Source organism: Sphingopyxis sp. NFH-91, assembly GCF_021401285.1.
Lineage (GTDB): Bacteria > Pseudomonadota > Alphaproteobacteria > Sphingomonadales > Sphingomonadaceae > Sphingopyxis > Sphingopyxis terrae_A.
In genome coordinates this window covers 279542-733421 of record NZ_JACBGA010000001.1, presented here as the reverse complement: position 1 = coordinate 733421, position 453880 = coordinate 279542, and the positions used below count along the sequence as shown (strand labels likewise).

The following is a 453880-nucleotide window of genomic DNA, read 5'->3' as shown; positions in this document are numbered from 1 at the left end:
CGTGAAGGACTGACCGCGCGTCGGGCGCAGGCGGTTGTCGCGATCGTCATAGGCGATGGTGTATCCTACGAGCGACGTCGTGCGCTTGCCGATCGCGTCGCAAAGATAGCGGCCGGCGACCAGCGGGTCGCAATTGCCCCCGAAATAATAGAGATTCTTGTCGAGCGTCACATCGTCGAGATTGAGGCTGTAGCGGCCGAACACCGACATGAATTCGGTAAGCGGAACACCCATATTGACCTGGAAGCCCGTCGTAATCTGCTGGAAGGTCGTCTGGCGGTTGTTGTTGATGAAGTTGAACGAGTTGAGGTCGCGGCGATAGATGCTGCCGCCAAGCGAGATGTTGCGGTCGAACAAATAAGGCTCGGTGAAACCAAGTTCTACCGACTTCGAATAGCTCGAATAATTGACCGATGCCTGAAGCTGCTGGCCGAGACCGCGGAAGTTGCGCTGGCGGATCGACGCCTGGAGCAGAAAATTCTCGATCGACGAGAAACCAGCGGAAAGCGACAATTCGCCCGTTGGCTTTTCCTCAACATTCGTTTCGAGGATGATGCGATCTGGAGTCGAGCCTTCCTTGCGCTCGATCTCCAGCTTGTCCTGGAAATAGCCAAGGCTGTTCAGGCGGTTCTCGGTGCGCTTGACGCCGAAGCTGTTGAAGGCGTCGCCTTCGTTGAGGCGAAACTCGCGGCGCACCACCTTGTCATGCGTCAGCGTGTTGCCGTTGACGTCGATACGCTCGACATAGGTGCGCGGACTTTCGCCGACGTCGAAAGTGATCGCCATCGTCCGCGTTTCGGGATCGCGGCGGAATTCGGGATTGATGTCGGCGAAGGCATAGCCGAAGAGGCCGGCGGTTTCGCTCAGGCTTTCCACCGTATCTTCCACAAGCTTGGCGTCGTACCAGTCGCCCGTCTTCATCGGCAGCAGGCGCTTCAGCGTCTCCGGCTTGAAGTCGCGCAGCTGGCTCTTCACGTCGATGTCGCCGAATTTGTAGCGCTCGCCTTCTTCCACCACATAGGTGATGATGAAGTCCTGCTTGTTGCTGGTCAGCTCCGCCACCGCCGAAATCACGCGGAAGTCGGCATAGCCGTGCTGGAGATAGAAGAGGCGCAGCTTCTGCTGGTCATAGGCCAGACGATCGGGATCGTAGGTCGTGTTCGACGACAGGAGATTGCCGAGGCTGGCCTGCTTCGTCGCCATTTCGCCGCGCAGTTCGCCGTCGCTGAACTGTTCGTTGCCGATGATGTTGATCTGGCGGACCTTCGACTTCGGCCCTTCGTCGATCTCGAACACCACATCGACGCGGTTCTGGTCGAGCTGGACCATCTTGGGATCGACGGTCGCGGCGAAGCGGCCCTGCCGCTTGTAGAGTTCGATGATGCGCGCGACATCGGCGCGGACCTTCGAGCGGGTGAAAATCTGCCGCGGCGCAAGCTTGATCTCGGGCCGGATCTTGTCTTCCTTCAGCCGCTTGTTGCCTTCGAGGATGACGCGGTTGATGACGGGGTTTTCCGTCACCTGGATCGTCAGCGCGCCATTGTCGTCGCTGATCTGATAATCCTTGAACAATTCGGTCGACGCCAGATCCTTGAGCGCCTGGTCGAGCACCGAACGGTCATAGGGCTGCCCCACGCGCAGGCGCAGATAGGAGAGGATCGTCTGCGCCTCGAGCCGCTGGTTGCCAACGACGGTGATCGTCTTGATCGTCGCCGCGGTCGGCGCCGCCTCGGTCGGCGGAACGGGCAGCGTCGATGTCACGGGCGGCGGGGTGACTTGCGCCAGCGCCGCAACCGGCCACGCCAGCATCGACCCGGTCATAAGCACCGCGGTCAGTCGCGTCCGTGCCGAAAATTTCTGTGAAGCCACACCGTTCATCCCGCAAAAATCCGTATCCCTGCGCCCAGGCCCCGCTCCGGCCCAAGTGCGCGCTCTCCCTGCCTTAGTCTGGCTATCCAATCAAGCGGGCGATCCTGTCCCAAACGCCAATTGAGCCCAAATCGTTGAAAGTCACGACCAGCATCAACGTCACGATCACCGCAAAACCGAATCTGAACGCCCACTCCTGCGCCTGCGGCGGTGCCGGCCGCCGCCGAATTGCTTCATAGCCGTAGAAAAGCAGATGGCCACCATCGAGCATGGGCAATGGCAACAGATTTATGAACCCCAGATTGATGGAAACGAAAGCGACGAAGAAGATCAGGCTGGAAAGCCCCAGCGTCGCCATCTCGCCCGATTGTTTCGCGATCTTGAGCGGGCCGCCCATTTCCTTGACCGACCGCTGCCCGGTGAGGAATTGCCCCAATATATCCCCGGTCAACCGCACGATACCCCAGGTCTGGGACGCGCCAGCCTGAACGGCCGCGAGCGGATTGACAGGTTCCAAGGCAATCTCGCCCGACCGGATGCCGATCACCGCGCGTTCGCCCTTGTTGCCGAAGCGATCGGTTTCGGTGATGACGCGCGGCCGCAGCAGCACATCGATGCGTTCGCCGCCGCGCTGGATCGCAAGCTCGGCGGGTTTGCCAAGGTCGAAGGCCACCGCCATCGGAATGTCGTCGAATTTCTCGATCGCGCCGCCGTTGATCGCCACGATCCGGTCGCCGACCCGCAGATCGGCGGCTTCGGCCGCGCTGCCCGGCTCCACCGCGCCGACGACGGGGGGCGTCGTCGGGACGCCATAGGCCATGTTGAAGGCGGCAAAGATCGCGATGGCGAACAGGAAGTTGGTCACCGGCCCCGCGAGCACGATGAGAGCGCGTTTCCAGACCGGCTGCGCGGGAAAGCTGTGCGAGCGTTCTTCGGCGGGCATGTTTTGCCAGTTGGCGTCGGGCTGGCTCACCGCATCACGGTCGCCCGCGAACTGGACATAGCCGCCGAGCGGCAGCCAGCCGATCTTCCATTCTGTGCCGCGCTTGTCGGTCCAGCCGAGGATCTTGCGCCCGAAACCGATCGAAAAGGTGTCGGCTTTCACGCCGCACCAGCGGCCGACGATGTAATGGCCATATTCGTGCACGAACACGAGCGGGCCGAGCACGACCAGAAACGCAAGAATGGTGAACAGGAAACCGGGCGACTCAAGCATGTTCGAGTTGGTCCACAAAATGCTGCGCGACCGCGCGGGATGTCGCGTCGACGCTGAATATGTCCTGAAGCGCGCCCGGCACGGCGGGCGCATCGGCATCGAGGACGCGCTTTACCGTGTCGATGATTGCCGGAAAGGATATCCGCCCTGCAAGGAAAGCGGCGACCGCCACCTCGTTGGCGGCGTTGAGCTGCGCGGGCCGCGCGCCGCCCTCGGCGATCGCGGCGCGGCAGAGCGCCGTTGCCGGGAAGCGTGCTTCGTCGGGCGCTTCGAAATCGAGCCGCGCGATGGCGGCAAGATCGAGCGGCGCGCACGGCGTCGCCATACGCTGCGGCCAGGCGAGCGCGCTCGCGATCGGAATGCGCATATCGGGCGATCCAAGCTGCGCCAGCGTCGAACAATCGACATATTCGACGAGGCTGTGGATCACCGATTGCGGGTGAACGAGGATTTCGATCCGGTCGAGGCCGACGGGAAAGAGATGATGCGCCTCGATCAGTTCGAGGCCCTTGTTCATCATCGTCGCCGAATCGACGCTGATCTTGGCGCCCATCGACCAATTGGGATGCGCGACCGCCTGCGCCGGGGTGACGCGCGCCATCGCCTCGGCCGACATGGTGCGGAACGGGCCGCCGCTCGCGGTCAGAATGATGCGTCGCACCTGATCAAGGCGCCCGCCCGCCAGGCACTGAAAAATCGCATTATGTTCGGAATCGACCGGCAGGATCGTCGCGCCGGACCGCTGCGCCGCCGCGATCATCAACTCGCCCGCCGACACCAGCGATTCCTTGTTCGCGAGCGCCACGTCGCACCCGGCTTCGATCGCCGCCATCGTAGGCGCGAGCCCGGCGGTACCGACAATCGCGGCGAGTACGAGATCGGCCGGCAACCGCGCAGCGTCGACCAATGCGTCGGCGCCCGCCGCCACGCCGATATGCGTGTCCGCCAGCGCCGTCTTGAGTTCGTCATGACGCGCGGGATCGCCGATCACGGCGACTTCGGGGGTGAACTCGCGCGCCAGACGCGCCAGTTCGGCAACGTCGCTGTTGGCGCTGAGCACGACGATCTGCCACGCGTCGCGGTCGCGGCGTACGAGGTCGAGGGCCGATTGCCCGACCGAACCCGTTGCGCCAAAGACCGAGAGGCGGCGCATGTCAGCCGGCCGCCCGGACCGCGATCTGGCCCGCGACGGCGAGCGCACCGAGAATGAGCGCGACCGGCAGCAGGCCGTCGACGCGGTCGAAAATGCCGCCATGCCCCGGAATCAGCTTGCCCGAATCCTTGACCCCGGCGCGGCGTTTCATCCAGCTTTCGCCAAGGTCGCCGAGCTGCGCGAGGAGGCCCATGAACAGGCCGATCCACAGCGGGACACCGATAATCTGGCCGCGGTCACCGATCGTCGCGCTGGCAATCAGCGCCGCGATCATGCCGCCGACGAGCCCCGACCAGGTTTTCGAAGGGCTGATCGTCGGCGCGAGCCGCGCGCCGCCAAAGGCGCGTCCGGCAAAATAGGCGCCGATGTCGGTCGCCCAGACCATGCCGAACACCCACAGCGCCGCCGTCATTCCCAGATTCTGCCGGATATACCAGAGCCCGCCGATCGCACCGATGACGAGCAGCAATCCGAGCGCCGAGAAGGCCGCCTTGCCGCCGCTGCCGAGCCCCATCGCGCGGACGAGCTGGAACCATTCGACCAGCAGCAGCGCGCCGCCGACGAGCAGCAGCAGGCCGAAGGCGATGCCGCCGAACCACAGCGCGGTGCCGGCGATCGCGAACAGGATGATCGCCGACCCGATGCGCACCCACAGATCCGACTTCGCTGCGCCCGCCATGCCTTATAATCCTCCGAAACGGCGCTCGCGCGCCGCAAAATGATCGAGCGCCGCCTTGAGGTCGGCGGGTTTGAAATCGGGCCATAGCCGATCGGTGAAATAGAGCTCGGCATAAGCCGCCTGCCACAGCAGGAAATTCGACAGCCGCACTTCGCCCGACGTGCGGATCAACAGGTCGAGCGGCGGCATGTCGGCGGTGTCGAGATGCGCCGCGATCGTCTCGGCGCTGATCTCGCCTTCCGCCGCGGCGGCCTTCGCTGCCCGCACCAGTTCGTCCTGCGCGCCATAATTGAGCGCGACCGCCAGCGTGGTGCGCCGGTTATGCGCGGTGCGCGCGATCGCATCCTCGATCAGTGCGACGACATCGGGCGCGAGCGCGCGCCAATCGCCGATGATCTTGAGCCGCACGTCATTGGCGGCAAATTCGTCGATATCGCTGACGATGAAGCGCTTGAGCAGGCCCATCAGATCGCTGACCTCGTCCTCCGGCCGCTTCCAGTTTTCGGACGAAAAGGCGTAGAGGGTCAGCGCTTCGATCCCCAGGTCGCCGGCCGCGCGCACAATCGTACGCACCGCCTCAACCCCCGCGCGATGACCGGCGATGCGCGGCAGGTGGCGCTTCTTGGCCCAGCGGCCGTTGCCATCCATGATGATGGCGACATGGCGGGCATCGTGATGCGTTTCGGACACCGGAAAAGCCTAAGACTCCGTTCGCCCTGAGCTTGTCGACGGGCCGTTCTTTCCTGGGCAAGAAAAGGACGGGGCTTCGACAGGCTCAGCCCAAACGGCCGAGAGGGCAGCGCGGAGGAGCACTAGCCCAGAATTTCCTTTTCCTTCGCCGCCGCCGCCGCATCGATTTCGGCGATCGTCGCGTCGGTCAGCTTCTGCACTTCGGTTTCGGCGCGCTTGCGCTCGTCCTCGCTGATTTCCTTCTTCGCCTCGTCCTGCTTCAGATTGTCCATGCCGTCGCGGCGGACATTGCGGGCGGCGACGCGCGCCTTTTCGGCATATTGCCCGGCAAGCTTCGACAATTCCTTGCGGCGTTCCTGCGTCATTTCGGGGATCGGCAGGCGGAGAAGCTGACCATCGACGATCGGGTTGAGGCCGAGCCCGGCCGAGCGGATCGCCTTGTCCACCGGGCCGACGTTCGACTTGTCCCACACCTGCACCGCCAGCATCCGCGGTTCGGGCGCGCTGACCGAGGCGACCTGGTTGAGCGGCATATGGCTGCCGTAGACCTCGACCGTCACCGGATCGAGCAGCGCCGAATTGGCGCGACCGGTGCGCAGCCCCGCAAGGTCGTGCTTCAGCGATTCGACCGCGCCGTGCATGCGGCGTTCCAGGTCGGCCTTGTCATATTTCGCCATCTGTCTTTCCTCTCTTGATCGTTTCAGGCCGCGCCGCCGACCACGGTGGCGACGCCCTCGCCGGCCAGCACCCGCGCCAGATTTCCGGCTTCGCGAATGTTGAACACGACGATCGGAATATTATTGTCGCGGCACAAGGCCACCGCGCTCGCGTCCATCACCTTCAGATTGTCGGCGAGGACACGGTCATAACTCAGGCTGTCGTAGCGCACCGCGCTCGGATCCTGTTTCGGATCGGCGTTATAGACGCCATCGACGCTGGTGCCTTTCAGCAGCGCATCGCATTTCATTTCCGCCGCGCGCAGCGCCGCGCCGCTGTCGGTCGTGAAATAGGGTGCACCGACGCCCGCGGCAAAGATGACGACGCGGCCCTTTTCGAGGTGGCGTTCGGCGCGGCGGCGGATCACCGGTTCGCACACCTTGTCCATCTCGATCGCCGACTGGACGCGGGTCTGGACGCCGAGCTGCTCGAGCGCATTCTGCATGGCAAGCGCGTTCATCACCGTCGCCAGCATGCCCATATAGTCGGCCTGCGCGCGGTCCATGCCCTTCGCCGCCCCCGCCATGCCGCGAAAGATATTGCCGCCGCCAATGACGAGGCAGATTTCGAGGCCGCGATCCTTCGCTTCCTTGACCTCGGCCGCCATGCTCGCGACCGTTTCGGGATCGATCCCGAAGGGCGTCGGCCCCATCAGCGCCTCGCCCGACAATTTGAGCAGGATGCGTTTCATGCCGGGCAATGCCATGTCGGGGGGAACCTCTTGCAAACTCGTAATATGCGAATGGCGCGCACCCTAGAGAGAGTGCGCGCCATTGCCAAGCGGACTGCGGCGCCCCAGGCGCAGCAATCCGGTTCTGCTTTTAGACGCCCGCGGCGGCGGCAACTTCGGCGGCGAAGTCGCTCTCTTCCTTCTCGATGCCTTCACCGAGCTGGAAGCGGATGAAGCCGGTCAGCGTGATCGTCGCGCCGACGTCCTTGCCCGCAGCGGCGACGACTTCGGCGACCGGCGTCTTGCCGTCCATCACGAAGAGCTGCGACAGCAGCGCATTTTCCTTGCGGAACTTGGCGATCGAACCATCGACCATCTTCGCGACGATCTCGGCCGGTTTGCCCGACTGGGCCGCCTTTTCTTCCGCGATCGCCCGTTCACGCGCGACGAGATCGGCGTCGAGATCGTCGCCGTTCAGCGCCAGCGGGTTGGCGGCGGCGACATGCATCGCAAGCTGCTTGGCCAGCGGTTCGAGAACATCGGCGCCAGCGGTCGATTCGAGCGCGACGAGCACGCCGATCTTGCCCATGCCCGGCGCCGCGGCGTTGTGGACATATCCGGTCACGACGCCCGAGTTCACCGACAGGATCTCGGCGCGGCGCAGCGACTGATTCTCGCCGATCGTGGCGATATTGTTGGTGAGCTGTTCGGCGACCGTGCCGCCCGTCGGGTAGCCGGCAGCGGCGAGCGTTTCGATGTCGGTGATGCCTTCGGCGAGCGCAACCTGCGTCACGTCGCGAACGAACGCCTGGAACTGTTCGTTCTTGGCAACGAAATCGGTTTCGCTGTTGACTTCGACGACGGCGCCCTTGGTGCCGTCCGCGGCAACGCCGACCAGACCTTCGGCAGCGACGCGGCCGGCCTTCTTGGCCGCGGCGGCGAGGCCCTTGGTGCGCAGCCAGTCGATCGACGCTTCGATGTCGCCGTTGTTTTCGGCAAGCGCCTTCTTGCAGTCCATCATGCCTGCGCCGGTGCGGTCGCGCAGTTCCTTGACGAGAGCGGCCGTAATTTCAGCCATCGGATGTTCCTTTCAAAAGGGCGGGCGCAATTGGACCCGCGGGACGCCCGCGCGCATGGCGGGGCGATAAGTCAAAGGGATGACAGGGGCGACCGCCGGTCGGCGCGCCGCCCCGTCATGCCGCACGGGCTCAGGCGTCGGCCTGGCGCTCGGTTTCGGCAGCCGCTTCGGCCGGGACCTGTTCGTCCTCGGTCAGCACGGGCTCGGCAACGGGTTCGACCGCCGCACCCAGATCTTCGCCGCGATCGGCGCGGGCCTGCTGGCCGCCGCGGGTCGCCGCCTGGGCAACCGCTTCGCAGTAAAGACGGATCGCGCGCGCCGCATCGTCGTTCGCCGGAACGGGGAAAGCGATGCCATCGGGCGAGACGTTCGAATCGAGGATCGCGACGACCGGGATGCCAAGGACGTTGGCTTCCTTGATCGCCAGCTCTTCCTTGTTCGCGTCGATCACGAACATCACGTCGGGAATGCCGCCCATGTCGCGGATGCCGCCGAGGCTGAGCTCGAGCTTGTCGCGTTCGCGGGTCTTGTTGAGCACTTCCTTCTTGGTCAGACCCGAGGTGTCGCCCGAAAGCTGTTCTTCGAGCGACTTGAGGCGCTTGATCGAGTTAGAGATCGTCTTCCAGTTGGTGAGCATGCCGCCCAGCCAGCGGTGGTTGACGAAGTGCTGACCCGAAGCGCGGGCCGCATCGGCGATCGGGCCCTGCGCCTGGCGCTTGGTGCCGACGAACAGCACCTTGCCGCCGGCGGCCGAGGTCGACGAGATGAAGTCGAGCGCACGCGCGAAGAGCGGCACGGTCTGCGACAGGTCGAGGATGTGGATGCCGTTGCGCGCGCCGAAGATATACGGCTTCATGCGCGGGTTCCAACGGTGGGTCTGGTGGCCGAAGTGGGCGCCAGCTTCGATAAGATTCTGCATCGTGACGACAGGAGCCGCCATAGTCTTTCTCCTTCCGGTTAGTCCTCTGAAAGGCAAGAACCGAGCGATCCGCTAGGGAATCATCCCGGCACCGGTATGTGCGCCTTCCATGTGGAATGGGCGGGCCGTTAGACGGCTTGCCCTCGAAAAGCAAGGCCCAAGCGTCGATTAGCCCCCCTATTGGCTCGGCGCGCCTTGCACCGCGCCCGACTCAACTCATCGACAAAACATAACGCTTCGCCGCATTAGCATTGAGAACAAATAGAGAACATGGAACGAACAGGTCAGCAAAACCGTAGCTCCGGGCGAAGGTTTCGCACAGGGAAGCCGAAAGGACAAGAAAATGGTTCAGGTCGCCGCCGCTCTTCTCTTCGCAAGTGCCGCCGGACTGGGTGTGCTGGTGATTCTCGCCATGCTGCGCACCAATGGCGATGCGATCTTGTCGGCGCTTGCCGGCGAAGGCGCCTTCCCGCACGGCTCGTCCCCGCAGACCGGCCCGGCCGCGACCGTCGTGCCGCTGCGCCGCCGCGACATGCCGCGCGGCGTTCGCACCCCGGTTCGCGTTCAGCCGCTGATCAGCCGCGCCGCCTGACTTTCGCGTAGCTCGCAAGTCCGAAGGGCAGCAGAGCGACATAGAAGACGCAGATCGCAAGCAAGGTCGGCCACGGCGCGGTGACGAGCGCTGCGCCGAGCAGCCCCACCCCCGCCAGCGCGAACAGCCGCCACGACCGGCGCAGGCGGATCGACGACCAGCTGTATGTCGGGATTGCCGAGATCATCAGCATCGCGACGCCAAGCGCCCACGGCATGACGACATACCATTCGCGGAACAGGTCGTTGCCGGTCGAAAGCCAGAGATAGACGGGAACAAAGGCAAGGCCAGCCCCCGCAGGCGCCGGAATGCCGGTGTTGAAGCCCGCCGACTTGTGCGGCTGGACATCGGCGTCCATCCGCGAATTGAACCGCGCCAGCCGCAGCGCGCAGCCGACCGCGAGCGCCAGCGCCGCAGTCCAGCCGAACTTGGGCGCGTCGTCCAGCGACCACAGAAACAGGATCATCGCCGGCGCGACGCCGAAGGCAATGACATCAGAGAGGGAATCGAGTTCGGCGCCGAATTTGCTCTGCGCGCGCAGCAGGCGCGCGATGCGCCCGTCCATCCCGTCGAGCACCCCGGCGAAGATCACCGCCGCCAGCGCCTTTTCCCATTCCTCGCCGATCGCGAAACGCACGCCCGTCAGGCCGAAGCACAGGGCGAGCGCGGTAATCGCGTTGGGCGCAAAGGCACGCAGCGGGATGCCGCCGATGCGGCGCGGGTCGACACCCGTCCGGGGATCGCGATCGCCCGCCATTATTGCCCGATGCCGTCGATCGTGTCGCCCTTGCCGAGCCGGGCAACAATCGTTTCGCCGGCCAGCGTGCGCTGCCCCAGCAGCACCTGCGGCGCCGTACCCTGCGGCAGATAGACATCGACGCGGCTGCCGAAGCGGATCAGGCCGACGCGTTGGCCTGTCGCAAGCTCGGTTCCCATGCTCACGAAGGGCATGATGCGCCGCGCCACCAGCCCCGCAATCTGGGTGAAGCCGATGCGCACCCCGTCAGCGCGTTCGACGACGAAATGCTGGCGCTCGTTTTCCTCGCTCGCCTTGTCGAGATCGGCGTTCACGAACTTGCCGGGGATATAAACGAGCTTGCGCAGCGTCCCGGCAACCGGGGTACGATTGATATGGACGTCGAACACGCTCATGAAGATCGATACGCGCAGCATCGGCGCATCGCCCAGCCCGTCGGCCCCAGCGATTTCGGGCGGGGGCGGGACTTCGGCAATCTGGGTGACGAGCCCGTCGGCAGGCGCGATGACCAAGTCGGCACTGGTCGGCGTCACGCGCACCGGGTCACGGAAAAAGGCGCCGACCCACGCGGTGATTCCGGCCATCAGCCAGCCGGCGATTTCCCAGCCGAGCAGCCAGAAACAGACGGTGACGATCGCCGCGATCAACAGGAATTTGCGGCCCTCGGGGTGAATCGACGGCCAGCGCCACTTGATGCCGCCGCCGGGGCGGTTGGAAGAGATGGTGGTGGACATGCCGATTGTTCTAGGGCGCGCATCGAGCACTGACAATCGCTTATCCCGCCCCGCCCGCTCGCGGGACGGCACCACGGCGGTTGAACATTGCCCCGGCTTTGCCTAAGGCCCCCTGCAATTCGACTCCCCAAGGAAAAGGCAGCAGCATGGGCAAGATCAAGGTAGTCAACCCGGTCGTCGAACTCGACGGCGACGAAATGACGCGGATCATCTGGCAGTGGATTCGCGAACGGCTGATCCTGCCCTATCTCGACGTCGACCTGCATTATTACGACCTCGGCATCGAGGAGCGCGACCGCACCGACGACAAGATCACCGTCGAAGCCGCCAATGCGATCAAGAAATATGGCGTCGGCGTGAAGTGCGCGACGATCACCCCCGACGAAGCGCGCGTCGAGGAATTCGGCCTCAAGAAGATGTGGAAGTCGCCCAACGGCACGATCCGCAACATCCTGGGTGGCGTCGTGTTCCGCGAACCGATCGTCATCAAGAATGTCCCGCGGCTTGTCCCCGGCTGGACCGACCCGATCGTCGTCGGCCGTCACGCCTTCGGCGACCAGTATCGCGCCACCGATTATCGCGTCCCCGGTCCCGGCAAGCTGCGCCTGGTGTTCGAAGGCGAGGACGGCACGATCATCGACGAGGAAGTGTTCCAGTTCCCCTCGTCGGGCGTCGCAATGGCGATGTACAATCTCGACGATTCGATCCGCGATTTCGCGCGCGCCAGCATGAACTATGGCCTCGCGCGCGGCTGGCCCGTCTATCTGTCGACCAAGAACACGATCCTGAAGGCCTATGACGGCCGCTTCAAGGATCTGTTCGAGGAAGTCTATCAGAACGAATTCAAGGCCAAATTCGAAGCAGCCGGCATCATTTACGAGCATCGCTTGATCGACGACATGGTCGCCTCGGCCCTCAAATGGTCGGGCAAGTTCGTCTGGGCCTGCAAGAATTACGACGGTGACGTCCAGTCGGACACGGTGGCACAGGGCTTCGGCTCGCTGGGCCTGATGACCAGCGTACTGATGACGCCCGACGGCCAGACCGTGGAATCCGAAGCCGCGCACGGCACCGTCACCCGCCACTACCGCATGCACCAGCAGGGCAAGGCGACCTCGACGAACCCGATCGCGTCGATCTTTGCCTGGACCGGCGGGCTCAAGCATCGCGGCAAGCTCGACGGCACGCCCGAGGTTACGAAGTTTGCCGAAGACCTCGAGCGCGTGTGTATCGAAACCGTCGAAAGCGGCAAGATGACCAAGGATCTCGCCCTGCTGATCGGTCCCGATCAGAACTGGCTGACCACCGAGGGCTTCTTCGAAGCGATCGTCGAAAATCTCGAAAAGAAGATGGGCGCCTGAGCCATCGGGCTTAAACAACCGAAAAGGTTGGGATAGGCATCTAGCCAATCGGGGCCGGCCTGCATAAGGTCGGCCCTTATGGTGAGTGAACAGGACACATCGGCTATCGGCAACGCGCTGGTGGTGCTGGGGGCGGCGGGAATCGTCATCCCGGCCTTTGCGCGCTTTCGCATCTCGCCGGTGATCGGGTTCATTCTCGTCGGGCTGCTCGTCGGGCCATCGGGGCTCGGGGCGCTCGCCGCCGATTATCCGTGGCTGCGGCACATCACCATCGCGTCGAGCGAAGACATCGCGCTGTTCGGCGAATTCGGCATCATCCTGCTGCTCTTTTCGATCGGGCTCGAACTGTCGTTCCGACGCCTGTGGCAGCTGCGCAAGCTGGTCTTCGGCATCGGGGCTGCCGAACTGTTGCTGGGCGGCGCGATACTGGGCACGGCGCTGTTCCTGCTGGGCGATCATTCGACCGCCGCGGCCTATGGCCTCGGCATCGCCCTCGCCCTCTCATCGACGGCGCTGGTGCTGCCGATCGCGGGCACCAAATCGGCCGTCGGCCGCGCTTCCTTTGCGATGTTGCTGTTCGAGGATCTGGCGATCGTCCCGATCATCTTCGTTCTCGGCGCGCTGTCCCCCATCGCGGCGAGCGACAATACCGAGCTTATGCTGACGACGCTGTGGCAGGGCGCGCTGGTCGTGGCGATCCTCGCGGTCGCGGGCTGGTACCTGCTGCCGCGCATCTTCGCGCAGGCCGCGCGCGCCAAGGATCCCGAGCTGTTTCTGGCGGCGAGCCTGCTGGTCGTGATCGTCGCGGCGCTGGCGACCGCCGCGGTCGGCCTGTCGCCGATCGTCGGCGCGCTGCTGGCCGGCCTGATGATCGCCGAGACCGAATATCATGGCGAAGTCGAAGCGATTACGGCGCCGTTCAAAGGCCTCGCGCTCGGCGTGTTCCTGATCAGCGTCGGCATGGGGCTCAACCTCAAGACGATCGCGGCGCAATGGCCCGAGCTGATCGCCGCCGTAGTCGGCGTGGTCCTGATCAAATCGATCGTGACCGCGGCGCTGCTGCGCTTTTCGGGCGCCGCGCGGCGCGGCACGGCGGCCGAGGTCGGATTGCTGATGGCCAGCCCGTCGGAAACGACGCTGATCGTCCTTGCAACGGCGCTTCAGGCGCAGCTCATCAGCCGCACCACCGCCGAATTCTGGCAGCTCGTCACCGCAATCGGCCTGACGATCACGCCGCTCCTCGCCCGCGTGGGCCACGATGTCGCGCGCCGGATAGAGATGCGCAGCGGCGACGCGCAGGAAGAAGAAACGCCCGAAGGCCGCACCGTCGTCGTCGGCTTCGGCCGCGTCGGGCGCACCGTTGCCGAATTGCTGCGCGAACATCAGCGACACTATGTCGCGGTCGACGCCGATATCGACACCGTCGCGGCGGCGCGGCGCGACGGCTTTTCGGTCCGCTTCGCCGATGTGGCGCGCCCGGGCAGCCTCGACCGGATGGGGATCGAAAATGCCGACGCGATCGTGCTGACGATGGACGATCCGGTGCAGCAATTGCGCATGACGCGCCAGCTTCGCCAGAAATATCCCGAACTGCCGATCATCAGCCGCGCGCGCGACGCCGATCATGCGGCGGCGCTCTATCGTGCCGGCGCCACCGACGCGGTACCCGAAACGCTCGAAAGCTCGCTGCAACTCGCCGAAGCCGTGCTGGTCGATCTGGGCGTTGCGATGGGCCCCGTCATCGCCTCGATCCACGATGTCCGGGCGCGCATGCGCCACGACATCATGACCAAGGGCGAGCTCGCCGACGAACCGCGCATCCGGAAGCTGCGCCGCCCCGAAGGCAGCGTCTGACTATTTCCCGCCGCCGATGGCTCCGGCGTCGAGCGCCGCCGCCTGCGCCAGCGTCATTCCCTTCGGCAACACCGCCAGCGACCATTTCCGTCCCGGCACCAGATATTGCCGCGCCAGACGCTGAATATCGGCGGCGCTGATATTGGTCACATCGTCCTCGATCGCCATCGCCGCCTTGATATAGCGCGGATCGCGCGTCGCGCCCTCGAGCAGATACATCCAGTAGAGATTGCCGGTCGTCGCGCGCGCGACCTGTTCGCGGATCGGCCCGGCATTGCGCGCGAGTTCGTCCGCGCTGACGGGCCGCGCGACGAGATCGGCGGCAATGTCGTCGGCGATGCTGTAGAGGCGGTTCACATCCTTTGGTGCCAGCAGGCTGCCGACGAGCAGATAGCCGCCGCTCTTTTCGAAACCCGTCGGCCAATGGCTGTCGACAACCGGGCCATAGCTTGCGCCCTGTTCGGCGCGCAGCCGGTCGAACAGGCGGTCGTTGAAGATCGCAGCGAGCACATCCATCGCCCGCGCATCGCGCATATTGTCGATCCCGCCGCTCGTCGGCCAGGCGATCATCGCCGCCGCCTGCCCCTTGTCGCCGGTGTGATAGGCGACGAACGGCTTTGCACTATGCTGCGCGAAGGCAACGCTCTGTCCGCCCGGCGGTGCGAGCGGCTGGCGCAGCGCAAGCGCTCCGAAGCTTTCGGCAAGCAACCGCTTGTAATCGACCGATTCGAGATCGCCGAAAATCTGGACCTCGATCGGGCCGCTTTTCAGGCGCGGTTCCCAGAAAGCGCGAAAGGCGGCGGGAGTCAGCCCTTCGATCGCGGCGCGCGACGGCGGCGCCCAGCGCGTGTCGCCGCCTGCCAACCACCCGCGCAGATTGCGGTCGAGCACCGCGTTGGGCGTCGCGTCATTGAGGTCGAAACCGGTCAGCAGGCCAACGCGCAGCCGCTCGATCGGCGAGGCATCCCAGCGCGGCGCGGCGAGCTTCGTCGCCATGAGGCGCAGCTGATCGCGCAGATCGGCGGGGTTGCTCTCTGAGGTCATTTCAAAGGCGTCGTCGTCGATATCGAAGCCCATCTGGATCTGGCGACCGTTGGTCGCCTGATCGAGCTCATTCTGGCCCCACGGACCGACACCGCTTGCCATCAGCGCATAATCGCCGGTCCAAAGCAGATTGGGCGCGTTCCCCGCGACGCTGCGATTGCCGCTGCCGAAGCGGACGTTGACGCGCACTTTGCCGGGTTCGACCTTGTTGTCGGCAACCAGCGCGGTCACGCCATTGGCGAATTCGAGACGCTGGACACGCAGGCCCGGGAGCGGCGTTTCGGATGCGATCGTGCCGGGCTGCCCCAGCGCGGGAAGCTGGCTGAAATCGACCTTCGCCGCCGCAACCCGATCGTCTCGCGCGGTGACGGGTGCCGCGAGCGCGGCGAGCAACGCCTTGTCGCCGCCTTCGATCGGCGTCGGCGTCGTCAGCACAAGCCGCGTGACGGGCGCCGCGAAAATCGCCCGGCTGACGTCGAGCATGACCTGCGGGGTCGCCGATGCGCGGATCGCGGCAAACATATCGACCTGCCCCTTGGGGCTTGTTACCGTCTCGCCGATATCCACCGCGCGCACCATGTCGTCGGCGAGGCGCGACCCTGGCTCGTTGGGCGCATTTTCCAGTTCCTTGCGCAGAAAGGCCTCGATCTCGTTCGCTTCGCGATCGATATCGGCCTGCGATGGCGGGGTCTGGACGGCGTCGGCGATCACCCCGCGCACGTCGGCAAGCGCGGCCTTCCAGTCGCCGAGCGGCACGATTTCGGCCGAGGTGACATCGGCGCTGCGGCTGACATAATCCTGGCTGACGGTGGCAACCAGATAGCTGCCGCCGCTGCGCGCGCGATTTTCCAATCGGCGATTGACGAGCGCCTGCGCGAGATACTCGAGATAGAGGCGCCGCGTGTTTTCGACGGTGTCGATGCGCTTTTTCCACGGCCGGATCATCGCTAGCGTCAGCGCGAGCGGCTGGTTTGCCTCGACGATTACCTTCGCGACCGGTTGCGACGGATCGGGCTTGCCAAAATCCGGCTGCGCCGGGTTCGGTCCGGACTCCTTCCAGTCGCCGAAATATTTGCCGATCAGCGCGGCGAACTGTGCGGGGTCGCCATCGCCGACCATCACGACGACGGCGCGGTCGGGACGATACCAGCGATCGTGAAACGCCTGAACGCTTTTCGCGCTGGCGGCACCGAGCGCCGCGGTCGTCCCGATCGGCGACCGTTCGCCGAGCAATTGCCCGGCGAACAGATGCCCGCTCGTCGCGTCCGCGATACGCTTTTGCGGCCCGTCCTGTTCGCGCAGTTCGGACAGCACGACGCCGCGCTCGGCCGTCACCGCAGCATCTGTGATCCGCGGTTCGCGCACCATGCCCGAGAGCAACTTCATGCTTTCATCGAGCGTCGTCGGTGTGACGCTGGGCAGATCGAGCTGATAGACGGTCTGCGTCGGCGTCGTTTGCGCATTTGAATCGCTCCCGAAGGTGACACCGAAACGCTGCCAGATGCGCTTCGTCTCTCCGTCGGGAATATGCAACGAGCCGCGAAATGTCAGATGTTCGAGCAGATGCGCAAAGCCGCGTTCGCTGTTCGATTCGAACATCGACCCGACATCCATCCGCACCCGGATCGACACCTGACCCGGTGGCACGCCATTGTTGCGAACCGCGTAGCGCAAGCCATTGGGGAGAACACCGAAGCGCCAGCCGTCGTCGCGCGGAATATCGCTGCCTTCATAAAGCCAGTCGCTTGCTTGCCCCGCGAGCGTCGATGCGGCCGCCTGTGCCGGAGTCGTTTGCGCCGTAGCGAGCGGCGCGATCAGCAGCGCCAGCGCGCTGGCGCAGGCCGGAAGCAGGAAAAGGGAAAGCGATCGACGCGCGGTCGACGGGGGAGAGACGGACATCGCGGCTATTTATCGCTTTCGAACCTTGCTGGCCACTGAACTGTCACAGCTTGTCCTTCGCGAAGGAGGCGCCTAGCCAGAACCGATGCAACGCCCACCGCACGCCCCGGTTGCCGCCATCGTTCAAATGACCAGCGGAATTGATCCCGACGCCAATCTGCGGGTGATCGATCGCGCGCTGGCCGCGGCGGCCGCCGAAGGCGCCGCGATGGCCTTTTTCCCGGAGATGTCGCTGCTGCTCGACCGCGACCGGCAAAGATCGGCTACGCATATGCAGCTCGAGGCCGACAGCCCGTGGCCCGCGGCGCTCGCGGACATGGCGCGGCGCCACCATATCTGGCTCCACAGCGGATCGATGCCCCTGCTCGCCGACGGCAGCGAGCGCCGCGTCAACCGCAGCCATGTAATCGACGACAAGGGCGAGATCCGCGCTCGCTACGACAAGATCCACATGTTCGACGTGACCCTGCCGACGGGCGAGAACTGGACCGAGTCGGCCGCCTATGCGGGCGGTGACGCGATTGTCCTCGTCGATACGCCGCTTGGCCGGCTGGGCCTTTCGATCTGTTATGATCTACGCTTTCCCGAGCTCTATCGCGCCCTTGTGGACGGTGGCGCCGAACTGATCGCGATCCCGGCCGCCTTTACCGTGCCGACCGGCGAAGCGCATTGGCACCCGCTGCTCCGCGCCCGGGCAATCGAAACCGCCTGCCACGTCATTGCGGCGGCGCAAGCGGGAACGCACGCCGACGGGCGCGCGACCTTTGGCCACAGCCTCGCCGTCGATCCCTGGGGGGCGGTGCTGATGGACGTGAGCTTGCAAAAGGATGCCCGCGCCGCGGGCTATGATATCGGCTTCGTGGCAATCGATGCGCAGGCGCGGAAACGGGCTCGCGACGCAATCCCCATCGCCCGATCGCGCTCGGTGCGGAATATAGAGATTTAGGCCGGGGGCTCTAGGCCGGGCGCTGTCACCGCGCAGAAGACAGCCTGCAGAATCACAAAGGGCTCCGAGCAAAGCCCGGAGCCCTTTGGTATCGGTTTGACCCGGAGCCTGTTACGGGCTGGTCGGGCTGTCTTCGTTGTTATCCGAAGCGATGATGATACCGCCGATGATAGCCGCGAGAGCGACAACAGCGATGATCCAGCCGGTGCCTTCCAGCTTGCTTTCACCGTTGAGTTCCGAATTGGCGCGAGCCGAGTCGAACGACTGAGCCGAAGCGGCGATCGGCGCCGCAAGCATCGAGGTCGCCGCGAGGGAGATCGCAGCCTTCTTAAGCAGGTTCATCTTATTCTCCGTCCACTGGATATATCGTCTCGATCCACACCGCGAAATGGCTTCCCCGCCATGGATCTGCCCGATCGGTTTAAGCGTAATTGCCGTCGATTGCAATCACCATTTCCCTATTTCGGCACTAGTTAGGAAATTGCTAAATATTGTAAAAGTTGCGCAGCTGGTCGCGATTCTAACCCCGCCTGACTTGCTCGAACGCTTCGCTCGTCACGGGATAGCCCAGATGACCCGGAATGCACAGATGCGGGGTGCCGTCCCGCTCCTCTATCCACGGCGTTACCAGTTCGACCGGATAATTTTCCGCGTGGCGTGCGAAGCCCGCAAAATCGTCGGCCTGCGCGATTCGTTCGAGGTTGCGGCGCGTGGGAAAGATGACCGACACCTCGCCGCGATCGGCGAGCGTCAGCGTGTCGCGGGCGCTGGACCAGAATATGTGGCTATGCTCGGCCTCCTCGACCGTCAGTTCGTGCCCGTGCGGCGGCGCCGCAACGGCATAGAAGCGTGTGTCGAAGGTTCGCGCTTCCTTGAAATTGGGGCACCAGCGCGCAAAGGGCACCAGCCCGCCGAGCTGGATCGGCGCCCCATGCGCGGCCAATATGTCCGAAAGCAACGTGCCGCCCAGAAGCGCGCGGCGAACATCGGCAAGGTCGGGTTCGGCAAGGTTGGGCAGCCCGACGCCAAGCCCCGTTTCCTCAAGCGTTTCGCGCAACGCAGCGACCCGCGCCGCGCCTTCGGCCGGATCCTCGCCAAAGCCGTAACGCTCGGCGACCAGATGATCGTCGGGATCGACGCGACCGCCGGGAAAGACCACCGCCCCCGCCGCGAACGCCATGTTGCTCGCGCGTTTGACCATCAATATCTCGTCGGGATCGTCGTTGCCGGAGGGCCGCATGATGACGAGCGTGGCGGCCGGGATGGCCCCGTCGGGTAGCTTGGGCGATTGCGGTGGCGCGGGATCGGTCATGAAAATTCGATAACTAGGCTTTGCGCGCTTGTCATCTGCCATTGCCGGCAGCGACGACGGCCCCATTGCCGCGGCATTCAAGAGGGTGCAAGATGCCGCATCTTGGCGCGGCCGGAGGCAAGGCAATGGGATTGGCCGAAATATTGGGGGTCGCGGGCAGCATCAGCCTGTTGTCGGGCTGGCGCCTCTACCTCACGATCCTGGCGACCGGCGTCGCGATGCATTTCGGCTGGCTGCCGCTGCCCGAGCATTTGCAGGCGCTGCAGATATTGGCGAACCCCTGGGTCATGGGCGTCGCCGCAGTCGGTACGCTCGCCGAGTTTCTGGCCGACAAGATCGCGTGGGTCGACAGCATCTGGGACAGCGTCCACAGTATTGTCCGCCCGCTCGGCGGCGCGTTGCTGGCGCTCGCGCTCGTCGACAGCGCCGATCCGGCGTGGCAGGTGATCGCTTTCATCCTCGGCGGCGGTGGCGCGCTCATCAGTCACAGCGCCAAGGCAACGACCCGCGCGGTGGTCAACATCAGCCCCGAACCCTATAGCAATGCCGCGGTATCAACCGGCGAAGACGTCGCGACGACGGGACTTCTCGCGCTGGTAATCGCCTTTCCCGCGGTCGCCATGGTCATTGCCCTATTGCTGCTGATCGCCGCTGTCCTCGTCATCATTGCGCTGCGAAAATTGCTCCGCAGCGTCAGAGGCGGGCTCAAACGCGCGCTCGGCGACCCCGCAGACGCCCCACCGCCCATCGTCTGAGCGTCAGGCGGTGAGCAATTCCTTGAGGGGCGTTTCGCCATCGGCGAGCTGCTCGGGGGTTGCGGTGGTGCCGGCGGTGACGAGCATGCGGCCCTGGACATAGTCTTTGGTGGCATTGACGCAGTCGAGCGCGATGACCTTGCCGGCCTTCAGGTAGACGACCGAGAAGCTGCGGCTGGCGGGATCGCCGCGCAGCACCGCCTGGTCGTGGTCCGTCGAGAGGCCGGCAGTCTGGAGCTTGAGATCATATTGGTTCGACCAGAACCAGGGGATCGCATGATAGGGCGCTTCGGCGCCGCAGATGCCCTTGGCCACGACATTCGCCTGGTCATTGGCATTCTGCACCGATTCGAGGCGGATCACCGCGCCTTCGGCAAAATCGTTCGCATGCGCCGCGCAGTCGCCGATCGCATAGATGTCGGGCAGGCTCGTCCGGCAGAGTGGATCCACCAGCACGCCGTTGCCGCCCTCGGCCCCCGCCGCGAGCAGCGGTTCGACCGCCGGCACGATGCCGATGCCGACGATGACGAGATCGGCGGGGATCACCGCGCCATCCGCCAGCCGCACGCCGGTGACATGCGTGTCGCCCTCGATCGCCGCGACCTGGGCGCCGAGCCGCAGGTCGACGCCATGATCGCGGTGCTCCTTCTCGAAGAAGCGCGACAGATCCTTGCCCGCGACCCGCGCAAGCACGCGGTCCAGGGCCTCCAGCAGCACGACCTTCTTGCCCGCCTTGGTCAGCACCGCCGCCGCCTCCAGCCCGATATAGCCGCCGCCGATCACCACGATCTGCTGCGCGCTTTCCGAAGCCGCCTTCATCGCGTCAGCATCGGCGCGCGTGCGCACCCCCTGCACGCCGGGCAGGTCGCCGCCGGGGATCGGCAGCATCCGCGGATGGCCGCCGGTCGCCCAGACGAGCTTGCCATAGCCGATGGTCTCGCCGCCGTCGGTGGTGACGCGGTGCGCGGCCGGATCGACCGCCACGACGCGCTTGCCGAGCAGCATCGTCACGTCGCGCTCGTCCCAATATTTGGCGGGGCGCAGCTGGATGCGCTCGAACTCTTTCTCGCCTGCGAAATATTCCTTCGACAAGGGCGGCCGCTCATAAGGAAGCTCCGCCTCCTCCCCCACGATCGCTATGCTCCCGGTAAACTTCTGCGTCCGCAGCATGATTGCCGCCTGCGCACCCCCGTGGCCCCCGCCAACTATCAACACGTCGAAGTTCATGGTCCGCCCATCTCCCGGATCGCTGCTTGCGCTGCGCGCCCCGTGACACGCACGGCGAGGCTGCGCAAGCGCGGGCTGCGCCGATCGCCGCATTAACATTTCCCAATCGATGCGATCCTATTAGGGGGGCAGCATGCGTTTGGCGACAATCACCAACTGGGCCTATGCCGCGACGGTCGTGCTGACGATCGCGTCGAGCACGACGATGCTGCTGGCCTCGAACGCGACCGACCGCGAACGGGCGGCGGTCGAGCAGCGATACCGGCTCGATCAGGCGACCGCGACGCTGGAGGAGGATGTTTTCCTGCTCAGCGACCGGGCGCGACAATATGTGAACACCGGCGATCCGACCTATCTGGTCGGCTATCGTTCCGAAGAGGCGGCGCTCAAATCGGTCGAGGAGCGCATTTCGCATATCGGCGATGCCGGGGCATCGACCGGCGAGATCGAAGCGTTGGCCGATGCGGTGCGGCTCGCCGATCTGCTCCATGACGAACAGCGTGCGGCAGTCGCCTCGCACGAGGGCGGCGACGAAGCGAAAGCGCGGCAATTGCTGTTCGGTGCCGAATATGAACGCCAGCTCGACCGCGCCGAACTCGAACTCAAACGCTTCCGCGACCGGCTCGACGCGCGGGTCCAGTCGCAGGTCAATTCCGCGACCGAGGTGGCGCGGCTGTGGAAGGGCATTTCGGAGATCACGCTGGCGCTGACCGCATTACTGGTGCTGTGCGTGCTGTATTTCGTCTTCAAGCAGCGCGTGCTGCACCCGGTCGTCAAGCTGAGCGACGTCGTCAACCGGTTGGCGGCGCAGGACTTCGCCGCCGAGCCTCCCGCCTTCGACCAGGTCGACGAGATCGGTGACATGGCGCAGGCGATCCGCATTTTCCGCGAAAACGGGTTGGAACGGCAAAGACTGGAAAGCGAACGCGACGCCGATCGCGCGATGCGTGACCTGCTGTCGCGGATGACACAGCGGCTGCAGGGCTGCGACACGATGGACGATCTGAAAGACGTCGTGCAACGCTTTGTCCCCGAAATAACGCCGGGGCTTGCCGGGCGCCTTTATCTGCTCGACCGCCAGCGCAACATGGTGGTCGAGGCGTGCGGGTGGCAGAACCCCGGCCATTCGCGCGCAGAATTTTCGGCGCTCGCCTGCTGGGCGCTGCGCCGCGGACTGCCGCACCGGCCCGCGGGCGACAATGTCGATGTGCCGTGCGACCATGTCGACCGCAGCGATGCCGCGGCGCCCATCGACACGCTGTGCCTGCCGCTCACCGCGCAGCGCGAGACGCTGGGCCTCCTTTATTTCGAAGCGCCGGCGGGCAACCCCGGCGCGCTGTCCGGCCCCGAAATCTATCTCGATATGCTGGCGGAGAATATCGGGCTGGCGATCGCCAATCTGCAATTGCGCGAAACGCTGCGCGAAATGGCACTCGCCGACCCGCTGACCGGCCTATCGAACCGCCGCCAGCTCGACCAGCTGCTCGGTATCCAGATCGCGCAAGCCGAACGGCTGGGGCAGGATCTGGGCTGCCTGATGATCGACGTCGATCATTTCAAGCGTTTCAACGACGTCCACGGACACGACGCGGGCGACATGGTGCTGCGCGAAGTCGGCAAGGTGCTGGCGGGCGTGACGCGCGATGCGGGCCTCGCCTTTCGCTATGGCGGCGAGGAGTTCATGCTGCTGCTCCCCGGCCTGTCGGTCGAGGGCGCGACCGAGCGCGCCGAGGAAATCCGTACCCGCGTCGCCGCACTGGCGCTGGGATCGGAGGCTGGGAATATGGGGCCGGTAACGGTGTCGATCGGCGTTGCGATCACCCCGCTGCACTGCCCGCCCGACCGGCTGGTCCGCACCGCCGACTCCGCCCTGCTGCGCGCGAAGGCGATGGGCCGCGACCGGGTCGAGGTGGCGCAACAGCGCGATTCCTTCGCCGCGGTCTGACGGGCCGCGCCGCGAGGGCGCGGCCCGCCAAACCCAGGATCAGGCAATGATGCGCTTCAGCTTTTCGAGCGCCGTGTTGTCATTCTCGTGATAGTCGATGGTGGTGACGAAGTGGCCGTCCTTGTCCATCAGATAGATGGCGGCGGTGTGATCGACCGTATAGTCGCCGCCCTCAATCGGCACCTTGCGGACATAGACGCCATATTCCTTCTGAATTTGGGCAAGCTGGGCATCGGTTCCGGTCGCCCCGATGATCGGCGTCTTGAACAGCGCGACATAGCTGCCGATGTCGGCGGGCCGGTCGTGCTGCGGATCGACCGAGACGAAGACGATGTCGAACTTCATCCCGTCGGGACCGAGTTGTTCGCGAAGCTGCGCCATGCGCGCGAGGCTGGTCGGGCAGACGTCAGGGCAGCGGGTGAAACCGAAGAAGATCGCGAAGGGCCGGCCCTTCAGCGTCCGGTCGGTGAGCGTCGAGCCATCGGCCGCGGTGAGCGTGAAAGGGCCGCCGATCGCGGCGCCGGCGGAGGCGGCCGGCGCGCTCCTGCTGCCGTCTCCGCCACCAACCGCCAATATGACGCCGAAGACTGCGGCGACGGCGACGAGCACCCACAGGATGCGACGAACGACGACCATCGGCGGGGTGCCGCCCTCAATGTCCGCCATGACCGCCCTCCATCGGTGCGGTCGATGCGATCGGTTGCACCTTGAAGCGCACGGCGACCTTCCCCTGCCGCGCGAAGACCAGCGTCGCGGGGATCATGTCGCCCTGCTTGAATGGCTTTTTGAGGCCCATGAACATGATGTGATAGCCGCCGGGCTTGAGTTCGAGCGTGCCACCCGCCGGGATGGCGAGGCCGCCGGTGACCCGGCGCATCCGCATCACCCCGTCCTCGACCTTCATCATGTGGATCTGGACGTCGGCGGCGGCGGGCGAAGTCGCCGAGATGAGCCGGTCTTCGGTCTTGCCCTTGTTCGTTATGGTCAGAAAGCCGCCGCCGGCCTTTTGCCCCGGCGCGGTTTCGCGCGACCAGGGGTGGCCGATGGCGAGCGCGCCGGCGGCGACGCCGTGCGCGAGCAGCGGCGGCGCGGCGACCAGCGCCGTTGCCGCCAACATGATGCGGATTGAAGGTTTCATCGAACAATCTCCTTTTGAAAAAATATTGTCTGCGCGGGATGCGCGGCGGCCCAGTTTTGAGCGGCTGCCGATCCGACCTGCATCAGCAGGCACAGACCGACAGCCGCCCAGCAGCGGCGGCGAAACCGGCGCAGTGCGGCAATGCGGCGAGGCGGAGATGGGGCCATGTCCTTCCTCATGTGGTTGCTTGCCGCGAGCGCACGGGCGAGGATCGGGGCAATCTCGCGCCGCTCGTCGAGGTTCAGGCAATGCCCGACCCCGAAGCGCTGCATTCGGTGGTGGAAGACGAGTCGGCAGTCGGTCGGCCCGCGCCGCTCCAACTCGAAGCGAAGCCAATAGGACGGCAGGTCGACGGCCGCCCTGCTGCGCCCGCGCCAGACGAACCGGCCATCCGACAGTTCGAGCCATTCCTCGGGCGGCGGATTGCGCTGGTGCCATTCGAGCGCCAGCACCAGCGCCGCCATCGTCGACAACGCGAACAGCGGCACGAGCCAGCGCCCCTGCAGCGCGGGCAGGATCGCCATCGCCATGAACAGCAGGATCAGAACGGTAAAGGTCTCGCGCCCGTGCTCCGTCAGGCGCGACCGGTTCTCGCGCATGCGCAGGCGGATGCCATCGGGCGCATCGAATGCGGACGCTTCATCGTCCGCATGCAGCCCCTCGGGACGGCGCATTATTTCGTACATGGACAATCTCCGGCAAGACCGCGCGATCAAGGCGCGCGGCTGTCCGACACAGCGGGTTCAGCGTGTCAGGCGTGCGCCGGAGGGCCGCGCAGGGGCGGGCGGAGACGGGAAAGACGGCGCAGCGGCGGCACCGGAAGCGGCGCGAAACCGAGCGCGAACAGAAACGCGATCGCCGCAAGCAAAAACGCCGGATCGGCGGCGGCGACGGCGCCATGCGCGAGCGCGGTAAAGGCACATTCGCCCTTGCCGCCATGCTTGGCGGGCACATCTTCGCTGCCCTTTTCGAAGGGAATCACGATCTGCTGCGCGAGCGGCTGGCCGCCGGGATCGGAGCAGAGGACGACGTCGATCGTCCGCGATGCATCATGGCCGGGCATATAGCCCGCGGGAACCAGCGCTTTCGAAAACAACGCCAGCGCGGCCAGCCACATGGCCAGCCCGCGATGGCGTGCAATCCAGGCGCGTACCCCCGTCATTCGTCGCCTTTACGCTGGCGCGCGACGCTTGTCACCGGCCGCGCGCGCCGCGGCGGCCGGACAAATTGTCTCAGGCCGATCAGCCGATGGTGCGCGCCAGTTCGCGGTTGAGCCACAGGGCGACGAGCGTGCCGACCGCGCCCGACAACAGATAGCCGCCGGCGGCGATCAGGCCGAAGCTGCTCGACAGCCAGAGTGCGACCATCGGCGCGAAGCCCGCGCCGAACAGCCAGGCAAGGTCGGAGGTGAAGGCCGATCCGGTGTAGCGGTGCCGCGGAAGGAATTCGGACGAGAGCGCGCCCGACGACTGGCCGAACGACAGGCCGAGCAGCGCGAAGCCCAGAATCATGAACACCGCCTCGCCCGCTTCGCCCGCGTCGAGGAGTTGCGGCGCGAAGCCGCTGAACGCGGCGATGGCGGCGGCAGTCGCGCCAAGCACGGTGCGGCGGCCGAAGCTGTCGGCGAGCCGGCCCGACGCGATGATCGCGAGCACGCCGACGAACGCCGCCACCGCTTCGATCATCAGGAAGCGCGCCGGTGTTTCCTCGGTAAACAGGAACACCCACGACAGCGGGAAAACCGTAACCATATGGAAGAGCGCAAAGCTGGCGAGCGGCGCGAAGGCGCCGGTCAGGATGACCTTCCATTCCGACCGCACCGTTTCGGTGAGCGGCGCGGGTTCGAGCGACTTGTCCTCGAACAACGCGGCATATTCGGGCGTGACGACGATGCGCAGCCGGGCGAAGAGCGCGACGACGTTGATCGCGAAGGCGACGAAGAAGGGATAGCGCCAGCCCCAGTCGAGGAAATCCTGCGCGGGCAGCGCCGAGATGAGGAACATGAAGAGCAGGCTGGCGACGATCAGGCCGAGCGGCGCGCCGAGCTGCGGGATCATCGCATACCAGCCGCGCTTGCCCGCCGGCGCATTGATCGCGAGCAGCGAGGCAAGCCCGTCCCACGACCCGCCGAGCGCCACGCCCTGGCCCATGCGGAACAGCGCGAGGAGCAGCGCGGCGCCGATACCGATGGATTCATAGCCGGGCAGGAAGGCGATCGCCGCGGTCGATCCGCCGAGCAGGAACAGCGCGGTCGTCAGCTTTGCGCCGCGGCCATAAGCGCGGTCGATCGCGGTGAAGATCACCGTGCCGAGGGGACGCGCGACGAAGGCGAGCGCGAAGATCGCGAAGGACCAGAGCGTCCCCTGCAGCGGATCGAGCTGCGGAAAGATCAGCTTCGGGAACACCAGCACCGATGCGATCGCATAGACAAAGAAGTCGAAAAATTCCGACGTGCGCCCGATGACCACGCCGATGGCGATCTCTCCCGGCGCGATCGGATGGCCGTCATCGTGAAGCGCGCGGGCGTCCCGTTCGGCCTGGGTGGTGGTGGGCGCGGTATCGGCAGACATGGGTAGGCGGTCCTGCATCGGGCGCCGCCGCCGGCATGCGCGGCGGGCATGCACGGAGGGATGGCGCGAGTCGGGTTATAGGGCGCGGCGCCCCTTCATGAAAATGCCCCTGCGTCATTGATCGCGATCAAGGGATTGGACAAAATGTCCTATGTGCGGTGCAGCAAAGCGGGCCTAGGCGCGCCGCCATGCCAGAAAAGCTCTCCCGTCCGTCCACCCGATTCCGGTTGCTGCCGCTGCTCGCGGCGTTTCCGCTGCTCGCCGGTTGCAACATGGTCGTGCTCGATCCTGCAGGCGACGTCGCGCAGCAGCAGGGCAATCTGATCCTGGTTTCGACCATGCTGATGCTGCTCATCATCGTGCCGGTGATGGCGCTGACGATCTTTTTCGCCTGGCGCTATCGCGCCGCGAACAAGGCCGCGACCTACAAGCCCGACTGGGACCATTCGACGCAGCTTGAGCTGGTGATCTGGGCAGCGCCGCTGCTCATCATCATCTGTCTGGGGGCGGTGACGTGGGTCGCGACCCATTTGCTCGATCCCTATCGCCCGCTGGCGCGCACCGCGCCGGGTCAGCCGGTCGCGGCGGCGACGCAGCCGATCGACGTGCAGGTTGTCGCGCTCGACTGGAAATGGCTGTTCATCTACCCCGAACAGGGCATTGCGACGGTAAACGAGCTGGCGCTGCCCGCGCATCATCCAGTGCGGTTCCGCATTTCGGCATCGTCGGTGATGAACAGCTTTTACATCCCCGCGCTTGCCGGCCAGATTTATGCGATGCCGGGCATGGAGACGAAGCTCCACGGCGTCTTCAACCAGACCGGCGACTTCACGGGCTTTTCGGCCAATTATTCGGGCGCCGGCTTTTCGAACATGCGCTTCGCGGTGAAGAGCCTCGACGATGCTGGTTTCGCCGCCTGGGTCGCCGCCACAAAGGCCGAGGGCAAGACGCTCGACCGCAACGCCTATCTCGCGCTCGAAAAGCCCAGCGAAAGGGCGCCCGTTCAGCGCTTCGCGGCGGTCGAACCGCAGCTTTTCGACGCCGTGGTCAACATGTGCGTCGAACCCGGCAAGATGTGCATGCACGACATGATGTCGATCGACGCCGCGGGAGGTGCCGGCATTGCGGGCATCCACAATGTTCGCAGCCTGGCCTATGACAAGTTCGCCGCGCGCGGCTCCGAGCCTGGATATTGGGGCAAGCGCTATGTCGCCGCGCTGTGCAGTTCGCCGCTGATGGCGAAGGCCGAAGCCGCCGACGCCGCGCCGGCGAGCCAGGCGCCGCTGACCGGCGCCGGCCTGCCCAGCCCCGGCAAGCGCGCCGCACCCGCGCAGACCGCGCTCAACGCCGCCTCGCCCCGCCCGCTTTCCTGATTTTTGTCGCCGAGATCGCCATGACCCCGCACCCCGCCCCCGAAACCGGCCCTTTCCTCGGCCGCCTGTCGCTCGACGCGATTCCGATCCACGAACCGATCCTGATCTTCACCTTTGCCGCGGTGGTGATCGGCGGGATCGCGGTGCTCGGCCTGATCACCAAATATCGCCTCTGGGGCTATTTGTGGAAAGAGTGGTTCACCACCGTCGACCACAAGCGCATCGGGATCATGTACATGATCCTGGGGCTGATCATGTTCCTGCGCGGCTTTGCCGACGCGATCATGATGCGGTTGCAGCAGGCGATGGCGTTCGGCGGGTCCGAAGGCTATCTGAACGCGCACCATTATGACCAGATCTTCACCGCGCACGGGGTGATCATGATCTTCTTCGTGGCGATGCCCTTCATCACCGGCCTGATGAACTATATCGTCCCGCTGCAGATCGGCGCGCGCGACGTCAGCTTTCCCTTCCTCAACAATTTCAGCTTCTGGATGACGACCGCGGGCGCCGTGCTCGTCATGATCTCGCTGTTCGTCGGCGAGTTCGCGCAGACGGGCTGGCTGGCCTATCCGCCGCTGTCGGGCATCGCCTACAGCCCCAATGTCGGGGTCGATTATTATATCTGGGCGCTGCAGATCGCGGGGGTCGGCACGACGTTGTCGGGGATCAACCTGATCGTCACCATTCTGAAGCTGCGCGCGCCCGGCATGGGCCTGATGAAGATGCCGGTCTTCACCTGGACCAGCCTTTGCGCGAACATCCTGATCGTCGCGTCCTTCCCCGTGCTGACCGCGGTGCTCGCGCTGCTGACGCTCGACCGCTATCTCGGCACCAACTTCTTCACCAACGATTTCGGCGGATCGCCGATGATGTATGTGAACCTGATCTGGATCTGGGGGCACCCCGAAGTCTATATCCTGATCCTGCCGCTGTTCGGCGTGTTCAGCGAAGTGACCTCGACCTTTTCGGGCAAGAAGCTCTTCGGCTATACCTCGATGGTCTATGCGACGATCGTCATCACGATCCTGAGCTACCTCGTCTGGCTGCACCATTTCTTCACCATGGGATCGGGCGCGAGCGTCAACAGCTTCTTCGGGATCACGACGATGGTGATCTCCATCCCGACGGGCGCCAAGCTTTTCAACTGGCTGTTCACCATGTACCGCGGCCGCATCCGTTTCGACCTGCCGATGATGTGGACGGTGGCCTTCATGCTGACCTTCGTGGTCGGCGGGATGACCGGCGTGCTGCTCGCGGTGCCGCCCGCCGACTTCGTGCTGCACAACTCGCTGTTCCTGATCGCGCATTTCCATAATGTCATCATTGGCGGCGTCCTGTTCGGCCTGTTCGCAGCGATCAACTATTGGTGGCCCAAGGCCTTCGGCTTCAAGCTTAACGTCTTCTGGGGCAAGATCAGCTTCTGGTGCTGGGTCGTCGGCTTCTGGCTTGCCTTCATGCCGCTCTATATTCTCGGCCTGATGGGCGTGACCCGCCGGATGCGCGTGTTCGACGATCCCAGCCTGCAAATCTGGTTCGTGATCGCCGCCATCGGCGCCGCCGTTATCGCGGTGGGGATCGCCGCCATGCTCGTCCAGTTTGCGGTCAGCATCTGGAAGCGCGACGAGTTGCGTGACGAAAGGGGCGATCCGTGGGGCGGCCGGACGCTCGAATGGGCCACCAGTTCGCCGCCGCCCGACTATAATTTCGCTTTCACGCCGGTGATCCACTCACTCGACGCATGGCACGACATGAAGACGCGCGGTGCCGAGCGACCGGTCGGCGGCTTCCGCGACATCCATATGCCGAGCAACACCGGCGCCGGGATCATCCTCGCGGGGATCAGCCTGGTGATGGGTTTCGCGCTTGTCTGGCATATCTGGTGGCTCGCCGCCTTGGGCTTCGTCGGCCTGGTCGGCGGTGCGATCACCCACACCTTCAACTACAAGCGCGACTTCCATATCTCCGCCGCGACAGTGGCCGAGGTCGAGGATGCGCGCACCCGCCAGCTTGCGGCGGCCGGAGCCTGATCGATGAGCAGCACCACCCTCCCCGCCGCGGGCGAAGCGCCCGCCTTCTACGAACTCGACGAGCACCCCCATCCCGAAGGGCACAGCACGATGCTGGGCTTCTGGATCTATCTGATGAGCGACTGCCTCATCTTCGCGATCCTGTTCGCCTGCTATGCGGTGCTCGGCGGAAATTATGCCGCGGGGCCGGCACCCAAGGATCTGTTCGACCTAAAACTGATCGCGCTCAACACCGCGATGCTGCTCTTTTCGTCGATCACCTATGGTTTCGCCGTGCTCCAGATGCAGCAGGGCAAGGTGAAGGGGACTCAGTTCTGGCTGGCGATCACCGGCCTTTTCGGCCTCGCCTTCCTGAGCATCGAGCTATACGAGTTCCACCATCTGGTCGAACTTGGCGCGACGCCGCAGCGCAGCGCCTTTCTGTCGGCCTTCTTCACGCTGGTCGGGACTCACGGGCTGCACGTGACCTTCGGGATCATCTGGCTGGTGACCCTGATGATCCAGCTCGGCAAGCATGGGCTGATCGCCGCGAACAAGCGTCGCGTCATGTGCCTGTCGATGTTCTGGCACTTCCTCGACGTCGTGTGGATCGGCGTCTTCACGATCGTCTATCTGATGGGAATGCTGCGATGAGCGCGAACCACGACCACCACGCCGCCGACCACGCGCATCACGAGATCGAGATGCCGCACGCGTCGTTGCGCGATTATGCGATCGGTTTCGTCCTGTCGGTGATCCTGACCGCCATCCCCTTCTGGATGGTGATGACGATGCCGCTGTCGGCCGGTGTGACCGCGGCGATCATCATGGGCTTCGCGGTGGTTCAGATCGTCGTCCACATGGTGTATTTCCTGCATATGACGCCGAAGGCGGAGGGCGGCTGGTCGATGACCTCGCTGCTGTTCACGATCATCGTCGTTGTGATCATGCTGGCGGGGTCGCTATGGGTGATGCACCACCTCAACACCAATATGATGCCGATGCCGCACGACATGAGCCAGTTGCCGTGACCCGGCCGCGCCGCGCGGCCTTTGCCGCGGCGGCGCTGGTCGTGGCGGCGCTGTTCGCGGCGCTGGGCGTCTGGCAGCTCGAACGGCGCGAGTGGAAACATGCGCTGGTCGCGGCGGTCGATGTGCGCATCCACGCCGCCCCCGTTCCCGCGCCACCACCGGCCGCATGGCGCAGCATCGACGCGGCGCACGACGCCTATCGCCGCGTCACCGCGACGGGCCGCTTTCGCCACGACCGCGAGACGCTGGTTCAGGCGGTCACCGATCGCGGTGCCGGCTATTGGGTGATGACGCCGCTCGAAACGCCCGGCTTCACACTGCTGGTCAATCGCGGCTTCGTGCCGCGCGAGCGCCGCGATCCGGCAACGCGCGCCGCGGGCAATACCGCCGGACCGACGACGGTAACGGGACTGCTGCGCATGACCGAGCTCGGCGGCGGCTTCCTGCGCGCCAATGATCCCGCCGCGAACCGCTGGTATTCGCGCGACGTCGCCGCGATCGCAGCGGCGCGCGGTCTCGGCCGCACCGCGCCCTATTTCGTCGATGCCGACGCGGCGCCGAACCCCGGCGGCCTGCCCGTCGGCGGGCTGACCGTCGTCAAATTCCCCGACAATCATCTTGTCTATGCGCTGACCTGGTTCGCGCTGATGCTGCTCGCGCTGTTTTTTGCCTGGCGGCTGTGGCGTCCGGGCGCCGATGCGTCCAATATGCCGGACGAATGAGCGAAGCCACGGCCCCTCCCATCGCGCTTCCGACAGCCGACGCCGGCCAGCGGAACATGTCGCTGCTGATCCAGCTGCGCTGGATCGCGGTCGGCGGCCAGCTCGCGACGATCGAGGTCGTCAACGGGCTGATGGGCATCAAGCTGCCGCTTGCGCCGCTGCTCGGCGCGATCATCGTCCTCATCGCGATCAATCTCGCCAGCCTCGCGCGGCTGCGCGGCGGCCATTCGGTCGCCAACCGCGAGCTGACGGCGGTGCTGCTGTTCGACGTCGCGGCGCTGGGGTGGCAGCTTCACCATAGCGGCGGCCTCGCCAACCCCTTCGCCTCGCTCTTTCTGCTTCAGGTGGTGATGGGCGCGATCCTGCTCACGCCGCGCTCGTCCTGGGCGGTGGTGGCGGGCGCGATCGTCGCGATGGTCGCGCTGCGCATCAATCCGACCCCACTCGTCCTGCCGCAGCCCTATGCCGCCGATCCGCTGGCGCTCTATCTCAAGGGCAGCCTCGTCTGCTTCCTGCTGATCGCGGTGCTGCTCGTCGCCTTCGTCACGCGGATGAGCCGCAACCTGCGCGAACGCGATGCGGCGCTGGCCACCGCCAGCCAGCGCGCGGCGGAGGAGGATCATATCGTCCGCATGGGCCTACTCGCCTCGGGCGCCGCGCACGAACTCGGGACGCCGCTGTCGATGCTGTCGGTGCTGATCGGCGACTGGCGCGCGGCACCGCGACTGGCGGACGACAGGGAATTGCAGGAGGATCTGGCCGACATGGACGCGGCGGTCGGCCGCTGCAAATCGATCGTCAGCGGCATCCTGATGTCGGCTGGCGAAGCCCGCGGCATCGCGCCGCAAGTGACGACCGCGCGCCGCTTCGTCACCGACATCGTCGACGACTGGCGGGCCGGGCGCCTGCCGGGCACGCTCGATTTCAGCGACCGGATCGGCCCCGATGTCGAGATCGTGTCGGATACCGCGCTGCGTCAGGTAATCGACAATGTCATCGACAACGCAGCCGAAGTCTCGCCCGACTGGATCGGCCTCACCGCGCTGCGCGACGGCGAGATGCTGGTGATCGAGATTGCCGACCGCGGCCCCGGATTCGATCCGGAAATGCTGGAGACGATCGGCCAGCCCTATCGGTCGACCAAGGGCCGGCCCGGCGGCGGGCTCGGCCTGTTCCTGCTGGTCAATGTCGTGCGCAAGCTGGGCGGGTTGGTGAGCGCCGATAATCGCGACGCGGGGGGAGCGGTGGTCCGGATCACGCTGCCGATCGCAGCGATCGCGCGGAGCGAAGGGAGACGGGGATGACCGAGCGGCGCCTGCTGATCGTCGAAGACGACGAAGCCTTTGCGCGGACGTTGAAGCGATCGTTCGAACGGCGCGACTATGATGTGCGGGTGGCGCATGGGCCCGAGGGGTTGGACGAGCTGCTCGCCGGATTCCATCCCGATTTCGCGGTGGTCGACCTGAAGCTCGGCGCCGCTTCGGGCCTCGGCTGCGTCCAGACGCTGAGCGCCTTTGACCCTGCGATGCGCATCGTCGTGCTGACGGGCTTTGCCAGCATCGCCACCGCGGTCGAAGCGATCAAGCTCGGCGCCTCCTATTATCTCGCCAAGCCGTCGAACACCGACGATATCGAAGCCGCCTTCGGCCGGGCCGAAGGCAATGCCGAAGCGGCGCTCGACGGGCGCCAGTCGTCGATCAAGACCGTCGAATGGGAACATATCCACCAGACGCTGGTCGAAACCGGGTTTAATATTTCCGAAGCCGCCCGCCGGCTCGGCATGCACCGCCGCACGCTGGCGCGAAAGCTGGAAAAGCGGCAGGTTCGCTAAACGCGCGCACCGCCGGTTCGCCGCCGTTTCGAGGCGCCCTACCGGAAAATTTTCGCATTCCTTTGCGGGGTGCGTGTCATCGCGGCGTCTCATCCCTGTAACATAGGGAGATTGGCATGACGCCAGGCGACGAATTCGGAATGATCCGCCAACGGTATCGCGACTGCTTCGCTGTCGAACTGTCCCCCGGCTTTTCCGACTATATTCACCGTCCGGGCACCGGCGGATCGACCGCCGCGCTGGGCTACGCGCGCGCCGCCGATGCGCCGCTGTTTCTGGAAGCCTATCTCGATGCGCCCGTCGAAGACCTGGCGTCGATCGCGCTGGACCGGCCCGTCGCGCGCCGCCAGATCGTCGAGATCGGCAATCTGGCAGCCGTCAATCCGCTGGCGATGATCGCGCTTTGGGGCGCCGCGGCGAACGATCTTGCCGCGCTGGGCGATGTCGCGGTCGCGACGCTGACCGCCCCGCTGCGCGCCATGTTTCGCCGCATCGGCATCCCGGTTGCCGCCATCACCCCAGCACGCGGTGAGCGGCTGGGATCGACGGCATCGGCGTGGGGGCACTATTTCGATCAGGATCCGTGGGTCTGCGCCGGCATCATCGCCGACGGGCAAGCCGCCATCAACAGCTTCCTCGAACGTCGCGCCGGGCGGCAGGCGGCCTGACATGACCATATTCGACATTCTGACCACGCAGGCCGCCACGCGGCCCGACGCCGTCGCCATCGACGCGCTCGACGGTCAGCCGCTGTCCTATGCCGCGCTGCGCGATCGCGTCGCGGCGCGCATCGCCGACCTCGCGCCGCGACTGCAACCGGGCGTCCCGGTCGCGTTGCAGCGGGACCATGGCTGCGAAAGCGCCGAACTGGAACTCGCGCTCCTCGCGGCCGCCATTCCGGTGCTGTCGCTTCCCGGCTTCTTCACCGCCGACCAGTCGCGCCACGCCACCGGCTTGTGCGGGGCCGCACCCGATCCGACGATCCGTTCCGTCGGGTCGGGCAAGCCCCGCCAGTCCGCGCCCGTCCCCCTCCCCGGTGGGACGGCGCGGATCAGCTTCACCTCGGGGTCGACTGGCACGCCCAAGGGCATCTGCCTTTCGGCCGACCATATGCTCACCGTCGCCTGCGCGATCGTCGCCGCGGTCGGGGCCGAGCACGCCGGACGGCACCTCGCGCTGTTGCCGCCGGGCATCCTGCTGGAAACCGTAGCGGGCTTTTTCCCGACGCTGATCGCGGGCGGCACCTATGTCTGTCCGCCGCAGGCAGAGGTCGGGATGGCCGACCCCTTTCGCCCCGATTTCGCCAGGGCGGTCCGCTTGATCGCCGAACAGCGCATCACCTCGCTGATCCTGGTTCCCGAATATCTCGACGGCATCGTTCGCGTCATGGAGGCGGCGGATATCCGCCTGCCGCTGCTGACGCTGGTCGCGGTCGGCGGTGCGCGCACCCCTGTCCCCTTGGTGGAGCGCGCCCGCCGGCTCGGCTTGCCCGTCCGGCAAGGCTATGGCCTGACCGAATGCGCATCGGTCGTGTCTCTGCAGGATCCGGGCGATGACGATCCGACGTCGGTCGGCCGACCGCTTTCCCATATGCAGGCGCGTGTAGCCGACGATGGCGAGATCGTGCTCGAGGGTCCGATCTGCCTCGGCGCGGTCGGCGGCGCTGCGCCGCACGCGCCGCTCCACACCGGCGACATCGGCACGATCGACGCCGCGGGACGGCTGCACATCGACGGGCGGAAATCGAACCTGATCATCACCAGTTTCGGCCGCAATATCTCGCCCGAATGGGTCGAGGCTGCGCTCACCCAGCAACCGGCGATCGCGCAGGCAATGGTGTGGGGCGACGGCCGACCGGCGCCCGAAGCGCTGATCGTGCCGGCCCATGCCGACGCCGATCTGGATGCCGCAGTCGCAGCTGCCAATGCCCTGCTGCCGGCCTATGCCCGAGTCGGTAGCTGGCGCGAAGCCGCACACTTCACACCGATGAACGGGCAGCTCACCGGCAACGGCCGCCTGCGCCGCGCCGCGATTGCCGCCGCCTATCTGGACGGCACGCCCGACTTCTTCACCGAACTCGAGGCGCAAACGGTGCGCGAGCGCCTGCGCTTCCTGACCATTCCGCAATTGCAGGCGGGACTGACCGGCACGATCACGCGCGACGTGTACCTCGCCTATCTGGCGCAGGCCTATCACCATGTCAGCCACACCGTCCCGCTGATGCAGGCGGCGCGCGCGCGGCTCGGCGGACGCCCTGCGATCGTGGCCGCGCTCGACGATTATATCGCCGAGGAAACCGGCCACGAGGAATGGATATTGTCCGACATCGCGGTTGCCGGCGGCGACGCCGCGGCGGTGCGCGCCAGCGCGCCTGCGCCCGCAACGGCCGCAATGGTCGATCACGCCTATCGCCGGATCGCGACGGGCAATGCCATGGCCTTTTTCGGCATGGTCTATGTCCTTGAAAGCGTCAGTGTCGCGCTGGCGACGCGCGGCGCCTCGGCGGTCGCGAAGAATTTGGGTCTGCCGCCGCAGGCCTTCACCTATCTGACCTCGCACGGGGCGCTCGATCAGGATCATATGGCCTTTTTCGCGGAGCTGGTGAACGGGCTCGACGATCCCGCCGATCGCGCGGCGATCCTGGGCATGGCGCGCGAGATGTTCGCGCTGTTCGGCGGGGTTTTCGCGGGCATCGAAATGGAACCGGCGCGTGCGGCGGCTTGACGGGCAGCGTGTCGCCATCACCGGCGCCGCCGGCGGCCTCGGCGCCCCCGTCGCCATTCTGCTTGCGCAGGCTGGCGCCCATACGATTGGGATCGACCGCAGCGAAAGCGCCGCGTGCCACGACAGCATCGTCACCGATCTTTCGGACGACGATGCGCTCGCCGCGCTGGCCGAACGGCTGGCGGGCGACACCCCCGATATATTGGTCAACATCGCCGGGGTCATGCGATTCGGCCTGCACGAAAGCCAGCCCGTCGAGGCGCTGGCGCTGTGTTACCGGATCAATCTGCTCGTTCCCGCGGTGCTCGCCCGGGCGGTCGCGGCGCCCATGCGGCAGCGCGGGAGCGGGCAGATTGTCAATATCGGATCGGTGCTTGGCGCTATCCCCTACCCCTGGTTCGCCGCCTATTCGAGCAGCAAGGCCGGGCTCGCCGCGTTCAGCCAGGGATTGCGGCGCGAATTGGGCGGCAGCGGCGTCAGTGTGACGCACGTCAATCCGCGCGCCGCGCGCACCGCCTTCAACAATGCCGAGGTCAACCGCTTCCTCGAAATTACCGGAATGAAGGCCGATGCCCCCGAATGGGTCGCGCAGCGGATCGTCGCCGCGATCCTTGCCCGGCGCCCCACGCTCAGCATCGGCGCGATGGAGCGCGTCTATGCCGCGCTCAATGCCATTTCGCCGCGGCTGATCGACACCGGCCTCGCGCCGCAGATCCGGCGCGCCCGCGCAGAATTTTCGTGAAGCACGACAAAGGAGTAGCCCGATGAAATTGCAGATGACGCGCGCCGCGGCGGTCGCGGCGATGGTGCTCGCGGCCGTGCCGGCCGTGGTGATGGCCGGCGCCGCCGAAGATGTGAAGTCGATCAACGACGGCTGGGCGCACATCGTATACGAGGTGCACGGATCGAGCACCCAGACCAAGGCACTCGACGCGCTCGCCAAGCAGGCCGCCGTGCTGGTCGCCCGCTATCCCGGCCGCGCCGAACCTTTACTGTGGCAGGGCATCGTCACCAGCGAGCAGGCGAACCGCGCCAACATCTTTCACAAGCTGGGCCTTGCGACGCGCGCGCGCGACATCATCGCCCGCGCCTATGCGCTCGATCCGCATGCCGCCAAGGGCGGCGCGGCGATGAGCCTGGGCGTCCTCTATTACAAGGTGCCGGGATCGCCGATCGGCTTCGGCGACACCGACAAGGCGCGCAAGCTGCTGAAGGAAGCGCTCGCGCAGGATCCGGGCGGGCTCGACGCCAATTATTTCTACGGCGACTTCCTGCTCGATCAGGGCGACAAGGCTGGCGCCCGCTCCTTTCTGCAAAAGGCTTTGCGCGCGCCGCACGATGGCACGCGGCCCGTGTGGGATGCCGGACGCCGCCGCGAGGTGCAGGCGCTGCTCGCCAAGACGCGCTGACATGGCAGCCCGCATGGCCGCCGCCTTCGCGGGACAGCTCGCGCGCCCGCGCGGTATCGCAGGGCGGCTGCTCGGCCGGGCAATGGATATGGCGAACCGCCGGCCGACGCGGCTCGCGATCGGCCTGCTGGCGCCGCGCGCGGGCGAACGCGTCATCGACATCGGGTGCGGGACCGGCGCCGCGCTTGCGGCGGTGCGGCGCCGCGCCGACGTGGACGCTGCGGGGATAGACCCGTCGCCCGTCATGGCCGCGATGGCCGCGACCCGGCTGGGAGAGGGCGCCGATATACGCTGCGCCGAGCTTGCCGCGATGCCCTTTCCGCCGGCCTCGTTCGACGCCGCGCTGCTGCTTAACATGCTTTATTTCTGCGATCCCGACGGCCGCGACCTTGCGCCTCTCCACAGGATATTGCGCCCCGACGGCCGCGCGGTAGCCTATGTCACGCACCGCGACACGATGCGCGACTGGTCTTTCACACGCGTCGGCTTGCACCGGCTTTATGACGAGGCGGCGCTGGAGCGCATCTTCATGGGCGCGGGCTTCGCGCACAATCGCATCACGATCGCGCGCGTCGCAATCACCCCTTCGATTACGGGGTTGCTCGCGCAGGCCGTGCGCTAGGGTCAAAGCCGCTTGCGCGCGGAAGGCAATCTGGGTGAATAGGCGCATGACGCTTATCCATCAGCTCATGCTCGCCACGCTCGTCGTCGGGACGACGGTCATCGTGCACCTTGTGGGGCTGGCGATCCTGCTCGCGGTCCTGCGCCGCTATCGCCGCGCCGAGCGCCGCGTCCTGATCGTTCTGCTGAACGGTGCCGCGATCCTGGTCGCCGCTTTCGGGCTGTTTGCGCTGCATTCGGTCGAGATATGGATATGGGCGGGGGTGTTCCAGTGGCTCGGCGCCTTCACCGATTTCGAGCATGCGCTCTACTTTTCAACCTCGACCTATGTGACGATCGGATATGGCGATATCGTCCTGCCGCCCGGTCTCCGCATCCTGGGCGCGATCGAGGGGGCGAGCGGCATCATCCTGATCGGCTGGTCGACCGCCTTCTTCTTCTCGATCGTCGATCGCATGAAATTGCTCGAACGCCATTTCGACGCCGACCATCCCCGCTGAGCGCTCAGGACGCCGGAAAGGCCGGCGCCTTGCTGACCATCGCGGGCAGCGGACGCCCCATCACCCCGGTGAACCATGCCGCCGCCTCGACGAGGTCCAAGAGCGCGAGACCGGTCGCGATGCCGCTGCGTTCGAGCATATAGACGACATCCTCGGTCGCCACATTGCCCGCCGCGCCCGGCGCGAAGGGGCAGCCGCCGAGCCCGCCGAGCGAGGCATCGACGATCGTCGCCCCTGCGGCGACCGCCGCCCAGACATTGGCAAGCCCCGACCCGCGCGTGTTGTGAAAATGCACGCGCACCGGCAGCGGCCCAACCGCTTCGCGCACGCGCGCGACCGTTTCGGCGACCTGTGCAGGCACCGCGACGCCGATGGTGTCGGCGAGCGCAACCTCGCGCGGCTGCGCATCGGCGACGCGCTTTGCCATGTCGATGACGCGCCCCATCGGAATCTCGCCCGCAAAAGGACAGCCGAAGGCGGTGGCGATGGTGATCTGTGCGCTCCGTCCCGCGGCATGGGCGAGCTCGACTATTTCGATCGCCGCCGCGAGCGATTCGTCGGAGCTTTGCCCCTGGTTGCGGATGCCGAAGGCGTCGCTGGTGACGCAGACCGCGCCCAGCTCGTCGATCCGCCCCGTCGCCAGCGCACGCTCGGCGCCGCGACGGTTCAGCACCAGCCCGATATAGGTAACATCGTCGCGATCGGGCAGCATCGCGACCAGCTGCTCGGCATCGGCCAGCTGCGGAACGCGGCTGGGATTGACGAAGCTCGTCGCCTCGATCCGCCGCGCGCCATAGGCGATGGCGCGGCGGATCAGCTCGGCCTTGTCGGCCGTCGAAACGACGGTCTTTTCATTCTGCAGCCCGTCGCGCGGTCCGACTTCGACCATTTCGATGCGAGTTTTGCTGGCCATTTTAGCGCCTCGGTTCAAATGCTGTTCAAGCGGGGTTGAAAATTACATAGTATTCTAAGTATAAAGAGTCCATGGGCTGCGTTTGACGGGTCGCCGGCTAGGGCGACTTAGAGGATCGGAGCCGCGAAAGGAACGACATGACAGACAGCAACAGCGGCGGGGGAGCGCTGGACGGCCTTCGGGTGGTCGAAATGGGCCAATTGATCGCGGGCCCGTTCTGCGGCCAGCTTCTCGGCGACATGGGCGCCGAAATCGTCAAGCTGGAGCCGCCCGAAACGGGCGACCAGATGCGCCATTGGGGCCAAGGCGACCGGCCAAGCTGGTGGCGCGTCATCGCGCGCAACAAATATTCGGTCGCCGTCGACCTACGCAGTGCGGAAGGCCAGCAGCTCGCCCGCGACCTCATCGCCAAAGCCGACATATTGATCGAGAATTTTCGCCCCGGCACGCTCGAAAAATGGAACCTCGACCCCGCAGAGCTGCGCAATACCAATCCGGGCCTGATCGTCGTGCGCGTATCGGGCTATGGCCAGACCGGCCCCTATTCGGCGCGCGCCGGATTCGGCGGCATCGGCGAAGCGATGGGCGGCTGGCGTGGTATCGTCGGCTATCCCGATCTGCCGCCCGCGCGCATGGGTGTGTCGATCGGCGACACGCTGGCCGCGACCTATGGCTGCCTCGGCGCGCTCGCGGCGCTGCATCACCGCAACAAGACCGGCGAGGGCCAGATCGTCGACTCGGCGCTTTACGAGGCGGTGTTGCAGGTGATGGAATCGACCGTCGCCGATTATTCCGCGAGCGGCACCAAGCGACGGCGCACCGGGTCGACCCTGCCCGGCATCGCGCCGTCGAACGTCTATCCCTGCAAGGACGGCGAATATCTCATCGGCGCCAATCAGGACGCCGTTTTCGCGCGGCTTGCCGCGGCGATGGGCCGTCCCGAACTTGCGAGCGACGAGCGCTATGCGACCCACCGCGCGCGCGGTGCGCGGCAGGAGGAACTCGACGCGCTGATCGGCGAATGGACGCGCACGATGACGATCGCCGAACTGGAGGCGAAGATGATCGAGGCGAGCGTCCCCGCCGGCCGCGTCTATGATGCCGAGGATATGCTCGCCGACCCCCATTTCGCGGCGCGCGAGGCGCTCGTCACCGTTCCCGACGCCGAATTGGGCGAGGTGACTATGCAGGGCGTCTTCCCTAAATTGTCGGACACGCCGGGCAGCGTGCGGCGCCCCGCCCCGCTCACCGTCGGTCAGGACAACGCCGACGTTCTTGAGCGCTGGCTCGGCCGCCCGGCCTAGGGTCGAACGGGCAGCAGAAGAGACGCGCGGGCGCCTTTACGCCCCGAACGCTGGTGGCATGGCCGCGCCGCGATCTTCCTTGCAAATCCCCTTGCCCGTCAAAAAGCGATGCTTACAGTGTCGCGCACGATTATTACCCGAACAATGAGGATCGCCTTGCCATGCCCCGTAGCAAATTTCGCGCGCCACTCGCGCTGGTTGCCCTGTTCATGACGCCCGCGGCGGCGCAGGCGGCCGAAGACGCCGCGGCGGCGGCGCCTGCGCCCGCGCTGACCTATCCGGCCACCGAACGGGGCGACACCGTCGATCCGCAGTTCGGCGTCAATGTCGCCGACCCCTATCGCTGGCTGGAAGACGATGTTCGCGTCAATCCCAAGGTCGCAGCCTGGGTCGCCAACCAGAACAAGGTGACCGACGCCTATCTGGCGACGCTGCCCGGCCGCGATGCGTTCAAGGCGCGGATGACCGAGCTTTACAATTACGAACGCTTCGGCCTGCCGCGCAAGGCGGGGTCGCGCTATTTCTACACGCGAAACGACGGGTTGCAGCCGCAATCGGTGCTGACGGTGCGCGAGGGGCTGACCGGCGAAGGCCGCGTGCTGATCGATCCCAATACATGGGCCAAGGACGGCGCGACCGCGCTCGCCGAATGGACGCCGTCTGAAGACGGCAAATATCTGCTCTATTCCGTGCAGGATGGCGGCACCGACTGGCGTATCGTGCGCGTGATGGACGTCGCGACGGGCAAGGATACCGCCGACGAGATCCGCTGGGTCAAATTCTCGTCGCTCGATTGGGCGAAGGACGGCAGCGGCTTTTACTATTCGCGCTTCCCCGAACCCAAGGAAGGCGAGGCCTTTCAGTCGCTCAACGAAAATCACGCGGTCTATTTCCACAAGCTCGGCACGCCGCAGAGCGCCGACGTGCTGATCCATGCGACGCCCGACCAGCCCGAACTCAATCACGGCGCGCTCGTCACCGATGATGGCCAATATGTCCTCGTCGTTTCGTCCAAAGGGACCGACGAACGCTTCGGCCTGACACTGCATCCGGTGAAGGGCGGCAAGGCGATCACGCTGGTCGACGATTATGCGAACAATTGGGAATATGTGACCAACCAGGGCACGCGCTTCACCTTCCTCACCAACAAGGATGCGCCGCGTCAGCGCCTTGTTTCGCTCGACATTCGCAAGCCCGCGGCGCTCACCCAGATCGTCGGCGAACAGGAGGGGACGCTGGTCGGCGCGTCGCGCGTCGGCGACCGCATCATCCTGTCCTACCTCGGCGATGCCAAGTCGGAGGCCCGGATGGTCGCGCTCGACGGCAAGCCGGTGGCGAACATCAATCTCGGCGAGATCGGCACCGCGAGCGGTTTCGGCGGCAAGCCCGGTGATCCTGAAACCTTCTACGCCTTCTCCAGCTTTGCGCAGCCCACGACCATCTATCGCCTTGATACGGTAAGCGGGAAGAGTGAGATTTTCGAGGCGCCGAAACTGACCTTCGATCCCAAGGATTTCACGGTCGAACAGCGTTTCTACACGTCGAAGGACGGCACCAAGGTGCCGATGTTTCTGGTGATGAAAAAGGGGCTCGACCGGTCGAAGGGATCGCCGACTTTGCTCTATGGCTATGGCGGTTTCAACGTGTCGCTGACCCCCGGCTTTTCGCCCACGCGGCTCGCCTGGGCCGACAAGGGCGGGGTCGTCGCGATCGCGAACCTGCGCGGCGGCGGCGAATATGGCAAGGCGTGGCACGACGCCGGTCGGCTCGCCAACAAGCAGAATGTCTTCGACGATTTCATCGCGGCCGGCGAATATCTGATTGCCGAAGAAATCACCGGCCAGGGCGAACTGGCGATCGAGGGCGGGTCGAACGGCGGCCTGCTGGTCGGCGCCGTCACCAACCAGCGCCCCGACCTGTTCGCGGCCGCGCTGCCCGCTGTGGGCGTGATGGACATGCTGCGCTTCGATCGCTTCACCGCGGGCCGCTACTGGACCGACGATTATGGCTATCCGTCGAAAGAGGCCGATTTCCGCAATCTGCTGAGCTATTCGCCCTATCATAATATCAAGGGCGGCCGCACCTATCCGGCGATCCTGGTGACGACCGCCGACACCGACGATCGCGTCGTACCGGGTCACAGCTTCAAATATACCGCCGAGCTGCAGCACGAGGATATCGGCTCCAAGCCGCACCTGATCCGCATCGAGACGCGCGCCGGCCATGGCTCGGGCAAGCCGACAGACAAGATCATCGCCGAGGCGGCGGACAAATATGCCTTCGCTGCCAAATGGACCGGCCTCGACGTTGAATGATCGCGCGGCGGCGGCGGACGATAGCGTTCGCCGCCGCCCCCCAGCCGAAAGCCATCGCCTTGTCCTACGCCCTCTCCTTCACCGCCACCGATCCTGCCGCGCTGTGGGCGGAGGCGGCCGACGCCGCCGCCGGTCTCGTCGCGGGTGAGCCCGATGCGATCGCCAATATGGCCAATGTCGCGGCGCTGATCTGGCAGGCTGTTCCCGATCTCAATTGGGCGGGCTTCTACCGCTTCGACGGCACCGAACTGGTGCTCGGCCCGTTCCAGGGCAAGGCGGCGTGCATCCGCATCCCGCTCGACAAGGGGGTGTGCGGCGCCGCGGCGCGGCTGCGCAAGACGCAGCGGGTCGAGGATGTCCACGCCTTTCCCGGGCATATCGCCTGCGATGCGGCCAGCCGCAGCGAGCTGGTGGTGCCGATCGTCGCCGAAGGCCGCCTGATCGGCGTGCTCGACCTCGACAGCCCCTCGCCCGCGCGCTTCACGGCCGACGATCAGGCGGGCGCCGAAGCGCTGATCGTCCGCATCGCCGCCGCGCTCGCGGGTTAAAGCTGCGTCAAAATGGGACGCGATCCGCACGGTTAACGGATTCGCGGAAAAGCGCCGATTTTGCTAACAGACTGTTAACCAAGCCATTGCCCCCACGGGCGATTCCGCTGGAACAGGGAGTTTAGCATGCGCACCGTTTTGTTGTTGGGGGCTGCCGCCGCATCGTTGCTGCTGGCCGGCCATGCGACCAGCGCCGAGGTCACCAAGACCCAGACCACCGTCGTCACGACCACCGACGAAGCGGCCCCGCGGCTCGACTATGAGGCGCCTTCCGCGCCCGATGTGCGCGTCTACACCGGCTATCCCGACCGGATGCCGAGCGAAGTCGAATATCGCCACATCGACGGCTACCAGTCCGAAGGCCGCTGGACGGGTACGTGGAACGGCACCTACGAAGATCGCGACGGCCGCCGTTACGAGGGCAGCTATGAAGGCAGCGTCGAGGGGCGCACCGGCGCCGACTATCCGCCGCCGCCCTATTATCAAGGCGGTTTCGATCCGCGCGAGGACATGGAAATGGGCCGTCGTTGCGGCCATGGCGGCGCGGCGACCGGTGCGGTCGTGGGCGGGATCGTCGGCGGTGTCGTCGGCAATCGCGTTGCCGGTCATGGCGACCGTACCGCCGGCACGCTGATCGGCGGCGGCGTCGGGGCGCTCGCCGGCGCAGCGGTCGGCAGCGAGGCGGACAAGAAAAAGTGCGACGAATGGTGGGCGCGGCGCGGCGGTGCCCATGGCGGCTATTATCCCGGCCATCCCGGCTATCCGGGCGGCTATGCCTATAGTTACGGCTACGGTTATGGCTATTACACGCCGGGCGTCGTCGTCACGACGATCATCAACGGCCCGCCGGTCGTCACCGAACGCGTCGTGACCACGACCAAGACCTATTATGAAAATGTGCCGGTGCGGAAACGCTATGTGGCCAAGCGGAAACCGAAACCCAAAGCCAAGCCGCGCTGCGTCTGCTGACGTGCCCTGAACTGGTCTGGTCGCCAGACTTGGCTTAGTGAGGCCCGCCGATCCGTCGAGGAACGGCGGGCCTTTCCTTTCGCCGCCCTTTCGCCACGGTTCAGCGGCGTGAAAGCATGGTGCGCCTAGATCATCGGGCGACGGCGGACGCCCCTGTCCGCGTTCTGGAGTGACTGAAATGCGCAAGATGACCGGCTTCACCGCAGCGGCGGCGGTTCTGGTTACGACGGTCGGGCTCAGCGCGACCCCCGCCGAAGCACGCGGACGCCACGGCGGCTGGCACAATCGCCACGACGACGGGATCGGCGCCGGCGAGATCATCGGCGGTATCCTGATCCTGGGCACGATCGCGGCGGTTGCCAGCGCGGCGAGCAAGCAAAGTCGCGAGACGCGCAACCGCGACTTTCGTTACGCCCCGCCCTATCGCGACGATCGCGCGCAGGACGCCCCCGATTATCAGCGCCGCGACGATCGCGGTCCGGACGGATATGGCACCGGCGACGCCTATCGCGGCGGAGAGATCGAGCAGCGCGCGGCCGATGCCTGCGGCTGGGCGGCCGAGGGCGAAATGGGCGACGATGCCCGCGTCGAAAGCATCACCGACACGCGGCCCGCGAACGGCGGCGACGGCTGGTACGTCACCGGAAACATATCGCGCCCGGGCGGCGAGCTGCACAGTTTCGGGTGCAGCTATCGCGGCGGGCGCGTGGTCGACGTCAGCATCAACTGACCCCATTGCAATTGGATTTTCGGCCCTTCGCCAGCGATGGCGGAGGGCTTTTCTCTGCCCGCCTCCGTCAAGCTGAACCCACGCCGAACCAAGGCTGAACCGCAGATAAGCGCCGGGTTCAGCACCGCGTCACGGCGCCTTCGCTATCAAGGGGCATCGCAGGCCGCACGGGTGCCGCCTGCTGAATAGGAGACCGAACCATGGCGAAGAAGCCCATGAACTGGACCAAGGCCGCAATCGGGGCGGCCACCGCCGGCGCGATGTTGAGCGCCACCCCCGCGCTCGCGCGCGACCGGTACGATCACCGCGACCGCGACGGGATCGGTGCGGGCGAAATCATCGCCGGCGCCGTCGTCCTCGGCGGCCTCGCCGCCATCCTGTCGGCCGATAACGATCGTTACGACCGCTATGACCGCAACGATCGTCGCTATCGCGACCGGTACAATGATCCGCGATACGGCTATGGTTATGATTATGGCCGCTATGGCAACAGTCGCGCAGCGGTCGGCCAGTGCGTCCGTGCCGTCGAGCGCGGCACCAGCCGCTATGGCCGCACCGACGTGACGCAGGTCACGAGCATCGATCGCAAGCGCGACGGCTATCGCGTCAAGGGCCGCGTCGTCGTCAACGAAGGCTGGCGCGGACGCTGGGGCCGCGGCGGTTCCTATGATCGCGGCAAGTTCAGCTGCGACGTGCGGTATGGCCGCGTCGTCGACGTCGATTATTCGGGTCTGCGGTAACGCGGAGCCCCTTCTCCCGGCCCGCCCGCGCCTCGGCGTGCGGCGGGCCGCCTTGCACAAGAGCGTTGCCGGGCGCGGTTAACGCGGCGGTGGGCCGGAGGCGAGCGGCCCGGCCCACGCTCGGCAGGTCGCCAGAATATTCCCGCGTCAATTCAGATGCTTCGTGTCCGAAGCATATCGGTGGCGCCCGCACTCGGTCCGTCGCAAAAGTCGCGAAATCCGAAAAGACGCTATACGAAAATTTACCTTCTTTCGTTATGCGCGGAGATGGGACCACAATAACCGCCTGACGTGGGTGACAGGCGGCAGAAGCTTATTGGGTCGCCCATGCCGAATTTCGAGGCCGATACCGCCTCAACGGCTTCAGCCGAAAAGCGCCAACCGCGCCAGTCGCGACTGGTGAAGGCGTCGCTTGCGTGCGACCGCCTCGGGCGCTTCGATGTGACCCTGCGCAATATTTCCGAAACCGGCGTTGGCGGGCAGTCGCCGCATGTGCTGCAGGTTGGCGAGCGGCTGACCGTCTATCTTCCGGGTCATCAGCCGATGGAGGGCGTGGTCCGCTGGGTCAGCGACAAACGCTTCGGCCTGCAGACCGAACGGACGATCGAGCCGGCACGGCTGCGCGCGGCGCACGCCGATCAGCTCGTCGCCGCCGACAGCAAGGCCGAATTCCAGATCATGGCGCCGACGCAGATGTCGACCTGGCGCCCGGGACTGCGGCAGGTTTCGTCGCTGCCGGGTCATTACGGCAAACCGAAGATCTGACCCGCGCATCGCCGCGCCACAAAGGAAAACCGGCGCAGATCGCTCCGCGCCGGGTCCCCCGTTGATTGATTTTCGTCGGTAAAGCGCGTCAGGCGACCCGGCGCACTTCATTCCCTTCTTCGTCGATATCGCGCAGCACATAGCCGCGACCCCAGACCGTCTCGATATAATTTTCGCCGCCGCACGCGAGCGCGAGCTTCTTGCGCAGCTTGCAGATGAAGACGTCGATAATCTTCAATTCGGGCTCGTCCATGCCGCCATAAAGGTGGTTCAGGAACATTTCCTTGGTCAGCGTCGTGCCTTTGCGGAGCGAAAGCAGCTCCAGCATCTGATATTCCTTGCCGGTCAGATGGACGCGGACGCCATCGACTTCGACCGTCTTGGTGTCGAGATTGACCGCCAGCTTGCCCGTCTTGATGACGCTCTGGCTATGGCCCTTCGAGCGGCGGACGACGGCGTGGATGCGCGCGACCAGCTCGTCGCGATGAAAGGGCTTGGTGACATAATCGTCGGCGCCGAAGCCGAACGAGCGCACCTTGGAATCCATTTCCGAAATGCCCGAAAGGATCAGCACCGGCGTCTGCACCTTTGCGGTACGGAGCTTTTTCAGCACGTCATAGCCGTGCATGTCGGGCAGATTCAGGTCGAGCAGAATGATGTCGTAATCATAGAGTTTGCCAAGGTCCAAGCCTTCCTCACCCAGATCGGTGGTATAGACGTTGAAGCCTTCGGTCGTGAGCATCGTGTCGATCGCCTTCGCGGTCGTCGGCTCGTCCTCGATCAGCAGTACGCGCATTAGGCACCCCTTGACTGTTTCCCACGATGGACCCGCAACCCGTCCGCGGCTCCCTCGCAGTGCCACCAACGCCCCCGTTGCAGGGCTGGCGGAACATTAACCATGAAACTTGTGAAGGGAAAAGGTTAATTTTGATTTAACCCGCAGAAATCCACGAGTCGCGACCCGCGCAGCTGCGTTTCAGCGTATCGGCGAGATAGTCGGACAAGGCCCGTACCCGCGCCGGGCGGAGGCGCGACGGTGGCGACAACAGGTGCAGATAGGCCTGCGGCAGCGACCAGTCGGTCAGGATCGGAACGAGCCTGCCGGCGCGCAGTTCGGCGTCGATGATGAAGTGCGGCAGCACCGCGATGCCGCCCCCCGCGACCAGCATCGGCACGATCACATCGCCATTGTTCGTGAACAGCGGGCCTGCCGGAACGATCGTCGCTTCCTCGCCTTCGCGGTGGAAGCGCAGCGGCCGCGCCTTTTCGCGGTGGCCGTACCCAGCGAGCCGATGCCCCGAGAGTTCGAGCGGGTGGCGCGGCGTGCCGTGGCGCTCGAGATAGGCCGGGCTGGCGATCACCGACGTCGGGATCGGCACGATGGTGCGCGCGAGCAGGCTGCTGTCGTCGAGGCTGGCGACGCGCAGCGCGAGATCGAAACCTTCGGCGATCAGATCGTGGCGCGCATCGCTGAGCGTCAGTTCGATCTCGACCGCCGGATGCTCGGCCATGAAGGCCGCGAGCGGCGCGCCGAGCACCTTGATCCCGAAACTCATCGGCGCCGCGAGTCGGATCGGCCCTGCGAGGTCGAAGCGGTCGCCATGCGCCGCCTCGGTCGCGGCGGTCGCGGCGGCGACCATTGCCCGCGCCTCTTCGAGCAGCCCGGCGCCCGCCGTCGACACGGTCACCGACCGCGAACTGCGATGGAGCAAAGTGATCCCGAGCGATGCTTCGAGCCGGCTGACCGCCTTCGACACGCTGGCCTTCGACAGGCCGAGCGCGCTCGCCGCGGCGGTGAATCCGCCGCTGTCGGCCACCGCCACGAAGCAGGCCCAGCCTTCATAATCGGGAAGCGCCACAACATCCTCCAATTGGAAACGATAGGTTTCGATCTACGCTATTTCAGAAACAAATGCATCGCCTATCTTGGCCTCAACACGCCGCCCCCGATGTCCGGGATGGCGGCCAGAAAGGAGATGCCCGATGATCGACATTCGCAAGTTCGACACGCTGGGCCACGCCAATCACGGCTGGCTCGACGCCCGCCACCATTTTTCCTTCGCCGGCTATCACGATCCCGACCGCATGGGCTGGGGTGCGCTGCGCGTCTGGAACGACGATGCCATCGCGGCGCAGGCCGGCTTCCCGCCGCACCCGCACCGCGATATGGAAATCATCACCTATGTCCGCACCGGTGCGATCAGCCACCGCGACAGCATGGGCAACAGCGGCCGCACCGCGGCCGGCGATGTCCAGGTGATGAGCGCCGGCACCGGGGTGACGCACAGCGAATTCAACCTCGAGGACGAGGAAACCACGCTGTTCCAGATCTGGATCATCCCCGATCGCGATGGCGGCAATCCCGGCTGGGGCCAGCGCGAATTTCCGCAGGCCGACCGTTCGGGACGCTTCGTGACGTTGGCCAGCGGGATCGAGGGTGACGACGACGCGCTGCCGATCCGCGCCGATGCCCGGGTCGCGGCCGCGACCGTGACCGCGGGTAGCCGCGTCGCCTATGATCTGGGCGCTGGCCGCAACGCCTATCTGGTCGCCGCCAAGGGCCGAATCCGCATCAACGGACAGGATGCCGATCCGCGCGACGGCATCGCGATCCGCGATGTCGGAACGATCGAGGTCGAAGCGCTCGACGATGCCGAACTGGTGCTGGTCGACAGCCTCTGATCCCACCCCCTCGGGCCGCCGCCTGCCATCCCCCTCCCTTGCGGCGGCGGCCCACCCCTTCCCCTCCCGACTGAAAGGAAACCGAAGATGGCAAAGATTTTGGTGCTCTATTATTCGAGCTATGGACATATCGAGCAGATGGCCGACGCCGTCGCCGAAGGCGCGCGCGCCGCGGGCGCCGAGGTCGATATTCGCCGCGTCGCCGAAACCGCGCCCGAGGCGGTGGTGAAGGCCGCCGGCTTCAAGACCGACACCGCGCATCCGCTGCTCGGTGATCCCAAGCAGCTTGCCGACTATGACGCGATCGTCGTCGGTTCGCCGACCCGCTTCGGCCGCATGGCCAGCCAGATGGCGAGCTTCTGGGACACCGCCGGCGGCGTCTGGGCGCAGGGTCTGCTTACCGGCAAGGTCGGCGCGGCCTTCACCTCGACCGCGTCGCAGCATGGCGGACAGGAAACCACGCTGTTCAGCATCCTGACCAACCTCCTCCACTTCGGCATGACGATCGTCGGACTGGACTATGGTTATGCCGGGCAGATGGGCGTCGATGAAGTCAAGGGCGGTGCCCCCTATGGTGCGACGACGCTCGCCGATGGCGACGGATCGCGCCAGCCGAGCGAAGCCGATCTCGGCGGTGCCCGCTATCTGGGCGAACGCGTCGCGAAAACCGCGGCGAAGCTCGCGGCCTGACCCCGATGCGCCGTCTGCCGAGCCTCTTCCTCTCCCACGGCTCGCCGATGATGGCGCTCGAGCCCAGCCCGGCGCGGGACTTCCTCGCCGGGCTGGGCGCCCGCTTGCCGCGTCCGCGCGCGATCCTGGTCGTCTCGGCGCATCACGATGCACGGTTCGAGGGCGGCCAGGCGACGGTCACCGCCTCGCCCGCGCCGCCGACGATCCATGATTTCGGCAATTTCCCCCAAGCGCTGTTCGACATGCGCTATCCCGCACCGGGCGATCCGGCGCTTGCGCAGCGGGTCGTGGACCTGCTCGCCGCTCATCGCCTCGCCGTCGCCGCCGATCCCGACCGCGGGCTCGATCATGGGGCCTGGGTGCCCCTGTCGCTGGTCTATCCCAAGGCCGATATTCCGGTGGTCCAGCTTTCGATCGCCTCGCATGCGCCGCCCGAATGGCATTATGCGCTGGGCCGTGCACTCGCGCCGCTTCGCGATGAGGGCGTATTGCTGATCGGTTCGGGCAGCATCACGCACAATCTTCGCGCACTTTTTTCGGCGCGCCTGCCGATCGACGCACCCGCGCCCGCATGGGTCACCGGCTTCACCGACTGGGTGGCCGGACATATGGCGGCGGACGCCGTCGACGAGGTGCTGCACGCTGTAGAACGCGCGCCGCATGGCCGCGACAACCATCCGACGATGGATCATATCCTGCCCTTGTTCGTCGCGATGGGTGCGGGTACGGCAGCGGACGGCCTGCACGCCGCACGGCTCCATGCCAGCACGACCTATGGCCTGCTGGCGATGGACGTTTACGCTTTCGGCGAAGGGGCGGCCCGCCTATAGGCGGGAGATGCTTCTTTCCGACCATATTCTCTTCCTCGATGGCGAGGCGCTTGTCGTCGACAAGCCCGAAGGCCTGCCCGTCGATCCGCCGCGCGACGGCAGCCTCAGCCTCGAAAACCATCTCGACGGCCTGCGCTTTGGCTTCAAGCGCTGGCCGCTCGCCGTTCACCGGCTCGACCGTGACACCTCGGGTTGCCTGCTGCTCGCGCGCAATCCCAAGGCGCACGGCCGTTTCACCCGCGCTTTCGAGGGGCGCGAGGTCGAAAAACAATATCTCGCGATCATCGACGGCGTGCCTGATGGCGATGGCGGCACCATCGACCTGCCCCTCGCGAAGACGTCGACCGCGGAGACCGGCTGGCGCATGGTTGTCGATCCGAATGGCAAGCCATCGGTATCGCACTGGGAAAAGCTTGCCGTCGTCGACGGGCGGGCGCTGCTGCGTTTCCGTCCCGAAACCGGCCGCACCCATCAGCTTCGCGTCCATGCGCTCGAGGGGCTGGGTCTGCCGATCGCCGGCGATCCCGTGTACGGCAACGGCCGCGGCAAGGACCGCACCCTGCTCCACGCCGAGCGGTTGGTGGTAAAACGTGACGTCAAGCCGTCAATAATTGCCGAAGCCCCCTTCCCCGCGCGCTTCGCCGCGCTCGGCTTTTCGCCACCCGAAGGCGCCGCCCCGACCCGTGGCTGACATTCCCGAAGCCGCGATTTCGGAAAAATTCCTAGCCGGCACCGGGCCGGGCGGCCAGAATGTCAACAAGGTCGCGACCGCGTGCCAGCTTCGCGTCGATGTGTTCGCTCTCGGCCTCCCGCCCGACGCCTACCGCCGGCTCAAGACGCTCGCGGGAAGCCGGATGACGGCGGCGGGAGAACTCGTGATTCTCGCGCGCAGCTATCGCACCCAGGAAGCCAACCGCGCCGATGCGCGCGCGCGGCTGAACGAGCTCGTCGATGCGGCGCTGGTTCGGCCTGAAAAGCGGATCAAGACAAAGCCGAGCAAGGCGGCCAGGGCGCGCCGCGTCGACGGCAAAAAGGCGCGCAGCGCGGTCAAATCGATGCGCGGACGCGTGCGATCGACCGACTAGGGCCGGGCGCGCATGCACCTCTATCGCCTCGACGTGACCGCCGAAATCGCCGCGCAGGCGATCGGTGCCGATTCAGGGCGCGATCCCTGGGCCCGCGGCTATGTCACCCCCGGACGCCCGGCGCCGGTGGTCGTCGGCGACGGAAGCGCGCAGAGCCGCCCGTGGCTGCGCCCCAAGCTGTGGGGCGTCCCGCCGCCGCCGCGCGGCGACCAGCCGGTGACGACGGTGCGCAACCTTTCGAGCCCCTTCTGGATCGGCACGCTGCGTCATCCCGAACTGCGCTGCCTGATCCCCGCGACCCGTTTCGCCCTGTGGTCGGGGACGGCCGGCGCGCGGCAACAGCTGTGGGCCGCGCCCGCCGACCAGCCGGTCTTCGCCTTTGCCGGCATCCATCGCCAGGGCGAGGATTGGCCGAGCTTCGCGATCCTGACCGTCGAACCGAACCGCCTGCTTAGCCATCACGGCGCGCAAGCGATGCCGGTCATCCTCCGCCCCGGCGATTATGCGCGCTGGCTGACCGCCGACTGGCGCGACGCGGCCAGCCTCGTCCGTCCCTTTCCGGGGCAGGAGATGACGCTGGCCGAAGACCCCATGGTATAGGCGATTTTCACCAATTCCGTCGACTTTGCGTTCACCAGCGCGGCGCTAAAAATGCGAATCGATAATCCGACCAGTGGGATTGAATACAGTGGCCAACGCCTGCACGACCGACACCGAAGAGCTTTCGCCGCAAGCGCGCCGCGCCGAACGCGCCACCGTCCGCGGGCGCGCGCGCTATCGCGAAGCGGGCTTCAACCCATTCGACGTCGAACTGTTCGACCTGTCGTCGACGGGCTTTCGCATGATCACCTTTTCGCGGCCGCAGATCGGCAAGCAGATATGGGTCAACCTGCCGGGCCTGCAGCCGCTCGAAGCGGTGATCCGGCGCGCCGACGGCAACAGCTTCGGCTGCGAATTCGTCTACCCGCTCCACCCCTCGGTGGCGGCGCACATGCAGTCGAAACTGCGCTAAGCTTCCGGCTTCTCCGACTTTTCCAATATATGCTTCCACTCGTCGGGCGTCACGCGCCCGACCGACAGGCGCGACAGGCGGATAAGGTCCATGTCGGCAAGCTTGGGGTCGGCCTTGATCGCCGCCAGCGTCACCGGATGCGCGAGCGGGCGCACGGGCGCGACGCGCACGATGACCCACGGCGATCCTTCCTCGGCGGTCGGATCGGGCGCGCTTTCCTCGGTAATGCGCATGATCCCCACGCATTCCTTGCCGATATTGCTGTGATAGAACAGCGCCTCGTCGCCGACCTTCATCGCCATCATGTTCAGCTTGGCGCTGTGGTTGCGCACGCCGTCCCACATCCCCGTGCCGTCCTTGACCAGGTCGTCCCAGCCATAGACGTCGGGTTCGGATTTCATCAGCCAATATTGCTTGCCCATGGCGCGGGCCTAGCCCAGCGCGCGCCGACGCGAAAGCATCCTTTTCCTCTTTCGCAACCGCGCCGACCCGCCTAAATCCTGATTCATGTCAAAGACGCGCCCCGGCGGGACCGGCATGGCGCGCCACAGCACCAACAAATGGACACACCCCTTATGACCGCAGCCGTTCCCGTTATTTCCATGTCGCTGCCCGACGATCGCTTCGCCCAGGATTTCGGCGGATCGTTCGAACGCTTCGGGTTCGCGATGATTACCGACCACGGCATCGACCCGGCGCTGATCGACGATGCCTGGGCGAAGGCGAAGGAATTTTTCGCGCTGCCCGAGGCGGTGAAGCGGGCCTATCATATCGCGGGCGGCGGCGGCGCGCGCGGCTACACCCCCTTCGGCACCGAAATCGCGAAGGGTGCGAAGGAAGTCGACCTCAAGGAATTCTGGCACGTGGGCCGCGACCTCCCCGCCGGCCACCCGCTCGCCGCGCAACAGCCGAACAATGTCTGGCCGGCCGAAGTCGCGGGCTTTCGCGAAACCTATGACCGGCTGTTCGCCGAATTCGACCGCATCGGCGGCAAGCTGCTCTCCGGGATCGCGCGCTACCTTGGCCTCGCACCCGATTTCTTCGACGACACGGTGAAGGACGGCAACAGCGTGATGCGCCTGCTGCATTACCCGCCCGTCGAAGGCCCGGCGAAGGGCATCCGCGCCGAGGCGCACGAAGATATCAATACGATTACCCTGCTGCTCGGTGCCGAAGAAGCGGGCCTCGAAATCCTCGACAAGGATGGGAGTTGGCTTCCGGTATCGCCGCCTGCGGGCGCTATGGCGGTCAATGTCGGCGACATGTTGCAACGGCTGACCAACAACCGCCTGCCCTCGACCACGCACCGCGTGCGCAATCCCGACTCCGGCCGCGCCAGCGTTGCGCGCTATTCGATGCCCTTCTTCCTGCACTTCCGTTCGGACTATCCGATCGTGACGCTGGATAATTGCATCGATGCCGAGCATCCGAACCTGTATCCGACGCCGATCACCGCCGACGAATATCTGCAGGAACGGCTCCGCGAAATCGGGCTCAAGAAATAGAACCGGGCCGCGGCCGCCCCGTCGGGCCGGCCGCGCGTCCCGCTATTTTCCGGCCTTGTCGCTGATCGCCCGGATCACCAGCGCCTTGTCGTCGACAAGATAGCGCTTGGCGAGCGCTTCAAGCTCGGCCGGCGTCGCAGCCTCGACTGCCGCGATGCCGTTGCGGCTGCGGTCGAGCCGGTCGGCGCGGCTCGTCGCCTCGGCGACATAGGCCAGCCAATAGGCATTTTCGCGCCGCGCCTTGGTCATCGCCTCGACCAGCGGCTTGCGCGCGCGGTCGAGCGTGTCGGCATCGACGGGTTTGTCGCGCAATTCCTTGGCGATCGCGAAGATCGCGGCGCGCGTCGTCGCCAGATCCTTGTAGTCGACATTGCTTGCGGCGACGAGCCAGCCATAGCCCGGATATTCGTCCGACAGGCTGGCTCCCGCCGACGGGCTGTAGGTTTCGCCCAGCTTTTCGCGCAGTTCGTCGGTGAGCATGAGCTGCATCACGCGCGACAGCAGGTTGAGGCGCATCGCCTCGGTCAGGTCGCTGTCGTCGCGCGCCGGCCAATAGACGCGCAGTTCGGCCTGGTCGGCCGGCCCCTTGTGGATCAGCGTGCGCTCGCTGTGGTCGACCGGATAGTCGCGCTTGCGCGCGTCGCTGTGCGGATCGAACGCCGCGCGGCGTTCGGGCAGAGCGCCGAAGGTTGCCGCGATCGCATCAATCGCCGCCTGTTCGTCGATATCGCCGACGACGCCGATCTCGATCGCGCCATGATCGAAACTGTCGGCGACCGCCGCTTTCAATTTGCTCCAGTCGAGTGCCATCATCGTCGCAAGCGGCGGCGTTTCCTCGCGCGGGTCACCGTTGGCAAGGATGCCGCCGCTGTCGCGCGCCATCACCGCGCCCGGCGTCGCATCGTTGGCGGCATATTGCTGCGGCAGATAGCGACGGATCAGCGCGAGCCCGTCGGCGCGGTAGCCGGGGTGCGTCAGATAAGCCGCCATCAGTTCGGCCTGCGCCGCGAAATCGTCGGGCGAGGTGACCGCTTTGCCCCCAAAGGCATCGGTATCGACGCCGAAGCTGGGGCTGACCGTCTTGCCCGCAAAAATGGTGCGCAGATCGTCGAGGCTATGCGCCTCGAGCCCGCCGAGGCTGATCGATCCCGCAAGCGCGACCTTGGTCGGGTCGTCGCGCGTCGCGAGCAGCGTCCCCCCGTCGACGCGCACCGACAGATAGACCTTGTCCTTCTGGAAATCGGTCTTCTTGATGTTGAGCATCACATTGTTGGCGAAGCGGATGCGCCGGATGCCGAGGTCGTCGATGCGATCATCGCTGACGACCGTGCCGGGCGTGCCGAAATTGTCATAGGCAAAGGCCGCGCTCCGTGCCTGCGCCGGGGGCGTCACCGCGACCGCGCGCGCCGTGTCGAGCGCGGCAAGGATCGCCTTGTCGCCGCCCTCGACGGGCGTCTTGGCAGTGACGCGCGCGAGCGGCGGGCTGAAGCCCTCCATCCGATTGCGGAAGGCCGCACTCACCGCATCGGCCGACAGCTGCGGCGCGACGGCATCGAACAGCGCCTGCGAGGTTTCGGGACGCACGACGACATAATCGCCGTCGGACGCGTCGACCAGCACATCGGCGAGCGCGTCGCTCCGCCGGGTCGTCACGCCGGCGACGGCATTCTTGAGCGCGGTGCGCCGATTGGCGATCTGTTCGTTGACCTCGGCCTGGGTGAAGCCGAACTGGACGGCGCGGCGCAGCTCGCGCTCGATCAGGCCGAGTGCCTCCGTCCACGCCCCTTCCTTGGCGATCGCCCCGACCGTAACCTGATCGAAGACCTTCCACCCGTCGGCTTCACTGAAATAGCCCGCGAGGATCGGAGAATTCTCGTCGAGCGCAATCTTGGCTAGCCGGCGGCTCAGGATCGCTTCGCCGATATCTTCGGCTAGCTTGCGCGCGCGCTTCGCCTTGGTGTCGGCTTGCTGCACCCAGGGTTTGAAGCTGGCGATCGTCACCGAATCCTGGATCGCCGGATCGACGAAAGATTCGGCGGCGGCGGGGCGCTTGAAATCGAGCGTGCCGATGTCGGGATCGGCACCAGCCGGTCCGCGGCCCTGCCAATCGGCGAAGCGCGCCTTGATCTTCGCCTCGACCGCGGCGGGATCGAAATCGCCGACCATCACCAGCGTCGCCCGTTCGGGCCGGTAATAGCGATCGTAAAGGTCGCGCAGGCGCGATGCGGGGGCGGTACGGATCACCTCTTCGGTACCGATCGGCATCCGGTTCGCGACCGTCATCCCCTTCATCTGGAAACCGAGCTGATCGACGATGTTGCGCAGCTGATAGGTATCCCGCGCGCGGCGCTCCGACAGGATGACACCGCGTTCGCGGTCGACCGCGGCGGGGTCGATCGTCAGTTCGCTCGCGGTTTCCCGCATCAGCATCAGCCCGGTGTCGATCAGATCGTCCGACGCGTTGGGCAGATCGAGCTGGTAGACCGTCTGATCGAAGCCGGTCGAGGCGTTGGTATCGGCCCCGAAGGCCAGCCCCTTCCTTTCGAGCAGCTTGATCATCTCACCCTCGGGCACATGGGTCGAGCCGTTGAACGCCATATGCTCGATGAAATGCGCCAGCCCGCGCTGATCCTCGGCTTCGGCAAAGCTGCCGACGTCGAAACGCATGCGCAGGACGACGCTGTCCTTCGGGGTGCTGTTCTTCAACAGCGCATATTTCATCCCGTTGGGAAGAACGCCGAAGACGATATTTGAATCGACGGGCACATCGCTGGCCGCGAAATTCCAGGCCTTGGCCGCGGCGGTCTGCGGATTGACCGGAACGACCTGCGCTGCGGCGGGGGCGGCGGCGGGTTTCGCGAGAACCGGCGATATGCTGACGGCGATAAGGGCAAGGGGCGAGAGCGCGGTCGAGATGCGCCAGAAAATGGTCCGCTTCATGGCGACCGGTCTGACCGCCCCATATGGGGCGGTCAAGCCCGCATCAGCTTGCGATGCCGATGCTTTCGACCGGCGACATGTCGGGTCGACCAGCCGCCTTTGCTGCATAGAGGGCGCGGTCGGCGGTGTCGAAAAGCCGGCGCGCGCTGCCACCGTCGCCGGGCCAGTTGGCGACGCCGACGCTCGCGCCGACGCGCAATGGCTGGCCGCCGATGCGGTAGGGCGCGACGAGCGCGGCGAGCAGATGATCGGCAAGCGCGGTGGCAAGCAGCGGTGAACGGCGCGGCACCAGAATGGCGAATTCGTCACCCCCCTGCCGCGCGACCAGCGCATGATCGCCGCACGCCCGGCGCAGCCGCGCCGCGACTTCGCACAGCAATTGATCGCCGGCGGCATGGCCGTGCCGGTCGTTCACCGGCTTGAAGCCGTCGAGATCGAGCAGCGCGATCGCGAATATCTCGCCATCCGCCGCGCGCGCGATTTCTTCCTCCAGCCTCAGGTCGAACGCACGCCGGTTGGGCAGCCCGGTCAGCGCGTCGCTATGCGCCAGATCGCGCATCTGCCGCTGCAATTCCAGCAGGTCGACAAGCTGGCCATGCTGCTGAAGGATCATGCGCACCAGGAACATCGTCGCGACGACCAGGCTGGTGCCCGCCGCAATCTCGGGCGCGTGGCCGGAGGTCAGCATCAGATAGGCGATCGGCACCATCCCGATGCCCAGATTGAGCAGCGCTGCAAAGCGCGTCGATGACAGGCAATAGGCGGTCGCCAGCGACCCCATCGCCATGATCATCGCATAATAGCTGTGATTTTCGGGCGGCGCGGCGAGCCAGTTGACCACCGTCCAGCTGCTGCACATCGCGCCCATCGTGCCCGACACCCACGCTGCCTCGACGATCACCCGCCGCGCGCGCCGCGGGCTCATGCGCCGGCCACGATAATGCATCTGCGCAGCGAAGCCGAGCAGGCACACCGCCGCCAGAACGACCGGAAAGCCGATCCGGATGATCGGATGGACGCTCGGCATGCCGCCATAGATGGCGGTCGGCGTCGTCGCCGCGAGCATCAGAAAAAGCATCGGGGTCAGCGTCTCGATACGATTGGCGCGCAGAATCGCGACATCGTCCCGGATATCCTCCGGCAATGGCGGAAAAAAGCGCCGCCGCATCCATGCTATAACCCCCGTCATTCCGGCTGGGTATCAAGCGGGAGTAAAGCATGCGTTAAACAAAGGAAGGATTGTTTTTCATCGCCCTAACCGGGCCGCCCCCTCCCTGCGGCATGCCAAAAATTAACCATGTTCTGCGATCCCTCGCGCCGCGTTCATGTCGCAGGAGCTTTCGCATGTCCTTCCCTTCGCCCGATTTCACCGCCCCCAGCCAGATCGACGGCGCAATCCTTCCGCCCGCCGCACCCAGTCTGCCGCAGCAGGACACGCCGGCGGAGCAGGCCGCGCGCGCCGCGCAGCTCGCTGCGACGCGGCAGGTCTATATGTGGACGACCGACGAGCCGTCGCTTCCCGGCGTTCCGCTCGCGACCGATGTGCCCAAACAGGATATGCCGACGATCGCCTGGTTCGCGATCCTGATCGGCGTCGGGCTGGCGATCGTGCGCAATGCACTCGCGGTGAAGCTGGACGGCGTCGACAAGGGCGAACTCGATACGCCGCGCAGCACCTATGAAGCCGCGCTGGCCGAATGCGACGCGATCGAGCTGTCGACCGCGCGCATCGCGGCGGGCCATGCGATGAAGGATGGCACGTCGCTCCTCGGCCATTTCGTCGACGAGGTCGAACATGTCGTGGCCGCGGTCGAGGCCGACACGCAGCTTGCGAAGCTGGAGGCGCATCGCCAGCGGATCGAAGCGCTGATCAAGGTCAGCGCGGCCGAAGTGGCGGGCCTCGGCAGCAGCGCGCCGCGCAGCCTCGACGCTTATCGCGCCCTGTTCCGGACGCTGCCCGTTCCCGGTGTCGCCTATGATTTTCAGGACGATGCCTGTTTCGCGCGGCTGCGCGTTCAGGGACCGAACAATATGCTGATCGCCGCGGCGGGCGACGCGCTCCCGACCAATTTCCCGCTCAGCCCCGCGCGCTATGCCGCGGTGGTCAATGGCGACACGCTGGACGCCGCGCTTGCCGAGCGCCGGCTGTTCCTGCTCGACTATGCCGAACTCGCAGTGCTGACGCCGGGCACCTACGGCAGCCTTGCCAAATATGTCTGGCAGCCGATTGCGCTGTTCGCGGTGCCGCCGGGCGGATCGGCACTCGTTCCGGTCGCGATCCAGTGCGGGCAGGATCCCGCGCTGCATCCGATCTTCACGCCCTCGGCCGCCGCCGATGCGCAATGGGGCTGGGAGATGGCGAAGCTGGTCGTTCAGGTCGCCGACGGCAATTATCACGAACTCTTCACGCATCTGGCGCGCACTCATCTGGTGATCGAGGCTTTCGCGGTCGCCACGCACCGCCATCTGGCCCAGGCGCATCCGCTATGGGCGCTGCTCGTTCCGCATTTCGAAGGGACGCTGTTCATCAACGATCAGGCCGCGACCTCGCTGATCGCCGCGAACGGGCCGATCGACCATATTTTCGCAGGCACCATCGCATCGAGCCAGGCCGCGGCGGCCGACGACCGGCTGGCCTTCGACTTTTACGGCAAGATGCTGCCAGCCGATCTGGCCGCACGCGGCGTCGGGACCGGATCGACGCTCGCCGACTATCCTTATCGCGACGACGCGCTGCTGGTGTGGAATGCGATCCGCGAATGGGCGCGCCAATATGTCTGGCTCTATTATACCGACGATAACGCGGTTGTCGGCGACACCGAACTCGCCGCCTGGGCCGACAGCCTGGCCGGCGAAGCGCGGATCAGCGGCTTCGGCCCGATCGCAACGCGCGACCAGCTTGCCGATGTCTGCACGATGGTGATGTTCACCGCGAGCGCGCAGCATGCCGCGGTGAATTTCCCGCAAAAGGACATCATGGCCTTTGCGCCCGCCGTCACCGGTGCGGCGTGGCAGGCGGCACCCGACCGCGAGCGCGGACAGGACAAGCCGGGCTGGCTCGCGATGATGCCACCGATGGCGCTGGCGCTCGAACAGCTCAACGTGCTCGAACTCCTGGGTTCGGTGCATTACCGCCCGCTCGGCGACTATCGCAGCAACAGCTTCCCCTACCCGCCCTGGTTCCAGGACCCGCGCGTCACCGCGCCCGAGGGGCCGCTCGCGTGGTTCAAGGGGGCGCTGGCCAATGTCGAAACCGCGATCGCCGCGCGGAACGCGCAGCGGCGGCAGCCCTATCCCTATCTGCAACCCAGCCTGATTCCGACGAGCATCAATATCTGAGGCAGCGTCAACGACAAAACTTCGTCATGGCGAGCCCGGCAAGGCCGGGGGCAGCAATGCAGGGCGGTTTACGCGAGCTGTGGATTGCCGCGTCGACTTCGGCTTCTCGCTATGACGCCGCTGTAAACGCTCAGGCGCTTGCGGGATCGGGGCGGCCTTAGCTGCCCTTCTTCTTGCGGTGCGTTTCGAGGTCGAGCACCGCATTGTCGCCGCCTTCGGGCATCAGGCCAAGGCGCCGCGCAACTTCCTGATAGGCTTCGACTTCGCCGCCGAGGTCGCGGCGGAAGCGATCCTTGTCGAGCTTTTCATTGGTGTTCATGTCCCACAGGCGGCAGCCGTCGGGGCTGATTTCGTCGGCCAGGATGATGCGGCTGTAATCGCCGTCGTAGAGCCGTCCGAATTCGAGCTTGAAGTCGACGAGGCGGATGCCGACCGCCGCGAACATGCCGCTCATGAAATCATTGATGCGGATTGCCATGTCCTGAATGTCGTGCAGTTCGTCCTGGCTGCACCAGTTGAAGCAGGCGATATGTTCTTCGGCAACCAGCGGATCGCCAAGCGCATCGTCCTTGTAGCAATATTCGATCAGCGTGCGCGGCAGCGGCGTGCCTTCCTCCAGCCCGAGGCGCTTCGACAGCGTGCCCGCCGCGACATTGCGCACGATCACCTCGATCGGCACGATCTCGACCTGACGGATCAGCTGTTCGCGCATGTTGAGGCGGCGGATGAAGTGCGTCGGCACGCCGATATTGCCGAGCAGCGTGAAGACATGCTCCGAAATCCGGTTGTTGAGCACGCCCTTGCCGTTGATCGTGCCGCGCTTCTGCGCGTTGAACGCGGTCGCATCATCCTTGAAATACTGGATCAGCGTGCCCGGTTCGGGGCCTTCGTAGAGGATCTTCGCTTTGCCTTCGTAGATCTGGCGGCGACGGGCCATGGCGGTCAACTTTCTGTCGGAACCAAATGAATGGCCCCGGCAAAGCGACTCAAATGTGAGCGCGACGCCGGGGCGGTCGGGGCGCCTATAGCGACAAAGCGAGGGCGCGTCATCCCCGGGTTGAAAGCGACCCTTCCTGTCGCGCAGCGATGGGGAGGTGGCAGCGGCGCAGCCGCTGACGGAGGGGCCTTTTTGCAACGCCGCTGCCCCTCCACCATCCTGCGGATGGTCCCCCTCCCCATCGCTGCGCGACAGGGAGGATCTTTCTTTACGTTTACGTAAAGTGCTTGCACTCGACGCCGTCGCTTGCAACGCTGCTCCCAAAGCCAAGGAGAGAGAAGATGAGCTTCGACCAGATTCGCCTCGACCGCCACGAAGGCATCGCACTGCTGACCCTCAATCGCCCCGACCGCATGAACGCCTTCACCGGCGAGATGATGCAGGAAATCATTACCGCGCTCGACGAATGCGATGCCGACGATGGCGTTCGCGCGGTGATCTTCACCGGTCATGGCGAAAAGGCCTATTGCGCGGGCGCCGATCTGGGCGCGGGCGCCGCGACCTTCGATTATGACAAGCGCGCCGACAAGCAGGCGCTGCTGCCCGACGGCACGCCGGCCAGCCCGATCGGCGAAGACGGCACGATCAACTGGTCGCACCCGCTGATCCGCGATGGCGGCGGCCGCGTGTCGATGCGCATCTTCGAGGCGAAAAAGCCCGTCCTCGGCGCCATCAATGGCGCCGCGGTCGGCATCGGCGCGACGATGACGCTGTCGATGGATGCCCGGCTGGCGAGCGACAACGCCCGCTACGGCTTCGTCTTCGCGCGCCGCGGGATCGTCCCCGAAGCGGCATCGAGCTGGTTCCTGCCGCGGCTGGTCGGCATCCAGACCGCGCTCGACTGGTGCTATTCGGGCCGGCTGATCCCCGCCGCCGAAGCGCATGAAAAGGGGCTGGTCCAGTCGGTCCATACGCAAGGCGAGCTGGTCGACGCTGCGATCGCCAAGGCGCGCGAGCTGACCGGCGACAGCGCTCCGGTATCGGTCGCGCTGACGCGGCACATGATGTGGCGGATGCTCGGCGCCCCGCACCCGATGAGCGCCCACCGCTGGGACAGCCGCGTGATCTTCGCCCGCGGACGCAGCCCCGACGCGGCCGAAGGCGTGACCAGCTTCCTCGAAAAGCGCGCGCCCAACTTCACCGCCAGCGTCGCCAACGACTATCCGGCGTTCGGGGAGTTCGAGGACGCTCCGCCCTATAGCTGAGGCGACAGGCAACGTCGGGTCAGGGCCGTCCGGGCTCTGACCCCGGCGTTCCGGCGCTAGCCCCAGCACGCGTACCATCGCCATTTGATGCCGCCGACCGGCTGCAGAATGTCGGTGAGATTCATGCAAATTCTCCCACCGCGGCGCGGGATCGAACTCAGCCGATGGGGGTTGGTATAGCAGCGCGGGCACCGAGGGGGAGCGGTTCATTCTCCTGTCATCCACCCGCCGCATAAATGAGTCTGGCGCGCTTCGTCCGAAGCGCCGGACCAAAGTGGGAGCATGAACATGAGCATTTTCAGCAAGATAAAAGACGCGATCTTCGGAAAGAAGGCCGAAGTCGCTACCCCCGCTCCAGCGACACCGGCAGCCCCCGCCGAGGTACCCGCTGGCCCGGCCGCGGCCGCGGCGCCCACTGCCCCGATCAGCGAAGTCGATGTCGAGGCGATCCTCGCCACCGAAGCCGCCAAAGTGGCACAGCCGCTCAACTGGCGCACTTCGATCGTCGACCTGATGAAGCTGCTCGACATCGATTCGAGCCTCGCCAATCGCAAGGAGCTGGCGCAGGAACTGGGCTATACCGGCGAACTCAACGGCAGCGCCGAAATGAATATCTGGTTGCACAAGGCCGTGATGCGCGAACTTGCGGCGAACGGCGGCAAGGTTCCAGCCGACCTGACCGACTGACAAAGCGCCGATAATTTTCGACCGGGGCCGGGCGCACGGGGTGCGTTTCCGGCCCCTTTCGATTGACCCGGGGCCGCAGCGGCTCCAAATGATTTCTTCAGAAACGAGAATATCCAGGGGAGCCGCCGAATGCCCGAAGCCTTTGCCACGCCCGTCAGCCGCCGTCAGACGATTGCTACCCTAGGCGCCGGGGCCGCGGGGCTGGCCTTGGCTGCTCCGGCCCGCGCCTTCGCGTCCGCGGTCAGCGGCGATGGCGCGGCGGGCGCCGACGCACTGCTGACCTCGATCGCCGACAATCTCCTCGCCCATTCGCCCGAAGGTGCTACCTCGCTCGGCATCGATACCGGCGCGCGCGCCGCGATGCGGGCGCAGCTCGGCGATCGATCGGCGGCGGGGCAGCAGGCTCTGGCGGCGACGCTGAAGGCCGATCTGGCGCGCGTTCGCGCCTTCGACACGGCAGGGCTCGACCATGCGACACGGACCAGCCTTGCGGTCGTCGACAGCGCCTATGACGTCGCGCTCGCCGGCTTCGCGCAGCCCTATGGCGATGTCGCGGTGGGCGGTTGGCGCAACACGCCCTATGTCGTCATCCAGAATGTCGGCGCCTATCTCGACGTGCCGAAATTTCTCGACAGCGACCATCCGGTCAAGACCAGCGCCGACGCCGAGGCCTATCTTGCCCGCCTCGCCGCCTATCCCGCCGCGCTCGACGGCGAAACCGAACGGCTCAAGGCTGCCGCCGCCCAAGGCCTCATCGCCCCGGTCTTCCTGATCGACAAGGCGGTCAAGCAGTTGGAGGCGAGCCTTGCCGACGCCCGCGAAGGCGGCGGGCTGGTCGAGAGCCTCGCGTCCCGGACGCGCGAACAGAATATTGCGGGGAACTGGGGTCCGCGCGCCGAGACGATCACGCGCGAGACGGTGGTACCGGCGCTCGAACGCCAGCTTGCCGAACTCAAGGCGCAGCAGCCAAAGGCGACGATGGACGCGGGCATGTGGGCGCGTCCGCACGGCGACGAATTCTATGCCTGGGCGCTGCGCGCATCGACCACGACGCGGATGACCCCCGATGAGGTTCACAAAATGGGTCTGGAGCAGCTCGAAGAGCTGCACGGGCGGATGGACCCGATCCTTCAGAAGCTCGGTTATACGCAAGGGTCCGTCGGCGACCGGATGAACGCTCTGGCGAAAGACCCGCGCTTCAAATTCCCCGACAATGACCAGGGCCGGGCCGAGATCGTCGCCTATATCCAGAGCTGGCTGAACAAGATTCGCGCCCAGCTGCCGCGCGCCTTCCGCACGATGATGAAGGGCAATGTCGAGGTGAAGCGCCTGCCGCTCGCCGAAGAACCTGGCGCGCCCGCGGCCTATGGCGGTGCCGGATCGATCGACGGATCGATCCCCGGCCGCTTCTGGATCAACCTGCGCACGACCGATCTGCACAGCAAATATTCGCTCCCCGACCTCGCGATGCACGAGGCGATCCCGGGCCATGCCTGGCAGGGCGAATATGCCAACAAGATGCCGCTGATCCGCTCGATGCTCGCCTTCAACGCCTATTCCGAGGGCTGGGCGCTCTATGCCGAGCAGCTTGCCGACGAGCTGGGGCTTTACGACGATTTCGAGGTCGGACGGCTCGGCTATCTTCAGTCGATCGCCTTTCGCGCCTGCCGCCTCGTCGTCGATACGGGGATCCACGCGAAGCGCTGGACGCGCGAGGAGGGCGTGCGCTTCTTCGTCGAACGCAATGGATCGAACCCGCTGGAGGTCGCGAGCGAAGTCGATCGCTATTGCAGCTGGGTCGGGCAGGCCTGCGGCTACAAAGTCGGCCACAGCGAAATCGTCCGCCAGCGCGGCCGCGCACAGACCGCGCTCGGTGCGAAGTATGACCTGCGCGATTTCGACGACACCGTCGTGCTCGGCGGTAATGTGCCGCTCGACGTTCTCGCGAAAAATGTCGACGAATATATCGCGGAAACGAAGGGATAGTGCCCGGAAAAAGGCAAGGCGATCCTTCGCTGACGCTATCGCCGACGGTAGGCGGACCTGACGGGTTCGCCTATTTCTTCCCGAACAGCGAGCCTGCGATGCCGCCCAGGTCGTTGAGCGGGTTGCCGTCGCGATCGCGGTCGAGCGCACCGAGAATGCCGGCGCCGCCGTCCTGCTGGACCATCTGCGCAAAGCGACCGAGCGAGCCTTCTCCGCCAATCTGGCCGATGATCTCCTGCAACTTGTCGAGCGGCAGGCCGGTGGTCGCGGCAGCGCCTTCGGCGGTGTCACCCTGCATCGGGTGATGCTTGGCGAGCGCGGCAATCGCCGTTTCGACATGCTCGGGCGACAGACCGACCTTGGCGGCAAGGTTGGCCACCGTGTCGTTTCCGGAAATCTGTCCGAGAATATTGTCCAAGATGCTCATGGCTGCGCTCCTTCGCTTCGAGTCGGAACCGACGCTATCACGGCGCAGGCAGCGGCGCGAGGTCCGGCGGGACGAACCCGCGCCGCGCCGGCACCGAAAAGAGCAGGTCGCGGCTGTAGAAGCGCAGCGGCCAGTCGCGCGCGCCCATGGGCGATCGCAGCAACACATTGACGCGGCTGGTCAGGCCCGTCTCCGCCGTTTCAGCGAGGAACAGCCGCACCCCCGCGACATAGGCGCGGGTGATGCTGTCGTGATAGCCCTGCGTGTCGTCGTTCACGCCGCCCACGCTTTCGTTGAAGCGGCGGATGATCGGCGCAATTTCGGCATCGACGTCGATGTCGGGGCGCTCGCTCAGCAACCAGAGGCACGCCGCCAGATGCGCCTCGTGCGTCCACGCCTCGCGCGGCAGGGTGCAGGCGAGCAGGCCTGCACCGATCGCGCGAATATCGGCATCGCGCTCGAACAGGCGCGGGGTAAAGTCGGTGGCCATGGGTCCAGTCCTTCCGGGTGAATGAGCACCCGGAAGTTTCCGGGTCAATCAGGCCGCGACGGCGGCCTGCGGTGCGGCGTTACGGACGCCCTCGTCGACATGGTCCGCAAATTGCGCGAAATTGTCGATGAATTGCTGCACCAGCGTTTGCGCCGTGCGGTCATAAGCCGCCTTGTCGGCCCAGGCTTCGCGCGGATCGAGCAGGCCCGAATCGACGCCGGGCACCGCAACCGGAACCATGAAGCCGAAATTCGGATCCTTGCGGAATTCCGCATTGTTCAGGCTGCCGTCGAGCGCCGCGTTGAGCAGTGCGCGGGTCGCCTTGATCGGCATGCGGCTGATCCCGTCCATCGTCGCCATGCCGCCGGTCCAGCCGGTGTTGACGAGCCAGCATTCGACGCCGCCCTTGGCGATGCGCTCCTTGAGGAGATTGCCGTAGACCGACGGATGACGCGGCATGAAGGGCGCGCCGAAGCAGGTCGAGAAGGTCGCCTCGGGCTCGGTCACGCCGATTTCGGTGCCCGCAACGCGCGCGGTATAGCCCGACAGGAAGTGATACATCGCCTGATCGGGGGTAAGCTTCGCGATCGGCGGCAGCACGCCATAGGCATCTGCGGTGAGCATGATGATATTCTTGGGCACCGGGCCCATATTCTTTTCCGACGCATTCGGGATGAAGTCGATCGGATAGGAGCCGCGGCTGTTTTCGGCGAGGCTGTTGTCGTCGAGGTCGAGTTCGCGCGTCGCGGGGTCGATCACCACATTTTCGAGCACCGTGCCGAAACGCTTCGTCGTCGCGTAGATTTCGGGTTCGGCCTCCGCCGACAGGCGGATCATCTTGGCGTAGCAGCCGCCTTCGAAGTTGAAGACCGCGGTGTCCGACCAGCCATGTTCATCGTCGCCGATCAGCGTGCGCGAGGCGTCGGCCGACAGCGTCGTCTTGCCGGTGCCCGACAGGCCGAAGAAAACCGCCGTATCGCCGTCGGCGCCGATGTTCGCCGAGCAATGCATCGGCATCACACCCTGCACCGGGAGGAGATAGTTGAGGATGCCGAACACCGACTTCTTCATCTCGCCGGCATATTGCGTGCCGCCGATCAGGATCAGCTTTTCGGAGAAATTGACCGCGATCACCGTTTCAGTGCGCGAACCATGCTTCGCCGGATCGGCGCGGAAGCTCGGCAGGTCGATGATAGTGTATTCGGTCGCGAAGGACGCCAACTCCTCGGCCGTCGGACGGCAGAGCAGCGTGCGGATAAACTGGCTGTGCCAGGCGAATTCGGTGATGACCTGCACCCCGACGCGATATTCGGGCTGCGAGCCGCCGAACAGCTGCTGGCGATAGACGCGGTCGCGCGACGCGAGATGGGCAAAGAAATCGGCCTTGAGGGCAGCGAAATGATCGGGCGTCATCGGCACATTGGTCTTGCCCCACCAAATGGTGTCTGCCGTTTCGGCGTCCTGGACGATGAACTTGTCCTTGGCGCTGCGCCCGGTGTGCTTGCCGGTTGCGACGACGAGCGGGCCGTCCTTGGCGAGCAGGCCCTCGCCATTGCGTACGGCATCCTCGACGAGCTGCGCGGTGCCCCAGTTTTCGGCCACATTCGCTTTGGTTTCGACGGTGTCGGTGCCGATCACAACCTTGGTCATTTGCTTCGCCTTTCCTCTGCGCCGCGCGCACCTTTGCATAGGTATGCAGGACATGCCATGCGAAAGCGATGGGCCCGCATGAACATGGGGTGCCGACGTCACGCCGATTCCGAAATCCCGGCCGCGTTAGCGATAGCCGAGGCCGAGGTCAAAAGATTAAAAGGTGAATCGTGGGCGGGACGTGCGCAGTTGTCGCTGGCCGGCAGATCGGCTAGTCCGGCGCCGGGTCCGCCCAATGGAAAGAGCATGACGGCAACCATCGCGCTGGTCGACGACGACCGCAACATCCTGCAATCCTTGTCGATCGCGCTTCAGGCCGAAGGCTTCGTCACGCGCGTCTATTCGGACGGCGAAGCCGCGCTGAAGCCGCTCATCGACAATCCGCCCGATCTGGCCGTCTTCGACGTCAAGATGCCGCGCATGGACGGGCTCGAGCTCCTGCGCCGCCTGCGCGAGAAAAGCCAGCTTCCGGTGATCTTCCTGACCAGCAAGGACGACGAGATCGACGAGGCGCTGGGGCTCGCGATGGGTGCCGACGACTATATCTCCAAACCCTTTTCGCAGCGGCTGCTGATCGCCCGCATCCGCGCGATCCTGCGCCGCGTCGACCTCAACCGCAATGCGGCGGCGGCGGACGACGAGCCTGCGGCCGAACCGATCGTGCGGGGCCGGCTCGCGATGGACCCGGCCCGGCACAAGGTGAGCTGGGGCGGCAAGGATGTGACGCTGACCGTCACCGAATTCCTGATTCTGGAGACGCTCGCCAGCCGCCCGGGCATCGTGCGCAGCCGCAACCAGCTTCTCGACGCGGCCTATCAGGATGATGTCTATATCGACGATCGCACCATCGACAGCCACATCAAGCGCCTGCGCCGCAAGTTCCGCGAGGTCGATTCGGACTTCGACGCGATCGAGACGCTCTATGGCGCGGGGTATCGCTTCTCCGATGATGGCTGACGCGTCGATTGCCGAACAGGAAGAAGCGCCGCTCGTCTGGTCGGCGCGCTGGTCGCTCACGACGCGCATCCTGGCCGTCAACATCCTAGCGATCGCGCTGCTGGCGGGCGGATTCTTCTATCTCGATACCTATCGCACCCGTCTCGTCGATACGCGCATTTCCGAAATGCAGGACCAGCTCGGCCTGCTCGACAGCGCGCTCGAGGCGGCGCGCCCCGACCAGCGTGCGCGGCTGATCGGCGAATTTACGCGCACAACCGAATCGCGGCTGCGCTTCTATGCTGCCGATGGCCGCAAGCTGTCCGACAGTTTCGATCATGGGCCGCCGACCTATACGCTGCGCGATCCCGATTTGCAGGCGTGGCAGCGCGATGCGGCGCGCGCGATGGACCGCGGCATCGACTGGATCGTCGGCGCGCCGAGCTACCCCGAATATACCGAACCGGCGCACGACACGCTCGCTGCCTGGCCCGAGGCCGAAGCGACATTGCGCAGCGGCGAAGCGCAGGCGCGATTCCGCTATGCCCCCGAACGCACCCCGCTGCTCAGTGCCACCCGCGTCGTCGATCTGGAGACGCCCGAGGTGATGCTGATGACGCTCAACGCGCGCGACATCACACGCACGGTGCGAGCCGAGCGCTTCCGCCTCGCGATCGTCATCGCGATGGTCGTGATCGCATCGGTCCTACTGTCGCTGTTTCTGGCGCGCACGATCGTCCGCCCGCTGCGCCGGCTGGCACGCGCGGCCGTTCGCGTCCGGCTGGGCCGCGCGCGCGAGGTGGTCGTCCCCCGCCTTCCGAGCCGCCGCGACGAGATCGGCACGCTGGCGCGCGCGCTGAGCGACATGACGCAGGCGCTGCGCGAGCGCATCGACGCGGGGGAACATTTCGCCGCCGATGTGACGCACGAGCTCAAAAATCCCATCGCATCGGTGCGATCAGCGATCGAAGGGCTGGGGCGCGTCACGTCCGACGCGCAGCGCACTCAGTTGCTCGCCATCGCGGACGAGGATGTCCGCCGGCTCGACCGCCTCGTCACCGACATCAGCGACGCAAGCCGGATCGACGCGCAATTGTCGCGCGCGTCTTTTGAACCCGTCGATGTCGGGCTGATGATCGAATCGATGCTCGCCGCGCGCTGCGCCCGCAACAGCCAAAGCGAAGATCGACCTCGCATCGCCTTTGCGCGGCCGCGCAAGGGGACGACTGCGGTGATGGGCGACGGCCATCGGATCGAGCGGGCGATCGACAATGTCATCGACAATGCGATCAGCTTCTCGCCCGCTGGCGGCCTCGTCTGTATCGCCGCCACCCGCCTGGGCGACGAGGTCCATGTGCGGGTCGATGACGACGGGCCGGGGATCGAACCGTCGCAGCGTGAAGCAATTTTCCGCCGTTTCCACAGCGAACGGCCGTCGGGGGAAGCGTTCGGCAAGCATAGCGGGCTGGGCCTCGCCATCGCGCGAACGATCATCGAGGGGCATGGCGGCACCATCTCGGCGCGCGACCGCGACGACGGCCGGCCCGGCGCCAGCCTGCTGATCACCCTGCCCGCGCGCGAAGGCTCCGATCCCACGGGCTGAATTTGCCGCGGGCGCCTATCGCCTTGCAGCCCCGCTTCGTCGCCGGTAAGCCTGCACCCATGTTCCCGAGCAGGACCAGGGCCGAGATCCACAATATCCATGCGAGCTGCGTGGCAGCAGGCAATGGCGGCGTCCTGATTCTCGGCAATTCGGGCCAAGGCAAGTCGGACCTTGCACTCCGCCTGCTCGACCGGGGCGCGCGGCTTGTCGCCGACGACCGCTGCGACATCTGGTACGAGCGCGGACGCCTGTGGTGCCGCCCGCCCGAAAATCTGGCTGGAAAGCTGGAAGTGCGCGGCATCGGCATCATCGAGCGACCGTGGACCGCTCCGGTGCCGCTGGCTCTCGCGGTCCGGCTTACAGACCATTATGATCGCATGCCCGCGGTGAATCAGGTCGAAATGGTCGTCGGCCATCCCCTGCCCGCGCTGCTGCTTTCGGCCTTCGAAGTATCGGCCCCGATCAAGATATTGCTCGCGCTCGAACGACTGGCGCCGGCTGCATGAGCGATCCCGCCGCGCCGCGTCTGCTGCTCGTCACCGGCCTTTCGGGCGCCGGCAAGTCGACCGTGCTCAAGGTGCTGGAAGATCTGGGGTGGGAGGTTGTCGACAATCTGCCGCTCGCGCTGCTCGACGCACTGATCGACGCGCCGGTGCAGCGCAGCGCGGCGAACCGGCCGATCGCGGTGGGCATCGACAGTCGCAGCCGTGGTTTCAAGCCGGCGCTGCTCGTCAAACGCATGAAGGAACTGCGCGAAGCGGGCGGGCGCGACATGCAGACGCTGTTTCTCGATTGCGCAGGCGCCGAACTCGAACGGCGCTTTTCGGAGACGCGCCGCCGCCACCCGATGGCGGAGGACCGCCCCGCCGCGGACGGCATCGCGCGCGAACGCGAGATGATGGAGCCGCTCCGCCGCTGGGCCGAGCATGTCATCGACACGACCAACTATACGAGCAACGATCTGCAGCAGGAGGTGCGCCAGCGCTTCGGCGGCGGCGGCGACGATGCACCGGTGCTCAACATATTGAGCTTCGGCTTCGCGCGCGGGTTGCCGCGCCACGCCGATCTGGTGTTCGACATGCGCTATCTGCGCAATCCGCACTGGGACGCGGCGCTGCGCCCGCACACCGGGCTCGACCCCGACGTCGCCGCCTATATTCGCACCGATCCCGCTTATGAAGCGACGGTGACGCAGATCGAAACCCTGCTCCTCACCCTGCTGCCGCGCTACCGCGCCGAAGGGAAAAGCTATGTCACCATCGCCTTCGGCTGCACCGGCGGACGCCACCGTTCGGTCCATGTCGCCGATCGGGTTGCCCGAACGCTACGCGCCGCGGGCCATGAGCCCACGGTGACCCACCGCAACCTTGACTCGGCCCCGCAAGATGGGCTTGAGGGCAAGCCCCCGCCCGCATCTCCCGCACCCGGCGGACAAACATAAGGGTCTCGCTTTTCATGCCCACCGATAAAGCCCTGCCGCTGCTCGGAATGGTTCTCGTCACGCACGGCCGCCTCGCCGAGGAAATGGTGACGGCGATGGAACATGTGGTGGGACCGCAGCGCGCGGTGGCGACTGTGTGCATCGGCCCCAATGACAATATGGAAGTGCGCCGCGGCGAAATTGCCGAGGCGATCCAGCGCGTCGACGAAGGGCGCGGGGTCGTCATGCTGACCGACCTGTTCGGCGGCACGCCGTCGAACCTTGCCATCAGCCTGCTGGAAAGCGGACGAACCGAAGTCATTGCCGGCGTCAACCTGCCGATGCTCATCCGGCTGGAAAGCGCGCGCAAGACGATGGACCTGCGTGCCGCGGTGATCGCGGCCAAGGAAGCAGGCCAGAAATATATTTCCGTCGCATCGGAAATGTTGGGGGTGGGGCCATGAACCAGATCAGCGAAACCGTAGAAATCACCAACCAGCGCGGCCTGCACGCCCGCGCCAGCGCCAAGTTCGTTACCTTCGTCAGCCGCCTGCCCGAAACCGTGTCGGTCGAGGTCGAAAAGGGCGGGTCGCGCGTTTCGGGATCGTCGATCATGGGATTGATGATGCTGGGCGCGGCGAAGGGCGACAGCATCACCATCCACACCAGCGGCGACGGCGCCGAAGCCGCGATGCTCAAGCTCGTCGGGCTGGTCAAGGACAGCTTCGGCGAGGATTGATCCGATGGCCCCGACCGGCCAGCAAAACGCCCGCCGTTCCCGAATCGAAAGCCTGTCGAACCCGCTCGTAAAGCGGATGCGGCTGTTGCGCGAAAAGCGGCATCGCCGCGCCGAAGGGCTGTTCCTGGCCGAAGGGCTGCGCATCGCGACCGAAGCGCGCGAGGCGGGCATATTGCCGCGCTGGCTGTTTCTGGCCGACGAGGGCGCCGCGCATCCGCTCGCGCGGACGCTGATCGACGCGACGCTGGCGAGCGGCGGAGAGGTGATCGACACGACGCCGGCAATCCTCTCCAAATTGTCGGGCAAGGACAATCCGCAGACGATCGTCGGCATCTATGCCGAGCCGCGGACCGCGCTATCCGACCTCGACCGCGACGCGGCGCCGATCTGGCTGGTTGCCGAACGGCTGCGCGATCCCGGCAATCTGGGCACCATGCTGCGCACCGGCGACGCGGTCGGCGCCGGCGGGTTGATCCTGCTCGGCGAATCGACCGATCCCTATGGTGTCGAAGCCGTGCGCGCGAGCATGGGGGCGATCTTCACCCAGCGGCTGGTGCAGGCCGAATGGGACGAGTTTCTGCCCTGGCTGCGCAGCGGGCGCGGCGAACTGGTCGCAACCTGGCTCGGCGACGACACCAAGGATTATCAGGCGGTGCGTTATGCCGCCCCCACCTTCATCCTGATCGGCAATGAATCGCAGGGCCTGCCGCAAGCCTATGCCGAAGCCGCCGACGTGCGCGTAAAAATGCCGATGATGGGCAAGGCCGACAGCCTGAACGCGGCCGTTGCGGCCGCGGTCATGGCCTATGAAGTGCTGAACCAGCAGCGAAGCTGAACGCCGGCCATGCAACCTGTTCAGCGGCCGGCCATTGGACCCGAGGTAACCGCCGCCGCGAAAGGATTTGTCATGAAGATGCTGCTTGTCCCCGCCCTCGCCGCCGCAGCGACGCTTGTCGGCTGCGCTGCCACCGGCACCGGACCCGCGACGCCCGCTCCGCCGGCCGAGGCCTATATGGCACTAGGGACCGAGCCGGGCTGGACGCTGGAAATCACGCCCGCGCGCCTTGCCTATAATGGCGATTATGGCGCGACGCGCATCGCGGTCGCCAACCCCGGCGCGCGGCCGAGTTTCAACGGCGAGCGCTATGTGACCGGCCGGCTGACCGTCGATGTGACGCACAGCGCGTGCAGCGACGGGATGAGCGACCGCCGGTATCGCGACACGGTGACCGTCACCGCCGACGGCAAGACGGTGAATGGCTGCGGCGGCGCGATCTTGCCGCCCGCCGACCTTACCGGCACCAGCTGGACCTTCGTGTCGATTGGTGGCACGCCGGTCGCCGCCGATCGCCCCACCGAGCTGTTCTTTGAGGGAGGACGGATGAGCGGCAGCGCGGGCTGCAATCGCTTCGGGGGCAGCTATGCCGTCAAGGACGGCATGCTGACCGCAGGACAGCTTGCGGCGACGCTGATGGCCTGCCCCGGCGCCGGCATGGCGCAGGAACGCGCCTTCTTCGACCTGATGAAAACGCCGGTGCGGCTGAGCTTCCCGTCCGACGGCACGATGGTGCTGACCGGCGAAAGCGGCCAGACGGCGGTGCTGAAGCGCGTAATCTGACGCGCCATATCGCTTCCGCCCGCGCGGGGGCGACAGGTCATTCGCTCGCGTCGTTTACCGCAGCCGGTGCCGCCGCAAGCTTCGCCAGCGGCCGCGCCGCCTGTTCGGCAACGGGCAGCACGGGAATTTCCTTGCCGCCCGTCTCGACGTCGAGCGCCTCGAAACGCTTCGCCTGCGTCAGCACCTGGCTTTCGAAGCTGCCCACAAAGGCGTTGTAGGCGCCGGTCGCCTGATCCAGATTCTTGCCGACGCGGGCGATATGCCCGCCCATCGTCGCCATGCGCGCATAAAGCTCCTTGCCGAGCGCGGCGATCTCGCGCGCCTGCCCCGCCAGCTTTTCCTGCCGCCAGACCGCCGCGACGGTGCGCGCAATCGCGATCAGGTTGGTCGGCGTGGCGAGCAGCACCTTGCGGTCGAAGGCATAATCCCAAAGCTCGGCGTCATGATCGAGCGCGGCGGCGAGGAAATGTTCGCCGGGAACGAACATCACCACATAGTCGGGCGTGTCGTCGAACTGGTTCCAATAGGCTTTGGCGCTCAGCGTGTTGACGTGCGCCTTCATCGCCGCGGCATGTGCGGCGAGATGCGCGGTCTTTTCGGCTTCGTCGACCGCGCCGAACGCGTCCTGATAGGCGTTGAGCGACACTTTGGCGTCGATGACCAGGCTTTGCCCGCCCGGCACCTTGACCACGACGTCGGGACGCAGCCGCCCGCCTTCGCCATCGGCGACGCTTACTTCGGTCTGGAAATCGGCATGTTCGGACAGGCCGCAGCTTTCGAGCACATTGCGCAGCTGTTGCTCGCCCCAGCGGCCGCGCGCCTTGGGCGCGTTGCGCAGCGCGTTGACCAGCTTCGCCGCCTCGCTCGACACGCGCTCGGTCCCTTCGCGCATGGCGGCGATCTGGCCGTGCAGCAGCCCGAAGGCGTCGCGACGTTCGGCCTCGACCTTGCCGACCGCCTCTTCATATTTGGCCAGCCGTTCGTGAACCGGCTGGAGCAGCGCCTTCAGATTCTGCCCCGCGCTTTCCTCACTCTGGCGGAACCGCTGATCGGCACGTTCGAGGAAGTTTTTCTGCGCCTCGCCCAGCATCGCCTGTCCGACCTCGCGGAATTGCGCGGTGAGCGCCGCCTGTGCCTCCTTGAGCTGCGCGATCTGCGCGTCGTGGGCCGCGTCGCGCGCCTTTTGTTCGGCGAGCAGCGACGCGAGCTGGATATCGGCGGCCTTGCGTGCCTCCGCTTCGGCGGCGAGATCGGTGACGGCGACCCTGAACCGTTCGGCGAGCCCGTCGCGTTCGGCCTTGAGCCCGCCCGCCTGCCGTCCAGCGAACAGCCAGCCGATCACGGCACCGACGACAAGGGCGGCAACGACGGCTAGGAGCAGGGGCAAGGTCATCTGCGGAACATAGGACGAACGCAGCGCGCTTGGCTAGCCGCTAATTTAGCGACCCGATCTGCCGGAGGCTCCCTCGCCCGGCGCGTCAGCCCTTGTCATAGGCATTGCGGCCGCGCGTCGCGGTCATCCGGTGCGACGAGGCGAGCGCGAGGTCGTGGCTGCGCACCGAGCTGACGAAATGCCAGTCGGCAGTGACACGCTCGGGCGTCAGCGCCACCGTCGCATAGCCGCGATCGCGCGTGTTCGCCCAGCGCAGCTGCGGCGACGTGGCGCGCAGGGCGGCGACCCGTATGTCGTCGGGGATGGCCGGCGTGTAGCTTTCGAACCCCGGCGAGGTAACGCTGTGTCCGCCGACCTCGATCCCCGCCGGTCGGCCGCCATGCGTCAGGTCGAAGGCCCAGGCATTGTGGCTGTCGCCCGACAGGGTGACGAGATTGGCGCCGGCGCGCTGCGCCGCGGCGAGCAGGCGGTCGCGCGCGGCGGGATAGCCGTCCCAACTGTCCATATTGAGCGGCAGCCCGGCCTTGGCGGCGAGCTGACCGATCTCGACCCGGCGCTGCACATAGTCGGGCAGGTTGGCGCCGAACCAGTTTTTCGATTCGGGCGGCGTGAACAGGCTGCCCATGACAATCTGCTGCGCGCAGACCTGCCAACGCGTGCCGGATTTCGCCGATGCCGCGAAGCCGTCGAACAGCCATTTTTCCTGCTCACTGCCCAGCAACTGCCGCGCTGGGTCGCGATAACCGGTTTCGGCAAATTGCTTGAGCGCGGCGGCCGCGTCGCCCTTGTCGGCAAGGATGTCGCCGATCTCGAACTGCTTGTCGCGCGCGGTGATGCGCGTTTCGGGCAGGAAGATCGTCGCCAGATCGCCGACCTGATAGCTGCGCCAGCGCGCGCCGCCGACCGGCATCCATTCGTCATAGGCGCGCATGGCGGCGGCTTCGCGCGCGCTCCAGTCGCCCTCGTCGGGTTGGTGGTTTTCGGCCCCGCCCTTCCAGGTGTCATTGGCAAATTCATGATCGTCCCACTGCGCGACGATCGGGAACAGCTGGTGAAGGCGCTGCAAATCGGCGTCGCTGCGATAGGCGGCATAGCGCAGCCGGTAATCGGCGAGCGCGATCAGCTCGTTCGAAGGCTGGATCAGGCGGCCGGGCACCGCCTCTTTCGCCGACGGATAGGTGCCGACCTTATATTCGTAGAGATAATCGCCGACGTGAACGACCAGATCGATGTCCGAACGGGCGGCCGCATGGCCATAGGCGTTGAACCAGCCGAAGGGCAGATTCGCGCAGGAGAACAGCGCCAGGGTGAAGGCGCCCGCTGCCCCTTCCGGCAAGGTGCGCGTACGCCCCGTCACCGACATCGTGCCGTCGGGCGCGACAAAGCGATAGAAATACCAGCGGCCGGGCTCGAGACCGTCGACGCGCAGCTTGGCGGTGTGATCCGCGTCGCCGGCGGCGGTGACGCTGCCGCCACCGACGATGCGCACGAAGTCGGCCGTGTCCGACACCTCGGCCGTCAGCGCGGTGTCGGCCGCAGCGGCATAGCGCGTCCATAGCAGCACCGACCGCGGACCGGGCTCGCCACTCGCGACCCCGTGGGTGAAGCCCTGTGCCGCCATCGCCTGCGCCGCGCCAGGCAAGGCCATGGCGGCAAGCCCTGCCGTGCCGAGCTTCATCAGCAGGCGGCGATCCATTTCGGCCCAAAGCTGGTGCATCGATTTTCCTCCCGTCTCGCCGGGTCTGTGCCCGGCTTTCATGACAATTATGCGCTCACCCGCTCATACCGAGCGCGAGCAACAGCAGCATGAAAGCGATGACCGCGAACAGGCTGAAGAAAAGCAGCAGGGTCGTCCGTGCAAGCGCACCGACGCGCGACGAGCGATAGGCGCCGCGAAGCTGGCGATACATGTGGAACGGAACATAGAGCATCGCGAAGAAGGTCGCGAGATCGCCCAGCAACGTCAGATTGAGCAGCCGCACCACGACGAAGAGTAGCAGCATGAAGCTGATCGAATAGGTGACGAAGACGAAATGGTCATAGGTGTGGAAACGCCGGCTGAACGGATAGAGCAGCCACATGAAGGGCAGCGACAACGGGATCAGCGCCCAGGCGAATTTATAGGCGTTGGCCTGCAATTTGTAGAGAATCAGCGCCGGGTTCGCGAACGCCTTTTGCAGACCATGGTCGATGAAGGGCACCCCCGTATCGACCTTGTTGCGCGTGACGAAATCGGCGCTGGTCTTCACCTGATCGACGGGGTTGTCGAGAACCGGCGGCCCCGCGGCGCGGTCGGCCGTGCGCTCATCCTTGCTGCGGCTGCGCGAAATGCCTAGATAGTCGGCACTTTTCTGAAGAGTGGCGCGCTCGTCCTGCAATTCCTGGCGCTGCGCCGCGGGGAGATCCTTTTTCGCAAGTTCGGTATCGATACGGTCGACCTCGACCTGCATGCTGTCCTTGATCGCGGCCGATCGCGTCTGTTCGGCCGCGGCCTTGTTCAATTCCTCCCCGACACCGCCGCCCGCGCCGACCATCGCCAGCACCGCATAGGTCAGGAACACCGCAAACAGGAACAGCGCCAGCGGCGAAATGAAGCTCGCCCGCTCGCCGTGAATGTAGCGGCGCGTCAGATCGCCAGGCCGCCATGTCAGGAGCGGCAGCGTGTTCCACAGCTTGCCCTCGAAATGAAAGATGGCGTGAACCAGATCATGTCCGATCGCGCCGAAGCTGCGATGGACATCGGCCTTCTGCCCGCAGCGGTGGCAGTGCGACCCGCGCAACACCGTCCCGCAATTGAGGCAGCGGGCGCCCGCGTGCGCGCTGCCTTCGCCATGCCCCGGCTCGATCGCGCGGCCTGCAAGCCCTGCCGTGATCGCCGCCCCGAATGCTTCGATGTCCCCGCTCATGCGCCCCGACTAGTGGGCCGAATGACCTCGTGCAACGGGGCTTTCGGGAATCACGCCAAAAGTGATATTGGCCCGTCGCATGAACGCTGAAACCTCCACAGCCCTCGGCGCCGCGCTGCACCATAACGACGCGGATACGCTGATCGCCGACATGGGCGCACGCGCACGCTTGGCAGCGAAGGCGCTCGCGGTGGCGACGACAGCCGAAAAGGCCAAGGCGCTGCGCACGGCTGCGGCCGAGCTGCGCGCGCGCGCCGCGACGATCCTGGATGCCAATGCGCGCGATATGGAGGCGGGGCGCGAAGGCGGCCTGTCGTCGGCGATGATCGACCGGCTGCGCCTCGACGAGAATCGGCTCGCCGCGATTGCCGACGCGGTCGAGGGTATTGCCGGCCTGCCCGACCCGGTCGGCGCCGAAATCGACCGGACCGAGCGCCCCAACGGCATGACGCTGGCCCGCGTGCGCGTTCCGCTGGGCGTCGTCGGCATCATCTATGAAAGCCGCCCGAACGTCACCGCCGATGCTGCGGCGCTGGGGCTGATGTCGGGCAATGCGGTAATCCTGCGCGGCGGCAGCGAGGCGGTTCACTCGAACCGAGCGATCCACGCCGCACTCGCCGCGGGTCTCGCCCAGACCGGCCTCCCCACCGATGCCGTGCAACTGGTGCCGACGCAGGACCGCGCCGCGGTGGGAGCGCTGCTCCGCGCGCAGGGCCTGATCGACATCATCATCCCGCGCGGCGGCAAGGGGCTGGTCGCCCGCGTGCAAGACGAGGCGCGCGTACCCGTGCTCGCCCATCTCGACGGGATCAATCATCTCTATATCGACGGCGCCGCCGATCCCGCCAAGGCGGTGGATCTTGCGGTCAACGCCAAGATGCGCCGCACCGGCGTCTGCGGCGCGACCGAAACGATCCTGATCGACCGGGCCTATCCCGCGCCGCTTGCCATCGTCGACGCGCTGATCGCCGCGAGCTGCGAAGTGCGCGGCGATGCCGCCATCGCGGCGCTCAGCTCCCATGTCACGCGCGCGAGCGCGACTGATTGGGACTGCGAATATCTCGACGCGATCGTCTCGATCGCCGCGGTCGACGGGATCGAGGGCGCGCTGTCGCATATCGACGCCCACTCCAGCCACCACACCGACGCGATCGTCACCGAGGATGTCGCGACCGCCGAGCGGTTCCTGTCCGAAGTCGACAGTGCGATCGTCATGCACAACGCCTCGACGCAATTCGCCGACGGCGGCGAGTTCGGCCTTGGCGCCGAGATCGGAATCGCGACGGGACGCCTCCACGCACGCGGCCCCGTCGCACTCGAAGGGCTCACCACCTATAAATGGCTGGTGCGCGGGAGCGGGCAGGTTCGACCCTGACCCGTCCGCTTACCACCGGCCTCCTCGGCGGCAGCTTTAATCCCGCGCATAGCGGGCACCGCGCGATCAGTCTTGACGCGATCGATGCGCTGAGGCTCGACGAGCTGTGGTGGCTCGTTTCGCCCGGCAATCCGCTCAAGGCGCAGGCGGGCATGGCGCCGCTTGCCGCCCGGTTGGCCTCGGCACAGCGCATGGCGCGGCGCTCGCCGATCCGCGCCACCGCGATCGAGGCCGAGCTGGGTACGCGCTATACGGTCGACACGCTGCGCGCGCTCATCCATCGCTATCCGAATCGGCGCTTCATCTGGATCATGGGCGCCGACAATCTGGTTCAATTGCCCCGCTGGCGCGACTGGCGGGAGATTGCGCGATTGATGCCGATTGCGGTTATCGCGCGTCCGGGCTATAATGGCCGCACCCATGCTGCAGAGGCGATGGGTTGGCTGCGGCGCTTTGTCCGGCCCGCGGACCAGAAACGTCTTTGGACAGACTGGAGACCGCCTGCCCTCGTGTTCCTGCGTTTTTCGCCCGATGTGCGATCCGCAACTGCAATACGGCAGGCCAACCCCCGCTGGTTCGAAAGCTATGCAGGCCGCGCGCTGCGCGACCCTGTCACGCATTCGCGGCTGGCCATGGATGAAAGGAATGAAACCGCTTGATAGCCGCCAGTAAGGATGCCGCGCCCGGCGCCGCGTCCGCACCCAAGTCTTCGGACGACAGCGTGGAAAGCCTCCACGCGCTGATCCTTCACCAGCTGGACGAGGATCAGGCCCAGGAAACCATTTCCATCCCGCTTGCCGGCAAGAGCAGCATCGCCGACCATATGGTGATCGCGAGCGGTCGGTCGACGCGCCATGTGTCGGCAATCGCCGACAAGCTGGCGCAGCGGATCAAGCAGGAAACGGGCCGGCCGGTCCGCGTCGAGGGGCTGCCCAATGCTGATTGGGTGCTGATCGACGCCGGCGACGTGATCGTCCACTTGTTCCGTCCGGAAGTTCGCAGCTTCTATAATCTCGAACGCATGTGGTCGTTCGGCGATGCACCGCCGGTTGCCGCGGTAAATTGACGCCTTTGCCTCGCTAACGTAGGCGAGGCGTCATGTTGCTGCACATCATCGCGCGCGGGCGCATCGGGCGCGGGCCCGAGGCCGAACTGGTCGAGCGCTATATGAAGCGCGTGACCTGGGCGCAGAAGATTTCGGAGCTTCCCGACACCGGCGGCCGCGTGCCCGCCGCACCCGTCGGCAGTCGCACCGTGCTGCTCGACGAAGGCGGCGAACAGATGTCGTCGCTCGAATTCGCCAAACTGCTGGAAAAATGGCGCGACGGCGGCGTACGCGAGGCACGATTCTGTCTTGGTGCCGCCGACGGCTTCACCCCCGACGAGCGCGAAGGGGCCGACAAGGTCATCGCCTTCGGCCGCGCGACCTGGCCGCATCTGATGGCGCGCGCGATGCTCGCCGAGCAATTGTGGCGCGCCACCAGCATCGTTGCGGGCCACCCCTATCACCGCGAAGGCCGCCAATGAGGGCCGCCTTGCTTGTCGTCGCCGCCTTTGCGGCGATCGCCGGCGGCGCGCTGGCGTTGGCGCAGAGCGACGTTTTCGATCCCGCCGCGATTGCGGCGCGCGAGCGCCAGCAGCTGCTCACCGCCAAGGCCCAGTCGGCCGCGGCAATGCGGCGCAGCGCCGTGCTTGAAGCGCAGGCAGGTGCCGCGCGCGACGAGGCCGACAGGCTGAAGAAACGCAGCGCCGCCCTCGCCGCGCGGATCCAGTCGGCCGAGGCCGATATCGACGCGGCGGAGGCGCGCGTCGCACTGGTCAGCCGCCGCCTTGCCGATCAACAGACGCGGCTCGCCGAACAACAGCAGCCCCTGCTCGCGCTCACCGCATCGCTCCAGCAATTGAGCCGCCGCCCGCCGGTGAGCGTGCTCGCGCAGCCGGGCTCGCTGCGCGACATGGTCCACGCGCGCGCCGTACTCGACGCGGTGATGCCGGTGATTCAAGAGCGCACCGCGGGAGTCCGGCAGGAACTCGCCCGGCTGCGCACGACGCAGCAGCAGCAGCGCGTCGCGCTGCAGGCGCTTTCGGCAAGCAAGGCACAGCTTGCCGAGCGGCGCGACGCGCTGACGCGGCTCGAGAATGAAGGCCGGCTGCGCTCGCGCGACCTGATGAGCAGCGCGCAGCTCGAGGCCGACCGCGCGCTTGGTCTCGGCGAAAAGGCGCGCGACATCGTCGATCTGATGGACGCGCTGGAGGCCGACGCAGCGGTGCGCGGCGAACTCGCCGATCTGTCCGGGCCGCTTCCGCGCCCCGCCGACCCCGCCAGCGCGGCCCCGCAGGCCGCGCCCGTCGCGCCGGCCGCAAGCCGCGGCGCGGACCTCGGCGCGGGCGCCTATCGCCTGCCGGTCGTCGGACGCATCGTTGCGGGGCTCGGCGAAGTGAATGACAGCGGCGTCCGCTCGCGCGGCATCACCGTCGCGACGCAGCCCGGCGGTCAGGTGGTCGCCCCCGCCGCGGGCCGCGTGAGCTTTGCCGGCGATTATCGCGGCTATGGCAAGATCGTCATCATAGACCATGGCGGCGGCTGGACATCGCTGATCACGGGAATGATCGCGCTGTCGGTTTCGGTCGGCGACACGCTGGACGCCGGGGCGCCGGTGGGCCGCGCGGGGTCGGACGACAGCCGCATCACGGTCGAACTGCGCCGCGCCGGGCGCCCCGTCGATCTGGTCGCGATGCTTGGCTGACGCCGCCGCCGTTAACGCGCCGTTCGGGCGACCTTTGCTAGGGCAATCGCGCGCTTGACGCCGATGCAAAGGCATTGGACGATGGCTTGCCGGGGATTATAGTGCGGCCTGTTCCGCGTGACTGAAAGACATCCATGACCGAATCGACCAAGACTCCCGCCTCCCCGAAGCGCCGCTTCGCCTTCTGGCAGGGGGCTGCCGCGCTCAGCACGCTCGCGCTCGTGCCGCTCGCAACCGGCGCGATGGCGACGGTCGATTCGAAGACCACCGAGGAAATCCAGCGCTTCATGGACGTGTTCCTGGAAGTGAAGGCCAATTATGTCGAACCGGTCAGCGACGACAAGCTGATCGAAGGCGCGATCAACGGCATGCTCGCCAGCCTCGATCCCCATTCGGGCTATCTCGACGCGCGCGACTATTCGACGCTGCGGACGCAGACCGATGGCGAATATGGCGGCCTGGGCCTGTCGGTGACGATGGAGGACGGCGTGGTCAAGGTGATCGCGCCGACCGCCGACACACCGGCCGACCGCGCGGGCATCAAGGCCGGCGACTATATCACCCATATCAACAAGCAGCTCATCTTCGGCATGACGCTCGACGAAGCGGTCGAACAGATGCGGGGCCGCCCCGGCACCGAGGTCGAGATTACGGTCGTGCGCGAGGGCCAGGACAAGCCGATGGAGCTGACCCTGAAGCGCGAGATCATCGACGTGAAGCCAGTGAAGTGGGAGGTCAAGGACGATGTCGGCGTGCTGACCATCGCCAGCTTCTCCGCCGACGCGGGCCGCGACCTGCGCGCCGCGATGGTCGCGGTCGAAAAGTCGCTCGGCCACAAGCCGCGCGGCTGGATCGTCGACCTGCGCTCGAACCCCGGCGGCCTGCTCGATGAGGCAGTGAGCGTCAGCGACGTCTTCCTCGACCGCGGCGAAATCGTCTCGCAGCGCGGGCGCCGCAAGAATGATATCGAACGCTTCTTCGCCGAACCCGGCGACCTTGCGCAAGGCGCGCCGCTGATCGTGCTGATCGACGCCGGATCGGCTTCGGCGTCCGAAATCGTCGCCGGCGCGCTGCAGGACCAGCACCGGGCGCTGATCATGGGCGAACGCAGTTTCGGCAAGGGATCGGTGCAGACCGTGCTGCCGCTGACCGATACCACGGCGCTGCGGCTGACGACCGCGCGCTATTACACCCCGTCGGGTCGCAGCGTGCAGGAAGGCGGGATCGAGCCCGATATCCGCGTGCCGCAGCTGTCCGACCCCGACTATAAGGACCGTCCGCGCTTTCGCGAAAGCGACCTGCGCCGCCATCTGATCAACGAGAAAAAGGTCGACAACAGCCTGCTCGAAAAGGACGAGAAGGACGATCCGCGCTTCACCGCCACCGCCGAGGAGCTGAAGGCCAAGGGCATCGAGGATTATCAGCTCTATTATGCGCTGCAGACGATCGGTCGCATCGGCCCGTCGACTTCGCGTATGGCGCAGGCGACCAAGCCCGTCGCCAAGCCGACGACGCGCAACTAAGAGGGGCTGACCGACGATGCGAACTTCGCGTTACGCCGCGCCGCTTGCCGCGCTTGCCATCCCGCTGGCGCTCTATGGCGGTGCGCTGGTGTCGCAATTCGGCTTCGGACTCCACCCGTGCGAGATGTGCTACTGGCAGCGCTGGCCGCATCAGGCGGCGATCGTGCTGGCGGCGCTGGCACTGCTGCTCTCCCGCAATACGGCGGCGATGCGCGGGCTGACTCTGCTCGCCGCAATCGCCATCTCGATCAGCGGCGTCATCGGCGTCTTTCACGCCGGGGTCGAATATGGCTTCTGGGAAGGGTTGACGACGTGCAGCACCGGCGTCAGCGGACCGGTATCGCTCAGCGACATCATGGCGGCGCCCATCACCCGCTGCGACGTCCCGCAATGGACGCTGCTCGGTGTTTCGCTCGCCGGTTTCAACGCTATCTTCTCGCTCGCCGGCGCGGCGTTCGTCTTGACCTTGCTGCGCCGCCGTCCCACATCGGCGGCACGATGACAGCTGACCGCAAAACGGCCTCGATGATCCGCGTCGATCAGGCGGGCGAATATGGCGCGACGCGCATTTATGCGGGTCAGCTCGCGGTGATGGGCGACCGCCATCCGATGGCGCGCGAGATCGCGCATATGGCCGAACAGGAAGAGCGGCACCGCAAATTTTTCGACGCGATGGTCGCGCGCCGCGGCGTGCGCCCCACCGCGCTTCAGCCGTTCTGGAACGTCGCGGGCTTCGCGCTCGGCGCCGTCACCGCCGCGATGGGGCCGCGCGCCGCCATGGCCTGCACCGCCGCCGTCGAGACCGAGATCGATCGCCACTATCGCGAACAGCTCGATACGCTGGGCGACAGCGACCCCGAACTGAGCGCAGCGGTTGCCGATTTCCGCGCCGAAGAGCTGGAGCATAAGGAAGCGGCGATTGCCGCGGGGGCCGAAAGCGCGCCCGCCTATCCGCTGCTTAGCCTCGCGATCCGCGCGGGCTGCCGCGCAGCCATCGCGCTGTCAAAGCGTATCTGATAGGGTTCCACGGGGAAAGCCTGACCGTTCAGCGCGGATGCAGGCAGCGGGTGGCAAGCCGCCCGAAACGAAAAGGAAATGACGATGACCCGCCTGCCGCTTGCCATGCTGATCCTCGCCGGGGCAGCGATCGCCCAGCCCGCCGCCGCGCAAGATACGGGGCCGGTGGGCCCCGCGAATGAGAAGATCAATCAGGTCATCGTCTATGGCAACGACAAATGCCCCGAGGCGAATGGCGATGAAATTCTGGTCTGCGCCGTGTTGCCCGAAGGCGACCGTTACCGCGTCCCGCAGATTTTCCGTGGCGGCGACCCGCTCGACCCGCGCAACGAAGCCTGGGTGAACCGGGTCGTATCGCTCCAGCGCGTCGGCCGCTTCGGCACCGACAGCTGTTCGCCGGTCGGACTCGGCGGCTTCACGGGCTGCACCCAGCAATTGCTCGCCGGCGCCAAGGCCGAACGGCAGGCCGCCGACAAGACCGACTGGCAGGCGATGATTGCTGACGAGCGCGCCAAGCGCCTCGCCGGGATCGATGCGGCCGCCGACACGGTCGAAGCAGCCGTCGTCGCCGAGGAAAAGGCGCTGGCCGACCGGCAGAAGCAGGCCGAAGAGACCGCGCCCGCAACCGACGCACCGGCAACCGACAATCCCGACGCCGAACCGCTGCCGGTCCCCCCGCCGCGCTGATTTGCGGCACGGCGCGCGGCGCGCGCCCCTCTCTACCGCTATTTTCGACTCGGGCAGAGTTCGGCCTCGCGACCGGGGCTGATGGCGCGCGCCTTCGCGCCCGGTTCCCGGTGAAACAACCGAATCTGCCGCAATATCAGCCGTCGGACCCGATTTTGTTGCGATTCTGCGGTGAATCGAACCCGAAAATTAACGAATCGCTGGCAACCTGTCTTGACTTGGGAATTTTCGGCTGAAAACTTCGCATTTATGGGAATCGCCAGCCGGGGAGGCTGAAAAACAACATGGCATCGACCTTCGAACCGCGCCTTTGGCGCCGCGCTACCGCCAGCGTTCCACCGGCACGCAGTCTAGGTCGTCGCATGACCTGGCACGCCGCCGCCGCGCTGATCGTTTTTGCGGCCCTCCAGGTCTGGCTGGTCATGAGCGCGGTTTCCGCCGGCGCCCCGTCGATGCTGGCGGTCGTGTCGCTGATCGTCGTCCTTGCGCTCGCGCTTCCCGTCGCGCGCTCGACCGAGCGGCGCTGGTATCATCTGAGCCGCCAGGCGCTGGCAAGTTGGGGGCTGCACGCCCGCTTCCGCCGCGATGTGCGCCGCCTGTGGGTTGCCGCGATCACCCTGCCCTTCCTGTGGGTCAGCGGTGCGATGGCGGCCACCGATGCCATCGCCGCCATCGCGCGCTGAAGCGCACGTCATCCGACTTTGATTTTGACGCCCCGCCGCGCGCCGTATAGGGCGCGGCCATGCTGAGTGTTTCCGAAGCCCTCGACCGCGCGCAAATGCTTTGCGCCGCCGCGACCAAGGCGGGCGCCGACGCCGCCGACGCGCTTTACTATTGCAATGCCGCGACCTCGGTCTCGATGCGGCTGGGCGCGCTCGAGGATGTCGAGCGGTCCGAGGGGCAGGATATCAGCCTGCGCATTTTCGTCGGGCAGCGCAGCGCCAGCGTCTCGACCGCCGACATGGATGCCGCCGAACTGGCGAAGCTCGTCGAGCGCTGCGTTGCCATGGCACGCGAGGCGCCCGAAGATCCCTATGCGGGCCTCGCCCCCGCCGACCGCCTGTTCACCGGCCCGGTCCCCGATTTCGATCTCGACGACGGCAGCGAAGCCGATCCCCAGGCGCTGCGCGAGGCCGCGCTGGCGGTCGAGGAGGCTGCGCGCGCCGTCGCCGGCGTCACCAACAGCGAAGGCGGCAGCGCGAGCCACAGCCGCACGCGCTTCGCGCTCGCGACGAGCCATGGCTTCGCCGGCGGCTATGGGTCGAGCGGGCACAGCCTGTCGGCGAGCGTCATCGCCGGCGAAGGCGCGGCGATGCAGCGCGATTATGGCTGGCACAGCGCGCATCATCTGTCCGACCTCGAAAGCGCCGCCGAAATCGGCGCGCGCGCCGGAACCCGCGCCGTCGCGCGGCTGAACCCCGGCAAGGCGCCCGTCGGCAAGGTGCCGGTCGTCCTCGATCCACGCATCGGCAGCAGTATCGTCGGCCATCTGCTCGGCGCGATCGCCGGCCCCGCGATCGCCCGCGGCACCAGCTTCCTGCTCGGCAAGGAAGAGCGGGCGCTGTTCGACAGCGCAATCGTCGTGCGCGACGAACCGCATCGTCCGCGCGGGCTGCGCAGCCGGGCCTTCGACGGAGAGGGCCTGCCGACCGCCGCGCGCGATATCGTCGCCGATGGCCGCATTACGGGGTGGCTGCTCGACACCGCGTCGGCGAAGCAGCTCGGGCTCGAACCGACCGGCCATGCGAGCCGCGGCGGCGGCGCGTCGGGGGTCTCTGCCAGCAATCTGCATCTCGCGGCCGGGTCGATTGCGCCCGACGCGCTGATCGCCGACATCGACCGCGGCGTCTATATCACCGAACTGATCGGCCAAGGCGTCAACCCCGTGACCGGCGATTATAGCCGCGGCGCATCGGGTTTCCTGATCGAGGGCGGGCGGATCGCCGGCCCGATCGCCGAATTCACGATCGCGGGCAATCTGATCGACATGTTCGCCGCGCTGGTCCCCGCCGACGATCTGGTCTTCCGCCACGGCACCAACGTGCCGACGCTGCGCATCGACGGCATGACCGTCGCCAGCAGCTAGGCCGGCCGCCCGATGCCCGCGCGCAACCTGGAAGCCGTGATCGCCGCGACGCGCGAGGTCGGCGACATGGCGATGGCGCGCTGGCGCGGCGAGGGCAAGGCAGTCAATGTCTGGCACAAGTCGGAAAATAATCCGGTCAGCGACGTCGATCTGGCGGTCGATGCCCGGTTGAAGGCGGTTCTCGGCGCGATGGTGCCGGAGGCCGGATGGCTTTCGGAGGAAACCGCGGACAACAGCGACCGGCTGTCGCGCCGTTTCATGTGGTGCGTCGACCCCATCGACGGCACCCGCGACTTCATCCGCGGCCGTCCGGGCTGGGCGGTGTCGGTCGCGCTGGTCGTCGACGGCGCCCCCGAAATCGGCGTGCTCTACGCGCCCGCGCTCGACGAACTGTGGGTCGCCCGCAAGGGTCAGGGTGCGACGCTCAACGGCGAAACGCTGCGCGCCAGCCGCCGGATGATCTTCAACGGATCGCGCGTTCCCGCCGACAGCCTGCCCAAGATCGACCGCGACCTCATCATGGTGACAAAACCCAACAGCATCGCGCTGCGCATGGCGCTGGTCGCCGACGATCGCGCCGATCTGGTCGCGACGCTGCGCTGGGGTTTCGAATGGGACGTCGCCGCCGCGGCGCTGATCGCGACCGAGGCCGGCGCGACCGTCACCGACGCCTTTGGTGAGCCGCTCGTCTTCAACACGCCGCGCGCGCAGGCCTTCGGTGTCATCGCGAGTGCGCCGGGCATTCATGGCGCGGTCGTCAACCGGCTGCACGACCGGGCGGTGGCGCTTACCGCCGATGATTGAGGCGCGCCCCGGCAGGCTGCAAAAGCCGCCGCTTCGCTTGACAATTCGCCCGACTCACCTTAATTGCGCATCCATTCCAACACCCTGACCGGACGGCGAAACGCTCAGCGCGTCTTCGTGGTCCGTTTTTTGCGTTGGAAAACAGACGCTTTGAGATAGGGCTCGTTTGCCAGCGAACCCTGTGGAGCAGGAGAAAGAACAGATGGCACGTATCGCGGGCGTAAACCTGCCCACCAACAAGCGCGTAATCATCGCGCTCACCTACATCCACGGCATCGGCCGCAAGACCGCCGTCGACATCGCCGACAAGCTCGGCATCGACCACACCCGCCGCATCCAGGACCTGTCGGACGCCGAAGTCCTGCAGATCCGCGAAACGATCGACGCCGACCTCACGGTCGAGGGTGATCTTCGCCGCAACACGGCGATGAACATCAAGCGCCTCATGGACCTCGCCTGCTATCGCGGCCTGCGTCATCGCAAGGGCCTTCCGGTCCGCGGCCAGCGCACGCACACCAATGCGCGCACCCGCAAGGGCAAGGCCAAGCCGATCGCCGGTAAGAAGAAGTAAGAGCAGAGATTCGTCCGGGGGACGGATTTCCTTATTTCTCCGCCGGAGGTCGCCATCGCACTGGCACCACCGGTCGTTTTCAGGATTTAGGGTTTAGGAATTCAAAATGGCTCGTGAACCGCAGCGCCTTCGTCGGCGCGAACGCAAGAATATCTCGTCGGGCGTCGCCCACGTCAACGCGACCTTCAACAACACGATGATCACCATCACCGACGCGCAAGGCAATGCGATTGCCTGGTCGAGTGCCGGCATGATGGGCTTCAAGGGCAGCCGCAAGTCGACGCCCTATGCAGCGCAGGTTTGCGCCGAGGACGCCGGCAAGAAGGCCGCCGAACATGGCGTCCGCACGCTGGAAGTCGAAGTGAAAGGCCCCGGCGCCGGTCGTGAATCGGCCCTGCGCGCGTTGCAGGCGGTCGGTTTCCACATCACGTCGATCCGCGACGTGACGCCGATCCCGCACAACGGCGTACGTCCGGCCAAGCGCCGCCGCGTCTGACGTTTCCGGACTGGCGGTCTTCGGGCCGCTCTGCCGTCACCATATCTAACGCAGGACAGGCTCGACCCGCCCCGCCCGTCCCGCCCAAAGCAAAGGGAAGTCCATGACTGTCAATATCCGGAACTGGCAGGAATTGAAGAAGCCCAGCAACCTGGAAATCAAGGCTGGCAGCGACAGCAAGCGCAAGGCCACCTTCGTCGCCGAACCGCTCGAACGCGGCTTTGGCCTGACGCTTGGCAACGCGCTGCGCCGCGTGCTCCTGTCGTCGCTCCAGGGTGCGGCCATCACGTCGATCAAGATCGAGAACGTCCTGCACGAATTCTCGAGCCTGGCCGGCGTGCGCGAGGACGTGACCGACATCGTTCTCAACGTGAAGCAGATCGCGCTCAAGATGGAAGGCGAAGGCCCGAAGCGGCTGCAGCTTTCGGCGACCGGTCCCGCGACCGTCAAGGCCGGCGACATCATGGTGTCGGGTGACATCAAGGTGATGAACCCCGATCACGTGATCTGCCACCTCGACGACGGGGCGACGCTGAACATGGAACTCGTTGCCGACACCGGTAAGGGCTATGTTCCCGCGACGGCCAACCGTCCGGCCGACGCGCCGATCGGCCTGATCCCGGTCGATTCGCTCTACTCGCCGGTGCGTCAGGTCGCCTACAAGGTCGACAATGCCCGCATCGGTCAGGAACTGGACTATGACAAGCTGTCGCTGACCGTCGATACCGACGGCACCGTGACCCCGGAAGATGCCGTCGCCTATGCTGCGCGCATCCTCCAGGACCAGCTTCAGGTCTTCGTCCACTTCGAAGAAGCGATGAACGACAGCGGCCTCATCGGCATGGCGGCTCCGTCGGCTTCGACCGAGGAATCGGACGTCAACCAGCTCAACCGCTTCCTTCTCAAGAAGGTCGACGAGCTCGAACTGTCGGTTCGTTCGGCCAACTGCCTCAAGAACGACAACATCATCTACATCGGCGACCTGGTCCAGAAGACCGAGGCCGAGATGCTCCGCACGCCGAACTTCGGCCGCAAGTCGCTCAACGAGATCAAGGAAGTGCTCTCGTCGATGGGTCTGCGCCTCGGCATGGACATCCCCGGCTGGCCGCCGGAAAACATCGAGGAAATGGCCAAGAAGCTCGAACAGGAGCTACTGGGTTAAGTCCCGAACTGTTCCCCGGCGAAAGCCGGGGCACAGGTGCAACGCTGAATCTGGACCCCGGCCTTCGCCGGGGAACACAAAGGGAAAAGGGCTCCCCCGCAAGCGGGCCTGGCTTGGGGTTCCGTAAAACGGCCCCTCTGACAAACGAAGGAATGGATTATGCGTCATAAATCGGGTGGCCGGAAGCTTCAGCGCACCGGCGCGCATCGCATCGCGATGTTCCGCAACATGTCGGCTTCGCTCATCAAGCATGAGCAGATCACGACGACCGTCGCCAAGGCGAAGGAACTGCGTCCCTATGTCGAAAAGCTGATCACGCTCGCGAAGCGTGGCGGCCTTGCCAATCGCCGTCTGGCGATGAGCCGTCTGATGGACGAAGCGCAGCTTCAGAAGCTGTTCGACGTCCTCGCCGAACGCTACAAGGACCGCAACGGCGGCTACACCCGCATCATCAAGGCCGGCATCCGCGCTTCGGACGCCGCGCCGATCGCGATCATCGAATTCGTCGACCGCGACGTCGATGCCAAGGGCCAGGATTCGGGCCCGGTGCTGACCGACGAGGAACTGGAAGACGCGGCCTGAGCCGAACTTTCCATCGACACAAGGTCAAGGGCGGCGTCCAACCGGACGACCGCCCTTTTTCTTGGCCAGCCGCCGGGGACCAGCGCGCAGCAAGCGATTATCCGATCTTGAGGACGATCTTTCCGACGTGCGCGCCCGCCTGCATCCGCGCGTGCGCAGCGGCGGCATCGGCAAGCGGAAAGGATTGATCCATCGCGGGCTTCCAGGCCCCGCTGGAAAGGCGCGGCCACAACGTCTTGTGAATCTCGTCGGCCAGCGCGGCCTTGAAGTCGGCGCTGCGCGCCCGCAGCGTCGATCCGGTCATCGTCAGGCGGCGGCGCATGAGCTGCGACATGTCGATTTCGGCTTTCGCGCCCCGCTGGAAGGCGATGGTGACGTGCCGCCCGTCGTCGGCCAGACACGCAAGATTGCGCGGCACATAATCGCCGCCGACCATATCCAGCACGACATCGACCCCCGCCCCGCCGGTAAAGCCCTTTACCGCCTCCACATAATCCTCGGCCGAATAATCGATCGCGAGGTCGGCGCCGAGCGCCCGCGCCGCGTCGCATTTGTCGGCGCTGCCGCAGGTGACGATGATGCGGATATCGAATAGCTTGCACAGGCCGATCGCCGTCGTTCCGATACCGCTGGTCCCCCCGTGGACGAGCGCTGTCTCCCCTTCCTTGATCCAGCCGCGCTCGAACAGATTATGCCATACGGTGAACACCGTTTCGGGCAGTGCCGCCGCTTCGGCCATGGTGAATCCTGCGGGAACGGGCAGCACGCTGCCCACGGGCGCGACGCAATATTCGGCATAGCCCCCGCCCCCGACCAGCGCGCACACCGCCTGCCCCAGCATTTCGGGATCGCCGCCCGGTCCGGTCGCGACCACTGTCCCGGCGATTTCGAGGCCGGGAAGGTCCGACGCGCCGGGCGGCGGCGGATAGAAGCCCATGCGCTGGAGCACGTCGGGACGGTTCACCCCCGCCGCGGCGACCCGGATCAGCAACTCGCCCGGCCCCGGCCGCGGCACGGGTCGCTGCTCGGCAACGAGCACTTCGGGGCCGCCGGGTTCGCGGATCGCGACGGCGGTCATGCTCTCGGGCAGGCTGGTCACGCTAAATCCCCCACTTTGTTCGATTTCCCACTCGTCCCGCCTTATTGACAGCCGCGGCGCGGGGGTCAACAGTTCGCGCCCCACAAGGCCGCAATTCGACAGGGAGGATGGCCATGGACGACGACGACCTTCCCCGCCGCCGCGACGATGTGCTGACGGCGCTCGCCAAACAGTCGCTCGACCCCTTGTCGGTCGCCGAACTCGACGATCGGCTTGCGGTGCTGGAAGCCGAGATAGCACGCACAAAGGCGCACAAGGCGGCAGCGGGCAGCTTCAAGGCAAATGCGGAGGCACTGTTCCGCAAGGGATGACGGGGCGGCCGTCGCAGCAGCGCCATGAATCTGCAGGCAAAAGCGGCCGATTTGGCGGGGTCGACTCTTGCCCGCCGCATGAGCTCTGCCTAGCCTGTAGCCGAAATTTTCCCCCGAAATCAGGAACGGAACGAGCCCATGCCCCTTATTGCCGCGCTTTCGATTGCCGCCCTGGCCAGCACGCCGCCACCCCCTCCGCCCATTGTCATTCCGGCTCCTGTCGACAAGTCGCCCCTTCCGCTGCTTGAGTCTGCCGACGGTTGGCCGGCGCTGCTTTCCTGGGATATCGCCGATGCGCGCTGCAGCGACGGCGCCCTCGACACTGCGGGCGTAAAGGCCGTCCTGCGCGCGATGTCGAACCGGCCGATGCGCACCGCCGCCCAGATAATTTATCGTTTCGACATCGACGCCGACGGACGGCCGATTTCGATCGAGAGCGACGGGTCGCCTGGCGCTCTTGGTCAGGATCTACCGGCATCGCTGGCGGCAAGCCGTTTCCCGGTCGGGCAAGCCCGCACCCGATGCACGATACGCTATCGCATCAGCGCGCAGGCGGTCGGCGCCGCTGCACCCCCGGATCTGCTCGCTTATACGATGACGCCGATTTCGGGACCGTTGCCCAAAGAGGGATGGGCGCGCATCCGCGACATCGGCACTTGCGCCGCACCGCCGCGCCCCCGGCCGCTCCTTCGCGCCTTTCCGGACTTTTCGAAAATCCCGGCGACGCGGGGACGAAAAGACTGGTCCTTTGTCCTTTACGACACCGATGCGAAAGGGCGCCCCGTCAACCTGAAGACATTTGCGACGTCGGGCAATCGGGAGCTCGATGCGGCGGCGCGCGACGCCGTGGCACGATCGCGCTTCACCGGAGGCGTTCGCACGCAATGCCTCTACCCTTATCGGTGGGCGCCAGAGACGGTATCACCGCCGCCGATTCCCGATGCCGACGCATTCAGGCCGCAGGGCGCGACCTGCGGCGACGATCGCGCGTGGGACCGCAAGCCGGCCCTGATCTACCCCGCCGCTTATCGCCGGCGCGCAGTCGAAGGCTGGGCGGTGCTGACGTATGACATCGCCCCTTGGGGTGAAATCGGCAATGTCAAGGTTGCCGCGGCGCAGCCTGCTGCCGACTTCGGCACCCAGGCGCAGCGAATGCTCCTGTCCGCGCGGGCCGCGGCTTCGCCGCAAGGATGGACGGGCTGCGTCGAGCGGGTCCGTTTCCAGATGGGGACGGCGCAGGACGACGATGACAAACCCGACTCCGACGACGCGACCTAGCGCAGGCCCTGTGATTGAACGGCGTCGCGCCCGCCAAATCGCAACGCTGCGTTAACCATAAGACAAGCCTGTCATCGTAATTTCACACGAGCTTCCGCTTTTCCCTTGCGGAGAGACGGGAGCATCGCCACGTTGTGTTCCTAGGGGCGGCCTCTCCCCGGCACGTCCCCGCAAGGAGATGAAGACCATGCCGTCCTTTTCGGAGTCCCTCGAAAAGACCCTGCACAACGCGCTGAAGGCCGCGTCGGAGCGCCACCACGAATATGCGACGCTGGAGCATCTGCTCTACGCGCTGATCGACGACGAACATGCTGCCGAAGTGATGCGCGCGTGCGGCGTCGCGCTGGGCGAGTTGCAGTCGGCGGTGGTCCATTATCTCGACACCGAACTCGACAGCCTGAAGGTCGAGGGGCACAGCGACCCCTCCCCAACCAGCGGTTTCCAGCGCGTCGTCCAGCGCGCGATCCTGCACGTCCAGTCGTCGGGCAAGGATGAGGTGACGGGCGCGAATGTCCTCGTCGCGCTGTTTTCGGAGCGCGAGAGCTATGCGGTCTACTTCTTGCAGCAGCAGGATCTGACGCGGCTCGACGCCGTTTCCTACCTCAGCCACGGGGTCGGCAAGGGCGGCAAGCCGTCGCCCACCGCCGAGCCCGAGGAAAAGGAAGAAGCGAAGGACAAGAGCGAAGGCAAGAACAAGAAGGAAACCGCGCTCGACCAGTTCACGGTCAACCTCAACGAAAAGGCGAAGGGCGGCAAGGTCGACCCGCTGATCGGCCGCAGCGCCGAGGTCGACCGCACGATCCAGATCCTTTGCCGCCGCAGCAAGAACAACCCGCTCTATGTGGGCGACCCCGGCGTCGGCAAGACCGCGATCGCCGAGGGCCTCGCGCGCAAGATCATCGAGGGCGACGTGCCCGAGGTGCTGAAGGAAGCGGTGATCTATTCGCTTGATATGGGCGCGCTGCTCGCCGGCACGCGCTATCGCGGCGATTTCGAGGAGCGGCTGAAACAGGTCGTCTCCGAACTCGAAGGCATGCCGCACGCGATCCTGTTCATCGACGAGATCCACACGGTGATCGGCGCCGGCGCGACGAGCGGCGGCGCGATGGATGCGTCGAACCTCCTGAAGCCCGCATTGTCGGGCGGTGTGATCCGCTGCATCGGTTCGACCACCTACAAGGAGTTCCGCAATCATTTCGAGAAGGACCGCGCGCTGCTGCGCCGGTTCCAGAAGATCGACGTGATCGAACCGAGCATCGAGGACACGAAGAAGATCCTCGCCGGCCTGCGCGACGCGTTCGAGAGCCATCATAATGTGAAATACACCGCCGACGCGATCAACGCGGCGGTCGAGCTGTCATCGCGTTACATCAACGACCGCAAGCTGCCCGACAAGGCGATCGACGTGATCGATGAAGTCGGCGCGATGCAGATGCTGGTGCCGCCGTCGAAGCGCCGCAAGACGATCACCGCGAAGGAGATCGAGGCGGTGATCGCGACGATGGCGCGTATCCCGCCGAAATCGGTGTCGAGCGACGACAAGAAGGTTCTCGAAACGCTCGAGACCGACCTCAAGCGCGTCGTCTTCGGTCAGAATACCGCGATCGAGGTGCTGTCGTCGGCGATCAAGCTCAGCCGCGCCGGGCTGCGCGATCCCGAAAAGCCGATCGGCAATTATCTGTTCAGCGGCCCCACCGGCGTCGGCAAGACCGAGGTCGCGAAACAGCTCGCGCATCTGCTCGGCATTCCGCTCCAGCGGTTCGACATGTCCGAATATATGGAACGCCACTCGGTGAGCCGCCTGATCGGCGCGCCGCCGGGCTATGTCGGCTATGACCAGGGCGGCCTGCTGACTGACGCGATCGACCAGAACCCGCACTGCGTGCTGCTGCTCGACGAGATCGAGAAGGCGCATCCCGACCTGTTCAACATCCTGCTCCAGGTGATGGACAATGGCCGGCTGACCGACCACCACGGCAAGACGGTCGACTTCCGCAACGTGATCCTGATCATGACGACCAATGCGGGCGCGAGCGACATGACGCGCGAGTCGATCGGTTTCGGCACCCAGACGCGCGAGGATGCGCAGGAAGAGGCGGTGAAGCGCATGTTCACCCCCGAATTCCGCAACCGCCTCGATGCGATCGTCCCCTTCGGCTATCTGCCGCCGGAAGTCGTGGCGCGCGTTGTCGACAAGTTCATCCTGCAACTCGAACTGCAGCTTGCCGACCGCAACGTCCACATCCAGCTCGACGACAAGGCGCGCGAATGGTTGACCGCCAAGGGCTATGACAAGCTCTATGGCGCACGCCCGATGGGCCGCCTGATCCAGGAAAAGATCAAGCAGCCGCTCGCCGAAGAACTGCTCTTCGGCAAGCTCGTCCACGGCGGCGAGGTCAAGGTGAAGCTGAAAACCGGCGAGGATGCCAAGGTCGGCAATCCGCTGAGCTTCGAAATCACCCCGGCGGCGCCCAAGGCGAGCAAGGGCAAGGGCAAGGCCAAAGCTGAGAAGGCGGCAGAGTAGAAACCGCTTCAACCCCTCCCGCTTGCGGGAGGGGTTTTGTTTGACCCCCTCGCTTTTTGGGGCTGCGGCGCCTATATCACCGGCATGTACAACTACATCTCCGTAACCGCCGACGAAGCGGCCACCCCCGCCCCCGTCCGCGACGGCACGATCAAGCTTCACGACGAATCCGGCTTTGCCGGAATGCGCAAGGCCGGCCGGCTGTCGGCCGAGATTCTCGACGCGCTCGTTCCTTTCATCCAGCCCGGCGTGACCACCGGGGCGATCGACGATCTGGTGCGCGAGATGATGCTTGCGGGCGGCGGCATTCCCGCGACGCTGGGCTATCGCGGCTTCACGCATAGCTGCTGTACCAGCATCAACCATGTCGTGTGCCACGGGATTCCCGACGACAAGCCGCTGCGCGAAGGCGATATCGTCAATGTCGACGTCACCAGCATCATCGACGGCTGGCATGGCGACACCAGCCGCATGTATCTGGTCGGCGAAGTTCCGATCAAGGCGCGGCGGCTGGTGGACGTGACCTATGAATGCCTGATGCTGGGCATCGAACAGGCGAAGCCCGGCAATACGATGGGCGACGTCGCGCACGCGATCCAGAGCCACGCCGAACGCCACCGTTATTCGGTGGTGCGCGATTTTTGCGGTCACGGGCTCGGCCAGATGTTCCACGATGCGCCCGAAGTGGTCCACGCCGGGCGCCCCGGCACCGGCCCCGAGCTGAGGCCCGGCATGTTCTTCACCATCGAACCGATGATAAACACCGGCAAATATGCCGTGAAGATGCTTGCCGACGGCTGGACCGCGGTGACGCGCGACCGGTCGCTTTCGGCGCAGTTCGAACACAGCATCGGCATCACCGAGGACGGCTGCGAAATCTTTACCGCAAGCCCCAAGGGACTCAACACCCCGCCCTGGGCCTGAAACCTGCCAGACTTTAGGTAGAACACCCTAAATTCCCGCTTGCGAATCCGCTTCGCCCGGCGCAGTCTTGACGTGAACGTCAAGCATAGGACGTCGAGGGAGAGCGAATATGGCGAAACGGGTCATGGCGACCGCGCTGCTTTGTGGTGCGGCCTTGGTTCTGGCGGGTTGCAACGCGTCGAAGTCGGGCGGCACGGGCAGGTCGCTCGACGATGCCGAGAGGGCGAGCGAAGCACTGCTCAAGACCGGCGGCAACGGCGACAACTGGGCCGGCATCGGCTATGGCTATGACGAGCAGCGCTTCAGCCCGCTCACCGACATAAACGACAAGAATGTGGGCGAGCTTGGCATTGCCTGGTTCGCCGATCTTGAGGACGCGCGCGGACAGGAAGCCACCCCGGTCGTCGTCGATGGCACCCTTTATGTCAGCCACGCCTGGTCGAAGGTCGACGCGTGGGACGCCGGGACCGGCAAGAAGCTCTGGTCCTTCGATCCCAAGGTGTCGGGCGACCGCGCGGTCAACGCCTGCTGCGACGTCGTCAACCGCGGCGTCGCGGTATGGGGCGACAAGCTCTTCGTCGGCGCACTCGACGGGCGGCTGATCGCGCTCGATCGCAAGACCGGCAAGGAATTGTGGTCGACGCAGACCTTCGATCCCCAAAAGCCCTACACGATCACCGGCGCGCCGCGCGTCGTGAAGGACATGGTGCTCATCGGCAGCGGCGGCGCCGAATTCGGGGTGCGCGGCTATGTCACCGCCTATGATGCCGATACCGGCAAGGAACGCTGGCGCTTCTACACCGCGCCGAACCCCGAAAAGAAGAAGGACGGCGCCGCAAGCGACGACATCTTCGCGTCGAAAGGCAATGCAACCTGGTCAGACCAAGGGGAATGGAAGACGTCGGGCGGCGGCGGCACGGTGTGGGACGCGATCGTCTATGACAAGGATCTCGACCAGATCTATCTCGGCGTCGGCAACGGCAATCCGTGGAACCATGGCACGCGTTCGAACGGCGAAGGCGACAACTGGTTCCTCTCGTCCGTGGTGGCGCTCGATGCGTCGACCGGCAAATATAAATGGCATTATCAGGAAACGCCCGGCGAGAGCTGGGACTATACCGCGACGCAGCCGATCATCCTTGCCGAGCAGGCGGTGAACGGCACGCCGACCAAAGTGCTGTATCATGCACCGAAGAACGGCTTTTTCTTCACGATCGACCGGACCACCGGCAAGCTGATCGACGCCAAGCCTTTCGTCGACGGGATCAACTGGGCGACCGGCTATGACATGGCCACTGGCCGGCCGATCGAAAATCCCGACGCGCGCTTCTACAAGACCGGCAAGTCCTTCATCGCGATCCCGGGCGCGCTTGGCGCGCACAACTGGCATCCGATGAGCTACAACCCTGCTACCGGCCTCGTCTATATTCCGGCGCAGCAGATTCCGCAGGGCTATATCCAGGATATGGATGAGCTGGACCGGCGCAAGGTACTCGGCTTCAACATCGGCGCCTCGCTGACCGCAGCGATGCTCCCCGACGACAAGGCTGCCTTCCGCGCGGCCGTCGCCGCGACCACCGGCCGTCTCGTTGCCTTCGACCCGCGCACCGGCAAGGTCGCCTGGGGCGTCGACTATCCCGCCGCATGGAACGGCGGCACGATGACGACCGCCGGCAATCTGGTTTTCCAGGGAACGAGCACCGGGCGCTTCCGCGCCTATGCCGCCGACACCGGCAAGCAGCTGCTCGACCTCGACATGCAGTCAGGGATCGTCAGCGCGCCATCGACCTTCCGCGTGGGCGGAGTGCAATATGTCGCTTTCCAGACCAGCAAGGGCGGCGCCTTTCCACTTGTCGCCGGGGTCGCGGGCGGAGTGACGCGCAAGGTGCCCAATATTCCGCGCCTCGTGGTGCTCAAGCTCGGCGGTACGGTGCAGCTCCCCGCCCCGCCCGCGACCACGACGCTGGCGTGGAATCCGCCCGCGCAGTTCGGCACGCCGCAGCAGATCGCATCGGGCAAGGCGCATTTCGGGCGCTATTGCCAAGTCTGTCACGGCGACAGCGCGATCGGCAACGGCTTCACCCCCGACCTGCGCGTTTCGGGTGCGCTGACCAGTGCCGATGCATGGAAGGGCGTGATCCTCGACGGCGCGCTGAAGGACCGCGGCATGGTGAGCTTTGCCAAGGTGCTCTCCCCCGCCGATGTCGAGGCGATTCGCGCCTATGTCATCGACCGGTCGAACTGGACCAAGGCGAACCTGCCCGACGCGTCGGCGCCCGTCGGGCGCTGATTGCACAAAATTTAATCACCTAAATCACGCCGCTGCCCAAAGGACGGGCAGCGGCGTAATTTCGTGCCAAATTTCTTACCGAAAGCTTGCGATTCGCCAATTGGCACGGGTCTTGATTGGTGCAAGATGGCCGCACACCGCACCGACTCACGGGGGAAACCGGTTCAGGCGTACCTGACCCGGCTTCGTCCACAGGCAAAGGTGGAAGGCCCAAAGGGGGACATGAAGCGTGAAGAAGATTGAGGCGATCATCAAACCGTTCAAGCTCGACGAGGTGAAGGAGGCGCTGCACGAAGTGGGTGTCAGCGGCATCACCGTCACCGAGGCGAAGGGCTTCGGTCGCCAGAAGGGTCACACCGAACTGTATCGCGGCGCTGAATATGTCGTCGACTTCCTGCCGAAGGTGAAGCTGGAGGTTATCGTCGATGACAATATGGCCGAACGCGTGGTCGAGGCGATTGCCGCGGCGGCGCAGACGGGCCGCATCGGCGACGGCAAGATTTTCGTGATCCCCGTGGAAACCGCGCTGCGCATCCGCACCGGCGAGCGCAATGAGGACGCGCTCTAAGCTTCCATCGCTCCATCCCGTTCAACAGACGCCGGTCCAGCCGGTACTATTCGCAAAAAGGAAGAAGTGACCATGGCCACCAAGCCGAAGGATATCATCGCCCGGATCAAGGATAATGACATCGAGTGGGTCGATCTGCGTTTCACCGATCCCAAGGGCAAATGGCAGCATCTGACCATGTGCGCCGGCGTGATCGACGAAGACGCCCTCGAAGACGGCCTGATGTTCGACGGTTCGTCGATCGAAGGCTGGAAGGCGATCAACGAAAGCGACATGATCCTGAAGCCCGATCTCGAAGCGGTCTATGACGATCCCTTCTCGGCAACCCCGATGCTGGTGATGTTCTGCGACATCGTCGAACCTTCGACCGGCGAAGGCTATGCCCGCGACCCGCGCACCACCGCGAAGCGCGCCGAAGCCTATGTCGCCTCGACCGGCATCGGCGACACCGTCTATGTCGGCCCCGAAGCCGAATTCTTCATGTTCGACGACGTCCGCTTCGAAACCGGCTATAACAAGTCGGGTTTCGAAATCGACGATATCGAACTGCCGACCAACACCGGCCGCGCCTATGAAGGCGGCAACCTTGGACATCGTCCGCGCGCCAAGGGCGGCTATTTCCCTGTCGCGCCGGTCGACAGCGCCGTCGACATCCGCGCCGAAATGGTCTCGACCATGCTCGAAATGGGCCTGCCCTGCGACAAGCATCACCATGAAGTCGCCGCCGCGCAGCACGAGCTGGGCCTGACCTTCGGCACGCTGACGCAGACCGCCGACCGCATGCAGATCTACAAATATGTCGTGCATCAGGTCGCCCATGCCTATGGCAAGACTGCGACCTTCATGCCCAAGCCGATCAAGGACGATAACGGATCGGGCATGCACACCCACATCTCGATCTGGGAAAAGGGCAAGCCGCTCTTTGCGGGCAACGGCTATGCCGGCCTTTCGGACATGTGCCTCTATTTCATCGGCGGCGTCATCAAGCATGCGAAGGCACTCAATGCCTTCACCAACCCGACGACGAACAGCTACAAGCGCCTCGTCCCGGGCTTCGAGGCGCCGGTGCTGCTCGCCTATTCGAGCCGCAACCGTTCGGCTTCGTGCCGCATCCCCTATGGCGCGGGCGCCAAGGCGAAGCGCGTCGAATTCCGTTTCCCCGACGCGATGGCGAACCCCTATCTCTGCTATTCGGCGCTGCTGATGGCGGGGCTCGACGGCATCCAGAACAAGATCCACCCCGGCGACGCGATGGACAAGAATCTCTATGATCTGCCGCCCGAAGAACTCGCCGAAGTCCCGACCGTCTGTGGCAGCCTGCGCGAAGCGCTCGACAGCCTCGCGGCCGATCACGACTTCCTCTTGAAGGGCGACGTCTTCTCGAAGGATCAGATCGAAGCCTATATCGAACTCAAATGGGCCGAAGTTTACAACTTCGAACAGACCCCGAGCCCGGTCGAATTCGACATGTATTACAGCGCCTGATCTGCAGCGATCAGTCACGCTCGAAGGGCGTCCGGCTTGGGGGAGCTCGGACGCCCTTCCCTTATCTGCTACCTGCGCTCAGCGCATCATCAGGCCGCGGCGACCGATCGCCACAAAGGCCCCGACAAGCATCATCGCCGCCAGCGTCGTCACCACGTCGATCGCGGTGAGCGCCGGTCCGAGCCCCAGAAAATCGGCGGCGCCCCAGAGGGTGAGCCCGATCCAGCTCAGGCCGAAGGCCCAATAGCCGCCTTCGATGCCCAATTGGCGGTTAAGCTCGTCATATTGCCACCGCCACGCCCAGCTCGCCGCGACACCGCCCGCAATCACGAGGGCCAGCACCGCCGCGGCCGCCTGCGCCGGAACGGGTCCGGTCGGAAAGGAGGGCGTGCGTGCGAGCGCGAGCGCAAGCAGTGCGGCCCCGATTGCGCCCATGACGATGACCGATCGCCCCATGCCCGCGCGCTCCTCGCGCAGTTCGTCGGCATCGGCGACGTTGAGCAGCCTGGCGCCGGTGCGCGGCACCGCCAGCCCGAAGCCGACAAAGGCCGCCATCAGGAGATAGAGGATGGCGACCCCGGCCAGCGCAACGCGCGATCCGCCCATCGCATCGATGAAATCGGTCCCGGCGACATGCATCAGCCCGGCGACCGTGCCCGCACCGACGATCGCGCCGACCAGCGCCCCGATCCCGCTCTTCTTCCACGCCGCAGCGCTATGTCCGGCCACCATCTTGTCCATCACTCGTCCTCCGGCATCCAATGATCGATAAACAGCTCGCGCACCTCCAGCCCGAACAGCCGGGCCATGCGCAGCGCGAGCGGCAGGCTGGGATCATATTTGTCGGTTTCGACGGCATTGATCGTCTGCCGCGAGACGCCAAGCCGGCGGGCCAGTTCGCCCTGGCTCCACCCCGCCTGCTCGCGGCAATCCCGAACGCGGTTTTGCAATGACCATCCTTTCAGCCTGTCAAACACTCTTTACAGACGCGAAACATATGCTGTCAAACACTCTTTACAGGTCGTGCTCGAGATGGGGATCGGCAAGCGAGCGAATATTGCCGGGCGCGATGGCTTGCGGCGGCGGCCTTCAAGCGGCACAAGGGCGCCGACAAAGGAGATTGTGCAGATGAAATCAGCCCGCTTCGCCGCGTTCGCCGCCCTTGCCGCGCTCGCGCTCGCCCCGGCCGCGCATGCCAAGCTGAGCCCGACCGAAAGCCGGATGGCCGAAACGGTAAAGGCCGAGCAGGAACGGTCGATCGCGCTGCTCGAAAGGCTGGTGAATCAGAACAGTGGTACGTTGAACCTCGCCGGGGTCGAAAAGGTAGCCGAGATGATGCGCTCCGAGCTCGAGCCGCTGGGCTTTACGGTCACCTGGAAACCCACGCCCGAGACGAAGCGCGCCGGCCATCTGATCGCGGTGCACAAGGGGCGTGCCGACGGCAAGAAGATGCTGCTGATCGCGCATCTCGACACGGTGTTCGAACCCGACTCGCCCTTCCAGACCTTCACGCGCAAGGACGGCTGGGGCGAAGGCCCCGGCGCGGGCGACGACAAGGGCGGCATGGTGGTGATCGTCGCGGCGCTGCGCGCGATGAAGGCTGCGGGCACGCTGAAAGACGCCAATATCGAAATCCATATGACCGGCGACGAGGAAGACGCGGGCGATCCGATCGAAAAATCGCGCGCCGACCTGATCACCGCGGGCAAGCGCAGCGACATCGCGCTCGATTTCGAAGGACTTGTCCGCGACAATGGCGCCGATATGGGATCGATCGCCCGCCGCAGTTCGGAAAGCTGGACCGTCACCGCGACGGGCATGAGCGCCCACAGTTCGGGCATCTTCAGCGCCGAGGTCGGCGACGGCGCGATCAACGAGCTGGCACGCATCATCCGCGATTTCCGCACCCAACTGCCCGAACCCAATCTGACCTTCAACGTCGGGCTAATCGCCGGCGGACAGGAAGCGACGCTCGACACCGGCGGTATCCGCGCGACCGCAAACGGCAAGACCAACATCGTCGCCCCGATTGCGGTGGCGCGCGGCGACCTGCGCACCCTGTCGCCCGAACAGTCGGCGCGGGTGAAGGACAAGATGGCGGCGATCGTTGCGCGCCATCTGCCCGGCACCGATGCGAAGCTTGCCTTCGACCCCGGCGCCTATCCGCCGATGGCGCCGACGGCGGGCAACAAGGCGCTGCTCGACCGGCTCAACGGCGTGAACCGCGACATGGGGCTCCCCGAAATGGCCGCGCTCGATCCGCTTAAACGCGGCGCCGGCGACATCAGCTTCGTCGCCGCCGATGTCGATGGCCTTGCCGGGCTCGGCACCTATTCGACCGGCGATCATGCGCCCGGCGAAAGGGTCGAATTGTCCAGCATCGCACGCCAGGCGACGCGCGCTGCGATACTCATGTCACGCATCGCCGCTGAAAAGCGCTGAGCTGGAAGAAATCGCAGCCGACCGCGCTTGATTCGCGCGGCACAGTGATTAGGTAGCAATCCGAGACGGAAGTTTCCGCCGATGGGAGAAAGATGATGAGCGATACCGAAACGCACCTGAAACAGAATTACATCGGCGGCAAATGGGTCGACAGCAAGGGCGGCAAGCTGCACGACGTCATCAACCCGGCGACCGAGGAAGCGGCATCGACCGTCGTGCTCGGCACCGCGGCCGACGTCGACGATGCCGTTGCCGCCGCCAAGGAAGCCTATAAGACCTATTCGCAGACGACGCGGGAGGAGCGCTTGGCGCTGCTCGGCCGTATCGTCGAGGAATATAAGAAGCGCGGCGCCGATCTCGCCAAGTCGATGGCGGCCGAAATGGGCGCACCGGTCAGCTTCGCGGGCACCGCGCAAGTCGGCGCCGGCATCGGCGGCTTCCTCGGCACGATCGAGGCGCTGAAGAATTTCGAGTTCAGCGAACAGCATGGCGCAAACAAGGTCGTCTATGAACCGATCGGCGTCGTCGGGATGATCACCCCCTGGAACTGGCCGCTCAACCAGATTGCGCTCAAGGTCGCGCCCGCGCTCGCCGCCGGCAACACGATGGTGCTGAAGCCGTCGGAAGAATGCCCCGGCAATGCCGTTATTTTCGCCGAAATCCTCGATGCGGCAGGCGTTCCGCCGGGCGTGTTCAACCTGGTTCAGGGTGACGGCCCGACCGTCGGCAATGCGATCAGCGCGCATCCGGGGATCGAAATGGTGAGCTTCACCGGATCGACCCGCGCTGGCATCCTCGTCGCCAAGGCGGCGGCCGACACGGTCAAGCGCGTCCATCAGGAACTGGGCGGCAAGTCGCCGAACATCGTCCTGCCCGACGCCGATCTGGCCCAGGTCCTGCCCCCGACGGTGCAGGGCGTGCTCGTCAACACTGGTCAGAGCTGTATCGCCCCGACGCGTATTCTGGTCCACAAGGACCGCAAGGAAGAGGCCGTCGGCGTCATCAAGGCGATGTTCGACGGAACGCAGGTTGGCGATCCGGCGCAGGAAGGGGGGCATATCGGCCCCGTCGTCAACAAGGCGCAGTTCGAAAAGATCCAGGGCCTGATCCAGTCGGCGATCGACGAGGGCGCAACGCTCGAAACCGGCGGCACCGGCCTGCCCGCGAACGTCAACCGCGGCTATTTCATCAAGCCGACCGTCTTCTCGGGCGTCACGCCCGACATGCGGATCGCCAAGGAAGAAGTGTTCGGCCCCGTTGCGACGATCATGGAATATTCCAGCCTCGACGAAGCGGTCGATATCGCTAACGACACCGAATATGGCTTGTCGGCCGTGGTATCGGGCGATCCGTCCAAGGCCGCCGAGGTGGCACCGAAGCTGCGCGCCGGCATGGTCGCTGTCAACGCCTGGGGCCCCGGACCGGGCGCGCCCTTCGGCGGTTACAAGGCGTCGGGCAATGGCCGCGAAGGCGGTCTGTTCGGCCTCAAGGACTTCATGGAAGTCAAGGCGATCAGCGGCATCCCGGCGTAAGCCGGACGATCCTCCTTGTGGCGACGCCGCGGGGAGGACGACCGCCGGGAAGCGCTCGTCGCTGAACTCCGGCAGCAAAGCCCCTTCCGTTCGCGGGAGGGGTTTTTCTTTGCCCCCCCAACGGCTATGCGCGCGCCATGACTGATCGCTCGCCGCTCGCGCCCGCTGCCTTCCCCGCCCTGCCCGAAATTGCCGGGGTGACGCGCCGTATCGCGCGCGCGCACTACAAAAATTGGGACCGCTGCGACCTCACCTATGTCGAACTGGCGCCGGGTACCGTCGTCGCGGGCGTGACGACGCAGAATGTCTGCTGTTCGACCGAGGTCGAAATGTGCCGCGAGGGCATCGCGCACGGCCGCGCCCGCGCGCTGATCGTCAATGCGGGCAATTCGAACGCCTTCACCGGCTATCGCGGACGCGAGGCGGTCGAGCAGATCGTCGATCAGGTCGCTGCGCATCTGGCGTGCGATCCGAGGGAAGTCTTCGTCTGTTCGACGGGCGTGATCGGCGTGCCGCTGCCCAAGGACAAGGCGCACGCCGGCGTCGCCAAGGTCATCGGCTTCGACACGCCGAGCGCAAGCTGGGAAGAAGCGGCGCAGACGATCACCACCACCGACACCTTCCCGAAGGGCGCGGCGGCAAGCGCGGTCGTCGGCGGCGCCACGGTGCAAGTCGCGGGGATCGTCAAGGGATCGGGGATGATCGCGCCCGACATGGCGACGATGCTCGGCTATCTTTTCACCGATGCCGCGGTGGCGCCCGATCTGTTGCAAGCGATGCTGAGCGACGCGACCGCGGGGAGTTTCAACGCGATCACGGTCGACAGCGACACGTCGACCAGCGACACGGTGCTGTTGTTCGCGACCGGGCGGGCGGGCAATCCGGTGCTGACGACGCGCGACGATCCGGGCGCCGACGCGCTTTATGCGGCAATCCAAAGCGTTGCGCTCGACCTTGCGCAGCTTGTCGTGCGCGACGGCGAAGGTGCGTCGAAATTCATCGAAATTACGGTGACCGGCGCGGTCAGCGATGCCAGCGCCAAGCGCGTCGCGCTGTCGATCGCCAATTCGCCGCTGGTCAAGACCGCGATCGCGGGCGAGGATGCCAATTGGGGCCGCGTCGTGATGGCGGTGGGCAAGGCAGGCGAACCTGCCGACCGCGACCGGCTGGCAATCCGCTTCGGCGACCATTGGGTCGCGAAGGACGGGCTACCCGTCGACGGCTATGACGAGGGCCCCGTTGCGGCGCATCTGAAGGGCCAGGACATTCGCGTCGGCGCCGACCTCGGCCTCGGCGACGGGCGCGCGACCGTTTGGACCTGCGACCTGACCCACGGCTATATCAGCATCAACGCCGACTACCGGAGTTGACCGCGATCTTTTAGATCCGCCCACTGCGCGCAATCAGGTGCGCCGACCACAGGAGGCCGTCATGGTACGGCAAAAAGACTTCGCCGACCTGCCTTGCTTTCGAGACACCTCGAAGCGGCGTAAGGGTTACCCGTCCGAAACGCAGGTCAAGTGTGGTCATCGCTTCGTCCGCGGCGATATCGAACTTATCGAAAAACTCGGCCGAAAAGACCCGTGCCCATGCGGATCAGGCCAGAGGTTTCCGCAATTTCTGCCTCGCTTCGGGCCGGTTTCGATGGCTCCGAACGACACGACTATTGGCGTGACTGACCGATAGAAGGCTCCCCCCGACACCGATTACTCGGCGTCGGGGGGCTAGCTAAAATCAAAGCGCGCCTTCGAGCCAGCCCTTAAGCGCGCTCTTCGGTGCGGCGCCGACCTTGGTGTCGGCGATCTGGCCATTCTTGAACAGGATCATCGTCGGGATGCCGCGCACGCCATATTTGCTCGGCGCGTCGGGATGGTCGTCGATGTTCAGCTTGGCGATCACCACCTTGCCGGCGAGTTCGTTCGAAATTTCTTCGAGCGACGGGCCGATCATCTTGCACGGACCGCACCATTCGGCCCAGAAATCGACGAGCACGGGGGTGTCGCTGTCGAGGACATCGGCCTGAAAGCTGGCGTCGGTGATTGCCTTGGTTGCCATCGTCTGAACTCCTGAAATTCTGAAAAATCGTTGATGCCAAGCTAGGACGTCGGGGCGCCCGGCTCAAGAGGCGGCGGCGGCAAATTCGCCTTGGCGGCAAGCAAGCCGGGCTTGTGCGGTGCCAGCACGGCATCGTCGAGCGCGATGAGGCGCGGCTCCGCCGTATAGAGCAGCGCCGTTTCGACGCGCCGGCCCGGAAAGATGACCGCCAGCGCATCGCGATAGGCCGCCATCTGGCGCAGATAGGCGGGCGCGACATCGGCCGCGCTCCCGGGTATCCGCCGCCCGGTCTTGTAATCGATCACTGTCACCGCGTCGTCTGTCACGCGCAGCCGGTCGACGATCCCCGCCACGACCATGCCGTCGACCACCGCCGAGAGCGGCACTTCGGCCAGACTGTCGGGGCCGAAGAGTGCGGCGTGCGCCGGATCATCGAGGATGGCGAGCACCTCGTCCGCCATCGCCATACGCGCCGCATCGTCGAGCGTCGGTGCCTGCACCGCGAGCCAGCGCAGCGCCGCCGCGCGCCGCCTATCGGTCGCGACCGGCGGCAGGCGTTCGAACAGCGCGTGGAGCAGCAGGCCGCGCGTCACCGCCGCGACGCGCGCCGCCCCCTGCGGCGGCACCGCGACATCGTCTTCGCCCAGCGCCGAGGGCGCGAGCGGACGCGGCGGGCGCGCCTCCTCGGGCGCCGGGGCGTGGGTCCAGGCGGGCAGCGCGAGCGGCGGCGGTGCGGCGCGCACAGCCGCATCCCTGCGCGCCCATTTGCCGTCATTGATGCGGTGGACACGGCGGCGGCCCCACAGCGGCCCCGCATCCTCCCAATCGCAACCAAGCCCCTCCAGCGCCATCGCGGCCGCGCTGTGCCAGCTTGTCTCGGGCACCGACAGGTCGGGCTTTTTGGTAACGCCCGCGACGATCAGCATCTCTTCGGCGCGGGTCATCGCGACGTAGAACAGCCGCCAATGCTCCTGCGCCGCGGCATCGGCCGCGTCCTGATAGGCCTGCGCCAGCGCACCCTGCCGCTCGTCGGCGGGCATCGCGAAGACGGGCAGCTTTTCCCAGGCGGCGACATCGACGGTGAAGGGACGATGACCGATCGCGGCATCGTCGGTCGCATCGGCGAGAATGACGATCGGCGCCTGCAAGCCCTTCGATCCGTGCACCGTCATCACGCGCACGACGTCGCTGCGCGCTTCGGTCTGCCGCTTGATATCGGCGCTGCTGCCCGCGATCCGGGTCAGAAAGCCGAGTAGCGACACGGTTTCGCGCGCCTCGAACGCCAGCGCCTGGCTCAGCAGTTCGTCGATCGGGTCGCGCGCCTCGCGCCCCAGCCGCGCGTACAGCTTGCGCCGTCCGTCGATCGGCCCTGAGAGGATCGTTTCGAGAAAGCGGAAAGGGGTCGTGAAATCGGCCATGCCGAGCAGTGCGCGCAGCGCCGCCATCGTTGCGGGCGGCATAGTCTCCTCATGGGAGCGCAGATGTTCCCAGATGGCGGCGCGGCCGCGCTTTGCCGTACGCGCGTAAAGCTCGTCCTGCGTCCAGCCGAGCAGCGGCGACACGAGCAGCGCGGCGAGGTTGAGATCGTCGAGCGGCTGCACCGCGAAGCGCATAGCGGCGATCAGATCCTGAACCGCTAGCGGCTGGGTCAGCGCGAAGCGGTCGACGCCCGCGACGGGGACGTGCAGCGTCTGAAGCCGCGCGACGATCCGCGCCGCCAGATCGCGGCGCCGGCGTACGAGGATCATGATATCGCCGGGCCCCACGGGGCGGCCATCCTTGCCGTTCGCGATCCAGTCCTGCACCTCGCCCGCGATCGCCTTGGCCAACCGCATCGAGGCAGGATCGGAGGCGGGGGCGCTGCCGTCCCCCTCGTCCCCGCCGTCCTCCGCGGCTGCGGCATCGATCGCCTTGCCGACGGGCAGCGGCGCCCAGAGTTCGACCTGGCCGGCCTGCGCGCTTCGAAACGGACGGTGTGGCGGCTCTTCGCCGTCGAGTCCCATCGCTATCGTCCCGCCGTCGCCGAGCCAGCGGTCGACGACGTCGAGCACCGCGGGCGTCGAGCGATAGTTGGAAACGAGATCGACCTGGCGGAAGGGCTGGCCGCCCATCTCGCCCATCGCGTGGAACATGTCGCGCGCGTTCGCGAACGCCCTGGGGTCGGTGCCCTGAAAGCCGAAGATCGCCTGCTTGCGGTCGCCGACCGTGAACAGCGTCCGCAGCCGGTCGTCCTTCGCGCTGACGCCCGCGAAAAACTCTTCGGCGAGCGACAGGACAATGCCCCACTGGCGCATGTTCGTATCCTGCGCCTCATCGACGAGGATATGGTCGGTGCGCTGATCGAGCTTGAAGCGCACCCATTCGCCGAAGCTGCTGACACGCAGCAGCGTCCCGGCGAGCGTGATGAGATCGTCGAAATCGGCAAGCCCCGCATCGCGCTTGGCGAGCGCATAGGCTTCGGCAAAGCGCGCGCCAAGCTTCCACCCCGCCGCAAGATCGTCGGCGACGCGCATCGCGGTCGCCGTCGCGCGCAGCCGCCCGGCGGCATCGACGATGCGCACCGCGCTATCGGCACAATCGGTCATCCGGCCCTTATCGCCCGCAAAATCGGCGCGCAGCTCGCCCTTGCCGGTCAGGAAACAGCCGAGCAGTTCGTCGAGCATCGCGGCGCGCGCCGAGGCCTCGGCGATGAGCCAGCCGACCATCTTGTCCGAACAAGCCTCGCCGGTCTTGGTACCCCACGCCGCCCCGCTGGTCGCGACCGCCTTGATATCGGCGTCGGAAATCGCCCCGCCTGCAATTTCGGCAGCGAGCCACGCATCGGGATCGCCGCCCGGCAGGTCGAACGCCGCGCGCAGATCCTGCGCCGCGGGCGGCAACGCGGCGCGCGGGCCACCGAAGACCGCGGCGCAGCTCGACAGGAAGGCAAGCGCGGATTCCTGCCCCAGCCGCCGCGACAGCATCGCCGCAACCGCCCGCAGCGCCTCGCGGTCGGGATCATGCTCGAGCAGATCGCCGAGTATCTGCCGCTTCAGCGCCGCTGCTTCATCTTCCTCGATAGCGCGAAAGCCGGGAAGCAGCTTTGCCTCGAGCGGAAAGCTGGCGAGCAGGGTCTGGCAGAAGCTGTGGATCGTCTGGACGCGGATCGCGCCGCCGGGGCTGTCGATCACTGTCGCGAACAGCGACCGCGCGCGCGTCATCAGCCCCGGCCGCTCCCAGTCGAGCCCCAGCGCGTGGAGATCGAGCCGCAGATCGCCGTCGCTCATCCGCACCCAGGTCGCGAGCCGTTCGTGGATGCGGTGCGCCATTTCGGCAGCGCCCGCCTTGGTGAAGGTGATGCACAGGATCGCCTGCGGCGAAACGCCGTCCAGCATCAGCCGCAGCACGCGCGCCGACAGCACCTGCGTCTTGCCGGTCCCCGCCGATGCGCCGAGCCAGACATGGCTTTCGGGATCGGCGGCGGCGCCCTGCCGCGGGTCGAGGATGGCGAGGCCGGCGCTCTTGCTCACAGCCCGTCCTCCCCGCGCCCGAACCATTCGTCGCGGCGCATGAGCTGGTCAAAATCGCCATAGCCGCGGCCCTCGCCGGGCAAGAAGGGCGCGTCGCCGAGCAAATAATCGCGCGCCAGCCGGGTCAGCGTGTCGGCGGCATGGTCGATCGCCGCCTCGGCGGTCTTGAGCGTGCTGCGCGGGCCATAGCTGTTCGAAATCCGCCCCGCACCGTCGGCGCGGCGATCGGGACGCAAGCTCCAATATTCGAGCGCCACGACGGGGGCGGCATCGATACCCTCCATCGCCCCTTCGCGCGCAAGCAGGCCGAGCAGCCCGAGCTGATTGTCGAGCCCGTCGGCGGCGGCCTGCGCGCTCGGCGCGCCGCCCGATTTATAATCGATGATGGCAAGGCCATCGGGGCCGCGGTCGATGCGGTCGGCCTTGCCATGCAGCGTGATGCCGTCGTCGGTCCGTTCGCCCCGCGCCTCGACTGCGACCGGCTTGCGCTCGGCCTCCCAAACCTGCTCCGCAGCCCAGCGCAGCGCGGGTGCGATACGCGGCAGCCAGAAGGCGCGCGCAAGCCCGTCGAGCGCGGGATCGGCGGCGAGCGCGGCCAGTTCTGCCTCGAACGCGTCGCGCGTGGCGCCGCCGCGCACCCAATCCTCGAACAATTTATGCACCCGCGTGCCGCGCCAGCGCGGATCGGGAGCGGCGCTCAATGGATCGAGCGCCGAAAGGCCGAGCATCCGGTCGGCATAAAAGGCAAAGGGATCGCGCGCGAGCTTGTCGACGCCGGTGACGCTGATCCAGCGCGGACGGTCGGCAGCGGGCGGCTGCGGCGCCGGACGACCGGCGGGCTGCGCGCCGCCCGGCGGCAGGTCGATTTCGGCGGCAAGGCGCGTGAGCGGCACCCCGCCCGGTGCGGGTTCGGGAAGCTCGCCCGCAAGCGCCGCGAGCCGTAGCCAGAAGCGCGAGGCGACGGCGGGATCGCCGCCGCTGCGCTGCGCGCGCGTGACGACGATCTTTCCGCCTCCGAGCGCGCCCACGAAATCATGCGCCGCCATCCCCTGCTGCCGTTCGGGCGCGGCAAGACCGAGCAGACGGCGGATACCGGGCGCGAGCCACGGGTCGGGTTGCGTCGCGGCGGGCCAGCGCCCTTCGTCGAGTCCGCCGAGAATCATCAGGTCGGCCCGCTGCAACCGCGCCTCAAGCAAGCCCCAGATGAACAGGCGCGGATGCCCGCCATAGGGCGGACGCACGCTCGCTTGCCCAAGCAATTGCCCGAGCATCGCGGGAAAATCGGCAGGATCGACAAGCGCCGGCCCGGCGCCGCGCGCCAGCGCCCACTGGTCGAACAGTTCGGCGAGCATCCGGCCCGCCGGCCCCGCCCACACCGCGTCGCCTGCCAGCCATTCGGCAGCGCGCTGCAACGCCGCGAGCAGGTCGGCGGGCGGCGCCGGCCCGGCACCAAAGGGCACGAGCGCGGCGGCGAGTTCGGTCGAAACACGCGTCCACCAGGGCGCCATCTGGACCACAATGGCATGACCGCGCGCCTTGGGATCGGCAGCGCGCGCCGCAATGCGCGCGCTCACCCCGTCCCATCCCGGAAGCAGTCCGGGCTCACGCAGCGTCAGGTCGAGCCGCCGCACCTCGTCGAGCCACATGGTGCGCTCCCCTCCCGCACGCACGAGCGGATGGCCGAGCAGCGCCACCAACGCGACCGGATCGAAGGCGGCAGCCAGGTCGGCAAGCAGCAGCAACAGCGCGCCCGGCGCGGTGCGCGACAGCGGTTGGCCGGCGCTGTCATCGACACTGATGCCCCAGCGCGTCAGCGCGGCGGCGACGCGCTCGGCGAGCGCGCGGTCGGGGGTTAGGAGGGCGGCCGTGCGCCCCGGCGTCTCGATCGCCTCGCGCATCAGCAGGGCGATTCCCTGCGCCTCCTGCCCGTCGTCGGCGAAGACGGCGCCCGACAGGCCGGCAACCGCCGCCGACAGATCGCCCGCCGCCTGCCACTGGGTGCTGTAGTCCGCGGGCGCGAAGAGCAGCGACGCGAAGGGCGTCCGCGCTTCGGGGCCATCGTGCGGCGATGCGGCATCCCATGGCTGCACTTCATCACGAGCAACGCCCATGCGATCGAGCAGCAGCTTCAGATGATATTGCGGATGCGTTTCGAGCGGGCGCCGATCGTCATCCGCATCGGGCCGCGTCGGGCCGAGCGCATCCCATTCATCCGCCGCCATCACCTGATCGAGCCCGGGCAGCACGACCATGCCGCGCGTCATATCGGTCACGGTGCGGAGCAACCGCGCGATGGCAGGAGCAGCGGTGGTAACGCCCGCCGCGACGACGAAGCGCGCCGGCGGCGCCGCACGCCATCCCGCGGCAACGCGATCGAGAAGCAAGTTGCGGCGCGCCGCGCGGTCGATCGCGCCGGTCCTGGCAAGCGTGGCCGGCCATTCATCGACCAGCAGCCGCAGTCGCGATAGCGACGCCCGCCAATGGTCGGCAAAGGCGCCGAGATCGAGGTCGACGAGCGCCGAAACCGGCACCTCTTCATAATGAAGCTGGTCGATCACGCGGCCGAGTCCGTCGGCAAGCTGGAACGCCGCTGCGCCGGTGATTGCCGGTTCGCCCGGCGGCGTATGCCGCTCGATGAGTTCGGCGAGCAGCAGGCGCCGGTGCAGCGGATCGATAGCAGGCGGCAGCGGATCGTCGTCGATCGCATCGAGCGACAGCGCGACCGATTCGTCGAGATCGGTATCGCCGATCACCGCCAGCCGCGGCATGAGAAGCCCCTGCCCGCCCGCGCGGACGAACGCCGCCTGCACCGCGCTGCGCGCCCGATTGCTCGGCAGCAGGATCAGGCCGTGCGCCAATCCCAGCGCGCCGTCGTCGAAGCGCGCGATTACCCCGGCGGCGAGCGCGTCGGCGAAGGCCCGATGAATCGGGATGGAATAGAGGGTGGGTTTGGACATCTCCGTCATTGCGAGCGCAGCGAAGCAATCCAAGGCGGCTTACGCAAGCTCTGGATTGCTTCGCGCAGTTCGTCCCGAACGCCTGCAAAGCAGTCGAAGGGCTCGAAATGGCTGCGGAAAGGAATCAAACCTCGCTCAGCGCCGCTTCGGTCGGTGCAATGCTGGCGGGGGTGCCGACGTCGAACCATTGCCCCATGTGCGACAGGCCATAAAGCCGCCCCGCCGCGATCGCGCGGTCCCACAACAGGTTCGTCGAAAAGGGCCCTTCGGGCGCGCCAACGAGCAGGCGCGGCGAAATGAGCTGGATTCCGGTATAGACGAAAGGCGCGACACGGCCGGGCTTGCGCCGCGACAGCTTGCCGCCCGGGTCCATGTGAAAATCGCCCTTGCCACCGTGTCCCGTCGCACTCGCCTGACGGATCACGAGGAGCAGCGCATCCATCCGATCGCCGTCCCAGTGGCGCGCCAGATTACGGATGCTGTCCTGCGGCCCGTCGGTCCAGATATTGTCGCTGTTGACGACCAGGATCGGATCGCCCTTGAGCAGCGGCAGCGCCTTGACCATGCCGCCACCGGTTTCGAGCAGTTCGCCGCGCTCGTCCGAAACCGCCAGGGTAAAGGATCGCTTCTGCTTTGCGAGATGCGCCTCGAGCGCGTCGGCGAGATAATGGACGTTGACGACGACATGGCCGATCCCCGCCGCCTCGATCCGGTCGAGGCTATGGTCGATCAGCGGCTTGCCGGCCACGCGCACCAGCGGCTTGGGCCGCGTCGCGGTGAGCGGGCGCATCCGCTTGCCGATCCCCGCAGCCATCACCATCGCGCTTTCGATCGTCGCGCTCATGCCGTCACTCGCTCCACGCCGCCGCGCGCTTGGCGGCGGGCACATTGTCGTCGAACCATTTTTTGACCGGTGCGAGCACCGGATGCGCAAGGTCGCGTTCGAGCAGACCCCACATGCGCGGCTGGAACTGGCGGTATCCGGGCTTGCCGTCGCGCTTCCACAAGCGCACGAAAACGCCCAGGATGCGCGTGTTGCGCTGCGCCGCGAGCGCCCAATAGGCAGCGCGGAACGCCGTACCCTGTCCCGTCGCAGCGACATAGCGATCGAGCATTGCCGCCTCGACCATCGGGGTCACGTCGCGGCGCGCGTCCTCGAGCACCGAGGCAAGGTCATAGGCGGGATGGCCGACCAGCGCGTCCTGAAAATCGAGCAGGCCGAAATGTTCAATGCCGCTGCGTCCATCGACGAGCATGATATTTTCAGCATGAAAGTCGCGCAGTACGGTGACACGCGGCAAGCCGTCCTGCTCGACGGGCGCCAGCGCCGCCTGCCACGCCGCGCGAAATCCGTCGCGATCGACGGCAAGGTCCAGCGCGGGGCAGTACCAGTCGGTGAACAGCATCACCTCGTCCAGCCATTGTTCGATGCCGTGGACGGGCAGCCCCGGCATCGCGGGGCGCGCGTGCAGATGGACGAGCAGGTCGGTGACCCCGGCGTAGAATTCGGCCTCCGCCGCCGGGCGCGCGTCGAGCGTTTCGCGCAGCCGCACGTCGCCGAAATCCTCGATCAGCAGCAGGCCCCGCGCCAGATCGCGGGCGAGGATCGCGGGCGCGGTCATCCCCTGTTCGCACAGCCATTCGGCGACCGCGATGAAGGGGCGCGGGTCTTCGTGCGGCGGCGGCGCATCCATCAGCACCGCCTGCCGCCCCTCACCGACAACGCGGAAATAGCGGCGGAACGAGGCATCGCCCGCGAGCGGCAGAATGCGGGCATCGCCCCAGCCATGCGCGGCAAGAAAGGCGGGCGCATGGTCGGGCGGAATCATCTGAGCGGCCATCGCGCTTCCCAAGCGGGCGGCACCGCCGCTGTCAAGACGCGCGCATCGCCCCCTCCCGAAATCGTCAGCGCCAGCGCGTCGGGCCATGCCTGGGCGCCCAATCGTTCGGGCCATTCGATCAGCAGCGCGCCGTCGTAGAGATAATCGTCGAGGCCGAGTTCGATCAGTTCATCCTCTCCGTCGATGCGATAGAGATCGACATGCGCGATCGGCAGATCGACTTCGGGCGGGGCGTAGGGCTGGACGATCGCGAAGGTCGGGCTCGGCGCCTCGCCCGCCAGACCGCGCGCTTTGAGCATCGCGCGCGCCAGCGTCGTCTTGCCCGCGCCGAGGTCGCCCGACAACAGCACGACATCGCCGGGCCTCAGCGCGGCGCCGATGGCGGCACCGATGCGATCGGCGTCTTCGAGATCATAGGCGCAGCTGAAGCTCATCCGCGCGGCAGGGTGACGCGGACCAGCGTGCCCTGTCCCTTTTCGCTGAGCACCTCCATCGTGCCGCCGTGCGCGGCAACGAGCTGGCGCGCGAGCGCGAGGCCGATGCCGCCGGTCTGCGTACCCGCCTGCTGCCCCTTCGTCACCGCGGCGACCGCATCGGGCATGCCGGGGCCGTTGTCCGACACGACGATCTCCACTCCGCGCGCGTCGCCGTCGGCGTGGAGCAGCACGCGCCCGCCGCTGCGCTTGGCCGGGGCAGTAAAGCGGATCGCATTGTCGAGCAGCCCGCCCACGACCCGCGACAGGCGCGGCGCATCGCCTTCGATACTGCCAAGATTGTCGGACAGATTGCCGACGAGTTCGATGTTTTCGGTCTCGGCGAACGGAGCCGCGTCGGCGAGCGCCTTGCCGAGCAGCGCGCGGACGTCGACCGGCGCGCGTTCGACCGCCAGCGTCCCCGCCTCGCCCTGCGCGAGGTCGAGCACATTGTCGATCTGGCGGCCGAGCACCGCGACCGAATCCATGATCGCGTCGACATAGGAGCGCGCGGCAGGCGGAAGTTCGCCCGCATAACCCGCCTGCAGCATCTCGCCGAAGCCGCCGATCGAGGTCAGCGGCGTGCGCAGTTCGTAACTCATCCGCGACAGAAAGGCGGTCTTGACCTTGTCCGCCGCTTCGAGCGCCTCGTTGCGTTCGCGCAGCGCGCCCTCCATCTTCCGGCTGGCGGTGATGTCGAGCATGATGAGCAGCGCATTGCCGTCGGGCAGCGGGATCGAGGCGAAATCGAAATGGCGCCCGTCCTTGAACCGGATTTCGCCCGCGCGCTGCGTCCGCTCGAGCGTCGCGGCGCGGATCACTTCCTGGACGATGCTGATCTGGTTGGGCTTGGCGAGCCGGTCGGCGAGGCCGTTCATCAGCACATCGACGCGCGGATGCGCCGCAAGGGTCGATTCATCGACGCCCCACAGGCGGCGGAAGCGCTGGTTCCACAGATGCAGGCGGCCATCGGGAGCGAAGACCGCGATCGCCTCGAACAGATTGTCGAAGGTTGCGGTGCGCACGCGCAGCAACGTGTCGCGCGTCGAGGCCAGTTGCACCTGCTCGGTGCGATCCTCGGCGATCAGCAGCAGGCCGCCGTCGGGGGTCGGCTGGGCGACGACGTGCAGATGGGTGCCGTCGCGCAGGCGCCATTCCTCCTCGCTCGCGTGCGGCAGCGCGAACCAGTCGACATGCGCCTGCCGCCATTCGGGATAGTCGCGCACCTCGGGCGTCCGGCCGCCCTCACGCCATGCATCGAGCAACCGCGCGAGCGCCCGGCCTTCGGACACATCCTCGGCCGTCACGTCGAACAGCCGGCGAAAGGGCTGGTTCGCAAAGACAAGGCCATGATCGGGGCCGAACTGTGCCACCGCCGCCGACAGCCGGTCGAGCAATTCGCGCTGCGTATCGACGAAGCGGCGGTGCGCGCCGCGCTCGCTCTCCAGCTCCTGAATATCGATCGCATAGCCCGCGATGCCGATGACGCGGCCGCCCTCGGGCGCCAGCGGCACGTCGACGACCCGCATGATCCGGCGCTCGCCCTCGATCGTCACCGGGACGGTGCGCATATGCGCCGAGCCCGCGGCACGCGCCGCTTCGGCCGCGTCGGTCGCGCTGACCCCGGCGATCGGCTCGCACAATTCGGTGCCATCCTCGATCACCCGCGCCGCACTTTTCGCCTCGACCGCCCGGACATAGGCGGTGTTGACGAGCGCGAGGCGAAGATCGGGTTCGCGGAACCACATCGGAAACGGCGCCGCCTCGATCAGTCCCGACAGCGCCTCGAACGCCGCCATCGCCTCGTCGCGCTCGATCCGCGCCTTGGCGAGCGATTGCTGGCCGTCGGTCGCATCGCTGAGCCACAGCAGAACGCTGCCCGGTCCGCCGACCGACTGCGGCGCCGCCACGCCCTGACAGACGATCGTACGGTTGCTGCCCTGCGGACGCAGGCTGAGCGTGAAGGGTTTGGCACCGCGCTGGGCGCCGAGGATCGCCTGGCGCAACGCTTCGTGCGCCTGCGCGTCGAGCCCGGCGCCGAGTCCGCGAAGCTCGTCGAAACTGCGCGGTCCGGCATCGAGCCCGAGCCAGCGGCCGAGCCGCTCGCTCGCCTCGATGCGCCAGTCGCCGCGCACCACGACGGGCAGATAGGGCGACGCTTCGAGCAGGCTGGCGAGGCGTTCGGTCTGCCCGGCGACGAACGCCGAGCGCCGCTGCATCGCAACCCCGCGCCCGACCGCCCACAGCCCAGCGACCAGCCAGAGCGCGGCGAACAGGCCGAGCGCGAAGAGCAAGCCCGCGCTCATCGGCACGGGCATCGCGCCGATCGAAGCAAGAGGACGACAGGGACGCCGGATATCATCCGTCTGCCCCTATCGACTGCGCAGCCTCTATTCAATCGTCCGCCGCACAGGCACGGCGGAACAGGACGCCGGAAGGCCTCGTCCGGTCGAATATCCCCCGCACCCCGCGCGGATTGCGCGCCGGTACGCGGTCAGAATTTTGCCGTCGCCGATGCGCGGAAATAGCGTCCTAAAATGCCCGAATAATAGGTGATCGTGCCATTGGCCGCCGGCGCCGGGAACGGCGGTTTTGCGTCGAAGACATTGTCGACGATCAGGCGCAACGAAAACTGCTTCGACACGTCGACGCCGAGCGAGGCGTTGAACAGCCACCACGAGCCGACACCGCTATATTCCAGCGCGTTGGGCGCCGCGTCGGCGTTCCACACACTCTTGCCATAATATTGCGTTTGCCAGAGCAGATTTACCGGGCCGCGATCGACCGTGACATTCGCGGTGAACGAATGTTTGGGATTGCCGATTTCGCCGCGCGCGGTGTCGATATCGCCGGTTCCGACGCGCGTTTCGAGCTTGTCGAGATAGAAGTAATTGAGCGACAGGCCGAGCGCCGTGTCCGCCGCAATCTCGCGCCGATAGGCGATTTCGGCGGTCAGGCCGCGGAAGTCCATCGACGCCGCATTGGCATAGCCGGTGCGCACGAAAGTCACTTGCCCGCCCGGATCGCGGTCGATCTGGCCACAAACCGTCGCCGGATAGGCGACCGCATCATAGCAAGCGTCGAGCGTCTGGCCGGCACCGAGCAATATTATCGCATCGCGCAGCCGGATATCGACCCAGTCGGCGGTGATCGTCAGACCAGGCACGAAGCGCGGGCGGACAATCGCGCCGACGGTCCAGCTGTCGGCGCGCTCGTTCTTGAGTGCGGCATTGCCCGAAACCGAGATCGGCGCCGTGAATCCGACGATGTTCGACGTGAAGGCATCGGGGTTCGCTATCCCCCCGGCAATGCAGTTTGCGCGCCGCTGCGCCGGGTTCGGTCCCGAATTGACGAAGCGGCGATCGCACGGATCATTGGCCGTTGCAAAGGCCAGCGACGTCGGGCTGAAGCTTTCGGTGATCGCGGGCGCGCGCACCGAGCGGGTGAAATTGCCGCGGATTGTCACATCGGCGACCGGCGACAATCGTCCGCCCGCGGTCCACGTCCAGTCGCCCCCCGCTGCCGAATGATCGATATAGCGCGCCGCGCCGTCGAGTTCGAACGCATTGACGAAGCTGTCCATCCCCGGCGTAACGACCGGAATCTTGAGCTCGCCGGAAAATTCATTCGTCGTGAAGCTGCCCCGCACCGGATCGATCGGGATGCTGCGGCCAAACGGCATCCGGAATCCGCCCCCGACATCCTCGCCATAATAATAGGCGCCGGGGTCGAAAGCGGTCTTCTCGTGCCGATGTTCATAGCCGAGCGAGGCGATGACATCGCCGCCGGGCAGCTGGAACAGCGGCCCGTTGACCGACGCGCTCAGCACGAACTGCGAATTGGTCGCGGTCGGATCGGCGATCGTCGTCACATAATCGAGCGCAGCCTGGCTGAAGCGGCCGACACCGAACAGGTCGAGCGGCGCGCAGGTGGCATTTAGCGTCGCGATGTTCGCGTTGCTGTATCCGGGGCGGCAGATGATATTGCCGTTGGCGGCACCGCCGCCGAACACACCCTCATCGACGGCATCGACCGCGTTGAGGAAATTCTGCTGCACCAGCACACGTTCACGCCCACGCGTTTTGGAATGGCCGTAGTTGGCCGAGACATCCCATTTGTAGATCCGGTCGCCGACGCCGAGTTCGCCGTCGAGCCCGGTGACGAAGCGATAGAGTTCGACCGTCGTGTCGGCGCGGCCCGTCGTCAGGTCGGTATTGGCACGGGCCATCAGAAAGCTGTCGGGAGCCGTCGCAAAATCGGGATTGCCGTCGCCGTCGGCATCGATCGGAATCCCGCCGAGCAGACCATAGGCGGCCAGATTGTCACGGATTGTCGCCCGGTCGGCGTCGTTCAGATAGGGATTGTCGAGGCTGAGCACCAGATTGCCGTTCGGCGACGTTCCCGGTCCGGCCAGCGCCGTGTTATACAGCGGCTGGGCCGCGATGTTCGTCCCTTTGCTGTGCGCATACCAGCCCTCGCCGAACCAGCGGACCGTGTCGCTCAGGTCGAAACTGCCGAGCGCGGTTGCGAGATAGCGGTCATTGTTCGTCGAGAGATTGCCATAATCTTTCGTCGCGAAGCCGTTGCCCCCCGAGCTTTCGAACAGGCTGCCCGTGCGCGTCCCGAAGTCGAGCGGGACGAGCCGGCCCGCGTCGTTGAACGTCAGGACATTGCCCGATGCATCGAAAATTCCGCCGAATTCGGGGATGCTGTCGAAGGCAAGCGGTACCCCGCTATTTGTAAAAACGTTGAGCCGCTGATCATAATAGAGCTGTTGCTGAAAGGGTGAGGCCGGATCGGCGGCGGTCGTGAAGAAGGGGCCGGCGGCGCTCGTCAGAAAGCGATCGCCCGTGGCGAGGCCGCGTGCGCGATTCCATTCGCCGCTCAGCGTGATATGGCCCCGCCCGTCAGCAAAATCGGCGCCCCAGATGACGCTGATGCGATAATCCGGCGCGTCGCCGCGCTGCGACACGCCCGCCTGGCCTTTTATTTCAAGCCCGTCGAAATCCCGCTTGAGGATGATGTTGACGGTGCCCGCGATCGCATCGGAGCCATAGATGGGTGCGCCGCCGACCGCGACCGTTTCGATGCGATCGACCAGCGTTTCGGGGATGACGTTAAGGTCAACCTGACTGCCCGGCCCCGCCGGCCCGAATACCGAGGCGGTATTGGACGACACGAAGCGCCGACCGTTCACCAGCGTCAACGTGCGCTGGCTGCCCAGCGAAAAGAAATCGACAAAGGTCTGCCCCGAACCGAACGGCCCCTCCTGCGCACCGACATTGCTGTTGCCGGGAACGCCGAAGGCGGCAATTTCCGACAGCGCCTGCGCGACATTGGTATAGCCGCGGCGGTCGATCTGGTCGGAGGTGGTGACAAGCGTCGGCTGGATCGTGTCCGCATCGGTGCGCGCAATGCGCGACCCGGTGACGATGATCTGTGTACTGCTGTCGGCGTCCGCCGACGCATCCGGCACAACATCCTGCGCCGCAGCCGGCGCGGCGGCCGCCAGAATAGCCAGCGCGGACAGGCCGCCATAAAGCCCTGCTCGCATCGCGCGCACGGTAATCATTCCGGGAACTCCCTCGTTTAAGCGATGCCCCCCGGCTGCACCAAAATCTGAATCGAGCGAGCGTTGCCCCGAACCCCCAAAAGCAAAGGGCCACGCCCCCATCCGGTCTCCGGACGGCAGCGCGACCCTACAGTCTGCTTATGAAAAATTAGTAACGATCAGTAACGATAATGATCGGGCTTGAACGGTCCATCGACCGGCACGCCGATATAATCGGCCTGCTTCTGCGTCAGCGTCGACAGCTTCACCCCCAGCTTTTCGAGGTGCAGCGCTGCGACCTTTTCGTCGAGATGCTTGGGCAGGACATAGACGTCGTTCTTGTAATCGTCGGCCTTGGTAAACAGCTCGATCTGCGCGAGCGTCTGGTTGGTGAAGCTCGACGACATCACGAACGACGGGTGCCCGGTCGCACAGCCGAGGTTCACGAGGCGGCCCTTCGCCAGCACGATGATCTGCTTGCCATCGGGGAATTCGACGAGGTCGGTGCCCGGCTTCACTTCGGTCCACTTGTAATTGGCGAGCCCCGCGATCTGGATTTCGCTGTCGAAGTGGCCGATGTTGCAGACAATCGCCATCGGCTTCATCGCCGCCATATGGTCGGCGGTGATGACGTCGGCGTTGCCGGTCGCGGTGCAGAAGATGTCGGCGCGGGCGACCGCTTCGTCCATCGTGACGACTTCATAGCCTTCCATCGCCGCCTGCAGCGCGCAGATCGGGTCGATTTCGGTAACCAGCACGCGCGCGCCGCCGTTGCGGAGCGAGGCGGCCGAGCCCTTGCCGACGTCGCCAAAGCCCGCAACGCACGCAACCTTGCCGGCCAGCATGACGTCGGTCGCGCGGCGGATTGCATCGACCAGGCTTTCCTTGCAGCCATACAGGTTGTCGAACTTCGACTTGGTGACGCTGTCGTTCACGTTGATCGCCGGGAAGGGCAGCTTGCCTTCCTTGGCCAGCTGGTAAAGGCGGTGGACGCCGGTCGTCGTTTCTTCCGACACGCCCTTGATCGCGCGCACGCTCTTGGTGAGATAGCCCGGCTTGGCGGCAAGGAATTCCTTGAGCGCACGGACGAATTCGACTTCTTCGGCGTTGGTCGGTTCGAACAGCGGCTCGCCCGCTTCGACGCGCGCGCCCCACAGCGCGAACATCGTGGCGTCGCCGCCGTCATCGAGGATCATGTTCGCGGTCTGATCGTCGCCCCAGTCGAAGATCCGACCGACATAATCCCAATATTCAGCAAGGCTTTCGCCCTTCACCGCGAACACCGGCGTGCCGCCGGCAGCAATCGCGGCAGCGGCATGATCCTGGGTCGAAAAGATGTTGCAAGTCGCCCAGCGCACGTCGGCGCCCAGCGCGATCAGCGTTTCGATCAGCACCGCGGTCTGGATCGTCATGTGCAGCGATCCGGTGATGCGCGCGCCCTTCAGCGGCTGCGCCGCGCCATATTCGGCGCGCAGCGCCATCAGGCCGGGCATTTCGGTTTCGGCGATCGCGATTTCCTTGCGTCCGAAGTCGGCGAGGCCGATGTCGGCAATCACATAGTCGGCGGCGCCGTCCTTGGTCTTCGCCGCCGCGATTGCGGCATTGGCGGCGGTAATGGTGGCATTGGCTGCGGTGGTGGCCACGGGGGAGTCTCCATATTGGCGAGTACGGCCGCAGGCGAGCGGCCCCGAATTGTCGAGCAATTATGTTGCGCGCCCTAACCGAAAGCGCGTCGCCATTCAAATATAAACTTTTCTTTATATCTGCAAGGCGCGGGTCGCAGTCGGACGCGGCGCAGGCACGATTCGTCCGCCGCCAATCGCGAGGCAGCGCAAAATAAAATTCGGGCGCGCGCCAATGTTACAACCCGCGGGGCGCAATTGTGACACGGTCTTGCAACAGCCAACTTCCTAAGAAATTTGCCTTATAATGCGCCTTGCGCTCAGCATAATCCGGCCATGTGACACCAATGTTACATAGCCGGCGATTCATTGACTTTCATCCCGACAAACGAGAAAATAGGTCAAAGTTTTCGGGGAGATACCTAGATGAAAAAAATTCTGCTCAGCCTGGCAGCCCTGGCCGTCGCGTCGCCGGCGATGGCTCAGTCGATCATCGTCACGGGCACCGAGGACAGCGCCTCGACGCCGCTGTCGGTTGCCTTTGAAGAATTGCAGGCGGGTGAAAACAAGGCGGCAGTGGCGAAGCTGACCGACGGCCGGGTCGATGCCCGCGATCCGTCGCGGCTGATCAATTTGGGCACCGCCTATGCCCGGCTTGGCCGCACCGCCGACGCCGCGACCGCCTATCGGTCGGCGATCGACAGCCCGATCCGCTACGACCTCGAGCTTGCGAACGGCGATTTCATGGATTCGCGCTGGGCCGCCCGAACCGCGCTCGCGCGGCTTGGCCAAGGGCGCCCGCTCCTCGCCCTGGCGCACTGACGCAGCGGATCGACGGGCGGCGATCCTACGCTTCGCCGCCCTCCACCGTCAGCAGGCGCGCATCGATGCCGGCTTCGGCAAAGGCCGCCTGCCACCGCTGCGCCGGCGGCGTGTCGAACAGCAACGCGTCGCTGCCGGGCGTCAGATGCCAGGCGTGGCGTACCATTTCCTCTTCGAGCTGCCCCGGTGACCATCCGGCATAGCCGAGCGCGACGAGCCATTGCGACGGCCCGCGCCCCTCGCCGATGGCGCGCAATATGTCGTGCGAGCTCGATATCATCCAGCGCCCCGACACCTGCACCGCGCCCTCGCCCGACCAGTCGCGACTGTGGAGCACGAAACCGCGCGACGGTTCGACCGGTCCGCCCAGAAAGACCGGTTGATCGAGCGGAGCGTCGTGCGCGATATCGAGCTGATCGAGCACCGCACCGACGGTCATGCCGTCGATCGGATCGTCGATGCCGATCCCCATCGCACCATCCTCGTCGTGGCTGATCATCGCGATGACGGAGTGATCGAAACGCGGATCGCCGATGCCGGGCAGGGCGAGCAGCAATTGGCCGGTGAACCAGGTCGGCGCCTTTTCCATCGCCCCATCATGGACTGCCGGGCGCGCACGGTCCAGCGTCTTTGCGGCCATATCGACGAACGGCGGGGTCCATTGTGCAATGCGAACGCTGCGCCGCTTGACTCGCGGCGGCGCACACCCAATGTCTCGCCCGCACAAGACCCCCCAACGAAAGGATGCCAGCATGACCATCACTACCGGAGACTCGCTGCCCGACACCAAGCTGGTGAAGGTCACCGAAGGAGGCCCCGAACAGGTTTCGGCCGCCGATTATTTCAAGGGCCGTAAGGTTGCGCTCTTTTCGGTTCCAGGCGCTTTTACGCCGACCTGTTCGGCCAAGCACCTGCCCGGCTTCGTCGAGAAGGCAGCCGAACTCAAGGCCAAGGGCATCGACGAAATCGTTTGCACCGCGGTCAATGACGCCTTCGTCATGGGCGCCTGGGCGAAGAATGCCGGCGCGACCGACAGCGTGACGATGCTTGCCGATGGCAATGGCGATTTCGCCGAAGCGGTGGGGCTGACCATGGATGGCAAGGCGTTCGGCATGGGCAAGCGCGGCCAGCGTTTCTCGATGGTCGTCAACGATGGCGTCGTCGAGCAGCTCAATGTCGAAGCCCCGGGCGAATTCAAGGTGTCGAGCGCCGACCATATGCTCGAACAGCTTTGAGCAGTTTGCGGATTGAAATGAGGGGCGGCGCGGCGCGGCGCCGCCCCCCTTTCCTTTTGTCATATTTTCGTGCAACAGCGTCGCGATGACATCAGAATCATCGAACGAAAATATCGTCGACCCCACCACCCTTGTCGAAGGGGTCATCGCCGAACTTCAGTCGCGTTTCCGAACGTCGGTCGGCAATCTCAAATCCGCCATCGCCGCCTTCGTCCGTGACGGCACCTCGCCGCCCGCCGACGCCGCCGCGACCGGCCTGTTTGACTATCCGGCGCTGCGCCTCGTCACCAATGGCGAGTTTCGCGAAGGCCAGGGCGGCCACAACCTCGCCTTCGGTCATTTCGAGCGGGCGGGCGAGTTCGTCACGACGGTAACGCGCCCCGATCTGTTCGAGGCTTATCTGCGCGAACAGCTGACCCTGCTCGTCCGCCACTATGAGGTGACGCTGGAGGTGACGCGCACCGGGCAGCAGATCCCCTTCCCCTATGTGCTCGATGCCAGCGACGGGTCGGACATGGGCCGCGTCACTCCGCTCGAACTCGCGCGCCATTTTCCCACCACCGAGCTCGCCGATATCGGCGACGAGCTGGCCGACGGCCTGTTCGGCTTCGACCCCGCGGCGGCGCAGCCGCTCGCGCTGTTCGACGCGCTGCGCACCGATTTCAGCCTCGCGCGCCTGCGCCACTATACCGGCACCGCGCCCGAGCATTTCCAGCGCTATATCCTTTTCACCAACTATCACCGCTATGTCGACGAATTCGTCGCCTGGGCGGGAGCGCAGGTCGGCAAGGGGCGCTACACCGCGCTCGCCGGCGCGGGCGGCCTCTATGTCGACGAGCCGGATATCAATGCCAGCGCGCTCGCGAGCGACAGCGCGTGGCGGCGGCACCAGATGCCCGCCTATCACCTGATTGCCGAGGGCGGCAGCGGCATCACGCTCGTCAACATCGGCGTTGGCCCCTCGAACGCGAAGACGATCTGCGATCACCTCGCGGTGCTGCGGCCCGAGGCGTGGATGATGATCGGCCACTGCGGCGGGCTGCGTCCCAGCCAGCGGATCGGCGACTATGTGCTCGCCCACGCTTATCTGCGCGACGACCATATCCTCGACAGCGTGCTGCCGCCCGAAATTCCGATCCCGCCGATCGCCGAGGTCCAGCAGGCGCTGGCGAGCGCCGCCGAAGCGGTGTCGGGAACCAGCGGCGCCGACCTCAAGAAACGGATGCGCACTGGCACCGTCGTCACCACCGACGATCGCAACTGGGAATTGCGTTTCACCGATTCCGCGCTGCGTTTCTCGCAGTCGCGCGCGATCGGCATCGACATGGAGTCGGCGACCATTGCGGCGCAGGGCTACCGCTTCCGCGTGCCTTACGGCACCTTGCTGTGCGTGTCCGACAAGCCGCTCCACGGCGAACTCAAGCTGCCCGGACAGGCCAACCGTTTCTATGAAGAAGCGATCGCCGCGCATCTCCAGATCGGCATCCGCACCTGCGAATTGATGCACGACGAGGGCGCCAAGCTGCACAGCCGCAAGCTGCGCGCGTTCAACGAGCCGCCGTTCCGGTGACACAGGCAGCCGCCCTCTCGCGCTCCGTCGCGGGCCGCGTCGCAATCGTGACCGGCGCGGCGAGCGGCATGGGGCGGGCGACCGCACTGCTGCTGGCGCGCGAGGGCGCGAAGGTGGCGGTCACCGACCTTGACCCTGCCGCATGCGAGGCGGTTGCCGCGGAAGCCGGCGACGGCGCGCGCGCTTTCGCGCTCGACGTATCTGACGGCGAGGCGATCAAGCGTGTCGTCGCAGACGTCGCGGCGCATTTTGGCGGGATCGACATCCTTATCAACAACGCCGGCGTGTCGAGCTTCTGCCCGCTCGATGCAGGCGACGATTATGACGCAATCTGGCACCGCGCGATCGCGGTGATGCTGACCGCGCACCAGCGCATGGTGCGCGCGGCACTCCCATGGCTGCGGCAGAGCAACGCGCCGCGCATCGTCAACATTGCCTCGACCGAGGGACTGGGCGCGACGCCCGGCGACACGCCCTATGTCGCGGCAAAGACGGGCGTGACCGGGCTGACGCGTGGGCTGGCGGTCGATCTGGGCAAGGATGGCATCACCGTCAACTGCATCTGCCCCGGCCCGATCCGCACCGCGATGACCGACAAGGTGCCCGACGCGGACAAGGCGATCTTCGCACGGCGGCGCACCGCGCTGCGCCGCTATGGCGAACCCGAGGAGGTCGCGCATGTGACGCTGAGCCTCGTCCTACCCGCGGCGAGCTATATCACCGGCGCGGTGATCCCGGTCGATGGCGGGCTGATAGCGCGCAACGCGTAGACGGCATCAGACATAGAAATCGGCGCGCAGGTTTACGCCGCGTTCGACCCAGAGTTTGAGCGCGCAGAGCATCTGCGTCCAGCCATGGCAATTGCCGTAGCTGCCGTCGAGCGCCGCCTGCGTTTCGCGCCAGCCGCCTTCGGCGATTTCGACCAGCGTGCGGCCGTCGTCGAGCGGCTTGAAGGTCATCGTCACGCGGGTGCGGTAAGCGGCATCTTCCATCGTCCCGCCCTCTATCCCCGGCGCCTGGCCTTCATAGGCTGCCCATTCCAGCACGATCTTCTCATCCTGCACCACCTCGATTACATGGACCGGAAAGGCGCCGGGATAATCGTGGAAATCCCACGTCACCACCGCGCCCGTCTCGAGCCGCCCCTGCGCGCCGCCGGTGGTGAAATAGCGCGAAAGCTGCGCGGGATCGGCAACCGCCTCGAACACCTCATGCACCGGCTTGGCGATGCGCGCCGCGACCCTGAATTTCAGTTCCATCGTCATTCTCCACTTGAGTCGCATTTAATTATGTTATAAATTTATAACATGTCAATCCACGACGATTTCGACCGCATCTTCAAGGCGCTCGCGCACGGCGTGCGGCGGCAGATTCTGGACGATCTGAAGGATCAGCCGCTCACGACAGGGGCGCTGTGCGACCATTTCGCCGATCTCGACCGCTGCACGGTGATGCAGCATCTGAAGGTGCTGGAGGAGGCGGGGCTGGTCATCGCCGAACGTCGCGGCCGCGAACGCTGGAACCATCTGAACGCGATGCCGATCCAGGACATTCACGACCGCTGGATCGGCCCGCATGCCGCAGCGGCGGCCGCGCGGCTTGCGCGGTTCAAGCAGGCTGTCGAAACGCAGTAGAAGCGGTCGCCGCCGGCCTTCTTTCAAGGGCCGACGCGGCCGAAGGTCAGCCGGCTGTTCCCTTGGCCGAGCCTGCGACCAGATTCATCACCAGCTTCGGCAGGCTGCGGTAATTGGCGGCATGATACTGCGAATCGCCCGGCAGTGCCGCCTGCAGGCGGCGGTGCGCCTCGGGCAACGCGTGATAGGGAACGCCGGGCAGCAGATGATGCAGCGCGTGATAGCGCAGTCCCACCGGCGCCCACAGCTCGGGAAGCAGGCCGGGCGGCGGGACGTTGACGCTGTCGAGGAACTGCGCGGTTACGGTCAGCACCTCGCCGTCATTTTCCCACAGATGCGCAACGAGCGTGCGGATCTGGTTGAGCACGAGGCTGGCCGCCGCGATGGCGCCGAAGATCAGTAGCGCGCGTAGCGGCACCCAGCCGAACACGCCCCCCGCAATCAGCAGCGTCGACCAGGCCCAGGCCCCGCCTTCCTGCCATGCCCACTGGCGGCGGAAATCGCCTTCGGGCCGGCGGCGACGGAACATCGGGTTGATGATCATCCCCGAATAGCGCTCCATCACCACGCGGCGAAGCGGCGGGATGACGAACGACAGCGGGGTCAGCACCGCAAAGCGGAAAAGCAGCGCCAGCGGCGCAAAGGCGGCCGCGACGACGAACAGCGGCACCGTCCACGGCTTCATCAGCGCCAGCGGCAGATATTCGGGATCTTCGACCGTGCCATATTTGGTACGGTTATGGTGGAGGCTGTGGATGCCTTCGTAAAGGAAGGAAGGGATAAGCAGCGGGATGCCGACGAGCAGGTTCCACACCAGCCGGAAACCGGGGAGCGCATTTTTGCGGATATGCGTCAGCTCATGGATGAAGCTGCCCGCGCGGTAAAGTGCTACGACGGCGATGAGCGCCGCGGCGAGCATCCATGCGGTCGATGGTGCCAGGATCGCAGCCGCGACACCGGCATAGCCGATGAACGCCGAACCGAGGAAATCGACCCAATAGATGCGCGCGTTCGGATTGACGAGATCGCGCGTCAGCTCCGAGGCCGCGCGGATCATCGCCATATCGTCGGCAATCGCCGATTTGGGGGGCTTGGTGGCCGGGGCCGCGGGGGGAGTCGCGATCCGTTCGGCAGCGGGATTGGTCGTGATCATGCCGGCGTCTTCACCATGATTTCGTGGCAGCATGATGGCCGAATACGGGTCGCCAGCGCCACAGCTATGCCCTAATGCGTCGCCACAAATATAGGCATCGTCATTCAGGAAACCAGCCATGGCCGCACATTCGCAAGGTCCCGTCTCCATCCATCCCGTCAAGGACAAGGCGCACAAGCGCGAATTCGTCGAACTGGCCTTCCGGCTCAACCGCGGCGATCCCGCCTGGGTGCCGCCGCTGAAAAACGAAGCGTTCGACCTGTTGACGCCAGGCAAGAACCCCTGGTTCGAACATGGCAAGGCGCAGCTGTTCCTCGCACGCCGCGACGGCCGCACGGTGGGACGCATTTCGGCGCATGTCGACTTCCTCGCGCTCGAACAGCCGGCGAGCCAGGGCATGGGTCCGGGGACGGGCAATTGGGGGCTGCTGGAGGCCGAGGATGCCGAGGTCGCGCACGCATTGATCGTCAGCGCCGAAGACTGGCTGCGCGGCCAGGGAATGAACCGCGCGCTCGGCCCGCTGTCGATTTCGATCTGGGACGAACCCGGGCTGCTGGTCGAAGGCTTCGACACGCCGCCGACGATCATGCTCGGCCACAACAGCCCGCTCTATCAGGGGTGGATCGAGGCCGAGGGCTATCGCCCGGTCAAGAAGCTGTTCAACTATGCGGTCGACATCGTCGACGGCTTTCCGCCGCTGGTAAACCGCATCGTCGCGGCGGGCGAGAAGAACGAGCGCATCCGCATCCGCCGCGTCGACAAGCGCAAGTTCGATGCCGAGGCGCAGCTGATCATGGGCATTTTGAACGACGCCTGGTCGGACAATTGGGGTTTCGTTCCGCTGACCGACAGCGAAATCGCATATGTCGGCAAGAAGCTGAAGGACATTGTTTTCGAGGATCTGATCCGCGTCGCCGAAGTCGACGGCGAGGCGGTCGCGTTCATGATCGTGCTGCCCGACATCAACGAACTCCTGATCGGGATGGACGGATCGCTGTTCCCCTTCAACTGGGCGCGGCTGCTTTGGTGGCTGCGCAAGCCCAAGAGCAAGCGGCTGCGCGTGCCATTGATGGGCGTGGTCAAGAAGTTGCAGAACAGCCGCATGGCGAGCACCCTCGCCTTCATGATGATCGAATATATCCGCCGCGACGGCGTCGCCAAATATGGCGCCGAGCAGGGCGATATCGGTTGGGTCCTCGACGACAATCAGGGGATGAACGCGGTCGCCGACGCCATCAACGCGACGGTCAACCGCGTGTATCAGCTTTACGACAAGCCGCTGTCCTGACGCGGCGGGCCGCCATTCTGCTGGCATGATTTTGCGACAAAGGGCGGGCAGCTTCGGGGTCTGAACCCGAAGGATGCGCAATGCCCAGCCTTTATCTTGCCGCCAACCGCTTCGGCCTCGGCCGCCGCTTCGACGATCCCGCGACCGACGATCCGCAGGCCTGGCTGCTGCGACAACTTGACGACTATGACCCGGTTCCCGCACCGATCGCCGCCTTGCCCGGCCGCGCCGCCATCGCCGCCGCCTATGTAGAATATCAGGACGACCGGCGAGCGATGCGCCGCAATGCGCCGGATGATGTCGCCCGGAAGGACGGCACAGGCGCGGCGATGGACCCCGAACTGCAACGCCTGTCGCGCTCCGCAATCCGCACCCATTATGTCGATGCGGCCGCCGCGCGGCTTGCCAATGCGGTCGCGACGGCAACGCCCTTCCCCGAACGGCTCGTCCACTTCTGGTCCAACCATTTCGCCGTGTCGGCCGACAAGCTGCCGGTGATCGGTTTTGCCGGCAATTACGAGTTCGAGGCGATCCGCCCGCACATAATGGGCAAATTTTCGGACCTGCTGATCGCGGCGGTGCGGCACCCCGCCATGCTGCTCTATCTCGATCAGGCGCAAAGTTTCGGGCCCGACAGTCCGGTGTCCGATCGCATCCGCGCGCGAGGCCGGCGGCAGGCGCCGGGGCTCAACGAAAATCTGGCGCGCGAGATCATGGAATTGCACACGCTGGGGGTGCGTACCGGCTATACGCAGGCCGACGTCACTGCCTTTGCCAAGGTGCTGACCGGGCTGACCGTCGCCGGGCTTGGCCGCGGCGCCGGGCAGCGGCTGATGCCTGCGGGCGCGGCCGACGGCGACACCGTCTTTATCGCACCGCTGCACGAACCCGGCGCGCAGTCGATCATGGGCAAACGCTACGCGCAGGGTGGCGCGGACCAGGCCGAGGCGGTGCTGCTCGACCTTGCGCGGCATCCGGCGACCGCGCGGCACATCGCCACCAAACTGGCCCGGCATTTTTCCGGCGACACACCGGCCCCCGCGCTCGTCGCGCGGCTCGAGGCCGATTTCCTTCGGACCGGCGGCGACCTGACCTCGCTCTACGGCACGCTCGTCGCCGCGCCCGAGGCATGGGCGGCCGAACCCGCGATGTTCAAATCGCCGTGGGACTGGACCGTATCGGTGATGCGAAGCCTGAAACTGCCGGCGCTTAGCGACCGGCAGAATGTCCCGGCGCTGTTCACCCAGCTCGGCCAGCCGATCTGGCGCCCCGGATCGCCCGCCGGCTATGACGATCTGGTCGCGACCTGGGCCGGATCGGCGGCGATGATGCAGCGCGTCGAGCTCGCCAGCCGGATCGCCGGTCGCATCGGCGACCGCGTCGATGCCCGCCAGCTCGCGCCGCTGATCCTTGCCGACGCCTTGACGACGCAAACCGCGCAGGCGGTCGCCCGCGCCGACAGCCCCGGCCAGGCGCTCGCGCTGCTCTATGCCAGCCCGGCCTTTCTGCGGAGATAGACGATGACCCTCTGGCGCCGCCATATGCTCATTAGCGGACTGACCATTGCCGCCGCCGGAGCGGTCCCGCGCTTTGCCTATGCCGCCGCGGCGACGCCGCGCCGGCTGGTGTTCGTGATCCAGCGCGGCGCCGCCGACGGCCTTGCGATCGTCGCACCGACGGGTGATCCCGCCTATGCCGCGGCGCGCGGCGCGCTCGCCGAAGAGGCCGGCGGCGCGAGCCTCAACGGCCTGTTCACGCTGCACCCGGCGCTTGCCGCCGGCGCCGATCTCTATCGCGCCAAGCAGGCGCATTTCGCGCACGCCGTCGCCACCGCCTATCGCGACCGGTCGCATTTCGATGGTCAGAATGTGCTCGAAGGCGGCGGCTCGCGCCCGTATGAAAAGAGCGACGGCTGGGTCGGGCGACTGCTGACGCTGCTGCCCGCCGCCGAGCGCGAGGCGCTCGCTATCGCGCCGGCGGTGCCACTGGCGCTGCGCGGCAGCGCCCCCGTCGCCACCTACGCCCCTAGCCGCCTGCCGCAGGCCGACGCCGATCTGATCGCGCGGCTGTCGGCGCTCTATGCCGGCGACGCACTGTTGCACCCGCTGTGGGACAGCGCGGTCAAGACACAGGAGCTGGCGGGCGACATCGGCGGCAACAATGGCCGCAATGGTGCCGATCTCGGCAAGCTCGCGGCATCATTGATGCTTCCTGCCGACGGGGCGCGGGCGATGATGATCGAAACCGGCGGCTGGGACACGCACAGCGGTCAGCGCGGGCGGCTGACGGCCCAGCTTCGCGGGCTCGACCAGCTGGTCGGCGCGCTGCAGGTCGGGCTTGGCCCGGCGTGGAACGACACGCTGGTCGTGGTCGCGACCGAATTCGGGCGCACGGTTGCGGTCAACGGCACCGGCGGCACCGACCATGGCACCGGATCGGCGGCGATGTTCTTCGGCGGTGCGCTGGCGGGCGGGGGGCCGGTCGCGGGCGGAATGGTCTCGGCCGACTGGCCGGGGCTGAGCGTCGCGAACCGCCTCGACGGCCGCGACCTCAAACCGACGCGCAGCCTCGAAAGCGTGATCGGCGCCGCGATCGCGCATCACTATGCGCTTGATCCCGCGCGGGTGATGCGGACGCTCTATCCCGACGCCTGAGACTATGGTGCCATCGCGACGGACCCGGCTGACGGCCTTTCATAACGGACCGAATGGTGTAGGCTGAACGCGAAGCAGCGGGCGGGGACCGATCATGTGCCGTGCGATGATGTATCTGGGCGAACCGGTGCAGCTCGACGATCTGTTGTTCAAGCCCGACTCCAGCCTCGTCAATCAGGCCTATATGCCGCGCATGTTGCACATGCTGAATCTCGCCGGGTTCGGGATGATGGCGTGGGATTCTACCAGTTTCGTGCCCGATGTGCCGCACCGTTACCGATCCCCCTCGCTGCCAATTTTCGACGGCAATCTGAAATCGCTGGCGATCAAGACGCGCGCCGAATGTGTGATCGCACATGTCCGCGGGGTGCCCTATTCGACCAGCGTCAAGGTGAGCGAACAGAATACCCACCCCTTTCATTTTCCCGGCGCCGCGGTGGCGATGGCGCATAATGGCGACATCTATCGCATCGGCGATCTCAAGCGCACGCTGGCGGAGGCAATCGCGCCCGACTTGCTCGCGCAGATCTCGGGATCGACCGACAGCGAATGGGTCTATGCGCTGCTGCTATCGCAGCTGGGCGACTGGCGCGCCGAGCCCGCGCCCGATGAACTGGTGGCCGCGGTCCAGCGGACGGTGGATCTGGTCGAGGCGGCGCGGCGCCGGCACGGCATCGCCATCTCATCGAGCTGCGATCTCTTTCTGACCACCGGCCGCCAGATATTGGGGCTGCGCCACTGTTTCGATTTCGGCCATTACCGCACCGGATCGCCCGACCAGCTCCACGAAGCCAATATGAACTTCCTGTCGATGTGGTTCACCACCGGGCGCGACTACGGTTTGCACGATGGCGAGTGGCAAATGGTCGGCGGCGAAGAGGAACCGCGCGCGATCATCATCGCATCCGAACCGCTTTCGTCGAACAGCGCGACATGGATGCCGGTGCCCGAATATGCGATGGTCCACGCGGTTATGGACGGAAAGCGGCCCGATTTCCGGGTGATCCCGCTGGAGCGCTAGCGCCTAAGCGGCGACGGAATGTCCGCGGCGCATCGCCACGATCCGGGCCTCGACCTGATCGAGCGTATCGAGCGCGGTCACGAGATCGGCGTTGACCGACGTACCGAGCTCGCGCGCTAGGCTGTCGCCGGTCGCCAGCAGTTCGGAAAAGATCGCGTGATCGAAAGCCAGCAGCGTGGTCTGCTCGCTGCTACGCAGCACCCGGTCGTGCGGGCTGTCCAACAGCGCGGGGGCCAGCCCGACGAGTTGCCCCGGTCCGGTCACGGTGAGCTGGTAAATGCCCGCGCGATGCGGCAGCGCGCTGCGCACCGCGCCGCGCACGACAAGCCAGATGCACGCGGGATCGCCGCCCGGCGCGGCCAGATCGCGATCGGCGGCCACATCGACACGGCGACCGGCATTCCAGAAAGCGAGCCGCTGGGCCGCGCTCATCGCCGCGCAGCAGGGCAGCCGCGCCAGAAAGGCTTCGGCGGCGAAATCATCTTCGGCGACAGGCGGGAGCGCGCGCTGCGGGCGGGCGGCAAAACTGTCCGGCCAGCGCTCGAGGAGCGCGGCAATGTCGCCGGTCTTCCCCTGGATGCGCTGCGCGATCGCACGGCCGAGGGCCGCCTGCAATTGCAGCGATGCCGGCCGAAGCTGCGCCAGCGCGGCGCGAAATTGTTCGGCCGGCAGGTGCCAGGTCGCCACCGGCCCGCGCGCGATGCCCATCGCCGACCGCCGAAGATCGCGGCCGATCAGCGCCATGTCGCCGATCACCTCGCCCGGCCCGGCCTGGGCCAGCGTGGCGAGCCCGCCACCGGGCAGCCGTTTGCCGATTTCGACGCGGCCGTCCGCGATCAGATAGAGACCGTCGGCGCGCTCGTTCTGGATCAGGATCGCCTCGCCGTCGGCGAAGTGGCGCGGCGCAAAGGCGGTCGCAAGTTCGTCGCGTTCGGCGTCTCCCAGTCCGGCGAAGAGCGGGACGTCCGCCAGTTGATCGGCGGACAGCGGCGTCATGCAAAGGTGGCCCAGGTTGGCGCGTGGTCGCTCGCCTTTTCGCGGCCGCGATACGCCTTGTCGACCTGCGCATCGATCAGGCGGTCGGCCATCGCGGGGCTTAGCAGCAGATGGTCGATGCGGAAACCATGGTCGCGCTGCCACCCGCCGGCCTGATAATCCCAGAAGGTCCAGACATGCCCGGCCGGATGGCGGCTGCGGATCGCATCGGTCCAGCCATCGCCGAGAATTCGGAACCACGCGTCGCGCGATTCGGGCTGCATGAGCGCATCGTCCGCCATGCCGCGCACGTCCCACACATCGTCATCGTGTGGGATGACATTATAGTCGCCTGCCAGGATCGCGGGAATTTCGCTTGCGAGCAGCGCCTTCGCGCGTTCGCGCAGCCGGGCCATCCAGCGCAGCTTGTAATCGAATTTGGGGCCGGGATGCGGATTGCCGTTGGGAAGATAGATCGCCCCGATGCGGACGCCGAAAACATCCGCCTCCAGATAACGTGACTGTTCGTCCTCGGCCTCGCCGGCGAGTCCGCGCTGCACTTCGACCGGATCGGTCCCCTTGGCGAGGATTGCGACGCCGTTGAAGCCTTTTTGCCCGTGATAGAGGAAGCCGTAGCCCGCCGCCTCGATCTCCTTGGTCGGCATCGTTTCGTCGCTCGATTTCAGTTCCTGCAGGCAGACGACATCGGGCTGCGTTTCATCGAGCCATTCGACAAGACGCGGCATCCGCGCCTTGATCCCGTTGATGTTGAAGGTGGCGACTTTCATCGCCCCGCTATGGCAGGAAGCGCGCCGCTTAGAAAGGCGTCAGATCGAGAAGCTGGAGCCGCAACCGCAGCCCGAGGCGGCGTTGGGATTTTCGACCTTGAACGAAGATCCGCCGAGCGAATCGACAAAATCGACGATGCAGCCGCGCAACAGATCGAGGCTGATCGAATCGACCACCAGCTTGACCCCGTCGGTTTCGGTGACGCGGTCATCGGCGTCGATGCTTTCAGCCAGACCGAAGCGATAGGTGAAGCCCGAACAGCCGCCGCCGTCGACTGCAAGGCGCAGTGCAGGTTCCACGCCGCCCTTGCGTTCGGCGATCCAGCGGACGCGCGCCGCAGCGGCGGGAGACAGGGTGATATCGTCGATCTGCGTGGCCATCCTGTGAAGATAGGATTGCTAGCCCCAAAAGAAAAGGGCGCCCCGGCCGCTGGCCTGGGGACGCCCCTCCTCTCCGACCCAGAGAAACTGTTACTCGGGACCGCCCATGGCCAGCTTGTCGCCGGTGAGCGCCGCGATCGTCATCGAATCCGACCGCACGAACGGCATCGGGTTGACCGGTTCGCCGTCGATGCGGACTTCGTAATGGAGATGGTTGCCGGTCGAGCGGCCGGTCGAACCGACATAGCCGATGACATCGCCCTTCTTCACCTGCTGCCCGGGCTGCACGACGAAGGACGACATATGGCCGTAGCGCGTCTCGATCGCGTTGCCATGTTCGATTTCGACATAATTGCCGTAGCCGCCGAGGCGCTGGGCGCGGCCGACAATGCCGTCGGCGGTGGCGTAGATGGGGGTGCCATAAGGCGCCGGAATGTCGACGCCATTGTGACGCGCGAGCTTGCCGGTAATCGGGTGGACGCGCATGCCATACGAAGACGAGAGCGACATCTGCTCGATCGGACGGCGCGACGGGATCGCGATGCCAATATTGGCCGTCAGCCCCGTGTCGAGACGCTTCCACGCCTGAAAAATCGCATAGGCTTCGCTATCGTCGCGCTGCGTCGGTGCCCCCGGGACGCTGTCCTCATCGGGTTCGTCGGGGACGACGATGCCCGCGTCGCTGCTGCCTTCGACCGCATGTGCAGCCGGAACAGTCATGCCTGTCAGTGCCAAGGCACCGAAAACAAGACCAAATCGGAACTTTTGCCCCAGAGAAGCGTTTCGCACGTATCGACCCCGCTATCGCCTTGTCGCCGACCCGTTTTACGGCGGTGTCGGCGCCGGTTGTTTCTCGTGGATGGGATTATTCCCTTGCCCGCGATGGTTACTGCGTGGGCGATCCTTACGAAGCAATAACAGCGTAGTATTCTTGCGTTAAACCGGCATCCCGGCGCGCCGAGTCGTTGAACGGCGGCTTCAGCACCCCGCGAAATCGCGATTTCACGAGGGTTTGCCATGTCGGCGCCGGGGCGAATCCCAATTCGTCGCACATCCAGTTGAACCAGACAGTGCCGGCGCTCACATGCCGGATCTCGTCGGTATAAATGCGCTCCAATATCTTTGCCGAAGCCTCGTCGCCTTGGGCGCGGAAGCGCATGACGGTGGCGGGCGTCACGTCGAGGCCGCGCGCCTCCAGCACCATTGGCACAATCGCCAGCCGCGCGAGCGGATCGTCGGCGATCGCCGCCGCCGCTTCCCACAGGCCTGCATGGGCGGGCAGCGCGCCATAGTGACTGCCAAGCGTGCGCAGGCGCCGCTCGAGCAGCGCGAAATGCATCGCCTCGTCGGCCGCGACGGCGATCCAGTCATCGACGAAGCCGCGCGGGAAGCAGTCGCCGAAGCGCCCCAACAGATCGACCGCCAGATCGATCGCGACGAATTCGATATGCGCCAGCGCATGGAGCATCGCGATGCGACCCCGCTCGGAGCCGCCCTTGCGGCGGCGCGGCATCTGGTTCGGCGGCAGCAGCGCGGGCTCGGCCGGCCAGGCGGGCTGATCCGGCATCGCCACGTCGCAGCGCTGGGCAAGCGCGCCGCGGCGCCACGCCCGCGCCAACGCCCGCGCCGCGCGGCGCTTGTCGTGCGGGTCCGCCGTCAGCAGGACCGCGCGCGCCGCTTCGCCCAGGCTTTGCATCAGAGCGTCTTTGCCGCCTCCAGCACCGCATCGGCATGGCCCTTCACGCGCACCTTGCGCCATTCGCGGGCGAGCTTGCCATCGGCCCCGAACAGGAAGGTCGAGCGTTCGATTCCCATATAGGTGCGGCCATAATTCTGCTTTTCGACCCAGGTGCCAAAGGCTTCGCACACGCTGCCGTCCTCGTCGGAGGCGAGCCGCACGGTCAGACCATATTTGTCGCGAAACTTGCACAGCTTCGCCGGCGCGTCGCGCGACACCGCGATCACCTGCGCATTCAGATGCGCGAAATCGGGTGCGAGCCGGGTGAAATCCTGCGCCTCGGTGGTGCAGCCCGGCGTATCCGCCTTGGGATAGAAATAGACGACCAGCGGCGCCCCCTTCAGCGCCTTGAGGTCGATCTCTGCGCCGTCGGCATCGGCAAGCGTGCCGGCCGGAATATCGTCTCCGATCGCGAGTGCGCTCATTCGTCCTTCTCCTTCTGGGGCGCGGCGGACCGAATCGCGGCCCACCAGTCGCCGACCTCCTGCCGCGCCGCATCGTGCGCGGCAAGCAGTTGCGGCCAGCCCGGTTCGCCGCAGGCGCTGGCGACCAGTTTGCGCGCCGCCGCGTTGGCGGGGGCGCCTTCGGGCGCGGTCAGTCGCAGCATGACGAGCATCCGCGCAAGCAGCGCATGCGCCGTCCCCATTCCGGTCGGCGCCAATGCCGCTGCTTCCAGGCAGGCGAGCGCGGTCGGGATATGCGGATCGCGACAGCGCCCGCTCGCCAGTTGCTCGGTCTGCATGGCAAATTCCAGATCGACGAGCCCACCGGGGCCGCCCTTGATGTCGAGCGCGCCCTGCGGCGGCTTATGCGCGGCGATCTTATCGCGCATCGTCGCGGCGTCAGCGACGACCGCGGCCCGGTCGCGCGGCGCCGTCAGGACCTTTTCGATCACGCGGCCCACCTCGGCGCGCGCCGCGTCGGAGCCATAGACAGCGCGCGCGCGCAGCAGCGCCATATGCTCCCACGTCCACGCCTCCTCCCGCTGATAGCGGTCGAAGCTGTCGACCGTGACCACCAGCGGCCCTTGCGCGCCCGACGGGCGGAGCCGGACATCGACGTCGTAGAGCTTGCCCGCCGCGGTCGGTACCGACATCGCCGCCGTCACCCGCTGCGCAAGCCGGTTGTAATAGGTCGTGGCGCCGAGCGGCCGCAGCCCGTCCGATTCCGCGAGATGGTCGCCGGTGAACAGATAGATGAGATCGAGGTCGGAGGCATGGGTCAGCGCGCTGCCGCCAAGCCGCCCGAGCGCGAGCACGACCAGTTCGCTGTTCGGAACGCGGCCGTGCGCGACGACGAATTCGGCAACCGTGGCGTCGGCGAGCACCTGCAACGCCGCTTCGGCCAGATCGGCATAACCGCGCGCGACGATCAGCGGGTCGGTCGATCCCGCGATCAGTTGTACGCCATAGGCAAAACGCCGCTCGCCCACCCGGTCGCGCACGCGGTCGAGCAACCGCTCATAATCGAGACCGGCAAGCGTCGGCGCCCATTCGGCGAGCAGTTCGGTCTTGCTGGCCGGTGCCTCGAACGCGCGCGCGTCGATCAGCCCCTCGATCAGCTCGACGCGCGCCGCGAGCGCATCGGAAAGCGCGGGCGCGAGCGCGAGGATGCGCGTCGCGATTTTCGCCAGCGCGGGCTGCGCCGCGAGCAGATGAAAGAAGCCCACCGCACTGGGCAGCCCCCCCACCAGCTTGTCGAAGCGGACGAGCGCCGCGTCGGGATCGGGTGCCGCGCCGAGCGCCCGAACGAGTTCGGGGAGCACCGTCTCCAGCGCCTCGAGTGCTGCCGGGCTGCGCAGCGCGCGCGCCTTGCCGCCGCGCCATTCGGTGATGGTGCGCAGCGCGGCGTCGGGCGGATCGAACCCCGCCGCGGCGAGCGCCCCCGCCAGCTCCCCCTCGCCCATCGGCAGCCCGCGCGCCACCGCGCGTTCGGCCACCAGCCGGTCGTAGACGGCGCCGACATCGGTAACCACAGGTTCGAGCGCGGCGAGCAGCGCGGCGCCGTTGGGCGCTCCGTCGAGCCGCGCCACAGCGTCGAGCGCGACGGGCTGGACCGGCAGGCTGTGCGTTTGCTGATCCTCGATCATCTGCAACCGGTGTTCGATCCGCCGCAGCACCGCATAATGATCGGCAAGCCGCGTCGCGATATCGGCATCGATCCGTCCTGCTCCGGCGAGCGCAGCGAGCGCGTCCACCGTCGCCGGCACGCGCAGCGACGGATCGCGCCCGCCGTAGATGAGCTGGTGAACCTGCGCGAAAAATTCGATCTCGCGAATGCCGCCGCGGCCGCGCTTGAGATCGAAACCCGGGCCGAATGCCTGCCCTTGCGCGAAATGGTCGCGGATGCGGTCGCTCATCGCGCCGATTTCCTTGAGCTGGCGGAAATCGAGGCTGCGCCGCCAGATGAAGGGCTGGATCGCGTCGAGGAAATGCTCCCCGAGCGCGCGGTCGCCCGCCGACGCACGCGAACGGATGAAGGCCGCCTGCTCCCATGCCAGCGCCTCCGACTCATAATAGGATATGGCGGCGCTTTCGGGCAGGACGATCGGCGTCACTTCGGGGTGCGGGCGCAGGCGCAAATCGACGCGCAACACATGGCCATCGGCAGTACGCGCCGACAGGATTTCGACCATCCGCCGCGCGATCCGCACCGCCGCCTCATCGGGGTCGTCGCGCGAGCGGCGCGGCATGGTGTCGGGGTCGAAGATCAGGATCGGGTCGATGTCCGACGAATAGTTGAGTTCGTGGCTGCCGAGCTTGCCGAGCGCAATGACGGCAATCCCGCGCGGCGCCTCTCCGGGGACGCGCTCGGCAAAGGCTGCGGCCAGCGCCGCGTCGCAGGCGGCATCGGCAAAGGCGGAGAGGTGGCGCGTCGTTGCCGCCACATCATGCTCGCCCGACAGATCGCCGAGCGCGAGCAGCAGCGCCGTGCGCCCGCGCCACCGGCGCAGCGCTGGCATGATGTCGTCGTCCGCCGCTGGCAGCGCCACCGGCGGCAGCGCCGCATCGGCCCCATCGGCCAGAAAGCGCGCCACGTCGTCGGGATAAAGCTCCGCGAGCCGCGCGAGAAACGGGGCGTTGGCGGTCAGGCGGTCGAGCGCGGACTGGCGGGCGGCTGTCATCGCCCGCCGCTATCGCCTGCTCAACCGGCGCTCGCAACCCTCACTGACAAAAGGTCAGGCCGGAACGGTGCTTTCGTCAAAGAACAGTACCTGCGAAATCGCGGCGCGGAGCGTGGCCGGCTGATAGGGTTTGGTCAGCAGGAAAGCCGGTTCGGGACGGTCGCCTGTGAGCAGTCGTTCGGGGAAAGCGGTGATGAAGATCACCGGCACGTTCATGCCGGTCAGGATTTCCTGCACCGCCTCGATGCCCGAACTATTGTCGGCGAGCTGAATGTCGGCGAGGACCAGGCCCGGCTTGTGCGTCTGCGCTTCGGCCACCGCCTCGGCGTGGGTGGTCGCCACCGCGACGACGTCGTGCCCCAGATCGCGGACGATCATTTCGATGTCCATCGCGATGATCGGTTCATCCTCGATGATCAGGATGCGCGCGCGCGTCTGGCGTTCGATTTCCTCGGTCGCCTCTGCAATCAGGGCGTTCACGGCATCGGTGTCGCGGCCGATGATCCTCCCTGTATCCTCGGCATCAAAGCCTTCGACCGCGGTGAGCAGCAGCGCCTGGCGTGCGAGCGAGGGGATACGGCGGAGCCGCGCGTCGGCGATCGCGATTTCGGGCGAGGCGCCATCGTCGTTCGCGGCCGCCTGTTCGGCGACGAGGCCGAAATTATCATGGACCATGCGATAGAGCTGGACGCGCAAATCATGATCGAGATCGACTGTGGCCGGGTTGGCCACCAGCGTTTCGAGCAAGCGTGCCACCAGCGCATCGCCCGCCGGCTGGCTTCCGGAAATCGCGCGGCCATAGCGCCGCAGATAGGGAAGATGCGGCGCGATCGCCTGACCCAAGGACATATATTACCTCCACATGCGGACGATGAACCCGCTTGAAAACCCGCAGAATATCGAGGGTCCGGCAAGGAAATGCGTGCGCCCCCGACATAATTTCACTTGATGGGAACGATTTAGCCGCAATTTGGTTTCATAGGGAAGGAACAAACGCGCCATTGCAGTTTGGTGAAGGCGCGGTTAGCAACGGGGCCCATGTCGCAAGGAAGCAACGATAATGACGTCTAAGGCCGGCTCGTCGCCCGAAAAGGCCGCCGGGAAAGACGCCGAGAAAAAGCTCCCCAGAAAGGCGCAGGATGTCAATCTTGCGCTTCGGCGCGCCTATGAGTCGGCGATCGACGAAACGATCCCGCAATCCATGCTCGACCTTCTGAACAAGCTCGACTGATTTTTCAGCGGTGGTATCGCGCCGCGAAATCGCTCTGGAAGGCGGCGAAACAGCCTTCGGCGATGGCGTCGCGCATCGCCTGCATCAACGCCTGATAGAAATGCAGATTATGCTGCGTCATCAGCATGGCGCCCAGCATCTCGCCCGACCGGACGAGATGGTGGAGATAGGCGCGCGACCAGGTCGTGCAGACGGGGCAGTCGCACGACGCATCGAGCGGCCCCAGATCCTCGGCATATTTGGCGTTGCGGATGTTGAGCGGACCGTCCCAGGTGAAGGCCTGCCCGTTGCGGCCCGAGCGCGTCGGCAGCACGCAATCGAACATGTCGATCCCGCGCGCGACCGCTCCCACCAGATCGTCGGGCTTGCCCACACCCATCAGGTAGCGCGGCTTGTCGGCGGGAAGCTGGCCTGGCGCAAAATCAAGCACCCCGAACATCGCCTCCTGTCCCTCACCGACCGCCAGCCCGCCGATCGCATAGCCGTCGAAACCGATGTCGATTAGCGCCTCGGCCGATCGCGCGCGCAGCTTTTCGTCGAGTGATCCCTGCTGGATCCCGAAAAGCGCCGACCGCGCGGCGTGCGCCTCGCCCGCGTCGAAGCCCACGCGGCTGCGCGCTGCCCAGCGCATCGACCGCTCCATACTCGCCTCGGCGCGCTTGGCATCGACGCCGTTCGGCGGGCATTCGTCGAATGCCATGACGATATCGCTGCCGAGCAGTCGCTGGATTTCCATCGATCGTTCGGGGGTCAGCATGTGCCGCGATCCGTCCAGATGGCTCTTGAACGCCACGCCCTCTTCGCTCTGCTTGGTCAGCGCCGAGAGGCTCATCACCTGATAGCCTCCGCTGTCGGTCAGGATCGGCCGGTCCCAGCCCATGAAATCGTGCAGCCCGCCGAGGCGGGCCATGCGCTCAGCGCCGGGACGCAGCATCAGATGATAGGTGTTGCCAAGAATGATGTCGGCGCCCGTCGCGCGTACTTCGGCCGGGCGCATCGCCTTCACCGTCGCGGCGGTACCCACCGGCATGAAGGCGGGGGTGCGAATATCGCCGCGCTGCATCCGGATCACGCCGGTACGCGCGGCGCCGTCGGTCGCGGCGACCTGAAAAGCGAATCTGTCGGTCATGGCGCGCGCCTATGACGGGGACGGCGCCGAAAGTCGAGGTCAGAGCGCCAAGGACGCCGCAACGCTGTCCGGCAAACAGAGACCTCCGCCTAGGCGCGCTCGTGCTCGCTCGACGGTTCTTCCTCGGCCGCCTTGGCCTTTTCTTTCGGCTTTTCCTTTTCGAAGATGGCGAGCAATTCCTGCTTCTTCGCCTCCGAAAGATCCTTCTCGGCCTCCGGGAACATCTCTTCCTCTTCCTCGTCGATATGATGAAGATAGCGGTCCTTCATCGTGCGAAAGCGGGTGAGCCAGCCGGTCGAGGCAAAATCCATTTCGTAAAGCTCGGTCAGGAAATCCTCGATCTCCTTATGCTCCGACACGCTGTGCTGCGCATCGTCGCGCAGTTCAGGCTTGGCGAGCATCGTCGCATAGAGCGACATTTCCTCCGACGCGGCGTGCGCGGTCACTTCGACGCGGAACGCCTCGAACAAGGTGCGGCGCTCGTCGCTGTCGCCGTGGGTCTCGTCGATGCGCGCCAGCAGGTCGCGGTGGCGGTCGTGGTCGGCCTTCAGCCGCGCGAAAATCTTCGTCTCAGCCATGATGGTCTCCGTTCCGTGAATGGGATCGGAGGTAGAACGACCGACGCGCGGCGCGGTTCCCGGTTCAGGCGGCCTTCCAGTCGCTCGAGGTGCTGAACGCCGGCAGAACGAGCGTATTCGCAGCCTGCTGGCTCGCCGCCGCGATCAGATAGGGGGAGACGCGGTGGCGGGTGCAGAGCCCGCCATTGCCGTCGCTGACCATCGATTGTTCGAATTCGATGCCCTGCTGATGATTGATCGAGCGCCGCACCGTCGCCGTCGCGAGCTGGCCTTCGCCGAAGTCGATCACAAATTGCGTCCCGACCGGAACATCCAGAATTCCCTCGATGAAGGCGCCGGTGCGCGACAGGTTGCGGATCACCACCGCGTAGCGATGATTGTCGTGAATCGCATGCACCTTGCGGAACATCTGGAAGCGGTCGTTGCGCTGACGCGCCGGGCCCGACGGCTTGATCGTCCACGCGCCGCCCTCGGTACGCTCCACCAGTTCGGCATTGGCGACCGGTTTGCTGTAGACATAACCCTGGACGTGACTGACGTTGAGTTTGCGGATCAGGTCGAGCTGATCGAGCGATTCGATGCCTTCTGCCGTCGTTTCCATGTCGAGCGCTTCGGCGAGCGCGACGATTGCCGCAATGATCGCCGCATTGCGCGATCCCTTTACGGTCGCACCGCGCACGAAGCTCTGGTCGATCTTGATCTTGTCGAACGGCGCCGATTGCAGATAGCCGAGCGACGAATAGCCGGTTCCGAAATCGTCGAGCGCCAGCCGCACGCCAAGCGCCTTCAGCGCCGTGAACATCCGCGCCGTCTCGCTGGAATCGGCCAGGAATACGCTTTCGGTGATTTCGAGTTCGAGCCGGTCGGCGGGCAGTCCGGCGTTGGACAGCGCGCTGGTGATAATCTTGGGCAGGTCTCCATTGGCGAACTGGATCGCCGACACATTGACCGCGACACGCAAGTCGCCCGGCCAGCGCGCAGCATCCTCGCACGCCTTGCGCAGCACCCATTCGCCGAGCGGCCAGATCAGATTGGCCTCTTCGGCGATCGGGATGAACAGTGCGGGCGAGATCGGGCCGCGGTCGGGATGGTTCCAGCGCAGCAGCGCCTCGACGCCGGTCACCATATTGCTCTTGGCATTGACGACTGGCTGATAGGTCAACTCCATCTGCCCGCGCGCCAGCGCGTCGCGCAGGTCCTCCTCCAGCGCGCGGCGATCCTCGGCCGATTGATGCAGGTCGCTCGAATAGAAGCGGAACCGGCCGCGCCCGTTGCCCTTTGCGGCATAAAGCGCAAGATCGGCGTTGCGCACCAGATCCTCGCTCGACTGTCCATCGAAGGGCGCGATCGCGACCCCGACCGACGCGCCGATGATGCAGCGGCTGCCTTCGACCGAATAGGGCTGCGACAGGCTGCCGATAATGTCGGCGGCCATATCGCCGAGGCGCCCGCGATCCTCGATATCGGGCAGGATGATCTGGAATTCGTCGCCGCCCAACCGGCTGACCATCTCCTTGTCGCCGACGATCTTGAGCAATCGCTCAGCAACCTGCTTGAGCAGCGCATCGCCCGCCGGGTGACCGAGCGTGTCGTTGACCTGCTTGAAGCGGTCGAGGTCGAGCAGCATGATCGCGCAGCTCCGCTGCTGCTGCGAAAAGGCCGCGAGCGTCGTGTCGAGCTTTTTGGAGATGTGGAAACGGTTGGCGAGTCCGGTCAGCGAATCATAGAGCGCGAGCCGCGAAGCATCCTCGGCCGATCGGCGCTGCGCGGTGATGTCAGTGCCGCTGCCGCGATAGCCGCAGAAATTGCCCCGATCGTCATGGTGCGGCCGCCCCGAAATCGCCCACCAGCGATCATCGCCCTCAAAGGCGCTGCGCAGGGGCAGATCGTCGAATTTGGACTGGCGCGTCAGCAGGAACGGCAGCGTGCGCTGCCGCTCGCCGTGGCTTTCGGGCGGCAGGAACAGATCGGTGAGCGGCGTGCCGAGCAGTTCGCCGCTCGACCGGCCCATCAGGCGCGCGACGGCATCGGTGATATAGGTCAGCCGGCCCTGGGTATCGGTCGACCAGAACCAGCCGCGGCCGCTTTCCTCGTAATTCTGGAGCAGCAGCAGCGCTTCGCGGGTGTGCAGATTGGGGATCGCTTCAGCGCCCGAACGCGCGGCGCGCGCGCCGAACTTGCCGAGCAAGCCGCGACTACCCGTCGCAGCGCCCCCATCGACATGTTCCCCGTCCCCGCGAAATGGCATGATTACAACGACACTCGTGCTGGTCCCCACTAGCGGAGATATTTGGGGCCAATGCCTTGCCATAATGTAAATATCCGCTTCCCGGCCGCGGAAAATTGTCCCGTTCAGGGTAGGAGCAAGCTCGAATCGCCGTAGCTGTAGAACCGGTATCCACCGGCAATCGCATGCGCATAGGCCGCCTGCATCGTCTCCAATCCCATCAGCGCACTGACCAACATGAACAAGGTCGATCGCGGCAGGTGGAAGTTCGTCATCAGTCCGTCGATGGCGCGGAAGCGGTAGCCGGGGGTGATGAAGATCGCCGTATCGCCTTCGAAGGGCCGGATTACCCCCTCCTCGCCCGCCGCGCTTTCGAGCAGGCGCAGGCTGGTGGTGCCGACCGCTATGACCCGGTTGCCGCGGGCGCGCACCGCGTTCAGCCGCTCGGCGGTCGCGGAATCGATCACCCCCCATTCGGCGTGCATGACATGATCTTCGGTATCGTCGGCCTTGACCGGCAGAAAGGTGCCCGCGCCGACGTGCAGCGTCAGCGTCTCGCTCTCGATCCCCGCCGCGCCGAGCGCCGCGAGCAGATCGGGCGTGAAGTGCAAGGCCGCGGTCGGCGCGGCGACGGCGCCGTCCTTTTGCGCGAACATCGTCTGATAATCGCTGCGGTCGGCATCGTCCGTGGCGCGCTTGCCCGCAATATAGGGCGGCAGCGGCATCGTGCCCGCGCGTTCGAGCAGCAGCTCGACCGGCTCTTCGCCCGGGAAGAAGAGGATGAAGCTGCCGTCGGCCAGCCGGTCCTCGGCGAGTGCGCCGACGCCTGCGCCGAAATCGACCGTCTCGCCGATGCGCAGCCGCTTGGCGTTGCGGACGAACGCCTGCCAGCGGCGAAGGTCGATCCGCTTGTGGAGCGTGGCGCCGATGCGCGCATCGCCGCGACGCCCTTCGAGCTGGGCGGGAATGACGCGGGTATCGTTGAAGACCAGACAGTCGCCCGGCCGCAGCCATCGTGGCAGGTCGCGCACCCCGGCATCGGTCATCGCACCGCCCACCACGACGAGCATGCGTGCCGCATCGCGCGGACGCGCCGGACGGAGCGCGATGCGCTCGGGCGGCAGATCGAAATCGAATGCGTCGACGCGCATTATCAGGATCGCGCGTGCGGCAAGGTCAGCGCTGGATCGGCGCGTCGAGCTGATCGGCCGTGATATCCGTGGCGGGCTTTGCCGGCTGATCCTCGGTCAGCATCGATGCCGGCGGCATCGGCTTGTTGTCGGCGGCCACCGACACCTGGACCATGCGGGACATCACCGCCGGCGGCTCGCCCTTGTGCACGGCATCGACGAATTGCATGCCCGACACGACGCGGCCGAAGGCGGTGTAATTATGGTCGAGGCTGAAGCGCGGCTGCAGCATGATGAAGAACTGGCTGTTCGCGCTGTCGGGGCTCTGCGCACGCGCCATCGACACGGTACCGCGCAGATGCGGCGTATCGTTGAACTCGGCCTTGAGGTCGGGAAGCTCCGATCCACCCTGCCCGGTCGCGGTCGGATCGCCCGTCTGCGCCATAAAGCCGTCGATCACGCGGTGAAACTTCACCCCGTCGTAAAAGCCGGCCCGCGCAAGCTGCTTGACGCGTTCGACGTGATGCGGCGCGACATCGGGATAAAGCTGCACCACGACGCGGCCGCCGGTCGAAAGGTCGAGGTTGAGCATATATTCGGGATTGCCCAGATATTGCTCGGGCTTGATCGTCGGCGCGGCTTCGGTCGCGGTATCGGTTGCCGGCGCCGCTTCGGTTGCGGGTGCGGCGGCCGCCACGGGGTCCGTCGTCGCCGGGGCCTCCTGCGCCATGGCGGGAAGCGCGAGCCCGAACGCAAGCGCCGTCAGGACCATGGGTCGGAAAATCATCTTCATGCTGGGTCAGGCCTCTATCAAAAACTGCTTCGCGCCCCGTTGGCGCGACCTAGCGGGAAAAAGCTGAACGCTCAATGATCGGATTGCCGGCGACGGGATCAGCCCTCGCCCTGGCGAAGTCCGCGTTCGGATATCCGCGCGACGACGGCATCGCGAACGGCGGGGGTAACGAATTTGTGGATGTCGCCGCCGAAGATCGCGATTTCCTTGACCAGCCGCGACGCGATCGGCTGCAGGCTGACGTCGGCCATCAAAAACACGGTTTCGACGCGGTTGTTGAGCTGCTGGTTCATCCCCGCCATCTGATATTCATATTCGAAATCGGCGACGGCGCGCAGCCCGCGGACGATCACCGTCGCCCCCTCGCGCTCGGCAAAGTCCATCAGCAGCGAATTGAAGCCGACGACGCGAATGTCGCCATCGATCCCTTCTACCTCGCGGCGGACCATTGCCAGCCGTTCCTCGTCGTCGAACATCGGCGATTTGGTGATATTGGTCGTCACCCCGATTACCAGCCGATCGACCAGCTTGGCGCCGCGGCGGATGATGTCCATATGGCCGAGCGTGATCGGGTCGAAGGTTCCGGGATAAACCCCAATGCGCATCAACGGTCCCTTTCCACCACAAAGCGCGCGATCGCGCGCAGCAGCGCCGCCTCTTCGCCGAAACCGGCCAGATGCGCAATTGCCTGATCGACGAGCAGCCCGGCCTGTTCGCGCGCGCGGTCGATCCCCATCAGCGTGACGAAGGTCGCCTTGCCCGCATCCGCGTCCTTGTGCAGCGCCTTGCCGGCCAGCGCCTCGTCGCCCTCGACGTCCATGATGTCGTCGGCGATCTGGAACGCGAGGCCGATGTCGCGCGCATAGCCGCGCAGCGGGCGCCGCCCTTCGGCCGGAATACGCGCGAGGATAGCCCCCGCCTCGACCGAAAAGCCGATGAGGGCGCCGGTTTTGAGCTGTTGCAGCCGTGTCACCGTCGGCAGGTCGAAATTCGACGTTTCGGCCATCAGGTCCATCATCTGCCCGCCCGCCATGCCCGCCGGTCCGGCGGCCAGTGCGAGTTCGCGAACAAGCTCGCTGCGCACGAAAGGATCGGCATGCGTCGCCGGATCGATCAGCCATTCGAAGGCGAGCGCATGCAGCGAATCGCCCGCCAGCACCGCGGTCGCATCGTCGAACGCCTTGTGCACGGTCGGCTTGCCGCGCCGCAGATCGTCATCGTCCATGCACGGCAGGTCATCGTGGATCAGCGAATAGACATGCATCGCCTCGACCGCGGCGCCGACGCGCAGGCTGAGCTGACGGTCGACATGGAACAGGTCCGCCGCCGCGCAGACCAGCAGCGGGCGCAGCCGCTTGCCGCCGCCGATCGCAGCATGGCGCATCGCTTCATAGAGGCGCGCGCGCGGGTCTTGCGGGACCGCCAGCAGGCGATCGAACAGCGCGTCGATGCCCGCCGCCACTTCGACCAGCGCATTGCGGAGAAGATCGGAAGAATTCTGCATTGCCCCCTCGGCCAGTGCCACCGCGCCTCAGCCTTCGCCGAAAGGCTTGGTTCCGGCGGGCTGTCCGTCGGCGCCGAGCCCGACCTGCTCGATGCGCGCCTGCGCCGCGGCAAGCCGCGCTTCGCAGTGCGCGCGCAGGGCATGGCCGCGTTCGTACAGCGCCACCGATTCCTCGAGGCTGACATCACCGCTTTCGAGGCGGCGGACGATGGTTTCGAGTTCGCCCATCGCGGCTTCGAAGGACAGCGCCGCAATATCGGCGGCAGCGGCGGTATCGGGGGTATCCGTCATCCCCCAGCTTTGGCCCGCGAAGGGCGCTGCGGTCAAGCTTGACGTCGCCCTTTTCGTCGATAGCATCGCCGTCATGTTCGTCGGCCATTTCGCCCCGGCGCTCGTCGCCGCCACCCGGCCCAGGGCCCCGGGGCTCGGAACGCTGTTCGTGGCGGCGCAACTCGTCGATATCGGCTTCGCCGCGCTGCTGATCCCGGGGGGCGAGGCGATGCGCGTCGTTCCCGGCATCACGGCGATGAACCCGATGGACCTCTATCACATGCCCTACACGCACAGCCTGCTCGGCGCGCTGCTGTGGGGTGCGGCGTTCGGCGCGCTGGTCGGGGCGATTACCCGGCGGCGGGAGGCGGCGTTGCTGACGGCACTGGTCGTCGTTTCGCACTGGTTCGCCGACCTGATCGTCCATATCCCCGACCTCACCCTCTATGGCGCGCCGCCGAAACTCGGGTTCGGGCTGTGGAATTATCCGCTCGCCGAAATGCCGCTCGAGATCGGACTGACCGCCGCAGCGATGATCTATTATGCACGCCGGACCAGCGCGCCGACCGGCAACCGGCGATTGTGGATCCTCGGCGGCTTGCTCGCGGCGGTCCAGGCGGTCGACTGGTTCGGCGCCAAGGCGCCCGACTATTCGATCGAAATCCCGCTGACGATGCTCGCCGCCTATATCGTCCTTGCGCTCGTCGCGGCGTGGGCGGGCGCGAACCGCGCTGTCGTGATGGCGCAGGAGGAGGCCTCGACATGATCCATTACGCGATCGGCTATGTCGCCACCGCGATCCTTTTCGGCCTGCTCGACGCCTTGTGGCTCCGCACGATGGTGCCCGCGGTCTACCGCCCCGAAATCGGTACGTTGCTTATGGACGGATGGCGGCCCGCGCCCGCGCTGATCTTCTACGCCCTCTATATGCTGGGCATCCAGATTTTCGCGGTCGCCCCCGCGATCGAGGCCGGGCGTTGGCAGGTCGCGGCGCAATGGGGGGCGCTGTTCGGCTTCTTCTGCTACATGACCTACGACCTCACCAATCATGCCACGATGAAGATCTGGTCGACCAAGGTGACGCTGCTCGACATCGCCTGGGGCAGCGTCGCGACCGGCCTCGCCGCCGGCGCGGCGGCCTGGATCGTGCTGACCGTCGCGCCGCGCACCACCTGAAACGCAGCCTCCTTTTGCAATCCCGATAAAGTTTTTTGCAATTGCTGCGCCGTGCGCGCGCCGTCATGCTGCGGCGCACAATAAAGAGGGGCTTAAAGGCAAGTTTTGTTCATCAAGACAAGGACTTGCACGATGAAAATTATCCTATTTCCCGCGTTCGCCGCCGCCGTGCTGGCGCCCGCCTTTGTCGCGGCTGCCGAACCGGCGCAGCAGCGTTTCGAACATGCCGGCCATGTATATGCCTATTCGGTGACCGAAACCGACGGCTATCGCATCATCAGCGGGATCGAGGAGAAGAGCGGCAAGCCGTTCAAGCTGCGCGTCGGCACTCACCGCGTGCGCGGCACCGTCGGCACCCAGCAGGTCAATTTCTCGCTGCGCGACGTCGAACCGCTCGGGAAAGCGGCAGTGACGCTCGCCGCGCGCTGAGACACCTCTCCGACCCGGACCCCATGGTGCGAAAAGCATCGTGGGGTCTGTTCGTTTCGCGCGTACATCGCTAAAGGCGCGCCATGACTCAGACAGCAAGCGCGCCCGCCTCCGTCATCACCCCCGAGATCGTCGCCGACCATGGCCTGTCTCCGGAAGAATATGAGCGCGTCCTCGCCGCGCTGGGGCGCGAACCGAACCTTGTCGAACTCGGCATCTTTTCGGTCATGTGGTCCGAGCATTGCAGCTACAAAAGCTCGCGCCTCCACCTCAAGAAACTGCCGACCGAGGCGCCGTGGGTGATCTGCGGCCCCGGCGAAAATGCCGGCGTCATCGACATCGGCGAAGGTCCCGACGGCACGAAGCTCGCGGCGATCTTCAAGATGGAGAGCCACAACCACCCCTCGTACATCGAACCCTATCAGGGCGCGGCGACCGGGGTCGGCGGCATCCTGCGCGACGTCTTCACGATGGGTGCGCGTCCGGTCGCGAACCTCAACGCGCTGCGCTTCGGCCGCCCCGACCATCCGAAGATGAAGCATCTCATCTCGGGCGTCGTCCACGGCATCGGCGGCTACGGCAATTGCGTTGGCGTTCCGACCGTCGGCGGCGAGGTCAATTTCCACAAAGCCTATGACGGCAACATCCTGGTCAACGCGATGACCGTCGGCGTCGCAGAGCAGGACAAGATCTTCTATTCGGCCGCCAGCGGCGTGGGCAATCCGATCGTCTATGTCGGATCGAAAACCGGCCGCGACGGCATCCACGGCGCAACGATGGCGTCGGCCGACTTCGGCGAGGATGCCGAGGAGAAGCGCCCCACGGTGCAGGTCGGCGATCCCTTTACGGAGAAGCTGCTGATCGAGGCATGCCTCGAGCTGATGGCGTCGGACGCGATCGTCGCGATCCAGGACATGGGCGCTGCGGGACTCACCTCCTCGTCGGTCGAAATGGCGTCGAAGGGCGGCGTCGGCCTCCACCTCAAGATGGACGATGTGCCGCAGCGCGAAACCGGCATGACCGCCTATGAAATGATGCTGTCCGAGAGCCAGGAACGCATGCTGATGGTCCTGAAGCCCGGCAAGGAAGAGTTTGCGAAGGCGATCTTCGAGAAATGGGAACTCGACTTCGCGGTTATCGGCACCGTCACCGATACGGGGCGCATGGTGCTGGAACATCATGGCGAGATCGTCTGCGACATCCCGCTCGCCCCGCTCGCCGACGATGCGCCGCTCTATGACCGGCCGCACGTTCCGACGCCGAAGCAGCCCGACCTGACCGACGTCCCCGAAACCGCCGATGTCGCGGCCGACCTCAAGACGCTCATGGGATCGCCCGACATCGCAAGCCGCCGCTGGATCTACGAACAATATGACAGCCAGGTCGGCGGCGACACGGTGCAGATCGGCGGCGACGCAGCGCTCGTCCGCATCCACGGCACGGGCCGCGCGCTCGCGATGAGCACCGACTGCACCCCGCGCTATTGCTATGCCGACCCGGTCGAGGGCGGCAAGCAGGCGGTCGCCGAAACCTGGCGCAACATCAGCGCGGTCGGCGCGACCCCGCTCGCGATCACCAACTGCCTCAACTTCGCCAATCCGCAGCGCCCCGAGATCATGGGGCAAATCACCGGGTGCCTCGACGGCATGGGCCAGGCGTGCCGCGCGCTCGACTATCCGATCGTCTCGGGCAATGTCAGCCTCTATAACGAGAGCAAGGCGACCGGCGGCGGCAGCGCGATCCTGCCCACCCCCGCGATCGGCGGCGTCGGCGTGATCGACGATCTGTCGAAGGCCGTCGGCATCGGCTTCAAGCGCACCGGCGATATCGTGCTCGCGGTCGGCGAGCGCGCCGGCCACCTCGGCCAGTCGGTCTGGCTGCGCGAAATCCTCGGTCGCGAGGAAGGCCCGCCGCCGCCGGTCGACCTGCGCGCCGAAAAGCGCACCGGCGATTTCATCCGCCACTCAATCAACGCCGGCTGGATTACCGCCTGCCACGATGTGTCGGACGGCGGCGTCGCGGTTGCACTCGCCGAAATGGCCCTGAAATCAGGCATTGGCGTGCTCGTCAGCGAGGAACAGCCCTTCGGTATTGCCGAAAGCTTTTTCGGCGAGGATCAGGGCCTCTATCTCGTCACCGTCTGCGACACCTGCCTCGCCGACTTCCTCGACGCTGCGAACCGCGCCGACGTGCCGGTCGATCCGCTTGGTCGGACGATCAAGGACCGCATCGTCTTCGAACTGCCCGAGAGCGATTTTTCGGTGACGCTCGCCGAGCTACGCGAGGCGCATGAGGGCTTTTTCCCGGCGCTGATGGGGGCTGACGCAGCGCTTGCCTAGGTCGTCATTGCGAGCGTAGCGAAGCAATCTCCGGCGACCGGTCGTGCGAGACGATGGCTGGGGATTGCCGCGTCGCTTCGCTCCTCGCAATGACGACGCTCCATTTTGCGCGGAGGTGACCGACTCATGACCATCCACATCGGCATCGGCGGCTGGACCTACGAACCGTGGCGGGGCACCTTCTATCCGCCGAAACATCCGCAAAAGCGCGAGCTCGACTATGCCGGGCAGCATCTGACCGCGATCGAAATCAACGGCACCTATTATGGCAGCCAGAAGCCCGAAAGCTTCGCCAATTGGGCGGCCGCGGTCCCCGACGGGTTCAAATTCAGCGTCAAGGCGTCACGCTTCTGCACCAATCGCAAGCAGCTCGCCGATGGCGCGGCGTCGGTCGAGAAATTTCTGACGCAGGGACTGACGCGCCTTGGCGACAGGCTCGGGCCGATATTGTGGCAGTTCATGGCGACCAAGACCTTCGATCGCGATGATTTCGCGCGCTTCCTCGACCTGCTGCCCGAAAGCCAGGACGGGCTACCGCTGCGCCACGCACTCGAGGTGCGGCACGAGAGCTTTCGCGACGCCGCCTTCGTCGACCTGGCGCGCGAGCGCAACATGGCGATCGTCTTCGCCGACAGCGACGAATTCCCGTGCATCGACGAGGCGACGGCGGACTTCAGCTATGCGCGGCTGCAGCGCAGCCGCGACGATGTCGCGACGGGCTACGACGAGGCGGCGCTCGACCATTGGGAGGCGCGCGCGAAGGCTTGGGCGGCCGGCGAGCGCGACGCTTATGTCTTCTTTATCGCGGGCGCCAAGGTGCGCAATCCTGCAGCGGCGCAGGCCCTGATCGCCCGATTGGGCGGCTGAGCAAGAGCAAGCGGCGTTCAGGCCGCCTGCGCGAGTTCGGGCTGCGTCGCCGCTTCGGCGGCCTCTTTGGTACCGAGCAGGTCATAGGGATCGACCCCATCGGCGCGCATCATCGCGTGGACCTGCTTGTAGATTTTCGGCTCGGCGATCCCCAGACGCTGGCGCGCCGCGTCGATCGGTTCGGCCAGCAGCGCCTCGATATTCTGAAAGGCGATCTGCTGTGCGACGCGGCCGATACGCTGGCCTTCGCGGACCGCACCGTAGATCGGGTAGCGGCTGCCGAAACCCTTGCGGATCTCGCGCGCGCCCGCCCAGGCGATGAACAGTGTCCCCCAGCTTGGCGTCTGGCTGTACGAGAAGGCAAGCACGCATTGTTCGCCCAGCGCGTCGCGGCCATAGCCGGTCAGGATGTGGAAGAGGTCGTGCGTGTCGCGCAGCCGGTCGCCATAAAGCTCCACCATATCGTCGAAGCGCGGCTTGGTGCGGCGGAACTTCATCGATTCATCGACAAGTCCCTGCGCGGTCAGCCCTTCGCGTTCCATGAAATCGACATAGACGCGACCGACGCTGCCTTCGGGCAATTTGCGCAGCGCGTCATGATCGTCGAGCATCGCCGGCAGATAGGGGCGATCGGCTAGGACCTTCTGACCTTCCGCGGTCGCAAAGAAACGCGCGACCGACCGTTTGAACCGATTGTCGCGCAGCGCGTCGAGAATGTGAAACACCTGTTCGGTGTCCTCCTTGTCGGCGATCAGCTTGCGGAAATGGTGCAGCGCCTTCAGCGGGCGAAAGCCGGTGTCGGTGCGGTCGGGGTGGATCAGCGGGATAGCGGTCATAGCGTATCTCTTGCGGTTGGGGCCGTGAAGTCTCGATCTAGTCACTACTGACACAAATGTCAATATATCGTGAATGGCCGGTACGTGCGGGCCGGACAAGCCGCTGGACGCGGCCGTCGGCCTCGGCGATAGACGTGTTGGGGGACGAAGCATGACCGACCGGTACGAAAGCCTCGACGCGATTCGCGGCGTTGCGGTGATGGGCATATTGGCAATGAACATCGTCGCCTTTGCGATGCCGATGAGCGCCTATTTCAACCCCGCCGCGGGCGGCGCGCCGGGCGGGGCGGACCTTGCCGCATGGGCGTTCAATTTCGTCTTCGTCGATTCGAAGATGCGCGGCCTGTTCTCGATGCTCTTCGGGGCGAGCACGCTGCTGGTGATCGAGCGCGCCGAGGCGGCGGGCCGCAGCGCGGCGGCGACGCATTATGCGCGGATGCTGTGGCTCGGCCTCTTTGGCCTCGCGCATTTCTATTTCATCTGGTTCGGCGACATATTGTCGCTTTATGCCGTCTGCGGCCTGCTGCTCTTCCTGTTCCGCGGTCTGTCGGTGCGCGCGCTGCTTTGGTGGGCGGCGGGCTTCCTGCTGGTCGCGATGGCGCTGATGGGATCGATGTGGCTGTCGATGACGCTGCTCGAAGCGGGGCAATTGCCCGGCACTGCGGCCGCCGAGGCGCGGGAACAGATGGCGCAATTCAACGCGATGATGGGTCCGGACTCGCCCGACTATGCCAGGGATGTCGCCCATTATCTGGGAAGCTACGGCGCGATCGCGGGGATGCGGTTCGGCGCGGGTGCGCTCGAACCGCTGACACAGGTGATGCTGTTCCTTTGGGAAAGCATGGCGCTGATGCTGATCGGCATGGCGCTGTTCAGGGCGCGGATGCTGACGGGCGAATGGGTCGCCGCGCGCTATCGCAAATGGGCGATCGCGGCCTTCCTGTTATCCGCGCCGCCGCTCGCGCTGCTGGCCTGGCATAGCGCAGCCACGGGTTTCGGTACCGTCACGGTGTTCGGTGCGGCACTCGTCTGGTCGACCCCGTTCGATTTCGTGATGACGGTCGGCTGGGCCGCGCTCATCATGCTGCTCATCAGGACCGCGGCATCGCCTGCGCTGCGCGCCCGGCTTGCGGCCACCGGACGCATGGCCTTCACCAACTATCTCGCGACGTCGGTGGTGATGACGACGATCTTCTACGGCTATGGGCTGGCGCTGTTCGACAGCGTGCCGCGCGCGGCGCTCTACCTCTTCTGCTTCGCCATGTGGGCGGCGATGCTGCTGTGGTCGAAGCCCTGGCTTGAGCGTTTCGAATATGGCCCGCTCGAATGGCTTTTTCGCAGCCTGTCGCGCTGGCAGCGACAACCGATGCGGCGTGCGCTGGCCGAAGGTCCAGCGCTTAGCTGACGGCGCGGCCGAAAGTCGGGCGGCGCTGGACGAGCGGGTTCGCTTCGCGTTCGAGCGCGGTCAGCGTTTCCTCGAACAGCGGGCGCAGTTCGACGACGCGCGGCAGATATTCTTCCGGGCTGACCTGCGCCTCGACGCAGTGGCGCGCGAACATTTCGATATCTTCGGCCAGCGCGCCGAGCCGTTCGGCGCCGAACTGGCGCGCCTCGCTCTTGAGCGTATGGGCAGGCATGACGAGGCCGCCGGCGCTGCGCGCGCGCATCGCCTCTTCGATCGCGGCGACCGACTTGATGCCGTCCTCGCGAAAATAGCCCAGAATCCGCACGAATGCCGCCCCCAACTGGGTGCGAGTCGCGCGAAATTCACTCCAATCGACCAGGATCTCGTCCAATTTTCCGTCCCTCGGTGTTCAGTCTGGTCCGTGGTCCCGTCCTGCACATGCACCGAAGTCGGTAAAAAAGAGGTTACGCGCGCAAAGCGGACACCGCCGAATCGCCCCGAAACAGGTCAGTCGCGCCGGACGCGCCAACGCGCGGCGTCGCTCATCGACCCGGCGTCATCGATCCGCCAGCCCTGTTCGGCGGCAAGCGCCGCAACTTCGCGCGCGGCGTTGGGGTCGTCGGCGATCAGCACGACATCCTGGGCGGCGCGCATCGCGCGGGCGAGCCGCAACGCCGGCCAGGGGCAGCGCATGCCGCGCGCATCGACGGTCAGCGCCGCCGAAGTGCCCGCAGCGTCATTCGTCATAGGGGTTGCGCGTGTTGCGGAAATTGATGCGGATCGGCACGCCTTGGAACCCCAGTTCCTTGCGCATCCCGTTGACCAGATAGCGCTGGTAGCTTGCGGGCAGGGAATCGGTCCGGCTTCCGAAGATGATGAAGGTCGGCGGACGCGTACGCGCCTGCGTCATGTAGCGCAGCTTGATCCGCTTGCCGCCCGGCGCCGGCGGCGGATTGGCGTCTACCGCGCGTTCGAACCAGCGGTTGAGCTTCGCGGTCGAGACACGGTTGGTCCAGATCGCGCGCTGTTCAAAGGCGACGCGGACCAGCGTGTCGATCCCCTTCCCCGTTGCGCCCGAAATGCTGAGCAGCGGCACGCCCTTGATCTGGCTGAGCCCGTCGTCGAGCGCCGCACGGACGCCGTTGAACAGCGACGACGGGTCTTCGGCGACGTCCCATTTGTTGAGCGCGATGATCAGCGCACGCCCTTCCTCCAGCACGCGGTCGGCGATGCGCAGATCCTGCGCCTCCAGCCCCTTTGTGGCGTCAAGAAGCAGCACGACGACCTCGGCGAAATCGACCGCGTGCAGCGCGTCGGCTACCGACAGCTTTTCCAGCTTGTCCTGAACCTTCGCCCGCTTGCGCATCCCCGCGGTGTCGAAAAGCTGGATCGGATGGACCTCGCCATCCTTTTCCCATTGCCAGTCGACGCGGATAGAATCGCGCGTGATTCCGGCCTCGGGTCCGGTAATCAGTCGGTCTTCACCGATCATCCGGTTGATGAGCGTCGATTTGCCCGCATTGGGCCGCCCGACGATCGCGAGCTTGAGCGGGCCGAGCGGCGCATCCTCGTCCGCATCTTCGCCGACCGCCTCTTCGTCGGCGTCCATGAAGGGTTCGACGATCGGGCGCAGCGCGTCGAACAGATCGACCAGCCCCTCGCCATGTTCGGCACTGAGCGCAATCGGCGATTCGAAGCCGAGCGAATAGGCCTCCATCAGCCCCGCCTCGCCCTGCTTGCCTTCGGCCTTGTTGGCGCACAGGATGATCGGCGTGTCTTCGCTGCGCAGCCAGCGCGCAATTTCTTCGTCAAGCGGGGTCACGCCCGCGCGCGCGTCGATCATGAACAGCGCCGCATCGGCTTCGCGCACCGCCTTTTCGGTTTGCACGCGCATCCGGCCAGGCAGCGTGGCCGCGTCTTGATCCTCGAACCCCGCGGTATCGACGATCAGAAATTCCAGGCCGAGCAGCTTGCCATCGCCCTCGCGCCGGTCGCGCGTCACGCCTGGCTGGTCGTCGACCAGCGCCAAGCGCTTGCCGACCAGCCGGTTGAACAGCGTCGATTTGCCGACATTGGGTCGGCCGACAATGGCGATCGTCGCGGATCGCGCCATGCGTCTATCCTATCTTCGCGGCGGGCCAACCCGGCCGCGCCCTGTTATTGCCAGGCGGTGATCGTGCCGTCGTCCGCCAGGATATAGAGCCGGTTGTTCGCAACCACGGGTGGCTGCGACAAGGGCGACTTGAACTCGGTGGTCGCGAGCGTCGAACCGTCGGTCGGCGAAAATTCGACGAGCTGTCCCTCGCTGTTCACCGCGATCAGGCGTCCGCCGGCCAGAATCGGGCCCGTCCAGCGGATCGGATCCTTTTTCTTCTTTTCGGTTTCGACGCGATAGCGCGCGAGCTGCTGGATCCAGCGGACCTTGCCCGAACCGCGCGCGACGCACAGCAGCTTGCCGTCGTCGGTCATCGCATAGACCCACTCGCCGACGACATAGGGCGTCGAGATACCGGCGATCGAGATTTCCCAGATGCGCTGCCCGGTGAGCAGGTCATAGCTCGCCATACGGCCGCCCTGGCCGAGCGCGAAAACGCGGCCGCGGTCGATCACCGGGTCGGCATCGACGTCGGTCAGCGTCGAAACCGACAGCGCCATCGAGGTGCGCGCGAGCGCGTCTTCCCACAGGTCGCGGCCGTTTTCGTAACGATAGGCCTGAACCTCACCCGACGAAAAGCCGGCGACGATCGTTCCCTGCCCGGCCGCGGGCGATGCCGCGCCGAACACGCTGCCGGGCTCGAGCGACGCGGTGGCCTGCCACTGCACCGCGCCGTCGCCGGCATTGAGCGCGAAAATCTGGTTGTCCTGCGTGATCACATAGACGCCGCCGAAGGCAACCGTCGGCGCGCCGCGCAGCGGCCCCGCGGGTTTGACCTTCCACAACAGCTTGCCATCCTCGGCGTTCAGCGCGGCGACGTCGCCGACGCCGCTCGTCGCATAGACGACATTGCCGTCGACCGACGCGCCGCCGCCGAACAGCGAGTTTTCGAAATCCTTGCCCGTGCTGCCGATCGACACGCTCCACAGCTTCGCGCCGGTATCGGCGGCGAAGGCCGACACGACGGCATCGGTATCGACGGCGAACAGCCGGTTGTTCGAAATTACCGGGGCCGCGGCGAGCCGCTGTTTCTTGGTGCTGCCCGCGATCGACGCTTCCCACGCCTTGGTACGCGCGGCGCCGAGCGCTGGATGCCCCATCGACTTGGACGCATTGCCGCCCGATTGTGCCCAATCGGCGTTGAGCACCGGATCGGGCAACACCACCGCAATCTCGGCGGTTGTCGGATCGACCTTGATGCTGTTGTCGTTCGACAGAATCGAAACGCGCTCGCCGACCGTCGGGGTGCGCGGGCCGCCCTTGCCCTTGAACGCGCCGCAGCCCGCAAGCGGCAGCGCGAGCATCATGGCGCAAATCACATATTGGCGTTTCCGCATCTTATTTGGCTTCCTCACTCTTGGCGGCGGCCGCTGCGCCCGGGGCGGCACCGCCTTGCTGGTCCTTTGTCGTGTCCTTGGCGGCGCTTTCCGCGGCGCGATCCTCGACCGCATCGACGCCGAGCATCCCCGCCATCTGCACCGTCCGCGACTGCAGCGATTTGAAGGTGGCGGGCGCCTTGGCGATACGCGCATAGAGCGCGCCGGCCTTGTCATATTGGCCGAGGTGATAATAAGCCGCGGCCGTCAGCTCGGCCGCGCTGCCGAACCAGCTCGATACCGGGTCGGTCGCATCGACGAGCGGCTTCATCCGCGCGATTACCGCCTCAGGCTTCATCGTATCGAATTCGAGCGCGGTCAAGCGAACCAGCGCCATATCGCGCATCGACTGGTCGAGCTTGGCGTCGCCCGCGACCTGCGCGAGCAGCGCGGCGGCGGCTTTCAGGTCTCCGTCCTTCGCCTTCATGTTCGACTGTTCGATCAGCGCGGCGGCGCGATAGGCGGCATTGCCTTCGCCTGCCAGCGTCTTGAGATCGGCGGTCGCCGCCGTCGGCTGCGCCGCAGCCTTGTCGAAAGCAGCCAGCAGCTGTTCGGCCTTTTCGCCGCGCGCCACCGTCTGACGGTGCTCCCAATAGAGATAGCCGCCGAACGCCAGCAGCGCCGCGATCGCCGCGCCGACGATCCAGCGGCCGTAGCGCTGCATGATGGAGCTGAGCTGATCCTTGCGGACGGCCTCGTCGACTTCCTGCAGGAAGGCCGCATTGTTCGTCGGGCTCAGGGCCAATCAATCCTCCATAACTCGTTCGCGAGCGATGCCCGCTTCGGGTTCGCCGGCCGTTCCTTAGCGGTCATGCCGAAAAAGGCCAAGCGATTCACTTGACCCCTGCAGGCACCCGTCCGGGGCGCCATCAACCCTTGTAGATTTGATCGTCGGTCGGGAATGAACGGGACCTGACCTGCTGGGCATATTCCTTCACTGCGCCGTCGATCACACCCGCCATATCCTGGTACCGCTTCACGAATTTGGGGACGCGTTCGAACATGCCGAGCATGTCGTCGGTGACGAGCACCTGCCCGTCGCATTGCGCCGAGGCACCGATACCGATCGTCGGACAGGCAACCTTGCCGGTAATCTCGATCGCGATCGATTCGAGCACGCCTTCGATAACGATCGAAAAGGCACCGGCCTGCGCGACAGCGACCGCATCCTCGACGATCGTGCGCGCTTCCTCGTCGCTTTTGCCGCGCACGCCATAGCCGCCGAGGATGTTTACTGCCTGCGGCGTCAGCCCGACATGCCCCATCACCGGAATTCCGCGCTGGGTCAGAAATTCGATCGTCGGGGCGAGCACCTTGCCGCCCTCGACCTTCACCGCCGCCGCGCCGGTTTCCTTGAGCAGGCGTGAGGCATTGGCGAAGGCCTGTTCGGGGCTCGCCTCATAGCTGCCGAAGGGCATGTCGACGATCACCGCGGCATGATAGCTGCCGCGCACCACCGCGGCGCCGTGCAACGCCATCATCTCCATCGTCACCGCGACAGTATGCGGGAGGCCATAGATCACCTGCGCCAGCGAATCGCCGACAAGCAGCATGTCGCAATGCGGGTCGAGCAGCTGCGCCTGCCGCACCGTATAGGCGGTCAGCATCACCAAAGGCTCGCCGCCGCCCTTGCGCTGGCGAATGCGCGGCACCGTCAGGCGCTTCATCGGCTGCGGCGTCGGATTGGCGCGGCTGGTGGAGGTGTCGAGGGTGAGCGTTTTTGGGAGCGTGGACATGGGGCGCGGGTTTAGCGGCTTATGCTGCGCTGCGAAAGGCCGCAAAGCGGAGCGATGTCCGCAAAGATTGACGCCATGTCAAAAATTATTTACATAGAGTCGCATATTATGAACATGGAGACGCCAAATGTCGTTCCGCGAAAAAATTCACTGGGTGACGCTGGTCACGATGATCGCCGCCTTCGGCTGGTATTTTCTTGCCTATCCGTGGGGGATCGCAGCGAGCCCGGCGGGCCTTTGGGCGAGTGCGGGGATGCTGCTGCCGGTCACCGTCGCGATCATCATCGCGATGACGATCGCATCGGCCTGGATGGCGATCCGCACCCCGGCCGAGGCCAACCTCAAGGAAGACGAGCGCGACCGTTCGATCCATTATCGCGGCACCCATTATGCCTATTATCCGCTCGTCGTCGGCGTGTGGGTCAGCATCTTCGCCCTGTTCTGGAACGCGGGGCCGGCGGTGCAGCTCAACCTGCTGCTTGCGACGGTCGTCCTCGCCGAACTGACGCGGATCGGCGTCCAGCTTTACCTCTATCGCCGGGGCTATTGACCCATGCCCCGCGCGACCCTTGAAACGACGCTGCAGCTTGCCGGCGCAGGTACCGGAGACTTGTCCATGAATTTCCGCGAAAAGTCGGCGTGGCTGAACGTCTTGGCCATGCTTGCCGCCTATAGTCTCTATTTCGGACTCATCATCGCTGGGCATCCGGCCGGGCGCGAAATTTTCCCCATGCTGTGGCTGTTCGGCTCGATCGCCTTGGCGCACGCGGCCATCGTCATCGTCGGCACCATCATCCTGTCCGCGCGGGCGCCGAAGTCGGAGCGGGTCCGTGCTGATGAGCGCGACCGCGCGATCCGCCGTCGCGGCGCCACGATCGCCTATTATGTCCTGCTGGCGGGGATGATGGTCGTTGGCGTCTATCTGCCCTTTGTGGAGCAGGGCGTGCCGCTCGCGAACACAGGCCTGTTCGCAATCGTTCTCGCCGAACTGGTGAACAGCGCGGTAGTCCTCATCAGCTATCGCCGGGGTTGGCATGGCTAGGCTGCCTTTCTCCAACGACATCCGCACCTTGCGCTTCCTCGCGGGAGAAATGACGCAGGCCGAACTCGGCGAGCGCGTCGGCGTGACCCGCCAGACGATCGCCGCGATCGAACAAGGCAAATATTCGCCCTCGCTCGAAGTCGCCTTCCGTATCGCGCGCACCTTCGGCAAGCCGCTCGAACAGGTGTTCGGGTGGGACGAGGAAAGCGGCTGATCCGATGCGCGGCCGCGCTGGCCCGGCTCGTCTCTCCCCGGGGGCCGGCCGGGCCGAAACGGCCGCGTGCGCGGCGAACCTTATGCGGTGCCGCGCCCCGCTTCATTCAGCGCCGCCAATTGCAAGTCGGTCAGCGTGACCGTCTCGCTGTCCATGATCTCGTCGAGTTGCGCGACCGAGGTGGCGCTCGCGATCGGCGCGGTGACGCCCGGCTGCGCGGCGACCCAGGCGAGCGCGATCTGCGACAGGGTGGCGCCGGTTTCGGCAGCGATCGCGTCCATTGCGGCGAGCACCGCCGGCCCCTTGCCCTCCAGATAGGCTTTGGCGCGCGCGCCGCGCGGGCTCTTGCCGAGATCCTCGGCGCTGCGATATTTTCCTGACAAATAGCCCGACGCGAGGCTGAAATAGGTGACGACGCCCAGCCCTTCGGCGATGCAAAGCTGTTGCAGCGCGCCTTCATATTGATCGCGGTCGAGCAGGTTCAGTTCGGGTTGCATCGCGGTGAAACGCGGCAGGCCCCCGGCGTCGGCGACGCGCAGCGCCTCGGCCAGCCGCTCGGCACTATAATTGGATGCCCCGATCGCGCGCACCGTCCCCGCATCGACCAGTTCGCCGAACGCGCCGAGCACTTCGTCCAACGGCACATCGGGGTCGTCCTTGTGCGCGAAGTAGAGGTCGATCGTATCGACGCCGAGCCGATCGAGCGAGCCTTTCACCGCTTCGCGGATGCGATCGGGCTTCAGCCCGCCGGGCATCATGCCGACCTTGGTGGCGATCAGCACATGGTCGCGCGCGCCGCTATCCTTCAGCCACGCACCCATCATGCTTTCGGATTCGCCGCCCTTGTGCCCCGGCACCCACGCCGAATAGACATCGGCGGTGTCGATCATCCCGCCGCCGCGCTCGACGAAGCGGTCGAGGATCGCGAAACTTGCGGCCCGATCGGCGGTCATCCCGAAGACATTGCCGCCCAGCACGAAGGGACGGACCGACAGGCCGCTCTGGCCAAGGGGACGCTGCGTCAATGCGATACTCCTGCATGGACCACCGGCACCGCTTCGCGCGAATTGTCGCTGAACAGGCCGTCGATCCCGGTCTTCAGATAGGTGCGGATCTCGTCCGCCAGATCGCCGTGGCCGGCGGGGTTGATGCCGCTCTTGTCGCCAAGCGGCAGGAAATAATTCTCGCGGCGAAAGGTCCACGGATGGACCTTCAGTCCGGCGGCATGGGCATCGCGCACCAGATGGGTCGGATCGCCGAGCGTGCCGAGCGCAGTCCGCGGGATGATCATTGTCTTGTTGGGTCCGATCCCGTCGGCATAGGCGGCAATCGCCTTCAGCCCCGCAGGCGTCGCCATCGCGGCGTAGCGTTGCTGCGCATGGTCGGCCGGACCGCCCTCGCCGTCCATGAGCTGGATCAGCGGCAGGTCGCTTTTCGCCCGGATCGCTTTCAGATTGCCGACCTCGAAACTCTGGATGAACACCGGCGCGCTGCGGCCATGATAGCCATAGCGCGCCAGCATGGCGAGCAGCGGCGCTTCGTGCGGCAGGCCGATGCTGGCGAAATAGCTCGGATGCTTGGTTTCGGGATAGACGCCGACCGGATGCTCGCGCCCCTTGTTGACCCGCACGAGCAGGTCGAGGATCTCGGCAAAGGTCGGGATCTGGTAGCGCCCGTCAAATTCAGTCGCGCGCAGTTGTGGCAGCCGCTCCTTCGCACGCAGCGTCTTGAGCTCGGCCAGCGTGAAATCCTCGGTGAACCAGCCGGTCACATCCTGGCCGTCAATCTGCTTCGTCGTCTTGCGCGCGGCGAATTCGGGGTGGTCGGCGACGTCGGTCGTCTCCGAAATCTGATTCTCATGCCGCGCGACGAGCACGCCGTCCTTGGTCAGTACCAGATCGGGCTCGATGAAATCGGCGCCCTGTTCGATCGCGAGTTCATAGCTTGCGAGCGTATGTTCGGGCCGTTCGCCCGACGCCCCGCGATGCGCGATGACGATCGCGGGCTTTCCGTCGAGGGTGGGCTGCGCCGCCATCGGTTCAGCCCCGCAGCCGGCGAGCGCGAGCAGCGCCAGCGCGGCGCGCCAGGCCTTCATGCCGCAAAGCGCTGTTGCCAGTCACCGGCGGAAAATCCCACACTATACGCGCCGTCCGCATCGACGAGCGGGCGCCGTATCATCGCCGGCTGATCGAGCATCAGCGCCTTCGCCTTCGCCGCATCGATCCCCGCCTTGTCGGCATCGGGCAGCTTGCGGAAGGTCGTCCCGCTCTTGTTGAGGAGCTTTTCCCAGCCGAGCGCATCGACCCAGCGATCGAGCAAGGCGGGATCGAGCCCGTCCTTGCGATAATCGTGAAACGCATAAGCCACGCCCCGCTCGTCGAGCCAGCGCCGCGCCTTCTTCACCGTGTCGCAGTTCGGAATGCCATAGAGAGTCAGTGCCATGCCGCCGTCATAGCGACGGCGCCTCGGCAATGCGAGCGTTTGCGCTTGCCAATTTTCCGCGCAGCGCCCGGGCAAAGCCTTCGTGCAATGCCGCGGCGATGTCGGGATTGGCGGCAAGATAGTCGCGTAGCACCGCGGCGGGGATGAACCACAGCCTGGCGTTGGTCGATAGCGTCACCGTCCCCGTCGCCTGCGCGCCGTCGAGCACAGTCGCCTCGCCGATCAGCGCGCCGTCGCTCACCGCGCCGACCTCGACCCCGTCGCGCAGCACCGACGCCGCGCCCTGGCTCAGATAGAAAAGGCTGGGTGCCGCCTGATTTTCGCGGATCAGCACCTCGCCCTGCCGCGCCGAAATCCAGTGCCCCTGATCGATCAGCCCGCGCGCCGCCGTCGCGCTCAACCGGTCGAAATGACGGGCGCGAAGCTGCTCCTCCTCGGACGAGAAGCGGATGCTCAGATTGCGCAGCCAGTCGCGCCAGCCGAACGCGATATTGGCGAGGATGATCGCGAGCAGCAGCAGACCCGCGACCAGCGCCTGCCCCGCGACGAGCGCCAGCGGCAGGGCGACGAGCGCGGCGAGCGCCAGCCCGGCGCGCACATATTCGATGCGCACCGCAAAGCTCGCCGCAAGCAGGATGAACAGGGCCAGATAGCCAAGAAGGGCCGGATCGAAATTCGCCATAGCCAATCGTTTTACAGCGGTCCCTGTGCTTAGATTGCTAGGGACCAAATCTTACCGATTACCGAAGACGGACGCGCGACCCGTAAAAGCGTCCTGATTTGCGAAAGAAACTAACAGTTTTTTGCAATGAAGAAAAGCATAGGTGCGCGAAAGCCACCATCATGCTAATTTTATCGCCCGCGCTTGCTTTGGCGGGGCAATCGCGCCAAGGCACCCGGCGAATCGATTTTGACGCAGAAAACGTAAGAAGACCGCATATGACGCACCAATGGCAACCGCAAAGCTGGCGCTCGCACGAAGCCCGTCAGCTGCCGACCTACACCGACGAAGCCGCGCTTGCGGCCGCCGAGCGTGAGCTTGCCGGATATCCGCCGCTCGTCTTTGCCGGCGAGGCGCGCGAGCTGACCAGCGAGCTGGGCCGCGTTGCGGAAGGCAAGGCGTTTCTACTTCAGGGCGGCGACTGCGCCGAGAGCTTTGCCGAATTCCATCCGAACAATATCCGCGATACCTTCCGCGTCCTGTTGCAGATGGCGGTGGTGCTGACCTTCGCGTCGAAGATGCCCGTCGTGAAGGTCGGCCGCATGGCGGGCCAGTTCGCCAAGCCGCGCTCGGCCGACATGGAAGAAGTGGGCGGCGTCGAACTGCCAAGCTACCGCGGCGACATCATCAACGACATCGCTTTCGAAGCCGCAGGCCGCGCCCCCGATCCGCAGCGGATGATCCGCGCGTACAACCAGTCGGCGGCGACGCTCAACCTGCTGCGCGCCTTTGCGAACGGCGGCTATGCCAATCTGCATCAGGTCAACGCCTGGACGCATGATTTCATGGACCGCAGCCCGTGGGCGAAGAAATATCAGGAGACCGCCGCGCGCATTTCCGAAGCGCTCGCCTTCATGGAAGCGTGCGGCGTGACGCCCGAAACGGTGCCGCAGATCAAGGGCACGAGCTTCTACACCAGCCACGAGGCACTGCTGCTTCCCTATGAGCAGGCGCTGACCCGGCAGGACAGCCTGACCGGCGGCTGGTACGACACGTCGGGCCATATGCTATGGGTTGGCGACCGCACCCGCTTCGAAGGGTCGGCGCATATCGAATATCTGCGCGGCATCGGCAATCCGGTCGGCATGAAATGCGGCCCCAGCCTCGACCCCGACGTGCTGCTGCGCCTGCTCGATACGCTGAATCCCCAGCATGTCCCCGGGCGCATAACGCTGATCACCCGCTATGGCCACGACAAGATCGAAGCGCATCTGCCGGCGCTGGTGCGCGCGGTGAAGGCGTCGGGGCACCCGGTCGTCTGGTCGTGCGATCCGATGCACGGCAATGTCATCAAGACGGGCAATGGCTACAAGACGCGTCCGTTCGAGCGCATCCTCGCCGAAGTGCGCGGCTTCTTCGCGGTCCACCGCGCGGAAGGCACGCATGGCGGCGGCATCCATATCGAGATGACCGGCCAGAATGTTACCGAATGCACCGGCGGCGCGATGGACGTGACGCAGATGGATCTCGCTGACCGTTACCACACGCACTGCGACCCGCGCTTGAACGCCGGGCAGAGCCTCGAACTCGCCTTCCTGCTCGCAGAAATGCTCAATCAGGAAATGACCGACCGGGCGAAGCAGGCCGCATGAGCGAACGCCGCATCATCGTGCAGAAGGAAGTGATCCGCAACGGGGTCGGCTTCGGCAGCGCGCTGGCGATGGCGATCAGCTTCACCACGCACAAATCGGTGCTGTGGGCGATCATCCACGGCATCTTCAGCTGGTTTTACGTCGCCTATTTCGTGCTGACCCGCTGACCAGCGCGCGGCGGCGGGGCCTGAACCTAGTCCGCCGTTCCCGGCCAGCGTTTCGTGTCGGCGAAGGCGCGGCCCAGCGCGACGTGCAGATCCGCATCCTCGGCGGCGCCGCCGAGCGGCACCTTGTCCGAAAATTCGTCGGCCGGACGATGATAGTCGCTGCCGAGAAACGCCTCGAGCAGTTTCATGTCCGAAAAACTGCCGCCGACCATCAGCGAGGTGACGCCCTTGGCGCCGAGCGCCCAGCCATCCTGCCGCTGGACGAAGGCATCGGCCTCGCCGTCGCTGTCGATCGTCCGGCCGAGTGACGTCGCAACGTTGCGCACCATCGCGTCATAGGCGGGCTTGCCGCGTCCGATCGTCGCGACCGGCGTGCCGCGCGGCGAAATGGCGATAGTGTCGATGTTGAGCGCGACAGTGATGCCGGACAGCGGCACGACCGGATGGTCGGCGAACCAGCGGGCGCCAAGCAGCCCCTTCTCTTCCGACGTGGTCGCGAGGAAATAGATGTCGCGGTCGGGACGCGGCCCCCCTGCAAGACGCTTGGCCACCTCGATCAGCACCGCGATCCCGCTCGCATTGTCTACCGCGCCGTTGCAGATGCGATCGGCGGCGCCTTCGGGCCGGCAGATGCCGAGATGATCCCAATGGCCGAGGAACAGCACTGCCTTGCCGTCGGGCTTCGCGCCCGGCAGCTTGGCGACGATATTGTTGCTGGCAAAATTGCGCACCGCGGCGGTCGCAGTGAAATCGCCCGTCACCGGCAGCAGCGTGCCGCGATAATCGCCCGCCTCGGCTGCTGCGCGCAGCGCCACGCCGTTCTTCCCCGCCTTGGCGAGCATGGCATCGAGCGCCGCCGGAGCGATATAGCCGCTGATCGTCGGCCCTGCCGGCGCCGACCCCATGCGCACGCTCTTGGCGCCCAGGCTCTCGCGAATCTCGTTCCACGGCATCGAATCCGGCGCGACGATCAATACGCCCGCCGCGCCCGCGTCGGCGAGCATCTGGCGCCGCTCACGGTAGCGCGGCAGCTTGTCGCCGAAGGGCGGCGTATCGAACAGCATGACCGCGACCTTGCCCGCTACATCGGCGTTGACCCGGCCGTCCGCATCGACGCCATAGCCGACGAAGACGAGCGGCGTATCGGCCAGCGCCACCGACGCCTCGCTGCCGGTGACGATGATACCCTCGTCGCCGATCGCGAAGGGTTGGCCGGTCACCTTGAACCGCGCGCTTCCGCCCGTCGTCTGCGTTTCAACGAAAGGAACCGGCTGCAGCCAGGGCGTGTCGCTGCCCGGCACCGCCTGCAATCCAGCCTTTGCCCATTCGCCGACAATATAGGCGATGGTGCGGTCCTCGCCCTCGGCACCCGGACCGCGGCCCTCGAAGGCATCGCTCGCAAGAACGCGGATATGCTGCGCCAGATCGGCTTCGGCGACGGGCGTATTGCCCTTCGCATAGGCGGCGGGCGTGACGGCAAGCAGGGCGGCGGCCGCAACGGCGGCGCGAAATGGCGACAATGTCATGGATGTGCCCGATGGCATGGCCATGCCGAAGCGGCAAGGCGCGTTTGTCGAACGATGAACAGCATCGACGGAAAGCAGGCCGCTATTGCGCCCGCGCCCGCGCCAGCAGCGCCTTCGCCGCCGCGACGTGCATATCTTCGATCATATGGCCCGCGTGCCGCTGCGCCCCGCCGGTTGCTGCGGCGACCAGCGCTTCGGCAGAGGCTATCTCGCGCGCCGACGGGGCGAAGGCGCGGTTGCACGGATCGACCTGCGACGGGTGGATCAGCGTCTTGCCGTCGAAACCGAGCCGCCGCCCCTCGCGCGCTTCGGCCGCAAAGCCCTCCGCGTCGTCGATCGCATTATAGACCCCGTCGAAGCACCAAACGCCGCCTGCGCGCGCCGCGAGCACAATCGCCTGGATCGCATGGCCCATCGCGCCGCGATCCATGCCGTCGGGCAGCTTGAGCTCATAGGCCAGATCGTTGAGCCCGGCGATCAGCCCCTGCACCGCGGCATCGGCGGCGATTCCCTGCGCCGCATAGATGGCGGTCGGCGTTTCGATCATCGCGAGCAGTGGTAGCCCCAGAGCGCGCAGCGGGTCGAGGTCCGAGAGCGCGTCGACCTTTGGCAGCACCACCGCGTCGAGCACGAGGCCGTCCAGCGCCGCGAGATCTTCCGCCTGCTCGGCGCTGCCACTGGCGTTGACGCGCACGGCCACGCGCTTGCCCGCAAAGCCCGCCGTCACCGCGGCGCGCATCGCCGCGCGTGCCTCTGCCTTGCGCTCCGCGGGCACCGCATCCTCCAGGTCGATGATCAGCATATCGGCGGCGAGCCCGCCCGCCTTTTCGAGCGCACGGGCGTTGGAGCCGGGCACATAGAGGAGCGAGCGCGGGGCGAAGGCGGCATGGGTCATGCGCTTTTCTGTGGCGCAGCTGGACCATTGCCGCAATAAGGAAGCGGGATTGCGATCGAATTTGCAAAGGGGATGATCATGTATTTCGCACTTGCACTGGTGGTGCTGGCGCTGGTGTTTCTGATCTGGGCGCTGACGCCGGTGCGGCAGGGTTTCGCCTATACGATCGAACGCTTCGGCCGCTACACGCACACCGCGCAGCCGGGCCTCAACTTCATCATGCCGATCTTCGACCGCGTCGGTCGCAAGGTGAACATGATGGAGCAGGTGCTCGACATTCCGGGGCAGGAAATCATCACCAAGGACAATGCGATGGTCGCGGTCGACGGCGTCGTCTTTTTCCAGGTGCTCGACGCCGCGAAGGCGGCCTATGAGGTCAGCGACCTGTACCTCTCGATCATGAACCTGACGACGACCAACCTGCGCACCGTCATGGGGTCGATGGACCTCGACGAGACGCTGTCGAAGCGCGACGAGATCAACGCGCGCCTGCTGCATGTCGTCGACGATGCGACGACGCCATGGGGGGTGAAGATCACCCGCGTCGAGATCAAAGACATCCGCCCGCCGGCCGACATTTCGAACGCGATGGCGCGCCAGATGAAGGCCGAGCGCGAAAAGCGCGCCGCGATCCTCGAAGCCGAAGGGCTGCGCGCCTCCGAAATCCTGCGCGCCGAGGGCGAGAAGCAGGGCCAGATCCTGCAGGCCGAAGGGCGGCGCGAAGCCGCCTTCCGTGACGCCGAAGCGCGCGAGCGCGAGGCCGAAGCCGAAGCCAAAGCGACGCAGATGGTCAGCGACGCGATCGCGAGCGGCAATGCGCAGGCCATCAACTATTTCATCGCGCAAAAATATGTCGAGGCGGTAAGTCAGTTCGCGACCAGCCCCAACGCCAAGACGATCCTGTTCCCGGTCGAGGCGACGCAGCTCATCGGCACGCTGGGCGGCATCGGCGAACTCGCGCGCGACGCGCTCGAACGCAAGACGGAGGCCTGACATGCCCGACTGGCTGGCCAGCATGGAACCGCACTGGATTTGGCTGTCGGTCGGCGTCCTGCTCGCCGCGGCCGAGATTGTCGCGCCGGGATTTTTCCTGATCTGGATCGGCGCCGCGGCGATCGTCACTGGGGTCATCGCGTGGATCGCGCCGATCGGCGTACCGATTCAGCTCGGCATCTTCGCAGTGCTGGCGGTGATCATCCTCTATGGCGCGCGCAAATGGCTGCGCGACAATCCGATCGTCTCGACCGACCCGCTGCTCAACCAGCGCGGCGGCCGTCTCGTCGGTGAGGTGCTGACGGTGACGACGGCGATCGAAGACGGCCGCGGCCGCGCCCGGGTTGGCGATGGCGAATGGCCGGTGCGCGGACCCAACGCCGCCGAAGGGGCCAAGGTCCGCGTCGTCAGCGCCGACGGCGGCGTGCTGGTGGTCGAGGCGGTTTGATCCAAATCGTCATTGCGAGGAGCCGAAGGCAACGCGGCAATCCAGTGTAGCGCAAACCTCTCTGGATTGCTTCGCTCCGCTCGCGATGACGACCGATTCAACCACCCCGCGGCCGCGAATAAATCCCCACCACATGCCCCAGCGCGTCACTGTCGCCGATGCGGCGAAAGCCCAGTTTTTCGGCGACACGCTCTGATGCAGCATTGCCCGGATCGATGATGCAGCGCACCTCGGGCGCGTCGAGCGTCGCGTCGGCCCAGCCGAGCGCCGCGCTCATCGCCTCGGTCGCTAGCCCGCCGCCCCAATGGTCGGCATCGAACGCCCAGCCCGCCTCGGGTAGATCCTCAAGTTCGGGGATGCCGCGGCAGAAATAGGAAAGCCCGCCCATGCCGATCAGCGCATTGCTGTCGCGGTCGGCGAACACCCAATAGCCAAAGCCCATCACTGGCCACAGCCCGGCAGAGCTCAAAAATTTACCCCAGCTCACGTCGGGCGCACGCGGTTCGCCGCCGATGAAGCGCGTGACGCGCGGATCGGCCCACATCGCGATATGGACAGGCTTGTCCGAAAAATGCGGCGGGCGCAGGCGCAGCCGCGCGGTTTCGATCGTGGGAGGCGAGGTGATCATCGTGCCGACATGCCCAGCGCGGCGGGCATGGTCAATCGGGGTCGAAGAAATGGTCGAACAGGTCGTGCAACACGGCCTTGCCGTCGACCTGCGGCCGGACGCGCAGCACCGCCAGCGTATCGACGCGTGCCAGCACGTCGCAATGGTTCAGCACGAGATGATAGGCGGCGCGGTCCCTGAAATCGTGAAACAGGAGCATCGCGTCGGGTTTGCAGTGGACGATCGCCTGCAACAGGCAGGCGACACGAAAGCGCCCGTCGATCAGTACCGCGTCAGGGCTGCCGGTCAGGTGGCGCCAGATATGCGTGTGATAGCGCGGCCAATCGCGCAGGCGCGCCGGGTCGGTGGGCCGGCCCTCCGCATCGACCGGACCGATTTCGGGCTGATAGGGCGTGTAGCCCTCCGCCTCTTCGCCCAGTCGGCGCGCGATGGCGGCGAGCCGCTCGCGATCGCCGTCGACCGCCACGATCCGCCGGGCCTGCCGCGCGGCGACGAGCGTCGCCTCGCCGCATCCGAATTCGAGCAGCGATTGGCGTCCGGCGAGTTGCAGTTCGAGCTGCACGAGCTCGGTCGCGGTCCAGATCGATGGCATGAACGGTCCCCTGTTCCCCCCCCGCAGGAGATATGGGACTTCGCCGCAGCCGTCCAGCTATGGAACACCCCCACGAAGGCAGAGACCCGGAGAGGGAGAGAGAGGCCTCTCCGGCCGCCCGCCTTCGCGGGGGTGCCGGGCCGCGGCCTCAGGCCGCGGCCGTTGCCAGCTCGGGCGCACCCGACGAATGCGACGGCATCACCGCATCGGAATAATCGCTCTCGAATTTCTTGATGAGTTGGCGGTCGTCATGGTTCCAAGGGTGAAAGCCCGGCATGAAATAGGCCAGCCAGGGCAGAAAGCTTTTGCGCAGGATGCCCGGATAGCCGAGCATGAACCACCAGATGCGCGCGCTGACGCGCCAGCCGGTCAGCCCGTCCTGCTGCAAGAGCGCCTTCATGCCCCGGATGCGCTTGGGCCAGAAGCGCGCGGTGATCGCGACCATCATCAGCGACTTCGCCTTCCAGCGCCGCCAGCGGCTCCAGTCGCGCGTCGCGTGGAGCCAGGTGTCGTAAGCGACGCCCTTATGCTCGATTTCCTCGATCGCGTGCCATTTCCACAGCGCCGCCCATTCGGGCTCTGCGCCGTCGTACATCGCGGAATCCTTGAGCATGATCGCCGCCATCATCGCGGTATAATGTTCGAGCGCGATCGTCGCCATCAGGTTGACGATGGGCGGGCGCGTCTTGATGAGTTCCATCACATTGTCGACATCGGCCTCTAGCTCCGACAGGTCGTAGCCCGCCTCCGCCGCCTTGCGATTGAAGACGACATGTTCGCGGCTGTGAATGACTTCCTGCTGGGTGAAGGCGCGGATTTCGCGCGCCAGCTTTTCGGGCACGCCGTCGCGGTGCGCCTTCACCGCCTCGATGAACATCGCCTCGCCTTTCGGAAAGGTGACCGACAAAGCGGTATGAAAAACCGAGGCGATCGGGTCGCCGTTCATCCACCAGCGCCCCTGCCGGTCGTCGCGGCCGAAGCGGCGATCGCGCGGGGTGATCGACAAATCCTGCGGCGTCGGCGTGCGGGAAAGGCTGGACATATGGTTCTCACCGTCGAAAAGGGGGCTCAGGGCGTGGGGACGCCCGACGGGGCAAGAAATAGGAATTACTTACAGTGGTGTCAATAGTAAAGAAACGGCTCAGCCCGGAGGAAAGCCGGTCGGTGGCGCTCGAGGCCGCGCGGCTGATCCTGATCGAGATGGGGCCGCAGGCGGTGACGTTGAAAGCCGTGGCATCGCGCATCGACCGCACTCACGCCAATCTGCTCCACCATTTCGGCAGCGCCGCCGGTCTGCAAAAGGCGCTCGCCGCCTATCTCGCCGAAACGGTGTGCGACACGATTGCTGCGAAGATGACGTCGTCGCCGCCGGGCGAACGCAATGTGCGCGAGATCGTCGACCTTGCCTTCGACGCCTTCGACAGCGGCGGCGCCGGGGCGCTCGCCACCTGGATGGCGGCGACGGGCAATGAGGACGCGCTCGACCCGATCCTCGATGCCATCCACCGCCTGATCGACGGAACGGCGCCCGACGCGCACGAAAAGCGGCTGATGCACGAAGACACGTTGGCGCTCGTGCTGATGGCGATGGGCGATGCCCAGCTTGGCGGCCCGATGGCCGAAGCGCTGGGCCTGCCCCGCGATACCGCGCGCACGCTCGCGACCGAACTCATCACCGGCCGCATCGCCGCCTTCTGGACCGAACAGGGCGGCAAGCCCCCGCAATAGCGGGGCGCGCCGGCACGCGATATTTGCCCCCTTGAATCCCTTACGCCACGCGCCGATGTAAGGCGCCGAGGGGCAGCCCGCCGGTTCGCGGCGGGCATCCCGGATACTGAAGGACGAAATTTCCATGATCGACCCGCTCGCCGCCCTTGTTCCCGTCGTCGTCGAACAGACGAGCCGCGGCGAACGCAGCTTTGACATCTTCTCGCGCCTGCTGCGCGAACGGATCGTCTTCGTGACGGGCGAGGTCGAGGACAATATGGCGTCGCTGATCGTCGCGCAGCTTCTGTTCCTCGAATCGGAAAATCCGAAGAAGGACATCTATATGTACATCAACTCGCCGGGCGGCGTCGTCACGGCGGGCATGGCGATCCACGACACGATGCAATATATCCGCCCCCGCGTCGGCACCGTGTGCATCGGCCAGGCGGCGTCGATGGGCAGCTTCCTGCTCGCCGCCGGCGAACCCGGCATGCGCGTCGCGCTGTCGAACGCCCGCATCATGGTCCACCAGCCCTCGGGCGGCGCGCGCGGCATGGCGTCGGACATCGAAATCCAGGCCAAGGAAATCCTGCGTATCCGCAAGCGGATGAACGACCTCTATGCGCAATATACGGGCAAGCCCTTGAAAGACATCGAAAAGGCGATGGATCGCGACACTTTCCTCGAAGCCGAGGAAGCGCGCGCATTCGGGATCGTCGATCATGTCTACGACCGCCGCCCCGCGCTCCCCGGCGACGAGGCGCCCAAGGAAATCAGCGAAGGTCCGACGCCCTGACGCCGGCCAGCCCGCTTTCGGTAACCGCGTTTGTTGACGCCCCCGTTCGCGGGCCGTCGTCAGGTTGGACATGTCCCAATGTCACCTAATTGCCATATTGTAATTGGGTGATCGCGGGCTAGGATGAAGGACGGCAGCGCCCTTTTGCGGCTGCCAGAGGAAGATTTATGACGAAATTGAGCGGCTCGGACAGCAAGAGCACTCTTTACTGCTCCTTCTGCGGCAAGTCGCAGCATGAAGTCCGCAAGCTGATTGCCGGCCCCACCGTGTTCATCTGCGATGAATGCGTCGAACTGTGCAACGACATCATCCGCGAGGAAATCAAGGGCGGGGTCGCCGCGCGCAAGGATGGCGCGGTGCCGACGCCGCTCGAAATCTGCCAGCACCTCGACAATTATGTGATCGGCCAGAACACCGCCAAGCGCGTGCTGTCGGTCGCGGTCCACAACCATTACAAGCGCCTCGCCAATTCGGGCCGCGGCGATGATGTCGAACTGGCGAAGTCGAACATCCTGCTCGTCGGCCCGACGGGCAGCGGCAAGACGCTGCTCGCGCAGACGCTGGCGCGCTTCCTCGACGTGCCTTTCACCATGGCCGATGCGACGACCCTCACCGAAGCCGGCTATGTCGGCGAGGATGTCGAGAATATCATCCTCAAGCTGCTCCAAGCGTCCGACTATAATGTCGAAAAGGCGCAGCGCGGCATCGTCTATATCGACGAAATCGACAAGATCAGCCGCAAGGCCGAGAATCCCTCGATCACGCGCGACGTGTCGGGCGAAGGCGTGCAGCAGGCGCTGCTCAAGCTGATGGAAGGCACCACCGCGAGCGTGCCGCCGCAGGGCGGGCGCAAGCATCCGCAGCAGGAATTCCTGCAGGTCGACACGACCAACATCCTGTTCATCGCGGGCGGCGCCTTTGCCGGCCTCGAAAAGATCATCGGCGACCGCCTGCAGGGCAAGTCGATCGGTTTCGGCGCCCATGTCGCCGGCCCCGACGAACGCCGCGCGGGCGAGGTGCTCAAGAATATCGAGCCTGAAGATCTCCTCAAGTTCGGCCTGATCCCCGAATTCGTCGGCCGCCTGCCGGTGATCGCGACTCTCGAGGATCTCGACATCGACGCGCTGGTCAAGATTCTGGGCGAGCCCAAGAATGCGCTGATCAAGCAGTATAAGAAGCTGTTCGATCTCGAAGAGGTCGCGCTGACCTTCACCGACGACGCGCTGGTCGCGGTCGCCAAAAAGGCGATCGAACGCAAGACCGGCGCGCGCGGGCTGCGCTCGATCGTCGAGGCGATTCTGCTCGACACCATGTTCGACCTGCCCGACCTGACCGACGTGATCGAAATCGTCGTCGACAAGGATGTCGTCGAGGGCCGCAAGGCGCCGGTGCGCGTCTATGCCGACAAGGCGAAGGAAGCGGGCGACGCCGCCTGAGTCGAGTCGCGGCGCGCACCTGCGCCGCGGTTTCGCTCCCGCCAATGTTGCATTGCAGCAACAGTTGCACGAAAAAACGCAGCGCCGCCTGTCGATTATTCTGCGGCAGCGACGGAAATTCGCGCTTTTTTGACCTTTCCCCGCGCCTGGGCGATGGCGCGGCTTGCACTGTCACATTTGCTGTCACAATCGTGCCACATGCGGGCTTCAGGGGCGCTCGCAGGTCAAGCGCGCCCCAAGCCGCGCGCCTGCCGAATGCCACAATCAAGGGGACAACCTGTCATGAATTTCCGCAACACGCTCGCCGCTGGCGCCGCGCTGCTTCCGCTTGCGCTGCTTTCCACGCCGGCCTTTGCCCAGTCGACGGGCTCGGTCGATTTCGAAAACGAGATCGTCGTCACCGGCACCTCGGCGCAGGACGTCGCCGGCATCCAATCGCCCGATACGTCGAAGGCGAAGTCGGTTCTGGGTCAGGAAGTGATCGCGCGTCAGAACCCCGGTCAGACCATTCTCGACACCATCAACCTGGTCCCGGGGGTCGTCTTCACCAACAATGACGCTTATGGTTCGTCGGGCGGTCAGCTGACCATCCGCGGCTTTTCGGCCGACCGCATCAGCCTGACCTTCGACGGCGTTCCGCTGAACGACTCGGGCAACTATGCCATCTATTCGAACCAGCAGCTCGATCCCGAACTGATCGAACAGGTCAACGTCAACCTCGGTTCGACCGACGTCGACAGCCCGACCGCCGCGGCAACCGGCTCGACCGTCAACTACCGCACGATGACCCCGACCGAAGAATTCGGTGTCAAGGTCTCGGGTTCGGCGGGCGAATACAGCTTCTTCCGCGTTTTCGGCCTGATCAACACCGGCGAATTCACGCCGTTCGGCACGCGCGCCTTCGTCTCGGCTTCGAGCGCATCGAACGACAATCCGTTCAACAACTATGGCCGCATCCGCAAGAAGCAGTTCAACGGCCGCATCTGGCAGCCGATCGGCAGCAACGGCGACTTCATCTCGGTGGCCGGTCACTATAACGAGAACCGCAACAACTTCTTCGGTTCGCTGCCGCTGCGCCTCGACGCCAACCGCGTTGTCGGTTCAGGTTCGGGCAACCGCTTCCCGATGAACAACGACGAGCGCGAATATAACATCAACTATCCGTGCACCACGACTGCAACTGTCACGCCTGGCGCTGCCGATTCGGCGTCGTCGTGCGGTACCGAGTTTGACCGTCGCTATAACCCGTCGAACACGGGTAACATCCGCGGCGCGTCGAAGTTCACGCTTTCGGAAGGCGTAACCCTCACCGTCGATCCCAGCTACCAGTATGTGAAGGCCAATGGCGGCGGAACCGTCAATGCGCGCGAACGGCTCAACAATGGTCTCGCTGGCTACATCGGCGGCCGTCCTTACTTCGGCATGGACCTCAACGGCGACGGCGACCTGCTCGACGAAGTTGCGGTGCTCGCACCCAGCCAGACGCAGACCCATCGTTATGGCGTAATCGCTAACCTGCGATGGGACATTGCAGAGGGTCACACGGTTCGCATCGGCTACACCTTCGACCGCGCGCGTCACCGTCAGACGGGACAAGTCGGTTTCCTGCAGATCAATGGCGAGCCGATCGATGTGTTCCCGGTCAACGACGGCGCAACCGACGTTACCGGCGGCGTTCTCCAGAAGCGCGACCGTCTCTCCTATGCAACGCTCAACCAGATTTCCGGCGAGTATCGCGGGGAGTTTATGGATGGCAGCCTGGTTACGACGCTCGGCATTCGCGCGCCGTTCTTCCGGCGTAATCTGAACAACTATTGCTTCACGACGAGCGACTCGGGCTTCGTCGACTGCTTCGGTCAGGGCGACCCGCGCAACGCGACATATGCAGCTGCGAACCCGGCGGTTCAGGGCCCGCAGCAGCGTGTGCTCAAGTATGACGACATTCTTCCGAACGTCGGCCTGCTGTTCAAGCCGAGCAACCGGATCTCGGTGTTCGCGAACTATTCGAAGGGCCTGCAGGTTCCGGGCACGGACTCGCTGTACAACGCGTTCTTCTTTGCACCGAACACAGCCTCGGCGCGTCCGAACCCCGAAAAATCGGACAACTTCGACCTGGGCGTTCGCTATCGCACCGGTCAGGTTCAGGCGCAGCTTTCGGGCTGGTTCACGAAGTACAGCGATCGTCTCGCTTCGGCCTATGATCCCGTCACCGAACGCAACGTCTACCGTAACCTTGGTCGTGTCGACAAATATGGCATCGACGGCAGCGTTGCCTTCCAGCCGGTCCCGGAACTGGCTCTCTACGCCTTTGGCTCGTGGATGAAGTCGGAGATCAAGGACAATGTCCAGGCTGGCAGCTGCACCGCGGTCAATACTGCCATCGGTTGCGCCGCGATCGGCGATCCTCTGTTCGCCCAGACTGCCGGCAAGCGTGAATCGGGTTCGCCCGAATATACTTTCGGCGGCTCGGTCCGCGGAACGCTGGGGCCGGTCGAACTGGGTATCACCGGCAAGCGCACGGGCGGCCGGTTTATCTATGACACCAATCTGCCGATCTATGCGGGTACGCAGGCTGCACCGACGATTGTCTATCCAGCGAAAACCAACGCCTATTGGCTGGTCAACCTCGATGCGCGCCTGAGCCTGGAGTTCCTGGGTCTGAACGACAAGACCTTCTTCCAGCTCAACGTCTACAACCTGTTCGACAATCTCTATGTCGGCTCGTACACGACCAGCCTGAATCAGGGCGGCGTTCTGGGTTCGGGCCTCGTGACCGCCAACCCGGGCTCGGTTCCCTTCGCCCAGATCGGCGCACCGCGCACGATCAGCGGCACGCTGACCGTCGGCTTCTAAGTCCCCGGCAGTATGCGAAAATTAGGGCGCGGGAGGAAACTCCCGCGCCCTTTTTCGTGCTTGTCAGAAGGACGGGCCGACCTCGATGGCGATCGATAGTTGAATCGGGATGCTCAGGCGCCGGCGATGCGCCGCGCCGTGTCCTGGACCAAGGCAATCATGTTGGGGACGCCCTGCGTGCGGTTTGACGACAGCTGGCGGGTCAGGTCGAACGGGGCGAGCGCGGCGGCGATGTCCATCGCGGCGACCTCTGCCGCGGGCTTGTCCTGCACCGCGGCGAGTACGAGCGCGACGATCCCCTTGGTGATCGCGGCATTGCTGTCGGCAAGGAAGTGCAATCGGTCGCCGTCATGCGGCAGCGGGTAGACCCAGACGCTCGCCGAGCAGCCGCGGACCAGCGTCGCGTCGGTCTTGAGCGGATCGGGCATCGGCTCCAGTTCGCGACCGAGATCGATCAGCAGGCGATAACGATCGTCGCCGTCGAGGAAGTCATATTCTTCGAAAATGTCGTCGAGGCTGCGCATGGTCGCGGCCGTGGCAGAAAGCGCGTTGGAAGGAAAGCCTCTCTCACGGCGTCATTGCGAGCGTGGCGAAGCCATCCGGAGGAAGCGTGGGCCGCCCTGGGTCGCTTCGCTACGCTCGCAATGACGGAGGCAGGCTGATCAAAGATCGACCCCCGCCGCAATGGCTTCGAGCTTGCGCAGCCGTTCCTTGAGGTCGGCGATCTCGATCCGCGAACCGGCGTTCGGCACCGCAGGGTCCTGGCCGACGCTGTGGCAGATGGCGAGTTCTTCGCGCTTGAGCTGGATCCAGTCGCGCCAGCCGCGCAGCGCGGCGAGGCTGACGATGCCGAGAGCGGACAGCGCCACTGCGGCGGTGACAAGATTGGTTGCGAGGTCAGAAGTGATGGCGGCCATGACAGGGCTCCTTCTTCGTCACATCAGGGGTGCGAACGATCGCGCAGCTTCTCGATTTCCTCGTCGAGGCTGACGGCGCGATTATTGTCGGTGGCGATCCGTTCGAGCACCTGGATGCGCTCTTTCAATTGACGGATTTCGGCTTGCAGCGCCTTGGTCTCGGCATCCTGATTCGCGTTGCCGACGAAATACTCGTTGCCGCGGCGGTCGCGGTGGACGCCATATTTCGCCCGGACAATGCTGCCGATCGTCACGATCAGCACGATGCCGATGACCATTTCAAAGGGGTTCATGGGGAGCGATCCTTTCGGTCTTGTCTTGTCTTGTCAGTTCAGCGGGGCTTCGCGCAGCTTCTCGATCTCGTCGGCGACGTCGATTCCCTTGTCGGTAACGATGCGTTCGAGGACGCGGACGCGCGCTTCCAGCCGCTCGGTCTGCGCCGCATATTGCGCGGCCTTTTCGGCGGTGAGTTCGGACTGCTTCTCGATCATCTTCTGCTGGTGCTTGGACCAGATGGCGAAGCCGCCGAGGAGAAAGGGGGCAAGCGGGATCAGGATCCAGATGGTATCGCTCATGACGGCTGCTCCTTCCTCAGTTCGCCGGACGCCGCAGCGCCTCGATCTCGCGCTCCAGCCGGTGGCCTTCGTCGGTGACGATGCGTTCGACCACCGCCAGGCGATCCTTGACCGATCCGAGTTCGGCGCGAAGCTGGGCATTTTCCTGGCTGATCAGCTTGACGCGTTCCATCGCCTCGTCGCTGGTCTTGGGATAGATCGCCTTGCCCCAGCTGTTTTCGAGGGGATAGCCGTGCTTGATGCGCAGCCAGGTGGTGAAAATCCAGCCGCCGATTGCCGCGAGGCCGATGATCGCCGCGACCGGCGCGATTGCTTCCTTCAGGATGATGAAGTCCATGGTTATTCCCCTCAGCGCAGGCTGTCTATCTGACTGGCGAGCTGCGCCGCCTGTCCGTTGGTGTCGGTCGCAATGCGTTCGAGAACCGAGATGCGTTCTTCCAGCCGGACGATCTTGCCGGCGAGCTTGGCATTGTCGCTTTCGAGCAGTGCGATTTTTCGATCAGCGTCGGCGTCGGTTCGATGAACCGTGCCGCCCCATTCATTTTCAACCGGATAGCCGTGTTTGGCGCGGATCCAGGTGGTGAACATCCAGCCGGCCATCGAGATGCCGATGATGGCGAGGACGAAAGCGGGACCACCGAAATTCATGTTTCAACTCCCTGTTGCCATGGTTCCGGGCGTCGCCGGGATCAGCGCAGTGCGTCGATCTCGTCGGCGAGGCGGCGGTTGTGGCTCGTGTAGTAAAGTTCGATGTCGGCAAGCCGGCGATCGATGTCGCGGAAGCGCGAGCGGATGTCGCGGGTGGAGGCGCTGGGGTTCGAGCGCACGCCCTGCCAGAATTTCGCCTCTTCCTGCGAGCCATAGAGCGCGAAGGGCTTCGGCTGCGCCATCCAGGCAACGAGCCAATAGGCGATCAGCGTCCAGGGGAAGCCCCCCATTAGCGTCAGCAGCACCGCGCCGACGCGGACCCACAGGGCGTCGATCCCGCTATAGTCGGCGATGCCCGCACAGACGCCGCTCCATTTGGCGTTCTGTTTGTCGAGATAGAATTTCGTGCGGCTAGCGGACATCTCAGTTCCTCCTGCTGATGTTTTCAAGCTGCGCCAGATCTTCATCGCTGCGAACCGCGGGGCGGAAATCGGGATGGTCGGCGCTGATGATCCGTTCGACGGTATGCAGGCGGGCTTCGAGACGGCGCGCCGTGTCATACATTTCGTCGAGCAGCTGTTCATCCTCTCCGGTCAATGTCTTGGCCTGCTTCCACTTGGTTATGTAGTGGAGGATCAGCCAGGGCAGACCGAGGAAGAGCGTGCCGATGACGATCGGGACAATGATCACTTCTTCCATCGGTCCGGCTCCTTAGTTCTTGCCCTGCGCGGCTTTCAGCGCGGCGAGTTCGTCGGCAACCTTGTCGGCCGCCTGCAGCTCGGCGATTTCTTCGTCGAGCGACTTTTTGTAGCCGAGGCCCAGCGCGTCGGCACGGCCTTCGGCTTCGTCGACGCGGCGTTCGAGCGTTTCGAAGCGCGAGAAGGCGTCCTGGACGCGGTCGCCATTGGTCATTTCGCGCAGGCGATAGCGGTTTTCGGCGCTTTCGAGGCGATTGACGACGCTCGACTGACGCGCGCGCGCTTCGCTGAGCTTCTTCTGCAACTTGGTGATGTCGGCTTCATAGCCCTTGAGCGCATCGTCGAGCACGGCGATTTCGGCCTTCAGCTTTTCGGCCATGTCGCCGGCCTTCTGCTTTTCGACCAGCGCGGCGGTGGCCAGGTCTTCGCGATCTTTCGACAGCGCCAGTTCGGCCTTTTCCTTCCAGCTGTCCTGAAGGCTTTCCAGCTTCGCGATGTGGCGACGCATTTCCTTCTGGTCGGCGATGGTGCGGGCGGCCGAGGCGCGGACTTCGACGAGGGTTTCGTTCATCTCGAAGATGATCTGGCGGATCATCTTTTCGGGATCTTCGGCCCGGTCAAGCAGATCGGTGACGTTGGCGGCGATGATGTCGCGGGTTCGTGAAAAAATACCCATGGTCTATGCTCCTGTCGAAATTCGTCGAAAATGGCTGGTGCCGGGGCGGGGCAAGGGGGGAGAGTGCCCCGGCACCAGTTTTCGGTCAGGCCACGAGGCTGACCGCCGGGGTTGCAGCAGCGACGTCGTAAACGACCTGCGGATGGTCGATCACCCCGACAAGGATGGCCAGCGCACCGACCGCGCTGAGCGCGAAAGTGGCAGTCTGGGCAAACAGCGTCTTCATGATCGTTCCTTCCTGTTTTTCGCTGCACCGGAGCTTTCTGCGCCGGTTCGCAAATATCGATGCATGAGGCGTGCCAATTGCCGAAAGCGGCGGAAAGGCGCCCAAATTCACACGGAATCACCCCGTCCGAACAAAATGACTTGCCAATCAGCGGGAAATTTTGCCAATGATTGGGAATGGAGCGCGAAACGCAGTTCATCGGCCAGTCGGTCGCCTTTCAGGATGCGGTCGAACGCGCGAGCCAGGCGGCGACGCTTGACCGTCCGGTGCTGGTGATCGGCGAGCGCGGCACCGGCAAGGAACTGATCGCCGAACGCCTGCACCGCCTGTCGGCGCGCTGGGACCGGCCCTATGTGATCATGAATTGCGCCGCGATGCCCGAGACGCTGATCGAAAGCGAATTGTTCGGGCATGAGGCGGGGGCCTTTACCGGCGCGACGAAGACGCGCGCGGGGCGCTTCGAGGAGGCCGACGGCGGCACCTTGTTCCTCGACGAGCTCGCGACAATGTCGATGGGCGCGCAGGAGCGGCTGCTCCGCGCGGTCGAATATGGCGAGGTGACGCGCGTCGGTTCGTCGCGGCCGATCCGCGTCGACGTCCGCATCGTCGCCGCGACCAACGAGCATCTGCCCGCGCTGGTCGATGAAAACCGCTTTCGCGCCGACCTGCTCGACCGGCTGTCTTTCGAGGTCATCACCCTGCCCCCGTTGCGCGCGCGCGAAGGCGATATCGAGGTGCTCGCCACCTATTTCGGACAGCGCATGGCCGCGGTGCTCGGCTGGGACGAATGGCCGGGCTTCGGCCCGCGCGCGCTCGCGGCGATGGAGGGCCACGACTGGCCGGGCAATGTCCGCGAACTCCGCAACGTCATCGAGCGCGCCATCTATCGCTGGGCCGACCCGACGCGTCCGGTCGACACGCTGAGCTTCGACCCCTTCGCCAGCCCGTGGCAGCCCGCAGTGCGCAACACGCAGGCGAAAGCCGACGCGGCGCCCCCTGCCCCCTCCGCGCCCGGTGACGATAGCGCAATGGCAACCCCGGCCCCGCCCACCGGCGGCGCCGTCAGCAATCTGCGCGCGGCGGTCGATGCCTATGAACGGCAAATCCTGTCGGACACGATGGCGCGCTGCCGGTTCAACCAGAAGGTCGCCGCCGAAGCGCTGGGTCTGAGCTATGACCAGATCCGCCACGCGCTGAAAAAGCACGGGCTCAACAACTGAGCTATTGCCCAGGCAGCCGCCGCTCGAGCGCGGCCAGGACATCGTCCTGCGCCGCCAGCATCGCCGCGAGCTTGTCGCGCAGCGCATAGATTTCGGGCAGGCCGTCGACCGATTCGGCGATGCTGCGTTCAAGATAGAGGCGGTCGATGTCCGCTAGCGCGTCGGTCAACGGCGCGCGCGCCGCCTGAAGGCGCGAGATCGCCTGTTGCGCCACGACCCAGCTTTCGCTGGAAATCGCCGCGCCGCCCGCTGCGGTGACGGCCGCCTCGGTCGGCGCCCGTTCGCGCGCGAAGGCCTGCTGCGCGCCCGCCGCGTCCGATTCCCACCGCGCCAGCCGCCCGGTCAGATCGGTCGGCAGCGGCCCCGGCGGCGGCACGACGACAGACGGCGGCGCGACGTCGAAACGTCCCTCGACCGGACGTTTCGCCAGCGAAGGATAGTCGCCGCCCTGTGCAGCGGCGCAGGCCGACAGCGGGATTGCGGCCATCAGCGGCAGGATTGCAAGGATTGGCTTCATCGCCGCCCCTGATATGGGCGCAGACGCATCGCAGCAAGCCGAATCGGAGGAGCGGCGCCGCGCGCCCCGAACCGCCCCTTTCGCGATGAAAAGCGCGGAAATATGCGGTTGACAGCATCGCCGTTCGCCGCTAGTGGCGCTGACTTTCCCGCATGCCGGAAAAATCGGTCGCTTCGGCGGCTGACCGGGAGCGCGGGTGTTTTAGTTTCTGATTGGATGGAAGACCATGTTCGCAATCGTGCGCACGGGCGGCAAGCAGTATCGCGTCGCCGCTGGAGACAAGATCGCCGTCGAGAAGATCGAAGGCGCGGCCGGTGACACCGTGTCGCTGGGTGACGTTCTGCTGGCCGGTGACGGCGGCGATGTGAAGGATGCGAAGGGTCTGACCGTTTCGGCCGAGATCATCGCCCAGACCCGCGGCGAAAAGGTCATCGTCTTCAAGAAGCGCCGCCGGCACAATTATCGCCGCCGCAACGGCCATCGTCAGTCGCTGACGCTGCTGCGCATCACCGCGATCGGCGAAGCCAAGAAGGCCGCTCCCAAGAAGGAAGCGGCGCCGAAGGCCGAAGAAGCCGCCGCTGCGCCCGCGCCCGAAAAGAAGGCTGCTGCGCCGAAGAAGGCCGCTGCGCCCAAGGCCGAAGCTGCCGCCGAAAAGAAGCCCGCTGCCAAGAAGGCGGCCCCCAAGAAGGACGCCTGAGCGCGATCACGCGGCTCGGCTGAAGAACGAAACAAGGAGTTTAGGTCATGGCACATAAGAAAGCAGGCGGTTCGTCGCGCAACGGTCGCGACTCGCAGGCCAAGCGCCTTGGCGTGAAGAAGTTCGGCGGTCAGGAAGTGATCGGCGGCAACATCATCGTGCGCCAGCGCGGCACCAAGGTGTACCCGGGCGTCAACGTCGGCATCGGCAAGGACCACACGCTGTTCGCGACCGCGGACGGCCGCGTCCGATTCCACGATGGCAAGCTTGGCCGCAAATATGTGTCGGTCGACGCCATGGCGGAAGCCGCCGAATAAGGACGATCTTCCAGGGTCGTCCACCAAGGGACGACCCGGAACGGTCCTTTCCGCCCAGGCGGGAACAAAGTTCGAAAAGAGGGAGACGGGTCGCCCCCGGTCTCCCTTTTTTCTTGCCCGGGATCCGGACCAACCCGGTCCCTTTGAATTTCCGGCGCGAAAACAGGGCCATCCATCTCCCTCGCATATCGACTGTCGTCAAAGCGTCACCATCTGGCGCCACGGCGACAGGCAAATGGGAGTGACGAAAATGTTTGCGCGTACCGAAAGACTGTTGCTGCGGCCCGGCTGGCTCGAAGATGCCCCCGCACTCGCCCGTGCAATCGGCGAGGAAGCGGTGGTGCGCAACTTGGCGCGGGCGCCCTGGCCCTATGGCATGGACGAGGCGCAGGACTTCCTCGGCCGTCCGGTCGATCCGGCGCAGCCGAGCTTCCTGATTTTCGCGCGCACCGGCGGCGCCCCGCGCCTCGTCGGCGGCTGCGGCATCGCGCCGAGCCCCGAAGGTCCGCTCGAAATGGGCTATTGGATCGCCCGCCCCTATTGGGGCCTTGGCTTTGCGACCGAAGCGGGTCGCCAGCTCGTCCGGATCGCGCGCGCGATGCAATTGCCGAAGCTGACCGCGGGGCATTTCCTCGACAACCCGGCCTCGGGCGCGGTGCTTCGCAAGCTGGGCTTCCGTCCCACGGGGCAGATCGCGCAGCGCTACAGCGTCGCGCGCGGCCGCGACGTTGCGTGTGCGCTGTTCGAAGAGGGCGAGGGTGACGGCAGCGATGTCGTCACCCCGATGCGCGGCCGTATCGACAGCGACGCCGATTTTCGCGAACAGTTCCGGCTGATCGCTGCCTGACGCCGCGCGGCGCGGCACCTATGCCGCCGCCCCGCCGTCCGCGAAGGGCAGGATCGCGCGATAGGCCTCTACCCCCGGCGCGCCGGCGATCGTCGCGCCTTGGGTAAGCAGCCAGTAATGGCGCACGATCTCTGCCTGCTGTTCGAGCCCGTAGCGTGCAAGCGGCCAGCCCGGCTTGACGCTGTAACCATAGCTCGCGAAGGGATGGCGCATCAGCACCAGATACCAGCGCCCGCGCGTCTGCGCCTGCCACACATGCGTCATTTCGTGGACGAACAGGCCCTTCAGCGACCGCGACGCGGCGGCGAAATCGTCGCAGTATAAATCGCCGTGCGGGTGGAAATGCAGCGACCCCATCGGCGCCATCACGACGCGGCGCGGCTGGAAGAATATCCATTTGCGATGGCATATGCGCACCCGGTCATAGGCGATCGCATCGCCGAAGACCGACCGGGCCAGCGCAATTTCGCCCGCCGTCAGGGGCCGCGACGGCCTTGCCACGAGTGCTTACTTCTTCGCCGCGTCCGTGTTGGCCGCGCCATGGTCCATCGAGCCATGCTCCATCCCGGCCATCGCACCCGTCGGCGCGTCGCCGCTGCCGTCGGCGCTCGCGCCCGGCGCCGGCTTGATCGGCAGGTCGAAGAGGATGCGGTCATTGTTATAATTGGTGAAGACGAACTGCATCGGCAGCTTGCCGGCGCGCACCGCGGCGCCGTTGATGTGCCAGATCATCAGATGCTTGCCGCCGGGCTTGAATTCCAGCTCGCCCTTCGCGGGGACGGTCGCCGTGGTCAGCGGCTTCATCGTCACCACGCCATTTTCCTTGACGCTTTCGTGCATTTCGACGCGCTGCGCGAGGTCGGCGGTCACCGCGACCAGTTCGACATCCTGCGGACCGCCCTTGATCGTGAAGTAGCCCGCGGCGGGGCTGTCGGGGGTCGCGCCCATCTGAATATAGCCGGCGACCACCGCGAGCTGCGGGTCGCTGCCGATTTTACCGTTGCAGCCGGTGAGGGCGAGGGCGCTGGCTGCAAGGGCGGCGATGGCGAAAGGCTTCATGATGCGGGACTCCCGAAATGCGTCGATTTTCGATCCACAGTAAGCGGTCAAAACCCTTGTGCCAAGGATTAGCGCACCTATATCGCGCCCATCAAACCCGCAAGGGAACCCATGTGCGGCGCGCCTCTTTAGGGCGCCGGAAAATGATAAGGACGTTGAGACTATGGCCAAAGTGATCGGGATCGACCTCGGCACCACGAACAGCTGTGTCGCGGTGATGGAAGGCGGCAAGCCCAAGGTTATCGAAAATGTGGAAGGCACGCGGACGACCCCGTCGATCGTCGCCTTCGCCAAGGATGGCGAGCGCCTGATCGGCCAGCCGGCAAAGCGCCAGGCCGTCACCAATCCCGAAAACACCATTTTTGCGGTGAAGCGCCTGATCGGCCGCCGCTTTGACGACCCCATGACCAAGAAGGACATGGAACTCGTCCCCTACACCATCGTCAAGGGCGCCAACGGCGACGCGTGGGTCAAGGCGGGCGGCGAAGATTATTCGCCGTCGCAGATCAGCGCTTTCATCCTTCAGAAGATGAAGGAAACCGCCGAAGCCTATCTGGGCGAAAAGGTCGAGCAGGCGGTGATCACCGTTCCGGCTTACTTCAACGACGCGCAGCGCCAGGCGACCAAGGACGCCGGCAAGATCGCCGGCCTTGAAGTGCTGCGCATCATCAACGAGCCGACCGCGGCCGCGCTCGCCTATGGTCTCGACAAGAGCGAGAACAAGACCATTGCGGTCTATGACCTTGGCGGCGGCACCTTCGACATCTCGGTGCTCGAAGTGGGCGACGGCGTGTTCGAGGTGAAGTCGACCAACGGCGACACCTTCCTGGGCGGCGAGGATTTCGACAGCAAGATCGTCGAATATCTGGCCGACGGCTTCAAGAAGGACGAAGGCATCGACCTGCGCGGCGACAAGCTGGCGCTTCAGCGGCTGAAGGAAGCCGCCGAAAAGGCGAAGATCGAACTGTCATCGGCCGCGACGACCGAGGTCAACCTGCCCTTCATCACCGCCGACGCCAACGGGCCGAAGCACCTCGTCAAGACGATCACCCGCTCCGATCTGGAAAAGCTGGTCGAAGAGCTGATCAAGCGGACCCTCGAACCGTGCAAGAAGGCGATCAAGGACGCAGGCGTTTCGGCTAGCCAGATCGACGAAGTCGTGCTGGTCGGCGGCATGACCCGCATGCCGCGCGTGCGCGAAGTCGTGAAGGATTTCTTCGGCAAGGAACCGCACACCGGCGTCAACCCCGATGAAGTCGTCGCGATCGGCGCGGCGATCCAGGCGGGCGTGCTGCAGGGCGACGTCAAGGACGTGCTGCTGCTCGACGTGACCCCGCTGAGCCTCGGCATCGAGACGCTGGGCGGCGTGTTCACGCGCATGATCGACCGCAACACGACGATCCCGACTAAAAAGAGCCAGGTCTATTCGACCGCCGACGACAATCAGTCGGCGGTGACGATCCGCGTGTTCCAAGGCGAGCGCGAAATGGCCGCCGACAACAAGATGCTCGGCCAGTTCGATCTGGTCGGCATCCCGCCGGCGCCGCGCGGCGTGCCGCAGATCGAGGTGACCTTCGACATCGACGCCAACGGTATCGTCAACGTCAGCGCGAAGGACAAGGGCACCGGCAAGGAACAGCAGATCAAGATCCAGGCTTCGGGCGGACTTTCGGATGCTGACATCGACCAGATGGTCAAGGACGCCGAACAGTTCGCCGAAGAGGACAAGAAGCGCCGTGAGGCAGCCGAGGCGAAGAACAACGCCGAAAGTCTGATCCACACGACCGAGCGCCAGATCGCCGAGCATGGCGACAAGATCGACGCCGGGCTGAAGTCGGAAATCGAAGCGGCGATCGCCGAAGCCAAGACGGCCGTCGAAGGCGGGGACAGCGCTGCGATGACCGAAAAGGCGCAGGCGCTGGCGCAGGTCGCGATGAAGCTGGGCCAGGCGATCTACGAAAAGGAACAGCAGGCCGCGGCATCGCCCGCCGCCGATGCTGACGAGAAGAAGGCCGACGACGATGTCGTCGATGCCGAATTCTCCGAAGTCGAAGACGACAAGAAGTAAGCATGAAACTCTCCCCGTCGCGCTTCCCGGCGCGGCGGGGCAGAGGGGGCCGATAGACCATGTCGCTCGACATCGATTATTACGAACTGCTCGAATGCGAGCGCGGCGCCGACGACGCGACGCTGAAAGCCAGCTACCGCAAGCTCGCCATGAAATACCACCCCGACAAGAATCCGGGGTGCGGCGACAGCGAAGCGCGGTTCAAGGCAATCAACGAAGCCTATGATTGCCTCAAAGACCCGCAAAAGCGGGCAGCCTACGACCGCTTCGGCAAGGCGGCGTTCCAGAATGGCGGCGGCCCGGGCGGCGGCTTCGGTGGCGGCGCCGAATTCGGCGATATCGGCGACATTTTCGAATCGATCTTCGGGTCGGCTTTCGGCGGCGGTCGGCAGCAGCAGCGCGGCCCCGCGCGCGGCGCCGACCTGCGCTACGACATGGAAATCCGGCTCGAAGACGCTTTTGCCGGCTGCAGCCGCGAGATTCAGGTCGATGTCGCTGCGCGCTGCGACGTCTGCGACGGGTCGGGCGCGAAGCCCGGCACCGCGACGCACCGCTGCACCACCTGCAACGGCCACGGCAAGGTCCGCGCGCAGCAGGGCTTTTTCATGGTCGAGCGCACCTGCCCGCACTGCCAGGGATCGGGCGAGGTCATCACCGACCCGTGCGGCACCTGTCACGGCGAAGGCCGTGTCGACCGGCGCAAGACGCTGACCGTCGAAATCCCGCCCGGCGTCGATGAAGGCACGCGCATCCGCCTGCAGGGCGAAGGCGAAAGCGGCGCGCGCGGCGCAGCGGCTGGTGACCTCTACATCTTCCTCCACATGGCGCGGCACAAGCTGTTCGAACGCGAAGGCACGACGTTGTTCACGCGCGCGCCGATCAGCTTCACCACCGCCGCGCTCGGCGGCTGCATCACCATCCCCGGCCTCGACGGGCGCAAGCATGACATCAGCATTCCCGCGGGCATCCAGTCGGGCAAGCAGCTTCGTCAGCGCGGCGCCGGGATGCCCGTGCTCAACGGTCGCGGCCACGGGGACCTGGTGGTTCAGATCGACGTCGAAACCCCGACGCGGCTGAATGCCAAGCAGAAGGAATTGCTGCAGGCGTTCCGCGAAACCGAGACCGGCGAAGAATGCCCGGCAAGCCAGGGCTTTTTCGGACGGCTCAAGGAAATGTGGGACGATCTGACGGATTAGGCTTCCATACTTCTCACCTCGTCATTGCGAGGAGCGCCGCGACGAAGCAATCTCCAGCCATCGTCCTACCACCTCGATAGCTGGAGATTGCTTCGCTTCGCTCGCAATGACGGGTGAGTTACCCAATCTGGCCCCGCAATTCGGCAATCAGCGCCGCGACCTTGGGTAAGCGCGGTTCCTCTTCATCGAGGATCGCGTAGAAAGCCCGGCGTTTGAGCGCCGCCAGTTCGTCGGTGCGCAGCGCACCCTCGCCGCCGACGCTCGACGCGACGATGTCGATCAGCCGGTCGGCACCGTGGAGCCGCCCCCACAGATAGTCATTCTCGCGATAGGCGCGGCTGAAGAAGGCGCCGAAGCTGTTGAACTCGATCCCCTTGAGCATCGACGCCGCGCCGCCGGTGCGGATCGCGGTCGCGTCCGACGGCGAGATGCGGTCGATCTTGATGGGATCGAATTCGTCGAACCCCTCGCCCTGCAACAGCGGCAGGGTGGCAATGTCGTAAAAAGGATAGCCGAGATAGGCGAGCAGCATCGTGCGCCGGTCGTCCTTGGGCAGGCTGCCGAGCGCGGCGGCGATCAATATATCGGCATCGGCATCGACGCTGACCAGATCGCGCCGTTCGGCGATCGCGTCGATCCACTGCGCCGCGCTGGCGTCGGCGGGCACGTCGAGCCGCTCGAGCCACTGGTCGCCCTCGCGTTCGAGATAGAGGCCGAGCGCGGTGTAGATCGCGCCGCGCATCGTCTCGCACGCCGGATCGGGCGCATCGCGCTTTGCCTCGACCGCGGCGTCGAGTTCGCGCGCGAGGAAGCGCAGACGCCGGATGCGAAAGCCAAGGTCGTGGGTGCGGAAAAAGGCAATCGCGTCGGTGCTCGCGCCCGAACCGCGCTTGCCCGAAATGCGGTCGAGCCCGCGGCTGCGGATTTCGTCCCACACGGCGTCGCGCCGGTTGCGCTGATGGATGTCGCCCTCGGGCGGTGCCAGCCGGTCGATCAGCGCGACCAGCTCCTCGACCACCGCCGAGAGCTTGAGGTGGCCATAGGGCGCATAGGCGAAGCCGGCGCGCGCCGCCGCCTCGGCCTGCGCCTTTGCGCGCCAGCGGTCGAGCCGCGCCGGGGTCGGGGTGTTGAGGAAGAAGGTCGTGCCGAACAGCGCCGCCACCTGCTCCTCGACCTCGACCTTCATCGCATCGACGACGCGCTGCATGCGGCGGATGCGCCGCGACATATTCTCGATCGCCTCGACGCTGTCGCGGATCGGCTGTTCGCGCGGAATTTCGGACAGTGCGCCGAGGATGGTCGAAAAAAAGCCCGGCGGGCGGCGCGCTTCGCCCTCGCCTGCCTCGCCAGGCTTGCCGAAGCTGATCGAGCGATAATCGGGCTTGGGATCGATATAGACGAAGCGCCGGTCGATCTCGCGCCGCGCCGGCCGCTGCTTGAGCGCCGCGATCGCCGGACGGAACGGCGCGTTTGCGAGCACCGACCCGTCGATGAGCACCCGGTCGGAGGGGTCGGCCTCGCTCCCCGTCGGAAGCTGGACGCGGACGAAATCGGCGCGCGCCGGCCAGGCGATGCCGCGCTTTTCGAGCACGCTGTCGAGTTCGCGCAGCGTGAAGGGCGGAAAGGCGCCGGGAAAGCTGGCGGTCGCGCGCGCCGCGGCAGCGAGGCCGGGGACGTCGTCGAGCCGCTTGCCCGCGCGGCCGTCCTGCCGGAAATGCATGATCAGCCGGTGTTCCTGCTCGGTCACGCGCGGCGGACTGTTGAGCGCGAGCGGCATGCTGTGCCCCGCATAGTCGGTCACCGAGACGAACAGGTCGACCGGCTGACCCGCCGGCAGCAGCGGCCGCCCCTGCGGCCCCGACGCCATCGCATCGAAGGCATCGAGCAGCAGGCCGGAGAAAATCTGTCCGCCGAAGGGCGGTTCGAACCAGCGCGCGCGCACGAAGCGCGACAGCTTGGCGCGCACCTCGTCCTGCGCGCCCTCGCCCACCGTGCGGTCGATGACATTGCCGCGCCGCTTCATCGCCCAGCCGGCGATCGGCACCGCCCAGAATTTGGTTGCCGCCGACAACGGCCGCGCATCCGGGTCGATCAGCCGGTCGACATCGGCATCGTCGAGCCATAATTCGGTGAGCGGGTCGAGCGACTGGCCGGTCGCCATCGCCCGCGCGAGGAAAATGCCGTTGATGCCGCCCGCGCTGGCGCCCGCGATGATGTCGGCCAGGACGCGCAGCTTGATCCCGCTGCGCGCCGCGAGCGCGACCAGCAATTCGCCATAGGCATCGACCGCCGCCGGTTCCGCCTCGTCATGAAAGGTGCGCGACGCCGCCGCGAGCCGCCACACTTCCTTGGTGATGCCGTGCATGTAGACGGCAAGGCTGATGCCGCCGTAGCAGATCAGGGCAAAGCGTAATTCCTTCTCGCGCATCGGCGACCTGATAGCGCGCTTCCGCACGCCGCGTCACCCCTTGCCGGTCGGTTCCCGAAAAGCCGGGCGGCGCATTAGGACAATATCAAAGTTTCCGATTTATTCACCGTGTCGAATGGGGGTTTGGCCATCAAATGTGGCCGATTTCCCAGTCTGTAGAGTCGAAGCAGGAAGAAGCGATGAGTGCATTCGGACGCCGTCCCGGAACCGCAGGCCGCCCCGCCTTTGGCGTGGCCAAGCCGATGCAGGCTGGCCCCGGCATGGCCGGCGGCGCGCAATTTCCTGCGATCGACACGCCGGCCGCCGAGGCACCCCCGCCGCCGTCGAACCTGAGCCCCGAAATGGAGGCGATGGAGCGGCTGAACCAGCGGTCGACCGCCGAGGCGATGGAGCCCGAAAAGGCGCAGGGCTTCGAAGCCAGCGTCCACAAAATCAAGGAACAGGTGCTGCCGCGCCTGCTCGAACGCGTCGATCCCGAGGCCGCGGCGACGCTGTCGAAGGACGAGCTGACCGAGGAATTCCGCCCGATCATCCTCGAAGTGCTCGCCGAGCTGCGCATCACGCTCAACCGCCGCGAGCAATTCGCGCTCGAAAAGGTGCTCGTCGACGAATTGCTCGGCTTCGGCCCGCTCGAAGAGCTGCTCTCCGACCCCGACATCAGCGACATCATGGTCAACGGCCCGTATCAGACCTATGTCGAGCGCAAGGGCCAGCTCGTCATCGCGCCGATCCAGTTCCGCGACGAACAGCATCTTTTCCAGATCGCCCAGCGCATCTGTAACCAGGTCGGCCGCCGCGTCGACCAGACAACGCCGCTCGCCGACGCCCGTCTGAAGGACGGCAGCCGCGTCAACGTGATCGTGCCGCCGCTCTCGCTTCGCGGCACCGCGATCTCGATTCGTAAATTCTCGGCCAAGCCGATCACGCTCGACATGCTCTGTCAGTGGGGCGCCATGAGCCAGAAGATGTGCACCGCGCTGAAGATCGCAGGCGCGAGCCGGTTCAACATCGTCATCTCGGGCGGTACGGGTTCGGGTAAGACGACGATGCTCAACGCCCTGTCGAAGATGATCGACCCCGGCGAGCGCGTGCTGACCATCGAGGATGCCGCCGAATTGCGGCTGCAGCAGCCGCACTGGCTGCCGCTCGAAACGCGCCCGGCGAACCTCGAGGGCAATGGCGCCATTCACATGGGCGATCTCGTCAAGAACGCGCTGCGTATGCGTCCCGACCGCATTATCATGGGCGAGGTCCGCGGCGCGGAGTGTTTCGACCTCCTCGCCGCGATGAACACCGGTCACGACGGGTCGATGTGTACGCTGCACTCGAACAGCCCGCGCGAATGCCTTGGCCGTATGGAAAATATGGTGCTGATGGGCGACATCAAGATTCCGAAGGAAGCGATCTCGAAACAGATCGCCGACTCGGTCGACCTGATCGTCCAGATCAAGCGTCTGCGCGATGGCTCGCGCCGCGTCACCAACGTGACCGAGGTAATCGGCATGGAAGGCGACGTCATCGTCACCCAGGAATTGTTCAAGTTCGAATATTTGGACGAGGACAAGGACGGAAAGATCATCGGCGAATATCGCTCGATGGGCCTGCGTCCCTATACGCTGGAAAAGGCGCGCCAGTACGGTTTCGATCAGCCGTACCTCGAGGCCTGCCTGTAAGATCCGCCTGCGGGGGGGAGGTGACGCTTAGGGCTTGAGCGCCAGCGCCGCCGCCACGATCGCGACCGCTACGCTCACCAGCGCGATGCCGCGCCACGGCATGAAACCGACGTTGTCGACGTCGCGGCGATTGCGGCGGCGCCACTCGGCGAGTTCGGCGACACCGAACAGGATCGCAGCAGTTGCGCTCACCGACAGCATCGACACTTGCATTGACGCTCAACCCTTCGCAAACAGGGGATCTTCCCCCCAGTGACGAGGTGCCGATATGCGTTCGCTTCCGATTATTGCAACCGCTCTTCTTGCCGCCACCGCTCCGGCGTTCGCGATGGCCGATCCGCACGCCGGACATGGCGATCATGGCGCACACGGTGCCGCGCCGGACGGCGCGATCGCCGCAGCGGTGGCGGCGCCGACCCGCACCCCCGCCAACGTCGCGCGCGACGCGGCGCGCCATCCCGCCGAAACGCTGGCCTTCTTCGGCGTGAAGCCGGGCGATACGGTCGTCGAGCTGTGGCCGGGCGGCGGCTGGTATACCGAGATTCTGGCGCCGCTGACCCAAAGCGGTGGAGGCACGCTCTATGCCGCGGCGCCGTGGGAGCGCGGGCTGAATACGGTCCGCAAATGGCAGGAGGCCAAGCCCGACGCCTATGGCGCGGTCAAGCTCGCCGAATTTCCTGCAACCGGTGCCGGACCCAAAGTGCCCGACGGCAGCGCCGACGTGGTGCTGACCTTTCGCAACGTCCACAACTGGCGCTTCGGCGGCATGGACAAGACCGCCGAAGCATTCCAGCAAATCTATGCGATGCTGAAGCCCGGCGGCGTACTCGGCGTCGTCGACCACCGCCTGCCCGAGGCGATGGATTCAGCACTCGAGGAAAAGAGCGGCTATATGAAGCGCTCGTCGGTCGTCGCCTTTGCCGAAGCCGCCGGCTTCACGCTGGCGGGCGAAAGCGAGGTCAACGCCAACCCCCGGGACACGCACGATTATGAAAAGGGCGTGTGGAGCCTGCCGCCGACGCTGACCAACAAGGATATCGACCGCGAAAAATATGTCGCGATCGGCGAATCGGACCGCATGACGCTGAAGTTCGTGAAGCCGGCAAGCTGAGCAAGCCGCTCGAAACGATCGACCCCGCGCTGCTGCTCAGCGCCTATGCGCAGGGGATATTCCCGATGGCCGACGGGGCGGACGACCCGTCGGTCCATTGGGTCGAACCGCGGCTGCGCGCGATCCTGCCGCTCGATGGCTTTCACCTGTCGCGCAGCCTGCGCAAGCTGCTGCTCGCCGACCGTTTCCGCGTCACCACCGACACCGCCTTTCCCGCGATGACGGCGCTGTGCGCCGAAGCCGCCGACGACCGGCCGACGACGTGGATCAACCCGGTGATCCGTGCGAGCTACGAACGATTGTTCCGCATGGGCCATGCCCATAGCGTCGAATGCTGGTACGACGGGGAGTTGGTCGGCGGCCTCTATGGCGTGTCGCTGGGGCGCGCCTTTTTCGGCGAGTCGATGGTCAGCCGGATGCGCGACGCCTCGAAAATCGCGCTCGCGCATCTCGTCGCGCGGCTCAGTGCCGGGGGCTTCGAGCTGCTCGATTGCCAGTTCATGACGCCGCACCTCGCCAGCCTGGGCGCGATCGAAATGCCCCAGGCCGCCTATCTCGCGCGGCTTTACTCGGTGCTGTCGGGGGCCGGCGATGCGGCCTTGGGCGCCGCCGCGGGAGCGGCCGGAGCCGGAGTACCCTCGCCGCCATTCCCGGCGGGCGACTGGTCGGCGCTCGATGCCTTGGGCGCCGATACTGCCTTGGGTGCGGAGCGCGCGACGGGTTCGCCGCCCGGATATGTCATCGCACAGCTTTTGACGAAGACATCATAGATCGGGTGCTGGATCACATTGCGCTCGGGGCGTTCCTTGAACACCCAGCCCGAAAAGACGCGATACCATTTATTGTCGCGCTGATCCTGCACCGACAATTGCACGAAGGCGCCGGTTTCGGGGGGATCTTCCCACGGCGCCGTCTGTTCGCAGGCGCGCAGGCGAACGATCGCGCGGCCGACACGCGCGGTATCGCCCGGCTTCATCGTCAGATCCTGCACCAGCCCGTTGCGCTTGTTGAGCAGGCCCACCACTGCAACGCGTTCGGCCATCGGGGTCGCGCCTTCGATCCCGCCGACTTCCTGCGGCACGGTTTCGGACTTGGCGATCTGCGGGATGTTGCTCGTCGTCTTGGTCTGGTTGCCGCGATCGCAGCCGGCCAGCGTCGTCGCCGCGAGCAGCGCGATCAGCGCGGAACGGAAAAGCGGCGTCGCCACGGCGCTCAGTCGGCGCCGGGCCGCCAGGCCTCGTAATCGCCAGTCGCGGCGGCGCGATGCCCGCCGCGTTCGAGCGCGCCGGCGGGGCGATAGGCACCCAGGCTGCCGGTCAGATTTGCAGTCGGCTCGGCGAGCCAGGGGCGTGGCGCGGGCAGCACGTCGGACGGCAGTTCGTCGAAGGTGCCGTGCAGCCAGCCGTGCCATTCGGGCGGCACGCGGCTCGCGTCGTTCGATCCCTTGTAGAGCACCCAGCGGCGCTTGCCGTCGCGCGACCGGAAATAGCGGTTGCCAAGGCCGTCCTCGCCTACCTGCTCGCCATTTTTCCAGCTGCTCAGCAGCGTGCCGACGGTCGCGCCGTCCCACCAGGTGAAAATCTTGCCCAAGATGCTCATGGCGGTGGCGTTTACAGGCAAGCGTGCGGGCTTCGCAAGCGGTCTTTGGCGAAAAGCGGCGCCATTAGCGCCTGCCCCGCCCCTACTTTGCGTCCTGCCACGTCACCTTGGCGCTTTCATCGATCCCCAGCTTCGCCGCGGTACCGCCCGCCAGCTCGAGCACCGCCGCCACTTCGCCGCCGCTGACGACGGGATCGAGCGATTCGGGGATGGCGTTTTCGGCGATCCGGTCGATGCTGCCGTCGGCGCGCACGAAGATCATGTCGAGCGGGATCAGCGTGTCCTTCATCCAGAAATTGGCGATCTTCGGCTTGGCGAACGGAAACAGCATGCCGCCATCGGCGGGCAGCGACGTGCGGAACATCAGCCCCTTTTCCTGTTCGGCCTCGGTTCGCGCGACCTCGACGCGAAAGCGGTGGGTGGTGCCCGCCATCGCGATGATCAGCGGCACCGTCGCCTCGGCGCCGGCTTCGGCCTCGGCGCCCTTGTCGCAGCCCGCGACGGGTAGCGCGAGCGCCAGGATGAGGGCGGTCAGCATGGCTCGCATCGGCATCTCCTTGTCGACTTTCTGGTCGCCTTCTTGTCGCCGGTCTCGGGGTACCGGACGTTCAGCGCCGCTGCCTAATCGAGCGCCGCCTCGGCGTCCAGCGCGGCCAGCGCCGCCGCGTCCCCCGGCGGGACAGCGAGGATGCGCCGCGCGAGCGCCGGCGAATGGCCGGCGCGCGCGAAGGCGGCCATCTGGCGCTCGCGCTGCGCGGGATCGTCGAGCGGCTGGCGCGCGAACGGACCGAAGCGGCGGCGACGCGCAAATCCGAGGGCTGAAGCCATCGCCGCGCCCTCGGCGGCGTCGATCGCCTCGCCCGCATCCGCTTCGTCGATGCCGTCGACGAAAAGCTGCGCGCGCACGCGCCGCGCGCCCAGCCCGCGCCGCGTCATCGCGGCGCCGCGCATCGCGGCGTATTGCCGGTCATCAAGGTAGCGCAGCCGCTCCATACGGTCGGCGATCGCGTCGCAAGCGGCACGCGGATCGGCCGCATCGGTCCATTCGGCCTCGCGCTGCTTGCGCCCCAGATAGCGCAGCAATTTCGCCCGGCTGGTGGCGAATCGCGTCACATAGGCGAGCGCCAATTCGTCGAGTCGCGATGCGTCGAGCGGCTTTTTGCTTCGGTCGGACGGAGTGCGGCGGTTGGCCATATGCCATGTTTATGCCACAGTCGGGTCCGATTGAGAACGATCAGAGCCCCTATGCCCGGCGGAAAGCCCGGAAAAATGGGCGATTATGTTCAAACAGTCAGGGATCGCGCACGCTCATCATGGCACCGGAAGATGACATGCTTGTTGCCGCATCCCCCGTTTCCCGGGATTCGACACCCCTTATGACCGAAAATTCCGCTCCTGCGGTGGAGGCGCTTGTCCCCACCCCGACCGAATGCGCCCAGCCGCGCCGCTTTTCGAACTTCGCCACCGTCGGCGAAGCGCTCGACTATGCCGCCGCGGGTACGCGCGGGCTCAATTTTCACGATCCGCGCGGGCGCCTGATCCGCCCCTATCCCTATAGCGAGCTCAAGGCCGATGCGCTCGAGGCTGCCTATCGCCTCGTGGCGGCGGGGGTACAGCCCGGCGACCGCATCGCGCTGGTCGCCGAAACCGGCGCCGAATTTGCCGCGCTGTTCTTCGGCACCATCTATGCCGGCGCCTGGCCGGTGCCGCTGCCGCTGCCGACCAGCTTCGGCGGGCGCGATTCCTATGTCGGACAGCTTGTCGTCCAGCTCACGAGCTGCGACCCCAAGATGCTGTTCTTCCCGCCGGAAATCGCCGCCATGGCGACCGAAGCCGCCGAACAGCGCGGCGTCCAGCCGATGGACTGGAGCGAATTTGCGGCGCGCCCGGCCCCCGTCGCGGACCTGCCGGAACAGAAGCCCGACGAAACCTGCTATCTGCAATATAGCAGTGGCTCGACGCGCTTCCCGCACGGGGTCGCCGTCACCCATGCGGCACTGCTCAACAATCTCGCGGCGCACGCGCACGGAATGGAATTGCGGGACAGCGACCGCTGCATTTCGTGGCTGCCCTGGTATCACGACATGGGGCTCGTCGGCTGCTTCCTGTCGCCGGTCGCGAACCAGGTCTCGGTCGACTATCTGAAGACCGAGGATTTCGCCCGCCGTCCGCTCGCCTGGCTCGATCTCATCAGCCGGAACAGCGGCACGACGCTCAGCTATTCGCCGACCTTCGGCTACGACATCTGCGCGCGCCGTATTTCCAGTCAGACGCATGTCGCCGACCGCTTCGACCTGTCGCGTTGGCGCGTCGCCGGCAACGGCGCCGACATGATCCGCCCCGACGTGATGCAAAGCTTCGTCGACGCCTTCGCCGACGCGGGTTTCAAGGCGAGCGCTTTTCTGCCGAGCTACGGCCTCGCCGAAGCGACGCTGGCGGTCAGCATCATGCCGCCGGGCGAGGGGATCGTCGTCGAACTGGTCGAGGAAACCGAATTGTCGGGGGCCAGCGGCGACGCCGGACGTCCCACCCGCTACCGCGCGATCGTCAATTGCGGCCGCGCGGTGCGCGACATGACGATCGAGGTTCGCGACGAGGACGGCAATATCCTTCCCGACCAGACCGTCGGCAAGGTGTGGTGCACCGGCCCGTCGCTGATGACCGGCTATTATCGCGATCCCGAATCGACCGCCGCCTGCATGAAGGACGGCTGGCTCGATACCGGCGATATGGGTTATCTGTCAGATGGTTACATCTATATCGTCGGCCGCGCCAAGGACATGATCATCATCAACGGCAAGAATCACTGGCCGCAGGATATCGAATGGGCGGTCGAACAATTGCCGGGCTTCAAGTCGGGCGACATCGCCGCCTTCGCGATCACCACGCCGGGCGGTGAAGAGACGCCGGCGGTGCTCGTCCAATGCCGCACCAGCGACGAAAAGGAACGCGCGGCGCTGCACGAAACGATCCGCGACCGGGTCCGCGCGATCACCGGCATGAACTGCCTCGTCGAGCTGATCCCGCCGCGCACGCTGCCGCGAACCAGCTCGGGCAAGCTCAGCCGCTCGAAGGCGCGCGCGCAATATCTGGCGGGCGAGATCCAGCCCTTCCGGATCGCCGCCTGAGCCGAACGGTGCGCAGCGCCAATTCTGTTCCGCTTCGGTACAGAAAATGCGACGAAGCGAAGCGCGCGGTTACTTTCGGGTAACCCGCTTTCGCTATGCAAGCGGCGTGAAAAGCCTGTTTAGCGACCAGATTTCGGACGATGATCTTCCGCTGCGCACCCTGTTGGGCCTGACCCGGCAGGACGAAGCGGTCGGCGACCTGCGCCAGCTCCAGATCGCGCCGCTGCGCGGCCGGGGCGCACTGCGCCTCCTTCTCAACGGGGGTATGGCGCTGGTCGCGGGGTTCACCATGATGATGGAAACGGCGTGGCCGGTCGTCGTCGGGTGGCTCCTCGTCACGCTCGCCTTTTCGATATGGTCGTTCCGCACCTTCGACAGGTTGCCGCTCGACGATCCCAAATTCGCGACCGCGGCAGAGTTTCGCCTTTGTCATCGCCATGCGCTGTATTCGGCGCTGCTCTGGGGCGGCGCCTTCTGGTTGCAGGGTCTGACGCCCACGCTCGACCACGTCCTTTCGCTGTGGACGATCGCGCTGCTGCTGATGCTCGCGCTGACGATGGTCGCGCACAGCATGCCGCTGACCTGCATTCTCTATATCGCGCCCGTCACGCTTTCGGCCTCGCTCGCGACCGCGGCGGCAGGCGCGCCGCAGCTGACCGGCGTGACGATGGTTGCGGGGCTGCTCCTCGCCACCTTCTGCCTTCGCTTTGCGCAGACGCACATCCGTATCCGCCGGGCCGAAACGGTGCTGCACGAAAAGTCCGAGACGGTCAGCCTGCTGCTGCGCGAGTTCGAGGACACCTCGGCCGACTGGCTGTGGCAGACCGACAATTCGCGCCGGCTGGTCCATGTATCGCCGCGCCTTGCCTATGCGCTCGGCGGCAGCGCCGAGGCACTCGAAGGCATTCCGCTGCTTCGGGCGCTGTCGGGCGACGCATGGGAAAGCGCGACCTTTCCCAAGGCGCTGCACGACATGGCCGAACGGATGAAGCGACGCGAAAGCTTTTCAAACCTGATCGTCCCCGTGACGATCGCCGGCAAGCGCCGCTGGTGGGAATTGTCGGCATCGCCGCGCCTCGACGAGAGCGGCAAGTTCCTCGGCTTCCGCGGCGTCGGATCAGACGTCACCGAACAACATGCCACCGCCGAACAGATTGCCAAGATGGCGCGCTTCGACAATCTGACAGGCCTGCCCAACCGGCTGAGCCTGCACGAAGACCTGGCGCGCGCACTGACCCACGCGCTCGAGGCGAAATCACGCTGTGCAATGATGATGATCGACCTCGATCGCTTCAAGGCGGTGAACGATACGCTCGGCCATCCGGTCGGCGACAAATTGCTCGCGCAGGTCGCCGCGCGGCTCAAGAGCATGATGGAACAGGGCATGACCTGCGGCCGCCTGGGCGGCGACGAATTCGCGGTCGTGCTTCACAATATCGTCTCGTCCAAGGAGATCGAGGATCTGGCGCGGCGGATCATCGCGACGATCAGCCGGCCCTATGTGGTCGACAATCACCAGCTCTTCGTCGGCGCCAGCGTCGGCTATGCGATCGGGCCGCAGGACGGCAATACGGTCGAAACGCTGACCCGCAACGCCGACCTTGCACTCTACAAGTCGAAGGACAAGGGCGGCAATGTCGTCGCCGCCTATGTCGCCTCGCTTCACGCCCAGGCCGAGGAACGGCGCGTGATGGAGCAGGAATTGCGCGGCGCGCTCGATCGCAAGGAGTTCGAACTCTACTACCAGCCCGTCGTCACCGCCGAGGACGGCACGCTCAACGGCTTTGAGGCCCTGATCCGCTGGACCAACCAGAAACTCGGCAGCGTATCGCCCGGCCGCTTCATTCCGCTGGCCGAGGACAGCCGCCTGATCGGCCCGATCGGCGAATGGGTGCTGCGCACCGCCTGCGCCGAAGCGATGCGCTGGCCGTCGAATCTGAAGATCGCGATCAACGTGTCGGCCGAACAGCTCACCGATCCCAATTTCGCCTCGGTTGTCGTCTCCGCGCTCGCGCAGAGCGGCCTGCCTCCACAGCGGCTCGAGATCGAAGTGACCGAAAGCGTCTTTTTGCGCGACGGCGGCGGCGCAGCGCAGCTGCTCGACCAACTCATCGGCCTCGGCGTCCGGCTGTCGCTCGACGATTTCGGCACCGGCTATTCATCGCTCGGCTATCTGCGCAAGACGCAATTCTCGACCATCAAGGTCGACCGCAGCTTCGTCGTCGGCGCCGCAAAGGGCAGCATCGAATCGATCGCGATCATCCGCGCCGTCGTCGCGCTCGCCGACAGCCTCGGCATGTCTACGACCGCAGAAGGCGCCGAAACCGAAGTCGAGGTCGACACGCTACGCACGCTCGGGTGCAGCAATATCCAAGGCTATTATTATGGCCGTCCGATGCCGGCAACTGACGTGCTGACGCTGTTCCGGCCGCCCGAATCGATCGCGACCGCGGCGGCCTGACCGCCCTCGGTTCACCGCTTCCGCATCGGTCCGCCGCGGCGCCGAAACGCCCGTTCGGCGACGAAGCGAAGAGCCTGAGCGACGAATTGCACGGCTTAACAAAAGGTTCCCCCACCCACCGCACCAACGGCGCAACTCACCGCTAGACGGGTGGTGGTTGCGAAAGCCTGTGGCAGAGACGCTGCAACGCTTGAAGACAAGCCAATGGGGGGTCGCCTGTCATGCTTCATCGCCGCTTTCTGGGTGCATTTGCGCTGTGTGCTTCGCTGCTCGTCAGCCTTCCTGCCGCCGCGCAGAGCTATCTCCAGTGCGTCCCCTTCGCCCGTTCGGAATCGGGTGTCGAAATCCGCGGCAATGCCAAGACCTGGTGGTCGCAGGCGGCCGGTGAATATAAGCGTGGCCACGAACCCCGGAAGGGTGCCGTCATGGCATTCGCCGCGACCCGCGGCATGCCGCTGGGCCATGTCGCCGTCGTGAAAAAGGTCATCAGCGACCGCGAAATCCTGATCGACCATGCCAATTGGTCGCCGATCAACGGCCGCCGCGGCCAGATCGAGCGCAACGTCCGCGTCGTCGACGTCAGCGACGCTGGCGACTGGAGCGCGGTGCGCGTCTGGTATGCGCCGATCGGCGATCTCGGCCTGCGCGCCAACCCGGTGCAGGGCTTCATCTATCCCGACAGCGACAGCGCGCCCGACAGCTCGACCTTCGACGCACCGGTGTGGGCGAGCAACAATTGGAAGCCGGGCAACGGCCTCGACGTCGTCGCCGCTTCGCTGCGCTGAGTTGAACTGAGCAAAGTCTAACCGCTAATCGTCATTGCAAGCGCAGCGAAGCAATCTCCAGATCGACAGCCGGAGATTGCTTCGCTGCGCTTGCAATGGCGAAAGGCCGTTCAGTCGTCCGACGCGTCGTCGCTCTCGGCCCCGGCATCTTCGAACCAGGCTTCGACCGGGCCCGACAGCTTGATCGTCATCGGCTGGCCGAAACGATCCTTCGACTTGCCCGCCGCGACGCGGATCCAGCCTTCCGAGATCGAATATTCCTCGACGTCGGTACGTTCCTGGCCCTTGAACCGGATGCCGATGCCGCGTTGCAGCACCTCCATGTCGAAATGGGGCGAGCGGGGGTTGGTCGACAGGCGGTCGGGGGGCGTATCGGTCATCTGAAATCTCCGTTTTCTGGCCGCTGCCGCTAGGCGAGCCAGCCTCGCAAATCAAGCGCCGCGGCGCCCTGCCATGCCGCCGCGCCTTGCGTGCCATAGCGGAACAGAAGCGCTACCCCGCGCCGCGCGCGCAACGTCCCGTCGCGAAATAGAGGGTTAATGCCCGATATTTCCGGAACCGGCCGAATGGCGCGCATTTGCGTGGCCCAAGCGGCAACAGGCGCGCCGAAATCCGAATTAACCATAGGAAAAGACGAAACTTTTTTCGGGGAGGCGGCGTCTTCCGGACAGGGACCAGATCCACGCGTGAAGGAGAACGTCCATGGTTTCGACGCGTCTTGATCGTCGCATTTCCTTGCTCATCGCCCTGCCCGTCTGTCTGGCGCTCGGCGCCTGCGAATCGTCGGGAAGCTACCGCGTCGGCGCGGTCGGCCCGGCCGGACCGACCGGCGCTGCCGGCCCGCAAGGCCCCGAAGGGCCCGCCGGACCGCAAGGCCCCGCTGGCCCCGCCGGCCCCGCGGGCGGCGCGCTCGGCCTTGGGGATGCGGGCGCGCTGGCTGTCGGCGGTCTGGTCGGGCCGGGCGGTATCGCGGGCACCGGCCTGCTTGCCAACACCGGCGACCCTGCGAACGTCAATCCGGTGATCGGCGGCGTGCTCGTCAAATCGGGCGGCCTCGTCAATGTCGTCGCCGACAAGACGTTGCTCCTCGCCAATGCGGTCGACAGCAAATTGCCCGGCGGCACCAACCTCGTCGGCACGGTCGTCGGCGTGGTCAAGAGCACCGGCGTCGCGCTCGTCCAGACGGGCAACGGCCAGCAATATCTGCTCGACGGCCTTGCCGCCGCGCCCGGCGAACTTGTCACCGCGACGATCGGCAAAGCCACCGCGATCGGGTCGCCCGACGCCTCGCCGCTGATCGGGGCGAGCATCCTGTCGCCCGGCCAGACCAACGGATCGCTGCTGACCGTCGGGGTCGGGTCGAACGGCAACCTCGTGACGCTGCAACCCGGCGGCAGCGGCAATCTGCTCGGAGGTCTTGGCGGCGCGGTGCCGGGGACCGGCACACCGGGCAGCGGGGCGGGCAATCTGGTCGGCACGCTGACCGGCACGGTCGGCACCACCGTCGGCGGCGTAGTCGGTCAGGCAGGCGGTCAGGCCGGGGGTTCAGGCACCGAAAAAGGCGGTCTGGTCTCGGGCGTCACCCAGGGTGTCGGCGGCCTCCTCGGCGGGTTGAAGCCGCCGCGCGGGGATTGATCGCGATCATGCGCAGCCCGAACCGGTGCGGCGCCGCGGCGTTGGCAGCAGCGATGCTCCTGCCCGCCGCGGCGTCCGCCGCCCAATCGTCGACCACCCCGCTCGAACCGGGGCGCCCGCCGCTGTCCCCGACCAGCGACCGGCCTTTCCCGCTTCCCGATCCCCAGATCGCAGCGCCGTCGCCGGCACGCACGGCGCCGCAGGGGCGCCCCGACATCGCGATCCGCAAAGTCCGCTTCATCGGGGCAGGCGTTCCCGCCAATGTCGCCAAGGCAGCCGAGCGCTATATCGGCCGCCCCGCCTCGACCGAAAATCTGAAGCGCCTCGCCGCCGCGATGACGCGCGCCTACAACCGGTCGAGCGTCGCGCTGTTCACGCTCGTCATCCCCGAACAGGATTTTGCGGACGGCGTCGTCACCGTCGCCTCGGCCGAGGGGCATATAAGCCGCGTGACGATCAGCGGCGATGCGAAGGGCGGCCCCGCCCCGCTAATCGCGCGCATGGCCGCACCGCTGCCGGGGCAAGCCCCATTGCCGCGCGCCCGGTTCGAACGCGCGCTCGGCACTATCGCCGACATTCCGGGCACCAAGGTCACCCCGACGCTGGCGCTCGGCGACAGCCCCGGCGCGGTGGCGCTCGATCTGGCGGTCGACGCCAGCCGCCCGACGCTCGGCGTCGGCTTCACGACGCGGTCGAGCCCCTATGTCCGCGACGGCATCGTCGAGGCGACCGCGCGCGGCTACAGCCTCCTGCGCAGCGGCGACGAGAGCCAGCTCGGCGGCGCGGCGGCGGTCGATTTCAAATCGCTGCTCTATATCACCGCGCGCCATTCGACGCCGCTGGGCGCCGCGGGCACGCGCGCCGAGCTGTCGGTCGCGGCGCTGCGCACCCGGCCGCGTGCGCTCGCCATCGACGGCAAGGCGTGGAGCGGCGGGCTGGCGGTCACCCACCCGCTGATCCGCAGCACGCGGCGCACGCTCACCCTGTCGGGGCGGCTCGACTATCTCGATTCGCGCAACGCCCTGTTCGGCACCACTCTCGCGGCGGAGAAAAGCTGGACCGCGAGCGGCGCGCTGGCCTTTCGCCTGACCGAGGACCGCAGCGTCGTCGGCGCCCGCCTCGGCGTCTCGCGCGGCCTCGACATTGCGGGCGCGCACGTCGATCCGGCGGTGGGGGAAGCGGGGTTCCTCCATGCCGACGCAGCGGTCGAGGCGAATCAGGCGATCGGCAAGCGCGTCGTGCTGCGCGCGGCCGCCACCGGACGCTGGACGCGCGACCGCCTGCCGGCGGCACAGCGCTTCAGCGTCGGCGGCGCCAGCTTCGGGCGCGCCTTCGACGACGGGCTGGTTAGCGGCGACCGCGGCTATGCAGGCTTCGGAGAATTGGCGCTGCGCCCGCTGGCGAAGGGCGCGCTGGCGAAGAGCGAGGTCTATGCCTTCGCCGACTATGCCGATGTGACGCTGCTCGCGCGCCCCACGACATCGCACAGCCGGTTCGATCTGGGAAGCTGGGGCGGCGGGGTGCGCCTGTCCTACCGCGACAATGCGACGATCGGGGTCGAGTTCGCCGATGCGTGGAACCAGCCCACCCCCGGCTTCGATCAGGGTTGGCGCGTCGCGCTCGCCTGGAAAGTGTCGATCCGCCCCTGACCGGCGCTCTCAGGCCGTGCGGCGCCCACGCTCGCGGGGTGGCGGCGCCTCGGCCTTGAACAGCGTTTCGGCCACCGGGTAAAGCTCGCTTTCCTCGCGCGCGATCCGGTCGCCCAGCGCGGTGAGGATCGCGCGCGTTTCGCCGCAGAAGCCCGGCCAGTCGGCCTCGACGCGCAATTGGGTCCAATAGCTGTCATAGGCCTCGAACGCCTCGGCGATATGGCCCATCTCGTCGACGAAGCGCGCGGCAAGTTCGGCAAGCACCGGCTCGCTCTTCGCCTGCAACCGCGGATATAGCGCCCAATCCTCGCACTTCAGATGGCGCACCAGCGTGTCGCGAAACATGCCGCGCACCGCGGCCAGCTCGGTCGGCCGCGGCGGGCGCCGCGCTGCAACAAATTCGATCATGAAACCCGACAGGGTGACGAGCGCCGCATGTTCGGCGCGCAATCGGCGCATTTCCTGCGTCAAAGGCATGAACCACCCTCCAGTCGAGCGGTCCCTCGCTTGTCTAAATAGCGCCGCATGCTGAAAAGAGCGTTAAGCACGCGCCGCCATGCGCCCACCGGGTCCGCCGCCGCGAGCGGCGCCGTCGGCGTCGGCGTCGGCACCGACTGGACTTGCCCACAGCGACCGCCCATGCTGGCGCGAAACGGGATGGAGATCGGGTGATGACGGATCTGGTATTGCGCGCCGACGAAGGCGGGATCGCGACGCTGACGCTCAATCGAGCCGACAAGCGCAATGCGCTGAACCTCGCGCTATGGGCTGAACTCGACGCGCATATTTCGAACCTCGCGGCCGCGGGCGATGCGATCGGAGCGGTCATTTTGCGCGCGAACGGGCCGGTTTTCTGCGCCGGCAACGACCTCAAGGAACGCGGGGTCGAAGCGCCGCGGCTGCATTATCAGGCGTCGATCGTCACCCGCCTCGCCGAGCTGCCGCAACCGGTGATCGTCGCGGTGCAGGGCGGCTGCTTTACCGGCGGGCTCGAACTGGCGCTGGCCGGCGACATCATCATCGCGGCGGAAAGCGCGCATTTCGCCGATACGCACGGCAAGTTCGGGCTGGTCCCCATCTGGGGGATGAGCCAGCGCCTGCCGCGCCGCGTGGGCGAATGGAAGGCGCGGGAGATGAGCTTCACCGGGCTGCCGGTCGACGGGCACGAGGCGGCCCGCATCGGCCTCGCCAATCATTGCGTCGCCGACGAGCGGCTCGACCTTGTCGCCCGCACCCTCGCCGAAGCCATCGCCGCCCAGTCGCGCCACAGCGTCCTCGCCTACAAGCGGCTGTACCGCGAACAAGCCGACCTTCCCCCTCGCCGCCGGCCTCGCGCACGAAGTGTTCAACAGCGCCGGCGTTGCGCCGGACGTCGCCGAAAGGGTGGCGCGGCAGTTCTGACGGTCGCGGGGTGGCAGTTTGGGGTGGGAGCGGACGTTAGTTTATGAGATACAGCACGATTGAAACGGGTACGCTAATCAGGACCGAAATGCTTAAAATTGCGACGATCCAAGCTGCCGCGCGGCCATGGCGGTCGTCCACATGCTCAATGGCCGTTTGCGCAAGATCTACGATCAAGATTTCCATATCGACATTACCGGGGCCAAACATGTCTGCAATCGGTCGTCAGGCGCCGCTCCGAAGCCAAGGCGTCGTTGCAGTAATCTCCGCCAGCGCGGCGCCTTCTGTGCCGAACATACCGGATTGATATCCGGACGACCAGTAGGTCCCGGCGATCTGATCGAACGCTTCAAAAACCTCTTCATACTCGAAAAAGCCATCCGTCCGCTTGTAGACGCGCACCTTCCTCTCGCCGTTCGGACTGATCATTTCGTGAATTAGGTCGATGCGGCCCCTCTTCGCATTGGGGTGTAAGTTCCGCAATCGGTCGCTTCCGGTCGTGCTTTCCATTTCGGCGACGAACGGCTGAAATGGGGTGGATGCTGTTGAAAAAGTCCGAAGGGGGTTTTGACGGGCAACATCGGAATCGGCCTAGTGCATTGTGAGCATCAATCATTCGCGAGCCCGAGCAGCCGTGAATCATTCTTGCTGAGAATCGATGTGCGCGTCGCCGCGGCCGACTTTTTCAACAGAATCGGGTGGTGGGTTCAAGGGGTCGTCGCAACACTTCATTCTTTGAGGAGAAGGAGTGTTGGGATGAAGCAGCGTCAGCGGATTTATTACTCGGCGGCACAGCGATCCGAGATTTGGGACTGGTGGCAGCGCGGGGAGTCGATGAGTTCGATCGGGCGGCGGTTTGATCGGCAGTCGTCGTCGATTTTCTCGGTGCTGTCGCCGTCGGGCGGCATTCGTCCGTCGGAGCGCAAGCGGTCGGAGCGATCGCTCAGCCTGAGCGAGCGCGAGGAGATATCAAGAGGCCTTGTCGCCGGCCGCTCGCTCCGAACGATCGCAGCCGAGCTTGGTCGGGCGCCTTCGACGATCAGTCGGGAGGTCGGGCGGGGTGGCGGTCGCGATCGGTATCGCGGGACCGTTTCGGATCAGGCGGCGTGGGACCGCGCGCTGCGGCCCAAGCGGTGCAAGCTGGCTTGCTATCCCGCCTTGCGCCGAACAGTATCGCGCAAGCTGCGCCGCAGTTGGTCACCCGAGCAGATCGCTGGCTGGCTAAAGCGCGGCTTTCCCGACGGAGAGCAGCACCGCGTGTCACACGAGACGATCTACAAAAGCCTGTTCATCCAGGCGCGCGACGTCCTGAAGAAGCAGTTGCTCGAGCATCTGCGGGCGAAGCGCACGATCCGCCGCTCGCGACACGCCAGCTTGAAGCGCGACGGGCTTGGCCAAATCAAGGATGCGATATCGATCAGCGAGCGCCCCGCTTCGGTCGAGGACCGCGCCGTGCCCGGACATTGGGAGGGCGATCTCATCTCGGGCGCGCGAAACAGCCATATCGTGACGCTGGTCGAACGCCAGTCGCGCTATGTGATCCTGGCCAAGGTGGCGAACAAGGATGCCGCCAGCGTCGTCACGGCCCTGATCAAACAGGCGCGCAAACTGCCTCGCGAGCTCTATCAGTCGCTGACCTGGGACCGCGGCAAGGAGCTTGCCGATCACCGCGGCGCTTCACCTTGGCTACCGAGGTCGAAGTCTATTTTTGCGATCCCCAAAGCCCGTGGCAGCGCGGCACCAACGAAAACACCAATCGCCTGCTGCGCCAGTACCTGCCCAAGGGAACCGATCTCTCCTTGCACAGCCAGGCCAAACTCAGCGCCATCGCTCGCCAGCTCAACGAGCGACCAAGAAAAACCTTGATGTACCAGACACCAGCTGAAATGTTCGCCGAGCGTGTTGCGGCGACCCGTTGAACCCACCGTGGAAAGCTGACATTGATATATCATACGTTTTAGGCAGCACCCACAATGCTGTCTGGCGCAATGATTGCCTCAGCAATATCCCTAAACACCACCATCTTATATTGCTCTCGGAATCTGTAATTTAGCTTCCAGAAATCATGAATCTCTTCGCGGAAGTCGACGCCGCACTGAAAAATGAACGAGCTGAGCGGCCCCATTCCAAAAACATCGTCGACCGGGTCTACCCGCTCATCGCGTGAGATGTTTTTGAGGGCCTCCCATGCCATAGAGGGTTGCGCGAATATCAGTCCATCGAGCAAATCTGTATACTCAACCTCAATGGGCTCTCCTTGAGCGACCGTGAGGTTTGCAAGTCTCTCGGCTATCCACGCTTCCGCGATTGCCTCGGTATCTGGACATTCTGTCATCCGCATAGCGTAGCGGAAGCTGCAATGTCCGCAATCGGTCGATGCTGTTGAAAAAGTCCGAAAGGGGTTTTGGCGGGCAATATTGGAATCAAGTTATTTACCTATGCGCATCGATCGTTCGCGCAGCCGGGACTTCATGAATCATTATTACTAAAATTCGACGGGCGCCGTGCGGCGGCCGACTTTTCAACAGTATCGGTCGTTTCCAGACATCCCCGCCCCCGAAAATTGACAACCGCTCTGCTGCCCGACAAAGCGCCGGCATGACCCTTGCCATACGCTCCGCCACCCGCGCCGACCTGCCGTTGATCGCCGACTTGATTCGCGCGCTCGCCGACTATGAAAAGCTAGCCCACGAAGTCCGCTTCGACGACGCCACACTCGGTGCCAAGCTGTTCGGCGAACGCCCTTATGCCGAAGTAGTGATCGGCGAGGTCGATGGCGTGGCGCAAGGTTTCGCGCTCTTCTTCCACAATTTTTCGACCTTCGAGGGCAAGCCGGGCATCTATCTCGAAGATTTGTTCGTCCGTCCCGAAGCGCGCGGCGCCGGACTCGGCAAGGCGCTGCTCGCGCATCTGGCGCAGCTTTGCGTGGAGCGCGACTGCGCGCGTCTCGAATGGTCGGTGCTCGATTGGAACGCCCCCGCCATCGGCTTCTACCATAGCCTCGGCGCGCGGATGATGGACGAATGGACGGTGATGCGCGTCGATGGCGACGCGCTTCCCGCCCTCGCCCGCGCTGCGCCGTCAGCTGCCTGACGCACCGGGGCGGCGGCGCCGCTCCATCGGCCAGCTCGGCATGTGCGCGTCGGACAGGCGCTTCGCCTCGCCCGGCGCAATCCCCAATTCGGTCAGCGCGCGCTCCAGCGCCGCCGCAGCCGGAACCGCGATATCGGGCTGCACCCCTGCGCCTTCCCAATCCTTGCCCGTCGCCGGATCATAGGTCCGCCCGACCGGGATGAAGGCGGTAAAACCACCGCCCAGTTCTTCGCCGCGCCCGAAATGATTGGCGCCGCCGGTCGGCGCGCCGATCAGCACCCCGCGCCCGCTCGCCTTCATCGCCAGCGCGAAATGTTCGGCCGCCGACGCGCTCGCGCCAGACGTCAGCACATAGACTTTCGCCTGCGTCAGCCGCGGGTCGCCGTTCGGCATCGCCCAATGTTCGCGCGTCACCATGGCCGGGTCGCCTACGACCGGCCGCATCGAGGAAATGCCGTCAATCGGCGAGCCGCCTTCGGCGTCGACCGATGCGCGCGTTGCCATCGCGACGAGCCGCGTCGGCTTGGCGAACAGCCAGGGAAAGATGACGTCCATCTGCTCGATCCCGCCGCCATTGTGCGACCTTATGTCGAAGATGATCGCCTTGGCGTCGGCGTGATCGGCCATGAACTGCGCCGCCGCCTGCGTGACCGCCGCGTCGTCCGGAAAGACGTTGAAGCGGATGAAGGCGATGCCCGGCGCGATCCAGCCGGGCTGTTCGATCGCGGGCTTTTGCGGGCGCGGCGCGGCGGGCGTTCCGGGCGCCGCATCCGCGCCCTCGGGCGGCTTCACGCGCAGATGCCCGTCGGGCGACACGCCCTGCACCGCCGCGCCCAGCGCCTCGGCGAGCGCCGCGCCGGTCAGGGGGGCATAGCGCCCCGCCGCAATCCCGGCGCGCAGGGCAGCGGCGTAACGCTTGCCGATATCGGGATAGACATAATTGGCTTGGAGCTGCGCGGCATAATGTTCGGCGACGACGTCGGACGGCACCGCCGCACCGGCATCGGCCGCCATCGCGGCGGGTATAGGCAGCATTAGTGCCGCGGGGCTCGCCGCGAGCAACAGCAGGGACAGGGGAAAACGGCCAGGCATCATATCGGTCTCCATCGAAAGGATATTCGGCGCGACCGGTCCCCGTCCGGCGCCGCGCCGTCCGACGAAGCTGTATCATATCTGCAATACAGATCAACTACAATTGTAGTCGATGGATGATCAGGCGCGTTTGCGCCCCACCCAGATCAGCACGACGCCCAGCACCGCCAGGACTGCGCCGTTGCGCGTCCACACGATGTCGCCCAGCATGAAACTGCTCGCGGGCCAGCGCACGATGTCGAGTCCCTGCAATATCCACAGCAAGCCCATCAGCACCATCGCGACCCCGACGATCGCCGCCAATCCTCTAACGATCTGCATGTCAGCTTCCCCTTTTTCTTGCAGGGAAGCTGACACAAAGCCGCGCCGCTGTCACGCGCGGCGCTGAAGCCCGATCAGCGGCCGCAGCCAGTCGATCCGCCGTCCGCCGAGATAAAAGGCCCAGCATCCCGCGACCGTCGCCGCGACGAGGATCAGGAAGGCCGGCAACGCCGCGACCTGCCCCTGCAACAGCCACCAGCCGACGACGACGATGATCGTCTGATGGATGATGTAAAAGGGGAACACCGCCTCGGCGAGCATGGCGCGCCTTGGATGGTCGCGGTTCGCAAAGCGGTCGGCAATCCCGACCAGCGCGACGATCGTCGCCCAGCCCTGCACCAGTCGCACGACCATGAAGATCGTCACGATTCCCGCCGGGACCGGGCCTTCGTCCGGCGTGCTCCACATCGCCCAGGCGATATAGCCATAGGCGGCGACCGCGAGCAGCGCCGCCGCCGGCCAGCGGCGCGCGACGCTTTCGAAAAGCACCGGCCGCTCGCGAAGTAGCCAGCCGATAAAGAAGGGAACCAGGTAATGGAGATGGTTCGGCCCGTCGTCGACCAGCGCGTGCGTCTCGTGATAGCCAGGAAAGGCGAACAGGATGGCGAGCCATATAGCGAGCGGCGCAATCAGCAACCCCCAGCCGCCACACAACCGCGCCGCACCATCGGCGATCTTGGTCCGCGCCCGCTCGGGCACCAGCACAAGAGCCGCGACCGCGAGCAGCGTGTAAGCGAACAGATAGACGACGAACCACAGATGCTGCCACGTCGGCAGCACGATCCCGTCGAGCGTTCCGAAGAGGAAATAGTCGTGGACCCAGAAGTAGCCGAAACCATGCGCATAACCATGCTGGGTCGCCAACTCGATCCACGGCTGCACCGGAATGACGACGATGATCCCGAAGGCGAGCGGGATCAGCAGCCGTGCGCTACGCGACCGCAGGAATGCCCCCGCGCCGCCGAGCTTGGCGAACAGCGCGGCGCTGGCATAACCCGACACGAGGAAGAGCAGCGGCAATCGCCAACTGTTCGTCGCCATCATCGGGATTTGCACCCAGTCCATCGGATGCGGCGTTTTGACATGCCACCCCCAAGGCACGAAATACATCCCGATATGATAGAGGATGAGCAACGCGAACGCGCCGATGCGCAACCAGTCCATCCCATAATGCCGTGTCGTCACCATACCCAAATCTCCTTTGCCGGGCCCCGCCGCAGCCGCTAATCGGGATGGCGGCAGCCGGGCGACGGCGGCGGGACGAATTGCGGAGCCGATGTGACGGAGAAGGACGGGCGAGGGACGAGCGGCGGCGCGACCGGGACGAGCGGTTTCGGCCCGCGCGCACTGACCTTGCTCGCCTTCGGGGCGCTGCTTGCCTACGGACTCATCCGTATCACCTCGAACGTCTATTCCTATCTTGCCGACCGCCGCGCGGCGGGCGTCGATGTGACCGCGGCGACCGCATGGACTTACGAAAGCACCAGTCTGCTCGCCTGGGCGTTGATGATGATCGTCTGCTGGTTCAGCGTCCGCACCGTCCGCCCACCGCGCTTCGGCTGGCGCACGGCGGTCGCGATCCATGCCGCGCTCGCCTTTCCTGTGTCGCTCGCGCATATCGCGCTGATGGTCGGCTTTCGCATGCTCGCGTGGCGGCTATCGGGTGGCACCTATCATTTCGAATCGCCCGACGGGACGCCGGTCTTCTATGAATTGCGCAAGGATCTGGCGACTTATGCCGAGCTGATCCTGCTCATGTTCCTGATGCAGTGGCTGATCGACCGTTACGCAATGCCGCCGGTCGCAATCGTCGCGCCGACGACGCTCGCGGTCGGCGACGGATCGGTAACGCACCACTTGCCGGTCGCCGAGATCGAGCATGTCACCGCAGCGGGCAATTATGTCGAGATCGCATGGCGTGGCCAGCGCCTGCTCCACCGCGCGACATTGAGCGCGATCGAAGCCGAACTGGCCCACGCGGGTTTCGTCCGCATCCACCGCGGACGCATCGTCCGCAAACAGGCGGTCCGGCGCGTCGTCACACATAAGAGCGGCGATTTCGAGGTCGAGATGGAAAGCGGCGAGATGCTCCGCGGCAGCCGGCGGTTTCGGGAGAAGCTGGAGGGCTGAAACGCCTTAATCGAGCACCCGCCACGCCAGCTCGGCGAACTCGCAAAGCAGCGGCCGCGTATCCCTGGGATCGATGATGTCCTCGACCCCGAATTTCTCAGCGGTGCGGAACGGCGAGCGGACGCGGTTGAGCCGTTCGCGGATCGCTTCCAGATGCGCCGCTGGATCCTCCGCCGCCTCGAGCTCGCTCTTGTACGCGACCTCGACCCCGCCCTCGATCGGCAGGCTGCCCCAGTCGCCCGAGGGCCACGCAAAGCGGTACTGGAAGCGCTCGGCGTTCGACATCGCGCTGCCCGCGATGCCATAGGCCCGCCGCACCACAACCGACGCCAGCGGCACGCTCGCGCGGTAGATTGCGTTCATCGCCTGCACGCCATAGCGGATCGTCCCCGTCCGCTCGGCCTCGCCGCCGATCATGAAGCCCGGATTGTCGACCAGATGGACGATCGGCAGCCGGAACTGGTCGGCGAGCTTCACGAAGCGCTCGGCCTTCTCGCTCGTCTTGGCGTCCCACGATCCGCCCAGATAGGTGGGATCGCTCGCCAGCACCGCGACCGGATAACCGTCCAATCGCGCAAATGCGGTGATCACCGCTCGCCCCCAACGCGCGCCCATTTCGAAGAAGCTGCCCTGGTCGAACACCGCTCCCGCGATGCGCCGCATCGAATAGACCTGCTTTGCCTCGCGCGGAACGACCGCCAGCAGCGCCTCGTCGCGTCGGACGACCGGGTCGCTGCACGGCGTCCGCGCCGCGCGCTCATGGATCGACGACGGCAGGTAGGACAGGAACCAGCGCGCCCGCGCAAAGGCCTCGGCCTCCGACGCCACCTCGTCGTCGACGACGCCGTTGCGCGTATGGACGTCGACCCCGCCCAGCTCCTCGCGGTCGAGCGTGTCGCCGATCGCTGCGGCGACCGCGGGGCCCGCCGCGAATAATTGCGACAGCCCGCGTACCATCACGCTGTAGTGGCTCGCGACGACGCGCGCCGCACCCAGTCCTGCGGTCGGCCCCAGCGCCAGCGCGACGACCGGCACGGTATCGAGATTGGCGATGATCTCGTCCCAGCCGGGTACGTGCGGGATATAGGTATAGCCCATATCCTCCAGCGTCTTCACCGACCCGCCGCCGCCGGTGCCGTCGATCATGCGGATCAGCGGCAGGCGATATTCGTGCGCCATCGCCTCGCACTGGATGAACTTGCGGTGCAGCGCCGCATCGGCCGCGCCTCCGCGTACGGTGAAATCGTCGGCACTCGCGACCACCGGCCGCCCGTCGATATTGGCCCGCCCGAAGATGAAATTGGACGCGGCGAGGTCTTCAAGGGTGCCGTCGGGGCCATAAGCCCCCCGCCCCGCGATCTTGCCGATCTCGCGAAAGCTGCCCGGATCGACGATCGCCGCGAGCCGCGCGCGCGCGTCCATCTTGCCGCGGCTGTGCTGGCGCGCGACCTTCTCTTCGCCGCCCATCTTTTCGGCCATCGCGCGCCGCGCGGAAAGCTCGTCGACTTCCTTTTTCCAGCTCATGCCGATCAGGCTAGCTTACGTTGACGGAAACGTCATTCCGATTCTTCGCGCGCGCTGCTACCGTCGCGCGATGACCCGCCGCTTCGCCCTCGCGCTTGCCGCCGCGCTCGCTCTGACATCCCCTCTTTCCGCCGCAGCGGCGCCGCGCGCGATGCCCGGTGTTGCCGAACCCTACAAGACCGACGCTTTCGATCCCGACGACGATCCGATGGCCGCCATCGACGCCGCGCTCGCTGCCGCCAGAGCAGCGGGCAAGCACGTGCTGCTCGTCATGGGGACGGGCACCTGCCACGACAGCGCGTGGCTCGCCAATCTGCTCGCGACAGATCGGTTCGCCCCGGTGCGGAGCCGCTATATCGTCGTGTTCGCCGATGTCGGGATGCCGCACGCCGGCCTGGTCCGGCATCCCGACGTTCCGGCGCGCTTCCGCTTCAAGATCAAGGGCACCCCGACCGTCGCGATCCTCGACGGCGAAGGCCGCGTGCTCAACCGCAAGGCGGCGCCCAGATGGCGCAACGCCGCGAGCCGCAGCGACGACGACATCTATAACGAACTTATGGGAGAGGAAAACTGATGGCGGATATGAACCTTGGCGGTCGCACCGCGCTCGTCACCGGGGCATCGCGGGGGATCGGACGCGGCATCGCGCTGGCGCTCGCCGAGGCGGGCGCCGACGTTGCGGTCAACTACACCCGCGACGCGGACGCCGCCGCCGAAACCGTCGCGGCGATCCAGGCGCTCGGCCGCAAGGCCAAGGCCTATCAGGCGTCGGTCACCGACGAGGCGGCGAGTGCCGCGATGGTCGCTGCGATCGAGGATGATTTCGGGCCGATGTCGATCCTCATCAACAATGCCGGCATCGCCAGCCGCGGCCGGACGGTCGCCGACACCGACGCCGCCGAGGTCGAAAAACTCCTTGCCGTCCACGCGGTCGGCGCGCACCGGCTGAGCCGCCTCGCGCTGCCGCAGCTTCGCCAGCATGCGCGCAGCGACGTGATCGTCATTTCCAGCGTCGCCACGCTCCAGCACAGCGCCAACAGCGCGCCCTACACCATGGCCAAGGTCGCGGGCGAAGCGCTCGCCCTCGCGCTTGCCAAGGAAGAACTGCGGAACGGCGTGCGCGTCAATATCGTCGCGCCGGGCCTGACGATCAGCGACATGGGCGAACGACTGGCGCAGGCGATCACGGGTAATCCGGACATTCACCATCTCGACGCCAAATTCCCCTTCGGCCGCGTGTCCGATCCCTCCGACGTCGCTGCGGCGGTGCTCTGGTTCGTCAGCGATGCCAACCCCTATTGCTCGGGTCAGAAACTCAACATCGACGGCGCGGGGCAGGCGACTTTCCGATAGGCCCTTCTCGTCATTGCGAGCGGCGGAGCCACGTGGCAATCGAGAGTAGTGCAAACCACCCTGGATTGCTTCGCTCCGCTCGCAATGACGACCTAATGCAGAGATCGACCGTATGAAATTCATCGCCGCCGCCGCGCTCGCGCTCACCCTCGCCGGCTGTACCACGGCGCAGTCGCGCGAACCGCGCGCAGCCGCCGAGAGTCCCGCCCCCGACGAACCGATGTTCACCCCCACCGAGGTCGAAAGCCGCGGTTCGGTGGAGGTCGGCGGCGTCGCCATCCCCTATCGCGCCGTCGCGGGCACGCTGATCGTCCACCCCAGGGGCTGGGACGACACCGTCGCCATCGAACGCAAGCGCAACAAGGATGCAGCCGCCGAGGTTCCGGCGTCCGAAGCCTCAATGTTCTACACCGCCTATTTCAAAGAGGGCGCGCCCGCCGAAACGCGGCCGATCACCTTTCTGTTCAACGGCGGGCCCGGATCGCCGACCTTGTGGCTCCACATGGGCGCCTATGGCCCCCAGCGCGTCGAAACCCCCGATCTTGCTCATGGCAGCGCGCCCTATCGCACCGTTCCCAACGAGCACAGCCTGCTCGACGTCTCCGACCTCGTCTTTATCGATGCCCCCGGCACCGGCTTCAGCCGCGTCGCCGGCAAGGACAAGGAAAAGGCATGGTTCGGCGTCGATCAGGATATCCACGCCTTCACGGTCTTCGTCCGCGATTTCCTGTCGAAATACGGCCGCTGGAAATCGCCCAAATATCTTTACGGCGAAAGCTATGGGACGATGCGCGCCGCCGGGATGACGCTGGCGCTGCAACGGCAGGACATCGACCTCAACGGCGTGATCCTGCTTTCGGACATTTTGAACTGGGATCTCGTTCCCGACGATCCGCAAGTCAATCCGGGGGTGGACCTTCCCTATATCGTCTCGCTGCCGACTTATGCCGCGACCGCCTGGTATCACAAGCGCGCGGGCGCGGGACGCGAGCTCGCGCCGTTTTTGAAAGAGGTCGAGGCCTTTGCGACCGGCGACTATGCGCTCGCGCTGCTCAAGGGCAATAACCTGCCCGATGCCGAACGACAGGCGATGGCGGCCAGGCTCCACGGATATACCGGCCTGCCGGTCGACTATCTGCTCAAGACCAATTTGCGCATCGAATATGGCGCGCTGCAAAAGGAGCTGCTCGCCGACAAGAGCGAAACCACCGGCACGCTCGACACCCGCTTCACCGGGGCAACGCTTGATCCCTTGAGCAAGACCGCATCCTACGATCCGCAGGGCAGCGCGATCGGCGCCGCCTACACCGCCGCGTTCAACGATTATGTCCGCGGCACCCTGGGCTATGGCGCAGGCAAGCATTATGAAGGCGGGCTCGATGTCTATGGCAGCTGGGATTACAAGCACCAGCCGCCCGGCGCCGGCCAGCCGCTGATCGCGCTCCCCAACGTCCTCCCCGACCTCGCGGTCGCGATGAAGCAGAATCCGAAGCTGAAGCTGCTGGTAACGGGCGGCTATTTCGACATTTCGACGCCCTATTTCGCCGGCCGCTACGAACTCGCGCACTTGCCCGTACCCAAGCAATTGCAGGCGAACATCGCCTATAAATATTACCCCTCGGGCCACATGGTTTACGTGAACCCCGCGCTGCTCGGCGAGATGCACGACGACGCCGCGGCCTTCATCCGCGGGACCGACGGGATCGATTAGAAAGCGCCGCTCGACTTATTCAGCTCGTCATTGCGAGGAGCCGAAGGCGACGCGGCAATCTCAAGCTATCGGCCTTGTACAAGGCCGATAGCTTGAGATTGCTTAGCGTCGCTCGCAATGACGATTCCAACCCATGTCATCCGGCTCTACAGCACCACCCATGCGCCCCGATTCGCCCTCGCCCGTCATCCCCTTCCTGATCGCCTGCGCGGGGATCGCGACCTTTTCGGCGATGGATGTGCTGATGAAGGGGCTGTCGATCGACATCGGCGCCTATAATGCCGTGCTCTGGCGGACCGGCGCCGGCACCCTGTTTAGCGGCCTTCTCTACCTCGCCTCTCGACCGGCCGCCTGGCCCGATACCGCGACGATGAAGATCCACGCGGTGCGCGCGCTGTTCGTCGCGGGGATGGCAATCACCTTCTTCTGGGCGCTCGCGCGGTTGCCGATGGCCGAAGCGATCGCCCTTGCCTTCGTGGCGCCGCTGATGACGCTCTACATGGCGGCGATCTTCTTGGGAGAGAAGATCGGCCCGCGATCGATCGCCGCTTCGTTGCTCGGGCTGGTCGGCGTCGTGGTCATCGTCGCGGGCAAGCTCGGACAGGGGCAATATGAGGCGGAGGCGTTGCTCGCGGTCGGTGCGGTGTTCCTGTCGGCGATCTTCTATGCCTACAACCTCATCCTCGCGCGGCGGCAGGCCAAGATGGCCGAACCGATGGAAATCGCCTTCTACCAGAATCTGTTCGTCACCCTGTTCCTCGGCCTCGGCGCGCCGTGGTTCGCATTGCCGCCGGGCAGCGCCCATGCGCCGCACATCGTCGGCGCCGCGATTCTCGCGACGATCTCGCTGCTGCTCCTGAGCTGGGCCTATGCCCGCGCCGAGGCGCAGATCCTTGCGACTACCGAATATACCGGCTTCCTCTGGGCGATGATGTTCGGCTGGTATTTCTACGCCGAACCGGTGACGCTGCCGACCATCGCCGGCGCGCTGCTGATCGTCGCCGCCTGCCTGATCGTCGCGCGCAAGACCCCGCAGCTCGATCCGATCGAGCCGGCGGCTGCCTAGACCGCCGCGCGCGCCAGCCGGTCGTTGATCGCCGCGCCCAGCCCTTCGGCCGGGATCGCCGCCACCGCGATGCGCGGCTTCGCGCTCGCCGCCCCCGCGTGCAGCGCATCGAACAGATGCGCCGCAGCCTCGGTCAGGTCGCCCGCCGCGCTTAGATTATAGTCGCCGGCCAGCGCGCCGAAGCCGATGCCATATTCGTCCGCCGCGAAGTCGTGTGCGCCCAGCCGCACGGGCTTGCCTGGCGCATAATGGCTGGCGAGCATCCCCGGCGCGACGATCTCCGGTCCCGCAACGCCCGTCACCGGCAGGCCGCTCGCCGCGCCCAGCATCGCGGCGGTCACCGGCCCCGGCCGCAGCATCTCGGCCGCGCCGTCTTTCACCCGCGCGATCGTCGATTCGACCCCGGCGCGCGTCGCGCCGTCGTCGATCACCAGCGCGACCCGGCCGTCGAGGCTCGCCAGCACATGCTCCGCCTTGGTCGGGCTCACGCGGCCGCTCGCATTGGCGCTCGGCGCGGCGAGCGGCGCGCCAGTCGCGGCGAGCAATGCCTGCATCGCGCGGTGTTCCGGCACACGCAGCGCGATGGTATCGAGCCCCGCCGTCGCGATACGCGCCACCGGACAATCGGCCGTGCGCGGCACCACCAGCGTCAGCGGCCCCGGCCAGAACGCCGCCGCGAGCGCCCGCTCGGTCGCGCCGAACACGCCCAGTCGCTCGGCCGCCGCCAAGTCGGGGACATGGACGATCAGCGGGTTGAAATCGGGGCGCCCCTTCGCGGCATAGATGCGCGCGACGGCTTGCGGGTTGCGCGCGTCGGCGGCAAGCCCATAGACGGTCTCGGTCGGCACCGCGACCGGCCGCCCTGCCGCGACAAGCTCCGCAGCGCGCGCAATGGCATCGGCCCCGTAGGGCGCGACCTTTGTTGCCACACTCTCGTTTTGACGCTCGGCCATGCCGCGCTATAGCGCCGGGCGCAACGGAATCACCCCCAAAAGCGGGAAACCCCATGACCTATACGGCGCCGACCACCGAACAGCTCTTTGTCCTCCAGCATATCGCGCGCATCGATGCGATGGCGCAGCACGACCGCTTTGCCGCGGCGACTCCCGACATGGTCGAGGCGATCGTCACCGGCATCGGCGACTTCGCGGCCGAGGTCTATGCGCCGCTCAACCGCGTCGGCGACGTCCAGAACCCGATATGGCAGGACGGCAAGGTCACGATGCCCCCGGGCTTCAAGGAAGCCTATAAGCAGTTCGTCGAGGCCGGCTGGGGCAGCATCGACGGCCCCGCCGCCTATGGCGGACAGGATCTGCCCTTCACCCTCGCGACGGTGATCATTGAGGCGCTGGGCAGCGCCGACATGGGCTTCACCCTTTGCAACATCCTGACCCCCGGCGCGATCCACGCGCTGATGGCCTATGGTACCGAGGAGCAGCGCCAGACCTGGCTGCCTAAGCTCGTCACCGGCGAATGGAACGGGACGATGAACCTGACCGAGCCTGCCGCGGGCAGCGACGTCGGCGCGCTGCGCTCGACCGCGGAAAAGGTTACCGAAGGCCCCAATGCGGGCCTCTACAAGATCAAGGGCCAGAAAATCTTCATCACCTTCGGCGAGCATGACCTCACCGACAATATCGTCCACCTCGTTCTCGCCCGCACACCCGGTGCGCCCGAAGGAACGCGCGGCATCTCGCTCTTCCTCGTGCCCAAATACCGCCTCGACGACGCCGGCAATCCCACCATCTCGAACGGCGTCCATTGCGCCTCGATCGAGCACAAGCTCGGCATCCACGGCTCGCCCACAGCGGTGATGGTCTATGGCGAGGGTGAGGATTGCCTAGGCGAGATCGTCGGCGACGAGATGGGCGGTATGAAGGCGATGTTCGTGATGATGAACAACGCGCGCCTGATGGTCGGCTGCCAGGGCGTCCAGATCGCCGAGCGCGCGACGCAGCAGGCGCAGCGCTACGCCGCCGAGCGCGTCCAGTCATCGCTCGCAGGCAGCGCCGACCGCACCCCAGTCACGATCGAGCACCACCCCGACGTCAAGCGCATGCTGTGGCGGATGCGCGCCCAGACCGAGGCGGCGCGCGCGCTCATCTATTATGCGTCGGCACAGACCGATTTCGGCAAACTCGGCGACGAAGCCGCCGCGCTGCGCGCCGAAGTCCTCATTCCGCTGGCAAAGGCGCACGCAACTGACATCGGCTGCGAGGTCGCCAGCCTCGGCGTGCAGGTGCATGGCGGCATGGGCTTCATCGAGGAAACCGGCGCCGCGCAGCATTATCGCGACGCGCGCATCGCGCCGATCTATGAAGGCACCAACGGCATCCAGGCCGCCGACCTCGTCGGGCGCAAGCTCGGGATGGCGGGCGGCGAAGGCGTGCGCAGCCTGCTCGCCGACATCACGCACGGCGCCGCCGGCCATCCCGAACTCGCCGACCTTGCCGCGGCATGCACCGCGGTCACCGACTGGCTCGAACAGGCGAACGCGCCCGACCGGCTCGCGGGCAGCTACCCCTATCTCACCATGCTCGCGACCGCGACCTGCGGCTGGCTGATGGCCGTCGAGCAGCAGGGCGCGCGCGCCGCGCTCGACGCGGGCGATAGCGATACCGCCTTCCTCGAAGCGAAAATCGCCTCGACGCGCTTCTATCTGCAACAGATCGTCCCCGCGGCCACCGGCCTCGCGCCCTCGGCGCTCGCCGGCGACGCCGCGCTGGAGCCACTGCCGCGCCTTGGTTGACGCCGGAAAAGCCGCGCCGCGCACCGCGATCGGGCGGCGCGGTTTCCCGGCATGATTAACGCGATGCTAACCAGGTTCAGTTAATGCCAACGGGTCATTTTGGAGACCCGTGCGTGCCAGTTAAGGTCAAGAGCCTTTTCATCAGTTGGCGAACGATCGCGCTGGCGCTGTTGCTCAGCGTGGCCGCGGGCCTGTCGTCGATCGCCGAACCCGTCGACCGCATCCTAGAAAGCGCCGTCGGTGCTGTCGCTTGGCGCCCAGTGTCGGGCGACATCGTCGTCGTCGCCCTCGACGACCGGACAATCGAAAAATATGGCCGTGACGATTTTTCAGTCGGACGCCACGCTCAAGTCATTGATGCAGTCGACCGGGCCGGCGCCAACCGGCTGTTTGTCGACTTTACCTACGAACGGCGCCGCAACGATCGCGACCTTCCGCTGCTTACCAATGCCGTAAAACGAATGCATGACCGTATCATCCTTGCCGCGGCCACAAAATCGGTCCGCGGGACGACGGCCGAGCTGAATAAACTGCCTGGTCCAGCATTCGGAAATGAATTTCAGGTTGGCGTTATAGGCTGGGAATTCGCGTTTTGGCAGGTCTGGCGAATTCCTGCGGCGGTAACGGTCGACGGGCGGTTGATGCCCAGCTTTTCGGCAATGATGGCGCATTATCATCCTCTTGCCGCGAGCGTCTATGCGCTCGACTATTCGTACAATGTCGATTCCATTCCGACCTACAGCGCGGCTGACCTGCTTTCGGGCAAGGTCGGCAGGCGCGAACTGGCGGGCAAGGATGTCATCTTTGCCGCGACAGCCGAAGCATTTCAGGACATCCATTATCTGCCCGGCAAAGATCGCGTGCCCGGCGCCTATGTTCATGTCGTCGGCGCCGAAACATTGAAGCGCGGCACGCCGTTCGACATCGGTTGGACGCCGGCCTTCGCGCTCGCCGCCATCGCCCTTATCACCGCCTTGTCACTACGCCAGACGCGGTGGTACAATCTTGCAGTCGCCGCCACGGTTTCGGCGTTGATCGTTGGCAAGTTTGTTTTGATGACGATGCTGATCAGCAGTTCGATTGGTGCTGGCCTGTTTTTCGTTGCGACTGTTACTGCCAATGTTTCGCGGTCGAGGCGTCGCCGGTCGGCGCAGCGTGAGAATCCTTTGTCCGGCTTGCCCAATTTCGAGGCACTGCGCACCCAGCAGTCTTTCGGCAGTGCGACCGTAATATCCGCTAAGGTCGTAAATTTCGAAGACCTTGCCGCCTTCATTCCAGGCGAGGGACTGAGCAAGCTCGTCGGGCAGGTGACCCGCCGGCTTCAGCTCGCATCGCAAGGAACCACCCTCTATCACGATCTCGACGGCACCTTCGCGTGGCTCGTCCCCTATTATCAGCACAGCCAGATCGAGACGCAACTCATGGGGCTCGCCGCGCTGTTCAACGCGCCGCTGACGATCGACGAGTTGAAGGTCGACGTGTCGATGGCTTTCGGGGTCAATGACGAGTTCGAAGGCTCGAACGCGCAGCGTCTCGCCGCCGCGCTCGTCGCCGCCGAAAAATCGATCCGCAGCCGCGTCCTGTGGACCAAATATACGCCGCAGCAAAAAGACGATGCGGGTTGGCAGCTCAGCTTCCACTCGCAGCTCGAGGATGCGCTGAATGCTGGCGACATCTGGGTCGCCTTCCAGCCGCAATATCAAATCGCGACGCGGCAGCTCGTCGGGGTCGAGGCGCTCGTGCGCTGGACGCACCCCACGCGCGGACCGATCTCGCCCGACGAATTCATCGTCCAGGCCGAAAAGAGCCAGGACATCTATCGCCTGACCCTGTTCGTCATGGACCAGGCGATCCGTTCGGCGGCGCAGTTGCAGAAACTCGGCACCGAAATTCACATGTCGGTTAATCTCTCTGCGACCCTACTCGATCACAAGGATCTCGTCTCGACGATCCGCGTCATGCTTAGCGCGCATCATCTGCCGCCCGAACGGCTGACCATCGAAATCACCGAAACCGCGCAGATCGAAAACAGCCTCCAGGCGCGTCAGACGCTCGCGCAGATCCGCCGCGCCGGCATGCGCCTGTCGATCGACGACTATGGCACGGGGCAGTCAAACCTCGAATATCTGACCGAAATCGAGGCTGACGAGATCAAGATCGACAAGCGATTCGTCATGACCATGCGCGATTCGCAGCGCAACCTCGAAGTGGTCAAATCGACCATCGATCTCGCCCACCGCCTGGGCGCCACCGCAGTCGCCGAAGGCATCGAAGATGCGCAGACAATGGCGCTCCTCGACCAGCTTGGCTGCGATATCGGCCAGGGCTATCTGCTTGGCAAACCACAGCTAATTAGCGACCTGCTCGCCAGCCTCTCCACCCCCTCCGACAGCCGCCGCGCCTAAGCTGCCAGATTGGCCGGGAATTTATAGTTAAGACTCGATTTACCATGTCGATTAAGGTATATGCTCCGTTAACTGTTCTTCGTGGGCAGTACCGACAGGAGATCTGACATGGGTTGGTTTTGGCGATTCCTGGGTGGCGGCGGCTCCGGCAACGGCGGCACGTCGGCTTAACCCGAACGAATTTCAAAGATTGGGCCTCGGCATTGCCGGGGCCTTTTCTTTTTGGGGTAAAGCCCTTCTCCCGAGGCACCCGACATCTTGTGCCGCCGCACCGATTTTTTGCGACAGCGATGCTCTTTCGCCACATATGGCCGAACCCCGCGGAAACGCTGGCGATCGCTCCCTGAGGCGTGCTTTTCCATCGACGAGTTGAATCAAATCAGCGACGAACCGAGTCCCTAATCTGTCATTTACTCTCTTGCATCGTCGCGCCGACGTGGCACTATAGATGGTGGGTAGACCACGGGGGCACCCCAAGAATTAGTATGCGGCCGAAAGTGGCGGATTTCCGCGCTCCATCCCATATGGGGGCGGGAAGCAGCTTTTTGCGTCCGAAAATAAGTGCCACCCGGCGGTCGAATGGTGCTAGGCTGGGGCTTCGCCCTGAGTCGAACAAGACGGGAACAGACTGCGCCGCTGCGCGGTCGGAAAACGGGGCATTGAAACATGGATTTTCGCGAGACCGAACGGGTGGAGACAAGCGACGTGGCGACGGTGGAACTGACAAAGAATGACGCTCCGGCAGCGCCCGAATCGGGTGCCGAATCAAAGGCTGCGGCACCCGCCGCAAAGCTCAACGATTCGTCGGAGCCCAAGGTGCATGCGCGCCGATTCGAGGTCGTCACTGATTCGTCGCGCGATTCGCTGCTGACCGATTTCGGCAAGGAAACCTTGCAGGACCGTTATCTGCTCCCCGGCGAATCCTATCAGGATCTCTTTGCCCGCGTCGCCTCGGCCTATGCCGATGATGCCGAGCATGCGCAGCGCCTCTACGACTATATCTCGAAGCTGTGGTTCATGCCCGCGACCCCCGTTCTTTCGAACGGCGGCACCGGCCGCGGCCTGCCGATCAGCTGCTACCTCAATTCGGTCGACGACAGCCTCGAAGGGATCGTCGGCACTTGGAACGAGAATGTCTGGCTCGCGTCGCGCGGCGGCGGCATCGGCACCTATTGGGGCGCGGTGCGCGGCATCGGTGAACCCGTGGGCCTCAACGGCAAGACCAGCGGTATCATCCCCTTCGTCCGCGTGATGGACTCGCTCACCCTCGCCATCTCGCAGGGCAGCCTTCGCCGCGGCTCGGCCGCCTGCTATCTCGACATCTCGCACCCCGAGATCGAGGAGTTCCTCGAGGTCCGCAAGCCGTCGGGCGACTTCAACCGCAAGGCGCTGAACCTCCACCACGGCGTCCTCATCACCGACGAATTCATGGAAGCGGTGCGCGACGGCAAGGAATTCAACCTCCGCTCGCCCAAGGACCAGAGCGTCCGCGGCACCGTCGACGCGCGCAGCCTGTTCCAGAAGCTCGTCGAGACGCGCCTCGCGACGGGCGAGCCCTACATCATCTTCATCGACCAGGTGAACCGCATGATGCCCAAGCATCATCGCGATCTCGGGCTCAAGGTGTCGACCTCGAACCTCTGCTCGGAAATCACGCTGCCGACGGGCCGCGACCATCTCGGCAACGATCGCACCGCGGTCTGCTGCCTCTCGTCGCTCAACCTCGAAACCTGGGACGAGTGGAACGGCGACAAGCGCTTCATCGAAGATGTCATGCGCATGCTCGACAATGTCCTCCAAGACTATATCGACCGCGCGCCGCCCGAAATGGCGCGCGCCAAATATAGCGCCAGCCGCGAACGCTCGGTCGGCCTCGGCGTCATGGGCTTCCACAGCTTCCTCCAGGCGCGCGGCCTGCCGTTCGAGGGGGCGATGGCGAAGTCGTCGAACCTGCGTATCTTCAAGCATATCCGCGCGCAGGTCGATCAGGCGTCGATGCTGCTCGCCAACGAGCGCGGCCCCTGCCCCGACGCCGCCGACCAGGGCGTGATGGAGCGTTTTTCGTGCAAGATGGCGATCGCGCCGACCGCGTCGATCAGCATCATCTGCGGCGGCACCAGCGCGTGTATCGAGCCGATCCCGGCGAACATCTACACGCATAAGACGCTCTCGGGCAGCTTCTCGATCCGCAACCCGCACCTCGAAGCCCTGCTCGTCGACAAGGCGAAGAACAGCGACAATATCTGGAACTCGATCCTCGAGCGCGGCGGCAGCGTCCAGCACCTCGACTTCCTGACGCAGGACGAAAAGGATGTGTTCAAGACGAGCTTCGAGATCGACCAGCGCTGGCTGCTCGAACTCGCCGCCGACCGCACGCCCTATATCGACCAGGCGGCGTCGCTGAACCTGTTCATCCCGGCGGACGTCGAGAAATGGGATCTGCTCATGCTCCACTACCGCGCGTGGGAACTCGGCATCAAATCGCTCTATTATCTCCGCTCGAAATCGGTCCAGCGCGCCGGCTTCGCGGGCGGGGTCGAGGCCGACAACACGCCCGAGGCGGCGAAGTTCGAGCTTTCGGCCGAGAGCACCGATTATGACGAGTGTCTGGCCTGCCAATAAGGATCTAACCCCATGAACAAGAATGCGGGTTGTACCCTCGCGGCGGTCGGAGCAGCGATCATTCTACTGCTCGTCTTCCTGATCGGCTATCCGCAGTATCGCGTCTATTCGCAACGCCTGGCGGGCGAGGCGGCGCTAGCCGAGGCGCAATCCTCGCGCCAAGTCGCAATACTTGAAGCTCGCGCAAAAAAGGAAAGCGCCATCTCGCTCGCCGATGCTGAGGTTATTCGTGCCAAGGGCGCCGCTCAGGCCAACGCTATCCTGCAGAACAGCCTTGGTGGCCCCGAGGGGTATCTGCGCTACCTTCAAATTCAGGCGCTCGAAGGGACCAAGGCCAGCCTGATCTATGTTCCGACCGAGGCGGGATTGCCCGTCACCGAGTCACGTCGTCTTGACCAATAATCACACGCCATTCTGATCCGAGGAAACGCCGATGCCATTGCTCGAAGCCCGCAAAACCTACAAGCCCTTCGAATATCCCTGGGCCTATGATTTCTGGAAGCGCCAGCAGCAGATCCACTGGATGCCCGAGGAAGTGCCGCTGGGCGAGGATTGCCGCGACTGGGCGCAGAAGATCAGCGACCATGAACGCAATCTGCTCACCCAGATCTTCCGCTTCTTCACCCAGGCCGATGTCGAGGTGCAGGATTGCTACCACGACAAGTACGGCCGCGTGTTCAAGCCGACCGAGGTCAAGATGATGCTGACCGCGTTCAGCAACATGGAAACCGTTCACATCGCCGCTTATTCGCACCTGCTCGACACGATCGGCATGCCCGAAAGCGAATATGGCATGTTCCTCGAATATGACGAGATGCGCGCCAAGCACGACTATCTCGGCACCTTCGGCGTCGACAGCGACGAGGATATTGCGCGCACGCTCGCGATGTTCGGCGGCTTTACCGAGGGGCTGCAGCTGTTCGCCAGCTTCGCGATGCTGATGAACTTCCCGCGCTTCAACAAGATGAAGGGCATGGGCCAGATCGTCAGCTGGTCGGTGCGCGACGAAAGCCTGCACTGCGAAGGCATCACGCGCCTGTTCCACGCCTTCGTCAAGGAACGCGACTGCCTGACCAAGACGGTGAAGGAAGACATCATCGATTGCTGCCAGAAGACCGTGCGGCTCGAGGATGCGTTCATCGACCTTGCCTTCGAACAGGGCCCGGTTCCCGGCATGACGCCCAAAGAGATCAAGCGCTACATCCGCTACATCGCCGACTGGCGCCTGGGACAGCTCGGTTTCCAGCCGATCTACATGATCGACGAACACCCGCTGCCCTGGCTCGCCCCGCTGCTGAACGGCGTCGAGCATGCCAATTTCTTCGAAACGCGCGCCACCGAATATTCGAAGGCCGCGACGCGCGGCGACTGGAACACCGTGTGGACCAGCTTCGACAGCCGCAAGAAGGCCAAGGCGAACGACGACCCGGCCGCCGCGAGCAGTGACGATGGCGGCGACGACATGTTCAAACAGGCCGGCATCGCCGCGGAGTAACCAACGAACCCCTCTCCTTCAGAGCCTGCCCCGACGCAGGCCGGGGGGAAGAGCAGCGAAGCTTGCCGGCTTGCTGGCTTGACGAAGCGGGGTGGGCCACACGGCCCGAAACGATAATCGAAAAGAGAAGTCGCAAATGACCGACAAGAAAAAACTGAAATTGCTGATCCTCAGCCAGCCGCAACGCGCCTGCCTGGAGGGTCTGTCGAACCGCCGCCCCCAACTCCTCACCGACCCCGTCCGCGACGAACTCGTCGAGCTGGGTCTGGTGGCGCAACAGGGCGCGAAATGGACGCTGACCCCGACGGGCAAGAAGGTGCTGGCGGCGGGGTCGAACCGGCGGAACAAGGGCGGGTTTTCGGTTTGATCCGAAACCTGCGACGGTTATTGCGGCAGACATGACATTATAGCCGACGCAATGGCCCATGGATGCCGGATCAAGTCCGGAATGACGATGGGGAGGAAGCCAGACCGCTTAGCGTCTTCGTGTGAAATCCGAAAGGCCCGCCCCCGGCCACCCTCAATTCACCGTGACCCCGCTCGGCACCGCTTTCACCCCCGCCGCCGCGAACAGCACGCCACCGCGCACCGCTTCGGGGGAGCCTTCGAGCAGCGGCAGCTTCACCAGCTCGCGCGTTGTCTCGCTGTCGTCGTCTACGACCAGCCGCAGCGAGGCGATGCCGATGTCACTGCGTTCAACAACCACATCGCGGATTGTCGCCAGAGGCCACGACAGGCTGTTGCCGCGATAGAGGCGCATACCGTCGTGAAAGATCCAGGCGTCGCGCTGGCGCCACAGGCGGAAACAGGTCGACAGGCCGATCGCCGCGGCGATCATCGCCGTCGTCGCCACCGCATCGCCGAAGACCAGGTTCCGCAGCATCGCGCCCATGCCGTCGCCGCGCACCGGCTCCGCCTGCCCCAGCGCCAGCGCCGCCAATATCAGCGCGCAAACGATCGCCCCCGCCAGCAGCGGTTTGGGCTTCAGCCGCGCGATCACGACGATCCTTCTGTCCCCATTGCTCATCAACCGCACAAATAGGGACAGCTGCGCCCCGACGCCAGCCCCGCCAGCGCAACCCCGCCGCTTCCCGTTTCCACGCCCCCGGCCCCGTGATCCCAGGCGAAGGCCGGGGCACACAGCAACAGTCCCACCCGATCCTCCCTTTGGCGAAGCCATGGGGAGCAACCGTCTTCAAGCTTTCCAAGGCTGCTCATCTCGGATGATGGCGTTGAGCGCGACGACGAGTTTTCGGATGATGGCGACGATGATGAGCTTTGGGGGTTTTCCTGCGTCGACGAGGCGTTGTTTGAAGGCGGCCATGACGGGATTGTGCCGGGCGGCGACGAGGGCGGCCATATAGGCTGTATCGCGCAGGGGTTTTCGTCCTCCGCTGATGCGGCGCTGTCCCTTGTATCGTCCGCTTTCGCAGGCGAAGGGCGCGACCCCGACGAGGGCGGCGGCCTGGCGTCCCGAGAGGCGGCCCAGTTCGGGCATCAGCGCCAGCAGGCTGTGGGTGAGGACCGGTCCGACGCCGGGGACCGAGCGCATCAGGCGGCTTTTGCGGGCCATGTCGGCATCGGCCTCGACCGCTGTGGCGATGGCCTGATCGAGCGCGAGGATGTCCGCCTTGATCCTCGCGATGCGCCGCCGGGCGAGGCGCTGGAGCACAGCTTGCCGGCTCTGCGCGGCCTGGTTGGTGCAGCGGGTCATCTCCTCGACGAGCTGGCGGCGGGCGGTGACCAGTTCGGCGACGGCCTCGGCGGCCGGCTCGTCGATGGCGGCGCGCTGCGGTACGGCGGCGAGGTAGCGGGCGATCACCGCGGCGTCGATCCGGTCGGTCTTGGCCATGACCCCGCACCCTTGCGCGAAGCGGCGGACCCGCAGCGCATTGAGGCGATGGAGGCGCAAGCCTGCCGCGCGCAACGCCGCCATCGCCTCGCGCTCGTAACCGCCGCTCGCTTCGAGCGCGACGGCCGTCACCGCCCGCCCTGCCAACCGGCGGGCGAGCCGGGCACAGCCGGCGGGGTCGTTCGCAAAGGCCATCGTCTCACCCGTCGGCCAGAGACAGACATCGAGCCGGTCCTTCGACACATCGATCCCGGCGATCACATCTTGCTGCGTCATCTTCGTTCCCTTCCTTGCGTGTGCGGGGTACAACCCCTCGCAACCGTGCGGGCTGGCAAAGATCCGTCCGGGCCCAAGCTCCCCAGCGGTCTCGAGAACCTAGGTGGCAACGGGCTCGCAGACGGCGCGGGAGGGTCCGCTAGCGGACCCTCCCGCAAACGCGCTTATGCATCATTATCAAGATACAAGGGGGCAGCCCGCAAGGGCTGACGGAGCAGCCGCTGGCGCTGCGCGCCGTCTGCGATTCTCCATCGCTGCGCGGCAGGGGGGATCGCGTACACGCCGCTTGCGCCCCGCCGAGTCCAGCCGTATTATACAAACAACACAGCAAGGAGCTTCGACCCATGTCCCTCGCCCTTCTCCTCGCCGCCGCACTGGCGCCCGCGCCGCAGGCCCCACCTGCACCCCCGCCCGCCGTCGCTGCGCAGTCCGCGCCGATGCCGACCGGCGCCGCGCTCGACGCGGCGATTGCGGCAAACGATGCGCGGCTGTTCTGGGCGGTGTTCGAAGGCTGCGATCCCGCCGCGCTGCCCGATCTGCTCACCCCGGATTACCGGATGCTCCACGACAAGGACGGGCTGGCTATCGCCGACCGCGCCGATTTCGTCGCGGGGATGGAGAAAAATTGCGCCGCACGCGCGCCCGGCGGTGCGCAAGCGGGCTATCGCAACCGCCGCCTGCTCGTCCCCGGATCGCGCGTCATCCGCGCGCTCGGCGACTGGGGCGCACTCGAAGAGGCGGCGCATGTCTTCTTCGAATGGAATGCCAAGGACGCGCGCTGGGACATGGTCGGCGGCGCGCGCTACATGCACGTCTGGCAATGGATGCCCGCCGAAGGCCGCTTCCGCCTGTCGGAAAGCCTGAGCTACGACCACGGCGCGGCTGCCCCCTATCCCCCGACCGCGGCCGACTGATCCGTCGTTCTTCCGAATCCGGGACCGCGCGCCGCCAGCCGGTCCGCCCCGCCCGCGGGGTGAGCGGTGCGCAGGCGGGCCGCCGCCATGCTATGCTGCGCGCCTGAAAGGAGAAAGCCCATGCAACCCGTGACCGAAGGCGACCGTCGCAAGGAACTCGGCACTCTCCTCCGCCAGATCGCGGCGCATCCCGAACGCGACTGGAGCGCGGCTCGGCGGCGGATCGCGACGCTCAACAAGCTGATCGCGCGGCGGCCCACCCCCGCCTGATCGCTCCGTCGCGCGCGCCGGTCGATCCGCCGCCCGTGCGGCAACGAACGCCCGGCGCGCCGGTTTGTCGTCGGCAAGGCCGTCCATCTCCCCTTCCCCCCTCCGGGCGGCCTTGATCGGACAATAAGGAGAAACCCGATGCGCAAGACCGTTATGACGCTCGCCGCTAGTGCCGCGATCGTCGCCGTTCCCGCCGTCGCGCAGGTCGGCCTTGGCGGCGCGGCCAATGTCAACGCGGGCGCCGCACTCGATCCCGCGACCACCGTCGGCGGCGTGACCGACCGCGTCGGCCAGACGGTCGCCAGCGTCGATGGCGCCGCGAACGATGCGGTCGATTCGGCGAAGCTGACGCTCGCAACGCGCGAACAGGTGCGCGCCGGTGCACAGGTGACCGACGCCAAGGGCGCGAGCATCGGCACGGTGCAGGGTATCGACGGCGACAATGCGATCGTCGTCGACGGCGGCAAGCTCTACAATGTCCCGCTTTCGGCGCTCTACAGCCAGGCCGACAGCGTGACCGGGCCGCTGGTGACGAAGCTGCCCAAGGCCGATCTGTCGGTCCGCGCGGCGGGTGCCGCAGAAGCGCGCTGAAACGCTGTCGGCCTTTCGGGGCCACAATCGATGATCGCCGTCCCGTGGGTCGCGGGACGGCGACCGGAACGGAGCCGGGCGATGTGCCCCGGCTCCGTTTTTGACTCAGCGCAATGCACGCCGGCGCATTGGGGGTAAGATCGGCGGATTATCGAAGCAGGAGGAAGGCCCCATGTCGCATACCCCCCACGAACTGGCCGACGCATTTCCCGACGATGCCGCGGCAATCCACCGGCTCAAGGAAAGCGACGCACATTTTGCGGCGCTGGCGGAGCACTACCATGTCGTCAACCGCGCCATCCACCGCGCCGAGAGCGAAGTCGAGCCGGTGTCCGACGAACATGCCGAGGAACTGAAGCGGCAGCGGCTGGCGCTGCTCGACGAGATCGCCGCGATCATCGCGGCGGAGCAGACGACATGAGCCGCGGCGGTGACAGCTTCGCCTCGGTGCGCACCGGGCTGATCCTGCGCCTCGCCGACCTCAGAGCGCGCGGGGCGCGGGTCGCCTCCGACCTTACCGCGCCGATCAGCGCCGACGCCGAAGATGCAGCGATCGAGCGCGAGGATGACGATGCGCTGGCGAGCGAGGATGCGCTGCTGGCGCGCCAAGTCGCGGCGGTGACGGCGGCGATCGCCCGCATCGACGAAGGGAGCTACGGCATCTGCACCAGCTGCGGCAAGGATATCGGCGAGGAACGGCTCGCCGCCAAGCCCGAGGCGGCGCTCTGCATCGAATGCGCGCGCAAGCTTTCGGCCTGATGCGCACATGAAATGGCCCGCCCGGAGGCAGCTGGGCGGGCCAGTTTCGGTGCCGGGCGCCAGATTGCGTCCCGGCCATCTGTTATCGGGGTGTCGGTCAATCCGCCTCTTCGAACAAATCGGCCGCATTGGCGGCGGTCGCCGACAGGCGCACCGTATCGCCTTCGACCGCGGCGACGAGGCCGGCGGGCAGATAATGGTGCCCGGCGCCTTCGCCATCTTCGGCCTGGGGGCTGTCGGCCTTGGTCAGCTTGATGCGTTCGCCATCGACATGATCAACGGTACCGACATGGACGCCGTCGGCGCCGATGACGGCCATATGTTCCTTGATAGCGCTATGATCGTGTTCGGCCATGGTTCTTCTCCTTGCCGCGCCGTCGCCAGCTGATCCGGCGGCCGCGACGGGGATGATACGCATGGGGCGCCGAGTCGGGTCCATCGGCTTGGACGAAGCGCTCCGAAACCGCGCCGGCTTTCCAAGCGGCGACACGCGGGCTAGCCTGGCCGCCATGCGCTTCCCCCTTCTCCTCGCTGTTTTCGCCTGCCTCGCCACGCCGCTTCCAGCCGCCGCCTGCTCGCCCGCGCCAGGCTATGCGGTGCCGACCAACATGGAACTGACCGCCGAAGCCGAGTTGGTCCTCCTCGCCACCGTCACCGGCGGCACCCCGATGGACGCGGCCGGCGCCCCCGACAACATGCGCCTCGACATCCGGCCGATCGCGGCGCTCAAGGGCAATCTTGCCGACGCGCCGAAGACGCTTCCGATCGCGCTCGCCACCGGCCGCTTCGCCACGCTCAGCAATCCCTACGAGCTCCAGCACGCCCATCCGCTCGCCTATATCGGCGGCTGCGTCCGCTACATGGTGCCGCTCGGCTCGCGCCTGCTTTTCTTCCTTGACCGCCACGATGGAGAATGGGGGCCGGCGGGCGGCCCCTTCTCGCGCTGGGCCGAAGATGTGCCCGGCGACGACGCGCCGTGGCTTACCGCGGTGCGCTTTTACCTCGAGGTGATGGCGCTGCCTGAAGCCGAGCGCGCGGCGGCGCTGACCGATCGCCGCGATACGCTGCGCGCGCGCCGCGACGACCCCGTCGCGCAATTGCTGGCCGACGATCTCGACGCGCAGCTTGCAGGACCGAACAAGCCGCTGCGCGAGGCCTTACCCCCTGCGCCCGGCGGCGACTAGCACCACGGGCGCCGATACCCTTCCCACGGCCGCGCCAGCCCCGCATCGATGAGCACGCTGCCCACGCTCACCCCGTCGCGGGTGGCGATGCGCAGCTTGCGCCCGTAACGATCGCTGTCGCGTCCGTTTTCTTCGAGCCGGAAGGCCCCGGAATTGAGCCAATCGCGCAGCCGCTCGGTCGCCCGCGTCCCCAAACGCGCCTCCTGCGCGCAACGCGGCGGATGCGTCTCCGGGGTGTCGATGTCGGCGAGGCGGTATTTCTAGCCCTCGAACCAGAAGGTGTCGCCATCGACGACGCAATTGCGCCCGCCTCCGGTATGACAAAATCCGAAATGCGCCGAATGCGGTTCCGGCGCGGCAGTGGGCCATGACAGCTCGGCGTGGGCCGGCGCGGATGCCTGCATCTGCAAGCCGCCAAAGTTCCCGCAAAGGCTCCGGCTGCCGCCACCAGCACCCACATCCCCCCAGATCGGCGGGCGCGGATACGGCGACGACACGAAGCGGAACGGATATCTGTCGGGTGCGGCATGCAGGCGAATTTGCCAGCGCAGGCATACCAAAGTAATGACGAGTGCGGTCCGAACCGCCAGCGACGACCGGCAGACGCCGCCACTGCGGCGCCACATTGATCAGGATCAATGCCGCCGCGCCGCCGCTCATTCATGTCAGGGCTTCCGAACCACCAAGGAGCCCCAGACATGACCGATCCCTTGACCCAAACCCCCGTTCTTCTTTTCGCGCTGATGATGGTGAGCTTCATCGTCGTCGTCGGCGGCCTCGCGACGGCGGATATGATGCGCAAACGGCGCGATTGACGGGCTCGCGGGCTGGTGCAGCCTGAAGCGGAACGGTAGGCTGCGCCATCAATCCCGATCCGAGAGGAACCTCACGATGTCACCGTCCCGCCCGCTCGCGCTTGCCTTCGCTGTTGCCGGCCTTGCCCTTCTGTCGCCGTTGCATGCCGCTGATATGGGTAAGGCGTCGCCCGACCCGATGGCATCTTTTCATAGCGGTACGGTCATCCCGGCGTTCGGCAAGGTCGCAAGTGTCACCGACGCCGATATGCGCATTCCCCCCGGAACCGAATTTCACATCGCGTTCGACGTTGCCACGGCGAAAGAGGCGACACTCAATCGCACGCTGGAATCGGCCGCCCGCTTTCTCAACATGCAGGTCGAAGCCGGGGTACCGGCGGAACGCATCCATCTCGCAATTGTCGTGCATGGCCCCGCAACCTTCGATGTGGCGGGCGCCGAAGCCTATGGGCGTAAGTATCCCAGCGCGGAAAATCCCAACGCCGCGCTTGTCGATGCCCTGATCAAGGCCGGTGTCCGTGTTATCGTGTGCGGCCAAAGCGCGGCGGGACAGGGCGTCAAAAAGACCGATCTGCTCCCGGGCGTCGAACTGGCATTATCGGCGATGACCGCCCACGCGCTGCTTCAGCAGCAGGGCTATACGCTCAATCCCTTTTAGTACCGCCGATATTCAGGGAGCGCCGCGCGGTTCGTCGTCTTCTACCCCGCCCGGTCCCAATTCGTCATCCTCGTCATCGTCGCTGCGTTCGCCGCGATAGGCGTCCATGTCGATGCGGCCCGATCGTTCCATCTGCCGCATATGATCGACCAGATCCTGCGCGTCGTCGCCCTCGTCGCGCGCGGGCACTTTCCGGCTGTCTTCGAGGGGACGCGCCTGCCGCGCCGCCGCGGCGACAGTTTGCGCCTGTGCGGGTTCGTCATCCTGTTCGCGGTTGACCATTTCGGGGGCATCTTCGTCGGGGGAAGCGGGCATCGAACCATCTCCTTGATTGCGCCTATCGGCCCCAATAGCCTGTGCGGCGGGAATGGATCGAAAACGCCCGTGCGGCGGGGACAGTTCCTCAGGCGGCGCTCGCCAGAACCTTGTTTTCGATGACCCGAATGAAGGCTTCGGAATCCTGTGCACCAGGGATCAGCATGCGGCCGCCAAGGATGAAGGCCGGAACGCCGGTGACATTATTGTCTGCCCAATAAGCCTCTTCCATCCGCACCATCTCGGCATAGTCGTCGCCGTCCAGAATCGCGGCGGCGCGAGCCGCGTCGAGTCCGACCGAGGCCGCGACATCGATCAGGACGGCGGGATCGCCGACGTCGCGATTGTCGGTGAAATGGGCGCGGAACAGCGCGAGTTTCAGCGCGGTCTGAACGCCGGTCGCTGCCGCCTGATCGGGCTCTTCCAACGCTCCGGCCCAGGTGAGCAAACGATGCGCATCGAAGCTGTTGCGCATCCGAAAACCCGGCCCCCGATTGAATGCAAAGCCGAGGTCGGCCGCAATCGCCGCCAGTCGCCCGCTATTGGCCCGGCTCTGTTCTTGGGTAATCCCGTATTTCCGGATGACGTGTTCGACCGCGTCTTCGCCCTCGGGGGGCATGTGCGGATTGAGTTCGAAAGGGTGCCATTGGACACGGAAGGCCAACCGTCCCTCAAAATGCGCCATGACCTTCTGAAACTTCAGCCAGCCGATAATGCACCAGGGGCACATCACGTCGGACACGATATCAACGCTGAGGCGCGGCAATTCTGTTCGGGTCACGGTCATTCTCCTGAACCGTGCCGCCAGCCTGCCCGATCGGTCAGCCCCCGGTACGGCGTTCCTTGCCCGACCGCCGGTCGCCCTGACGGCGCTCGGGGCCATTGTAGTCGGGATCGTCCGCGACGCGCCGATCGCTCTGGCGCCGGTCCGAACGGTCCCGCTTGTCGTCATCGGATGTCATGTGCGGCCCCTTTCACACAGGAAACAGAAGCGCGACCCGATATAAATTTACGCATAAACCGGCCCGCAACACAACAGGACCGAATTTCTCGTTACCGATCAGCTCATTATGACGAAATCTCGACCCCCGAAGCCGCAGCCGAGGCGCGCGAGAGCATATAATAGGCCGTGATCATCAGGCCGACCGACAAGGCTTCGATAATCATCGCCTGCACGATGCCGCCATTGACCATGTCGCCGCTCGCCACCCCGATCAGGCGGCCGACTAGCGCAGTGCCGTAAAGCGCAGCGGGAACCAGCAGCGCGCGCGACCAGCCGCGCAGCAGCCCCCCGAGCGCCGCGCCACCGGCGGCCACGAGGAAAAAGGCCGACATGTCGGCACGCACCGTGTTCGCGGCGACGCCATCGGCAATGATTCCGAAGGTTTCGGTAAAGCTGGCAGGGTTCAACACGCCGCGAATGCCGACGATGAAAAAGAGCAGCGCCCAGAGCAGGACCGCGCCGCGCAACACCCAATTGACCATGATCGTCTCTCCCCTTGCTTAGCGCCGAAGCTGCGGCATCGGGACAGAAAGTGCAATCTATTCCGTCGGCTCGGCCGCGAAGCTTTCCTCTATCCAGCCGCCGCCGAGTACGCGCGTGGGTTCGGCTGCATCATAGAGCACCGCCGCCTGGCCGGGCGCAACGCCATATTCGGGCGCGGCGAAGACCAGCCGGTCGCCGTTCATCTGCGCCGGCACGGGCTTCGCCATGCTGCGCACCTTTGCCAGAACCGGGCGACGATCGACCTCGGCAAGCCAGTTCGCTTCGCCGATCCGCGCGCCTGCGACGGCCAGCGCGCGGCGCGGCCCCACGATGACGCGCTTTGTCGCCGCATCGAGGCGTATGACATAAAGCGGTTCGGTCTGCCCGCCGATGTCGATGCCGCGGCGTTGGCCGACCGTATAATGGATAAGCCCCTTGTGAGCGCCCAGCACCGTGCCGTCGATATGCACGATCTCGCCGCGATCTTCCGCCTCCGGACGCAGCTTGCGCACCAGCGTCGTATAGTCGCCGTCGGGGACGAAACAGATATCCTGGCTGTCGGGTTTGCCCGCGACGCCAAGGCCAAGATCTCGGGCGATTTCGCGCACCACGCTCTTTTCGAGCCCGCCGAGCGGGAAACGCAGAAAGTCGAGCTGCTCCTGCGTGGTGGCGAAGAGGAAATAGCTTTGGTCGCGGGCGGGATCGACCGCCCGGTGCAGCTCGGCACCGGCCGACCCCATGATGCGGCGGACATAATGGCCGGTCGCAAGGCAATCGGCACCCAGATCTCGCGCGAGCTGGAAAAGATCGGTGAATTTCACACCCATGTTGCAACGGACGCACGGGATCGGAGTCCGGCCCGCGAGATATTCGTCGGCGAACTGATCGATCACCGTATCGCGGAAGCGGCTTTCATGGTCGTGGACATAATGGGCGAAGCCAAGCCGGTCGGCGACCGCGCGGGCGTCACGAATATCCTGCCCCGCGCAGCAAGCCCCGACGCGCTTGGCCTTGGCGCCATGGTCGTAAAGTTGCAGCGTCACGCCGATCACCTCGGCGCCCGACCGCGCGGCAAGCGCGGCGACGACGCTCGAATCGACTCCGCCCGACATCGCGACCACGATTCGCCGATCCTTTAACGGACCGGCGAGCTGGAAGTCGGCCTGGGCGAGGCCCGCGGGTGAAATTACGGTTGCCATGATGCGCGCCATCTAGGGAGCGATCAGGCAAAATGCCAGCTTTTCCGCGGCGGGTGTCAAGATATTGACGCGAGTTAAGCTTCGCTAACAAGCGATGAAATGGGCATTTACTGGACCTTAGGCCGCACGCGCTAGACAGGCAGCATGAACTTGCTTCCCTCCGACCTTCCGCATCCAGCCGATGCGACGAGCCTGTCGAAGCCCGGCTTCGACATTTTGCTCGCGGTGTCGCGGGCGCGGCAGGCAGCGCTTCCGACCGTTCGCTTGCTGCGCGAGCGCGAGACCGACGAATCGCATGCCGCAGCGGTCGGCGCGGTGCGCGAAATGCTGGGCGGCGGGGTGCAGGCACTGGACGACGGAATGCTTCGTCCCGCGCGCTTCTTCGACTTGTCCGACGAAGCGAACGGGCTGCCCGAAACTGTGAACAGCGCGTTTACCAGAGGGTTTCAGCCGATGTTGAACCCCTCTTCTATAAAAGCACGGACGTCGGCTTTGCCGATCCCCCACGACGAAGATTTTATGGAATGAGCATGATCGAGAATCAGAAAATCCGGCCCGCCCAGGTCATCGGCCCCCTTGGGGAACCGCTGACGCTGGACAGTCTGCCGCCTGCGAACACCACGCGCTGGGTCGTTCGCCGCAAGGCGGAAGTGGTTGCAGCCGTCAATGGCGGCCTGTTGACCGTGGACGAAGCGTGCGAGCGCTATTCGCTGACGCTCGAGGAGTTTGCCGGCTGGCAGCGGTCGATCGACCGCAGCGGCATGCCGGGCCTGCGCGTCACGCGTATCCAGCACTACCGCGATCTTTACGAGCGCCAGCAGCGCTTCTGATCGCATCGCGTGCGATACATGATGAAGGGGGCGCCTGCGGGCGCCCCCTTTTTTGCGTCGGAGCGGGACAGGAGCGGCGTGGAATCAAAAAATAGCATTGCGAAAGCATAGGCTTGCAAATTTTGTTGCAACCGATGCCAGCGGCGCGGCGTTGCCCCCCCTGTAACAAGGGAGAACTGTTATAATGCGCAAGATTGCTCTTACCCTCACCGCCGCTTCGGCTCTCGCGCTCGGCGCTTGCCAGAGCCCCGCCGCCGACAGTGTCGAGGATCAGGCCGAATCGCGGGCCGACGCCATTGATGATCAGGCCGACACCATGCCCGATGGCCCCGCCAAGGAAGCCATGGAAAACAAGGCCGACCGGGTCGAAGAAATGGGCGAGGAAAAAGCCAACGCGATGGACGACAATGGCGAGGTTGCCCCGTCCGAAACCGGCGTCGGCGACACGCAGAAGAAGTAAGACTGTCCCCGACCTGCGCCCCCCGCGGGTCACGGACAGCCTGGAAAGGGCGCCAGCGCATGCCGCTGGCGCCCTTTCGCTTGTTCGCGACATAAAAGATTGGCCCCTGTGACGCCGGTCACGGTGACGTCATGGCAGCGCCGCTAGAGCGATGTGCGTGGGACACGGGAGCTCCGACACCCGCGTTCTTCACCTTCCCGCCGCCGGTCGCGACCCCCGGCGGCGGGGAGGACCACCGGCCTATCCGGCACCGAGCTGCTTCAGCACATCCTGAACCCCGCGTGCGTCCGCGTCGCTGCGCAGCGCCTCCAGCGCCGCCGCGACGTCGATCACATATTCGGCGACGCCGCGCGATTCCTCCTTGCGCGTGCCGCCCATCGCCTTGATCAGCCCCAGTGCGGCGTGATTTTCGGACAGGATATTGACGTCGAGCGTCGTCAACCCTTCGGCGAGACAATCGACGAGCAGCGCCGCGGTCATCATCCGGGCGAGGCCCTGGCCGTGAAAGGCGTCGAGGATTGCGATCGAATATTCGCCGACACGCATCTCGCCCCCGCCGGCCCCTGCCTTGTGCCGGACGGCATGAACCGCACCGATCGCCGGCTCGCCTTCGCATTCGGTGCAAATCGCGCCCCAGGCGATATGGTCGTGGCCATCGACATCGACCAGCCGCTCGATCACCGCATCGGGCATGGCCGGCGCAGGCGAAAAGAAGCGCAGATAGCGCGATTCGGCCGAGAGTTTCTGGATTCCGGCGCGGAGCAGGCCGGCGTCGTCGGGCCGGATCGTCCGCAGGCATACCGCGGTTCCGTCGTTGAGCACGCTGTGCACGACGATGTCGTCGATCGGCCTTGCGGGAGCGTGCACGCTTCGTCCTTTCCCGGCTGTCGTCGGTGTTCGGCAAGCTATCGCCGCCCGGGCCGAAAGACAATCGCTCCTGCCGGAGGGTGCAGCCCCTTATTTTTGCGTGAGAAGTTGAAAGTAGCCGGTGGCGGGCTTTGATATTCGGGGCGGCCAAAAAGCAAAAAAGGCCGGGTCGTGTATATTATGGATCTCAATCCCCTCAAAACGTCGGGGGCGGCAGCCTTTCCCGAAACGCTTGGCGGGCGGCTGGCGCAGTTGCGCAAGGCGCGGCAGCTGACGCAGCGGGATATTGCCCGCCAGCTTGGCGTTGCGGTGACGTCGGTCTGCTATTGGGAGCAGGACCGGTCGCGCCCCAAGCCGGCGCGGCTGCGCCGGCTCGCCGATGTGCTCGGCACCCCGCTTGCAGACCTGAACGGCCTCGGCGGTCCGCCTCAGTCGGCGCATCTTGGCCAGTTGGTCGCGCAGGCGCGCCGCGAGATCGCCGAGGCCGCCGGCACGACGCCGGCGAAGGTCAAGATCATCATCGAGATGTAGCGCGCACCCTCAGGCGTCGTCGCCCATTCGCAGCGCCGCGATGAACGCCTCCTGCGGGATGTTGACGTTGCCATATTCGCGCATCCGCTTCTTGCCCTCCTTCTGCTTTTCGAGGAGCTTTTTCTTGCGGGTCGCGTCGCCGCCATAGCATTTGGCGGTGACGTCCTTGCGCAGCGCCGCGATGGTTTCGCGCGCGATCACCTTGCCGCCGATCGCCGCCTGGATCGGGATCTTGAACATGTGGCGCGGGATCAGATCCTTGAGCCGCTCGCACATCCCGCGCCCGCGTGCCTCGGCGCTGCCCCGGTGGACGATCATGCTGAGCGCATCGACCGGCTCATTGTTGACGAGGATGCTCATCTTGACGAGATCGCCGGGGCGGTGGCCGATCTGGTGATAGTCGAACGAGGCATAGCCGCGGCTGATGCTCTTCAACCGGTCGTAGAAATCGAACACGACTTCGTTGAGCGGCAGTTCATAGGTGATCTGTGCGCGGCCGCCGACATAGGTCAGATTCTTCTGGATGCCGCGGCGGTCCTGACAGAGCTTGAGGATCGAACCCAGATATTCGTCGGGGACATAGATAACCGCCTCGATCCACGGCTCCTCGATTTCCTCGATCCGGTTCGGATCGGGCATGTCGGCCGGATTGTGGAGCTCCATCTCGGTGGGGCCGCCTTCCTTCGACCGGGTGAGCTTGAGCTTGTAGACCACCGACGGCGCCGTGGTGATCAGGTCGAGGTCATATTCGCGGGTCAGCCGCTCCTGAATGATCTCGAGGTGGAGAAGACCCAGAAAACCGCAGCGAAAGCCGAAGCCCAATGCGGCGCTCGTCTCCATTTCGAAGCTGAACGACGCATCGTTGAGCCGCAGCTTCTGGATGCTTTCGCGCAGCTTCTCGAAATCATTGGCATCGGTCGGGAAGAGGCCGCAGAAGACGACCGGCTGAACCTCCTTGAACCCCGGTAGCGGCGCCGCGGCGGGCCTTTTGGCGTCGGTGACCGTATCGCCGACACGCGCCTGCGCAACGTCCTTAATCTGTGCGGTGATGAAACCGATCTCGCCCGGGCCGATCTCGACAAGGTCGGTCCGCTTCGGGGTGAAACAGCCGACGCGGTCGATCAGATGGGTCGTCCCCGCCTGCATGAACTTGATCTGCTGACCCTTTTTCAGCACCCCGTCGACGACGCGGACGAGAATCACGACGCCGAGATAAGGGTCGTACCAGCTGTCGACGAGCATCGCGACGAGCGGCGCCGCGGCATCGCCCTTCGGCGGCGGAATCCTGGCGACGATGGCTTCGAGCGTTTCTTCGATGCCGATCCCCGACTTGGCGCTGGCCAGCACCGCATCGTCGGCGGGCAGGCCGATGATATCCTCGATCTCCGCCTTCACCTTGTCGGTGTCGGCGGCGGGCAGGTCGATCTTGTTGATGACCGGCACGATTTCATGGTCATGCTCGATCGACTGATAGACGTTGGCGAGTGTCTGCGCCTCGACCCCCTGCGCCGCGTCGACGACGAGCAGCGCGCCCTCGCACGCCGCCAGGCTGCGCGAGACTTCATAGGCGAAGTCGACGTGGCCGGGCGTGTCCATCAGATTGAGCTGATAGGTTTCGCCGTCGTGCGCCTTGTACGTCAGGCGCACCGTCTGCGCCTTGATCGTGATCCCGCGCTCCTTCTCGATGTCCATATTGTCGAGAACCTGCGCCGACATTTCGCGCTCGGTCAGCCCGCCAGTGAACTGGATCAGCCGGTCGGCGAGCGTCGACTTGCCATGGTCGATATGCGCGATGATCGAGAAATTACGGATATGCGAGAGAGGAGTCGTCATCGCGCGCCGTTAGCAGGGGAATTGCGCGCTGTCAGCACCGCCGCGCAGCCGCGCGCAGCCACCGGCGCGAAAGGCGCAGAAAAGCGTGTAACTTCACACGCGATTGCAGCGCTCGCAGCGTCCCGAAGGCGCCGCAGGACCGGGCGATGCCCGCGGCGCGGTGCCATTCGAAAAATGGCGGAAAATTGCGCTACTTCACGCGCGATTGCACCGGGCAGGCCGTTTCGGGGCGGAGACGCTGCGGCAGTGCGTAGGGCGCGAAGCCGCAGCCGCCGCGATGGTCGCGCAGGAAAGGATGGCACGGAAGGCATGCGGCGAGGCTGACACGCCGGAACAATGCAGGAAAGCGATTTCAGGCCGCCGGGTGCGGCGGTTCAGCCCGTCGTGCCGCGGTTCAGGCGGTGCAAAGTGCTGAGCGCGGCTTCGAGCGCGAAGTCGATTTCTTCGTCGGCATCTTCGTTGGCGGCGACATCGGGCACCGGGACTGCGGCGGTTGCCGTCCTGGTTTCGCGGCGCCGGGCGAGCCCTGCCTCGAAGCGCGCAACCATCGCGCCGAGCGATTTGTCGGCGGGATCGGGCATCGCCGGTCCAGCAATCTTCGCGGGCTGAAGCCAGGGTTCGTCACCGGGTGTTTCAACCTCGACGGGCGCAAGATCGGCGAGGATCAGTTCATCCTCTTCGTCCGGCGCAGCGTCGGCTGCGGGCGGCGTGTAGGGTGCCACGGCCGCTTCGACGATCTCGACAGCGTCCACATCCTCGACGACATCGGCACCGGCGAGCGCGTCGGGTTCATATTCAAGAAGATAGTCCGCCGCGACCTCGGGCGCCGCATCGACCGGCCCCAGCCCCTGTTCGGGAAGGTCGCGTCCGGCGCGCAGCGGCGCGCGCGGCAGATCATCGGGGTGGAGGTCGGCGCGGCGGCGCACCGGAATATCATCGTCGACAGCCTCCTGGCGGCGGCGCAGACGGCGCCCGAGCGCGGCAAGGCCCGACGCCTCGGGCTCGGCGATCAGCAGCGCGACAAAGGCCGCAACCAGCGCGGCGACAAGCGCCATGCCAAGCGCCAGCGCGAGACGGGCGCCATTGCCGACCGGCGGCACGAACAGGTCCGACAGACGGTCGAGATAGAGATTCCAGCCAATGCCGAATACCCAGGCCATCGGCATGATCGCGGCGAAGAGGAAGGTCAGCGCCGCGGCGCCGATGACCGCCGGCATCGCCGGGCGGAGCGCGCGCATCCAGGCGGCGGCGCGGGCCTTGCGATGCGAAACCTTGTCGGAGCCGTCGGCGCTATCGTCCATATCGTCCAAATCCGTCGCTCCCGAAGAGGAGCCTGTCCTATATCATCAAGCCGCGAGCGATGCAGCGCCGCGGCGCAACAATCTCTGGTAAACGGGCTCGTAACGCAAAATGTTTGACGACCAGTTACGATCGGCCTCGACGAACGCCCGCGCGGTCCGGCGGCGTTCATCCCAGATGTCGCGATCGCGCAGCAGCCCGGCAAGGGCCGCGGCGATTGCCGGTGGGTCGTCGGGCGCGAACAGCGTGCCCGTGACGCCGTCGGCGATCAGTTCACGGTGGCCGCCGACATCGGATGCGGCGACGAGCTTGCCCTGCGCCATTGCCTCAAGCGGTTTCAGCGGCGTGACGAGATCGGTAAGCCGCATCTTCTTGCGCGGATAGGCCAGGATGTCGATCAGCGAATAATAGCGCTCGACCGCCTGGTGCGGCACCCGTCCGACGAACAGGATGCGGTCGGCGACGGGCGACGCCGCGGCCTGGGCCTTGAGCGCCGCCTCCATCGGCCCGCCGCCGACGAGCAGCAGCCGCGCGCCGGGTTCGGCAGCGACGAGCGCGGGCATCGCGGCGATCAGATCGTCGATCCCCTCATAATCATAGAAGCTGCCGATGAAGCCGATCACCGCGTCGCCCGGCATGAGGCCGAGGTCGGCGGCGAGCGCATCGTCGCGCGGCGGCGGGTCGCCGAACAGGTCAAGGTCGACGCCGTTGGGCGACACGACGATCTTGGCGGGATCCACCCCGCGCGCGATGAGGTCGCCGCGCAGCCCTTCGCAGATCACCGCGACGGCGTCGGCGGCGCGGACGGCATGACTTTCGAGCTGACGGGTCAGAAAATAGCGCGCGCTGCCCTCGCGGCCCGTGCCGTTACCGACCGCGGCATCCTCCCAGAAGGCGCGAATTTCGTAGATCACCGGAATTCCGAGCCGTTTGCCGACGCGCAGCGCCGCGAGCCCGTCGAGGACCGGTGAGTGGGCGTGGAGCAGATCGGGGCGCCATTCGTCGACCAGCGCCGCGACGCGGTCCGCCAGCGCGCCGATTTCGCGCCATTCGCGCCACGGCGAGCGCGCGGGCGCGATCGGCGGCGTGCGATAGAAGGTGAGCCCGTCGACTGTTTCGACGGGCGGTCCGGGGTCGGGATGGCGGACCCCCGTCACCCCAGCGACCGCCCACCCCTTCGCCGCCTGCGCCTTCATCAGCGCCCGGGTACGAAAGGTGTAGCCGCTGTGCGCCGGCAGGCTATGGTCAAGGACGTGCAGGATCCGGGTCATCGGCCAAGCCTTTGCCATACAAGCCTTAACGCCGCGTCAACCCCGATCGGGTAATGCCGCCGAAACGGGCCTGCGGGCCGGAGGGGAAGCCAGGTGCGCAGCAGATGATCGACAATTTTGCGATTGCCCTGACGCATGTGCTGATGGCGATCGCCCTCTGGCGCCTGCTGCACCGCGACGACCTCGACCGTGAGGTCGGCCCGCGCATGCTGTGGCAGCAACAGCGCGACGCCGAACGCATGGCGGCGATGGCGCCCGAGGCCGCGGAGGATCGCCGATCCGATGCGTGACCTTGCCTTCGTCGCCTTTCTGTTCGCCTTCATCGGGGTCGGCTTTCGCAAGCCGTTCCTGTTCGTGCTGTGCTTTTGCTACATCGACATCGTCGCACCGCAGCGGCTCAGCTATTTCCTGATCAATTCGATTCCGATCTCGCTGATCGTCTTCATCCTCGCGATCATCGGCTGGCTCGCCTTCGACGACAAGCGCGACACGCGCTGGTCGGGGCGGCAGACGTTGATGCTAATCCTGCTCTTTTATTGCTGGATGACGACGATGAGCGCCGACTTTCCGGTCGAGGCGCTCGATAAATGGGGATGGGTTTGGAAGGCGCTGGTCTGGGCGATCTTCCTGCCGCTGACGCTGCGCACGAAGCTGCGCATCGAATCGCTGTTGCTCTTCATGCTGCTGTCGGCCGCGACGATCGCGATCGCGGGCGGGATCAAGACCGCGGCGGGCGGCGGCGGCTATGGCGAACTGCAACTGCTGCTGTCCGAAAATTACGGCCTGTACGAAGGCAGCACCATGTCGACGGTCGCGGTGTCGATCATCCCCGCGATCCTGTGGTTCCGCCGCCACGGCACCGTCTTTCCGCCCGACTGGCGCGTCTCGCTGTTCTGCTTCGCGCTCTGCTTTGCCTGCATGCTGCTGCCGGTCGGGACGCAGGCGCGCACGGGGCTGATCTGCCTCGGCGTGCTCGCGCTGCTGTCGCTGCGCGCGGTCAAGCACCGGCTGCTATATATCATGGGGGCGGTGCTGCTCGTCGCCGCGGCGATCCCCTTCCTGCCGCAAAGCTATACCCAGCGCATGGAAACGCTGCAGGATTATCGCACCGACCAGTCGGCATCGACGCGCGTCGCGGTGTGGGCGTGGACGTGGGACTATGCGAAGGACCATCCGTTCGGCGGCGGGTTCGAGGCCTATATGCAGAACCGCCTGCGCGTCGAAACCACCGGGTCGAACGCCGATGCGGGTCGTCCGGGCGCGGGCGATCCGGTGATCCATGACGAACAGTCGCGCGCCTATCATTCGGCCTATTTCGAAATGCTGGGCGAACAGGGCTATCCCGGCACGCTGCTGTGGCTGCTGCTCCACATCACCGGCATCGTCCAGATGGAGCGGGTGCGCCGCCGTTACCTCAAGACACGCCGCGCCGAGGAGCAATGGATCGCGCCGCTCGCGACCGCGCTCCAGCACGGCCATATCGTCTATATGGTCGGGTCGCTGTTCGTCGGAATCGCGTTCCAGCCTTTCATCTACATGATGCTGGCGCTCGAAATCGGGCTGTCGACCTATTGCCGCCGCCGCGAGCAGGAATCGGGACGCAACTGGATGCGGCCGCGCGCGCAGGGATTTGCCGCATGATCGCGGCGCAAAAGCCCCGCATGCTGCCGACGCTGACCGGGGTGCGCGGCTTTGCGGCGCTCGCGGTGCTGTTCTATCATATCCGGGGCGGCATGGCGGGCTATCTGCACGGCGCGGTCATCGACGGTTTCGCGCACGGCTATCTTGCGGTCGATCTCTTCTTCGTCCTGTCGGGCTTCGTGCTGTGGTGGAATTACGGTCCGGCGTTCGTTGCCGAGGGGACGCGCGCCGCGCCGCGCTTTCTGGTCCGCCGCATCGCGCGTATCTTTCCGCTGCATCTCGCGATCCTGGCGGCGATGGCGCTGTTCGCGGTCGCGCTGCTCGCCAGCGGGCGCGATCCGGGGCCGCATTACGGCTTTGCCACGCTGCCCGCGCACGCGCTGCTGGTCCAGAATTGGGGCTTCACCGCCGATCTGCGCTGGAACGACCCGGCCTGGTCGATCTCGACCGAATGGGCGGCCTATCTGCTGCTCGCCGCGACCGGCGGCTGGGCGGCGCGATTGCCCGCGGGGCGGTGGAGCTTTCCGCTCTTCGCGCTGCTGCTCGCGGCAGCGCTCGGCGGCTGGTTCGCCGCGACGGGGCGCGCGGGGATCGGCGACGATATCGCGGCGACCGGCCTCGTCCGCTGCCTCGCCGAATTCTTCCTCGGGGTCGCGCTCTGCCAGTGGTGGACGGCGCAGCGCGCGCGCGGCGACGGGAGCCGGGTCATATATGCGACCGCGGCGATCTTCGCGCTGCTCGCGGCGCTGATCCTGTTCGCCGGCCTGCCCCAGCCTGCGGCGATCCCGCTGGCGATGGCGGCGGTCGTCATCACCGCGCTCCAGGCGTCGCTCGCACCGCATCCGCTGCTGTCGGGACGGCTCGCCCAGTGGCTCGGCGACATCAGCTACGCTGTCTATCTGTCGCACTTCTTCCTGTGGATCCTGTTCAAGCTGGTCCTTGTCGACGATCCGGCGATGGTCGCGCCGATAAAGATCGCCGCCTTCGTCGCGCTGACGCTCGCCGTCTCACACCTGCTCCACCGCTGGCTGGAAGTCCCGGCGCGGCGGATCGTCCAGCGCGGCGGCGACGCTCTCTTGTCGCGGCTGGCGGCCGGGCGGCAGGCGCAAACCCGCCAAAGCTGACGCCTGCCCGCTGCGCCGGCGGAGGGAACCATCGCCCGGCCAGGACGCTTAACAAGGCATGCCGTCGCCGCGTGCCGCCCCCCGCCTGATCCATGTCGACGACAGCCTGCCCGGCATCCGCCGCGAACGGGCCGCATCGGGCTGGCGCTATCGCGACGCCGCGGGCAAGGTGATCCGCGACCGCGCCGAGATCGAGCGCCTCAACGCGATCGCGCTGCCCCCCGCCTATGAGGATGCCTGGTTCTGCCCGGCCGCGAACGGGCATATCCTTGCGACCGGCTATGACGCGCGCGGGCGCAAGCAATATCGCTACCACCCCGATTTCCGGGCCGCGCGCGAGGCGGACAAATATGATCGCTGCGCCAGCTTCGGCCAGGCCCTGCCGCTGCTCCGCGCGCGGCTGGAAAGCGATTTGCGCCGCCGATCGCTGTGCGCGGATCGCGTCGTCGCGGCCGTCGTCCGCCTGCTCGACCTCGCCGCGCTGCGCGTCGGCAACGAACAATATGTCGCCGCAAACAAGAGCTTCGGCGCGACGACGCTGCGCCGGCGTCACGCGCGACTGGAGGGGCAGCGCCTCCGGCTCCGCTACCGCGCCAAGGGCGGCGCGCGGCGCGAGGTGACGATCAGCGACCGCAGCCTGGCGACCCTGGTGCGCCGGTTGCAGGACCTGCCCGGCCAGCATCTTTTCCAATATGAGGATGCGGATGGCCCGTGCGCGGTCGGGTCCGACGAGGTCAACGCCTATATCCGCGAGGCGATGGGCGCCGATTTCAGCGCCAAGCATTTCCGCACCTGGTGGGCGAGCGTCGAGGCGTTCGCCTGTCTGTACGACGCCGAAGAGCCACCCTCGCTCAAGGCGATGCTGACGCGCGTCTCCGACCGGCTCGGCAACACGCCCGCCGTTGCGCGGCGCGCCTATGTCCACCCGGCGATGATCGCCGCTGCGCAGGATCGCGGAGATTTTGCCGCGGTCGCGGGGCGCCTGCCGCGCGCGACCAAATATCTTTCGCGTTACGAACGCGGATTTTTGACCTATCTGGAGCGCGCGCCCGATGCCGGCGCGCTGCTCCGTTCCGCCTGACCGACCGACCAGACCAAGAGGACCGACGTGACTTTGCCTTTCCTTGCCACCGCGACCGCCAACCCCGCCGCGCAGATCCGCGCCTGGTGGACCAGCAGCGTCGCGTGGGTCGATACGCACTGGCTGCAGATCGGCATCGCGATCGGCGCCGGGCTCCTCATCTATTTTGCGCTGTCGCTGATCCGCGGTTTCGCGCTCAAGAAAGCGCAGTCGGCGCCGGGGCAATTCACGCTGACCGACATTGTCGGGCGGGTGATCCACAAGACCAAGTCGCTGGTGCTGGCGATCGTCTCGGTCCGACTGGTCGCGGCATCGGCCAATCCGCCGGTCGTCGTCCTGCATATCATCCAGTTGGTCTTCACCGTCGCGGTGGTGCTGCAAGTCGCGATCTGGGCGCGCGAGATCGTCCTCGGGCTGATCCAGCGCCGCGCCGCCGATGGGCATAACGAGACGCTGGTCAACGCGATGGGCATCATCCGCCTGCTCATCAGCATCGCGCTGTTCGCGGTCGCGGCGATCGTCATCCTCGACAATATGGGGGTCAATGTCACCGGCCTGATCGCCGGCCTGGGCATCGGCGGCATCGCGATCGGCCTTGCCGCGCAGGGCATTTTTTCCGACCTGTTCGCGTCGCTGTCGATCATCTTCGACCGGCCTTTCCGCGTCGGCGAAGCGATCAAATATGACAATAGCGTCGCGACCGTCGAGCGCATCGGGCTGAAAAGCACGCATCTGCGGTCGGTCAACGGCGAGCTGCTGGTCATTTCCAACACCAATTTGCTATCGAAGGAAATCACCAACTATGCCCATCTCGAACGCCGCCGCGTCCAGTTCGCGATCGGTGTAATCTATCAGACCACGCCCGCGATGCTGCGCGCGCTGCCCGACCTGCTGAAGGCGCAGGTCGAAGCCGAGGGGCATGAGTTCATCCGGTCGAGTTTCATCGGCTTCGGCGCCTCTAGCCTCGACTTCGAACTGGTCGCCGACATTCCGAGCGCAGACTATAACGAGGTCATCGCGGCCCGCACCGCGATCGGCATCCGCGTCTTCGAAGAGATGACCAACGCCGGCTACGACTTCGCCTATCCGACGCAGACGACCTTCACCGCGGCGCCCGACGGGACGATGATTCTCCCCTATGCCGAAAGCGTCACGATGAAGACGCCGAAGTCCGCACAGTCCTGACGCTACGGCGCCGTAGCGCAAAGCCCTAGGCTCTTGTGCTACCCCGCCCCGCGGGCCTAGAACGCGCCCCTCGACAGACATAGAGGGGATAAAGGATGAGCGCGATGACGCCGCAGGAAATGAAGGAACTGGTCGGCAAGCCGCTCGGCACGTCGGAATGGGTGCTGGTCGATCAGGAGATGATCAACAAGTTCGCCGACGCGACCGGCGATCATCAGTTCATCCATATCGACGAAGAAAAGGCTAAGCTGACGCCCTTCGGCGGCACCATCGCGCACGGCTTTCTGACCCTCTCTCTTTTCCCCATGTTGATGGCCAAATCCGACTGCCCGCGCCCCGCAGGCGTCAAGATGGGCGTCAACTATGGCGGCAACAAAGTGCGCTTCCTTGCCCCCGTGCGCTCGGGCAAGCGCGTGCGCGGCCATTTCAAGCTGCTCGAGCTCGACGAAAAGCGTCCGGGCCAGTGGCAGCAGACGCTGGAATTCACGGTTGAGATCGAGGGCGAAGAAAAGCCCGCGCTGATGGCCGAATGGATCAGCCAGTTCTTCGTCTGACATATAAACCGGCATTCCGGCCGAACCTCCCCCGAAAAGACAACCGGAACCAAGCAGAAGGAAGTTTATCATGCGTGACGCCGTCATCGTTTCCACCGCCCGCACCCCGCTGACCAAGGCGGCGCGCGGATCGTTCAACAACACGACCTCGCCGACGCTGGGCGCCTATTCGGTCGCCGCCGCGGTCGAACGCGCCGGGGTTGAAGGAGGCGAGATCGACGACGTCCTGTTCGGCGCCGCAATGCAGCAGGGATCGCAGACGATGAACGTCGCGCGCCTAATCGGCCTGCGCGCCGGCCTGCCCGTCACCGTCCCCGGCATGTCGATCGACCGCCAGTGCTCGTCGGGCCTGATGACGATTGCGACCGCCGCGAAGCAGATCATCGTCGACCGCCAGGACATTTGCGTCGCCGGCGGCGTCGAAAGCATCTCGAAAGTCAGCGGCAGCGGCAAGACCTTCTTCGAGGCCGACCAGGAACTGCTGGCGATGCACAAAGACATCTACATGCCGATGATCGGCACGGCAGAAGTCGTTGCAAAGCGTTACAATATCAGCCGTGAAGCGCAGGACGAATATTCGCTCCAGTCGCAGCAGCGCACCTCCGCGGCCCAGGCCGCTGGCAAGTTCGACGACGAAATCGTCCCCTGCAAGGCGACGATGGCGGTGGTGAACAAGGAAACGAAGGAAGTCACCTTCAAGGATGTCGTCGCCGACAAGGACGAGTGCAACCGTCCCGACACCACGCTCGAAGGTCTGCAGAGCCTGAAGCCGGTGATGGGCGAAGGCCACACGATCACGGCAGGCAACGCCAGCCAGCTTTCGGATGGCTCGTCGGCCTGCGTCGTCATGGAGGCCAAGGTCGCCGAAAAGCGCGGGCTTCAGCCGCTGGGCCGCTATGTCGGCATGGCCGTTGCCGGCACCGAGCCCGACGAAATGGGCATCGGCCCCGTTTTCGCCATCCCGAAGCTGCTCGAACGCTTCGAGCTCAAGATGGACGACATCGGCCTTTGGGAACTCAACGAAGCCTTTGCCGTGCAGGTGCTCTACTGCCGCGACAAGCTCGGCATTCCGAACGACCTGCTCAACGTCAACGGCGGTTCGATCTCGATCGGCCACCCCTTCGGCATGACCGGCGCGCGCTGCGTCGGCCACGCGCTGCTCGAAGGCAAGCGCCGCGGCGTCAAATATGCCGTCGTCACCATGTGCATCGGTGGCGGCCAGGGCGCAGCAGGCCTGTTCGAGGTCTTCTGATTTGCGGCTGAAAGCTCCGCGTGTCGAGCCGGTCGATCTCGACCGGCTCGATGCCGACCAGCGCGCGGCGCTTGAACCCTTTCTTGCCTCCGATGGCGGCAAGGTGGGCGGCGGCAGAATCCTCAATATCTTCCGCACGCTGGCGCAGGCGCCCAAGGCGCTGACCGCTTTCCTCGGCTGGGGCAATTATATCCTGTCGAAGCGCAATGCGCTTACCCCGCGGGATCGCGAGCTCGTCATCCTGCGCACCGGTTATAATTGCCGGTCGGGCTATGAATGGACGCAGCATAAGCGCATCGGACTCGACTGCGGCCTGACCGAAGACGAGATCGAGCGGATCAAGGCCGGACCCGACGCTGCGGTCTGGAGCGATATCGACCGCGCGATGCTGCGCGCGACCGACGAGTTGACCGCGAACCATTTCGTTGCCGACGCGACCTGGGCGGCGCTGGCGCCGCTCGGCGACAAGGGACGCATGGATCTGGTGATGACCGTCGGTCAGTACACACAGGTTTCGATGATGCTTAACAGCTTCGGCATCCAGGTCGAGGCGGGCTGGGAGGTCGATCCCGACCTGCACGCCTAACCATTTGAGCCTGACTATTTTCTGGGGAGAGACGATATGAGCGGAATCGGCATTATCGCCACGCTGCGCGTGCAGCCGGGCAAGGAAGCGGAATTCGAAGGCGTGTTTGCGGAGCTGGCCCCCGCGGTGCGCGCGAACGAGAAGGGTAACAGCTTCTACAAGCTCTTCCGTACCGCGGAAGCCGGCGTTTACAAGGTGCTCGAATGCTATGACGACGAGGCCGCGGTCGCCGCGCACCGCGCGTCGGACCATTTCCGCACCCTCGGCGCGAAACTCGGCCCCTGCCTCGCCGGAGCACCTGAAATCGAAAGCCTGCCGGGGGTCTGATCGCTCAGGGTCAGAGCGTCAGCCATCGTTCGCAATCGTCCCTGACCCGCGCATCGGCGTCGCGCCGGCCGAGCTCGAGCGCCGCCGTTCGCCCCCTTATCGTCTGCGACAGCAGCGAGCGCGGCGATGGCGCTGGCGCGCGCCCGCGGAACCGGATGGCTGACCGCCATATGGTCGGCGATGTCGCGGGCATTGTCGGTCAGGCGGATTGCGCAGCGGAGCAACGCTTTGGGGGGCGTCAGCGTCGGCCGGCTGGCGATCGTGCCCCACCGCGCGGCGTCGCGCCGGCGGCGGCGCGAACTTCGGGGCGCGGATCGGCGTCGGCCATCGCAGCGGCGTGCAGGGTGGCCGGTTCGAGCGCGACATGGCGTGCGATCCGGGCCGACGCAGAGACAGTACACCGCGTCAGCGCGCGGACAGTTGCAGCCGACCGTCGCGATGGTCACGGCGATGTCAAAGACCGACCCGTCGGCCGTCGATCCGTACAGGCCCGCCGCGGTGTCGAGCAGCGGGAGCGCGTCGATGGCAATGGGCGGAAATTCCATAACCTCTCCTGGCTGAAACGGCGGCGACGATGCCGCCGGCGACAGGGCTAGGAAGGCGACTGAGCGAAGCCCAATTAGCTTCGCGTAATCGCCGATGCGAGCCAGAGCGACAGGCCGGGGGGCGGATCGGCGGGCGGCGTTTCGGTGCAGTGTCGCACCGCATCGGCTCGCGCGCGGGCCAGGATCGCGGGCGGAGTCGCAGCGGGGTGGAAGATATGATCGGCCTCGCCCAGCAGGCGCGCCGCGCGCAGCGTCAGATCGTCGGGATCGTCGCTGGCGAGCGCGATCATTTCAAGGCGCGCGGGCGCCGCCAGATGATCGGCGGCGAGCCAGGCAGCGACAGCGCCTTGGTCCGGCCCGGCAACCGGATCTAGCGCGCCGCCGGGCGCAAGCGCGGCATCGATGGCGCGGCGGCGGTCGGCGGCATCGGGCCAGCGCGCTTTCATCGCACCGCGCGCCGCGAACAGGGCGGCGGCGAGATTGCCGAGGGTGGCGGGCAGCAACGCCTCAATCCGCTGGCGCACCGCCTTGGCAAGCCCGGCGGACGCGCCGCCGGTGCCGACCGCGATCGTCACCGGCGCGCGATCAACGATCGCGGGGGTGGTGAAATCGCAAAGATCGGGCCGGTCGACGACATTGACGAGGAGGCCGCGCGCGCGCAGCTCCGCCGCCGCTTCTTCAGCTCCCTCGTCCAGCGCAACAAAGGCGATCGCCGCGCCGTCTTCCCACTGCGGCACGATCCGCCCGCCGGCGCGCGCAATCAGCCGCGCCTTCGCATCCGCAGCCTCCCCCTCCCCGACCAGCACGACCGTGCGGCCTGCAAGGTTCAGGAAGAGAGGAAACTGGCGCATCAGTCGATCCAGTCGGGGACGCGTTCGGCCGCCATGATCGTACCGGCGGCGATGCGATCGGCGACGACGATATAGCGGTCGCCGTCGACGAGCACTTCGGGAACCAGGCTGCGGCTGTTGTAGGTCGATGCCATCGTCGCGCCATAGGCGCCCGCGGTACGGAAAACGGCGAGATCGCCCGCCGCAACCTTGTCGATCACGCGGTCGCGCGCGAAGGTGTCGCCGGTTTCGCACACCGGGCCGACGATCGAGGCGGTCATCGTCTCGCCGCTCGGACGCACTGCCTGGAAATCGTGCCACGCATCGTAGAGCGCCGGACGTGCCAGATCGTTCATGGCTGCGTCGACGATGACGAAATCGCTCTGCGCTCCCGGCTTGACCCACAGCACTTCGGTGAGCAGCACGCCCGCGTTGCCGGCGATGACGCGCCCGGGTTCGAACATCAAGGTGACGTCCCAGTCGCGGGTGACGCGCGCGACCATCGCGCCATAATCGGCGGGGCTCGGCGGGTTGTCGCCCTCCTTGTAAGGAACCCCGAGCCCGCCGCCGAGATCGACATGGGTGATGTCGTGTCCCGCCGCTCGCAGATCGGCGATCAGCCGCCCGACGCGGACGAACGCCGCCTCGAGCGGGTCGAGGCTGGTGAGCTGACTGCCGATATGGAGTGCAATGCCGCGCAGCTTGAGGCCAGGTAGCCGCGCAAGGCGGTCGAATATTTCGGGCGCGACGTCGATGCCGACGCCGAACTTGTTTTCGGCCTTGCCGGTCGAGATCTTGGCGTGGGTGCCCGCATCGACGTCGGGATTGACGCGCAGCACTGCCTGCGCGGTCATTTCCTTTCGTGCGGCGATCTCTGCGAGCGCGACACCTTCGGGTTCATGTTCGATGTTGAACTGGCCGATGCCGCGGTCGAGACCGAGCGCCAGTTCGGCCCGCGTCTTTCCGACGCCCGAAAAGACGATATCTTCGGGCGCCATCCCCGACGCGATCGCGCGTTCGAGCTCGCCGCCCGACACGACGTCGGCGCCATAGCCCTGCCGCGCGAGGACACGCAGCACGCCGAGGTTGGGGTTGCACTTGATCGCAAAGGCAATGTGCTTGCGCGGAATGTCGGCAAGCGCGTCGCGAAACACCTGCGCATGGCGTTCAAGCGTCGCGCGCGAATAGACATAGACGGGGGTGCCGATTTCCTCGGCAATGCGCGGCAAGGCGATGTCTTCGGCGTAGAGAACGCCGTCACGATAAGCAAAATGATCCATGGAAAAGGTCCTGAACTCAGCCCGGAGGCGGCAAGTCGAAATCGTCGGGTTCGCGCTTTTCGGATCGTTTAAGAAGGTCGTCGCTGCGCGCGGGCCGGGCCTGCGCGTCAGGCGTCGTGAGCTCCTCCGTGGTCGGCTGGCGCTGTGCCCCGATGGGTAGCGCGGGCGGGGCCGAACCCGCCACCGGCTTCAGATCTTCCTTCTTGCCGCACGCGCCAAGCGCCACGAGCGCAGCGCCCGAGGCGGCCAGCAAAATCGTCGTGCGGATCTTTGCCATCACCTAAATCTCCAGCGCCGCGCGCGCCGCGGCAACAGCCTGCCTTACCCGTTCGGGCGCGGTGCCGCCATAGCTCATGCGGCTGGCGACCGACGCCTCGACGGTCAGCGCCGCGAGCGCGGCGGGCGTGACCGCGGCATGGATCGCCGCCGCTTCGTCCGCCGGAAGCGCCGACAGTTCAACGCCGAGCTCTTCCGATCGTTTCACGCAGGCACCGACGATATGGTGCGCGTCGCGGAACGGCACCCCCGCCTCGCGCACCAGCCAGTCGGCCAGATCGGTCGCGGTCGAAAAGCCCGATGCGGCGAGCGCGCGCATCCGGTCGGTGCGAAAGGCCAGCGCGTCGACCATGCCGGTCATCGCGGCGAGCGAAAGCGCTAGCGCGTCGAAGGCACCGAAGACCGTTTCCTTATCGTCCTGCAAATCCTTCGAATAGGTGAGCGGCAGCCCTTTCACGATCACCGAAAGCCGCTGGAACGCACCGAGCAGCAGGCCTGCGCGGCCGCGCACCAGTTCGGCGGCATCGGGATTGCGCTTTTGCGGCATGATCGAGCTGCCGGTCGACCAGGCGTCGGGCAGACTGACGAAACCGAAGGGCTGGCTGGCCCAGATCACGATCTCTTCGGCGAGGCGCGAGAGGTGAATCGCGGCAATCGAGGCGGCGGCACAAAATTCGAGCGCGAAATCGCGGTCCGATACGGCATCGATACTGTTCGCCATCGGCCGGTCGAAACCGAGCGCCGCCGCGGTCGCCGGACGGTCGAGCGGGAAGCTGGTGCCCGCAAGCGCCGCGGCGCCGAGCGGCGATTCGTTGAGCCGCGCGCGCGCATCGCGGAAACGGCCGCGATCGCGGCCGAACATTTCGACATAGGCGAGCAGATGGTGGCCGAGCGTCACCGGCTGTGCGACCTGCAAATGGGTGAAGCCGGGCATGATGCTGTCCGCATGTTCATCGGCGCGCGCGAGCAGGGCGCCCTGAAGCGCCTTCAGGCCGGAATCGATACGGTCGCAAGCGGTGCGCACCCAGAGCCGAAAATCGGTCGCGACCTGATCGTTGCGCGAGCGCGCGGTGTGGAGCCGCCCGGCGGCTTCGCCGACCAGTTCCTTGAGGCGCGATTCGACCGTCATGTGAATATCTTCGAGCGCAAGATCGACCGGCACACCGTTCGCGGCGAACTCGTCGGCGATCTGCGCCAGCCCGCGATCGATGGTCGCCGCGTCGGCGGCGGCAATGATCCCCTGCGCGCCGAGCATCGCGGCATGCGCGCGGCTGGCGGCGACATCCTCTTCCCAAAGACGTTTGTCGACGGGGATCGAGGCGTTTATCTCTTGCATGATCGCCGCAGGTCCGCCACCGAAGCGGCCGCCCCACATGCTGTTGCTATCGGGAGTATTCGCCATCCGCCGCGTTCCAAATCTTCGTCTTGCCGTGCTGGCCCTGCTGATCGCCGGTTCCTTCGCGGGGTGCGATAGGCAAAAGGAGGCCTCGGAGCAAGCAGGCGCGGGGCAAGCAAATATTTCGCCCGGCGAAGCGGCGCATGGCCGCGACCCCGCCACCTTTCAGCATGTCGTCGAGCGCGGCAACGCCGGCAAGGCCGGACCGGCCGCCGTCTTTCGCGGCCCCGACGACGCACCGGTGACCGTCGCGTCGTTTCGCGGCAAGCCGCTGCTGGTCAATCTGTGGGCGACCTGGTGTGCGCCCTGCGTCGCCGAAATGCCGACGCTCGATGCGCTTGCCGCGCAAAAGGCAGGCAAGCTGACGGTCGTCGCGGTGGCGCAGGATCTGCAAGGCGCTTCGGTCGTCGATCCCTGGTTCCAGAAGGCGGGGCTGAAGGCGCTGCAACCCTATCTCGATCCGCAGAACACTTTGTTGGACGCAGCGAATACCGCGCTGCCGACGAGCATCCTCTACGATGCGAACGGGCGCGAACTGTGGCGCGTGGTGGGCGCCATCGACTGGAAGGGCGAGGAAGCGAAGGCGCTGCTGGCGGAAGGCGGAGTGTAGAATGAAGACGGCGGACGCATAGCGCCCGCCGCCTTTTGAAACTCATTTCGACGATCAGCCTTCGATCGAGACGCGCCCCACAGGGTAGCCCTTCTTGCGCATCACCTTGGTATAATCCTTGTCGGCGTCGACGACTTCGGTCGCCCACTCGTCCCATGCATCCCAGCGATCCTCGCGATCGGTTGCGCGGCCCAAGTCACTCTTGAGCTCCTTTTCAGCCTCCAGAATATCGGTGCGATAATTGTACCAATATTTATTATAGACCCCCGCAATCGGCACGCTGCGAACCGGTGGGCGATCGAAACCCGGCGGAATCGACCCATAGGGAACCGTCGCCATTGCAGCACCGGCGGGAAGAGCCATAAGCGCCGCCAAAGTCGTCCTTTTTTTCATCGTTCGTCTCCTTGGTGGACCCTGCTGGTCAGGAGAAAGAACGAAAGAGAACCGGCTTTTCTTCACGGACCGACGAGGATTCGACACGCCTTGCGGCGGAACCGTCCACGGCCGTCCCCGCAGGCAAGGCGGCGCTTTCATCCGACGCCGAAGCTGACGGCGGCATCGACGATTGCCCCTACCCCGGATGCGCCTCGTCACCGACGCTCGATTTGAGCAGCCCGCGGAACACATCCTGCGCGGTCCGTTTGCCCTGCGTCACGTCGAAGACGTCGCGCGCGATCGGCATCGCGATGCCGTGACGGTCGGCGAGCGCCATCACCGTGGGGGCGCTTTTGACGCCTTCGGCGACCATGTGCATGTCGGCGATGATCGCGTCGATATGGCGCCCCTTGCCGAGTTCGACCCCGACGTGGCGGTTGCGCGACAGCGGGCTGGTGCAGGTCGCGATCAGGTCGCCCATGCCCGTCAGACCGGCGAAGGTTTCCGGGCGCCCGCCCATCGCGACGCCGAGCCGGGTGATTTCGGCCAGCCCGCGCGTCATCAGCCCGGCGCGCGTATTGTCGCCCGCGCCGAGCCCGTCGCCCATGCCGACCGCAATCGCGATGATATTCTTGAGCACCCCGCCGAGTTCGCAACCGAGCAGATCGGTGTTGGTATAGACGCGGAACAGCCCCGAATGGAAAAGCGGGTGCAGTGCGCGCACGACGATTTCATCCTCCATCGACAGCACGCTCGCCGCCGCCTGGCCGCTCATGATCTCACGCGCGAGATTGGGGCCGGTGAGCACGCCGACGGGGTGGCCGGGCAGCACCTCCTCGATCACCTCGGTCATCCGCTTGCCCGTCGCGAGTTCGAGCCCCTTGGTCAGGCTGATCACCGGCACCCAGGGACGCAGATGATCGCGCGCCTCCTCGAGCACCGCGCGAAAGCTGTGCGACGGCACGCCCATGACGAGGACGTCGGCGCCCGCCACAGCTTCGCCGAGATCGGCCGTCGCGCGCAGCGCCGCGGGCAGGCGGATGCCGGGCAGATATTTGCGGTTTTCCTGATCGCGGTTGATGCCATCGACCATTTCGGCGTCGCGCGCCCACAAGGTGATCGGCGCGTTGCGCGATACCGTCGCGGCGACCGTCGTCCCCCAGCTCCCCCCGCCGAGCAGGCCCACTTTCAGGCGCATAGCCCCTCCTTCTCCCTGCCCGTCATTGCGAGCGAAGCGACGCAATCCAGTGCTGGCTCGAGCCAGTCTGGATTGCTTCACCCGGCTTTGCCGGGTTCGCAATGACGCATGGTTTGACCAGCGGATCAAGTCCGACGTAATAGGCGGCTAATCGAGCGGCCCGAGAAAATCCTTCATCAGCGCGGCGGTGGCCTTCGGATCCTCGACCATCGGGACATGGCCGACATGATCGAGGACATGCGCGCGGCTGTTTGCGATACCCGCTTCGAGCACGGGGACGCAGCTGATGTCGATCAGCCGGTCGTGGCGGCCCCAGATGATCAGCGTCGGCACCGTCACCTCGCCGAGCCGGTCGTTGAGCGGGCGGTCGCGCATCTCGGTCGCAATGACCCAGAAGGCGGTGTCGAGCTGATCGCGATATTTGAGCGCGTCGGCATAGAGCACCGGCTTCAATCGCGACGGCACGAAGGGCGGTTTGTGGACGACCATCGCGACGAGGCGGTCGGCATCCTCGATACCGGCCAGGACGAGCGGGTTATAATCCTCGTTCGCCGCCTGTTTCTGAAGATCGCTCTCGTTCGCGCCCGCCACCCCGGCATTGTCGATCAGGATCAGGCTGGCGAGCGCATCGGGAAAGTCGAGCGCGTAGCGCAGCGCGATCCAGCCGCCCATGCTATTGCCCGCGATATGCGGCTGCCGCAGTCCGAGCGCATCGACGAATGCCTTCAGCCGCGCGGTCTGCGCTTCGATGTCATACGCAAGATCGGGGTTGCGTTCATTCTCGCCAAAACCGGGGAGATCGGGTGCGACGACGTAATAGTCGCGCGTCAGAAAGGGCGCGAGAAAGGACCAATTATCCTTGTCGCCCGAAAAGCCATGGACGAGCAGCAGCGTAGGCTTGGCGGGATCGCCGCCCTCCAGATAGGGCCAGGCGCGGCCGTCGACGGTAACGCTTTTCTGCACCGTGCCGCCGCGCCGGCGGAGCAGCGCGCGACCGATCGCGACCAGGCGGCCGGGGAATACGAAATAGAAGATCGCCAGAGCGATCAGCGGAGCAAAAAGCAGAATGAGGAGGAGCTTCATGACGTGCGGAATTTCCCTGTCGATCCGTTGGCTTCAGGCTGACACATGCGCATCGAACCAGCCGATCAGATCGTCCAGCACCGCATCGCGTTCGGGCTCGTTATAGATTTCGTGGAACAGGCCGGGATAGATTTCGAGCCGCTTGTCGGTCGATGCGACATGGTCGAACAGATAGTGCGAGCCCGCCACCGAGGCGAGGCTGTCATGGTCGCCATGCTGGAGCAGGATCGGCAGCGTGATTTTCGGTGCGCATGCCTGCGCAACCGCCATCGCGTCCATGAATTCCTTGCCGAGCCGCGCGCCGATCTTTCCCGTATAGACAAGCGGATCGGCAAGATAGGCGGTGACCACCGCCGGATCGCGGCTGACCCCGTTGGGATCGAGCGCCAATACGCCGAGGCGCGGAAAAAAGCGTGACAGAAAGCGGCTGATCCAGACGGTGAAGCGCGAAGGCGGCGTACCGGGGACAATCGCCGGGCCGGACAGTGCGGCGGCGACAAAGGCGTCCTGCCGATCGATCAGGAACAGCGTCGCGATCAGGCCGCCCATGCTGTGTCCGAGCAGCAGGCGCGGCGCGCCCGGATGGTTGACCTCGACGAGCGTGAGCAATTCGGCCATGCCGTCGGTGAAAGCCGAGAAGCGCGGCACATAGCCCCCCTCGCCATCCGACTTGCCATGGCCCCAATGGTCGACCGCATAGACGGCATAGCCGGCGTCGGTCAGCCGTTTTGCCACATGGGCGTAACGCCCGGCGTGCTCGGCATAGCCGTGCGCGAGGAGCACCACGGCCTTGGGCGCCGCAGCAGGAAGCCAATGGGTGACGTGCAGCGTCGCGCCCGCGCCCGCCGATCCCGGCGGCAGCATCACGCCCGCCATGCTCACCGGACCGGCTTTTTCAGCGCCGCGCTGCGGTGGCCGGGGCCGTCGTCGCCGCCCTTGTCGATGCGCGCCAGGATGGCGTCGAGCGCGCGGCTTATCGCGGTCTGGGTGCGCACCATCTCGATCTTCGGCCAGGCGGTGCGCATGCCGGTGTCGATCAGCTCGTCGATGTCCTCCTGCGACAGATCGGACAATATCTTTGTGGGCGACCAGAATTTGGGCGGCCGGATGATGTTGATGTCGCCGGTATATTCCTGATTGATCAGCGAGCGCGCCATATTGGCGAGGCTGTTGAGCGGCGGCACCAGTTCGAGGGGCTTCTGGAATATCACCATATTGGCGTTGAGCCATGCCTTGAAGGTCGCCATCGAGGCATGCTGAATGGCCTCTATCGGCGCCATCTGCTTGCGCGTGTCGGTCGCGAAAGGCAGCGCGAGCGGGTTCGCCTGGCTGACGATATGATGGTTGACGCCGTAGAGGCGTTCGAGCCGCTTGGTCGGGATGTCGTGCGTCACCGACCCGTCGACCCAGCGCCGGTCGGGCTGATAGGGCACGCGCTTGCCCGCTTCGTCGCGCGCCATCAGCATCACCGGCGGAAAGACGCCCGGCACCGCGCACGAGGCGAGCACCGCTTCGCGGATCAGCACATTGGGCGCGGTGATCGCGTTGAGTAGGCGGCCGTTCTGATATTTTTCGGCGGGCGCGACTGACACGTTGAGATGTCGGCCGCTGACCTCATAGGCTTCCTGAAAGGTCAGGTCGGGGATGAGCTCGGCGAGGCGCGCGGCGACCTCGTCAGGGGCGAGGCGGCGCACTTCGGGATCGCGGTCGGCGCTGGCAAGCTTGTCGCTGGCCAGGAAGGCGCCGACCTCGGCATCCTTGCGCGTGCAGACGACCGCGGCGACGATCGAACCGCCGCTCGATCCCGCGAGGATCGTCGGCAGCACGCCCTCCTCCCACAGCGCTTTCACGACGCCGACATGGAAATAGAGAAAGCTGCCCGACCCCGACAGCAGCAGCGCCGAGCGGCCGTAGCAATGCTGGGCGCGGCGGAAGAAATCGCGCTTTTCGTCGCGCGGGATGCTGCGCGCCGCGGCGATCTTGCCCAGCGCGGAGACGACCTCTGCCACATAATCCTCGATCAGCCTTTTGGTGCCGAAGCGCGCCTTTTGATACAAGCGTTCGTGGCCCATGCCGTCGATATTGCCGTGAATGCCTTCGTTGAGGACGAAGAGCAGCCCCTTCACATCGCCCGCCGCCGACAGCTTGCGCAGCCGTTCGAGGCGGGCGCGGATCGCGCGATAGTCGAAATGCTTGCTTTCGTCGGCGTCGCGCCACGCCTGCATCCCCGATTTGCCGTCGGCGGCAATCGCCGCTCTGATCCAGGCGGCATAGTCGGGCGCCTTCGCCAGATCGGCGTCCACGCTGAGCGTCGGGGAAAAGATCATTCGGTGGTCCTGCACTATTTCTATTTTCAGTGATTCTTGCGGGTTACGTTGCCTTTGGCAACTGTTTTGACGCCAGCTTCCACACCTTCGTCATCCCGGACTTGATCCGGGATCCATTGACCCGGCGCCGCGCGAATGGACCCCGGATCAAGTCCGGGGTGACGAAGGAGGTGATGCCTTCTTCCGCTTCGTCGGCGTTTTTGGTTTCGCTTTCGCCTTGGGTGTCGTTTTGGATGAAGTCTTTGTCTTCGAAGCGGGCTTTTCTGCAGGCTTCGGTTTGACCGCCGCCTTTTCGGGCTTAGGCTGCGCGGCGAGCAGGTCGGCGAAACTTTCGTCGATGCACGTGCGAAAGAAGGCGATGTCGGGCATGATCGCGCGTTCGGAGATGATCGAGAAGCCGACCTGACCGTTATAGCTGGGGGTCGCGATGAACAGCCCCATATTGTTGGCGAGCGGGCCTGCGCCGTATTGCTGCACAAGCTGCGCCCCCGCGAGATAGAGCGGCACCTGCGCGCCCGGGACGTTCGAGATGAAAAGATTGGTGCCGCGCACCGCGAAGCGCTCGCTCGTCAGGATGCGCGCAACCGCCGCCATCGTCGCGCCCGGAATATGCTGCGACAGGTCGGTCATGATCCGCGCGCTGACGCCCGCCTTCGCCTCCTTCGCCTCCACCGTATAGTCACGGATCGCCGCGAGCCGCTTCAGCGGGTCGGCAATGTCGGTGCGCAGCGGCACGCTCATCGCGGTCACCTGATTGCCGGGACTGTCGGCCTTGCCGCCCTTGCCGCGCCGGTTGATCGGGGCGACCGCGACGACGCTTTCCTTGGGCAGTTCGCCATGCGCCTGAAGATATTTGCGCAGCGCGCCCGCGCAGGTCGCAAGGATGACGTCGTTGACCGTCGCGCCGGGCACCTTTGCCCGCACCTTCGCGATATCGGCGAGCGCAACCCGGGTCGCGTCGAACATCTTGTGCGGGCCGACGGGTGCGTTGAAGCGCGTTTCGGGGACGCCCGCGGTCATCCCCTGATCGCTGAGCATCGACTTGCGCGCCGCGGTCATCAGCGAGGGCGACACCTTGAGCAGCGCGTTCATGAATTTGACCGGCGATTGCATCGACGCGGTCCAGGCGCGCGTGGCGACCTCCGCGCTCGACGGCGCGCGCCCGAGATCCTCCACCGGCGCGCCGGGGATTGCCGGCGTCCCCTTGGCGTCGATGTCGCTCATCGCGATGAAGGCATGCGCGCCCGATGCGCCGTCGACCGCGGCGTGATGGACGCGGTGGAGCATCGCGAAGCTGCCCTTCGGGATGCCGGGGATACGGTCGAGCCCCTCGATGATGTAAATGTCCCAAAGCGGCCGGTTCATATCCATCGGCTTCGAGAAATAGCGCGCGACCGCGATGCAGAATTGCCGCCAGTCGCCGGGTTCGGGCAGGCGCGCGTGGCTCATATGCGCTTCGATGTCGAAATGTTCGTCCTCGACCCAATAGGGGTGGTCGAGATCGAGCGGCAGCCGGTGGAGCCGGCGCTTGAACAGCGGCGATGTGTCGACGCGCGACTGGACGTGCGCGATGATATCCTTGAACCGCACGAAGCCGCCTGGCGCCGTCGACGGATCGTAAATGTAGATACCCATGATATGCGTCAGATTGTTCGCGGTCTGGGTATAGAGGAACTGGGCGTCCTGGGCGCTGAGTTGCTTAAGCATGCGAACCTCCATCCAACATCGATGATCCCGTCCTTGCGAGCGGAGCGAAGCAATCTCCCGTCACCGGCCGGGCGCCGGGACAAAGGCGAGCGATTGCCGCATCGCCTGCGGCTCCTCGCCATGACGAACGCGGTGTCATGTCATTCTCCCGTCCCCGGCAATCGGTCGGCGAGCGCGAGCGTGGCCAGCCGCATCGATTCCATGACGTTGGCGAGCCCGCGGAGTTCCACGAGCAGTGCGCGGCGCGCGCGCAATCCGTCAGGGGTCGCGGTTTCCGCCAGCCCCATATGGCGCATCTGCGACAGGGCGTTGGCGAAGAGCAATTTTCCGATCGACGCTTCGCTGCTGATCCGGCGCAGGAGCCAGGCCTGACGCCCCTCGATCAGCGCGGCGTCGAGCAGCGCCTTTTCATCGACCGGATCGCCGGGGCGCGCGCGCGCCAGAATGTCGGCAACGACCGAATAGGCCTCGGCAAAGGGTAGCAGGATCGCATGGCCGACCATCGGCTGACAGCGGCGAATGAGCTGCGCAACGCCGCGGTCGCCGCTCGCCAGTCGCTTGGCCCAGGCAGGGTCGATGCGCGCAAGTTCAGCCTCCAGCGCGGCCAGATGTTCGCCGCGCGGCGGGTAGAAGAATTCGAATTTGAACAGATCGCGCAGCCGGTCGATCCGCGCCCAGAAGGCGGCGGTCGAATCCTTGCTGTCGGCATCGCGCAGCTCGAACAGCGCCAGCTCGATCATCGCGCGGTCGAGGAAATGATGCGCGATGATGTTGCGATAATAGCTCGCCATCGGATGCTTGGCGGGGTCGATCGAATAGACGGTCTCGCTGCCGGCCTCGAACCGCGTGAGCAGGCCGCCCTCGACGAGCGTGTCGAGCGTCGCCGCGAGCGCCGCGGCGTCGCCGCCTTCGAGCTCGCGGCTGAGGCGGATGCCGCGCTCGCGCGCCCAGGCGGTGATGCGCGCGATCGTCGCGATCATCTCTGCCTCGGTCACGCCGCGCGGCGCGGTGCCGAGCAGGATGAGGCACATGACCGAGGTGACGGTAAGCGGGGTGACGCGGTTCGCCTCGACCGCGACGGCGAAGGCGATACGCTCCAGCGCGCGCCGGTCGTCGGGGGCTGGCGCCTCCGGAATGACGACGGGCTCGCCGATGTCGAGACGGATGCGCCCCGACGGTTCCTTGAGGCTCTTCATATAGCCGATGAACCAGGCGAGGCTTTCGGGTTTCTTGGTCCGCCCGGTCTGTTCGGCGGCATATTCCTCGACATCGCGGATCAGGTCGAAACTGGTGACGAAGGGCACGAAATGTACCCCCTGCGTCCCGGTCGCATGCGCGGCGTCGAGGACATATTTCATCAGGCCATATTTGGGCGGCATCAGCTTGCCGAGGCGCGAGCGCGTCCCTTCGAAGGCCCAGGACAGCGGGAAGCGCTTGGCGAGCAGCCAGGCGATATAGTGGCGCAGCACCAGCTTGTAGACCGGCTGATCCTGAAAGCTGCGGCGAATGAAAATCATTCCCGAGCGGCGGAAGAATTGGCCCATGATCGCGAAGTCGAGGTTGGCGCCGCCAAAGCTGTGCAGCATCGGCAGGTCATTTTCATAGGCGAGGCGGCTGGGGGTCGCGCCGTCGATATAGGTTTTGTGTGTGAACAGGATCGCGGTCGGATGTTCGCGCAGCACCGAGCGCAGCTTTGCAAGCTCGGCCGCGTCGACCTCCATCTCGGGCGCATAGCCGCCGAACATCATCCGGTCGAGCCGCGCGCGCAGGTCGAGGAACAGCGCACTGGGGGTCGCGATGACCTCCTTCATCAGCGGGCGCGCCTCGCGGTAGAGATCCGCGACGGGACGGCCGAGCTGGCCGGCAAGATCGGCAAGCGCGGCGCGGAATTTGGGGTTGGTGCGCAGCGAGTCGGCAACGAAGCGCGGCACCTTGTAGCGGCTGCCGCGGATGCCGCGTTCGGCGACGTCGAGCGCGAGCCCCGCCTGCCGCGCGACGAAGCCGGCAAATTCGCTGCTTCCCTCCTCGCAGCCGTCACCGCCGCCGGTCTGCGCGAGATAGCGTGCCTTCAGCTCTGTCTGTGTTGCCGCTTCGCCGACCAGGATCTGCGCCCGGCGCCGGTCGCGCCACAGGATGAACCGCGCGCGCAGCGGCCCCGGACGGCGCGGGTCGCCGAAGATCAGATGCCGGAATTTCAGCGCGCGATCGCGCTCGAAACCGGGGATGCGCCACGCGACGCGCAGCGGCACCACCGTACGCGCAGGGTCGCCCGCCAGCCGCGCCTTGAGCGCATCGAGGTCGAGGGCATGATCGTCATCGGCGATCGCGAGGCTGACCCAAATCGGCGCGCCCTCCCCGCCCGGATCGACCGAGGTCGCGTGGATCCAGTCGAGCAATATCTGCCGCTCGATCCGGTTGTGCGCGTCAATGATGTAGAGCCGGTCGGCCAGCTGCTCCGCGACGAATTCGCTGCGGGGCGTGCCGTCGGCCATGGCCTTAAACCACCGTCATTGCGAGGAGCGTAGTGACGCGGCAATCCAGCGCGGCGTAACCCGCCCTGGATTGCTTCGCTTCGCTCGCAATGACGAGGTGAAACATGGGCTAGGCCTTCTTTACCTTTCGGGGCGTCGGCTTTTTCTTGGCGGCAGGCTTCTTGGTAGCCGCTTTCTTCGGCGCCTTTTCGGGGTTTGCCGCTGGCGCCGCCTCCTTCGCAACCGATTCCGCGACAGTCTCCTCGGGCTGGCCGAGGGTGCGCAGGAACATGTTGCGCACGTCGCGGACATGGGTGTTCAGCGTCTTCACCTGCCATTCGGACGTATCGACGGGCGGCAGGACGGTGACGCGCACCGTCGCGGGGCGCATCACGAATTCGTTTTTCGGCGCGACGTCGGTCGCATTGTGGATGACGATCGGGACGATCGGCACGCCCGCCTGCATGGCGAGGTGGAAGGCGCCCTTCTTGAAGGGTTCGAGCTTCGGGGTCAGGCTGCGCGTCCCCTCGGGCGCGATGCAGATCGACTTGCCTTCCTTCTGAATGGCTTCGACCAGCGGTTCCATAGCCTTGATCGCGCTTTTGCCGTCGGCGCGGTCGACGAAGACGGTGCCGCCCCATTCCATCAGCTTCCCCAAGATGGGAATTTCCTTGATCTCCTTCTTCCCCACCCCGCCCATGTCGCGGCGGATGAGCTTGGCAAGGATCATGACGTCCGCCTTGCTCTGGTGGTTGAAGATGAAAATGCACGGGCGCGACGACCAGAGGTGGCGTTCGTCCTCGACCTCGAGCTCGACGCCGGTGATCGCGGTCGCGAAGTCGCCGAACAGCCCCATCGAGAAATTGACCGCCTCGCGCTGTGAACGCGTCAGCGCCCAGATCGGCAGGCCAGCCGCGAAGGCGCCGATCAGCGAGCCGGTGGCGTAGATGGTGCGCGTATAGTCGACCCACGACGGCGTGCCGCGGCTCGCGAAGCGCTGCACCGGCCAGCCCCGCTCGTCGGCGATCGCCTTCAATTTCATATTGGGATTGAGCGGCCGCGGCTTGCCGACGCGTTCGAGCAGTTCGATGTCGTCGTCGCTGTCCGAATAGAAATAGCTCTGATCGAGGTCGAAGCCATAGTCTGCGGCAAGCTCCTCGGCGGCAAGCACCTTGCCTTCGCCGAAGCAGAGCGGGCGGATGATGTCGCCGGTGAACACGCCATCTTCGATTTCATAGGCGGAGCATTTGATGTCGGATATGCCGAGGTCGCGCGCGGTCGGTTCGATCTGGTAGATCGTCGCCGACGAGATGATCGCGACGCGGTGCCCCTTGGCCTGATGCGCCTCGATGATCGCGCGCGTCTCGGGATAGATTTTGCGCGCGATATGCTTCTTGTAGAGTTCTTCGCCGAACTGGACGAAGCTTTCCTCCTCGACGCCCTTCATGAATTTGGCGGCGCCGCTCATCAGCCCCGAAAAGCCGATCGCGCCCAGACTGTGCTGCGCGATGACATTCGCGGTCTCGGCGATTTCCTCGACCGACATTTCGCGGCGCTGCAGCTTTTCGCGCAGCATCGCCGTCGCCGAATAGCCTGCGATGATCGTTCCGTCGAAATCGAAGAGCGCGGCGATATGCGATCCGGGTTCGGACGCGAGAACTTCTTCCAAATGCGGCTGCGGCCTTGGCACGCGCATCTCCCCCACTGGCGGCTGTACCGCCTTATCCCTGCACGATGACAGGTAAAATGGGGTTAATCAATGGCGCGAAAGCGCCGACGCCTCGCGCGCGAGTGTCTCGATCCGGGCCGGATCGAGCGGCCCCGCGGGGACGACCCAGCTGCCGCCGACGCACAGCACCGCGTCCAGCGCGAGCCATTCGGGTGCGGTCGCGGCGGTGATGCCGCCGGTGGGGCAGAAGCGCGCCTGCCCGAACGGCCCCGCGAGCGCCTTGAGCGCAGGGATGCCGCCGCTTGTCGCGGCCGGGAAGAATTTGAAATGCGAGAGGCCAAGATCCATGCCGCGCATGATGTCGCCGGCATTGGCGGTGCCGGGGAGGAAGGGAATGCCGCTCGCGACCGCCGCCTTGCCGAGATTGTCGGTCAGCCCCGGCGAAACGATGAATTTGGCGCCCGCATGGATCGCGCCCGCCAGCATCGCGGGATCAAGGACGGTCCCGGCGCCGACGACCGCGCCCGGCACCGCCTTCATCGCCGCGATCGCAGCGAACGCGGCAGGGGTGCGCAGCGTGACCTCGAGCACCGGCAGGCCGCCCGCGACGAGCGCCTCGGCCATCGGGACGGCGTCCTCGACGCGGTCGATGACGATTACCGGGATGACGGGGGCTAGCGCCATGATCTGGTCGATGGACTTGTCGGACATCTTCTAACTCCGTTCGCCCTGAGCTTGTCGTAGGGCTGTTCTATTCCGAATCCGTTGAAAGGAAGAGCGGTCCTTCGACAAGCTCAGGACAAACGGTTTTCGCATCAGACGACGGTTTCCATCGCCGCGAGCATCGCCGACCCGCCCTTTTCGGCTTCGTCGGCGTGGTGACGGAACAGCGCAAACAGCTCGCGCCCGACGCCGAGTGCGGGCGGCGGGGCGATGGCGGGCGACCGCGCGGCCCATTCAGCGGGATCAACGAGCGCCGTCACCTCGCCGTTTACCGCGCAGACGCGCACCATGTCGCCGTCCTGCAGACAGGCAAGCGGGCCGCTGACCCCGTCGGGGCCGGGCAGCGCCTCGGGCGAGAGGTGGATCACCGCAGGCACCTTGCCGCTCGCCCCCGACATGCGGCCATCGGTGAGCAGCGCGACGCGGTAGCCGCGGTCCTGCAGCACGCCGAGCGCCGGGGTGAGCTTGTGGAGTTCGGGCATGCCGTTGGCGCGCGGCCCCTGGAAGCGCACGACGACGACGCAGTCGCGGTCGAGTTCGCCCGCCTTGAATGCAGCGAGCACCTGATCCTGATCGTCGAAGAGGCGCGCCGGGGCTTCGATCGTCCAGCGATTCGGGGCAACCGCGCTCGTCTTGATGATCGCGCGGCCGAGATTGCCCGACAGCAGCCGCATGCCCCCGTCGGACGAAAAAGGAGCGGAAACGGGACGCAACATCGTTTCGTCGCGCGACGTCTCGGGTGCGGCCTCCCAATGAAGCGCATCGTCGACCAGCACCGGCTGTCCCGAATAGTCGGCCATTGACCCGCCCACCGTGAGCACATCGCCGTGGAGCAGTCCGGCGCCGAGCAGTTCGCGCACGACATAGCCGATCCCGCCCGCGGCGTGGAAATTGTTCACGTCGCCCGCGCCATTCGGATAGACGCGCGCGAGCAGCGGCACGGCGCGGCTCAGCTCGTCGAAATCCTGCCAGTCGATGATGATCCCCGCCGCCCGCGCGATGGCCGGCAGGTGGATGGCATGATTGGTCGAACCGCCGGTCGCGAGCAGGCCGATCGCGGCATTGACGATTGCCTTTTCATCGACGCAGCGCGCGAGCGGGCGATAGTCGTCGCCGGTCCAGCCGATTTCGGTCAGCCGGTGCGTCGCGGCACGCGTCAGTTCCTGCCGCAGCTTGGTGCCCGGATTGACGAAGGCGCTGCCGGGAATGTGCAGCCCCATCAATTCCATCATCATCTGGTTGGAATTGGCGGTGCCATAGAAGGTACAGGTGCCTGCGCCATGATAGCTGGCCGCCTCCGCCTCGAGCAGCGCGTCGCGGCCGACCTTGCCCTCGGCATACAGCTGACGGACGCGGACCTTTTCCTTGTTCGCGAGGCCCGACGGCATCGGCCCGGCCGGAATGAGGATCGTGGGCAGATGGCCGAAACGCAGCGCGCCGATGAGCAGGCCGGGAACGATCTTGTCGCAGATGCCGAGCAGCAGCGCGCCCTCGAACATCGCGTGGCTGAGAGCGATCGCGGTGCCCTGCGCGATATTGTCGCGGCTGAACAGCGACAGGTCCATGCCCGCCTGTCCCTGCGTCACCCCGTCGCACATCGCGGGAACGCCGCCCGCGACCTGCGCGGTGGCGCCGGCTTCGCGCGCGAAAATCTTTATCTGTTCGGGGTAGCGGCCATAGGGCTGATGCGCCGACAGCATGTCGTTATAGGCGGTGACGATGCCGATATTCATCTCGGCGCCCGCGCGGATCGCGGGCTTGTCCTCGCCCGACGCCGCGAAGCCATGCGCAAGGTTGCCGCACGACAGATTGCCGCGATTGGTTCCGGCCTCGCGCTGCCGCTGCATCAGATCGAGGTAGGCGGCGCGGCGCGGCGCGCTACGGCGGGTGATGCGGTCGGTGACGGCGGCGATCGTGGGGTGGAGATCAGTCATGGCTATTCCCGTCAATCATGCCAGCTCGCTCCGTCGCGTTCGATGAGCGCGATCGCGCTCGACGGGCCCCAGCTTCCCGCGGTGTAGGTCTGCGGCGCCAGATCGACCGATGCCCAGGCGTCGCGGATCGAATCGATCCATTCCCACTGCGCCTCGACCTCGTCGCGGCGCACGAACAGCGTCTGATCGCCCTCGATGAAGTCGAGCAACAGCCGTTCGTAGGCGATGCGCCGCCGCTCGCCCTCGAAACTGTGCGAGAGCGACACGTCGAGCGTGACCTCTTTGAGCTTTACCCCGTCGCGGTCGAGTCCCGGCTGCTTCGCCATCACCTTGACCCGGATATTCTCTTCGGGCTGCAGGTTGATGATCATGCTGTTGGCGTCGAGTCCCCCCGCGCCGACGCGCGCGAAGATATTATGCGGCACCGGCTTGAACTGGATCAGCACTTCCGACTTGCGCTGCGGCATCCGTTTGCCGGTGCGCAGGTAAAAGGGCACGCCCTTCCAGCGCCAATTGTCGATATAGGCCTTGAGCGCAACGAAGGTTTCGGTGTTCGACGGATGGCCCAGCTCGTCGGCATAGCCCGTGACCGCGCCGCCGTTCACCGCGCCGCTCGTGTACTGACCCTTGACGCTGTGCGCCTTGACATCGTCGGCGCGCATCTTGCGCAAGGACCGCAGCAGCTTGACCTTTTCGTCGCGCACCGCGGTCGCCGAGACGCTCGCCGGCGGCTCCATCGCGATGATCGCGAGGAGCTGGAGCATATGGTTCTGCACCATATCCTTCAATGCACCGACGCCGTCATAATAGGACACCCGGCCTTCGAGGCCGACGGTTTCCGCCACGGTGATCTGGACGTGGTCGATCGCCTGCGCGTTCCACAAAGGTTCGAACAGCATATTCGCGAAACGCAGCGCGAGCAGGTTCTGGACCGTTTCCTTGCCCAGATAATGATCGATACGGAAAACGCGATCCTCGGCAAAGGCGCTGCCGACCTGTTCGTTGACCGCACGCGACGAGGCGAGATCGTGGCCGATCGGCTTTTCCATCGCGATCCGGCATTCGGCGCAGGCAATCCCGGCCGCGGCGAGCCCCTGCGCGATCGGGCCGAACATCGATGGCGGGGTCGACAGATAGGCGCCGATCGGGCGGCTCATCCGGTCACCGAGCATTTCGGCGAGCCGGTCGTACCCCGTCGCTGCACCGGCATCGACCGCGCAATAGTCGATCCGCTCGAGGAAAGCGGCAATCACCGCTTCGTCGATGCGATCGCCCGCGAGGTGATCGTCGAGCGCGGCGCGTACCATCGCGTGCGCCCCTGCCCGATCCATCTGCGAGCGGCCCGAGGCGACGATCGTCATCGCATCGTCGAGCAGCCCGTCCATGTGCAGATTGTAGAGCGAGGGGAAGAGCATGCGATGGGCAAGATCCCCCGTCGCCCCGAACAGCACCAATGTTTCGACTTTGACGCTCACAAATATCCCCTTGGATAACGGACAGGGACGCTGGCGAAAGCCCCTGGCGATTGCAACGCGCATACGTAAGCCGCATAGCTTTGCATCGCCATTGGCAAGCCGCCCGCATCTGGCATAGGAACGCGCCATGACCGACGCGCCCATCCCCTATGATGTCATCGTGATTGGCGGCGGCGTCAATGGGGCCGGCGTCGCGCGCGATGCCGCGGGGCGCGGCGCGCGCGTGCTGCTGATCGAACAGGGCGATCTGGCGCAGGGCACCTCCTCGGCCTCGACCAAGCTGATCCACGGCGGGCTGCGCTATCTGGAGCATTATGAATTCGGCCTGGTGCGCGAAGCGCTGGCCGAGCGCGAGATATTGTGGGGCATCGCACCGCACATCATCTGGCCGATGCGCTTTGTCCTCCCCTATCGCGACGGGCTGCGGCCGCGCTGGCTGCTGCGGCTCGGCCTGTTTCTCTACGACCATATCGGCGGGCGCCGGAAATTGCCGCCAACGCGGTCGATCGACCTGGCGCGGCATCCGGCGGGCGCGCCGCTGCAGCCGCAATATGCCAAGGGTTTCGAATATTCGGATGGCTGGGTCGACGATGCGCGGCTGGTGATGCTGAACGCGCGCGACGCCGCCGACCGCGGGGCGCGGATCAAGACGCGCACCCGCGCCGACCTGATGCGGGTCGAGGACGGGCTATGGGTGGTCGAGGCGACGGGCGCGAACGGCCAAGCCTATCGCTTTACCGGCCGCAGCCTTGTCAATGCCGCCGGCCCCGCCGTGCTTGATCTGCTGCGCCGCGCCGCCGCGCCGCCCGATTATCAGATGCGGCTGGTGCGCGGATCGCACATCGTGGTGCGCAAGCTGTTCGACCATGATTTCGCCTATTTCTTCCAGCTTCCCGACGGCCGCATCTTTTTCGCCATCCCCTATGAGCGCGATTTCACGCTGATCGGGACGACCGACCAGGATCATGAGGGATCGCTGGCCGACGTGCATGCAAGTGCCGAGGAAATCGCCTATCTGTGCGAGGGAGCGAACCAGTATTTCGCCGTGCAGATCGGCCCCGACGATGTCGTGTGGACCTATTCGGGGGTGCGGCCGCTGGTCGAGGACGGATCGGGCAAGCCCGAGGCGGCAACGCGCGGATACCGCATCGACCTCGACATGGAGGAAGGCGCGCCGCTGCTCACCATCTATGGCGGCAAGATCACCAGCTATCGCCATGTCGCCGAACATGCGATCGACGATCTGGCGGCGCATGTCGCCGCGCTGACCGGCGCGCGCTGGACCGCCAGCGCGCCGCTGCCCGGCGGCGATTTTCGGACCGACGGCGCGGCGACGCTGAAGGCCGACTATCGGCTAGCCCACCCCTTCCTCTCCGCCGCGACGGTCGACCGCATCGTCAAGGCGTATGGCACCGACGCGCGGGCATGGCTCGGCACAGCCCAAAGCTGGGACGATCTGGGAGGCGAGATCGCGCACGGACTGTCGGCCGCCGAAATCCGTTGGATGATCGACCGCGAATGGGCGCAGACGAGCGACGACATATTGTGGCGGCGCAGCAAGCTGGGGCTGCATTTCACCGCCGAGGACATCAAGCGGCTCGACGCCTTTCTGGACGGCATCGCCGTCAAGCCCGCGCTGCCCGAGTAATCGCCCGTCCGCCTTTGCCGCCGCGGCGATCGCCAGCGCATCGGCGCCCGCCGGAAAATGGCTGCGTCCCGTCTGGTCGTGCACCGCGTCCCACACCGCCGCCGCGACGTCGGCCTCGGTCGTGAAGAGCGCGGGTTGCGCCATGCCCGCAAGGATCGGCGCGGCATGGTTGCCATAGGGTTCGGGCAGCACGTCGGCGAGCGCGACATCGGTGTTCGCGCTAAAGGCGGTGGTCGGACCATAGCCGGGCTCGACGAGTTTCACCCCGATACCCAGCGGTTCAAGTTCGTGCGCGAGGCTGCCAGTGAAACCCTGGATCGCGGTCTTGCTGCCCGTATAGGCGGCTGCATAAGGGAAGGAGGCAAGCGTCGCCGACGAAGTGACGTTGACGATCGTTCCCGACCGGCGTTCGCGCATCTGCGGGATCACCGCCTGCGTCATGGCGATAGTGCCGAGGCTGTTGGTGGCATAGACGTCGCGGATGCGCCGCAGCGGCGCATGTTCGAGCGCGCCGAACAGGCCGATCCCCGCATTGTTGACCAGAACGTCGATCGGCCCGGCGGCGGCGATGGCGGCGGCGATGCTGTCGTCATCGGTCACATCGAGCGGCAGCAGGCGAAGCCGCGCCGAAGGTTCGAGCGGCGCGGCGGCCGGGTTGCGCATCGTCGCGATCACGGTCCAGCCGCCAGCATGAAAATGGCGCGCGGTTTCGAGGCCATAGCCCGACGAGCAGCCGGTGATCAGAATCCGTTTCATCATTCTTCCTTTCATCAGGGTGATGGAAAGGATCTAGTCAGCAGAAGAGATACTATCTATAATGTAAAATCCGCATTTCTTTACCAATAGTCCTGATATGGCCGATCCGCTCTCCGATCTCATCGCGCTGCTGCGCCCCAGCACGGTCTTCGCGAAAGGGATTGGCGGACGCGGGCAGTGGGCGGTGCGCTATTCATCCTTCGGCGACCCGAGCTTTTGCACGGTGCTGCAAGGTCACTGCCGACTGACGGTCGATGGCGCCGATCCGGTCACGCTGATTGCCGGCGATTTCGTGCTGTTGCCTGAGACGCCCGGCTTTACCATTTCGGCCATCGACGCAGGGGCTACGTGCGATCCGGTCACGATCGATCCCCATGACACCACCGCCTTTTCGGGCGATATGCGGCATGGCGAGCCCGACGGTGAGCCCGACGTCCGGATGCTCGGCGGCTATTTCGCCTTTGCTTCGCCCGACGCCGGCCTGCTGGTATCGCAGCTTCCCGCCCTGATCCATTTGCACGGGGCCGAGCGGCTGGCGGCGCTAGTGCAGATGGTGCGCAGCGAAGCGGGCGGCGACAGGCCGGGGCGCGATCTGGTGCTCGCGCGGCTGGTCGAGATACTGCTGGTCGAGGCGCTGCGGGCCGCGGGCGGTGACGAGGCGCCGCCGGGGATGCTGCGCGGCCTAGGCGACCCGCGGCTGGCGAGCGCGATCCGCTGCATCCACGATGCCCCCGCGCACGCCTGGACGGTCGCGGCGCTTGCGCAGGAAGCGGCGCTGTCGCGATCGGCCTTTTTCGACCGTTTCGCGCGCACCGTCGGCGTGCCGCCGATGGAATATGTGCAAAGCTGGCGCATGAGCCTGGCCAAGGACATGTTGCGCCGCCGCGCGGGCAAGATCGACGAAATCGCCGAGCGTGTGGGCTATGGGTCGGCGAGCGCGTTCAGCACCGCCTTTGCGCGCGCGGTGGGCGTGCCGCCGCGGCGCTTTGCGATGACGGCCGGCTAGCGCGGTTTGCGCGTCGGCTTTGCGGCCTTGCGTGCCGCTTGCTCGCGCAGCCTGTTCTCGCGCTCGGCCAGTTCCTCGAAACGGCAGAGCGGAATCGGTGCGGGCGGCTTCTTCTTGTCGGTCATTCTTCTCTCGTCACCCCGGACCTGGTCCGGGGTCCATGCGAGTTTGCGCCGCGAATGGATGCCGGATCAAGTCCGGCATGACGAAAATATGGCGCTCACGCCGCTTCGACGTCCACATCCGCGGGCAGGCGGATCATGTAATCGAAGGCCGACAGCGCCGCCTTAGATCCTTCGCCCATCGCGATAACGATCTGCTTGTAGGGCACGGTCGTGCAATCGCCCGCGGCGAAGATGCCGCGCTGGCTCGTCTCGCCGCGATGGTCGACCTCGATTTCGCCGTGGCGCGACAGGGTAACGCTGTCCTTGAGCCATTCGGTGTTCGGCACGAGGCCGATCTGAACGAAGATGCCTTCGAGTTCGACCTGGTGCGGCGCGTCCGAATTGCGGTCCTTATAGGCAAGCCCGGTCACCTTTTCGCCGTCGCCGAGCACTTCGGTGGTCAGCGCCGAGGTAATGATCCGGACATTGGGCAGGCTCGCGAGCTTGCGCTGGAGGACGGCGTCGGCGCGGAGCTGGCTGTCATATTCGATCAGCGTGACGTGCGCGACGATGCCGGCAAGATCGATCGCCGCCTCGACGCCCGAATTGCCGCCGCCGATCACCGCGACGCGCTTGCCCTGGTAGAGCGGGCCGTCGCAGTGCGGGCAATAGGCGACGCCCTTGTTGCGATAGGCATCCTCGCCCGGCACGCCGAGCTGGCGCCAGCGCGCGCCGGTCGAGAGGATAACGGTGCGCGCCTTGAGCGACGCGGCGTTCGCCAGCACGATTTCGTGCAGGCCCCCTTCGGCCTTCGCCGGGATCAGTTTCTCGGCGCGCTGCAGGTTCATGATGTCGACGTCATAATCTTTGACGTGGCTCTCGAGCTGCGCAACGAGCTTCGGCCCTTCGGTGTGCTGGACCGAGATGAAATTCTCGATTGCCATGGTGTCGAGCACCTGACCGCCGAAGCGTTCGGTGGCGATGCCGGTGCGGATACCCTTGCGCGCCGCGTAGATCGCAGCCGCGGCGCCCGCGGGGCCACCGCCGACGACGAGCACGTCGAACGCCTCCTTAGCGCCGATCTTTTCCGCCGCCTTCGCTTCGGCGCCGGTGTCGAGCTTGGCGAGGATCTGTTCGAGCTCCATGCGGCCCTGACCGAAATTCTGCCCATTCAGGAAGATCGTCGGCACGGCCATGATCTTGCGCTCCTCGACCTCGGCCTGGAACAGCCCGCCGTCGATCGCGGTGTGGGTGATGCGCGGGTTGACCACGCTCATCAGGTTCAATGCCTGCACGATGTCGGGGCAATTCTGGCACGACAGCGAGAAATAGGTTTCGAAGTGGAAGTCGCCATCGAGCTCCGCCACTTGCCCGAGCACCTCGGCGCTCACCTTCGGCGGGTGGCCGCCGACCTGGAGCAGCGCGAGAACGAGCGAGGTGAATTCATGGCCGAGCGGGATGCCCGCGAAGCGCACCGCGACACGGGCGTCGCTCGCGCGGCGGATCAGGAAGCTGGGCCGACGCGCATCGTCGTCGGTGCGCGTCACGCTGACCTTGTCCGACAGCGCGGCGATATCGTTGAGGAGCGCCGCCAGCTCGGCCGACTTCGCATCGTCGCCGAGCGACGAGAGCAGTTCGATCGGTTCACGAAGGTTCGTGAGGAGGCCCTGAAGCTGCTGCTTCATATTGGCGTCGAGCATGGGGAGAGTTCCTGCCTGGTTTCAAAGAAAATCCGTGTGCTCCCGCGAAGGCGGGAGCCCAGCGCTGTAGAGCGCAAGTGTAGCGACCTAACGCTCTGGGTCCCCGCCTTCGCGGGGACACACGGACGATTACACCTTAGATCTTGCCGACGAGGTCGAGCGAGGGCGCGAGCGTTTCGGCGCCTTCTTCCCACTTTGCGGGGCAGACTTCGCCGGGGTGGCTGACCCAATATTGCAGCGCCTTGATCTTGCGGAGCAGTTCGGCGGCGTTGCGGCCCACGCCTTCGGGAGTGATTTCCAGAAGCTGGATTTCACCCTGCGGGTCGAGCACGAAGGTGCCGCGGTCGGCAAGGCCGACGCCCTGGCGCAGAACTTCGAAATTGTTCGACAGATTGTGGTTCTGGTCGCCGACCATATAGTAATTGATCTTGCCGATCGCCGGCGAGGTGTCGTGCCATGCCTTGTGGCAGAAATGCGTGTCGGTCGACACCGCGAACACTTCGACACCCATATTTTGCAGCGTCGGATAGATGTCGGCGAGGTCTTCGAGCTCGGTCGGGCAGACGAAGGTGAAGTCGGCCGGATAGAAGAAGAAGACGGCCCACTTACCCTTGACGGTTTCGTCGCTGATTTCGACGAACTTGCCGTCCTTGTACGCGGTCGCGTTAAAGGGCTTGATGGTGGTGTTGAGCACGGACATGGAGAGCCTCCTTTTGTTTGTGGAGCCCTCCCCTAGCGATTTATGTTGCAGTGCGAAAATTGGAAATCCGCGCGGCCATGATCGATTTTATCGATCAAAAAGGTCTTGAATTGTCAATCTTTCGAACACATGTCGCGCCGCTTGCATCACTGTCAGGACCAGCTGCGCGCCAGCTTCTCCGCCGTCGCGTCGATCGCGCCCGGCCCGGTATTGCCGACCAGCGCATAGGACATGTCGCCGCGGCGCCAATAGGCCACCGATTGCGCGCCTTCTCGCACCGCGTCGGGGCGTTCGGGCGCCCCCGAACGCTGGTGCAGCGCAAAGAGCGACAGCGGATCGCCCGCCTGGGTGCGCACCGCAACGAGCAGGGCCGGGCCGCGCTCGGTCGGGAAAAGCTGAACGTCGGTGATCTTCCAGCTCTTCGGCACGCTGGGGATCGCGATATTGGTGCTACTCGCAATCTCGCGCGCGTCGTAATGGGGCGTTTCGGCCTGCGAATCGAGCCCGGCGCGCATCATCGCGATGCGGTGCGACGAGATCGCATAATCGACGTAGGCGGGCGGTCCCTGGGTTGCGACGAACAGCAGCGCGACAACCGCCGCGGCGACCGAGGTACCGCCGACCGACATCCAGCGACCCCAGCGCCGCACCGGCTCTGCCAGATCGCGGCCGAGCGCCGCGACCGCGGCGGGCATCGCGCGCTTGTCCTGCGCCAGAAGCTGCAAGGCGCTGCGCGCGCCGAGATCGCCCATCACGCGTGCGGCGAGGTCGGGGTGACGGCGCAGATGATCCTCGACGGCGAAACGCCCTTCGACATCGAGTTGCCCGTCGACATAGGCGGCGAGTTCGCTTTCGTTCGGCCCGTCAGTCATCCTGTCCTCCAACCAGTCGCAGCGGCGCGGCGCGGCGCCGTCCGTCTGTGTCCTCGCGTCCATTTTCGAGATCGCGGAGCGCCGCGCGCGCGCGCGCAACGCGCGACATCACCGTTCCGATCGGGACGGCCAGAAGGTCGGCGCATTGCTGATAGCTGAGGCCTTCGACCGCGGTCAGGTGCAGCACCGCGCGATGATGGTCGGGAAGCGCGGCGAAACTGTGCGCAATCTCGCGCAGCCGCGCATGATGTTCCTGAGCCGCGTCGGCCTGCGTCGCCAGCGTATCGGCGAAACGATCGTTGCGCCGCGCCTCGGCCGCGCGGCGCCGCGTGCCCGATACGAAGACATTGTGGACGATCGCGAGCAGCCAGCCCCGGCGGTTGCCCTCGGCCCGAAAGGTGTCGCGCCGTTCGATCGCGCGCAGCAGCGCATCCTGCACCACATCGTCGGCATCCTGATCGTCGCGCGCGAGCGCGCGCGCATAGCGCCGCATCGCGGCGAGATCGCCGTCGATATCGGGGTCGGCGTCGCGGCCCTTGCGCATCGAAACTCCTCAGGCGACTCTCGCCAGCGCCGCGATAGTAGCGGTTCCGGCGAGCCGGCCATAGAGCGCCGCGACCCCGGCGAGAATATCGTCCCAGCAATAGCGGTCCGCGGCCGCCGCAGCAGCGCGGCGCAGCACCGCGAGCTGCGCGGGTTCGTCGATAAGCTGCGCGATCGCATCAGCATAGGCCGCGGCGTAGTGCGGCGGGACCAGCAGGCCGGTGCCGCCATGCACGATCAGCGACGAGGCGCTGGGAACGTCGGCCGACACCACCCCGATCCCCGATGCCATCGCCTCCAGATTGACGTTGCCGAAAGCCTCGGTCACGCTGGGATTGACCAATATGTCGGCGCTCGCCACCGCGCAGCCAAGGTCGGCGCCGGCCAGATGGCCGAGGAAGGCGACATTGGGCAGTCGCCGCGCGAGCCAGTCGCGCGCCGGTCCTTCGCCGACGATCATCGGGCGCACATTATAGCCGCGCGCGCGGAGCGCCTCGATCGCGTCGGCAAAGACGCCGAGCCCCTTTTCGAGCACGAGCCGCCCGAAGAAGAGCGGCACCACATCGCCGGGTGCATAGCCGAGCCGGGCGCGAAAGGCGTTGCTGCGCAGCGCGGGATGAAAGGCGGTGCGGCCGACCCCGCGCGACCAGATCGACACATTGTCGCGGCCGTAGAGCGCCGCGAATTCGTCGAGGATCGGCGCCGTCGGCAGAAGGATATGGTCGGCATCGCCGTAGAAGCGCCGCAGATAGGCCTCCATCGGCCGGCGCAGAAAGCCGAGATGATAATATTCGGGGTAGGTTTCGAAGCGCGTGTGGAGGCTCGCGACTACCGGAATGCCGGCGGCCCGCGCATATTTTTGCGCCTGGCGGCCCAAGATATCGGGCGCCGAGAGATGGACGATATCCGGGGCAAATGCCTCAAGGTCGGCGCGGGCAGCGCCCGTGAAGCCAAGCGCGAGGCGATATTCGGGGCGCCCCGGGATGCTTGCAGAGCGCACCGAGACAATATCGCCGACCGATTCGAACGCCTTCGTCGGCGCGGTCGGCGAATAGATGCGGACCGCCATGCCCGCGCGATCGAGCAGATAGGCGACGAGGCGGTTGAGCGCCCGATTGGCCCCGTCGCGCACGCAGTCGTAATTGCCCGAGAAGAGCGCGATGCGCAGCGGCCGGCCGGCGGGCGAACGCCCCGCGACCCGGCCCGATTCCAGATCATGCTTCATGCCCCGTTTACGCCCCCGCGGCGCGGCTTATTCCATCGGCGCGCTCGGCGCGCTAAGATTATGGCTGCAAAGGAGAGACGGAGATGATCGGACTGTTCGCGGCGATTTCGGCGGCACTGGCGGTCGCGGCGGGTGCCTTCGGGGCGCATGGCGCGGCGGGACCGCAGGAGGCCGACTGGCTGCGCACCGGCGGCCTGTATCAACTGGTCCACGCTGTTGCGGCGCTCGCGATCATGGGGACCGCACGCGGCCCGGCGATCATGCTGCTGATCGGCGGCGGACTTTTCGCCGTCACCCTCTATGCGATGGCGCTCGGCGGGCCGCGCTGGCTGGGCGCCGTCACGCCCGTGGGCGGCACCCTGCTGATCGCCGGCTGGCTGTGGGCCGCGTGGTTCTACTGGCGCGGCTGATGCGTGCCTGTATCGGCGCTTCGATCGAGGGGCGAGCCGCAGCCCCCCCCTTCGGCTATGGCGCTAGGGTATGAACCATTGCAGCCCTTCGGCACGATGGCGCTGCATGCGGTCTTCGTGAAATTCGAAGGTGCCGGGAAAGGGATTGCGTTCGAGTAGCGGACGATCGGCGAAGCGCATGGCATATTCCTGGCCGCCGTAGGGACGCCAGCGGACTGCCGACGGCGCGACCGGCTTTGCGGTCGCGGCAAAGCTGGTCCAATAGTCGATCATCTGCTCCGCGAGCCGCACCTCGGCCGGTCCCTCCGCCGCAGGCCAGTTGCGCGACCCCGCGACCGGACGCCCGGCAATGCCGAAGACGAACGGTAGCTCGCTCGCATGAAAGGCGCAAAGATCGCGCGCGCGGGCGGCCGGGTAGCAATGATCGAAGACGTAAAGATAAGCCGGCGCTCCGGCCGCGGTCTGCGCGCGGACCAGACGTTCGGTTGCCCATCCGTAGATGGTGTCGCGCGTCGCGGCGAGCATGCTCTCCGTCCCGCCCGACGCCGGATACAGCTTGAGATAGGCGGCGGCGAGATCGCCGTAACGCTTCGCGGCCGCCGCCGCATAGTCCGCCGGGTCGCCCGGTATGGCCGGCACGAGCCGCCGCTGCGATCGCAACTCGCCGCTGTTGAAGCCGGCGAGCAGCGGCACCTTCATCTGCGCGCTGCGGTCGAGGATGTTGACGAGCTGGTCGGGGACGACCACGCCATCGACGACCGGCTGCGCGGGGAAACGGGCGCGAACCGCCGCCGCCAGCAAAGCATCGGGATCGACGGCGCGCAGCGCGGCGATGTCGGCAGCGCCCAGCGCTTCGCCCAAAGCCTGCCCGCTCGCTTCGGCGGATGGCAGACCGAACGCCGCTTCGCGCAGGCGCGGCATCGCGCGCATATTGGTGCTCTGGACGATCGCCTTGGCGAACAAGCCGCGGGCTCGCGGGCTGGCGAGAAGATAGGAGACGCTGAGCCCCCCGGCCGATTCTCCCATCGCAGTCACATTGGCAGGATCGCCGCCGAAGGCCGCAATATTGCGCTGCACCCAGCGGAGCGCCGCCATCTGGTCGAGCAGGCCGTAGTTGCCTGAGACATTCTGAGGCGATTCGGCGCTTAGCCCCGGGTGCGCAAACCAGCCGAAGACGCCGAGGCGATAGTTGATCGACACGAAGACGATCCCGCGTCGGGCGAATTCGCGTCCGTCGTACATCAGGCTCGCGCTGCCGCCAAATTGCAGCGACCCGCCGTGAATCCACACGATCACCGGCGCCTTCTTCGCCCCCGCCGGCGCCCAGATGTTGAGCGTCAGGCAATCCTCGCTCTGGGGGCGGGGCGCTTCGAAATAGACGCTGTCGGCGGGATAGGCGGGCTGGACGCAGTCGGGTCCGAACTCGGCCGCCTGTCGCAGGCCCGACCAGGATGGCGGCGCTTCGGGCGGCTGCCACCGCCGCTCGCCCACGGGCGGCGCGGCATAAGGCAAGCCGCGGAATATGCGCACATTGTCCTGCCATGTGCCGGCGACGCGTCCTTCGCCGACGGTCGCCGTCGGCGCTTCGCGGGGGGCGGGTGCGGCCCCCGACAGACCAAGGACGGCGCACAGGCCGATGACGATCTTTCCAAGCGGCGACAGGCCCATCAGCGCATTTCCTCTTCCCGGCGGCGATGCTTGCCATCGTCCACCCGAGTATCTACGCTCACTTGTGAGTGAATATCAAGCCGCCAGCCGGCATTGACCGGCACGGGCGCCGCGTCACAATGTCCCGCGGTCTGAAAACAGCGGCGGGAACAGCCGCAAGGGAGAGCCGATGACCGATCCGACGAGGCGCCATTTCATCACCGCCGCGACCGCCCTTCCCGTCGCCGCCAGCGCCGCGAGCGCGGGCGCCGCGATGACCGACACGATCGCGAGCGACCTTGCCGCCTATATCGGTTTCGGCAACAAGCGCGCAGGCGGCGCCGGCGACAATGCGTGCGGCCACTGGCTCGCCGATCAGCTCACGCGCGCCGGCTACGCGGTTGAAAAGCCGGCCATCTCTGTTCCCCATTTCGACGCCGGAGCGTGCGACATGGTCGTCGGCGACACCCGCGCCGCGCTGATGCCGCAGCCGATCTTGACACCGACCGCCGCCGGGGGCGTGACGGGGCCACTGGTGCGCGTCGATGCGCAGGGCCGCGCCGACGCGCCGTTGGCAGGCGCGATCGCGCTCGTCGACCTGCCCTATGGCCGCTGGTCGTCGGCGCTCGCCAAACCGATTCGCGCGCCCGTCGAGACCGCCTTCGCGGCGGGCGCCAGGGCGGCGGTGATCGTCACCAACGGGCCGACGGGCAAGATCATCGCGCTCAATGCCGATGGCCGAGCGCCGATGTTCGCGGGTCCGGTCGGTCTGCTCGCGCCTGCCGACGCCGCACCTTTTTGGGAGGCAGCGATGCGCCATGCCGCGGCGACTGTTTGCCTGACCGGCGAGGGCGGGCGGCGGGCCGCCTTCAATGTCATCGGGCGCCTCGACCGCGGCAAGGCGAAGTGGGTGGTCGTATCGACGCCGCGTTCGGGCTGGACCGACTGTGCGGGCGAGCGCGGCGGCGGCATTGCCGCATGGCTGGACCTGGCCCGCGGCATCCCGGCGCTGCTCCCCGACCACAACCTCGCTTTCCTGTGCAACAGCGGCCATGAATATGAAAATCTGGGCGCCGAGGAGGCGCTGAAAGCGGTGGCCCCCAAGCCCGACGCGACGCATTTCTGGCTCCACCTTGGCGCCAACCTCGCGGCGCGTGACTGGCACGAAGGCCTGTTCGGCCTCGCCCCGCTGGCTGGTACCGATTCGCAGCGCTATCTGGTCGTCAGCCCATCGCTCCTTGCGACCGCGCGGCGCCTGTTCGCGGGCTTTGCCGGACTTGAAAGCCCTTACCCCAGCGACAAATTGTCGGCCGGCGAACTCACCGCGATCATCGCCGCAGGCTACACCTCGGTCGCAGGCATTTTCGGCGTCCATCGTTTCCATCATGTCGAAGGCGACGATGCGCGCTGCGTCGATGCGGGTGCGGTCGCGGCGACGACCGCCGCCTTCCGGAAGCTGCTCCTTGCCGCGGCCGCGCCAAGATAGTGTAGGATTCTAGATCCGGTTCGCGCGTACGATCGCGCCGAAGTGATGCGCGCTGGGTCGCGGGGCGCGGACGAAAGTGTCGCGATCGACCGCGGCCAGCCCGAAGGGCACCGAATAGCCCGACGTCCATTCGAAATTGTCGAGCAGCGACCAGTAGATATAGCTGTGGACGGCAATGCCTTCGTCGAGACAGGCGCGGACGCCGTCGAGCGCCGCATCGATGAAGGCCACGCGGCGCGCATCGTCGGCGACGGCGACCCCGCTTTCGGTGACATAGATGGGCTTGCCGATCGTCCGGTGCGCCCAGCGGATCGTATTCGCCAAGGCCTGCGGATAAAATTCATAACCCGACAGCGTCTTTTCGGCGTCCTTCGGGGGCGGCACCATGCCCTTTTCGTCGAAGACGAGCCGCGTGTAGCATTGCACCCCGAAGAAGTCGGCGTGGTCGCGGGCGACATCGATCCAGTTGCCGTAGAGCCGCCGCTCATAATCGGCGACGAGCGACGGCGCGCCCGCCGACTGGATATCCTGAGTCGTAAGCGTGATGCCGACCGGAAGTTCGGGCCGCGCTGCCTTGATCGCCGCATAGGCCCGACGATGCGCCTCCTGCATCAGCGGGGTCGTAACCGCAGGATCGGCGAAGGCGAGGCGCGAGAATTTGGGCGATCCGGTTGCGGCGACCGCGGCCGCCTGCGCCGCCCGTTGCAGCTCCGCACCGGCTTCCGACTGGGGGAACAGCGACACGAGCAGGCCGATATTGGCTTCGTTGAAGGTGGTGACGAGATGCATCAGCCCGCCGAGCCGCTCGGCGACCCTGGCGCAATAGCGCGCGAAGAGCTGCGGCGCGTCGGCGACCTCGAACCCGCCACGCTTCGCGAACCACAGCGGCACGGTGAAGTGGCTCAGCGTCACGACGGGGGCCAGCCCCCGCGCGCGGCAGGCAGTCAGCACCCGGGCATAATGGTCGAGTTCGGCGTTCGAGAAATGCCCCTCGCTCGGCTCGATTCGCGCCCATTCGATACCGAGCCGATAGCAGTTCAGCCCCAATTGCTGCGCGAGCGCGAAATCCTGATCGTAGCGGTGATAGCTGTCGCACGCGTCGCCCGACCGCTCCTTGAACAGCGTCGGTTCGATATTCTCGGCAAGCCAGGCGTCGCTGTTGGTGTTGTTCCCTTCGCTCTGATGCGCCGAGATAGCCGCGCCCCACAGAAAGCCCTTCGGCGCGGGCTTGCGCCGCGCCGACGCCGGGGCGTTGCCAAGCAGCACCGGCGCGGCGGCGGCGCCGACCGCCCCCTGGATCAGCGCACGGCGCGCAATGGCATCGCCCCCGCTCATGCCTCGATGTCGCGCTTGTAGGTTTCGGGCAGGAACAGGATGCCGACGACCGCGGTCACCGCCGCAATGATGACTGCATACCACAGCCCCTGATAGATATTGCCCGTCGCCGCGACCATCGCGAAGCCGATCGTCGGCATGAAGCCGCCGATCCAGCCGTTGCCGATGTGATAGGGCAGCGACAGCGAACTGTAACGGATGCGCGCCGGGAACAGCTCGACGAGCAGTGCGGCGAGCGGGCCATAGACCATCGTCGCGAGCAGTCCGAAGACGCAGAGGATCAGAATCACCTTCGTCTTGTTGACCTGCGCCGGATCGGCTTTGTCGGGATAGCCCGCCGCATCGAGCGCCGTTTTCGCCTCGCGCCCGAAGGCGGCGACCACCGCCGCCCGAGCATCCTTGTCGAGCCCCACCGGGTCGGCGACGGCGATCACGCGGTCGCCGACGCGCACCGACGCGGCGCTTCCCGCCGGCGCATCGCGGTTGGCATAGTTGATGCCGTTCTTTGCCAGATAGGATTTGGCGATGTCGCAACTCGATTGGTCAAAGCTGTTCTTGCCGATCGGGTCGAACTGGAACGAGCATTCGCCGGCATCGGCCACGACCGTGACCGGCGCGCGCTCGACCGCCGCGGCCATCGCAGGGTTCGCGGCGACAACGAGCGCCTTGTAGAGCGGAAAATAGACGAACACCGCGATCACGCAGGCGGTCATCATGATCGGTTTGCGGCCGATACGGTCACTGAGCCAGCCGAAGAAGACGAAACTTGGAATGATGATGAGGAGCGCCGTCGCGACCAGGAAATTGGCGGTCGCGCCGTCCACCCGCGCGATACGTTCGAGGTAGAAGAGCGGATAGAGGTGCGCGGCAAAGCCGATCACCGCCTGCCCCGCCACCGCCCCGAACAGCGCAATGAGCACGATCTTCAAATTGCGCCATTCGCCAAAGGCCTCTTTCAACGGCGCCTTCGACGTCGCGCCGGCCGCCTTCATCCGTTGGAACACCGGGCTTTCCTCAAGCTGCAGGCGTATCCACAGCGCGACCGACAGCAGCACGATCGAAAAGATGAAGGGAAGCCGCCAGCCCCAGGCGTTGAAGGTATCGGCATCCATGAACAATCGCAGCGACACGACAAAGGTCGACGCCAGGATCAGCCCGATCATCGCCGTCGTCTGGATGAAGCTGGTGTAGAGGCCGCGTTTTCCGGGCGGGGCATGTTCGGCGATATAGACGGCGGCGCCGCCATATTCGCCGCCGATCGCCAGTCCCTGCAGCAGACGCAGCAGCATCAGGATGATCGGTGCCGCGACCCCGATCGTATCATAGCCGGGCAGAAAGCCGACCGCGAAGGTCGACAGTCCCATGATCGCCATGGTGACGAGGAAGGTATTCTTGCGGCCGACGATGTCGCCGACGCGGCCGAACACGAGCGCGCCGAACGGCCGCACCGCAAACCCCGCAGCAAACGCCATCAGCGCAAGGATGAAGCCCGTCGTTTCGTTCACCCCCGAAAAGAAGTGATGCGAAAGCGCCGTGGCGAGCAGGCCATAGAGATAGAAGTCATACCATTCGAACACTGTCCCCAGCGACGAAGCAGCGATCACCAGCTTCTCATTCTGGCCCTTGCCCGCTTCGGGCGCGGCCTGGCTGTCGGTCGTCATATCCTTCTCCCTTCATCCCGGCAGCGACGGCGGGCTCTTGACCGGCCCGTCCGCCACGCCCCGGGGATTGTCAGCGTTGCACCGCCATCGTCGGCGCCGTGAAACCCGCATTCGCCAGTTCGCGCTCGGCCTGCGTGAAGCCATAGGCCGGCACGACCTCGCCGCGGCGATCGGTGATGCGGTCCCATTCCGAAACCACGCGCGCGGCCGCATCCTCGCCGCGGCCCACGAACAGCCCGTCGGTCAGCGTGACATGCGCGCTCGCGAAATGCCCGGCCCCCGCACAGAGGATGGCGCGCGTCGGCGCGGTATCGCCGACCAGCGCGAGCAGCCCGGGGCTCACCGCCTCGGGCGCCAGCCGCGCCAGCGCTTCCGGCGCGAGTACGCCGTCGGTCATCGCCGTCGCAGCGGTCGGCGCCAGACAATTGACCCGGATATTGTGCCGTTCGCCTTCGAGCGCGAGCGTCTGCATCAGGCCGACGAGTGCCATCTTGGCAGCGCCGTAATTGGCCTGGCCGAAATTGCCGTAGAGCCCCGACGAAGAGGTCGTCATCACGATGCGTCCGAAGCGTCGCTCGCGCATCTGGTCCCACACTGCCTTCGAACAGATGGCGGCGCCCATCAGATGGACGTCGATGACCAGACGGAAATCGTCGATGTCCATCTTCGCAAAGCTCTTGTCGCGCAGGATGCCGGCATTGTTGATCAATATGTCGATCCCGCCACATGCCGCGGTCACATCATCGACCATCGCCGCGACCTCAGCGGTGTCGGTAACCGAAGCGGGCGCCGCGATCGCTTGCCCGCCCGATGCGACGATCTCGCCCGTCACGGCTTCGGCGGCGGCGGCGTCGCGATCGTTGACGACAACGCGCGCGCCATGGCCTGCCAGCATCAGTGCGTGGGCGCGGCCCAGCCCGCCGCCCGCCCCGGTCACGATCGCTACCCGGTCCTGCAAGTCCTTCTTCATCGCCGCCCTCTCGCTTTCAAATCATAACTCACTTGTGAGTGAATTTACGCTGGTGCGCTGTCAGCCGCGGTAGACACGCAGCGCACGCTGGCTTTAACCCCTGTCCCGCTTTCGCTGCTCGCAAATTTCGCGGAAACCCGCCGCCATGAAGCGCGCCATCCGGTGCTTTACCGCTTCATAATCGTCCGACAGGCACAGGCCGTGCGACAATTTGTCGATACGCCCGGTCCGCGCGAGCGTGAGCATCAGCGCGCCGGTCACGAAGTGATAGCCCCAGAAAATATCTTCCTCGGCCGCGTCGGGCAGCGCCTTTTTCAATATGTCGATCAGCCGCAGGACCACGGGATCGAAATATTTGTCCATGAATTCCGCGCCTTCGGGGCTGTTCGACGCCTGCGCACCAAAGGCCCCGTAATTCTTCCACCCCTCGCCGCCCTGGATGTAGAGGTCGAGGTCTGTGTCGAGAAAGGCGTGCAGCGCACCTTCGACCGTCGGCTTGCCGGCGGCGGCGCGCTCATAATCGTCGAGCGCCTGCATCCGCCGATCGATCGTAACGACGGCGCGGCGCGCGAAAACGGCATCGAACAGCGTCTGCTTGTCGTCGAAATAATAGTTCAGCAGCGTGTGGTGCACGCCAACCTGCTTTGCGACATCCTTCAGCGTGACACCGTGAAAGCCATGCTTCGAAAACAGAAGTTCGGCGACGTCGAGAATCTGCTCCATCATTTCGGCGCGCTGTTCCGCCTTCGATGGCCGCTTTGCCGCAGTCTTTGCCTTCGACGCCAAATTCACTTCCTTCCGGGGCTTCGTTCAATCGGGTGCGACCGCGTGGGCCTACACCTGTCCATATTCCGCCCGCAATTGCATTTTGTCGATCTTGCCCGTCGGTGCGAGCGGCATCGCGGCCAGACGCACGACGGCATCGGGAACCCACCAGGATGCGACGCGGCCATCGAGCGAACCCAGCAGATCGGCATCGCTGATCGCATCGTCGCAGGTTTCGACGAGCAGGATCGGCCGCTCGCCCCATTTGGGATCGCTGCGTCCGATCACCGCGGCGAGCGACACTTGTGGCAGCCCCGCGACGATCGCCTCGATCTCGGCGGGATTGATCCACTCGCCGCCCGATTTGATCAGATCCTTGGCGCGCCCGGTAATGGTCAGATTGCCCCCGGCGTCGATCCGCGCGAGGTCGCCGGTGTCGAACCAGCCGTCGGCATCGGTCGCCGGCTCGCTCTGCCCGAAATAGCGTTCCACGACCGAACCGCCGCGCACGCGCAAATGCCCCTCGGCACCGCGCTGCTCGGCGAGCGCCCGTCCGTTACCGTCGGTGAGCAGCAGGTCGATGCCCATCGCGGGGCGCCCCGACAGATCCGGTCGCCGTGCCGGGTCGCCCGGCAGCGCCGCCGTCCCCAGCGGCGACAACTCCGTCATGCCCCAGCTCGTCTGCACCTCGACACCCAGCCGCCGTTCGATCCGGTCCATCAGCGCCGGCGGCATCGACGACCCGCCGACCAGGATACGCTCAAGCGTCGGCACCTCGCCGCCCTCGGCCTCCAGATGCTCGACTAGCCCCAGCCACACCGTCGGCACGCCGACCGCCGCGGTAACGCCTTCGGCCCGGATCAGCCGGGCAAGATGCGCGCCGTCGCTGTGCCGTCCGGGCAGCACCAGCTTGGCGCCGACGGCCGGTGCGGTGAAGGGAATTCCCCACGCATTGGCATGGAACATCGGCACGACGGGCATCACCGCATCGCGCGCGGTAATGCCGAGAACGTCGGCCTGAAGCTGGCGCATCGTGTGAAGATAGCAACCACGATGCGTGTAGGTGACGCCCTTTGGCGCGCCCGTGCTGCCCGATGTAAAGCACAGCCCCGACGGGGTATTCTCGTCGAAATCGCCCCACGGCACATCGGCGGCCGCGCCAATGATATGCGGTTCGAGCGCATCCTCCCCTTCGGCCTCGTCGAGCAAAAGAATGCGCGGCGGCGCGCCGAGGCCGCGCGTCGCATCGCGCGCCAGACCCAGAAGGTCGGCGCTCGCCAGCAGCACCGACGCTTCCGACTGGCGCAGCATCGACCCGAGCTGCGCCGGGGTCAGGCGCGGGTTGAGCGTGTGACAGATCGCGCCCATCCCCATGATGCCGTACCACGCCTCGACATGGCCCTGCGTATTCCAGGCCAGCGTCGCGACGCGCGCGCCCATTGCGATCCCGAGCGCCGCCAGCGCCGCTGAAACGCGCAGCGCACGGTCCCGCAGCACCGCATAGGCAATGCGCCGCACGCCGCCGTCCAGTCCCGCCGACACCACTTCGGCGCCGGGATGCCATTTCGCGGCATGGGAGAGGAATTTGTCGAGCGTCAGGGCATAGGACTGCATCGAACCGTCGATCATTGGCACCCCTCGGCCTTCGGCGACAACGGCGGCGCGATGATGCCGACGTTCCAGTTCCACGCTATATCGCCCGCCGCGCGGCGGCGGCAGACCACCGCCTCGTGCAGCGCCGCGGTGCCGGGGAAGAGATTGTGGCCAGCGCGCGGTGTATCCGCGAAATGCAGAAAGCCGCGATCGTCGGTATAGTCGGGCCAGTCCGGCCAACCCTTGGCCTGGGGCTTGCCGGTGGCGGCGAAGCTCGCCCAATAATCGCCCATCGCTTCGCTGAGCTTGCGCTCGGCCAGCGTGTCGGGAATTTTCGGCCACAGCGGCGGGGTCCGCGACGCGGTGCCGAATACATAGGGCAGTTCGGAGGCGTGAAAGGCGTGGAGATTCCACTCCTGGGTCGCGGGATAGCCATGATCGAAGAGATAGAAATAGGCTCCCTTCCCCGCCGCCGCCTGGTCGGAAACCAGCCGCTCGGCGGTCCAGCCGTACATCGCATCGCGCGTCGCCGCGAGCATGCTTTCGTCGATGTTCTTGGCCGGATAGCGCGCGAGGAACATGTCGGCGAACTCGCCATAGCCAGCGCGAACCGCCGCCTGATAAGCGGCCGCATCGGCCGGCGGCTTCGGCAAGAGAAAGCGCAGCGACCGGATTTCGCCGCTGTTGAAACCCGCCAATATCGGCACCGGCGCCTGTTCACCGCGATCGAAGCTGTCGACGAGCTGGCGCGGCACCGTCTTGCCGTCGATCGCCGGAAAGGGGAAATAGCCCGTCGTCGGCACCTTGTCGGCGATCGTCTCGGCAGGCAGCGCCCGCAGCGCCGCAAGATCGGTCGCCCCAAGCTTGGCGGCCAGATCACTCCCCTGCTCTTCGGCCGGAACCATGCCGTTGACCCGGTCGCGCAGTGCGGGTGCCGACACCATATAGGCGCTCTGTGCCACCGCCTTGGCGAACAGGCCGCGCGCAGCGGGTGCCGTCATCAGATACATCACGCTGAGCGCACCGGCCGATTCGCCCGCGACGGTGACATTCGCCGCATTGCCCCCGAAGGCGCCGATGTTGCGCTTCACCCATTGCAGCGCCGCAATCTGGTCGAGCAGGCCGTAATTGCCCGACACATGATCGGGCGCCTCGGCGCTGAGCGCCGGGTGCGCGAAATAGCCGAACATGCCGAGCCGGTAGTTGATCGTCACCACGACAATCCCGCGCCGCGCCAGCGCGCTGCCGTCATAAATCGGTTCGGCACCCGATCCCGCCATCAGCGATCCGCCGTGTATCCAAACGAACACCGGCGCATTTTTCGCATTTTCGGGCGCCCAGACGTTGAGCGACAGGCAATCCTCGCTCATCGCGGGCAAGCTTCCCGCATAGATATTCCCGGCGCGCGGCTTGGGCTGCATGCACGCGGCACCGAACTGACTTGCGTCACGCACCCCGTCCCAGTCCGCCGCCGCCACCGGGGGGCGCCAGCGGCGCTCCCCGACGGGGGCCTGGGCATAGGGAATGCCGCGGAATATGCGGACGTCGCGTTCCACTACGCCGCGCACGCTGCCCGCGGGGGCCGCGACCAGCGGATCGGCATCCGCCGCCGCCGCGATCGGGGCCGGGAGAAGAAGCGAGAGCGCGAGCGCGCAGATCCGCAAGCGGGGCATGATGTCTCTCCTGCTCCGGCCGATCAGAAGCGATAGTCCGCGCGAACGCCGACGGTGCGCGGGCGCATCCGGGCGTAGCGACCGTCGAGGAAGGCTTCGGGATGGACGTAGGTGATCGAACTGTCGTTGAAGAGATTTTCGACATAGGCGGTCAGCCCGAGCGCGCCGATCTTGACCCCCGCGTAAAGGTTCACGTTGGTCCAGGCCTCGGTATAATCGAAGGTCGGGCTGACCACATTGGGCTTGCCCGGCACGTTCGGGAACTGGTTGGGGAATGACCCCGCATGCGACACGTTCACCGCGCCGAAGCCGCTGTTGCTGCCGGCCATCTGGAAATCATAGCGCAGCGTTGCCGAGCCCTGGAAATGGGGCGAGGCCAGCCGGGTGCCGACTTCGGCGCCCGAAATGGCCGCCTCGACCGCCGTCAGCTTGGTAACCTTCGCCTCATTGAACGATCCGTTGACCGCGAGGCTGAGGCCCTGGATGGGCCGCGCCATGATCTCGAACTCCAGACCATAGCTTTCGGCGCCCCCGATATTGGTCGCGAACTGGATCGAATCCGACACGCGGTTCGCCTGGACCTGGATATTCTTCCAGTCGATATAGTAGGCGGCCAGATTGGCGGTCAGATCGCCGCCCAGCCACCGGCCCTTTAGTCCGGCCTCATAGTTGGTCACGCTGTCCGAACGGGCGCCGCTGGGGATGACGATATCATTGGGGTCGATCGTGCTCACCAGCCCAGCGCGCGCATTGACCACCGGGGTGCGGAAGCCGGTCGACACCGTGACATAGGTCGTCAGATCCTCGCTCGGCTTCCACGACGCGCTCGCCTTCCACGACAGGCGGTCGTCCGAAACCTTCAGCCCCTCGGCATAGGGGATCGAGGTGATCGCGAGCGGCGGCACATAAAAGCCGCACGCCGCCGGGAAGGACAGGCAATAGGCGATGGTCAGGTAATTGCTATTGTAGCCGCCGCCGCGGGTGAAGCTTTGCACCTGCGTATTGCCGTAGCGCAGCCCGCCGGTGATCCAGAATTTGTCGCTGAACTTGTAGGTCAGCTCGCCGAAGCCCGCGACCTCGTTCTGGTCGGTATAGCTGTTGAAGCGCTGATAATATTCGTCCGGCAGCCCGACGATATTCTTCGCTGCTAGATATTCGGGGCTCGACCGGTAGGCGAAATCGACGCTCCGGCGCTTGTCATAATAGAAGAAGCCCGCAACCCACTGGAACGGCCCGTCGCCGCGCGAGACGAGCCGCGTTTCCTGAACGAACAGATCGTCATAACCATAGGCGTCGAGCGCGAAGGGGAAGGCCTGCGCATAGGTGCCGGCCAGGTCGACATAGAAGGACGCATCATAGGTCGACAGCGTCGTCGAACTGATCAGCTCGGCGAAATCAAACTCGTAATTGACCGTGAGATTATAGTTGGTGAGCTTGCCCTGAAACAGGTCGGGCCGGTCCGAATTGCGCACGAACTTGCCAAGCGTTGGGTTGATCAGGCCCGAATCGGCGGGCTTGCTGTTCTCATAGGAAATGAGCAGCTTCACCTTCATCCGGTCGCTCGGCCGCATCAGCAGGATCGCGCGGCCGCCATAGGCTTCAAGGCTGTTCGAATCCTTGATCCCGGTGCCGATATTGTCGACCCAGCCGTCTTCGTTGCGATAATAGCCGGTGATGCGAAGACCCATTTCGTCCTGCATGATCGGCACGTTGACCATCGCATTATAGCGCTGGCGCAGCGAACTCGATCCCGTCAGCCCCAGATCGACGCTCGCCGATGCGGCAAACGCGTTGAGGTCGGGGCTCTTCGTAATGATCCGCATCGCACCCGCCAGCGAGTTCGATCCGAACAGCGTCCCCTGCGGCCCGCGCAGAAACTCGACGCGCTCGACGTCGTAGAGATTGGGATCGAGGATGGTCGAATTGCCGTTCGCCGAGATCGGCAGTTCGTCGACATATATGGCAACCGCACTCTGCAGCCCCGCCGAATAGCCGTTGGTGTTGATGCCGCGGGCAGTGAAATTGTTGAAATTCTGCGTCGGACGGTTGACGACGATGCCGGGCGTATTCTGCGCGATACCTTCATAACCGACGATGCCCAGATCGTCGAGCTCGCGCTGGCCGAACGCCGTGACGCTGAGCGGCACGTCTTGCAGACGTTCGCTACGGCGCGTCGCGGTGACGATGATATCTTCGCTGGGCCGCGCGCCGTCCCGTGCCGCCTCGTCGGCGGGCGGCGGCGCGTCGGACGACTGGGCCTGGGCAGCAACGGGTAGCGCGAACAGGGCGACCGCCGAAGCGGACACGAGCAACGGTGCCTTCATGAAACCTCTCCCTCCTGGACGACCTTATCGAAGCCGTCTCTGCCCCGGATTTATGACCGCGGCCCGCTTCGATGTCAACACTCACTCACATGTGCGTGAATAAATGAAATGCCGCACGGGTGAAGCGGGCGAGCGCCGTTGCGATGCCTGGATATCTCGAACGGGGTAGGAAGCGAACGTTGCCACTTTCCCTAACCGCTCACCCTGAGCTTGTCGAAGGGTGGCCTGTGAACACCCTTCGACAAGCTCAGGGTGAGCGGAAATGTGGCGCCGCATAGTCCTCGCTTCTCGTCATGCTGAACTTGTTTCAGCATCCTTGGACGGAGCTTTCGTCCGGCGCAGCGCAAAAGGAAATGGCGGACCATGGATCCTGAAACAAGTTCAGGATGACGATGCTGTGAATGTCGCGCTTCGGTCGTTTCCGGTGGGAGCGAAAATGTCGTAGCCGAACGCCAGCGGCAATGTCGCACCATAAAGAGCAACGGAAAATGGCGCGCCCGGCAGGATTCGAACCTGCGACCACCCGCTTAGAAGGCGGGTGCTCTATCCAGCTGAGCTACGGGCGCGTGCACCAAGGCTGTGGATCGCGCGAATAGCGTGGTTTGCGAGGGCTGCAAAGCCGGTTAAGCAATGCGTCGATGACCGAGTCTCCGCCGCCCGCCCATCCCGTGCACGTCCGCGCCGCCAGCGTGCACCAGTTCCGCTATTATGATCTGGTGATGGCGGCCTTTGTCGCGATCCTGCTGCTCAGCAACATCATCGGGGCATCGAAACCGAGCTATGTCACCCTGCCCTGGGGCACCGAATGGGCCTTTGGCGCGGGCGTGCTCTTCTTTCCGATCAGCTATATCATCGGCGACGTCCTGACCGAGGTTTATGGCTATGCGCGGGCGCGCCGGGTGATCTGGACCGGGTTCGCCGCGCTCGTCTTCATGGCGTTCATGGCATGGGTCGTCGTCGCGCTGCCGCCGGCGCGCGACTGGCCGGGGCAAGCGGCCTATGAATTCGTGTTCGGCAACAGCTGGCGCATCGTCATCGCCTCGATGACCGCCTTCTGGGTCGGCGAATTCGCCAACAGCTATGTCCTCGCGCGCATGAAGCTGTGGACCGGGGGCCGGCATCTGTGGATGCGCACCATCGGTTCGACGATCGTCGGCCAGGGGCTCGACAGCCTGATCTTCTACCCGCTCGCCTTTTACGGACTCGCCGGCTGGCCGCCCGAGCAGCTTTATCAGGTCGTGCTGTCGCAATGGTTCATCAAGACCGCCTGGGAGGCGGCGCTGACCCCCGTCACCTATCTGGTGGTCGGCACGCTCAAGCGCCGCGAGGGCGTCGACGTGTTTGACGAGGGAACCGATTTTACCCCCTTCCGCGCCAAGGTCTGATCCGCGTGACGCTGACCCTGCTCGCCGCGCTGTTCGAGGAGCACAAGCTGTCGATCGTCGCCTCGGTCGGGCTCGGCAAGGACGCGCTGCATATCTATTTCGGGCTGGCGCTGTTTCTGGCGGTGCGGCTGATCTGGCGGCGGCGCGGTGGCGGACTGATCGCCTGGGTTGCGGTACTTGTCATGGCGTGCGGCGGCGAATGGCTCGACCTTCAGGCCGAGATCGGCCGCTCGGCGATCCAGCCCGACGCCGCGCACTGGCACGATATCTGGAACACGATGTTCTGGCCGACGGTGCTGTTGATCGTCGGACGCTGGCTGGGGCCGCGCGCCGATGCGCCAGCGCCGGCGGCTATATCAGGCGAGAACGCCGAGCGCAGCTTCGAACAGGCGTAGCCCATCGGTGCCACCATGCGCGCGGTCGATCGCGCGTTCGGGATGCGGCATCATGCCGAGGACATTGCCCGCATCGTTGAGCACGCCTGCGATGGCGCGTGCCGAGCCGTTGACGCTGTCGGCATAGCGAAAGGCCACGCGCCCCTCGCCCTCGATACGGTCGAGCGTGTCGGCGTCGGCGAAATAATTGCCGTCATGATGGGCGACCGGAATATGGATTGTCTCGTCCGCGCGATAGGCGGCGGTGAACAGCGACTGGCTGTTGGCGACAGTCAGCGGCACCGTGCGGCAGACGAAATTGAGGCCCGCGTTGCGCATCAGCGCGCCCGGCAGCAACTGCGCCTCGGTCAGCACCTGAAAGCCGTTACACACGCCCAGCACCGGCACGCCGCGCGTCGCAGCGTCGGCGACGGCGCGCAGGATCGGCGACCGCGCCGCCATCGCGCCCGAGCGCAGATAATCGCCATAGGAGAAGCCGCCAGGCAGCGCGATGAAATCGGTGCCGTCCGGAAGCGCCGTCTCGCGGTGCCAAACCATCGCGGGCTTGACGCCGGTCACGGTTTCGAGCGCGACGGCCATGTCGCGATCGCAGTTGGAGCCGGGAAAGACGATTACGGCGGTCTTCATGAGCAAGGCTCCTTCGCGGTGGTCAGGCGCGTTCGATGCGGTAGTTTTCGATCACCGTGTTGGCGAGCAGCTTTGCGCACATCGCGTCGAGATCGGCATCGCTGGTGCCGTCGGCGACGTCGAGTTCGATGAAGCGGCCGGCGCGCACATCGGCCACGCCGCCGAAGCCCAGCCCTTCGAGCGCATGATGGATCGCCTTGCCCTGCGGGTCGAGCACCCCGGGCTTGAGCGTCACATAGACATTCACTTTCATGGGCGCGTACCTTCATGTTTCGGCCGGGCGGGTTCGGGCCGGGGAGGATGGGCGCGCCTATGCCCGCGAATCGCCGCGCGGGCAAGGGGCCAGCGCGGCAAATCGGCCGCATCAGGGAAATGCGAACCGCTCGCAACTTTCCTGTTGCGAATCCCTCGCACTATCCCTAGATCAGCCTTGTTGAGAAGGATTCGCACATGGTCGTCTGTGTCTGCAACGCAATAAGGGAACGCGATTTGCGCGACGTCGCAAAGGACGGCCAGTTGCGCTGCGCCAAGGCCGCCTATGCGCAACTGGGTCGCAAACCCAAATGCGGTCAATGCCTGCCTTTCGCTCGCAATATCATCAGCGACATCACGGCGACCGCCTGAATTTTTCCAAGATTTCCGCCACTTTTCAGCTTGGCTTGAACGGGTCGGGGGGCCTATAATCCTGTCTTCTCACCCCACCCGACAAGGACAGGACGGACAATGAAGGGCGACCCCAAGGTCATCGATTTTCTCAACGAAGCGCTCAAGAACGAGCTGACGGCGATCAACCAATATTGGCTGCACTATCGCATGCTCGACAATTGGGGCGTCGCGCGTCTTGCGCATTTCGAGCGCGAGGAATCGATCGACGAGATGAAGCACGCCGACAAGCTGGCCGACCGCATCCTCTTTCTGGGCGGCCTGCCCAATTTCCAGCTGCTCGGACGGCTGCGCGTCGGCGAAACGGTCGAAGAGATCCTCAAGGCCGACCTCGCGCTCGAGGAAGAAGCGATCCCGCTGCTCAAGGACGCGATCGCGCATAGCGAAAGCGTGCGCGACTATGTCAGCCGCGATCTGTTCGCCGACATTCTGGAAAGCGAAGAGCATCATGTCGACGAGCTGGAGAAGCAGTTCGAGATGATCGAGCGCATGGGAATGGAAAATTACGTCCAGCTCCAGTCGAAGCCCGCCGGCGACGACTGACGCCGGAACGACAAAAATCCACGGATTTTTTGGGGGCGCCTGCGGGCGCCTCATTTTTTGCTTGTTTTTGCGAATGATTATCAATAGCTCTGTTTACGCAGTCCCCTCCTGCCGGCTGCTGCGGCCCTGCGGCAGCCGGCATCTTTTTCGGAGGGACCGGGCTGCATGCCGATGCGCCGCGGATTTGGGCCATCGATGGGAGGAATGATGGAAGCCAGCACGCTTGTCCGCCGCCTGACCGAACAGCCGTTCGTACGCGAACTGCCGGTCGATGCGGCGCAGGCGGTCCTCGCGCTGCGCTATTGCGTGCTGTGCCATCGCAGCGAGCGCGACCCGATGCCCGAACTCGAACGGCGCTGGGGCAACATCCTCGCGGCGCGCCGCTACCGTCTCGTCGTGGAGGCGATCGTTCATTGCTGGCCCGACCCCTTCGCGGTCGCCCCGCCCTGCTGCCCGCGCGCCAGCTTCGACGAAGCGTTGCTCGCGGCGCTGGTCGGTGCCGCCGGTCGCGACGACCGCGCGGCGTTCGACTGGCTTAGCGCCGAATTGCTGGGCGGCGACGCGCGCGAAATGCTGTTCGTCGCGCTCGGCAATTTCCTCCGCGCCGGGGCGCCGCGCCGCGCGCCGAATGCCTAAGATTCGCCAACAAAAAGAGCCCGGCACAGCGGCCGGGCCCGAGGAGTGTTTCGCGGTTTCGGCTTATTCGGCGGGAACCGGCTTGCGCGCGGTGATCATGCCTTCGACCTTCGTTCCGTCCGCACGGACCGGGTCATGCGCGACGTCGCTGTCGTCGAATACCTTGGTCCAGGCCGCAAATTCGAGGCACACGCCGTCGGGGTCGAAGAAATAGACCGAACGGACGAACACATCATCGTTCATCTCGTCCGACGATTGCGTCGGCGAATTGTCGTGGTTCAGGATCTTGGTGACCTTGACGCCCTTTTCGACGAGGCGGTCGTAATATTCATCGAAGCGCTCGGCGGGCACGTTGATCGCGATATGGTTCATCGATCCGTGCGCCGACATGAAATTGCCCTGCGTCGGCAGCGCTTCGGGCGCCGAGATTCCCGGCACCGCTTCGGGCGCACCGTCGAACCAGAAAAAGGCCAGGCTGTCGCCATTGCCGATATCGAAGAAGAAATGCTGGCCGCGATTGCCGGGAAGGTCGATCGTCTTGGTCAGCGGCATGCCCAGAATGTCGCGGTAGAATTCCACCGTCCTGGCCATGTCCTTGCACACGAGCGCGAGGTGGTTGACCCCGCAAAATTCGAATTCCTTGTTCGCTTCTGCCATCGTCCGTCTCCTTTGCGTCTCAGTTCGGATTGGCGCTGGGGCGGGCCTTCATGCCCTGGTACCAGCGCAGGATATTCCTGTTGTCGGGGTCGAGCGGTTGACCGACGCTCGCGCCGAAATCGAGGAAAGCGAAGAGCATGATGTCGGCGAGCGTCAGGCGGTCGCCGGCGATGAACGCGCGATCGGCGATCAGCGGATCGAGCCATTTGAGCCCGTCCTGTGCCATCGCCTTCAGCCCCGCCGCGGCTTCGGGCAGACAGCGCATGCGCGGTTCGAACAGCGGCAGTCCCTCCGCAAAGCGAAAGCCGTTGGTCAGTGGTTCGCAAATCTTGAGGTCGACGCGCCGCGTCCACATCCGCGTCGCCGCGCGCTCCTCGGCCGTCGTGCCGATCAGCGCCGGATCGGGGAAGCGCTCCTCCAGATATTCGCAGATCGCAGTAATCTCGGTCAGTACCGTTCCGTCGTCGAGCTCGAGCGCCGGGGTCTGCCCCGCCGGGTTCACGCTGCTGTTATATGGGGGGCGCCGGTTTTCACCGCCGCGCAGGTCAACCTCGACCTCGGGCAGGCTGATCCCCTTTTCCGCCATGAACAGTTTCACGACACGGGGATTGGGGCCGACGCTATTATAGAATTTCATGGCCATCCTCTCAGTATCCTTCTAGCAGCTTCCGGCATAACCGTCAACTTAATTGACGGTTATGCCGGAGCGCGGCCAACGGACGCGGTAGAGCGTCCCGGTGGTCGACGCGGTGATATAGGCGTCGCGCCGATCGGCGCCGCCAAACGCAATGTTGGTCACGCCGATATCGGGGAGCGGTAGAAACTCCGACCCGCCGCCATCAGGATCGAAGATGGTGATGCCGCCTTCGACCATCGTGCCGACACAGATGCGGCCGCCTTCCTCGATCGCAAGGCTGTCGAGCAGGCGGAAGGCGGGCGGCGTACCGACGAACCGCCCCGGCGCCCACGGCGGCGGCGGCGCGAGCTGGCCCGGTGCCACCACCTCCATCGCCCAGACGCGCGCGGTCATGGTCTCGCTGACGTAGAGCGTCCCGCCGTCGGGGGAGAGGCCGATGCCGTTCGGACCGATCATCTCGGCGCGCTGGCGCGTGATCGAGGAGCCGTCGGTGCTGGCATAGTAGATGGCGCCATGATCGCGGCCGCTGCCGCGCACCTGACCATGGTCGGTGAACCAGAAGCCGCCATCGCGGTCGAAGACGATGTCGTTCGGCCCCTTCAGCCGCTCGCCCTCGAAACTGTCGTAGAGCGTCGTCGCCGCCCCGCTGGCGAGGTCGACCCGCTGGATCGAGCCGCAGGCGGCGTCGTGCGCGGCATGACCCGGAAAGAGCAGCGGCCCCGCCCGGGTCCACTGGAACCCGCCATTGTTGCAGACATAGGCAGCACCATCGGGGCCGATCGCCACGCCATTGGGTCCGCCGCCCAGCTCGGCCACGATCGACAGGCTTCCGTCCGGGGCGACGCGGGTCAGCGTGCCGCGGGCAATCTCGACGAGCAGCACCGACCCGTCGGGCATCGGCACCGGCCCTTCGGGAAAGCGCAGGCCGGTGGCGACGACCTCGGGCGCGCCGAAGTCGCTCATTCGGGTTTCGACCGCGGCGCGCTCAGGAAGTCGGCGGCATCGAAGCCTTCGGGGGCCGCGACCTCGACGATCGGATCTTCGCGCGCGTCGAACTCCATGCGCAGCGCGCGGGTGATGACCGCGTGCATGTCATAGAGGCAGGTGATGTAGGTGAATTCGAAAATCTGCTCGTCGTTCCAGAAGGTCTTGAGCTTGTCGAACACCGCCGTCGGGACGCGGCCGTTCGCCTGGCTGAGGCAATCGGCATAGGCGAGGACGGCGCGTTCCTGATCGTTATAGCAGTCGGCGACCTGCCAATGGGCGATCGATGCGATCTTCTCTTCGCTGACCCCCAGACCGCGCAGTGACTTGCAATGCTGCGAAAAGACGAACTGGCTGCCCTTCACCCAGCCCGCGCGCGTCTGCCCAAGCTCGCGCAGCACCGGGTCGATCGAACGCGCCGGATTGCGATAGACCGCGAAACCGTCGACCGCATGTTTGAAGATGTCGGGCGACAGCGCATAGACGGTCCACCAATCGCCCGGCGTGCCGGTCGCGGTACCGGGTTCGGCCACCGGGTCGCGGTCGCCGAACAGGCGCTGATAATAAGCGAGAACGATCTCGTCGGTCACTTCGGACCGCGGAACCTGGCGCAAGACGGGCATGAAACGGACTCCTCAGGCGTTGGCAAATTTGCGGAATTCGGCGACGTGCGCGCTGTCGAAATATTCGTCGAGGCGCGTGATCCGGCCGTTTTCTACCTCGCAGATGATGGCGCACGGCAGGCGCACCGGGCCGTCGTCGTGAACGCGGCGCCCCTTCAGCACATGCTGCTGGACAAAACCCCCCGGAAAGGTGGTCAGGCGGCGGTCGGCATATTCGCGGTCCTTGATGCGCGCGACCATCCCGGTCAGCGTCTGCGCCGTCTGCGCCGGGGTCACGATCAGTTCGTCGGTATTGTGCCATATCTCGGCATCGGGCGTGAAACTGTTCTGCATCGTTTCGATATCGCCCTGCTCGATCGCGTCGAAGAAGCGCGTCGCCATGGCGCGAATGTCGTCCTGTTCGTTCATCAGTCTCTCCTCAAATCCGCGCGCCGAACATGCGGCCGCCATTGGCCGCGATCAGCCCGTCGATATCGTCGCCCTTGTAATCCGGATCGGCGGATTCGCCGAAGGCTGTCAGCATGTCGCGCGTCACCAGTTCGGCCATCGCCTTCCATTCGGGGTGGGTGAAAATCCAATAGTCGCCATTCTCGATCGCCTGGACGACGCGCGCGCCGATCTTTGCCGGGTCCATTCCGCCCGCAAGCACGCCCTGCATGGCCTGGCTGGTCGCGGCCGCCCGGCCCACCTCGACCTGCGCCGGGCGCAGATCGCGCGTCGTTTCGACAATGCGCGTCGCCGACATCCCCGGCATCAGGACCGAAATATCGACGCAGGTGCCCGCAAGCTCGTTGCGCAGCGCCATCGCGATGCCGAGCGTCGCATATTTCGAACTGATATAGGCGACCGAGATCGGCGGCGGCACGATCGCAACCATCGACGATGTGATGACGAGGTGGCTCGCCTCGCCCGATGCCTTCATCGCACCGAGGAAGGTGCGGCAGGCATAAAGATGCGCATGGGCATTGACGGCATAGTTCCAGCGCCAGACGTCGGTGTCATAATCCTCGAACGGCCCCGAACCGCCGCCCACACCGGCATTGCTGAACAGGATGCGTATCGGGCCGAAGGCCTGCGCGGCGGCACCGGCATCGGCCCAGCTTGCCTCGTCGGTCACGTCGAGCTGCAACCCGATCGCCTCGGCCCCCGCGGCGCGCAGGCTTTCCGCCGCCGCTTCCGCCCCCGCTCCGTCGATATCGGCGAGGACCAGCCGCGCGCCCCTGTCCGCCAGCGCCCGCGCCGTCGCGAGACCAAGCCCGCTGGCGCCGCCGGTGACGAACGCCGTCTTGCCTGCAACATCGGTCATTCGGCGAAATCCTGATCGAGGTGGCGCGTCATCGCGAACTGGGCCAGCCCTGCGGCGACGGCAAAGGGAAGGATGGCAAGCAAGGCCCAGCGCAAGCTTTCATCACCATAGGCCGGTTTGAGGTAATCGCTCACCACGCCGATGAACAGCGGACCGAGGCCGAGGCCGACGATGTTGAACATCAGCATCAGCACCGCCGCGGCCGTCGCGCGGCTGCGCGGCGGGGTCAGATTCTGCACCAGCGCCAGCGCCGGGGCGACATAGGCGGTGCAGGCCGCCATCGGGATCAGCAACAGCGCAAGCGACACTTGCCAGCTATCGACGAGGAGCGCCGCGGCGAAGCTCGGGATCAGGACGGCGGTGGCCAAAGCGGGAATCGATCCATAGGCGCGCGGCGATCGCTTCGCGACGTGGCTGACCAGCCAGCCGCCGCCGAGGATGCCGATCCCGAAGGTAATGCCGGCGGCGGGCGCGAACCAGGTCGCCATCGCATCGAGCGGCATGCCCTGGGTGCGCATCAGGAAGGCCGGGATCCAGTTGAGCATGCCATAGCTGACGAAGGCGGCAAGGCCGCTGCCGACCATCACCATGCGCAGCGACCGGCGGCGCACGAACATCGCAAGGCTCTGCCGAAAGGGCAGCGCTTCGTCGGCCGTCTGCTGCTTGTCCATGGCGCCGCGCGCGGGTTCGCGGACCAGCCAGATCAAGAGCGGCGCAACAAGGATACCGACGACGCCGATGACCAGGAAGGCATTGCGCCAGCCTATGTTGGCCGCCGCCCAGGCGCCGAAGGCGGCGCCGACGAACACGCCGAACGGACCGTTCAGCGTGAACAGGCCGATCGCCAGCGGCCGGCGATCGGGCGGGTAATAATCGGCGATCACCGACAGCGACGGGGCGGTGCCCCCCGCCTCGCCCGCGCCGACGCCGAAGCGCATCAGCGCCAGTTGCCAGAAGTTCGACACCATGCCGCACGCGGCGGTGAAGCCGCTCCACACCACGCAGGCGATACCGATCAGCTTCACCCGGTTCCACCGGTCGGCGATCATCGCGACCGGGACGCCCATCGCCGCATAGAAGAGCGCGAAGGCAAGGCCGGTGAGCAAGCCGAACTGCGTATCGCTGAACTGCATATCGGCGCGGATCGGTTCGACGAGCACCGACAGCAGCTGGCGGTCGACGAAGTTGATCGTGCCGACCAGGAACAGCATCGCGAGCGCAAAATTGCGGCGGACGGCGATCGAACGGTCGGCCGGCGCGGCGCCCGCATCAAGGGCGGTGGCTTGCGTCATGGCTCTCCCCAAACATGTGATTCTTGTCGGGTCAAAATACTTAGGTATTTAAGTTTATCTGTCAATGTGCTTTACGGTAAGGCGACATCGAACGGGAGAGAGCAATGGATATCAAGGGTAAAACCGCCATCGTTACCGGCGCCGCGAGCGGCATCGGCCGCGCCACCGCCGTCGCGCTTGCCGAGCGCGGCGCCGCCGCGATCGCACTTGTCGACGTCAACGAAATCGACCTGCGCGAAACGGCGGGTCGCGTCGAGGCGGCGGGCGCGCGAGCGACGGTCCACCGCCTCGACCTGTCCGACATCGCCGCGACCGAAGCCTGGTTCGCGGCGCATGGCGACGTCGACATTCTCCACAACAATGCCGGGGTCGTATCGGGACTGCCGCAATTTCCCGACGTCGACGCGGCGCGCATCCGCTGGATCATCGACGTCAATGTGACCTCGCTGATCGCCGCGACGCAGATCGCCGTGCAGGCGATGCGCCGCCGCGGCGGCGGGGTGATCGTCAACACCGTGTCGACCGTCGCGCTCGGCACCGGATTTTACGATACGATGTATGCGACGACCAAAGCGGCGGTGATGATGTTCACCCGCTGCTGCGCGCCGCTGAAGGCCGAATGCAACGTCCGCGTCGCGGGGATGCTGCCGGGCCTTGTCGATACACCGATCCTCGACACCACGGGCGCGGGCGGCAAATCGGAGTGGATGGAGCAAGTGCTGGCCAATAATGAAGCCTGCGAACCCAGGGATATCGCCGGCGGCGTCATCGCGCTGATCGAGGATGACGGTTTGGCCGGGGGCGACTGGCTCGCGGTGCGGCGGCTCGCCGGAAAGATCGAATATCAGTGGGGTCATGCCGATACCGTCTGATCCACGCTCGTCATTGCGGGCGAAGCCGCGTCGCTTCGCTCTTCGCAATGGCGCAGGAGGTCAGCGCGTCGGCGCGGCGAGCATATTCTTGCCGAACAGGTTCGACCATTGCTCCTCGGTCAGCACGGGCCGCGCGCTCGCAAGGTTGGCGGCATTCTTGACGTCGGTTCCGGCAATCACCGCCGGCCGCTCGCCCACGCGCGCGAACCAGTCGGCAACGGCAGGATAATCGTCGAGCGTCAGCCCGATCAGCTGCACCGCGCGCGCCCAGGGCCAGGCCGCCATGTCGGCGATGCTATATTCCTCGGCCAGATAGTCTGCCTCGGACAGGCGTCCGTTCAGAACGTGCAGCAGGCGAACTGTCTCGTTCCGGTAGCGCTCGGTCGGGTAGGTCTGGCCTTCGGGTGCGTAGCGGATGAAATGATGCGCCTGCCCCTGCATCGGCCCGAAGCTGGCCATCTGCCACATCAGCCATTGCTGCGCCTGGCTGCGACGGCGCGGATTTCCGGGCAGGAACTTGCCGCTCTTTTCGGCAAGATAAAGCAGGATCGCGCCGCTTTCGAAGACAGGCAGCGGCGCCCCGCCGCCGATCGGTTCATGGTCGACGATCGCGGGCAGGCGTCCGTTGGGGTTGATGCGCCGAAAGTCGGGGGTGAGATGATCGCCCGCGAGCACATCCATCTTGAGCAGGCGGTGCGGCAAGCCCGTCTCTTCAAGCATGATCGAAACCTTGTGCCCGTTGGGCGTGGGGGTGAAATAAACCTCGATCATGCAATTCCTCTTTCGGCAAAACGGGCGCGGGCGGCGGCAAATGCGGCGTCGAAGGCAGGCTTCCCCGCCGGGTAGCCCGCAACGGTGAGCGTGACACCTGCGATCCGCCATCGCCCGTCGCGAATCAGATGGTGGGTGTAATGACCGACAAGGTCGCCCATCAGCGCGGCGCCATCGACGGTAATGAAGTGCGCCGCATCGACGATTCCCGTCACCACGGCGCGATCGCCCTCGATCTCGGCGCGCACATTGTGCAGCCGGTGCGCGGTAGCGTCGAAACCCTCGAGCGCGCGGCAGCGGCGCGTCCATTCATCGGCATCGATCGTCGCGACGATCGACCCGATCGCGCCATAGTCGATCGCGATCCGGTCGGCGAACAGCGCTCGATACGCGCCCCAGTCGCGCGCATCGAGCTCGGTGGCATAAGCGGTCACGACCGCCACCGCCGCTTCCCGGTCAAGGAAAGCGTCGATAGCGGTCGCGTCGGTCGGCATTCTAGTGGGACTGCCAGCTAGCGGGACTGCTAGAATTTGAAGCCGGCTTCGATCGACAGGTTGCGCGGCGGTTCGAGATAGAGAATCGCGCGCGGAACCGCGGTGATCGGCGCCGGCAGGTTGAACGCGCTGCCCGTCGTCAGCTCGTTGGTCAGATTCTTGCCGACGAAGGCCAGGAACCAGCGCTCGTCCGCATCCGAAAGCTGCACGCGCAGGTCGAGCTTCACATAGCCTTTCTGGATGCCGAAAATCGGGCTCTGATTGTCCGAGTCGAAATATTTCGAGCGGCCCGCGGCGACGCCCGTAATGTCGAGCTTCAGATCGTCGCCCAGCGGCACGCGGCCGTGCGCCGAGACATTGCCGGTCCATTTCGAGGTATAGGCGAGACGATAGCCGGCGAGATTGTTAGTCGCCGGCGTGCAGGTACTCGGCTGCGACGCAAGGCAGGCAGCCCCCGGATAATCGTCGTATTTGATGTCCTGATACGCACCCGATGCGGTGATATCGAGGTTGGGCGACAGATAGAGCGCAAGCGATCCTTCGATGCCCTTCGACGTCGCGCTCGCGGCGTTGCCGGTCAGATAGCTGGAGCTTGCCGGCTGATAGACCGAAACCTGCAGATTCTTGAACTGGGTGTCATAGATCGAGACGTTGGCGACGACCTTGCCGTCGAACAGCGTCGATTTGACGCCCGCTTCATAGTTGGTCGAGCGCTCGGGCTTGAATGCGAAGGTCGCATTCGTGGTGCCGAGGGTATTCGACACAAAGCCGCCCGACTTCGACCCGCGGCCATAGGTCGCGTAGAGCATGATGCGCGGTGCGACGTCGAACTGCACCGTCACCGACGGATCGACATTGCCTTCGCTGAGCGAACCGACCGCGCTGGAGATCGGACGGATCGCAAACGGGCCATAGACCAGCCGCGAGGCGAAATCGGCGTCCTTGCTCGTGTGGCTGTAGCGCAGGCTGCCGATCACGCGGAAGGTGTCGGCCAGGTTCAGCGTACCCTGTCCGAAGACCGACCAGCTGTCCGACGTCTGGTTGAAGCGGCTGTCGATGCGGCCGAAATAGGGCGAACCGAACAGGTTGGCGATATTGAAGCCCTGCAGCTGGTCGAGCCGGTATTTGCCATGGTCGTAATAAGCGCCGACGATGAAATCGAAGGTGCGGCCGGTCGGCGACAACAGGCGAATTTCCTGGGAGAATTGCTCGAAGCGTTCGGGGAAGCTGTTGTATACCGAATTGTTGGTAAACGCGCCGCCGCCGCCCGGAATCGTCTGATCGAAGCCGTTGACGATATTGGCGTTGAACCAGCTGTAACCGGTCACCGACGTCAGCGTATAGTCGCCTATCGCGATGTTGCCGGTGCCCGATATCATGACCGATTTGGTCTTGGTCCCTTCATCGCCGAGCGCCGACTTGTCGAGATAGCGGGTAAGGTGCGGATCCTGCGCGCTGGTCAGCGGGCTCGACACGGTAATGCCGCCCACGACATCGCGGTTCGCATATTCGACCTTCGCGGTGTAATCGAAATTGGCCGACGGTTCCCATTTCATCGTCAGGCGGAGAAGCTGCTGCTTGATCTCCGGATCGTCATGGTCGGTCGCGAGGTTGCGGATATAGCCCTGCTGGTTGAGCACCTTCATCGCGAGGCGCGCGCTCAGCGTGTCGGTCAGCGGCCCCGACAGATAGCCCGAAAAGTCGGTGCCCTTGAAATCGAAGTTATAATTGGCGGTCAGCTTGCCTTCGAACTGGTCGGTCGGCCCCGCCGACACGACGCTGACCGCGCCGGCCGCGGTGTTCTTGCCGAAAAGGGCGCCCTGCGGACCGCGCAGCACCTCGACGCGCGCGAGGTCGAAGAAGGGTGCCTGCGCCTGACGCGACCGGCCGGCGTAGACGCCGTCGACATAGAGCGAGACCGACTGGTCGAACGCGAAGTTCGCCGGCGGCGAGCCGAAGCCGCGAATGTAGATCACGTCATTGCCCGCGGTCGACTGGACGAAGACGTTCGGCGTGTAATTCATCACCGCCTTGATGTCGTTCGAGTTGAAATCGTCGAGCCGCTGGCCGCTGACGACCTCCATCGAGATCGGAACATCCTGGATGTTCTGGGCGCGCTTTTGCGCCGTCACGATGATTTCATTGCCGCTGACGCTTGCTTCCGCGGACGTATCGGCGCCATCGTCGGCAGTCTGCGCCATCGCCGGCGCGGCGGTAGCCAGCATCGCAAGCGTCGCGACGCCAGCGAGCAGATTCGAATGTCGAGCCTTCATCTTCACCCTCCCATAAAGCCTAGTGCAACGGTACCGGTTTCTCCGTCCGATCCGTCAATCTGATTGACCCTTAGTATACTAATGGTTTTATGCTTGTCCAGAGTTTCAAGAGAGGATTCCCATTATGACCGACGAAAATCGCCAGAGCGCGCTTGCGAGCCGCCCCTTGTGCACCGTGGAGTTCGAGGTCGGCGGCGGCCTGATCGGGATCGGCGCGTCGCCTTTCGGCGACCAGCGGCTCGGCTATATCACCGGCGGACGATTTTTCGGACCGCGAATCAACGGCATCGTTCTGCCGGGTGGCGGCAATTGGTCGCGCGGCGGGCGGCTGGGCGAAGCGGCGTCGGTCGGCACCTTTGATGCGCGCGCGGTGTGGCAGACCGACGACGGCGCGCTCATCTACCTCAGCTATACGGGGCGCAGCCTGATTCCCGACGACGTCCGCACCGCCTTCGCCGACCCTGCCGCGCCCCATGTCGATCCTGCGCGCTATTATCTGCGAATCGCGCCCGTGTTCGAGACCGCGAGTCCCCGATACGACTGGCTCAACGGTCTGCTCGCCGTCGGAGTCGGCGAGCGCACCGACTTCGGCGTGCGCCATGTGATCCACGAGATATTGTGAGGCGAAATGCCTGAGGCAGTGCCCCGCCCCTAGCCCACGGCTCGGTCGCGGCCTTCCCAATAGGGCGCGCGAAGTTCGCGGCGCAGCACCTTGCCCGAGGGATTGCGCGGCAGCGCGTCGATCGTCTCGACGCTCTTCGGCGCCTTGTAGGCAGCGATGCGCTCGCGCGCCCATGCGATGACATCGGCGGGATCGACCGTGGCGCCGGGCGCGGGGACGACCAGCGCCTTGACCGCCTCGCCCCATTTGTCGTCGGGCACGCCGATGACCGCGACATCGACGACACCAGGGCAGCCCATGATCGCGCTTTCGACCTCGGCCGGATAGACATTCTCGCCGCCCGACACGATCATGTCCTTGATCCGGTCGTGGACGAAGTAGAAACCGTCGGCGTCACGATAGCCGACATCGCCGGTGTGCAGCCAGCCGCCGATCACGGTTTCGGCGGTCGCCTCGGCGCGGTTCCAATATTCCTTCATCACGATGTCGCCGCGGATCGCGATCTCGCCGATCTCGCCGTCACCGAGCGGCCGCCCCTCGCCATCAAGGATCGCCATCTCGGTCTGCGGCCAGGGCTGACCGCATGAGGTGAGTTTGCCGGGCAGGTCGTGCGCGGCGGGCGAAAGGTAGGAGCCGCCGCCCGAGCTTTCGGTCATGCCGTAGAATTGCACGAAATCGCAGCCGAAGGTCGCGCGCGCGCGGCGCAGCACATCCTCCGCGATTGGCGAGGCGCCATAAGCGATCGACCGCAACGCCGAATAGTCGCCTGTCGCTGCGGCGGGCTGTTGCAGCATCATCTGGATCATCGCGGGCGCGAGGAAGGCGTGCGCAACGCGTTCCTCCGTCAGCATCCGCACCGCATCGTCCGCGACGAAATCCTTGACCAGCACCAGCCGCCCGCCCTGCGCCAGCCCCGAAAAGCTGACATTGGTGCCGGCGACGTGGAACAGCGGCATCACGATCATCACCGTTTCGTCCTCGCCATAGGCGAAGCCATCGACCTCGGTCGCCATTTCGAGGAAGCGGCGGTAATTCTTGTTGGCGAGCACGACGCCCTTGGGCCGCCCGGTGGTGCCGCTCGTATAGAGCTGCAACACATCGTCGGCGAGTTGCGGCGCGTCGGTGGGCGGGGTCGCGGCCGCATCGCCGAGCCAGGCGTCGAAGCTTTCGAAGTCGGGGTGCGCGCCATAAAGCGCCACCAACCGCGGCTTTTCGGCAAACCCGGCGACCGCGGCCAGCGCGGTGTCGAAGAAATCCTCGCCCACGAAGAGCAGCTTCGGCGCCGCGTCGCCCAAAATGAAACCGATCTCGCCCGCGGCGAGGCGGCAGTTGATCGGCGCCAAGCAGGCGCGCGCACGCGCGGTGCCGAAGAAGAGCGGATACCAGGCGTCGTGGTTCTTGGTCAGCACCGACACCCGGTCGCCAGGCCCCACCCCCGACGCCAGCAGCGCGTTCGCGACCCGGTTCGACTGCGCATCAAGCGCGGCAAAACTCGTTTCGCGATCTCCATATTTGACCGCGACCGCCTGCCCACGCGCGCGCGCCTGCGCCGCCGGAATATCGGCCAGCGTCCGAATGGCCTCCAGATCGATCATTTCGCTCTCCCATCGTCACTTTGATCTTGAATTAGATAGAATACTAAGCAAATACTTGGCCAGCAAAAAAGCGAGAGGATCCGCCTTGTTCGATCACCCCATCCTGCCGACAACGATCGTCGGAAGCTACCCCCAACCCGATTGGCTGATCGACCGCGAACGATTGAAGGCCAGCCTGCCGCCACGCGTGCGTGCCGAGACTTTGTGGCGCATCCCCGAACCCTGGCTGGCGGATGCGCAGGAAGCCGCGACCTTGATGGCGATCCGCGATCAGGAAGAGCTGGGCATCGACATCGTCGGCGACGGCGAGATGCGCCGCGAAAGCTATTCGAACCGGCTCGCGACCGCGCTGTCGGGGATCGACACCGAACAGCATGGCACCGCGATCGACCGCACCGGCAACGCCAATCCGGTGCCGCTCGTCTCGGGCCCGATCCGCCGCGTGGCGCCGATCGAGGCGCAGGACGCCGCCTTTCTCCGTCGCCATTCGACCAAGCCGGTCAAGCTGACCCTGCCCGGCCCCTTCACCATGACCCAGCAGGCCGAGAACGCCTATTATCCCGACCTCAGATCGCTCGCGATGGATTATGCCGATGCGGTCAATGCCGAGGTGAAGGATCTGTTCGCCACCGGCGTCGATGTCGTCCAACTCGACGAACCCTATCTGCAGGCGCGCGCCGCCGAGGCGAACGCCTATGCGATCGAGGCGATCAACCGCGCGCTCGATGGCGTCGGCGGCACGACCGCGCTGCATATCTGCTTCGGCTATGCGATGGTGCACCACAGCGCGGGGGCGACGGGGCCGAAGCCGAAGGCCTATGACTTCCTCGCCGAACTCGAAGCGTCGGCGATCGACGTGATTTCGATCGAGGCGGCGCAGCCGGGGCTCGACCCCGCGATCCTCGCCGAACTGCCGACCAAGACGATCATGTACGGGGTGCTCGACCTGTCGACGCCCGATGTGGAAACGCCCGAAATCGTCGCGGGCCGCATCCGCGAGGCGCTGCGCTATGTTGACGCCGAACGGCTGTGGATCGCGCCTGATTGCGGGATGAAATATCACAGCCGCGACCATAGCCAGGCCAAGCTAAAGGCGATGGTCGACGGGGCGGCGCTGGTACGGGCGGAGTTGAAATAGCCTATCCCATCGTCATTGCGAGGAGCGGAGCGACGAAGCAATCTCCAGCTACCGGCCTTGTGCGAGACCGATGGCTGGAGATTGCTTCGCTTCGCTCGCAATGACGACCGTTATGCGTCGATGAAATCCGCCAACAACGGCACCACCAACTCCGGTGCCTCGACCATCGGCAGATGCCCTGCCCCCGCGATCACCTCCAGCCGCGCGCCCGGAATCGCGTCCAATATCTCGTCATGCTGCGCGCGGCTGGTGATGCCGTCCTTGTCGCCCCAGATCAGCAGGGTCGGCACCGCAATCTCGCCCAGGCGCGGGCGGCTGTCGATGCGCGCCATGATCGCGCGCTGCTGCGCGAGGAAAGTGTCGGCGCCGGTATCCGCCGCCATCTGCCGCGCGATGCCGAGCAGGCGCGCGTCGCCGCGCTTTTCTTCCGGAAACAGGATCGGGATGCGCTCCTCGACGACCTGATCGAACCGGCCGCTTGTCACGAGGTCGATATAGCCCTGCCGCCGCGCCGTCTGCGCTGGACCATCGGCGGAGGCGAGCGTCGAGATCAGCGCCAGCTTCGCAACCCGCCCGGGCGCCCGGCGCATCACCTCGAAGGCGATGAAGCCGCCCATGGCGTGTGCGACCAGCGCGAATTTCGGCGGCGCATTGTCGAGCAGCCGCTGCGCGAAGCCCGCGATCGTATCGTCGCTGCGGTTATCGGCGACGATGACCTCGCGGTCGGTCCAGGCGTCAAGGAGCGGTTGCCACACGGCTTCGGTCAAAAGCTGGCCGGTGATGAGGACGATCGGAAGCGTCATGGGGTCAATCCTAAAGCGTCGTCATTCCGAGGAACCGAAGGCGACGCGGCAATCCAGAGCAGGCGTAAACCGCACTGGATTGCTTCGCTCCGCTCGCAATGACGAAATGTTTCATACCACCTGATGCAGCAGCGCTTCGCCCGCCCCCAGCCGACGGCAATTCTCATGCGCCACCGTCAGGCTGCGCACGAGCGTCTCGGGCGTAAGCCATGCGACATGCGGCGCGAGCACCGCATTGGGCAGGCCGAGCAGCGGATTCCCGCGCGGCAACGGCTCCTCCGCAAACACGTCGAGCCCCGCGCCGCGCAGATGGTCCGCGGTCAGCGCCGCGACCAGCCGATCCTCGTCGACCAGTTCGCCGCGCGCGGTGTTCACCAGTATCGCGCCCTGCTTCATCGCGAACGGGTCGATGCTGGCGCGCGTCTCTTCGGTCAGCGGCATGTGCAGCGAGACGATATCGCTCTCCGCGAGCAACTGGCCAAGCGGCAGAAATTCATAAGGCCCGTCGCGCTCGCGCCGCGCCGTATAGACCACCCGCGCCCCCAGCGCGGCGAGCACCGGCGCGAGCAGTTGCGCCGAATTGCCGAACCCGACGAGCCCCACGGTGCGCCCGCCGACCTCGCCCACCGAATCGAGTTCGGACGGATCGGCGGTCCAGCCTTCACCGGCGCGGGTCCGCGCGTCGAAGAAGCAGGTGCGGCGCAGCACGGCCATCATCAGCGACAGCGCCATTTCGGCGACCGCCTGGCTGTTGGTGCCCGGCATGTTGCACACCGCGACACCATGCTCGCGCGCCGCGTCGAGCGCGATCGTGTTCACGCCCACGCCGAGCTTCTGGATCAGCTTGAGCCTGGGCGCCGAAGCGATGAAGTCGGCCGTTACGGGGGTCAGCACATGGAGCAGCGCGGTGATCTCGCCAGCCACCGCGTCGAGCGGTGCGGCTTCGTCGACATGCGTCACGACGCCCGCGCCGAAGATGGCATCGACCGCCGCGCGGAAGCCGGGGCTTGGGCGGGCGTGGAGAACGATCATGCCGCGACCCGCCCGATCGACCCCGCAAAGGCCGAGAAGCCGGCAAATTCGGCCTCGGCGCCCATCGCTTCCTCGATCCGCAGCATCTCGTTCCACTTCGCCATCCGTTCGGAGCGGGTAAAGCTGCCGACCTTCAATTGCCCCGCGTCCCAGCCGGTGGCCAGATGCGCGATCGTGACATCCTCGCTCTCGCCCGAGCGTGCCGAGACGATCGCGCCCCAGCCGCGCGCGACCGCGGCATCGAGCGCGGCCTTCGCTTCGGTGACGGTGCCGATCTGGTTCACCTTGATTAGCGCCGCATTGCACACCGCTGCATCGCCCGCGCGCTCGACGCGCGCCGCATTGGTGACGAGCACATCGTCGCCGATGATTTGCACCCGGTCGCCGATAGCTGCGGTGACCGCCGCCATCGCGGTCCAGTCATCCTGCCCCGCCGGGTCTTCGATCGACAGGATCGGATAGCGTCCCGCCCATTCGATAATGCGCGCCGCCATGTCCTCGCTCGTCAATCGCCCCTCGTCGAGCGCGAAGCTGTAGCCCGAGGCATCGCCGAGTTCGTTCGCCGCAATGTCGAGCGAGATGAAGACGTCTTCGCCCGCGCGGTGCCCGCTGGCCTCGATCGCCTTGGTCAGCGTGCCCAGCGCATCCTCGTTCGAGGCGAAATTCGGCCACCAGCCGCCTTCGTCGGCGACCCCCGACAGCGGCCCCTTGGCTTCCATCAACTTGCCCGCGGCGCGATACACATCGTCGGTGATTTCGAGTGCGCGACGAAAGCTGCCCGCCGCGGGGCACATGATCATGAAATCCTGCACGTCGGTGCGCCGCCCGGCGTGGGCGCCGCCGCCGAAAATCTGGATCTCGGGCAGCGGGATGCGGACTTTGCGGTCCCCGGCGAGGTAGCGCCACAGCGGCAGCCGCGCGTCGGCGGCCGCCGCGTGCAGCACCGCCATCGACACCGCAACGACGGCGTTCGCCCCCAGCCGCGCCTTGTTCGGGGTGCCGTCGAGATCGCACAGCGCCTTGTCGACCGCCGCCTGGTCGCCCGCATCCATGCCGATCAGCGCGGGCGCGATCTCGGCCCCGATCCCGGCGACCGCGCCATTGACGCCATAGCCGCCGAAGGCCGGGCCGCCGTCGCGCAGGTCGATCGCCTCATGCGCGCCGCGCGAGGCACCGGCGGGCGCAATGGCGCGGCCAACCGCGCCCGATTCGAGGATAACTTCCGCCTCGACCGTGGGGCGGCCACGCGAATCCCAAAGCTGGCGGCCGGCAACCGAAGCGATAGGCGACGTCATTCCTTGGTCCTTTTCCAGTTTGCGACGAGCGCATCGATGGGCGTCGGCGCGAGCAGCAACGCACGCGCCTGATCGCGCACGATTTGTTTGTGATGGCGGTCGGTCAGATAGGGCGCGGGCGATTTGCCCTCGACCCGCGCGAGCAGCAACGCGGCGGTCAGTTTGCCGGCGCGCAGCGCCAGCGCGTCGGCGTCTTCCCAATCGATGCCGGCGCGATAGGTCTCGACCAGCGCCGCCGCGGCCTCGCCGAGCCGTTCGTTCCCCAGCCACACCGCCTTCAGCAGCAGATGCGTGGTGCAAAAGGCAAGGTCGAAGGCCGGGTCGCCATAGACTGCACATTCGGCGTCAAGGAACACCGGCCCGTCTGCACCGACGAGAATATTCTTGGGGCTGACGTCGCCGTGAACGAGCGCCACCTTGCGCGACGAGAGGTCGTCGGCGAGCGCGTAGAGCGCCGGCGCGCACTCCGCATCCTTTTGCGCAACGAACAGCAGAAAGGGATCGACGCGCAGCGCGCGGAACATCGCATCGGTCGGAAAGGCGTCGCGGTCGGCGGCGCTGTTCGCGGTCGCGGCGTGGACCGCCACGATGCCGCGACCGACAGCCGCCGCGAACCCCGGATCGACACGGCCCGCGATCAATTCATCCTTCCACACCGGACAATCCGGCAGGAAGCGCATCGCGAAGCCGTGGCCGGGCAATTCGGCCAGCACCTCGGGCACTAGATGCGGATCGACGCCGCGCGCCCGGCGCAGCCAGCGCACCTCGCTCGCGCCGCGTTCGACCGGTGCGTGCCAATCGGCGGCGACACGCAATTGCTCGAGCGGCCGCTTGACCACGATCGGCCCCGCCGGGCCGTCGACCCGCCACACGTCGCAGGACACGCCGCCGGTCAATGGCTCGAGGACGACCTCGCCCTCGCCCGCCAGCCCGGCCGCGCGCAATCCCGCAATGATGTCGGCGGTCGCCGTGTCCACTTACAGCTTCTCCCGGATCCAGCTGCTGACCAGATCGGCGGCATTTTGCCGTTCTTCGATCGAATCCTCGAAATAATGCGCGCCGGGGATCAGTTCGAGCCTTTTGTCCGCGGTGCCGAGGAAGTCGAAGATCTTGCGCGCATCGCTGGGGAAGACGCCGGTGTCGGCGAGCCCCTGCACCACCAGCGCGGGGGTGTCGTGCTTGGCGAGGTGCGGCTGCCCCTGGCACGGCGATGTTTCGAGGCTCCACATGTTGAGCCAGGTCTTGATCGTATTGGCGCGGCCGATGCTGGGGGTGCGGTTGGCGATTGCCGGGTCGCCGCGATAGCACCAGTTGGGCTTGCGGTCCGACGGGTCGATCGCCGGATCGACGCAGCGGATGTCGCCCCAGCAGCGGAACATCGGAAAGATACGGTCGGGGATTCCGGCCGCATTGAGCCGCGCGAGTTCGGCCTTTGCCCAATCGGTGATGCGCTGGTTGCGCGCGCGCTGGCCGGCGCGATATTTTTCGATGAAAGCGTCCGAATAGGGCGGGCCATTGTCGGGATTGAACGGGTCGAGCTCGGGATCGGTCAGCGTCGGATCATTTTCGTCGATCACCGACGCGTCCATCCAGTCGGTCAGCACTTCGGGACGTCCCTGGTGGGCGTTGAAGCTGATATAGAGATTGCCCTTGATGAGCTGCGCCAGCGCATCCTGACCGATTGACGGCAGCCGGTCGGTCAAGGTCGGCGCGATCGCTTCGGCCTGATAGGCGCCCATCAGCGAGCCGCCGCCCGAATTGCCGAGGATCACGATCTGTTCGACCCCGGCCTCTTCTTTCAGCCACTTCATTCCGACCCCGATGTCGAGGATGGCATGTTCGAGCAGGAATTGGTCCTCGAACCCGCGATAGCGCGTATTCCAGCCGAGAAAGCCAAAACCGGCGCGGGCAAAATAGGGCGCGATATAATGTTCGGAAAAATCGACATTATAATGGGTGGCGATGATCGCGACCTTGGGCCGCTTGCCCGCCTCGGTCCAATATATGCCCTGACAGGGATGGCCGCCCGCCTGAATCCGCGGCGCGGTCGGCGACGTGCGGCCGATGAATTGTGCGTCCAGTCCTGCAATCCCGTTCGGGTCCATCAGTCTCTCTCCTGCCTGTTATATCTCATAATCGTCATCCCGGACTTGATCAGGGATCCATTTAACCAGCGTCGAGAGAATGGATCCCGGATCAAGTCCGGGATGACGAGCGTGGGAAACATATTAACGGCTCACCTCGAAGGGCAGTTCATACCCCTCCAGCCCGGCGCGGATCGCCTTCTTGTCGATCTTGCCCGTGGGGCCGAGCGGGATGGCGTCGACGAACACTATGTCGTCGGGCATCCACCATCTGGCGATCTTGCCGTCCAGATAGGCGCGGATTTCGTCGGCCCCCGCGTGCACGCCCGGCTTGAGCTCGCATAGCAGGATCGGCCGTTCGTCCCATTTGGGATGCGCGATGCCGACGACCGCGGCGATGGCGACCGCGGGATGGCCGGTCGCGATATTCTCTATCTCGATCGAACTGATCCACTCGCCGCCCGATTTGACGACATCCTTGGCGCGGTCGGTAATCTGCATATAGCCTTCGCCGTCGATCGTGCTGACATCGCCGGTATCGAAAAAGCCCTCATCGTCGAGCACATCGCCGCCTTCCCCGCCGAAATAGCCGCGCGCGATCGTCGGCCCCTTGATCATCAGCCGCCCCGGCGTCTTGCCATCGTGCGGCAGGCGGTGGCCGGCATCATCGACCAGCTTCATCTCCAGCCCGCACAGCAACCGCCCCTGCTTGAGCTTATACGCCATCTGCGCGTCGTCCCCCTTCGCCGCGACCGAGGCATTAGGGACCGACACCGTGCCGAGCGGGGACGTTTCGGTCATCCCCCACCCCTGGATGACATCGACGCCATAATCGTCGCGGAAGGTGCGGATCAGCGATTCGGGGCACGCCGACCCGCCGATCGTGACGCGTTCCAGCGTCGTGAAGCGCTTGCCATTTTCCTGCAAATATTGGAGCAGCATCTGCCACACCGTCGGCACCGCGGCCGAATAGGTCACGCCCTCCTCCTCGATCAGATTATAGATGGATTCGCCGTCCATCCGCTGTCCGGGCAGCACCAGCTTCGCGCCGACCGCGGGCGCCGAATAGACGACGCCCCACGCATTGGCATGATACATCGGCACGACGAGCAGCACCGTGTCGCGCGCCGACAACGCCAGCGCATCGCGCTGCAGCGTCATCAGCATGTGGATATAGTTGGAGCGGTGCGAATAGAGCACGCCCTTGGGATTGCCCGTCGTCCCGCTGGTGTAGCACAGGCCGCAGGCGCTGTTTTCGTCGAACCCGCCCCCGTCATGTTCGGCGGGATAGCCCGCGATCCAGTCGTCGAACGCCAGCGCGGGATAGGGTGTTTGCGGCAGCGCAGCGCGATCGCAGAAAAAGATCACCTGCTCGATCGACGGCACCTGTGCCAGCAATTCGCCGACCAGATCGGCCACCGCCGGATCGGCGATCAGCAACCGGTCGGCGGCATGATTGGCGATATAGGCGATCTGCTCCATGAACAGCCGCGGATTGAGCGTGTGAAGCACCGCCCCCATCCCCGCCGCGCCATACCAGGCGGCCAGGTGCCGCGCGCCATTCCACCCCATCGTCGCAACGCGGTCGCCCGGCTTGATCCCGGCGGCCACCAGCGCGTTCGATACCCGCTTCGCATCGGCGTGGATTGCGGCATAGGTCGATCGGGTGACGCGCCCTTCGGCGTCGCGCGACACGACTTCGCGCGCGCCGTGCCAGGCCGCCGCATGGTCGAAAATCCGGTCGACCGTCAGCGGGACATTCTGCATCAATCCGTCCATCGGCGGCGCCTCTTCCTCGCTCATTCCAAAAACATAGTATACTAAGCATTTTGTCTTTACACGCTCAGCCGCGCCTTGCCTAGCCCCCGCGCTTCTTCTAGCGTGCGCACCATCGGCGTGCCGCCGAAAACGGGGAATATCGCGTCACTCCATGCGCACCAACCAGCTTATCATCGCTCTTTTCCAACGCTTCTGCTGGCTCGACGAAGGGCTGCAGGCACGGCTGCACGATCGCGGCTGGCCTGACATCAGCCGCCCGCAATCGATGGTGATGACGAATATCGTCAGCGGTATCGTGCGCCCGTCGGACATCGCGCGCAATCTGGGCGTCTCGCGGCAGGCGATTCACAGCACGATCAACCAGATGGTCAAGCTGGGCATGGTCGAACTGGCGCCCGATCCCGAAGACCGGCGGCACATGATCGTCTCGCTCACCGAAACGGGCGCCCGGATGCGTCAGGACGCGCAGCGCGCGATGGATCAGCTCGCCGACCAGCTGGCCGATCGGCTTGGCCACGACCGCTTCGACGCCTTGCTCGCGACGCTCGAGGCCGACTGGGGCGACAACAAGGAACGCCGCCCGGCCTAGGGTCAGGAGGCGAGCGCGGCCGCCACCTTGGCGAGCCGCATCGCCGTCATGTCGACCAGCGATGCGGGCAGCGCGTCCTTCAACGCGCCGCTCTCGTCGAAAGCGGCATGCGCGTTGGGGATCAGCACCTGTTCAGGAATCACGAGCGTCTGCACCGTCGACAGGATCTGGCGCAGATGGATCAGGCCGCGCAACCCGCCGAACGGGCTGACCGAGGCCGACATGATCGCCGCCGCCTTGCCGCGATAGGCGACGAGCGCGACAAGCCCCTCGTCGCCCGTCGGCCGCGACGCCCAGTCGATCGCATTTTTGAGCAGCGGCGGCACCGAGCCATTATATTCGGGCGAGACAAATAACAGCCCGTCCTGCGCCGCAAAGACACGCTTCAACCGCTCGGCATCGGCGGGAAAGGCGCCGGATTCGATCGCGGCCGAATAGAGCGGCAGGTCGTAGCCGGCGAGATCCACGTCGGTGACCTCAGCCCCTTGCGCCTCGAGCGCGCGAATGGCGAGCCTGCCCAGCGCCCGGTTGAACGATCCTTCGCGCGTGCTTCCGACGACAACGGCAATTTTCGGCAATTTACCCTCCCCGCAATAATGATTAGAATACTAACCTATTATCGCGGACGTCCGCAAGCCCGTTGCGAAAGGGGTCAGGCCTTGATGTCGGACAGCGTCGACAGCTTGGCGGTTTCGTCGGCCAGATTCTCGATCACGCGGCGCATGAGCGCCTGCAGCGTTTCAACCTCTTCATCGGTCATGCCGCGGGTCGCGATTTCATGGACCTCGGCATTCATCGGCGCGAGGATCAGCTCGAGCTTGCGCGCGTGCGGGGTCAGATGGATGAAGGTCTTGCGCCGGTCGTCCGACGTCTTCTTGCGCGTGATGAAGCCCGCCTTCTCAAGCCCCTTGAGCGCGACCACCGTCGTCGGTTCGCGCATGCCGACACGCTCGCTCAGTTCGCGCTGGGTGATGCCGTCCTCGCGCCACAGCTGACGCAGGAACCGCCATTGCCCCGCCGACACATCATAGGTCAGCGTTCCGCGCTCGAGCAGCCGCGAAAAGGAGCGGAAGACGATGCGCGCCAGATAGCCGATGCTGTTTTCGGGATTGGTGTAATATTCGGCCGGATGCCGAAACGTCTGGGTCTTCTTCGCCAATTCTCTTCCCCTTTTCCCGAACCTTAGGGGCCTATGATTTGCCCGGCAATATGCTTCGATATACCAATATCATTGGACAGGGAGGGGCAACCCATATACTTAGCTTTCTAAGTTATGGAAAGGATAATCGGATGTTCGACCGGCTGACCGCCGTGGCGGCGCCGCTGCCGATCGCCAACGTCGATACCGACATGGTCATTCCGGCGCGCTTCATGAAGGCCCTGTCACGCACCGGACTGGGGCGGCATCTGTTCCAGGAATTGCGCTACACGCCCGATGGCTTGGAGCGTGAGGATTTCGTCCTGAACCGCGGCGCAACCCGCGGCGCGCAGATATTGATCGCCGACCGCAATTTCGGCTGCGGCTCGTCGCGCGAACATGCGGTATGGGCGCTCCGCGACTTCGGTATCCGCTGCGTGATCGCGCCGAGCTTCGGCGATATTTTTTCGAACAATGCGCGCAAAAACGGCCTGCTGCTGATCCGGCTGCCCGCCGCAATCTGCGACCGGCTGCGCGACGAGGTCGCGCTCGCGCAATTCGCGCCGATGACCGTCGACCTGGTCGAGCAGCGCCTCACCCTGGCGTCGGGTGAAGGCATCGATTTTGCCATCGACCCCGACGATCGCCGCACGCTGCTGGACGGACGCGACGACATCGCGCGCACCTTGCGGCACGAGGCCGCGATCACCCGTTTCGAAACGGCGGCCTAGCCCGTTCCTTCATCGGTCAGGATCGCCGGATCGGCGATGCAACCGGCAATCGCGCTCGCCGCCGCGAGCGCGGGGCTCATCAGGTGGGTGCGGCCGCCGCGCCCCTGCCGATTCTCGAAATTGCGGTTCGACGTCGCGGCGCAGCGTTCGCCGGGCAAAAGGCGGTCCGCGTTCATCCCGACGCACATCGAACAGCCGGGCTCGCGCCAGTCGAAGCCCGCTGCGCGCAGGATGCGGTCGATCCCTTCCGCCTCGGCCTGTCGCTTGACCAGCCCCGACCCCGGCACGACCATGGCGCGCACATGATCCGCGACCCGGCGCCCCTCGACCACCGCCGCGACGACGCGCAGATCTTCGATGCGGCTGTTGGTACAGCTTCCGATGAAAACGCGATCGATCGGGGTCCCGGCGATCGGGCGGCCCGGCGTCAGGCCCATATAGGCGAGCGCGCGCTCGGCAACCGCGCGCGCATCGGGATCGGCCAGGCAAGCCGGATCGGGTATGACGCCGTCGATCGCAATCACCTGCGACGGATTGGTGCCCCAACTGACCATCGGCCCGACCGCGTCGGCATCAATGCGCAATTCGCGGTCGAAGACGGCCCCGGCATCGGTCGGCAAGGCGCGCCAGCGCGCCAGTGCCGCGGTCCAGGCATCGCCCTTCGGCACCGCCGGCCGATCCGCGAGATAGGCGAAGGTCGTGTCGTCGGGCGCGATCAATCCGGCGCGCGCGCCCATTTCGATGCTGAGATTGCACAGCGTCATCCGCGCTTCCATCGACAGCGCCCCGATCGCGCTGCCCGCATATTCGATGACATGCCCCGTCGCCCCGTCGACGCCAATCGCCGCGAGCAGATGCAGCGCCAGATCCTTTGCCTGGACATGGGGACGCAGCACGCCGTCGACGGTGATCCGCATGTTGCGCGAACGGCGCTGGCGGATCGTCTGCGTCGCCAGCACATGTTCGACTTCAGAGGTGCCGATGCCGAAGGCGAGCGCGCCGAACGCGCCGTGCGTCGACGTGTGGCTGTCGCCGCACACGATCGTCATGCCGGGCTGCGAGCGCCCCTGTTCGGGGCCGACGACATGGACGATGCCGCCGCGCGGGTCGCCCATGGCGAAATTCTCGATGCCGTGCCGCGCCGTGTTGCTGACCAGCGCCTCGAGCTGCGCGCGCGCTTCGATATCGGCCACTCCGGCGGGCCCGGCGGCCTGTCCTTCGGTCGGGACATTATGATCCGACAGCGCGAGCGCCCGCTCGGGCCGGCGGACCCCCCGCCCCGCCTCCTCGAGCGCGGCGAAGGCCTGCGGCGACGTCACTTCGTGCAGCAGGTGCAGATCGACATAGAGCAGGGTTTCACCATCGTCCTCGGCAACGGCGTGGGCGTCCCATATCTTGTCGTAAAGCGTGCGCGGGCCGGTCATCGATGCGGCGCCCGCACCGCGCCCGGATTTTCGAAAGACGTCACCCTGTCCTTGCTCCCCGCCGGGTAGATCCTCACTACCGCCATTTACTTAGGATTCTAACTTATATGGTGAGCGAGCACGTCAAATCAAGCGGTTTTGCGTGGCAGCCGCATGTCACAGAATCATAATACTTAGTAGTTGAAGTATTTTTCAATCCTGCTAAGCATGCGGTGGGAACGGAGGATAGAGTCGCTCCACCGGCACGATATTCGGGCACAAGACGATGCCCGGCGCCGGCGGCAAAATGGGCAATCTGCCACAGCATCACCCCGTTTCATGGACTGACAAGGCCGGATGCGAACCCGCATTTCCGCCGCGCTGGCGCGCGCGGGAACGGGATCGGTGCGGCCACCATGTGGGAGGATATGATGACGACGCGCTTGTTCCTGCTTTCGACCGCCATGGTCGCGGTTGGCACCACACCGACGGCGGCGCATGCCCAGACCGGCGAAACCGCCGCGGCGGAAGAAGTCGCCACCGGCGCCGAAGACAATAGCTATGGCGACATCGTCGTCACCGCACAGCGCCGCAGCGAAAGCGTGCAGAATGTCCCGATCGCGATTTCGGCCTTCAATGCCGAGATGGTCGAAGCGAGCGGCAGCACCAATATCACCAGCCTCAACGGCCTCGCGCCCAATGTGGTGCTGCAGACGCAGGGCCTCGTCGCCAATGTGCCGATGATCTCGATCCGCGGCATGAGCACCGCCGATCCCGATCCCAACGCCGACCCCAAGGTCAGCACGATCATCGACGGCGTCTATATTCCCTTCGTGTCGAGCACGATGCTCGACCTGTTCGACGTCGAACGGATCGAGGTGCTGAAGGGACCGCAGGGCGTGCTGTTCGGCAAGAACAACCTTGCCGGCACGATCAACGTCATCACCGCGCGCCCGACCGACGATTTCGGGGGCGAAGCGCGCGTCAGCCTGGGATCCTACGGGCTCAAGCAGTTCCGCGGCAAGCTCAACAGCGGCCGCTTCGCCGATGGCGCGCTGGCCGCCAAAATCTCGGTCAATTTCCGCGACTATGACGGCTACAGCCGCAACGTCATCACCGGCAACCGTCTTAACGGCGCCAATGTGAAGGCGGTGCGCGGCGCGCTCAATTATGATCATGGCGGGCCGTTCGATTCGACGCTGATCGTCGACTGGCTGAAGCAAAAGACGACCGGTCCGGCGCCGCACGTCCTCGACAATGGCGATCCCAATTGGGATCTGCTGCCCGACGCGGTGAAGACCGACGTGCGCAAGGCGGCGGTGCTGTTCGATCCCTATGCCAACACCGAAAGCTATGGCGGATCCTGGTCGTCGAACCTCGACGTGGGCTGGGGCACGATCAGTTCGGTTCTCGGCTATCGTCACCTCACCTATATCACCCGCGGCGACTTCGACGGGCTGATCAATCCGGCGCCGCAGCTCGACGTGACCCGCGACTTTTCGGGCGAATCCAAAAGCGCAGAGCTGCGCTACGTGTCGCCGGCCGGCGAGCCCGTCGATTTCGTCGTCGGCCTCTATTATCAGGCCGACAAATGGCGTCAGTTCAACACGGTGCTCGCCACCCCGACCACGACGACGCTCGCGCAGCTTCATCAGGACACGCAGAGCTATGCGATGTTCGCGCTCGTCAACGCCCATCCGGTCGAGGGGCTGACGCTGTCGCTCGGCGGGCGCTACAGCCACGACCGCAAGAAATATGACATCGCCTCGCAGGTGTTCGTCAACGGCAACCAGGCCTCGTCCTTCACGAGCAGCCTGAAGGCGTCATGGGCCGAATTCACGCCGCGCCTGACCGCCGAATATCGCTTCTCGCCCGCCGCCATGGTCTACGCCAACTATTCGCAAGGGTATAAATCGGGCGGATTCAACTCGCGCGGGACGATCCCCGAGAATATCGGTCCCTATAACCCCGAACGCGTCAACGCGTTCGAAATCGGCGCCAAGACCGACTTGTTCGACCGGTTGCTGCGCTTCAACGTGTCGGGCTTCATCAACAAGTATCGCGATCTGCAAAGCTCGGTGACGAAGATGGGAGCGGTACGGGCGGAGAATATCACGACCAACATCGCTGCCGCCAAAATATCGGGCTTCGAAGTCGAAACGCTGCTGCGCCCCGCCGCCAATTTCACCATCGGCGCGAACCTTGCCTATCTGCATGCGCGCTATACCGATTTCTGCGCGGACACAAACGGGGTCTTCACCAACGGCGCACCCGAACCCGGCCAGTGCGGGCCGGCGGTCCCGATCCTGATCAACGGGGTGCCGAACGGAACCTTCGCCGTCCCGACCGATTCGAGCGGCCTCGACCTCGCCAATGCACCCAAATGGAGCGGCAGCCTGTCGGTCGATTATGCCATTCCGATGTCGTTCGGCGCGATCAAGCTGCACAGCGACGCGCGCTATTCGTCGCGCTTCAACACCTGGGGCCGCAGCAACCTTCCCGGCTATTACCGGGACGAGGTGGTGCTGCTCAACGCCAGCATCGCGGTCGCGGGACAGGACGACAAATGGAAGGTGACGCTCTACGGCACCAACCTGACCGATCAGGAGGTGATTTCGGGCGCCACCAACGCCGGCGCGACCCCGATCTCGCAATTCTATCAGCCGCCGCGTGAATTCGGGGTGGACCTGTCGTTCAAATTCTGACGCAATCCGTCCGCGGCGCTTCCTTGCCGAAGCGCCGCGGATCGCATTTCGGGACTGCTGGCCAAGGGAGATTGAGATGGCTTGGGATGTGAACCGCCGCACGTTCGTCGGGGGAATGGGGGCGCTCGCCGCCGCGGGTCTCTCGATGCCGACCTATGCGAAGAACGGCAAGAAGCTCAACGTCCTGATGATCGTCACCGATCAGGAACAGAGCGTCGCCAGCTATCCCGAGGGCCTGCTCGAAAAGCTCCCCGCGCACCGCGAACTGATGGAACGCGGGATGCTCGTCGAAAATTATCATGTGCACACGACCCCCTGCACCCCGTCGCGCTCGACGATCTTTCAGGCGCACCATACGCAGCAGACGGGCCTGTTCCTCAACAGCGACAACGCCCCCTATCCGGTGGCGGCGGAAACCATGCCGACGCTCGGCCACATGATGCAGGCGGCGGGCTATTACACCAGCTACAAGGGCAAATGGCATCTCAGCCGGATCAATTACGAACGCAACTGGACGCGGATTCCGGGCGGCATCTATCCGACGACCGAAAATGCCATGGAGAAATACGGCTTCCACGATTACGGCTTCGACGGCGAGGAAGTCGGGCTGACATGGGATGGCTACAAGGCCGACATGTATGTCGCGGGCGACGCGGCGCGCGCGATCTTCGACTATGCGCGCAACGACAAGGCTGGCGGCAAGCCGTGGTTCCAGGTCGTCGGTCTGGTCAATCCGCACGACATCATGTTCTATGACGCGACGGGCAAGCAGGCCGAAAGCCGCCCCGATCCGAACATATTGGGGCCGCTGCGCCGCGAACCCGGCGATCCGATCTACGAGGTCGACAACAAGTTCGACCTGCCCGAAAGCTTCAGCAAGGACGATCTGTCGACGAAGCCCGAGGCGCATCGCGCGATCGTACGGCTGAACGACGTCTTCTACGGCAAGATGGCGCACGACGATCTCGCCTCGTGGCACCGCTTCAACAATTATTACTATAACTGCCTGCGCGACGTCGATCGTCGGCTCGGCCAGTTGCTCTGGGCGCTCAAGGAAAGCGGCCAGATCGACAATACGATCATCATCTACACCAGCGACCATGGCGAGCGCGCCGCCGCGCACGGGATGCGCCAGAAGGGCGCGACCATGTACCGCGAAGAAACCAATATCCCGATGATCATCGCCCACCCCGATTTCCCCGGTGGGCGGTCGACCAAGGGGCTGATGGGCGCGATCGACATCGCTCCGACGCTGATGACGCTCGCCGGCTTGTCCGCCGACCAACAGCAGAACCGTTTCCCCGGCCTGCCCGGCGTCGACGTGTCGGCGCTGCTCGGATCGCCGACGCTGCCAACGCAGCGCGACAGGACGGGCCACCTCTTCAACTATGCGGTCGTCCATTATTGGGAGCCGACCAAGGACCGCGCCGCCAATCTGCCGAGCGGCGAGCCCGATTACAGCAAGCAATATGACCTGTCGAAGCGCCGCCTGCACCGCGGCGTTCACGATGGCCGCTACAAATTCGCGCGCTATTTCGCGCCGGCGCATCATCACACGCCGACCGACTGGAAGACGCTGGCCGCGATGAACGATCTCGAGCTATACGACACCCACGCCGACCCGGGCGAGATCGTCAATCTGGCGTACGATCCCAAGCAGAAGGCGAATGTGCTGCGGCTCAACAAGATGGTCAACGCGCTGGTCGCGCGCGAGGTGGGCGAAGATGACGGCCGCGAATATCCGGGACCGACGGAGATGTATAATCAGCCTGCCTGACGCCGCCGCCGCATGAACCCCATCTGGCTTCCCGCCTCGCTGTTCGGCGGGCTCTTTCAGGCGTGGCGCACTGCGCTGCAGCAGCGGCTGCGCGCCGAACTGAGCATCAGCGGCGCGGGGCTGGTCCGCTATCTCTACGGCCTCCCCTTCGCGCTCGCCTTTGCGGCCGCCTGGCTCGGCGCGCGCCATGCGGCGCTGCCACCGCTCGGCCTCGCCTTCGCCGGTCTGTCGGCGGTCGGCGCGGTGACCCAGATGGCGGGGACGATCCTGCTCATCACCGCCTTCGGCCACCGGGGCTTCGTCGTCGGCACCGCCTTTTCCAAGACCGAAGCGGTGCAGGCGGCGCTCGTCACCGCATTGTTCCTCGGCGAACATCTGCCGCTGCTTGCCTGGGCGGGTATCGTTGCAGGGGTCGCCGGGGTACTGATCCTCGCGCTTGCGGGACGCGGGCTGACGCTGCGCGAAATTGCGGGCTCGCTCGGTCAGCCGGCGGCGTTGTTCGGGCTCGGCGCGGGGTCGATGTTCGCCTGCGCCGCGGTCGCGATAAAGCTCGCCACTACCGAGCTGCAGGGCGTCGATACGGTGGGATCGGCGCTCGTCACCCTCGTCGTGGTGATGGCGATGCAAAGCGCGCTGCATCTTGCGTGGATCATCGCGCGCGACCGCGACACGCTCGCCGCGGTCGGCCGGACGTGGCGCTCCTCGGCGCAGGTCGGGCTGCTGTCGGCGCTCGGATCGGCGTGCTGGTACACCGGCTTCGCCGCCGCCCCCGCGGCACTGGTCCGCGTCGTCGGGCAAGTCGAGGTGGTGTTCACCATCGCCTTTGCGCATTTCTATCTGCGCGAGCCCGTCCGCTGGCACGAGACGCTGGGGCTGCTGCTGGTTGTCGGCGGCGTGATCCTCGCGCTGCTGTCGACATAATTCAGCGCAGCGGCGGCAATCCGTCCATGATCGCGGTCAGCGCGAGCGCATTTTCGCGCTCCATCGCGCTGTGTCCCGCATTGGTGACGACGTAAGTGGCGGGCTCGCGCCCCGCGTCGCGCAGCGCCGCGACCAGCCGCGACGCCTGCGTCAGCGGACACACCTCATCGAAACGGCCGTGGACGATGTGCACGGGGATGGACGCGAGCGTAGACGCGCCGCCGATCAGATGACCGGGCTCCAGAAACAGGTCGTTTGCAAAGAAATGCGCCTCGATCTGCGCAAAGCATAGCGCGAAGTCGGCGTCGCCGAACTTGCCGGTCGCGCCATGTTCGGGAATCAGGTTGGAAATCTTCCCTTCCCACAGCGACCAGACGAGCGCGGCATGCAGCTGCCGCTCGCGTTCGGCGTCGGTCTGCGGCACCATGTCGAAGATCGCCTTGTACGACGCCATCACATCGCGACGTTCGGCGACCGACAGCACGCCGAGCAGTTCGGCCCATTCGTCAGGATAGTTGATATAGGCGCCGGGCGCGGTCAGCGCATAGGGCGCCTCGTGCCAGGTCGCAGCATTGCCCTGATACAGATAGTCAAGATCCTCGGCCGATCCCAGAAAGATGCCGCGCAGGATCAGGCTGGCGCAATGCTGCGGAAAGGCGATGGCATAGGCCATCGCCAGCGTGCTGCCCCAGCTGCCCCCGAACACATGCATCGGCCCTGCGATGTCCAGCGCATCGCGCAGCCGGTTGATGTCGTCGATCAGGTGCGGCGTATCATTGTGGCGCAGCGCCGCGGCGGGGCCAGCGGCGGCGACATTGGGCTCGCTCTTGCCGCAGCCGCGCTGGTCGAACAGGATGATGCGATAGCGCGCCGGATCGAAAAAACGCGCCATCTCGGGCGAGCAGGCGCCGCCCGGCCCGCCGTGAAGAACCATCACCGGCTCGCCGCCCGCGGCGCCATATTCCTCCCAATAGATGCGGTGCCCCGCCTCGGCATCGACGTCCAGCCAGCCGCTGCGCCGCGGCTCCGCCGCCGGATAACGCCAGCCGTCGCCGATCTTGCTGCTGGTTTCGAGACGCGAAAAATCCATGACCATTCCTCTTCAGGGCCGAAAATGCGCGACGAGCGCGTAGCGGTCGCCCGGATAGACCTGCCGCGCATAGGTGATGCGCTCGGCGCCGCGCCACGTCCAGCGTTCGAGCGCCATGCAGGCCGCGCCCGCCGCGATGCCGAGCGCGACCAGTTCCTTCGCCCCGGCGTTGACCGCGGTGATGCGATGCTCGGCCTCGGTCCAGGGAACATGCGCGAGCAGCCACGATCCCGGCGGCTCGACCGCGAAATCGACCTCGGCCGCGCCGGGCACCGCCGCCAGATTGATAAGGCGCCTCTCGAGCGCATAGGGCCGCCCGCCGGCATGGTGGCGGCACTCGATCGCGAGCACGGAGCCGCCGTCGATCTGGAGCAGGCGCCGATCCTCCTCGTTCGCGGGGCGGATCTCCCGGCGGTCGAGGTCGAGCCGATAATCCGCGCCCTGCTGCGCCACTTCGTCGCGGATGTCGGGGATTTCGAGCGCGGCGCGGTGAATGCGCGGATGCGAAACGAAGGTGCCGGCGCGCTTGCGGCTTTCAATCAACCCCGCCTCGACCAAGGCGCGCAGCGCCCGGTTCACGGTCATCCGCGAACAGCCATAGGTCGCCATCAATTGATGTTCATAGGGGATGCGGTCGCCGGGCTTCCATTCGCCCGACATGATCCGCGCTTCGATATCGCGGCGGATCTGCGCATGGAGAGCGCCGCTCTGCTTCATGCGAGCAGCGCCTGCATCGCGGCCCGATAGCGCGCGTCGATCGCCGCGCGCGCGACATGGCGGCCGCCGGCAACGCATTGGACGCCGCGGCGCCAGACGCAGTCGACCAGCCGCGCCCCACGCCCGAATATCCAGCTATCGAGGATCGCATCGCCGCGCCGCGCGGCGAGCGCGGGGTCGGCCGCAGTCAGGCTGACAAGATCGGCCCCCGCGCCGGTCGCAATGCCGTGCCCCGCCTGGCCGAGCGCCTGTGCCCCGCCCGCCTGCGCCGCCTGGTGGAGCGCGGCGCCGGTCGAACGCCCCGCACCGCCCGCGAGCAGATTGCGGCCGCGATGCGCCAGCCGCTGACCATATTCGAGCAGGCGCAGTTCGGCCGCCGCGTCGATCTCGACATTGGAATCCGAGCCGACCCCGAAGCGGCCACCGCCTGCCAGAAATTCGCGTGCCTGGAACAAACCGTCGCCAAGATTGGCCTCGGTGATCGGGCACAGCCCGAGGACCGCCCCGCTCTGCGCGACCGCGCGCCATTCGGCTTCGGTGACATGCGTCGCGTGAACGAGGCACCAGTCGGCGCCGACCTCGGCGTTCGCCATCAGCCATTCGACCGGCCGCGCGCCGCTCCATGCGCGGCATGCCTCGACCTCGGCGATCTGTTCGGCAATATGGATATGCAGCGGCGCAGCGGCGGCCATCGCGGCAACCGCGGTCAGTTCGGCGGCGGTCACCGCGCGCAGGCTGTGCGGCGCGACGCCGATGATGGCATCGCCCAGCCCCGCAACCGCGGCACGCGAAGCCTCGATCAATGCGGCATAGCTGTCGAGGTCGTTGACGAAGCGCCGCTGCGCCGCAGTCGGCGCCGCGCCGCCGAACCCCGAATGGGCATAGAAGACGGGAAGCAGGGTCAGCCCGATCCCCGTTTCATCGGCCGCCGCCGCAATCGCCTGTGCCATCGCCGCCACATCGCCGTAGGGTCGGCCGTCAGGCGAGTGATGCAGATAATGAAATTCGCCGACGCGGGTAAAACCGCTCTCCAGCATTTCGGCATAAGCGAGCGCCGCGATCGCGCGCATACCGTCGGGATCGAGGCGATCGACGAAGCGATACATGACCTCGCGCCATGTCCAGAAACTGTCGTCGCCTTCGCCCGCGCGCTCGGCAAGGCCCGCCATGCCGCGCTGAAAGGCGTGGCTGTGCAGATTGGGCAGACCGGGGATCAGAATGGCGTGCCGGTCGTCGCCCGGCTGCGGCGGCGCCGCCACCTCGATCGCACCGACATGGCCATCGGCGATCGTCAGCCGGACATTCTCAGCCCAACCCTCCGCCAACCATGCCTGTTCGCACCAAAGCGCCATCGCCTCATCCCGTCTGGACAATCTTCCGCGTTCGGATTTATGTATATACATTATTGAGTCGATGCCACAAGCCGGAGGAGAGGGCATGCGCTGCGATCGCCTGTGGACCAACGCCCGTCTCGCCACGATGCGCGCCGACCTGCCCGGTCTCGGCGTCGTCGAGGGCGGCGCGATCGGTTTGCGCGAAGGCCGGATCGCCTTTGCCGGCCCCGCAGCCGACGCCCCCAATGCCGCCGATGTCATCGACTGCGACGGTCGCTGGATCACCCCCGGGCTGATCGACGCGCACACCCATCTGGTCTTCGCGGGCGACCGCATCGCCGAGTTCGAACTGCGCCAGAAGGGCGCGTCCTATGAAGAGATTGCGCGCGCGGGCGGCGGTATCGCGTCGACGGTGGCGGCGACGCGCGCGGCGAGCGAAGCGGCGCTGGTCCGCAGCGCGCTGCCGCGCCTTGACGCACTGATCGCGGAGGGCGTCACGACGATCGAGATCAAGTCGGGCTATGGCCTGACCCTGACCGACGAAGCGAAGATGCTGCGCGCCGCACGGGCGCTGGGCGACGCGCGCCCGGTCACAGTGCGGACGACCTTTCTCGGCGCCCACGCGCTGCCAGGCGAATTTGTGGGCGACCCCGACGGCTATATCGACTTGCTATGCGAGCAAGTGTTGCCCGCCATCGCGGCCGAAGGGCTCGCCGATGCCGTCGATGCCTTTTGCGAAAATATCGGCTTCACGCCCGCGCAGACCGAACGGATGTTCGCCGCCGCCGCCGCGCAGGGCCTGCCGGTCAAGCTGCATGCCGAGCAGCTTTCCAACCAGCATGGCGCGGCGCTCGCCGCGCGGCATGGCGCGCTGTCGGCCGATCATCTCGAATATCTCGGCGGACCGGGAATTGCCGCGATGCGCGATGCGGGGACGGTCGCAATGCTGCTGCCCGGCGCATTTTACTTCCTTCGCGAAACGAAGCTGCCGCCCGTGGCGGCGCTGCGCGCGGCGGGCGTGCCGATCGCCCTCGCAACCGATTGCAATCCCGGCACCTCGCCGCTCACCTCGCTGCTGCTGACGATGAACATGGGCGCGGTGCTGTTCGGCCTCACTACCGACGAATGCCTGCTCGGCGTAACGCGCCATGCGGCGCAGGCGCTCGGCCTGTCGGACAGCATCGGCACGATCGAGGCGGGCAAGCGCTGCGACCTTGCGATCTGGGATATCGAACGGCCGTCCGATCTGGTCGGCCGCATGGGCCTCAACCCGCTGCACCAGCGGATATGGATGGGACAGACGACGTGACGCAGATTGTCATCAAGCCGGGCGTCATGACGCTGGCCGACTGGCGGGCCATTTACGAAGGCGCGGCGGCGCGGCTTGCCGCGCCGGCCTGGGACGCGATCGACGCAAGTGCCGCGGCGGTCGCGCGCATCGTCGCGCGCGGCGCCCCGGTCTATGGCATCAACACCGGCTTCGGAAAGCTGGCGAGCGTCCGGATCGCCGACGACGAGCTGTCGATCCTGCAGCGCAACATCGTGCTCAGCCACGCCGCCGGCACCGGCCTCGCTTCACCCACGCCCGTCATCCGCCTGATGATGGCGCTCAAGCTCGCCAGCTTCGGCGTCGGCGCCTCGGGGGTACGGCGCGAAACGGTCGGACTGCTCGAAGCGATGCTGGCCAAGGGCCTCTCCCCCGTTGTCCCGTCGCAGGGTTCGGTCGGCGCAAGCGGCGACCTCGCCCCACTGTCGCATATGGCGGCCGCGATGATCGGCGTCGGCGCGATCGAGGTCGGCGGCAAGATATTGCCCGCGGCCGAGGCCCTTGCCGCCGCCGATCTGGCACCGCTCGAGCTCGGCCCCAAAGAGGGCCTGGCGCTGCTCAACGGCACGCAATTTTCGACCGCCAACGCCCTCGCCGGGCTGTTCCGCGCCGAAACGCTGTTCCAGTCGGCGCTGATCACCGGCGCGCTCTCGACCGAAGCCGCCAAAGGCTCCGACGCGCCGTTCGACGCGCGCATCCACGCGCTGCGCGGTCATGCGGGGCAGCGCGAGGTCGGCGATGCGCTGCGCGGCCTGATGGCGGGTTCGGCGATCCGCGCCTCGCACGCCGAAGACGATCCGCGCGTGCAGGATCCCTATTGCCTCCGCTGTCAGCCGCAGGTGATGGGTGCGGCGCTCGACCTGCTGCGGCAGGCCGGCACGACGCTGCACGTCGAGGCCAATGGCGTTTCGGACAATCCGCTGATCTTCGCCGATAGCGACGAGGCGCTGTCCGGCGGCAATTTCCACGCCGAGCCCGTCGCCTTCGCCGCCGACATGATCGCGCTGGCGCTGTGCGAGATCGGGTCGATCGCCGAACGGCGCATCGCGATGCTCGTCGATCCCGCGCTGTCGGGCCTGCCCGCCTTCCTCACCCCGCGGCCCGGCCTCAATTCGGGCTTCATGATCCCGCAGGTCACCGCCGCCGCGCTGGTCAGCGAGAACAAGCAGCGCGCCTATCCCGCCAGCGTCGATTCGATCCCAACCTCTGCCAATCAGGAGGATCATGTCTCGATGGCGGCGCATGGCGCGCGGCGCCTGCTCGACATGGCCGATAATGTCAGCGCAGTGATCGGCATCGAATTGCTCGCGGCCTGTCAGGGCATCGACTTCCACGCCCCGCTGACATCGAGCGCCGCGCTCGAGGCGGCGCGCAGGCATCTGCGCGCGGTCGTCCCCACGCTCGGCGACGACCGGCATTTCCATCCCGATATGGAAGCCGCGACCGCGCTGATCCGCACCGGCAGCCTTGCAACCGCGGTGGCCGCGGAGCTTCCGGGGATCGGCTGATGGACTGGCTGCGCATCCACCGCGGCGACGCCCCGCTGATCGTCGCCTTCCCGCACGGCGGCACCGATCTTGCGGGCCTCGATGATCAGTTCGTCTCGCCATGGCGCGCGCAGCTCGATACCGACTGGTGGATCGCCGATCTTTACGCCTTCGCGCTCGATCTGGGCGCGACGACGATCGCGACCGCGATCTCGCGCAGCGTGATCGACATGAACCGCGATCCGTCGGGCGCCTCGCTCTATCCGGGGCAGGCGACGACCGAGCTCTGCCCGACGACGACCTTCGACGGCGACCCGCTCTATCGCTTCGGCGCGCCAGACGAGACCGAAGTCGTCCGCCGGCTGGGCCTCTATCACCGCCCGTATCACGATGCGATCGCGGCAGAGATCGAACGACTGAAGGCGCAGCATCGCAAGGTCATTCTTTACGACGCCCATTCGATCCGCAGCCATGTGCCGCGCCTGTTCGACGGCGAATTGCCGCAATTCAACATCGGCACCAACAGCGGCGCGACCTGTGCGCCCGAACTGGAAACCGTGGTTGCAAGCATCTGCGCCGCGAGCGGCCACAGCCATGTCGTCAACGGCCACTTCAAGGGCGGCTGGACAACGCGCCATTACGGCCGCCCCGACGCGGGCATCCACGCGATCCAGATGGAGCTCGCTCAGCGCGGCTATATGGTCGAACCGGCGTCTTTCGACCCCGGCAACTGGCCAAGCCCGCTCGACTCCGATCCCGCGATCCTGCCGACGCTGCAGCAAGTGATCGCCGCGACCCTCGATTTTGCGAAAGGATATCCATGAGCCGCCTCGACAACAGCCGCGTCATCAAGGCACCGACCGGCGACCGGCTCAACGCCAGGAGCTGGCTGACCGAAGCGCCGCTGCGCATGCTGATGAACAATCTTCATCCCGACGTTGCCGAACGCCCCGAGGAACTGGTCGTCTATGGCGGCATCGGCCGCGCCGCGCGCGACTGGGAAAGCTATGACCGCATCGTCGAGACGCTGAAGCGCCTCGAAGACGACGAGACGCTGCTTGTCCAGTCGGGCAAGCCGGTCGGGGTCTTTCGCACCCACCCCGACGCGCCGCGCGTGCTGATCGCGAACAGCAACCTCGTCCCGCATTGGGCGAATTGGGAGCATTTCGGCGAACTCGATAAGCGCGGGCTCGCCATGTACGGGCAGATGACCGCGGGATCGTGGATCTATATCGGCACACAGGGCATCGTGCAGGGGACGTACGAAACCTTCGTCGAAATGGGGCGCCAGCATTATGGCGGCGACCTCGCGGGCAAATGGCTGCTCACCGCCGGGCTTGGCGGTATGGGCGGGGCACAGCCGCTCGCGGCAGTGATGGCGGGCGCATCGTGCCTCGCGATCGAGTGCCAGCCGAGCCGGATCGAGATGCGGCTGCGCACCGGCTATCTCGACGTCGCGGCGCAGACGATCGAGGAAGCGATGGCGATCATCGAAAAGAGCTGCGCCGACAAAAAGCCGGTGTCGGTCGGCCTGCTCGGCAACGCCGCCGAAATCCTGCCCGACCTGTTCGCCCGCGGCATCCGTCCCGATCTTCTGACCGACCAGACGAGCGCGCACGACCCGGTGAACGGCTATCTCCCCATCGGCTGGAGCGTCGCCGAATGGATGGAGAAGCGCGAAAGCGACCCGCAGGCTGTCGCGAAGGCGGCCAAGGCGTCGATGGCGGTGCATGTCCGCGCGATGCTCGATTTTCAGGCCGCGGGCGTGCCGACGACCGATTATGGCAACAATATCCGGCAGGTCGCGAAGGACGAGGGCGTCGAAAATGCCTTCGATTTCCCCGGCTTCGTTCCCGCCTATATCCGCCCGCTCTTCTGCCGCGGCATCGGTCCGTTCCGCTGGGCGGCGCTGTCGGGCGATCCCGAGGACATCTACAAGACCGATGCCAAGGTGAAGGAACTGCTGCCCGACGACGCGCATCTGCACAACTGGCTCGACATGGCGCGTGAGAAGATTCACTTCCAGGGCCTGCCCGCGCGCATCTGCTGGGTCGGGCTCGGCGATCGTCACCGGCTTGGGCTCGCGTTCAACGAGATGGTCGCGTCGGGCGAACTCAAGGCACCCGTGGTCATCGGCCGCGATCATCTCGACTCGGGATCGGTCGCCTCGCCCAACCGCGAAACCGAAGCGATGCGCGACGGGTCGGACGCGGTCAGCGACTGGCCGCTGCTCAACGCGCTCCTCAACACCGCGAGCGGCGCGACCTGGGTGTCGCTGCACCATGGCGGCGGCGTCGGCATGGGCTTTTCGCAGCACAGCGGCATGGTGATCGTCGCCGACGGCACCCCCGATGCGGCCAGGCGGCTCGAACGCGTGCTGTGGAACGACCCCGGCACCGGCGTCATGCGCCACGCCGACGCGGGCTATGACATCGCGATCGACTGCGCGCGCGAAAAGGGACTCGACCTGCCCTCGCTCGGTTAGGCGGGCTGCGCTGTTACCGTTTCTCCGGCACGTATGCGGCGGCGGAGCAGGAACAGCCCGGCGCCGAGAAGGGCCGTCGGCACCAGCATCAGCGTGAAGGCGGTGCGCCCGTCGAGATGCGCGAACAGCGCCCCGGTAATCAGCGACCCGGTCGTGCCGCCAAGCGCCGAAAAGACGACGACCAGCCCCATCAGCGACGGGTGGTGCCGGTTCGGCATCGCGCTCAGCATCACCGAAATGATCGTCGGATAAATGGGCGCGAGCGCGAAGCCGATCATCGGGAAGAGAAAAGCCGCGACCGGCGCATCGCGCCAGCTTTCGATCGGCACCGGACGCAGGCCATCGGCGAGCGGCAGCACGAGGATGATCAGCGCCGCGAGTACGGCCAGGCAGGCATTCAGGACCGGATACCAGTCGAAGCGCGCCATCACCGCGCCGGCGCCGAAACGGCCGAGCGCGATGCACGCCGCGAACAGACTCGCCGCCTGCACGCTCATCTGCGCCGGCAGGTGCAGCACCTCGTTGTTGAAGGTCGGCAGCCAGGTACCGATGCCCTGCTCGATCAGGACAAAGACAAAGGCGCAGACGATGAAGACGAGCACCAGCGGCAGCGCCGCGAGCCGCAGCATCGCGACGAGCGGCGGCCCCTGTTCGTCGGCGGCCTCCTCCCCCGCATGGGTGCGGCGCTCGTCAAGCGATGCAGACAGGATGAAGGCCAGCGCCAGCGCCGGGATCACCGCCAGCACCCAATAGGCGTTGAGCCAGCGCAGGCCCATCGGGTCGATGAAGGCGCTGAACACCCAATAGGACGACAGCACGCCGACCATGAACATGCCTTCGATCAGGCTGGTCAGGCTGGCGTGGTGCCGCGCGTCGTCGGTGACGAGGCCGATCATCGAATAGACGACGACTTTGGCGACCGCGAAGGCCGCGCCGACCATCGCGAAATGCAATTGCGCTGCGCCGAAGCTTCCCGCGAGCGGCATGACCGTACACGCCGCGATCGCGAGGAGCAGCGCCCCGATCAGCGCGTTACGCAGGCCGATGCGCGGCAGATAGCTCGCGGTCAGGAAAGAGACGATCGCAATCGTGATATCCTTGAAACCTTCGAGCGTGCTCGCCTCGGGCTTCGTGACATGAAAGCTGGAAATCGACTGCAGGATCACCGTCCCGACGCTGTTGAGCAGCATCGCGAAGGCGACATAGGTCAGAATCATTGCGGCAATCAAACGCGTGCGGGCCATGCCAAGTCCTTTGCCGCAAAGAGGGGTGGTCGCGAAGAGGCCGCGACCACCCAGGGAGGAATGACCTAGAATTTATAGGCGGCGCTGAAGCGGAACGACCGGCCGAGGATCGGACGGGCATTCAGCACTTCAGCCGCATTCTGGCCCAGCGTGCGCGGATCGCCTTCGGTCAGACCGATCTCGTTGGTCAGATTGTCGGCGGTGACCGCAAAGCTGAGCGCACGGTTGACGTCGACCGTCACGCCGGCATCGATCTTGAAATAATGCGGCAGCGACTGGGTGTTGCCGGTATCCGAGAAGCGATCGCCGATATAGGTGAAGGTCGAATAGACGCCGACCTTGCCGTCGTTGCCGAACGGCAGTTCATAGGCCGGGGTCACGCGCCATTGCCACTTCGGCTGCCGCTGGACGCGGTTGCCGCTGAGGTCGGTCGCACCGTTGTTGGTGAAGAAGTCGCGATATTTGGCGTTGAGCCACGTGCCCGAGAAGGCGAGCGTGAAATTGTCGACCGGCCGAAGCTGTCCTTCCAGCTCGACACCCGTGCTGCGCGCGCCGCCGATCGACGCCTGCGGTGCGCCATTCTGGATGACAGTGGTGACAAGGCCTTCGAACTTCGTGTGGAACAAGGTGGCATAGAGCGACAGCATGTCGGTCCGCACCTTCACCCCGCCTTCGAAATTGTCGACGCGCGGCGAGACGCGGATGCCGTCGCGCAGATTGTCGAAGAAGGGATTGGTGTTGCCGCGGTTGTAACGGACATAGGCGCCGACCGACGACGAGAAGTCGTAGTTCAGGCCCGCCGTCCATGACCAGGCGCCCTTGCTGTACGAAATATTGCGGAAGGTGCCGTCGAGCACCGCGACATTCTGGTCGTAAAGCGTGTTCGGGTCGCCGTCGGCGTCGAGCACGGTCGCGTTGTTTTCCAGCGTGCCGGTTGCCTTGTAATGCTGATAGCGCAAGCCCGCGTCGAAGCGCAGTTCGGGCGTGATCTGGAACTCGTCGACCGCATAAAAGGCATATTCGCGGCCGTCATAGGCGGCGTTGACGTTGAAGAAGCTGCCTTGCGTAAAGCCGCGATCGGTCACGACCCGGCCATCGGCGAGCGTCAGGTTGAGCAGCCGCGCATTGTTTTCGGCAGTCAGCAGCTGGATGTTGCCGAGGTTCCACTGGTCCTTCGACGAAAAGTCGGAGAAATAGGCGCCCAGCGTGAACTTGTTGTTGCCGCTGTCCCATTCGACGTTGAGGTCGTTGGTGAAATCCTCGATCTGCTTGCGCACGATCCAGGTGCCGGCGCGGATCACCTGCTGGCTGCCCGCATTGGCGACCGCATCGCCCCCATTGACATAGGTCAGGCTGCCGATCGTGCTGCCGAGGCTCGCCGCATAGTCGGCGGCCGACATCGCGGTGCTCGCGGGAACCAGTCCGGTCGTATCGGCATCGCCCTTCAGATAGCTTGCGCGATACCGCAGCTGGAGCCCGTCGCCGATCTCGTAATCGAAATTGGTGCCAAGGTTGATCAGCTTGGCGCCGCGACCGTCGCCAAGGTCGGCGCGCGTGCCGTCGGGAAGCACCGACAGGCGCGTTTCGGGGCCGGCGATCACGCCGGTGCCGGGGTCGATATTGCCGAACTGGCGCACCTTGTCGCCGTCGCGGATCACCGGGATCGGCAGCAGCCACTGGCCATGATCGTTGAGATAGCGCGCGAAGACGAGGATCGAACCCTTGTCGAGGTCATGGCGGATATTGGCGGTGATCTGCCCGCCCTTTTCGGCGGTGAAGCCCGGATTGCGGATGCCGTGGCCGCTCGAATAATAGCCGCCGACCATGAAGGTCGTGTTGTCGCCGAGCGGACCCGACAGGCGCAGGTCGCCGCGCATGTCGCCGAAATCGGTGACGCTGGCCTTCACAAGCCCTTCGAATTCGGGGCCGCCCTCTTTCTGGACGAAGTTGACGGTCAGGCCGGGTTGGCCGTTGGCGAACAGCGCGCCGGTGCCGCCGCGCACCGCCTCGACCCGCGCGATCGTTTCGTCGATGCGGATAAGCTGCGTGTTTTCGAGGAACGACAGCGTCGGCGGCGAGAAGAAGGGCACGCCCTGCGTCGTCAGCGTGACGAATTCGGCGTCGCCGCCCGACGGATAGCCGCGCACGAAGATGTTGGCGCCATTCTGGCCGCCCGAGCTTTCGGCCATGACGCCCGGCACGACCTTCAGCAGGTCGGCGGTGCTGTTCGGCGCGGCCTGTTCGATGGCATCGGCCGAAATGCTGGTAATCGCAAAGGCCGCGGCTTGGCGGCTGACCCCGCCGCCGGCGGTGCCGGTTACGACGATTTCATTGCCTGCCGCATCGTCGGCGGGCTGAGGCGCTTCCTGGGCATGGGCCACCGCCGGCAGCGCGATGAGCGCGATCGACGAGAGCAGATAGGTCCGTTTCAACATGGCTGTTCCTCCACTTATCCTGTTTTCTTTGAAAGGTTGCCCGCGCTCGCCGCTTCCCGTTCTGCTGACAGGATCTGGTCGACCGAAAGCGCCCCGATGGCGGGGACGTGCACGTCGGCATCGGGCAGCGCCTCTTCAGACCCGATGCCAATCGCCACCATGCCCGCCGCATGGATGGCTGAAATTCCGGCCTGCGCATCTTCGATACCGATGCAGCGTTCCGGGGGGAGGCCCATGCCGTCGGCACAGGCCAGGAATATGTCGGGCGCCGGCTTGTTCGCCGCGATCGCGCCCGCGTCGGCGATGAAATCGAACTGGTCGGCGATGCCGAGCAACCGAACGACGTGGCCGGCATTGCGGCTCGCCGAGGCGAGGCCGATCTTGATGCCCGCGCTGCGCAGCGCGGCAAAAAGCGCGCGCACGCCGTCGAACAGATTGGCGGGCGAATAAGCGGCCAGCCGCGCGCGGTAGAGCGCATTCTTCTCTGCAAGCATCGCCTCGAAGCGCGCGTCGTCGACCGACGCGCCCGCGCCGTCCAGGATAAGGCGCAGCGATCCCGCGCGATCGACGCCCTTCAGCCGGTCGTTGGCGGCGCGGTCGAAGGCATAGCCATATTGATCGGCCAGCGCCTGCCACGCATGGTAATGATCCTCGGCCGTGTCGGTCAGCACGCCGTCGAGGTCGAAGATCACGCCCTGCACCGCCGGGCGCGCCATCCGGACCGCCGCGTCGGCAAGACGAACCGGGCGGCCGTGATCGACAATATCGACCGGCGCGCCCGACAGGCGGCGATAGGTCGCCCCTTCGGCATCGACCGCAACCTCGATCACGCTGCCGCGCCACATCAGGCGGAAATGATAGCGCGCCCAGCCGGCGGGGATGCGCGGCGCGAAGGCGGGGCAATCGCCGCCGAGCCACAGACCGCCCCAGCCGTGCGCAAGCACGAGCCAGCTTCCCGCAAGCGCCGCCATGTGCAGGCCGTGCGAGGTGTTGCCGTGGCGATTTTCCAGATCGACGAAGGCGGCCTCGCGATGGAAATCGAGCGCCTCCCCATCCTCGCCGAGCCGCGCCGCCACAATTGCGAAGGCCACCGACGACAGCGTCGAATCATGCGCGGTGACGCGGCTGTAATAGTCGAAATTGCGCCGCTGCAACGCGAGCGGCAACGACACGAGATCCATCGCCATCGCCTGCAGCACATTGCCCTGCTTGGCGATTTGGTGCCGGAACAGGATCATCGGGTGATAGCGCATCAGCAGCGGCCCGCGCTCGTCGAGCGGTGCCAGATCAGCCAGCTTCGGCCGTCCCAGAAAGGCGTCGTCCTGCGGGCTTACCCCGGCCTCTGCATCGACCGGCAACCACATCGCCTCGGCGGCGCGGCGCCACATCGCGACTTCTTCGGCGTCGAGGCCGATGGCCTGCGCCAGCGCCGCGAAGGCCGCGGGATCGGTGTGCGCCAGCCAGTCGGCGGTGTCGGCAGCATAGGCAAGGTGCCGCGCCGCGATCGCGTTGGTGTAATAATCATTATCGACGAGCGCCGAATATTCGTCGGGCCCGGTCACGCCATAGATGCAGAAGGCCCCGCCGCGGCGCGGGTCGAAGGCGCCGATCTCGGGCCAGATGCGCGCGGTTTCGAACAGCATTTCGGCCGCAGCGCGGCGGACGTCGCTATCGCCCGTCGCCGCGACATACAGCGCAACGCCATGCGCGATGTCGCCGTTGATATGATATTGCGCCGACCCCGTCGGATAATGTGACGAACATTCGGCCCCGCCGATGGTCCGCCACGGATAGAGCGCGCCGCGCGCATGGCCAATGCCGCGCGCATGCGCCCGCGCCGCCGCAAGCTTGCCGATGCGATACTGCAGCAGGGTGCGCGCCCGGTCGGGCATCTGGAGCGCCAGCACCGGGAGCATGAAGGATTCGGCGTCCCAGAAATAATGGCCCTCATAGCCTTCGCCCGACAGCCCCTTGGCCGCGATACTGTGGTCCGGGTCGCGGCTGGCCGACTGGTGGAGCTGGAACAGGTCGAAACGCAGCGCCTGCGTCAGCGCGTCGTCGCCCGCGATCGCAAAATCGGCATGCGCCCACAATTGGTCGACCGCGCGCTGCTGCGCCGCCGCAATGGCCTCGAACGGCTGCGGTTCGGGCAGCGCATCGATGTCGACCGGGTGGCCGCGGGTGCAGGTCATGGCGACCACCCGGTCGACGCTCAGCGTGCCGCCGGCGACCAACGCGCCGCGCACCATATGGCCGCCGTCGATGCGCACCACCGGCGCATCGAGGCTGGCGACCCGCTGGCGATAGGCGAGTTCGACGGCACCCTGGGCAAACCGGACCACGGAAGGGGTGTCGCCCGGTTCGGAAGGCTGAACGGTCCAGACCGGCCGCAGCCGCCCGGAAATACGCGGATCGTCGGCCGCATCGGCGTTGCCGCCATCGGCATCGGTGCCGAAGATCAGATCGATCTCGATCGTCGCGGCGAAATCCACCGGCGAGACCGACAGACGCGTTGCGACGCAGGCATCGCCGTCCAGCGGAACGATGCGAACGGCCGCAATCTCGATCGTCCGGCCATCGGCGAGACGCCAGCGGGTGCGGCGGCGAAGCTGTCCCCAGGCAAGATCGAGCAGGCTCTCGGCTTCGAGGCGCTCGGCAGCCGCAAAATCGACCGGCGCGCCGTCGATCCGCAGGCGCAGGGCCACCGGGCTCGGGCATTTGATCCGCGTGTCAGTCGCGGTCGCGTAGCCGGGAAAGCTTTCATGATAATCGATCGGGCGGCTGACATAGGCGCCGGGGAGATAGGCGCAGGGCGCAGCGGCGCATTCGTCGGCGACGCCCTCAACGCCGACCAGGCCGTTGGCGAGCGCGAACAGCGCGGCCGCCTGATCGCCGACGGCGTCGCCGCCGTGTCGGACAAGCCGCATCGTATCAGAAGCTGCGCTGGAAATTGCCACTGTCATCCTCACCCGCGGCGCACGCTCGGCCGGCGCGCGCTCCATCGAAGCCATCTTGTGGTGCAAAAATGGTATCGATGTCAAGTTATCGATACCATTGCGGGAAAGGACGTGCGAACTACGGCGCGTTCGCGCAGTGATTCAGCTTTCGCGTGCGACCAGTTCCACGCTCATGGCGCGCGAATCGGCGCCCTTGCCCGCGACGAGATCGAGCACCTTCTTGGCGAGCAATTCGCCGCCGACCGCCCAGTCCTGCCGGATGGTGGTGAGTTTGGGCGATACGATCGCTGCGCCGGGGGAATCGTCGAAGCCGACGACCGATACGTCGCCGGGTACGGACAGGCCGCGCGCCTGCAACGCTTCGATCGCGCCCATCGCAATGGCATCGCTCGCCGCGAAGACGCCGTCGAAGGCAGTGCCCTTGGCCAGAAGCCGATCGATCGCCTCGCGCCCGGCGGCGGCGGTGAAGGCGCAGGCGATCCGCTCAATCACCGCGGCGTCGCTGCCCTTCAGCGCGTCGGCAAAGCCCTGGAGCCGATCCTCGACCTCGCCATGCTGGGTTTCACCAAGGAACAGCAGCGCGCGGCGCCCGCGCGCGCGCAGATAGTCGGCGGCGAGCCGGCCGCCCGCGCGATTGTCGCTGCCGACGACGACGCGTCCGGGCGGGCCGTGCGCCGCGCCCCAGACCACATACGGCAGCCCGGTCGCCTCGATCGCCGCGGCGGCATCGTCATGCACGCCCTGCCCCAGCAGGATGACCCCGTCGGCCGACGGCGGGTGCTGTGCGAACAACTCGATCGTCGTCAGCACCATATTCTGTCCGGCTGCAGTCAGTTCCTGCATGATCCCGCCGAGCAGCGAGAGCGGATAAGGTTCGCTCATCAGGCGGTCGTGCGAGGGGGCCATTTCGATGACTACGGCGATGGTCCGGGTGCGTTGCTGCCGCAGATTGCGCGCCGAAATATTGAGCCGGTAGCCCATGCGTTCGGCGGTGTCGCGGATCAGCCGGCGCGTGCTTTCCTTGACCGTCGGGCTGTCCGAAAGCGCGCGCGAAACGGTGATCTTCGCGACGCCCAGCTCGCGCGCGATGTCGGCCATCGTCGGGCGCGCATTGCCGCCGCCAAGGGGACCGGTGCCATTAGCCATGGCTCCCCTTAACGCGCGTCCGCCTTGTTTCACAAGCGCCTAAGAGGAGGGCGGCGGGGACGGAAGCCCGCCCCCGCCGCGACCGGTCAGAGCGCCGATCCTCCCAATTTGTAGGTGAGCTGCAGGAACACGCTGCGTCCGATGCTGTCGAACCAGCTGGTGTTGTAATAGGGATAGCTCGACCAGGTCGGGTCCTTGACGGGGTTCGTGTCGAACAGGTTGCGCACCGTCAGCGAGCCGCGCAGATGATCGGTGAAATCATATTGCATGGTCGCATTGAAGAGGTAGCTCGCCTTGATGAACGCATCCTCGTCATAATTGGGCAGCTTGCCGAGCCGGGTGCCCGAAAAGGTCAGCTGAAAGCCCTCATTTTCGTATGAGATGCTGCCGTTCGACTTGTCGCGCGGCAGGTAATAGCCGCTATCGACGGCGAGCTTGTCGACGAACGGATCGCCCGGATATTGCTGGAAACTGTGCTTGAACACATGGCTGTGCGCGAGCGACAGGGTGAAGTTGCCGATACCGGTTGGCAGGCTGCCGCGGAAGGCGATATCGATCCCGCTCGTCCTTTCGCGCGCAATGTTGATCGGATTGACGCGGATCGACGAGATCTGCCCGGCATTGCCGCCGCTGGCAAAGCGCGTGATGCGCGCGAAGGCATCCTGACAGGTCGGCGAATTGGGATCGAGCTTGGGCGTGCCGCCCGCGGTCAGCACGCTGCAGTCCGCCTCGGTCCGGGCCAGCGTGTCGATGCTGAGATCGTCGACCTGATTGTCGAGCGTCACGCGGAAATAATCGACCGAAACATGGAGGCGGCTCGACGGCGAAAAGACGATGCCTCCCGTCAGCGTTCGTCCGGTTTCGGCGTCGAGGTTGCGGTTGCCGGTCCGGTTCACGACGACGCCGGTCCCCGAATAGCTGCAATCGCCGATATCCTCGTCGGGCTCTTCGACCGCGCACAGATAATAGTCATCGACGCTGCTCTGCACATTGCCCGGCCCCGTAAAGACATAGTGGAGGTCAGGCGCGCGGAAGGCAGTGCCATAGGCGGCGCGCAGCAGCAGGCTGCTCGTCGGTCGGACTTCGACCCCGCCATTATAGGTGAACTTGCCGACATCGCGGCCGGCAAAGCCGAAGGTGTCATAGCGGCCGGCACCCGTCAGCGTCACGAAATCGAGCACCGGCACGCGCACTTCGCCGCCGATCGCGGCATGGCTGCGCTTGCCCGCACCGTCGCTGTCTTTCCAGCTGTAATAATAGTCGGTGAGCGCCAGCGGATCGGGACGCAGATTATAGCCCTGCTTGCCATATTCGGCGACCACCGCGACCCCGACCGGGCCGGCCGGAAGCTGGAACAGCTCGCCATTGGTCAGCGTCGCCTGCAAATTGCTGGTCCAGCTATACGGACGATAGACCGTATCGGCCGAAATGCTGTCATATTCGGCAGGCGTCAGCGCGGTGTAGAGCCGCGCGGGATCGGCGTTGAAAATCGGATAGCCGCTGTCCTCGTCGACCCCCAGCTGTTCGCCCAGAAAGAAGGCGATCGCCTTGGAATTGACGATCTGGGGCCAGCGCACGACCGACTGGTAGCGGCTGTAATTGAAAGATGCCTCGTAATTCCAGGCATTGCCAAAATTGCCGCGGATACCGGGCGTGATGCTGTAGGTCGTCTGCTTGCTGCGCTGCATTTCCAGCCCGCCGGTTTCTTCCGGGGCAAACTGGCGCGACCAGTCGTCGATCGTATCGTCGAACGCGTTGTAAAAACTGTTGTCCGAACTCGACGACGAGCTTTCGAACGCCCAGCTCGTGACGTCGTACATCAGCCGGACCTTACTGATTCCGAACTGAAATTCGGCGAACAATTTGGCATTGTCCGACAGCTCGTACGACATCGTGCCGAAGCTGTTGAAGCCCTTGCGACCCGAAACGATCGTGCCGTAGCCGATCGACGTCTTGCTGCCGCAGTAATAGCCGGGGCCGTAATCGTCGATCGCCGGATCATAATCGCCGTAGCGCGGACGCGACGTATAGATGGTCGAACCGCCGTTGAGGTTCGCAACCCCGGCGCAGGCCGCCGGACCCGGATCGATATAGCTGTCGTTTTCGATGCTGTAGCGCAGGAAGGTGCGGCGCGCGATCGTGCTGCCGGGACTGTCGTCGGTGCTGTCCTGGATCGAACGATCATAAGCCCACAGCGGACGCTGGTCGAGATATTCGATACCGGCCGCGATGCTGAAACGGTCGGTCGACCAGCCGCCGGTCGCGGTGAAGCGATGCGACATGCCGCCACCATGCTGGGTGCGGCCGTGGCGATAGTCGAGCGTCAGGCCGTCCAGATTTTCCTTCATCTTGAAGTTGATGACGCCCGCAATCGCGTCCGAACCATAAATGGCCGAGGCTGCACCCGACAATATCTCGACCTTGTCGATCAGCCCCACCGGGATATTCGAAATGTCGGTGAAGTTGCTGCGGCCGATATAGGGCAGCGGGAAATCGGCGATGCGGCGCCCGTTGACGAGCACGAGCGTGTGGTTGGGGCCAAGCCCGCGCAGGTCGACCTGCTGCGCGCCGGGGGTGAAGTCGGCGCTGCTGCCCGACTGCGGGCTTTGCGTCTCGCCGCTGTTCTGGGTCATCGCCGCGAGCAGTTCGGGGACGCTGGTATAGCCGTTGGCGCGGATCGCATCGGAATCGATGGTCGTGACCGCCGACGGCCCCTGATCCTTTATCGTGGGAATGCGCGAACCGGTGACGATGATCTCCTGCACCGCGCCCTCGTCCGACGCGTCCTGCGCCAGCGCCGGCGTGGCGAGCGCGGGAAGGCAGACGCCCAGCCCTAGAATGATGCGAAGCGACCGTCGGCCGAGATGTTCCATCGAAAAGCCCCTATCCTGTCTGCGGCGCGAATCGGCGCCCCCAATGCCCTGTCACGAGACGCGCCCTATCAGCCAGAACGGACCGAAAATTTCAATCATTATGACTAAAACAGGAATCATATTGTCATTTTGCGTGTCGATTATGTAACATCCATCGATCAGAGTTGCCGAAGGAGATATGCTGATGCCGCCGATCAGACTGTTCAAATGGATCACCGCACTGCTGTACGCGCTCCTTCTCGCCGCGCCGCCAGCGGCGGCGAAAGACCAGCCCTACGAACATTATGTCTATGGCGCGCTGAACACGCCGACGCCGGGTCCGGTATCGGGCGGACTGCTGCTGATGGGCGGAGGCGACCGGAATATCGACGCGATGAAATGGTTCTTCGGCAAGGCCGGAAAGGGCCACATCGTCGTCCTCAGCGCTTCTTACGGCAAGGAAATCGGCGAGGAATTCTATCGCGACATCGGCGGCATCCAGTCGGTCGAAATCTTCGTTTTCCACGCGCGTTCGCAAGCGACCGACAAGAAGATTCTCGACCGGCTGCGCAAGGCCGACGGCATCTTCATCGCCGGCGGCGACCAGTCGCGATATGTGCGCTTCTGGCGCGGCACGCCGGTCAACGAGATCATCGACGCGCATGTCGCGGCGGGCAAGCCGCTCGCCGGGACCAGCGCCGGCCTCGCGATGCAGGGCGAAAAACTCTATGGCGCGATGGACGACGGCAGCATCAAGAGTCCTGAGGCGCTCGCCGATCCGCTCGGCCCCGCTAACACCATCGAAGGCGAATTCCTGCACCTGGCGCTGCTCAAGGGCATCGTCACCGATACGCATTTCAAGGAACGCGACCGGCTCGGCCGCCTTTTCGCCTTCGTCGCCAAGGCGCAGGTCGGACGCGCTGCCGACGCGCCCGCGATGATCGGGCTCGGCGTCGATGAAAGCGCCGCGCTCGCGGTCGAACCCGACGGGTCGGGGCGCATCTATGCGACCGCACCCGACGGCTATGCCTGGGTCGTGGACGGATCGGAACTGCGCAACGTCAGCGACCGCAGGCCGCTCGATGTGCCGCGGGTGAAGGTGACGGGGGTCGGGCCGGGCTCGGTCGTTCACCTACCCTCGGGCCGCGTCGATGCGCCGGTGTTCGTGCGCAACTATGCCGCGCGCGCGGGCGAACTGGTCGAGGTGCCGCGCTGGTCGCTCGCGATCCATGGCGGCGCCGGGGTCATCAAGCCCGGCTCGCTCACCCCCGACAAGGAAGCCGCCTATCGCGCCGGCCTCGACGCCGCGCTGCGCGCCGGATCGGCGGTGCTCGACAAGGGCGGCCCGGCGCTCGACGCGGTCGCGGCGGCGGTGCGCGTGCTCGAGGACAATCCGCTTTTCAATGCCGGTCGCGGCGCCGTGTTCACCGCCGAGGGGACCAACGAACTCGATTCCGCGATCATGGACGGCGCCACGCTCAAGGCCGGTGCCGTCGCGGGTGTCACGCGCACCCGTCACCCGATCGACCTTGCCCGCGCGGTGATGGACAAGAGCCCGCACGTTCTCTTGGCGCGCGACGGCGCCGACCGCTTCTCGGTCGAACAGGGGCTCGAACAGGTCGACCCCGCCTGGTTCCGGACGGATCAACGGTGGCAGCAGTTGCTCGCCTGGCGCAAGAAGCATCAGGCCGCGCTCGACCCGACGCATCTGTTCGGCACCGTCGGCGCGGTTGCGATCGATGCCAACGGCAATCTCGCCGCCGCAACCTCGACCGGCGGCATGACCGGCAAGCGCTGGGGCCGCATCGGCGATTCGCCGATCATCGGCGCGGGCACCTATGCCAGCAACGGCCGATGCGCGGTTTCGGCGACGGGATCGGGCGAATATTTCATCCGCGAAAGCGCGGCGCGGCAGGTCTGCGACCGCGTCGCGTGGAAAGGCGAAAGCCTGAACGACGCGGCGCAGGCGACCATCGCGGCGGTCGGTGCGATCGGCGGCGACGGCGGCCTGATCGCGATGGGCCCCGACGGCCGCCCGGTCTTTGCACTCAACGACCTTGGCATGTATCGTGGCCGGATGACGGCCGGGGCGGAACCACAGACGGCGATCTTCGCTGACGAGGCATGGGCGGACTGATGGCGCCGATGACCGTCAGTCTCGACGAGATCGACGATCGCCTGCTCACCCTGCTGCGCGACGATGCGCGCCAGACCATCGCACAGCTTGCGAAGGAACTCGGCATCTCGCGCGGCCAGGTCTATTCGCGGCTCGCGCGGCTGGAAGAGGATAATATCGTCGCGGGCTATACGGTGCGGCTGGGACAAGCCTTTGCCGCCGGCCGCGTCCGCGCCCATATGATGATCAAGACGTTGCCGCGCTATCACCGCGAGGTCGAGGCCGCCCTCGCCGGCTTTACCCAGGTTCAGGCGATCCACGCGATCAGCGGCGAATATGACATCATCGCGATGCTGGAAGCGGAGGACAGCGCCCTGCTCAACGAGCTGATCGACGAGATCGGCCTGCTCGACGGGGTCGAACGCACGACGACGTCGGTCATATTGGTGACCAAGATCGAACGCTGACCCCTTCCCTCCGGCGACGACCGAACCGGTCAGTTGGTCCAGTAGATATAATCCTGCCCGTCCTTCCACGGCGCGTTGAGCGGCACGTCGATCCGCACCGGCCCCTCGATCAGCCCCGGCCAGATCGGCTTGGCCATCCCCTTGTTCTGCGCCTCGATCATCGCACGAAGCTGTGCGACGCGCTGCGGCTCCTGCGCCGACACATCATGCTGTTCGGTCGGATCGATAGCGACATTATAGAGGCGAACCTTTTCGGGCCGCTTCGTTACCTGCAATTTCCAGTCGCCCGCGCGCACGACGCGATAGTCGCCCGAACGCCAGTACATCGCCTGGCGATGCGCCGGCCCGGCAAGGATATTCTGGCTGTCGACGATGCGATCGGTCGGCACCTTCGCCCCCGCCGCGGCGGCGATCGTCGAATATATGTCGATATGCCCGGTCACGTCGGCGCGGGTAGAACCCGGCGCGATATGGCCCGGCCAGCGCATGAAGAAAGGCGTGCGGATGCCGCCCTCGAAGAAGGTCGCCTTCCAGCCGCGATAGGGCGCGTTGAGGTGCGGGATGCCGGTGTACCAGGCCCCGCCATTGTCGCTGGTGAAGATGACAAGCGTATTGTCGTCGATCCCCGCCTGCTTGAGCTTCGCCATGACATCGCCGATGCGGCGGTCGAGCTGCGCGATCATCGCTCCGTAAACGCGCGTCTTGTGATCCTTGATCTGCGGCAGCCGGTCATATTCCTCGCGCGTTGCCTGCAACGGCGTGTGCGGCGCATTGAACGCCAGATACATGAAGAAGGGCCGGTTCTTGTTCGCCTCGATCGCCTTTTCGGCTTCGGCGGCGAAATAGTCGGTCATATGCCCCTGGGGATGAAAGCGCTTGCCGCCGTTGAAGGTGACGGCGTGGCGCAGATTGGCCCAGATGAAACGGTCGATCGGATCCCACGGCAGCTTGGCGTTGACCGTATCGGGATCGTCGTCGGGCAGGAATTTCGCGCCCCCCGCCAGAATCGCGAGGCTTTCGTCGAAACCCTGCGCATTGGGCTGCAAGCGCGGCGCTTCGCCCAGATGCCATTTGCCGATGTGGATGGTGTGATATCCCGCCGCCTTCACCGCTTCGGCAATGGTAATTTCGCTCGGCGGGACGCCCATGTCGGGATAGTCGGGAATATCGTCGGTGATCAGTTCCTTGTGGAATACCGCCTTCAGCGGGCCAAGGCCGCCGCCATGCGCCAGATTCTCGGCAAAGGCGGTCGGCACCGCGGTGAACTCGAAACCGAAGCGAGTCGGATAGCGGCCGGTCATCATCGCCGCGCGCGACGGCGAACAGGTGGCGTTCGCGGCATAGGCGGTGGTGAAGTTCAGCCCCTGACGTGCCAGCGCGTCGATGTTGGGCGTCTTGACGATCCCGCCCGCAACGCCGCCGCCGTTCAGGCTGATGTCGTTCCAGCCCAGATCGTCGGCGACGATCAGGATGATGTTGGGCGGGCGCTTGGTCCCCGGCGCGGTGACGGGGGCCGCACCCGGCCCCTGCTGCCAGACCACCGCGTGGTTCGGCTGCACCGGGTCGCGCCAATCCTGGATCATCCCGGGCAGACGATATTTATTCTCCTGAAAACCCCAATAGCCACCCGCGCCGATCAGCGCGACGACGCCCAATGCAATCCAGCGTTTCTTCATCGGTCCCCTCCGGCCCCCTCTAAGCCCATGTCAAAAGCGCGATATGCGCAAGCGCCGCAGCGAGCGCGAGCCCCAGCCCCACCGTGACCCGCGGGCTGGCATAAAAGGCGATCTGTCGCTGCGTCGGGAAAGAGAAGGTCGTCTCGATCCCCAGTGTCTTGTTCGGATGCACGGCGCGAAAGGCCGGATCGGCCGCCATGCGGATCAGATCGCGGCGGCTGCGGTATCGCATCGTGCCGACCAGCGACCAGCCGGGGTCGGCGGGTGTGTTCCACGCGTCGATATAGCCGCCGACCTTGGCGCCGACATAGAGCGGATGCCCGCCGCGCGCGATCAGCCCGCGCACGAAGGGGTCCGAATAGCGGCGCAGCCATTCGCTGCCCGCGCGCGTCTCGCCGCTGGCGGGATCGGTGACTTGGCCCGGCCGCGTGCGGACAAGATTGACCATGACGAATTCGCGTCCGTCGTCGTCCTCCAGAAAAGCGCGCAGGCGGGCGCTGTCGTTGCCCGTTTCCTCCATGCGATCGCCGAGCGTGCCCAGAAAGGCGTCGATCTCGGCGCGCGTCAGCGGGCGGCGGAACCCATCGTAGAACAGCAGGAAGGCGAGCCAGAGCAGCAACGCGCCCGCCCAAATCGCGCCGACAAGAAAAGCCTGCTCCCCCATCATTCCCCCGACTCTTCGGTTGCCCCGAAACTATTGGCACTATATGTGTCATTATATCGGGCGCGGCGCAAGATGCTTCGAAGCGGGCATTGACCACGGCGCCAAGCTGCGCCAGCGGGGAGGACATGACGACAACGGCGAAAGCGGAGGGCGAGGCAAAGGCGAATCCGGCGAGCGAGACGCCCCGGATCGATGGTCGGCGCGAACGCAGCCGGTCGAGCCACAAACGCATCGTCAAGGCGATGATGGAGCTGATCGCTGGCGGCGACCTGATGCCCAGCGCGGCGCGCGTCGCCGACGAAGCCGGGATCGGCATTCGCACCGTTTTCCGCCATTTCGACGATATGGATTCGCTCTATAGCGAGATTTCGGCGACGATCGCCGAACGGGTGATGCCGATCGTCACCGCCCCCTATCTCGACAACGACTGGCGTGCGAACATGCGCGATCTCGCCCGCCGCCGCGTCCGCGTGTTCGAAACGATGCTGCCGTTCCGGCTCGCGGCCAATATCAAGCGCTATCAGTCGCCCTTTCTGATGGCCGAATATGGCCGCGTCATCACGGTCGAGCGCGAACTGGTAATGCGCCTGCTGCCCGCGCCTGTCCTTGCGAACAAGGTGGCGGCGGAGGCGCTATGTGCCACCCTCTCCTTCCAGAACTGGCGCGCGTTGCGGCACGACCAGGGCCTGCCGGCCGAAGAAGCGGGGACCGTCACCGCGCATATGGTCGAAGCGCTGCTTGCCGCGCTTCCGCAAGGCGGCGATCGGTGAAGCGCAGCGCAGCGCTGATCGCTTTCGCCGCGCTGGGCGCCCTGGCCGCATGCGGCGCCAAAAAGACCGAACAGCATGCCGAAGCGCAGACCCCGACCTGCCCGCCGATGCCGGCGCGCGACTATGTCTGGATACCCGGCGCGACCTTCACCATGGGCGCCGACGCGACGCTGCCCGAAGAGGCACCGGCGCGCGAGGTTTCGGTCAAGGGTTTCTGGATGGCAACGCATGAGGTGACGAACGCCGAATTCGCCGAATTCGTGAAGGCGACCGGCTACAAGACGCTTGCCGAGAAAGACCCGCCGAAACTGCCCGGTGCGCCGCCCGACATGCTGATCCCCGGATCGGCGGTGTTTACAGCGCCGACTGACGGCAATCCCAACTGGTGGCGCTGGGTCGTCGGGGCCGAATGGCGGCATCCCGAAGGACCGAAGACCGGCATCGCCGGCCGCGATCGCGACCCGGTGGTCCAGGTCGGCTACGAGGACGCGCTCGCCTACGCGCACTGGAAGGGCAAGGCGCTGCCCGACGAGGCGCAATGGGAACTTGCCGCTGCAACCGGCGGCGCGCGGCGCGATGTTCCCGTCGATGCAAACGGCAAGCCGACCGCCAACTATTATCAGGGCGTGTTCCCGGTCCGCGACCTCGGCACCGACGGCTTCAAGAGCCGCGCGCCCGTCGCCTGCTTCCCCGCCGACAAGCACGGCGTCCACGACCTGATCGGCAATGTCTGGGAATGGACGGCAAGCGCGATCGACCCCGACCGCAATGTCATCAAGGGCGGCAGCTTTCTGTGCGCGGCGAATTATTGCGCGCGCTATCGCCCCGCCGCGCGCCAGTTTCAAGAACGCTCGCTAGGTACCGATCATGTTGGCATTCGCCTGATCGACACCGCGCGCCCGCCGCCGCCGGACGAAAAGCCACAAGAGGGCTGACAGCGCGACGATCGCCCCGCCGAGCACCAGTCCGGCCTGGATCGCCCGCTTGCGGCCCTGTTGCCGCCACGCATAAAGGTTGATCTGTTCGTCGGCGGTGTAACCCGCCGGCATTTCGAGCACCTGGTTGGTCTTGGCGAACGCCGCATAATCGGCCTTCATCGCCGCAAAGCGATCGGGCATCGCGGCGGCCAGATCGCGCGTCTCGCCGGGGTCGCTGGCGATGTCGAACAGTCGCCATTGACCGTCGCCCGTCGGCGGCAGATTGCGCACCAACTTGTAATCCCCCCGGAACAGCGCGGCATTGCCCGACAGTTCATAACCAATCGGCGCGTCGCCATGAACGCTGCCCGCGCCGCCTGCCAGCATCGGCACCAGACTGCGCCCCGCGATCGGCTCGACCGTCCGCCCGCTCCAGCTGCCGCCGTGACCCGGCACGCCGGCGAGGTCGGTCAGCGTCGGGACGATGTCGGTGACATGCGCGAGCCCCTTCGAGATCGCGCCCGCGCGCACCTGCGGATGGCCGGGCCAGGCGATTATCAGCGGTACGCGCAGCCCGCCCTCGGTCGCGCTGAACTTGTACCCCGATAGCGGCGCCGCAGCCGCGCTGGCCCAGCCCGGACCGATGGCGCTGAAGCTGTGGCGGCGGCCGATGTTGCCGATCGACGTGTTATATTGCATCCCCAGGAACAGCCGGTTGCGCAGCCGGTTATAGGGGTTGGTCGGTTCGGGGCCGTTGTCCGACAGAAAGACGAAGATCGTATTGTCGTAATCGCCCGTCGCCTTCAGATGCGCGACAAGGCGCCCGATCTCGCGGTCGGCGGCGGTCGCCATCCCGGCATAGGCCTGCATGACGCGGACCGCCGCCTTGCGTTCGTCGCTGTCCAGCTTTTGCCAGTCGGGGGTGGTCGCCATCGTCACCATCGGCGCGCCCGCGGGCATGATGCCGAGCGCCGCGGCGCGCTTGGCCCGTGCGGCGCGCAGCGCGGTCCAGCCTTCGCGATACATCGCCTGATAGCGCGCGATATCGCTGTCGGGCGCCTGCACCGGAATATGGTTTGCTAGGAAATTGACCGACGCGAAAAACGGCTTTCCGCTCGCGCGGTCGGAGTCGATATAATCGATCATCTTCTGGACGACGAAGCGCGACGAATAATAATCCTTGGGCAGCACCCCCGGCTTGCCATTGTCGGTCCAGTTCGCCTTGTCGTAGAGGCCCTTTATCGGCTCCTGATCGAAATTGTCGGCGCCCGCATCGGCCAGGCTGAAGGCGCGATCATAGCCGCGCGCTTCGGGAAGCCGCGTCGGATCGCTGCCCAGATGCCATTTGCCGGTCAGATAGGTGCGATAGCCCGCCGCCTTCAGCATTTCCGCGATCGTGACGACGCTGTGGTTCATCACCGTCTCGTACCCCGGCTTGCCGCGGTGCGCGTCGGGGATCGTCTCGGGCATATTGCCCAACCCGGCGCGGTGGTTCATCACCCCCGTCTGCAGCATCGCGCGCGTCGGTGAGCAGGAACCCGACACATGGAAATTGGAAAAGCGCATCCCGGCATGCGCCAGCGCGTCGATGTTCGGGGTCGCGAATTCGGCCCCGAAAGCGCCGACATCCGAAAAACCCCAGTCATCGGCCAGCAGGATGACGATATTGGGATGGCGCGGCGCTGCGGGCGCGGTCGGCACCGCGGTCTGCGCGGCCAGCGGCGCCGCGACCAGCGCAGCGGCGATCCCGGCGGCGAACGCGCGCCTCATGCCGACACCAGCGCGGGCAGGCAGCCAGTCCGCTCGAGCAGCGGATCGACCGCGGCGCGCGCCGCGTCGTTCAGCGCCGCGTAGCGCATGCGCAGGTCGGCAAGGCATTTCGCCTGATATTTGAACACCCCCTGGTCATAGCCATGCCCCATCGCCTCGAACCGTATCATCGCCTCCCCCTTTTCCAGTGCCGCCGCATTCGCCCGCAAGAAGGGCAGATAGACCGCGCCCGCCACCGCCAGCAGCGCATCGACCACGGGCGGCAGCCGCGCATCGGCCGCGTCCCATTCGCCGTCGATCCCCGACATGTCATCGATGTGCGAAAGCCAGCGATAGGCAAAGGGATAGTCGGTGCGCATCATCGCCTGCGCGGTCGGATCGACGCCGAACTGCGACAATTGGCCAAAGAGGCCGAATTCGGCGAGCGATGGCCGCGTGCCGAACAGGCAGTGCCGGTCCTGGACATGCGTCTCCAGCGCCGCGAGCACCGCGCGGGTCGACGCTTCGATCAGCGGGAAATTCGCCGGCGTGCAGCCGACGATCGCCAGGCGCCCCACCTGCCGCTCGCGAAAGCTCGCCGCAAAGCGCTCGCGCTGCTCCGCACCGCCGCCCTTGAACGCGTCGAAGGCCAGCCAGCGACTCATCTGAAGCTGGTCGACCTCGGCCAGCCAGCGATAGCCGAACATCGCCTTGGTCAGCCATTCGTCAGCGAAATCCTCGATCAGATGCGCCAGAAAGGCGCGCGCGGGATCGGGCGGCACCACCGAACGGCTGCCCGGATGGCGATCCTCGAGCAGATAGAGGAGCGGGGTCGAATCATTGTGCCAGCTATCGTCGGGAAAGCGCACCACCGGGATCACCGGCGCGCGGACATGCGCCAGCGCCCCGCCCTGCGTCGCGGCGCCATGCACCCAGATATGGGGCAAACGGCGATAGCGCATCGCCGCGCGAATCTTCATCGAATAGGGCGAACCCAGCGCACCATGGACTTCATAAGGCCGTTCGTTCACCCGTCCCTCCCCATGTTTTGACATATGCTATGCCAATATATCGGCGAGCGCAATGGGCGGCGTCCCGGACAGCCACACGGACAAATCAGGGGAGCGTGTGGGACGCGGCCCTGCATGGCGCCGGAAAGGGTGACGAGGGCCGCATATTCAGCGCGCACTCGAATTTCCTGCGTCAAAGGCATGAACTACCCTCAGTTGAGCGGTCCCTCGCATTCGCATAGCGGCGCTTTGCAGAAGAGAGCGTGAGGTACGCTGCCGCTCCCTCGGCTCAATCAGATTTGCCCGGCGGGTCAAGAACCCGGTCTATGCGCGCGAGCGCGCGTTCGAGGCGCGGAATGACGAAATCCATGAATGCGCGCAGCTTCAGCGGTTGCAGCGTCTGGGCGGCATGGACGAGATGGACGGGGATCGGCGGCGGGCTGAAGGTTTGGAGCACCGGCACCAAGGCGCCGTCACCGACGGCTTGCGACGCCTGATAGGACATGATTCGGGCAATCCCCAGTCCGTTGATGGCCCCGTCAATGACCGCGTCGGCGGTGTTGACCGAAAAACGCGGCCGGATCGTCACCGACAATGGATGCGTCCCGGCAAGGAATGGCCATTGGCGATAGGTCTGGAAACCTTCGAAAGCGATGCAGTCGTGGCGGACCAAATCCCCCGGCGCGCTCGGCGCCGGGTTATAGGAAAGATAGTGGGGGCTGGCGCAGATCAACCATCGCACCGTGCCCACCCGCCGCGCAATCAGGCTGCTGTCGGGCAGCTTTCCTATCCGCACCGCCACATCGACGTGATTTTCGACCAGGTCGACCAGCGTATCGGCCAGCACGAGTCGCACAGTGACCTCGGGATAGGCGGACAGGAAGTCATGGACGATCGGCGCGACGTGCAATTTGCCGAACATGATCGGTGCCGTGACCAGCAACTCCCCGCGCGGGGCCCGATATTCGCCCGAGGCAACGCGCTCCGCCTCGCCCAGATCTTCCAGAACGCGCCGCGCCGCCACGAGGAAAGCGGCGCCCTCCTCGGTCGGTATCAGTTTGCGGCTCGTGCGAACGACCAGGCGGGTGCCGAGCCGCGCCTCCAAATCCGATACCCGCCGGCTCACGGTCGCGAGCGGGATGCCGAGCGCACGCGAGGCCGCCGACAGGCTGCCCCCGTCGATGGCAGCGACAAGCGTCCGCATAGCCTCGAAACGATCCATTTTCCTTCCATATTACGGAAGGATGGTTTGCGCAATTGACCCATACTCTCGAAAATCAGGAGGACCTACTTCGCGGCCAGGCCAAATCCGGCCCAGACGAAAGGTCCACCTAATGTCCCTGATTCCCACCCCCGCCACTGTCGAAGCCGCCCCGGTCGCATCGCAGGCGATGCTCCAGGCCGTGCAGGCCCAACTCGGCAGTGTACCCAACCTGTTCCGGTTGGTGTCGACCAGCCCTGAGACGCTCGAAGGCTATGTCGGCCTGATGGGCGCGCTCGGCAAGGGAAGCCTGCCCGCCGCAACGCGCGAGCGTATCGCGCTGGCCATCGCAGAGATCAACGGCTGCAGCTATTGCCTGTCGGCGCACAGCTATCTCGGTCGCAATCTCGCCAAGCTCGACGATGCCGAAATGACCGCAAACCGGAGCGGGGCTTCGAATGATCCGGTTGCCGATGCCGCCGTTCGCTTCGCTGCAGCGCTCGCGCACAACCGCGGCCATGTCACCGAGGCCGAAGTCTTGGCGCTTCGCGAGGCCGGTTACACCAACGCGCAGGCGCTGGAAATCGTCCTGCACGTCGCGCTCAACAGCTTCACCAACTACGTCAACGAAGCCTTCGGCACCGAAATCGACTTCCCCGTGGTGCGCGCCCGAACCTCGGCCTGATCTTCAGGTAACGGGCTCCGCAACCCGGTATCCGGTCCGTGCCCTCCCTACATTCCATCAACAGGAATTCTCATGACCCAATCTTCCAAACTGATCCACGCGGCCGCGGTCGCGCTTTCTGCCGCAGCCCCGCTGGCCGCCGAGGCGGCACCAGCTGCTCCGGCCGCGACAGCCGCGTCCGCGCATCCCACCAGCTATCATTTTGCGACGGTCAACGGCCGCAAAATATTCTACCGCGAAGCCGGCGACCCGGCCGCGCCCACGATCCTGCTGCTTCACGGCTTTCCCAGCAGCAGCCAGATGTATCGCGACCTGATCCCGCAGCTGGCCGACAAATTTCACATCATCGCCCCCGACTATGTGGGCTTCGGCCAGTCCGACGCCCCATCCGCCGCAGAGTTCGATTATAATTTCGACAATCTCACCTCGCATGTCGCCGGTCTGATCGATCAGCTCGGGCTCCAATCCTATGTTCTCTATATGCAGGATTATGGCGGGCCGGTCGGCTTTCGCCTCTTCGCGCAGCGGCCAACGCATGTGAAAGGGTTCGTGATCCAGAACGCCAATGCCTATCTCGACGGCGTCGGCGACCCGGTGAAGCAGGCGCTGCTCCCCATCGGCCAACAGCGTGACGCTGCATCGGAAGCCGCGGCGCGCACGCTTCTCACGCTCGACACCACCAAGTTCCAGTATAGCTATGGCGCGAAAAACCCGGCGGCGATCAATCCCGACAATTGGGTGATCGACCAGGCGCTGCTCGACCGGCCGGGCAATGATGCCATCCAGCTCGACCTGTTCGAGGATTATCGGTCCAATGTCGCGTCCTATGACAAATGGCACGCGCTGTTCCGCCAATATCAGCCGAAGACGCTTATCCTGTGGGGCAAAAGCGATCCGATCTTCATCGCACCGGGGGCAGAGGCCTACAAGCGCGACTTGCCCGGCGCGCGCCTCGTCTGGCTCGACGCTGGCCATTTCGTGATCGACGAAAATGCGGCAACCATCGGCCGCGAAATCAAGGCGAGCTTCGCCGGCCGCTGAGCGGCAAGGCAGGCAAAGGGTTGATGTCGGGTGGGCGGCGCGCAGCCGTCCGCCCGGCATCTTCGGGCGCGATCAGGCGATCTCGCGCCACGTTCCGGGCGCCAAATCCCCAATCTCCCACCCCCCGATCCGCCACCGCACCAGCCGCAGCGTCGGATAGGCGACCGCGGCGGTCATGCGGCGGACCTGGCGGTTGCGCCCCTCTGTGATCGTCAGTTCGATCCAGCTATCGGGCACGCTTTTGCGATATCGCACCGGCGGATCGCGGTCCCATAGCTGGGGCGGGTCGATGCGGCGGACGGTCGCGGGGCGCGTCGGGCCGTCGTTCAGCGTGACGCCGCGGGCGAGCGCCGCCAGCGCGGCGTCGTCGGGCTCGCCCTCGACCTGCGCCAGATAGGTTTTGGGCATCTTGTGCTGCGGCGACGAAATCCGCGCCTGCAGCGCGCCGTCGTCGGTCAGGATCAACAAGCCCTCGCTGTCGCGGTCGAGCCGGCCGGCGGGGTAGACGCCGGGTACGTCGATATAGTCTGACAGCGTCGCGCGCGGGCCGTCGGCAGGCGCGGTCGTGCCCTTGTCGGTAAATTGCGACAACACGCCATACGGCTTGTTGAACAGGATCAGGCGGTTCACCGCGTCTTTCCTCGCATGGCCTCCCGCCTCCCTCTTCCTTCGTCACGCCGGACTTGATCCGGGGTCCATGACTTCAGCGCTGCGATGGATCCCGGGTCAAGCCCGGGATGACGAAGGCGAGGAAAAGACTGGGACAAGCCGTCAAAAAGAAAGAGGGCGACCATCGCTGGCCGCCCCCTTGATCTTACGCCGCTTCCTTCTTGCGGCTCGCCTTCTTCCGCTCATGCGGATCGAGGATCGCCTTGCGGATGCGGATGTTCGCGGGGGTCACTTCGACCATTTCGTCGTCGTCGATATAGGCGATCGCCTGTTCCAGCGTCATGCGGCGCGGCGGAGTCAGGCGGATCGCATCGTCCTTGCCCGTCGAACGGAAGTTCGTGAGCTGCTTCGACTTCATCGGGTTGACCTCAAGGTCGTCGGGCTTCGCATTCTCCCCGATTATCATCCCTTCATAGAGCGCCTCGCCGGGCGAGACGAACAGGATGCCGCGTTCTTCCAAGGGGCCGAGCGCATAGGCGACGGCTTCCCCCGCGCCATTCGAGATGAGGACGCCGTTCTTGCGGCCCTCGATCGCGCCTTTGTAGGGGCCATATTTTTCGAAGAGGCGGTTCATGATCCCGGTTCCGCGCGTGTCGGACAGGAATTCGCCGTGATAGCCGATCAGGCCGCGCGACGGGCCGCTGAAGCTGATGCGAGTCTTGCCGCCGCCTGACGGGCGCATGTCGGTCAGCTCGGCCTTGCGGATCTGCATCTTCTCGACAACCGTGCCGCTATGCTCGTCGTCGACGTCGATGACGACGGTTTCATAGGGCTCGGTGCGCTGGCCGTTCTCGTCGGTCTGGTACAGCACCTTGGGGCGGCTGATGCCGAGTTCGAAGCCTTCCCGGCGCATTGTTTCGATGAGCACGCCGAGCTGAAGCTCGCCGCGGCCCGCGACTTCGAAGCTGTCCTTGTCGGCGCTTTCGGTGATGCGGATCGCGACATTGGTTTCGGCTTCGCGGTACAGGCGGTCGCGGATCATGCGGCTCGTCACCTTGCTGCCTTCGCGGCCAGCCATCGGACTGTCGTTGACGGCGAAGCGCATCGACAGCGTCGGCGGGTCGATCGGCTGCGCGGCGATCGGCTCGCTGACGCTCGTGTCGGCGATCGTGTTCGCGACCGTCGCGTTGGTCAGGCCCGCGATCGCGACGATGTCGCCTGCGCGCGCTTCCTCGACCGGAACGCGGTCGAGCCCGCGGAACGCCAGCAGCTTCGACGCGCGGCCGGTTTCGATGACCTTGCCGTCCATGTCGAGCGCGTGGATCGGCTGGTTGACCTTGACCGTGCCCGACTGGACGCGGCCGGTCAGGATGCGGCCGATGAAATTGTCGCGGTCGAGCAGCGTCGCGAGGAAGGTGAAGGGCGCCTCTTCGTCGAGGCCGGGCGTCGGAACATGCGACACGATCGTCTTGAACAGCGGCTCGAGCGTGCCTTCGCGCGCGTCAGGGCTTTCCGAGGCATAGCCGCCGCGACCCGAGGCATAAAGGATCGGGAAATCAAGCTGTTCGTCATTGGCGTCGAGCGTCAGGAACAGTTCGAATACTTCGTCGAGCACTTCGGCTGCGCGCGCGTCGCTGCGGTCGATCTTGTTGACGACGACGATCGGCTTGAGGCCGAGCGCCAGCGCCTTGCCGGTGACGAACTTGGTCTGCGGCATCGGGCCTTCGGCGGCATCGACGAGCAGGATGACGCCATCGACCATGCTCAGGATCCGCTCGACCTCGCCGCCGAAGTCGGCGTGGCCCGGCGTGTCGACGATGTTGATGCGCGTCGCATCGGCGCCTTCGCCCCACTCGACCGAAGTACATTTGGCGAGAATCGTGATCCCGCGTTCCTTTTCCAGGTCGTTCGAATCCATCGCTCGTTCTTCGACACGCTGGTTGTCCCGAAATGTGCCCGACTGGCGGAAAAGCTGATCGACGAGGGTCGTCTTGCCATGGTCGACGTGTGCGATAATCGCAATATTGCGCAAAGACATGCGGTAGGAGCCTTGATGGAAGGGGGCAGCGCCTGGAGCGCCGCTAAACGCCGCGCCCCTAACAGAAGCGGTGCTGCGGCGCAACAAGAGAGGCGCGGGCGTCCGATTTGACACTGTGTTGCTCGAGCGATACACCATGGGCGTTCAGCTCAAGGAAATATCGATGCGCCTCTCCCTCGCTCGCGGTATCGTCGCCGCCGCCCTTTCCGCTGCCCTAGCTGCCACCCTCGCCGCCGTCACGCCTTCGAGCGCGGCCGAGCCCGATGCGGGCCTCGCGCTCACCTATCAGCCGGTCGTCGCAGCCGACGGCCGTTTCCGCGCGATCGAAGTGACGCTGCGCTTTCGCGGCGCCGCGAGCGGCGTCACCATCGTCGATCTGCCGGACGAATGGGGGGGCTTTGACAAGCTTTATAATTATCTGGGCGACATCCGCGCCGAGGGCGCGACGCTGGCCCCATCGTCCGACCCCGCCAAGATCGCGTTGCGGCACGCTCCCGGCGCCCCGATCGTCCTGCGCTACCTTGTGCGCGGTGCCAACCGGGCCGAGCAATTGCAGGACGGCGAAGTCGTCAATGACTATCGCCCGCTCATCCAGCCGACATGGTTCCACCTGATCGGCGACGCGGTGGTGGCGCGGCCAGAACATCTGGATGGCGATACCCCGGCAAGCTTTTCGGTCCGCGGGATGCCGGCGGGGACGCGCTTTGCGTCCGACCTCGAACATCCCGGGCTGACCGTCGATGGCCTGATCGAAAGCATCGCCGTCGGCGGCGATTTCCGCCTGATCGATGCAGGACATGTCGCACGGCTCGCAGTGCGCGGTAGCTTTGCAACACGCGACGATGCCGGCTGGACGCAAAGCTTCCGCCGCGTCGCCGCAGCCATGTCAGAATATTGGGGCAACGACGCCGGGCGCTACCTCGTCACCATCATTCCCTTCGCGCCGCCGGGACCCGGCGCAACCTCGATCGGCGGCACCGGACGCGGCGATGCGTTCGCCTTTTTTGCGACGACCAACGCGCTGCCCGAGATGCTCGACCGGCTGATGACGCATGAAATGGCGCATAGCTGGGTCAATGCCCGGATCGGCGGCTTTTCCGACACAGTGCCCGAAGCCGAGCAATTCTGGCTGTCGGAGGGCTTCACCGATTTCACCTCGTGGCGGGCGCTGGTCCGCGCCGGAGTGTGGACGCCCGAACAATATTTTGCGCAGTTCAACGACGCGCTGCGCGAATATGATGCCTCGCCGCTTCGCGCCGCGCCCAACAAGGAGGCGGCGCGGCTGTTCTGGACCGACGAGAAGGCGCAGCGGCTCGCCTATTTGCGCGGGATGCTTTTCGCGCATTGGGCTGACGACCGGCTGCGGCGCGCGCCAGGCGGATCGTCGATGCGCAACCTGCTGCTGGCGATGCAGGCAGCTGCTCCGGCAGCCCGCAGCGATGCTGTTACCCTGTTCAGTGCCGAGGCGCAGCGCCGCGACGCGGCGATCGGCGAAGGCATCGCCCGCTTCATCGATCGCGGCGAACCGATTGCGCTGCCCGCCGACATGCTCGCCGCGTGCGGCACGTTGCGCCAATTCGAACGACTGGTGTTCGATCGCGGCTTCGATGTCGACGCGACGCTCGCGAACGACCGCATTATCGCTGACGTCGCCCAGGACGGCCCGGCATGGCAGGCCGGGATGCGCGACGGCATGACGCTGATCGGCCGCAGCGGCGGGGAGATCGGCAACAGCCAGAGCGAAATCGCCTATGATGTCGACGATGGCGGCACGAAGCGCACGCTGCGCTATATGCCGCAGGGGCGAGCCCGCGAAACGGTGCGCGAATTCGCGCTCCACGATCTTTCGCCTCCCGCCGCGCGGCAGGCCTGCATCGGTGCGCTCAGCCGCTGACCCGCGCGACCAGACGCTCGATCGCCGCTCCCGCGATGCGCGCCGCGCGCACGAGATTGGCATGGAAGTCGCCCGCGCTGTCGCCGTTGGCGTCGTCGGTCACCGCCTTGATTGCGGCCCAGGGCTTGCCGAGCCGCATCGCCGCCTGCGCCACTGCGCCGACCTCCATATCGACCAGCGCGGCGCCCAGATCGCGCACCAGTCCGGCCGCGGCGTCGGGGCAGGCGACGAAGCTGTCGCCGCTTGCGATGCGCGCATGTGGCAGGTTCAGGCCGGGGTCGGGCATCGCGGCGAAATGCGCCTCGCCCGCTTCGCCGATCGGCCATTCGCCGGCCCGATAGCGGCGGAACAAACCGGGCTGGGCCGCGCCATAATCGTGCTGCACCGCCTCGGCGATCCAATAGGCGCCAGGTCCGGGGCCGAGCGAGCCGCAGGTGCCGCTCATCACCAGCAGATCGGCCGCGCCGCCGAGCATCCCGGCGCATAGCGCCGCGTTGACCTTTCCGAGACCGCAGGTGGCAATCGTTACGCCATGCTCATGCACTGACAGCGAACGAAGCGCAAAAGCGGCCGCTTCGGCGGCGCCTTGGCCGGGAAAGACGGCATCGGCCTCTTCGGGCAGCGCGGCGAGGATTAGGATGCGGGCCATCCGCGCGCCATAATCCTCTTTCGCGCCATGTCGAGTGTTGTCGCCGCCGCGACCGACGCGCGGACTTGCCAAGGCGCCGCCTTCCGGCCATCGCTCCGCCCCATGCTCGCGCGCCTGTTCCCCGACCGCTTTGTTCCCGTCCTCCTCGCCACCATCGTCGTCGCGAGCCTGCTGCCGGTGCGCGGAAGCGCGGTGCCGGTCGCGCAAGGGATTTCGACCGCGGCAATCGTGCTGCTCTTCTTCCTCAACGGCGTCCGCCTGCCGCGTCAAGAGGTACTGCACGGCATCCGCAATTGGAAATTGCAGGGCGGCACCTTCGCCTTCTGTTTCGGCGCGATGGCACTATTCGGGCTCGGCGCGCAGGCGTTGACGGCGCCGCTCCTGCCGCCGACACTGGCACTCGGCTTCCTCTTTCTCGGCATATTGCCTTCGACCGTCCAGTCGGCGACCGCCGCCAGTTCGATGGCGGGCGGCAATGTCGCCGCAAGTATTGTCGCGGCGGCGCTGCTCAATCTGGCCGGCGTGTTTCTGTCACCGCTCCTCTTTGCCGCACTCGCGGGCAAGGCGGGGGCGATCCACGGTGCCGCGGCGCTGCGCATCGTCGCAATCCTGCTGCTTCCTTTTCTGGCCGGACAAACGGCGCAGCCCTGGCTTCGCCCGCTGGTGCTACGGCACCGCGGCCTCGCGACGCTGATGGATCGCACCGCGATTGCGACAGCGGTTTATGTCGCCTTTTCCGCGGCCGTGGTTGGCGGCATCTGGACGCAGCTTGACGGGCGCGAGATCGCGATCGTGCTCGGCGTCGATGCGCTGCTGCTCGGTAGCGCCTTCGGCGGTGCCTGGCTGCTCGGCTGGCTGCTCGCGCTCCGCCGATCCGACCGGATCACCCTGCTGTTCTCGGGCGCGCAAAAGAGCCTCGCCGTCGGCGCGCCGCTCGCCGCGACGCTCTTTCCCTCGGCGATCGCCGGCATGGTGCTGCTGCCGATCCTCGTCTATCATATGGCGCAACTGATCCTCTCGGCATGGATCGCGCCGGCGCTGGCGCGCCACCAAGAGGTGTAGTGCTTGAATAACACAGGCCCGCATGTCATATAGGCAGGCGGCCCACTATCGACCTGGGGCTGGAAGGATTGTTATGAGCGAAGAGACCGCGACGGCGACCGCAACCGACGAACTGAAACTGACGCCGCCCGAACCCGTCCCCGCCGTCGCGCCCGAAAAGGCCGCCGGCCTTGTTCCGCTCTCGACCGAGCAGAAATCTAAGCTCGAGGAACGCGTCGACAGCTTCATCGACGATCTGGTGGCACAGGACGAAAATTCGCCCGAGTTCGGCAAGCGCATCGACCAGATCACCAATATGGGGCGCAAGGAAATGCTGGAGGCGGCGAATCATTCGAACCGCTTCCTCGACCGCCCGATCAAGGCGATGGATCGCGATACCGACATCGGCCAGAATCTGATCGAACTGCGTACCACGGTCGAACGTCTCGATCCCTCGGCGAACGGCAAGCTGCTGACCAAACGCGGCTTTCTGGACAAGATCCTGGGCAGCAAGATCAACAATTATTTCGCGCAATACCGCAGCGCCCAGACCCACATCGGCGGCATCCTGACCGCGCTTGCCAACGGCAAGGACGAGCTGCTGATGGACAATGCCGCCATCGACGTCGAGCGCCGCAAGATGTGGGAATCGATGGGCAAGCTCGAACAGATGATCCACATCGCGGGCACGCTCGATCAGCGGCTAGAGGCGAAAGCGGCCGAACTCGACGGCAGCGATCCCGCCAAGGCAAAGGTCATCCGCGAAAATGCCCTGTTCTATGCGCGGCAACGCACGCAGGATCTGCTGACCCAGATGGCGGTGACGGTACAGGGATATCTCGCCCTCGATCTCGTCAAAAAGAATAATGTCGAGCTGGTGAAGGGCGTCGATCGCGCCTCGACCACCACCGTCGGCGCGCTCAAGACCGCGATCACCGTCGCACAGGCGATGACGAACCAGAAGCTCGTGCTCGAACAGATTACCGCGCTCAACACGACCACCGCCAACATCATCGATGGCACTTCGAAGATGCTGAAGGACAATACGGCGCGCATCCACGAACAGGCGGCGTCGAGCACGATCCCGATGGAGACGCTCAGCCGCGCTTTCCAGAATATCTACGACACGATGGACGCGATCGATACCTTCAAGCTCAAGGCGCTCGATACGATGAAGACGACCGTGACCTCGCTCGAGGGCGAGGTCGCCAAGTCAAAGGGCTATATCGCGCGCGCCGAAGGCGCGAGCCAGGCGCAGGCAAGCGTCGGCGGCGCCGAGAGCCCGCTGGCGGCGATCGAGGGCTAGGATGAGCATGAGCGAGGTCGACAAGATCAGCGCGCTCGGCAACGCCGCGATCGAACGCTCGCGCGAACGGCGGCGACCGATCGGCACCAAGAGCGTCGCGCTGCGCCGCCAGCATCTCTACAAGAAGCTCGGTCGCGTCCTTGTTGCAGGCGGGATCGTGCTGATCGGCGCGGCGCTGTTCGGCGCGCTCATCAAGCCGCTCGGCTTCACGGGCCTGCTCGCGCTCACGGTGCTGTTGATCGGTGTCGCTGTGCTGTTCGGCAAATGGCCGCCCTTTCCCGAACCGCGCCAGACCGATCTGCCCAAGGCCGACCTTAAGCAGCTCGCCGGCCGCACCGAAATCTGGCTCGAGGCGCAGCGTCCGGCGCTTCCCGCCCCGGCACGCCAGCTCGTCGACGGGATCGGCGTCCAGCTCGACCTGCTCGCCCCGCAGCTCCAGACGCTCGACGCCGCGACGCCGGCGGCAGCTAATATCCGTAAGCTGGTCGGCGAGGATCTGCCCGAACTCGTCGCGGGCTATCAGCGTATCCCCGCGGGGCTGCGCGGCGAAGCGCATGCGGGACGTACGCCCGACGAAACACTGCTTGGCGGGCTCAAGATGCTCGAACGCGAGATCGGCGACGCGGCGCGCAGCCTGGCGGCTGGCGAGATCGACAAGCTGGCGACGCGCGAACGCTATCTCCAGCTCAAATATCAGGGTCTCGAAGCCGACGACACGCCGGGCGCGGCCTGATCCGCCTCAGGCGGGATAGGCTACTCCGCGATCGTCGGCGCCGGGTTCCCCGTCGCCGCGCGGCGGCACACGCTGGACATTGATCCGGTTCCGGCCGGCGCGTTTCGCATCGTAGAGCGCCTCGTCGGCGATCCGGTAGAGATACTGAAAATCGGGGGCCGGCCGCACTTCGGCGACGCCGACGCTGGCGGTCACCGGCCGGTCGCCCATCGTGTCGCTGTGATCGCACAGCGCGATTTCGCGGCGGATGCTCTCGGCAAAGCGATCGAGCATGATGCCCTCCATCCCGATGGTCAGCAGCCCGAACTCCTCGCCGCCCAGGCGCGCGACGCTGCACATCGTCCCTTCCCACCGCGCGATGCGTTCGGCGATGCGGCAAAGGACCGCATCGCCGGCTTCATGGCCGTAGATATCGTTGATCGACTTGAAGCGATCGACATCGACGAGCAGCAGCGCCGCCGGCAGCGCCCCTTCGCGCGCCTGATCGAGCAGCGGGGTGACGGCATCGACGAAGCCCCGCCGGTTGAGCAATCCGGTGAGCGGATCGCGGCGCGCAAGCTCGTTCGCCTGCGCCTCGGCCGCCAGCGCATCGTCGCGTTCGATGCGCAGATGCGCGAGCCGCCGCGTCGATGCCGCCGACAGCCACAGCGCCTGCCAGGTTGCGGCGACCAGCACCGCCAGTTTCGACCCCCCGCCCCAGAATCCGTCCTCGACATCGACCAGATGAATGATCGCGAGCGTCGCCATCGGCAGACACCAGGCGAGCGCGAAATCGCGCGCCTCGACCGATCCCTTGCGCCAGCTCCAGCCGATGCACAGCGCGACCGCGACCAGATCGACGAGGACCGCGATGCCCAGCAGATTGCCGAGCATCTGCAGATTACCGGTGCGAATCAACGCCAGCGGCACGCCAGCGATGGCGATCGCCAGCCCCAGCGCGAGGGTTCCCCGGCGCAAAGCCTGCGGAAGATGCCGGGCGTCGATCGCGGTCACCGCGCTGGCGGTCGCGACGCCGATGGCAAGGCAGGCGAGCAAGGTCGATGCCTGCGCCGAGACCGTTCCCGCCACGGCGGGAAAGATCACCAGATGAATCTGCGACCAGAAGGCGCCCCAGACGATCATTACGCCCGACCATGCCGCCTGCCACAGCAGATATTGGCGGCGCACCGCGACCGCGAGCGACAGGCTATAGATGCCGCTGACGAGCAGCAGGGTGAGCGAGGCGCCGACGAGCGCCGCCATCCCCGCCGCCTGCAGGCTCGCGTTTTCCTTGGGGATGAGGCGCGCGCGCAGCAGGCTGTGGTCGGCGAGGCGGTCGAAGCGCATGGTCACCGCGGTCAGCGGCGCGCCGCGGGCCGGGGCCTCGAACAATATCTGGCCGCCGACGCGCCAGTGCGCGCCATAATCGCCGCGGCGCACTGTCTGCCAGCGCGTTTGTCCGTCGGCATAGGTGAACCCCACCGCAACCCGGTCGAAGCGCGAGAAATGCACCATCAGCGCGGCGCCGTTGCGATCCTCGGAACGATTGCCGACATCGGCCCGCAACCACAGGCTGCCGTCGCGATACCCCGTCGGCTCGCCGCTGCACGAAAAGCGCAGCGCGGACATCGCATCGTCGGGTGGTGCCAGCGGTCCGACCGCGTGGCAGAGCGGCGCATTGATGTGCAGCGGCGTCGCCGCAGCGGGCACGGCCCAAAGCGCGGCAACAAGCCACAGCAAAACGAGCGTCCAAGACGCCCGTCTCCGTCCGCGATTGTCCTGCGCCCCGATCATGCGATTCCCTTTAGACCCCAATATCTTGGGAAAGCGTAACCGCCCAGCCCCGATCACGCCGTGGCCGCGATCACTGGCGCGGCCGAGGGGTTCGCACATTTCAAGGCGCACGCCGCACCAAGGCTGGCGCCGCAGCATTCGATGCGTTGCCGCGAGCCGGCACGGGTTATTCAATTTTGGGAATTGGATGCCCCGTGAGGATTCGAACCTCAATAGACGGAATCAGAATCCGTAGTCTTACCATTAGACGACGGGGCAATGAGGGGCGCGCAATATGATTGCGTGGGCCGTCTGTCAAGACTGGTGCGACCACCCGGCCGGGATCGCGCAACAGGCGGCTTGCCCTTATCCAATTCGCCGCTAGCATCGCGCGGAGAACAGAAGAACAGAGGGGCCGCGCCCCGGCGCAGGTCCTGCACTTGGAGGTGGGCTGATGCGTCATGTCGCGATCGTCGGGTCGGGTCCGGCCGGATATTATACCGCCGAAACCTTGCAGAAGGCGGAGGATATCACCGTCGACGTGATCGATCGCCTGCCCGTTCCCTATGGGCTGATCCGCACCGGCGTCGCCCCCGATCACCAGTCGATCAAGGCGGTGTCGCGCCGGTACGAGGGCGTCGCCCTGGCGGACAATGTGCGCTTCGTCGGCCATGTGTCGGTCGGCACCGACGTCGGGATCGACGAACTGACGCAGCTCTACGACGCCGTCGTGCTCGCGACCGGGGCGCCCAATGACCGGCCGCTGGGGATTCCCGGCGCCGATCTGCCCGGCGTCATCGGCAGCGCCGCCTTCGTCGGCTGGTACAATGGCCACCCCGATTTCGCCGATCTCGACCCGCCGCTCGACAGCCCCGGCGTCGCGGTGATCGGCAACGGCAATGTCGCGCTCGACGTCGCGCGAATCCTTGCCAAGACCCCCGCCGAATTCGCCGGTAGCGACATCGTCGCCCATGCGCGCGACCTGCTCGCGACGAGCAATATCCGGCACATCCACATTCTCGGCCGCCGCGGCCCGCACCAGATCGCGATGACGCCGAAGGAACTGGGCGAGCTGGGCCACCTCGAACGCGCCAGCCCGCGCGTCGATCCGGCCGATCTGCCCGACGAGGGCGACGATGCGCTGCTCGAACCCGGCATGCGCAAGTCGGTGACGCATCTACGGCAGTTCGCGGCGAATCCGGTTGCCAAGCCGGTGACGATCGACTTCGACTTCTTTGCCATGCCCGTCGCGATAGAAGGTGACGCGCGCGCCCAGCGCGTCGTCGTCGAACGGACGCAGCTCGATGCCGATTTGCGCAGCCATGGCACCGGCGAAACCTATGCGATCGAGGCGGGCCTGGTCGTCAGCTGCATCGGTTACCAGACGCCGCCGATCCCGGGTGTCCCCTATGAACATGGTCGCGGCCGCTTCGCCAATGACGAGGGGCGGATCCTGCCCGGCCTCTATTGCGTTGGCTGGGCGCGGCGCGGGCCGTCGGGGACGATCGGCACCAACAAGCCCGACGGCGCGCGCATCGCCGAAATGGTGCTGGAGGATATCGGCCGCGGTGGCGGCAAGGCGGGCCGTCCCGGCCTCGATGCGCTGCTCGCGGGGCGCGGTATCGCACCCGTCACCTTTCGCGACTGGCGCAAGATCGAGGCGGCGGAGGTCGCCGCCGCGCTCGAAGGCAACCCGCGCGAGAAATTCGTCCGCGTCGAGGCGATGATCGAAGCCATCGGGCGGTGACGGTCCGCACGGCACTGCGCTGGCTGCTCGCGCTCGCTTATGGCTATGCGGGCTACCGTCACCTTGCCACCCCCGCGCCTTTCGTCGCGATCACCCCGCCCTGGGTGCCGCAGCCGGCGCTGATCGTCGCCGCGACGGGCATTGCCGAACTGGCGGGCGCGCTCGGGCTGCTGATCCCGGCGACGCGCAAGGCGGCGGGCTGGGCCCTTGCCCTCTATGCGCTGTGCGTGTGGCCGGCGAATTTCCATCACGCCTTCGCGCATGTCGCGATCGGCGGACAGACGCTTGGCTGGTGGTACCACGGCCCGCGCCTCGCCGCGCAGCCGCTCATCATCTGGTGGGCGCTGTGGGCGAGCGGCGCGATCGACTGGCCGTTCAAAAGGAAATAGCCGCCACCTCCGTCGTCGCGGGGGCGACGCGCAATCATTTGGCCACTGGCGTCTCGATCGGCGGCTGGCCCTTCTGGCTCGCCGCATAGGCCTCGACCGCCTTCAGCACGCGCAGCATGTTGCCGCTCGCAATCTTTTCGAGGTCGGCCTGCGAATAGCCGCGCTTCGCCAGTTCGACGAACAACGCGGGATAGCCCGACACATCCTCCATCCCGACCGGCGCCGAATCCATTCCGTCATAATCGCCGCCGAGCCCGATATGGTCGATCCCGGCGAGCTTGCGGATATGATCGATATGGTCGGCGACCTTCGCGACGTCGGTCGTCGGCGTCGGGTTCGCCTTGTCCCAGTCGGCGAGCGCCTTGTCGGCGGCGGCGGGGTCGCCCGGATACATCGCCTTCAACCGCGCCTGTTCGGCGGTGCGCGACAGGCCATAGGCGCGCACCTGGGGATCGAGGAAGGTCGGCAACAGCACCACCATCACGATCCCCCCGTTCACCTTGACCAGCGGCAGCACGCTGTCGGGGACATTGCGCGGATGGTCGTTGACGCCGCGCGCGCCCGAGTGGCTGAACATCACCGGCGCCTTCGCCACGGCGAGCGCGTCCTTCATCGTCGCTTCGCTCGTGTGGCTCAGATCGACGACCATGCCGATGCGGTTCATCTCGCGCACCACCTGTTCGCCGAACGGGGTCAGCCCGTCGTGCGCGGGCGCATCGGTCGCGCTGTCGCCCCACGGGGTGTTCCGGCTGTGGGTCAGCGTCATGTACCGCGCGCCAAGATCATACATGTCGCGCAGCACCGCCAGGCTCGATCCGATCGAATGGCCGCCTTCCATGCCGAGCATGCCGGCGATCTTGCCCGAATTCATCGCCTTTTCGAGCTCGGCCGAATTGGTCGCGAGCATCAGGTCGTTCGGATAGCGCTGGACGAGCCGTTTCATCACGTCGATCTGTTCCAGCGTCTGCTGCACCGCTTGCGCCTCGTTGCTGTTCGACGGGACATAGACCGACCAGAATTGCGCGCCGACATGGCCCTTGCGCAATCGGATCAGGTCCGTGTGCATCGCGATGCGATCGGTCGTCGCGGTATGGCTGGTGTCGTTGAAATCGAAACCGTTGATCATATTGTCGGCGCGCTCGCGCAGCGCCCAGGGCACGTCATTATGCCCGTCGAAGACCGGCGCCTTCTTGAGCGCGGCCTCGGCCACCGCCTCGGGCGAGGACTGCGCGGCGGCGGGAGTGGAGACAAGGGCGAGCGCGGCGAGGCCGGCGAGCAGGATAGATTTCGTCATAGATGGCGACCTTAAGGTGCATGGCGAGGAAATCGAGCCGAAATTTATCGTCTGTACGCCACCGCAAGGTCGCGCTTCCCTTGACGTTTACGTCAACCGGGCGCAGCATCGGGGTATGACTGCTTTCGACGATTGGTGCGCCCGTTCCCCCTATTATGACGAAACCCACGAGGCGCTGGCGCAAAGCGTCCGCCGCTTCGTCGAACGCGAGATCGCACCGCACATCGACCGCTGGGAGGCCGAGGGCGAGTTGCCGCGCGCGCTGCACAAGAAGGCGGCGGAAGCGGGTATACTTGGCCTGCGCTACCCCGAGCAATATGGCGGCCATTCCGAAGGCTTCGACAATTTCCACGGCCTCGTTCTGACCGAGGAGCTCGCCGCGGTCGGCGCGGGCGGACTCGGTGCCTCGCTGATGACGCACGGCATCGGCCTGCCGCCGATCCTCGCGCTGGGCTCGGACGAATTGAAACAGCGGGTCGCGCCGCCCGTGCTCGCTGGGGACAAGATCATCGCGCTCGGCATTACCGAAGCGGGCGGCGGCAGCGACGTCGCCAACCTCAAGACGACGGCGGTGCGCGACGGCGACGATTATGTTGTCAATGGCGGCAAGATGTTCATCACCAGCGGCATGCGCGCCGATTGGTTGACCTGCGCGGTGCGCACCGGCGGTCCGGGCGCGGGCGGCATCTCGCTGCTGCTCATCAACATGGACGCACCCGGCGTCGAACGCACGCGGCTCGACAAGATGGGCTGGCGCTGCAGCGACACCGCGGCGATCCATTTCGCGGACGTCCGCGTCCCCGCTGCAAACCTGATCGGGCCCGAGAACGGCGGCTTCATCGGCATCATGCGCAACTTCAATTCGGAACGGCTCGGCATGGCGATGGGCTGCTGCGCCTATGCCCGCGTCGCGCTCGCCGAGGCCGTAGAATGGGCGCAGAACCGCGAGACGTTCGGCAAGCCGCTCGTCGGCCACCAGTCGATCCGCATCAAGCTCGCCGATATGGAACGCCAGATCGAAGCGACGCAGGCGTGGGTCGACCTCTGCGCTTGGCAGGTGAAGACCGGCAAGGACCGCCCCGCCGATTTTGCGATGCTCAAGGTACAGGCGACCCGGATGCTCGAGGCGGTCGCGCGCGAGGCGGCGCAGGTGCTGGGCGGCGCGAGCTACATCACTGGCAGCAAGGTCGAACGCATCTACCGCGAGGTTCGCGTCAACGCGATCGGCGGCGGCAGCGAGGAAATCATGCTCGATCTGGCGGGGCGGCAGCTCTTCGGCGGTCGGTGAGTTCGACCAACCTCGTTCTGCTCGTCGTCGCCGTCGCGACCGCGGCGGTGATGCTGTCGCCGCCGCTGCTGCGCTCGCGCGACTGGCGCGCGACCGTCACGCCACTCGCGTCGATCATCGGGTCAGGCTTCCTCGTCGCGGGGCCGATCCTTGGCCATGTCGCGGGCCATTATGCGGTCGCGGCGATGGCGGCGCTCTGCGCCATTTCCTATCTTTTCGGCCTTGCGGTGCGCGACAATATCAGTCGCCTCGAACCGATGCTCGCGGCCGAATCGCCGCCGCCGGTGCTGCTCTGGCTCGACCGCGCCGCCGATCTTGCGCTGATCCTCGCCTATTTCGTCTCGGTCGCTTATTATCTCGACCTGCTCGCCGATTTCGCGCTCAAGGCGTTCGGCGTCGTCGATCCGGTGGTTGCGCACGGGATGACGACCGCGATCCTCGCGCTGCTCGGCACCCTCGGCTATTTCGGCGGTCTGCGCTGGCTCGAGCATGTCGAGCTGGGCTCGGTCGGGCTTAAGCTGGCGATGATCGCCGCGCTCATCGCCGCGCTCGCCTGGGCGCTGGGGTCGGAAGTCGCGGCGGGAACGGTCGCGGTCCGTCCGCTCGCCGACCAGGCGGAGGGTTTCGACGCGGTCCGCATCCTGCTCGGCCTCATCATCCTCGTCCAGGGGTTCGAGACGTCTCGCTACCTCGGCGACAGCTACGACCGCGCGACGCGAGTGCGCACGATGCGCCATGCGCAGTGGATCGCCTTCGTCGTCTACATGCTCTTCATCGGCCTCCTGACGCCGTGGCTCGACGGGCGCCTGCCGCCCGAGGGCGGCGACACCCATGTCATCGAACTGCTGCGCCCCGTCGGCACCCTCGTTACGCCGGCGATCATCGTCGCCGCCCTTCTGTCGCAGCTTTCGGCGGCGGTGGCCGATCTCAACGGCGCCAGCGGCCTCGTCGCCGGCGCCTCGCGCCAGCGAATCCCCGTCGCTATCGGCTATGTCATCGCAGCATCAGCCTCGATCGCGGTGGTGTGGGCGGGCGACATCTTCACCGTCATCGCCTGGGCGTCCAAAGCCTTCGTTCTCTATTATGGCATCCAGTCGGCGACCGCACTCGTCGTCGAATGGATCGACCCCGCCCCGACCCGCTGGGGCCGCATCGTCCTGCACGGCAGCGCCATCGCCATCGCGCTCGCCGTGCTGACCCTCGGCCGCGCCGCGGCAGGCTGACAAGCCGGCGGCGACGTTCTAGGATCGCGTGACGCCCCCAGTCGAGGATCGAGAGATGACGCTGACCGAAACAAGCCGCTGGCCCGCCGAGGCCGAAACCCTCCTTGATGATCTCGTCGATCTGCGCCGCGCTATCCACCGCGAGCCGGAACTCGGCCTTCAGAATCCCAAGACGCTCGCCAAGATCAAGGACGCTCTCGCCGGCCTGCCGCTCGAATTTCGCGAAGGGCCGTCGACCACGGGGCTGGTCGCGATCCTGCGCGGGGGTTTGGCGGGGAATGGCGGGAACGCGCGCACTGTGCTGCTGCGCGGCGACATGGACGCGCTGCCGCTGGTCGAGGATACGGGCCTCGCATTCACCTCGGAAACCAGCGGCGCGATGCATGCCTGCGGCCATGATACACATGTCGCGATGCTTGTCGGCGCGGCGAAGCTGCTCTGTGCGGCGCGCGACCGCCTGCCCGGCACGGTGATGTTCATGTTCCAGCCCGGCGAGGAAGGGCATCACGGCGCGCGGTTTATGCTCGACGACGGGCTGATCGATCCGCTGCCCGACGCGGCCTTCGCGCTCCACATCATGCCCAACGCGCCGCACGGCATCTTCGCGGGGCGCGCCGGGCCGCTGCTCGCTTCGTCCGACGTCCTCTCGATCACCGTCAAGGGCGCCGGCGGCCACGCCTCCATGCCGCAGGATGCGATCGACCCCATCCCCGTCGCCTGCGCGATCGTCACCGCGATCCAGACAATGGTGACGCGCCGCATCTCGGTCTTCGATCCCGCCGTCATCACCATCGCCAAAATCGCCGCGGGCACGACAAACAACATCATCCCCGAAACCGCGGACATGCAGGGCACGATCCGCACCTTGTCGCCGCATCGCCGCGCGATGGTCGCCGCCGAACTGCGGCGCCTCGTCCCCGCGATCGCCGAAGCGCATGGCTGCACCGCCGAGGTCGTAATCGAGGAGGGCTTCCCCGTCACCGTGTGCGACAGCCGCGCCGCCGCCTTCGGTCAGAGCGTCGTCGAAGAGACATTCGGCGAGGCGGCCTGGCTGACGATGGACAATCCGGTGATGGGGGCTGAAGATTTCGCCTATGTGCTCGAAAAAGTGCCCGGCGCGATGTTCTGGCTCGGCGCCAGCGAGGCGGGCAGCGACTGGCGCCAGTGCTGCGGCCTCCACTCGAACCGCATGATACTCGACGAAAAGGTCATGGCCCGCGGCGCCGCCCTCCACGCCGCCCTCGCCGAACGCTTTTTGAACGAGGGTTTTGCCTGACGCACCGGCGCTTTTTTGACTTCGGTCAATGCGCAGCAGGAATTGGCGCCGCATGGTGGGGGCGTTCCGGTCGACCGCTGCGATCCCTTCATCGCCGGCGGCCCTTCCGGGCCGCTCTGGCCGTTCCCGGAGGTGGGGCCTTCGGCCCCGCGCCGCATCGCGGGGTCATGGGGAGGCAGGGCGTAAGCCGGCGCGCCGTGGTGCAATATCCGCGGCGCGCTGTGCGTTTAAGGAACCAGCACCGTGTCGCGTGCCTCAGGAAGCAGACGCGGGTAATCGAGCGTATAGTGCAGCCCGCGGCTTTCCTTGCGATGCAGGGCGCTGCGCACGATCAGGTCGGCGCACTGGAGCAGGTTGCGCAGCTCGATCAGATCGGTCGTCACGCGGAAATGTCCGTAATAATCCTCGACCTCGTGCGTCATCATGTTGATACGGTGCTGCGCGCGCTCCAGCCGCTTCGTCGTGCGCACGATGCCGACATAGTTCCACATGAAGCGGCGGATCTCGGTCCAGTTCTGCTTGATGACGACTTCCTCGTCCGAATCGGTGACGCGGCTTTCATCCCACGCGCGGATCGGCGGCGGCGTTTCGAGCTGGTTCCAGCGGGCGATGATATCCTTCGCCGCCGCCTCGCCGAAGACGAAACATTCGAGCAGCGAGTTGGACGCCAGGCGGTTGGCTCCGTGCAGCCCGCTTTCGGTGCATTCTCCCGCCGCATAGAGCCCCGGCAGGTCGGTGCGGCCGTCAAGGTCGATCAGGATGCCGCCGCAGGTATAATGCTGCGCCGGCACCACCGGGATCGGCTGCTTCGTCATGTCGATACCCAGCGTCAGCAGCTTTTCGTGGATGTTCGGGAAATGCCCCGCGACGAAATCGGGGTCCTTTTGGCTGATGTCGAGGTGGACATAGTCGAGGCCGAAGCGCTTGATCTGATCGTCGTTCGCGCGCGCCACGATATCACGCGGCGCCAGTTCGGCGCGCGGGTCGTAATCGGGCATATAGCGATGGCCGGTGACGGGATGCTTCAATATCCCGCCCTCGCCGCGCACCGCCTCGGTAATCAGGAAATTCTTGACCTCCAGATTGTAAAGGCAGGTCGGGTGGAACTGCATCATTTCCATGTTGGAAACGCGCGCGCCCGCGCGCCACGCCATCGCGATGCCGTCACCCGTCGCGCCGCGCGGCGCGGTCGAAAATTGATAGACGCGCCCCGCCCCGCCGCTCGCCAATATGGTCGCGCGGCCGACATGCGCGTGGACCTTCCCCGTCTTTTCGTCGAGCGCATAGACGCCCCAGACATGGCCCGACCCCGAATAGCGTAGCTCATGACGTCCACTGATCAGGTCGATGCACGCCTGTCCCGGCAGCAGCGTGATATTCGGATGCGCCTCGGCGGTCTTGAGCAGCGCCGCCTGCACCGCCCAGCCGGTCGCATCGTCGACGTGGACGATGCGGCGGTGCGAATGGCCACCCTCGCGCGTCAGGTGCAGCGCCTCGGCCTCCTTGTTGAAGGGCACGCCCATTTCGATCAGCCGCTCGATCGCGTGGGGCGCATTTTCGACGACGAACTCGACCGTCTCGCGCCGGTTGAGCCCGGCCCCCGCGATCATCGTATCGTTGATATGATTTTCGAACGTGTCGCCCGCGTCGAGTACCGCCGCGATCCCGCCCTGTGCCCAGGCGGTCGACCCGCCGGTCAGCTCGCCCTTCGCAAGCACGAGAACACGGCAATGCTCCGCCAGCGCGATCGCCGCTGTCAGCCCTGCCGCGCCGGAACCGACGATGATGACGTCGTGGGTCGCGGCCTCAGCCATTCGCCGCGCGCGTCAAATTCAGGAACACATCCTCAAGGTCGGCCTCGCGCGTCGACACGTCGACGATGCCATGCCCCATCGCATTCACCGCCGCGAGCACCTCGCCCGCGTTGGTGCGATCCTTGTTGTAGCTGATCGCCAGCCCCCGTTCGCCCTCGCGCTCGACCTTGTCGAAGGCAGAGTGCGACGGCAGCACGCTGACATCGGCATCCAGCGTCACGACGACGATCTTCTCGCGCGCCATGTCGACCAGCTCGCGCGTCGGCTTGTTGGCGATCAGCTTGCCGTGGTTAATGATCGCGATACGGTCGCACAGCTCCTCGGCTTCTTCCAGATAATGCGTCGTCAGCACCACCGTTACGCCGCGGTCGTTGAGGCTTTGCACATATTCCCAAAGCTGCTGCCTCAGTTCGATATCGACCCCCGCGGTGGGTTCGTCGAGCACGATGATCGGCGGCGAATGGACCATCGCCTTGGCGACGAGCAGGCGGCGCTTCATGCCGCCTGACAGCGTGCGCGCATAGGCATCGCGCTTGTCGCTAAGGTGCACCGCCGCCAGCAATTCGTCCGAAATGCGCTTGCCCTTCGGCACGCCATACAGGCCCGCCTGGTTCTCCAGCGTCTCGAACGGCGTGAAAAATGGATCGAAGACGATTTCCTGCGGCACGATACCGATCGAATATTTGGCGTTGCGCGGGTCGGCGTCGATGTCGAAGCCCCAGATGCTCGCATGGCCGCTGGTCTTGTTGACCAGCCCCGCGAGGATGTTGATCAGCGTCGACTTGCCCGCGCCGTTCGGGCCGAGCAGTCCGAATATCTGACCTCGCGGCACATCGAAACTGACATTGTCGAGCGCTTGCTTGCCCCCGGCATAGATTTTGGAAACGGCGTCGATGCGGATGGCGGCTTCACTCATGGCGCCTTCCATAGCCGCGCCGGTGCGGGTGCGAAAGGGCCTCGGCGGCAAGCTTTTCTTTACCATAAGCTGTAAGCATATTTTGCGACCTCACCGCTAAGGGGGGATGCGTGAGGACCAGACACATCATCGACCCGCGCGCCATACTGCGCGGCTTCGCAGCGTGCGCTCTGCTGACGGCTCCGGCGATCGGACCGGCGGCGCATGCCCAGACCACATCGCCGCAATCGACGACGCAGGCACAGGCCGAAGCGATCGTGCTGCGGCCGCTGTCCTTCTTCAAGGTCAACGACCTCGATTTCGGCGACATCATCGCCTCGGGCAGCGCCGGCACCGTGCGGCTTGCCCCCGACGGCACGCGCAGCCGCACCGGCGGCGCGACGCTCGCGGGCAGTTCGGGCGAACCGGCGCGCTTCGCCGGGCTCGGCAGCTACAATCGCCAGGTCAATATCTCGCTCGGTTCGAACAGCATCTGGATCACCGGCCCCGGCCAGCGGATGCGCGTGCGCGATTTCGAGATCGGCAGCACCCCGACCGCAATCCTCTCGACCTCGCCGACGCGCTTCCGCATCACCTCGGCGCTGGGCAATTATAATTTTCCGGTCGGCGCGACGCTGGAGGTCAATGCCAATCAGGCGCCCGGCGACTACAGCGGCACCTTCACGATCACGCTGAACTATCTGTAAGCGTCGCCCGTTGCGGGCGGAGCGATCGAGACCGATTGCCCCGCCCGCACCTGCTTGCTAAAGGCGCGTCGATGACCCAGCCTGCACCCGCTCCCGAAACGATCCGCACGTCCAAGACCCGCATCGCATGCGACGGCACGGGCGACGGGCTCGCCAACGCCGCGCTCGGCCACCCGCGCGTCTGGCTGGAGATCGATCCCGACGATGGGTACGTCGATTGCGGCTATTGCGATCGGCGTTTCGTGCTGATCGGCGGGGTCGCTGACAAGGCATAGAGTCGGGGGCCTGACGCACCGCCTCCGCGCAAAGGTAAAGACCCGCTTTACCATGCCTGCGCATCCTCCCTTCATGCCCTGCTGGCATAGTGTGCCGGACAGGAGCAGAATCGTGGGGATTCAAGGGACCAACTTCCGACCGATGGCCTTATGCCTCGCCGCCGCTGCCACGGCAGCGGCGCTGATGGGGCCGTCCGCATCGGCGGCCGAGACGACCGGCACCGCGAATGCCGCGGTGGTGCGGCCGAACACGCTCATCAAGACCGACGACCTCGATTTCGGCACGATCGTCAGCGGCGCGACCGGGGGCACGGTGACGGTCAATCCGGCGACCAATGCGCGCGGCTCGGCGGGCGGCGTCACGCTCGCCGGCAGCGGCGCGCAGCGCGGGGTATTCCAGGGTACCGGCGGCCTGCTGCTGATCACTGTCAGCGGCAGCAATTCGGCGACACTGACCCGCGCAGGCGGCGGCGCGCCCGCAATGACCGCCACGCTGACCCGCGCGATGACGACAAGCGGCGGCGGCATTATCCTGCTCGGGTCGAGCGCGACGCTGCTGCCCAGCGGGGTGCAAACCTATTATGTCGGCGGCACGCTCAGCGTCCCGGCGAACCAGCCCGAGGGCGATTACAGCGGCACCTTCACGCTGACGGTCAATTATCTCTAGCCGGTTCGACCCTGGGCCGATCACCAATCAGAAGATAGCGAGCGGTCCTAGCGCACCCTGCGCCCCGTCCAGATGACCCGGCCGACGAGCCGGATCGCCGACAGCGGCAGATCGTCCCAGCTACGATAGTGCGGATTGTCGCTGATGACCGACACGCGCCCCGGCCCCGGCGCGCGCGCGATGCGTTTGACCATCAGCACATCGTCCATCCGCAGCACATAGATGCCGTCGCGCAGCCGGGCGGCCGCGTCGCCGCCATCGACCAATATATCGTCGCCATCGCCCAGCGTCGGCGCCATCGAATCGCCTTCGACGCGAATGATGCTCAGCGCGCGCGGGTCGGCGCCCAGATCGCGCAGCCAGCGCGGATCGAAGGCGACCTCACTTTCCACAGCTTCGCCATCGACGCTCGCGCCCGGCCCCGCCGAAGCGCCGATCGCCAGCTTTGGCACCAGCACGAGGTCGCGGCCGCGCGCGCGCGGCGTAGGCGCGGCGACGCGTAGCGCCGGGCCGCCCAGCAGCGCCTCCGACACGCCCAGATAGGCGGCGATGCGCGCCCGGTCCTGTTCACCCAACCGCCGCGGCGATCCGCGCTTGATATATTGCTGGATATAGGCGGGGTTGCGCCCGATGCGCGCCGAAAGCTGGGCATAATCCACCCCCTTTTCGGTCAGCAGCCGGTCGAGCATCCGGCGCGGGTCGTCGTCGATATCGGTCAAGGACTGGTCCTTCCTATTTCATCTCTAGCAATAGGATTTTTCCTAGACAAGTAGGAAAATGCCAATCAAATAGGAATTATCCTATTGATCGAATCGCGGGCAGGGAGATGACGATGCAGGGCATTTTGCTGGAACGGATCGAGGCCTTTCTGAAAGAGGCCGATATGCCGCCGAGCGTGTTCGGCCGCGCCGCCGTCCACGACCCGCGGCTGGTGAGCGACCTTCGCGGCGGGCGGATCTGTGGCCGCGCGGTGATCTGCCGTGCGGAACATTTCATGAACAAATGGCGTGCCGACTTCCGGGCCGGCCGCGTGACGCCGATCGGCGACCGCCGCGTCGGCAGCCGCGCCAACAAGAGCCGCCGCGCATGATCCGCTGGTCGCCCACCGCCCCCATGCGGCCCACCTGCCCGCACCGCCGCATCGCGCGCCTGCTGACGCGCTTGCTGCCGCCGGGATCGCAGCTCGGCGCATCGACGATGCGACCTTGGGCCAGCGCCAATTTCATCGGAGCGCGCCACCGGTTTGCGCTGACGCTGCCCGCCGGAACCGCCCTCACTGATCTTTCGGCGCGGCTCGCCGCCTTCGACTGGCGGCTGGCCGGCCACATCGTCGCCGATGTCGCGGTCGAAACGCAGCCAGGCGGCCTATGGGTCGAATTATTGAGCGTGGAGGATTAAGCGCTAGCTCGCGGTGTGCGAATAGCCGGGTTTAATGGCCGAGGCGCATCGCGACCGACGCGAGCCAGGCTTCCTGCGCGGCCGCGGGCATCGGGCCGCGCGGTGCGCGCACCGCATCGTTCATCGCGTCGAGATAGGTCAGGACGGCGGCGCGATAGCCGCCCCCGGCCACCGCCGATTCGATTCGAGCTGGCTCGCCAGCGTTTCGACGATCGCGAAGCCATGATCGCGCGCAAGGCAACGAATGTCGTCGACCCCCTGCACGATCTGGGTCAACGCACAATGCGGCAGCGCTTCGGCAAGCGCGCCAATCTGCCCGGAAATCTGGTTTTCGATATCGGTGAAAAAATCGGCCTGGGTACGCATCATCCACCCCCTGTCCATAAAGGGAGGATGCGCGCCTTTGGTTAACGCTGGGTTAGCGGTGGGTGCGGGCGACTTCGCGCTGTTTGCAGCGATACATGTCGCGGTCGGCGGCGGCGAGCACGTCCGATTCGCTCATCCCGGTCTGCAGCATCGCGACGCCGAAGCAGGCCGACAGGCGAACCTCCTGCCCGTCATAGTTGGCGGGCTCGGCGCTCAGCACCTCGGCCAGCCGTTCGATCTGCGCGCGGGCGCCCTTTTCGCTCGACTGATCGAGGATCAGCCCGAATTCGTCACCGCCGATCCGCGCTGCGACATCGGTCGACCGGATCGAGGCCGACAGGCGGCCCGCGATCTGCATGAGCGCGAAGTCGCCGGCGGCATGCCCCAGCGTGTCGTTGATCTGCTTGAGCTGATTGACGTCGATGAACACGACCGCCGCGCTTTCGGCATGGCGTTCGAAGCGCGCGAGGCGCTGGTGAATCGCGGTCAGGAAGTAGCGGCGATTGAACAGCGGGGTCAGCGTATCGCGTTCGGACACGCGTTCGAGCTCCGCGACCGCGATCTTCAGGATGCGGTTCTCACGGCGCAACGCATCGCGTTCGCGGCGCATTTCGCGCAACTGGTCCTCGATGGAGTCGACGGATACGAAACCGGCCCTTTCGACCGCGATCCGCGCCCCCCCTACGCTATCCATTCCCTATCCCCGATGCGCATCCGGTGGGTCGCCGGCAGGACGCCGGCAGGATGGGCATGGCAGGCAGGTTAGCCACGACTTGATACCAAGACGTAAACGCGGTGCCATTTTGGTGACATTGCCCGCGCGCGGTCGAGTCGCTAGGGGGAGGCAGCGGCGATTCATCGCCCGGGCAGGAGGGACGGAATGGGCGACGGCGCAGCCAGCGCGAAAGCCAGCATCGGCGTAATCATGGGCAGCCAGTCGGACTGGCCGACGATGGCGCATGCGGTCCAGATCCTCGAAGAATTCGGCATCGCGCACGAGGTGCATATCGTCTCCGCGCACCGCACCCCCGACCGGCTCGTCGCCTATGCCAAGGGCGCCGCCGACCGCGGGCTCCAGGCGATCATCGCGGGCGCCGGCGGCGCCGCGCATCTGCCCGGCATGGTCGCGGCGATGACGCGCGTTCCCGTGCTCGGCGTGCCGGTCCAGTCGGCGGCGCTCAGCGGCGTCGACAGCCTCTATTCGATCGTCCAGATGCCCGGCGGCGTCCCCGTCGCGACCTTTGCGATCGGCAAGGCGGGCGCGACCAACGCGGGGCTGTTCGCCGCCGCGTTGCTCGCCAACACCGATGCGGACCTCGCCGCGCGGCTCGACGCGTGGCGCGCGAAACAGACCGACAGCGTCGCGCCGACGCCCGTGCGCGAAGGCTGACCCGCTTTGCTTTCCCCCGGATCGACGATCGGCATCCTGGGCGGCGGCCAGCTTGGCCGGATGCTCGCGGTCGCCGCCGCACAGCTCGGCTACAAAGTTCATGTCTATGCCCCCGACGCCGAAAGCGTCGCGGCCGAAGTCACCGCCCACCACACGCAGGCGGCGTGGGACGATGAACCGCGCCTCGCGGGCTTCGCGGCCGCGTGCGACATCGTGACCTTCGAATTCGAAAATGTCCCGGTCGACACGGTGCGTTTCCTGTCGGGCCATGTCGCGGTCCATCCGGGCGGCAAGCCGCTCGAAATCGCGCAGGACCGGCTCACCGAAAAATCCTTCGTCGCCGATCTCGGCGGCCGCACCGCGCCTTTTGCCGCGGTGCCGACGCGCGCGGCACTCGATAGCGCGCTCACCGCCATCGGCACCCCCGCGATCCTCAAGACCGTGCGCATGGGCTATGACGGCAAGGGACAAGCGCGAATCGCCGCGCCCGCCGATGCCGATGCGGCGTGGGAGGCGATCGGCGGGCAGCCCGCGATCCTCGAAGGCTTCGTCGCCTTCGACCATGAATTTTCGGTTATCATGGTGCGCGGCATCGACGGCGAAACGCGCTTTTGGGACAGTTCGGCGAATGTCCACGAAGGCGGCATTCTCGCCGTCTCCAGCCTGCCGCCGCCGTCCATCGTCCTCGACCAGCAACCCGCGGCGCGCGCGATGATGGCGGCGATCGGCGATGGGCTCGACTATGTCGGCGTGCTCACCGGCGAATTTTTCGCCACCGACGCGGGGCCGGTGTTCAACGAGATGGCGCCGCGCGTCCACAACAGCGGCCACTGGACGATCGAGGGCGCGGTGACGAGCCAGTTCGAAAACCATATCCGCGCCGTCGCGGGCCTGCCGCTCGGCGATACGGCGGTGCCGCTACTGCCGGTGACGATGCACAATCTGATCGGCGCGCAGATCGAAAAGATTCCGGCGCTGCTTGCCGACGGCGCCGCGCACGTGCATCACTACGGCAAGACCGAGGTGCGCGACGGGCGCAAGCTCGGCCACGTCACTTGGGTTGGAGCCTCTCCCCGATGAACCGCCCGGATATCACGCTGGTCCTTGCACGCGCCGCCAATGGCGTGATCGGTGCGGGGGGCAAGATTCCCTGGCACCTGCCCGCCGACCTGCGCCGCTTCAAACAGCTCACCATGGGCCGCCCGATGATCATGGGGCGCAAGACCTTCGACAGCCTGCCCACGGTGCTGGAGGGGCGGCGCCACATTGTCCTCACCCGCGACGCGGGCTGGCAGGACGAAGGCGCCGAGCCCGTCGCCAGCGTCGAGGAAGCGCTGCGCCTCGCCAATGCGCCGCAGGCGATGGTGATCGGCGGCGCCGAAATCTACGATCTGTTCCTGCCGCTCGCGACGCGGATCGAATTGACCGAGGTTGCGATCGAACCCGCGGGAGATGCGACCATCGCCTATCCCGATTCCGCCGACTGGCAGGTCGTGGCGCGCGAGGATCATCCGGCCGACGACGGGGGGCGCCCGGCCTACAGCTTCGTCACCTTCACGCGCAAAGCGGGATGATGGCACGCGCAAAGCGGGACAATGGGGGAGAATTGACATGCGCCGCTGGCTGATCGGCATCTTAGCACTGCTCGTCGTAGGGGCGGCCGCCTTCTTCCTCCTCGCCCCCGGCATGATCGAGCGCGGGCTCAACAAGGTCGACGGCAAGCCGCTGCCAACGGTCAGCGCGCGCGCCGCCGCGCTGCACAAGACGCTGACGATCGTCGATCTGCACAGCGACAGCCTGCTGTGGGGGCGCAATTTCCTGAACCGCGCGACCCGCGGCCATATGGACCTGCCGCGGCTCGAAGAGGGCAATGTCGCGCTCCAGATCCTCTCCAGCACCACCAAATCGCCAAAGGGCCAGAATTACGACGCCAATGGCGACGACAGCGACAATATCACCCCGCTGGTGATCGCGCAGCTGCAGCCAGTGCGGACGTGGAACTCGCTGCTCGAACGCTCGCTCTGGCACGCGACGAAGCTGCACCGCGCCGCCGCGGCGTCGGACGGCAAGCTGATGGCGGTCGCGAGCCCCGCCGAACTCGACACGCTGCTCGCCGCGCGGCGCACTAAAACCCCACCGCCCGTCGGCGCGATGCTCAGTGTCGAGGGGCTCCACGATCTCGACGGCAATATCGACAATCTGGACAAGCTCTACGGCGCCGGCGTCCGCATGGCGGGGATCACCCACTTCTTCGACAATATCTTCGCCGGATCGATGCACGGGCTGAAAAAGGGCGGCCTCACCCCGCTCGGCCGCGACCTGATCGGCCGGATGGAAGCGAAGGGCATGATCGTCGACATCGCGCATTGCAGCCACGCCTGCGTCGTCGACATCCTCAAGATGGCGCGCCGTCCCGTCGTCTCCAGCCACGGCGGGGTGCAGGCGACGTGCAAGGTCAACCGCAACCTCACCGACGACGAAATCCGTGGGCTGGCCGCGACCGGCGGCGTCATCGGCATCGGCTATTGGGACGCGGCGGTGTGCGACACCTCGCCCGCCAGCGTCGCCAGGGCGATGAAGCATGTCCGCGACCTCGTCGGCATCCAATATGTCGCGCTCGGCAGCGATTATGACGGCGCGACCACGGTCCGCTTCGACACGTCGAAGCTGGTTCAGGTGACGCAGGCGCTGCTCGACGCGGGCTTCAGCGACGATGAAATCCGCGCCGCGATGGGCGGCAACGCGCTCCGCGTCATCCGCGCGGGGATCGTGCCGCTGACGCCGCCGGCCCGATGACTCGATTTCCAAATCCGTCGGCCCTGAGCGTGTCGAAGGGCCGCCCTTCCTTCTGGCGAGGTTGAAAGAAAGAACAGTGCTTCGACAAGCTCAGCACGAACGGAAGACAGGGTGGCCATGATCCGCCTCGACGGCCACGAACGTATCGAGGGTGCGCTGCGTGGCGGCGTCATCGCGCTTGGAAATTTCGACGGCTTTCACGCCGGACACCAGGCGGTGGTCGGCCGCGCGGTGCATCATGCCAAGGACGACGGGCGCCCCGCGATCGTCGCGACCTTCGATCCGCATCCGGTGCGCGTCTTCAAACCCGACGCGCCGCCCTTCCGCCTGACCACGCTCGACCAGCGGCAGCAATTGTTCTGCGCGGCGGGCGCCGACGCGATGCTCGTCCTGCCCTTCGACGCCGCGCTCGCCGCGACGACGGCGGAGGATTTCATCACCGAATTGCTGCTCGAACGCTATGGCGCGGCGGGGGTCGTCACCGGTGCCGATTTCGTCTTCGGCAAGGGCCGGGGCGGCGATGTCGTGACCCTCGCCGATCATGCCCGCCGCCTCGGCTTCTTTACCGAGATGGTCGCGCCGGTCGACGACAGCACCGAGGTGATCTCGTCGAGCCGCATCCGCGACGCGCTGCGCGCGGGCGACTGCGCGACCGCGGCGCGCCTGCTCACCCGCCCCTTCACGGTGCGCGGAACCGTCCAGCATGGCGACAAGAACGGCCGCCTGCTCGGCTTTCCGACCGCGAACATCGACATGGGCACCTATTTGCGCCCGCGCTACGGGATCTACGCCGTCACCGGCCGCCTGCTAAGCGAGGGGCCGGGGGGCCGCATCCTGAAAGGCGCCGCGAACCTCGGCATCCGGCCGAGCTTCGATCCGCCCAAGGAATTGCTCGAACCGCATTTCTTCGATTTCGACGGCGATCTCTACGGTCAGGAAATCGACGTCGAATTCCGCGCCTTCATCCGGCCCGAGGCGAAATATGAGGGGATGGACGCGCTGATGGCGCAGATTGCGGCGGATTGTGACGAGGCGAAGCGGCTGCTCGCCGACGTCTGACATGCCCGCCATGAACCGGGGCCCGGGTCCAACTTGACGACGGGGGAAAGATGACCGACAGCGACGACTGGGCCGCCGGCCTCTCCGGCCCGCCCAAAAAGCCGATGAAGCGCGGCACCAAAATCTTCCTCTGGCTCTTCGCCGCGCTCGTCGCCTGGCTCACCCTGTCGAACGCGACCTGGCTCGCGCCCGATCCCGTCGGCAAGCGCGTCCTGATCGCGCACCGCGGCGTTTCGCAGCTTTTCGACCATCGCGGCGTCACCGACGACAGTTGCACCGCGACGCGCATCCATCCGCCCGAACATGCCTATATCGAAAACAGCCTGCCTTCGATGAAGGTCGCGATCGGCCGCGATGCCGGGGCGGTGAAGTTCGACGTCGCGGCGACGAAGGACGGCCGGCTTGCGGTGTTCCACGACTGGACGCTCGACTGCCGCACCGAGGGCAAGGGCAATATTCGCGACCGCACGATGGCCGAACTCAAACGGCTCGACATCGGCTACGGCTATACCGCCGACGGCGGAAAAACCTTCCCCCTGCGCGGCAAGGGGGTGGGATTGATGCCCAGCCTCGACGATGTGCTGCGCGACCTCGGCCATGCGTCGCTGATCGTCAACTTCAAGTCGCGCGACCCGCGCGAAGGCGCGCTGGCGCTCGCCGCCTTTGCCCGCGCGGGGATCGATCCGAACCAGCCGCGATTCGGCTTTTTCGGCAATGCGCGCGTGCTCCAGCCGATCCGCGCCCGCGCGCCGCGCGCCTGGACGCTCGACCCCGAAGGTGCCAAGCGCTGCACCGGCGATTACATCAAGTTCGGCTGGTCGGGCTGGTATCCGCCGAGCTGCGTCGGCGGCACAATTATGGTGCCGCTCGACTATCAATGGGCCTATTGGGGCTGGCCCGACCGCCTGCAGGCGCGCGCGGCGGCGCACGGCACCCGCGTCCTGATGACCGGCGCCCGCGGCGACAAACAGGGCGGCATGGGCCTGTGGCGCGTCGACCAGCTTACGCGCATCCCGGCCAGCTTTACCGGCTATGTGTGGATCGACGACATCTACAATCTCGGCCCGGCGCTCCGCCCGCGCCAGAAATAGCTCCGTTTCGGGCCTAGTGAACCCCGGCGCAAGCCGGGCCCCAGACGCCCTTCGAATCGCCCCGGACACGGCGCGATCAACTTAAACGTGACTAGCGCGCCTCACTTGCGCTAAGCGCCGCGACCATGACCGACAGCACCTCCGCCCCCGATCAGCGCGATTACCGCGACACCGTCTTCCTGCCCAAGACCGACTTTCCGATGAAGGCCGGCCTGCCGCAGAAGGAGCCGCTGATTCTGGCGAAATGGCTCGAGAGCAATCTGGAGGCGCAGATTCGCGAAGCGCGCCGCGGCCGCGACCAGTTCATCCTCCACGACGGCCCGCCCTACGCCAATGGCGACATGCACATCGGCCATGCGCTCAACCATATCCTGAAGGACATGGTTGTCCGCACCCAGACGCTGAAGGGCAAAGACGCGCCCTATGTTCCAGGCTGGGATTGCCACGGCCTGCCGATCGAGTGGAAGGTCGAGGAACAATATCGCAAGAAAAAGCTCAACAAGGACGAGGTTCCGGTCGAGGAGTTCCGCGCCGAATGTCGCGCCTATGCGCAGCATTGGGTCGACACCCAGCGCGAGCAGCTCAAGCGTCTCGGCATCGGCGGCGACTGGGACCATCCGTATCTGACGATGGATTATGAGGCCGAGGCGACCATCGTGCGCGAACTCTTAAAATTCGCCGCCAACGACATGCTCTATCGCGGCGCCAAGCCGGTGATGTGGTCGCCGGTCGAAAAGACCGCGCTCGCCGAGGCCGAGGTCGAATATGAGGATATCGTCTCGACCCAGATCGACGTGGCGTTCGAGATCGTTGAAAGCCCGATCGCGGAGCTGGTCGGCGCGCATGCGGTGATCTGGACAACGACGCCTTGGACGATCCCGGTGAACCAGGCTTTGGCCTATGGGCCGGAGGTTGAATATGTGCTGGTAGCTACCGCGCGTGGCCAAGCCAAAATGCTCAACCCCGGCGATCCAATGCCCTTAGTTGAAGATCTCAAATATCTAGTCGCTGCACCGTTGCTGGACGAGTTCCACAAGCGCCTCAAACATTCAATGCACGGGTTCGCACCGGGCGACGTCGTAAAAACGATCAAAGGCAGCGACCTCGCCGGCACCATCGCCCGCCACCCGATGCACGCACTCGGGGGCTTCTTTGCGCGTCCGCGCCCCTTCCTCGCGGGCGATTTCGTCACCACCGACAGCGGCACGGGCCTCGTCCATATGTCGCCCGATCACGGCGAAGACGACTTCGACCTCTGCAAGGCGAATGGGCTCGACCCCGTCTTCGCGGTCGAGGGCGACGGCAAATATCGCGAGGACTGGGGCTGGCTCGGCGGTCAGGGATCGGTGATCAACCCCAAGTTCAACGCCCCCGACGGCCCGATCTGCTCAGACCTTCGCGAAGCCGGTGCGCTGCTGGCCGCCAGCGCCGACTACAAGCACAGCTATCCGCACAGTTGGCGCTCGAAGGCCAAGATCATCTTCCGCTGCACCCCGCAATGGTTCGTGCCGATGGACAAGGTGATGACGCATATCGAGCCCAAGACGCGCGGCGAACGGCGCTGGGAAGGCGAAGGCGGCGCGATCAACCCCGCCGAAGAGGGCCTGTGCGACGCCCCGACCTTGCGGCAGGCGGCGATGCAGGCGATCGACGACACGCGCTTCGTCCCCGCCAAGGGCCGCAACCGCATCGGGTCGATGGTCGAAGGACGCCCCGACTGGGTGCTCAGCCGCCAGCGCGCATGGGGCGTGCCGATCACGCTGTTCGTCGACCGCAAGACCGGGCAATATCTCAACGACCCGCTCGTCAACGACCGCATCGTCGCGGCGGTGAAGGAAGCCGGTGTCGATGCATGGTCCGACGCGCGCGCGCAGGAATATCTCGGCGATAGCTACAACGCCGCCGATTACGAGCGCATCACCGACATTCTCGACGTGTGGTTCGATTCGGGCTGCACCCACGCCTTCGTCCTCGAAAGCGGCCGCTGGCCCGCGCTCGTCCGCCACGACGGCGGCACCCACAGCGCCGACCTCTACCTCGAAGGCAGCGACCAGCATCGCGGCTGGTTCCAGTCGTCGCTGCTCGAAAGCTGCGGCACACGCGGACAGGCGCCGTATAAGGCCGTCCTCACCCACGGCTTCACGATGGACGCCAAGGGCTTCAAAATGTCGAAGTCGCTCGGCAACACGATCAGCCCGATCGACCTGATGCGCGACTATGGCGCCGACATCCTGCGCCTGTGGGCGCTCAGCGTCGATTTCACCGAGGATCACCGCATCGGCAAGGAAATCCTCGCCGGGGTCGCCGACCAGTATCGCAAACTGCGCAATACCTTCCGCTACCTGCTCGGCGCGCTCGACGGGTTTACGGAGGAAGAACGCATCACCGACGTCGCGGCGATGCCCGAACTCGAACGCTATATGCTCTCGCTGCTCGCCGATCTCGACGCGAAGCTGCGCCAAGCGGTCGATGATTTCGACTATAACGCCTACACGCGCCTCCTCGCCGATTTCTGCAACGAGGATCTGTCGGCCTTTTATTTCGATATCCGCAAGGACGTCCTCTACTGCGACCTCGGCCCCGCCGCGCCGCTCGGCACCGACACCCGCCGCGCCTATCGCAGCGTCCTCGACGTGCTGTTCCACGCCCTCGTCCGCTACGCCGCGCCGGTGCTCGTGTTCACCAGCGAAGAAGTATGGGGCACGCGCTATCCCGACGCGGGCAGCGTCCACCTGCTGGAGTGGCCGGATTTCGCCGCCCTCCTCCGTCACCCCTGCGAAGGCGGGGGTCCAGCTTCCAACGACGGTGAAAAGCTGGATTCCCGCCTTCGCGGGAATAACGAGTTGATTGAGAAGTGGGCGCAAATCCGCGGCACCCGCGCTCTCGTCACCGAACGCATCGAGCCGCTGCGCCGCGAAAAGCGCATCCGCTCCAGCCTCGAAGCCGAAGTATGGCTCCCGAGCGAAGCCGGCGACGTCGATTATGAGGAAATCTTCATCACCTCGACCGTCCATCAAGGCGACTGGGACGTGAAGCGCACCGAAAACCACAAATGCGGCCGCTGCTGGCGCCATCTGCCCGAAGTGACCGCCGACGGCGCCTTGTGCAATCGCTGCGAGACGGTATTGGACGCGCAATGAGCACGCGTTCTCCCCACCTGCGCTTCGGCCTGATCGTCGCCGCGGTCGCCTTTTGCCTCGATCAGCTCGTCAAATGGGTGGTGGTCGTGCCGCTGTCGCTCGAAACCCAGCCCTATGGGCAGATCGAGCTGCTACCGGTCTTCAACCTGACCTGGGCAGAAAATTGCGGCATTTCGCTGTCGATGTTCGCCAAGTGCAACGATACGACGCGCTGGACGCTCGTCGCGGTGACCGCCATCGTCGCGGCGGCGGTCGCGCTGTGGATGACGCGCGAAAAGGCGCGCGGCGACGTCATCGCGCTCGCGATGATCCTCGGCGGCGCGCTCGGCAATATCATCGATCGCGTGCGTTTCGGCTATGTCGTCGATTTCGCCGATCTGCATTTCGGGGCCTTCCGCCCCTTCATGATCTTCAACGTCGCCGACGCCTGCATCACGCTCGGCGTGCTTTTGCTGGTTGCGCGCGCGCTGCTCTTCGGCGAAAAGACCCCCACGGCCGCCGACCAGGCGGCGAAAGAGTAAACGGGGCGCATAGGGAGTCTATTTGAAGTGAACCGGACCAAAGCCATCCTTGCCGCCTCGATCGTCGCGATGACGCTGTCGGCCTGCGGATCGAACAGCCTGTTCAGCCGCCAGCGCCCCGACGAAATGGCGGTGTCGCGGCAGGCGCCGCTCGTCGTTCCGCCCGATTTCTCGCTGACCCCGCCCGCCCCCGGCGCGGCGCGGCCCGGCAACGAAACCACCGCCGAACAGACGCTGCGCGCGCTCTTCGGCGGCGAATCGCCGCGCAGCCCGGCCGAAGACGCGATCATCGGCAGCGCCGACGGCGCGCGCGCCGACCCCGGCATCCGCAGCCAGGTCGGCAGCCCCGACACGCAGGTCGTCGACAAGGGCCTCGTCACCCGCGACATCATCGCCGCGCCGCAGGGCGACGGCCGCGAAGCCAGCGCGTCGATCCCCGGTGCCTGATTCTGCGCGCAGGCAATTGATCGAAACGGCCCGGCACCCCCGGGCCGTTTTCATATCCCCACGAAAATCAGCGAAATCGCGACGAAAGCGATCAGCGCCTCGACCATTGCGCGCGAGGCATGGAGCGCGGCCCGCAGCCGGCCGATCCGCAGATGCTGTGCGAACCATAATATCTGCAAACTGCCGAACCACAGCAGCGCGGCGATGAGCAGCGCCAAGCCCCAGAGGGGACTGTCACCAGGCTTGAGCTGCATCAGAATTCCGCTCGTCGACACCATCAGCGCAAAGGGCGCGGTCACATAGCATTGGCTGTAGAAGGGCGCCTTGAGCGGCACCCGGTCGAGCTTGACGTTGCGCGCGCGTACCAGCCGCGCCGCCATGATCAACGGAAAGAGGCTGAAAAAGGCGACGCGCAGCAGGATGTAGGTCGAATCGTCATTGACCAGTCCGCCCAGTCCGGTCCGGCGCAAGATCACCGCATTCTGCCCCACGATAGACAGTTCGATCGCGTGGCAGATTACCAGCGTCAGCAGCAGGAACAGCGGCGGCGACAGCGTGTCGGTATATTGCCGCTCGGCCGGATCGCCCAGTTCGGCCTCCGAATAGTCCATCATCTTGAGCGGCTGTGCGAGCGCCCGCCACAGCGTGACCGGATAGAAGATCAGCCACGACATGACCTCGTAGAGCAGTTCGTCGAGCGACTGGATCAGTTTCAGAAAATCCATCGACGCTCCCTTTCCTGCGGATCAGCTCGACGCGCGCGCTTTAGCCACCCGACGCTCAACCTCTTCTTCGAATGCCGTGCGTGGCCGCATCCGGTCGAGCGCGTCAAAAATCGCCTCCGCGCGGCGGTCATACTGATATTTCACGATATAGATATCGCCCGCCGATCGTTGCAATTCACCCCCGACGCGCAGCAGAAAGCGCCGCATCGGATTGGTCGTCGGATATTTTTCGGGCTTGTGCAGGAAGAGCCCCACGAACTGTCCCATGTCGCTCGCGCGCCGGATCGAACGATGCGCGATCACCTGATCCGACCATTCGCGCACCATGATTCCCTTGGCATCGATGCGAAGCTGGACGCGCCGGTCGAACAGGCGGCGGACGATAATCGCGGCGACAAAGCCGAAAAAAGCGATGCCGGCGACCGCAGCCCCCGCGACCAGCCATGAACCCGACACGAACCCGGTGTTTGCCATCAACAGCGCCGCCGCAACAAAGGCCAAAGCGCCGGCCAGCCCCAGCAGCAGCCGCGGAATCGAATAATATGCTTCGAAGACCTCGCCAGAGGCCGCCGCGCCGCTCAAGCCCGTGCGCCCGCTTCCTCGACCCCCGCGCTATTGTGACGCAGCGCTTTCAGCACCGTTTCGACGATCTGCGGCGCATTCAGCCCCGCGGCGTCATATTGCGCCTGCGGCGAATCCTGGTCCTGGAACACGTCGGGCAGCCGCATCGTGCGCAGCTTCAGCCCTGCGTCGATCAGCCCCGCGTCGCTCGCCAGCGTCAGCACATGCGCGCCCAGCCCGCCGATCGCGCCCTCCTCGATCGTCACGCACACCTCGTGGCTCGCCAGCGTCTTGCGGATCAGCTCCTCGTCGAGCGGCTTGGCGAAGCGCAGGTCGATCACGCTCGTCGACAGACCGCGCGCTTCCAATGTGTCGGCGGCCTTCAGCGCCTCGGCAAGCCGGGTGCCGAGCGAGAAGATCGCGACCGTTTTGCCGGCACGCACGACGCGGCCTTTGCCGATCTCCAGCTTCTCGGGCGTGTCGGGCAGCGGTACGCCGGTGCCATTGCCGCGCGGATAGCGAAAGGCGATCGGGCCGTCGTCATATTCGGCCGCGGTATAGGTCATGTGGACCAGCTCGGCCTCGTCGGCAGCCGCCATCACCACCATATTGGGCAGCGTTGCGAGATAGGTGACGTCGAACGATCCCGCATGGGTCGATCCGTCGGCACCGACCAGCCCGGCGCGGTCGATCGCAAAACGCACCGGCAGATTCTGGATCGCAACATCATGCACGACCTGGTCATAGGCGCGCTGGAGGAAGGTCGAATAGATCGCCGCGAACGGCCGCATCCCCTGCGCCGCGAGCCCCGCCGCGAACGTCACCGCATGCTGTTCGGCGATGCCGACGTCGAAGCTCCGGTCGGGATGCGCCTTCGCAAATTTGTCGACCCCGGTGCCCGACGGCATCGCGGCGGTGATCGCGACGATGCGCGGGTCGCTATCGGCGAGCTTGGCCAGCGTTTCGCCGAACACATTCTGATACGCGGGCGGCCCCGGCGGCGCCTTCGCCTGCTCGCCGGTGATGACATCGAATTTCTGGACGCCATGATATTTGTCGGCGGCGGCCTCGGCGGGGGCATAGCCCTTGCCCTTCATCGTCACCGCATGGATCAGCACCGGGCCATGGTCGCTGTCGCGGACATTCTCGAGCACCGGGATCAGATGGTCGAGATTATGGCCGTCGATCGGGCCGACATAATAAAAGCCCAGTTCCTCGAACAGCGTTCCGCCCATCGCCATGCCGCGCGCAAACTCGTCGGTCTTCCTCGCCGCCTTGTGCAGCGGCTGCGGCAGCTTGCGGGCGAAGCGCCGCGCGATTTCGCGCAGCTCGACGAAGGGCCGCGACGACACCAGCCGCGCCAGATAGGCCGACAGGCCCCCGACCGGCGGCGCAATCGACATGTCATTGTCGTTCAGGATGACGATCAGGCGATTGCCCGCCTGCTTGGCATTGTTCATCGCCTCATAGGCCATGCCCGCCGACATCGACCCGTCGCCGATCACCGCGATCGCGCGGCCGGGTTCGTTCTTCAGCTTGTTCGCGACCGCAAAGCCCAGCGCGGCGCTGATCGAGGTCGACGAATGGGCGGCGCCGAACGGGTCATATTCGCTCTCGCTGCGCTTGGTGAAGCCCGACAGCCCGCCGCCCTGGCGCAGCGTGCGGATCCGGTCGCGGCGGCCGGTGATGATCTTATGCGGATAGCATTGGTGGCCGACGTCCCACACAATCTTGTCGCGGGGCGTGTCGAAGACATAATGCAGCGCGGTGGTAAGTTCGACGACGCCCAGCCCCGACCCCAGATGGCCGCCCGTGGTTCCCACGGCGGAAATGGTTTCAGCGCGCAGTTCGTCGGCGAACTGGCGAAGCTGTTCGGGCTTGAGCTTGCGGAGGTCGGCGGGGACATCCACCGTGTCGAGCAGCGGCGTATGCGGACGGTCGGTCATCGGCCCGTCATAATGATAAGCGCCGATAGTGTCGAACGAAAAGGCGCTACTCGCCCTCGTCCTCGGCTCGCTTGGCCGCACCGATCTGTGCATAAAGCCCGCGCACCATCAGGTCGGTGAACACCAGCATCACGCCGATCATCCCGATCAGCAGTGCCACCGCCGCGACCGGAAACGGCCCCAGGCTCTCGATCAGCCCGCGCCGCATCGCAAGCGCCAGCAGCACCGCCGCCGCCATCAGCGCATAGCCGGCAAGGCGCGGAGCGCGGCTCATCGGCGCGCGGTCGGAAAGAGACGATCGGTCATCACCATGCCGTAGCGGAGCGCGGTGCCCGCGTCACCCCAGCCCCGCCGATCGCATCCGGCGCCGCATCGCCTCGATCAAAAGGCGGACCGCGGGCAGGCCGGCGCGCGACGGTTCGAAGACCAGATGGACAGGCAAGGGCGGCGGCTGCTTGGCGTTGAGCAGCGCGATCAGGCGCCCGCCATCGACGCCGTCCATCACCTGATAACTCAGCAGATTGGCGATTCCGATCCCCGCTTCGGCCGCCGCCATCGCCGCATCGACGGTGTTCACCACCAGCCGCGGGCGCGGCTCGACCCGCCAGCGACGCTCGGCAAAACTCCATTCGCCCGCCGCGCGCGGCCCGGTCGAGATGATCAGATCATGGTCGGCGAGCGCGTCGATCGTCGCGGGGGCGCCCCGCCGCGCCAGATAGCCGGGGCTCGCGACCAACATCTGCCGCACCGCGCCGATGCGGACCGCCTTCAGGCTCGAATCGGCAAGCGGTCCGATACGCAGCGCGATGTCGATGCCCTCCTCGACAATGCGGACATTGCGGTCGATCAGCATCATCCGCACCGCCAGCGCATCATGCCGGGCGAGCAGGTCGCCGACCACGGGCAGGACATGCAGCCGCCCGAACATCACCGGCGCGGTCAGGTAGAGTTGGCCGCGCGGTTCGGCCTCGCCACCGCGCAGCGCCCGCTCGGCCCCCGCAAGATCGGCCAGGATACGCCGCGCCTGCCCCAGAAAGACTGCGCCCTCGTCGGTCAGCGCGACCGCGCGGGTCGAGCGGTGGAAAAGGCTCGTGCCGAGCCGCTCCTCGAGCGCAGCAATGCCCCGCGTCACCGCGGGCGGCGAACTGCCGATCTTGCGCGCGGCGGCAGCGAATCCGCCTTCGCCCGCCACCGCCACGAACATCTCAAGAGTCAGCAGCCGGTCCATCGATTATTCCGCATATTGAAATAGAGATATCCATCAATCGCTGATTATCGCGCATACAGCAACACGATAGATAGGGTTTGCGAGCGAGGGAGGCCCCCAACCCCCGATCCCGGCGCCCCGCTCGCGCCCTCTTGTCGGAAGGCCCCCCGCATGGCGCAACATTATCTCCGCACTTTGTTCACCGACGCGGCGCGGCGCCTGCAAGCGCGGCACGGATCGCGCGCCAGCTACGCACGGATGGAGGCCGACAGCGACGGCAGCGACACGCTGACCGCCCGCGAACTCGACTTCATTGCCGCCCGCGACAGCTTCTATCTGGGCAGCATAACCGCCGACGGCTGGCCCTATATCCAGCACCGCGGTGGCCCGCCCGGCTTCCTGCGCCCGCTCGGCGGCAACCGCCTCGGCTTCGCCGACTTTACGGGCAACCGCCAATTTATCAGCACCGCCAATCTCGCTGAAAATCCGCGCGTCTCGCTGTTCCTGATGGACTATCCCAACCGCCGGCGGCTCAAACTGATCGGCGAGGGGCGGATCGTCGAGATCGCCGAAGATCCCGCGCTCGTGACCTCGCTGATGCCCGAAGGCTACCGCGCAACCCCCGAGCGCGGCTTCGTGATCGACGTCGCGGGTTTCGACTGGAACTGCCCCCAGCACATAACGCCGCGCTTCACCGAAGCCGAAATCTCCGCCGCCGTCCGTCCGATGGCTGCCGAGCTCAACCAGCTGCGCGCGCAGGTCGACGCATTGCGCGCGGCCCAGAAGGGAGAATGACAATGATCTGCCTCTATGGTTCGCCTCTGTCGGGCAATGCACACAAGGTGCGCATGGCGCTCGCCTTCCTCGGACTCGCCTATGAAGAAGAGACGGTCGACGCCGAGCGGCGGCAGGGCGATGCCTTTCGCGCGCTCAATCCGATGGCGCAGATACCCGTCTATGCCGAAGGCGATTTCGTCCTGCGCGACAGCCAGGCGATCCTTGCCTATCTCGCCGCCCGCCACCGGCCCGGGGACTGGGACGGCCACACGGCGGAAGAGCGCGGCGCGATTGCCGTCTGGCTGTCGCACGCCGCCAATGAAATCTTCAACGGCCCCGCGCTGCTGCGCGCCGAAAAGCTGTTCGGCTGGACGATCGACCGGTCGCGCGCGCACGCCGTGGCGATGCGGATCCTCCCGGTCGTCGATGCGCATCTGGCCGCGCGCACCTGGCTTGTCGGCGACCGGCTGACGATCGCCGACATCGCCGCAAGCCCCTATCTGGCGCTCGCGCCCGACGGCGGCATCGACCTCGACGACTGGCCCCATATCCGCGACTGGACGCGCCGCATCGCTGCGCTCCCGGGCTTTCCCGCCATGCGCGGATGGCCCGCCACGAACGAATGGGTGCGGGAGGCAGCACAATGACCGGCACCCGCGCGCCGCTGCCGCCATTCGACGCTGCAAGCGCAGCGCACAAGGTCCGGCTGGCCGAGGATGGATGGAACAGCCGCGACCCCGCGCGCGTGGCGCTCGCCTATACGCCGGACAGCGTCTGGCGGAACCGCGACATCTTTCTTGCCGGGCGCGGCGCCATCATCGACTTCCTCGCCGCCAAATGGCAGCGCGAGCAGGATTACCGCCTGATCAAGACGCTGTGGGCCTTCACCGACAACCGGATCGCGGTGCGCTTCGCCTATGAATGGCACGACCATGACGGCCAATGGTGGCGGTCCTACGGCAATGAAAATTGGGAATTTGCAGTGGACGGCCAGATGGCGCGGCGCATCGCGAGCATCAACGACCTCGCCATTGCCGAGTCGGCGCGCTTGCTCCATTGGGATCGCGGCGACACGGGCCGCCGCCCTGACAATCACCCCGGCCTCGACGAACTGGGGCTCTAGCCTCCGCCCCCCGCAATCAAGGACAGACCGCATGAGCGCAAACCCCGCCCCAACCTTTGCCTCGATCATGTTCCTCACCGGCGTCGGCATCCCGATCCTCGCCGCGCTCAACGGCGGGCTCGGCGGACGGCTTGGCAGCCCGATGGCGGCATCGGTCATCCTCTTCGGGCTTGCACTGCTCGTTGCGCTTACCGGGGCTGTCGCGACCGGCGCGCTCGGCGACATCCGCTTTTCCGCCGACATTCCCTTTCATTTCTATTTCGGCGGGCTGTTCGTTGCTTTCTACGTGATCTCCGTGACTTTCATCGCGCCGCGCTTCGGGGTCGGCAATGCGATCTTCTTCGTGCTGGTGGGACAGCTGACGAGCGCCGCGATCATCGATCATTTCGGCCTGTTCGGCGCCCAGCGCTTTCCGGTCGACACCGCGCGGCTCGCCGGAATTGCGCTGATGGTCGCAGGGGTCTGGCTGGCACGCCGCACCGGCTGACCGCGCGTCGGCACGGGCGCTTTTGATCCACATCAAAGCGGACTGGCGCGACTCATGCTCGATAGTATAGGGTAATCACCCTAACTAGAGAAAATGGGAGCGGACAAGCCATGACGACCACGACGGCGCGCGCCGCGGCGCGCGAAGCCACCACTGCCAAGGATGCCAATCATGTCGACGTGCTGATCGTCGGCGCGGGGATTTCGGGCATCGGTTCGGCCTATCATCTCCAGCATCAGTGCCCCGGCAAAAGCTATGCGATCCTCGAGATGAAGGACACGTTCGGCGGCACTTGGGAAACGCACAAATATCCCGGCGTCCGCTCCGATTCGGATCTCTACACCTTCGGCTATCGCTTCAAGCCCTGGGTCGGCGCGCCGATCGCCAGCGCCGATGAAATCCTGAAATATATGGGCGAGGTGATCGACGAAAACGGCATCGGCGACCATATTCATTACGGCCACCGCATCACCGCCTGCCGCTGGTCGAGCGAGCAGAACTGCTGGACGGTCGAGGCGGTGCGCAAGGCCGATGGCGCCGCCGTCGTCTTCACCGCCAATTTCCTGTGGATGTGCCAGGGCTATTACGACCATGAGAAGCCCTACATCCCCGACTGGCCGGGCCTTTCGGACTATAAGGGCCAGTTCGTCCACGCCCAGCTCTGGGATCCCGCGACCGACTATGCGGGCAAGCGCATCCTCGTCATCGGATCGGGCGCGACCGCCGCGACGATCGTCCCCGCCTTTGCCGAGAAGGCGGCGCATGTAACGATGCTCCAGCGCTCGCCGACCTATTTTTTCTGCTCCGAAAACAAGAACGAACTTGCCGACCGGCTGCGCGAGGTCGGGATCGACGAACCTACGGTCCACCGCGTCGTGCGCGCGCAGATCATGCACGATCAGGATCTGATGACGCGCCGCTGCCAGACCGAACCCGATCAGGTGTTCGAAGAGCTTAAAGAGCTGATCCGCGCCTTTTCGGGCGATCCCAATTTTGCGTTCGAACCGCATTTCACCCCGAAATACCGCCCGTGGCAGCAGCGGCTCGCCTTCTGCCCCGAAGGCGACATCTTCCGTGCCGCGACGGCGGGCAAGCTGACGGTCGTCACCGACACGATCGACCGCTTCACCGAAACGGGCGTCCGTACCGCGGACGGAACCGAGATCGAGGCCGATATCATCGTCGCCGCAACGGGCTTCAACCTCTCGGTCATGGGCGGTATCCCGTTCGAGGTCGACGGCAAGCCCGTCGATTGGGCCGACACCGTCACCTACCGCGGCATGATGATGACCGGCGTTCCCAACATGGCGTGGGTGATGGGCTATTTCCGCGCGAGCTGGACGCTGCGCGTCGACATGATGGGCGATTTCGTCTGCAATCTGCTCAACCACATGGACGATATCGGCGCAAAGAAGGTCGAGGTCGTGCTGCGCCCGCAGGACGAGGGGATGGCGATCATGCCGTGGATCGAGGCGGACAATTTCAATCCCGGCTATCTGATGCGCGGGCTCGATGCGATGCCGCGGCGCGGCGACAAGCCCGAATGGCGGCACAATCAGGATTACTGGGCCGAAAAGGATGCGTTCCCGCTCATCGACCTGCGCAGCGACGAATTCCGCTACGCCTGATCGCGATCCGGCGGATGGCTATTCGGCCATCCGCCGCTTGTGGTGGCGGGTGCGCCGCACGATCACGACGACGAACAGCGTCCAGCTGAGCAGCAGCGCCGCCCAGCCCCAATATTGCGTCGGCAGCGGGCCGAGCATCCACGGACCGCCCATCCGCGGTCCCATCAGCAACGCGAGCGCGAGCAGGCTTGCGGCAAAGCCGACGCGCCGCATCCCGCGCCCGACGCCGAGCAGTTCGCGGCGATAGGCGGCGCGCGCCTCGGGATCGTCCAGATCGGGTCGCATCGGCATCCTCCTACATCCCGCGATCGGCAAGATAGCGATTTATCTCTGCCCGTGAGGTCGCGGCGCTGCAACCGCCCTTCCGCTCGTACAGGCATTGACTGCCGTCGGCAGAACATATCGCCGCGCGGAAATCGGGGGTCAGGGCGTCCGCATGTCCTTTCCAGACCAGCGCGGCGTTGAACTGGGCGGGGTCGACGTGCGGATCGCCCGGCGCCTGAACGAAGATCGGCACCCGCCGCTGCAGCCGCGCATAGCCATAGACGCGGAAAAAGCGATTGCCGACCACCGCCATGCCGCACAGTCCCGGCTTTGCGCGCAGCCCGTCGGAGGCCGCGGCGCTGAAGGGCGTCACGACCCGCTCGCCCCAGTCGTGCAGCGCGGGCGCGACATGGGCCGCGGCGGCAAGCCAGCCCGCGCCCAGCACCAGCGCCACCCGCCACGCCTGTCGCCCCCGCTGCGCGCGCAGCTCAGCGATCGCATCGCCGGTACCGACGCCCGCGAGAAATATGATCGCCGTCACCGACAGGATGACAAACCGATATTCCTTGTGGCCGATCGCCGAGTGGACCAGGATATTGGCGATCGCAACCACCGCGAGCAGCGGATAGCGCCGCGCACCGAGCGCCGCCAGCACGAGGATTGGAGCGGTCCACAGGCCCCACAGCGCCAGAAGATCGACCGCATATTGGAATGGTCCCGACACGCCGTAACGCGCCGACACATTATCGACGATGTTGCGATCGACATTGTGCACCAACCATTCGAACGGCCAATGCCCCCCCGCAACATCGCTGACCGCGCCGATCGCCAGCCCGACCAAACCCCCGGCGACAAGCGGCCAGAGACTGCGCGGCCCGGCCCGCCAGACGTGCACGAGCAGCCCCAGCGCCAGCGCGGGCGCGACATGCGGCCGAAACACGACCGCCAGGCCCACGGCAGCGCCGATGATCATCAGCTGTCGTGCGCTGCGCCCTGGTAGCCCAAGCAGCGCGATCGCTGGTGCCGCGAGCAGGGCCGCCATCTGCTCGGTCAGCGGATGCGGCGCAAAGGCAACAAGGTCAGGCCAGCATGCGGCGATCAGTCCCGCGGTCCAGAAATGCAGCCGCGACACCCGCGCCCCGATCGCCCCGGCTGCGGCGACGATCGACAGCGACAATATCGCCATCATCATTCGCGGCAACCAGATGGTCAGGCTGCCGTCGGGCGCGATCCATTCGCCGAGCCGCATCGGCAGCGCGAGCAAGGCGGGATAAAGATCGCCGCGCATCCCGTCGCGATACTCCCAGGTCACGACCGAATAGCCGTGGAGCAGGCGAAACGCGCCTTCGAGATATTGGAAGACCTCGTCTGGGTGCAGCACGCTTTCCTGCCACGCCGCGACCAGCCGCAACACGAGCGCCAGCGCCAGCAACGCCGTCCAGTCACGCCGCGACACCGTCCCCGCGGCGATGCCGCTATCGGGCACCATATCTGCTTTCATGCTCAGATCATCCGGCGAGGCAATGGGCAAAGCCGGCCCCCGCACCCCGACCGGAAAGCCGCGACGCCCCTAGCCTTATTCGGCCGCGACGGGAAGATGGGCGACGATGGCGCGCAGCGCGGCGACATGCGCCTCGAGCGCGCGGTGCCCGGAGCGGGTCAGCGAAGCCCATGTCCGCTGGCGTCCCCCGAGCGGCGCCTTGCGCAAATCGACATAGCCTTCGTCGACCAGCGCGGCGAGATGCTTGGACAGCACCGAATCGCTGACCTGAACCAGCTCGCGCAGCTTGGCGAACTCCATCTCGCTGACCTTGGCGAGTAGCGCGGCGATCTGCAGCCGCGCCGGCGCATGCAGCACCATGTCGATCCCGTCCATGGCTCAGGCGGTGCCCTTCAGCAGCTCACGGCGATAGATGCGGCTCCAGGCGACGCTCGCGGCGACGGCGACGCCAAAGGCGATGGCGGCGATGCCTATCTTCGTGCCCAGCGTCAGTCCGGCTTCGCGGGCGTGGATTTCGCCGAACATCGCCGCCAGCATCGCGCCGAGCAGCGCCAGCGTAACCGGCAGGGTCCGGCCCTTGCGATAACCGTTTACAAAAAGGCCATAACGCCTCCGGTCGTCGGCGACGAGTAGCACCACCGACAGCATCGCGACCGCGAACAGCGGCGCCATGATCGCGATGCCGAAACCCTGTCCCAGCACTAGCAGCGCCATGACCGCGCCGAACGCCGCGTGGCGCCACGGCGGGCAATAGGTCGCCTTCAGTGCCAGGTCGCGCTGGACGTCGTCGATGCTGTCGAGCGCGGCGCGGGCTTCGATCGGGTTCATGTCTCTTGCTCCTCGGGTCTGATGCGGAAACGACCGGTGCCCCGCATCACTTTCCAGTTCGGAAAGTAATACGTCCGACTTTCCGATTCGGCAAGTGACAATTTTCCAGTCTGGAAAGTCAGTCGGCGACGATCCGCACCGGCATATGGACGAACCCGTGGAGGAAGGGGCTCGCCAGCCGCTCGGGCGCGCCTTGCGGTTCGATCCGGATGCCGCGCGCCACGATTTCCTCGATCAGCGTACAAAGCTGGATTTCGGCCAGCCGCGCCCCGACGCAGCGGTGGATGCCGTGACCGAAGGCGACATGGCGCCGCGCATTGTCGCGGCCGACGTCGAAAAGGTCGGCTTGCGGAAACACACTCTCGTCGCGGTTCGCCGAAATATACCAGAGGATCACCTTTTCACCCCGGCGGATCGTCTGTCCGCCCAGTTCGGTGTCAGCCATGCAGGTCCGCCGCATGTGCGTGACCGGCGATTGCCAGCGGATGATCTCCTGCGCCGCATTGGGGATCAGCGCGGGGTCGGCGCGCAGCCGATCGAGTTCGCCGGGAAAACGGTGCAGCGCCTCGACCAGCCCGCTCATCGAATTGCGGGTCGTGTCGTTGCCCCCGACGATCAGTAGCGCGATGTTGGCGAGCCGCTCCATCGGGTTGAGGCTGCCCATCGCCTCGCTGTGGACCATGCGCGACAACAAGTCGTCGCTCGGCGGCAGCGCCTTGCGCGCTTCGAGCTCGCGGTCGAAGCGCGCCAGCATCGCGCCCATTTCGGCCATCCATTGCGCGCGATATTCCTCGCTTGCCGTCTCGGGTGAAACATTGCCGCCATAGTCGGACCAGCGTTTGAGGTCGTGGCGTTCTTCCCACGGAAAATCGAACAGGATGCACAGCATCCCGATTGTCAGCGGCACCGACACGTTTTCGACCCAGTCGAACGTCTCGCCGACCGGCAGCGCGTCGAACAGCTCGCGCGTCCGCCGCTTCACCGTCTTTTCGCGCTCCGCCATCTGGCTCGGGTTGAAGGCGGGGGCGATCACCTTGCGCTGCGCGGTGTGGACCGGCGGATCGGCGGCGATGAAATTGGGCAGGTTCGATTCGGGGGGCGGATCGGCGATGACGATATTGCCATTTTTCCACGATGAGGAAAATGTCGCCGGATCAAGCTCGACTGCCTGCACCAGCGCATGCGTCGCGACCGACCAATAGCCGCCATAGGGGCTTTCGGGACACCAGCTCACCGGCATCTCGGCGCGCAGCCGCGCGAAAGGCTCGCGCCACCGATCCTCGACATAGAGCGCGATGTCGCTGACATCGACCGGCGTGACCGCCCGCGCTTCGTCCATCACCGACGCCATATCGCTCTCCCGCCATCGTCGCTTCGACGGCGAGTGTAGCGGGGCCACGCCGCGCCGCAAGCCGCGACGTGCGGGGTAAATGGCCGTGCGCCGCGCGGCCCGCGGCGACGCACGGCGCGGCTTCACTTCTTGGGCGCGGGTGCCGGTACAGTCTTCGCGGCCATCCTGCGATGCGCCGCCTTGCGATGCGCCGCAGCGTGGCGCCGGGCGGCGGCGTGCTTGCGCGCTGCCTGATGCTTGCGCGCCGCGTGATGCCTGGCCGCGACTGCATGGTCTTCGCGCTGCATGCAATTGTCGGTCACCGTCTTCGAGCAATAGGGGGTCGCGTCCTGCGCGACTGCCGCCGTTCCCGACAGCGCCAGCAACGCGGCGGCGCCAAGCGTGGCAAGTTTGATCCTCAACATGACAGGCCTTCCTTTCATCCCGATGGGAAGGCGAAGATGACACGCCCATCATGGCGCCCCTGCGTCCGCAACATTACAAAGGCGCAATCCGGCGCGCGCACCGCACCGCTGGACACGCCACCGCGACAGGCCTAGAAGCATCACGTCCCCGGGGAGCCTGCCGCGCAATCGCAGGTTGAGAGCGGAATAGACCGCGACCCGTCGAACCTGATCCCGGTAATACGGGCGGAGGGAGGGCGCGCGCTGGATCGTCACCGGACCGCTTGCACCCCCTTCCCGTCCGTCAGGAAGGAAGGAGAGCGTGCCATGCCCGATGCTGCCATCCCCGCCGTTCCTTATGCCGCGCAGGCGCCCGCCTGGTCGGCGCTGATCCTCGGCCTGTTCCTGCTCGCGGCCGCGATCGACGAGCTGCGCCGTCCCGGCCAGTGGCACCGGATGATCGAGGAGATCGAAGGCTCGCCCGCGCTCCAGATGCTCACCGGGCTGTTCGAGATCATCTTCGGCACCCTGCTCTATCTCGCCAATCGCGGCCCCGAAGGCTGGCCCGCGGGCGATCCGCTCGCAATTGTCCTCACCATCCTCGGCGGCCTCGCGGTGATCGAGGCGCTGGCGGTCACCGCCTTTGCCGATCTCTACGTCCGTTTCTGGATGCGCAAGCTGGGGACGCGGACGCGCCCGCTCGCCGTCCTCGCGCTCCTTCTCGGCCTCGGCTTCACCGCCGCGGGCCTCTTCCGTCTTGTCTGAACCCCACCCCAAGGAAAGCTGAACCCCATGGCCGACATCGATTCCCGCATTGAAGCCGCCGACCGCATCGGCGTCACCACCGGACCTATTCGGGGCAGCCGCAAGGTTCACATCGCGAGCCCGACGGGCAGCGGCATCCGCGTGGCGATGCGCGAGATCGACCTCGACCCCCATTCGGGCGAGCCCAGCGTCCGCGTCTACGACACGTCGGGTCCCTATACCGACCCGAACGCGAGCATCGACATCGCGCAGGGCCTCCCCGAACTGCGCGCCGCGTGGATCCGCGCCCGCGGCGATGTCGAGGAAGTGACCCAGCGCGAGGTGCGGCCCGAGGATAACGGCCAGCTCGGCCCCGACCGGTCGGGCGGCGTCCCCGCCTTCCCCAACGTCCGCAAGACGGTGCTGCGCGCCAAACCCGGCCATAACGTCAGCCAGATGCACTACGCCCGCCGCGGCATCATCACGCCCGAGATGGAATATGTCGCGACCCGCGAAAATCTCGGCCGCGAACGCCTGAGCGAGTACATCCGCGACGGGCAGGACTGGGGCGCCAGCATCCCCGATTATGTCACCCCCGAATTCGTCCGCGAAGAGCTCGCGCGCGGCCGCGCGATCATCCCCAACAACATCAACCACCCCGAAAGCGAGCCGATGGCGATCGGCCGCAACTTCCTCGTCAAGATCAACGCCAATATCGGCAACAGCGCGGTCGCATCCGACGTCGCGAGCGAGGTCGACAAGATGGTCTGGTCGATCCGCTGGGGCGCCGACACCGTCATGGACCTGTCGACCGGGCGCAACATCCACGACACGCGCGAATGGATCATCCGCAATTCGCCCGTGCCGATCGGCACCGTCCCCATCTATCAGGCGCTGGAGAAAGTCGGCGGCATCGCAGAGGAGCTGACGTGGGAAATTTTCCGCGACACGCTGATCGAACAGGCCGAGCAGGGCGTCGACTATTTCACCATCCACGCCGGCGTCCGCCTGCCCTACGTCCCGCTCGCCGCGAAGCGCGTCACCGGCATCGTCAGCCGCGGCGGCAGCATCATGGCGAAATGGTGCCTCGCGCATCACAGGGAAAGCTTCCTCTACGAACGCTTCGACGAGATTACCGAGATCATGAAGGCCTATGACATCGCCTATTCCTTGGGCGACGGCCTCCGCCCCGGCAGCATCGCCGACGCGAACGACGAGGCGCAGTTCGCCGAGCTCTACACGCTCGGTGAGCTCACCAAGCGCGCGTGGGATCAGGATGTGCAGGTGATGATCGAGGGGCCGGGGCACGTCCCGATGCACAAGATCAAGGAGAATATGGACAAGCAGCTCGAGGCGTGCGGCGAGGCGCCCTTCTACACATTAGGGCCGCTCACCACCGACATCGCGCCGGGCTACGACCATATCACCAGCGGCATCGGCGCCGCGATGATCGGCTGGTACGGCACCGCGATGCTTTGCTACGTCACGCCCAAGGAGCATCTCGGCCTCCCCGACCGCGACGATGTGAAGGTCGGCGTCGTCACCTACAAGCTCGCCGCCCACGCCGCCGACCTCGCCAAGGGCCACCCCGCCGCCAAGGTCCGCGACGACGCGCTATCGAAAGCGCGCTTCGAATTCCGCTGGCGCGACCAGTTCAACCTGAGCCTCGATCCCGACACGGCGGAGCAGTACCACGACCAGACGCTCCCCGCCGAAGGCGCCAAGACCGCGCATTTCTGCAGCATGTGCGGCCCCAAATTCTGCTCGATGAAGATCAGCCAGGAAGTCCGCGAGTTCGCCAAGCTGCAAAATCAGGACAGCGCCGGCTTCATCGCGGCGGAGGAAGCCGAGAAGGGGATGGCGGAAATGAGCCAGGTCTATGAGGACACCGGCCGCGAATTGTATATGGGGGCTGGTAGCCGGGAGCATGATTGATACGCAGCTGTGCGCACCAATTAGCCTTCTCGCTATAGCTTGGCCTCGTTAAGGGCGGGCTGCCCGCGACCATCGCCGCGCCGGACAGCTTCGCCGCGGCGCCCTTTCCGCTCGCCTTCGGCCGGATCGAGAACCGCAAGGCGGCGATGCTGCGCACGCGCGCGCCGCAGGCCGAGGCGCCGGCGTTCCAGAAGGCGCTAGGGAACCATCTGCTACGCGAAAAGGCGCCGAACATGGACGGCATCACCCCCGCACCGCATATCAAGATCACTTATCGCGGCGACCTGCGGGATTCGCAGAGTTTAAACGTGCTGAAATTGCCCCCGATCGGCTGGACGGTCGACGAGATCATCCTGACCGAAAGCATCGTCGGCAAGACCACCCATGTTGAACACGGCCGCTCCGCGCCGGCGCTTGAATCCGAGTGCCTGCGCCACTGCTAACTGGCCAATGCCATCCGGTTGCGGCCGCCGTCCTTCGCCGCATAGAGCGCGGCGTCGGCGCGCGAGAGCAGGCCGTCGAGCCCTTCGCCCGCCTGCGCCACCGCGACGCCGAAGCTGCACGTCATGCGTTGCAGCTCGGCCGCGGCGGGGACGGGCGTGTGCGCCAGATCGTCGGCGATGCGCGCGACCAGCGCCGCCGCGTCGGTTTCCGCGGGAACCAGCAGCGCGAATTCTTCGCCGCCGATCCGCGCCACTAGCCCGGCCTCGGGCGCGGCGCGCGCCAGAACGGCGGCGGCGTGGGTCAGGGCCAGGTCGCCTGCGGCATGGCCCATGCTGTCGTTGATCCGCTTGAAATGGTCGATATCGGCAACAAGCAACTGCATCGGCTCCCCCGCCGCCAGCCGCTCGCGCGCTGCCTCGACAAAGGCGCGGCGGTTCGCCAGCCCGGTCATCGCATCGCAGCGCGCCAGCTTATCCAGCGCCGCATTCGCCCGGTGCAATCGCCAGCTCAGCCACGCGATCCAGCCATAGGCGGGGGGCGCGACCAGCAACGGCACGATCGCCGATGCCCACATCGCATCGGCATAGTTCAGATCGCCGAACTGCGTATAACTTAGGTGGGTGAACAGCATCGACGCCGTGACCGAAAAGCCAACGACCAACACCCCGCCTAGGATCAGGCGCAGGGCGGGGTTGAAACGGCAGGCAGTACGATGCGGCATGGCCCGGTTGTAACGGCGCACGGCAAAAACATCTTAAGCAAAATGCCGCGCTGCCGCATGGCCCGGCCTTGCAAGGCCCGGAGCCGCAAAGTCGGATCGCCGCGCTGTCTGCCTTTACCCCGGCCGGCGCATCAACGCCTGCACCCCGACCGCCAGCGCAAGTTTATCGAGCCGCTCGCCGCAACGGCCTGCGTGACCGATGCAGCGTCGGGCTGTCGGCGACGTCGGCCTATAACCTCCGCCGCCGCCCCGATGCCCATGCGTTCCGCCATGCGTGGGATGCCGCGACCGATTGCGGGATGCGGCGGCTGGTCGACGCCGCGCTAGCTCGCGCGGTCCACAGCATGCCCGTTCGCATATTTTACAAGGGCGAACAGGTGGGCGCGCGGCGCGAATATCTCGAACGGGTCGCGATGTTCCTGATGCGCACGCGCGCCCCCATCGCTTTGGCGCCGCAGGGTCAGGCGACACAGGCCGCGGCGCCGCGATTGCCGATGGTGACGCTGCCGAAGCCCGGCTGGCCGAGGCGCTCGCGCGGATCGGCGTGCCCGCCGACCCGCCGCCCGCCGACCCGCTGCGCCTGCCCGGCCCGGCTGCCGACGACCGCGATGGCGCGGAACCAAGTGACTGATTTCAAAGGCCCGGAGGTGACAAGTTTGACAAGTTATGGCAAAGCGGGCCCGAATGAATGACACCGCTCCCACCGTCCCCGAACCCGGCGGCCCCGAAAAGGGCGCAACCTTCTATCACGGCACCCGCGCCGATCTGGCCGTCGGCGACCTGCTCGCCGCGGGTTGGACCAGCAATTACGGCACGGAAAAGCCGCTATCGTGGATCTATTTCTCCGCCGCGCTGGAATCCGCGATCTGGGGCTGCGAGCTCGCCGCAGGTGACGGCCGCGAGCGCATCTACATCGTCGCACCGACCGGCGACTGGTTCGACGATCCCAATCTCACCGACAAGAAATTTCCCGGCAACCCGACGCGCAGCTATCGCAGCCGCGCACCGCTGCGCATCGTCGGCGAAGTCGAAAGCTGGACCCCGCACCCGCCCGACGTTCTCGCCGCGATGAAGGACGGCCTCGCCCAGCTGAAGGCCGAGGGGAAGGATGTGATCATCGACTGACCGGGCGGGAGGGGCCGCGGCGCCGCCGGGATCAGCTGCTCGGGCGCTCGTCCTTGTAGAAGGGCCGGTCGCCGGCGATCGTCACCCGCTCCATCCGGCGCACCGCGGGGAAATAGTCGGATGCCGCATAATGCTGGCCGGCGCGATTGTCCCAAAAGGCGACCGACCCCGCCTCCCAGCGAAAGCGGCACTGATATTCGGGTATGGCCGCCTGCGCGTAGAGATGCGTCAGCAGCCAATCGCTCTCCTTCTCGATCAGCCCCTCGATATGGCTGGTAAAGGCGGTGTTGACGTATAGCGCCTGCTCGCCGGTTTCGGGGTGGGTGCGTACCACCGGGTGGCGCTGCGGCGGATATTGGTCGTGCAGTTCCTCGGGCCGCTTGCCCAGTCGGCGGGCAAAGACGCGGGCGATGTCGTGAACGGCGGTCAGGCCGCGGCACCAGTCCTGCATCGCCGGCGACAGGCCGCGAAAGGCGGCGCCCATGTCGGCGAACAGCGTGTCGCCGCCGACGGGCGGCACCTCGACCGCGCGCAGGATCGACCCCAGCGACGGTTCGGCGCGCCAGGTGACGTCCGAATGCCACGCATTCTCCTGCCCCTTCGAATCGGGGCCATAGGCGATGTGCAGCACTTCGGGATCGGGCTGGTCCTTGGGCGTCGCGGGGTGAATCTCCAACGTCCCGAAGCGGCGGGCAAAGGCGATATGCTGCTGCGCGGTGATGAACTGGTTGCGAAAGAAGATCACCTTATGTGCCAGCAGCGCGGCGCGGATTTCGGCGATCGTCTCGTCATCCTGCTCAGCCGACAGGTCGATTCCATCGATCTCGGCGCCGATCGACGGGGTCATCGGCGTGACTTTCAGGCGAGCAAAACTGCGCGGCGACGCGGCGACGTTCATGGCATCTCTCTCCAACCGTTCCTGTTTTCAGCAGCGAATAGGCGCCCTCGCCGCCGCCGAGTCAAGGCGGCCGCTCCGGCCCGCGACGGAACCACTGGAGGCATTCGCGGGTCTTCTATGACGGAAGACCTGCGCTCCACCCGGCCGTCCCCCGGCCTTCCCCCCGACAGGTCAGGAGAGACGATATGAAAAAAGCAACGATGCTCACCCTCGCCCCCCTCGCCGCGGCGACCGCGCTGGCGGGCTGCGCCTCGACCGGCAGCTATGGCTATGACGATGGCGGCTATGGCTATTACGACAACAGCTATCACGACCGCTACGGCCGCTACGACTGGAACAATCCCGATCCGCGCTACGGCGGCTATTATGCCGACAATTATTACCGGAACGACCGGCGCTACCGCGAACGCCGGATGTCTGATGGCGACCGCATCTATCGCGGCCGCGACGGCAAATATTATTGCCGCCGCTCCGACGGCACCACCGGGCTGATCGTCGGCGGCATCGCGGGCGGCGTCCTCGGCAACGTCATCGCGCCGGGCGATTCGAAGACGCTGGGCACGGTGATTGGCGCCATAGGCGGGGCGGTCGCGGGCAATGCGATCGACCGCGGCAGCAAGAAGGACGACGTGCGCTGTCGCTAAGCGTCTCCGCCGGGCCGGCCTGTGCCGGCCCGGCGCACCGCCTCAATTCTCGAGCGTGTGTTCAAGCGTGATTTCGCAGTTCAAAAGCTTCGAGATGGGGCAATTGGCCTTCGCATCGGCGGCGATGGCCGCAAAACGGTCCGCCTCGATCCCCGGCACCCGCGCCGTCAGCGTCAGTGCCGATTTGGTCACTGCAAAGCCGTCGCCATCCTTGTCGAGCGTCACATCGGCCTTGGTATCGATCTGCCCGTCGCTGAACCCTGCCCGTGCCAGTGCGAAGGACAGCGCCATCGTGAAGCAGGACGCATGCGCCGCCGCGATCAGCTCTTCGGGATTGGTGCCGGGCCCGTCCTCGAAGCGCGAAGCAAAGCCATAGGGCTGCGCATCGAGCGCGCCGCGCGCCGTCCAGATATGCCCCTTGCCGTCCTTGCCGAACCCTTCGTACCGCGCCGAACCGCTGTTGACCGTCATCGCTTTGCTCCTTCTGATGGCTCTCTCTTTGCAGGAAGCCCGCAGCGCCGCGATGGTTCCGGATCAGCGGGCAACACCGGCCTCGTCGAGCTCGCGGCCCAACCGGCCGGTCAGCCACAGCGCCCACATGCGAAAATCGGCGGCGAGGCTCCACAAGGGATAGGTAAAGGTCGCCGGGCGATTCTTCTCGACCCCGAAATGCGCCGCCCAGGCAAAGGCATAGCCCGCGACAGGAAGCGCAGCGAACAACCACCAGCGCCCGGTCGCAAGCGCGGCTACCGCCAGCAGCACGACGAGCGATGTCCCCACATAGTGCAGCGCCCGCGTGCGCGGCTTGCTATGCTCGCGCAGGTAGAAGGGCCAGAATTCCGCAAAACTGCTGTAATTGCGCGCCATGAGGGCAAGATGCGCAGGGTCGCGGTGCGGGTCAAGCCCGGCAACGCACTACCCCGCGCGGCTCAACCGGACGAGTGCAGCGTCGAGCGCTTGCAGGAATTGCGAGCGGTCGGCCTTTGAAAAGGGTGGCGGACCGCCGATCCCGGCGCCCATGCCGGCACGCAGATCGGCCATGATCGCGCGCGTCGCGATGGCCGGTCCGATCGAGGCTGTAGTGAACGGCTTGCCATTCGGCGCCAACACGGTTGCCCCCGCCTTGAGCGCGCGGTCGGCGAGCAGGATATCGGCCGTGACGACGATGCTGAGCGCATCGGCCTCCGCCGCGATCCAGTCGTCGGCAGCATCGAAACCGTCGGACACGGTTATCCGCTCGATCAGCGGGTGGTCGGGGACGCGCAGACGGCTGTTGCTGACGACCTTCACCGGGACTTCGTGGCGCCAGGCGACGCGGTAGATTTCGTCCTTCACCGGGCAGGCGTCGGCGTCGACCAGGATCGTCGGCACCCCACTCATCCGGCAACCCCGTCCCACAACAGCTTCGCACCCAACAAGACCATCAACCCGTAGATGATCACATAGAAGCGTGCGCCGTCGATCCGCTTCAGCCAGCGCACCGTCAGCAGCGTCGCGACGATCGCCAGCGGCATCAGGAGCAGGGCCGCGACGATCACCTCGTGCGGGAAAGCGCCGAGCGCCAGATAGGCGGGAACCTTCATCCAGTTGACGATCGCGAACAGGATGGCGCTGGTCCCGATAAAGCTGAGGTGAGGCAGCTTGCGCGGCGTCACCCACATCTGGAACGGCGGGCCGCCGGCATGCGCGATCTGGCTGGTGAACCCCATCAGCCCGCCGAACAGCGTCCCCACCCAGCCCGGCGAGCGCGACGCCGCGACGATGCGTCCGCCGCGTTCGACCCACAGGCGATAGAGGCCGAAGGCGAGCGTGATCGCACCGAGCGCCGCCATCAACTGCGCCTCATCGACGCGGTCGGCATAATAATATCCCGCCGCAACGCCCACCGCCGCGCCGGGGAGCATCCAGCCGATGACCCAGCCGTCCCACGTCTTGCGAAACGACCACACGCTGATGACGTCCTGCACGATCAGGATCGGCAGCAACAAAGCCGCCGCGGTGGCCGGCGGCAGCACCAGCGCCGCCAGCGGTGTTGCGAGCGCGCCGACCCCGGCCAGCCCGCCCTTCGCCATGCCGAGCAGGATGACCGCGACGATCAGCACCGCGAGCGTCAGCGGATCGGCAAGGATGCTCATACGACCGGCGGGTCGACCGGGTCGGGCAGCCGCCAGTCGATCGCGCCCCGGCCGTGCGCCTCCAGAAAGGCATTCGCCTGGCTGAACGGCCGCGACCCGAAAAAGCCGTTATGCGCCGACAAGGGCGACGGATGCGGTGCGCGCAGGATCAGGTGCGGGCCGTCGGCGCCCAGTCCCGGCACGTTCGCCGCCTTGCGCTGCGCATGGCTGCCCCACAGGATGAAGACCTTGGGCGCGGGGTCGGCAGCGACCGCTGCGACCGCGGCGTCGGTGAACTTCTCCCACCCCTTGCCCTGATGCGACGCCGCCTGCCCGCTTTCGACCGTCAGCACATTGTTGAGCAGCAACACGCCTTGTTCGGCCCAATGCTTCAGATATCCGTGCCGCGCGGGCGGGATGCCGAGGTCGCTCGCCATTTCCTTGTAGATGTTGACGAGGCTGGGCGGCGTGCGCACGCCCGGCTGGACCGAAAAGCACAGCCCGTGCGCCTGTCCGAGCCCATGATAGGGATCCTGTCCCAGGATGACGACGCGGACGTCCTGCGGCGGCGTCGCATCAAGCGCGGCGAACCAGTCGCGGGGGCGGGGAAAGATTGTCTTCCCCTTCGCGCGCTGGTCGCCCAGAAAGGCCTTGAGCTGCGCCATATAGGGCTGGTCGAACTCGCCACCGATGCGCGCGAGCCAGTCGGGATGCAATTTGACATCGGCCATGCCGGCGCTTGACCAGAGCCGCGCCGCCTTGTCCAGCGTCCATTCCCTCGCTAGGCGGTCTGCAACGGCCATGGCACCGGAGGAGTGGGCGAATGACGCAGGAACGGGATGGCGCGATCGGCGATGCCTTGACGCTGCTTGAGGCCGTGGTGCGCGCGCGCCTGGCCGCGGGCGACGCCGGCGCCTCCTACGTCGCCAGCCTCGCCGCCAAGGGGCGCGGAAAGATCGCGCAAAAACTGGGCGAAGAAGCGACCGAAACGGTGATCGCAGCGCTGACCGAGGACGATGCGGCGCTGACCGGCGAGGCCGCCGACCTCGTCTTTCACCTGACCGTCCTGCTGGCCGAACGCGGCATCGGCTGGGATGCCGTCGCCGCCGAACTCGCCCGCCGCCACGGCATTTCGGGCCACGCCGAAAAGGCCGCGCGCGCGCCATAGCTGTGAGCCACAACCGGTACGAACCCAGGAGTCCCCATGCCCATCGACGCCACCCTGCCCTATGACGAGAATAATATCTTCGCGCGCATCCTGCGTGGCGATCTGCCGTCGAAACCCGTCTATGAAGACGAGTTCGCTTTCGCCTTTCACGACATCAATCCGCAGGCGCCGCTCCACATCCTCGTGATTCCCAAGGGCGCCTATGTCAGCTGGGACGATTTTTCGGCACGCGCCAGCGATGCCGAAATCGCGGGTTTCATCCGCGCCGTCGGCAAGGTGGCCCGCGACCGGCAGCTCGTCGAACCCGGCTACCGCCTGCTCGCCAACATCGGCGGCCATGGCGGGCAGGAAGTGCCGCATCTCCACGTCCATATTTTCGGCGGCCAGTGGCTCGGACCGATGCTCGCGCGCTGAGCTTTCCCATGCTGCTGTGACCCGTGTCACAGCGGCGCCCCGCCCTCCGGCTAGGCGGGACCGGTACGCGGGGCATGCTGGACAGTTGCACCTGTTTCCAGCAGGATAATGACGGGTCCAGACGGGGAGACGACTCGATGATGACGGGATGGCGTGGGCTGGCGAACCGGCTGGCCGGCAAGATGCGATTCGCGCTCATCGTGCCCGTCGCGGTTGCGCTTGCGGCCGCTGGCGGCGACACCGTCCCGCAGGTCACGCTCGCCACGCCGGGCAGCGCCGGAAACGGCGACGGCACGATCAGCCGTTTCACCCTGCGCTTTTCCGAAGACATGGTGCCGCTCGGCGATCCGCGCGCCAAGGCACCCGCGACGAACGACTGCAAAGTGCCGTCGACCGGACGCTGGGTCGATACGCGCACATGGGTTCTGGAATTTGCCAAATCGCTCCCCGGCGGTGTCAGCTGCCATGTCGAACTGCGCGCCGACCTGCGCACGGCGCGCGGCGTCAGCGTCGTCGGCAACGACCGGTTCGAGATCGACACCGGCGGTCCGTCGGCGCGCGCCGTCCTGTCGGGCGACCGCTATGACGGGATCGAGGAAGACCAGATATTCCTCGTCGCCACCAACGTCGCGGCCGATCGCGCCTCGGTGGGCCGCTATGGCTATTGCGCCGTCGATGGCATCGGAGAGAAGATTCCGCTCGACGTGCTGCCGCGCGAAACGACCACCGAAATCCTGACCGGCGTCGGCGACGGCGACTGGCGGCGACAGCAGTTCAGCTACGATGCCGGCCTGCCGCTGCGGCTGCCCGCAGCAGGCGCCGATCGCGAAGCGATGCTCGACCGGATCGTCCCGGTCAAATGCCGCCGTCCGCTGCCCCCCGGCCGCGAAATGGCGCTCGTCTGGGATGCCCGCATCGCCCAGCTTGGTGCGCCGAGCCGTACCGCCGGCCGCGATCAGCGCTTCGACTATGATGTGCGCCCCGCTTTCACCGCCAAGATGGCGTGCAGCCGCGTCAATCCGCAGGCGGGCTGCAACCCGATCAAGGATGTCGTGCTGAGCTTCGCTGCTCCGGTCGCGCGCGCGGCCGCGCTCGCCGCGACGCTGAAGACCTCTGACGGCAAACAGCTGACGCCCAAAGCGAGCGACGACGACAAGAACGATGCCTGGCTGACGCAGGTGCGCTTTGCGGGGCCGCTGCCGCAGAATGTCGACGCGACGATCGTGCTGCCCGCCGACATTCGCGATCAGAGCGGCCGTGCGCTGCAGAATCAGTCGAACTTTCCGCTGAAATTCCACATCGACCGCGCCCCGCCGCTGGTCAAGTTCGCGGCCGACTTCGGCATATTGGAGGCAAGCGAGGGCGGCGTCCTGCCGGTTACCGTGCGCGGGGTGGAAGCCTCGCTGGTCCAGCGCGGGCTCAAGATGCCCGCCGCGACCCTGCGCGTCGGCGATGACGATGCCGCGGTCGCGCGCTGGCTGAAGCGCGTCGAGGATGCCGGCAAGACCGACTTTCGCGATGAGAAGAACGCGAAGGGCGAGGATATCAGCGTCAATTACACCGGCACGACGTCGGTATTCGATGGCGCCCCCGCAGGCGGCGAGCGGCGCGACCTGCAACTGACCCCGCCGGGTGGCGGCAAGGAGTTCGAGGTCGTCGGCATCCCGCTCGCCGAAAAGGGCTTTCACGTCGTCGAAATCGCCAGCCCCGAACTCGGCGCCGCACTGCTGGGGCGCAAGGCGACCCGCTATGTCGCAACCGCTGCGCTCGTCACCAACATGGCGGTGCATTTCAAATGGGGCCGCGAATCCTCGCTCGCCTGGGTGACCGCGCTCGACACCGGCTTGCCCGTGGGCGGCGCCGATGTCCGGATCACCGACAGTTGCACCGGGCGCCTGCTCGCGCGCGGTACCGCCGACAAGGCCGGCCGGCTCGCCTTCCCAACCGGCCTCCCCGAGCCCGAAACCTATTCGAGCTGCGAAGAGGATGCCGACCCCGCGAACAGCGAAGGCCATGCGCTGATGGTGTCGGCGAGATCGGGTGACGATTACAGCTTCACGCTGACCGATTGGGGTGACGGCATCCGTCCCTATGATTTCGACCTGCCCTATGGCTGGTCCGAACGCGACGATCTGTTGCACACCCTGTTCGACCGCTCGCTGGTCAAGGCCGGCGAAACGGTCAACATGAAGCATGTTCTGCGCCGACAGGTCGGCCAAGGATTTGCGATACCCGAGGCGATGACGGGCAAGCTGCGCCTCGTCCATCGCGGTTCGGACACCGAATTCGACATGCCCTTCGCGATCGACGCCAACGGCAGCGGCGAAAATGTCTGGAATGTGCCTGCATCGGCGCCGATGGGCGATTACGACCTTGTCTTCGTCACCAAGGACAAGAAGGGCGAGGAAAAGACGATCTGGTCGTCCGAATCGATCCGCGTCGACGAATATCGCCTGCCGACGATGAAGGCAGCGATCACCGGCCCCAAGACGGCGTCAGTGCGGCCGACGCAGGTGCCGTTGTCGCTGTTCGTCGGCTATTTGTCGGGCGGCCCGGCGGCCAATCTGCCGATCGAGATCCGCACCGATTTCACCCCGCGCTGGTCACCGCCCGAAGACTATCGCGACTGGGATTTCGACGGCAAGCCGGTGAAGGAGGGCATCGTCCAGCTCGACGACAGCGGCGACGAGCCCGAACCCGACATGCCACTCGCGCGCTCGACGCCGCTCGTCCTTGACGCCAACGGCAGCGCGCAGACGAGCATCACCGTCGATCAGCCGATCGTCGAACCGACGCAGATGGCGGTCGAGATGGACTATGAGGATGCCAATGGCGAAACGCTGACCAGCCGCCGCGGCATCATGCTCTACCCCTCGGCGGTGCGCCTCGGGCTCAAGACCGACGGATGGCTGATGCGCGACAACGACCTGCGGCTCAAATTCATTGCGCTCGATCTCGACGGCAAGCCGATCGCGGGGCAGCGCATCCAGGTTGCGCTCTACAATCGCGAGATACTGACCGCGCGGCGGCGCCTGATCGGCGGCTTCTATGCCTATGACAACCAGATGCGCACGACCCGGCTCGGCACCAGTTGCACCGCAACGACCGACAAGCTCGGCCGGGCGAGCTGCGCGATGGCGCCCGGCGTGTCGGGCGAGGTGACGGTGGTCGCAACCACGGTCGATGCCGATGGCAACGAAGCGCGCGCGGTCCGTTCGGTCTGGCTTGCGGGCGATGACGATTGGTGGTTCGGCGGTGACAATGGCGACCGCATGGACGTGATCGCCGAAAAGCCGCGCTATGCCGCCGGCGACACGGCGGTCTTCCAGGTCCGCATGCCCTTCCGCGAGGCCACCGGCCTCGTCACCGTCGAACGCGAAGGCGTGCTGTCGAGCTTCGTCGTCCCGCTGAAGGGCACCGACCCGGTTGTGAAGGTCAAGCTACCAGCGACCTATGCACCCGACGTCTATGTTTCGGTGATGGCGGTGCGCGGCCGCGTAACCGGCGGCGAGAGCTGGTTTCGCAAGATGAAGCGCGCCGTCGGCTTCAAGATCGAGAATAGCGAAGGCGCGCCGCCGACCGCGCTCGTCGATCTTGCCAAGCCGAGCTATCGCCTCGGCATCGCGCGCATCAAGGTGGGTTGGGAAGGGCATCAGCTCGACGTCAAGGTCAAGGCGGACAAGGCGAAATATGCGATCCGCGACAATGCCAAGGTCGCGATCGAGGTGCGCACCCCGAACGGCAAACCCGCGGCGGGCGCCGACGTCGCCTTTGCGGCGGTCGATGAAGCGCTGCTCCAGCTTTCGCCGAACAAGAGCTGGGAATTCCTCGATGCGATGATGGGCGAACGCCCGCTCGACGTGCTCACCTCGACCGCGCAGATGCAGGTCGTCGGCAAGCGTCACTATGGCCGCAAGGCGCTGGCGCCCGGCGGCGGCGGGGGCGGCGACCTCAGCGGCCTGACGCGCGAGGATTTTCGTCCCGTGCTGCTGTGGAAGGGCCATGTCGCGCTCGACAGCAAAGGCCGCGCCGTCGTCGACGTGCCGCTTTCCGACAATCTTTCAGCCTTCCGCCTCGTCGCGATCGCGACCGACGGCGCCCAATATTTCGGCACTGGCGAAACGAGCGTCCGCACCGTTCAGGATCTGGGCGTCTTTGCCGGCCTGCCCGACCTTGTCCGCACCGGCGACACCTATGATGCGCGGTTCACGCTGCGCAACGGCACCGATCAACCGATGGAGGTGGTCGCCAACGCCACGCTGTCGCCCGCAATTGCGACCGCGCCGCCGCTCACCGTCACGATCCCGGCGGGCGGTGCGGTGCCAATCAGCTGGTCGATGACCGCGCCCGCCCAGCCCGGCCCGCTGCAATGGACGGTCGAAGCGGTGTCGAAAAATGGCAAGCAGCGCGACCGGCTCGTCTTCGACCAGCAGGTCGAACCGGCGGTGCCGATCGAAACCTGGGCCGCCAGCCTTGTTCGCGTCGGCTCGACCAGCAGCCTGCCGATCGGCGTGCCCGCGGGCGCCTTGCCCGGCGGCTATGTCGATGTCACCCTCGCGGGAACGCTCGCACCGCCGCTCGCCGGAGTGCGCGATTATATGGCGATCTATCCCTATAATTGCTTCGAACAATCGACCTCGCGTGCGATCGCGCTCGGCGACCTCGGTCGCTGGCAGGCGCAGGCAGGCGCCCTGCCCACCTATCTCGATAAGGATGGGCTGCTGCGCTATTGGCCGAACGACCGGCTCGACGGTTCGGCCGAGCTTACCGCCTATGTCATGGCGGTGACCGCAGCGAATGGCTTTGCGATCCCCGAAGAGCCCAAGGCACGGATGATCAAGGCGCTGCAGGCGGTCGTCGAAGGACGGCTGACGCGCCGCGGCTACGGCCCCTATGATCTGCGCCCGGTCCGCATCGCCGCGCTCGCCGCGCTGGCCCGCAACAATGCCTCGAGCGCACAGCTCGTCGCCGCGATCGACGTCAAGCCCGTCGATATGGCGACCGGCACGCTTGCCGACTGGCTCGTCGCGATCGAACGGACGCCGGGGGTCCGCGGCGCCGCAGCGCTGCGCACCGCGGCCGAAGCCGAACTGCGCAAGCGGCTTGTCTATGAAGGCACGCGGCTCGACCTCGTCGACGACGCGAAGGCGCCCTGGTGGATGATGACCAGCGGCGACGAAATGGCGATCAAGGCGCTCGAAGCCGTGCTCGGCCGCAAGGGCTGGGAAGAGGACACCGGCAAGATGATGGTCGGCGTCGCGCAGCGCCAGCGTCGCGGCCATTGGGATACGACGCCTGCTAATGCCTGGGGCGCCATTGCGGTCCGCCGCTTCGCCGAGCTCAATCCGGCAAGCGCGATCACCGGCGTGACCCGTATCGCGCTCGGCGGCGGCAGTGCGGCGCAGACCTGGTCGCTTCCCGCCGACGCCGCGCCGCTCAGCTTGCCGCTGGTCAGCGGGACGATGAGCCTGAAGCAGGAAGGCACCGGCAATCCGTGGGCGACGGTCAGCGTACGCGCGGCCGTCCCGCTCAAGGAACCGCTCGACGCCGGCTACCGGATCAAGCGGTCGGTCAGCATCGTCAAGGCGGCGAACAAGGACCGGCTGACCCGCGGCGACGTGATCAAGGTACGGATCGAAATCGTCGCAAGTGCGGGCCGCACCTGGGTCGTCGTCAACGATCCGGTCCCGCCCGGCGCGACGATCGTCGGCAATCTGGGCGGACAGTCCGAGATGCTCGGTGCCCAGGCGACCGTATCGAACTGGCAGCCGAGCTATGTCGAGCGGGGCCGCGACAGCTGGCGCGGCTTTTATGGCTGGATGCCCGCCGGCACCCATGCGGTGGAATATGTCCTGCGCCTCAACGGCTCGGGCCGCTTCACCCTGCCCCCTACGCGGGTCGAGGCGATGTATTCGCCCGCAATCCGCGGCCAGTGGCCGAACGGTGCGATGACGGTCGCGGCCGCGGCGCAGTGATGGATCTGCGGCCCAACATGTTCCTCCCTGTCGCGCAGCGATGGGGCGGTGGCAGCGCGCAGCGCTGACGGAGGGGCTTTTGACGCACCCTTGCGGCCCCCTCCACCATCCTTCGGATGGTCCCCCTTCCCATGCCCTTGGCACGGGGAGGATTTTCAGGCGTTTCGATCGATGACGACAACCCCGAGCCGCCGCTGGTTCGATATGCTGGCGTGGGTGGCGCTCGCCGCGCTGGTCCTCGCCACCGCCGCGCACCTGGTTACGCGCCCGCCGGCGATGCCCGACTATGATGCGGTGCGCGCTGCATGGAAGCCGAGCGAAGCATGGCTTTACGACCGCGAGGGGCGATTGCTCGACAGCGAACGCGTCAATTTCGAGCGCCGCCGCCTTGCCTGGGTGCCGCTGAACGACATCAACCCGGCGGTGCGCGACACGGTGGTCGCGGCGGAGGACAAGCGCTTCTGGTCGCATGGCGGGGTCGACTGGTTGGCGATAGCGAGTGCCGTACGCGCCCGCTGGACCGGCGGACGCTCGCGTGGGGCCTCGACGTTGCCGATGCAGCTTGCCGCCTTTCTGGCGCCCGAACTCGCACAGCCCGGCCAGCGCGGCTGGCTCGCCAAGCTGCGCCAGATGCGCGCGGGACAGGAACTCGCGGCGCATTGGACGCACGACCAGATGCTCGAAGCTTATCTGAACCTCGTCCCGCTGCGCGGCGAAATTCAGGGAATCGGCGCGGGCGCCGAAAATCTGTTCGGCAAGCGTCCGGCCGACATGAGCGGCACCGACGCCGCGTTGCTCGCGGGTCTGCTGCCCAATCCGGCGGCAAGCCCCGACGCGCTCGGTGCACGCGCCTGCCGCATCGCGCATGCCGCCGATTGCGGCGCGATCCGCGCCGCGGCAGGCGTGCTGACCTCGGGCGAGCGCGCCGCGCGCTACGACCCGGCGCTCGCGCCGCACCTCGCGGTGCGCCTGCTCGACAAACCGGGCAAGCGCGTCACCTCGACCATCGACCGCGACGTTCAAGCCGCCGCGATCGTCGCGATGCGGCGCCAACTCGCCGGGCTCGGCCCCGATCGCGTCCGCGACGGCGCGGTCGTCGTCCTCGACAATGCGACCGGCGAGGTGCTCGCCTATGTCGGCGGTGTGGGCCTCAAATCGACCGCGGCGCAGGTCGACGGCGCCAATGCGCGGCGGCAGGCGGGCTCGACCCTGAAGCCGCATCTTTACGCGCAGGTGATCGAGCATGGCTGGCTGACCGCCGCCTCGATCCTCGACGACAGCCCGGTTCAGCTCGACACCGCCTCGGGCCTCTATGTTCCCAAAAATTACGATCACAGCTTCAAGGGGCCGGTCAGCGTGCGCAGCGCGCTCGCTTCGTCGCTCAACGTCCCGGCCGTGCGCACGCTCGTCATCGACGATGTGCAGGAATTTCGCGACCGGCTCTGGGCGCTCGGCTATCACGGGCTGGTCGAGGACGGCGAATATTATGGCTTCAGCCTTGCCCTCGGCTCGGCAGAAGTCAGCCTTGTCGAACAGGCGAACGCCTTTCGCACCCTTGCCAATCTCGGCCGCTGGTCGCCCGTCCACTTCATCATGGGAGAACCGCGCGGCGAGGAACGCCAGATCGTCAATCCGGGGGCCGCCTTCATCGTCGGCGACATATTGGCGGACGCGTCGGCGCGCACCGATGCCTTCGGCGCCGACAGCGCGCTGCGCCTTCCCTTCTGGGCCGCGGCGAAGACCGGCACGTCGAAGGGGATGCGCGACAATTGGTGTATCGGTTTTTCGGATCGCTACACAGTGGCCGTCTGGGTCGGCAATCTCGAGGGCGATTCGATGCGCGCAGTGTCGGGCACATCGGGCGCGGCGCCGGTCTGGCGCGACGTGATGCTCGCGCTCCACGCGGGCCGGCCAGGCAAACCGCCGGCGATGCCGGACAATGTCGAAACGCGGCGGATCAGCCTTCCCGGCACGCGCGAACCGCCGCGACGCGAATATTTCCTGCGCGGCACCGCGCAAAGCGAAATGGCGGCCGCCCCGGCCGCCGCGCGCCGCCCGCGCATCACCAGCCCGGTCAGCGGCAGCGTCTATGCGCTCGATCCCGATATTCCGATCGACCGGCAGCGCTTGGCGGTGATCGTCAGCGGCGACGTCGCCGGTTACCGCCTGCTGCTCGACAAGGCGGTGCTCGGCGACGCCGACGCGGGCCAACAGCTTTTGCCGCGCCCCGGAAGCCATATCCTGACCCTCGTCGACCCCGGTGGACGGATGATCGACCGCGTCCGATTCACGGTGCGGTAAAGCGGACTGTCACACCTCTGAAATTAAGTTGCGCTGCCGCGAGGAGCGGTTAGTCTGCCCCGCCAGGAGACGGGCCCGTTCGGGGCCTCAAAGGGGATATTTGCATGATATTTGGTCGCGTCAAACCGCTCGACGCCATCTTGGCCACGGCCGAGAAAAAGTCGCTGCACCGAACGCTCGGTGCCTTTCAGCTCACGATGCTCGGCATCGGCGCCATCATCGGGACGGGGATATTCGTCTTGACCGCAGAGGCGGCGCAGAAGGCCGGCCCCGGCATGATGTGGAGCTTCGTGATCGCGGGGCTGGTCTGCGTTGTGGCGGCGCTCTGCTATTCCGAACTCGCATCAATGGTGCCGGTTTCGGGTAGTGCCTACACCTACACTTATGCTGTCATGGGCGAATTGCTTGCCTGGACTGTCGGCTGGGCGCTGATCCTCGAATATGCGGTAGCCGCATCAGCCGTGTCGGTCGGTTGGTCGGGCTATTTCGTGGGGCTCTTATCCAATGCCGGCATAGAATTGCCCATGTCGCTGACCGTCGGCCCTTATGCCGGCGGGATCGTCAACCTCCCGGCGCTGGTTATCGCACTGCTCGTGACTTGGCTGCTGATGATCGGCACGACCGAAAGCGCGCGCGTTAACGCCGTCCTTGTCATCATCAAGGTAACGGCCCTCACGATGTTCATCATTCTCACTCTGCCGATGATGCAGGGGAAGAACTTCGAACCCTTCCTGCCCAATGGCTGGTTCGGTCAGGCTTCCGGGCTTGGCGCCGTCGGCGCAGCCGCTTCGATCTTCTTTGCCTATGTGGGCTTCGACGCCGTTTCGACCGCAGCCGAAGAAACAAAGAACCCGCAGCGCAATGTACCGATCGGCCTGATCGCTTCGCTTGCTATCTGTACGGTGTTCTATCTCGCGGTGGCAGCGGGCGCGATCGGCACCGTCGGCGCTCAGCCGGTTTCAGGCCTCGGAGGCGAAATTCTCGCTCCTGGGTCGAGCGAACTTGCCGCGCGCTGCGCATCGCTCGCCGCTGCCGGCTCCGAACCGCTTGTCTGCTCGCGCGAAGCTCTGGCTCATGTTCTGCGTGAGATCGGCCACCCGGCGCTGGGCAATGCCATCGGTCTTGCCGCTTTCCTTGCGCTGCCATCGGTCATTCTGATCATGCTGTTCGGGCAGACGCGGATCTTCTTCGTGATGGCACGCGACGGCCTTCTGCCTGAAAAGCTCGCCACTATTCACCCCAAGTGGAAAACCCCGCACGTCGTCACGATGATCACGGGGGTCGCGGTCGCCTTCTTCGCCGCCTTCCTGCCCGTCGGCAAGCTCGCCGATATTTCGAACTCCGGCACGTTGTTCGCCTTTTTCATGGTCGCCATCGCGGTCCTGATTCTGCGCATAAAGGAACCCAACCGGCATCGGCCGTTCCGCACGCCTCTCGTGTGGGTCGTATCGCCGCTCGCCATTTTCGGCACGCTCGGTCTCTACATGAACCTGCCGTTCGACGCGAAAATGGTGCTCCCGGTCTGGGGTGGCGTCGGCTTGGTACTCTATTTTCTCTATGGCTATCGTCGCAGCCACGTCGGCCGCGGGATCGTCGAGGTGCATGAGGACGACGCCGATGCGCCGCCGCCGCCAGTGCCCCCGGCGCCGTCGTTCGACTGATGCGGCATCGTCGCGCGAATGGGAAAGGGGGCTTCGGCCCCCTTTCTTTTGCTCAACTTAATAGGGACTTTTCGGCGCGGTCCCCGGACGCGTGAACAGCTTGCCGCGCTCGGCCCAGAAGACCAGCGCCAGCCCGGCAATGCCCGACACCAGAAAGGCATAGGCAAGCGGCAGCGTCGTACCGTTGTAAAGCTGCCCGATCAGCGCGCCCATCACCGCGGCCAACAGCGTCTTGCAGAAGCTCTGATAGGAGGAGGCGACCCCGGCCATATGGCCGAAATCCTCCATCGCGATCGACCCGAAATTGCTGCCGATGAAGCCGATCAGCCCGACGTTGACCATCATCAGCGCGGTGAACATCCACAACGTCTCGGTGCCGCTCAGCGCGACGACGATCTGTACCGTCGCGGTCGCCATGAAGGCAAAGACCGCGCTCTGCGACACGCGCCGCGCACCGAAGCGCTCGACGATCGCGGCATTCGAAAAATTGGCGATCGCGATACCCGCGGCAACACAGGCAAAGACGAGCGGAAACCAGCTTCGCGCGCCGAACACTTCGGCGATGATCTGCTCGCTGCTGTTGAGATAGCCATAGAGCGCGCCCTGCATCATCGCGGACGCGATCATATAGCCCGCCGCCCGGCGGTGCCGCGTCACCGTCGCCCAGCCCGCGATCATCGTGCGCGCATTGAGCGGCCGGATGTCGGCCGGATCGAGCGTTTCGGGCAGGCGGCGCAGCCACAGCAGCATCACGACGCCCATCACCGCCAGCACGATGAAGATAGCGCGCCAGTTCGCGACCGCCGTGATCCCCGCGCCCATCGTCGGCGCGATCGCGGGAACGATCATGAACACCAGAAAGATCATCGACAGCCGCTTCGCCATCGCGTCGCCCGAAAAGAGGTCGCGAATGACCGCGACGACGATCACGCCGAGCGCTGCACTGATCATGCCGTGCCCGAAGCGCAGCGCGAGCAGCAGCGGGAAACTGTTCGCCAGCCCGCAGCCGATCGAAAAGGCGACATAGGCGAACAGGGCGGGCACCAGCACGCCCTTGCGGCCGAAGCGATCGGACAGCGGCCCGTAGAACAGCGAACCGATGCCGATGCCGAGCAAATAGGTCGAAATCACATATTGCCGGTCGTTCGCGACGGCGACCCCCAGCCCCTCGCCGATCGCGGGGAGCGCGGGGAGCATCGAATCGATGGCGAGCGCATTGAGTGCCATGACCATCGCCATCATGAACACCATTTCGCGGTCGCCGGGCATGCGGGACCGCTGGGCGGATTCGGTCATTTTGTGCATTGCGAAAGGCCTATGCGCCTCCGGCACGGATTTGGATAGCCCCGCGCCGCCGAAAAGCTATGCAATGCAGCAACATCGGCGCGGTCGGCAGTCCATGCCGCCCCATCTGTCCACAAAAAAAGGGCCGCTCCAACGGAGCGACCCCTCTCATTTCCGATATCCGGACGATCAGGCCTGACGGGTGCCCGTCATCGCCATCGAACCGAACGGGCCGGCCTTGATCGTGCCAGTCAGCGCGTCGCCGTCGATCGTCGCTTCGCATTCGAGCGTCATCGGCATCGGAACTTTCATGTTCATCGTCCACGTCAGCTTGTTGCCGTCGACCTTGCCATTCTCGACATCGAGCGAGCCCATCGCGCCGGCATTCTGGCCGGTGAAGCTGTCGCCGTTGCTGTTCACGGTGAAAACCGACTTCTGGTCGCCCATCGGCGACTTGGTAACGCAGTCATATTTGCCATCGACCTGAGACATCGAAACTCTCCTACTGAAACTAATGTTAGTTAGCGGGCTTCGCTGTTTCCACGGGCAGACCCAATCCGTCAAGCTGCGGTTTCACCACAGCGGCATCCCCGACGACGACATAGACGAGGTCGCCGGTACTCAGCTCCTTGCGCGCCGCAGCATCGAGTTCCTCGGCCGTCATCGCCTCATATTTCGCCGGCAGCGTTTCATAATAATTGTCGGGCCGGTGATATTTGACGATCGCACGCAAGCCGCCGAGCACGTCGCCCGATGTCTCGAAGCTGCCCGGCAGTTCGCGTACGCTGCCGTTCGTCGTGCGTTCCAGCTCTTCGGCGTTTACGCCCTTGTCGCCGATGAACGCGGTCAATTCCTTCTGGAATTCGCGGATCGAATCGCCGGTGCGGTCGGCCTGCACCGGCGCCACCGCCACCCAGGTCACGCGGTCGGCTTCGCCCGAAACGCGCGAGCGCACGCCATAGGACCAGCCCTTGGTCTCGCGCAGGTTCATGTTGAAGCGCGAAAGGAAGCTGCCGCCGAAAATATCGTTCGCCTGGCGCAGTACTTCCAGATCGTCGCCGCCCTTCACGTCGAGTACCTTGCCCGCGATGATGATCGACTGCGGCGACTTGGGCCGATCAACGAGCAGGATGCGCGGCTGCGGCTTCGGAATCGCAATCTCGAAATGCTTTTCGGGTTTCGCGGTCTTCGGCGCCTTCCAGTCGCCGAAAGCGGCGTCGAGCTGCTTCGTGACGTCTTTCAGTGTCGTGTCGCCGACGACGAAGATGCGGGCATTGTCGGGGCGAATCCACGTCTGGTGGAATGCCGCGAGCTGGTCGCGCGTCGCGGCTTTGACCGCCGCTTCGTTGCCGAGGCCCGACGGCGGGATGCCATAGGGATGATCGGCGCCGTAAAGCACCGGCATCAGCACGCGGCTGGCGATCGCATTGGGATTGTTGAGTTCAGCGTTCAGGCGGTTGAGCTGCTGCGCGCGCACCCGCTCCAGTTCCTTGCCGTCAAAGGCCGGGTTACGGATATAATCGGCGAGCAGGCCCAGCGACGCGCTGAGGTTCGGCTTGAGCGCGAACAGGCTGAACACCGTTTCGTCGGCGTTCGCCGAACCGTCGATCTGGGCGCCGAGGCGTTCCTTCGCTTCGGCGAAGGCGATCGAATCCTTGCTCGTCGTGCCTTCGTCCATCAGGCTGAGCATCAACGACTGGGTGCCGAGCGCATTGTGCGGATCGGCGGCATAGCCGGCATCGAAGCTCACCGCGACCTGCACCGTCGGTACCGCGGTCCGGCGCGCGAAGACGACTTCCATTCCGTTCTTTAGCTTGGCGCGTTCGATCGCCGGAAATTCGAGCGCTTTGAGGTCCATCACCGCTGGAAGCTGCGAACGATCGGCGATCGAGGTCGCCGTGCCGACACCCGTGTCAGGCCCGACGTCGCCGAGCGCCGCATTCCAGTAACGGTCGGGCGATACCGCCGCCACCGGCTTGCCTTCGGTGAAGGCCCCGCCACGATTTTCACCGCCTTCGGTACGCTCGCCGGGCGAGTAGGTCAGCGAGAAAGCCGGACGCGACATCCATTTGTCGGCCACCGCCTTCGCCTGCTCGGGGGTCACCTTCGCCAGCCGGTCGAGCTCGGTCTTGTAATAGGCGGGATCGTTCGAATAGAGCGCGCCCTCCGCGAGCGTCACCGCCTTGCCGCCAAAGCCGCCGACCGATTCCAGCCCCGAAATCGTACCGCCGAGATAGCTGGCCGCGGCACGCTGCAATTCGTCCGCGGTCGGGCCGGTCGCCAGGAAATCGGCGATCTGCGCGTCAAGCTTTTCGCCGACGACCTTGGGGTCGACGCCCGGCTTCACGTCGGCCTGCACGATCAGAAAGCCTGCATCCTCCAGCGTTTGCGCGAACGCCGCGACGCTGACCGCGACCGGGTCCTTGCGGACGAGCGCATTGTCGAGCCGCGACGACGACAGGCCGCCAAGCACCGCAGTCGCCATTTGCAGCGGCACCGATTCGGGATCGTTGAGGCCGGGAATCGCCCACATGCGGTAGATGCGGGTGGTCGGAATGAGATCCTTGACCTCCTTGGCGAGCGGTGCGGGAAGTGTCGGAACAGAGGTTTGCGGCGCCTTCACTTCGGGGCCGCGCGGAATGTCGCCGAACCATTCGGCGACCTTGGTCTTTGCGGTGGCAAGGTCGATGTCGCCCGCCAGCACGAGCACGGCATTGTTGGGGCCGTAATTGTCGCTGAACCACTTCTTCACATCGGCAAGGCTCGCCGTGTTGAGGTCGGTCATGGAACCGATGGTGCTGTGATGATAGGGATGCCCCTTGGGGAACAGATTTTCGAAGATTTCGTACCGCAGCAGACCGTAGGGATTATTGTCGCCCTGGCGTTTTTCGTTCTGGACGACGCCGCGCTGGTTATCGAGCTTTTCCTGCGTCACTGCGCCGAGCAGATGGCCCATGCGGTCGCTTTCGAGAAACAGCGCGCGGTCGAGCGCGCCGGTCGGCACCGTTTCGAAATAGTTGGTGCGGTCGGTATTGGTCGTGCCGTTGAAATCGGTCGCGCCGACCTGTTGCAGCGGTTCAAAGAAGTCGCCCGGCGAATTTTCCGAACCGTTGAACATCAGATGTTCGAACAGATGCGCAAAACCCGTCTTGCCCGCGGGTTCGTGCTTCGATCCGACGCGATACCAGACCGACACCGCGACGACCGGCGCCTTGTGATCTTCGTGCACGATCACGCGCAGTCCGTTGTCGAGCGTGAAGCTCTGGTACGGAATATCGACCGCCTTCACCAGTTCGGAAATCGGCGCGGGCTGCGCCTCCTTGGCTTTGGCAAGGGCGGGGCCGGCCGCGACGAGCGACGTCGATACGGCCAGGGCGACGGCAAAGCGATGGAAGCGGGTCATGGATATCCTCTTGAAACCGGGGGCACGAAACGCGCCGGTGACGAGCATGCCGGACGGCACTGTATCAACGGTTTAGGACAGCTCTGCTGCGCTTTCAAGGCCGATAGAATCGCGCTCCGCTCGCGCGAAGCGCCGCCGGATCGAAAAGCACCGGCTTCAACCGATGCGCGACGAACAGAGGGGCCTGGTCGTTGTAATGCGGACTTTCCGGTCGCGTCGTCGCGGCACCGAAGGGCTGCACCGATTCCGAATGGACGCGTCCCGCCTTGTCCCACGTCACGAACATGATGAAGCTGTCGCCGTGCCGCACCTTCAGCCGGCCGTCGGGTTCAACGTCCCACAGGGTCGAAGCCCGCACCGTATCGTTGCCGCCATCGAGCGGCAGGTCGACCCGGTGGGCACCTTCGCCATGGCGCAGCCGCAGCACGGTCCCCAGCGCGGGGTCGAGCGTCCCGAAATATTTCTGAAGATGCACAGCGCTGTCGCGCAGCACCGTCATCGGATCGGGGTCGGCCTTGCGCTGATAGTGACTGCCATTCGCCGGGCGCAGCACAAGCAGCGCCAGCGCATCGCCCTGCCCTTTGCCGTCCAGGTTCCAGTCCCACGCGCGCAGCAAATCTTGCGCCGCCGCGATCTGCGCATCGCCCTTGGCATCGAGCGCGAGCAGCCGGTCGATCCAGACCTTGGCATAGCCGCTCTTCGCATAGGCGGTGTCATATTTGATCGTCTTCAGCCGCGCGGCATCGATCGGTCCTGGCGCCCCGAACAGGTCGATCAGGCGCACCGCGCGATTGGTCATGTCGTCCTCGATCCCCATCAGCGGCGAAAAGGCCGCCGGATCGAGTTCGCTGCCCGGCCCCGCCGCGACCCACGGCGTATTGTTGGCGTTCATCACGAAACCCGAGCGCGGATTGACCAGCGCCGGCACCCGCTCGAACGGCAGCGACTTCGTCCAGACGTCGGCAGATGTGTCGCCGGGCAGTACGCCGCGCCAGTTGAAACCCGCCGGGCGGTCGGGGAACATCGCGTTGTAGAACAGGCCGATATTGCCTTGGGCATCGGCATAGATGAAGTTGGTCGCCGGAACCCCCTGCCCCGCCATGGCCGCGCGCCATTCGGCGAAATTCTTCGCCTTGTTCAGCCGATAATATTGGGTGACCATCGCCGACTGGTCCATGCCGGCATAGCGAATGGCAAAGGCACCCTTGGCATTCTTGATCACCGGGCCCTGGACCGATCGCCACACGGTCTGCGGCACCGGCAGCACGAAGGGACCATATTTGACGCGCAGCCACACGCGCCGCTTTTCCAGCGGCAGCCATTTGCCATCGAAGCGATATTTTTCGCCGCTGTCGTCGAGCACCAGCTTGTACACGTCGATCAGGTCTGGCCGGTTCACCGTGTTGGTCCAGCCCAGATATTTATTGTGGCCAAGGAAAGGGTAAGGCGAACCGGGAAAGTTGGCGCCCGCAAAATCCCACCCTTCGCCCGAATGAACGACCAGTTCGTACCAGGCGACCCCGCCGGTCCATGGCTGATGCGAATTGGAAACGAGCCGCGTCGCGCCATCGGGGGCCCGGCCCGGCGCCACCGCCATGCCGTTCGAGCCATTATGGTCGGGGTCGCGGCCGACCGGGGTCAGCTCGCGCGGGACCAGCTTGCCGACGGCATCGAGCGCTGGACCGCCTTCGCGGAACAACGGCTTGCCTTCGGTCAGGCGCCCCAGCACCGAATCGACCCCGAAGAAGAAGGGCGAACGCAGCACGAAACCGGCAACGACATCCTCGCCGGTCACCGGGAACAGCCCCGACAGGCGCACCTCGTCGGGGTGCTTGTCGGCATAATGGTTGAGACCTGCGGCATAGGCAGTGAACAGCGCACGCACGTCGGCGGGCAGGCGCGGCCAGTCGCGTGCCGCGGTCTTGCGGATATCGAGGAGCTGCGCGACATAATCGATCTTGGCGCCATCGGCACCAAGCAGCGCGCCGGTGCGCCCGCGCGTCATCGCGATCACCTCTTGCAGCGTCGCGAAATCATCCTCCGAATGGGCGTAGGCGACGCCATAGGCGACGTCGGCATCGGTCTTGCCGAAGATATGCGGCACCCCGAACCTGTCGCGTGCGATCTGCACATTGGTTGGCCGGAACGCCGGCGCGGGCGAAGCTTCGGCAGTCAGGGGATCCCACGCCGCAAGGCCAACCGCCACCGCAACGAGCAGGAGGACGAGGCCAAGGAAAAATTTACGCATCGGCTTTCCCGCTCCATATATTATGGCGACTGGGCGACCTCATGGCGGAAAATTTGCGGCGCGAATAGCCATGCTCTTGTGTTGCAAATGGGCAACACTATCTCTGGTGTCGAGAAAGGGGCTTATCCACATGAACCTCGAAAAATTTACCGATCGCGCCAAGGGCTTTCTGCAGGCGGCGCAGACGATCGCGATCCGCATGAACCATCAGCGGATCAGTCCCGAGCATATCGCCAAGGCGCTGCTCGAAGACAATGAAGGCATGGCCGCGGGCCTGATCCAGCGGGCGGGCGGCGACATGCCGCGCGCGGTCGCCGGCATCGACGCGCTGCTCGCCAAGGTTCCCGCCGTGTCGGGATCGGGCGCGCAGGCGACGCCGGGGCTCGACAATGACGCGGTGCGCCTGCTCGATCAGGCCGAACAGGTCGCGACCAAGGCGGGCGACGGCTATGTCACCGTCGAACGGCTGCTGCTCGCGATGGTCCTCGCCTCCTCGACTCCGGTCGGCAAGGCATTCGCCGACGCGGGCGTGAAGGCCGACGCGCTCAACACTGTCATCAACGAACTGCGCCGCGGCCGCACCGCCGACAGCGCGGGCGCCGAAGACAGTTTCGAAGCGCTCAAGAAATATGCGCGCGACCTCACCGAAGTCGCGCGGTCGGGCAAGCTCGACCCCGTGATCGGCCGCGACGAGGAAATTCGCCGCACCGTGCAGATCCTCGCGCGCCGCACCAAGAACAACCCCGTGCTGATCGGCGAACCGGGCGTCGGCAAGACCGCCATCGCGGAAGGGTTGGCGCTGCGCATCGCCAATGGCGACGTACCCGACAGCCTGAAGGACCGCCGCCTCCTTGCGCTCGACATGGGCGCACTGATCGCGGGCGCCAAATATCGCGGCGAGTTTGAAGAACGACTCAAGGGCGTGCTCGACGAGGTGAAGTCCGCCGAGGGCGAGATCATCCTGTTCATCGACGAGATGCACACGCTCGTCGGCGCGGGCAAGGGCGACGGCGCGATGGACGCGTCGAACCTCTTGAAGCCGGCGCTCGCGCGCGGCGAACTTCACTGCATCGGCGCGACGACGCTCGACGAATATCGCAAATATGTCGAGAAAGACCCCGCGCTTCAGCGGCGCTTCCAGCCGGTGTTCGTCGGCGAACCGACGGTCGAGGATTCGATCTCGATCCTGCGCGGGCTCAAGGAAAAATACGAACTGCACCACGGCGTGCGCATCACCGACGGCGCGATCGTCGCTGCGGCGACGCTGTCGAACCGCTATATCTCTGACCGCTTCCTGCCCGACAAGGCGATCGACCTGATGGACGAAGCCGCGAGCCGCATCCGCATGGAGGTCGAATCGAAGCCCGAGGAGATCGAAAATCTCGACCGCCGCATCATCCAGATGAAGATCGAGGAAGCGGCGCTGACCAAGGAGACCGATGCGGCATCGAAAGACCGGCTCACCGCGCTGCAGGCCGAGCTTGCCAATCTTGAACAGCAGTCGGCCGAACTGACGCAGAAATGGCAGGCCGAAAAGGACAAGATCCACGCCGAGGCGAAGATCAAGGAAGAACTCGACGCTGCACGCTCGGCGCTCGAACAGGCGCAGCGTGCGGGCGACCTCGGCCGTGCGGGCGAGCTCAGCTACGGCACGATCCCCGCGCTCGAAAAGCGGCTCGAGGAGGCAGAGGCCGCCGCGGGCAATGCGATGCTGCGCGAGGAAGTCACCGCCGACGACATCGCCGCGGTGGTCAGCCGCTGGACCGGCATCCCGGTCGACCGGATGATGGAGGGCGAGCGCGAAAAGCTGCTCGGCATGGAGGAGACGCTCGGCAAGCGCGTCATCGGTCAGGACGAAGCCGTGCGCGCCGTCTCGACCGCCGTCCGCCGTGCCCGCGCGGGGCTACAGGATCCGAACCGGCCCTTGGGCTCGTTCCTCTTCCTCGGCCCAACGGGCGTCGGCAAGACCGAGCTCACCAAGGCGCTCGCGCGGTTCCTGTTCGACGACGACAATGCGATGGTCCGCATCGACATGTCCGAATTCATGGAAAAGCACGCCGTGTCGCGGCTGATCGGCGCGCCTCCGGGCTATGTCGGCTATGAGGAAGGCGGGGTTCTGACCGAAGCCGTCCGCCGCCGTCCCTATCAGGTCGTCCTATTCGACGAGGTCGAAAAGGCGCATGGCGACGTGTTCAACATCCTTTTGCAGGTGCTCGACGACGGGCGGCTGACCGATGGGCAGGGGCGCACGGTCGACTTCACCAACACGCTGATCATCCTGACCTCGAACCTTGGCAGCCAGGCGATCGCGGCGCTGCCCGACGACGCGCCGGTCGAACAGGCCGAACCCGCGGTGATGGAGGTGGTGCGCGCGCATTTCCGGCCCGAGTTCCTGAACCGGCTCGACGAGATCGTGCTGTTCCACCGTCTCGCGCAGCAGCATATGGGCGGCATTGTCGACATTCAGGTCGCGCGCGTCCAGAAGCTGCTCGACGATCGCAAGGTGACGCTCGACCTCACCGACGCCGCGCGCGCGTGGCTCGGCCGGGTAGGCTACGATCCCGTCTACGGCGCGCGGCCGCTGAAGCGCGCGGTGCAAAAATATCTGCAAGACCCGCTCGCCGACCTGATCCTGAAAGGTGAAGTCAAGGACGGATCGACGATCAAAGTGGACGAAGGCGACGGCGGCCTTGTCCTGACGCCGGCATAAGTCGGGTCGACCCGGCGACCTGCGAAGCGGTCAATTGCTGTGGTTGACGGGCGCGCGCGTCATCGCTTCGGCGGTGTCGCGCGCGTCCTGATTACCCTGCGCCCACAATTGCTTCCATTCCTCATTGGTGTGGCAAACCCGCGCCTTTTTCACCCAAGATCCGATTTCCTCAATCTTGCGGCACTTAATGTAATAGGGATGGGTCGATGCCATACCCTGGTTGAACGCCTTGATTTCGGCGTTGGTCATCGTCGAAGCCGGGCGATCGGGAGGTTTGCGGTCGGTGTACGCATCCGCCGCCGCCGGCGCGGATGCGACTGCCATGATTATCGCAACGGTGGTCGTGAAATTCGGCATTGTACCAACCCCTGTCCGGCGCAGCGCGCTATTTTGGCTTGATCTCGGTCATCAGGCTGTCCTTCGGCTCGACCGAATTGCTCCAACCTCGGGCGAGCATTTCCATCGAATCGCGTGCATCCTGATTGCCCCGATCGGTAATCACCCGCCACTGCGCATTTGTATTGCAGATGCGGCTCTTTTTCACCAGCGATCCGGGTTCAGCGATGCGTCTACATCGGATATACTCCGGATCATTTGCTGAGCGGCCCTCGTTATATGCGTCAATCTCGGCACCGCTCATGTCGGAAGGCGCTCGCGCTAGATTGGTCGGTTCGCTGGCGCTGACCGCACTTGCCGCACTCAATGCGGCAACCAAAGTAATCCATCCTCGCATCGCCATTTCTCCCACAATAACGGCTCGTATGGGCACCAGCGTCAGTTGGAGGTGCTCCCCTTGCTCGTCATGGCTTCGGCCGTATCGCGCGCATCCTGGTTGCCGCGCGCAATCACGTCCTTCCATTCGGCATTGGTGTGGCAAACGCGGGTCTTCTTGACCAGCGAGCCGATCTCCAACGTCTTGCGGCACTTGATGTAATAAGGATGGGTTTGTGCCAAGCCCTTGTTATAGGCTTCGATTTCTGTCGGAGTCATCAACGACGGCTTCTTCGGGGGCGGCGCCCGGTCGGCCAATTCCTCGGCCGCAGCTGGCGCCGCGAGCAGGCTTGCCGCCACTGCCCAAGTCATGATCCTAAACATTCAAAAATCTCCTCAGCCCTTCAAATTTGGGCATTTATCCCCAGACCATATGATGCACGTCTCTCGTTCCCAAGCGAAATATGCTTCTCCACCGCTACAGCTTATCTCGGTACGGCGTAGCCTGACGAATCGGCCGATGCGAAATATCGCACCAGCAAGTCGCGCTCGGCCAGACTGAGATGCGGGTTCCATACGTCGAAGATCAGCACAGCGCGCAGTTGGTCACTATCGTTCCAGGCCTCGTGCTCGATGGTGTCGTCAAAGGCGAAAGCGCGGCCTTCCTCCCAACTGCGCGTCTCACCCCCCACCCGAAAGCCGCATCCGGGCGGCACGATCAGCGGCAGATGGACAATTGCACGTGTGTTGGTGACGCCTGTGTGGGGCGGGATGCGCGTGCGCGGCTTGAGCATCGAGAAAAAGGCGCTCGGCGCTCGGCCCGGGATACGAGCGCCGGGAACGGCTGCTAGCGCGGCAGCGGTTGCCGGACAGCGGTCGAGCACTACTTGGTTCGCGGCGCCATATTCCCACAAGAAGCAGGCGCCCCAATCAAGTCGATTGTCGAGGGGGGTCCAGATCGAATCGGGGGTTCCGGCATCCATTCGCACGTAAGGACGCAACGCATCTCCCGGGTCGTCGAGCAGCGCGAGTAGTTCGCTCCGAATGGCGTCGGTATGTGCCTCAATTTCAGTGAACCAAGGGAAATGCCGCCGGTCAAAAAATTCGTCGGCGGGCAAAAATGGGTAATAGATGCCCGCACATTCATTTCGATAGATCCTGCGCCGGCCAAGCGTGCTTTCGACGAATGCTTTTCCACGCCGCGTGTCGGTTTCATCGAGTATATCGCCCATTGAAGCGATCGCGCCGGAGGCCGCGGCAAACATAGTATCGGTCGCCTGCGCGACGAAGGCTTGTCCGTGCGCCAGGAGCGGCACGAGCGGATCGGGCACAGGATCGAGTTGCGCCGCAAGCGCGAGCGCCGCGCTCCACGCCTCCAGCGCCGCACCGCGCTCCGCTCGTGATTCATGCCGTTCGGCCTTGCGGATCCAGGCGACCAGATCGCGGCGGTCAATCGCTAGAGCCGCTGCAAGTGCGTCAAGTTCACGCTCTTCCTCTCCCAGCGCCCGCCATGCCGACGCGAGATTTCTCTGGAGCGCACCGGACCGAGGATCGGACGCAATCGCCCGGCCGAAGTGCGCCGCCGCCGCCGCCGGATCGTTGGCCTGCAAAGCCGCAATACCAAGACGATTGGCTTCCACGGCGGGCGCGGGCGGTTGTATACTGGCCATGTCCGATGCTTGCCATCGACTGCAGCAATCGGCAAGGTCGAACGATGTTGCATCCCGCTTCTGCCGCCGCCTTACGTGATCCCGAATGGCTCGCGCATCGGTACGATTCCAATCACGACGCGTTTCATTTCCGCCGCGTGCCGCGCGACATCCGCCGGGAGATCCCCTTTCTTACAGACATGCATTTGGGCGAGGAAGCAGCACCGCTCGTCCTGTCCCGCACCGCGTCTCGTCAGAACGTAGAGCCGGCGCCAGTTCATTTCCTATTCCATTCGGCCTATTGTGCCTCCACCATGCTGGTCCAGGCGATTGATCAGCCGGGCATTGCATCCGGATTGTCCGAACCCGTGCTGCTCAATGACATGGTCGGATGGCGGCGGCGCGGCGCGGCGCCGCGCGATCACGCGCGGGTTATGGATGATGCGCTCGCGATGCTCGCACGGCCCTTGACCGCTGGTGAAGCCGTAATCATCAAGCCTTCCAACATTTTCAATCCGCTCGCGCGCGGTGCGCTAACCCTGCGTCCGGGGGCGCACGCCATTCTGCTATATGCGCCGCTGCGCGCCTTTCTTCTGTCGGTCGCGCGGAAGGGTCTATGGTGCCGGCTGTGGTGCAGGGAATTGTTTGAAGGCTATCTGGCAGACGACTTCCTGCAATTCGGTTTCGATGCGCGCGACTATTTCCGCCAGTCCGACCTGCAAATCGCCGCCATCGGGTGGCTTGCCCAGCAGCGTGCTTTCGCGACCCTCATAGCTTGGGCGCCCGGCCGGATCGCTGCACTCGACAGCGAGGCACTCACCCGCGACCCCGTTCGGGCGGTTGCAGGGGCAATGGACCATTATGGCCTTACCGCCGACCGAGAGGCTCTGGCCGATCATCCAGCGCTGGCACGCAATAGCAAGTCGGGGGCGCCGTTTGCAGCCGGCGAGCGTCAGCGTGATCTCGCTGCCGCCGACGCGGCGTACGGAGACGAAATCAATCAGGTCCTCGGATGGGCAGAAGCTGTCGCCGATCAGGCCGGTATCCCGCTAGTTCTCCCAGGGGCGCTACCTATGCCCTGATGCGCTATTGCGATCGGGCACCAGTGGTCGGGCTAGCCATGCCGTCATAGGCACAGCTTGCGGAGAAGGTTGGGTGCCAAGCCCGAGGCACGGTCTTGGCGGCCGCCCTAAACAAGGTCGGCGGAAGCTGCCGCTCCTCATGGTTCTGACTGCCAAAGAAAAAGGGGCGAGCATTGCTGCCCGCCCCAATTTCCTTCCAAGCAGAGAGTTCTTTAGAACTTCAGCTTGGCCGAGATCGCATAGCGGCGACCCAGCGCGTCGTAAGTCGACGGGAAGGTGTTGCCGCTGTTGTAGGTCGTCGAACCGATGGTGTTGCCAACGATCGGCGGCTTCTTGTCGAGCAGATTCTGGACCGTCATGGTGATGACCAGATTGTCGCTCACGTTGAAGCGGGTGGCGAGATCGAAATAATGTGCCGCCTTGATGTGACGGAACTTCGGATCGACCACGCAGCCACCATCGTCGCTCGTCGTCGGGTTCGGACAGTCGTCCGGAGCCGCCTGCGCTGCAGCGATGTCCGCCGCGAGCTGCGCCGGCTCGAAGTCGACCGAGTCCATCCAGCGCCACAGCAGCGAGACGTCGACCTTGTCGAAGCCCAGCGTAAAGCGCTGCGAGAACTGGAATTCCGGCTGAATCGAACCCGTGAACGAGCAGTTCACGCTGTAGTAACCGACGCATTCGCGGTTGAGCGAAGTCGGATCGGCTACGTTGGCGTTATACTTGGAGCTGTGCGTCCAGTTGCCGACGAACGACCAGCTGAGGTTCGCGAAGCCGACATCGGTGTTGTAGTTCATCAACAGGTCGACACCGTCGGTGAACAGACGGCCGAGGTTGTTGGTCAGACCGAACAGGCCGGGGGTCGTCGACGGGTCACCGTCAAGGCCGCCGGTGATCGGGTTACGACGGATCGAGGTACAAGCCGGATCGGTTGCGCTCGAAGCCGACAAACCATCGAAGCAAGCGTTGATGATATCGCCCGGCAGGGGCGTGCCAAGCACGTCGTTGACCTTGATGTTGTAATAGTCGACCGACATGTTGAAGCGCGGCAGGAAGTCCGGCTGCCAGACAAGGCCCAGCGTCCAGGTATCTGCCTTTTCAGGCTTCAGGTTCAGGTTACCGCCCACCGTGATGTTGGCCTGCGCCGCCGTCGGGTTGGTGATCGAACCGATCGTACCGGCAGGAGCACCCTGCGCGATACAGACCGCGCGCAGATTGGCGTCGGCCACCGGAGCGCCACCGGCGCAGGGGTCGATACCGAGGTTGGTCAGACCAACCGTCTGCGGCGTGAACAGTTCGCCGATGTTCGGAGCGCGAACCGCGCGGCTGTAATTACCGCGAAGTTTCAGACCCGCACCCGGTTCCCAGCTGCCGCCAGCCTTCCACGTGGTGGCATTGTAGCCACCAGCGCCGCGGATGCTGTAATCCGAGTAACGGATCCCCGCTTCGAGGGTCAGGCTCTCGAAGAAAGGCTTGTCTTCGATCAGCGGGGCCACGATTTCGGCATAGGCTTCATAGACATCGTAAGCGCCATCGATGTCGGGAGCCGCGCCGCCGGCGCCACCGAGTTCACCCGGCGTCTTGGCGAGGAGATCCGAAGACTGCTGCGCGGTGTATTTGCGATATTCGCCACCGATCGCGAAGCCGATCGGCTGGACCGCACCCGGCGACGAGAAGCCGAGATCACCCGAAATGATGCCGCGGACCTGCGCAAGCGAAGTGCGGTTGGTCGAGGTGCTCTTTTCCGAGAGATACCGCGCGGCTTCTGGCGTGATCGACCCTTCAGGACCGAACAGGTTGACCGGAACGCAATCAGCATTGCCGCTCTGACAGGTCACGCCATCATTGGACAGCGACGCTTCGCGGAAACGCGACTGCAGCGTGTAGCCGTTGATGCTCTGGATATTTTCCGACTCGCCATAGGCGCCCTCGAGGCTCCAATCGAGCGTATCGGTGATGCCGCCGCGCGCACCGACGCGATAATCGAAGAAGGTCGTCTGATAGTTGCTGATACGCGGGCCGACTTCGGGCGTACGACGGTTCAGCGTGACGGTGACTTCGCGGTAGTTGGGATCGCTCCGGCCTGTAGCCGTAGCTGCCGCTGCGCACTCAGCCGGCGTAAAGCGCGGCGTATAAGCAGACTGGCCCGAAATCGGATCCCCGTTGGCATCGACGCCATTGACCACCGGAGCGACGTTGAACGCACAGAACTGGTCACGCAGCGCCGCAGGCAGATTCGGGTTGTTCAGATTGATCGCAACCGAGCCACCGAACGAACCCGACGGTGCGATGATCGTTGACACGGTGTTCTTCGAGAACATGCCCCGGGTGTACACTTCCACCGCATCGGACACTTCATAATTGGCCTGGCCATAGATGTTGAAGCACTCGAACGGCGTCTGGAAGATGTTGAACGGGTTGAAGTTGTAGGTTTGGAACGTGCCGACCGCCTGGCCAGCACTATTGACCTGACGAACGCCGCCGTTGGCAGCACCGCCGGGCGTCAGAGCGAGAACCGGCAGCGTCGCCGGGTTCGTTGCGCTGACGGGCTGGGTCGGGTCAAAGTTCGGGTTCGGCACGGTGCCGGTCTGCGTATACTGCGCGAGGACGTTCGGTACGCCGCCGGTAAGCGGACGCGTGCCCGAGAAGCGCGAGGGGACCGACGTACCCGAACCGATGAACGTGTCCGAATAGCTGTCGAGCGTGTTGTCCGAGAAACCGCGCGCACCCTGATAGACAGGGTCGGCCTGCTGATAGCCGATGCTCAGCACCGCATTACCGCGGCCATCGTCGAAGTTTGCACCGATCGTCGCGTCAACACGGAAGATGTTGCCGTCGCCCTTTTCAGTGATCTGTTCCGACGCGGTCATTTCAAAGCCGGCAAAATCGCGCTTGGTGACGAAGTTGACGACGCCGGTGATGGCATCTGCGCCATAGGTGGTCACCGCCGCACCGGTCAGCGCGTCGACGCGTTCGATCAGGGCAAGCGGAATGTTGTTGAGGTCGACACGGCCGTTCACGTCCGACGGCGCAACGCGGTTGCCGTTGAGCAGGACGATGTTACGGGTCGAGCCGAGACCGCGAAGATCGACGTAGGACGCACCGCCGTTGCCGTTGTTCACCGCCGAACCGATATTCGGAACGACGCCGGGCAATTCGCGAAGAACTTCCTCAGCGACGTTCGACTGCTTCAGTTCGATCGCGTCCGAAGTGGTGACGTTGACGGGCGTCGACTGTTCGAGGTTGGGGTTGCGGATCAGGGTGCCGGTAACGACGATCTCCGAACCCGGCGCAGCGGCGCCTTCCTCGGCGTCTTGCGCGAAGGCAGGAACCGAAGCAAGGGCAACGCCGATAACGATCGGCGCAGCGCCAAGCTTCAGCTTGGAATAGTGGGTTTTCTTCACAGTGCAGTCCCTTGCTACTGGTGGTGGTTATACCCGGGCCCCTATTTTCGCAGCGCAAAGCCGCCGAACAGACACCCCGATAGCGTGCGGGATGATCGCTCATTCATGGTGAGTAAAGGGAATTCCCCCCGAGGGACGCGGTTTCACGAGCGATTGTGACGAATTTGCAACAACACAAATGAGCGCTCACACACTTCGAATAATCAACGACCCTAGTACGTAATTAAATTACGCCTCCAATCGAAACGCCTCGATTATCGCGCCATCGGTCCCGCGAGCGTGCCCGGGTCGAGCCGCGCGTCGCGCCATTTGAGCCCCCAATGCATATGCGGCCCTGTTGCCCGTCCCGTCGCGCCCACCGTACCGAGCTGTTGCCCTTGCGTCACACGGTCGCCGACCTTCACATCGAGGCGCTGGCAGTGCAGAAAGGCGCTGGTCAGCCCCATGCCGTGGTCGACGATCAGCAAATTTCCTTCGAGCGTGAAGGGCGCATCGGCCGCGAGCACCACGACCCCGTCGGCGGGCGCGAAAAAGGGCGTGCCCGCGGGCACGGCGATATCGGTGCCGCTATGATAGCTCCCCGGCTTGCCCTGATAGACGCGCTGCGAACCGAAGAAGCCTGAGAGCCGCCCCGGCGCGGGCCAGCGAAATTGCTGCCGCCAGCCGTCCGATTCGACATGGCTCGCGCGCGCCGCAGCGATCTGCGCCAGTTCGGCGGGGCGACGGCGTTCGAATTCGGCGTCGCTTGATGCGCTGCCGCGATAGGGCGCGTTGATATTTTCGATCCGCCAATTCCCCGCCGCAATGCTCAGCGTCCGCGTAACCGTGCGCCCGTCGGAAAGGGTCGCTACCAGTTGCTGGCTCGCGGGCGCATCGCGATCGAAGGCGATCAGGAAAGCGTCATCGCCTGCGACCGGAACGGGTGCGCCATCGAGCGTCAACATGCGCGTTCCGCCCGGCACTTGGCCGATCAGCGTTCCGCCCTGGATCATGCTGCCGCGAAAGGCGAAATCGGCGGGACCGGGAAGCGGCTTCGGGACCGGGGGTGTGGTCGGTACGGAAGGCGCGGCGGCAGCGGGCGCTGCCACCTTGGGCGCCGGGGGACTGTCGGCCACGGCGGGTACACAGCCTGCCGCCGCAATGGCCAGGGTCAGCGAAGCAATCGCTCGGGGCGCTGCCCCGCGCGCGGTCATGCGCCGCGCGCCGCGTCCAGTGCGGCCTGCACCGAAATCGCCGCGGTCGCATAGGGCTCCTGCCGCGCAACCGACCAATAGCGCAGCTCGTCGAGCCCGATCGGCACCCCGCTCACCGCGCACAGCACATGGTCGCCCGGCGACAGGATACGAAATCCGTTCGGGCCATATTGCAGGCGGGCAAGGCGGTTGCGGCTGGCGATCAACATGGCGGGGTCCATCAAATTGTCCAAGATATCGGATGCAATATAGCGACCTGCGCGATTTCGGCCACCCCTGCGGCGCTCAGAACAGCTCGCCCTGTCCCCGCCCCGGCGCGGCGGGGGGCTTGCGCGCGGGCTTTGGCGCCGGCGCAGCGGAGGGCGCAGGGGGTGGCGGCGCATCGCCCTCCGCCACCGTCACCGGCACCTCGCCATCGGCGAAGGCAAGCCGCAGATGGCCTGCCCCACGGGCGCGCGCCGCGCTCGGCACGATCGCCCCGTCGGCATCGCGCACCATCGCATAGCCACGGGCAAGCAACGCGCGCGGATCGAGCGAGGTCAGCAGCCGCGCAAGCCCCGCCAGCTTGGCGCGATCGCGGTCCCAGGCACGCGCCAGCAGCGCCGGACGCAGCGCCGCGCCGCGCGTCACCAGCCGTTCGCCGGCGAGCGCGAGCCGGTGGCGCTGGCTGCGATCGAGCCGCTCGGCGGCGTCGTCGAGCCGCTGGCGCTGGGGGGCGTAGAGCGCCTCGCGCTTCGGCAGGTGCCGCGCGAGCGCAGTCAATCGCTCGCCGGCGAGCGCGCGTTGGCGCGTCGCCGCGCCCGTCATACGGCTGCGCCACGTCGCAAGCTGCGCGATGAGCTCGGCGCGCACCGGCACCGCCATTTCGGCGGCGGCGGTTGGCGTCGGCGCGCGCACGTCGGCGGCATAATCGGCCAGCGTCACATCGGTTTCATGGCCGACCGCGCTGATCGTCGGAATGCGGCAATCGGCGATCGCACGCACCACGATTTCTTCGTTGAACGCCCATAAATCCTCGATCGAACCGCCGCCGCGCGCGACGATGACAAGGTCGGGGCGCGGCACCGGTCCGCCGGGCGCGAGCGCATCGAAACCGCGCACCGCATTCGCAACCTGCGCCGCCGCCCCTTCGCCCTGCACCAGCACCGGCCACACGATCACGCGCGTCGGGCAGCGATCGGCGAGGCGATGAAGAATGTCGCGAATCACTGCCCCGGTCGGCGAGGTAACGACGCCGATGACGCGCGGCAGATAGGGCAACGGCTGCTTGCGTTCTCGGTCGAACAGCCCTTCGGCGCCAAGCCGCGCCTTCAGCTTTTCGAACAACAGCATCAACGCGCCTTCGCCCGCGACCTCCAGGCTTTCGACGACCAGCTGATATTTGGAGCGGCCGGGATAGGTGGTGAGCTTGCCCGTCGCGATCACCTCGATGCCATCTTCGGGCCGGAAGGCGAGGCGCGCCGCCTGCCCCTTCCACATCACCATGTCGATCAGCGCGTTGTCGTCCTTGAGCGCGGCGTAGAAATGCCCTGATGCCGCACGCTTCGCCCCCGACAGCTCACCGCGCACGCGGACCCGCGCAAAGCCGTCCTCGACCGTCCGCTTGATCGCCGCCGACAATTGCGTGACCGACAGCGCGGGTGCATTGTCGCCCGCCGTCGCCTCGGCTAACAGCCGCGCTTCGGTGCCATCGTCGGACGGAAAAGGGACGCTCATGAATATCCTGCTGGTCGGATCTGGGGGGCGCGAACATGCGCTGAGCTGGCAACTGGCACAATCGCCGAGTTGCGCCAAGCTCTATGCAGCACCCGGAAACCCCGGGATCGAAGTCTATGCCGAATGTGTGCCGATCGCAGCCGACGATGTTGACGGGCTCGTCGCCTTCGTGCGCACCCATGCGATCGATTTCGTCGTCGTCGGCCCCGAAGGGCCGCTCGTCGCCGGCCTCGGTGACCGGTTGCGCGCGATCGACATTCCGGTCTTCGGCCCGTCCGCCGCCGCCGCGCAGCTCGAAGGATCGAAGGGCTTTACCAAGGATCTGTGTGCGCGCGCCGCGATTCCGACCGCCGGCTATGTGCGCTGCACCAGCGCCGACGCCGCGCTGGCCGCGCTCGCCGATTTCGCGATTCCGGTCGTGATCAAGGCCGACGGGCTCGCCGCGGGCAAGGGCGTGATCATCGCCGAGACTCGCGCCGAGGCCGAAGCCGCGATCGCCGACATGTTCGCGGGCGCCTTTGGCGGCGCGGGTGCCGAGGTGGTGATCGAGGAATTCATGACCGGCGAGGAGGCAAGCTTCTTCGCGCTGTCCGACGGCACCAATGTCATCGCCTTCGGCAGCGCCCAGGATCACAAGCGCGTCGGCGACGGCGACACCGGGCCCAACACCGGCGGCATGGGCGCCTACAGCCCGGCGCCTGTGCTGACCAAGGAGCTCGAAGCCGAGGTGATGGATCGGATCATCCGTCCCACCGTCGCCGCACTCGCCGCCGAAGGCACGCCCTATGTCGGGGTGCTGTTCGCCGGGCTGATGCTGACCAGCGAAGGCCCCAAGCTGATCGAATATAATTGCCGTTTCGGTGATCCCGAATGTCAGGTGCTGATGATGCGCCTGACCGGAGATTTTGCCGCGCTGCTTCATGCCGCCGCGACCGGGCGGCTCGCCGACGTGCCCGCGCCGACCTTTACCGGCGGCTATGCGCTGACCGTCGTGATGGCGGCGAACGGCTATCCGGGCACCCCCGAAAAGGGTGGCGCGATCCGCAACATCGCCGCGGCCGAAGCGGGAGGCGTGCGCGTCTTCCATGCCGGGACCGCGCGCGCCGACGGCGCGATCGTCGCCGCGGGGGGACGCGTTCTCAACGTCA

Annotated in this window: 442 protein-coding genes, 2 tRNA genes, 5 pseudogenes and 1 riboswitch (2 of these 450 cut by a window edge); of the genes and pseudogenes, 217 read left to right on the top strand and 232 right to left on the bottom strand. The window is 65.8% G+C overall.

Translation table 11 applies throughout. The features are described 5' to 3' along the window. From bamA to rpsB, 9 genes are all read right to left on the bottom strand, one after another. A protein-coding gene (gene bamA, locus L0963_RS03645; protein ID WP_062900583.1) for an outer membrane protein assembly factor BamA crosses the window boundary here: on the bottom strand, positions 1-1878 show its 5' portion. 816 nt of this gene lie to the left of the window's left edge; the window shows 1878 of its 2694 coding nt (coding positions 1-1878); its start codon is at positions 1876-1878; its stop codon lies beyond the left edge, outside the window. 73 nt (positions 1879-1951) lie between these two features. Beyond that, on the bottom strand, positions 1952-3085 hold the full coding sequence (gene rseP, locus L0963_RS03640; protein ID WP_062900584.1) for an RIP metalloprotease RseP: 1134 nt from the start codon (positions 3083-3085) through the stop codon (positions 1952-1954). Beyond that, positions 3078-4238 carry a 1-deoxy-D-xylulose-5-phosphate reductoisomerase gene (locus L0963_RS03635; protein WP_186402655.1) on the bottom strand — a complete coding sequence of 387 codons (1161 nt, stop codon included), beginning with the start codon at positions 4236-4238 and terminating at the stop codon, positions 3078-3080. Before L0963_RS03635 ends, rseP begins: the two co-directional genes overlap by 8 nt. A gap of 1 nt (position 4239) precedes the next feature. Further along, positions 4240-4917 carry a phosphatidate cytidylyltransferase gene (locus L0963_RS03630; RefSeq protein ID WP_003040145.1) on the bottom strand — a complete coding sequence of 226 codons (678 nt, stop codon included), beginning with the start codon at positions 4915-4917 and terminating at the stop codon, positions 4240-4242. A 3-nt stretch (positions 4918-4920) separates the two neighbouring features. After that, on the bottom strand, positions 4921-5607 hold the full coding sequence (gene uppS / locus L0963_RS03625) for a polyprenyl diphosphate synthase (RefSeq protein ID WP_082819790.1): 687 nt from the start codon (positions 5605-5607) through the stop codon (positions 4921-4923). Positions 5608-5729: 122 nt separating this feature from the next. After that, complete coding sequence (gene frr, locus L0963_RS03620; RefSeq protein ID WP_003040152.1) at positions 5730-6284, bottom strand: ribosome recycling factor; 555 nt, start codon at positions 6282-6284, stop codon at positions 5730-5732. A gap of 23 nt (positions 6285-6307) precedes the next feature. Then, on the bottom strand, positions 6308-7030 hold the full coding sequence (gene pyrH / locus L0963_RS03615) for a UMP kinase (protein ID WP_062768759.1): 723 nt from the start codon (positions 7028-7030) through the stop codon (positions 6308-6310). A gap of 115 nt (positions 7031-7145) precedes the next feature. Beyond that, complete coding sequence (gene tsf / locus L0963_RS03610) at positions 7146-8072, bottom strand: translation elongation factor Ts (RefSeq protein WP_062900587.1); 927 nt, start codon at positions 8070-8072, stop codon at positions 7146-7148. Positions 8073-8202: 130 nt separating this feature from the next. Further along, entirely contained in the window at positions 8203-9012 is an 810-nt protein-coding gene (gene rpsB, locus L0963_RS03605; RefSeq protein ID WP_003040161.1) for a 30S ribosomal protein S2, read from the bottom strand. Between the two features lie 322 nt (positions 9013-9334). Between rpsB and L0963_RS03600 the strand changes: the two genes are divergently transcribed. Further along, complete coding sequence (locus L0963_RS03600) at positions 9335-9583, top strand: hypothetical protein (RefSeq protein WP_058812614.1); 249 nt, start codon at positions 9335-9337, stop codon at positions 9581-9583. On the opposite strand, the gene L0963_RS03595 is transcribed toward L0963_RS03600, so the two are convergent. Both L0963_RS03595 and L0963_RS03590 read right to left on the bottom strand, forming a co-directional pair. Beyond that, positions 9567-10340 (bottom strand): CDP-alcohol phosphatidyltransferase family protein, encoded by a 774-nt coding sequence (locus tag L0963_RS03595; RefSeq protein WP_217372610.1) that lies wholly within the window; start codon positions 10338-10340, stop codon positions 9567-9569. The two genes, L0963_RS03600 and L0963_RS03595, sit on opposite strands and share 17 nt — an antisense overlap. Continuing rightward, the gene (locus L0963_RS03590; protein WP_003040171.1) at positions 10340-11074 is read right to left on the bottom strand and encodes a phosphatidylserine decarboxylase; all 735 of its coding nucleotides are present in this window, start codon (positions 11072-11074) and stop codon (positions 10340-10342) included. The genes L0963_RS03595 and L0963_RS03590 overlap by 1 nt, the downstream gene beginning before the upstream one ends. A 146-nt stretch (positions 11075-11220) precedes the next feature. On the opposite strand from L0963_RS03590, the gene L0963_RS03585 reads away from it, so the two are divergent. Both L0963_RS03585 and L0963_RS03580 read left to right on the top strand, forming a co-directional pair. Next, complete coding sequence (locus L0963_RS03585) at positions 11221-12435, top strand: NADP-dependent isocitrate dehydrogenase (RefSeq protein ID WP_003040174.1); 1215 nt, start codon at positions 11221-11223, stop codon at positions 12433-12435. Positions 12436-12513: 78 nt separating this feature from the next. Further along, a complete protein-coding gene (locus tag L0963_RS03580) occupies positions 12514-14289 on the top strand; it encodes a cation:proton antiporter domain-containing protein (protein ID WP_217372611.1) in 1776 nt (591 codons plus the stop codon). Here the strand turns inward: L0963_RS03580 and L0963_RS03575 are convergent, their stop codons facing one another. After that, the gene (locus L0963_RS03575; RefSeq protein ID WP_217372612.1) at positions 14290-17232 is read right to left on the bottom strand and encodes a M16 family metallopeptidase; all 2943 of its coding nucleotides are present in this window, start codon (positions 17230-17232) and stop codon (positions 14290-14292) included. An 85-nt stretch (positions 17233-17317) separates the two neighbouring features. Between L0963_RS03575 and L0963_RS03570 the strand changes: the two genes are divergently transcribed. After that, positions 17318-18178, top strand: coding sequence for a carbon-nitrogen hydrolase family protein (locus L0963_RS03570; RefSeq protein WP_267960456.1), 861 nt, complete (start codon positions 17318-17320; stop codon positions 18176-18178). 111 nt (positions 18179-18289) lie between these two features. Here the strand turns inward: L0963_RS03570 and L0963_RS03565 are convergent, their stop codons facing one another. After that, the gene (locus L0963_RS03565; RefSeq protein WP_234178566.1) at positions 18290-18625 is read right to left on the bottom strand and encodes a hypothetical protein; all 336 of its coding nucleotides are present in this window, start codon (positions 18623-18625) and stop codon (positions 18290-18292) included. A gap of 73 nt (positions 18626-18698) precedes the next feature. After that, positions 18699-19490, bottom strand: a complete 792-nt coding sequence (locus L0963_RS03560; RefSeq protein WP_186402650.1) for an NUDIX hydrolase — start codon at positions 19488-19490, stop codon at positions 18699-18701. Positions 19491-19582: 92 nt separating this feature from the next. Between L0963_RS03560 and L0963_RS03555 the strand changes: the two genes are divergently transcribed. Next, positions 19583-20245, top strand: coding sequence for a DUF4126 domain-containing protein (locus L0963_RS03555; RefSeq protein ID WP_234178564.1), 663 nt, complete (start codon positions 19583-19585; stop codon positions 20243-20245). A 3-nt stretch (positions 20246-20248) separates the two neighbouring features. On the opposite strand, the gene L0963_RS03550 is transcribed toward L0963_RS03555, so the two are convergent. Then, positions 20249-21472: an NAD(P)/FAD-dependent oxidoreductase gene (locus L0963_RS03550; protein ID WP_217372614.1), complete on the bottom strand. Its 1224-nt coding sequence runs from the start codon at positions 21470-21472 to the stop codon at positions 20249-20251. Between the two features lie 133 nt (positions 21473-21605). Here L0963_RS03550 and L0963_RS03545 point away from each other — a divergent pair, with 133 nt between their 5' ends. Further along, positions 21606-23417, top strand: a complete 1812-nt coding sequence (locus L0963_RS03545; protein WP_217372615.1) for a diguanylate cyclase — start codon at positions 21606-21608, stop codon at positions 23415-23417. Between the two features lie 39 nt (positions 23418-23456). On the opposite strand, the gene L0963_RS03540 is transcribed toward L0963_RS03545, so the two are convergent. The 5 genes from L0963_RS03540 to L0963_RS03520 all read right to left on the bottom strand — a co-directional run bounded on the left by L0963_RS03540 (position 23457) and on the right by L0963_RS03520 (position 27125). Beyond that, the gene (locus L0963_RS03540) at positions 23457-24083 is read right to left on the bottom strand and encodes an SCO family protein (protein ID WP_217372616.1); all 627 of its coding nucleotides are present in this window, start codon (positions 24081-24083) and stop codon (positions 23457-23459) included. Beyond that, a complete protein-coding gene (locus L0963_RS03535; RefSeq protein ID WP_217372617.1) occupies positions 24070-24555 on the bottom strand; it encodes a copper chaperone PCu(A)C in 486 nt (161 codons plus the stop codon). The genes L0963_RS03540 and L0963_RS03535 overlap by 14 nt, the downstream gene beginning before the upstream one ends. Next, positions 24552-25229 (bottom strand): DUF2244 domain-containing protein, encoded by a 678-nt coding sequence (locus tag L0963_RS03530; protein ID WP_217372618.1) that lies wholly within the window; start codon positions 25227-25229, stop codon positions 24552-24554. Before L0963_RS03530 ends, L0963_RS03535 begins: the two co-directional genes overlap by 4 nt. Positions 25230-25306: 77 nt before the next feature. Next, positions 25307-25717: a DUF2946 family protein gene (locus L0963_RS03525; RefSeq protein ID WP_217372619.1), complete on the bottom strand. Its 411-nt coding sequence runs from the start codon at positions 25715-25717 to the stop codon at positions 25307-25309. A 79-nt stretch (positions 25718-25796) separates the two neighbouring features. Next, positions 25797-27125 (bottom strand): MFS transporter, encoded by a 1329-nt coding sequence (locus L0963_RS03520; RefSeq protein ID WP_217372620.1) that lies wholly within the window; start codon positions 27123-27125, stop codon positions 25797-25799. 188 nt (positions 27126-27313) lie between these two features. Here L0963_RS03520 and cyoA point away from each other — a divergent pair, with 188 nt between their 5' ends. The 13 genes from cyoA to L0963_RS03455 all read left to right on the top strand — a co-directional run bounded on the left by cyoA (position 27314) and on the right by L0963_RS03455 (position 39345). Then, positions 27314-28498, top strand: a complete 1185-nt coding sequence (gene cyoA / locus L0963_RS03515; protein ID WP_267960454.1) for a ubiquinol oxidase subunit II — start codon at positions 27314-27316, stop codon at positions 28496-28498. A gap of 20 nt (positions 28499-28518) precedes the next feature. Beyond that, a complete protein-coding gene (gene cyoB / locus L0963_RS03510) occupies positions 28519-30528 on the top strand; it encodes a cytochrome o ubiquinol oxidase subunit I (RefSeq protein WP_217372621.1) in 2010 nt (669 codons plus the stop codon). Between the two features lie 3 nt (positions 30529-30531). Beyond that, positions 30532-31161: a cytochrome o ubiquinol oxidase subunit III gene (gene cyoC, locus L0963_RS03505; RefSeq protein WP_217372622.1), complete on the top strand. Its 630-nt coding sequence runs from the start codon at positions 30532-30534 to the stop codon at positions 31159-31161. Continuing rightward, positions 31158-31538 carry a cytochrome o ubiquinol oxidase subunit IV gene (gene cyoD, locus L0963_RS03500; RefSeq protein ID WP_217372623.1) on the top strand — a complete coding sequence of 127 codons (381 nt, stop codon included), beginning with the start codon at positions 31158-31160 and terminating at the stop codon, positions 31536-31538. The genes cyoC and cyoD overlap by 4 nt, the downstream gene beginning before the upstream one ends. Next, positions 31535-32260: an SURF1 family protein gene (locus tag L0963_RS03495; RefSeq protein ID WP_217372624.1), complete on the top strand. Its 726-nt coding sequence runs from the start codon at positions 31535-31537 to the stop codon at positions 32258-32260. Before cyoD ends, L0963_RS03495 begins: the two co-directional genes overlap by 4 nt. After that, the gene (locus tag L0963_RS03490) at positions 32257-33564 is read left to right on the top strand and encodes an ATP-binding protein (protein ID WP_217372625.1); all 1308 of its coding nucleotides are present in this window, start codon (positions 32257-32259) and stop codon (positions 33562-33564) included. The genes L0963_RS03495 and L0963_RS03490 overlap by 4 nt, the downstream gene beginning before the upstream one ends. After that, on the top strand, positions 33561-34091 hold the full coding sequence (locus L0963_RS03485) for a response regulator transcription factor (protein ID WP_217372626.1): 531 nt from the start codon (positions 33561-33563) through the stop codon (positions 34089-34091). Before L0963_RS03490 ends, L0963_RS03485 begins: the two co-directional genes overlap by 4 nt. Positions 34092-34207: 116 nt before the next feature. Next, positions 34208-34759, top strand: a complete 552-nt coding sequence (locus L0963_RS03480) for a thermostable hemolysin (RefSeq protein ID WP_217372627.1) — start codon at positions 34208-34210, stop codon at positions 34757-34759. Between the two features lies 1 nt (position 34760). Beyond that, the gene (locus L0963_RS03475) at positions 34761-36815 is read left to right on the top strand and encodes an AMP-binding protein (protein WP_217372628.1); all 2055 of its coding nucleotides are present in this window, start codon (positions 34761-34763) and stop codon (positions 36813-36815) included. After that, positions 36802-37557 carry an SDR family NAD(P)-dependent oxidoreductase gene (locus tag L0963_RS03470; RefSeq protein ID WP_217372629.1) on the top strand — a complete coding sequence of 252 codons (756 nt, stop codon included), beginning with the start codon at positions 36802-36804 and terminating at the stop codon, positions 37555-37557. The genes L0963_RS03475 and L0963_RS03470 overlap by 14 nt, the downstream gene beginning before the upstream one ends. Before the next feature lie 22 nt (positions 37558-37579). After that, the gene (locus L0963_RS03465) at positions 37580-38224 is read left to right on the top strand and encodes a tetratricopeptide repeat protein (protein WP_217372630.1); all 645 of its coding nucleotides are present in this window, start codon (positions 37580-37582) and stop codon (positions 38222-38224) included. Between the two features lies 1 nt (position 38225). After that, a complete protein-coding gene (locus tag L0963_RS03460; RefSeq protein WP_234178562.1) occupies positions 38226-38846 on the top strand; it encodes a class I SAM-dependent methyltransferase in 621 nt (206 codons plus the stop codon). Positions 38847-38892: 46 nt separating this feature from the next. Further along, positions 38893-39345: an ion channel gene (locus tag L0963_RS03455; protein ID WP_217372631.1), complete on the top strand. Its 453-nt coding sequence runs from the start codon at positions 38893-38895 to the stop codon at positions 39343-39345. 4 nt (positions 39346-39349) lie between these two features. Here L0963_RS03455 and L0963_RS03450 read toward each other — a convergent pair whose 3' ends face one another. Continuing rightward, the gene (locus L0963_RS03450; protein ID WP_217372632.1) at positions 39350-40258 is read right to left on the bottom strand and encodes a hydroxymethylglutaryl-CoA lyase; all 909 of its coding nucleotides are present in this window, start codon (positions 40256-40258) and stop codon (positions 39350-39352) included. A gap of 137 nt (positions 40259-40395) precedes the next feature. Between L0963_RS03450 and L0963_RS03445 the strand changes: the two genes are divergently transcribed. From L0963_RS03445 to L0963_RS03415, 7 genes are all read left to right on the top strand, one after another. Continuing rightward, the gene (locus tag L0963_RS03445) at positions 40396-41562 is read left to right on the top strand and encodes a CaiB/BaiF CoA transferase family protein (RefSeq protein WP_217372633.1); all 1167 of its coding nucleotides are present in this window, start codon (positions 40396-40398) and stop codon (positions 41560-41562) included. A gap of 161 nt (positions 41563-41723) precedes the next feature. After that, the gene (locus tag L0963_RS03440) at positions 41724-43877 is read left to right on the top strand and encodes a prolyl oligopeptidase family serine peptidase (RefSeq protein WP_234178560.1); all 2154 of its coding nucleotides are present in this window, start codon (positions 41724-41726) and stop codon (positions 43875-43877) included. Beyond that, positions 43874-44425: a GAF domain-containing protein gene (locus tag L0963_RS03435; RefSeq protein WP_234178558.1), complete on the top strand. Its 552-nt coding sequence runs from the start codon at positions 43874-43876 to the stop codon at positions 44423-44425. The genes L0963_RS03440 and L0963_RS03435 overlap by 4 nt, the downstream gene beginning before the upstream one ends. 126 nt (positions 44426-44551) lie before the next feature. After that, positions 44552-45394, top strand: coding sequence for a glycine zipper domain-containing protein (locus L0963_RS03430; RefSeq protein WP_062900612.1), 843 nt, complete (start codon positions 44552-44554; stop codon positions 45392-45394). Between the two features lie 178 nt (positions 45395-45572). After that, a complete protein-coding gene (locus L0963_RS03425; RefSeq protein WP_217372634.1) occupies positions 45573-46124 on the top strand; it encodes a hypothetical protein in 552 nt (183 codons plus the stop codon). Between the two features lie 200 nt (positions 46125-46324). Continuing rightward, a complete protein-coding gene (locus tag L0963_RS03420) occupies positions 46325-46864 on the top strand; it encodes a hypothetical protein (protein ID WP_062900614.1) in 540 nt (179 codons plus the stop codon). Positions 46865-47191: 327 nt separating this feature from the next. Then, positions 47192-47629, top strand: coding sequence for a PilZ domain-containing protein (locus L0963_RS03415; RefSeq protein WP_062900615.1), 438 nt, complete (start codon positions 47192-47194; stop codon positions 47627-47629). 88 nt (positions 47630-47717) lie between these two features. Here the strand turns inward: L0963_RS03415 and ctrA are convergent, their stop codons facing one another. Next, complete coding sequence (ctrA, locus tag L0963_RS03410) at positions 47718-48425, bottom strand: response regulator transcription factor CtrA (protein ID WP_003040277.1); 708 nt, start codon at positions 48423-48425, stop codon at positions 47718-47720. A 136-nt stretch (positions 48426-48561) separates the two neighbouring features. Then, positions 48562-49488, bottom strand: a complete 927-nt coding sequence (locus L0963_RS03405; RefSeq protein WP_217372635.1) for a LysR family transcriptional regulator — start codon at positions 49486-49488, stop codon at positions 48562-48564. 124 nt (positions 49489-49612) lie between these two features. On the opposite strand from L0963_RS03405, the gene L0963_RS03400 reads away from it, so the two are divergent. The 7 genes from L0963_RS03400 to L0963_RS03370 all read left to right on the top strand — a co-directional run bounded on the left by L0963_RS03400 (position 49613) and on the right by L0963_RS03370 (position 53928). Further along, positions 49613-50311 (top strand): pirin family protein, encoded by a 699-nt coding sequence (locus L0963_RS03400; protein WP_062900616.1) that lies wholly within the window; start codon positions 49613-49615, stop codon positions 50309-50311. Positions 50312-50398: 87 nt separating this feature from the next. Then, on the top strand, positions 50399-51001 hold the full coding sequence (gene wrbA / locus L0963_RS03395) for an NAD(P)H:quinone oxidoreductase (protein WP_058812593.1): 603 nt from the start codon (positions 50399-50401) through the stop codon (positions 50999-51001). Between the two features lie 5 nt (positions 51002-51006). Further along, positions 51007-51831, top strand: a complete 825-nt coding sequence (locus L0963_RS03390; RefSeq protein WP_062900618.1) for a DODA-type extradiol aromatic ring-opening family dioxygenase — start codon at positions 51007-51009, stop codon at positions 51829-51831. A gap of 7 nt (positions 51832-51838) precedes the next feature. Continuing rightward, positions 51839-52522, top strand: coding sequence for an RluA family pseudouridine synthase (locus L0963_RS03385; protein ID WP_062900619.1), 684 nt, complete (start codon positions 51839-51841; stop codon positions 52520-52522). Then, a complete protein-coding gene (gene arfB, locus L0963_RS03380; protein ID WP_003040293.1) occupies positions 52515-52916 on the top strand; it encodes an alternative ribosome rescue aminoacyl-tRNA hydrolase ArfB in 402 nt (133 codons plus the stop codon). Before L0963_RS03385 ends, arfB begins: the two co-directional genes overlap by 8 nt. Before the next feature lie 12 nt (positions 52917-52928). After that, a complete protein-coding gene (locus tag L0963_RS03375; RefSeq protein WP_062900620.1) occupies positions 52929-53516 on the top strand; it encodes an SOS response-associated peptidase family protein in 588 nt (195 codons plus the stop codon). An 88-nt stretch (positions 53517-53604) separates the two neighbouring features. Continuing rightward, positions 53605-53928: a PilZ domain-containing protein gene (locus tag L0963_RS03370; RefSeq protein WP_062900621.1), complete on the top strand. Its 324-nt coding sequence runs from the start codon at positions 53605-53607 to the stop codon at positions 53926-53928. On the opposite strand, the gene L0963_RS03365 is transcribed toward L0963_RS03370, so the two are convergent. Further along, the gene (locus L0963_RS03365; protein ID WP_003040303.1) at positions 53925-54350 is read right to left on the bottom strand and encodes an EVE domain-containing protein; all 426 of its coding nucleotides are present in this window, start codon (positions 54348-54350) and stop codon (positions 53925-53927) included. The genes L0963_RS03370 and L0963_RS03365 overlap by 4 nt on opposite strands. Positions 54351-54503: 153 nt before the next feature. Here L0963_RS03365 and L0963_RS03360 point away from each other — a divergent pair, with 153 nt between their 5' ends. Beyond that, entirely contained in the window at positions 54504-55433 is a 930-nt protein-coding gene (locus L0963_RS03360) for an isopenicillin N synthase family dioxygenase (RefSeq protein WP_186402629.1), read from the top strand. Between the two features lie 42 nt (positions 55434-55475). Here the strand turns inward: L0963_RS03360 and L0963_RS03355 are convergent, their stop codons facing one another. Both L0963_RS03355 and L0963_RS03350 read right to left on the bottom strand, forming a co-directional pair. Then, a complete protein-coding gene (locus L0963_RS03355) occupies positions 55476-58373 on the bottom strand; it encodes a M16 family metallopeptidase (RefSeq protein ID WP_217372636.1) in 2898 nt (965 codons plus the stop codon). A gap of 43 nt (positions 58374-58416) precedes the next feature. Then, positions 58417-59562, bottom strand: a complete 1146-nt coding sequence (locus tag L0963_RS03350; RefSeq protein WP_234178556.1) for a GGDEF domain-containing protein — start codon at positions 59560-59562, stop codon at positions 58417-58419. 155 nt (positions 59563-59717) lie between these two features. Here L0963_RS03350 and L0963_RS03345 point away from each other — a divergent pair, with 155 nt between their 5' ends. Continuing rightward, the gene (locus L0963_RS03345; RefSeq protein WP_217372637.1) at positions 59718-61712 is read left to right on the top strand and encodes a lipoxygenase family protein; all 1995 of its coding nucleotides are present in this window, start codon (positions 59718-59720) and stop codon (positions 61710-61712) included. A gap of 157 nt (positions 61713-61869) precedes the next feature. Here the strand turns inward: L0963_RS03345 and purC are convergent, their stop codons facing one another. After that, on the bottom strand, positions 61870-62649 hold the full coding sequence (gene purC / locus L0963_RS03340) for a phosphoribosylaminoimidazolesuccinocarboxamide synthase (protein ID WP_003040316.1): 780 nt from the start codon (positions 62647-62649) through the stop codon (positions 61870-61872). A gap of 341 nt (positions 62650-62990) precedes the next feature. Between purC and L0963_RS03335 the strand changes: the two genes are divergently transcribed. The 3 genes from L0963_RS03335 (at position 62991) to L0963_RS03325 (ending at position 66587) form a co-directional block, all read left to right on the top strand. Then, complete coding sequence (locus L0963_RS03335; protein WP_186402626.1) at positions 62991-63914, top strand: crotonase/enoyl-CoA hydratase family protein; 924 nt, start codon at positions 62991-62993, stop codon at positions 63912-63914. Between the two features lie 288 nt (positions 63915-64202). After that, a complete protein-coding gene (locus tag L0963_RS03330) occupies positions 64203-64601 on the top strand; it encodes a DUF3597 domain-containing protein (protein ID WP_186402625.1) in 399 nt (132 codons plus the stop codon). Positions 64602-64730: 129 nt separating this feature from the next. Then, the gene (locus L0963_RS03325) at positions 64731-66587 is read left to right on the top strand and encodes a DUF885 domain-containing protein (RefSeq protein ID WP_217372639.1); all 1857 of its coding nucleotides are present in this window, start codon (positions 64731-64733) and stop codon (positions 66585-66587) included. A gap of 70 nt (positions 66588-66657) precedes the next feature. On the opposite strand, the gene L0963_RS03320 is transcribed toward L0963_RS03325, so the two are convergent. Genes L0963_RS03320 through L0963_RS03310 form a run of 3 tightly spaced genes read right to left on the bottom strand, consistent with a single transcriptional unit; the run spans position 66658 to position 69154 of the window. Next, positions 66658-67014 carry a hypothetical protein gene (locus L0963_RS03320; protein WP_217372640.1) on the bottom strand — a complete coding sequence of 119 codons (357 nt, stop codon included), beginning with the start codon at positions 67012-67014 and terminating at the stop codon, positions 66658-66660. A gap of 37 nt (positions 67015-67051) precedes the next feature. Next, positions 67052-67504 carry a hypothetical protein gene (locus tag L0963_RS03315; RefSeq protein ID WP_217372641.1) on the bottom strand — a complete coding sequence of 151 codons (453 nt, stop codon included), beginning with the start codon at positions 67502-67504 and terminating at the stop codon, positions 67052-67054. Between the two features lie 48 nt (positions 67505-67552). Beyond that, positions 67553-69154: a phosphoenolpyruvate carboxykinase gene (locus L0963_RS03310; RefSeq protein ID WP_062900630.1), complete on the bottom strand. Its 1602-nt coding sequence runs from the start codon at positions 69152-69154 to the stop codon at positions 67553-67555. A gap of 246 nt (positions 69155-69400) precedes the next feature. On the opposite strand from L0963_RS03310, the gene L0963_RS03305 reads away from it, so the two are divergent. From L0963_RS03305 to L0963_RS03270, 8 genes are all read left to right on the top strand, one after another. Then, a complete protein-coding gene (locus L0963_RS03305; protein WP_062900631.1) occupies positions 69401-70111 on the top strand; it encodes a response regulator transcription factor in 711 nt (236 codons plus the stop codon). After that, the gene (locus L0963_RS03300; protein ID WP_409372276.1) at positions 70101-71693 is read left to right on the top strand and encodes a sensor histidine kinase; all 1593 of its coding nucleotides are present in this window, start codon (positions 70101-70103) and stop codon (positions 71691-71693) included. Before L0963_RS03305 ends, L0963_RS03300 begins: the two co-directional genes overlap by 11 nt. A 59-nt stretch (positions 71694-71752) precedes the next feature. Further along, positions 71753-72199 (top strand): HPr kinase/phosphorylase, encoded by a 447-nt coding sequence (locus L0963_RS03295; RefSeq protein ID WP_003040343.1) that lies wholly within the window; start codon positions 71753-71755, stop codon positions 72197-72199. Next, positions 72196-73134 (top strand): RNase adapter RapZ, encoded by a 939-nt coding sequence (gene rapZ, locus L0963_RS03290; RefSeq protein WP_062900633.1) that lies wholly within the window; start codon positions 72196-72198, stop codon positions 73132-73134. The genes L0963_RS03295 and rapZ overlap by 4 nt, the downstream gene beginning before the upstream one ends. Positions 73135-73172: 38 nt before the next feature. After that, a complete protein-coding gene (locus L0963_RS03285) occupies positions 73173-73577 on the top strand; it encodes a PTS sugar transporter subunit IIA (protein WP_062902970.1) in 405 nt (134 codons plus the stop codon). Continuing rightward, on the top strand, positions 73574-73852 hold the full coding sequence (locus tag L0963_RS03280) for an HPr family phosphocarrier protein (RefSeq protein ID WP_003040349.1): 279 nt from the start codon (positions 73574-73576) through the stop codon (positions 73850-73852). Before L0963_RS03285 ends, L0963_RS03280 begins: the two co-directional genes overlap by 4 nt. Before the next feature lie 4 nt (positions 73853-73856). Beyond that, positions 73857-74687: a TrmH family RNA methyltransferase gene (locus L0963_RS03275; protein ID WP_062900634.1), complete on the top strand. Its 831-nt coding sequence runs from the start codon at positions 73857-73859 to the stop codon at positions 74685-74687. Between the two features lie 72 nt (positions 74688-74759). Beyond that, positions 74760-75470, top strand: a complete 711-nt coding sequence (locus L0963_RS03270) for an META domain-containing protein (RefSeq protein WP_217372642.1) — start codon at positions 74760-74762, stop codon at positions 75468-75470. 37 nt (positions 75471-75507) lie between these two features. Here L0963_RS03270 and L0963_RS03265 read toward each other — a convergent pair whose 3' ends face one another. From L0963_RS03265 to L0963_RS03255, 3 genes are all read right to left on the bottom strand, one after another. After that, entirely contained in the window at positions 75508-76863 is a 1356-nt protein-coding gene (locus L0963_RS03265) for a DNA recombination protein RmuC (RefSeq protein ID WP_062900636.1), read from the bottom strand. A gap of 85 nt (positions 76864-76948) precedes the next feature. Continuing rightward, positions 76949-78580, bottom strand: coding sequence for an alkaline phosphatase D family protein (locus L0963_RS03260; protein ID WP_217372643.1), 1632 nt, complete (start codon positions 78578-78580; stop codon positions 76949-76951). A 55-nt stretch (positions 78581-78635) separates the two neighbouring features. Continuing rightward, positions 78636-79769, bottom strand: a complete 1134-nt coding sequence (locus L0963_RS03255; RefSeq protein ID WP_062900638.1) for a DUF3667 domain-containing protein — start codon at positions 79767-79769, stop codon at positions 78636-78638. 79 nt (positions 79770-79848) lie between these two features. Here L0963_RS03255 and L0963_RS03250 point away from each other — a divergent pair, with 79 nt between their 5' ends. The 16 genes from L0963_RS03250 to rplQ all read left to right on the top strand — a co-directional run bounded on the left by L0963_RS03250 (position 79849) and on the right by rplQ (position 92819). Beyond that, the gene (locus L0963_RS03250; protein WP_062900639.1) at positions 79849-81144 is read left to right on the top strand and encodes a glutamate-5-semialdehyde dehydrogenase; all 1296 of its coding nucleotides are present in this window, start codon (positions 79849-79851) and stop codon (positions 81142-81144) included. Then, positions 81108-81803: a nicotinate-nucleotide adenylyltransferase gene (locus L0963_RS03245; RefSeq protein ID WP_062900640.1), complete on the top strand. Its 696-nt coding sequence runs from the start codon at positions 81108-81110 to the stop codon at positions 81801-81803. The genes L0963_RS03250 and L0963_RS03245 overlap by 37 nt, the downstream gene beginning before the upstream one ends. After that, positions 81800-82210 (top strand): ribosome silencing factor, encoded by a 411-nt coding sequence (gene rsfS, locus L0963_RS03240; protein ID WP_003040371.1) that lies wholly within the window; start codon positions 81800-81802, stop codon positions 82208-82210. The genes L0963_RS03245 and rsfS overlap by 4 nt, the downstream gene beginning before the upstream one ends. 32 nt (positions 82211-82242) lie before the next feature. Continuing rightward, the gene (locus L0963_RS03235; RefSeq protein WP_003040374.1) at positions 82243-82671 is read left to right on the top strand and encodes a 23S rRNA (pseudouridine(1915)-N(3))-methyltransferase RlmH; all 429 of its coding nucleotides are present in this window, start codon (positions 82243-82245) and stop codon (positions 82669-82671) included. After that, positions 82668-83891 (top strand): murein hydrolase activator EnvC family protein, encoded by a 1224-nt coding sequence (locus tag L0963_RS03230; RefSeq protein WP_062900641.1) that lies wholly within the window; start codon positions 82668-82670, stop codon positions 83889-83891. Before L0963_RS03235 ends, L0963_RS03230 begins: the two co-directional genes overlap by 4 nt. A 134-nt stretch (positions 83892-84025) precedes the next feature. Further along, positions 84026-85414: a S41 family peptidase gene (locus L0963_RS03225; RefSeq protein WP_217372644.1), complete on the top strand. Its 1389-nt coding sequence runs from the start codon at positions 84026-84028 to the stop codon at positions 85412-85414. Between the two features lie 16 nt (positions 85415-85430). After that, positions 85431-85916, top strand: a complete 486-nt coding sequence (locus L0963_RS03220; RefSeq protein WP_186402616.1) for a disulfide bond formation protein B — start codon at positions 85431-85433, stop codon at positions 85914-85916. Then, on the top strand, positions 85913-86431 hold the full coding sequence (locus tag L0963_RS03215) for a demethoxyubiquinone hydroxylase family protein (RefSeq protein WP_051066299.1): 519 nt from the start codon (positions 85913-85915) through the stop codon (positions 86429-86431). Before L0963_RS03220 ends, L0963_RS03215 begins: the two co-directional genes overlap by 4 nt. 84 nt (positions 86432-86515) lie before the next feature. Further along, entirely contained in the window at positions 86516-87118 is a 603-nt protein-coding gene (locus tag L0963_RS03210; RefSeq protein ID WP_058813104.1) for a hypothetical protein, read from the top strand. A 362-nt stretch (positions 87119-87480) separates the two neighbouring features. Further along, positions 87481-87801, top strand: coding sequence for a hypothetical protein (locus L0963_RS03205; RefSeq protein ID WP_234178554.1), 321 nt, complete (start codon positions 87481-87483; stop codon positions 87799-87801). A 59-nt stretch (positions 87802-87860) separates the two neighbouring features. Beyond that, the gene (locus tag L0963_RS03200; RefSeq protein ID WP_217372645.1) at positions 87861-89204 is read left to right on the top strand and encodes a TldD/PmbA family protein; all 1344 of its coding nucleotides are present in this window, start codon (positions 87861-87863) and stop codon (positions 89202-89204) included. Positions 89205-89216: 12 nt separating this feature from the next. Then, the gene (locus L0963_RS03195; protein WP_062763912.1) at positions 89217-90008 is read left to right on the top strand and encodes an inositol monophosphatase family protein; all 792 of its coding nucleotides are present in this window, start codon (positions 89217-89219) and stop codon (positions 90006-90008) included. A 202-nt stretch (positions 90009-90210) separates the two neighbouring features. Then, a complete protein-coding gene (gene rpsM / locus L0963_RS03190) occupies positions 90211-90579 on the top strand; it encodes a 30S ribosomal protein S13 (protein WP_003040400.1) in 369 nt (122 codons plus the stop codon). A 106-nt stretch (positions 90580-90685) separates the two neighbouring features. Then, entirely contained in the window at positions 90686-91075 is a 390-nt protein-coding gene (gene rpsK / locus L0963_RS03185) for a 30S ribosomal protein S11 (protein WP_003040416.1), read from the top strand. Between the two features lie 103 nt (positions 91076-91178). Beyond that, positions 91179-92237 (top strand): DNA-directed RNA polymerase subunit alpha, encoded by a 1059-nt coding sequence (locus L0963_RS03180; protein ID WP_003040418.1) that lies wholly within the window; start codon positions 91179-91181, stop codon positions 92235-92237. Between the two features lie 159 nt (positions 92238-92396). Further along, positions 92397-92819: a 50S ribosomal protein L17 gene (gene rplQ / locus L0963_RS03175; protein WP_003040421.1), complete on the top strand. Its 423-nt coding sequence runs from the start codon at positions 92397-92399 to the stop codon at positions 92817-92819. Positions 92820-92916: 97 nt separating this feature from the next. On the opposite strand, the gene L0963_RS03170 is transcribed toward rplQ, so the two are convergent. Further along, complete coding sequence (locus tag L0963_RS03170; protein ID WP_234178552.1) at positions 92917-93918, bottom strand: NAD(P)H-quinone oxidoreductase; 1002 nt, start codon at positions 93916-93918, stop codon at positions 92917-92919. A 113-nt stretch (positions 93919-94031) separates the two neighbouring features. Here L0963_RS03170 and L0963_RS03165 point away from each other — a divergent pair, with 113 nt between their 5' ends. The 7 genes from L0963_RS03165 (at position 94032) to glnA (ending at position 103298) form a co-directional block, all read left to right on the top strand. Beyond that, on the top strand, positions 94032-94229 hold the full coding sequence (locus L0963_RS03165) for a DUF1192 domain-containing protein (RefSeq protein WP_062900646.1): 198 nt from the start codon (positions 94032-94034) through the stop codon (positions 94227-94229). 138 nt (positions 94230-94367) lie between these two features. Then, positions 94368-95507 (top strand): energy transducer TonB, encoded by a 1140-nt coding sequence (locus L0963_RS03160; RefSeq protein WP_217372646.1) that lies wholly within the window; start codon positions 94368-94370, stop codon positions 95505-95507. A 187-nt stretch (positions 95508-95694) separates the two neighbouring features. Next, positions 95695-98031, top strand: coding sequence for an ATP-dependent Clp protease ATP-binding subunit ClpA (gene clpA, locus L0963_RS03155; protein ID WP_058813119.1), 2337 nt, complete (start codon positions 95695-95697; stop codon positions 98029-98031). Positions 98032-98115: 84 nt separating this feature from the next. After that, on the top strand, positions 98116-98955 hold the full coding sequence (gene map / locus L0963_RS03150; RefSeq protein ID WP_062900648.1) for a type I methionyl aminopeptidase: 840 nt from the start codon (positions 98116-98118) through the stop codon (positions 98953-98955). Between the two features lie 109 nt (positions 98956-99064). Beyond that, entirely contained in the window at positions 99065-101245 is a 2181-nt protein-coding gene (locus tag L0963_RS03145; protein ID WP_217372647.1) for a PQQ-dependent dehydrogenase, methanol/ethanol family, read from the top strand. Positions 101246-101474: 229 nt separating this feature from the next. Continuing rightward, positions 101475-101813 (top strand): P-II family nitrogen regulator, encoded by a 339-nt coding sequence (locus L0963_RS03140; protein WP_003040441.1) that lies wholly within the window; start codon positions 101475-101477, stop codon positions 101811-101813. A gap of 72 nt (positions 101814-101885) precedes the next feature. Then, positions 101886-103298 (top strand): type I glutamate--ammonia ligase, encoded by a 1413-nt coding sequence (gene glnA, locus L0963_RS03135; protein WP_058813096.1) that lies wholly within the window; start codon positions 101886-101888, stop codon positions 103296-103298. A gap of 78 nt (positions 103299-103376) precedes the next feature. On the opposite strand, the gene L0963_RS03130 is transcribed toward glnA, so the two are convergent. Both L0963_RS03130 and L0963_RS03125 read right to left on the bottom strand, forming a co-directional pair. Further along, a complete protein-coding gene (locus tag L0963_RS03130) occupies positions 103377-104039 on the bottom strand; it encodes a hypothetical protein (RefSeq protein ID WP_062900650.1) in 663 nt (220 codons plus the stop codon). Next, the gene (locus tag L0963_RS03125) at positions 104039-104248 is read right to left on the bottom strand and encodes a helix-turn-helix transcriptional regulator (protein ID WP_003040449.1); all 210 of its coding nucleotides are present in this window, start codon (positions 104246-104248) and stop codon (positions 104039-104041) included. Before L0963_RS03125 ends, L0963_RS03130 begins: the two co-directional genes overlap by 1 nt. Before the next feature lie 178 nt (positions 104249-104426). Between L0963_RS03125 and L0963_RS03120 the strand changes: the two genes are divergently transcribed. From L0963_RS03120 to L0963_RS19860, 4 genes are all read left to right on the top strand, one after another. Then, positions 104427-105740 (top strand): M20/M25/M40 family metallo-hydrolase, encoded by a 1314-nt coding sequence (locus L0963_RS03120; RefSeq protein WP_186402613.1) that lies wholly within the window; start codon positions 104427-104429, stop codon positions 105738-105740. A gap of 92 nt (positions 105741-105832) precedes the next feature. Continuing rightward, complete coding sequence (locus L0963_RS03115; protein WP_058813093.1) at positions 105833-107272, top strand: aldehyde dehydrogenase family protein; 1440 nt, start codon at positions 105833-105835, stop codon at positions 107270-107272. Between the two features lie 137 nt (positions 107273-107409). After that, complete coding sequence (argJ, locus tag L0963_RS03110) at positions 107410-108642, top strand: bifunctional glutamate N-acetyltransferase/amino-acid acetyltransferase ArgJ (RefSeq protein WP_217372648.1); 1233 nt, start codon at positions 107410-107412, stop codon at positions 108640-108642. A gap of 61 nt (positions 108643-108703) precedes the next feature. Beyond that, the gene (locus tag L0963_RS19860; RefSeq protein ID WP_217372649.1) at positions 108704-108958 is read left to right on the top strand and encodes an SEC-C metal-binding domain-containing protein; all 255 of its coding nucleotides are present in this window, start codon (positions 108704-108706) and stop codon (positions 108956-108958) included. A 48-nt stretch (positions 108959-109006) separates the two neighbouring features. On the opposite strand, the gene trxA is transcribed toward L0963_RS19860, so the two are convergent. The 9 genes from trxA to ahcY form a co-directional block, all read right to left on the bottom strand. Continuing rightward, positions 109007-109327, bottom strand: coding sequence for a thioredoxin TrxA (trxA, locus tag L0963_RS03105; protein ID WP_003040459.1), 321 nt, complete (start codon positions 109325-109327; stop codon positions 109007-109009). Between the two features lie 41 nt (positions 109328-109368). Next, entirely contained in the window at positions 109369-112836 is a 3468-nt protein-coding gene (addA, locus tag L0963_RS03100) for a double-strand break repair helicase AddA (protein ID WP_217372650.1), read from the bottom strand. Next, complete coding sequence (gene addB / locus L0963_RS03095; protein ID WP_217372651.1) at positions 112833-115793, bottom strand: double-strand break repair protein AddB; 2961 nt, start codon at positions 115791-115793, stop codon at positions 112833-112835. Before addB ends, addA begins: the two co-directional genes overlap by 4 nt. 124 nt (positions 115794-115917) lie before the next feature. Next, a complete protein-coding gene (locus L0963_RS03090) occupies positions 115918-116637 on the bottom strand; it encodes a nucleotidyltransferase family protein (RefSeq protein ID WP_186402609.1) in 720 nt (239 codons plus the stop codon). Between the two features lie 4 nt (positions 116638-116641). Next, a complete protein-coding gene (locus L0963_RS03085; protein ID WP_234178551.1) occupies positions 116642-117634 on the bottom strand; it encodes an aminoglycoside phosphotransferase family protein in 993 nt (330 codons plus the stop codon). Further along, positions 117619-118068 (bottom strand): tRNA (adenosine(37)-N6)-threonylcarbamoyltransferase complex ATPase subunit type 1 TsaE, encoded by a 450-nt coding sequence (gene tsaE / locus L0963_RS03080; protein ID WP_062900655.1) that lies wholly within the window; start codon positions 118066-118068, stop codon positions 117619-117621. The genes L0963_RS03085 and tsaE overlap by 16 nt, the downstream gene beginning before the upstream one ends. Next, a complete protein-coding gene (locus L0963_RS03075; RefSeq protein WP_409372277.1) occupies positions 118065-120413 on the bottom strand; it encodes a sensor histidine kinase in 2349 nt (782 codons plus the stop codon). Before L0963_RS03075 ends, tsaE begins: the two co-directional genes overlap by 4 nt. Before the next feature lie 188 nt (positions 120414-120601). Continuing rightward, positions 120602-123679: a TonB-dependent receptor domain-containing protein gene (locus L0963_RS03070; RefSeq protein WP_186402607.1), complete on the bottom strand. Its 3078-nt coding sequence runs from the start codon at positions 123677-123679 to the stop codon at positions 120602-120604. A gap of 158 nt (positions 123680-123837) precedes the next feature. Next, the gene (gene ahcY / locus L0963_RS03065; protein ID WP_409372288.1) at positions 123838-125274 is read right to left on the bottom strand and encodes an adenosylhomocysteinase; all 1437 of its coding nucleotides are present in this window, start codon (positions 125272-125274) and stop codon (positions 123838-123840) included. Positions 125275-125706: 432 nt separating this feature from the next. On the opposite strand from ahcY, the gene L0963_RS03060 reads away from it, so the two are divergent. Beyond that, positions 125707-126102 (top strand): hypothetical protein, encoded by a 396-nt coding sequence (locus tag L0963_RS03060; RefSeq protein WP_062900658.1) that lies wholly within the window; start codon positions 125707-125709, stop codon positions 126100-126102. A gap of 25 nt (positions 126103-126127) precedes the next feature. On the opposite strand, the gene L0963_RS03055 is transcribed toward L0963_RS03060, so the two are convergent. After that, a complete protein-coding gene (locus L0963_RS03055) occupies positions 126128-126742 on the bottom strand; it encodes a YqgE/AlgH family protein (RefSeq protein ID WP_186402606.1) in 615 nt (204 codons plus the stop codon). Between the two features lie 112 nt (positions 126743-126854). Between L0963_RS03055 and L0963_RS03050 the strand changes: the two genes are divergently transcribed. From L0963_RS03050 to L0963_RS03040, 3 genes are all read left to right on the top strand, one after another. Then, positions 126855-127337 carry a peroxiredoxin gene (locus L0963_RS03050; RefSeq protein WP_003040485.1) on the top strand — a complete coding sequence of 161 codons (483 nt, stop codon included), beginning with the start codon at positions 126855-126857 and terminating at the stop codon, positions 127335-127337. A gap of 85 nt (positions 127338-127422) precedes the next feature. Continuing rightward, positions 127423-128907 (top strand): AMP nucleosidase, encoded by a 1485-nt coding sequence (locus L0963_RS03045; RefSeq protein ID WP_186402605.1) that lies wholly within the window; start codon positions 127423-127425, stop codon positions 128905-128907. Further along, positions 128904-129677: an SDR family NAD(P)-dependent oxidoreductase gene (locus tag L0963_RS03040; protein WP_217372652.1), complete on the top strand. Its 774-nt coding sequence runs from the start codon at positions 128904-128906 to the stop codon at positions 129675-129677. Before L0963_RS03045 ends, L0963_RS03040 begins: the two co-directional genes overlap by 4 nt. 6 nt (positions 129678-129683) lie before the next feature. Here L0963_RS03040 and L0963_RS03035 read toward each other — a convergent pair whose 3' ends face one another. Further along, a complete protein-coding gene (locus tag L0963_RS03035) occupies positions 129684-130166 on the bottom strand; it encodes an SRPBCC family protein (protein ID WP_186402766.1) in 483 nt (160 codons plus the stop codon). Between the two features lie 48 nt (positions 130167-130214). Here L0963_RS03035 and L0963_RS03030 point away from each other — a divergent pair, with 48 nt between their 5' ends. Next, positions 130215-130541, top strand: a complete 327-nt coding sequence (locus L0963_RS03030) for an ArsR/SmtB family transcription factor (protein ID WP_062900661.1) — start codon at positions 130215-130217, stop codon at positions 130539-130541. Positions 130542-130587: 46 nt separating this feature from the next. On the opposite strand, the gene L0963_RS03025 is transcribed toward L0963_RS03030, so the two are convergent. Next, entirely contained in the window at positions 130588-131694 is a 1107-nt protein-coding gene (locus L0963_RS03025) for a fatty acid desaturase family protein (protein ID WP_062900662.1), read from the bottom strand. Between the two features lie 118 nt (positions 131695-131812). Between L0963_RS03025 and L0963_RS03020 the strand changes: the two genes are divergently transcribed. The 4 genes from L0963_RS03020 (at position 131813) to L0963_RS03005 (ending at position 136657) form a co-directional block, all read left to right on the top strand. Beyond that, positions 131813-132982: an N-acetyltransferase gene (locus L0963_RS03020; RefSeq protein ID WP_186402603.1), complete on the top strand. Its 1170-nt coding sequence runs from the start codon at positions 131813-131815 to the stop codon at positions 132980-132982. 80 nt (positions 132983-133062) lie between these two features. Then, positions 133063-134499, top strand: a complete 1437-nt coding sequence (locus L0963_RS03015) for a DUF1800 domain-containing protein (RefSeq protein WP_186402602.1) — start codon at positions 133063-133065, stop codon at positions 134497-134499. A gap of 3 nt (positions 134500-134502) precedes the next feature. After that, entirely contained in the window at positions 134503-135636 is a 1134-nt protein-coding gene (locus tag L0963_RS03010; RefSeq protein WP_234178550.1) for a DUF1501 domain-containing protein, read from the top strand. A gap of 94 nt (positions 135637-135730) precedes the next feature. Further along, complete coding sequence (locus tag L0963_RS03005) at positions 135731-136657, top strand: class II glutamine amidotransferase (RefSeq protein WP_186402601.1); 927 nt, start codon at positions 135731-135733, stop codon at positions 136655-136657. A 3-nt stretch (positions 136658-136660) separates the two neighbouring features. Here the strand turns inward: L0963_RS03005 and L0963_RS03000 are convergent, their stop codons facing one another. The 8 genes from L0963_RS03000 to L0963_RS02965 all read right to left on the bottom strand — a co-directional run bounded on the left by L0963_RS03000 (position 136661) and on the right by L0963_RS02965 (position 144512). Continuing rightward, positions 136661-137653: a cyclic nucleotide-binding domain-containing protein gene (locus tag L0963_RS03000; RefSeq protein ID WP_186402600.1), complete on the bottom strand. Its 993-nt coding sequence runs from the start codon at positions 137651-137653 to the stop codon at positions 136661-136663. Continuing rightward, positions 137650-138420, bottom strand: coding sequence for an exodeoxyribonuclease III (gene xth, locus L0963_RS02995; RefSeq protein WP_062900668.1), 771 nt, complete (start codon positions 138418-138420; stop codon positions 137650-137652). The genes L0963_RS03000 and xth overlap by 4 nt, the downstream gene beginning before the upstream one ends. A 39-nt stretch (positions 138421-138459) precedes the next feature. After that, positions 138460-138801, bottom strand: coding sequence for an iron-sulfur cluster insertion protein ErpA (gene erpA / locus L0963_RS02990; RefSeq protein WP_040589381.1), 342 nt, complete (start codon positions 138799-138801; stop codon positions 138460-138462). Positions 138802-138891: 90 nt separating this feature from the next. Beyond that, on the bottom strand, positions 138892-139521 hold the full coding sequence (locus L0963_RS02985; RefSeq protein ID WP_003040511.1) for a M23 family metallopeptidase: 630 nt from the start codon (positions 139519-139521) through the stop codon (positions 138892-138894). A 184-nt stretch (positions 139522-139705) separates the two neighbouring features. Beyond that, positions 139706-140497, bottom strand: a complete 792-nt coding sequence (locus tag L0963_RS02980; RefSeq protein WP_217372653.1) for a ferritin-like domain-containing protein — start codon at positions 140495-140497, stop codon at positions 139706-139708. Beyond that, positions 140497-140964 carry a peroxiredoxin gene (locus L0963_RS02975; protein ID WP_186402598.1) on the bottom strand — a complete coding sequence of 156 codons (468 nt, stop codon included), beginning with the start codon at positions 140962-140964 and terminating at the stop codon, positions 140497-140499. Before L0963_RS02975 ends, L0963_RS02980 begins: the two co-directional genes overlap by 1 nt. Further along, positions 140961-143663, bottom strand: a complete 2703-nt coding sequence (locus L0963_RS02970) for a bifunctional [glutamine synthetase] adenylyltransferase/[glutamine synthetase]-adenylyl-L-tyrosine phosphorylase (RefSeq protein WP_062900671.1) — start codon at positions 143661-143663, stop codon at positions 140961-140963. The genes L0963_RS02975 and L0963_RS02970 overlap by 4 nt, the downstream gene beginning before the upstream one ends. Before the next feature lie 54 nt (positions 143664-143717). Beyond that, on the bottom strand, positions 143718-144512 hold the full coding sequence (locus L0963_RS02965) for a response regulator (RefSeq protein ID WP_062900672.1): 795 nt from the start codon (positions 144510-144512) through the stop codon (positions 143718-143720). A gap of 211 nt (positions 144513-144723) precedes the next feature. Here L0963_RS02965 and L0963_RS02960 point away from each other — a divergent pair, with 211 nt between their 5' ends. Next, complete coding sequence (locus tag L0963_RS02960) at positions 144724-144894, top strand: NepR family anti-sigma factor (RefSeq protein WP_156000915.1); 171 nt, start codon at positions 144724-144726, stop codon at positions 144892-144894. 4 nt (positions 144895-144898) lie between these two features. Here L0963_RS02960 and tgt read toward each other — a convergent pair whose 3' ends face one another. The 8 genes from tgt to L0963_RS02920 all read right to left on the bottom strand — a co-directional run bounded on the left by tgt (position 144899) and on the right by L0963_RS02920 (position 152546). Next, entirely contained in the window at positions 144899-146023 is a 1125-nt protein-coding gene (gene tgt, locus L0963_RS02955) for a tRNA guanosine(34) transglycosylase Tgt (protein WP_062900673.1), read from the bottom strand. An 89-nt stretch (positions 146024-146112) separates the two neighbouring features. Further along, a complete protein-coding gene (locus tag L0963_RS02950; protein WP_003040526.1) occupies positions 146113-146601 on the bottom strand; it encodes a hemerythrin domain-containing protein in 489 nt (162 codons plus the stop codon). A 64-nt stretch (positions 146602-146665) separates the two neighbouring features. Further along, positions 146666-148789 carry a putative bifunctional diguanylate cyclase/phosphodiesterase gene (locus L0963_RS02945; protein ID WP_234178548.1) on the bottom strand — a complete coding sequence of 708 codons (2124 nt, stop codon included), beginning with the start codon at positions 148787-148789 and terminating at the stop codon, positions 146666-146668. 164 nt (positions 148790-148953) lie between these two features. After that, positions 148954-149979 (bottom strand): tRNA preQ1(34) S-adenosylmethionine ribosyltransferase-isomerase QueA, encoded by a 1026-nt coding sequence (queA, locus tag L0963_RS02940; RefSeq protein WP_186402595.1) that lies wholly within the window; start codon positions 149977-149979, stop codon positions 148954-148956. Positions 149980-150004: 25 nt separating this feature from the next. After that, positions 150005-150751 (bottom strand): peptidylprolyl isomerase, encoded by a 747-nt coding sequence (locus L0963_RS02935; protein ID WP_186402594.1) that lies wholly within the window; start codon positions 150749-150751, stop codon positions 150005-150007. A gap of 98 nt (positions 150752-150849) precedes the next feature. Beyond that, positions 150850-151356: a pantetheine-phosphate adenylyltransferase gene (coaD, locus tag L0963_RS02930; RefSeq protein ID WP_003040543.1), complete on the bottom strand. Its 507-nt coding sequence runs from the start codon at positions 151354-151356 to the stop codon at positions 150850-150852. Then, a complete protein-coding gene (locus L0963_RS02925; protein ID WP_062900676.1) occupies positions 151356-152255 on the bottom strand; it encodes a polyprenyl synthetase family protein in 900 nt (299 codons plus the stop codon). Before L0963_RS02925 ends, coaD begins: the two co-directional genes overlap by 1 nt. A gap of 27 nt (positions 152256-152282) precedes the next feature. Continuing rightward, a complete protein-coding gene (locus L0963_RS02920; protein WP_058813173.1) occupies positions 152283-152546 on the bottom strand; it encodes an exodeoxyribonuclease VII small subunit in 264 nt (87 codons plus the stop codon). Positions 152547-152619: 73 nt separating this feature from the next. Here L0963_RS02920 and L0963_RS02915 point away from each other — a divergent pair, with 73 nt between their 5' ends. The 5 genes from L0963_RS02915 (at position 152620) to L0963_RS02895 (ending at position 157336) form a co-directional block, all read left to right on the top strand. Continuing rightward, positions 152620-153291, top strand: a complete 672-nt coding sequence (locus L0963_RS02915; protein WP_062900677.1) for a hypothetical protein — start codon at positions 152620-152622, stop codon at positions 153289-153291. Beyond that, positions 153288-153701: a DUF2177 family protein gene (locus tag L0963_RS02910; RefSeq protein ID WP_062900678.1), complete on the top strand. Its 414-nt coding sequence runs from the start codon at positions 153288-153290 to the stop codon at positions 153699-153701. The genes L0963_RS02915 and L0963_RS02910 overlap by 4 nt, the downstream gene beginning before the upstream one ends. A gap of 132 nt (positions 153702-153833) precedes the next feature. Continuing rightward, positions 153834-154130, top strand: a complete 297-nt coding sequence (locus L0963_RS02905; protein ID WP_062900679.1) for a hypothetical protein — start codon at positions 153834-153836, stop codon at positions 154128-154130. 83 nt (positions 154131-154213) lie between these two features. Beyond that, positions 154214-156469, top strand: coding sequence for a phosphoribosylformylglycinamidine synthase subunit PurL (gene purL, locus L0963_RS02900; RefSeq protein WP_186402593.1), 2256 nt, complete (start codon positions 154214-154216; stop codon positions 156467-156469). Positions 156470-156595: 126 nt separating this feature from the next. After that, complete coding sequence (locus tag L0963_RS02895) at positions 156596-157336, top strand: DUF72 domain-containing protein (RefSeq protein ID WP_186402592.1); 741 nt, start codon at positions 156596-156598, stop codon at positions 157334-157336. A 17-nt stretch (positions 157337-157353) separates the two neighbouring features. Here L0963_RS02895 and L0963_RS02890 read toward each other — a convergent pair whose 3' ends face one another. Then, positions 157354-158172 (bottom strand): Coq4 family protein, encoded by an 819-nt coding sequence (locus tag L0963_RS02890; protein WP_062900682.1) that lies wholly within the window; start codon positions 158170-158172, stop codon positions 157354-157356. Positions 158173-158323: 151 nt separating this feature from the next. On the opposite strand from L0963_RS02890, the gene L0963_RS02885 reads away from it, so the two are divergent. Continuing rightward, positions 158324-159577 (top strand): DUF418 domain-containing protein, encoded by a 1254-nt coding sequence (locus L0963_RS02885; RefSeq protein WP_217372654.1) that lies wholly within the window; start codon positions 158324-158326, stop codon positions 159575-159577. On the opposite strand, the gene L0963_RS02880 is transcribed toward L0963_RS02885, so the two are convergent. The 6 genes from L0963_RS02880 to panB all read right to left on the bottom strand — a co-directional run bounded on the left by L0963_RS02880 (position 159570) and on the right by panB (position 164844). Continuing rightward, on the bottom strand, positions 159570-159968 hold the full coding sequence (locus L0963_RS02880; protein ID WP_186402590.1) for an Hpt domain-containing protein: 399 nt from the start codon (positions 159966-159968) through the stop codon (positions 159570-159572). The two genes, L0963_RS02885 and L0963_RS02880, sit on opposite strands and share 8 nt — an antisense overlap. Positions 159969-160084: 116 nt before the next feature. Continuing rightward, complete coding sequence (locus L0963_RS02875) at positions 160085-160324, bottom strand: sulfurtransferase TusA family protein (RefSeq protein WP_062900684.1); 240 nt, start codon at positions 160322-160324, stop codon at positions 160085-160087. Beyond that, positions 160314-161690: a ribosome biogenesis GTPase Der gene (gene der / locus L0963_RS02870; RefSeq protein WP_003040578.1), complete on the bottom strand. Its 1377-nt coding sequence runs from the start codon at positions 161688-161690 to the stop codon at positions 160314-160316. Before der ends, L0963_RS02875 begins: the two co-directional genes overlap by 11 nt. A gap of 44 nt (positions 161691-161734) precedes the next feature. Next, the gene (locus L0963_RS02865; protein WP_058813132.1) at positions 161735-163069 is read right to left on the bottom strand and encodes an outer membrane protein assembly factor BamB family protein; all 1335 of its coding nucleotides are present in this window, start codon (positions 163067-163069) and stop codon (positions 161735-161737) included. Position 163070: 1 nt separating this feature from the next. Continuing rightward, positions 163071-163853, bottom strand: coding sequence for a tetratricopeptide repeat protein (locus tag L0963_RS02860; protein WP_217372655.1), 783 nt, complete (start codon positions 163851-163853; stop codon positions 163071-163073). Positions 163854-163977: 124 nt separating this feature from the next. After that, entirely contained in the window at positions 163978-164844 is an 867-nt protein-coding gene (gene panB, locus L0963_RS02855; protein ID WP_003040587.1) for a 3-methyl-2-oxobutanoate hydroxymethyltransferase, read from the bottom strand. Positions 164845-164971: 127 nt separating this feature from the next. Between panB and L0963_RS02850 the strand changes: the two genes are divergently transcribed. From L0963_RS02850 to L0963_RS02840, 3 genes are read left to right on the top strand one after another with little or no spacing between them, the layout of a single operon-like run. Next, positions 164972-165394 (top strand): hypothetical protein, encoded by a 423-nt coding sequence (locus L0963_RS02850; RefSeq protein ID WP_062900686.1) that lies wholly within the window; start codon positions 164972-164974, stop codon positions 165392-165394. Positions 165395-165397: 3 nt separating this feature from the next. Beyond that, entirely contained in the window at positions 165398-165886 is a 489-nt protein-coding gene (locus tag L0963_RS02845; protein ID WP_234178545.1) for a hypothetical protein, read from the top strand. Beyond that, the gene (locus tag L0963_RS02840; protein WP_040589196.1) at positions 165879-166100 is read left to right on the top strand and encodes a helix-turn-helix transcriptional regulator; all 222 of its coding nucleotides are present in this window, start codon (positions 165879-165881) and stop codon (positions 166098-166100) included. The genes L0963_RS02845 and L0963_RS02840 overlap by 8 nt, the downstream gene beginning before the upstream one ends. 80 nt (positions 166101-166180) lie before the next feature. Here L0963_RS02840 and L0963_RS02835 read toward each other — a convergent pair whose 3' ends face one another. The 4 genes from L0963_RS02835 to L0963_RS02820 are packed head-to-tail and all read right to left on the bottom strand — an operon-like array spanning position 166181 to position 169224. Further along, the gene (locus L0963_RS02835) at positions 166181-167125 is read right to left on the bottom strand and encodes an aldo/keto reductase (RefSeq protein WP_062900687.1); all 945 of its coding nucleotides are present in this window, start codon (positions 167123-167125) and stop codon (positions 166181-166183) included. Continuing rightward, positions 167122-168195, bottom strand: a complete 1074-nt coding sequence (locus tag L0963_RS02830; RefSeq protein ID WP_217372656.1) for a glycerophosphodiester phosphodiesterase — start codon at positions 168193-168195, stop codon at positions 167122-167124. The genes L0963_RS02835 and L0963_RS02830 overlap by 4 nt, the downstream gene beginning before the upstream one ends. After that, positions 168192-168542 carry an ArsC family reductase gene (locus L0963_RS02825; protein ID WP_062900689.1) on the bottom strand — a complete coding sequence of 117 codons (351 nt, stop codon included), beginning with the start codon at positions 168540-168542 and terminating at the stop codon, positions 168192-168194. Before L0963_RS02825 ends, L0963_RS02830 begins: the two co-directional genes overlap by 4 nt. A 7-nt stretch (positions 168543-168549) precedes the next feature. Then, entirely contained in the window at positions 168550-169224 is a 675-nt protein-coding gene (locus tag L0963_RS02820; RefSeq protein WP_062900690.1) for a cyclic nucleotide-binding domain-containing protein, read from the bottom strand. 257 nt (positions 169225-169481) lie between these two features. Here L0963_RS02820 and L0963_RS02815 point away from each other — a divergent pair, with 257 nt between their 5' ends. After that, positions 169482-170855 carry a class II 3-deoxy-7-phosphoheptulonate synthase gene (locus L0963_RS02815; protein ID WP_062900691.1) on the top strand — a complete coding sequence of 458 codons (1374 nt, stop codon included), beginning with the start codon at positions 169482-169484 and terminating at the stop codon, positions 170853-170855. Then, on the top strand, positions 170852-171022 hold the full coding sequence (locus tag L0963_RS02810) for a hypothetical protein (protein ID WP_003040612.1): 171 nt from the start codon (positions 170852-170854) through the stop codon (positions 171020-171022). Before L0963_RS02815 ends, L0963_RS02810 begins: the two co-directional genes overlap by 4 nt. A 26-nt stretch (positions 171023-171048) precedes the next feature. On the opposite strand, the gene L0963_RS02805 is transcribed toward L0963_RS02810, so the two are convergent. Both L0963_RS02805 and L0963_RS02800 read right to left on the bottom strand, forming a co-directional pair. Beyond that, positions 171049-172548: a M28 family peptidase gene (locus tag L0963_RS02805; RefSeq protein ID WP_234178544.1), complete on the bottom strand. Its 1500-nt coding sequence runs from the start codon at positions 172546-172548 to the stop codon at positions 171049-171051. A gap of 82 nt (positions 172549-172630) precedes the next feature. Next, complete coding sequence (locus L0963_RS02800; protein ID WP_062900693.1) at positions 172631-173443, bottom strand: HpcH/HpaI aldolase/citrate lyase family protein; 813 nt, start codon at positions 173441-173443, stop codon at positions 172631-172633. Positions 173444-173515: 72 nt separating this feature from the next. On the opposite strand from L0963_RS02800, the gene L0963_RS02795 reads away from it, so the two are divergent. Together L0963_RS02795 and L0963_RS02790 are read left to right on the top strand one after the other, a co-directional pair. After that, entirely contained in the window at positions 173516-174436 is a 921-nt protein-coding gene (locus L0963_RS02795; protein WP_217372657.1) for an SPFH domain-containing protein, read from the top strand. 1 nt (position 174437) lies between these two features. Then, a complete protein-coding gene (locus L0963_RS02790; protein ID WP_217372658.1) occupies positions 174438-174884 on the top strand; it encodes an NfeD family protein in 447 nt (148 codons plus the stop codon). A 97-nt stretch (positions 174885-174981) separates the two neighbouring features. On the opposite strand, the gene L0963_RS02785 is transcribed toward L0963_RS02790, so the two are convergent. The 3 genes from L0963_RS02785 to L0963_RS02775 all read right to left on the bottom strand — a co-directional run bounded on the left by L0963_RS02785 (position 174982) and on the right by L0963_RS02775 (position 177146). Next, complete coding sequence (locus tag L0963_RS02785) at positions 174982-175512, bottom strand: GNAT family N-acetyltransferase (protein WP_217372659.1); 531 nt, start codon at positions 175510-175512, stop codon at positions 174982-174984. 31 nt (positions 175513-175543) lie between these two features. Continuing rightward, positions 175544-176104 carry a hypothetical protein gene (locus L0963_RS02780; protein ID WP_062900696.1) on the bottom strand — a complete coding sequence of 187 codons (561 nt, stop codon included), beginning with the start codon at positions 176102-176104 and terminating at the stop codon, positions 175544-175546. Positions 176105-176252: 148 nt separating this feature from the next. Beyond that, entirely contained in the window at positions 176253-177146 is an 894-nt protein-coding gene (locus L0963_RS02775) for a metal-dependent hydrolase (RefSeq protein WP_062900697.1), read from the bottom strand. Positions 177147-177223: 77 nt separating this feature from the next. Here L0963_RS02775 and L0963_RS02770 point away from each other — a divergent pair, with 77 nt between their 5' ends. From L0963_RS02770 to L0963_RS02755, 4 genes are all read left to right on the top strand, one after another. Then, a complete protein-coding gene (locus L0963_RS02770) occupies positions 177224-177832 on the top strand; it encodes a TetR/AcrR family transcriptional regulator (protein ID WP_234178602.1) in 609 nt (202 codons plus the stop codon). Between the two features lie 124 nt (positions 177833-177956). Further along, on the top strand, positions 177957-178607 hold the full coding sequence (locus L0963_RS02765) for an ATP-dependent Clp protease proteolytic subunit (RefSeq protein WP_003040638.1): 651 nt from the start codon (positions 177957-177959) through the stop codon (positions 178605-178607). A gap of 167 nt (positions 178608-178774) precedes the next feature. Beyond that, entirely contained in the window at positions 178775-180043 is a 1269-nt protein-coding gene (gene clpX / locus L0963_RS02760; protein ID WP_003040640.1) for an ATP-dependent Clp protease ATP-binding subunit ClpX, read from the top strand. A 282-nt stretch (positions 180044-180325) separates the two neighbouring features. Beyond that, on the top strand, positions 180326-182896 hold the full coding sequence (locus L0963_RS02755) for a TonB-dependent receptor (RefSeq protein WP_217372660.1): 2571 nt from the start codon (positions 180326-180328) through the stop codon (positions 182894-182896). 113 nt (positions 182897-183009) lie between these two features. On the opposite strand, the gene L0963_RS02750 is transcribed toward L0963_RS02755, so the two are convergent. From L0963_RS02750 to L0963_RS02705, 10 genes are all read right to left on the bottom strand, one after another. After that, positions 183010-183420: a SufE family protein gene (locus tag L0963_RS02750; RefSeq protein ID WP_062900699.1), complete on the bottom strand. Its 411-nt coding sequence runs from the start codon at positions 183418-183420 to the stop codon at positions 183010-183012. A 138-nt stretch (positions 183421-183558) separates the two neighbouring features. Then, entirely contained in the window at positions 183559-183813 is a 255-nt protein-coding gene (locus tag L0963_RS02745) for a hypothetical protein (RefSeq protein WP_003040645.1), read from the bottom strand. Positions 183814-183836: 23 nt separating this feature from the next. Then, complete coding sequence (locus tag L0963_RS02740) at positions 183837-184106, bottom strand: hypothetical protein (protein ID WP_003040647.1); 270 nt, start codon at positions 184104-184106, stop codon at positions 183837-183839. A gap of 33 nt (positions 184107-184139) precedes the next feature. Beyond that, the gene (locus L0963_RS02735; RefSeq protein ID WP_003040649.1) at positions 184140-184388 is read right to left on the bottom strand and encodes a hypothetical protein; all 249 of its coding nucleotides are present in this window, start codon (positions 184386-184388) and stop codon (positions 184140-184142) included. Positions 184389-184404: 16 nt separating this feature from the next. Next, positions 184405-184725 carry a hypothetical protein gene (locus tag L0963_RS02730; protein WP_003040652.1) on the bottom strand — a complete coding sequence of 107 codons (321 nt, stop codon included), beginning with the start codon at positions 184723-184725 and terminating at the stop codon, positions 184405-184407. Between the two features lie 11 nt (positions 184726-184736). Next, positions 184737-185036, bottom strand: coding sequence for a hypothetical protein (locus L0963_RS02725; RefSeq protein ID WP_003040654.1), 300 nt, complete (start codon positions 185034-185036; stop codon positions 184737-184739). A gap of 41 nt (positions 185037-185077) precedes the next feature. Further along, the gene (pspC, locus tag L0963_RS02720; RefSeq protein WP_003040655.1) at positions 185078-185458 is read right to left on the bottom strand and encodes an envelope stress response membrane protein PspC; all 381 of its coding nucleotides are present in this window, start codon (positions 185456-185458) and stop codon (positions 185078-185080) included. A 1-nt stretch (position 185459) separates the two neighbouring features. Further along, positions 185460-185735 carry an envelope stress response membrane protein PspB gene (pspB, locus tag L0963_RS02715; RefSeq protein WP_003040657.1) on the bottom strand — a complete coding sequence of 92 codons (276 nt, stop codon included), beginning with the start codon at positions 185733-185735 and terminating at the stop codon, positions 185460-185462. A 12-nt stretch (positions 185736-185747) separates the two neighbouring features. Next, positions 185748-186410 (bottom strand): phage shock protein PspA, encoded by a 663-nt coding sequence (pspA, locus tag L0963_RS02710; protein ID WP_003040658.1) that lies wholly within the window; start codon positions 186408-186410, stop codon positions 185748-185750. An 85-nt stretch (positions 186411-186495) separates the two neighbouring features. Then, entirely contained in the window at positions 186496-186636 is a 141-nt protein-coding gene (locus L0963_RS02705) for a hypothetical protein (protein WP_156000919.1), read from the bottom strand. Between the two features lie 176 nt (positions 186637-186812). Between L0963_RS02705 and pspF the strand changes: the two genes are divergently transcribed. Next, positions 186813-187856: a phage shock protein operon transcriptional activator gene (gene pspF / locus L0963_RS02700; protein WP_217372661.1), complete on the top strand. Its 1044-nt coding sequence runs from the start codon at positions 186813-186815 to the stop codon at positions 187854-187856. 1 nt (position 187857) lies between these two features. Here the strand turns inward: pspF and L0963_RS02695 are convergent, their stop codons facing one another. Beyond that, positions 187858-188373, bottom strand: coding sequence for a hypothetical protein (locus L0963_RS02695; RefSeq protein ID WP_062900702.1), 516 nt, complete (start codon positions 188371-188373; stop codon positions 187858-187860). A 226-nt stretch (positions 188374-188599) separates the two neighbouring features. Between L0963_RS02695 and rplU the strand changes: the two genes are divergently transcribed. The 3 genes from rplU to L0963_RS02680 all read left to right on the top strand — a co-directional run bounded on the left by rplU (position 188600) and on the right by L0963_RS02680 (position 190234). After that, positions 188600-189070 (top strand): 50S ribosomal protein L21, encoded by a 471-nt coding sequence (gene rplU / locus L0963_RS02690; RefSeq protein WP_062900703.1) that lies wholly within the window; start codon positions 188600-188602, stop codon positions 189068-189070. 47 nt (positions 189071-189117) lie between these two features. Further along, the gene (gene rpmA, locus L0963_RS02685; RefSeq protein WP_003040665.1) at positions 189118-189387 is read left to right on the top strand and encodes a 50S ribosomal protein L27; all 270 of its coding nucleotides are present in this window, start codon (positions 189118-189120) and stop codon (positions 189385-189387) included. Positions 189388-189637: 250 nt separating this feature from the next. Continuing rightward, positions 189638-190234 carry a GNAT family N-acetyltransferase gene (locus L0963_RS02680; protein ID WP_003040668.1) on the top strand — a complete coding sequence of 199 codons (597 nt, stop codon included), beginning with the start codon at positions 189638-189640 and terminating at the stop codon, positions 190232-190234. Between the two features lie 18 nt (positions 190235-190252). Here L0963_RS02680 and L0963_RS02675 read toward each other — a convergent pair whose 3' ends face one another. After that, entirely contained in the window at positions 190253-190735 is a 483-nt protein-coding gene (locus L0963_RS02675; RefSeq protein WP_062900704.1) for a hypothetical protein, read from the bottom strand. A 6-nt stretch (positions 190736-190741) separates the two neighbouring features. Further along, a complete protein-coding gene (locus tag L0963_RS02670) occupies positions 190742-191293 on the bottom strand; it encodes a copper chaperone PCu(A)C (RefSeq protein ID WP_062900705.1) in 552 nt (183 codons plus the stop codon). A 163-nt stretch (positions 191294-191456) separates the two neighbouring features. On the opposite strand from L0963_RS02670, the gene dnaK reads away from it, so the two are divergent. Both dnaK and dnaJ read left to right on the top strand, forming a co-directional pair. Continuing rightward, entirely contained in the window at positions 191457-193361 is a 1905-nt protein-coding gene (gene dnaK / locus L0963_RS02665; RefSeq protein ID WP_062900706.1) for a molecular chaperone DnaK, read from the top strand. Positions 193362-193420: 59 nt separating this feature from the next. Beyond that, on the top strand, positions 193421-194557 hold the full coding sequence (gene dnaJ, locus L0963_RS02660) for a molecular chaperone DnaJ (protein ID WP_062900707.1): 1137 nt from the start codon (positions 193421-193423) through the stop codon (positions 194555-194557). A 118-nt stretch (positions 194558-194675) separates the two neighbouring features. On the opposite strand, the gene L0963_RS02655 is transcribed toward dnaJ, so the two are convergent. Further along, the gene (locus tag L0963_RS02655; protein WP_062900708.1) at positions 194676-196985 is read right to left on the bottom strand and encodes a patatin-like protein; all 2310 of its coding nucleotides are present in this window, start codon (positions 196983-196985) and stop codon (positions 194676-194678) included. Positions 196986-197164: 179 nt separating this feature from the next. Between L0963_RS02655 and L0963_RS02650 the strand changes: the two genes are divergently transcribed. Further along, positions 197165-198658: a CpaF family protein gene (locus tag L0963_RS02650; RefSeq protein ID WP_003040680.1), complete on the top strand. Its 1494-nt coding sequence runs from the start codon at positions 197165-197167 to the stop codon at positions 198656-198658. Between the two features lie 27 nt (positions 198659-198685). Here L0963_RS02650 and L0963_RS02645 read toward each other — a convergent pair whose 3' ends face one another. After that, positions 198686-198871: a hypothetical protein gene (locus L0963_RS02645; protein ID WP_217372662.1), complete on the bottom strand. Its 186-nt coding sequence runs from the start codon at positions 198869-198871 to the stop codon at positions 198686-198688. A 55-nt stretch (positions 198872-198926) separates the two neighbouring features. On the opposite strand from L0963_RS02645, the gene L0963_RS02640 reads away from it, so the two are divergent. Together L0963_RS02640 and aat are read left to right on the top strand one after the other, a co-directional pair. Further along, the gene (locus L0963_RS02640) at positions 198927-199769 is read left to right on the top strand and encodes a class I SAM-dependent methyltransferase (RefSeq protein WP_217372663.1); all 843 of its coding nucleotides are present in this window, start codon (positions 198927-198929) and stop codon (positions 199767-199769) included. Further along, positions 199766-200539, top strand: coding sequence for a leucyl/phenylalanyl-tRNA--protein transferase (gene aat / locus L0963_RS02635; protein ID WP_217373569.1), 774 nt, complete (start codon positions 199766-199768; stop codon positions 200537-200539). The genes L0963_RS02640 and aat overlap by 4 nt, the downstream gene beginning before the upstream one ends. 35 nt (positions 200540-200574) lie before the next feature. Here the strand turns inward: aat and L0963_RS02630 are convergent. The 4 genes and pseudogenes from L0963_RS02630 to L0963_RS02615 form a co-directional block, all read right to left on the bottom strand. Beyond that, positions 200575-200745, bottom strand: a pseudogene (locus L0963_RS02630) (DUF2155 domain-containing protein); the annotation flags it as partial. Between the two features lie 236 nt (positions 200746-200981). Then, positions 200982-201368 (bottom strand): NADH:ubiquinone oxidoreductase subunit NDUFA12, encoded by a 387-nt coding sequence (locus tag L0963_RS02625; RefSeq protein ID WP_003040693.1) that lies wholly within the window; start codon positions 201366-201368, stop codon positions 200982-200984. Positions 201369-201450: 82 nt separating this feature from the next. Further along, positions 201451-201915 carry a DUF192 domain-containing protein gene (locus tag L0963_RS02620; RefSeq protein WP_062902980.1) on the bottom strand — a complete coding sequence of 155 codons (465 nt, stop codon included), beginning with the start codon at positions 201913-201915 and terminating at the stop codon, positions 201451-201453. A gap of 74 nt (positions 201916-201989) precedes the next feature. After that, positions 201990-202562, bottom strand: a complete 573-nt coding sequence (locus L0963_RS02615) for a RecX family transcriptional regulator (RefSeq protein ID WP_217372664.1) — start codon at positions 202560-202562, stop codon at positions 201990-201992. Positions 202563-202744: 182 nt separating this feature from the next. On the opposite strand from L0963_RS02615, the gene L0963_RS02610 reads away from it, so the two are divergent. The 3 genes from L0963_RS02610 to L0963_RS02600 all read left to right on the top strand — a co-directional run bounded on the left by L0963_RS02610 (position 202745) and on the right by L0963_RS02600 (position 207742). Further along, the gene (locus L0963_RS02610) at positions 202745-204496 is read left to right on the top strand and encodes a fatty acyl-AMP ligase (RefSeq protein WP_062900711.1); all 1752 of its coding nucleotides are present in this window, start codon (positions 202745-202747) and stop codon (positions 204494-204496) included. Between the two features lie 106 nt (positions 204497-204602). Beyond that, a complete protein-coding gene (locus L0963_RS02605) occupies positions 204603-206957 on the top strand; it encodes a putative bifunctional diguanylate cyclase/phosphodiesterase (RefSeq protein WP_062900712.1) in 2355 nt (784 codons plus the stop codon). A 221-nt stretch (positions 206958-207178) separates the two neighbouring features. Beyond that, on the top strand, positions 207179-207742 hold the full coding sequence (locus L0963_RS02600) for a CHAP domain-containing protein (RefSeq protein WP_003040706.1): 564 nt from the start codon (positions 207179-207181) through the stop codon (positions 207740-207742). A 110-nt stretch (positions 207743-207852) separates the two neighbouring features. On the opposite strand, the gene L0963_RS02595 is transcribed toward L0963_RS02600, so the two are convergent. Then, complete coding sequence (locus L0963_RS02595) at positions 207853-208122, bottom strand: DUF3297 family protein (RefSeq protein WP_003040709.1); 270 nt, start codon at positions 208120-208122, stop codon at positions 207853-207855. A gap of 322 nt (positions 208123-208444) precedes the next feature. On the opposite strand from L0963_RS02595, the gene L0963_RS02590 reads away from it, so the two are divergent. Continuing rightward, positions 208445-209377: a hypothetical protein gene (locus L0963_RS02590; RefSeq protein WP_217372665.1), complete on the top strand. Its 933-nt coding sequence runs from the start codon at positions 208445-208447 to the stop codon at positions 209375-209377. 8 nt (positions 209378-209385) lie between these two features. After that, entirely contained in the window at positions 209386-211026 is a 1641-nt protein-coding gene (locus tag L0963_RS02585; protein ID WP_217372666.1) for a ShlB/FhaC/HecB family hemolysin secretion/activation protein, read from the top strand. 9 nt (positions 211027-211035) lie between these two features. On the opposite strand, the gene L0963_RS02580 is transcribed toward L0963_RS02585, so the two are convergent. Next, positions 211036-211503 carry a hemerythrin domain-containing protein gene (locus L0963_RS02580; RefSeq protein WP_082819801.1) on the bottom strand — a complete coding sequence of 156 codons (468 nt, stop codon included), beginning with the start codon at positions 211501-211503 and terminating at the stop codon, positions 211036-211038. A 194-nt stretch (positions 211504-211697) separates the two neighbouring features. Here L0963_RS02580 and L0963_RS02575 point away from each other — a divergent pair, with 194 nt between their 5' ends. Beyond that, the gene (locus L0963_RS02575) at positions 211698-212474 is read left to right on the top strand and encodes an enoyl-CoA hydratase/isomerase family protein (protein WP_234178540.1); all 777 of its coding nucleotides are present in this window, start codon (positions 211698-211700) and stop codon (positions 212472-212474) included. On the opposite strand, the gene L0963_RS02570 is transcribed toward L0963_RS02575, so the two are convergent. Further along, complete coding sequence (locus L0963_RS02570) at positions 212464-212613, bottom strand: hypothetical protein (RefSeq protein WP_202988366.1); 150 nt, start codon at positions 212611-212613, stop codon at positions 212464-212466. The two genes, L0963_RS02575 and L0963_RS02570, sit on opposite strands and share 11 nt — an antisense overlap. Positions 212614-212652: 39 nt before the next feature. After that, complete coding sequence (locus L0963_RS02565) at positions 212653-212856, bottom strand: hypothetical protein (protein ID WP_202988367.1); 204 nt, start codon at positions 212854-212856, stop codon at positions 212653-212655. Positions 212857-213183: 327 nt separating this feature from the next. On the opposite strand from L0963_RS02565, the pseudogene L0963_RS02560 reads away from it, so the two are divergent. Next, positions 213184-214346: pseudogene (locus L0963_RS02560) on the top strand (IS30 family transposase). A 38-nt stretch (positions 214347-214384) separates the two neighbouring features. On the opposite strand, the gene L0963_RS02555 reads toward L0963_RS02560, so the two are convergent. Next, complete coding sequence (locus tag L0963_RS02555; RefSeq protein ID WP_062900718.1) at positions 214385-214762, bottom strand: hypothetical protein; 378 nt, start codon at positions 214760-214762, stop codon at positions 214385-214387. A gap of 263 nt (positions 214763-215025) precedes the next feature. Between L0963_RS02555 and L0963_RS02550 the strand changes: the two genes are divergently transcribed. Next, positions 215026-215520, top strand: a complete 495-nt coding sequence (locus L0963_RS02550; RefSeq protein WP_062900719.1) for a GNAT family N-acetyltransferase — start codon at positions 215026-215028, stop codon at positions 215518-215520. Here L0963_RS02550 and L0963_RS02545 read toward each other — a convergent pair. The 3 genes from L0963_RS02545 to L0963_RS02535 all read right to left on the bottom strand — a co-directional run bounded on the left by L0963_RS02545 (position 215509) and on the right by L0963_RS02535 (position 218121). Next, on the bottom strand, positions 215509-216615 hold the full coding sequence (locus tag L0963_RS02545) for a S41 family peptidase (protein WP_217372667.1): 1107 nt from the start codon (positions 216613-216615) through the stop codon (positions 215509-215511). The two genes, L0963_RS02550 and L0963_RS02545, sit on opposite strands and share 12 nt — an antisense overlap. Before the next feature lie 117 nt (positions 216616-216732). Beyond that, complete coding sequence (locus tag L0963_RS02540) at positions 216733-216933, bottom strand: hypothetical protein (RefSeq protein WP_062900721.1); 201 nt, start codon at positions 216931-216933, stop codon at positions 216733-216735. Positions 216934-216984: 51 nt separating this feature from the next. Further along, positions 216985-218121: an acyltransferase family protein gene (locus L0963_RS02535; protein ID WP_217372668.1), complete on the bottom strand. Its 1137-nt coding sequence runs from the start codon at positions 218119-218121 to the stop codon at positions 216985-216987. 90 nt (positions 218122-218211) lie between these two features. On the opposite strand from L0963_RS02535, the gene L0963_RS19785 reads away from it, so the two are divergent. Continuing rightward, on the top strand, positions 218212-219063 hold the full coding sequence (locus L0963_RS19785; RefSeq protein ID WP_062900723.1) for a LytTR family DNA-binding domain-containing protein: 852 nt from the start codon (positions 218212-218214) through the stop codon (positions 219061-219063). A gap of 6 nt (positions 219064-219069) precedes the next feature. Here L0963_RS19785 and L0963_RS02525 read toward each other — a convergent pair whose 3' ends face one another. Beyond that, complete coding sequence (locus tag L0963_RS02525) at positions 219070-220587, bottom strand: acyl-CoA carboxylase subunit beta (RefSeq protein ID WP_217372669.1); 1518 nt, start codon at positions 220585-220587, stop codon at positions 219070-219072. Positions 220588-220657: 70 nt separating this feature from the next. On the opposite strand from L0963_RS02525, the gene L0963_RS02520 reads away from it, so the two are divergent. The 4 genes from L0963_RS02520 (at position 220658) to L0963_RS02505 (ending at position 224717) form a co-directional block, all read left to right on the top strand. Then, a complete protein-coding gene (locus L0963_RS02520) occupies positions 220658-221161 on the top strand; it encodes a thioredoxin family protein (RefSeq protein ID WP_217372670.1) in 504 nt (167 codons plus the stop codon). Further along, entirely contained in the window at positions 221161-221940 is a 780-nt protein-coding gene (locus tag L0963_RS02515; protein WP_217372671.1) for an SDR family NAD(P)-dependent oxidoreductase, read from the top strand. Before L0963_RS02520 ends, L0963_RS02515 begins: the two co-directional genes overlap by 1 nt. Before the next feature lie 112 nt (positions 221941-222052). Further along, positions 222053-223651: a S10 family peptidase gene (locus tag L0963_RS02510; protein ID WP_062900727.1), complete on the top strand. Its 1599-nt coding sequence runs from the start codon at positions 222053-222055 to the stop codon at positions 223649-223651. A gap of 160 nt (positions 223652-223811) precedes the next feature. Then, positions 223812-224717 carry a DMT family transporter gene (locus tag L0963_RS02505; protein ID WP_062900728.1) on the top strand — a complete coding sequence of 302 codons (906 nt, stop codon included), beginning with the start codon at positions 223812-223814 and terminating at the stop codon, positions 224715-224717. Here L0963_RS02505 and L0963_RS02500 read toward each other — a convergent pair. Further along, the gene (locus L0963_RS02500; RefSeq protein ID WP_062900729.1) at positions 224714-225670 is read right to left on the bottom strand and encodes an L-threonylcarbamoyladenylate synthase; all 957 of its coding nucleotides are present in this window, start codon (positions 225668-225670) and stop codon (positions 224714-224716) included. The genes L0963_RS02505 and L0963_RS02500 overlap by 4 nt on opposite strands. A gap of 53 nt (positions 225671-225723) precedes the next feature. Here L0963_RS02500 and L0963_RS02495 point away from each other — a divergent pair, with 53 nt between their 5' ends. From L0963_RS02495 to L0963_RS02470, 6 genes are all read left to right on the top strand, one after another. Next, complete coding sequence (locus L0963_RS02495; RefSeq protein ID WP_217372672.1) at positions 225724-227466, top strand: acyl-CoA dehydrogenase; 1743 nt, start codon at positions 225724-225726, stop codon at positions 227464-227466. A gap of 113 nt (positions 227467-227579) precedes the next feature. Next, complete coding sequence (locus tag L0963_RS02490) at positions 227580-229871, top strand: EAL domain-containing protein (protein WP_062900731.1); 2292 nt, start codon at positions 227580-227582, stop codon at positions 229869-229871. A 666-nt stretch (positions 229872-230537) separates the two neighbouring features. Next, entirely contained in the window at positions 230538-232493 is a 1956-nt protein-coding gene (locus L0963_RS02485) for a ribonucleoside-diphosphate reductase subunit alpha (RefSeq protein WP_062900732.1), read from the top strand. 12 nt (positions 232494-232505) lie between these two features. Further along, entirely contained in the window at positions 232506-232895 is a 390-nt protein-coding gene (locus L0963_RS02480) for a hypothetical protein (protein WP_062900733.1), read from the top strand. A gap of 31 nt (positions 232896-232926) precedes the next feature. Continuing rightward, positions 232927-233988, top strand: a complete 1062-nt coding sequence (locus tag L0963_RS02475; protein ID WP_062900734.1) for a ribonucleotide-diphosphate reductase subunit beta — start codon at positions 232927-232929, stop codon at positions 233986-233988. A gap of 136 nt (positions 233989-234124) precedes the next feature. After that, positions 234125-234355: a hypothetical protein gene (locus tag L0963_RS02470; RefSeq protein WP_062900735.1), complete on the top strand. Its 231-nt coding sequence runs from the start codon at positions 234125-234127 to the stop codon at positions 234353-234355. 153 nt (positions 234356-234508) lie between these two features. Here L0963_RS02470 and L0963_RS02465 read toward each other — a convergent pair whose 3' ends face one another. Beyond that, positions 234509-235015, bottom strand: coding sequence for a hypothetical protein (locus L0963_RS02465; protein WP_234178538.1), 507 nt, complete (start codon positions 235013-235015; stop codon positions 234509-234511). Positions 235016-235183: 168 nt separating this feature from the next. Next, positions 235184-236101: an IS110 family transposase gene (locus tag L0963_RS02460; RefSeq protein WP_234178537.1), complete on the bottom strand. Its 918-nt coding sequence runs from the start codon at positions 236099-236101 to the stop codon at positions 235184-235186. A gap of 359 nt (positions 236102-236460) precedes the next feature. Between L0963_RS02460 and L0963_RS02455 the strand changes: the two genes are divergently transcribed. The 5 genes from L0963_RS02455 (at position 236461) to L0963_RS02435 (ending at position 238650) form a co-directional block, all read left to right on the top strand. Beyond that, positions 236461-237030, top strand: coding sequence for a DUF4440 domain-containing protein (locus L0963_RS02455; protein WP_062900737.1), 570 nt, complete (start codon positions 236461-236463; stop codon positions 237028-237030). 120 nt (positions 237031-237150) lie between these two features. Next, entirely contained in the window at positions 237151-237300 is a 150-nt protein-coding gene (locus L0963_RS02450) for a hypothetical protein (RefSeq protein ID WP_162928312.1), read from the top strand. A 138-nt stretch (positions 237301-237438) separates the two neighbouring features. Next, on the top strand, positions 237439-237891 hold the full coding sequence (locus tag L0963_RS02445; RefSeq protein WP_062900738.1) for a hypothetical protein: 453 nt from the start codon (positions 237439-237441) through the stop codon (positions 237889-237891). A 172-nt stretch (positions 237892-238063) separates the two neighbouring features. Then, positions 238064-238312, top strand: a complete 249-nt coding sequence (locus L0963_RS02440) for a YdcH family protein (protein ID WP_062900739.1) — start codon at positions 238064-238066, stop codon at positions 238310-238312. Further along, entirely contained in the window at positions 238309-238650 is a 342-nt protein-coding gene (locus tag L0963_RS02435) for a TraR/DksA family transcriptional regulator (protein ID WP_062900740.1), read from the top strand. Before L0963_RS02440 ends, L0963_RS02435 begins: the two co-directional genes overlap by 4 nt. Positions 238651-238747: 97 nt before the next feature. Here L0963_RS02435 and L0963_RS02430 read toward each other — a convergent pair whose 3' ends face one another. Next, the gene (locus L0963_RS02430) at positions 238748-239005 is read right to left on the bottom strand and encodes a DUF2171 domain-containing protein (protein ID WP_062900741.1); all 258 of its coding nucleotides are present in this window, start codon (positions 239003-239005) and stop codon (positions 238748-238750) included. 154 nt (positions 239006-239159) lie between these two features. On the opposite strand from L0963_RS02430, the gene L0963_RS02425 reads away from it, so the two are divergent. Then, positions 239160-239834, top strand: coding sequence for a hypothetical protein (locus L0963_RS02425; protein WP_186402973.1), 675 nt, complete (start codon positions 239160-239162; stop codon positions 239832-239834). Here the strand turns inward: L0963_RS02425 and L0963_RS02420 are convergent. Continuing rightward, a pseudogene (locus tag L0963_RS02420) lies at positions 239831-240079 on the bottom strand (thermonuclease family protein); the annotation flags it as partial. The gene L0963_RS02425 and the pseudogene L0963_RS02420 sit on opposite strands and share 4 nt — an antisense overlap. A gap of 15 nt (positions 240080-240094) precedes the next feature. Further along, a complete protein-coding gene (locus tag L0963_RS19780; RefSeq protein WP_263587719.1) occupies positions 240095-240460 on the bottom strand; it encodes a hypothetical protein in 366 nt (121 codons plus the stop codon). A 265-nt stretch (positions 240461-240725) separates the two neighbouring features. On the opposite strand from L0963_RS19780, the gene L0963_RS02415 reads away from it, so the two are divergent. Continuing rightward, positions 240726-241307: a DsrE family protein gene (locus tag L0963_RS02415; RefSeq protein WP_217372673.1), complete on the top strand. Its 582-nt coding sequence runs from the start codon at positions 240726-240728 to the stop codon at positions 241305-241307. Between the two features lie 12 nt (positions 241308-241319). Here L0963_RS02415 and L0963_RS02410 read toward each other — a convergent pair whose 3' ends face one another. From L0963_RS02410 to mnmA, 5 genes are all read right to left on the bottom strand, one after another. Continuing rightward, positions 241320-241622: a hypothetical protein gene (locus tag L0963_RS02410; RefSeq protein WP_062900747.1), complete on the bottom strand. Its 303-nt coding sequence runs from the start codon at positions 241620-241622 to the stop codon at positions 241320-241322. Between the two features lie 88 nt (positions 241623-241710). After that, positions 241711-242409 carry a DsbA family oxidoreductase gene (locus tag L0963_RS02405; RefSeq protein ID WP_062900748.1) on the bottom strand — a complete coding sequence of 233 codons (699 nt, stop codon included), beginning with the start codon at positions 242407-242409 and terminating at the stop codon, positions 241711-241713. Positions 242410-242443: 34 nt separating this feature from the next. Next, positions 242444-242584 (bottom strand): hypothetical protein, encoded by a 141-nt coding sequence (locus L0963_RS02400; protein WP_186402970.1) that lies wholly within the window; start codon positions 242582-242584, stop codon positions 242444-242446. 106 nt (positions 242585-242690) lie between these two features. After that, the gene (locus tag L0963_RS02395; RefSeq protein ID WP_062900749.1) at positions 242691-243107 is read right to left on the bottom strand and encodes a hypothetical protein; all 417 of its coding nucleotides are present in this window, start codon (positions 243105-243107) and stop codon (positions 242691-242693) included. A 57-nt stretch (positions 243108-243164) separates the two neighbouring features. Further along, the gene (gene mnmA / locus L0963_RS02390) at positions 243165-244307 is read right to left on the bottom strand and encodes a tRNA 2-thiouridine(34) synthase MnmA (protein ID WP_062902981.1); all 1143 of its coding nucleotides are present in this window, start codon (positions 244305-244307) and stop codon (positions 243165-243167) included. A 216-nt stretch (positions 244308-244523) separates the two neighbouring features. Between mnmA and L0963_RS02385 the strand changes: the two genes are divergently transcribed. The 3 genes from L0963_RS02385 to L0963_RS02375 all read left to right on the top strand — a co-directional run bounded on the left by L0963_RS02385 (position 244524) and on the right by L0963_RS02375 (position 245597). After that, positions 244524-244835 (top strand): hypothetical protein, encoded by a 312-nt coding sequence (locus tag L0963_RS02385; RefSeq protein ID WP_217372674.1) that lies wholly within the window; start codon positions 244524-244526, stop codon positions 244833-244835. A 2-nt stretch (positions 244836-244837) separates the two neighbouring features. Continuing rightward, positions 244838-245137, top strand: coding sequence for a CtrA inhibitor SciP (gene sciP / locus L0963_RS02380; RefSeq protein ID WP_003038785.1), 300 nt, complete (start codon positions 244838-244840; stop codon positions 245135-245137). 184 nt (positions 245138-245321) lie between these two features. Further along, entirely contained in the window at positions 245322-245597 is a 276-nt protein-coding gene (locus L0963_RS02375; protein ID WP_062900750.1) for a hypothetical protein, read from the top strand. Between the two features lie 240 nt (positions 245598-245837). On the opposite strand, the gene L0963_RS02370 is transcribed toward L0963_RS02375, so the two are convergent. Continuing rightward, positions 245838-246464, bottom strand: a complete 627-nt coding sequence (locus tag L0963_RS02370) for a GNAT family N-acetyltransferase (protein ID WP_062900751.1) — start codon at positions 246462-246464, stop codon at positions 245838-245840. A gap of 180 nt (positions 246465-246644) precedes the next feature. Here L0963_RS02370 and L0963_RS02365 point away from each other — a divergent pair, with 180 nt between their 5' ends. Further along, entirely contained in the window at positions 246645-246995 is a 351-nt protein-coding gene (locus tag L0963_RS02365) for a helix-turn-helix domain-containing protein (RefSeq protein ID WP_186402968.1), read from the top strand. Positions 246996-247004: 9 nt separating this feature from the next. Here the strand turns inward: L0963_RS02365 and lepA are convergent, their stop codons facing one another. The 3 genes from lepA to L0963_RS02350 all read right to left on the bottom strand — a co-directional run bounded on the left by lepA (position 247005) and on the right by L0963_RS02350 (position 251398). Continuing rightward, a complete protein-coding gene (lepA, locus tag L0963_RS02360; protein WP_058812482.1) occupies positions 247005-248828 on the bottom strand; it encodes a translation elongation factor 4 in 1824 nt (607 codons plus the stop codon). Positions 248829-249202: 374 nt separating this feature from the next. Then, positions 249203-250129 carry a hypothetical protein gene (locus L0963_RS02355; protein WP_062900753.1) on the bottom strand — a complete coding sequence of 309 codons (927 nt, stop codon included), beginning with the start codon at positions 250127-250129 and terminating at the stop codon, positions 249203-249205. 45 nt (positions 250130-250174) lie between these two features. Further along, positions 250175-251398: a TIGR04063 family PEP-CTERM/XrtA system glycosyltransferase gene (locus L0963_RS02350; protein WP_062902982.1), complete on the bottom strand. Its 1224-nt coding sequence runs from the start codon at positions 251396-251398 to the stop codon at positions 250175-250177. Between the two features lie 104 nt (positions 251399-251502). Between L0963_RS02350 and L0963_RS02345 the strand changes: the two genes are divergently transcribed. The 9 genes from L0963_RS02345 (at position 251503) to L0963_RS02305 (ending at position 259148) form a co-directional block, all read left to right on the top strand. Then, positions 251503-251688, top strand: coding sequence for a hypothetical protein (locus tag L0963_RS02345; RefSeq protein ID WP_217372675.1), 186 nt, complete (start codon positions 251503-251505; stop codon positions 251686-251688). Further along, complete coding sequence (locus L0963_RS02340; RefSeq protein WP_062900754.1) at positions 251681-253039, top strand: putative O-glycosylation ligase, exosortase A system-associated; 1359 nt, start codon at positions 251681-251683, stop codon at positions 253037-253039. Before L0963_RS02345 ends, L0963_RS02340 begins: the two co-directional genes overlap by 8 nt. Continuing rightward, a complete protein-coding gene (locus L0963_RS02335; protein WP_062900755.1) occupies positions 253036-254163 on the top strand; it encodes an acyltransferase family protein in 1128 nt (375 codons plus the stop codon). The genes L0963_RS02340 and L0963_RS02335 overlap by 4 nt, the downstream gene beginning before the upstream one ends. Positions 254164-254221: 58 nt before the next feature. Beyond that, positions 254222-255244, top strand: a complete 1023-nt coding sequence (locus L0963_RS02330; protein ID WP_062900756.1) for a DNA topoisomerase IB — start codon at positions 254222-254224, stop codon at positions 255242-255244. Between the two features lie 33 nt (positions 255245-255277). After that, the gene (locus L0963_RS02325) at positions 255278-256429 is read left to right on the top strand and encodes a mechanosensitive ion channel family protein (protein ID WP_062900757.1); all 1152 of its coding nucleotides are present in this window, start codon (positions 255278-255280) and stop codon (positions 256427-256429) included. Between the two features lie 95 nt (positions 256430-256524). Continuing rightward, the gene (locus tag L0963_RS02320; protein ID WP_082813397.1) at positions 256525-256983 is read left to right on the top strand and encodes a MaoC family dehydratase; all 459 of its coding nucleotides are present in this window, start codon (positions 256525-256527) and stop codon (positions 256981-256983) included. A 70-nt stretch (positions 256984-257053) separates the two neighbouring features. Next, positions 257054-258235 carry an acetyl-CoA C-acyltransferase gene (locus L0963_RS02315; protein ID WP_217372676.1) on the top strand — a complete coding sequence of 394 codons (1182 nt, stop codon included), beginning with the start codon at positions 257054-257056 and terminating at the stop codon, positions 258233-258235. Between the two features lies 1 nt (position 258236). Continuing rightward, positions 258237-258821: a carboxymuconolactone decarboxylase family protein gene (locus L0963_RS02310; RefSeq protein ID WP_062900758.1), complete on the top strand. Its 585-nt coding sequence runs from the start codon at positions 258237-258239 to the stop codon at positions 258819-258821. 36 nt (positions 258822-258857) lie between these two features. Then, positions 258858-259148: a putative quinol monooxygenase gene (locus L0963_RS02305; RefSeq protein ID WP_062900759.1), complete on the top strand. Its 291-nt coding sequence runs from the start codon at positions 258858-258860 to the stop codon at positions 259146-259148. A 619-nt stretch (positions 259149-259767) separates the two neighbouring features. Here L0963_RS02305 and L0963_RS02300 read toward each other — a convergent pair. From L0963_RS02300 to argH, 4 genes are read right to left on the bottom strand one after another with little or no spacing between them, the layout of a single operon-like run. Next, on the bottom strand, positions 259768-260544 hold the full coding sequence (locus L0963_RS02300; protein ID WP_062900761.1) for a precorrin-2 dehydrogenase/sirohydrochlorin ferrochelatase family protein: 777 nt from the start codon (positions 260542-260544) through the stop codon (positions 259768-259770). Continuing rightward, positions 260544-261803 (bottom strand): diaminopimelate decarboxylase, encoded by a 1260-nt coding sequence (lysA, locus tag L0963_RS02295; RefSeq protein ID WP_062900762.1) that lies wholly within the window; start codon positions 261801-261803, stop codon positions 260544-260546. Before lysA ends, L0963_RS02300 begins: the two co-directional genes overlap by 1 nt. A gap of 16 nt (positions 261804-261819) precedes the next feature. Continuing rightward, positions 261820-262080, bottom strand: a complete 261-nt coding sequence (locus tag L0963_RS02290; protein WP_062900763.1) for a hypothetical protein — start codon at positions 262078-262080, stop codon at positions 261820-261822. A gap of 3 nt (positions 262081-262083) precedes the next feature. Further along, complete coding sequence (gene argH / locus L0963_RS02285; protein ID WP_234178532.1) at positions 262084-263481, bottom strand: argininosuccinate lyase; 1398 nt, start codon at positions 263479-263481, stop codon at positions 262084-262086. On the opposite strand from argH, the pseudogene L0963_RS02280 reads away from it, so the two are divergent. Further along, positions 263414-263992 (top strand): annotated as a pseudogene (locus L0963_RS02280) (TlpA family protein disulfide reductase); the annotation flags it as partial. The gene argH and the pseudogene L0963_RS02280 overlap by 68 nt on opposite strands. Before the next feature lie 147 nt (positions 263993-264139). Here the strand turns inward: L0963_RS02280 and L0963_RS02275 are convergent. The 11 genes from L0963_RS02275 to zwf form a co-directional block, all read right to left on the bottom strand. Next, positions 264140-264478, bottom strand: coding sequence for a hypothetical protein (locus L0963_RS02275; RefSeq protein WP_082819802.1), 339 nt, complete (start codon positions 264476-264478; stop codon positions 264140-264142). 178 nt (positions 264479-264656) lie between these two features. Next, positions 264657-265658, bottom strand: coding sequence for an NAD(P)H-dependent glycerol-3-phosphate dehydrogenase (locus L0963_RS02270; protein WP_062900767.1), 1002 nt, complete (start codon positions 265656-265658; stop codon positions 264657-264659). Between the two features lie 147 nt (positions 265659-265805). Then, positions 265806-266741, bottom strand: coding sequence for an alpha/beta fold hydrolase (locus tag L0963_RS02265; protein ID WP_062900768.1), 936 nt, complete (start codon positions 266739-266741; stop codon positions 265806-265808). A gap of 33 nt (positions 266742-266774) precedes the next feature. Beyond that, positions 266775-267617, bottom strand: coding sequence for an alpha/beta hydrolase (locus L0963_RS02260; RefSeq protein WP_062900769.1), 843 nt, complete (start codon positions 267615-267617; stop codon positions 266775-266777). A 2-nt stretch (positions 267618-267619) separates the two neighbouring features. Then, the gene (locus tag L0963_RS02255) at positions 267620-269068 is read right to left on the bottom strand and encodes a DUF3336 domain-containing protein (protein ID WP_062900770.1); all 1449 of its coding nucleotides are present in this window, start codon (positions 269066-269068) and stop codon (positions 267620-267622) included. A gap of 147 nt (positions 269069-269215) precedes the next feature. Continuing rightward, on the bottom strand, positions 269216-270775 hold the full coding sequence (locus L0963_RS02250) for a wax ester/triacylglycerol synthase family O-acyltransferase (protein WP_234178528.1): 1560 nt from the start codon (positions 270773-270775) through the stop codon (positions 269216-269218). Between the two features lie 140 nt (positions 270776-270915). Further along, positions 270916-273267 carry a glycerol-3-phosphate 1-O-acyltransferase gene (locus L0963_RS02245; RefSeq protein ID WP_062900772.1) on the bottom strand — a complete coding sequence of 784 codons (2352 nt, stop codon included), beginning with the start codon at positions 273265-273267 and terminating at the stop codon, positions 270916-270918. A 109-nt stretch (positions 273268-273376) separates the two neighbouring features. Next, on the bottom strand, positions 273377-274915 hold the full coding sequence (locus L0963_RS02240; RefSeq protein WP_234178525.1) for an HAD-IB family hydrolase: 1539 nt from the start codon (positions 274913-274915) through the stop codon (positions 273377-273379). Positions 274916-275002: 87 nt separating this feature from the next. Beyond that, positions 275003-275626: a bifunctional 4-hydroxy-2-oxoglutarate aldolase/2-dehydro-3-deoxy-phosphogluconate aldolase gene (gene eda / locus L0963_RS02235; RefSeq protein WP_217372678.1), complete on the bottom strand. Its 624-nt coding sequence runs from the start codon at positions 275624-275626 to the stop codon at positions 275003-275005. Between the two features lie 104 nt (positions 275627-275730). Next, positions 275731-277572 (bottom strand): phosphogluconate dehydratase, encoded by a 1842-nt coding sequence (edd, locus tag L0963_RS02230; RefSeq protein WP_062900775.1) that lies wholly within the window; start codon positions 277570-277572, stop codon positions 275731-275733. Between the two features lie 11 nt (positions 277573-277583). Next, positions 277584-278987, bottom strand: coding sequence for a glucose-6-phosphate dehydrogenase (gene zwf, locus L0963_RS02225; protein ID WP_062902983.1), 1404 nt, complete (start codon positions 278985-278987; stop codon positions 277584-277586). A gap of 187 nt (positions 278988-279174) precedes the next feature. Between zwf and glpD the strand changes: the two genes are divergently transcribed. Continuing rightward, positions 279175-280695: a glycerol-3-phosphate dehydrogenase gene (gene glpD / locus L0963_RS02220; RefSeq protein ID WP_217372679.1), complete on the top strand. Its 1521-nt coding sequence runs from the start codon at positions 279175-279177 to the stop codon at positions 280693-280695. A gap of 222 nt (positions 280696-280917) precedes the next feature. Here glpD and L0963_RS02215 read toward each other — a convergent pair. Beyond that, a pseudogene (locus L0963_RS02215) lies at positions 280918-281451 on the bottom strand (SDR family NAD(P)-dependent oxidoreductase); the annotation flags it as partial. 97 nt (positions 281452-281548) lie between these two features. Here L0963_RS02215 and L0963_RS02210 point away from each other — a divergent pair. Further along, positions 281549-282457 (top strand): AraC family transcriptional regulator, encoded by a 909-nt coding sequence (locus tag L0963_RS02210; protein ID WP_062900778.1) that lies wholly within the window; start codon positions 281549-281551, stop codon positions 282455-282457. Here L0963_RS02210 and L0963_RS19635 read toward each other — a convergent pair. The 6 genes from L0963_RS19635 to L0963_RS02185 all read right to left on the bottom strand — a co-directional run bounded on the left by L0963_RS19635 (position 282454) and on the right by L0963_RS02185 (position 287601). Next, positions 282454-282582, bottom strand: coding sequence for a hypothetical protein (locus tag L0963_RS19635; protein ID WP_260834170.1), 129 nt, complete (start codon positions 282580-282582; stop codon positions 282454-282456). The genes L0963_RS02210 and L0963_RS19635 overlap by 4 nt on opposite strands. A gap of 95 nt (positions 282583-282677) precedes the next feature. Next, positions 282678-284261 carry an alkyl hydroperoxide reductase subunit F gene (gene ahpF / locus L0963_RS02205; RefSeq protein WP_062900779.1) on the bottom strand — a complete coding sequence of 528 codons (1584 nt, stop codon included), beginning with the start codon at positions 284259-284261 and terminating at the stop codon, positions 282678-282680. 136 nt (positions 284262-284397) lie between these two features. Next, positions 284398-284961, bottom strand: coding sequence for an alkyl hydroperoxide reductase subunit C (gene ahpC, locus L0963_RS02200; RefSeq protein ID WP_062769850.1), 564 nt, complete (start codon positions 284959-284961; stop codon positions 284398-284400). Between the two features lie 152 nt (positions 284962-285113). After that, positions 285114-285833: an anti-sigma factor family protein gene (locus L0963_RS02195; RefSeq protein WP_062900780.1), complete on the bottom strand. Its 720-nt coding sequence runs from the start codon at positions 285831-285833 to the stop codon at positions 285114-285116. After that, positions 285826-286377 carry a sigma-70 family RNA polymerase sigma factor gene (locus tag L0963_RS02190; protein WP_062900781.1) on the bottom strand — a complete coding sequence of 184 codons (552 nt, stop codon included), beginning with the start codon at positions 286375-286377 and terminating at the stop codon, positions 285826-285828. Before L0963_RS02190 ends, L0963_RS02195 begins: the two co-directional genes overlap by 8 nt. 9 nt (positions 286378-286386) lie before the next feature. Beyond that, positions 286387-287601 (bottom strand): glycosyltransferase family 4 protein, encoded by a 1215-nt coding sequence (locus L0963_RS02185; protein ID WP_217372680.1) that lies wholly within the window; start codon positions 287599-287601, stop codon positions 286387-286389. Positions 287602-287684: 83 nt separating this feature from the next. On the opposite strand from L0963_RS02185, the gene L0963_RS02180 reads away from it, so the two are divergent. Continuing rightward, positions 287685-288011: a DUF423 domain-containing protein gene (locus tag L0963_RS02180; protein ID WP_062900783.1), complete on the top strand. Its 327-nt coding sequence runs from the start codon at positions 287685-287687 to the stop codon at positions 288009-288011. A gap of 63 nt (positions 288012-288074) precedes the next feature. Here the strand turns inward: L0963_RS02180 and L0963_RS02175 are convergent, their stop codons facing one another. Further along, positions 288075-289679, bottom strand: coding sequence for a carboxylesterase/lipase family protein (locus L0963_RS02175; RefSeq protein ID WP_186402961.1), 1605 nt, complete (start codon positions 289677-289679; stop codon positions 288075-288077). A gap of 169 nt (positions 289680-289848) precedes the next feature. On the opposite strand from L0963_RS02175, the gene L0963_RS02170 reads away from it, so the two are divergent. Next, positions 289849-291144 carry a PA domain-containing protein gene (locus L0963_RS02170; protein WP_062900785.1) on the top strand — a complete coding sequence of 432 codons (1296 nt, stop codon included), beginning with the start codon at positions 289849-289851 and terminating at the stop codon, positions 291142-291144. 9 nt (positions 291145-291153) lie between these two features. On the opposite strand, the gene L0963_RS02165 is transcribed toward L0963_RS02170, so the two are convergent. The 8 genes from L0963_RS02165 to L0963_RS02130 form a co-directional block, all read right to left on the bottom strand. Next, a complete protein-coding gene (locus L0963_RS02165; RefSeq protein ID WP_062900786.1) occupies positions 291154-292479 on the bottom strand; it encodes a glycoside hydrolase family 1 protein in 1326 nt (441 codons plus the stop codon). Continuing rightward, complete coding sequence (locus tag L0963_RS02160) at positions 292476-294140, bottom strand: MFS transporter (RefSeq protein ID WP_062900787.1); 1665 nt, start codon at positions 294138-294140, stop codon at positions 292476-292478. Before L0963_RS02160 ends, L0963_RS02165 begins: the two co-directional genes overlap by 4 nt. 70 nt (positions 294141-294210) lie before the next feature. Then, entirely contained in the window at positions 294211-295110 is a 900-nt protein-coding gene (locus L0963_RS02155; protein ID WP_062900788.1) for an SDR family NAD(P)-dependent oxidoreductase, read from the bottom strand. Between the two features lie 93 nt (positions 295111-295203). Then, complete coding sequence (locus L0963_RS02150) at positions 295204-295902, bottom strand: TetR/AcrR family transcriptional regulator (RefSeq protein ID WP_234178523.1); 699 nt, start codon at positions 295900-295902, stop codon at positions 295204-295206. Between the two features lie 42 nt (positions 295903-295944). Further along, the gene (locus L0963_RS02145) at positions 295945-297504 is read right to left on the bottom strand and encodes an AMP-binding protein (protein ID WP_062902985.1); all 1560 of its coding nucleotides are present in this window, start codon (positions 297502-297504) and stop codon (positions 295945-295947) included. Then, the gene (locus tag L0963_RS02140; RefSeq protein WP_062900789.1) at positions 297501-299141 is read right to left on the bottom strand and encodes a carboxylesterase/lipase family protein; all 1641 of its coding nucleotides are present in this window, start codon (positions 299139-299141) and stop codon (positions 297501-297503) included. Before L0963_RS02140 ends, L0963_RS02145 begins: the two co-directional genes overlap by 4 nt. 23 nt (positions 299142-299164) lie before the next feature. Further along, positions 299165-301465, bottom strand: coding sequence for a TonB-dependent receptor (locus tag L0963_RS02135; protein WP_062900790.1), 2301 nt, complete (start codon positions 301463-301465; stop codon positions 299165-299167). 489 nt (positions 301466-301954) lie between these two features. Further along, positions 301955-302031 (bottom strand) — tRNA-Arg (locus L0963_RS02130). 72 nt (positions 302032-302103) lie between these two features. Here L0963_RS02130 and L0963_RS02125 point away from each other — a divergent pair. Continuing rightward, the gene (locus L0963_RS02125) at positions 302104-302850 is read left to right on the top strand and encodes a queuosine precursor transporter (protein WP_062901866.1); all 747 of its coding nucleotides are present in this window, start codon (positions 302104-302106) and stop codon (positions 302848-302850) included. A 5-nt stretch (positions 302851-302855) separates the two neighbouring features. Beyond that, a complete protein-coding gene (locus L0963_RS02120) occupies positions 302856-303245 on the top strand; it encodes a hypothetical protein (protein ID WP_062901865.1) in 390 nt (129 codons plus the stop codon). On the opposite strand, the gene purQ is transcribed toward L0963_RS02120, so the two are convergent. Beyond that, positions 303207-303872, bottom strand: a complete 666-nt coding sequence (purQ, locus tag L0963_RS02115; protein WP_186402960.1) for a phosphoribosylformylglycinamidine synthase subunit PurQ — start codon at positions 303870-303872, stop codon at positions 303207-303209. The two genes, L0963_RS02120 and purQ, sit on opposite strands and share 39 nt — an antisense overlap. Positions 303873-303894: 22 nt before the next feature. Further along, entirely contained in the window at positions 303895-304125 is a 231-nt protein-coding gene (purS, locus tag L0963_RS02110; protein ID WP_058812514.1) for a phosphoribosylformylglycinamidine synthase subunit PurS, read from the bottom strand. Between the two features lie 197 nt (positions 304126-304322). On the opposite strand from purS, the gene L0963_RS02105 reads away from it, so the two are divergent. The 3 genes from L0963_RS02105 (at position 304323) to L0963_RS02095 (ending at position 305714) form a co-directional block, all read left to right on the top strand. Continuing rightward, positions 304323-304496, top strand: a complete 174-nt coding sequence (locus tag L0963_RS02105; RefSeq protein WP_003049527.1) for a (2Fe-2S)-binding protein — start codon at positions 304323-304325, stop codon at positions 304494-304496. A gap of 99 nt (positions 304497-304595) precedes the next feature. Continuing rightward, positions 304596-305078 (top strand): bacterioferritin, encoded by a 483-nt coding sequence (gene bfr / locus L0963_RS02100; protein ID WP_003049525.1) that lies wholly within the window; start codon positions 304596-304598, stop codon positions 305076-305078. Between the two features lie 207 nt (positions 305079-305285). Next, positions 305286-305714 (top strand): addiction module antidote protein, encoded by a 429-nt coding sequence (locus L0963_RS02095; protein WP_234178521.1) that lies wholly within the window; start codon positions 305286-305288, stop codon positions 305712-305714. A 63-nt stretch (positions 305715-305777) separates the two neighbouring features. Here the strand turns inward: L0963_RS02095 and L0963_RS02090 are convergent, their stop codons facing one another. The 7 genes from L0963_RS02090 to L0963_RS02060 are packed head-to-tail and all read right to left on the bottom strand — an operon-like array spanning position 305778 to position 311213. Further along, positions 305778-306371, bottom strand: a complete 594-nt coding sequence (locus L0963_RS02090) for a VOC family protein (protein WP_058812516.1) — start codon at positions 306369-306371, stop codon at positions 305778-305780. Positions 306372-306390: 19 nt separating this feature from the next. Continuing rightward, positions 306391-307014, bottom strand: coding sequence for a glutathione S-transferase family protein (locus L0963_RS02085; protein ID WP_234178519.1), 624 nt, complete (start codon positions 307012-307014; stop codon positions 306391-306393). A gap of 42 nt (positions 307015-307056) precedes the next feature. After that, on the bottom strand, positions 307057-307971 hold the full coding sequence (locus L0963_RS02080; RefSeq protein WP_062901861.1) for an SMP-30/gluconolactonase/LRE family protein: 915 nt from the start codon (positions 307969-307971) through the stop codon (positions 307057-307059). Then, positions 307968-308615 (bottom strand): carboxymuconolactone decarboxylase family protein, encoded by a 648-nt coding sequence (locus L0963_RS02075; RefSeq protein WP_058812518.1) that lies wholly within the window; start codon positions 308613-308615, stop codon positions 307968-307970. Before L0963_RS02075 ends, L0963_RS02080 begins: the two co-directional genes overlap by 4 nt. Positions 308616-308627: 12 nt before the next feature. Beyond that, positions 308628-309023, bottom strand: coding sequence for a nuclear transport factor 2 family protein (locus L0963_RS02070; RefSeq protein WP_058812519.1), 396 nt, complete (start codon positions 309021-309023; stop codon positions 308628-308630). 10 nt (positions 309024-309033) lie between these two features. Continuing rightward, positions 309034-309921, bottom strand: coding sequence for an SDR family NAD(P)-dependent oxidoreductase (locus L0963_RS02065; RefSeq protein WP_234178516.1), 888 nt, complete (start codon positions 309919-309921; stop codon positions 309034-309036). Then, positions 309918-311213 carry a spinster family MFS transporter gene (locus L0963_RS02060; protein WP_186402959.1) on the bottom strand — a complete coding sequence of 432 codons (1296 nt, stop codon included), beginning with the start codon at positions 311211-311213 and terminating at the stop codon, positions 309918-309920. The genes L0963_RS02065 and L0963_RS02060 overlap by 4 nt, the downstream gene beginning before the upstream one ends. Positions 311214-311317: 104 nt before the next feature. Between L0963_RS02060 and L0963_RS02055 the strand changes: the two genes are divergently transcribed. Further along, the gene (locus L0963_RS02055; protein WP_062901858.1) at positions 311318-312085 is read left to right on the top strand and encodes an SDR family NAD(P)-dependent oxidoreductase; all 768 of its coding nucleotides are present in this window, start codon (positions 311318-311320) and stop codon (positions 312083-312085) included. Between the two features lie 60 nt (positions 312086-312145). On the opposite strand, the gene L0963_RS02050 is transcribed toward L0963_RS02055, so the two are convergent. From L0963_RS02050 to L0963_RS02040, 3 genes are read right to left on the bottom strand one after another with little or no spacing between them, the layout of a single operon-like run. Continuing rightward, positions 312146-312856: a glutathione S-transferase N-terminal domain-containing protein gene (locus L0963_RS02050; RefSeq protein WP_186402958.1), complete on the bottom strand. Its 711-nt coding sequence runs from the start codon at positions 312854-312856 to the stop codon at positions 312146-312148. Then, positions 312853-313350 carry a nuclear transport factor 2 family protein gene (locus tag L0963_RS02045; RefSeq protein ID WP_186402957.1) on the bottom strand — a complete coding sequence of 166 codons (498 nt, stop codon included), beginning with the start codon at positions 313348-313350 and terminating at the stop codon, positions 312853-312855. The genes L0963_RS02050 and L0963_RS02045 overlap by 4 nt, the downstream gene beginning before the upstream one ends. 29 nt (positions 313351-313379) lie before the next feature. Beyond that, entirely contained in the window at positions 313380-315623 is a 2244-nt protein-coding gene (locus L0963_RS02040; RefSeq protein WP_186402956.1) for a TonB-dependent receptor, read from the bottom strand. Positions 315624-315747: 124 nt separating this feature from the next. Between L0963_RS02040 and L0963_RS02035 the strand changes: the two genes are divergently transcribed. Next, complete coding sequence (locus L0963_RS02035) at positions 315748-316245, top strand: DUF3237 domain-containing protein (protein ID WP_186402955.1); 498 nt, start codon at positions 315748-315750, stop codon at positions 316243-316245. A gap of 29 nt (positions 316246-316274) precedes the next feature. Here the strand turns inward: L0963_RS02035 and L0963_RS02030 are convergent, their stop codons facing one another. Further along, on the bottom strand, positions 316275-317840 hold the full coding sequence (locus L0963_RS02030) for a long-chain-fatty-acid--CoA ligase (RefSeq protein ID WP_217372683.1): 1566 nt from the start codon (positions 317838-317840) through the stop codon (positions 316275-316277). Here L0963_RS02030 and L0963_RS02025 point away from each other — a divergent pair. Then, a complete protein-coding gene (locus L0963_RS02025; protein ID WP_409574542.1) occupies positions 317821-318978 on the top strand; it encodes a 5-methyltetrahydropteroyltriglutamate--homocysteine methyltransferase in 1158 nt (385 codons plus the stop codon). The two genes, L0963_RS02030 and L0963_RS02025, sit on opposite strands and share 20 nt — an antisense overlap. Before the next feature lie 110 nt (positions 318979-319088). On the opposite strand, the gene L0963_RS02020 is transcribed toward L0963_RS02025, so the two are convergent. The 6 genes from L0963_RS02020 to L0963_RS01995 form a co-directional block, all read right to left on the bottom strand. Further along, positions 319089-319781 (bottom strand): alpha/beta fold hydrolase, encoded by a 693-nt coding sequence (locus L0963_RS02020; protein ID WP_186402952.1) that lies wholly within the window; start codon positions 319779-319781, stop codon positions 319089-319091. 111 nt (positions 319782-319892) lie between these two features. After that, complete coding sequence (locus tag L0963_RS02015; protein ID WP_062901851.1) at positions 319893-320813, bottom strand: NAD(P)-dependent oxidoreductase; 921 nt, start codon at positions 320811-320813, stop codon at positions 319893-319895. Continuing rightward, complete coding sequence (gene eno, locus L0963_RS02010) at positions 320810-322108, bottom strand: phosphopyruvate hydratase (protein WP_186402951.1); 1299 nt, start codon at positions 322106-322108, stop codon at positions 320810-320812. The genes L0963_RS02015 and eno overlap by 4 nt, the downstream gene beginning before the upstream one ends. Then, positions 322105-323085 (bottom strand): phosphotransferase family protein, encoded by a 981-nt coding sequence (locus L0963_RS02005; protein ID WP_062901849.1) that lies wholly within the window; start codon positions 323083-323085, stop codon positions 322105-322107. The genes eno and L0963_RS02005 overlap by 4 nt, the downstream gene beginning before the upstream one ends. After that, on the bottom strand, positions 323086-324213 hold the full coding sequence (locus L0963_RS02000; protein ID WP_062901848.1) for an alpha/beta hydrolase: 1128 nt from the start codon (positions 324211-324213) through the stop codon (positions 323086-323088). Between the two features lie 123 nt (positions 324214-324336). Beyond that, complete coding sequence (locus L0963_RS01995) at positions 324337-325995, bottom strand: long-chain-fatty-acid--CoA ligase (RefSeq protein ID WP_234178514.1); 1659 nt, start codon at positions 325993-325995, stop codon at positions 324337-324339. Positions 325996-326122: 127 nt separating this feature from the next. Here L0963_RS01995 and L0963_RS01990 point away from each other — a divergent pair, with 127 nt between their 5' ends. Continuing rightward, positions 326123-326560 (top strand): MarR family winged helix-turn-helix transcriptional regulator, encoded by a 438-nt coding sequence (locus tag L0963_RS01990; protein ID WP_186402950.1) that lies wholly within the window; start codon positions 326123-326125, stop codon positions 326558-326560. Positions 326561-326562: 2 nt separating this feature from the next. Here the strand turns inward: L0963_RS01990 and L0963_RS01985 are convergent, their stop codons facing one another. Both L0963_RS01985 and L0963_RS01980 read right to left on the bottom strand, forming a co-directional pair. After that, complete coding sequence (locus L0963_RS01985) at positions 326563-327138, bottom strand: NADPH-dependent FMN reductase (RefSeq protein WP_186402949.1); 576 nt, start codon at positions 327136-327138, stop codon at positions 326563-326565. 74 nt (positions 327139-327212) lie between these two features. Further along, positions 327213-327719, bottom strand: coding sequence for a MarR family winged helix-turn-helix transcriptional regulator (locus tag L0963_RS01980; RefSeq protein WP_003049460.1), 507 nt, complete (start codon positions 327717-327719; stop codon positions 327213-327215). Between the two features lie 131 nt (positions 327720-327850). On the opposite strand from L0963_RS01980, the gene leuD reads away from it, so the two are divergent. Further along, positions 327851-328429, top strand: coding sequence for a 3-isopropylmalate dehydratase small subunit (gene leuD / locus L0963_RS01975; protein ID WP_186402948.1), 579 nt, complete (start codon positions 327851-327853; stop codon positions 328427-328429). On the opposite strand, the gene leuC is transcribed toward leuD, so the two are convergent. Next, positions 328426-329853, bottom strand: coding sequence for a 3-isopropylmalate dehydratase large subunit (gene leuC, locus L0963_RS01970; protein WP_186402947.1), 1428 nt, complete (start codon positions 329851-329853; stop codon positions 328426-328428). The two genes, leuD and leuC, sit on opposite strands and share 4 nt — an antisense overlap. A 410-nt stretch (positions 329854-330263) precedes the next feature. On the opposite strand from leuC, the gene L0963_RS01965 reads away from it, so the two are divergent. The 3 genes from L0963_RS01965 (at position 330264) to L0963_RS01955 (ending at position 335235) form a co-directional block, all read left to right on the top strand. Continuing rightward, positions 330264-332537 (top strand): TonB-dependent receptor, encoded by a 2274-nt coding sequence (locus tag L0963_RS01965; RefSeq protein ID WP_186402946.1) that lies wholly within the window; start codon positions 330264-330266, stop codon positions 332535-332537. 76 nt (positions 332538-332613) lie between these two features. Next, entirely contained in the window at positions 332614-334314 is a 1701-nt protein-coding gene (locus tag L0963_RS01960; protein ID WP_186402945.1) for a sulfatase-like hydrolase/transferase, read from the top strand. A 12-nt stretch (positions 334315-334326) separates the two neighbouring features. Then, complete coding sequence (locus tag L0963_RS01955) at positions 334327-335235, top strand: EamA family transporter (protein ID WP_186402944.1); 909 nt, start codon at positions 334327-334329, stop codon at positions 335233-335235. Between the two features lies 1 nt (position 335236). Here the strand turns inward: L0963_RS01955 and L0963_RS01950 are convergent, their stop codons facing one another. Genes L0963_RS01950 through L0963_RS01940 form a run of 3 tightly spaced genes read right to left on the bottom strand, consistent with a single transcriptional unit; the run spans position 335237 to position 338394 of the window. Continuing rightward, on the bottom strand, positions 335237-336325 hold the full coding sequence (locus L0963_RS01950) for an alpha/beta fold hydrolase (protein WP_186402943.1): 1089 nt from the start codon (positions 336323-336325) through the stop codon (positions 335237-335239). 12 nt (positions 336326-336337) lie between these two features. Next, positions 336338-337042 carry a histidine utilization repressor gene (gene hutC / locus L0963_RS01945; RefSeq protein WP_217372685.1) on the bottom strand — a complete coding sequence of 235 codons (705 nt, stop codon included), beginning with the start codon at positions 337040-337042 and terminating at the stop codon, positions 336338-336340. Beyond that, entirely contained in the window at positions 337039-338394 is a 1356-nt protein-coding gene (locus L0963_RS01940) for a formimidoylglutamate deiminase (RefSeq protein WP_186402941.1), read from the bottom strand. Before L0963_RS01940 ends, hutC begins: the two co-directional genes overlap by 4 nt. Before the next feature lie 85 nt (positions 338395-338479). On the opposite strand from L0963_RS01940, the gene hutI reads away from it, so the two are divergent. Genes hutI through hutU form a run of 4 tightly spaced genes read left to right on the top strand, consistent with a single transcriptional unit; the run spans position 338480 to position 343675 of the window. Next, positions 338480-339685: an imidazolonepropionase gene (gene hutI, locus L0963_RS01935; protein ID WP_186402940.1), complete on the top strand. Its 1206-nt coding sequence runs from the start codon at positions 338480-338482 to the stop codon at positions 339683-339685. Then, positions 339664-341211: a histidine ammonia-lyase gene (gene hutH, locus L0963_RS01930; protein WP_267960441.1), complete on the top strand. Its 1548-nt coding sequence runs from the start codon at positions 339664-339666 to the stop codon at positions 341209-341211. Before hutI ends, hutH begins: the two co-directional genes overlap by 22 nt. Beyond that, entirely contained in the window at positions 341211-342014 is an 804-nt protein-coding gene (hutG, locus tag L0963_RS01925; protein WP_186402938.1) for an N-formylglutamate deformylase, read from the top strand. Before hutH ends, hutG begins: the two co-directional genes overlap by 1 nt. Beyond that, complete coding sequence (gene hutU / locus L0963_RS01920) at positions 342011-343675, top strand: urocanate hydratase (protein WP_186402937.1); 1665 nt, start codon at positions 342011-342013, stop codon at positions 343673-343675. Before hutG ends, hutU begins: the two co-directional genes overlap by 4 nt. On the opposite strand, the gene L0963_RS01915 is transcribed toward hutU, so the two are convergent. The 5 genes from L0963_RS01915 to L0963_RS01895 all read right to left on the bottom strand — a co-directional run bounded on the left by L0963_RS01915 (position 343672) and on the right by L0963_RS01895 (position 354330). Beyond that, positions 343672-344919 (bottom strand): MFS transporter, encoded by a 1248-nt coding sequence (locus L0963_RS01915; RefSeq protein ID WP_186402936.1) that lies wholly within the window; start codon positions 344917-344919, stop codon positions 343672-343674. The genes hutU and L0963_RS01915 overlap by 4 nt on opposite strands. Before the next feature lie 65 nt (positions 344920-344984). Then, positions 344985-347354 carry a TonB-dependent siderophore receptor gene (locus tag L0963_RS01910; protein ID WP_062901833.1) on the bottom strand — a complete coding sequence of 790 codons (2370 nt, stop codon included), beginning with the start codon at positions 347352-347354 and terminating at the stop codon, positions 344985-344987. A 14-nt stretch (positions 347355-347368) separates the two neighbouring features. Then, entirely contained in the window at positions 347369-350281 is a 2913-nt protein-coding gene (gene pgmB / locus L0963_RS01905; protein WP_234178512.1) for a beta-phosphoglucomutase, read from the bottom strand. Positions 350282-350452: 171 nt separating this feature from the next. Next, positions 350453-351457, bottom strand: coding sequence for a LacI family DNA-binding transcriptional regulator (locus L0963_RS01900; RefSeq protein WP_062901832.1), 1005 nt, complete (start codon positions 351455-351457; stop codon positions 350453-350455). An 86-nt stretch (positions 351458-351543) separates the two neighbouring features. After that, positions 351544-354330, bottom strand: a complete 2787-nt coding sequence (locus L0963_RS01895) for a TonB-dependent receptor plug domain-containing protein (RefSeq protein ID WP_186402935.1) — start codon at positions 354328-354330, stop codon at positions 351544-351546. 184 nt (positions 354331-354514) lie between these two features. On the opposite strand from L0963_RS01895, the gene L0963_RS01890 reads away from it, so the two are divergent. Together L0963_RS01890 and L0963_RS01885 are read left to right on the top strand one after the other, a co-directional pair. Then, complete coding sequence (locus L0963_RS01890) at positions 354515-356446, top strand: isoaspartyl peptidase/L-asparaginase (RefSeq protein WP_062903122.1); 1932 nt, start codon at positions 354515-354517, stop codon at positions 356444-356446. Continuing rightward, positions 356446-356892, top strand: coding sequence for an Lrp/AsnC family transcriptional regulator (locus L0963_RS01885; protein WP_040590524.1), 447 nt, complete (start codon positions 356446-356448; stop codon positions 356890-356892). Before L0963_RS01890 ends, L0963_RS01885 begins: the two co-directional genes overlap by 1 nt. 29 nt (positions 356893-356921) lie before the next feature. Here the strand turns inward: L0963_RS01885 and L0963_RS01880 are convergent, their stop codons facing one another. Both L0963_RS01880 and L0963_RS01875 read right to left on the bottom strand, forming a co-directional pair. After that, the gene (locus L0963_RS01880; protein WP_062901830.1) at positions 356922-358568 is read right to left on the bottom strand and encodes a sulfatase-like hydrolase/transferase; all 1647 of its coding nucleotides are present in this window, start codon (positions 358566-358568) and stop codon (positions 356922-356924) included. Positions 358569-358587: 19 nt separating this feature from the next. Further along, positions 358588-359235 carry a hypothetical protein gene (locus tag L0963_RS01875; RefSeq protein WP_062901829.1) on the bottom strand — a complete coding sequence of 216 codons (648 nt, stop codon included), beginning with the start codon at positions 359233-359235 and terminating at the stop codon, positions 358588-358590. A 122-nt stretch (positions 359236-359357) separates the two neighbouring features. On the opposite strand from L0963_RS01875, the gene L0963_RS01870 reads away from it, so the two are divergent. Both L0963_RS01870 and L0963_RS01865 read left to right on the top strand, forming a co-directional pair. Then, positions 359358-360002: a TetR/AcrR family transcriptional regulator gene (locus L0963_RS01870; RefSeq protein WP_062901828.1), complete on the top strand. Its 645-nt coding sequence runs from the start codon at positions 359358-359360 to the stop codon at positions 360000-360002. Continuing rightward, positions 359999-360937 (top strand): formylglycine-generating enzyme family protein, encoded by a 939-nt coding sequence (locus tag L0963_RS01865; RefSeq protein ID WP_062901827.1) that lies wholly within the window; start codon positions 359999-360001, stop codon positions 360935-360937. Before L0963_RS01870 ends, L0963_RS01865 begins: the two co-directional genes overlap by 4 nt. Here L0963_RS01865 and L0963_RS01860 read toward each other — a convergent pair. The 3 genes from L0963_RS01860 to L0963_RS01850 all read right to left on the bottom strand — a co-directional run bounded on the left by L0963_RS01860 (position 360857) and on the right by L0963_RS01850 (position 364900). Continuing rightward, a complete protein-coding gene (locus tag L0963_RS01860) occupies positions 360857-362689 on the bottom strand; it encodes an arylsulfatase (protein WP_062901826.1) in 1833 nt (610 codons plus the stop codon). The two genes, L0963_RS01865 and L0963_RS01860, sit on opposite strands and share 81 nt — an antisense overlap. Beyond that, entirely contained in the window at positions 362686-363699 is a 1014-nt protein-coding gene (locus tag L0963_RS01855) for a glutathione S-transferase N-terminal domain-containing protein (protein ID WP_186402934.1), read from the bottom strand. The genes L0963_RS01860 and L0963_RS01855 overlap by 4 nt, the downstream gene beginning before the upstream one ends. A 268-nt stretch (positions 363700-363967) precedes the next feature. After that, on the bottom strand, positions 363968-364900 hold the full coding sequence (locus L0963_RS01850) for a LysR family transcriptional regulator (RefSeq protein ID WP_062901824.1): 933 nt from the start codon (positions 364898-364900) through the stop codon (positions 363968-363970). 112 nt (positions 364901-365012) lie between these two features. On the opposite strand from L0963_RS01850, the gene L0963_RS01845 reads away from it, so the two are divergent. Further along, on the top strand, positions 365013-365564 hold the full coding sequence (locus tag L0963_RS01845; RefSeq protein WP_062901823.1) for a carboxymuconolactone decarboxylase family protein: 552 nt from the start codon (positions 365013-365015) through the stop codon (positions 365562-365564). Between the two features lie 72 nt (positions 365565-365636). Further along, a complete protein-coding gene (locus L0963_RS01840) occupies positions 365637-366605 on the top strand; it encodes an alpha/beta fold hydrolase (protein ID WP_062901822.1) in 969 nt (322 codons plus the stop codon). A gap of 72 nt (positions 366606-366677) precedes the next feature. On the opposite strand, the gene L0963_RS01835 is transcribed toward L0963_RS01840, so the two are convergent. Both L0963_RS01835 and typA read right to left on the bottom strand, forming a co-directional pair. Then, entirely contained in the window at positions 366678-367235 is a 558-nt protein-coding gene (locus tag L0963_RS01835; RefSeq protein ID WP_062901821.1) for a pseudouridine synthase, read from the bottom strand. Between the two features lie 184 nt (positions 367236-367419). After that, entirely contained in the window at positions 367420-369252 is a 1833-nt protein-coding gene (gene typA / locus L0963_RS01830; protein WP_003050854.1) for a translational GTPase TypA, read from the bottom strand. A gap of 163 nt (positions 369253-369415) precedes the next feature. Here typA and L0963_RS01825 point away from each other — a divergent pair, with 163 nt between their 5' ends. Continuing rightward, positions 369416-371146, top strand: a complete 1731-nt coding sequence (locus tag L0963_RS01825; RefSeq protein WP_234178510.1) for a M61 family metallopeptidase — start codon at positions 369416-369418, stop codon at positions 371144-371146. Here the strand turns inward: L0963_RS01825 and L0963_RS01820 are convergent. After that, positions 371136-371867 (bottom strand): 5'-methylthioadenosine/S-adenosylhomocysteine nucleosidase family protein, encoded by a 732-nt coding sequence (locus L0963_RS01820; RefSeq protein ID WP_234178508.1) that lies wholly within the window; start codon positions 371865-371867, stop codon positions 371136-371138. The two genes, L0963_RS01825 and L0963_RS01820, sit on opposite strands and share 11 nt — an antisense overlap. Positions 371868-371897: 30 nt before the next feature. Here L0963_RS01820 and L0963_RS01815 point away from each other — a divergent pair, with 30 nt between their 5' ends. The 3 genes from L0963_RS01815 to L0963_RS01805 all read left to right on the top strand — a co-directional run bounded on the left by L0963_RS01815 (position 371898) and on the right by L0963_RS01805 (position 374875). Beyond that, positions 371898-372857, top strand: coding sequence for a bile acid:sodium symporter family protein (locus L0963_RS01815; RefSeq protein ID WP_217372689.1), 960 nt, complete (start codon positions 371898-371900; stop codon positions 372855-372857). Positions 372858-372930: 73 nt separating this feature from the next. Beyond that, positions 372931-374142 (top strand): toxic anion resistance protein, encoded by a 1212-nt coding sequence (locus L0963_RS01810; RefSeq protein WP_062901818.1) that lies wholly within the window; start codon positions 372931-372933, stop codon positions 374140-374142. Between the two features lie 7 nt (positions 374143-374149). Continuing rightward, a complete protein-coding gene (locus tag L0963_RS01805) occupies positions 374150-374875 on the top strand; it encodes a hypothetical protein (protein WP_234178506.1) in 726 nt (241 codons plus the stop codon). 6 nt (positions 374876-374881) lie between these two features. On the opposite strand, the gene L0963_RS01800 is transcribed toward L0963_RS01805, so the two are convergent. Next, positions 374882-376648: a sensor domain-containing diguanylate cyclase gene (locus L0963_RS01800; RefSeq protein WP_217372690.1), complete on the bottom strand. Its 1767-nt coding sequence runs from the start codon at positions 376646-376648 to the stop codon at positions 374882-374884. Positions 376649-376832: 184 nt separating this feature from the next. After that, a tRNA-Gln gene (locus L0963_RS01795) sits at positions 376833-376906 on the bottom strand. A gap of 175 nt (positions 376907-377081) precedes the next feature. Here L0963_RS01795 and L0963_RS01790 point away from each other — a divergent pair. Beyond that, on the top strand, positions 377082-378374 hold the full coding sequence (locus L0963_RS01790) for an FAD-dependent oxidoreductase (protein WP_217372691.1): 1293 nt from the start codon (positions 377082-377084) through the stop codon (positions 378372-378374). Further along, on the top strand, positions 378371-378763 hold the full coding sequence (locus L0963_RS01785; RefSeq protein WP_234178504.1) for a DoxX family protein: 393 nt from the start codon (positions 378371-378373) through the stop codon (positions 378761-378763). Before L0963_RS01790 ends, L0963_RS01785 begins: the two co-directional genes overlap by 4 nt. Positions 378764-378797: 34 nt before the next feature. Here the strand turns inward: L0963_RS01785 and L0963_RS01780 are convergent, their stop codons facing one another. Beyond that, complete coding sequence (locus L0963_RS01780) at positions 378798-380057, bottom strand: dipeptidase (protein ID WP_217372692.1); 1260 nt, start codon at positions 380055-380057, stop codon at positions 378798-378800. Positions 380058-380172: 115 nt separating this feature from the next. Here L0963_RS01780 and L0963_RS01775 point away from each other — a divergent pair, with 115 nt between their 5' ends. The 3 genes from L0963_RS01775 to L0963_RS01765 are packed head-to-tail and all read left to right on the top strand — an operon-like array spanning position 380173 to position 383844. Further along, positions 380173-381345 (top strand): acyl-CoA dehydrogenase family protein, encoded by a 1173-nt coding sequence (locus tag L0963_RS01775; protein WP_217372693.1) that lies wholly within the window; start codon positions 380173-380175, stop codon positions 381343-381345. Then, entirely contained in the window at positions 381342-382568 is a 1227-nt protein-coding gene (locus L0963_RS01770; RefSeq protein WP_217372694.1) for a hypothetical protein, read from the top strand. Before L0963_RS01775 ends, L0963_RS01770 begins: the two co-directional genes overlap by 4 nt. A gap of 55 nt (positions 382569-382623) precedes the next feature. Next, on the top strand, positions 382624-383844 hold the full coding sequence (locus L0963_RS01765; protein ID WP_217372695.1) for a M20 metallopeptidase family protein: 1221 nt from the start codon (positions 382624-382626) through the stop codon (positions 383842-383844). A 227-nt stretch (positions 383845-384071) separates the two neighbouring features. Here L0963_RS01765 and nadB read toward each other — a convergent pair whose 3' ends face one another. Further along, on the bottom strand, positions 384072-385658 hold the full coding sequence (nadB, locus tag L0963_RS01760; RefSeq protein ID WP_062901776.1) for an L-aspartate oxidase: 1587 nt from the start codon (positions 385656-385658) through the stop codon (positions 384072-384074). Next, positions 385651-386574: an ABC transporter ATP-binding protein gene (locus L0963_RS01755; protein WP_186402925.1), complete on the bottom strand. Its 924-nt coding sequence runs from the start codon at positions 386572-386574 to the stop codon at positions 385651-385653. Before L0963_RS01755 ends, nadB begins: the two co-directional genes overlap by 8 nt. Positions 386575-386684: 110 nt before the next feature. Here L0963_RS01755 and L0963_RS01750 point away from each other — a divergent pair, with 110 nt between their 5' ends. From L0963_RS01750 to L0963_RS01740, 3 genes are all read left to right on the top strand, one after another. Further along, positions 386685-387260: a DUF4402 domain-containing protein gene (locus tag L0963_RS01750; protein ID WP_234178503.1), complete on the top strand. Its 576-nt coding sequence runs from the start codon at positions 386685-386687 to the stop codon at positions 387258-387260. 71 nt (positions 387261-387331) lie between these two features. After that, entirely contained in the window at positions 387332-387535 is a 204-nt protein-coding gene (locus L0963_RS01745; RefSeq protein ID WP_062901775.1) for a zinc-finger domain-containing protein, read from the top strand. 112 nt (positions 387536-387647) lie between these two features. Beyond that, on the top strand, positions 387648-388202 hold the full coding sequence (locus L0963_RS01740; protein WP_202988225.1) for a DUF4402 domain-containing protein: 555 nt from the start codon (positions 387648-387650) through the stop codon (positions 388200-388202). 47 nt (positions 388203-388249) lie between these two features. Here L0963_RS01740 and L0963_RS01735 read toward each other — a convergent pair whose 3' ends face one another. Beyond that, positions 388250-388891: a S24 family peptidase gene (locus tag L0963_RS01735; protein ID WP_062903112.1), complete on the bottom strand. Its 642-nt coding sequence runs from the start codon at positions 388889-388891 to the stop codon at positions 388250-388252. Positions 388892-389034: 143 nt separating this feature from the next. Here L0963_RS01735 and L0963_RS01730 point away from each other — a divergent pair, with 143 nt between their 5' ends. Then, positions 389035-389292 carry a hypothetical protein gene (locus L0963_RS01730; RefSeq protein WP_186402985.1) on the top strand — a complete coding sequence of 86 codons (258 nt, stop codon included), beginning with the start codon at positions 389035-389037 and terminating at the stop codon, positions 389290-389292. Next, positions 389289-389600: a hypothetical protein gene (locus L0963_RS01725; protein ID WP_217372696.1), complete on the top strand. Its 312-nt coding sequence runs from the start codon at positions 389289-389291 to the stop codon at positions 389598-389600. Before L0963_RS01730 ends, L0963_RS01725 begins: the two co-directional genes overlap by 4 nt. A 31-nt stretch (positions 389601-389631) precedes the next feature. Here L0963_RS01725 and L0963_RS01720 read toward each other — a convergent pair whose 3' ends face one another. From L0963_RS01720 to L0963_RS01710, 3 genes are read right to left on the bottom strand one after another with little or no spacing between them, the layout of a single operon-like run. Continuing rightward, positions 389632-389772, bottom strand: coding sequence for a hypothetical protein (locus tag L0963_RS01720; RefSeq protein WP_234178502.1), 141 nt, complete (start codon positions 389770-389772; stop codon positions 389632-389634). Further along, entirely contained in the window at positions 389739-389969 is a 231-nt protein-coding gene (locus L0963_RS01715) for a hypothetical protein (RefSeq protein ID WP_234178501.1), read from the bottom strand. Before L0963_RS01715 ends, L0963_RS01720 begins: the two co-directional genes overlap by 34 nt. A 49-nt stretch (positions 389970-390018) precedes the next feature. Continuing rightward, the gene (locus L0963_RS01710) at positions 390019-390660 is read right to left on the bottom strand and encodes a GGDEF domain-containing protein (protein WP_003040940.1); all 642 of its coding nucleotides are present in this window, start codon (positions 390658-390660) and stop codon (positions 390019-390021) included. Positions 390661-390846: 186 nt separating this feature from the next. Between L0963_RS01710 and purE the strand changes: the two genes are divergently transcribed. The 9 genes from purE (at position 390847) to L0963_RS01665 (ending at position 400410) form a co-directional block, all read left to right on the top strand. After that, complete coding sequence (gene purE / locus L0963_RS01705) at positions 390847-391356, top strand: 5-(carboxyamino)imidazole ribonucleotide mutase (protein WP_003040942.1); 510 nt, start codon at positions 390847-390849, stop codon at positions 391354-391356. A 6-nt stretch (positions 391357-391362) separates the two neighbouring features. After that, on the top strand, positions 391363-392436 hold the full coding sequence (locus L0963_RS01700; RefSeq protein WP_082819897.1) for a 5-(carboxyamino)imidazole ribonucleotide synthase: 1074 nt from the start codon (positions 391363-391365) through the stop codon (positions 392434-392436). After that, the gene (locus tag L0963_RS01695; RefSeq protein WP_186402921.1) at positions 392433-392930 is read left to right on the top strand and encodes a dihydrofolate reductase; all 498 of its coding nucleotides are present in this window, start codon (positions 392433-392435) and stop codon (positions 392928-392930) included. Before L0963_RS01700 ends, L0963_RS01695 begins: the two co-directional genes overlap by 4 nt. Before the next feature lie 37 nt (positions 392931-392967). Continuing rightward, positions 392968-394152 carry a dipeptidase gene (locus L0963_RS01690; protein WP_062901769.1) on the top strand — a complete coding sequence of 395 codons (1185 nt, stop codon included), beginning with the start codon at positions 392968-392970 and terminating at the stop codon, positions 394150-394152. A gap of 117 nt (positions 394153-394269) precedes the next feature. Next, on the top strand, positions 394270-395211 hold the full coding sequence (locus L0963_RS01685) for a bifunctional riboflavin kinase/FAD synthetase (protein ID WP_062901768.1): 942 nt from the start codon (positions 394270-394272) through the stop codon (positions 395209-395211). Between the two features lie 50 nt (positions 395212-395261). Continuing rightward, positions 395262-396302 (top strand): glycerophosphodiester phosphodiesterase family protein, encoded by a 1041-nt coding sequence (locus L0963_RS01680; protein ID WP_062901767.1) that lies wholly within the window; start codon positions 395262-395264, stop codon positions 396300-396302. A 125-nt stretch (positions 396303-396427) separates the two neighbouring features. Continuing rightward, entirely contained in the window at positions 396428-399442 is a 3015-nt protein-coding gene (gene ileS / locus L0963_RS01675; protein WP_186402920.1) for an isoleucine--tRNA ligase, read from the top strand. After that, the gene (lspA, locus tag L0963_RS01670; protein ID WP_062901765.1) at positions 399439-399963 is read left to right on the top strand and encodes a signal peptidase II; all 525 of its coding nucleotides are present in this window, start codon (positions 399439-399441) and stop codon (positions 399961-399963) included. Before ileS ends, lspA begins: the two co-directional genes overlap by 4 nt. A 27-nt stretch (positions 399964-399990) precedes the next feature. Next, positions 399991-400410 carry a DUF3035 domain-containing protein gene (locus tag L0963_RS01665; protein ID WP_003040968.1) on the top strand — a complete coding sequence of 140 codons (420 nt, stop codon included), beginning with the start codon at positions 399991-399993 and terminating at the stop codon, positions 400408-400410. A gap of 50 nt (positions 400411-400460) precedes the next feature. Here the strand turns inward: L0963_RS01665 and L0963_RS01660 are convergent, their stop codons facing one another. From L0963_RS01660 to L0963_RS01640, 5 genes are all read right to left on the bottom strand, one after another. Then, positions 400461-401135, bottom strand: coding sequence for a hypothetical protein (locus L0963_RS01660; RefSeq protein ID WP_062901764.1), 675 nt, complete (start codon positions 401133-401135; stop codon positions 400461-400463). 21 nt (positions 401136-401156) lie between these two features. Beyond that, positions 401157-401717 carry an STM3941 family protein gene (locus tag L0963_RS01655; RefSeq protein ID WP_186402919.1) on the bottom strand — a complete coding sequence of 187 codons (561 nt, stop codon included), beginning with the start codon at positions 401715-401717 and terminating at the stop codon, positions 401157-401159. Beyond that, positions 401714-403642, bottom strand: a complete 1929-nt coding sequence (gene dxs, locus L0963_RS01650; protein WP_217372697.1) for a 1-deoxy-D-xylulose-5-phosphate synthase — start codon at positions 403640-403642, stop codon at positions 401714-401716. The genes L0963_RS01655 and dxs overlap by 4 nt, the downstream gene beginning before the upstream one ends. A 46-nt stretch (positions 403643-403688) precedes the next feature. Further along, positions 403689-403916, bottom strand: a complete 228-nt coding sequence (locus L0963_RS01645; protein ID WP_003040979.1) for a hypothetical protein — start codon at positions 403914-403916, stop codon at positions 403689-403691. Between the two features lie 63 nt (positions 403917-403979). After that, entirely contained in the window at positions 403980-404870 is an 891-nt protein-coding gene (locus tag L0963_RS01640; RefSeq protein WP_186402917.1) for a LysR substrate-binding domain-containing protein, read from the bottom strand. A gap of 150 nt (positions 404871-405020) precedes the next feature. On the opposite strand from L0963_RS01640, the gene L0963_RS01635 reads away from it, so the two are divergent. The 5 genes from L0963_RS01635 to L0963_RS01615 all read left to right on the top strand — a co-directional run bounded on the left by L0963_RS01635 (position 405021) and on the right by L0963_RS01615 (position 408864). Beyond that, complete coding sequence (locus L0963_RS01635) at positions 405021-405644, top strand: pyridoxamine 5'-phosphate oxidase family protein (protein WP_062901760.1); 624 nt, start codon at positions 405021-405023, stop codon at positions 405642-405644. 2 nt (positions 405645-405646) lie between these two features. Continuing rightward, entirely contained in the window at positions 405647-406273 is a 627-nt protein-coding gene (locus tag L0963_RS01630; protein ID WP_186402916.1) for a glutathione S-transferase family protein, read from the top strand. Next, complete coding sequence (locus L0963_RS01625) at positions 406270-406749, top strand: nuclear transport factor 2 family protein (protein ID WP_186402915.1); 480 nt, start codon at positions 406270-406272, stop codon at positions 406747-406749. Before L0963_RS01630 ends, L0963_RS01625 begins: the two co-directional genes overlap by 4 nt. A gap of 31 nt (positions 406750-406780) precedes the next feature. Continuing rightward, a complete protein-coding gene (locus L0963_RS01620) occupies positions 406781-407236 on the top strand; it encodes a DMT family transporter (protein WP_062768265.1) in 456 nt (151 codons plus the stop codon). Positions 407237-407346: 110 nt separating this feature from the next. After that, a complete protein-coding gene (locus L0963_RS01615) occupies positions 407347-408864 on the top strand; it encodes a flavin-containing monooxygenase (protein WP_217372698.1) in 1518 nt (505 codons plus the stop codon). Between the two features lie 18 nt (positions 408865-408882). Here the strand turns inward: L0963_RS01615 and L0963_RS01610 are convergent, their stop codons facing one another. The 6 genes from L0963_RS01610 to L0963_RS01585 all read right to left on the bottom strand — a co-directional run bounded on the left by L0963_RS01610 (position 408883) and on the right by L0963_RS01585 (position 413212). Beyond that, a complete protein-coding gene (locus L0963_RS01610; RefSeq protein ID WP_156000960.1) occupies positions 408883-409149 on the bottom strand; it encodes a hypothetical protein in 267 nt (88 codons plus the stop codon). Between the two features lie 10 nt (positions 409150-409159). Next, entirely contained in the window at positions 409160-410617 is a 1458-nt protein-coding gene (locus tag L0963_RS01605; protein ID WP_234178500.1) for a hypothetical protein, read from the bottom strand. An 87-nt stretch (positions 410618-410704) separates the two neighbouring features. After that, entirely contained in the window at positions 410705-411004 is a 300-nt protein-coding gene (locus L0963_RS01600) for a transcriptional regulator (RefSeq protein WP_217372700.1), read from the bottom strand. Positions 411005-411007: 3 nt separating this feature from the next. After that, positions 411008-411457 (bottom strand): hypothetical protein, encoded by a 450-nt coding sequence (locus tag L0963_RS01595; RefSeq protein WP_186402912.1) that lies wholly within the window; start codon positions 411455-411457, stop codon positions 411008-411010. 118 nt (positions 411458-411575) lie between these two features. Continuing rightward, on the bottom strand, positions 411576-412808 hold the full coding sequence (locus L0963_RS01590; protein ID WP_186402911.1) for a cytochrome P450: 1233 nt from the start codon (positions 412806-412808) through the stop codon (positions 411576-411578). Positions 412809-412930: 122 nt separating this feature from the next. Continuing rightward, positions 412931-413212 (bottom strand): hypothetical protein, encoded by a 282-nt coding sequence (locus L0963_RS01585; protein ID WP_217372701.1) that lies wholly within the window; start codon positions 413210-413212, stop codon positions 412931-412933. 139 nt (positions 413213-413351) lie between these two features. Beyond that, a riboswitch (TPP riboswitch) is annotated at positions 413352-413463 on the top strand. 55 nt (positions 413464-413518) lie between these two features. Here L0963_RS01585 and L0963_RS01580 point away from each other — a divergent pair. The 3 genes from L0963_RS01580 to L0963_RS01570 all read left to right on the top strand — a co-directional run bounded on the left by L0963_RS01580 (position 413519) and on the right by L0963_RS01570 (position 416313). Next, positions 413519-413956 carry a hypothetical protein gene (locus L0963_RS01580; protein WP_186402909.1) on the top strand — a complete coding sequence of 146 codons (438 nt, stop codon included), beginning with the start codon at positions 413519-413521 and terminating at the stop codon, positions 413954-413956. A 27-nt stretch (positions 413957-413983) separates the two neighbouring features. Further along, positions 413984-415870: a phosphomethylpyrimidine synthase ThiC gene (gene thiC, locus L0963_RS01575; protein WP_217372702.1), complete on the top strand. Its 1887-nt coding sequence runs from the start codon at positions 413984-413986 to the stop codon at positions 415868-415870. 146 nt (positions 415871-416016) lie between these two features. After that, positions 416017-416313, top strand: a complete 297-nt coding sequence (locus L0963_RS01570) for a hypothetical protein (RefSeq protein ID WP_217372703.1) — start codon at positions 416017-416019, stop codon at positions 416311-416313. On the opposite strand, the gene L0963_RS01565 is transcribed toward L0963_RS01570, so the two are convergent. Then, the gene (locus L0963_RS01565) at positions 416310-417035 is read right to left on the bottom strand and encodes a GGDEF domain-containing protein (protein ID WP_186402906.1); all 726 of its coding nucleotides are present in this window, start codon (positions 417033-417035) and stop codon (positions 416310-416312) included. The two genes, L0963_RS01570 and L0963_RS01565, sit on opposite strands and share 4 nt — an antisense overlap. A 460-nt stretch (positions 417036-417495) precedes the next feature. Beyond that, on the bottom strand, positions 417496-417672 hold the full coding sequence (locus L0963_RS01560; protein ID WP_186402905.1) for a hypothetical protein: 177 nt from the start codon (positions 417670-417672) through the stop codon (positions 417496-417498). 47 nt (positions 417673-417719) lie between these two features. Between L0963_RS01560 and arr the strand changes: the two genes are divergently transcribed. Continuing rightward, complete coding sequence (gene arr, locus L0963_RS01555) at positions 417720-418160, top strand: NAD(+)--rifampin ADP-ribosyltransferase (protein ID WP_062901746.1); 441 nt, start codon at positions 417720-417722, stop codon at positions 418158-418160. 31 nt (positions 418161-418191) lie between these two features. Here arr and L0963_RS01550 read toward each other — a convergent pair whose 3' ends face one another. Beyond that, a complete protein-coding gene (locus L0963_RS01550; RefSeq protein ID WP_217372704.1) occupies positions 418192-419058 on the bottom strand; it encodes a TauD/TfdA dioxygenase family protein in 867 nt (288 codons plus the stop codon). Between the two features lie 185 nt (positions 419059-419243). Between L0963_RS01550 and L0963_RS01545 the strand changes: the two genes are divergently transcribed. Then, entirely contained in the window at positions 419244-419702 is a 459-nt protein-coding gene (locus tag L0963_RS01545) for a glycine zipper 2TM domain-containing protein (RefSeq protein ID WP_062901744.1), read from the top strand. A 42-nt stretch (positions 419703-419744) separates the two neighbouring features. Here the strand turns inward: L0963_RS01545 and L0963_RS01540 are convergent, their stop codons facing one another. The 5 genes from L0963_RS01540 to ung form a co-directional block, all read right to left on the bottom strand. Continuing rightward, positions 419745-420173, bottom strand: a complete 429-nt coding sequence (locus L0963_RS01540; RefSeq protein ID WP_062901743.1) for an OsmC family protein — start codon at positions 420171-420173, stop codon at positions 419745-419747. A gap of 63 nt (positions 420174-420236) precedes the next feature. Next, positions 420237-420569, bottom strand: coding sequence for a DUF962 domain-containing protein (locus L0963_RS01535; RefSeq protein WP_186402903.1), 333 nt, complete (start codon positions 420567-420569; stop codon positions 420237-420239). A 48-nt stretch (positions 420570-420617) separates the two neighbouring features. Beyond that, positions 420618-421082, bottom strand: a complete 465-nt coding sequence (locus tag L0963_RS01530; protein ID WP_186402902.1) for a YaiI/YqxD family protein — start codon at positions 421080-421082, stop codon at positions 420618-420620. Further along, on the bottom strand, positions 421079-421837 hold the full coding sequence (locus tag L0963_RS01525) for a sulfite exporter TauE/SafE family protein (protein ID WP_186402901.1): 759 nt from the start codon (positions 421835-421837) through the stop codon (positions 421079-421081). Before L0963_RS01525 ends, L0963_RS01530 begins: the two co-directional genes overlap by 4 nt. Beyond that, positions 421834-422547 (bottom strand): uracil-DNA glycosylase, encoded by a 714-nt coding sequence (ung, locus tag L0963_RS01520; RefSeq protein WP_186402900.1) that lies wholly within the window; start codon positions 422545-422547, stop codon positions 421834-421836. Before ung ends, L0963_RS01525 begins: the two co-directional genes overlap by 4 nt. A 92-nt stretch (positions 422548-422639) precedes the next feature. On the opposite strand from ung, the gene L0963_RS01515 reads away from it, so the two are divergent. The 5 genes from L0963_RS01515 (at position 422640) to L0963_RS01495 (ending at position 433335) form a co-directional block, all read left to right on the top strand. Next, on the top strand, positions 422640-422984 hold the full coding sequence (locus tag L0963_RS01515) for a phosphoribosyl-ATP diphosphatase (protein WP_062901739.1): 345 nt from the start codon (positions 422640-422642) through the stop codon (positions 422982-422984). A gap of 36 nt (positions 422985-423020) precedes the next feature. Then, entirely contained in the window at positions 423021-423398 is a 378-nt protein-coding gene (locus tag L0963_RS01510; RefSeq protein ID WP_186402899.1) for a histidine triad nucleotide-binding protein, read from the top strand. 137 nt (positions 423399-423535) lie between these two features. Next, positions 423536-429373 (top strand): alpha-2-macroglobulin family protein, encoded by a 5838-nt coding sequence (locus tag L0963_RS01505; RefSeq protein WP_217372705.1) that lies wholly within the window; start codon positions 423536-423538, stop codon positions 429371-429373. Between the two features lie 171 nt (positions 429374-429544). Further along, on the top strand, positions 429545-431674 hold the full coding sequence (gene pbpC, locus L0963_RS01500; RefSeq protein ID WP_062901738.1) for a penicillin-binding protein 1C: 2130 nt from the start codon (positions 429545-429547) through the stop codon (positions 431672-431674). A 104-nt stretch (positions 431675-431778) separates the two neighbouring features. Beyond that, positions 431779-433335, top strand: coding sequence for an amino acid permease (locus L0963_RS01495; RefSeq protein WP_062901737.1), 1557 nt, complete (start codon positions 431779-431781; stop codon positions 433333-433335). A 57-nt stretch (positions 433336-433392) separates the two neighbouring features. Here the strand turns inward: L0963_RS01495 and L0963_RS01490 are convergent, their stop codons facing one another. From L0963_RS01490 to L0963_RS01475, 4 genes are all read right to left on the bottom strand, one after another. Beyond that, positions 433393-434604 carry a multidrug effflux MFS transporter gene (locus L0963_RS01490; protein WP_234178499.1) on the bottom strand — a complete coding sequence of 404 codons (1212 nt, stop codon included), beginning with the start codon at positions 434602-434604 and terminating at the stop codon, positions 433393-433395. 204 nt (positions 434605-434808) lie between these two features. Further along, positions 434809-435111 (bottom strand): hypothetical protein, encoded by a 303-nt coding sequence (locus L0963_RS01485; RefSeq protein WP_186402896.1) that lies wholly within the window; start codon positions 435109-435111, stop codon positions 434809-434811. A gap of 25 nt (positions 435112-435136) precedes the next feature. Next, positions 435137-438022 (bottom strand): M16 family metallopeptidase, encoded by a 2886-nt coding sequence (locus L0963_RS01480; protein WP_186402895.1) that lies wholly within the window; start codon positions 438020-438022, stop codon positions 435137-435139. A 94-nt stretch (positions 438023-438116) separates the two neighbouring features. Continuing rightward, positions 438117-440270: an acylase gene (locus tag L0963_RS01475; protein ID WP_186402894.1), complete on the bottom strand. Its 2154-nt coding sequence runs from the start codon at positions 440268-440270 to the stop codon at positions 438117-438119. Positions 440271-440400: 130 nt separating this feature from the next. Here L0963_RS01475 and clpB point away from each other — a divergent pair, with 130 nt between their 5' ends. Then, positions 440401-442980: an ATP-dependent chaperone ClpB gene (gene clpB / locus L0963_RS01470; protein ID WP_186402893.1), complete on the top strand. Its 2580-nt coding sequence runs from the start codon at positions 440401-440403 to the stop codon at positions 442978-442980. A 30-nt stretch (positions 442981-443010) separates the two neighbouring features. On the opposite strand, the gene L0963_RS01465 is transcribed toward clpB, so the two are convergent. From L0963_RS01465 to L0963_RS01450, 4 genes are all read right to left on the bottom strand, one after another. After that, complete coding sequence (locus L0963_RS01465; RefSeq protein WP_234178498.1) at positions 443011-443304, bottom strand: hypothetical protein; 294 nt, start codon at positions 443302-443304, stop codon at positions 443011-443013. Between the two features lie 61 nt (positions 443305-443365). After that, complete coding sequence (locus L0963_RS01460) at positions 443366-443719, bottom strand: hypothetical protein (RefSeq protein ID WP_234178497.1); 354 nt, start codon at positions 443717-443719, stop codon at positions 443366-443368. Between the two features lie 35 nt (positions 443720-443754). After that, entirely contained in the window at positions 443755-444051 is a 297-nt protein-coding gene (locus L0963_RS01455) for a hypothetical protein (protein WP_234178496.1), read from the bottom strand. 125 nt (positions 444052-444176) lie between these two features. Next, positions 444177-445361 (bottom strand): aspartyl/asparaginyl beta-hydroxylase domain-containing protein, encoded by a 1185-nt coding sequence (locus tag L0963_RS01450; protein ID WP_062901728.1) that lies wholly within the window; start codon positions 445359-445361, stop codon positions 444177-444179. A 44-nt stretch (positions 445362-445405) separates the two neighbouring features. Here L0963_RS01450 and L0963_RS01445 point away from each other — a divergent pair, with 44 nt between their 5' ends. After that, complete coding sequence (locus L0963_RS01445) at positions 445406-446422, top strand: hypothetical protein (RefSeq protein ID WP_234178495.1); 1017 nt, start codon at positions 445406-445408, stop codon at positions 446420-446422. A gap of 212 nt (positions 446423-446634) precedes the next feature. Here the strand turns inward: L0963_RS01445 and L0963_RS01440 are convergent, their stop codons facing one another. From L0963_RS01440 to xseA, 4 genes are all read right to left on the bottom strand, one after another. Further along, positions 446635-449823, bottom strand: a complete 3189-nt coding sequence (locus tag L0963_RS01440; protein ID WP_234178493.1) for a TonB-dependent receptor domain-containing protein — start codon at positions 449821-449823, stop codon at positions 446635-446637. A gap of 254 nt (positions 449824-450077) precedes the next feature. Further along, positions 450078-451016 carry a M23 family metallopeptidase gene (locus L0963_RS01435; protein ID WP_217372706.1) on the bottom strand — a complete coding sequence of 313 codons (939 nt, stop codon included), beginning with the start codon at positions 451014-451016 and terminating at the stop codon, positions 450078-450080. Then, complete coding sequence (locus tag L0963_RS01430) at positions 451013-451225, bottom strand: DUF2093 domain-containing protein (RefSeq protein ID WP_003041102.1); 213 nt, start codon at positions 451223-451225, stop codon at positions 451013-451015. The genes L0963_RS01435 and L0963_RS01430 overlap by 4 nt, the downstream gene beginning before the upstream one ends. Positions 451226-451301: 76 nt before the next feature. Then, positions 451302-452732, bottom strand: a complete 1431-nt coding sequence (gene xseA, locus L0963_RS01425; RefSeq protein ID WP_062901723.1) for an exodeoxyribonuclease VII large subunit — start codon at positions 452730-452732, stop codon at positions 451302-451304. Between xseA and purD the strand changes: the two genes are divergently transcribed. Beyond that, positions 452731-453880: the 5' portion of a phosphoribosylamine--glycine ligase gene (gene purD, locus L0963_RS01420; RefSeq protein ID WP_062901722.1), read on the top strand. 128 nt of this gene lie beyond the right edge of the window; the window shows 1150 of its 1278 coding nt (coding positions 1-1150); the start codon lies at positions 452731-452733; its stop codon lies off the right edge, out of view. The genes xseA and purD overlap by 2 nt on opposite strands.

Coding starts and splice junctions, on each gene's coding strand:
- rpsB (WP_003040161.1), bottom strand. CDS start 9,012: ATGGCGGCTCCTGTCGTCACGATGCAGAATCTTATCGAAGCTGGCGCC.
- L0963_RS01840 (WP_062901822.1), top strand. CDS start 365,637: ATGACCCAATCTTCCAAACTGATCCACGCGGCCGCGGTCGCGCTTTCT.
- map (WP_062900648.1), top strand. CDS start 98,116: ATGTACAACTACATCTCCGTAACCGCCGACGAAGCGGCCACCCCCGCC.
- L0963_RS02810 (WP_003040612.1), top strand. CDS start 170,852: ATGAGCGAACGCCGCATCATCGTGCAGAAGGAAGTGATCCGCAACGGG.
- L0963_RS02790 (WP_217372658.1), top strand. CDS start 174,438: ATGCCCGACTGGCTGGCCAGCATGGAACCGCACTGGATTTGGCTGTCG.
- L0963_RS01485 (WP_186402896.1), bottom strand. CDS start 435,111: ATGTCTCAGGTCGATGGCAAATATGACTGCGTTACCAAGTCGCCGATG.
- L0963_RS03265 (WP_062900636.1), bottom strand. CDS start 76,863: ATGACCTTGCCCCTGCTCCTAGCCGTCGTTGCCGCCCTTGTCGTCGGT.
- cyoC (WP_217372622.1), top strand. CDS start 30,532: ATGAGCAGCACCACCCTCCCCGCCGCGGGCGAAGCGCCCGCCTTCTAC.
- L0963_RS01465 (WP_234178498.1), bottom strand. CDS start 443,304: ATGGCAGTCGCATCCGCGCCGGCGGCGGCGGATGCGTACACCGACCGC.
- L0963_RS02135 (WP_062900790.1), bottom strand. CDS start 301,465: ATGAAGGCACCGTTGCTCGTGTCCGCTTCGGCGGTCGCCCTGTTCGCG.
- L0963_RS02950 (WP_003040526.1), bottom strand. CDS start 146,601: ATGGCTGAGACGAAGATTTTCGCGCGGCTGAAGGCCGACCACGACCGC.
- L0963_RS01535 (WP_186402903.1), bottom strand. CDS start 420,569: ATGGCGCGCAATTACAGCAGTTTTGCGGAATTCTGGCCCTTCTACCTG.
- hutH (WP_267960441.1), top strand. CDS start 339,664: ATGGATGGGACAGACGACGTGACGCAGATTGTCATCAAGCCGGGCGTC.
- L0963_RS02165 (WP_062900786.1), bottom strand. CDS start 292,479: ATGAGCGGGGGCGATGCCATTGCGCGCCGTGCGCTGATCCAGGGGGCG.
- L0963_RS01540 (WP_062901743.1), bottom strand. CDS start 420,173: ATGACGGTCAACAGCGGTTCGGCGCGGTACGAAGGGTTCGGCAAGGAC.
- L0963_RS02440 (WP_062900739.1), top strand. CDS start 238,064: ATGTCGCATACCCCCCACGAACTGGCCGACGCATTTCCCGACGATGCC.
- L0963_RS02265 (WP_062900768.1), bottom strand. CDS start 266,741: ATGAAGCTCCTCCTCATTCTGCTTTTTGCTCCGCTGATCGCTCTGGCG.
- L0963_RS01680 (WP_062901767.1), top strand. CDS start 395,262: ATGACCGACAGCGACGACTGGGCCGCCGGCCTCTCCGGCCCGCCCAAA.
- L0963_RS02345 (WP_217372675.1), top strand. CDS start 251,503: ATGATCGACAATTTTGCGATTGCCCTGACGCATGTGCTGATGGCGATC.
- L0963_RS03050 (WP_003040485.1), top strand. CDS start 126,855: ATGACCATCACTACCGGAGACTCGCTGCCCGACACCAAGCTGGTGAAG.
- L0963_RS01515 (WP_062901739.1), top strand. CDS start 422,640: ATGACGCAGGAACGGGATGGCGCGATCGGCGATGCCTTGACGCTGCTT.
- L0963_RS03305 (WP_062900631.1), top strand. CDS start 69,401: ATGACGGCAACCATCGCGCTGGTCGACGACGACCGCAACATCCTGCAA.
- L0963_RS02320 (WP_082813397.1), top strand. CDS start 256,525: ATGAGCGCGATGACGCCGCAGGAAATGAAGGAACTGGTCGGCAAGCCG.
- L0963_RS01965 (WP_186402946.1), top strand. CDS start 330,264: ATGACGACGCGCTTGTTCCTGCTTTCGACCGCCATGGTCGCGGTTGGC.
- L0963_RS02795 (WP_217372657.1), top strand. CDS start 173,516: ATGATCATGTATTTCGCACTTGCACTGGTGGTGCTGGCGCTGGTGTTT.
- ileS (WP_186402920.1), top strand. CDS start 396,428: ATGACCGACAGCACCTCCGCCCCCGATCAGCGCGATTACCGCGACACC.
- L0963_RS01605 (WP_234178500.1), bottom strand. CDS start 410,617: ATGGTGCCCGATAGCGGCATCGCCGCGGGGACGGTGTCGCGGCGTGAC.
- L0963_RS02305 (WP_062900759.1), top strand. CDS start 258,858: ATGAGCGGAATCGGCATTATCGCCACGCTGCGCGTGCAGCCGGGCAAG.
- L0963_RS02315 (WP_217372676.1), top strand. CDS start 257,054: ATGCGTGACGCCGTCATCGTTTCCACCGCCCGCACCCCGCTGACCAAG.
- L0963_RS03085 (WP_234178551.1), bottom strand. CDS start 117,634: ATGGCCGCTCAGATGATTCCGCCCGACCATGCGCCCGCCTTTCTTGCC.
- L0963_RS02105 (WP_003049527.1), top strand. CDS start 304,323: ATGGTCGTCTGTGTCTGCAACGCAATAAGGGAACGCGATTTGCGCGAC.
- L0963_RS03280 (WP_003040349.1), top strand. CDS start 73,574: ATGAACCAGATCAGCGAAACCGTAGAAATCACCAACCAGCGCGGCCTG.
- eda (WP_217372678.1), bottom strand. CDS start 275,626: ATGTCCGACAAGTCCATCGACCAGATCATGGCGCTAGCCCCCGTCATC.
- L0963_RS03385 (WP_062900619.1), top strand. CDS start 51,839: ATGCTTCTTTCCGACCATATTCTCTTCCTCGATGGCGAGGCGCTTGTC.
- L0963_RS01810 (WP_062901818.1), top strand. CDS start 372,931: ATGAGCGAAGAGACCGCGACGGCGACCGCAACCGACGAACTGAAACTG.
- L0963_RS02350 (WP_062902982.1), bottom strand. CDS start 251,398: ATGACCCGGATCCTGCACGTCCTTGACCATAGCCTGCCGGCGCACAGC.
- L0963_RS01510 (WP_186402899.1), top strand. CDS start 423,021: ATGCCCATCGACGCCACCCTGCCCTATGACGAGAATAATATCTTCGCG.
- L0963_RS02975 (WP_186402598.1), bottom strand. CDS start 140,964: ATGAGCGCACTCGCGATCGGAGACGATATTCCGGCCGGCACGCTTGCC.
- L0963_RS01590 (WP_186402911.1), bottom strand. CDS start 412,808: ATGGCGTCGGTGATGGACGAAGCGCGGGCGGTCACGCCGGTCGATGTC.
- L0963_RS02095 (WP_234178521.1), top strand. CDS start 305,286: ATGGAAGCCAGCACGCTTGTCCGCCGCCTGACCGAACAGCCGTTCGTA.
- L0963_RS19780 (WP_263587719.1), bottom strand. CDS start 240,460: ATGTGGCGCCGCAGTGGCGGCGTCTGCCGGTCGTCGCTGGCGGTTCGG.
- L0963_RS02610 (WP_062900711.1), top strand. CDS start 202,745: ATGACCGAAAATTCCGCTCCTGCGGTGGAGGCGCTTGTCCCCACCCCG.
- L0963_RS02655 (WP_062900708.1), bottom strand. CDS start 196,985: ATGCGCGAGAAGGAATTACGCTTTGCCCTGATCTGCTACGGCGGCATC.
- L0963_RS02600 (WP_003040706.1), top strand. CDS start 207,179: ATGCTTCATCGCCGCTTTCTGGGTGCATTTGCGCTGTGTGCTTCGCTG.
- purE (WP_003040942.1), top strand. CDS start 390,847: ATGGGCGACGGCGCAGCCAGCGCGAAAGCCAGCATCGGCGTAATCATG.
- L0963_RS02040 (WP_186402956.1), bottom strand. CDS start 315,623: ATGAAGGCTCGACATTCGAATCTGCTCGCTGGCGTCGCGACGCTTGCG.
- L0963_RS02850 (WP_062900686.1), top strand. CDS start 164,972: ATGTCGTTCCGCGAAAAAATTCACTGGGTGACGCTGGTCACGATGATC.
- L0963_RS03020 (WP_186402603.1), top strand. CDS start 131,813: ATGGCCGCACATTCGCAAGGTCCCGTCTCCATCCATCCCGTCAAGGAC.
- L0963_RS03455 (WP_217372631.1), top strand. CDS start 38,893: ATGACGCTTATCCATCAGCTCATGCTCGCCACGCTCGTCGTCGGGACG.
- L0963_RS02555 (WP_062900718.1), bottom strand. CDS start 214,762: ATGACAGAATGTCCAGATACCGAGGCAATCGCGGAAGCGTGGATAGCC.
- L0963_RS02260 (WP_062900769.1), bottom strand. CDS start 267,617: ATGGCGGGCGTGATGCTGCCGCCGGGATCGGCGGGCGCGGGCGCGACG.
- L0963_RS03325 (WP_217372639.1), top strand. CDS start 64,731: ATGCCCGAAGCCTTTGCCACGCCCGTCAGCCGCCGTCAGACGATTGCT.
- clpA (WP_058813119.1), top strand. CDS start 95,695: ATGCCGTCCTTTTCGGAGTCCCTCGAAAAGACCCTGCACAACGCGCTG.
- L0963_RS03045 (WP_186402605.1), top strand. CDS start 127,423: ATGACATCAGAATCATCGAACGAAAATATCGTCGACCCCACCACCCTT.
- pbpC (WP_062901738.1), top strand. CDS start 429,545: ATGACGACAACCCCGAGCCGCCGCTGGTTCGATATGCTGGCGTGGGTG.
- L0963_RS01800 (WP_217372690.1), bottom strand. CDS start 376,648: ATGATCGGGGCGCAGGACAATCGCGGACGGAGACGGGCGTCTTGGACG.
- L0963_RS02580 (WP_082819801.1), bottom strand. CDS start 211,503: ATGCCTTTGACGCAGGAAATGCGCCGATTGCGCGCCGAACATGCGGCG.
- L0963_RS03440 (WP_234178560.1), top strand. CDS start 41,724: ATGCCCCGTAGCAAATTTCGCGCGCCACTCGCGCTGGTTGCCCTGTTC.
- L0963_RS03320 (WP_217372640.1), bottom strand. CDS start 67,014: ATGAGCATCTTGGACAATATTCTCGGACAGATTTCCGGAAACGACACG.
- L0963_RS03390 (WP_062900618.1), top strand. CDS start 51,007: ATGCGCCGTCTGCCGAGCCTCTTCCTCTCCCACGGCTCGCCGATGATG.
- L0963_RS02925 (WP_062900676.1), bottom strand. CDS start 152,255: ATGCAGAATTCTTCCGATCTTCTCCGCAATGCGCTGGTCGAAGTGGCG.
- L0963_RS02640 (WP_217372663.1), top strand. CDS start 198,927: ATGCGTTCGCTTCCGATTATTGCAACCGCTCTTCTTGCCGCCACCGCT.
- L0963_RS02430 (WP_062900741.1), bottom strand. CDS start 239,005: ATGGCCGAACACGATCATAGCGCTATCAAGGAACATATGGCCGTCATC.
- L0963_RS02475 (WP_062900734.1), top strand. CDS start 232,927: ATGCCATTGCTCGAAGCCCGCAAAACCTACAAGCCCTTCGAATATCCC.
- L0963_RS02140 (WP_062900789.1), bottom strand. CDS start 299,141: ATGCCCCGCTTGCGGATCTGCGCGCTCGCGCTCTCGCTTCTTCTCCCG.
- L0963_RS02765 (WP_003040638.1), top strand. CDS start 177,957: ATGATCGACCCGCTCGCCGCCCTTGTTCCCGTCGTCGTCGAACAGACG.
- L0963_RS02210 (WP_062900778.1), top strand. CDS start 281,549: ATGGCCGATCCGCTCTCCGATCTCATCGCGCTGCTGCGCCCCAGCACG.
- L0963_RS01615 (WP_217372698.1), top strand. CDS start 407,347: ATGACGACCACGACGGCGCGCGCCGCGGCGCGCGAAGCCACCACTGCC.
- L0963_RS02540 (WP_062900721.1), bottom strand. CDS start 216,933: ATGCAGATCGTTAGAGGATTGGCGGCGATCGTCGGGGTCGCGATGGTG.
- L0963_RS01950 (WP_186402943.1), bottom strand. CDS start 336,325: ATGGATTTTTCGCGTCTCGAAACCAGCAGCAAGATCGGCGACGGCTGG.
- L0963_RS03005 (WP_186402601.1), top strand. CDS start 135,731: ATGTGCCGTGCGATGATGTATCTGGGCGAACCGGTGCAGCTCGACGAT.
- pgmB (WP_234178512.1), bottom strand. CDS start 350,281: ATGCGGCTTGTCCGACACGGCGGCGACGCCGTCGGCGATCAGGCGGCC.
- L0963_RS02160 (WP_062900787.1), bottom strand. CDS start 294,140: ATGACGACCGACAGCCAGGCCGCGCCCGAAGCGGGCAAGGGCCAGAAT.
- L0963_RS02145 (WP_062902985.1), bottom strand. CDS start 297,504: ATGATCGACGGTTCGATGCAGTCCTATGCCCTGACGCTCGACAAATTC.
- L0963_RS03115 (WP_058813093.1), top strand. CDS start 105,833: ATGATGAGCGATACCGAAACGCACCTGAAACAGAATTACATCGGCGGC.
- L0963_RS03430 (WP_062900612.1), top strand. CDS start 44,552: ATGCGCACCGTTTTGTTGTTGGGGGCTGCCGCCGCATCGTTGCTGCTG.
- L0963_RS02180 (WP_062900783.1), top strand. CDS start 287,685: ATGATCGGACTGTTCGCGGCGATTTCGGCGGCACTGGCGGTCGCGGCG.
- L0963_RS01450 (WP_062901728.1), bottom strand. CDS start 445,361: ATGGCCAGTATACAACCGCCCGCGCCCGCCGTGGAAGCCAATCGTCTT.
- L0963_RS02915 (WP_062900677.1), top strand. CDS start 152,620: ATGTTCGTCGGCCATTTCGCCCCGGCGCTCGTCGCCGCCACCCGGCCC.
- L0963_RS02175 (WP_186402961.1), bottom strand. CDS start 289,679: ATGGGCCTGTCGCCGCTTGGAAAGATCGTCATCGGCCTGTGCGCCGTC.
- L0963_RS01815 (WP_217372689.1), top strand. CDS start 371,898: ATGCTCGCGCGCCTGTTCCCCGACCGCTTTGTTCCCGTCCTCCTCGCC.
- L0963_RS01860 (WP_062901826.1), bottom strand. CDS start 362,689: ATGAGGCGCGCGTTCGCCGCCGGGATCGCCGCTGCGCTGGTCGCGGCG.
- L0963_RS03235 (WP_003040374.1), top strand. CDS start 82,243: ATGTTGCTGCACATCATCGCGCGCGGGCGCATCGGGCGCGGGCCCGAG.
- L0963_RS03575 (WP_217372612.1), bottom strand. CDS start 17,232: ATGTCCGTCTCTCCCCCGTCGACCGCGCGTCGATCGCTTTCCCTTTTC.
- rapZ (WP_062900633.1), top strand. CDS start 72,196: ATGAGCGATCCCGCCGCGCCGCGTCTGCTGCTCGTCACCGGCCTTTCG.
- L0963_RS01435 (WP_217372706.1), bottom strand. CDS start 451,016: ATGACCGCGCGCGGGGCAGCGCCCCGAGCGATTGCTTCGCTGACCCTG.
- L0963_RS02395 (WP_062900749.1), bottom strand. CDS start 243,107: ATGGTCAATTGGGTGTTGCGCGGCGCGGTCCTGCTCTGGGCGCTGCTC.
- L0963_RS02425 (WP_186402973.1), top strand. CDS start 239,160: ATGCGCTTCCCCCTTCTCCTCGCTGTTTTCGCCTGCCTCGCCACGCCG.
- L0963_RS02545 (WP_217372667.1), bottom strand. CDS start 216,615: ATGATGCCTGGCCGTTTTCCCCTGTCCCTGCTGTTGCTCGCGGCGAGC.
- L0963_RS01600 (WP_217372700.1), bottom strand. CDS start 411,004: ATGGACGGGATCGACATGGTGCTGCATGCGCCGGCGCGGCTGCAGATC.
- L0963_RS02085 (WP_234178519.1), bottom strand. CDS start 307,014: ATGGCCATGAAATTCTATAATAGCGTCGGCCCCAATCCCCGTGTCGTG.
- L0963_RS01635 (WP_062901760.1), top strand. CDS start 405,021: ATGGCGCAACATTATCTCCGCACTTTGTTCACCGACGCGGCGCGGCGC.
- purL (WP_186402593.1), top strand. CDS start 154,214: ATGACTCAGACAGCAAGCGCGCCCGCCTCCGTCATCACCCCCGAGATC.
- arr (WP_062901746.1), top strand. CDS start 417,720: ATGAATGACACCGCTCCCACCGTCCCCGAACCCGGCGGCCCCGAAAAG.
- L0963_RS01690 (WP_062901769.1), top strand. CDS start 392,968: ATGCGCCGCTGGCTGATCGGCATCTTAGCACTGCTCGTCGTAGGGGCG.
- L0963_RS01745 (WP_062901775.1), top strand. CDS start 387,332: ATGACCCAGCCTGCACCCGCTCCCGAAACGATCCGCACGTCCAAGACC.
- pspA (WP_003040658.1), bottom strand. CDS start 186,410: ATGGGTATTTTTTCACGAACCCGCGACATCATCGCCGCCAACGTCACC.
- L0963_RS02050 (WP_186402958.1), bottom strand. CDS start 312,856: ATGATCGAGGTTTATTTCACCCCCACGCCCAACGGGCACAAGGTTTCG.
- L0963_RS03055 (WP_186402606.1), bottom strand. CDS start 126,742: ATGGCCGCAAAGACGCTGGACCGTGCGCGCCCGGCAGTCCATGATGGG.
- edd (WP_062900775.1), bottom strand. CDS start 277,572: ATGACTGATCTCCACCCCACGATCGCCGCCGTCACCGACCGCATCACC.
- L0963_RS03595 (WP_217372610.1), bottom strand. CDS start 10,340: ATGGCGGGCGATCGCGATCCCCGGACGGGTGTCGACCCGCGCCGCATC.
- pyrH (WP_062768759.1), bottom strand. CDS start 7,030: ATGGCATTGCCCGGCATGAAACGCATCCTGCTCAAATTGTCGGGCGAG.
- L0963_RS03295 (WP_003040343.1), top strand. CDS start 71,753: ATGTTCCCGAGCAGGACCAGGGCCGAGATCCACAATATCCATGCGAGC.
- L0963_RS03400 (WP_062900616.1), top strand. CDS start 49,613: ATGATCGACATTCGCAAGTTCGACACGCTGGGCCACGCCAATCACGGC.
- L0963_RS02745 (WP_003040645.1), bottom strand. CDS start 183,813: ATGGCCGCCATCACTTCTGACCTCGCAACCAATCTTGTCACCGCCGCA.
- pspC (WP_003040655.1), bottom strand. CDS start 185,458: ATGTCCGCTAGCCGCACGAAATTCTATCTCGACAAACAGAACGCCAAA.
- bfr (WP_003049525.1), top strand. CDS start 304,596: ATGAAGGGCGACCCCAAGGTCATCGATTTTCTCAACGAAGCGCTCAAG.
- coaD (WP_003040543.1), bottom strand. CDS start 151,356: ATGCGCATTGGGGTTTATCCCGGAACCTTCGACCCGATCACGCTCGGC.
- L0963_RS01880 (WP_062901830.1), bottom strand. CDS start 358,568: ATGAAGAAACGCTGGATTGCATTGGGCGTCGTCGCGCTGATCGGCGCG.
- L0963_RS03335 (WP_186402626.1), top strand. CDS start 62,991: ATGAGCTTCGACCAGATTCGCCTCGACCGCCACGAAGGCATCGCACTG.
- L0963_RS02340 (WP_062900754.1), top strand. CDS start 251,681: ATGCGTGACCTTGCCTTCGTCGCCTTTCTGTTCGCCTTCATCGGGGTC.
- L0963_RS03205 (WP_234178554.1), top strand. CDS start 87,481: ATGACCTGGCACGCCGCCGCCGCGCTGATCGTTTTTGCGGCCCTCCAG.
- L0963_RS02035 (WP_186402955.1), top strand. CDS start 315,748: ATGACCGACGAAAATCGCCAGAGCGCGCTTGCGAGCCGCCCCTTGTGC.
- L0963_RS02185 (WP_217372680.1), bottom strand. CDS start 287,601: ATGAAGCATGATCTGGAATCGGGCCGGGTCGCGGGGCGTTCGCCCGCC.
- hutU (WP_186402937.1), top strand. CDS start 342,011: ATGAGCCGCCTCGACAACAGCCGCGTCATCAAGGCACCGACCGGCGAC.
- L0963_RS03145 (WP_217372647.1), top strand. CDS start 99,065: ATGGCGAAACGGGTCATGGCGACCGCGCTGCTTTGTGGTGCGGCCTTG.
- L0963_RS02645 (WP_217372662.1), bottom strand. CDS start 198,871: ATGCAAGTGTCGATGCTGTCGGTGAGCGCAACTGCTGCGATCCTGTTC.
- dxs (WP_217372697.1), bottom strand. CDS start 403,642: ATGACCGACCGTCCGCATACGCCGCTGCTCGACACGGTGGATGTCCCC.
- L0963_RS03415 (WP_062900615.1), top strand. CDS start 47,192: ATGCCGAATTTCGAGGCCGATACCGCCTCAACGGCTTCAGCCGAAAAG.
- L0963_RS03160 (WP_217372646.1), top strand. CDS start 94,368: ATGCCCCTTATTGCCGCGCTTTCGATTGCCGCCCTGGCCAGCACGCCG.
- L0963_RS02875 (WP_062900684.1), bottom strand. CDS start 160,324: ATGACGAATGACGCTGCGGGCACTTCGGCGGCGCTGACCGTCGATGCG.
- lysA (WP_062900762.1), bottom strand. CDS start 261,803: ATGGATCATTTTGCTTATCGTGACGGCGTTCTCTACGCCGAAGACATC.
- L0963_RS03245 (WP_062900640.1), top strand. CDS start 81,108: ATGGCTGGTGCGCGGGAGCGGGCAGGTTCGACCCTGACCCGTCCGCTT.
- L0963_RS03450 (WP_217372632.1), bottom strand. CDS start 40,258: ATGGCCAGCAAAACTCGCATCGAAATGGTCGAAGTCGGACCGCGCGAC.
- L0963_RS02800 (WP_062900693.1), bottom strand. CDS start 173,443: ATGACCCATGCCGCCTTCGCCCCGCGCTCGCTCCTCTATGTGCCCGGC.
- clpB (WP_186402893.1), top strand. CDS start 440,401: ATGAACCTCGAAAAATTTACCGATCGCGCCAAGGGCTTTCTGCAGGCG.
- L0963_RS02080 (WP_062901861.1), bottom strand. CDS start 307,971: ATGAGCGACTTCGGCGCGCCCGAGGTCGTCGCCACCGGCCTGCGCTTT.
- L0963_RS02415 (WP_217372673.1), top strand. CDS start 240,726: ATGTCACCGTCCCGCCCGCTCGCGCTTGCCTTCGCTGTTGCCGGCCTT.
- L0963_RS03250 (WP_062900639.1), top strand. CDS start 79,849: ATGAACGCTGAAACCTCCACAGCCCTCGGCGCCGCGCTGCACCATAAC.
- L0963_RS03535 (WP_217372617.1), bottom strand. CDS start 24,555: ATGAAACCTTCAATCCGCATCATGTTGGCGGCAACGGCGCTGGTCGCC.
- dnaJ (WP_062900707.1), top strand. CDS start 193,421: ATGTCGCTCGACATCGATTATTACGAACTGCTCGAATGCGAGCGCGGC.
- addB (WP_217372651.1), bottom strand. CDS start 115,793: ATGTCCAAACCCACCCTCTATTCCATCCCGATTCATCGGGCCTTCGCC.
- L0963_RS02885 (WP_217372654.1), top strand. CDS start 158,324: ATGACCGACCGGTACGAAAGCCTCGACGCGATTCGCGGCGTTGCGGTG.
- L0963_RS02865 (WP_058813132.1), bottom strand. CDS start 163,069: ATGCGGAAACGCCAATATGTGATTTGCGCCATGATGCTCGCGCTGCCG.
- L0963_RS01845 (WP_062901823.1), top strand. CDS start 365,013: ATGTCCCTGATTCCCACCCCCGCCACTGTCGAAGCCGCCCCGGTCGCA.
- L0963_RS01995 (WP_234178514.1), bottom strand. CDS start 325,995: ATGAGCGAGGAAGAGGCGCCGCCGATGGACGGATTGATGCAGAATGTC.
- L0963_RS03600 (WP_058812614.1), top strand. CDS start 9,335: ATGGTTCAGGTCGCCGCCGCTCTTCTCTTCGCAAGTGCCGCCGGACTG.
- rplU (WP_062900703.1), top strand. CDS start 188,600: ATGTTCGCAATCGTGCGCACGGGCGGCAAGCAGTATCGCGTCGCCGCT.
- L0963_RS02905 (WP_062900679.1), top strand. CDS start 153,834: ATGAAAATTATCCTATTTCCCGCGTTCGCCGCCGCCGTGCTGGCGCCC.
- L0963_RS02615 (WP_217372664.1), bottom strand. CDS start 202,562: ATGGCCAACCGCCGCACTCCGTCCGACCGAAGCAAAAAGCCGCTCGAC.
- L0963_RS02015 (WP_062901851.1), bottom strand. CDS start 320,813: ATGATCGTTCTCCACGCCCGCCCAAGCCCCGGCTTCCGCGCGGCGGTC.
- L0963_RS02895 (WP_186402592.1), top strand. CDS start 156,596: ATGACCATCCACATCGGCATCGGCGGCTGGACCTACGAACCGTGGCGG.
- L0963_RS03360 (WP_186402629.1), top strand. CDS start 54,504: ATGACCGCAGCCGTTCCCGTTATTTCCATGTCGCTGCCCGACGATCGC.
- L0963_RS01640 (WP_186402917.1), bottom strand. CDS start 404,870: ATGGACCGGCTGCTGACTCTTGAGATGTTCGTGGCGGTGGCGGGCGAA.
- L0963_RS02020 (WP_186402952.1), bottom strand. CDS start 319,781: ATGACGCTTCCGATCGTCCTCATCACCGGCCAGCTTTTGACCGAAGCC.
- L0963_RS01960 (WP_186402945.1), top strand. CDS start 332,614: ATGGCTTGGGATGTGAACCGCCGCACGTTCGTCGGGGGAATGGGGGCG.
- L0963_RS02525 (WP_217372669.1), bottom strand. CDS start 220,587: ATGAGCTGGAAAAAGGAAGTCGACGAGCTTTCCGCGCGGCGCGCGATG.
- L0963_RS03555 (WP_234178564.1), top strand. CDS start 19,583: ATGCCGCATCTTGGCGCGGCCGGAGGCAAGGCAATGGGATTGGCCGAA.
- L0963_RS02825 (WP_062900689.1), bottom strand. CDS start 168,542: ATGGCACTGACTCTCTATGGCATTCCGAACTGCGACACGGTGAAGAAG.
- L0963_RS01895 (WP_186402935.1), bottom strand. CDS start 354,330: ATGGAACATCTCGGCCGACGGTCGCTTCGCATCATTCTAGGGCTGGGC.
- L0963_RS02775 (WP_062900697.1), bottom strand. CDS start 177,146: ATGTCCAGCCTTTCCCGCACGCCGACGCCGCAGGATTTGTCGATCACC.
- L0963_RS02480 (WP_062900733.1), top strand. CDS start 232,506: ATGAACAAGAATGCGGGTTGTACCCTCGCGGCGGTCGGAGCAGCGATC.
- xth (WP_062900668.1), bottom strand. CDS start 138,420: ATGAAAGTCGCCACCTTCAACATCAACGGGATCAAGGCGCGGATGCCG.
- xseA (WP_062901723.1), bottom strand. CDS start 452,732: ATGAGCGTCCCTTTTCCGTCCGACGATGGCACCGAAGCGCGGCTGTTA.
- L0963_RS02910 (WP_062900678.1), top strand. CDS start 153,288: ATGATCCATTACGCGATCGGCTATGTCGCCACCGCGATCCTTTTCGGC.
- L0963_RS03540 (WP_217372616.1), bottom strand. CDS start 24,083: ATGGCGGACATTGAGGGCGGCACCCCGCCGATGGTCGTCGTTCGTCGC.
- L0963_RS01955 (WP_186402944.1), top strand. CDS start 334,327: ATGAACCCCATCTGGCTTCCCGCCTCGCTGTTCGGCGGGCTCTTTCAG.
- L0963_RS01730 (WP_186402985.1), top strand. CDS start 389,035: ATGCAGGGCATTTTGCTGGAACGGATCGAGGCCTTTCTGAAAGAGGCC.
- L0963_RS02565 (WP_202988367.1), bottom strand. CDS start 212,856: ATGATCAGTCCGAACGGCGAGAGGAAGGTGCGCGTCTACAAGCGGACG.
- L0963_RS02065 (WP_234178516.1), bottom strand. CDS start 309,921: ATGACCGATGTTGCAGGCAAGACGGCGTTCGTCACCGGCGGCGCCAGC.
- L0963_RS02890 (WP_062900682.1), bottom strand. CDS start 158,172: ATGACCGCTATCCCGCTGATCCACCCCGACCGCACCGACACCGGCTTT.
- L0963_RS01475 (WP_186402894.1), bottom strand. CDS start 440,270: ATGCGTAAATTTTTCCTTGGCCTCGTCCTCCTGCTCGTTGCGGTGGCG.
- L0963_RS19860 (WP_217372649.1), top strand. CDS start 108,704: ATGGTACGGCAAAAAGACTTCGCCGACCTGCCTTGCTTTCGAGACACC.
- L0963_RS01850 (WP_062901824.1), bottom strand. CDS start 364,900: ATGGATCGTTTCGAGGCTATGCGGACGCTTGTCGCTGCCATCGACGGG.
- L0963_RS03275 (WP_062900634.1), top strand. CDS start 73,857: ATGGCCCCGACCGGCCAGCAAAACGCCCGCCGTTCCCGAATCGAAAGC.
- L0963_RS02055 (WP_062901858.1), top strand. CDS start 311,318: ATGGATATCAAGGGTAAAACCGCCATCGTTACCGGCGCCGCGAGCGGC.
- L0963_RS02730 (WP_003040652.1), bottom strand. CDS start 184,725: ATGGACTTCATCATCCTGAAGGAAGCAATCGCGCCGGTCGCGGCGATC.
- L0963_RS01890 (WP_062903122.1), top strand. CDS start 354,515: ATGCCGCCGATCAGACTGTTCAAATGGATCACCGCACTGCTGTACGCG.
- argJ (WP_217372648.1), top strand. CDS start 107,410: ATGACTGATCGCTCGCCGCTCGCGCCCGCTGCCTTCCCCGCCCTGCCC.
- rpsM (WP_003040400.1), top strand. CDS start 90,211: ATGGCACGTATCGCGGGCGTAAACCTGCCCACCAACAAGCGCGTAATC.
- tsaE (WP_062900655.1), bottom strand. CDS start 118,068: ATGAGCTTCAGCTGCGCCTATGATCTCGAAGACGCCGATCGCATCGGT.
- L0963_RS01505 (WP_217372705.1), top strand. CDS start 423,536: ATGATGACGGGATGGCGTGGGCTGGCGAACCGGCTGGCCGGCAAGATG.
- L0963_RS02330 (WP_062900756.1), top strand. CDS start 254,222: ATGCCGTCGCCGCGTGCCGCCCCCCGCCTGATCCATGTCGACGACAGC.
- L0963_RS03000 (WP_186402600.1), bottom strand. CDS start 137,653: ATGACGCCGCTGTCCGCCGATCAACTGGCGGACGTCCCGCTCTTCGCC.
- L0963_RS01480 (WP_186402895.1), bottom strand. CDS start 438,022: ATGACCCGCTTCCATCGCTTTGCCGTCGCCCTGGCCGTATCGACGTCG.
- L0963_RS02450 (WP_162928312.1), top strand. CDS start 237,151: ATGCAACCCGTGACCGAAGGCGACCGTCGCAAGGAACTCGGCACTCTC.
- frr (WP_003040152.1), bottom strand. CDS start 6,284: ATGGCGAAATATGACAAGGCCGACCTGGAACGCCGCATGCACGGCGCG.
- L0963_RS02355 (WP_062900753.1), bottom strand. CDS start 250,129: ATGGACGATAGCGCCGACGGCTCCGACAAGGTTTCGCATCGCAAGGCC.
- L0963_RS03180 (WP_003040418.1), top strand. CDS start 91,179: ATGACTGTCAATATCCGGAACTGGCAGGAATTGAAGAAGCCCAGCAAC.
- L0963_RS03350 (WP_234178556.1), bottom strand. CDS start 59,562: ATGACGGGGGTTATAGCATGGATGCGGCGGCGCTTTTTTCCGCCATTG.
- L0963_RS03630 (WP_003040145.1), bottom strand. CDS start 4,917: ATGGCGGGCGCAGCGAAGTCGGATCTGTGGGTGCGCATCGGGTCGGCG.
- L0963_RS02960 (WP_156000915.1), top strand. CDS start 144,724: ATGACGTCTAAGGCCGGCTCGTCGCCCGAAAAGGCCGCCGGGAAAGAC.
- L0963_RS02520 (WP_217372670.1), top strand. CDS start 220,658: ATGACCCGCCGCTTCGCCCTCGCGCTTGCCGCCGCGCTCGCTCTGACA.
- L0963_RS02595 (WP_003040709.1), bottom strand. CDS start 208,122: ATGACCGATACGCCCCCCGACCGCCTGTCGACCAACCCCCGCTCGCCC.
- L0963_RS02270 (WP_062900767.1), bottom strand. CDS start 265,658: ATGCGCCTGAAAGTGGGCCTGCTCGGCGGGGGGAGCTGGGGGACGACG.
- L0963_RS19635 (WP_260834170.1), bottom strand. CDS start 282,582: ATGACCGACAAGAAGAAGCCGCCCGCACCGATTCCGCTCTGCCGTTTC.
- L0963_RS03010 (WP_234178550.1), top strand. CDS start 134,503: ATGACCCTCTGGCGCCGCCATATGCTCATTAGCGGACTGACCATTGCC.
- L0963_RS01525 (WP_186402901.1), bottom strand. CDS start 421,837: ATGAGCATCCTTGCCGATCCGCTGACGCTCGCGGTGCTGATCGTCGCG.
- L0963_RS02980 (WP_217372653.1), bottom strand. CDS start 140,497: ATGCAAAGCCTGGGCGAAGCGGCGCGCGCGGTCCTGCTGACGGCGGAC.
- trxA (WP_003040459.1), bottom strand. CDS start 109,327: ATGGCAACCAAGGCAATCACCGACGCCAGCTTTCAGGCCGATGTCCTC.
- purC (WP_003040316.1), bottom strand. CDS start 62,649: ATGGCCCGTCGCCGCCAGATCTACGAAGGCAAAGCGAAGATCCTCTAC.
- hutI (WP_186402940.1), top strand. CDS start 338,480: ATGCGCTGCGATCGCCTGTGGACCAACGCCCGTCTCGCCACGATGCGC.
- rpmA (WP_003040665.1), top strand. CDS start 189,118: ATGGCACATAAGAAAGCAGGCGGTTCGTCGCGCAACGGTCGCGACTCG.
- L0963_RS03480 (WP_217372627.1), top strand. CDS start 34,208: ATGACGCCAGGCGACGAATTCGGAATGATCCGCCAACGGTATCGCGAC.
- L0963_RS01625 (WP_186402915.1), top strand. CDS start 406,270: ATGACCGGCACCCGCGCGCCGCTGCCGCCATTCGACGCTGCAAGCGCA.
- L0963_RS03580 (WP_217372611.1), top strand. CDS start 12,514: ATGGTGAGTGAACAGGACACATCGGCTATCGGCAACGCGCTGGTGGTG.
- L0963_RS03365 (WP_003040303.1), bottom strand. CDS start 54,350: ATGGGCAAGCAATATTGGCTGATGAAATCCGAACCCGACGTCTATGGC.
- clpX (WP_003040640.1), top strand. CDS start 178,775: ATGACGAAATTGAGCGGCTCGGACAGCAAGAGCACTCTTTACTGCTCC.
- L0963_RS03420 (WP_062900614.1), top strand. CDS start 46,325: ATGGCGAAGAAGCCCATGAACTGGACCAAGGCCGCAATCGGGGCGGCC.
- L0963_RS01445 (WP_234178495.1), top strand. CDS start 445,406: ATGTTGCATCCCGCTTCTGCCGCCGCCTTACGTGATCCCGAATGGCTC.
- L0963_RS02290 (WP_062900763.1), bottom strand. CDS start 262,080: ATGGCAAAGATCCGCACGACGATTTTGCTGGCCGCCTCGGGCGCTGCG.
- L0963_RS02500 (WP_062900729.1), bottom strand. CDS start 225,670: ATGGCCGAGCGTCAAAACGAGAGTGTGGCAACAAAGGTCGCGCCCTAC.
- L0963_RS02735 (WP_003040649.1), bottom strand. CDS start 184,388: ATGAGCGATACCATCTGGATCCTGATCCCGCTTGCCCCCTTTCTCCTC.
- L0963_RS03460 (WP_234178562.1), top strand. CDS start 38,226: ATGGCAGCCCGCATGGCCGCCGCCTTCGCGGGACAGCTCGCGCGCCCG.
- L0963_RS03070 (WP_186402607.1), bottom strand. CDS start 123,679: ATGATTACCGTGCGCGCGATGCGAGCAGGGCTTTATGGCGGCCTGTCC.
- L0963_RS01775 (WP_217372693.1), top strand. CDS start 380,173: ATGACTGCTTTCGACGATTGGTGCGCCCGTTCCCCCTATTATGACGAA.
- tgt (WP_062900673.1), bottom strand. CDS start 146,023: ATGACCGACAGATTCGCTTTTCAGGTCGCCGCGACCGACGGCGCCGCG.
- L0963_RS02190 (WP_062900781.1), bottom strand. CDS start 286,377: ATGCGCAAGGGCCGCGACGCCGACCCCGATATCGACGGCGATCTCGCC.
- purS (WP_058812514.1), bottom strand. CDS start 304,125: ATGAAAGTGAATGTCTATGTGACGCTCAAGCCCGGGGTGCTCGACCCG.
- L0963_RS03375 (WP_062900620.1), top strand. CDS start 52,929: ATGCACCTCTATCGCCTCGACGTGACCGCCGAAATCGCCGCGCAGGCG.
- nadB (WP_062901776.1), bottom strand. CDS start 385,658: ATGGCTGAGGCCGCGACCCACGACGTCATCATCGTCGGTTCCGGCGCG.
- L0963_RS02920 (WP_058813173.1), bottom strand. CDS start 152,546: ATGACGGATACCCCCGATACCGCCGCTGCCGCCGATATTGCGGCGCTG.
- L0963_RS03525 (WP_217372619.1), bottom strand. CDS start 25,717: ATGACGGGGGTACGCGCCTGGATTGCACGCCATCGCGGGCTGGCCATG.
- L0963_RS03570 (WP_267960456.1), top strand. CDS start 17,318: ATGCAACGCCCACCGCACGCCCCGGTTGCCGCCATCGTTCAAATGACC.
- L0963_RS02405 (WP_062900748.1), bottom strand. CDS start 242,409: ATGACCGTGACCCGAACAGAATTGCCGCGCCTCAGCGTTGATATCGTG.
- L0963_RS02060 (WP_186402959.1), bottom strand. CDS start 311,213: ATGACGCAAGCCACCGCCCTTGATGCGGGCGCCGCGCCGGCCGACCGT.
- lepA (WP_058812482.1), bottom strand. CDS start 248,828: ATGACGACTCCTCTCTCGCATATCCGTAATTTCTCGATCATCGCGCAT.
- L0963_RS02620 (WP_062902980.1), bottom strand. CDS start 201,915: ATGCGAGCCATGCTGACCGCCCTCATCCTGGCGCTCGCGCTACCCGTC.
- L0963_RS02830 (WP_217372656.1), bottom strand. CDS start 168,195: ATGAAGGCCTGGCGCGCCGCGCTGGCGCTGCTCGCGCTCGCCGGCTGC.
- L0963_RS02590 (WP_217372665.1), top strand. CDS start 208,445: ATGGTTTCGACGCGTCTTGATCGTCGCATTTCCTTGCTCATCGCCCTG.
- L0963_RS02705 (WP_156000919.1), bottom strand. CDS start 186,636: ATGAAGACGCTGTTTGCCCAGACTGCCACTTTCGCGCTCAGCGCGGTC.
- L0963_RS02455 (WP_062900737.1), top strand. CDS start 236,461: ATGTCCCTCGCCCTTCTCCTCGCCGCCGCACTGGCGCCCGCGCCGCAG.
- L0963_RS03315 (WP_217372641.1), bottom strand. CDS start 67,504: ATGGCCACCGACTTTACCCCGCGCCTGTTCGAGCGCGATGCCGATATT.
- L0963_RS02505 (WP_062900728.1), top strand. CDS start 223,812: ATGCGCCCCGATTCGCCCTCGCCCGTCATCCCCTTCCTGATCGCCTGC.
- L0963_RS02445 (WP_062900738.1), top strand. CDS start 237,439: ATGCGCAAGACCGTTATGACGCTCGCCGCTAGTGCCGCGATCGTCGCC.
- argH (WP_234178532.1), bottom strand. CDS start 263,481: ATGGCGAATACTCCCGATAGCAACAGCATGTGGGGCGGCCGCTTCGGT.
- L0963_RS02755 (WP_217372660.1), top strand. CDS start 180,326: ATGAATTTCCGCAACACGCTCGCCGCTGGCGCCGCGCTGCTTCCGCTT.
- L0963_RS02840 (WP_040589196.1), top strand. CDS start 165,879: ATGGCTAGGCTGCCTTTCTCCAACGACATCCGCACCTTGCGCTTCCTC.
- L0963_RS01780 (WP_217372692.1), bottom strand. CDS start 380,057: ATGACGAAATCTATCCTGCTCGCCGGCCTCGCCGCGCTCGCCCTTGTC.
- L0963_RS03330 (WP_186402625.1), top strand. CDS start 64,203: ATGAGCATTTTCAGCAAGATAAAAGACGCGATCTTCGGAAAGAAGGCC.
- L0963_RS01430 (WP_003041102.1), bottom strand. CDS start 451,225: ATGTTGATCGCCAGCCGCAACCGCCTTGCCCGCCTGCAATATGGCCCG.
- L0963_RS03560 (WP_186402650.1), bottom strand. CDS start 19,490: ATGACCGATCCCGCGCCACCGCAATCGCCCAAGCTACCCGACGGGGCC.
- L0963_RS01875 (WP_062901829.1), bottom strand. CDS start 359,235: ATGATGGGGGAGCAGGCTTTTCTTGTCGGCGCGATTTGGGCGGGCGCG.
- erpA (WP_040589381.1), bottom strand. CDS start 138,801: ATGGCCACGCAGATCGACGATATCACCCTGTCTCCCGCCGCTGCGGCG.
- L0963_RS02030 (WP_217372683.1), bottom strand. CDS start 317,840: ATGATCGATCTGGAGGCCATTCGGACGCTGGCCGATATTCCGGCGGCG.
- pspB (WP_003040657.1), bottom strand. CDS start 185,735: ATGGAAGAAGTGATCATTGTCCCGATCGTCATCGGCACGCTCTTCCTC.
- L0963_RS03225 (WP_217372644.1), top strand. CDS start 84,026: ATGACCGAATCGACCAAGACTCCCGCCTCCCCGAAGCGCCGCTTCGCC.
- L0963_RS01610 (WP_156000960.1), bottom strand. CDS start 409,149: ATGCGACCCGATCTGGACGATCCCGAGGCGCGCGCCGCCTATCGCCGC.
- L0963_RS03200 (WP_217372645.1), top strand. CDS start 87,861: ATGCTGAGTGTTTCCGAAGCCCTCGACCGCGCGCAAATGCTTTGCGCC.
- L0963_RS01790 (WP_217372691.1), top strand. CDS start 377,082: ATGCGTCATGTCGCGATCGTCGGGTCGGGTCCGGCCGGATATTATACC.
- L0963_RS02335 (WP_062900755.1), top strand. CDS start 253,036: ATGATCGCGGCGCAAAAGCCCCGCATGCTGCCGACGCTGACCGGGGTG.
- L0963_RS02410 (WP_062900747.1), bottom strand. CDS start 241,622: ATGCCCGCTTCCCCCGACGAAGATGCCCCCGAAATGGTCAACCGCGAA.
- queA (WP_186402595.1), bottom strand. CDS start 149,979: ATGCGCGTCGACGCATTCGATTTCGATCTGCCGCCCGAGCGCATCGCG.
- L0963_RS03545 (WP_217372615.1), top strand. CDS start 21,606: ATGCGTTTGGCGACAATCACCAACTGGGCCTATGCCGCGACGGTCGTG.
- hutG (WP_186402938.1), top strand. CDS start 341,211: ATGGACTGGCTGCGCATCCACCGCGGCGACGCCCCGCTGATCGTCGCC.
- L0963_RS03310 (WP_062900630.1), bottom strand. CDS start 69,154: ATGACCAAGGTTGTGATCGGCACCGACACCGTCGAAACCAAAGCGAAT.
- L0963_RS02650 (WP_003040680.1), top strand. CDS start 197,165: ATGAGTGCATTCGGACGCCGTCCCGGAACCGCAGGCCGCCCCGCCTTT.
- ctrA (WP_003040277.1), bottom strand. CDS start 48,425: ATGCGCGTACTGCTGATCGAGGACGAGCCGACGACCGCGAAGGCGATC.
- L0963_RS03260 (WP_217372643.1), bottom strand. CDS start 78,580: ATGCACCAGCTTTGGGCCGAAATGGATCGCCGCCTGCTGATGAAGCTC.
- L0963_RS02815 (WP_062900691.1), top strand. CDS start 169,482: ATGACGCACCAATGGCAACCGCAAAGCTGGCGCTCGCACGAAGCCCGT.
- purQ (WP_186402960.1), bottom strand. CDS start 303,872: ATGAAGACCGCCGTAATCGTCTTTCCCGGCTCCAACTGCGATCGCGAC.
- panB (WP_003040587.1), bottom strand. CDS start 164,844: ATGTCCACGCTCCCAAAAACGCTCACCCTCGACACCTCCACCAGCCGC.
- L0963_RS03035 (WP_186402766.1), bottom strand. CDS start 130,166: ATGGAACTGAAATTCAGGGTCGCGGCGCGCATCGCCAAGCCGGTGCAT.
- L0963_RS02965 (WP_062900672.1), bottom strand. CDS start 144,512: ATGTCCTTGGGTCAGGCGATCGCGCCGCATCTTCCCTATCTGCGGCGC.
- L0963_RS02845 (WP_234178545.1), top strand. CDS start 165,398: ATGCCCCGCGCGACCCTTGAAACGACGCTGCAGCTTGCCGGCGCAGGT.
- L0963_RS03230 (WP_062900641.1), top strand. CDS start 82,668: ATGAGGGCCGCCTTGCTTGTCGTCGCCGCCTTTGCGGCGATCGCCGGC.
- L0963_RS02670 (WP_062900705.1), bottom strand. CDS start 191,293: ATGAAGCCTTTCGCCATCGCCGCCCTTGCAGCCAGCGCCCTCGCCCTC.
- L0963_RS03475 (WP_217372628.1), top strand. CDS start 34,761: ATGACCATATTCGACATTCTGACCACGCAGGCCGCCACGCGGCCCGAC.
- L0963_RS02400 (WP_186402970.1), bottom strand. CDS start 242,584: ATGACATCCGATGACGACAAGCGGGACCGTTCGGACCGGCGCCAGAGC.
- L0963_RS01695 (WP_186402921.1), top strand. CDS start 392,433: ATGAACCGCCCGGATATCACGCTGGTCCTTGCACGCGCCGCCAATGGC.
- L0963_RS03425 (WP_217372634.1), top strand. CDS start 45,573: ATGCGCAAGATGACCGGCTTCACCGCAGCGGCGGCGGTTCTGGTTACG.
- L0963_RS02820 (WP_062900690.1), bottom strand. CDS start 169,224: ATGGCGAATTTCGATCCGGCCCTTCTTGGCTATCTGGCCCTGTTCATC.
- rplQ (WP_003040421.1), top strand. CDS start 92,397: ATGCGTCATAAATCGGGTGGCCGGAAGCTTCAGCGCACCGGCGCGCAT.
- L0963_RS01915 (WP_186402936.1), bottom strand. CDS start 344,919: ATGGCCCGCACGCGTTTGATTGCCGCAATGATTCTGACCTATGTCGCC.
- L0963_RS03435 (WP_234178558.1), top strand. CDS start 43,874: ATGATCGCGCGGCGGCGGCGGACGATAGCGTTCGCCGCCGCCCCCCAG.
- L0963_RS03090 (WP_186402609.1), bottom strand. CDS start 116,637: ATGAGCGCGACGATCGAAAGCGCGATGGTGATGGCTGCGGGGATCGGC.
- thiC (WP_217372702.1), top strand. CDS start 413,984: ATGGCCGACATCGATTCCCGCATTGAAGCCGCCGACCGCATCGGCGTC.
- L0963_RS03025 (WP_062900662.1), bottom strand. CDS start 131,694: ATGATCACGACCAATCCCGCTGCCGAACGGATCGCGACTCCCCCCGCG.
- L0963_RS01570 (WP_217372703.1), top strand. CDS start 416,017: ATGCTGCGCACGCGCGCGCCGCAGGCCGAGGCGCCGGCGTTCCAGAAG.
- L0963_RS03300 (WP_409372276.1), top strand. CDS start 70,101: ATGATGGCTGACGCGTCGATTGCCGAACAGGAAGAAGCGCCGCTCGTC.
- L0963_RS03635 (WP_186402655.1), bottom strand. CDS start 4,238: ATGCGCCGCCTCTCGGTCTTTGGCGCAACGGGTTCGGTCGGGCAATCG.
- L0963_RS01910 (WP_062901833.1), bottom strand. CDS start 347,354: ATGTTGAAACGGACCTATCTGCTCTCGTCGATCGCGCTCATCGCGCTG.
- L0963_RS03490 (WP_217372625.1), top strand. CDS start 32,257: ATGAGCGAAGCCACGGCCCCTCCCATCGCGCTTCCGACAGCCGACGCC.
- L0963_RS03485 (WP_217372626.1), top strand. CDS start 33,561: ATGACCGAGCGGCGCCTGCTGATCGTCGAAGACGACGAAGCCTTTGCG.
- L0963_RS02125 (WP_062901866.1), top strand. CDS start 302,104: ATGACCGAGTCTCCGCCGCCCGCCCATCCCGTGCACGTCCGCGCCGCC.
- L0963_RS03355 (WP_217372636.1), bottom strand. CDS start 58,373: ATGAAGCGGACCATTTTCTGGCGCATCTCGACCGCGCTCTCGCCCCTT.
- L0963_RS03550 (WP_217372614.1), bottom strand. CDS start 21,472: ATGAACTTCGACGTGTTGATAGTTGGCGGGGGCCACGGGGGTGCGCAG.
- L0963_RS03270 (WP_217372642.1), top strand. CDS start 74,760: ATGAAGATGCTGCTTGTCCCCGCCCTCGCCGCCGCAGCGACGCTTGTC.
- pspF (WP_217372661.1), top strand. CDS start 186,813: ATGGAGCGCGAAACGCAGTTCATCGGCCAGTCGGTCGCCTTTCAGGAT.
- L0963_RS03165 (WP_062900646.1), top strand. CDS start 94,032: ATGGACGACGACGACCTTCCCCGCCGCCGCGACGATGTGCTGACGGCG.
- L0963_RS02750 (WP_062900699.1), bottom strand. CDS start 183,420: ATGCGCAGCCTCGACGACATTTTCGAAGAATATGACTTCCTCGACGGC.
- L0963_RS02155 (WP_062900788.1), bottom strand. CDS start 295,110: ATGAAGAAGGACTTGCAGGACCGGGTAGCGATCGTGACCGGGGCGGGC.
- rseP (WP_062900584.1), bottom strand. CDS start 3,085: ATGCTTGAGTCGCCCGGTTTCCTGTTCACCATTCTTGCGTTTCTGGTC.
- L0963_RS03255 (WP_062900638.1), bottom strand. CDS start 79,769: ATGAGCGGGGACATCGAAGCATTCGGGGCGGCGATCACGGCAGGGCTT.
- hutC (WP_217372685.1), bottom strand. CDS start 337,042: ATGAAGCAGAGCGGCGCTCTCCATGCGCAGATCCGCCGCGATATCGAA.
- L0963_RS01620 (WP_062768265.1), top strand. CDS start 406,781: ATGAGCGCAAACCCCGCCCCAACCTTTGCCTCGATCATGTTCCTCACC.
- leuC (WP_186402947.1), bottom strand. CDS start 329,853: ATGACCGGCCCGCGCACGCTTTACGACAAGATATGGGACGCCCACGCC.
- L0963_RS02570 (WP_202988366.1), bottom strand. CDS start 212,613: ATGGAAATCTTGATCGTAGATCTTGCGCAAACGGCCATTGAGCATGTG.
- L0963_RS01565 (WP_186402906.1), bottom strand. CDS start 417,035: ATGCCGCATCGTACTGCCTGCCGTTTCAACCCCGCCCTGCGCCTGATC.
- L0963_RS02170 (WP_062900785.1), top strand. CDS start 289,849: ATGACCGATCCGACGAGGCGCCATTTCATCACCGCCGCGACCGCCCTT.
- L0963_RS02000 (WP_062901848.1), bottom strand. CDS start 324,213: ATGGACCCGAACGGGATTGCAGGACTGGACGCACAATTCATCGGCCGC.
- L0963_RS01545 (WP_062901744.1), top strand. CDS start 419,244: ATGAAAAAAGCAACGATGCTCACCCTCGCCCCCCTCGCCGCGGCGACC.
- L0963_RS03445 (WP_217372633.1), top strand. CDS start 40,396: ATGACAGACAGCAACAGCGGCGGGGGAGCGCTGGACGGCCTTCGGGTG.
- L0963_RS02495 (WP_217372672.1), top strand. CDS start 225,724: ATGACCTATACGGCGCCGACCACCGAACAGCTCTTTGTCCTCCAGCAT.
- L0963_RS01825 (WP_234178510.1), top strand. CDS start 369,416: ATGCGCCTCTCCCTCGCTCGCGGTATCGTCGCCGCCGCCCTTTCCGCT.
- L0963_RS01585 (WP_217372701.1), bottom strand. CDS start 413,212: ATGTTGAGGATCAAACTTGCCACGCTTGGCGCCGCCGCGTTGCTGGCG.
- sciP (WP_003038785.1), top strand. CDS start 244,838: ATGATCGAGAATCAGAAAATCCGGCCCGCCCAGGTCATCGGCCCCCTT.
- L0963_RS01765 (WP_217372695.1), top strand. CDS start 382,624: ATGACGCTGACCGAAACAAGCCGCTGGCCCGCCGAGGCCGAAACCCTC.
- L0963_RS02045 (WP_186402957.1), bottom strand. CDS start 313,350: ATGCCGACCGACGCGACCGCTATCGACGCTTTCCTTGACCGGGAAGCG.
- L0963_RS01490 (WP_234178499.1), bottom strand. CDS start 434,604: ATGCCCGGCGACCGCGAAATGGTGTTCATGATGGCGATGGTCATGGCA.
- L0963_RS02785 (WP_217372659.1), bottom strand. CDS start 175,512: ATGATCACCTCGCCTCCCACGATCGAAACCGCGCGGCTGCGCCTGCGC.
- L0963_RS02465 (WP_234178538.1), bottom strand. CDS start 235,015: ATGAGCAATGGGGACAGAAGGATCGTCGTGATCGCGCGGCTGAAGCCC.
- L0963_RS01580 (WP_186402909.1), top strand. CDS start 413,519: ATGCCCGATGCTGCCATCCCCGCCGTTCCTTATGCCGCGCAGGCGCCC.
- L0963_RS01715 (WP_234178501.1), bottom strand. CDS start 389,969: ATGATGCGTACCCAGGCCGATTTTTTCACCGATATCGAAAACCAGATT.
- L0963_RS01725 (WP_217372696.1), top strand. CDS start 389,289: ATGATCCGCTGGTCGCCCACCGCCCCCATGCGGCCCACCTGCCCGCAC.
- L0963_RS01460 (WP_234178497.1), bottom strand. CDS start 443,719: ATGGCGATGCGAGGATGGATTACTTTGGTTGCCGCATTGAGTGCGGCA.
- mnmA (WP_062902981.1), bottom strand. CDS start 244,307: ATGGCAACCGTAATTTCACCCGCGGGCCTCGCCCAGGCCGACTTCCAG.
- glnA (WP_058813096.1), top strand. CDS start 101,886: ATGGCCACCAAGCCGAAGGATATCATCGCCCGGATCAAGGATAATGAC.
- L0963_RS02515 (WP_217372671.1), top strand. CDS start 221,161: ATGGCGGATATGAACCTTGGCGGTCGCACCGCGCTCGTCACCGGGGCA.
- eno (WP_186402951.1), bottom strand. CDS start 322,108: ATGACGTCGCCTATCGCTTCGGTTGCCGGCCGCCAGCTTTGGGATTCG.
- L0963_RS03345 (WP_217372637.1), top strand. CDS start 59,718: ATGTCCTTCCCTTCGCCCGATTTCACCGCCCCCAGCCAGATCGACGGC.
- cyoB (WP_217372621.1), top strand. CDS start 28,519: ATGACCCCGCACCCCGCCCCCGAAACCGGCCCTTTCCTCGGCCGCCTG.
- cyoA (WP_267960454.1), top strand. CDS start 27,314: ATGCCAGAAAAGCTCTCCCGTCCGTCCACCCGATTCCGGTTGCTGCCG.
- L0963_RS01595 (WP_186402912.1), bottom strand. CDS start 411,457: ATGAACCCGATCGAAGCCCGCGCCGCGCTCGACAGCATCGACGACGTC.
- L0963_RS01710 (WP_003040940.1), bottom strand. CDS start 390,660: ATGGATAGCGTAGGGGGGGCGCGGATCGCGGTCGAAAGGGCCGGTTTC.
- rpsK (WP_003040416.1), top strand. CDS start 90,686: ATGGCTCGTGAACCGCAGCGCCTTCGTCGGCGCGAACGCAAGAATATC.
- L0963_RS02485 (WP_062900732.1), top strand. CDS start 230,538: ATGGATTTTCGCGAGACCGAACGGGTGGAGACAAGCGACGTGGCGACG.
- L0963_RS02250 (WP_234178528.1), bottom strand. CDS start 270,775: ATGCTTAAGCAACTCAGCGCCCAGGACGCCCAGTTCCTCTATACCCAG.
- L0963_RS02625 (WP_003040693.1), bottom strand. CDS start 201,368: ATGAGCATCTTGGGCAAGATTTTCACCTGGTGGGACGGCGCGACCGTC.
- ung (WP_186402900.1), bottom strand. CDS start 422,547: ATGGCCGATGTCAAATTGCATCCCGACTGGCTCGCGCGCATCGGTGGC.
- L0963_RS02805 (WP_234178544.1), bottom strand. CDS start 172,548: ATGACATTGTCGCCATTTCGCGCCGCCGTTGCGGCCGCCGCCCTGCTT.
- L0963_RS02935 (WP_186402594.1), bottom strand. CDS start 150,751: ATGAAGATGATTTTCCGACCCATGGTCCTGACGGCGCTTGCGTTCGGG.
- L0963_RS01685 (WP_062901768.1), top strand. CDS start 394,270: ATGATCCGCCTCGACGGCCACGAACGTATCGAGGGTGCGCTGCGTGGC.
- L0963_RS02575 (WP_234178540.1), top strand. CDS start 211,698: ATGACGGATCTGGTATTGCGCGCCGACGAAGGCGGGATCGCGACGCTG.
- L0963_RS03590 (WP_003040171.1), bottom strand. CDS start 11,074: ATGTCCACCACCATCTCTTCCAACCGCCCCGGCGGCGGCATCAAGTGG.
- L0963_RS01990 (WP_186402950.1), top strand. CDS start 326,123: ATGCGCACCAACCAGCTTATCATCGCTCTTTTCCAACGCTTCTGCTGG.
- lspA (WP_062901765.1), top strand. CDS start 399,439: ATGAGCACGCGTTCTCCCCACCTGCGCTTCGGCCTGATCGTCGCCGCG.
- L0963_RS02070 (WP_058812519.1), bottom strand. CDS start 309,023: ATGAACGAACAGGACGACATTCGCGCCATGGCGACGCGCTTCTTCGAC.
- L0963_RS02275 (WP_082819802.1), bottom strand. CDS start 264,478: ATGAAAAAAAGGACGACTTTGGCGGCGCTTATGGCTCTTCCCGCCGGT.
- L0963_RS02300 (WP_062900761.1), bottom strand. CDS start 260,544: ATGCGCCAGTTTCCTCTCTTCCTGAACCTTGCAGGCCGCACGGTCGTG.
- L0963_RS01885 (WP_040590524.1), top strand. CDS start 356,446: ATGGCGCCGATGACCGTCAGTCTCGACGAGATCGACGATCGCCTGCTC.
- L0963_RS01900 (WP_062901832.1), bottom strand. CDS start 351,457: ATGGCTAATGGCACCGGTCCCCTTGGCGGCGGCAATGCGCGCCCGACG.
- L0963_RS03530 (WP_217372618.1), bottom strand. CDS start 25,229: ATGCGCCGTCCCGAGGGGCTGCATGCGGACGATGAAGCGTCCGCATTC.
- ahpF (WP_062900779.1), bottom strand. CDS start 284,261: ATGCTCGACGCCAATATGAAGCAGCAGCTTCAGGGCCTCCTCACGAAC.
- L0963_RS03120 (WP_186402613.1), top strand. CDS start 104,427: ATGAAATCAGCCCGCTTCGCCGCGTTCGCCGCCCTTGCCGCGCTCGCG.
- L0963_RS02585 (WP_217372666.1), top strand. CDS start 209,386: ATGCGCAGCCCGAACCGGTGCGGCGCCGCGGCGTTGGCAGCAGCGATG.
- L0963_RS03030 (WP_062900661.1), top strand. CDS start 130,215: ATGTCAATCCACGACGATTTCGACCGCATCTTCAAGGCGCTCGCGCAC.
- L0963_RS01755 (WP_186402925.1), bottom strand. CDS start 386,574: ATGAGTGAAGCCGCCATCCGCATCGACGCCGTTTCCAAAATCTATGCC.
- L0963_RS02375 (WP_062900750.1), top strand. CDS start 245,322: ATGCGCAAGATTGCTCTTACCCTCACCGCCGCTTCGGCTCTCGCGCTC.
- typA (WP_003050854.1), bottom strand. CDS start 369,252: ATGTCTTTGCGCAATATTGCGATTATCGCACACGTCGACCATGGCAAG.
- L0963_RS01630 (WP_186402916.1), top strand. CDS start 405,647: ATGATCTGCCTCTATGGTTCGCCTCTGTCGGGCAATGCACACAAGGTG.
- L0963_RS02970 (WP_062900671.1), bottom strand. CDS start 143,663: ATGACAGCCGCCCGCCAGTCCGCGCTCGACCGCCTGACCGCCAACGCC.
- L0963_RS01660 (WP_062901764.1), bottom strand. CDS start 401,135: ATGGATTTTCTGAAACTGATCCAGTCGCTCGACGAACTGCTCTACGAG.
- wrbA (WP_058812593.1), top strand. CDS start 50,399: ATGGCAAAGATTTTGGTGCTCTATTATTCGAGCTATGGACATATCGAG.
- L0963_RS02535 (WP_217372668.1), bottom strand. CDS start 218,121: ATGGTGACGACACGGCATTATGGGATGGACTGGTTGCGCATCGGCGCG.
- L0963_RS02740 (WP_003040647.1), bottom strand. CDS start 184,106: ATGAACCCCTTTGAAATGGTCATCGGCATCGTGCTGATCGTGACGATC.
- L0963_RS03015 (WP_186402602.1), top strand. CDS start 133,063: ATGCCCAGCCTTTATCTTGCCGCCAACCGCTTCGGCCTCGGCCGCCGC.
- L0963_RS03060 (WP_062900658.1), top strand. CDS start 125,707: ATGAAAAAAATTCTGCTCAGCCTGGCAGCCCTGGCCGTCGCGTCGCCG.
- L0963_RS03130 (WP_062900650.1), bottom strand. CDS start 104,039: ATGGACAAGATGGTGGCCGGACATAGCGCTGCGGCGTGGAAGAAGAGC.
- L0963_RS01940 (WP_186402941.1), bottom strand. CDS start 338,394: ATGGCGCTTTGGTGCGAACAGGCATGGTTGGCGGAGGGTTGGGCTGAG.
- L0963_RS01805 (WP_234178506.1), top strand. CDS start 374,150: ATGAGCGAGGTCGACAAGATCAGCGCGCTCGGCAACGCCGCGATCGAA.
- L0963_RS02435 (WP_062900740.1), top strand. CDS start 238,309: ATGAGCCGCGGCGGTGACAGCTTCGCCTCGGTGCGCACCGGGCTGATC.
- L0963_RS02470 (WP_062900735.1), top strand. CDS start 234,125: ATGACCGACAAGAAAAAACTGAAATTGCTGATCCTCAGCCAGCCGCAA.
- der (WP_003040578.1), bottom strand. CDS start 161,690: ATGGCGCGATCCGCGACGATCGCCATTGTCGGCCGACCCAATGTCGGC.
- L0963_RS01550 (WP_217372704.1), bottom strand. CDS start 419,058: ATGAACGTCGCCGCGTCGCCGCGCAGTTTTGCTCGCCTGAAAGTCACG.
- L0963_RS03075 (WP_409372277.1), bottom strand. CDS start 120,413: ATGAGCGCGGGCTTGCTCTTCGCGCTCGGCCTGTTCGCCGCGCTCTGG.
- tsf (WP_062900587.1), bottom strand. CDS start 8,072: ATGGCTGAAATTACGGCCGCTCTCGTCAAGGAACTGCGCGACCGCACC.
- L0963_RS02695 (WP_062900702.1), bottom strand. CDS start 188,373: ATGAAGCCAATCCTTGCAATCCTGCCGCTGATGGCCGCAATCCCGCTG.
- L0963_RS03220 (WP_186402616.1), top strand. CDS start 85,431: ATGCGAACTTCGCGTTACGCCGCGCCGCTTGCCGCGCTTGCCATCCCG.
- L0963_RS02025 (WP_409574542.1), top strand. CDS start 317,821: ATGGCCTCCAGATCGATCATTTCGCTCTCCCATCGTCACTTTGATCTT.
- L0963_RS03465 (WP_217372630.1), top strand. CDS start 37,580: ATGAAATTGCAGATGACGCGCGCCGCGGCGGTCGCGGCGATGGTGCTC.
- L0963_RS02985 (WP_003040511.1), bottom strand. CDS start 139,521: ATGACTGTTCCGGCTGCACATGCGGTCGAAGGCAGCAGCGACGCGGGC.
- L0963_RS03195 (WP_062763912.1), top strand. CDS start 89,217: ATGCCCGCGCGCAACCTGGAAGCCGTGATCGCCGCGACGCGCGAGGTC.
- L0963_RS02245 (WP_062900772.1), bottom strand. CDS start 273,267: ATGGCCGACGGCACGCCCCGCAGCGAATTCGTCGCGGAGCAGCTGGCC.
- dnaK (WP_062900706.1), top strand. CDS start 191,457: ATGGCCAAAGTGATCGGGATCGACCTCGGCACCACGAACAGCTGTGTC.
- ahpC (WP_062769850.1), bottom strand. CDS start 284,961: ATGTCCGTGCTCAACACCACCATCAAGCCCTTTAACGCGACCGCGTAC.
- L0963_RS01530 (WP_186402902.1), bottom strand. CDS start 421,082: ATGAGTGGGGTGCCGACGATCCTGGTCGACGCCGACGCCTGCCCGGTG.
- L0963_RS03585 (WP_003040174.1), top strand. CDS start 11,221: ATGGGCAAGATCAAGGTAGTCAACCCGGTCGTCGAACTCGACGGCGAC.
- L0963_RS01495 (WP_062901737.1), top strand. CDS start 431,779: ATGATATTTGGTCGCGTCAAACCGCTCGACGCCATCTTGGCCACGGCC.
- L0963_RS02550 (WP_062900719.1), top strand. CDS start 215,026: ATGACCCTTGCCATACGCTCCGCCACCCGCGCCGACCTGCCGTTGATC.
- glpD (WP_217372679.1), top strand. CDS start 279,175: ATGACCGACGCGCCCATCCCCTATGATGTCATCGTGATTGGCGGCGGC.
- L0963_RS02510 (WP_062900727.1), top strand. CDS start 222,053: ATGAAATTCATCGCCGCCGCCGCGCTCGCGCTCACCCTCGCCGGCTGT.
- L0963_RS03520 (WP_217372620.1), bottom strand. CDS start 27,125: ATGTCTGCCGATACCGCGCCCACCACCACCCAGGCCGAACGGGACGCC.
- leuD (WP_186402948.1), top strand. CDS start 327,851: ATGTTCGACCGGCTGACCGCCGTGGCGGCGCCGCTGCCGATCGCCAAC.
- L0963_RS02680 (WP_003040668.1), top strand. CDS start 189,638: ATGTTTGCGCGTACCGAAAGACTGTTGCTGCGGCCCGGCTGGCTCGAA.
- L0963_RS02075 (WP_058812518.1), bottom strand. CDS start 308,615: ATGCCCGTCTTGCGCCAGGTTCCGCGGTCCGAAGTGACCGACGAGATC.
- L0963_RS01645 (WP_003040979.1), bottom strand. CDS start 403,916: ATGAGCCGCGCTCCGCGCCTTGCCGGCTATGCGCTGATGGCGGCGGCG.
- zwf (WP_062902983.1), bottom strand. CDS start 278,987: ATGCTCTTCCCCTCGCTCTACAATCTGCACATGGACGGGCTGCTCGAC.
- L0963_RS03215 (WP_051066299.1), top strand. CDS start 85,913: ATGACAGCTGACCGCAAAACGGCCTCGATGATCCGCGTCGATCAGGCG.
- L0963_RS02780 (WP_062900696.1), bottom strand. CDS start 176,104: ATGCCATCGATCTGGACCGCGACCGAGCTCGTGCAGCTCGAACTGCAA.
- cyoD (WP_217372623.1), top strand. CDS start 31,158: ATGAGCGCGAACCACGACCACCACGCCGCCGACCACGCGCATCACGAG.
- L0963_RS02725 (WP_003040654.1), bottom strand. CDS start 185,036: ATGAATTTCGGTGGTCCCGCTTTCGTCCTCGCCATCATCGGCATCTCG.
- L0963_RS01870 (WP_062901828.1), top strand. CDS start 359,358: ATGACGACAACGGCGAAAGCGGAGGGCGAGGCAAAGGCGAATCCGGCG.
- L0963_RS02365 (WP_186402968.1), top strand. CDS start 246,645: ATGGATCTCAATCCCCTCAAAACGTCGGGGGCGGCAGCCTTTCCCGAA.
- L0963_RS03210 (WP_058813104.1), top strand. CDS start 86,516: ATGACCCGCCTGCCGCTTGCCATGCTGATCCTCGCCGGGGCAGCGATC.
- L0963_RS02255 (WP_062900770.1), bottom strand. CDS start 269,068: ATGATCTTTTCCCCGACGCTCAGCGTGGACGCCGATCTGGCGAAGGCG.
- L0963_RS02090 (WP_058812516.1), bottom strand. CDS start 306,371: ATGGCAGAAGCGAACAAGGAATTCGAATTTTGCGGGGTCAACCACCTC.
- L0963_RS02195 (WP_062900780.1), bottom strand. CDS start 285,833: ATGACTGACGGGCCGAACGAAAGCGAACTCGCCGCCTATGTCGACGGG.
- L0963_RS01735 (WP_062903112.1), bottom strand. CDS start 388,891: ATGCTCGACCGGCTGCTGACCGAAAAGGGGGTGGATTATGCCCAGCTT.